The following is a 457,280-nucleotide window of genomic DNA, read 5'->3' on the forward strand; positions in this document are numbered from 1 at the left end:
GCCAAGGCCGCCGCCGAGGCGAAGGAACGCGCGCTGGCGCGGGCGAACGCCCGGCGCGAAGAGCGCGAACGCCTGGCGCGCGAAGCGGCAAGGGAAGCAGCCAAGACCGGCAGACCCGTCAAGCCGTTGCCGCCGCCGAAACCGGAACCCGAAGAGACTCGGGTGGCCGAGGAGCCGCCGAAACAGGAAGCGCCGCAGCGCAGCGCCGACACCGCGCTCGCCGCCGACCTGCCGAGCGGCGCATTCGAGAGCCTGCGCGGTCGCCTGCCGGCCCCGATCTCCGGCAAGATCGCGGCCCGTTTCGGCGCCAAGCGCGGCGACGGGCCGACGTGGCGCGGCATGTTCATCAAGGCGCCGGAAGGCACCGATGTGCGCGCCATCGCGGCCGGACGTGTCGTGTTCGCCAACTGGATGCGCGGCTACGGTAATTTGATCATCATCAATCATGGCGGCGAGTACCTGTCGATCTATGGAAACAACCAGACGCTGATGAAACAGGCCGGCGACGCGGTCAAGCCGGGCGACGTCATCGCCAGTGCGGGCAATACCGGCGGCAACGAGGAATCGGGGCTATACTTTGAGCTCAGGCATCTCGGAAAAGCGTTCGATCCGTCGAGCTGGGTCAGGTTCTAATTTCCGGAAGCATAATCCAGGAACAAGCATGGGCAAGAAACTCAAGAACCTCGGTCTGATCGGCCTCGGCATGGTGGCCGGGGTGGCCGCCTCGGTCCAGTACTCGGCGCTGGCGCAAAAGGGCGGCGACGCCCCGCTGCCCCTGGACCAGCTGCGCCAGCTGGCCGACGTGTATGCCCTGATCAAGAGCGATTATGTCGAGAAGGTCGACGACAAGAAGCTGCTGTCCGACGCCATCGCCGGCATGGTGAACTCGCTCGATCCGCACTCCGTCTACCTCGACCAGAAAGACTTCGCCGAGATGCGCGAAGAGGTGCAGGGCCGCTTCGTCGGCCTCGGCATCGAGATCGCGATGGAAGACGGCTACGTCAAGATCGTCTCTCCCATCGACGATTCGCCCGCCTACCGCGCCGGCATCAAGGCCGGAGATTTGATCACCCGCATCGACAACGTGCCGGTGAAAGGCCTGTCGCTGGACGACGCCATCAAGCGCATGCGCGGCGAGCCGCACAGCAAGGTGATGCTGACCATCGCCCGCCGCGGCGCCGACGCGCCCTGGGTCGTGCCCATCGTGCGCGAGGAAATCCACGTGGCCAGCGTCAAGGCGAAGATGATCGAGCCGGGCTATGCCTGGCTGCGCATCAACCAGTTCCAGGAAGAGACCCTGGACGAGGTCGCCGACAAGCTGAAGGATTTATACGCCCGCAACCCGAACATCAAGGGCCTCGTGCTCGATCTGCGCAACGACCCGGGCGGCCTGCTGCCGAGCGCGATCGGCGTCTCGGCCGCGTTCCTGCCGGCGAACGACGTGATCGTCTCGACGAAGGGCCAGCTGTCCGATTCGAACGCCACATTCTACGGGCGGCGCGAATTCTATGCCGTCAAGCCGGGCGCCGATCCGCTCGCCAAGCTGCCGGCCGCACTGAAAACCGTGCCGATGGTGGTGCTGGTCAACACGGGCTCGGCATCGGCCTCGGAAATCGTCGCCGGTGCCCTGCAGGATTACAAGCGCGCCATCGTGATGGGCAGCCAGACCTTCGGCAAGGGATCCGTGCAGACCTTGCGCCAGCTGACGCCCGATACGGCCGTCAAGCTGACGACGGCGCGCTACTACACGCCGAAAGGCCGCTCGATCCAGGCGCTGGGCATCGTGCCCGACCTCAAGGTCGACGAGACGCCGGAAGGCGACGGCCTGAACGCCGTGCGCGTGCGCGAAGCCGACCTGGATCACCACCTGACGAACGAGGCAGCCGACAGCAAGAGCGCCAGCGCCAAGTCGCGCCGCGACGAGCTCGAGGAAGAACAGTTCACCGTGGCTGCGATGAAGAACGCCAAGCCGCTCGAATTCGGCGCCAAGGACGATTTCCAGCTTGCGCAGGCCCTCAATCACTTCAAGGGCCTGAAGGTGGAACTGGCCAAGGCCGATCCGGACGAGGACAAGCCGGCGCCGGCCAGGCTGCCGGGCCAGGAACCGAAGCCGGCCGACATCAAGGACGGCGCGAAGCCGCCGGCCCTGGAGATCAAGTCGCCCGTGCCGAAGAAATGATGCGCGCCGCGACGATGGAAAGAGGCTGGCGATGAACGACCAGCAGCTGCTGCGCTATTCGCGCCATATCCTGCTCGACGAGATCGGCATCGAAGGCCAGGACCGCCTGCTGCGCGCGCGCGCGCTCGTGATCGGCGCCGGCGGCCTGGGTTCGCCGGCCGCGCTGTATCTTGCCGCGAGCGGCGTCGGGCGCCTGACCCTCGTCGACGACGACACCGTCGACCTGACGAACCTGCAGCGCCAGGTGATGCACACGACGGCGCGCGTGGGCCAGCCCAAGGTCGAGTCCGGTCGTGAAGCCCTGCATCAGATCAATCCCGACGTCGAGGTCGTCGCCTTGCGCGAGCGCGCCGATGCCGCGCGTTTAGGGGAACTCGTGCGCGCTGCCGATGTCGTACTCGACTGCAGCGACAACTTCGCCACCCGCCATGCCGTCAACCGTGCCTGCGTTGCCGCCGGCGTCCCGCTCGTCGCGGGCGCCGCGATCCGTTTCGACGGGCAGATCTCGGTCTACGACGTACGCGACCCCGCGTCGCCCTGCTATGCCTGCCTGTTCCCCGAGGACGGCAAGTTCGAGGAAGTCGCGTGCAGCACCATGGGCGTGTTCGCGCCGCTGGTGGGCATCGTCGGCGCGATGCAGGCGGCCGAGGCGCTCAAGGTGCTGGCCGGGAGCGGCCGTTCGCTGGCGGGCCGGCTGCAGATGCTGGATGCGCGCGCCATGGAATGGACCGAGATCGGCGTGGCGCGCAACCCGTGCTGTCCCGTATGCGCGGGACGCCCTGGCGTAGAATAGGCCGCCTCGTCGGTCGGTCACGCGCCGAAGGTGTCCATTTTGTGTCGGGTATCTTACAATTGGACAATTTTCCGAACGAGTTGGAAAATTTTCCAAAATAGTTTTGACGGCATCCGGTCTCGTTCGGCCTTATACTGCTTTTTCGACCATAACCTTCACATCTATGCAGAACTCAAAGCATCGTTTCGCACGGCAGCGCCGCCAGGGTGGTTTCACCCTCGTCGAAATCATGGTCGTCGTGGTCATCATCGGCATCCTGGGCGCGCTCGTCGTGCCCAAGCTGCTTGGGCGCACCGGCGAATCGCGCGTGGCCGCGGCCCGTGTCGACATCGCCACGCTGATGTCGGCGCTCAAGCTGTACAAGCTCGATAACCAGCGCTATCCGACCACCGAGCAGGGCCTGCAGGCGCTCGTCCAGAAGCCGACCAGCGGCCCGGCCGCCAACGGCTGGAAGGAAGGCGGCTACCTCGACAAGCTGCCCAAGGATCCGTGGGGTACGCCTTACCAGTACCTGTCGCCCGGCCTGCACGGCGAGGTCGACATATTCTCGCTGGGCGCGGACGGCCAGCCTGGCGGCACCGGCGAGGATGCCGACATCGGCTCGTGGGACAACAAATAATCCCGATACGCCGATGACCAAGCGCGCGCGCAGCCTGCCGCGCCGGCCCGGATTGCCGGACCACCGCGGCTTCACCCTGGTGGAGATCATGGTCGTGATGGTCATCATCGGCATCACGCTCGGGCTGGCCAGCCTCAACGCCATTCCGAGTCCGCACCAGGACCTGCAGAAGGAGGCACAGCGCCTCGCGCTGCTGCTCCAGCTGGCGCGCGACGAGGCGATCGTGCGCAACCGCCTCGTCGCCTTCGAGGCCACGCCCGAGCGCTACCACTTCCTCGTGCGCACCGAGACGCGCTGGGAACCGATCGTGAAGGACGACCTGCTGCGCGAGCGCGACTTCAAGAATGCCCCGCTGACCCTGCTGCTGGATCCCACCAGCGCCGGGACCCTCAATCCGCTGCGCATCACGTTCGGCAACGAACCGGTCGACAAGCCGTTCGTGCTTACCCTCGCCAGCGGCAATGACCGCGTCGCCATCCGCGCCGACGGGGTCGGGCACTTCACCGTGGAATGAGCGAGCCGATGAGCGACAGGATGCGCATGCGATTCCCGGGCCGGCACCGCGGCTTCACGCTGCTGGAAGTGCTCGTGGCCCTCGTCATCGTCGGCACGGCGCTGGGCGCGGGCCTGCGCGCGGTCGGCAGCCTGACCGCCAACAGCAGCGGCCTGCGCGCCTCGATGATGGCGACGTGGTCGGCCGAGAACCGCCTCGTGCAGATCCGCCTCGGCAAGGAATTCCCGGACATCGGCAAGCACGGTTTCGATTGCCCGCAGGGCGACCTGCACCTCGTGTGCCAGGAAGAAGTCATCGCCAGCCCGAACCCGCGCCTGCGCCGCGTGGAGGTCTCCGTGTTCGACATCGAAAACCCCAACCGGCGTATCGTCAAGCTGGTGCAACTGGTATTGAAACCGTGGCGATGACGACCCTGACGCGACGTGCCGACCGTGCGCGCGGCTTCACCCTCGTGGAGCTGCTGGTGGCGATCAGCATCCTGGCCATCGTGGCCGTGCTCGGCTGGCGCGGCCTGGACAGCATCGTGCGCGCGCGCGTGGCCCTCACCCAGCAGATGGAGACGACGCGCGGCATGCAATTGGCGTTCGCGCAGATGCAGAGCGACTGCGAGCACATCGCCCAGCGCGACGTCGTCGACCAGCGGCCTTATCTTTTGATCGGCGCCGACCGCTTCACGCTCGTGCGCGAAGTGTTCACGGAAAACCAGCCGTCGCGCCTGCAGGTGGTGGCCTACCGCATCGTCAACGGCACGCTGATCCGGCGCGAATCGCAGCCGACGCGCGACCTGATCCAGCTCGACGCCCTGTGGCAGGCCGTCACCAGCGATACCGACAGCAACGCGGCCGTGGCCTTGCAGACCGGCGTGACGGGAATGCAGGTCGCGACCTGGCTGAATAATTCGTGGCGCCAGGGCGGCGTCGATCCCGGCGCGAATGCGGCGGGCACGGTGCAGGCCCCGGCCGCGCCCGCGCCGCTGCAGCAACCCGACCAGGTGGCGCCGCAGCAGGCGAACAATGAACCGACCGGCATGCAGGTGGCGTTGCTGGCCCAGGGCCTGCAGGCGCCGCTGGTCAAATCCTTCCTGCTGGGGGAGCCATGAGATTGCGGCGGCAACCTCCCGGGCGCGAACGCGGCGTGGCCGTGATCACCGCGCTGCTGCTGACCACGCTGGCGATCTCCATCGTCGCCAGCCTGTTCTGGCAGCAGCAGGTGCAGGTGCGCTCGATGGAAAACCAGAGACTGCACCTGCAGACCAAGTGGATCCTGCGCGGCGCGCTCGACTGGGCGACCCTGGTCCTGTTCCAGGACGGCGTCGATCACCGCCAGTACACGTCGCTCGACCAGGTGTGGGCGACGCCGCTGGCGGACACGCGTCTCGACCAGTACGTCGAGCGCGAGCGGGTCGAAGGAGAAAGTTTCGATGCAAGCCTGTCCGGTAGCATTACCGACGCATGCTCGCGTTACAATTTGCGCAACCTCGGATTGGGCAAGGGGCAGCTGAGCGAATCGCAGATCGAGATTTTCGAGCGCCTGCTGCGTAATCTGCAGCTGGATACGGGACTGGCGCGGCGCATCGCGACGTTCGTGGCGGCCGGGTTGCCGGTCACGGCCGGCGAAGAGAATGACGATCCGGCGAAGCAGGTGCAGGCCACCCCGGTGATCGGGGCGCCGGTGAAGATCCTGGAGGTGGAGGATTTGCTGACGGTGAAGGGCGTGACGCCGGCCGTCGTCGAACGCCTGCGGCCGTTCGTGACCGTGCTGCCGCAGGCCACGCCGGTCAACGTGAACACGGCGCCCGCGGAAGTGCTGGCGGCCCTGGTGCCGAACATGTCGGTGTCGGAGGCGAACACGCTGATCGTGCGGCGCAAGCAGGCGGCGTGGCGTGAGACGACTTATTTTGCGGACCAGGTCCATAGCGAAAGCCGTCCGCTGACGGAAGGTTCGTACGCCGTGAAAAGCGACTGGTTCCTGGTCGACACGCGCATCCGCCTGGACCGGGCCGCACTGGACGCGCAGGCGCTGATCCACCGGTCGTCGGCGCTGGTAGCGGGTGGCGGGCCGAAGGTGGTGTGGATTCGCCAGTATTAAAAAAACGTTAAAGAAGTCTCGAGGGACAGCGCAGGGCATGTTAAAAAGACCAACAAGAGATCGAGAAAGCGAGACAGTTTGAGCACACTTTATATCCGGCATCCCGCGCGTGCCGAAGGTGAACATGCGTTGTGCCGCTTCGCCCTCGTCACCGATGGCGGCGCGATCGACCAGCACGGCGAAGGATCGTTGCGCAACCTGGGCGACCTGGTCGGCACGAGCCGCCGCATCGTGCTGCTGCTGGCCGCCGCCGACGTCAGCCTGCTGTCGGTGCAGGCCCCGCCGCTGTCCGGCGCGCGCCTGAAAGCCGCGCTGCCGGGCCTCGTCGAAGAACACATCCTGGGCGATCCGCTCGATGCCGTGCTCGTGGCCGCGCCCGAGCAGCCCGACGGCACGCGCTCGATCGCCGTCGTCGAGCGCGACTGGCTGGAAGCCATCGTCAAGAGCCTGCTGGCCCAGGGCGCGCGTTCAGTCACCGCCGTGCCCGCGCAACTGTGCCTGCCTTTGCAGCCGGGCAGCGTCGCGGCCGCAATTTCCGGTGTCGAACTGACCTTGCGCCAGAGCCTGTTCCACGGCTTCGGTCTCGCGCTCGACGCCACCCCGGCCGTCGTGCTGCAGACGGCGCGCGCCTTCAGCGGCGACGCCCCGCTCGTGCTGTACGTGCCGCCCGCCCAGTTGGGCGAATACCAGGCGCTGGCGCAGGACGCCGGCCCCGGCATCACGCTCGAAGCCGACGACTGGACGCACTGGATCGCCGGCTCCAAGACCACCGCGCTGGACCTCGTGAGCGGCCTCGGTGCGGCCGGCAGCCCGACACGCGACTGGCGCCGCTGGCGCTGGCCGATCGCTCTCGCCGCGCTGGCCATCGCCGTCAACCTGATCGGCCTGAACGTCGACTGGCTGCGCCTGCGCCGCGAAGCCAACACGATCCGCCAGTCGATGACGCTGACCTTCCGCAACGCCTATCCGCGCGAGACGGCGATTCTCGATCCGGTGCTGCAGATGCGCCAGAACATCGCGCGGGCACGCGCCAACACGGGCGACGTGGCGCCCGACGAATTCACTTACCTGGCATCGGCGCTGGGCGAAGCGACGCGCTCGCTCGGCCGCCCGGTTGGAATTACATCAATCGAGTACCGCGAACGCGCCTTGATCGTCAAAGTCAAACCGGAAACGGTCGACCCCGGCTTGACCGGGCAGTTGCGCACGGCCCTGGCCACGCGCCGGCTCACGCTGGAAGAAGGCACGCCGGGCAACTGGGTCATCCGCAGCACGGGAGCCAAACCATGAGCATCGCCACCACCATCGCCCAGTACCGCGAGCGCGCCACGGCGCTCTGGCTCGCGCGCACCGAGCAGGAACGCCGCTTCCTGGCGGTCGGCGGCGCCGTCGTGCTGGCCGCGCTGCTGTATCTGCTGCTGGTCGATCCGGCCATCGAAGGCCGCGCCCAGTTGCGCCGCACGCTGCCGCAGCTGCGCCAGCAGGCCGCCGAGCTGCAGGCCATGGCCCAGGAAGCGACCGCCCTCGCGCAGGCGCCCGAAACGCACGTCGTGCCGCTCACGCGCGAAGCCGTCAACAGCGGCCTGTCGAGCCGCGGCCTGACGCCGCAATCGCTGTCGATGAACGGCGAATACATCAAGCTGCAGCTGAACAACGTGGCGTTCGCCAACCTGGCCACATGGCTGGACGAGCAGCGCCGCGCCAACCGCTTGCTGGTGCAGGACGCCACCGTTACCGCATTGCCCGCCGCCGGCCAGGTCGACGCCAGCCTGACGCTGCGCCAGAACACCGGCAGCGGTCAATGAGGCGCGCGCTCGTCTGGATCGCGCTGACGGCGCTGGCGGTGCTCGTCACCGTGCTGGCGTTCCTGCCGGCCGCCTGGCTCGGTCCGATGGTCGAACGCCAGACCGGCGGCCGTTTGACTCTGGGGGATGCGCAGGGTACGCTTTGGCGCGGCTCAGCCTTTGTGGGCGGCGCCCCGGGCGAGGGCGGTTCCGTCACGCCGCTGCTGCCCGGACGCTTTACGTGGCATCTGTCGCCGCTCGCGCTGTTCGGGGATGTCAGCATGGACCTGGCCAACGACCAGGCGCTGGCGCAGCCGGTGCACGTCAGCGGCAGCTGGTCGCAATGGCAGGTCAGCGCCGGCCAGCTGCTGTTGCCGGCGGCAGGATTGGCCGGCCTGGGAGCGCCCCTGAACACGCTCGCGCTGTCGGGCACGATCAAGCTGTCCTGGAACCTGCTGGACATCGCGCGCCAGGGCAATGCGGTCGCGGTGAGCGGACGCACGGTGCTCGCGATGACCGACATGGGATCGCGCATGAGTCCGATCAAACCGCTCGGTACCTACGAGATGGCCATGGACTGGCACGGCCAGCGGGCCGACGTGATCTTGCGTACCGTGAGCGGAGCACTTTTGCTGTCTGGTAGTGGAGCATTGGAAAACGGCCGCCTGCACTTCTCGGGACAGGCAGCGGCGGCCGACAAATACGAAGACACGCTGGGCAACCTGCTCAACCTGCTGGGTCAACGGCGTATGGTGAACGGCAAGAACATAATCGCGTTAGAGTTCAGATGATGAAAACAAACCTCCGTAGCACCAAGCAACCTCCAGCCCTGCGCCGCATCGTGGCCGCCGCCATGGTGTGCTGCCTCGTCGGAACAAGCGTCACTGTCGTGCCCGCTTTCGCCCAGGACGGCGGCGGCGCCGCACTCAACTTCGTCAACGCCGACATGGAATCCGTCATCAAGGCGGTCGGCCATTACACGGGAACGACCTTCATCATCGACCCCCGCGTCAAGGGCACATTGACCCTCGTGTCGGAAAAGACATTGACCAAGGCCCAGGCGTTTGCCCTGCTGACCTCGGCGCTGCGCCTGCAGGGCTATGCGGTCGTCACCGGCGACGGCTATGCCAAGGTGGTGCCGGAAGCGGAAGCGAAGCTGCAATCGTCGCCCACGCAGGTCGGCATCAGCGGCTCGAAGGCGAGGGGCGACCAGATCGCCACGCAGGTCTACCGCCTGCAGCACGAATCGGCCGCCAACCTGACGGCCGTGCTGCGCCCGCTGATCTCGCCGAACAACTCGATCATGGCCGATCCGGGCAACAACAGCCTCGTGATCACGGATTACGCGGACAACCTGCGCCGCCTGTCGAAGATCATCGCCGCGCTCGATGGCCCGGCCACCGGCGACCTCGACGTGATCCCGATCCGCAACGGCATCGCCAGCGACGTCGCCACGCTCGTCACGCGCCTGATGGAGCCGGCCGCCGGCGGCGATGCGGGCCGCGTCACCGTGCTGGCCGATCCGCGCACCAATACCGTCATCGTGCGCGCGCCGTCCCCGGCCCGCGCGAACATGGCCAAGAACCTGATCGCCAAGCTCGACCAGCCGACGACTGAACTCGGCAACATCCACGTGGTCTACCTCAAGAACGCCGATGCCAGCAAGGTCGCGCAGACGCTGCGCGCCGTCGTGTCGCAGGATGCGTCGGCCGTGCCGGTGCAGCAGCAGGGCACGTCGGGCGGCTCGATCCAGTCCAGCACCACGGGCGGCACGGGCACGGGCGCCGGTTCGCTCGGCGGCCAGCAAGGGCAGCAGAGCAGCACCGGCATGGGCGGCACGGGCGGCAGCTTCGCCCAGCAGGGCCAGGCGACGTCCGGCGGTGCCGGCGGCGGCCAGGGTTCCGGCTTCATCCAGGCCGATGCGTCGACCAACAGCCTCATCATCACGGCGCCGGACGCCGTGTACCGCAACCTGCGCGCCGTCATCGATCAGCTCGACGTGCGCCGCGCCCAGGTCTACATCGAGGCGCTGGTGGTCGAGGTCACGTCGACCGATGCGTCCGAGTTCGGCGTGCAGTGGGTGGGCCTGACCGGCAACAACAACAGCAGCTACCGCGTGGGTGGCCTGCAGTCGTTCAGCCTCGGCGGCAGCAACAACAACATCGTCAACCTGGCGCTGGCCGCGGCGACGGGCATCAGCGGCACGTCCGGCAGCACCACCGGCAGTTCGATCCCGACGCCGACCGGCCTGTCGATCGGCCTGTTCAAGCAGGTGAACGGCGAGCTGGGCCTGGGCGCGATCGCGCATGCCCTTGAAAGCACGGGACACGCCAACATCTTGTCCACACCGAACATGATCACCCTGGACAACGAGCTGGCAACCATCAAGGTCGGGCAGAACATTCCGATCATCACCGGTTCCTTCACGACGGGCGCGAGCGGGGCAAGCAATCCGTTCCAGACGGTCGACCGCAAGGACGTGGGCCTGCTGCTGAAGGTGCGCCCGCAGATTTCCGAAGGCGGTACCATCAAGCTGTCGATCTACCATGAGAATTCGGGAATCGACAATTCCGTCAGCTCGGCGTCGGGCATCGTGACCACCGTCCGCGCGATCGAAAGCAACGTGCTGGCCGACAATGGCCAGATCATCGTGCTGGGCGGCCTGATCTCGGACGACGAATCCGAGAACAACGAAAAGACGCGCGGACTGGGCGATATTCCGATCATCGGCAACCTGTTCAAGTACCGCACGCGGACCCGCGCCAAGCGCAACCTGATGGTGTTCCTGCGCCCGGTGGTGGTGCGCAGCAAGGAGCAGAACGACAGCATCTCGATGGACCGCTACGAATACATGCACGCCGCCGGCGAGATGGCGCAGCCGGCCAATGACACCGTGCTGCTGAAGAACCTCGGCGCGCCGATGTTGCCCAAGCTGATCAACGGCCAGCCGCCGACGGGCGGCGCGATGGCCGCGATGCCGCCGCCGGCACCCGTCGCGGCGCGTCCCGGCGCCGGCACCGGCCCGGGCACGCTCCAGCCCAAGGCCCCGGGCCAGCCGGGCGTCCAGCCGGCCGTGCCGGAATTCCGCCCGGTGCAGCCGGCGCAACCCGAGTATCGGCCGGTGCCACCGACCCCAACGAACTGACAGACGATGAACAACTTGCTGCCCTTCGCATTCGCACGGGATTACGGCGTGCTGGCGCGTTCCAACGGCGACCCGGCGCAAGCCGTCGAAGTGCTGGTTTCGAACGCGACCAGGCCGGCGGCGATCGCCGAGATCTCGCGCCGTTTCGGGCGCATCACCCTGCGGCGGATGGAACGCGCCGAACTGGAGTCGGCCATCGCCGCCGCGTACCAGGGCGGGGGCGGCGACGCCTCGCAGGTCGCGGACGAGTTCGACGCCGACCTCGATCTCACCAAGCTGCTGCAGGACGTGCCCGCGATCGAGGACCTGCTGGAATCGTCCGACGACGCACCGGTCATCCGCATGATCAACGCGCTGCTCACGCAATCGCTGCGCGAAGGCGCGTCGGACATCCACATCGAACCGTTCGAGCAGACGTCCGTCGTGCGCTTCCGCATCGACGGTGCGCTGCGCGACGTCGTGCGTCCGCGCAAGGCCATCCATGCCTCGCTGATCTCGCGTATCAAGATCATGTCGCAGCTCGACATCGCCGAAAAACGCCTGCCGCAGGACGGCCGCATCACGCTGCGCATCGGCGGCAAGCCCGTCGACGTGCGCGTCTCGACCCTGCCGACCGGCCACGGCGAGCGCGCCGTGCTGCGTCTGCTCGACAAGGAAGCGGGCCGCCTCGACCTGAGCCACCTGGGCATGAGCGAGCAGATGCTGCCGCAGTTCGACAAGCTGATCAACCAGCCGCACGGCATCGTGCTCGTCACGGGCCCGACCGGTTCCGGTAAAACGACGACCCTGTACGCATCGCTGTCGCGCCTGAACTCGACGACCACCAACATCATGACGGTGGAGGACCCGATCGAATACGACCTGCCCGGCATCGGCCAGACGCAGGTCAATGCCCGTATCGACATGACCTTCGGTAAAGCCCTGCGCGCGATCCTGCGCCAGGACCCCGACGTGATCATGATCGGCGAGATCCGCGACCTCGAAACGGCCCAGATCGCCGTGCAGGCCTCGTTGACCGGCCACCTGGTGCTGGCGACCCTGCACACGAACGACGCCGCCTCGGCCGTGACCCGTCTGCTGGACATGGGCATCGAGCCGTTCCTGCTGTCGTCGTCGCTGCTGGGCGTGATGGCGCAGCGCCTCGTGCGCAAGCTGTGTTCTCACTGCAAGCGCCAGGAAGGCGGGCAGTGGGTGGCGGTCGGCTGCGATCGCTGCGGCCACACGGGCTTCCACGGCCGCGTGGGCGTGTACGAGCTGCTCGAGACGAATGAACATATCCGTTCGCAGATCCACAACCAGGCCGCCGAGGCCGAGATCCGCGACACCGCGCTGAAAGTCGGCATGAAGACGATGCGCGAGGACGGCGCGCGGTGGGTGCACGAAGGCATCACGACCGAAGCTGAACTGGTCCGCGTGACCAAGGCGGATTGATCGATGCCAGCCTTCCGCTATGAAGCCGTCGACGCCGGCGGCGTCACCCGCAAGGGCGTCCTGAACGCCGACAGCCCCCGTGCCGCGCGCGCCGATTTGCGCTTGCAGGGATTGACGCCGCTCACCGTCGAAGCCATCGCGTCTCAGCTCGACGAGAGCGGGGCGGCGCGCGCGCGCGGCTTCGGCGAGCGCCTGTCCCAGATCGAGCTCGCGCTGTTTACGCGCCAGCTCGCCAGCCTGCTGGAAGCGGGCCTGCCGCTCGAGCAAGCCTTCACGGCGCTGCTGGAACAGGCCGAGCGTGCCTACGTGCGCGACCTGATCGCGTCGATCCGCTCGGAAGTGATGGGCGGCGCGTCGTTCTCCAGCGCGCTGGCGCGCCATCCGCGCGACTTCGCCGAAATCTACCGCGCGCTCGTCGCGTCCGGCGAACAGATCGGCCAGCTGTCGCGCGTGCTGTCGCGCCTGGCCGACTACATCGAACGCCGCAACGCCCTCGTGCAGCGGGTGCGCCTGGCCTTCACCTATCCGGCCATCGTCACCGTCGTCGCGTTCGCGATCGTGATCTTCCTGCTGACCTATGTCGTGCCGCAGATCGTGTCGGTGTTCGCCAACACCAAGCAGAAGCTGCCCGTGTTGACGATCATGATGCTCGGCGTGTCGAACTTTACGCGCGCTTACGGGATCTATGTCGCATTGATCGTCATCGCCGCCTGGTTCGCGTGGCGCCGCGCGCTGCAGAACCCGGTGCTCAAGCGCCGCTGGCATACGTGGCTGCTGAACGCGCCCGTGTACGGCAAGTTCGAGCGCAGCCTGAACACGACCCGTTTCGCCAGCACGCTGGCGATCACGACCGGATCGGGCGTGCCCATCCTGCGCGCGCTCGAAACGAGCCGCGACACGTTGTCGAACGTGGCGATGAAGGAATTGGTGGAGCAGGCGACGGCCAGCGTGCGCGAAGGCGTCGGCCTCGCGCGTGCGCTGTCGGCGCAAAAGCTGTTTCCGCCCATGCTGGTGCACATGATCCGCGCCGGGGAGATCACGGGCGAGTTGCCGGCCATGCTCGAACGGGCATCGAATTCGCAGCAGGCCGACCTCGAGCGGCGCGCGCTGACCATCGCCGGCCTGCTGGAGCCGGTGCTGATCCTGGCCATGGGCCTCGTCGTGCTGCTGATCGTGCTGGCCGTGCTGATGCCGATTATTGAAATCAACCAGTTGGTGCAGTAACAAGGAAACCGATGAACAAGCGCTTGCCCTTACTCTTGAGCCTGTTGGGCATGATCCTGTTGGCGGCGTCGCTCGCGTACTGGATCCTGCAGCTGTACCAGCCGCCCCAGCGTCCGCTCGCGGCGGTGCCGCAGGCTGCGCTGCCGGACCCGGCGATCGATGCGGCCGCCACGCTGTTCGGCGGCCAGGTCGCCGTGGCCAGCGCGACCAATTACCAGTTGACGGGCGTCGTGGCGGATGGGCGCAGCAGCGTGGCGATCATCGTTGCCGAGGGTTCGCCGCCCAAGGCCCTGAAGGTGGGCAAGGAAGTGGCGCCGGGCATCACCTTGGCGGAAGTCCATCCGCGTTACGTGATGCTGTCCGACGGCGGCGTGATGAAGCGCGTCGACCTCGCCACGGATACGAAGTCCGCGGCACCGATGGGCGGGCCGGGTGCCGCGGCACCGCAGGCGAATGTCCAGCCGAATTTCCCGCAGCCCCAGCAGATCACGGTCGCACCGGCCGAGCAGCCGACGCAGGGCAACGGCGCGGCCGTGCCTGAACCTGCCGTGCCCGAGCCGCCGATGGCGCCGGGCGCCGTGCAGCCTCAGCCGTCGATGACGAATCCGGGCGACGTCGGCGCGCACGACAATCCGCCGCCCGCGAATCCGAATCCGATCAATCCGCCGCCGCCGAACCCGGTCCAGATGCCGCCGCAGACCCGCGCGACCGGCAATCCGGCCGGCCAGACGAACACGCAGTGAGCGGCGCCCGTGTTCAACGCCTGAGTGCGGTGAACGCGGAAAATTCCCACGAACGAAATCCGACCAGCAACGTAAAACCGTCGCGTTCCTGCGGCGGCAGGCGGCGGTCGTTGCGATGCATGCGCGCCAGCTCGCCGGCCAGCTGATGGATTTTTTCCGCCAGCTCGGCGGCACTCGCCAGCGACAGGCGTGCGGGCAGGCACATCAGGGTTTCTCCCGCGCCGTCGAAGCGGCCGGCGAAATAATCCTCGACGACGTGCGTGCGGAAGAAGCGCTGCACCGGCCCGTCCGGCAGCCAGCGGAAGGCGTTCGAGACCCGCAGCGTGTAGCGGTTCAGCGGCTTGAGTTCGATCACGCCGAGCCGGTCGAGTTCCACCAGTAAGCCGATGCATTCGGGTTCGGTCAAACGATAGGTTTCGACCACCTGCTCCAGGCTCCAGTGCCCCAGGCAGCAGATCGCGACGAGCAGCAGGCGCGGATTGGCCACGAGCGCGTTTTCCTGGACGAGCGTCAGCGTGTCGGCCTGCGGCCTGGCGTCGGCCGCGCGCCGCAGCACATCCTCCATGGCGATGCCGGCAGCCTGGCAGATCTGGGCCAGGCGCGACAGGGTCATGTCCTTCTGGCCGAACATGCGCTTGATGCTCGATTCGCTCATCGCGATGCGGTCGGCCAGCATCTTGTAGGTGATTCCGGCCGCGCGCAGTTCGGCGCGCAGGACGTCCAGCAGCATGTCGGGGGAGCTCATGGGGGTGTCGTTTCTCTCTTTTGTTCGTCAACTCGGCGCTAACGAATGTACAGAAGAAGGCAGGCCAGTTCAAGAAATGTCGAGTCCACGCTGAGATCGCCGTCCGCGCGGAAGCAGGACCGCTTGATGGGGCCGCTTAGCGTCCTGATGCGCATCAAAACATGCCGGAATCCATGCAGCGCCGTCGCTACGCTACTGTCTAATCGACAGACATCGATGCGTGACGACGGAGGCGGAAATGAGCATGAAAACGACGCCGGTCTTTGTGCTGGCGCTGCTGGGCGCGGCCGCATGGGCCCAGGTTGCGGGTGTGCGGCGCACCGACCTGCTGCGGCACGACAGCGTGGTGCCCGGGCGGGAAGTCGTCCAGGTGCGCGTCGACGTCGATCCCGGCCATGGCGTGCCCAGGCATACGCATCCGGGCGACGAAGTGCTTTACGTGCTCGAGGGCACACTGGAGTACATGCCCGACGGTCAGGCACCGGTGATGCTCAAGGCCGGGCAATCCGTATTCATCCCGGCCGGCACGATCCATGCGGCCAGAAACCCCGGCACGGGGGACGGGGCGGGCATCGCCACCTATATCGTCGAAAAAGGCAAGCCGCTGATCAAGCTGGCGAAATAGCGGCCGCCGGGCGCCGGCCGCCGGATCGCCGGCCGCCGGATCGCCGGTGCCGGTCAGTCCTCGTCCGGCTCCAGCTTGGCCTTCTTGAGCGCGCGCTTGGCGGCCAGCCGTTCGCTGGCCGTGGTCTTTTCGTGCGACCCGGCCGCGCGCGCCTTGGCGAAGCCGGCGAACGGGTTGCGGGGTTTGATCGGCGGCGTCGGCTCGACGCGCAGGCGCATCTTCTGCCGGGTTGCCAATGCCTTGTTTGCCATCGCCGCCTCCTTTCCGACCCGTGCCGACCTTACAGCACGTAGCGCGACAGGTCTTCGTTGACCGCCAGCGCATCGAGCCGTTCGTTGACATAGGCCGCATCGATGACGAGCGTCTGGCCCGACTTGTCGGTGGCCGAATACGAGATCTCTTCCAGCAGCTTTTCCATCACCGTGTACAGGCGGCGCGCGCCGATGTTCTCGGTGCGCTCGTTGACGGAATAGGCGATCTCGGCCAGCCGGAGGATGCCCTCGTCGGCGAATTCCAGCTTGACGCCTTCCGTCGCCAGCAGGGCCTCGTACTGCTTGGTCAGGCTGGCGTCCGTCGAGGTCAGGATGCTCTTGAAATCCTCGATCGACAGCGATTCCAGTTCGACGCGGATGGGGAAGCGGCCCTGCAGTTCGGGGATCAGGTCCGACGGCTTGGACAGGTGGAACGCGCCCGACGCGATGAACAGGATGTGGTCCGTCTTGATCATGCCGTATTTCGTGTTCACCGTCGTGCCTTCGACGAGCGGCAGCAGGTCGCGCTGCACGCCCGCGCGCGAGACGTCGGCGCCGCCGTGTTCCGAGCGCGACGCGATCTTGTCGACCTCGTCCAGGAACACGATGCCGTTCTGCTCGACGTTGGTGATCGCCTTCTGCTTCATCTCGTCTTCGTTGATGAGCTTGGCGGCTTCCTCGTCGACGAGCAGTTTCATGGCCTCCTTCACCTTCATCTTGCGGGGCTTCTTGCGTCCCGCCCCGACGCCGGCGAACATCGACTTGATCTGTTCCGTCATTTCCTCCATACCCGGCGGCGCCATGATTTCCATCTGGGGCGATGCCTCGGCTACGTCGATCTCGACTTCCTTGTCGTCCAGGGCGCCTTCGCGCAGGCGCTTGCGGAAGGTCTGGCGCGTGACGTCGCCGCCTTCCTTGTTGTCGCCGCTGACGTTGAAGCCGAAGTCGCGTGCCGGCGGCACGAGGATGTCGATGATGCGGTCTTCGGCCGCGTCCTCGGCACGCTGGCGTACCTTCTTCATTTCGCTGGCGCGGGTCTGCTTGATGCCGATGTCGATCAGGTCGCGGATGATGGTGTCGACGTCGCGGCCGACATAGCCGACCTCGGTGAACTTGGTCGCTTCGACCTTGATGAACGGCGCATCGGCCAGCTTGGCCAGGCGGCGTGCGATCTCGGTCTTGCCGACGCCGGTCGGGCCGATCATGAGGATGTTTTTCGGGGTGATCTCGTGGCGCAGCGGTTCCTCGACCTGCTGGCGGCGCCAGCGATTGCGCAGCGCGATCGATACCGCGCGCTTGGCCTTGCCCTGGCCGACGACGTGCTTGTCGAGTTCCGAGACGATTTCGGACGGAGTCATGTTCATATGTGTGCTCATGAATGCTTGCTTGCGGGAGAGACCGGTCAGTCCAGCGTCTCGATGATGTGCGACATGTTCGTATAGATGCACAGTTCGCCTGCGATGGTCAGCGCTTTCTTGACCACGTCCGCCGGCGCGAAATCCGTGTTTTCCTGCAGGGCCTTGGCGGCCGATTGGGCGTAGACGCCGCCCGAGCCGATCGCGCCGATGCCATCCTCGGGTTCGAGCACGTCGCCGTTGCCGGTGATGATCAGGGTTTTTTCGCGGTCGGCCACGAGCAGCATCGCCTCCAGGCGGCGCAGCACGCGGTCGGTGCGCCAGTCCTTGGCCAGTTCGACCGAGGCGCGCAGCAGATTGCCCTGGTGTTTTTCCAGTTTCGCTTCGAAGCGGTCGAGCAGCGTAAAGGCGTCGGCCGTGCCGCCGGCAAAGCCGCACAGCACCTTGTTCTGGTAGAGCTTGCGCACCTTGCGCGCGGAGCCCTTCATGACGACGTTGCCCAGGGTGACTTGTCCATCGCCGCCGAGCGCAACCTGATTGCCGCGCCGTACGCTGACGATCGTCGTGCCGTGAAATTGTTCCATATTTGCCTCGTGGTTGATCTGCTCATCGCAAGTGGGGATGTCAGATCAAATTGCAAGACTGGATCATATCCAACGATCAATTGACATCCGGCACACACGCCGGCGATGTCAGTACTTGTGCGCGTACAGGCGCACCCGGTCGCCAACGCCGAGCAAGCGCAGCAAGGCGGCGACGAGGTGGTTCAGGTCGCGCAGCACGACGTCGCGCCCGTCCTGGGCCAAGGTGCGTAAATGCACGGCGAGGGCGCTCGCGGCCGCGTAATCGATGCGTGCCAGCCGCGAGCCGTCCAGCACGAGGGCAGGTCGGTCCGCCACGTGGTCGGCGATGGCGGCCAGCAGCGCGGCGCTGGAGCCCCGGATCACGGCCGGCAGCAGGAAGCGGTCGCTTGGCGCCGCCGCGCCTTGCGCCACATGCGGGGGCAGGCTCGCGGCCGCCAGACTGACGGCCAGCTGCGGCGGCGCCTCGAACGACGGCGGCGACACTTCGAAGGTGACGCAGTAATCCATTGCGGTCTCCTCGAAATCCTTTTCGCGGTTCGTCAGCAGCAGCAATTCAAGCAGCAGCAACCAGGGCGCTTCGCCGGCGCCGCGGTCGCCAATGGCCAGCATCGGCCGCAGTACGGCGACGAGGTGGTCGGCGCCCGCCAGCACCAGCTCGCGTCCCGTCTTGCGCAGGGCCTGCAGCGCCTCCAGCAGCAGGGCGCAGCCTGGCGGCGTCACCTGGGTAATTGCCTGGAATTCGAACCGGACGAGCGGACTGGGCGAGGCCGCTTGCGCGCGCGCGAGTTGTGCGCGGGCACCGTCGCCGTCGTCCAGGCGGCCGGACAGGCTCGCGGTCGGGATCGCGCCGGAAAACTGGTCGTCCAGCGCGGGCCCGGCGAGCGCGCGCGACGTTTCGGCGAACGGGTGATACGTGGGCGGCGACGTCTCGAAATGGCTGGCGTAGTCGATCGCGATGCTTTCGAACTCGCGGCCCTGGCCCATGATCTGGTACAGGTCGAACAGCATCCACCACGGCAGGCGTTCGCCCGCGCCGCCATTGCTGTCCCGCACACTCGTGCGCAGGAGCAGGGCGGCGGCGTCCAGCTGGTCGTTGGCGTACAGGATCGCGGCTTCCTCGACGACCAGGGCGCTGGACGGCGCGGCGGCCGCGTCCGGCAAGTCATCGGGGCCCAGCAGGAAGTCGGTATTCTGGTCGGCCTGCGGCGAGCCGGCGGCCTGGGGACGCCGGATGCCGCTCCAGGCGTCGTCGTCGAAGATGGCGGAGGTCATCTCCAGTTCGATCTCGTCGATCTTGGCGGCGGTGGCGCGGGCGATTTCACGCTGGCGTTCGCGTTCCGCTTCCGTGTCGAGCGCCAGCCGGGTGACGGGGCCGGCCGCGAGCGGATTGTCCTGGCGCGGACGTACAGCCGCGCCCGCAAGCGGCGCGTCGCCTTTTTTCTTCAGGAAATCGAAGAGCCCCATTACGTCCTTGTCTGCCGCGCAGCGGCGCCCGGTCATTTGCCGGTCGAGACATTAGCATGGCGGCGCGGATGACACGGTGCGCACGCCTGAGCTGTGTCAAGTTGTCGGCGATCCTTCCAGTGTATCTGATAGGAAATAACTCGTGCGCACAAACCCGTGCCCGTCACGGGCCCCAAAAACAAAAAAGCATGCGGCGAGCGCATGCTTTTTCATTGGCGCGCACGGCGATCAGTCACCGTACAGTTTCTGCTTCAGCTCGCGGCGCTGCTGGGCTTCCAGCGACAGCGTCGCCGTCGGGCGGGCGATCAGGCGGGGGATACCGATCGGTTCACCGGTTTCTTCGCACCAGCCGTACTCGCCGGAGTCGATCGATGCCAGCGATTGCTGGACCTTCTTGAGCAGCTTGCGCTCGCGGTCTCGGGTGCGCAGTTCCAGCGCATGCTCTTCCTCGATGGTGGCGCGGTCGGCCGGATCGGGAACGAGCACCGTCTCGCGCAGGTGTTCCGTCGTTTCGCCTGCGTTTTTCAGCAGTTCCTTTTCGAGTTCCTGCAGGCGGTTCTTGAAGAACGCCAGCTGGGCCGGGTTCATGTAGTCGTCGTCGCTCATGGCCCGAATTTCTTCTTCCGTCAGGAGGCGTTCTTCGGGCTGCGCAACGGTATTCGGTTTCGTTGTTTTAGTCATGACTTCACTTACCTTTGATACGACAGAGTTTCCATTTTATCAGCTAACTCAGCGCTTACCGTTGTTACGGTGCGCGCCGGCCGGCTGCCGTAACGGCCCGGTTTCCCGGGCCTGCCCCATGCCCGACCGTGCGGGCGGGGCTGTCCAGTCGTTCACCACAGGGTGCATGCAGGTCAACTATACCGAGCGAAGGGCGGACCGCGCAAAGAGCACCATAGAACCGGAGTAGTTTATACCAAACACTGTTCCAATCCGCGAATAAAGACATCTTTCGGTAAATTTTTACCAATAAACACCATCTTACTCCCGCGCGCTTCGCCATCCGCCCACTTTGCACCGAGGTCGCTGCCCATGATTTGATGCACGCCTTGGAAGACGACCTTGCGGTCGGCGCCGGCCATCGACAGTACGCCCTTATAACGCAGCATGTTCGGGCCGAACACTTGGACCATGCTGCCGAGGAATTGATCCAGGCGCTCGGGGTCGAAGGCGCGCTCGCTCTTGAACACGAAGGCCGCGATGTCGTCGCTGTGGTGGCCGTGATGGTGGTCGTGGCTGTGGTCGCAGGCTTCCGTGTGCACGTGGTCATGATCGTGGCCATGATCGTGGCCGTGTTCGTGCGCTTCGTCGGAAGTGAGGAAGGCCGGGTCCAGCTCCAGCTTGTCGTTCAGGTTGAAACCGCGCAGATCGAGCACGTCGCCGATCGGGGCGCGGCCGAAATCCGACGTGCTGATCGGTGCACGCGGATTGATGCGGCGGATGCGCGCCTTGAGCGCGTCGACGGCGGCGGCATCCACGAGGTCGGTCTTGGACAGCAGGATCTTGTCGGCGAACCCGACCTGGCGCTGGGCTTCCTCGTGGCGGTCCAGCTGGTCCATGGCGTGGCGCGCGTCGACGACGGTCACGACGGCATCGAGCAGATAGTGGGCGCCCACTTCCTCGTCGACGAAGAACGTCTGCGCCACCGGGCCCGGATTGGCGAGGCCCGTGGTTTCGATGACGACGCGATCGAAGTTGATTTCGCCGGCTTCGCGCTTGCGCGCCAGATTGGTCAGCGCCACGATCAGGTCGCCGCGCACGGTGCAGCAGATGCAGCCGTTGTTCATCTCGACGATCTGCTCGCTCGAATCCTGCACGAGGATTTCGTTGTCGATGTTTTCCTGGCCAAACTCGTTTTCGATGACGGCGATGCGCAGGCCGTGCTCTTCCTGCAGGATACGATTGAGCAACGTGGTTTTGCCGGCGCCGAGGAAGCCGGTCAGGATGGTGCTGGGGATCAATTCCATATGTCGCTGTCCAAGGGTGTGAGCCGTTCCGGCTGCGGAGAATCGGAAGATTATGCCGGAATTTGCGAATCGTCACCACCCGCCATGCCGCGCCTGCCAGGCGGGGTACGGCTTACTTGCGCTTGGCGCGCGGATGGGCCTTGTCGTAGACGGCGGCCAGGTGCTGGAAGTCGAGCGACGTGTAGATCTGGGTCGAGGTGATGCTGGCGTGGCCCAGCAGTTCCTGCACGGCGCGCAGGTCGCCCGAGGATTGCAGCAGGTGCGAGGCGAACGAATGGCGCAGCACGTGCGGGTGCACGTGGACGGGCATGCCGGCCTTCTGCGCATGGATCTTCAGGCGGTTTTGCACGACGCGCGGGCTGATGCGCGTGTCGCGCGTCGACAGGAACAGGGCGGCGCTGCCGTCGCGTGCCGGCGGACGCACGGCCAGCCACGCCGCCAGCGCCGCGCGGGCCGGACCGCCGACGGGCACGCGGCGCATCTTGTTGCCCTTGCCGGTCACGACCACTTCCTGCGCTTCGAGTTCCAGCCAGCCGAGCGACGCAGGCTGGCCATCCCTGGCGGGGACGTGGTGGACGTCGAGTCCGGTCAGTTCGGACACCCGCAGGCCGCTCGAGTACAGCAGTTCGAACATGGCGCGGTCGCACAACTCCGCCGGTTCGGCATGGCCGGGCCTCGTCTTTTCCATGAGTTGCACGGCATCGTCGACGGCCAGTGCCTTGGGCAGCCGCTTGGGGCGGCGTGGCGCGCGCACGCCGTCGGCCGGGTTGGCCGCCAACGGAAGCTGGCGCGACAGCCAGTCGAAGAAGCCGCGCCAGCCGGACAGTTTGCGCGCGATCGACGCGGCGCTCTGTCCCTCGGCATGCAGTTTCGCGGCGAAGCGGCGGATGTCGAAATGGGTCAAGGTCGGCCAGTCGGCCTGGCCCGGCAGGTTGGCGAGCCGGGCCAGTTCGGCCAGGTCGCGGCCGTAGGCGGCGATCGTGTGCCCGGACAGCTGGCGCTGCGTTTTCAGCTCCGCCAGGTAGCGGCCGGTCCAGTCGTCGGCCGGCGTGTCCATGTCAGGCGAGCAGTGGGGCGAGGGCGGTGCTGGCCGTCTCGCCGATGTGGACGAGGAAATCCGTCGCCATCGAGGCGCTGAAGCGTTCCAGATCCGGAGAGCCGAGCACGAGCAGGCCGAAGGCGCTGCCGCCGGCGCGCAGCGGCAACAGCACGGTCGAGCGCACCGCGTCCGCCTCGGCCGGCTCGGCGCCTGCGAGCCAGCCGACCGCTTCGAATTCCTTGTTCGGACCGCAGTAGGGCGCGCGCAGGCTGCTGGCGAACAGGCGCACGTCCTCGGACACGCCGTTCGTATACCAGGTGCCGGCGTGCTCGGGCGTCAGTTTCCACAGGCGCAGCGTGGCTTGCGGCACGATGAAATGCTTGACCAGGCCGTCGGCCACGGCGCTCGGGATCTCATCGTGTGCACGGGTGCGCAGCAATTGCTGGGTCCAGCCGTGGAAACGGTTCGCGATGGCCGCGTTTTCCTCGGCGTGGCGCGCCAGCTCGGACATGCGCAGTTCCAGAACCCGGTACTTGTCGCGCATGACTTCCATCTGGCGCTCCTGCAGCGATACCGCACGGCCCGTCAGTGGGCTCGACAGTTTTACTTCGCCCAGCAGGGCGGCGTGCTCGACGAAAAACTGCGGATGGTCGACCAGGTATTGGGCGATGGCGGTGGAATCCAGTGATGCGGTCATGTGCGGCTTGCGAGATGGGTAGACCATTCATTTTAACCGACAGCAATGGGTCGTCACGGATTTCCTGTTGGCACTGTACCGCAGCCGCATCATCGAAGCGGCGCCGGATGCAACAAGGGCGGACCCGGTTGCCCAGGTCCGCCCTTGCGGTGCGACACAGCGGGGTTGCCCCCGCGTGGTCAGCTTAGAACGAGTGGTTCAGGCCCACGTCGTAGTGGTTGACGGTCGGGGTGCCCGAAGCCGCGCCGGTCGCCTGGCTGAAGATGTTCGTCTTGCGCGAAGCATCGACGTACAGGTACGTACGCTTCGACAGGCTGTATTCGTAGCCCAGCGAGTACTGGCGGGTGATCAGGTCGTGCAGGCGGAAGTTCTCGTCCTGCTTCTTGATACCGAAGCCGGCCAGGACTTTGCCCGGGCCCACAGCGTAGGTTGCACCGATCTCGGCGCCCTTGATGGTCGGACGCTGGGTGTTGGTGTGCTCCATGTTCTGGTGCGAGTAGGTACCCATCAGTTTCAGTTCCGGGGTCACCGAGAACGAACCTGCGACGGACCAGACCTTCGATTCGACGGCGTTGCGCTCGTAAGCCAGCATCGCGGCGGCCGGACCGTTGTTGTAGGTACCAGCGATCGAGAACGGGTTGGCCGAAGCCTGCTGGCCTGCCGTGTAGCTGGCAGCGCCGGCGCCGACGCCGGTCAGGCTGCCGCCGTTGGCTTCTTTCGAGGCCCACGAAGCGTTCACCTGGAAGCCGTTCGAGACCGGCGAGTTATAGAAGATCGCGTTCGAGATACGGTTGCTGTTCGGCGAGCCGCCGCCGGTGTTGACGTCCAGCGGAGCCGAGTTGAAGCCGGCGACGCTGATGTCGGTGTAGAAACCGGCCGGGGATGCCAGGCCGTGCCACGGCTCGAACGAACCGACGATTTCCTGGAACGGGGTCAGGCCACGGCCCAGGCGGACCATACCGAAGTCGCCCTGCAGGCCGACGCGGGTCTGGCCCTGGAACAGCGGACGGCCGTTGTTTTCGTTGGTGCCGGTGTCCGGGTCGTAACGCATTTCGACCTGGAACAGTGCTTTCAGGCCGTTGCCCAGGTCTTCAGTACCTTTGAAGCCCAGGGTGTTGGAGGCGCGCTTGCCGATGTTCAGGGTCTGGTCGGTGCGCTTGACCATGCCGACGTCGATGGTGCCGTAGATTTGCACAGCGGTTTGAGCTTGCGCCACGCTAGCGAATGCGCCCAGCAGAGCGGCTGCGACGAGGGTTTTTTTCATCTATTTTTGTCCTAAAAAGTGAATCGAAGGAATCCAGAGAGCATTGAGATTTTTATTAGTTGCTGAACACTCGGATGTGTGAACCTTAAATGCTTAATGCGTCAAGATTGTTTGATTTGTCAATTATGACTGTTGCACTTGGTCGAAAGCCAATAAATCCAATCGTGCTGTTGTATTTTCGAAACGGCCGTGGTGGCGGCAGGGGCGCACCTTAAGCCTCGTTTAAGTTTCCAAACACCATCATTCGGTCCCCGTACCACGGCAGGGTTTGTGCGGGCTCAAAGGCCTTTGGAATCGCAGGCGAATCGTGCCGACGCGGCTTTAGACTCTGGCCCATCCGACGCCCATTGCTACCGCAGTGCGCGCCACATGAGCTCATCGGTAGCGCATCGTAGGCGATCTTGTGCGCATCTGCGTTCATTGTGTTGCGTACATTTCCTAGGCGTCTCAAACATCAGAAGAGAACGATGGCAAATCGTGAAGAACTGGCGGTCATCCGCGGCGCACGCGCCGGACGCGCCGAATCGCAACTGGCCCTGGGCCGGCTCTATCTGTTCGGCAGCGCCGGGCTGCCCAGGAGCCTGCCCACAGCCCTCCATTGGCTCGACCGTGCCGCGCAGCAAGGTTGTGCAGAAGCATGGAATTTGATCGGCAACCATATTCCGGTCGATCTCGCGCGTAACAATTCACAGTCGGTCGCCGGCTGGTACGAACGCGCGTACGACGGCGGGCTCGTGCGCGCCGGGCTCGCCTATGCCCAACTGGTCCTGGGCGCGGCGCGCGCCGGTCGGTGCACGCCGGCCGAGCGCACCAAGGCCCTGCAGGCCCTGGAAGACGCGGCCCGTGCCGGCTTCCCTGAAGCGCAGTGGCTGCTCGCGCGCGAACATGGCGCTGCTCCGCCCGAGACGGACGAGCCGGCCGTCCGCGCGCCCGTGGCCAGCCCGGCCGGCCAGCGGTGGTTGCGCCAGGCGGCCGACAGCGGCGTCGGCGCCGCGCAGTTCGCGCTGCTGGAACAGGACTGGACAGCCGGCCGCTGGTCCGCGTGGCTGGAGCGTGCGCTCCCGCTGGCGCGTGTCCTGGCCGGTTCCGACGCCGCCCAGGACCACGCGGCGGCCCGGCTGGCGCCGGACGAGGTGCAGCTGCTGTCGCGCTGCGCCCGGCTGGCCGAAGCAAACGAGGCGCCGCACGACGTCAGCCAGGACGAATTGCTCAGGTTTTGGGAAATCGCTGCCGCCGAGCAGGACCGCCATGCCCAGTTCGCGCTCGGCCTGTGGTGCGCCCGCATGCGGGTTGACGGCAAGCGCATTCCCGGCAGCCATGGCGCGGCCAATTTCAAGAAGGCCGTGCGCTGGCTGACGCAGGCCGGCGAGCAGGGCCTGGCCGAGGCCTGGTACGCCTTGTCGCGCATCTATATAAAACCGGAATTTTCGCAGCGTAACGTCCTGGAAGCGCAGAAATACCTGGAGCGTGCGGCCGAGATGGGCTATCGCGATGCCCAGCTCGAATGCGGGAACGCGGCGTGGCGCGCGCGGCGCGAGAACGAGAACAACGATGTGCGTGCCCTGTTCTGGCTGCAAAAGGCGGCGGCGCAGGGCTGCCCCAAGGCCGTGGCCGCCTTGCGCAAGCTGGCGCCGCGCCAGCCCGGCGCCTGGGCGGACATGGAGGCGCTGATGGCGGGACGGGACCTTGCGGCCCATCCGCTGCTGGCCGTGCGCCTGGAGCTGGCCGTGGCCTTCGGCCTCAGCCGGGCCGAGGCGCTGCTGCTGGATATCCGCAATGCCGACCGCGGCCACTGCCTGGTGATCGACATCCGCGCCAGCTACGGGCGCAGCCGGCGCCGTTTGATCTCGGTGGAAACGGCGCCGGAGCGCCAACTGCTCGACCGCGCGGCGCTCGTGTTCGAGAGCGTCGATTGCGGCCCGGGCGGTCCGGAAGGGAATTATCGCCAGCGCCTGTACCGGTTGCGCAGCCTGTTGCCCGACACGGATGGCGTCGACCCGGGCGCCGACGATGGAAATTATTCACTGGCCGCCTGAGGGCAAGCGGCCAGTCCTGCGTCAGATTTCGATCTCGCCTTCGAACACGGTCTCGGCCGGACCACTCATATAGACGGGCTGGCCCTCGCCGGCCCAGCGGATGGTCAGCTGGCCACCGCGCGCCTGTACCTGCACAGGCGAATCCAGCAGTCCACGCCGGATGCCGGCCACGACGGCGGCGCAGGCGCCGGTGCCGCAGGCCAGTGTCTCGCCGGCGCCGCGTTCGTAGACGCGCAGCTTGACGCGGCCGCGGTCCACGATCTGCAGGAAGCCGGCATTGACGCGCCGGGGGAAGCGCGGGTGGTGTTCGATCTGCGGGCCGGTCTCGAGGACGGGCGCCGCGTCGATGTCGTCGACGACTTGCACCGCGTGCGGATTGCCCATCGACACCGTCGACACGAGCACGGTCTTGTCCTGTCCCTTGTGCGAGACGGTGATCGGCCACAGGGTGTCGCGTCCTTCGGCGACGCCTTCCAGGCCGGCGGCATCGAACGGCACCCGGGCCGGTTCCAGGATCGGGGCGCCCATGTCCACCGTGATGCTGCCGTCGTCTTCCAGGCGCGGGGTAATGATGCCGCTCATCGTTTCGACGCGGATGCTGCGTTTATTCGTCAGCCCCTTGTCGCTGACGAAGCGCACGAAGGCGCGCGAACCGTTGCCGCACTGCTCGACCTCGCCGCCGTCGTTGTTGTAGATGCGGTAACGGAAATCGCTGTCCGCCGCGGCCGGGCGCTCGACGATCAGGATCTGGTCGGCGCCGATGCCGAAGCGGCGGTCGGCCAGGCGGCGCCATTGTTCAGGGCCGAGGTCGAGTTGCTGGTTGATCGCATCGATCACGACGAAATCGTTGCCGGCGCCGTGCATCTTGGTGAACTTGAGTTTCATGGTATTCCTGATGTTGCTAGCGGTATTAATCGTAGAACGAAGGTTCGCCGGGCGGCCGGGTCTTGAAGCGTTTGTGCGTCCAGAAATACTCGGCCGGATGTTCGCGCACGCGGTCCTCGATGAAGGCGTTCATGCGGCGGGTGGCGGCGATGATGTCGTCGCCCGGGAAATCGTCCCATGCCGGATAGAACTCTACCCGATAGCCTTTGTAGTTGGGCAAGAACGTGGCCACGACCGGGATGACCTTGGCGCCGGTCGCGCCCGCCAGTCGGCCGAGTGCCGTCAAGGTCGCGGCCGGGACGCCGAAGAATGGGACGAAGGCGGCATCCTTCTCGCCGAAATCCATGTCCGGCAGCATGAAATACGGCATTTTTTCGCGCAGTGCGCGGATGATCGGCTTGATGCCGTCGTTGCGGGTAAACAGGCGCACCGGGCCGTAGCGTTCACGGCCGTAGCGCAACAGGTCGTCGAACGCCTTGTTCTTTTGCGGCGCGTACATGCTCGACAGCGGCACGACGCGCGACGCCACGCCGGCCACGTCCAGGCAGACGAAATGGGGACAGAACAGGATGACCGGTTCGGTCTCCAGCTGGGCTTTCGGCACGGCCGGGACGATGTCGATCAGGCCGTGGACGCGCTTGAGCGGCGCCCACCAGATCAGCGAGCGCTCCAGGATGCTGCGCGAATACGCCATGAAGTGGCGCTTGGCGATGTCGACCCGTTCCGCTTCGCTCCGTTCCGGCATGCACAGGCGCAGGTTGATCAGGGCGATCTTGCGGCGCTTGGGGATCGCGTAATACATCAGCCAGCCGATGGTGTTGCCGATGCGGCCGAGGACAGGCAGCGGCAGGAAGTGCAGCAGCCACAACAGGAAAATCAGGAACCTCATGCGACTGTCTCGGCTTGCGGTGCTGCAACGCCTTGCGGCTTCTTGTAGCGGTTGTAACTCCAGAAATACTGGGCGGGGCAGAAGGCGATGAGTTTTTCCATCTGGCGGTTGATGCCGGCGGCCTGCTGGGCGGCGTCGCCCTCCAGCGACCCGTCGAACGGCACGAAGCGGATCGCGAAACCGCGGCCGCGCGGCAGGCGTTCCGCGTACACGGTCAGGATGTCGGCCTTGCCCAGCTGCGCCAGCTTGGCGGGCAGTGTCATCGTATAGGCGTCACGCCCGAAGAAGGGGGCCCACACGCCTTCGCCTTCCTGCGGCACCTGGTCCGGCAGCACGCCCACCGGCTGGCCGGCCCGCAGGGCCTTGACGAGCATGCGCACGCCGGACAGGTTGGCCGGCGCCAGGTGCATGTGCTGGCGTGCGCGCGCGCCCTCGACGAGGGGTTTCAGGGCGCTTTGGCGCGGCGGGCGGTACATGACCGTCAGTTCGACGCGCAGCGACACCTGCTGGGCCGTCAGCTCGAAGCAGCCCAGGTGCGGCGTGAGGAAGACGATGCCGCGGCCGGCGTCGAGCTGGCGCTGGACCAGTTCCCAGTTTTCCATGATGACGTGGCGGGTGACGCGTTCCTGCGGCGCGCACCAGACGAAGGGCAGCTCGGCGATGGCCTTGCCGGATTCGGCGATCGCTGCGTGCAAATGGCCGCCATAGCCGGCCCGCTCGAGGTTGTCGCGCAGGCGCCGGCGGTGCGACGGCGATAGGAGATAGACAATCCAGCCGAGCGCCGCGCCGAGCGCGTGGAGCGCGCGTAGCGGAAAAAACGACAGGATCCGAAACAAAAGAACAAGCATTTATTGATTTAGGGTAGAGAACCGACGAGTTGCTGTGCCAGAATTTTTAGAGGAGCGTAAAATACCATTTGTAGCATCCGCGGAGTTAATGACAACTTGCGAAGCGGAATATAAATATCGCTAAAGCGTCGCAGGCTTTGATGCTGCGGCAATTTTCATAACAGTATCAGGAGCCTTAATGTCTTCCAACGACTACCTCTTCACTTCCGAATCCGTTTCGGAGGGCCACCCGGACAAAGTCGCCGACCAGATTTCCGACGCCATTCTCGACGCCATCCTGGAGCAGGATCCGCGCGCGCGCGTTGCCGCGGAAACGCTGTGCAACACGGGTCTGGTGGTTCTGGCCGGGGAAATCACGACGCACGCAAACGTCGATTATATTCAAGTTGCGCGCAACACCATCAAACGCATCGGTTACGACAACACCGATTTCGGCATCGACTACAAGGGTTGCGCCGTACTGGTCGCCTACGACAAGCAATCGCCGGACATCGCGCAGGGCGTCGATGAAGGCGCGGGCATCGACCTCGACCAGGGCGCCGGCGACCAGGGCCTGATGTTCGGCTACGCCTGCGACGAAACGCCGGAACTGATGCCGGCCGCGATTTATTATGCGCACCGCCTGGTCGAGCGCCAGTCGCAGCTGCGCAAGGATGGCCGCCTGCCGTGGCTGCGTCCGGACGCCAAGTCGCAGGTCACACTGCGTTACGTCAACGGCCGTCCGGTGTCCGTGAACACCGTCGTGCTGTCGACCCAGCATGCGCCGGAAGTCAGCCACAGCCAGATCGAGGAAGCGGTGATCGAGGAGATCATCAAGCCGGTGCTGCCGCGCGAGTGGCTGCAGGATACCCGCTACCTGGTCAACCCGACCGGCCGCTTCGTCATCGGCGGCCCGCAGGGCGACTGCGGCCTGACCGGCCGCAAGATCATCGTCGACACGTACGGCGGCGCGGCACCGCACGGCGGCGGCGCGTTCTCCGGCAAGGACCCGTCCAAGGTCGACCGCTCGGCCGCCTACGCCGCGCGCTACGTCGCCAAGAACGTCGTGGCCGCCGGCCTGGCGCGCCAGTGCCAGGTGCAGGTCAGCTACGCGATCGGCGTCGCCCGTCCGATCAACATCACCGTCTACACGGAAGGCACCGGCGTGATTTCGGACGAGAAGATCGCCGAACTGGTGATGGAACACTTCGACCTGCGCCCGAAAGGCATCGTGCAGATGCTCGACCTGCTGCGCCCGATCTATACCAAGTCGGCCGCCTACGGTCACTTCGGCCGCGAAGAGCCGGAATTCAGCTGGGAGCGTACCGACAAGGCCGCGCTGCTGCGCGCCGAAGCCGGCCTGGCGTAAAGCCGGCTCAACTTGGGCCCCCGCCTGCGCGGGGGCGACGGCTCGATGCGTGTTGCTTTATGCAGTCGTCCCAGCGCAGACGGGGCCCAAGTTCGCCACACCGTGTTAAACTAATGAATTCCGAGGAGCGTTGCGACGAAAGATTCTCTTTCGCCAGGCTCGGATATCAACACCGCGCTCACGTTACTTTTTTCTTAACTTGAAAGGAGGGCGTGATGAGCGCCGTACTCAAAAACACTTCCCAGGACTTCCTCGTGGCCGACATCGGCCTTGCCTCGTGGGGCGAAAAGGAAATCCGCATCGCCGAAACCGAAATGCCGGGCCTGATGGCCATCCGCGAGGAATACGCGGCCAGCCAGCCCCTGAAGGGCGCGCGCATCGCCGGTTCGCTGCACATGACCATCCAGACCGCCGTGCTGATCCGCACGCTGGAAGCGCTCGGCGCGCAAGTGCGCTGGGCGTCGTGCAACATCTACTCGACGCAGGACCACGCCGCCGCCGCCATCGCCTCGGTCGGCACGCCGGTGTTCGCCGTCAAGGGCGAGACCCTGGACGAGTACTGGGAATACACCCATCGCATCTTCGAATGGCCGGGTGACAACCACGCCAACATGATCCTCGACGACGGCGGCGACGCCACGCTGCTGCTGCACCTGGGCGTGCGCGCCGAGAAAGATATCTCGGTGCTGGACAAGCCGGGTTCGGAAGAAGAGATCTGCCTGTTCAACGCGATCAAGGGCCGCCTGGCCGTCGATCCGCAGTGGTACTCGAAGCGCCTGCCGGAAATCAAGGGCGTGACGGAAGAGACCACGACCGGCGTGCACCGCCTGTACCAGATGCACGCGGAAGGCAAGCTGGCGTTCCCTGCGATCAACGTCAACGACTCCGTGACCAAGTCGAAGTTCGACAACCTGTACGGCTGCCGCGAATCGCTGGTCGACGGCATCAAGCGCGCGACCGACGTCATGATCGCCGGCAAGATCGCCGTCATCGCCGGCTATGGCGACGTGGGCAAGGGCTCGGCCCAGGCCATGCGCGCGCTGTCGGCCCAGGTTTGGGTCACCGAGATCGACCCGATCTGCGCCCTGCAGGCCGCGATGGAAGGCTATCGCGTCGTCACGATGGACATGGCGGCCGAACACGGCGACATCTTCGTCACCTGCACCGGCAACTACCACGTGATCACCGAGCAGCACATGGCGCGCATGAAGGACCAGGCGATCGTCTGCAACATCGGCCACTTCGACAACGAGATCGAAGTCGCCGCGCTGCGCAAGTATCAGTGGGAAAACATCAAGCCGCAGGTCGACCACATCATCTTCCCGGACGGCAAGCGCATCATCCTGCTGGCCGAAGGCCGCCTCGTGAACCTGGGCTGCGGCACGGGCCACCCGTCGTACGTGATGAGCTCGTCGTTCGCGAACCAGACGATCGCCCAGATCGAACTGTTCTCCAATACCGCCGCCTACCCGGTCGGCGTGTACACGCTGCCGAAGAAGCTGGACGAGAAAGTCGCCCGCCTGCAGCTCAGGAAGCTCAACGCCCAGCTGACCGAGCTGACGGACGAGCAGGCCGCCTATATCACGGTGAGCAAGGAAGGCCCGTACAAGCCGGAACACTACCGTTATTGATCTGGTAAGCTCTTCCGTGAATTGACGCCGCGCACCCCCGGATTCCATCGTCGAGGGTGCCGGCGTGCTGGACAACCTCTCACGAAAGACACAACCATGCGTTTGCTCCTGACCTGGCTGATCAATGCGGCAGCCCTGATGGCCTTGCCTTACCTGATGCATTCGGTATCGGTCGACAATCTCGGTGCCGCCCTCGTGGCCGCGCTCGTCCTGGGACTCGTAAACACGGTGATCCGTCCCGTGCTCGTCGTGCTGACCCTGCCGGTGACGGTCGTGTCGCTCGGCGTGTTCATCCTGGTGATCAATGCGCTGCTGTTCTGGCTGGTCGCGCACCTCGTCGCGGGCTTCCATGTGGCCGGGTTCTGGTCCGCCTTCCTGGCGGCGATCCTGTACAGTGTCATTTCGTGGGCGCTTTCTACCTTACTTCTCAATAAAGATGGAAACCCCTAACATCAGTATCGAGTTTTTCCCGCCCAAGACGTCCGAGGGCGCGGAAAAACTGCGCGTGGCTCGCCAGAAGCTGGCCGAGCTGAATCCGAAATATTTCTCCGTGACGTTCGGCGCCGGCGGCAGTACCCAGCACGGCACGCTGTCCACCGTGCTCGAGATCCTCGCCGAGGGGCACGATGCCGCACCGCACCTGTCGTGCGTCGGCGGCACGCGCGAATCGATCCGCGCGATCCTGCAGGAATTCAAGGACAAGGGCATCCGCCGCCTCGTGGCCCTGCGCGGCGACTTGCCGAGCGGCTATGGCGGCGCAGGTGAACTGCGCTATGCCAGCGATCTCGTCGAGTTCATCCGCCAGGAAACGGGCGACTGGTTCCACATCGAAGTGGCCGCGTATCCGGAAATGCATCCGCAGGCAAGGTCCCCGCAGGACGACCTGCAGGCGTTCGCCCGCAAGGTGCAGGCTGGTGCGAATGCCGCGATCACGCAGTATTTCTACAATCCGGACGCGTATTTCCAGTTCGTGGACAATGTGCGCAAGCTCGGTGTGGACGTGCCCATCGTGGCCGGCATCATGCCGATCACGAATTACACCCAGTTGATGCGCTTTTCCGACATGTGCGGCGCCGAGATTCCGCGCTGGATCCGTTTGAAACTGGCCAGCTTCGGCGACGATTCCGCGTCGATCAAGGCGTTCGGCCTGGACGTGGTGAGCGGCCTGTGCGAGCGCCTGCTCGCCGGCGGCGCACCCGGCCTGCATTTCTACAGCATGAACCAGGCGGCGGCCACGACCGCGATCTGGCAGCGTATCGCCGCTTCCTGATCCGGCGCTCGTCCGGGGCATTTTGTTTTGCCGTAGGGTGGGCGGCCCCCGCCCACGCGAACGCCGGCGCTACGCCAACGCCGGCGCTACGCGAACGTCATGCGCGGGCTCGGGGAGCCCGCCCTGCGCCTGCATTGTTAATCTCAGATGACGTTGCTGGTTTCCGTCACGATCACGTCCAGCGGCACGTCGTGCGGCGCGTGCGAGAACACGGCTTCCTGGTTACTGTAGGCAATGCCCAACGTGTGCGGGCGCGGCGGCAGTTCGAGGGTGCGGTCGTAATAGCCGCCGCCATAGCCGAGGCGATATCCGTCGGCATTGAAACCGAGGCAGGGGATCAGCAGGGCCGGCGGACGCTCGATGAAGCGCAGCTGGGCCGGCACCTGCACGCCCGCTTCGTCCGGCAGCATGGGTTCGCCGGGAGTCCATTCCGTGAACGTCAGCGGCGCGTCGCGCTCCATCACGACGGGCAAGGCGAGGCGCACGCCGGCCTGGTGCAGCTCGGAATACGCTGCCCGCAGGTCGGGTTCGCCGGCCAGCGGCCAGTACACGCCGATCGTGTCGACCTGGCGCAGGCGCCACCACGCGACGACCTGGGCGCCGATGTGCGCATCCCATTGGACCTTGATTGCGGAGTCAAGCGCCCCACGTGTAGTTCTGAGCGCCTTGCGCAATGCCGTCTTCGCCGCCTGTTTCTCGTCCGCCACGCTTGGGCTCGAGGGGCATGGTATTCTTGATTCGCCGGTCATGGATGAAATGAAGCCTACATTGAACATCGAATTGTTGATGTCGCAGAAACTGTTTGCCGGCGCCGTATGTGCCGCCTCCAGCCTGCTCTTCCTCGCGTCGCCCGGCGTCGCGGCCCAGGCCGCCTCGCCCGGCACGACACAGCCCACCCCCGCCGCGGCCACCGCGCCCGGCGTGCCTGCGCCTACCCCGCCCGTCATCGCGCCCGTTTCGGCACCGCAGTCGGACGCGAGTCGCGAGCAGGACGAGATATTCATGCAGCTGCGCGACGCCGCCCGCAAGAACGATGCCGACAAGGCCGCGGCGCTGGCGGCACGCCTGCCGAACTACGCGATTCCGTCTTACGTCGACTATTATCGGCTCAAACCGCGTCTGCGCGACGCTGCCAACGAGGAAATCCAGGATTTCCTGAAGCGCTACGACGGCAGCGCCATCGCCGACCGCCTGCGCAACGACTGGCTGCTGGAGCTCGGCCGCAAGCGCGACTGGGCCAACTTCGACCGCGAGCTGCCGCTGTTCGTCAAGAACGACGATTACCAGGTGAAATGCTACGCGCTGCTGTCGCGCGCCGCGAAGGGCCAGAACGTCGCGGCCGAGGCCCGTCTGCTGCTCGACAATCCGCCGATGTACGGCGAAGCCTGCGCCGCGCTCGTCAACCAGCTCGTCCAGTCCGGGCAGTTGACGAACAACGACCTGCTGGCCCAGCTGCGCCTCGCCGGCGAAATGCACGCGACGGGACCGTCGCGCCGCACGGCCTTGCTGCTGGGCGCGTCCGACACGCGCGCCGCCCAGGCCGTCGACCTGCCGGCCGTGGCGATGGCGCGCGGCGTCGGCAAGACGCGCGCCGAGCACGAGATCTACCTCGTCGCCATCGGCCGTATGGCGCGCACGAGCCTGAAACTGGCGACGGTGGCGCTGAACAGGAACGCGTCCAGGCTGTCGGCCGAGGAAAGCGCGATCGGCTGGTCGAACATTGCGCTGGCCGCCTCGCTCGCCCTGGCGCCCGAGGCGTACGACGATTGGAAGCGGGCGGCCAGGGCGCCGCTGACGTGGAACCAGCTGGAGTGGAAGACCCGCATCGCGCTGCGCCGCGGCGACTGGAAGACGGTGCGCACGACGATCGAGTCGATGTCCACGCAGCAGCACGACGAGCCCGTCTGGACCTATTGGCTGGGCCGCGCCCTGCTGGCCGAAGGCCGGCGCGAGGATGCGCAGGCGCTGTTCCGCCGCATCGCCGACCAGAACAGTTTTTATGGCCAGCTGGCGATGGAAGAGCTGGGCATGCAGATCAGCATCCCCCCGAGCGCCGTACCGCCCACGCCGGCCGAGCTGGCGCAGGTGGCCGCCAATCCCGGGTTCAGGCGCGCCTTGAAATTCTTTTCGATGCGCATGCGCTTCGAGGGCACGCGCGAATGGAACTGGGCACTGAACGGCTTTACGGAGCGCCAGTTGCTGGCCGCCGCCGAGTTCGCGCGCCAGAACGACATCCTCGACCGCATGCTGTCCACCTCCGAACGCACGCGCACCGAGTTCGACTACACCCAGCGCTTTCCGGCGCCGCACAACGACATCCTGCATCCGACGGCGCAGGGCCTCGGCCTGGACCAGGCCTGGGTCTACGGGCTCATCCGCCAGGAATCGCGCTTCGTCAGCGACGCCCAGTCCGGCGTCGGCGCGGCCGGCCTGATGCAGGTGATGCCGTCGACCGGCAAGTGGGTGGCGGAAAAGATCGGCCTGACGGACTATGGCCACGGCATGCTCAGCGATATCCGGACGAATATCGTACTCGGCACCAATTACCTGAACATGGTGCTGAACAATGCCGACGGGTCGCAGGTGCTGGCGACGGCCGCCTACAACGCCGGTCCGGGCCGGGCGCGCACGTGGCGCGGCCTGCTGACGGCGCCGATGGAAGGGGCCGTGTTCGTCGAGACCATCCCGTTCGACGAAACAAGAACCTACGTGCGCAACGTGATGTCGAACGCGACGAACTACGCCGCCTTGTTCGAGAAGCGTCCGCAGTCGCTCAAGGCGCGCCTGGGGACGATCACGCCGCGCACGAGCGGCATCGGCCTGCCGTGACCGCGGCATGCCGGACACGCATCGGAGAGACATCATGCACGAGCAGTCGGTAGTGTTGTTCGGCGGGACCGGGTTCATCGGCAGCCACCTGGCGGCCAGGCTGTCCGAACACGCCGTGTCCGTCGTCGTGCCCACGCGGCACGAAAGCCACGCGATGCACCTGATGCCGCTGGGCGTCGACATCGTGCAGACCGATCTCCACGACGAGGCGGCGCTGCGCCGCCTCGTGGCCGGGCACGATGCCGTCATCAACCTGGTCGGGATCCTGCATTCGCGCCGCGGCGATCCGTACGGCCCGGACTTCCGCCGCGTCCACGTCGACCTGCCGCACCGCATCGCCTGCGCCTGCGCGGCCGAAGGCGTGCCGCGCTACCTGCACATGAGCGCGCTGGGCGCCGACCGGCACGGGCCGTCGATGTACCAGCGATCGAAGGCCGATGGCGAAGCGGCCGCGGCGAGCCAGGCGACCGTCGCGGCGACGATCTTCCGCCCTTCCGTCGTGTTCGGTCCCGAAGACCACTTCCTCAACATGTTCGCGCGGCTGCAGCGCCACCTGCCCATCGTCCCGCTCGCGGGCTGCCATGCGCGCTTCCAGCCCGTGTACGTGGGCGACGTGGCCGAAGCGTTCGTGCGCGCGCTGCTCGACCCGCACACGGCCGGTCTCACTTATGAACTGGGCGGGCCGCAGGTGTACGAACTGGGCGAACTGGTGCGGCTGGCCGGCCGCTATGCCGGCCACGAGCGCAAGATCGTCGCCTTGCCGGATGCGCTGGCGCGGCTGCAGGCGCTGTTCTTCGAACTGCTGCCCGGCGAGCCCGTCATCACGCGCGACAACCTCGATTCGATGAAGGTCGACAACGTCATTCACCCGTCCGCGGACAATAAAGTCTTGACAACAGCGGCGCTGGGAATCAAGCTCACGGCGCTCGAGGCCGTCGCGCCGCAGTACCTGGCGCCTCCCGGCGGACTCGACGTCCTGCGCGCCCGTGCCGGGCGCTGACCTCAACGATCACGCCACACCATGCAGACTCTCGACCTCGATCCGACTTTGACGCAGACTCTCGACAACGCACGCCAGGCCGGCCTGACCCTGGTCATCGGCAACAAGAATTATTCCTCGTGGTCCATGCGCCCCTGGGTGGCCGCCACGGCGGCCGGCATCCCGTTCACGGAAGTGCGCGTCCTGCTCGACCAGCCGGACACGGCCACGGACATCGCCCGCTACTCGGCATCCGGCCGCGTGCCCGTGCTGCTGGCCGGCGAGATGACGATCTGGGACAGCCTGGCGATCTGCGAATACCTGGCCGAGCAATTCCCCGACAAGCACCTGTGGCCGCAGGACGTGGCGGCGCGCGCGCTGGCCCGTTCCGTCGTCGCCGAGATGCACTCCGGCTTTGCCGACCTGCGCACCGCGATGACGATGAACATCAAGGCGCGCCTGCCGGGCCGCGGCCGCACGCCGGGCGCCCAGGCCGACATCGGCCGCATCTGCGAGATCTGGGAAGAGTGCCTGTCGCGCTTCGGCCACCATCATTTCCTGTTCGGCGACTTTTCCATCGCCGACGCCTTTTATGCGCCGGTCGTGTCCCGCTTCCGGACGTACGGCGTGGCGCTCGCGCCCGCGCTGCAGGCGTATTGCGAGCGCGTGCTGGCGCATCCGGCCGTGGCGCGCTGGATCGAGGAGGCGATGGCGGAAACCGAGATCGCCGGCGCCCACGAAGACGAACTGCCGGACTGACGATGCAGGCCTATGTGGTCGGCGGCGCCGTCCGCGATGCGTTGCTGGGACTGCCCGTCCAGGACCATGACTGGGTCGTCGTCGGCGCCACGCCCGAGGACATGATCGCCAAGGGCTTCCGGCCGGTCGGCAAGGACTTTCCCGTCTTCCTGCACCCGCAAACGCACGAGGAATACGCGCTCGCGCGCACCGAGCGCAAGACGGCGCCGGGCTACCACGGCTTCGTGTTCCATACGTCCCCCGACGTCAAGCTGGAAGACGACCTGATCCGCCGCGACCTGACCATCAATGCGATGGCCCGCGCCGAGGACGGCACCATCGTCGACCCGTACGGCGGCTTGCAGGACCTGCGCGACCGCGTGTTCCGCCACGTGTCGGCGGCGTTCGCCGAAGACCCGGTGCGCATCCTGCGCCTGGCGCGCTTCGCCGCGCGCTTCCCCGATTTCACCGTGGCCGACACGACGCTCGCGCTCATGCGGCAGATGGTCGACGCGGGCGAGGTGGACGCCCTCGTGCCGGAGCGCGTGTGGCAGGAATTGTCGCGCGGGCTGATGGAGCAAAAGCCGTCGCGCATGCTGGCCGTGCTGCGCGACTGCGGCGCGCTGGCGCGCATCCTGCCCGAACTGGATGCGCTGTGGGGCGTGCCGCAACCGCCGCTGCACCATCCCGAAGTCGACACGGGCGTGCACATGATGCTCGTGATCGATTACGCGGCTGCACGGGGCTACGACCTGCCCGTGCGTTTCGCCGCGTTGATGCACGACCTGGGCAAGGGTGCGACGCCGTCCGAACACTGGCCGAAGCACCACGGCCACGAAGGCATGGGGCCGGAGCTGATCACGGCACTGTCCAGGCGCCTGCGCGTGCCGACGGAATGCCGCGACCTGGCCGTCATGACGGCGCGCGAGCACGGCAACGTCAGCCGCGCGCTCGACCTGCGCCCGAACACGATCGTCACCTTGTTCGAACGCTGCGACGCCTTCCGCAAGCCGGACCGCTTCGCGCAGATGCTGCTGGCGTCCGAATGCGACGCGCGCGGGCGCGGGGACGAACACCACGAGATGCGCAGCCGCGCGTATCCGCAGGCGCCGTACCTGCTGCGCGCGCTGGACGCGGCGCGCGCCGTGAACGCGGGCGAGGTGGCGGCGCGTCATGTGGAAAACCGTGAAAAGATTCCGGAAGCCGTGCATGCGGCGCGGGTGAGTGCCGTCAAGGCAGAGCTGCGCGACGCGCGCGACTGATCCCCGGACCGATACCGCCCTCAGGTGTTGCGCAGGAACTGTGCGACGAGCGTTCCGATCGTATCGGGCGCGTCTTCGATGCAGTAATGTCCGACACCCGGTAGCGTGTGTACTTCCGCCTGTGGAAACAGTTCGCCGAACAGCGGCAGGAAGTGCTGTGCATGCAGCGTGCGGTCGGCCAGTCCCCAGATCGCGAGAGCGGGCTTGAGCCCGATCGCCTGCCTGGCCGCCGTGCCGGGCGTCTCGAACCGGTGTGCGCCGGTGGCGAATCCCTTGGCCCAGCCGATCGCGCCGGCGCAGTTGGCAGGCGTGGCGTAATGCGCCGCATACGCGCGCAGCCAGGTCTCGTCGATCAATGCGTGGTTCTCGAAACCGTTGAGCTTGAGCGTACTGAGGATATTGAAGCCGAGTTCGCCGAGCACCGTCTCCAGCCGCTTTTCTTCATGCGCTTTCAGTATCCATTGGAACCACGGGGATTCCCGGGCGTTCGCCGCCAGCCGCGCCGCAAGGCTCTCCTGGCCAAACGGCGTGGGACCGTTGGCGGACACGATGCGCGCGATCCGCTCCGGATGCCGGGCCGCCAGGCCCATGCCCACCGGACCGCCGAAATCGTGCATGAGCAGCGTGATGCCGCGCAGGTCCAGCGCCAGCACGAATCGTTCGAGATTGTCGATGTGGTCTTGCAGCCAATAGCTGCGATCCGGCGGCGTATCGCTCTTGCCGAACCCCATGTGGTCCGGCGCGATGACGCGGTACGTCCCGGACAGGCTGGCGATCAGGCGGCGGAACATATAGCCCCAGGTCGGTTCGCCGTGCAGGCACAGGATGATTTCCCCGTCGCGCGGCCCCTCGTCGACGTAGTGCATCCGGAAACCCGGAGCGTCGCTGAAATGGGGGCGGTAGGAAAACGTGCCGTCGAAGGTGTCGTCTGATCGGATCATGGCTGTCTCGCAGTTCAAAATTGAATGGTTTTAAAATGAAACCATTTGCTTTATACGCCATGTGGTTTTAATATGCAACCATCAAGACAGCAGGGAGGGACGATGGTCAAGCGCACCAGTCACCACGACGTGCCGTGCGGCGTGGCGCGCCCGCTGGATGCGATCGGCGACGGCTGGTCGCTGTTGATCGTGCGCGACTGCTTTGGCGGCCTGACGCGCTTCGGCGAATTCCAGCGCAGCCTGGGGCTGGCCAAGAACATCCTGGCGGCGCGGCTGCGCAACCTGCTCGATCACGGGATTCTCGATGCCGTGCCGGCCGCCGATGGCGGCGCCCACCTGGAATACCGGCTGACCGACAAGGGCAGGGCCTTGTTCCCGTTGCTCGTCGCGCTGCGCCAGTGGGGCGAGGATTATTTTTTCGCGCCCGGCGAGGCGCATGTCCGGCTGGTCGACCGCGAACGTGGGCAGCCGGTGCGGCCCCTGGAGGTGCATGCCCGGGACGGCCGCCTGCTGGCGCCGGACGACACCATGGTGGACTGGAGCCGCGTCGGCGGACGTTGAAATACGTCGCGCATCCGTTACAATGGGTGAGTTTTTGTTGCGGTGCACAATCGATCATCATGCAGGACCATCCCCTCCGCCACTGGCTGAAAACCTTCTTCGGCAAGAAGGACGGCCAGACCGTGCTCGTCAAGGCGCTGCGCGAGCGCGACCGGCGGCGCGTGCTGCGCCACTTCCTGGCCCTCGACCGGGACGACCGCCTGCTGCGCTTCGGCAGCGTGTTGCCGGACGAGCAGGTCGAGGCGTATGTCGCGAAGCTCGATTTTACGAACGACATCGTGTTCGGCGTCTACAACCGCGTGTTCCAGCTGGTCGGCGTCGGCCATCTTGCGTTCACGTCACGCGAGGCGCATCCGGACAGCATCCATTACACGGACAAGGAAAAGGTGGCCGAGTTCGGCGTCTCCGTGTCGACATCGGCGCGCGGGCAGGGCGTCGGCACGCGCCTGTTCGAACGGGCGGCGATCCACTGCCGCAATTCCGACGTCGACACCTTGTACATGCAGTGCCTGTCGTCGAACCGCACGATGATGCACATCGCCAGAAAGGCCGGCATGGAGATCCGCCGCGACTACGGCGAGGCGGACGCCCACCTGCACCTGCCGCCGCCCAGCCCGGGCAGCGTGCTGGCCGAGGCGCTGGAAGAGCAGATCGCCAAGATCGATTACACGGTCAAGGCGAACGCGCGCGCCGCCGCCAGGTGGTTCCTGCCGAAACGCTGAACGTCCTCAGGCCGACTCGCGCGGCACCAGTCCGCCCGTAAAACGCTTGCGGTACGGCGCCGCGTCGGTGCCGTCGAGCTGCGCCTGCAGGCATGCCATCGCGGCCACGCCGATGGCGGCCACGTCCTGCCGGAACGTGGTCAGCGGCGGGTGCAGATAGGCGGAAATGGGCAGGTCGTCGTGGCCGACGATGGCAAGGTCCTGGCCGGGCACGAGGCCGAACCGCCGGCATGCGGACATCGCGCCGATCGCGAGCCTGTCGGTGCCGCAGGCCAGCGCCGTGACGCCGGCGCGTTTCCAGGCGCCGCTCGCGAGCCAGTCGAGCACGTGGCGGAACGCATACGCTTCGAAATCCCACGACGGCTGCGTGCTGGCGGGCACGATGTGCGGTTCCACGCCCGCTTCCGCCATCGCGTCCAGATAGCCGGCGAGCCGTTCTTCCGGCGACGGATGCGCGACGGGCGGCGCCCCCAGATAGGCCGGCCGGTGGCCGCGGCCGAGCAGGTAGCGGGTCAGCATCGCCATGCTTTGCCGGTTGTCGTTCATCACGTAGTTGCAGTCTTCGTGCACATAGCTGTCCATGTAGACGATGCGCATTTCCTGCTCCAGCCGCAGCAGCAGGTCGAGGTTGGCCTTCGATGCGACGGCGGTGAGGATCACGCCCGCCACCTTCATCGAGCGCATCGTCATCAGCGCCGCCGCTTCCTCGGCCGGGTCGTTGTACGAGCACTGGATGATCACGTCCATGCCGAGCGACTTGGCCTTCTCTTCGATCGCGCGCAGGGCTTCGGCGAAGAACGGCTCGTTCACGACCGGCAGGATGACGCCGACCATGCGCGAGCGCCCGCGCACGAGTGTGACGGCGTGCGGATCGGGCACGTATTCGAGCTCGCGGCATGCCTGTTCGATGCGGGCCAGCGTGTCGGCCTTCAAACCTTCGCGGTCGTTGAAATACTTCGACACCGTCGCGCGCGATACGCCGGCACGCGCGGCGACGTCGTGCATCGTGACCGGGCCGCCACGGGAGACATGGGCATTCTGCGCAGTTTTCATCAGTTTGTTTACTCGTGTAAAGTTCGCTCGCCACCGGCAGGCACGTCACCATCATAGCAAAAATACTTGCATGCAATAAGAGCGCACATTCTCCCGGCACGGGCACCGTTCCGGCACTGCGGAGCACATGTCGTTGTGATCACTCAACTATTAAAAAATCTTTAAAAAAATCTGTTGACGACAAAAAGTCGACACGTGTAAAGTTGTTTCATAACGAAGCATCAAGACACATAAAACAGCTCGGAGACATCGTCATGAAACGACAAGCCATGTTCGCCTGCATCGCGGCGATCGCCCTCTCGCTGGCCGCATCGGCCCAGGCAGCGGGCCCTTTGAGGTCCGTCGGCGTCGCCGTCAGCGACCTCGCCAATCCATACTTTGTCGCCATCGGCAAGGGCGCCGCCGATGCCGCCCGAAAGGTCGGCGGCGACAAGGTCCGGGTCACGACCGTCTCCAGCAAATACGACCTCAACACCCAGGTCGGCCAGGTCGAAAACTTCATCGCCAACAAGGTCGACATCCTCATCGTCAACGCGTCCGATCCAAAGGGCATCGCGCCCGTGCTGCAAAAGGCGAGAAACGCCGGGATCGTCGTCATCGCCGTCGACGTCGGCGCCGACAATGCGGATGCGACGATCATGTCCGACAACACGATGGCCGGGACCGAATCGTGCAAGCGCATCGTCGATCGCCTGCACGGCAAGGGCAACGTGGTGATCGTCAACGGTCCGCCCGTCACCGCCGTGACCGCGCGCGTGGCCGGCTGCAGGCGGGCGTTCGCCGGCACGGGCATCCGGATCGTGTCGGACAACCAGGATGCGAAGGGCAGCCTCGACGGCGGCATGGAAGTCATGACGAACCTGTTGATCGCGCACCGCCGCATCGACGCCGTGTTCGCCATCAACGATCCGTCCGCGATCGGCGCCGAACTCGCGGTCAAGCAGGCCGGGCGTGCCGACGTGCAGATGGTCGCGTCCGTCGACGGCGCGCCCGATGCGGAAGCGGCACTGAGGTCGAAGAACAGCATCTTCGCCGTCACCACCGCGCAAGACCCCTACAAGATGGCCACGATGGCCGTCGAGATCGGCTACGGAATCATGAACGGCAAGCGGCCGGCCAATCCGGTCGTGCTGATTCCCACGCCGGCGATCACGAAAGACAACGTGGCGGCCTACAAGGGCTGGGCCAGCCACTAAACCTCACAGGAGGAGACATGGCAACAATCAATCCACCACCCGTGCTGGAGGTATCCGGCATCCGCAAGCGGTTCGGCGCCGTCACGGTGCTCGACGGGGTTCAACTGACCGTCCGCCCCGGCGAAATCCACGCGCTGATGGGAGAAAACGGCGCGGGCAAGAGCACGCTGATGAAGATCCTGGCCGGCGTGTACCAGCCGGATGCGGGCGAGATCCGCGTGGGCGGCAAGCCGGTGCGCATCACCTGTCCGTTCGACGCGCGCGCCTGCGGCATCAACCTGATCTACCAGGAGCTGTCCGTCGCGGCCAACCTGACCGTCGCGCAGAACATCTTCATGGGCGCGGAGCCGCGCGGGCGCCTCGGCATCGTCGACACGGCGCAGATGAACCGGCGCGCGGCCGACGTGCTGAAAAGCCTCGGCGCGACGTTTTCTCCCACGCGCATCGCGAGCGGCCTCTCGATCGCCGACCAGCAGCAGGTCGAAATCGCCCGCGCCCTCGTGCACGACAGCCGCGTGCTGATCATGGACGAGCCGACGGCCGCGCTGTCCGAGCGCGAGACGGCGCGCCTGTTCGACGTGATGCGGGCCTTGCGCGACCGCGGCATCGCGATCATCTACATCAGCCACCGCATGGCCGAGGTGCGCATGCTGGCCGACCGCGTGAGTGTCCTGCGCGACGGCACGTGGATCGGCGAACTGACCCGCGACGAAGCGACGCCGGACACGGTCGTGCGCATGATGGTCGGCCGCGAACTCGGCGGCTTTTATGAGCACGCGCGGCGGCGCGCGCCGGGCCCCGTGCGTCTCAAGCTGACGGACGTGTGCGGCGCCAGGGTGCATCCGGCATCGCTGGAAGTGCGCGCCGGCGAGATCGTCGGACTCGCGGGCCTCGTCGGCGCGGGCCGCACGGAGCTGGCGCGCCTGATCTTCGGCGCCGACCGGATGGCCGGCGGCACGGTCGAAGTCGACGGCCGCGCGGCGGCCATCCGCGGGCCGGCCGACGCCATCCGCCTCGGTATCGCCTACGTGCCGGAAGACCGCAAGGGACAGGGCCTGTTCCTGCAACAGTCGCTGCTGGCGAACGTGACCATGAACGTCCTCGGCAAGCATGCGCGCTGCGGGGTGCTCCGCCGCGGCGAGCTGCTGCAGGTGACGCGGGATGCGATCGTCAAACTGTCCGCGCGCGGCGCGGGGCCGGACGGCATCATCGGCGGCCTCTCGGGCGGCAACCAGCAGAAGCTCCTGCTGGCGCGCTGGCTGGAGATCGGGCCGCGCGTGCTGATCCTCGACGAGCCGACGCGCGGCGTGGACATCGGCGCCAAGCACGAGATCTACCGGATCATCCACGAGCTGGCCGATGCCGGCGTGGCCGTGCTGTGCATCTCGAGCGAGCTGGCGGAAATCATCGGCGTGTGCGACCGCGTGCTCGTCATGCGCGAAGGCTGGCTGTCCGGAGAGCTCTCCGGCGCACACATCACCCAGGAAAACATCATGGCGCTGGCCACCCAGGCCCAGGCCGCATAGGAGACTCCATCATGCAAACTCTGAAATCCTCCCTCCCCACGGCGCGGCCCGCGGCCACGCACGGCGGCGCCAGGCAGGCCTTGTCGCGCATGTTCGCGACGATGGGCATGCTGCCCGTGCTCGTCGCACTGTACGTCGTGTTCTATTGTTTGACCGGGTATTTCGCCGAAGACGGCGTGTCGAATTTCGCGACGCTGGCCAACACGATGAACGTGCTGCGCCAAAGCTCGATCAACCTCGTGCTCGCGACGGGCATGACGTTCGTGATCCTCACCGGCGGCATCGACCTGTCGGTCGGCTCGGTGCTGGCGGTGTCCGCGGTGCTCGGCATGATCGCGTCGCTGCCCGGCCACGCGCCGGCGCTGGCGCTGCCCGTCTTCCTGCTGGCGGGCCTCGGCATGGGCCTGCTGAACGGCCTGCTCGTCGCCGTCTTCAAGATCAATCCATTCGTCGTCACGCTCGGCACGATGACCGCATTGCGCGGCACCGCGTACCTGCTGGCCGACGGCACCACGATCCTGAACCGCGAGATCCCGACCTTCGAGTGGATCGGCAACGATTCGTTCGCGGGCCTGCCGTGGCTCGTGTGGGTCGCCGTCGCGCTCGTGCTGGCCGCCTGGTTCATCCTGCGCCGCACGGTGCTCGGCATGCACGTGTACGCGGTCGGCGGCAATCCGCAGGCGGCGCGCCTCACCGGCATCAAGGTCGGCCTCGTCCTCGTGTTCGTGTATGCGTTTTCCGGCCTGTGCGCGGGCACCGCGGGTGCGATGTCCGCGAGCCGGCTGTACGGCGCGAACGGCAACTGGGGTTCCGGCTACGAGCTCGATGCGATCGCCGCGGTGGTCCTCGGCGGCACGAGCCTGATGGGCGGCGTGGGCACGATCTGGGGCACCGTCACGGGCGCGCTGATCATCGGCCTGCTGAACAACGGCCTCACGATCCTCGGCCTGTCGTCGTTCTGGCAGTACGTGGCGAAGGGCACGGTCATCGTGCTGGCCGTGATGCTCGATAAATGGCGTTATCAACAACAGGCGAACTAATACCATGCAAGAACAACGACTCCCCCGTTACGTCGTCTTCGGCGAAGCGCTGACCGACATGATCCGCCAGGACGACGGCAGCTGGCGCTCGCTCCCCGGCGGCTCCTGCTGGAACGTGGCGCGCGTCGGCGCGCGCCTGGGCCTGCACACGGGCTATGCCGGCGCCGTGAGCATGGATGCCTTCGGCGACGAGACCGCGGACGCCAGCGGCGCGGCCGGCCTGGACGCGCGCTTTTTGCAGCGCGTCGATGCGCCGCCGTTCATCGCGATGGTCACGTCGCGCCATCCGCCCCGTTACGTCTTCCTCGGAGAGAACAGCGCGGACCTGCACTTCCGGCCCGAGTTGCTGCCCGCCGGCTGGCTCGACGCGGCCGACGTGATCCACGTGGGCAGCCTGGCGCTGGCGCGCCGGCCGCTGGCGCGACGGCTCGTGGAGCAGGCCCTGATGGCGCGCCAGGCCGGCAAGCGCATCGCCTTCGATCCGAACTTCCGCAACGCGATGCGCGACGCGTCGTACCGGCCCACGTTCGAACTGATCGCGGGCATCGCCAGCCACATCAAGGTGTCGGATGAAGACCTGGAAGGCCTGTTTCCGGGCCTGGCGCTGAACGATGCCCTGGCCGCGCTGCGCGCGCTCGCGCCCGACGCCGAGATCCTGTTCACGCGCGGTGCCGACGGGCTGTCGCTGATCCGCGGCGATCACGTGCTGCACGCGCCGGCGCGCCGCGTGGACGTGGCCGATACCGTCGGCTGCGGCGACGCATCGATGGCGGGATGGATCAGCGGCATGCTGCTCCACCCGGAGATGCCGGCCGCGCGCCAGCTCGCGCGCATCGCGGCGGTGGCCGCCACGGCCGCGATGCACGCCGGGCCGTATGCGCCGACGGCGCAGGAAGTCGACGCCTTGATGTAGGGCGGGCACCCCGTGCCCGCGCGTGACCCGTGCGATGTCCCGGCGTTACGCGTGGGCGGAGGGCCGCCCACCCTGCCGTAATCCGATCCTGTTCCATTGACCTGCCGCGGCATCGCGCCGCGGCCGGACGGGGTTCACTTTGCCTAAAATTCAGGAGACAACATGCGCATGCCCGTCATCGCGCCGGCGCTGCTCGCGCTCGCGTACTGCTTTTCCGCGTCCGCCGTGGACGTCCAGAACTACCTGCGCGCCAACGCGGCCGCCAACAGCAAAGGCGGCGGCCAGACGTGCTTCGGCCTGGCCGGCGCCGGGGCCAAATACCGGTTGGGGAATGAATGCGGCGTCTATGGCGAGATGATGCTGGGCCAGCACCTGGTGGAGGGCGACGCCGGCGAACACGTAAAAGCCTATGCGATGCTCAACCTGGGTAACGAGGCCGCGTCCAACAATGCGAAACGGCCGGAAGGCGGCTGGAATATCGGCCTGCCGCAGGCCTATCTCGCCATCGAACACGTGAGCGGCCTGGGCGACGCCGCGCTGTGGATCGGGCGGCGCTACTACAAGCGCGAAGGCGTGAACGCCAACGACTTCCTGTACTGGAATCCGTCCGGCATGGGTGTCGGCATCGAGAACGTGCCGCTGGGCCCCATGCAGTTCAGCTACGCCTATCTGCACGACGACCAGCAGACGATGCCGATCATGCGCGTCGGCGACACGGCGAACCGCCACGATTTTCAACTGCGCGGCGTACCCGTGAACCCGGGCGGCACGCTGGAGCTGGGCCTGGCCCTGATCCGCAGCGACGGCGAACCCGGCCACCACGGCGGTTCGATGCTCACCGTGCAGCATCGCCAGCACATCCTGTCCGGCGCCGGCGCCAACCGCCTCGCGGTGCAATGGGGGACGGGCGCCGGCACGGACAACGGCGCGACGGGCGACATCGGCAACGGCAGCGACGTGCACCGGCTGCGCGTCGTCGAAAGCTGGTATGCGCAGGTCACGCGGCGCTTCGGCGGAGAGCTCGTCGCGGTCTGGCAGCGGGATACGGCCCACGATGCCGCCAAGGCGAAGACGTGGGCCTCGGCGGGCGGACGCATGTCGTACGGACTCACGGACCGCGTGAAGCTGCTGGCGGACGTGGGGCACGATCGCGTCGCGCCGCAGAACGGCGACGTGCGCCGCCTGACCAAGTTCACGGGCGCCGTCGCGCTGACGTCCGCGCCGGGTTACTTCGACCGTCCCGAACTGCGCCTGTTCTTTACGCACGCGCACTGGAACGAGGCCGCGCGCGCGGCCGCGCGGACGAACGATCCGCTGGCCGCGAACGGCATGTTCGGCACGACGCTGTCCGGCTATACCGTCGGCCTCACGTTCGAGAACTGCTGGTGACGGACGGTCAGGTGTTCATCGCCGCCAGCAGCGTATCGATCGCCGCCAGCGTGGGCGGCGTGGCGCCGGCCGCCAGGCAGGCCGCGGCGCCCGCCGCGACGGCGAAGCGCGCATGAGCGAGGCCGTCGCGCTCGGGCGCGTTCAGCATGCTCCAGGCCAGCGCCGCGATGCTGGCGTCGCCCGCGCCGACCGTGTCCACGGGCGTGATGCGCGGTGCCGCCACGTCCCAGGACCCGTCCGGCGTATGCAGCGAGGCGCCGGCCGCGCCCTTCGTGTACAGGTAGCTGGCATCCGGATTCCAGCCGCGCAGCGTGGCGAAGGCGGCGTCCGCGTCGCTCGTGCGCAGCAGGCCGACGAGGTCTTCTTCCGACACCTTGACGACGTCGGCCAGCGCGGTCATGCGGCGCAGGGTCGGGTCGTAGCGCTCGTCCATCAGGGCGCGGAAGTTCGGGTCGTAGCTGATGCGCACGCCCTGCGCCTTCAGGCTCTCCGCCAATGCGACCAGCTTGCCGGCCAGCGGCTGGCGCGCGAGGCTGATGCCGCCGAAGTGCGCCCAGCGGCAGCCGCCGGTCCAGCCCTGCGGCAACTGCGCGGCGTCGAAGTGCAGGTCGGCGCTGTCGTCGCCGACGAAGAAATAGCTGGGCGGGTCGAGCCGGTGCACGATGGCGAGCAGCGGCGATTTGTCCAGGCGCTGGAGGAAGCGCTCGTCCAGGCCCGCGCCCACGGTGGCGCGCCACAGCTGGTCGCCGAACACGTCGCGGCTGACGGCGCCGGCGAAGGCGCTGGGCGCGCCCAGCTTCGCCATCGCGCGCGCCACGTTCCACGTCGAGCCGCCCGTCACGCTGTGCCAGCGCGTGGCGGCGGGGTCGAGCACGATCATGTCCGTCAGGGCTTCGCCTGCCGCGACGAATACGGGAAAGTCGGCCATGTCAGTCTTTCGCGAGAACGGTCAGCACTTCGTAGCAGGCACCCATCGTGTGGTAGTCGACCTTGCCGGCCGGGCTCTTTTCGTCGGTGAACTTGTCGTTGGCCGGGCCGAGGATGCGGTACCAGGCGCCGTGTTCGTGGTCGACGAAATGTTCCCAGCTGTAGGCCCAGATGCGGTCGTACCAGGTCCAGTACGCACCGTCTCCGGTGCGCGCGCCGAGCAGCGCGGCGGCGGCCAGGCTCTCGGCCTGCACCCAGAAGTATTTGTCGGCGTCGCAGATTTCGTTCTCCGGTCCGAAACCGTAATGGATGCCGCCGTGCTGCTGGTCCCATGCCTTCGACAGCGCCGCGTCGAACAGTTCTTTGGCGCGCGGCAGCAGCCAGCCGGACGGGCCGGCCATCTTGTCCTTGTGGCGTTCCATGATGAGCAGCAGCTTGGCCCATTCCGTCAGGTGGCCCGGCTGGTAGCCCCACGGGCGGAAGATGTTCGTCTTGTCGTCGCGGTTGTAGTCCGGGTCGACCGACCAGTCGCTGTTGTAGTGTTCCCACACCAGATTGCCGTACAGGGCGGCCTGACGCACGGTGATGTTGTGGGCGAGCGTCTCCGCGCGCCACAGGAACTTGGTGTCGCCCGTCGCCTCGAACGCGGCCAGCATGGCTTCGCACGTGTGCATGTTGGCGTTCTGGCCGCGGTACGGGAACAGCGTGGACCAGTCGCCGCTCGCCTCGTCGGCATACAGGCCGTGTGCCGGTTCCCAGAAGCGGCGTTCCATCAGGTCGTACGTCTCGTCGAGCCAGGGGCGTGCTTCGGCGACGCCGGCCATCACCGCGTGGGCGTAGGCCAGCAGCACGAAGGCGAGGCCGTAGCAGTGGTTGGTGTCGTCGGTGACGCGCTTCTGTCCATCGTTCCAGTCCAGCTGCCAGGCGTAGCCGCCGGTTGCCGGGTTGCGGTGCGCGTCGCGCAGGAAGCGCAGGCCGTGCAACACGCGTTCGCGGTCGGCCGGTTCCTCGAACTGGCGCCACGCCATCGCGAAATTGAAGACGAAACGGGTGCTGCTCACCAGGTGGCGCGTGTGCGCGTCGTAGACCGTGCCGTCGTCCTTGTAGAAATGATAGAAGCCGCCGCTCGGGTCGGTGCAGCGGGGATCGTAGAACTGGCGGGTGTGGCGGATGTGCTGCAGCAGCGTCGCGCGGGATTGGAAATCGGGAAGCATTGGTCGGTCGTGGTGAGTGAATCGGTGAATCGCGCCGCGTCGTGCGAACGCGGGCGCCTGGGGGAGCGGGGCGGATTATTTGCGCATGCGGAAGTCCTCGCACACGGTGCTGGCGCGCACGACCAGTTCCACGGCCGCCACCTGTTCCAGCGGCGGGTCCTGCGGGCCGCGCAGCAGCAGCTCGACGCCCAGCGCGCCCAGTTCCTTCTTGTTGATGCGCAGCGTCGTCAGCGGGCGGTGGCCCAGCACGGCGCCGGGGATGTCGTCGAAGCCGACGATCGAGATATCGTGCGGCACCGTCTTCCCGGCCGCGAGGCAGGCGCGCATCGCGACGAGGGCGGCGGCGTCGTTGTAGCAGAACACGGCGTCGGGCGGGTGCGGCTGGTCGAGCAGGGACTGCATCGCCTCGTAGGCGCCGGTCTCGAGGTCGACGCCGTCCGGCAGGCACGTTTCCAGGCGCGGATCGGCCAGCATGCCCGCTTCGAACAGGGCCTGGCGGTAGCCGCGGTTGCGTTCGCGGATGCTGTAGTGGCCCAGCGAACCGGAGATCATGCCGATGCGTTCGCGGCCCAGCGAGATCAGGTGCCTGGTGGCGAGGTAGCCGCCCATGTGGTTGTCCGGATTGACGGAGCTGTAGCCGCGCAGCTTCATGTCGATCAGGACGAGGGGCTTGCCGCTGGCGCGCAGGGCGTTCAGCAGCTCGGGCTCGAAGAAGCCTGCGCACACGATGGCGTCCGGCGCGTGCATGCGCAGCTGTTCCGTCACGCCGTCGGCCGGGCCGACCGCCATGAACGACAGCACGATGCCCTGCTTGCGGCAGGCTTCCTCGGCGCCGTGCAGCACGGGCGAATAGAACGGGCTGCTGGCGGCCGTGTTGTGCTGGCGGTGCAGCAGGAACGTCAGGCGGCGGATGCGCTTGCGGCGCAGCTTGCAAAAGTCATAGCCCAATTCGTGGGCTGCCGACAACACCATCTGGCGCGTGCTCTCCGTGAGTCCGGGCTCGTTCTTGAGGGCGCGCGAGATCGTGCCGGCCGAGACGCCGGCGTACTTGGCCAGGTCGCGGATCGTGACCGGCGCCGGGCTGCCGCCCGCTGGGGTGCGTGAGGTGATGGGGTTCACACTGTCTCCGAAATCGTTGCCGCGATCGCCTGGGGCGTCGCTCTTCTGGATGGAGTCTTGCATATCGAAATCGCCTTGGTCAAACGCGAAGCTGCACTTCAAGTCAAGTTTAGTCGGCTTTACTAAACAGCCGTTTGCCCGGTATATTCTCAATCTAAGAAACCGATTTCATAAGAGGGAGGGAGTTGTTTAGTGACGACTGACTAAACTCGGCCGCGAATCGGTCGTCGCGTTTGACCCTTCCATTCTGCTTATGCAGAATATTTTTTACAAAAAAGTTACTGGTTTATAAGTTAGCGGTAACATCTCAAGGAGACTTGCATGGAACGCGCATCACAGGCCGCACTCGAGCCTGCTAACCGGGCCCAGCCCACGAGCTACACCTTCCCCCTGACCGTCGTCACCGCACTGTTCTTCATGTGGGGCCTCCTGACGTCGCTGAACGACATCCTGATCCCGCACCTGAAGTCGGTCTACAACCTGACGTACGTGCAGGCGATGATGGTGAACCTGGCCTTCTTCAGCGGTTACTTCCTGCTGTCGATCCCGGCCGGCGCGCTGATCCGCCGCATCGGCTACAAGGCCGGCGCCGTGGCCGGCCTGGCCGTGTGCGCCGTCGGCGCCGCGCTGTTCTATCCGGCCGCCACGAGCGTGTACGCGCTGTTCCTGTTCGCCCTGTTCGTGCTGGCCGCCGGCATCACGATCCTGCAGGTCGCGGCCAACCCGTACGTCACCGTGCTGGGCGCGCCCGCCACCGCGTCGAGCCGCCTGAACCTGACCCAGGCCTTCAACTCGCTGGGCACCGTCGTCGGGCCGCCGATCGGCGGCATCCTGATCCTGTCGCACATGACGGAAGCGGCCGATCCGGCCCACATGTCGGCCGCGGAACGCCTCGCGCAGGCGCAGGCCGTGCAGGGGCCGTACCTGGGCCTGGCCGCCACGCTGGCGGTCCTGGCCATCCTGTTCGCCGTGATCCGCCTGCCGATCATCCGCGACGAGGACGCCGGTCCCGCCCGCGGTTCGATCTTCAGCCAGAAGCGCCTGATGCTGGGCGTGACGGCGATCTTCCTGTACGTCGGCGCCGAAGTGAGCATCGGCAGCTTCCTGATCAACTACATGGGCGACCCGAGCATCGCCGGCTTCACGGCCGAAACGGGCGCCAAATACGTGGCCTACTATTGGGGCGGCGCGATGGTCGGCCGCTTCATCGGCTCGGCCGTGATGCGCTCGATCAGCCCGGGCAAGGTCCTCGCGTTCAACGCCGCCGCCTGCATCGCCCTGCTGGTGGCGACGGTCCTCGGCCATGGCCACGTCGCGCTGTTCGCCGTGCTGGCCGTCGGCCTGTTCAACTCGATCATGTTCCCGACCATCTTCAGCATGGCCGTGCATGAACTGGGCCCGCTGACGAGCCAGGGCTCCGGCCTGCTCGTGATGGCGATCGCCGGCGGCGCCGTCGTGCCGGTCATCCAGGCCCAGGCCGCGGACGCCATCGGCCTGCAGACGTCGTTCCTGATCCCGGCCGCGTGCTATGCGTTCATCCTGTACTTCGGCGCGAAATACGCCCGCATGTACGTGGACGTCAAGGCCGTCTGACCTCCGAACCCGTTGCCGCCGCGTGTTTGTGCCGCGGCGGCGGCACATACCTATAACGCTTCACCCCAAAGAGAGTTTCGTCCCATGCGCCTGAATCACCTGACCCTCGTCGCGGCCCTCGCCGCCGCCTTCCCGCTGTTCGCAACCGCCGCCGACAAGGTTGAAACCCCGGCCCAGAAACCGTGGATGAACCGTTCCCTGAGCGCCGACCAGCGCGCCGAACTGGCCGTCAAGGCCATGACCCGCGAAGAAAAACTGCGCTGGGTGTTCGGCTATTTCGGCACCTCGTTCGCCCCCAAGGGCACCACGCCGCCCAAGGCCGCGATCCCGTTCTCGGCCGGTTTCGTGCCGGGCAACCCGCGCCTCGGCCTGCCGGACCTGCTGGAAACGGACGCCGGTCTCGGCGTCGCCACCCAGGCCACGCCGACCCCGCGCGAGCGCACGCAGCTGCCGTCGGGCCTGGCCACCGCGTCGACGTGGGACCCGCAGGTGGCCTATGCCGGCGGCGCGATGATCGGTTCCGAGGCGCGCGCATCCGGCTTCAACGTGATGCTGGCCGGCGGCGTGAACCTGATGCGCGATCCGCGCAACGGCCGCAACTTCGAATACGCGGGCGAGGACCCGCTGCTGGCCGGCACCATCGTTGGCCATGCGGTGAAGGGCATCGAGTCGAACCACGTGATCTCGACCGTCAAGCACTACGCGCTGAACGACCAGGAAACGGGCCGCAATGAACTGGACGTCCACATCGACAAGGCCGCGTCGCGCATGTCCGACCTGCTCGCGATGCAGATCGCGCTGGAGCAGTCCGGCGCCGGCTCCGTCATGTGCTCGTACAACCGCGTGTACGGCACCTATGCGTGCGAGAACGACTACCTGCTGAACGAGGTCCTCAAGAAGGACTGGGGTTTCAAGGGTTATGTGATGTCCGACTGGGGCGCGACGCACAGCACCGTGGAAGCGGCCAATCACGGCCTGGATCGCCAGTCGGGCCAGGAATTCGACAAGTCGCCGTACTTCGGCGGCGCGCTGGCGGAAGCCGTCGAGAACGGCCACGTGTCGGAAGCTCGCCTTACCGACATGGCCACGCGCATCGTGCGCGCCATGTTCGCCAAGGGCGTCGTCGACAATCCGGTCGCGCAGGGCGGCACCATCGACTTCGCGAAGAACGGCGCGGTCAGCCGCGCGACGGCGGAAGAGGGCATGGTCCTGCTGAAGAACGACAACAAGCTCCTGCCGTTGTCGAAGGACGTGAAGACCATCGCCGTCATCGGCGGCCATGCCGACGTCGGCGTGCTGTCGGGCGGCGGTTCGTCGCAGGTGTATCCGGTCGGCGGCAATGCCGTGCCGGGCCTGGAGCCGAAGGTCTGGCCGGGTCCGGTCGTGTACCACCCGTCTTCGCCGCTGCGTCATATTCAGGCGCTGGCGCCGAATGCGAAGGTCGTGTACGACGACGGCCTCGACCCCGCGCGCGCCGCGCGCGTGGCCGCGCAGGCGGACGTCGCGCTCGTGTTCGCGACGCAGTGGATCGGCGAAGCGAACGATGCGGCGTCGTTGTCCCTGCCGGACAACCAGGACACGCTGATCGACAGCGTCGCCGGTTCCAATCCCCGCACCGTCGTCGTGCTGGAGACGGGCGGTCCCGTCGCCATGCCGTGGGTCGCCAAAACCCCGGCCGTGCTGGAAGCGTGGTATCCCGGCACCAGCGGCGGCGAAGCGATCGCGCGCGTGCTGTTCGGCGCCGTCAATCCGTCCGGCCACCTGCCGGCCACGTTCCCGGTCTCCGAGCAGCAGCTGCCGCGCCCGAAACTGGACGGCGATCCGAAACAGCCGGAGCAGCGCTTCACGGTCGAGTACAAGGAAGGCGCCGCGGTCGGCTACAAATGGTTCGACCAGAAGGGCATGACGCCGCTGTTCCCGTTCGGCCACGGCCTGTCGTACACGACGTTCAGCTATTCGGGCCTGGCCAGCCAGGTCAAGGATGGCCGCGTGCACGTGCGCTTCAAGGTCACGAACACCGGCAACGTCGCCGGCAAGGACGTGCCGCAGGTGTACGTGGCGCCGCTCGCCGCGAAGTGGGAAGCGCCGAAGCGCCTGGCCGGCTGGGACAAGGTCGCGCTGCAGCCGGGCGAATCGAAAGAGGTCGACGTCGTCGTCGAGCCGCGCATCCTCGGCATGTTCGACGAGAAGAGCAAGACCTGGCGCATCGCCAAGGGCAAGTACAAGCTGGTGCTGGCCGACGACGCCGCCGGCATGAACGCGACCAGCGTGACGGTCGACTTGCCGGCGTCCACCCTGGACGTGCGCGGCCGCCCGCAGCGCTGAGTTTTACCTGTTGCCGCCCGCCGGCCGGCGGGCGGCGCATGACCAACCACAACGACGCTTCTTGAGGGGCGCGAGGAGACTACATGGAACGCAAGTTCGGCAAGTTCGGCAAGTTCGGCAAGATCGCTTTGGCCGCCGCCCTGTTGGCGGCGGGTGCCGTCGGCATCGCCCACGCGGCGAACGCGAACAAGAATGGCTTCGTGGCCGTGAAGGACAGCCATTTCGAACGCAACGGCCAGCGCTACATGATCGCCGGCGCCAATTTCTGGTACGGCGGCTATCTCGGCGCGCCGTCGGGCGTCGGGCAGCGCGCCAGGCTCGTGAAGGAACTCGATCGCCTGAAGGCGCTCGGCATCAACAACGTGCGCGTGCTGGCGGTGTCGGAAAAGACGGCGATGAAGAGCGCCGTCAGCCCCGCCACGACGAGCGCGCCCGGACACTATGACGAACAGCTGCTGCAGGGCCTCGACTTCCTGATGGCCGAACTGGCGAAGCGCGACATGACGGCCGTGCTCTACCTGAATAATTTCTGGCAGTGGTCCGGCGGGATGACGCAGTACCTGAACTGGTTCACCGGTTCGCCCGCGCACGATCCGAACGTGAGCAAGGATTACGAGCGCTACATGGCGGAGAACGCGACGTTCTACACGAACGCGCGCGCCCAGGACGAATACCGCAACGTGATCGCCAAGATCGTCCAGCGCACGAACACGGTGACCAGGAAGCCGTACCGCGCCGACCCGACCATCCTGTCGTGGCAGCTGGCGAACGAGCCGCGTCCCGGCAACAGCAAATCGACGCCGCAGGAAAAGGCGACCTACATAAAATGGGTCGCGGACACGGCCCACTACATCCGCTCGCTCGACGGCAACCATATGGTCAGCACGGGCAGCGAAGGCCTCGCGGGCTCCGCGCAGGATGCGCAGTTGTACCTGGACGCGCACCGCACGCCGGACATCGCCTACCTCACGTACCACCTGTGGCCGACGAACTGGGGCTGGTTCGATCCGAAGAAGCCGGACGCCACGTGGGACGGCATGATGGAAAAGGCCAGCCACTACCTGAACGTGCACGTCGACTACGCGAAGCAGCTGGGCAAGCCGATCGTGCTGGAGGAGTTCGGCCTGAATCGCGACGGCGGCTCGTTCGACATCAAGGCCTCGACCAAGGTGCGCGACCGTTTTTATGACGCGGTCTTCTCGACGCTGGAGAAGCGCGCCGCGGCCGGCGATCCGGTCGCCGGCTGGAATTTCTGGGCGTGGGGCGGCGCGGGCCGTGCGGCCAATGCGGATTACTGGTGGAAGCCGGGGAACGATTTCGTCGGCGATCCGCCGCAGGAAGAGCAGGGCCTGTACTCCGTGTTCGACAGCGACGCCAGCTCGCTCGAGCTGATCGCCGAGCATAATAAACGCCTGAAGGCGATCGGAGCGAAGCAATGAAACGTGCCGTGAACCTGATGCTGGCGGCGTCGATCGCGGCCGCGCCGGCCGCCGCCTGGGCACAGAAATTCGACGGCCTCGCGGCCACGCCGCAGATGGGCTGGAACAGCTGGAACAAATTCGCCTGCAACATCGACGAAAAGCTGATCCGCGAGACGGCCGACGCGATGGTCAAGCTGGGCCTGAAGGATGCCGGCTACCAGTACATCAACATCGACGACTGCTGGCACGGCACGCGCGACGAACACGGCGACATCCGTCCCGACCCGCAGCGCTTCCCGTCCGGGATGAAGGCGCTGGCCGACTACGTGCACGCGCGCGGCCTCAAGCTGGGCATTTATTCGGACGTGGGCGACAAGACCTGCGGCGGCCGTCCCGGCAGCCGCGGCCATGAATACCAGGATGCGAAGACGTACGCCGCCTGGGGCATCGACTACCTGAAATACGACTGGTGCGAGAGCAAGGGTCTCAATGCCGTCGGCGCCTACACGACGATGCGCGACGCGATCCGCGCGGCCAACCGTCCCATCCTGTTCAGCATCTGCGAATGGGGCGACAACAAGCCGTGGGAATGGGCGGCCGACGTCGGCCACTCGTGGCGTACGACGGGCGACATCTACCCGTGCTGGGATTGCGAAAAGAGTGCCGGCTCGTGGTCCGCGTGGGGCGTGATGCGCATCCTCGACATGCAGGCCGGCCTGCGCAAGTACGCCGGTCCCGGTCACTGGAACGACATGGACATGCTGGAAGTCGGCATGGGCATGACGGAAGACGAAGACCGCGCCCACTTCTCGATCTGGGCGATGCTGGATTCGCCGCTCATCCTCGGCAACGACCTGCGTTCGATGCCGGACTCGGTGAAGAAGATCATCGGGAACAAGCAGGTCATCGCGCTCAACCAGGACCCGCTGGGCGTGCCCGCGCTGCGCTTCTGGAAACAGGGCCAGGTCGAACTGTGGGCCAAGCCGCTCGCCAACGACGAGTGGGCCTTCATGGTGCTGAACCGCGGCGAGGCGGCGCTGCCGTTGCATTACGACTGGAAGCAGAACGTCATCGTCGACGACATGAGCAAGCGCGAAGCCGATTTCAAACAGGCGACGTGGCACTGGACGGATGCCTGGACCGGCAAGACGGGCGACACGAGCCGCCGCCTCGATGCGACCGTGCCTGCGCACGGCGTCGTGCTGCTGCGTTTGAAGAAAGGCGCGTGATGGTCAGGCCGCTCGTCGCCGCGTTGCTGGCCTTGTGCGCGGCGGCGCCGGCGGCCGCCGAACAGACGATCGCCGCCAGCGATGCCCACGTGGCCCGCATGGGCCGCACGGTCGCGCAAGCCGATGGGTCGGTGCGCTTCGGCTATCCCGGCGTGACGTTGCTGCTGGCCGTCGACGGCACCCGCCTCGCCGTCGATGCGGCGGGCAGCGCAAACAGCCTCGTCGACGTGATCGTGGACGGCAGGCTCGCCACCACGCTGCATCTCGCGCCGCAAACGAAACGCTATGACGTGTTCGCGGACGCGGCGCCCGGCCCGCACCGCGTGGAACTCGTGCACCGCAGCGAGACGTGGCTGGGCGTGGCGTCCATCGCGCGCTTCACGGCCGACGGCACCTTTCTCGCCGCGCCTGCGCTGCCGGCGCGGCGCATGCTCGTGCTGGGTGATTCCGTCACGTGCGGCGCCGACATGGAGCGGGGCGCCGGCAACAAGGACACGCCGGACTGGTGGAACCCGCGCCTGTCGTACGGCATGCTGGCCGCGCGCGCGCTGGATGCGCAAGTGCAGCTGGTCTGCTACGGCGGCCGGGGCCTGGTGCGCAGCTGGAACGGCCGTACCGACGAATTCCAGCTGCCTGCGTTCTACGATCTCGCCATTGCCGATGCCGCGCATCCGGTCAAATGGAACCAGGCCGGCTACGATGCCGATCTGATTGTCATCGCGATCGGCACCAATGACTTCAACCCCGGCATTCCGGAGCGCGCGCCTTATGTCGACGCGTACACGGCCTTGCTGCGCCGTGTGCTGCGCGACCATCCGCACGCGCAGATCGCGCTGACGGAAGGCGTGCTGCTGAATGGCGACAAGAAGACGGCGCTGATCGGCTATCTCAAGGAAGCGGTGAGTCGGGTCGGCGCCGCGCGCGTCCACCTGCTCGCACCGGTGGCGTACCAGCCCGGTGACGCCGTCAACGGCCACCCGACGACGGCCCAGCATGCGGCCATGGCGGCCGAACTGCTGCCGCAGCTGCGGCGCATCGTCGCCCCGCTCTGATTCGCTTCGGAGAAAGCGGGCCGATTTGTCTTCGTTTACGGCCCGTTGCGTTCGATAATCTCCAGCCCACCGCTCATGTTCGACTGGATCTTACCGATGATCCACGTGGCACGTCCCATACGGACGAGTGCGGCACGCACGTCTTCCTCGTTCTTGTAGATGTTCGTGCACTGCATCTGGCACGCGTCGACGTTGTAATCGACGCCGCCACCAATGTACAAATCCACGAGGACTGGATCTTCCGCCTGCGCAAGCAAATCCTGCAGGGCGTACAGATCATCAGTGGAGACGGACTCATCCACCCAACGGTAATCGCGCGTGTGCGTTATCACCATCAGGGCGGTCGCGATAAAGCTGAAGCGCAAGAGCACCCTCAGGAGGCCGGTCCCAGCCAACAGCGCATCCTTCGTCTCGATTGCCGCGGCGCCGTAATGGATGGCTTCACCGGCCGCGAACGCGTCGGTCTCTTCCATGCCCAAGTCGACGCAAGGCTCGTCCAGCGGAATACCGTCGATTGCGAAGCGTTGACCATCTTCTACACCGACCCGGTACGGCTCGAGATACTCGTCTGGAATGTCGCCGGCCGCCGGCGAGTAAAGATCGGCCAAGTAGGCGGACACAAAACCGCGGTAGTAGTAATCGAGCTGGTCACGTTCGTAAGGGCGCGTCGGGAACATCATATTCCTCCTCAAGTCGTGGGGGCATCGGATGGCGGGAGAGCCGGCATCACTTGGCAAATCCAACCAACCAATTGCTTGCCGGGGATACGAATGAGCACCTCGTCCGACGATGAGTCGATCGACCGTCCGAGCATCGCAATTGGCCCCATGTGGGAGGCGATGCTTGCGTGGCGACGGTCCTCTTCGGAACACTGCGTGGCCCGGATTGTTGCATTGCGCACCAGTACGCATGCGATCGGCAATACCTCCAGCAGTTTGTTCTCGTCCTCTCCCGTTCCGCTGGCCAGCGATCCCTTGGCAAAGGTCGGTACAAACCAGTTTTCCAAATTCAATAACTGCGTGGACAGCCACGGCCGGCGGATGCTGAGGAGGCAGGTTTGAAGTTCCAGGCTGAACCCGCTGGAATTCGCCTCGTAGCCGTCCTGATCGACGTTGAGCCGAATGGAAAGCAACTGGTCGCGAAAACGCCGGAAACTGGCATCCCGTATGCCTGGATCATTGTTGATTTGCGGGCCCGGTACAACATGGGACCAGTTGGCGCCGGCAGGATGTATCCTGATTGGCCGCCCGGCCACGTTTGCGGGGCTGCCCAGGGCAAATGCGCGGCCCACGTTCGGCGGCATGGCAGGCGCGTCGCCCGCGACGCCCACGGAGAACTGCCCGGCCACGCCGTCGGCGAGCTGCTTGATGGTCTCGAGGTTTGGCTGTTGGTGCAGTACCGCGTGTAGTTGCAAGGGCGCCGTGCGCCACTTCGAGATCGGGCTTCCGTACGAGATCGGGGGGCGTGCCCCGCTTTCCGTTTGGCTTCGGTTTTCAACGTGGATGTCCGCCCACGCATCGGATGTGCTCTCGAACCAGTCGATCGGGTCGACTTCGATGCGCCGGTAGCGCGCCTCCGGCGACGCCGCGGCCGGCGGGTCGACGGAGTACAGCCAGTCGTCGAGTGCCGCGACGGCGGTCTGCCTGGCGGCTTCGAAGAGCGCCACGCCGTCGCCGTTAGCCGCGCTCCCGTCGACCAGTTGCTGGTACAGGGCGTCGATATCGAGGCCGGTGGCGCAGTACATCGCATTGGATACCAGCCCCACGCGGTTGGCTTGCCGGGCAATGAATTCGAGCGCGAGCAGTCGTGAAGTGCCTTGCGGCTGGGCTTGCACGGTCTCGAAGGTCGAGTCCGGGATCGGTTGCCCGAGCTGGAACGCCAGGAACGGCACGCCGACACCCGACGCCCTCGTTGCCTGGTAACGATCAAGCAGGGCGCCGCGCATCGCCTCGGTGATATCAGCGAAGTTGGCCGACATGATGGCGCCCTCGCTAGGCGTTTGGGCAAGCCGGGACGATGTCGCTCAGGAATGCGACGATCTGGGCACCGGGAATTTTCAGTACGCCCTTGTCGAAGGTCGTACCGAAGTAACTATGCGAGGAGGCCGCGGCGCGCGACCCGCTCGATCCCGATGACTCAGCGCTTTGGCTGCCGGCCCGCCCCCCGAAATTGACAAAGCCCAGCGCCACGCCGCCCATGCCGGCCGTCTCGGAAGTCTGCGTGGTGGTCTGGCCCTCGGCTGACGCATAGAACTCGCTGAGCACGGCCCCATCGCTTCCCCAATCCGTGCTGGACACCTCGACATTGCGCACCACGAGGACCTGCTGCGGGATCATCGGCAGCCATTTGTCCTGCGAGTCGGCCTGGCCGTCGATCGTGCCGTCGCTGATACAGTGCCGACCGCCGAGTTGCGGGATCTTCCAGTTCTGCAGGTAGAAGATGTCGCTCACCAGCCACGGCCGGTAGAAGCTGCACAGCGCGTACTCGAGCTTGATCGTCAGGTTCTTCGCGGTGTTATGGAAGACCGATTGGAGGCCGCTGCTCTGCGAGTTCTGGTAGCTGTCCTTGGTCTCTGCCTCGCTGTGCTCCCCGCCGACGGCGAAGAATCCGAACGACACCGCGCCGCCGCCGCTGCTGGACTGCGCCTCGCTATGCCAGCTATCGGATTCCGCGGAGCTCCAATTGGTGCTCGCGATATGCTGATATTGACTCTGTGTGACCGATAGCCCTTCAAAGCCCTCCGGGTTGGCCGGATCGCACCAGTTACTTGGTAACACTAGAGAATACGGCGTCGCTTCCGCGACGACGCCGGCAATACCGTCGAGTTGCCAAGCCTTGAATTTGTCGCGGGCCGCCTTGATGGCCATCTCGTTGACAGGAAGCGCCACCGAGCCCAAGGTGGCCAGCGCCGCCTGGATCTCGGCTTCGCCGGCCGCCGACAAGGCATCGCGCGCGTCATCGACGTCCTGGCGGTAGGTTCCTGCGGTCACTGCCCACTCGTTTTGCCGGCCCTCGCGAATCGCCGCTTCGGCGGCGACGGCGTAGTCGCCTTTGGCTTTGGCGTAGGCGCGGGCGAGTTTCAAATAGTTGTCGTAAAGCTCGGTGCGCCCCATCCTCACGCCGTCGGCGTTGACCTTGTAGAGCACTCGTGTAGCCGCATCCATCCTTGCCTTGACGTCATCAGGCATCGGCGGGGGCGGGTCGGCCTGCATGCCGTTGATAATCTTGTCATAGGCGAATGCCAGGTTGCGGCCGATCGGATACTGCCGGTATTTGCCATCCTTGGTTACTTCGAGCAGCGTGTTTGCCAGCAGGCAGGTTTTCCATGCTGCGGCGTTCTGTCGGCGCGCCTTGCGTTGCGCTTCTTCGCTACCCTGCGCCTGAGGATCGGGCGGCGGTACCTCGATCATGTCGCCTTGCGGATTCCAGGGATCGAAGTAGTCCGCCTTGATAACCGGCATACCGAGCACAAGCTGCGAATACACCATGGTGCCCAATGGGCGGTCGTTGGAGTCGGTTGGAATGCATTGCTTGATGCGGCCGATCAGATCGGCAAAGACGCCCAGGACGAGGGCTCCGGGTTCTCCATTCATGGTTCGGTCCTCCGCTGCCGGCCATGGGCCGGTGTGTGGTGCGCAAATCACGGCGCCGCCCGGATGCGCGGCGCCGGATACCTGCAGACCAACCTAGCAGCTTAGATTAAACGTGCCGGATCGATTGAGTTGTACTTGACGGAACTCAAATGGATATGGGGGACTGGTTGACAAGCCAGAGGTCTGGCAAAGGAACTGCACATGGCGACCATGTCCGCGAACACGGCCCAAAAAAAACCGACGGACCGGGCTGCGCCTGGTACATCGGAAAGAAGAGCCGGACCACTCCGGCTGGAGACGAACCGGCCGCCGCTCCCTGAGTCGCGGTGGCCGGGCCGAGACCAGATCGAGATTAGCGGCGATGCCGTGACGGGTCAAACGTGCGGGCATGGCGGCCCGCGTGTTTCGTGCTTATTACTAAACAGCAGACTCACGGCTTGCCGGCGTCACGCGTGGACACGGGGTGTCCACCCTACCGGGATAGAAATGCCGTCAAACGATGGGAAGCGCAGTCGTTTCCTTGATGCGCTGGAGGGCGAAGCTCGATTTCACATCCAGCACGGCCGGGTGGCGCAGCAGGGTGCCCATCATGAAGCGCGAGAAGTGGTCCATGTCTTCCACGTGCACGCGCAGCAGGAAATCCATCTCCCCCGTCATCGCATAGCAGGCCACTACTTCCGGCCAGGTCGACACGGCCTGGGCGAAGTCGAAGCGCGGCGACGTGGCCGGCACGCGCGCATTCGCCGCGCCTTCGCTGTGTTTTTCCAGGCGGACATTCACATAGGCCAGCAGGCCCAGGCCCAGTTTGTCGGGATCGAGCAGGGCGACATATTGCCGGATGACACCGGCCTCTTCCAGACGTTTGATGCGCCGCAAACAGGGTGACGGCGACAGGCTGACGCGCTCGGCCACGTCCTGGTTGGACAGGCGGCCATCCGACTGGAGGATGGCGAGGATTTTACGGTCGGTTTTATCCAGCTCTATTTTTGACATGAATTCTCCACGGCGGTCGCGTACGTCGCAATTTTATTGCGCAAATCGTTTAACGGGGGGAATTCATTGAAATTTAATGCTGGGGGTGCAGGTCTATACTGGCCCCAACCGAAACACGACAAACATAATCGGAGACCCGCATGAACGCCCCCCTGGACCGCAGCCAGCTGGAACCGCTACCGCCCCACGAGATCACGCTCGACGACAAATGGACGCTGGAACGCGGCCGCGCCTTCATGACCGGCACCCAGGCCCTGATCCGGCTGCCGATGCTGCAGCGCGAGCGCGACCTCGCGGCGGGCCTGAATACGGCCGGCTACATCACCGGCTACCGCGGCTCGCCCGTCACGCAGGTCGACCAGACCGCGTGGAAGGCGCAAAAACACCTGGAAGCGCACCACGTCCACTTCCACCCCGGCACGAACGAAGACCTCGCCGCGACGGCCGTCTGGGGCACGCAGCAGACCAATCTGTTCAAGGACGCGAAGTACGACGGCGTGTTTGCCATGTGGTACGGGAAGGGCCCGGGCGTCGACCGTTGCGGCGACGTGTTCAAACACGGTAACAACGCGGGCAGCGCGAAAAACGGCGGCGTGCTGGTGCTGGCCGGTGACGATCACGCGGCGAAATCGTCGTCGACGGCGCACCAGTCCGACCACATCCTGCACCACTGCGGCATCCCCGTGCTGTATCCGTCGTCCGTGCAGGAATACATCGACTACGGCTTGCACGCCTGGGCGATGAGCCGCTACAGCGGCCTGTGGGTATCGATGAAATGCGTGACCGACATCATCGAGTCGGGCGCCGTCGTCGACCTCGATCCGGACCGCGTGCAGACCGTCCTCCCGACCGACTTCGAGATGCCGGCGGGCGGCCTGAACATCCGCTGGCCGGACGCCGTGCTGGACCAGGAAGTGCGCATGAACCACTACAAGTGGTATGCCGCGCTGGCCTATGCGCGCGCCAATAAACTCAACCAGATCGTGTGGGACAGCCCGACACCGAAGATCGGCATCATCACGGCCGGCAAATCCTATCTCGACACCCGCCAGGCGCTGGCCGACCTCGGCATCGACGAGCAGGCGGCGCGCGACATCGGCCTGCGCGTCTATAAAGTCGGCATGACGTGGCCGCTCGACTCGGTCGGCGTGCACGAATTCGCGCGCGGCCTGGACGAGATCCTCGTCGTCGAGGAAAAGCGGCAGGTGCTGGAATACGCGCTGAAGGAAGAGCTGTACAACCTGCCGGACGGCGAGCGGCCGCGCGTCGTGGGCAAGTTCGACGACACGGGCGAATGGAGCGTCAAGAGCCGCTCCGGCCAGGGCGACTGGCTGCTGTCGGCGAACTACGAGCTGAATCCGGCCCAGATCGCGCGCGCGATCGCGTCGCGCATCTCGCACTACTGCGCCGGCCATCCGGTCGAGCAACGCGTGAAAGAGCGCATCGCCTTCCTCGAAGCGAAAGAGCTGATCCTCAAGAACATCCCGAAGGCGAATCCGGAAACGGACCGCATTCCGTATTTCTGCTCCGGCTGCCCGCACAACAGCTCGACGAAGGTGCCGGAAGGCTCGCGCGCGATGGCCGGCATCGGCTGCCACTACATGGTGCTGTGGATGGACCGTGAGACGTCCACGTTCACGCACATGGGTGGAGAAGGCGTCACGTGGATCGGCCAGGCGCCGTTCACGGGCGAAAAACACGTGTTCGCGAACCTCGGCGACGGCACGTATTATCACTCGGGCGTGCTGGCGATCCGCGCGTCGGTCGCGGCCAAGGTCAACATCACTTATAAAATCCTCTACAACGATGCCGTCGCGATGACGGGCGGCCAGGTCGTCGACGGTCCGCTCGATCCGGCCAGGATCAGCCGCCAGCTCGCGGCCGAAGGCGTGAAGCCGATCATCGTCGTGACCGACGAACCCGAAAAATATCCGGCCGATTATCCGTGGGCCGAAGGCGTCACCGTGCGCCACCGCGCGGAACTGATGGACGTGCAGCGCGAACTGCGCGAGATGCCGGGCGTGTCGGCCATGATCTACGACCAGACCTGTGCGTCGGAAAAGCGCCGCCGCCGCAAGAAGGGCGCGTACCCGGACCCGGCCAAGCGCGCCGTGATCAACGAGGCCGTGTGCGAAGGCTGCGGCGATTGCTCGAAGCAGTCGAACTGCCTGTCGGTCGAACCGCTGGAGACGGAACTGGGCCGCAAGCGCCAGATCAACCAGTCTTCGTGCAACAAGGATTTTTCGTGCGTCACCGGCTTCTGCCCGAGCTTCGTCACGGTCGAAGGCGGCGGCTTGAAGAAGCCGAAGAAGGCGGCCACCAATGAAGCGGCGCCGCCGGTCCTGCCGATGCCTGCGATCCCCGCGACGACGACGCCGTTCGGCATCCTCGTCACCGGCATCGGCGGCACGGGCGTCGTGACGGTCGGGCAGATCCTCGCGGTGGCCGCGCACGTGGAAGGCAAGGGCGCGCTGGTGCTGGACATGAGCGGCCTCGCGCAAAAGGGCGGACCGGTGATGTCGCATGTGCGCCTCGCCGACCGCCAGGCCGACCTGCACTCGACGCGCGTCGGCACGGGTAACGCGGACCTCGTGATCGGCTGCGACCAGATCGTCACCGCCAGCCGCGACGCCCTGTCGCGCATGGGAGAAGGCCGCACCTGGGCCGCCGTGAACGGCAGCGGCGCCACCACCGCGGCGTTCATCAAGAACCCGGACTGGCAATTCCCGGCCGAGGGCTCGCGCGGCGCCATCGTGCAGGCTTGCGGCGAAGGCAACGTCGACTTCATCGACGCCGGCCACATCGCGACGACCTTGATGGGCGACGCTATCGCCACCAATATGTTCATGCTGGGCTATGCGTTCCAGAAGGGCCACGTGCCGCTGCAGGAAGCGTCGATCGTGAAGGCGATCGAGTTGAACGGCGTGTCCGTCGCCTTCAACAAGGCCGCGTTCAACTGGGGCCGCACGGCCGCGCACGACCTGCCGTCCGTGCAAAGACTCGTGACGCCCGCGAAGGTGATCGAATTCAAGCGTACCCAATCGCTCGACGACCTCGTGAACCGCCGCGTCGAACTGCTGACCGCTTACCAGGACGCCGCGTATGCCCGGCAGTACAAGGCATTCGTGGACCAGGTCCGCGCGGCCGAAGAGAAGCTGGGCAAGGGCACGCGCCTGACGGAAGCCGTCGCGCGCTACCTGCACAAGCTGATGGCGTACAAGGACGAGTACGAAGTGGCGCGCCTGTACACCGACCCGGCGTTCATGGCCAAGATCGACGGCATGTTCGAAGGCGACGTCAAACTGAAGTTCCACCTGGCGCCGCCGCTGTTCGCGAAGAAGGACAAGGACGGCCACCTGGTCAAACAGGAATTCGGCCCGTGGATGATGAAAGCGTTCGGCGTGCTGGCAAAGTTGAAAGGCTTGCGCGGCAGCGCGCTCGATCCGTTCGGCCACACGGCCGAGCGCAAGATGGAACGCGCCCTGATCCAGGCATACCGGGCGACCGTCGACGGCCTGCTGCCCAGGCTGACGGCCGAGAACCTGGCGCAGGCGGTCGCGATCGCGAGCATTCCGGAAGACATCCGCGGTTTCGGCCACGTCAAGGAGCGCCACCTCGACGCGGCCAAGCGCAAGGAAGCGGCACTGGTGTCCGCCTTCCACGCCGGCGCCGGCGTCACCCGCGCCGCCTGAACGACGGCATCCCGCACGACGCCGCCTGCCGGATTGACGCCCGGCAGGCGGCGTTGTCTTTTTCTGCCGACTGTTACAGTTGGATGTAATCCGCGAGACGGCCGCGTCTATAATCGGACGCATGAATTCGCATTCCGCCTCCGCCGCCTGCTCCCGTCTGATTGCCTGCGCTTGCGCGGCACTCGTCGCCCTGTCCGGCTGCGGTGGCGGCGGCGGCAATCCGTCCATCGGCGCATCGACGCCGGTCGCCAGCGATCCGGGCACGCCGACCGTGCCGACGCCCCCGACGCCGACGCCGACGCCGGCCGACGTTCCGGACCCGATCGCGGCCGACTACATGAGCTACCGGAACCTGTGCGCCGCGCCGCGCACGGGCGTCGATGCCGAGGGCTATTCCTTCCCGGACCGCCAGGGCACGCTGCAGGACGAAATGAAATTCCTGCGCGGCTGGACCGACGCGACTTATCTCTGGTACAAGGAAATCCCGGCCACCGTCCACATGGCGGACTACACGAATGCGCTCGACTATTTCGACGCCCTGAAGACGCCCGCGACGACCGCGTCCGGCCAACCGAAGGACCGTTTCCATTTCACCTACACGACGGCGGAATGGGATGCGCTCAGCAATGCGAGCCAGGACACGGGCTACGGCCTGACCTGGTCGATCAATTCCACGACGGCGCCGCGCACCTGGCTGGCCGCGATCGTCGAGCCGGGTTCGCCGGCCGCCACGGCCGGCATCCAGCGCGGCGACCTGCTGACGGCCGTCGACGGCATCGACTTCATCGACACCACCGACAAGGCGCAGATCGCCCTGCTGAACGCCGGCCTGTCGCCGGACACCGCCGGCGAACACCACACGCTCACGATGCGGCGCGGCGACAAGACGTTCGACGTCGCGCTGACGTCGGCCGTCGTCACCACGACGCCGGTGAAAAACGTCAAGGTGATCGACACCCCGACCGGCAAGGTCGGCTATCTGAGCTTCGAGGACCATAACGCCGTCTCCGAACTGCAACTGGTCAACGCATTCACGACCCTCAAGAACCAGGGCGCGTCGGACCTCGTGCTCGACATGCGCTACAACGGCGGCGGCCTGCTGTACATCGCCAGCGAGCTGGCCTATATGGTTGCGGGACCGGTCTCGGCCGGCAAGACGTTCGAGCGCGCCGTGTACAACGACAAGACGGCGCCCGACGCGCCGATCCCGTTCCGCAGCACCGCCTACGGCTTTTCCGCCCCGGCCGGCGGCGCCTTGCCGTACCTGGGCCTCAGGCGCGTGACCGTGCTGACGACGTCCGACACGTGCTCGGCCAGCGAAGCCGTGATCAATGGCCTGCGCGGCCTGGACGTCCAGGTCGACCTCATCGGCGGCACGACCTGCGGCAAGCCCTATGGCTTCATCCCGACGGACAACTGCGGCACGACGTACTTCACGATCCAGTTCCAGGGCGTGAACGCGAAAGGCTTCGGCGATTTCGCGGACGGCTTCGCACCGACCTGCACCGTCTCCGACGACATGGCGCATGCGCTGGGCGACCCGGCCGAGGGCATGCTGGCCGCGGCGCTGTCCTACCGCACCACCAATGCCTGTCCGGCGGCATCGACGGCACGTGCGCGCGCGGTGCCGATGCACCTGGCGCGGCCGCAGCTGAAAGAGATCGCGATTTATCCGCCCAGGACGCGATAAACCGTTATCACCGATCTATAATTTCCGGCTTGTATCTTCTTCAACTTTGCCGGAGTGCCATCGATGATCCGAACCGCCCGTTTGCTGGCTGTGCTGGCCCTGCTGGCCGCGCCCCTGGCGCACGCCGCGCCCGACCTGGTCACTGTGTCCGAGCGCTCCGGCTTCCAGGTCACCGGCCGCTACGATGAAGTCATCAAGCTGTGCGGCGCCTTCCAGCAGGCCTATCCGAAGCAGGTGAAATGCGTGCAGTTCGGCACGACGCCGGAAGGCCGGCCCATGCTGGCGCTGGCCGTCAACGCGCGCGGCGTGTTCACCCCGGCCGCGGCGCGCAAGGTGAACCTGCCGGTGACGCTGATCCAGGGCGGCATCCACGCCGGCGAGATCGACGGCAAGGACGCCGGCTTCCTCGCCCTGCGCGAGCTCCTGGAAGGCAGGCTCGCATCCGGCGTGCTGGACAAGCAGGTCCTGCTCTTCGTCCCCGTGTTCAACGTCGACGGCCACGAGCGCTTCGCCAAATGGAACCGTCCGAACCAGCGCGGTCCGGTCGAGATGGGCTGGCGCACGACGGCGCAGAATTTCAACCTGAACCGCGACTACGTGAAGGCCGACGCGCCCGAGATGCAGGCCATGCTGGCCCTCGTCAACGCATGGGACCCGCTGACCTGCGTCGACCTGCACGTGACGGACGGCGCCAAGTTCCAGCACGACGTCTCGATCCAGGTGGAACCCGTGTACTCGGGCGATCCGGCATTCCGCAAGGCCGGCCAGGCGCTGCGCGCGAACGTCATCGCCGACATCGGCAAGCAGGGTTCGATGCCGCAGTCCTATTACATGTCGTTCAAGGAGACGGACGATCCGGCCTCGGGCTTCGTCGACGGCGTGTCCGATCCGCGCTTCTCGACCGGCTATTTCCCGCTGCGCAACCGGATGGCCATGCTCGTCGAGACGCACTCGTGGAAGGATTACCCGACCCGCGTGCGCATCACGCACAATGCCGTCGTGTCGGTGCTGCAGCAGGTGGCGGCCCACGGTGCGGAATGGACGCAGGCGGCGCGCGCCGCCGACGTGCGCGCCACGCGCATCGCCGGCCAGCCGGTGGCCCTGACGTACCGCACGACCGACAGGACGACGATGGTCGACTTCCAGGGCTATGCGTACACGCGCACGATGTCCGACGTGTCCGGCATGCTGATGACGCATTACGACGAAACGAAGCCGCAGGTCTGGCACGTGCCGCTGCGCGACGAGGTCGTGGCGGACCTGGAGGTACAGGCCCCTGGCGCAGGCTATGTCGTGCCGGCCGCCTGGGCGCAGATGGTCGCGACGAAGCTCACGCAACACGGCATCGTGTTCCGCAAGCTGGACAAGGCCATCGACGCCGCGCCCGTGCAGACCTTTCGCGCCGACCAGGCCACGTTCGCCGCGACGTCGTTCGAGTCGCACCAGCGCCTCAAGGTGATCGGCGCGTGGAAACCCGAGCCGCGTCACCTCGCCAGGGGCGCGCTGTTCGTGCCGATCGCCCAGCCCAAGGCCCGCCTCGTGATGGCCTTGTTCGAGCCGCAGGCCCCGGATTCGCTGCTGGCCTGGGGCGAGTTCAACAACGCCTTCGAGCGCAAGGAATACATGGAGGACTACGTGGCCGAGGACGTGGCGCGCGAGCAGATGGCGCGCGATCCGGCGCTGGCCGCGGCATTCCGGGACAGGGTCGAGCACGACCCGGCGTTCGCGCAGAACCCCCATGCACGCCTCGAATTTTTCGCGCGCCGCCACCCGTCCTGGGATGAGCGGCTGAACCTGTACCCGGTGTTGCGCACCGACGTGGCGCTGTAATACCGCAGTCCTCTCGCAGTCCATCATAGGGTCCGCATGCGCACGCGGGCCATGCATCGTTGGACCTCTTCCGTATCCGTTTGGCGGCGGCACATGCACGCTGCCTGATCCTGCGCAATCGCCGTCGATTCCGCTGCAACCGCCGCGCGCGGCGCCGCTCTCAATCCATGTGGTGTCGATTGGAGGTGTGCGTCATGGACAAGGCTTTGTATTTTGCGCGTGCACACCGGCGAGCACGCACGCGGGGCGGGGGCTGACATGTGCGCCACGGCCGCGCGGGCCAGTTGCTGCATCGTCTGCGGCGCGGCGCCGCACGACCGGATCGCGCGCCTGCTGCTGAGTCTCACGTCCGCGTGCCCGTACTTGCCGGTGTACGTGGTCGACGATGCGCGGCAGCCCGGCCTGGCCGTGCTGGCAGGACGCTACGGCGCGCACTATCGCCCGCAGTCCGACTCGCCGGGCCACGCGCGCGCCCATAACCGGGTCCTGAGCGAGGCGGCCGGCGCCGGGAGTGCGTATCACCTGCTGCTTGGTCCGGACATCGGCTTGCCGCTCGACGCGGTGGCCCGGATGATCGCCTACATGGAGCAGCATCCCGACGTGGGCCTGCTGGCGCCACGGGTGCAGGGCGCGGACGGACGGCTGCAACCGTTGTGCAGCCTGCTGCCGGGGCCCGTGGAACTGTTGCTGGGGCGCTGTTTTCCGCTGCTGCACCGGTCCAGCGGCAGGCTGGCGCGCTACCAGCTGCACGCGAGCGGCTACAGCCGGGTGATGGACGTGCCGGTGCCGCCTTCGTGCTGCCTGCTGATGCGCGTCGAGACGGTGCTGCGCGTCGGCATGTTCGACGAGCGCTTCCTGCTGCGCTTCGATACGGTCGACCTGGCGCGCCGTACGTCTCGCATCGCGCGCACCGTCTTCCTGCCGCACGTGACGGTCGTGCGCGATGCCGTGCGCGATCCCGCCCGCGTCGGCGCGCGCGGCTGGCGCATGCGGGCGGCGTCGTGCTGGCGGCGGTGCGTGTCGGCCTGCCGCTACTTCAACAAATGGGGCTGGCTGCGCGATGCGGAGCGCGACCGCATCAATGCCCGTGCGCTGCGCCAGCTGGAGCCGGCGCGCCGGCGGCTGGACGGCGTGAGCCCGGCCGGGACCGACGTGGCCCGGTGAGCGGACGCGGGAAGCCTCAGCCGTGCGCCAGCGGCCGGCGCGCGTACCAGCCGAAGGCGAGGATCAGCAGGTAGCACAGCGCGGGTACGGCCAGCGCGAGGCGCAGGCCGGCGGCGTCGGCCGCGAAGCCGGTGATCAGGGGCACGATGGCGCCGCCGACGATGGCCACGCAGATCAGGCCCGAGCCTTCGGCCGCGCGCTCGCCCAGGCCTTCGGACGCCAGGGTGAAAATGGTGGGGAACATGATCGAATTGACGAGGCCGATGGCCAGCAGCGCCCAGCCGGACGCCGCGCCATGCGTGGCGGCCGAGACGAGCAGCAGCAGGGCGGCGATGGCGCCGGCGCCGGCCAGCACCTTGCCGGGCGAGCAGATGCGCAGGACGTAAGCGCCAAGGAAACGGCCGACCATGGCGCCGCCCCAGTACAGCGGCACGTGCTTGCCGGCCGCTTCCGCGCCCAGCCCCAGCACGTCGTTTTGCATCAGGTAGTTCACGATCAGCGAGCCGACGGCCACTTCGGCGCCGACGTACAGGAAGATGCACAGGGCGCCGAACGCGAAGCGGGGCTGTTTCAGCAGGTCGAAAGCGCCCCACATGCTGCTTTCGGGATGGGGATGTTCGACGAGCTTCTTGCGGTTCGTCCAGACGAGGAAGGCGACGATGGCCAGTGCGACGGCCAGGCCGAGGTAGGTGTGCACCACGACCTGGCTTTCGGCGGCGCGGTAGGCGGCGAGGGCGTCGGCCGACAGCGTGGCCTGGTCGACGTGGGCCAGCGAGCCGAGGATCAGGATGGCGCCGACGTAGGGAAAGACGGTCGTGCCGAGCGAATTGAAGGCCTGGGCGAAGGTCAGGCGGCTGGATGCGGTGGCGGGGGCTCCCAGCATCGAGATCAGCGGATTCGCCACGACCTGCACGATGGTGATGCCGGCCGCCAGCACGAACAGCGCCAGCAGGAAGGTGATGAACATGCCGGACGAGGACGCGGGGATGAACAGCAGGCAGCCGGCCGTCATCGTCAGCAGGCCGACCACGGCGGTCCGCATGTAGCCGATGCGCTGCACGATGGCGGCGGCCGGCAGCGACACGATGAAGTAGGCCGCAAAGAAGGCCGATTGCACGAGCATCGCTTGCGCGTACGACAGCGTGAACAGGTCTTTCAGTTTCGGGATGATGACGTCGTTCAGGCTCGTGATGCCGCCGAACGTGAAGAACAGGGCGAACACGAAGATGCGCAAGCTCGCGACCTGGGTATTGGCGTTGGCAGAAGCGCCGCTCGTCTGGGCGGCGCTGGCGGGTTGGCCGATTTGCATGAGGAATCCCGGTGGGTTGGACGATGCGTACGCCAAACGACGTCGCAGGCGAGGTAGGAATATTACATCGCCTTGCCGGGCTGTTGTGGGGTTTGCCGGGCAGTCTTCAGAGTGAAATCGATCTCACTAAGGCGGAGCCATCCATTGCGAAGAAACTGTATTACATAGACAACGTTAAAAAATGCATAACGCATGCCGCGCCGCCGCCATGCCTGGTCGGACATGGCGGCGCCGGGCAGCGCGGCGCAAGACGGCTCAGAGCGGCTGCAGCGGAATGGTGCCCGTCGCCGGCACGCCGCACGGTTCTTCGTCGAAGGCGATGTCGCCGGCCGGGTTCGCCACGCCGTCGGCCTTCAGGTCCGCGAAGCCGAACATGTCGCGGTCCATCAGGTGCGACGGCACGACGGTCGACAGCGACGAGAAGATGTTTTCCACGCGGCCCGGGTGTTTCTTTTCCCAGTCGCGCAGCATGGCCTTGATCTGTTTTCGCTGCAGGTTTTCCTGCGAGCCGCACAGATCGCACGGGATAATCGGGAACTGTTTGACTTCCGCGTAGCGCTCGGTGTCCGCTTCCTTCACATACGCGAGCGGGCGGATCACGACGTGCTTGCCGTCGTCCGACACGAGCTTGGCGGGCATGCCCTTGATCTTCGCGCCGAAGAACATGTTCAGGAAGAAGGTTTCGAGGATGTCGTCGCGATGGTGGCCCAGGGCGATCTTCGTGCAGCCCAGCTCGTCCGCGACGCGGTACAGGATGCCGCGGCGCAGGCGCGAACACAGCGAGCACGTGGTCTTGCCTTCCGGGATCAGGCGCTTGACGATGCTGTAGGTGTCCTGGTTCTCGATGTGGAACGGAATATCCAGCTTCGTCAGGTAGGCGGGCAGCACCTCGGGCGGGAAGTTCGGCTGTTTCTGGTCGAGGTTGACGGCGACGATGTCGAAGTGGATCGGCGCGCGCTCGCGCAGGGTCATGAGGATGTCCAGCAGGGCATAGCTGTCCTTGCCGCCGGACAGGCAGACCATGACCTTGTCGCCGTCCTCGATCATGTTGAAGTCGCCGATCGCCTGGCCGACGAGGCGGCACAGGCGCTTGTGCAGCTTGTTGTTCTCGTAGGCCTGTTTGTCCGCCTTCTTGTCGGCGGCGTCGGGCACGGCAGGGGCCGGCACGGCGGGGTCGAGCACGTCCGCCGGACGCGCCATCGTCACTTCATTCATGCTTCATCCTTGATCTGGAACACTTCGACGCCGACGCCTTCGCAGTCGGGATACACGTCGGGCTTCATCGTCGACACGCGGGCCGCGCGCACGTTGGGGTGGGCCAGCATCGCCTTCACCACGTCGTCGCACAGGGTTTCCTGCAACTGCACGTGGCCTTGCGCCATGCGCCTGGCGATGGTCTCGCGCATGAAGTCGTAGTCGACCACTTCGTGCAGCTGGTCGTCCTTGGGTGTCGAAAGGCCGAGCGGAATGTACAGATCGACATTGATCAGGACGCGTTGCTCGCCCTTCTTTTCGAACTCATGGACACCGATGTTGATCATGACTTCGTAATTGCGCAGGAACAGCCTGCGGCAATCGCGCAGCTGCGGGTAGAACAGGGCGGACAACATAGGAAACCTTCGAGGTAAGGGGGCAATGTAAAAATCATTCAGTCAAAAACATCACGTCGCGCGCCAGCGGCATCAGGTGCTGGCCGCCGTCGACGAGCAGGGTGGTGCCGGTCAGTGCCTTCGCGTTCGCCGCGTAGCACACGGCGTCGACGATGTCCTGCGGCGTCGACGACCGGCCCAGCGGGGTGACCTGGTGCGCGCGCTCGAAGCCGTCCGCGCTCTGGTCGCCGGACACGAGCGTGATGCCGGGCGCGATGCCGACGACGCGCAGTTTCGGCGCCAGCGCCTGGGCCAGCAAGGTGGTGGCCGTCTGCAATGCCGCCTTTGACAACGTGTACGACAAAAAATCCGGGTTGAGATTGTACAGTTTCTGGTCGAGCAAGTTGATCACGACGGCCTGGCCACCGTCCGGCACCAGCGCGTGGAGTTCCTGCGCGAGCAGCAGCGGGGCAGCCACATTGCACTGCATGTGGGCGGCCAGCAGGGCCGGAGAAAACGCGTCGGGCTTGTCGTATTCGAACAACGAAGCGTTGTTGACGATGCAATCCAGCCCGCCCAGCAGGTGCACGGCCTGGCGCGGCAGGGCGCGCACCGCGGCGTCAATGGCCAGGTCGGCGTGCAGCGCGACGGCGCGCCGGCCCAGCGCGCGGATCGCCGTCACGACGTCGTCGGCGTCCGCGGCGGACTGGCGGTAGTGCACGGCGATGTCCCAGCCGGCCTCGGCCATGCCGAGCGCGATGGCGCGCCCGATGCGCCGGCCGGCGCCCGTGACCAGCGCCACCCGGGCGCGCCGGGCGTGCGGCGCGGCATCGTCGTTGGCGGCGTGGGTCTCGGGGCCGTGGTCGGTACGGCCCTGCTCGTCGTTCGTATATGTCTGTGTCATCGTGATGGCGGCCGTTTGTTGGTCCCTGCCGATTCTCGCTACAATGGCCGGATGTCCTTACCTCTCCCCTCCAGCGACGCGCTGGCCGCGTCCCAAGCCTTGCAGCGCATGATCGCTGCCGAGATCGCCGACCAGGGCGGCGCCATCCCGTTTTCGCGCTTCATGGAGCTGGCGCTGTACGCGCCGAATCTCGGCTATTACAGCGGCGGGGCTGCCAAGCTCGGCCGCGACGGCGATTTCACCACCTCGCCCGAGATCAGTCCGCTGTTCGGTGCCACGCTGGCGCGCGCGGCCGCCGCTATTATGGCCCAAAGTGGCCCCAACATCATCGAATTCGGCGCCGGCACCGGCAAACTGGCCCATGACGTCCTGACGACGCTGGGTGAACTGGGCGTGCGCATCGACAGCTATACGATCATCGAACTGTCGGGAGAATTGCGCGCGCGCCAGCAGGAAGCGCTGAAGGATTTCCCGCAGGTGCGCTGGACGCACGACTTTCCGGACGCGTTCCGCGGCGTGGTCCTCGCCAACGAGGTGCTGGATGCGATGCCGGTCGAGCTCGTCCTGCGCGACGGCGGCCGCTGGCAGCGCCAGATGGTGACGGTCGACGCGGGCCGCTTCGCGTTCGCGCCGGGCGCGCCCGATGCGGCGCTGCTGGACCAGATCGCGCGCCAGATCCCGGACGCCGACACGCTGCAGGACGGTTATCTGACCGAAATCCACCCCGTCGGCTGCGGTTTCATGCGCTCGCTGGCGCAGATGTTCAAGGGGGGCAAGGGCGCCGCGATCCTGATCGACTACGGTTTTCCCGCCCACGAATATTATTTCGACGAGCGCACGAGCGGCACGCTGATGTGCCATTACCGCCACCACGCGCACCCCGACCCGTTTTATTTGCTCGGCCTGCAGGACATCACGGCGCACGTCGACTTCACGGCGATGGCGCTGGCGGCCCACGGCGCCGGGCTCGACGTGCTCGGCTACATGAGCCAGGCCGCGTTCCTGCTGGCGGCGGGCATCGGCGACCTGTTGCTGCGGACGGATCCGGAAGATGCGCTGCGCTACCTGCCGCAGTCGAAGGCCGTGCAAAAGCTCGTGTCGCCGGCCGAGATGGGGGAATTGTTCAAGGTGCTCATCGTCGGCAGCGGCGTGGACGCCGATCCGGCCATCGAGCGCGCCGATCGCAGCCATAAGTTGTGATACTGACATCTTGCGTCGTGGATACAAACCCGGCTATCCTGTACTGCCGCCCGTACGGCAGGCTGCCTCTTGCCTCTGCCGTTACTGAACGAATCGGCTAATATTGATGCAGCAGGATATCCGCACCGGCAAGCGCGGACATCCTGCGTGGCGCCCGTGCAACCTGACTCCCGACCATGGCCAAGATCCACACCCATTATGACAACCTCAAGGTGTCGCGCCACGCACCGCAGGAAGTCATTCGCGCGGCCTACAAGGCGCTGAGTCAGAAATACCACCCCGACAAGAATCCGGGCGACGAACGTGCCGCGCGGATCATGGCGATCGTCAATACGGCCTACAACATCCTGTCCGATCCCGTGCGCCGCAAGGAGCACGACGAATGGATCGCGTCGGAAGAGTGGGAAGTGGAGTGGCTGGAAAGCTCCCACGGCGAGGACGGGCGCGAGCGGCCCCGGGGCGACCCGCACTGGGAACCGCGCCAGGTCCCGGCGCCGTCGCGCTGGCGCGTGCTGCGCGACCCGCGCTGGTGGGGCGTCATGCTGGCCGCCTTCGCGGGCGGCGGCGCGTTGACCCTCGTGCTGCTCGATCCGCCCCGATATCTGCCGAGCGCGCTGGCCTGGCCTGCCAAGGCCCAGCCTGCCGCCGTGGCCGCGGCGCCGGCATCCGCGGCGGCATCCGCCGCGTCGTCCGCGTCGGTGCCGAACACGCCGCCGGACCCGCTCGGCACCGACGCCAGCGCCGACGGCTGGGCGCGTCCGGCCGGACAGCCCGATGCGCCGCCCGACATCAAGGCCCTCGCCGTGACCCAGCTGGTCGTGCCGGCGCGCGCCCCCGATTGCGATACCGATCTGCAGGCCCAGGTGGCGCCGACGGGCGATCCGTGGCCCGCGCAGTCCGGCTACATCGACGGTTATCCGCTCGGCAACCAGGGTGACGAGATGCAGGTGCTGGTCGACAACAGCAACAATCCTTCGCCCGTGCTGGTCAAGATCTACGACCTGGACCGCCGCTCGAACGTGCGCCACGCGTATGTGCTGGGCCGGGCCAAGTTCCTGATCGAGAAACTTGCGGCCGGCAAGTACGAAGTCCGTTACCAGAACATCATGATCGGCGGGGGCCGTCCGGAATGCGTCAACGGCCACCGCGCGCCGCTGCGCCAGGCCGCCGCGCGCCAGCCTGGCGCCTGAGTGTGGTTTTTTGCGACATTTCGCCCGGTTGAGCGCGGGTGAAATTCAAGAATTCTATTCCCTGGACGTAATATACTCGGTAGACCAAGGGCCCATGCAGCCCACTGCCCATCGCAGGCACATACGGAAAACCGGATATGAACGAACTTGACGGCCTCACCGCCCTGATCATCGAGCCGCATGCCGGCATGCGGTCGACGATCCACAACATGCTGAACATGTGCGGCCTGAGCAAGATCGACCACGTCGGCGGCTCGAACCAGGCCGTCAAGCACCTCGGCCTGAAGCATTACGACCTGATCCTGTGCGAATACGCGCTGGAAGGCGGCCAGGACGGCCAGCAACTGCTCGAGGACGTGCGCCACCACAAGCTCATGCCGCTGTCGACCATGTTCTTCATGGTCACGGCCGAGGGCGATTACGGCAAGGTCGTCAGCGCCGCCGAACTCGGGCCCACCGATTACGTGCTGAAACCGTTCACGGCCGACCGCCTGCTCGAGCGCATCGCGCGCGGCCTGGAGCGGCGCAACGCGCTGCTGCCGGTGTACGAGCTGATGGAGGCGGGCAACCAGCGCGAGGCGATCGCCGCCTGCGTCGAGGGCGAGGCCCGCCATCCGCGCTACCTCGTCGATTTCCTGCGCCTGCGCGCCGAACTGCACATGTTCCTCGGCGAGCCGCACGAGGCCGAACCGGTCTACCGCCAGCTGGTCGAGACCAAGGCCATCGCCTGGGCGCGCCTGGGCCTGGCCAAGACCCTGTTCCTGCGCGAGCGCTACGACGAGGCCCGCGAGATGCTCGAGGACCTCGTCGACAGCAACAAGAACTTCGTCGACGCCTACGACTGGCTGGCGCGCACCCACGAGGCGGCCGGCGCGCTGGACGACGCTAAGGCCGTGCTGATGGAAGCGGTGGCCGTGTCGCCGCACGCCGTGCGGCGGCTGCGCAAGCTGGGCGAGACCGCGCTCGAGGCGGGCGACCACGATACGGCCGAGAAGACCTTGAAGCAGGTCGTCAGCAAGGCCAAGTATTCCGAGTTCAAGGACCCGCAGGACCACGTGCTCCTCGTGCAGACCCTCGTGCGCAAGGGCGACCCCGTGCAGGCCGCGGCCGTCGTCCGCGACCTGGATAAATCGATGGCCTTCCAGAAGCACACGCCGCTGTGCAGCGCCATCGCGTCGAGCCTCGTGCACGAATACACGGGCAACGACGCGCGCCTGGCGGAAGCGCTGGCGGCGGCCCTCGCGGCCAACAAGGAGGCGCCCGACCTGCGTCCCGAGCTCAAGCTGGAACTGGCCCGCACCTGCATCGAGAACGGCATGGAAGAAGGCGCCGCCGACGTCGTGCGCGAGGTGATGCGCAATGCCCAGAACGGCGCCGCGGTGGCGCGCGCGATGGCCGTGTTCGAGAACGCGGGCCAGGCCGAGACGGCGCAGAAGCTGGCGCTGGAAAGCCGCCAGCAGGTCGTCGACCTCGTCGCCACCGGCGCCGCCAAGGCCAAGGGCGGCGACTACAAGGGCGCCCTCGTGCTGATGCAGGAAGCGGCGACCAAGCTGCCGGACAATCCGCAGGTCGTGTTCAACGCCGCGCTGGCAACCCTGAAATGCCTGGACCACGACGGCTGGGACGAGCGCCTCGGCCAGCAGGCCCTCGGCTATATCGCCGGCGTGCGCCGCCTCGATCCGGTCAACCCCAAGCTGCCCGCGCTGGCCGGGATGCACCAGCAGATCCTCAAGAAATACGACAAGGGCCCGCGCCTGAAAAAGGCCGGCTGAGGCGACATGACGAATCCGAACCCGAATCCCGGCCCGCCGCCGGACGGTCGCCGCGTGCGTGCCGCGCTGCTGCAGAAAGTCGGCGGCGACGAGGACATGTTCGCGCTCGGCAGCGCCATCGCGCGCGTCGTGCAGATGGCCACGTCGGACGACAAGGGCACGCACGACCTCGCGCACTTCGTGTTGTCCGACGTCGCGCTCACCCAGCGCATCCTGCGCCTGGCGAACACGGTCCGCTACCGCACCGCGGCCGGCACGGCCGTCACGACGGTTTCGCGCGCGATCTCCCTGCTGGGCTTCGACAACGTGCGCACGGTCGCGCTGGCGATGCTCCTCGTCGACGCGCTGGCCAGCAGCGACCATGCGTACAGCGTGCGCGTGGAACTGGAAGCGTCGCTGTGCGCGAGCCTCGTCGGACGCGAAATGGCGCGCCACAGCTTTTATCAGGGCGCGGAGGAAGCGTCGATCGGCGCGTTGTTCAAGAATCTCGGCGCGCTGCTGGTGGCGTCGCACGAGCACGACCGCTACCTCGAGGTCCAGGCCCTGTTCGCGACCGGCAAGCACGCGCTTGCGCAGGCCGCGCAGATGATCCTCGGCTGCAGCTTCGATGCGCTGTCCGAGGCCGTGCTGGGCGAGTGGAAGATTCCGGACGTGATCATGCGCGCCCAGCGCCCGCTGGAGCCCGGCACGCTCAAGCTGGCCGTCAACCGCGGCGAGTGGATGCGCCAGGTGGCGTCGTTCAGCCTGGACGTCGCGCGCCTGATGGGGAAAACCGCGACGCCGTCCGACGCGCCGGAAGCGCAAGCCATGCTGGCGCGCTACGGCACCGCGCTGAACATCGGCGCGGCCGAGCTGGACGAGCTGTTCGAGGCGGTGGCGTTCGAGATGAAGAGCCTCCTGGAGAGCATGAACCTGCAGCCGGTGCCGCGCCGTGCGCCGGAAGACGTGGGCGGGCTGCCCAACGTGCTGGTGCTGGCGACCCTCGGCGCCGGCGGGAAGGAAGAGCAGGGCGCCTACCCGAGCGGCAAGCCGAAGAACGCGCGCGACCTGCTGCTGGCCGGCGTGCAGGACGTGACGCAGATGCGCGCCTCGGGCCAGCACAAGGTCAACGACGTGGTGCTGGCCGTGCTGGAAACGCTGTACACGGCGCTGGGCTTCCGTTTCGCGACGGTCGTGCTCAAGGACGTGCGCGCCGGGCAGTACCGGGCCCGCGTCTCGTTCGGCCTCACGCAGGCGCACGTGCAGCAAGGCTTCACGTTTCCGCTGGCGGCGAGCGGCGAAAAGGGCGCGCGCGACCTGTTTTACCTGGCGATGGAAAACGACGCCGACCTGATGATCTCGGACGCGCGCGGCGCCAAGATCCGCGACCTGCTGCCGGCCTGGCACAAGGCATTGCTGCCGGATGCGCAGAGCTTCATCGTGCTCCCGCTGGTGGTCGGCAAGGCCCAGCTGGGCCTGTTCTACGCGGACCGCACGGCGACGGCGCCGGAAGGCGTGCCGCCCGACGAGACGGCCCTCATCAAGGCGCTCAAGGGCCAGGTACTGGCTGCGCTTGCGCCCTGACGAAGTCGCGGAATTCGCGCACCGGCATCGGCCGCCCGAACAGGAAACCCTGCGCCTCGTCGCTGTGGCGGTCGCGCAGGAATCCCCGCTGCGCCTGCGTTTCGACCCCTTCCGCGATCACGCCCAGCCCGAGCGCATGGGCGAGGCCGATGGTCGCGCCGACGATGGCGGCGTCGTTCGGATTCGTCTCGATGTCGCGCACGAAGCCGCGGTCGATCTTGATGCGGTCGATCGCGAACAGCTTCAGGTAGGCCAGCGACGAATAGCCCGTGCCGAAGTCGTCGATCGCCAGCTTGAAGCCGCGCGCGCGCAGTTGCAGCAGCAGCTTGCGCGTGTTCTCCGGGTCGCGCATCGCGGCCGTTTCCGTGATCTCCAGTTCCAGCCGCGCCGGATCGATCGCGTGCTCGTCGAGCAGCTGGTCCAGGCGTGACAGCAGCGCGCCGCCGTTGAACTGGCGCGCCGACAGGTTCACGGCCAGGCGCAGCTGGCCCATGCCGTCTTCCTGCCACTCGGCCAGCAGGGCCATGGCGCGCGCCAGCACCCAGTCGCCCAGCGGCAGGATCAGGCCCGATTCCTCGGCGATGGGAATGAAGCGGCCGGGATCGACGCTGCCCAGTTCCGGATCGTGCCAGCGCAGCAGCACCTCGGCGCCGATCACGCGCCCCGTCTCGAGTTCGACCTGGGCCTGCAGGTGCACGTCGAAGCCGCCGCTTTCCAGCGTCGCCCACATGCGGTTCTCCAGCATCAGGTGCTCGTGCGTGGCCGCGTTCATGGCGGACGAGAAGAACTGGAAATTGCCGCGGCCCTCGCGCTTGGCGGCGTACATCGCCATGTCGGCGTGGCGCAGCAGCGTGTCGGCATCCAGGCCGTCGTCCGGGAACAACGCCACGCCCACGCTGGCGCCGCTGTGCGCCGTCGTGCCGGCCAGGCGGTAGGGCTGCTGCAGCGATTCCACGAGGCGCACCGCCACGGCGCTCACGCTGTCCGGAGACAGGGGGCCGCCCAGCACGATGATGAATTCGTCGCCGCCGAGCCGGGCGAGGGTGTCGACGTCGCGCAGCAGGTCCTTCATGCGCGCCGCCGCGCCCGTCAACAGCTCGTCGCCGGCCTGGTGGCCGAGCGAATCGTTGATCTTCTTGAAGTGGTCGAGGTCGATGAACAGCACGGCCAGCGGCTGCCCGGTGCGGCGTGCCTGCGCCAGCTGCCGTTCGAGGCGCATGCCGAGCGCATGGCGGTTCTCCAGGCCCGTCAGCGGATCGTGGTGGGCCAGGCGGTGGATGCGCGCCTGGGCGCGCTGCTGCTCCGTCAGGTCGCGCAGGATGCACACGAACAGGCGCTCCCCCGCGAGGTCGACGAGGGACACGGACACGGCCAGCGGCATCGGCTCGCCGCGCGCGTTCAGGCCGTCCAGCTGGCGGTCGTCGGGGCTGTTTCCGGCCAGGCGCGCCAGCAGGTCGGGGCCGTTCTCGTCGCCGTGGCCCGGCACCAGTGCCGTGAACGCGAGACCGGGCAGGTGGGCCGGCGGGTAGCCGAACAGTGCCGCCGTGGCGTGGTTGGCGGACAGCACCTGGCCGTGCGCGTCGACGGTGACGATGGCGTCGGCCGCATTGTCGAGGATGGCCTGCAGGCGCGCCGCGCGGTCCGCCACCTGCGCCTCGATCTGGGCGCGCTCGCCGCTGACGATCAGCATCAGCGCGCCCAGCAGCGCGGCCAGCAGCAGCCCCGTCGTGATCACGATCCAGCTGGCCAGCCCGCGCTCGCCCTCCATGTAGGCCGCCGTCGGTGAAAAGCGCAGCTGCAGCGTGCGGCCGCCGAACCCCAGCAGGACGGTGTAGTCGCCGCTGACCGCGCGCCGCCCGGGATCGCCCGCCAGCGCGCGCGCCGCGGTGCCCGGCGTGACGTCGGCCAGGCTGATGTCGAAGCCGTCAAAGCCTGCCCGGTGCACCACCTGCTGGATGAACACCGGCGCATTCAGGAACAGCGCCAGCATGCCGCGCGGCGGCTGGCCGGGCTCCCCGACCACGCGGAACAGGGCGATCCCGGTCGTGCCCGTCGTCACCAGCGTGATCGGCCCGGTGGCCACGGCGGTCGTGCCGGCCATGGCCCGCGCGGCCGCGTCGGCGCGTCCCGGCGCCGCGAGGAAATCCAGGCCGCGGAGCGCCTGGTTGCTTGGCGGCCACGTGTACAGCAAGGGCAGGTAGCGCGCCCGCACGCCGGCCGGGCGCAGCCGGTTGTCGGGGCCCAGGTCGCGCACGCCGGGAAAATCGGGATCGACGTTGCTGCGCACCCAGGTCTCGAAGGCCGCGCGTGCGGCGTGCGTGACCGGCACCATCCAGTCGATGCCGGAGATTTCCGGCCGGCCGCCGACGTAGCCGCTGGTCGTGCGCAGGAAGCGGGCGCGGTCCATGAACCGGTCGTCCGTGCCGAGCGCGCGCGCGAACGTGTCGACGAAGCGCTCGTGCTCGCGCAGCTCGGCCTGCAGCTCGTCGGCCACCTGCTGGGCCTTGAGGCGGTAGGCCTGCAGGTATTGCTGGTGTTCCCAGTGCACGGTCTGTTCGTAGGCGGCAATGACGACGGCGGCCGCCAGCAGCAGCGGCACGGCGACGATGCGGGCGCGCCTGCGCCACAGCCGGCGCGGCCGGCCGCACGCGATCCAAACGAGCGGTGCGGCGAGCAGGACGCCGACGGTGTCGCCGGCCCACCAGTTGATCCAGGTCGGCGCCCGCTCGGCAGCCGTCACCACGCCCAGCCGATACAGCACGGCCACGCTGACGGTCGCGTTGATCAGGCAGAACACCGGCGCGAGCCCCAGGAAGCGGGCGACGTCGCGCGACGTGCCGAGCGCGGGATCGACGAGGCGGCCGAACCATTGCGCGCCGAGCCAGGCTTGGGCCAGCGCGCCGAGGGCGGTGACGGTCGTCGCCGCCGCGGCGATCCAGGGCGCGGTGTCGGGCGCCATCCAGCCGTCGGGCAGATGCATCAGGATCGCGCCGATGGCGACGCCGGGGAGGGCGCGCCAGCCGAGCACGACCGTCAGCGCGAAGCCGACGCCGGCCGGCAGGTAGACGGGCGTGGCATAGCCGGCCGGCAAGGCCAGCGCGTGACTGAGCAGGCCGGTGCCGAGGTAGACGGCAATGGTCGTCAGGTTGGCCAGCCACAGGCGGGGCCCGTGGCGTTCGTGGTTGCCGCTGCGATTCAGGTCCATGGAGAGGCTCTCTGACGTCAATACAGTGTACGCGCAAACGTCCGCGGGGACCGGCACGGATTGTTTATTGCAAACAGCCCTTGCGGACTTGAACTTCGGCCGTTACAATCACGCCCCGAAGCAGCGACACTGTTTGAGTTTGATCAGTTCAGGCAAAAACAGTTGACGAAGTTTATACGTTGCTTCATACTCTGCGGTTCTTCGCGGTGGGGTGGCCGAGTGGTTAAAGGCAGCAGACTGTAAATCTGCCCTCTCTGAGTACGCTGGTTCGAATCCAGCCCCCACCACCAAATGCGTTGATCGTGTTGTGAATCGAATGTTGAAGCTAAGAAGTACCTCGCGCGGGTGTAGCTCAATGGTAGAGCTGAAGCCTTCCAAGCTTATGACGAGGGTTCGATTCCCTTCACCCGCTCCAGTTTCAAATAAGCCCTTGTAGCTCAGTGGTAGAGCACTCCCTTGGTAAGGGAGAGGCCACGTGTTCAATCCACGTCAAGGGCACCAGAATTTAAACGGCTGTCGGCTGTCTCGACTGTCAGGTGTGCCTGGTAATTTTCAATATCGTTAGGATCTTAGGAGTCTAGAATGGCAAAAGGTAAATTCGAACGGACCAAGCCGCACGTGAACGTCGGCACCATTGGTCACGTTGACCACGGCAAAACCACCCTGACGGCTGCAATCGCGACCGTTCTGTCGAAGAAATTCGGCGGCGAAGCCAAGGCCTACGATCAGATCGACGCGGCGCCGGAAGAAAAAGCGCGCGGCATCACGATCAACACCGCACACGTCGAGTACGAAACGGCCAACCGCCACTACGCTCACGTCGACTGCCCGGGCCACGCCGACTACATCAAGAACATGATCACCGGTGCTGCCCAGATGGACGGCGCGATCCTGGTGTGCTCGGCCGCTGACGGTCCGATGCCGCAGACGCGCGAACACATCCTGCTGGCTCGCCAGGTGGGTGTTCCGTACATCATCGTGTTCCTGAACAAGTGCGACCTGGTCGACGACGCGGAACTGCTGGAACTGGTCGAAATGGAAGTGCGCGAGCTCCTCTCGAAGTACGAGTTCCCGGGCGACGACCTGCCGATCATCAAGGGTTCGGCTCGTATGGCGCTGGAAGGCCAGCCGGGCGAGATGGGCGAAGAGTGCATCGCCCGCCTGGCTGAAGCCCTGGACACCTACATCCCGACCCCGGAACGTGCCGTCGACGGCGCCTTCCTGATGCCGGTTGAAGACGTGTTCTCGATCTCGGGCCGCGGTACCGTGGTGACCGGTCGTGTCGAGCGCGGCATCATCAAGGTCGGCGAAGAGATCGAAATCGTCGGCATCACCGACACCGTCAAGACCACCTGCACCGGCGTGGAAATGTTCCGCAAGCTGCTGGACCAGGGTCAAGCCGGCGACAACGTCGGTCTGCTGCTGCGCGGCACCAAGCGTGAAGACGTCCAGCGTGGCCAGGTTCTGGCCAAGCCGGGTTCGATCAAGCCACACAACCACTTCACCGGCGAGATCTACGTGCTGTCGAAGGATGAGGGCGGCCGTCACACCCCGTTCTTCAACAACTACCGTCCGCAGTTCTACTTCCGTACGACTGACGTGACCGGTTCGATCGAGCTGCCGGCCGACAAGGAAATGGTCATGCCTGGCGACAACGTGTCGATCACCGTCAAGCTGATCGCTCCGATCGCGATGGAAGAAGGTCTGCGCTTCGCAATCCGCGAAGGCGGCCGTACCGTCGGCGCCGGCGTGGTTGCCAAGATCCTGGCCTGATCGCAGTAAGGTAGTACCTCCGGGCGGAACGTTTCTGTTCCGCCCAACAATAGAGTGTTGCGCGAAGTATCCACCTCGCGTATAATGCTCGATTCAACTAGAAGTTTTTGTAGGGGCGTAGCTCAATTGGCAGAGCGTCGGTCTCCAAAACCGAAGGTTGGGGGTTCGATGCCCTCCGCCCCTGCCACCGAATTCGGTGCCAGGCACCCGAAAGTAAATTAAGTATGTCTAATCAATCCGTGCAAACCGTCGGCACCGCGAACGACAAGTTCAAGGTCGCGCTGGCAGTGGTTGCTACGATTGCAGGCGTGGTCGGCTTTTTCATTCTGAAAGGCCAGAACAAACCAGCCCTGATGTGCGCAGGCGCACTCGTGGCTGGTTTGGCTATTGCCGTCCTGCTGTTGTGGACTTCCGCCACCGGTCGCGACTTCCTGAGCTTCGCGAAGGAATCCGTACGTGAAACGAAGAAGGTTGTATGGCCTACCCGCAAGGAAGCGACCCAGATCACCGCCGTGGTGTTCGGGTTCGTGCTGGTGATGGCAATTTTCCTGTGGGGCACGGATAAGATTCTTGAGTTCCTGATGTACGACGTGATCCTTGGGTGGAAACAGTAATGAGCGAAAACGCTGAAAACGTGCCGGGTGAAGTCCCGGCGGCCGGCGTTCCGGCACAAGACGCTGCTGCGCCGCTGAGTGTCCCGGTCAGCAACAAGCGCTGGTACGTCGTGCATGTCTACTCGGGCATGGAAAAGAGCGTGATGCGCGGCCTGACCGATCGCATCGAGCGCGGCGGCATGCAGGAGCAGTTCGGCCGCATCCTGGTTCCGACCGAAGAAGTGGTCGAAGTCAAGAACGGCAGCAAATCGGTGTCCGAGCGTCGCTTCTTCCCGGGTTATGTGCTGGTCGAGATGGAAATGACCGACGAGACCTGGCACCTCGTGAAGAACACGCCGAAAGTCACCGGCTTCATCGGCGGCAAGAGCAACAAGCCGACCCCGATTCCGGCGCGCGAGATCGACAAGATCATGCAGCAGGTCCAGGAGGGTGTCGAGAAGCCGCGGCCCAAGGTGCTGTACGAAGTGGGCGAGCAGGTGCGCATCAAGGAAGGCCCGTTCACCGACTTCAACGGCAGCGTCGAGGAAGTCAACTACGAAAAATCGAAGGTGCGGGTGTCTGTCACCATCTTCGGCCGCGCGACTCCGGTGGAACTGGAGTTCGGGCAGGTAGAGAAAGTCTAAAACGCCGAATCGGAGCGTCGCAGCAGCAAGGCGGAATCCGATAAGAGGAGCTCCGCCGGATAAGTGGTATCGGTGGAGCGCTACCACTCATAATCGACAAAGGAGCCAATCATGGCAAAGAAAATCGTCGGTTTTATCAAGCTGCAAGTGCCGGCTGGTAAAGCAAATCCCTCCCCTCCGATCGGCCCGGCCCTCGGCCAGCGCGGTCTGAACATCATGGAATTCTGCAAGGCCTTCAATGCCAAGACGCAAGGCATGGAACCGGGCATGCCGATTCCGGTCGTGATCACCGCCTTCGCGGACAAGTCCTTCACTTTCGAGATGAAGACCCCGCCGGCAACGTACCTGATCAAGAAATTCGCTGGCGTGACCAAGGGTTCGCCGAAGCCGCATACCGACAAGGTCGGCACGCTGACCCGTGCCCAGGCTGAAGAAATCGCAAAAACCAAACAGCCGGACCTGACCGCTGCCGACATGGATGCCGCTGTGCGCATCATCGCCGGCTCGGCACGTTCGATGGGCATCACGGTGGAGGGTATCTAAATGGCTAAGCTGTCCAAGCGCGTCAAAGAAATGAAAGCCAAAGTAGACCGTAACAAGGCCTACGCTTTCGACAACGCCGTCGCAATCGTCAAGGAATTCGCAACCGCCAAGTTCAACGAGTCGATCGACGTCGCCGTGCAACTGGGCGTGGATCCGAAGAAGTCGGACCAGGTCGTTCGCGGTTCCGTCGTCCTGCCGGCCGGTACGGGCAAGACCGTCCGCGTCGCCGTCTTCGCACAGGGCGACAAGGCCGAGCAGGCTAAAGCCGCCGGCGCCGACATCGTCGGCATGGAAGACCTGGCAGAACGCGTCAAGGCCGGCGACATGCCGTTCGACATCGTGATCGCTTCGCCGGACACCATGCGTATCGTCGGTACCCTGGGCCAGATCCTGGGCCCGCGCGGCCTGATGCCGAACCCGAAGGTCGGCACCGTGACCCCGGACGTGGCTGGCGCCGTCAAGAACGCCAAGGCCGGTCAGGTCCAGTACCGTACCGACAAGGCAGGTATCATCCACGCCACGATCGGCCGCAAGTCGTTCAGCGACGAACAGCTCAAGACCAACCTGGTCGCGCTGATCGATGCCCTGAACAAGGCCAAGCCGGCTTCGTCGAAGGGTATCTACCTGCGCAAGGTCGCCATCTCGTCGACCATGGGCGCCGGCGTCCGTGTCGATCACGGCACCCTGGCTGCTTAAGTAAAAAATAAAGCGACGAGAACTCGTTCTCGTCCTTCTCGGCACTGCCGAGAACGACTCCCCGCGAAGGCGGGGATCCAAGTTTAGACCTCATGGTTTTATCGTGGGGCAGATCTTTGGGCTGGCGGCGTCAAGCTGCCAGGCAATCAAAGACCGTTGGGCCAAAGGCAGAGGTTGAGCTGGAGGTTAATAGATCACCCAACGCAGATGGCGAACCCGAGCAAGTTTTGTAGTCGATGCTACGTAGTTGTATTCGTTAGTCTCGCTTCTTAACTTCGGACGCCGTGTTCGAACCGATGCGGGGGATTTCCTCCACATCATTTAAGGAGATTGACCGTGGGTCTTAATCTGAATGACAAAAAGGCCGTCGTCGAAGAAGTTTCCGCAAAAGTAGCAACTGCGCAAACCATCGTCGTCGCCGAGTACCGTGGCATCCAGGTTAGTCACTTGACGAAACTCCGTGCAGCCGCTCGTTCGCAGGGCGTGTACCTGCGTGTTCTGAAGAACACGCTGGCACGTCGCGCTGTGGAAGGCACCCAGTTTGCACCGCTGGCTGATTCGATGGTTGGTCCGCTGATCTACTCGATCTCGGATGACGCCGTCGCAGCAGCCAAAGTGCTGGCCGACTTCTCCAAGACCAATGACAAGCTGGTCGTGAAGGGCGGTAACTACGCTGGTAAGAATCTGGATGTCGCTGGTGTTTCGGCACTGGCAAGCATCCCGAGCCGTGAAGTCCTCATCGCCCAGCTGCTGGGTGTCATGCAGGCTCCGGTCTCCGGCTTTGCACGCGTTCTGGCTGCCGTGGCAGCACAAAAAGGCGAAGGTTCCGCAGCTCCGGCAGCGGAAACCGCAGCGGCTGAATAAGCCCTGCCTTTTTGGTCAAGTACTAACTACACAACATATATTTGGAGTTTCAAATGGCAATTAGCAAAGAAGAGTTCCTGGACGCAGTTGGCGCAATGTCGGTCATGGAACTGAACGACCTGGTCAAGGCTTTCGAAGAGAAGTTCGGCGTGTCGGCAGCTGCAATGTCGGCACCGGCAGCTGGCGGCGGCGCCGCTGCAGCAGCTGTTGAAGAGCAGACCGAATTCAACGTTGTGCTGACCGAAGTCGGCGCGAACAAGGTCGGCGTCATCAAGGCCGTCCGCGAAATCACCGGCCTGGGCCTGAAAGAAGCCAAGGACGTCGTTGACGGTGCACCGAAGACCGTCAAGGAAGCCCTGCCGAAAGCTGACGCTGAAGCCGCCAAGAAGAAGCTGGAAGAAGCTGGCGCCAAGGCCGAGCTCAAGTAATACATATGCAAAGGGCGCTGGAAACAGCGCCCGGCGCCGGAGTCAAAGCGCGCAGATCCCCGCCGGAAGGTGGGGTATGCGGCTTTGGCTCTTTTGTCGTCCCTACGACAACTACGCGGCACCCCTGTTTTAGAAGCACCGCAGCACAGCATTATCGTAACACAGCAGCACCGGTTCCTAATCACCCGGCGGAATGCGGCGAGATTTGAGGCCTTGCATGTGGTTGCTTAACCACTGGCAATTCCTGAATTCTCATCCTTTCTGTCACTCACGGAGTGTCCATGCACTACTCATTTACTGAGAAGAAACGCATTCGCAAGTCGTTCGCGAAGCGCGCCAACGTTCACAACGTTCCCTACCTCCTCGCTACGCAGCTGGAGTCTTACGAGAATTTCCTGCAGGCGGACGCTGGGCCCTCCGCACGCAAGAACGAAGGTCTGCAATCGGCTTTCACCTCCATCTTCCCGATCGTGTCGCACAACGGTTTTGCGCGCCTCGAATTCCTCTCTTACGTACTGGGTGACCCCGCTTTCGACGTCAAGGAATGCCAACAACGCGGCCTGACCTTCGCGTCGCCGCTGCGCGCCAAGGTGCGTCTGGTGATCCTGGACAAGGAATCGCCGACCAAGCCGGTCGTGAAGGAAATGAAGGAACAGGAAGTGTACATGGGCGAACTGCCGCTCATGACCGCCAACGGCTCGTTCGTGATCAACGGCACCGAACGCGTGATCGTCTCGCAGCTGCACCGTTCGCCGGGCGTGTTCTTCGAGCACGACCGCGGCAAGACGCACTCGTCGGGCAAGCTGCTGTTCTCGGCACGTATCATTCCTTACCGCGGCTCGTGGCTGGACTTCGAGTTCGACCCGAAGGACATCCTGTTCTTCCGCGTCGACCGCCGCCGCAAGATGCCGGTGACGATCCTGCTGAAAGCCATCGGCATGACGCCGGAGCAGATCCTCGCCAACTTCTTCGTGTTCGACAACTTCAACCTGCGCTCGGAAGGCGCGGAGCTGGAATTCGTGGCCGAACGCCTGCGCGGCGAAGTCGCGCGCTTCGACATCGTCGATCCGAAGTCGGGCAAGACGCTCGTGACGAAGGATAAGCGCATCAACGCCAAGAACGTGCGCGACGTCGAGACCGCCGGCATCACCCACATCTCGGTGCCGGAAGACTACCTGATCGGCCGCGTGCTGGCGAAGAACGTCGTCGACGGCGACACCGGCGAGATCATCGCCAACGCCAACGACGAGCTGACCGACGAGCTGCTGGGCAAGCTGCGCGATGCCAACATCGACGCGATCCAGACGCTGTACACCAACGACCTGGACCAGGGCGCGTACATCTCGCAGACCCTGCGTACCGACGACACCGCCGACCAGACCGCGGCACGTGTCGCGATCTACCGCATGATGCGTCCTGGCGAACCGCCGACCGAGGAGTCGGTGGAAGCGCTGTTCCACGGCCTGTTCTACAGCCCGGAGCGCTACGACCTGTCGGCCGTGGGCCGCATGAAGTTCAACCGCCGCATCGGCCGCGACGAGCTGGTCGGCGACATGACCCTGTCGAACGAAGACATCCTGGCCGTGATCAAGATCCTGGTCGAGCTGCGCAATGGCCGCGGCGAAGTCGACGACATCGATCACCTGGGTAACCGCCGCGTGCGTTGCGTGGGCGAGCTGGCCGAAAACCAGTTCCGCGCCGGCCTCGTGCGCGTGGAGCGCGCCGTCAAGGAACGCCTCGGCCAGGCCGAAGCGGACAACCTGATGCCGCACGACCTGATCAACAGCAAGCCGATCTCGGCCGCGATCCGCGAATTCTTCGGTTCGTCGCAGCTGTCGCAGTTCATGGACCAGACCAACCCGCTGTCGGAAATCACGCACAAACGCCGTGTCTCCGCACTGGGCCCGGGCGGCCTGACCCGCGAGCGCGCCGGCTTCGAAGTCCGCGACGTGCACCCGACCCACTACGGCCGCGTCTGCCCGATCGAAACGCCTGAAGGCCCGAACATCGGCCTGATCAACTCGCTGGCACTGTTCGCCCGCCTGAACGAATACGGCTTCCTGGAAACCCCGTACCGCAAGGTCGACGGCTCCAAGGTCACCGACAAGATCGAATACCTGTCGGCGATCGAGGAAGGCCGCTACATCATCGCCCAGGCGAATGCCGCGATCGACGCGACCGGCACGCTGGTCGACGAGCTGGTGTCGGCACGTGAAGCCGGCGAAACGATCCTGGTCTCGCCGGAACGCATCCAGTACATGGACGTGGCCCCGGGCCAGATCGTGTCGGTCGCAGCGTCGCTGATTCCGTTCCTCGAGCACGATGACGCGAACCGTGCACTGATGGGCGCCAACATGCAGCGCCAGGCCGTGCCTTGCCTGCGTCCGGAAAAAGCCTTCGTCGGTACCGGCATCGAGCGCACCGTGGCGGTCGACTCGGGCACGACCGTGCAGGCGACCCGTGGCGGTACCGTCGATTACGTCGATGCCGGCCGCGTGGTGATCCGCGTGAACGACGACGAAGCGCAGGCTGGCGAAGTCGGTGTCGACATCTACAACCTGATCAAGTACACCCGTTCGAACCAGAACACCAACATCAACCAGCGTCCGATCGTGAAAGTGGGCGATCGCGTGGCACGCGGCGACGTCATCGCCGACGGCGCCTCGACCGACCTGGGCGAGCTGGCACTGGGCCAGAACATGCTGGTGGCGTTCATGCCGTGGAACGGCCTGAACTTCGAGGACTCGATCCTGATCTCGGAAAACGTCGTCAAGGATGACCGCTACACCTCGATCCACATCGAGGAACTGTCGGTCGTCGCGCGCGACACCAAGCTGGGCCCTGAAGAAATCACCCGCGACATCTCGAACCTGGCGGAAAACCAGCTGGCTCGCCTGGACGAGTCGGGCATCGTCTACATCGGCGCCGAAGTGCAGGCCGGTGACGTGCTGGTCGGTAAAGTGACGCCGAAGGGCGAAACCCAGCTGACCCCGGAAGAGAAGCTGCTGCGCGCGATCTTCGGCGAAAAAGCGTCGGACGTGAAGGACACCTCGCTGCGCGTGCCGTCGGGCATGGTCGGTACGGTGATCGACGTGCAAGTGTTCACCCGCGAAGGCATCGTGCGCGACAAGCGCGCCCAGCAGATCATCGACGACGAGCTGAAGCGCTTCCGCCTGGACCTGAACGACCAGCTGCGTATCGTCGAAGGCGACGCGTTCCAGCGTCTGGAGCGTCTGCTGGTCGGCAAGACCGTCAACGGCGGTCCGAAGAAGCTGGCCAAGGGTGCCGTGATCGACAAGGCCTACCTGGACGACCTGGACAAGTTCCACTGGTTCGACATCCGCCCGGCCGACGACGAAACCGCCAACGCACTGGAGGCGATGAAGGAGTCGATCAACGAGAAGCGCCACCAGTTCGACCTGGCCTTCGAAGAGAAGCGCAAGAAGCTGACGCAGGGCGACGAGCTGCAGCCGGGCGTGCAGAAGATGGTCAAGGTCTACCTGGCCGTCAAGCGCCGCCTGCAGTCGGGCGACAAGATGGCAGGCCGCCACGGTAACAAGGGTGTGGTCTCGCGTATCGTGCCGGTGGAAGACATGCCGTTCATGGCCGATGGTACCCCGGCCGACGTCGTGCTGAACCCGCTGGGCGTGCCGTCGCGTATGAACGTCGGCCAGATCCTGGAAACCCACCTGGGTTGGGCAGCGAAGGGTCTGGGCCTGCGCCTGGGCGAAATGATCAAGGCCAAGGCGGAGACCGAGCAACTGCGCGCCTTCCTGGGTAAGATCTACAACGAAACGGGCAAGAAGGAAGACCTGGACAACTTCAGCGACGAGGAAATCGTCGAACTGGCGAACAACCTCAAGAACGGCGTGCCGTTCGCGACCCCGGTGTTCGACGGTGCGCACGAAGAAGAAATCCGCCGCATGCTGGACCTGGCCTTCCCCGACCCGATCGCGAAGCACCTGGGCATGACCCCGTCGAAGAACCAGGTCACGATGTTCGACGGCCGCACCGGCGAAGCGTTCGAACGCAAGGTGACCGTGGGCTTCATGCACATGCTGAAGCTGCACCACCTGGTCGACGACAAGATGCACGCGCGCTCGACCGGTCCGTACTCGCTGGTGACGCAGCAGCCGCTGGGTGGTAAAGCCCAGTTCGGCGGCCAGCGCTTCGGTGAGATGGAGGTGTGGGCACTGGAAGCGTACGGCGCATCGTACGTGCTGCAGGAAATGCTGACCGTCAAGTCGGACGACGTGAACGGCCGTACCAAGGTGTACGAGAACCTGGTCAAGGGCGACCACGTGATCGACGCGGGTATGCCGGAATCGTTCAACGTGCTGGTGAAAGAGATTCGTTCGCTGGGTATCGACATCGATCTCGAGCGTAACTAAGACAGCAGCACGGCCGCCAGCCTTCGGGCTGGCCCGCGACCTCAACATCGTCGTTCCCGCGCAGGCGGGAACCTAAGTTCGGCGGATCAGCCGAAAAACTTGGATCCCCGCCTGCGCGGGGATGACGGTTTTAAGGAATGTGGTTCCAGCAAGCACTGGCGAAAATCAGTGAGAAGCTGGCGGTAGAAGTAGATACAGAATTCAATCACCCGGAGTGATAAATGAAAGCACTGCTCGATCTATTCAAGCAAGTTCAGCAAAACGAGAGCTTCGACGCCATCAAGATCGGCCTGGCGTCGCCCGAGAAAATCCGTTCGTGGTCGTTCGGCGAAGTCAAGAAGCCGGAGACCATCAACTACCGTACGTTCAAGCCGGAACGCGACGGCCTGTTTTGCGCCAAGATCTTTGGTCCGATCAAGGACTACGAATGCCTGTGCGGCAAGTACAAGCGCCTGAAGCACCGCGGCGTCATCTGCGAGAAGTGCGGCGTCGAAGTCACCCTGGCCAAGGTGCGCCGTGAGCGCATGGGCCACATCGAGCTGGCCTCGCCGACCGCGCACATCTGGTTCCTGAAGTCGCTGCCGTCGCGTCTGGGCATGGTCCTGGACATGACCCTGCGCGACATCGAACGCGTGCTGTACTTCGAAGCGTACGTCGTGACCGATCCGGGCATGACGCCGCTGAAGAAGTGCCAGATCATGTCGGAAGACGACTACGCCGCCAAGTACGAAGAGTACGGCGACGATTTCACCGCATTCATGGGCGCCGAAGGCATCCGTGAACTGCTGCGCTCGATCGACATCGACCGCGAGGCCGAAGCCCTGCGCGTCGAGCTGAAGGAATCGAAGTCGGAAGCGAAGATCAAGAAATACGCCAAGCGCCTGAAAGTGCTCGAGGCGTTCCAGCGTTCGGGCATCAAGCCGGACTGGATGATCATGGAAGTGCTCCCGGTCCTGCCGCCGGAGCTGCGTCCGCTCGTCCCGCTGGATGGCGGCCGTTTCGCGACGTCCGACCTGAACGACCTGTACCGCCGCGTCATCAACCGTAACAATCGCCTGAAGCGCCTGATGGAACTGCGCGCGCCGGAGATCATCACGCGCAACGAAAAGCGCATGCTGCAGGAAGCGGTCGACTCGCTGCTGGACAACGGCCGTCGCGGCAAGGCGATGACCGGCGCCAACAAGCGTCCGCTGAAGTCGCTGGCTGAAATGATCAAGGGCAAGGGCGGCCGCTTCCGTCAGAACCTGCTGGGCAAGCGCGTCGACTACTCGGGCCGTTCGGTCATCGTGGTGGGTCCGCAGCTGAAACTGCACCAGTGCGGCCTGCCGAAGCTGATGGCCCTGGAACTGTTCAAGCCGTTCATCTTCAACAAGCTGGAACTGATGGGTCTCGCGACCACCATCAAGGCCGCGAAGAAGCTCGTCGAGCAGCAGGAACCGGTCGTCTGGGACATCCTGGAAGAAGTCATCAAGGAACACCCGGTCATGCTGAACCGTGCGCCGACGCTGCACCGTCTCGGTATCCAGGCGTTCGAGCCGGTCCTGATCGAAGGCAAGGCGATCCAGCTGCACCCGCTGGTCTGCGCGGCGTTCAACGCCGACTTCGACGGCGACCAGATGGCAGTCCACGTCCCGCTGTCGATCGAAGCCCAGATGGAAGCCCGCACCTTGATGCTGGCCTCGAACAACATCCTGTTCCCGTCGAACGGCGAACCGTCGATCGTGCCGTCCCAGGATATCGTGCTGGGCCTGTACTACGCGTCGCGCGAGGCGATCAACGCCAAGGGCGAAGGCATGATGTTCCCGGACGTGTCGGAAGTCATCCGCGCGTACGACAACAAGGAAGTCGAACTGGCAACCCGCATCACCGTGCGTATCGTGGAATTCCCGCGTAACGCCGAAGGCGGTTTCGACCAGACGCTGACCCGCTACGAGACCACGGTCGGCCGTGCGATCCTGTCCGAGATCCTGCCGAAAGGCCTGCCGTTCTCGGTGCTGAACCGCGCGCTGAAGAAGAAAGAGATCAGCAAGCTGATCAACACGTCGTTCCGCAAGTGCGGCCTGCGCGCGACCGTCGTGTTTGCCGACAAGCTGATGCAGTCGGGCTTCCGCCTGGCGACGCGTGCCGGCATCTCGATCGCCGTCGACGACATGCTGATCCCGGACGTCAAGAAGGGCATGATCGCGACCGCCGAAGCGGAAGTGAAGCAGATCGAACAGCAATACTCGTCGGGTCTGGTCACGGCCGGCGAGCGTTACAACAAGGTCGTCGACATCTGGGGCAAGACCTCGGACGAAGTCGGCAAGGCGATGATGGACCAGCTCAAAGTCGAGCCGGTCACGAAGCGCGACGGCACGCAGGGCACGCAAGAGTCGTTCAACGCCATCTACATGATGGCCGACTCGGGCGCCCGCGGTTCCGCAGCCCAGATCCGCCAGCTGGCCGGTATGCGCGGCCTGATGGCGAAGCCGGACGGCTCGATCATCGAAACGCCGATTACCGCGAACTTCCGCGAAGGCCTGAACGTTCTGCAGTACTTCATCTCGACGCACGGCGCCCGTAAAGGTCTGGCCGACACCGCGCTGAAGACCGCGAACTCGGGTTACCTGACCCGTCGCCTGGTCGACGTGACGCAGGACCTGGTCGTGACGGAAGACGATTGCGGCACCTCCAACGGCACGCTGATGAAGGCGATGGTCGAAGGCGGTGAAGTGATCGAAGCCCTGCGCGACCGTATCCTGGGCCGCGTGGCCGGTAACGACATCGTCAATCCGGAAACGCAGGAAACCCTGTACGAAGCCGGCACGCTGCTGGACGAAGACATGGTCGAAGAGATCGAGCGTCTGGGCATCGACGAGGTGAAGGTCCGCACGCCGCTGAACTGCGACACCCGTTACGGCCTGTGCGCGAAGTGCTACGGCCGCGACCTCGGCCGCGGCATGCTGGTCAACTCCGGCGAAGCCGTCGGCGTCGTGGCTGCGCAGTCGATCGGTGAGCCGGGTACCCAGCTGACCATGCGTACGTTCCACATCGGTGGTGCGGCATCGCGTGCGGCGGTGGCATCGTCGGTCGAAGCCAAGTCGAACGGTACGGTCCGCTTCACGGCGACCATGCGTTACGTGACCAACGGCAAGGGCGCCCAGATCGTCATTTCGCGTTCGGGCGAAGTGCTGATCACGGACGACCACGGCCGCGAGCGCGAGCGTCACAAGGTGCCGTACGGCGCGACCCTGGCTGTCCAGGACGGCATGGTGGTGAAAGCCGGCCTGCCGCTGGCGACGTGGGACCCGCTGACCCGTCCGATCATCACGGAATACGGCGGCACGATCAAGTTCGAGAACGTGGAAGAGGGCGTCACCGTCGCTCGCCAGGTCGACGACGTGACCGGCCTGTCGACCCTGGTGGCGATCGACCCGAAACGCCGCGGTTCGGCCAGCAAGGTCCTGCGTCCGCAGGTCAAGCTGCTGAACGAACAAGGCCAGGAAGTCAAGATCGCCGGCACGGAACACGCCGTGACGATCGGTTTCCAGGTCGGCGCGCTGATCATGGTGAAGGACGGCCAGCAGGCATCGGTGGGTGAAGTGCTCGCACGTATCCCGACCGAATCGCAGAAGACCCGTGACATTACCGGTGGTCTGCCGCGCGTTGCCGAGCTGTTCGAAGCCCGTTCGCCGAAAGATGCGGGCATGCTGGCGGAAGTCACCGGTACGGTCGCATTCGGTAAAGAGACCAAGGGCAAGCAGCGCCTGGAAATCACCGACATGGACGGCAACAAGCACGAGTTCCTGATCACCAAGGACAAGCAAGTGCTGGTGCACGACGGCCAGGTGGTGAACAAGGGCGAGATGATCGTGGACGGCCCGGCCGATCCGCAGGACATCCTGCGCCTGCTGGGTATCGAAGCGCTGGCCCGCTACATCGTCGACGAAGTGCAGGACGTGTACCGTCTGCAGGGCGTGAAGATCAACGACAAGCACATCGAGGTGATCGTTCGCCAGATGCTGCGCCGCGTGCAGATCGTCGAAGCCGGCGACACCGACTACATCGTCGGCGAGCAGGTGGAGCGTTCGGAACTGCTGGAAGAGAACGACCGCGTCACGGCCGCAGGCAAGCTGCCGGCGACCTACGAGAACGTCCTGCTGGGTATCACGAAGGCATCGCTGTCGACCGACTCGTTCATCTCGGCCGCATCGTTCCAGGAAACCACCCGCGTGCTGACCGAAGCGGCGATCATGGGCAAGCGCGACGGTCTGCGCGGCCTGAAGGAAAACGTCATCGTCGGCCGCCTGATCCCGGGCGGTACGGGTCTCGCCTTCCACCGCGCCCGCAAGGAGAAAGAAGCGTGGGAAGCCGAAGAGCGCGCAGCGCTGCTGCAGCAGGAGAAGGCCAACATGGCTGCCGAACTGCAGGCGATGGAAGACCAGCAGCAGGCTGCGGCTTCGGTCGAGCAGCATCACGGCGACGGCGAGTAATTGCTTCAGTCGTAGCGTAAACAGCTGATGAAAACGGCACCTCGAGGGGTGCCGTTTTTTTTTTGAGATGCCGTTCGATCAGAGCGGAGGACGCGCCAGGTTCACCCATGCCTGAACCGACGCTCGTTCCCATTGCCTTTTCGCATAGTCAGCGAGCCGCACCGGTACGGCATCGCCATTCAGGACAAGACGGTTCAACATCAATGCGAGATCCACGTCCGCGATACACCAAGTGTCAAACAAGTGTTCGCGGCCCGGTGCCAGCAGCCTGTCCGCAGCGTCGAACAGCTTTTGCGCGGCTTGCCCGGCGGCGATGGAAAGAGGCGCATCGGACGGGCGATAAAAGAGGACTTCCGTCGAACGTTCCTGCCGTATCGGCAGCAGATCGCTTCTGAGCCACGCCTGGATTTGTCGGGCTCGTGCTTTCGCTTTGGGAGCGGCGGGATACAGCGCAACACCCGCATGTATCTCATCGAGATATTCGGTGATCGCCGAGGACTCGGACAACGAAAAGTCGCCCTCGATCAGAGTGGGTACGCGCTGCGTCAGCGACGTGACGGCGTAATCGGGCATGTGGTTTGCGCCCGCTCCCAGATCGAGCGTTTGCATATCGAAAGAGATATTTTTTTCCTTGAGTCCGACAAAAACGGACATCGCGTAGGGACTGGCGTATTGGGCGTCGACGTAGAGAAGCATGAAGGTCCTTGGGCACCGCGGGTAGTGTTGTTGGACCGACAACGATAACACTAGAGCGTTTTTCATGCACGCCACGTCCAGGTGCTTGCCGATTACGAACTGCCGGACCGCTACCGCCCGTCCAGGCTGCGCAGCTTCATCGATGTTATTCTGGCGCATTTCGGCGAAGCGGTGCCAGCCACCGATTACGCGAGAACGCCATGATCGCCCTGCTCATCATCGACATGCAAAAAGGCATGCTCAGCCCGACCCTGCCGCCCCGGAACAACCCGCAGGCGGAAGACAACATCGCCCGCCTGCTGGCCGCGTGGCGGGAGCGGGATCAACCCGTCGTGCTCGTGCGCCACATCAGCCGCGCGCCGACGTCGGTCTTTGCGCCCGGCCAGAGCGGCGCCGAATTCCAGGAACGCTTTATGCCGCTGGCGCACGAACACGTCGTCGAAAAGAACGTCCCGGATGCCTTCATCAATACCGGGCTCGAACGGTGGCTGCATGCGCGCGGCATCCGCCACGTCGTCATCGCGGGTGTGAGCACGAACAATTCCGTCGAGGCGACGGCGCGCACGGCGGGCAACCTGGGGTTCTCGACGACCGTCGTGGCGGATGCCTGCTTTACGTTCGACAAGGCGGACTTCGGCGGCACGCTGCGCAGCGCCGAGGATGTCCACCTGATGGCGCTGGCGAACCTGCACGGCGAGTATGCCGAGGTGCGCGCGACCGATGACGTCCTGGCCGTCAGTCCCGCCGCAACCGCGACTTGACCCGCGCCATCACGTCCGCGAACCGCTGCTCGACAGATTGACCCGGCGTCCTGAGCCAGGCGTCGATCGCCGGTTGGCGATAAAAATTCGGGGCCGATGTTTCGTAGCGGAGGAATTGCATGATCGCCTCGCTGTCCGTGAACCCCAATACCACGGCATGGGCATACGCGCGCTCGAGCCGGTCCAGCAGGCCGCCGTCGGCGGCAAGCTCGGGATGCGCCTCGATGAGGTTGTTGTGAACTTCCTGGATGTACTGGTGTTCGTCCGGCAGGTCCGGTTGTGCGGGCTCAAGCATGTTGTCTCCTCACCGTCGTGGCAGCAGCCACGGACCCGCCATTGTTCCCGCAGAGCCCCCGATCTTCGTTGCGTCACCTCAAGCTTCCGATCCCGTTCACCTTGATCAATTTTTATCGAATACACTATCCCCGCGACACATTCCCAACCTGAAAGAACCCTGAAAGGAGACGGCATGACTTTGAAATCGCTCATCGCACTCGCATGTGCGCTCACCGCAGCCGCCGGCGCCCACGCCGCCGACCAGTTGCACGCCCCGATGACCCTGGTAAGCGCCGACGGCACCGGCAAGATGATCGGCAGCGTGACGGTTACCGAATCCTCGAACGGCCTCGTGTTCACGCCCAATCTGACGAGCCTGCCGCCGGGCGCGCACGGCTTCCACGTGCACGAAATCGCCAGTTGCGGCGCCAACGAAAAGGATGGGAAAAAGGTCGCGGCCGGTGCGGCCGGCGGGCACTTCGATCCGACGGCGTCCAAGCACCATGCCGGCCCGTCCGGCGACGGTCACCTGGGCGATTTGCCGGCGCTCGTGGTGTCGGACAACGGCGGGGCACGCACGGCGGTGACGGCGCCGCGCCTGACCAGGCTGTCCGAGGTGAAGGGCAAGGCCCTGATGATCCACGCCGGCGGCGATAATTTCTCGGATCAACCGAAACCGCTGGGCGGCGGGGGCGAGCGCATCGCCTGCGGCGTCATCCAGTAACCGGACGACTCGCGAGCCCGGGCCGGACAATCCCGGGCGATCGTCCGGCCGCCGTCCCGGCGCAAGATGGCGCAGCAGGTTGACATCCATTGTCATAACGATCAGTATTGGCCGCGCTTTACGTTACCGTCCTTTCACTCAGCCGACAGCCGACCCGTGGCCCGCAAAAAGAACAGCCGTCAATGGGCCCGCCTGCGCATCCTGTGCTACGCGGGCCTGGACCTGATGACGATCGTCCAGGATGCATTTGCCCTCGTGCGCGAGCTCATTCCGAACGGCTGCGCCGAGCTGGCGCTGCGCGTCGCGCCGGCCGCAACGTCGCCGCTGGCCGGGAGCGATGCGGCCTATGTGCCGGTGCTGCCGCCGCCCAGCGGCTATGCGTTCCGCGACTACGCCGGCTTCACCGCGCCGGGCACGCCCGCGCTGCATACGCTGCAGGTGCCGCTCGCGCACGACGGCCGCCAGGCAGGAGACATCACGCTGTGGCGCCACGAGGAGCCGCCGTTCGGCCGCCACGACGAGGAAGACCTGCAGCGCGTGGCGGCGTATTTCGACCACGTGCTGCGCAACGCGCCCGAACTGGCGACCGGCGGCGCCGGCGTCGTCGAGGACGAGGCCATGCTGCTGGCCACCGTCGACGGCCAGATCCTGTATTTGAGCGATTCGGCCGGCGCGCTGCTCGACCAGCTGGCCGCGCAGGAACGCCAGGTGTTCAATCGCCGCACCTTGCCGCCGTTCTGCCTGCGCCTCGTGGAATCCGTGGCGCACGGCGACCGTTATCCGTGGCTGCTGCCGCTCGGGACGCTCGCCATGGCCGGCGGCGTGCTGGAAGCGCGCGCCCAGTGGATGAGCGCCGGCGGCGCGGCGGCCCTCCATGCCGACGACCCGGCCTATATCCGCACGGTCGGCATCTTCATGAAGTTTGTCGTGCCGCTGCCGCTGCGCATCTGGCGCGCGCTCGGCGCCGTCGAGCTGTCGCCGCAGCAGGCCGAGGTGGCGTTCTGGATGGGCGTCGGCGGCGGCCGCGAATCGGCGCGCGCCAACATGGAAGTCAGCGACGCCGTGCTGCGCGACTGCGTCAAGGCCGTCTACGAAAAATTCGGCTGCTCGTCCGAGGCCGGCTTGCTGGAGCAGCTGCGCCCCGCCGCCGCGCGCATGTGACTCACCCCCCGGGTGGGGCTGGGCCGGCGCGCGTCGCCTTCGTATCATGTTTCCAGGCTCGAAGCAGGGGCCCGGCACAGGCCGGGGCCCTTGCCTGCTTCTTTTACGATACGAACGAACGGGAAACGATCATGAACTTGTCCAGCGTCCTGGCCGCCTATGCGCTGATGGACCCATCGCGGGCGCCAGGACCGGCCAGCCTGGCGTTGATCGTCGTGGGGTTGTCGTTGCTGGGCTATTCGGTCGGAAAGGGATGGCAGCGCGCCGGGTGACGCACCGTCGGCGCACCGGCATCAGCGAAAGCGCAGCACGTCGGCCGGGCGCGGCGCCTGCGCGAGCGCCCCCACGTGCGCCAGCGCGCGACCGGTGCCGTAGCCCGGCAGGAAGGGGCCGGTCGGCACGGGCGCCGCATACGGCTGCAGCGCGAGCCAGGCGAGCAGCAGCGCCAGGCCGCAGGCCGCGCAGACGGCCAATGATGGTGCGTGACGCATCGCGCGTCTCCCGTCGTTCTTATGGTTTTATACAAAAAAAAGCCCGCCGGAGGGAGCGGGCCAAGGAGGGGACAACAACTAGTCGAGCTTCCAGACGAAGGCGAGCTTCGCCCATCCGGCTTCCGCCACGCCGTTGTTCGTGGCGGGTTTGAACTTGCATTGGCTGAGCGCATTGATGGCGGCCCGGTCCAGGTCGCGCGAGCCGCTCGACCGGTCGATGCGCGCCGAACTCACGCGGCCGTCGGGGCCCACCAGCAGGGCCAGCGTCGTGGTGCCCGTGTCGCCCCGGCGCGCGGCGGCGGCCGGATAGTCGGGGAGGGCGCAGCCGTTGGCGTCCGCGAAGACGGCCGTGCGCATCTGGCCGGGGTTGGCGCTGGGCGTGGCCGGCGCTTCCGGCACGGGGTCGGACGGCATGGCCGGGAATGGCGACGGATCCGACGCCGTGGTCGCCTGGACAGGGTCCGGCACCGGCGGCGGGGCGACGTCCACCTCGACCTTCGGCACCACGATATCCGGCGGCGCCAGTTGCTGCGCCGGCTTCGGCGGCTCGGGGGGCGGCGGCGGTGGCGGCCGGTCCGGCTCGATCATGACGAGCACCTGTTCCGGCAGGCTGGACAGCGAAATCTTCTTCGTATTCAGGCTGTGGATGAAAAGCGTGCCGAGGACCACGTGCAGGCCGGCGACGAGGGCGATTTTCGCGGCTTTGCCGTCGGGGCGGTTGCCGCTCGAGAGACTCGTGAATTGCATGGCCATCCTCCTTCTTGTTGTTGCCGGCATTGCCGGACGTAAATCGGAGCGAAGCGGAAAATCCAACGAACAGAACCAATATATGCTATGTCATAGCAATACGTAAAGCGATTTCGTAGCAGTTTGTAATTCCACTTGTGCGCCGCCCCCGTCCGGGCCTGTAGGAAAATGGTCGCAACCCGCCTCGCGCCCATTGCTGTTGTGTGGAATAATCGTCTTTGTGCTTTCGCTTGAAAGCAGAAGTAGCCTGGAGAATCAAACGTGCAGAAAGAGCAAAAGCCGATCCGCGTGATGCTGGCGGACGACCACCCGATCGTGATGACCGGGTTCGCGCTGTCGCTGTCGGCGCAGGGAATGGAAGTGGTAGGCCAGGCCAAGAGCCCGAGCGAAGCGGCCGCGATGTATGCGGAATTCCGGCCGGACGTCGCGGTGCTCGACATCCGCTTCGGCACCGAGCTGACGGGGATGGACGCGGCGCAGAACATCCTCAGGAACGACCCCAAGGCGAAGATCGTGTTCCTCAGCCAGTTCGACCAGGACAGCCTGATCAAGGAAACCTACCGCCTGGGCGCGCACGCCTTCGTCACCAAGGATTGCGACCCGGCCGACCTGGCCGACGCCGTGCGCCACGCGCATGCGGGCAAGCTGTACTTCCTGCCGCAGATCGCGGAGCGCCTGGCCAGCCTGGCCGTGCGCGGCGACGTTTCTCCGCAATCGCAGCTGGACGAGCGCAGCCTGGAGATCTTCAAGCTGATGGCCGAAGGTCTCACCAATATGGAGATCGCCGAGCGCCTCAACCTGTCGACCAAGACCATCAGCAACATCAGCCAGTCCGTGAAGGAAAAGCTGGGGGTGCACCGGCAGGCGTACATCACCAAGCTCGCGGTCAAGCACGGCTTGATCGAGCCCTGAACCGTTTCGTCGCCGTGCTGTCGTCCGTGATCCGGTTTGCAAACTTGGGCTCCCGCCTGCGCGGGAGCGACGGGTATCGAGCGTCGTCCCCGCGCAGGCGGGGATCCGGTTTCCGCGCGCGCATCCGGCGCGGCCTGTTTCTGGCCGCCCTGGCGCTGACCGCCACCGCGCACGCCACCACCACCCACGAGATCAGGCCGGAACCCATCCAGGGCTACCGCTACCAGATCGTCACCACCGACGACAGCGCCATCACGCGCCGCATCGTGGACGACATGGTGCGCCGCCTCGTGCCCGTGTTCGCCGTGTTCCGCACCGAGCTGGCCCAGCACCGGCGCATGCTGTACGTGACCGTCGGCCCGGCCGCGTTGCGCGAGGTCGCGCAGCGCCGCTGCGACTGCGTCGTCATTTCCACGTTCACGTCGAGCCAGGTGGTGCGCTCCATCGTCGGCACCTTGCCGGCGGCGCGCGCCGCGTCGTTCACGGCCGTGTATGCCGAACCGGCGCCGGCCGACCAGCTGCGCCTCGTGGCGCTGCTGTACCGGCGTCCCGTGCGCGTGGCCGCCATCCTCGGTCCGGACACCGCCTTCCTCAAGCCGCTGCTGGAAAGCGAACACGTGAACGTGCTGGAGCCGGACCCGGACGAGGACATCAACCGCCTGCTGACCCAGATCGCCCAGACCGAGGTGCTGCTGGCGCTGCCCGACAGCGCCGTCTACAACACGGAAAACTTCCGCAACATCCTGCTCTCGACCTACCGCCACAAGCAGGGCGTGATCGGCTTCTCGGCCGACATGGTGAAGGCCGGCGCGCTGGCGACGACGTATTCCGAGGTCGAGGACATCAATGCGCAGCTGGCCGAGATCGTGGCCGGCTACGTGGCCGGCGGCGAGCTGCCGCCGCCCCAGTTCCCGCGCTACTTCCACACCATCGTCAACGAGGGCGTCGCGCACTCGCTCGACGTCGAGGTGCCGGACAACGTGCGCAACTTCGCCCGGCCCATGCCGGCGCACCAGCCATGAAGCGGCCGACCGCCCTGCGCGACGCGTCGCTGCGCGCGGCCGCCCTGCGGTCGGCGAAACTGCGGCCCGCGAAGCTGCGGCCCGGCGCCCTGCAGTTCTGGCGCGGCTGGAGCATCGGCCTGCGCATGGCGTTCATCACCATGCTGCCCGTGACCCTGCTGTTCACGTCCTTCGTCTGGTATTCGTGGTACGCGCACCGGGCCCAGGTCGACGAGGAACTGGCGGAACGCGGCCGCATCCTCGCGCGCGCGCTGGCGGAGACGAGCGAATACAACGTCATCTCCGGCAACCTGTCGGACCTGAGCCTGACCATCAATGGCCTCGTGCAGTCGGACAGCAGCGTGTATCGCATCGAAGTCGTCGACATGAACGGCCAGAACCAGGTGTCGGTCGTGTCCGAGCATCCGATCGAGGCCGAGGGCCGCTCGTTCGAGGCGCCGATCCGCAAGCAGGTCGTGTGGATCAACCTGTTCTCGGACAACGGCACGCCGCACGTCTCCGCCTCCAGCGACACGCGCCCGCCGACGCTCACCACGGAAATCGTGGGCCTCGTGCGCGTGACGATGTCGCCCACGAACATGCTGGCCAAGCAGCTGCACCGCTTCCGCGTCGAGCTGGCGATGGCCGCGCTGGCGCTGGCCGCGAGCGGCGCGCTCGCGTACATCCTGGCGCGCAGCCTGACGGTGCCGCTGCGCGAGGCGATTTCCGTGCTGCGGCGCATCCGCGGCGGCAACTACCGCGTGCAGCTGCCCGTCACGACGGGCGGCGAGGTGGGCGAGCTGCAGGCGTCGATCGGCGACATGTCGGTGGCGCTGGACCAATCGAAGCAGGACCTGGAAAACAAGGTGGCCGAGCGCACGCGCGACCTGCTCGCGTCGCGCAACGAGGCGCTGCGCGCCGACGCCGACAAGCGCAAGCTGATCCAGAAGGTCAACAGCATCATCGAGGACGAGCGGAAATCCATCGCGGTCGAGATCCACGATGAACTGAACGCATCGCTGATCGCGGTGCGCCTGGAATCGCAGACGATCCAGCAGCTCGCGGCCAAGGCCACGCCGAGCGAGGAGATCGACCAGGTGCGCGCCAAGGCGCAAGCCATCACCAAGCTGGCGCTGGACCTGTACGCCAACGGCCGCCGCCTGGTGCGCCGCCTGCGTCCGGAAGTGCTGGACATGCTCGGCCTGCACGGCGCCGTCGAGGAGATGGTCAGCCACTACCGCAGCAGCTCCGGCGTGCACTTCGAATTCGAATCGCAGGGCGACTTCTCCAGGATCGGCAACGAGCTGGCGATTTCCGCCTACCGCATCGTGCAGGAAGCGCTGTCGAACATCATGAAGCATTCGGAAGCCGGCTTCGCGCGCGTCAGCCTCACGCTGTCGGACGAGGACGGGGCGCTGCACATCGAAGTGCAGGACGACGGCGAAGGCTTCGATCCGGCCGTGGCGTCGGAAGGCATCGGCATCATCGGCATGCGCGAGCGCGTGTTCGCCCTCGGCGGCAGCATCCACATGCAGTCGCGCCCCGGCGAGGGCACCCTCGTCGCGATCACCCTGCCGCTGAACGACGTGACGACTGCCTGAAAGCAGTCTTCTGGGGTACAGTAGCGACCTCAGTCTTCCACTCGCCAGCAAAACAACCACCATGCTCAACGCATTGCAGACGCCTTTCGAGAAGGGCAACCAGAATCAGACCACGACCTGGTCCGATTGCATCGCCTGGTACGATGACCTTGCACACCAATACCCCCAGGTGCTGCGCTTTTCCGTGGTCGGGACTTCCGACGCGGGCGTGCCGATCCACGCCGGCGTCATCTCGGCCGACGGCGTGTTCGACCGCGCGCAGATCAAGGCGGCGCAACGTCCCGTCTTCTTCAACAACAACGGCATCCATCCGGGCGAACCGGAAGGCGTCGATGCGTGCATGGCGCTCGTGCGCGACTTGTGCCAGCAGCCGGACCGCCTGGCCGCGCTGGGCCGCACCGTGTTCCTGTTCGTCCCGCTGTACAACGTGGACGGCGCCTTCAACCGCGCCAACACGTCGAGGGTGAACCAGGACGGCCCGGAAGCGTTCGGCTTTCGCGGCAACAGCCGCCACCTCGACCTGAACCGCGACTTCGTCAAGTGCGACACGCTGACGGCGCAGACTTTCAATAGACTGTTCACGGAATGGGACCCGGACGTGATGGTCGACACGCACACGTCCAACGGCGCCGACTACAGCTACACGATGACCCTGATCCCGACCCAGGCCGACAAACTGGGCGGAGATCTCGGCGCCTTCCTGCGCGACACCATGCTGCCCGCCCTGTACGCGGACATGGACAAGCGCGGCTGGCCGATGTGCCCGTACGTGAACCCGGTCAAGACGAGCCCCGACGAGGGCATCGCCGATTTCCTCGAGACGGCGCGCTTCTCGACGGGCTACGCGGCGCTGCACGACACGATCGGCTTCATGCCCGAGACGCACATGCTGAAACCGTTCGCCGACCGCTACCACTCGATGCGCGCGCTCGTCGAGACGGCGCTGGACTTCACGACCGCCAACGGCGACAGGATCGTCGCGCTGCGCCGTGCCGCGCGCGCGGCCGGCCGCACGCGCCGCGAATGGCCCGTGCACTGGGCGATGGACGAAGCGCATCCGTCCACCTTCCGCTTCAAGGGCTATGCGGCCAAGTACAAGGCGAGCGTGCTGGGCGACTACCAGCGCCTGTACTACGACCGCAACGAACCGTTCGAGCGCGACATCGCGCACTACAACCGCTTCCCGGCCGACGTCGTCGTCCCGGCGCCCAAGGCCTACGTCGTGCCGCAGCAGTGGCGCGAAGCGATCGAGCGCCTGCGCTGGAACGGCGTCAAGCTCGAACGCGTCGACGCCGAGCGCACGCAGGAGGTGTCCGTGTACCGCATCGCGGACGTGGCGTCGCGGGCGCACGCGTACGAGGGCCACATGTTCCACGACGAGGTGCAGCTGGAGCGCGTGCGCGCGACGGTCGTCATCCGCGCCGGCGACTACATCGTCCCGCTGGCGCAGGACCAGGCCCGCTATGCCGTCGAGACGCTGGAACCGCAGGCCCACGACAGCTTCTTCCGCTGGGGTTTCTTCAACAGCGTGCTGGAAAAGAAGGAAGCGTATTCGGATTACGTGTTCGAGGACGAGGCCGAGCGCATGCTGGCCGCCGAACCCGAACTCGCGGCGAAGTTCGACGCGTGGAAGGCCGCGCATCCCGACCTGCTGCAGGACCAGGGCGTGGTGCTCGACTTCATCTTCGCCAACTGCGCGCGCTGGCGCGAGCCGGAGTGGCGCCGCTATCCGGTTTTCATGATCGACTGAATCGACTGTATCGACTGAACGACCCACGGGAGGGGGAAACATGAACAACAAGATTGCCGCCGCGCTGGCACTGCTGGGTGCCGCATCGATGGCAACGGCCGCGCCATCCGCCGGCCAGACCTATTTCGAGCAGAACTGCGCCAGCTGCCACACGGCGGACGCCGGCATGGGCTCGCGCGCGGGCCCGCCGCTGTTCAACGTCGTCGGCCGCAAGGCCGCGTCGGCGCCGGGCTATAACTATACCGACGCGCTGACCAGGGCCGGCGCCGCCGGCAAGACGTGGACGCGCGCGGAACTCGACATCTTCCTGCGCGACCCGGGCAAGGACGTGCCGGGCACCGCGATGCCGGTCGCGGTGGCCGATGCGAAGCAGCGCGCCGCCGTGATCGACTATCTCGCGGCGCAGAGCGGCAAGACCGCCGCGCCGGCAGCGGCGAAGGCGGCGAGCGGAGAACGCGCCGGCGCCTGGACCGACGACAAGCCGGGCGACGTGCACCACATCACGGTCGACCAGCTGGTCGCGCCGTTCGCCAGCGAGAGCGCGGGGAATGGTCCCAAGCTCGCGAAGCGTCCGGACGGCGTGCTGCCGGCCGTGCCGAAAGGTTTCAAGGTGAGCGTGCTGGCGGAATCCGGCAAGGCGCGCTACGCGCTGCGCGCGCCGAACGGCGACATCATCCTGGCCGACTCGGGCAAGGGCGAAGTCCGCATCCTGCGCCTGGGCAGCGGCGGCGACACGGTGGCGTCAAGCAGCGTGTTCGCGACGGGCCTGTCGCGCCCCTACGGCCTGGCGTTGTGGCCGGCCGCGAATCCCAAATACCTGTACGTGGCAAATGCGAATTCCGTGGTGCGTTTTCCGTACGCGACGGGCGACCTGAAAGCGAAGGGGAATGCCGAGACGATCGTCGACAAGCTGGTCGACGGCATGGGCAACCACATCACGCGCACGCTGGCGTTTTCGCGGGACGGAAAAACCTTGTTCGTGTCCGTCGGCTCGGCCACCAACGTCGCGCAGGGCATCGGCAACAAGCCGCCGCAGCCGCTGGCGCAATGGGAGTCGGAACACGGCATGGGCGCCGCGTGGGGCGAAGAAACCGACCGCGCCACCGTGCTCGCGTTCGACCCCGACGGCAAGCACCGCCGCAACTACGCCAACGGCCTGCGCAACTGCGTCGGCATGTTCGTGCATCCGGACACGGGCGACCTGTATTGCAGCGTCAACGAGCGCGACGAACTGGGCGACAACCTGCCGCCCGACTACGTCACGCGCGTCAAGCGCGGCGGCTTCTACGGCTGGCCGTGGTATTACCTGGGCGCGCACGAAGACCCGCGCCTGAAGGGCATCCGGCCGGACCTGAAGGACAAGGTCACGGTGCCCGACACGCTGATCCAGGCGCACTCCGCGCCGCTGGGCATGACGGTGTACCACACCCCGGCAGGCGCGCGGCACGCGTTCCCGAAAGAGTACGACGGCGACATCTTCCTCGCGCTGCACGGTTCGTGGAACCGCGGCATCCGCACCGGCTACAAGGTCGTGCGCGTGATGATGAAGAACGGCGCGCCGACCGGCCAGTACCAGGATTTCATGACCGGCATGGTGCTGTCCGACCGTGACGTGTGGGGACGTCCGGCCGCGGTGACGGTGGCGGCGGATGGGGCGTTGCTGGTCGTCGATGACGGCGGCGGCGTGCTGTGGCGGATCACACACGACAAATGATGCCGTAGGGCGGGCACCCCGTGCCCGCCAAACCGCCGCGTCAGGCAAACGTTCGGTGGGCTCGGGGAGCCCACCCTACGTGCTACGCGCTTTACCTGGTTTCGGCGATCCAGTCAGGCGCTGTCGAACCGTGGCGGATCACACACGACAAATGATGCCGTAGGGCGGGCACCCCGTGCCCGCCAAACCGCCGCGTCACGCAAACGTTCGGTGGGCTCGGGGAGCCCACCCTACGTGCTACGCGCTTTACCTGGTTTCAGCGATCCAGCGATCCACCTTCTTCTCCAGCAGCGCCAGCGGCAGCGTGCCTTCGCCCAGCACGATCTCGTGGAATTTGGGGAGGCTGAATTTCGGCCCGAGTGCCTTCTCCGCGCGGGCACGCAATTCCTGGATCTTGAGGGCGCCGATCTTGTAGCCCAGCGCCTGCGCCGGCCACGCCATGTAGCGCTCGGTCGCGTTGCGTGCGTCCGCTTCCGAATAGCCCAGCGTCTCGCGCATGTACTTGATCGACTGCTCGCGCGTCCAGCCCTTCGCGTGCATGCCGGTGTCGACGACGAGGCGCACGGCGCGCAGCATTTCGTCGTTCAGGTGGCCGAACCAGTCTTCCGGCTTGTCGTACAGGCCCATCTCCGTGCCCAGCGTCTCGGCGTACAGGGCCCAGCCTTCGGTAAAGGCGTTGTTGCCGCCGAACTTGCGGAAGTTCGGCAGGCCCAGCTCCTGCATCAGCGCGATGTGGAAGTGGTGGCCCGGCTGGCCTTCGTGCAGGAACAGCGTGACCATGCCGGTGCTGCCGTACTGCGTCGGATCGTTCACGACGGACCAGAACACGCCCGGACGCGAGCCGTCCGCGGCCGGCGGCGTGTAGTGGTCGGAAGCCGTCGCGCGCGACAGTTCCGGCTCCAGGCGCAGGTCGAGCGGCGTCTTGGGACGCAGCGAGAACAGCGCCGGCAGCTTGGTCTGCAGCTGCGCGTTCAGCTTGCGGTAGACGTCGATGATCTCGCCCTCGGTCTTGAACGGCTTGTACTTCGCCTGTTCCGACACCCACACCGGCAGGCCGGCCGCCGGACCGTTGTAGCCCATCTTCGGACCGATGCGCGCATATTCTCCCTGGATGCGCGCGACTTCCCGCAAACCGATCTGGTGGATCTGCTCCGGTTGCAGGTCGGTCGTCGTCTGGCTGGCGACGCGCGCGAGATACCAGTCCATCCCCTGCGGCAGCGCGCTCCAGCCGGTGCTCGTGCGGCAGGCCGGCAGGTAATCGTGCTCGATGAAGTCGGCCAGGCGCTTCAGGGCCGGATTCAGCTTGCTGTCGATGGTGCTGCGATAGCTCGCCGTCAGCGTCTTCTTGTCCGCGTCCGAGAAGGCCGCCGGGAAGTTCTTCACCGGCGTGTAATAGATGCTGTCCTCGGCCCTGGCGGCCACCAGCTGCTTGAACTGGGGCAGCGCGGCCTCCATGATCGCCTTCGGCTGCACGACGCCGCGCTTCATCCCTTCGCGCATGTTCGCGATGGCCTGGTCGATCCACGGACCGAGCTGGTTCAGGCGGCTCAGGTAGGCCCGGTAATCCTTCACGGTGGCCAGCGACTGCGCCTGCTGGCCGCTGCTGTAGTTCGCGAGCGTGACGGGCAGGGCGTCCATCTGGTTCAGCGGCAGCAGGTGCTCGGGGAACGGCTCGAAGCGCAGCGCGGTCTTCAGCTCATAGTCGAGGATGTCGTAGCTGGTCTGGTCGCGCTGGGCGAGGCCGTCGCGGCGGATCGTGTGCAGGCGTTTCAGGTAGCCCTTGTACAGCGCGAACTGGTGCGCGCGGTTCTTCGGCGCGATCGACATGCCGATCTGGTCGGCGAAGCGGTTGTCGCCGCTCTCGCCGGCGGAGACCGGATCGAAGCGCGCCTGCGCGTCCCAGTATTCGTCGGCCAGCTTGTTCAGCTTTTTCGATTCGGCGGTGGTGGCGGCGTTTGCGGCGGCGTTCGTGGCGCCGGCGGTGGCCGTAGGCTTGGTCGCGTTGTCGGCGGCAGTTGCAACCGCGGCCGGCGCGCAGGCGATGAGGCAGGCGGCGGCGATGGTGCCCATTTTGAGGATCGGTTTCATGTGTGTGTCTGCTTGGTGGAGATGAAAGAAGTGCGGGCAGGGTGGGCACACGGTGCCCACGCGAACGTTCGCGGATCGCGCACGTCACGCGTGGGCGGAGGGCCGCCCACCCTACCGGGATTCAATAATTGGCCAGCGGCGCGAGCTGGCCGCCCTTGAAGGTGTAGACCGTGACGGCCGTCTTCCTCAGGTTGCCGTTCGCATCGTAGCCGTAGGTGCCGGACACGCCGTCGTAGCTCATCGCGTGCAGTTGCTTGCCGACGGCGGCGGCGTCCGTCGTGTTCGCGGCCTGCATGGCGCGGGCGATGAACATCGTCTGGTCGTAGAACGCGGGCGCGTACACGTCCGGGTCGTGCTGGAAGCGCTGCTTGTAGCGGGTCTTGAACGCGGGGCCGCCGGCCTGCTTGTCGAGCATCGCGCCGGCCTGCGCGCACATCACGTTTTCCCCGACCGCGTCGCCGCCCAGCTTGGCCATCTCCGGGCTGCACAGGGTGTCGCCGCCCAGCAGGCGCACGTTCGCCATCCCCAGCTGCTTCATCTGGCGCGCCATCGGGGCGCCCTGCGGCGCATAGCCGCCGAAGAAGATGGCGTCGACCTTCTTCGCGCGGAACGCGGTGAGGATGGCGGAAAAGTCGCTCGCCTTGTCGTTGGTGAACTCGCGGCCGGCGACGGCAACGCCGGCGGCGCGCGCCTGCTTCGCGAATTCGTCGGCGATGCCCTGGCCGAACGCGGTGCGGTCGTCGATCACGCCGACCGTCTTGAGTTTCAGCGCCTTGGCGGCGTACGACGCCATCGACGCGCCCACCTGGGCATCGCTGGCGACGATGCGGAACACGTTCGGGTAGCGCGCCTGGGTGATCTTGGGGCTCGTGCCCACGGTCGACATCAGGATGCCGGCATCGTTGTAGACGCGCGCGGCGGGAATCGCCACGCCCGAGTTGTACGGGCCGAGCACGAACTTGACGCCGGCGTCGGCGAATTTCTGCGCGACGTTCACGCCCGCTTTCGGGTCGCCCTGGTCGTCTTCGGACAGCAGTTCGAATTTCAGGGTCTTGGCGCCCACCTTGAGCTTGTGCGCGTTGAGTTCCTCGACCGCGAGGCGCACGCCGTTCTCGTCATCCTTGCCGGCGAAGGCATTGGCGCCCGACAGCGGGCCGCTCACGCCGATGCGCACGACCTGGTCCTGGGCGAGCGCGGAGGTCCCGGTCGCCAGCAGGATCGCCGCCAGCGCCACGGTTTTCATCGTTGATGCCATTTGTATGTCTCCGTTGTTGTGCAACGGCCGCCATCATCGCATGATCGGCGTGGCATGCAAACAGGTCAGGCGGGCAGCCCGTGCGAGATCAGTTCCAGCGGCAGCGCGGTGGTGCACTTGATCTGCTCCATCGAGAACGCGGAGGAGACGCCGGACAGCTGGGCCGTCCTGATCAGCTTTTTGTAGAAGCGGTCGTAGCCGTCGATGTCGGTGGTGACGACCTTGAGCAGGTAATCGACGTCGCCGCTCATGCGGTGGAATTCCAGGACCTCGGGCAGCGCGACGACGGCGGAGGCGAAGCGCTCCAGCCATTTTTCGTCGTGCTCGTTGGTGCGCACGCTGACGAACACGGTGACGGGCAGGCCGACCTTGTTCCGGTTGACGATGCTGACCCGGCTTTCGATGTATCCCTCTTCCTCCAGGCGCTTGACCCGTTTCCAGCACGGGGTGCTGGACAGCCCGACCTTCTCGCTCAAGCCGGAGATCGACAGGGTCGCGTCCGCCTGCAGGGCTGCCAAAATCGCGCAGTCGTATTTGTCGAGTGAATTCATCTTGTCCATGTCGCGGTATCTAGAATGTTCGTTCTTCAGCCCAGGAAAAAGAAAAGATTCTTTAGTACGTCATTTTCGGCACTAAACCGTAACATATTACTCAACAATCGCGCTCATGGCGCATTTATTTTTGGACTTTTAGCAATTATTTCATGGCCCCCGACATCTACCTCGACGCAAACGCCACTTCGCCGGTCCTGCCTTCCGCAATCGCCGCCGCCGTCGACGCGATGCAGGCCTCGTTCGGCAATCCGAGCAGCAGCCACGCCACCGGCCTGCGCGCCAAACGCATCCTCGACACGACCCGCGCGCGTGCGCGCCGCGTGCTCGGCGCCGGCCCGGGACGGGTGTTGTTCACCAGCGGCGCCACGGAAGGCATCCAGACCGCCGTGTTGTCCGCGCTCGTCGCCGTGCGCGAACGCCGCGCGGCCGGCGAGGCGTGCGGCGACCTGCTGGTCTACGGCGCCACCGAGCACAAGGCCGTGTCGGAAAGCCTCGCGCACTGGAACCGCCTGCTCGGCACCGGCCTGACGCTGCAGCCGCTGCCCGTCGACGCCACGGGACGGCACCGCCTCGACGTCCTGCGCGACCTGGCGCCGCGCGCCGCCATGGTCTGCACGATGGCGGCCAACAACGAGACGGGCGCGATCTCGGACCTCGACGGCATCGCGCGCGTGCTGCGCGAGGGCGGATCGAAGGCCTACTGGATGGTCGATTGCGTGCAGGCGCTGGGCAAGCTGCCGCTCGCCCTGGCGGACACGCGCATCGATTACGCGCCGTTCTCCGGCCACAAGCTGCATGCGCCGAAGGGCATCGGCATCCTGTACGTGCGCGACGGCGCGCCCTACACGCCGCTGATGATCGGCGGCGGCCAGGAAGGCGGGCAGCGGTCCGGCACCGAGAACATGCCCGGCATCGCCGCCCTCGGCGCCGTGCTGGCCGCGCTGGAAGCGGGGACGACGTTCCGCGGCCACGCTGAACTGGCGGCCATGCGCGACCGGCTGGCGGCCGCCCTGCGCGATGCCTTTCCCGCCGTCGCGTTCAACGCGCCGTTCGAACACACCTTGCCGACCACGCTGAATTTCTCCGTGCCCGGCGTGTCCGGCAAGGACCTGCTCGACCTGTTCGACGCGGCCGGCGTGCGCGTCAGCGCGGGTTCGGCCTGTTCCGCCGCCAAATCCACGCCCAGTTATGTGCTGGACGCGATGGGCCTGCCCTTGTCGCGCAGCGGCGCCGCCGTGCGCCTGTCGATCGGGCCGCTCGCGGACGACGCCTTCATCGACGCCGCCTGCGCGCGCATCCGGCGCTGCGGCGAGGCGCTGCGCACGTCACCGCTCAGCGGCGGGAATCCCGGCATCATGCAGGTCAGCGGCGAAGGGCGGCACGGCTGGATCGTGTTCGATGCCGCCACGTGCGTCGTGCTCGATCCGCCGCGCGGGCAGGCGGAGCGCATCGCCGCGCTCGTGCGCGACGCGGGCCTGCGCATGCACACGTTCGACGACGCGGATTGCGCCGCCGTCGCGCTGGACGACGGCAGTCATGCGCCCTGCATTGCCATCGGCGGCGCCGTGCTGGCCCGACTGCCGGACGGCTATCTGTTGGGCGCCGCGGAGGCGGGCCGCCTGCCGCGCACGAACGTGCGCCACGTCTTCGGCACCGTCGACGTCGCGCGCCTGGCGCGCGTCGCGCAGGACGGCGCCGTGCAGTGCCACGGCGCCGACGTCGACGGCCTGGCCTGCACCACGCTGGCCGCGCCGCGCGAATGCGCTGCCGGTGCGGCCTGGCAGCTGCATCCGGAAGCGCTGGACGGTTTCCTGCGCCGCCACGAAGACGCGCTGCTCGTCGACGTGCGCGAAGGCTTCGAGGCGGCGGCCGGCGCGATGGCGTTGCACGGCCGCGCGGCGCACAACGTGCCGCTGTCGCGACTGGCGGAACACGTGGCGGCGTGGTTGTCGGAACCGGCGCGTCCCGTCGTTTTCGTGTGCCGCAGCGGCAATCGCAGCGCGAAGGCGGCCCAATGCCTGCGCCGGGCCGGACATGCGCAGGCATGGACCCTCGTGGGCGGTGTCGCGCTGGCCTGAACATACCGATTGTCAACCTGTGTACGCTACCGCACAGTTTTCAGGCACATGATCTCTTAGCATGGCAAAAGCCGTGCGCCCTCGAGTCTTTTCGCTCTCACCCGAATGGTCGCGTCCCGCGTCAGCCGGCGGTCGGTTGCGCACGCCACCATGAGGTTCCTGTTGAAAGAAGAAAAAGCGCATCCACCCGCAGCCCGCGGCCTCGCCAACGACGACGCACCGCTGCGCGCCGAACTGTTTTCCGCCGCCCAGATGGCCGTGCACGGCCGCCGCCTCGCCGCGCGCCATCAACTGAGCAGCCAACCGGGCAGCGACCGCCTGCTGGCGCGCCTGGCCGACAACGCTGGCGTCATCGCCGACGCCTGCGCCGGCCTCACCCTCGCCGCCAAGGCCGGCGTGCGCCTGGCGCCGGCGGCCGAATGGCTGCTCGATAATTACTACCTGATCGAGGAGCAGATCCGCCTCGCGCGCAGCCACCTGCCCAGGGATTACAGCCGCGAGCTGCCCTGCCTGCAGGATGCCGATGCGTGCGACAGCCCGCGCGTGTACCAGCTGGCGCTGGAGCTGATCGCGCATGGCGACGGCCGCCTGGAGCCGGAAAGCCTGGCGCGCTTCGTCGCCGCCTACCAGGAGGGGACGCCGCTGGCACTGGGCGAGTTGTGGGCGATCCCGATCATGCTGCGCCTCGCGCTGATCGACAACCTGCGCCGCATCGCCGCGCGCCAGGCCGACAGCCGGCGCCAGCGCGAACAGGCCAACCGCTGGGCCGACCGCATGACGGCCAAGGCCGACGAGCGCCCCGGTGACCTCATTCTCGTCGTGGCCGACATGGCGCGCGACGTGCAGCCGATGGGCTCGGGCTTCGTGGCCGAACTCACGCGCCGGCTGCAGGGCCGCAGCGGCCCGCTCACGCAGGCATTGCAATGGATCGCCACGCGTCTCGCCGACGAAGGCCGCACGATCGACCAGGCCGTGCAGGCCGACGTCACGCAGCAGGCCACCGACCAGGTCTCGGTCTCCAACACGATCGCCAGCCTGCGCCTGCTCGGCAGCACCGACTGGCGCGAATTCGTCGAGACGATGAGCGCCGTCGAGCAGGCGCTGCGCGGCGACCCGGCCGGCGTCTACGGCAGGATGGACTTCGCCACGCGCGACCATTATCGCCACGTGGTCGAACGCCTCGCGCGCGCCAGCGGCCGCAGCGAGACGGAGATCGCGACCGAGGCCCTCGCGCTGGCGGCGGAACCGCGCACGGTCGGCGAGGGCGGCCTGGACGCGCGCCTGCGCCACGTCGGTTACTACCTGGCCGGCAACGGCTTGCCCCAACTGGAAGCGCGCCTGAACATGCGCCCCGGCCTCAAGGCCGCGCTGCGCCGCGCGGCGCGCGCGCGTCCGCTGCTGTCCTACCTGGGCGCCATCGGCGCGTTCACGGCGCTGTTCGCGGCGGCGGCCGTCGTGCATGCGATGCAGGAGGGCGCCGGCCCCGGCCTGCTCGTCGCCATCGGGGTGCTGGGTGTGCTCGGCGCGAGCCAGCTGGCGCAGACCCTCGTCAACCTGATGGCCACGCGGCTGGTGGCGCCGGCGCCGCTGCCGCGCATGGATTTCAGTGCCGGCATCCCGCCCGATGCGCGCGCCATCGTCGTCGTGCCGGCGCTGCTGTACAGCCGCGACAACGTGGCGGCGCTGGTCGACGCGCTCGAGGTGCGCTACCTGGCCAACCGCGATCCGCACCTGCGCTTCTGCCTCCTGACCGACCTGGTCGACGCGCCGCGGCAAGAGGTGTACGGCGACGCCGAACTGATCGAACAGGCGCGCGCCGCCATCGCCGCGCTGAACGCGAAGTACGACGAGGCGGGCCCGTTCCTGCTGCTGCACCGCCAGCGCGTGTGGAGCGAAGGCGAGGGCGCCTGGATCGGCCGCGAGCGCAAGCGCGGCAAGCTGGAAGACCTGAATACTTTCCTGTTGCGCGGCGAGCGCGCGCCGTTCGCCGTCATCGAGGGCCCGGTCGACGGCCTGGACGAGATCCGCTATGTGATCACGCTCGACGCCGACACCCAGCTGCCGCGCGACGCCGCGCGCGCCTTCGTCGCCGCGATGGCGCATCCGCTCAACCATCCCGTGTTCTCGGCCGATGGCCGGCGCGTGGTGGAAGGCTACGGCCTGCTGCAGCCGCGCGTGACGGCGGCGCTGCCGCCGGAGGATGCATCGCGCTACGAACGGCTGTGCGGCGGCGAGCCGGGCATCGATCCGTACACGCGCACCGTATCCGACGTCTACCAGGACCTGTTCGGCGAAGGCTCGTTCACGGGCAAGGGCATCTACGACCTGGAAGCGTTCGAGCGCGTGCTGCGCGGACGCTTTCCGGACGACCGCGTGCTGTCGCACGACCTGCTGGAAGGCTGCTATGCGCGTTCCGGCCTGCTCAGCGACGCCGCGCTCGTCGAAGCCTGCCCGGCGCGCTACAGCGACGACGTCAGCCGGCGGCACCGCTGGATCCGCGGCGACTGGCAGCTGGCCGGCTGGCTGCGCGCGCGCGTGCCGCTGGCCGACGGCCGCACGGAACCCAATCCGCTGCCGCCGCTGGCGCGCTGGAAGCTGTTCGACAACCTGCGCCGCAGCCTCGTCGCGCCCACGCTGACCGTCGCGCTGCTGTTGTGCTGGACCCTGCTGGCGGCACCCGCGTTCTGGAGCGCGGCCGTGCTGGCCGTGTTCTTCCTGCCGTTCGCGCTGGGCGCCTTGATCGGCCTCGCCGACAAGCCGCACGACCTCCCGCTGGGCCAGCACCTGCTGAACTGGGCGCAGTCCACGCGCATCGGCCTGGGCCACGCGCTGCTGAACACGGCCTTCCTGCCGCACGAAGCCAGCTACGGCCTGGACGCGATCGCGCGCGCCGCGTGGCGCATGCGCGTGTCGAAACGGCGCCGGCTCGAGTGGCGGGCGTCGAGCCTGTCGCGCTCCAGCACCGACATGGAATCGAACTGGCAGAACATGTGGTTCGCGCCCGCATTCGCGGTCGGCGCCGCCGTCCTGCTCAGCTTTGCGAATCCGTTCGCGCTGTTCGCCGCCGCGCCGCTGCTGTTGCTGTGGTTCCTGTCGCCGGTCGTGGCGTGGTGGGTCAGCCTGCCGGCCGCGCGTCCCGTGCCGCATCTCTCGGGCAGCCAGCGCCGCTTCCTGCGCGTGCTGGCGCGCCGCACCTGGGCGTTCTTCGAGGACCACGTCACGGCGCAGGACAACTGGCTCCCGCCGGACAATATGCAGGAGCATCCGGCGCCGGTCGTCGCGCACCGCACGTCGCCGACGAATCTGGGGCTGGCGCTGCTGGCCAACGTCACGGCCTGGGACTTCGGCCACGCAGCGACGAGCGAACTGCTGGCGCGCACGCGCGCGACCCTGGGCACGATGGCCCGGCTGGAACGCCACCGCGGCCATTTCTACAACTGGTACGACACGCGGACGCTGGCGCCGCTGCCGCCGCAATACGTGTCGGCCGTCGACAGCGGCAACCTGGCCGGGCACCTGTTCACGCTCGCCGCCGGCCTGGAAGGCCTGGCCGACGAGCCCATCGCGTCCAGCCGCGCGCTGGACGGCATCCGCGACACGCTCGACGTCGTCGAGGAACATGCGACACCCGCGATGCCCGCCGTACGCGAGGCGATCGCCGCGCTGCGCCAGCAGCTGACGCCCGAGCGCTGCCGCAACGCGGGCACGCTGCCGGGTCTCGCCGAGTGCCTGCAGGCGCTGGCGCGCCAGGCCGAGGCGCTGTGCACCGTCGTGCCGCTCGACGCCGACCCGCAGTTGCGCGACTGGGCCGGCAAGCTGGCGGCGCAAACGGCCGCCGCCCGGGACGACCTGCTCCTGATGGCGCCGTGGATGCGCGTCGTGCAGGAATACGTGATCGATTCGACCCTCACGCGCATCCCGACCTTGCGCGAGCTGGCCAGCTTCGGCATGAAGGCGCCCGGCGACGACCTGGCGCCGGAAGAGCGCACGCGCCAGCTGCTGCTCGCGCGCCTCGTGGCGGAAGGCTGCGTCAACGCGCGGGCGCGCCTGCAGGAGATCGCGCAGCTGGTCCGCGACGCGCGCGCGTGCGCCGACATGGATTTCTGCTTCCTGTACAACGAAGACACGGGCCTGCTGGCGATCGGCTACCACGTCGCCGAGCGCCGGCTGGACGCCGGCAGCTACGACCTGCTCGCGTCGGAAGCGCGCCTGGCCAGCTTCGTCGGCATCGCGCAAGGCCAGTTCCCGCAGGAGCACTGGTTCGCGCTGGGCCGCCAGCTGTGCCTCGTGCACGGCCAGCAGTTGCTGCTGTCGTGGAGCGGATCGATGTTCGAATACCTGATGCCCCTGCTGGTGATGCCGACGTACCGCGATACGCTGCTCGACCAGACCTGTCGCGGCATCGTGCGCGCCCAGGCCGAGTATGGCCGCCGGCGCAACGTCCCGTGGGGCATCTCCGAGTCCGGCTACAACGCGGTGGACGCCGCGCTGAATTACCAGTACCGCGCGTTCGGCGTGCCCGGCACGGGTGCGAAACGCGGCCTCGGCGAAGACCTCGTCGTCGCGCCGTACGCCACGATGATGGCGTTGATGGTCGAGCCGGAACGCGCGTGCGCCAACCTGGAACGCATGGCGAAGCTGGGCTTCATGGGCCGCTACGGCTTCTACGAGGCCGTCGACTATACGCCGGCGCGCCTGCCGCACGGGCAGGCCTGCGCCATCGTGCGCTCGTTCATGGTGCACCACCAGGGCATGGGATTCCTCGCGCTGTCGTACCTGCTGCACGACCGGCCCATGCAGCGCCGCTTCGAGAGCGACCCGCAATTCCGGGCCACGCTGCTGCTGTTGCAGGAGCGCGTGCCGGCCGCGGGCGCGCATGCGTCCGCGCGCGCCGACGCCGAGGAACTGCGCCTGCCGACGCCGGACGCAGGCATGACGGCGCGCACCGTGGCGCGGCCCGATGCGGCGCCGCAGGAAGTGCAGTTGCTGTCCAACGGCCGCTACCACGTGATGGTGACGGCCGGCGGCGGCGGCTACAGCGTCTGGCGCGACCTGGCCGTCACGCGCTGGCGCGAAGACCCGACCGTCGACGACCGCGGCCACTTCTGCTACGTGCGCGACCTGGACGACGGCGCCGTGTGGTCGAACACGTGGCAGCCCACCCTGGCGCGGCCCGAACATTACGAGGCCGTGTTCTCCGAGGCCCGCGCGGAGTTCCGCCGGCGCGACCGCGGCATCGAGCTGCACACGGAGATCGTCGTCTCGCCCGAGGACGACATCGAGCTGCGCCGCCTGCGCATCGCCAACAAGACGGGGGCGACCCGCACGATCGAGCTGACGAGTTATGCGGAGGTGGTGCTGGCGCCGGCCGCGGCCGACGCCGCGCATCCGGCGTTTTCCAAGCTGTTCGTGCAGACGGAGATCCTGGCCGAGCGCGGCGCGATCCTGTGCGCGCGCCGCCCGCGCCACAAGGAAGAAGCCGTGCCGTGGCTGCTGAACCTGATGACGGTGCATGGCGAGAACGTGGACGCGTCGCTGCCCGAATTCGAAACGAGCCGCGCGGCGTTCATCGGCCGCGGCCGCGGCAATGCGCGTCCGGCCGCGCTGGAAGGACGCGCGCCGCTCGGCGGATCGGCCGGCGCCGTGCTCGATCCGGCGGTGGCGATCCGCCGCGTCGTGCGCCTCGCCCCGCACCAGGAAGTGAGCGTCGATATCGTGCTGGGCGCGGCCGATACGCGCGAACAGGCGCTGCGCCTGATCGACAAATACCAGGACCGCCACCTGGCCGACCGTGTGTCCGAACTGGCGTGGACGCACGGCCAGGTGGTGCTGCGCCAGCTGAACGCGAGCGAGGCGGACGCCCAGCTGTATGCGCGCCTGGCCGGCAGCGTGCTCCATCCGCAGGCCGCGTTGCGCGCCGACCCCGCCATCATCGCGCGCAACCAGCGCGGCCAGTCGGGCTTGTGGCCCTACGCGATCTCGGGCGACTACCCGATCGTACTGCTGCACATGCGCGCCGCCGCCAACATCGAACTGGCGCGCCAGCTGGTCCAGGCGCACGCGTGGTGGCGGCTGAAAGGGCTCGTCGTCGACCTCGTGATCTGGTGCGAGGACGGCGAGTCGAAGACGGGCGGCTACCGCCAGGCGCTGCACGACCAGATCATGAGCCTGATCGCCTCCGGCCTCGACGCGCAGTCGATCGACCGGCCGGGCGGCGTGTTCGTGCGCATGCCCGACCAGATCCCGAACGAGGACCGCGTGCTGATGCAGGCCGTGGCGCGCGTGATCCTGTCCGACGAGCATGGCGGCCTGGCCGAACAGCTGCGCCGCGCGGCCGCGCGCAAGGTCGAGCTGCCGCCGGCGTTCGTGCCGGCCTTGCCCGCGCGGCAGCACGCGCCGGCCAGGCCGGCGGCGCCCGCGCTGGTGCTGGACAACGGCATCGGCGGCTTCAGCGAGGACGGGCGCGAATACGTCATCCGCACGGGTCCGGGCCGGCCCACGCCGGCGCCGTGGGCCAACGTGCTGGCCAGCCCCATGTTCGGCAGCGTCGTGTCGGAAAGCGGCCAGGCCTACAGCTGGAACCAGAACGCCCATGAATTCCGGTTGACGCCGTGGGACAACGATCCGGTGGCCGACCGCGGCGGCGAAGTGTTTTATGTGCGCGACGAACAGACCGGCGTGTTCTGGTCGCCGACCGCGCTGCCGGCGCCGTCGGGCGGCGAGTACGTCACGCGCCACGGCTTCGGCTACAGCGTGTTCGAGCACGCGGCGCATGGCATCCACAGCGAGCTGCTGACGTATGTGGCGCTGGACGCGCCGCTCAAGCATGTCGTCGTCAAGCTGCGCAACGACGATGCCGTCGCGCGCCGGCTGTCCGTGACCGGTTACGTGGAATGGGTGCTGGGCGACCTGCGTGCGAAATCGGCGCTGCACGTGGTGACCGAGCAGGACCCCGTCAGCGGCGCGCTGTTCGCCCGCAATGCCTACAACGCCGACTTCTCCGGCCGCGTCGCTTTCTTCCACCTCGACGCCGAGCACGTGGCCTTCACGTGCGACCGCGCCGAATTCATCGGCCGCGACCGCAGCCTGGCCGATCCGGCCGCGCTCGGACGCGCGACCCTGTCCGGCCGCGCCGGCGCCGCGCACGATCCTTGCGCGGCGCTGCAGACCGTCGTCGAGCTGCTGCCGGGCGAGGAGCAGGAACTGGTGTTCATGCTCGGCGTCGGCGGCCGCCGCAACCTGGACGCTTCCGGCATGGTCCAGCGCCACAGCGGCGCGGCGACGGCCGCCGCCGACCTGGCGCGCGTGCGCGACTTCTGGGACGAGACGCTGGGTGCCGTACGCATCGAGACGCCCGAACCGGAATTCGACGCGCTCGCCAACGGCTGGCTGATGTACCAGACGATCGCCTGCCGCATGTGGGCGCGCAGCGGCTATTACCAGTCGGGCGGCGCCTACGGCTTCCGCGACCAGCTGCAGGATGCGATGGCCACCGTGCACGCGCGGCCGGAACTGCTGCGCGACCACATCCTGCTGTTCGCCGGCCACCAGTTCGTCGAAGGCGATGTGCAGCACTGGTGGCATCCGCCGACCGGACGCGGCGTACGCACGCGCTGCTCGGACGACTATCTGTGGCTGCCGCTCGCCGTGCATCGCTACGTCGGCGTCACCGGCGACGATTCGCTGCTGGACGAGGTCGCGCCGTTCATCGAAGGCCGCGCGCTCAAGCAGGACGAGGAATCGTGGTTCGACGTACCCGGCCAGTCGCGCGAGCAGGCCAGCATCTACGAACATTGCGTGCGCGCGCTGCGGCGCGCCCTCGCGTTCGGCCCGCACGGCCTGCCGCTGATCGGCACGTGCGACTGGAACGACGGCATGGACCGCGTGGGCAACGGCGGCTGCGGCGAGAGCGTCTGGCTCGGCTTCTTCCTGTACGACGTGCTGTGCCGCTTCGCCGACCTGGCCGACCGCCGCGGCGACTACGGTTTCTGCACCACCTGCCGCAGCGCGGCCCAGGTCCTCGCGCACAACATCGAGGACAACGCGTGGGATGGCGAATGGTATCGGCGCGCCTATTTCGACGACGGCACCCCGCTCGGCTCGCGCGACAACGACGAGTGCCGCATCGATTCGATCGCGCAGAGCTGGGCCGTGCTGTCCGGCGCCGCCGACCGCGGACGGGCGCGCATCGCGATGGATGCCGTCGATGCGCATCTCGTGCGGCGCGACGCGGCACTGGTCCAGCTGCTCGATCCGCCGTTCGACCAGGGCCGGCTCGACCCGGGCTATATCCGCGGCTACGTGCCGGGCGTGCGCGAGAACGGCGGCCAGTACACGCACGCCGCGATCTGGACGGCGATGGCGTTCGCGCAGCTGGGCGACACGGAACGGGCGTGGGAACTGGCACGCATGATCAACCCGCTCAACCACGCGCGCACGGAGGCAGCCTGCGACGTGTATAAAGCCGAACCGTATGTGATGACGGCCGACGTGTATGCGGCCGCGCCGCACGTGGGACGGGGCGGCTGGAGCTGGTACACGGGGTCGGCCGGCTGGATGTACCGGCTGATCGTCGAATCCCTGCTGGGCGTGACGCGCGCGGGCGACACGCTGACGCTCGTGCCGCGCCTGCCCGCCGGCTGGGAGGGCTTCCGCCTGCACTATCGCTACCGCGGCAGCCACTACACGATCGCCGTGCGCCGCGCGGACGCGCCGCTGCTCCGGGTGGACGGCGTGGCGCAGCAGGGCAGCACGATCGCGCTGGCGGACGACGGCCGCACGCACGAGGTGGAACTGCACGTGACTTCCCGCCACGACGCGGCCGCCAGCGCGCCGCATGCGGGCAGGACGGCGTTCGAACAGATGCGGCCTTAAAATTTGTCAATAAATTAATATCTATCTGACAATTTTATGAGCCTTGGATCAAGGCGGAAATGCATGCAATTGCAAAAATTGCATCATGAAAACCTTAATCCCCACTCTTTCCCTGGTGCTGGCTGCGGCCGGCGTGTTCAACCCCGCGGCCGCCGCCACGCGCGAACACCGCGAATTCGAAGCGACCTTGCTGGCGCCGTACCGCGGCGACGCCGGCGCGCGCCCGGATGCGCGCGCGTTCGCGCTGTCGTTCGACTATCCCGGCCTGCGCGGACGCGTCCCCGTGACGTGGCGTGTGGACCTCGTCGCGCCGTCCGGCCGCCGCGTCGCGCAGTGGCACGGGCACCTGGCGCTGACCGGCAGGCCGGTCGATGTGGTCGTGCGCTGGACCGGCAGCCTGGCCGGCCGCCGGCCCGCGCCCGGCATCTATCACGTGCGCCTGCATGCCGCCGCCGGGGGCGAGACGGCCGACCAGTCCTGGGACATCGCCGTGGGCACGCTGCCGGCACCGGCGCTGCCGGCCTTTGCGCCGCTGGCGACGGGACATGCGCACATGATGGCCGCGCCGGCGCCGGGCGCGCTGCCGTACACGGTCTATTACGGCAACCTGCACAGCCAGACGCGCGACAGCGACGGCGGCGGCCCCGTCGCCACCTGCCACGGCGCGCAGGACCCGCAGACGGCGCCCTACGGCCCCGACGCCGCCTACCCGTACGCCCGCAACCACGGCCTGGACATCCTGATGGTCTCGGAGCACAACCACATGTACGACGGTTCGGACGGCACGAACCCGGACGCCGATCCCGTGAAAGCGAAGGCCATGTACCAGGCGGGCCTGAAAACGGCGCGCGACTACACCGGTGCGAATCCGGGCTTCCTGGCCTTGTACGGCATGGAGTGGGGCGTGATCGGCAACGGCGGCCACCTGAACATCTTCGACAGCGACGAGCTGCTCGGCTGGGAGAAGAACGCGAAGGGCGAGCTGATCGCCGACACGGAAACGGCCAAGAGCGACTACGCCGCGCTGTATGCGCTGATGCGCCAGCGCGGCCTGACGGGCCAGTTCAATCATCCGGCGTTGACGGGCCAGTTCGCCGTGAACGGCACGCCGCTTGCGTACACGGCGGACGGCGACGCCGTCATGGCCTTGTGCGAAGTGGTCAACAGCTCGGCGTTTTCCAGCAGCGAGAACGAAGGAGAAACCCGGCGCAGCAATTTCGAACAGGCCTGCAACAAGCTGCTGGAAGCGGGCTACCACGTCGCGTTCAGCAGCAACCAGGACAACCACTGCGCCAACTGGGGCGCGTCGTACAGCAACCGCAGCGCCGTCCTGATCCCGAACGGCGTGCCGCTTGATCGCGCCAGCTTTCTCGACGCCGTGCGCGCGCGCCGCGTGTTCGCCACGATGGACAAGGATGCGCAGGTGGTCTTCACCGCGAACGGACACCTGATGGGCGAGCGCTTCGACAACACGGGAGCGCTGCGCCTGCAGGTGGCGTACGCCAGCGCGTCCGACCGGCGGGCCGCGACGGTGGCGATCGTGGAAGGCGTCCCGGGCCGCAACGGCGACGTGAGCCAGCTGTCCGACAAGGCCGACGTCACGACCGTGCCGGCGCCCGGCGCGCATTTTTATTACGCGAAGGTGACGCAGGACGACGGCCGTGTGCTGTGGTCGGCGCCCGTGTGGATCACGCAGGCGGCGCAGCCTTAGAACCCGAGGTTGCGCCCCGCGCCGAGCAAGGTCGCGATGCCGAGTACCGCGAAGATGAGCGCGGCCAGGCCGTGCACGAGTTTCAGCGATCCCGGGTTGTCGTTGAGACGCGCGGCGATGCGGTCGCCGAAGTACACGGCCGGCACGTTCGCGATCATCATGCCGAGCGTCGTGCCGGCGACCACGGACACGGCGGCGCTGTAGCGCGCCGCCAGCGCGACGGTCGCGATCTGCGTCTTGTCGCCCATCTCGGCGACGAAGAACGCGATCGCGGTGGCGAGGAAGACGCCGAAGCGCGCCAGCGGGGGCGCGTCGTCATCGACTTCGTCCGGCACCATGATCCAGGCGGCCATGCCGAGGAAGGCGATGCCCAGCACCCAGCGCATGACGTCGGGGCCCAGCAGCCTGCCGACGAGGGCGCCGACGGCGGCCGCGAAGGCGTGGTTGGCGATCGTCGCGACGAGGATGCCGCAGACGATCGGCAAAGGGCGGCGGAAGCGCGCGGCGAGCAAAAAGGCCAGCAACTGCGTCTTGTCGCCGATTTCGGCGAGGGCGACGATGCCGGTGGATACGAGGAATGCGTCCATCTGGGAACCGCGGCGCAGCGCGGAAGGTCGAGCGGTGAAAGGCGGATCATAGCAGAGCCCCGGGCGAAAATGCTATCCTGCTCGGCGCTCCCGTCATCCGGGGTCAATCACCATTCGAGGAACCCAAGAGTGCAATCCATGAACCGCATCGCAGCAGCGATCCTGCTCGCTTTCTCCGGCGCCGCACTGGCGCAGGCGCCCGCCGTCCCCGCCGCCCCCGCCGCACCTCCCGCTTCCACCGCTTCCACCGCTTCCGCCGCCGCGTTCGACGCCGCCGCCGCCCTGAATGCGCACCTGGCGGACGACGTCGAACGCACCATGAAATCGTTCGACGTGCCCGGCATCGCGATCGCCGTCGTCAAGGACGGCAAGGTCGTGGCCACGCAAGGCTTCGGCGTGCGCAAGCTGGGCGCCCCCGGCAAGGTCGACGGCAAGACGTTGTTCGAGATCGCGTCGAACTCCAAGGCGTTCACGGCGGCCGCGCTGGCGATGCTCGTCGACGAAGGCAAGCTGGCGTGGGACGATCCGGTCACGAAGCACCTGCCGGACTTCCAGATGTACGACGCGTACGTCACGCACGAGATGACGGTGCGCGACCTGCTCACGCACCGCAGCGGCCTGGGTCTCGGCGCGGGCGACCTGCTGTGGTGGCCGACGACGAATTTCTCGACCGACGAAATCATCCACAAGCTGGGCTACATCCGCCCGGCCACGAGCTTCCGCAGCAGCTATGCGTACGACAACCTGCTGTACATCGTGGCCGGCAAGATCGTCGCGGCGAAGTCGGGCAAGACGTGGGGCGAGACGATCCACGAACGCATCCTCGCGCCGGTGGGCATGGCGTCGACGACGACGAGCCTTCTCGAGAACGCGGGCAATCCGGACGTGGCGAATGCCCACAGCAAGATCAACGACAAGATAGCGGCCGTGAAGGCGATGCCCGTGCCGAACGCGGTGGGCGCCGTCGGCATCAACACGAATGCCGAGGACATCGCGCGCTGGATGAACGTGCTGCTGGCCGGAGGCCGCGTCGGGATGGGCGCCGACGGCAAGGAAGTGCGGCTGTTCAGCGCGAAGCAGGCGCGCGAGATGTGGACGGCGCAGACGCCGATGCGCATCAGCGAACCCGATCCGAGGCTGGCCGGCACGCGCCCGAACTTCCTGGCCTACGGCCTCGGCTTCCAGCTGCGCGACTGGCAGGGCCGGCTCCTGGCCATGCACAGCGGTGCGCTGCAGGGCTTTTATTCGAAGGTGCTGCTGGTGCCGGAAGCGAAGATCGGCATCGCGATCCTGACCAATGCCGAAAGCGGCGGCGCGCTGAATGCGCTGCAGTACCAGCTGCTCGACCGCATGCTGAACCCGGCCGCCGGCACCGACTGGATCGGCGCGGTCAAGGCCGTCGAGGACGAGAAGCACGCGAAGGAACTGGCGCGCCTCGGCACGGCCGGCGCGGCGCGCGCGGCGAAGTCGCAACCGTCGCTGGCGCGCACGGCGTACGACGGCGACTACCAGGACCCGTGGTACGGCATCGCGACGATCAGGCACGTCGGCGGCAAACAGGTGTTGACGCTGTCGCGCACGCCCGACCTCACGGGCGAGCTGGAACACTACCAGCACGACACGTTCATCGTGCGCTGGAAGGAGCGCAACTTCAACGCGGACGCCTACGTGACGTTCGCGCTCAACCCGGACGGCAGCATCGAGCGCATGAAGATGCAGCCGATTTCCACCGAGACGGATTTCAGCTACGACTTCCAGGATTTGAACTTCACGCCGGTGAAGAAAAAATCCCCTTGATCCGTCGTTCCCGCGCAGGCGGGAACCTGATTTCGCGTGCGTGGCCGCGCAAAAACTTGGGCCCCTGCCTTCGCAGGGGCGACGTTATTAAAGCCGCGGGTCAGATTGAAAGCCGCACGTCAGATCGCCGGCACCGGCGAGAACCCGGAAATCGCCCGGTACTTGCCGTTGCCGTAGCGGAGCACCTGGCGCTGGTCGATCGCGGCCGGCGGCCCAGCGAACGCCTCGGCGCGGCTGATCGCGCCCTGGTAGTGGACGGTCAGGTCGCCGGGCTGGTCGTGCGTGGCGTCGATCGTCCAGCTGCCCTCGATCGCGTAGCAGTCGTGCGGCTCCGGCCCGCCGCCATCGTCGTGCGCGGCCGGATCCTGCGCGTGCGGCTTGATGAGCGGCGCCAGGCGGCGCTGGCAATCCGTCGCGCTGTCGACGTTGATGCCGGACAGCGCCAGCTCCACGGCCGGTTCGCGCCGGATCATGTCGCGGCCCACTTCGTACACGGCGAGCCAGGTGCCGCAATAGCCTTGCCAGCAGCTGCCGTATTCGACGGCCAAGGCCGGGTGCCGCGCGGCCAGCGCGACTTCGCGCACCGCGGCGGCGCCGGAAAAACCGCGCAGCGCGAAGATGCCCTGGCGTGCGCTCACGCCCCAGGTGCCGCGGCGCTGCTCGAACTGGTAGGCCGCCAGCGCCATCGGCGTCGCATGGACGGCGGTGGAGTGCCCGTCGTCGCCGGCCGGCACGAGGCCCGCGACGAGCGTCACGTGCGTCGCGTCCGTGCGCAGCACCAATTTCGGTTCGACGAGCACCCGGTTCGTGCCCGTGTTCCAGCCGGCGTAGATGCCATGCGCCATGCCGGGAAGGGGCGGCAGCGTGGCGCTGTGCACGCGCCCGGCCGCGCTGTCGCTCCAGCCGGGGAAGGCCAGCGCGGCCAGCTGGGCCGGCGTGGGCAGGGGCGACGCGCCCGCACCGAGACACAGGGCCGGCGCGCAGGCCGCCACCACGACCGCGCGGACCGCGCTGCGCCAGGAAGTCGCGCGCCCCATCAGATCTTCTTGCCGTTCCAGACGGCCATCATGTCGGGCGAGCCCTGCGAACGGATGCCGTTGTCCTGCAGGATGCCTTCGGTCGCGTCGACCATCGCCTTGCGCGGCAAGACCATCGTCTCGCCGATGCGCTGGTCGAAGCGCAGCACGACCAGGTCGTCCTTGAGGTCGCGCAGCAGGGCGACCAGGTGGCGCAGGCTGTGCACGGGCACGCCGTTGACGGATTCCACGACGGAGCCGAAGCGGTTGCTGTAGCCGGCGACGACCTTGTGCGGGAAGAACGGCGAGCTGACGACGACGAGTTCCTCGTGCTGCGCGTCCGGCTCGTCGCCGCGGCGCGTGACGAGCGGGCTGGCGTTGAAGCCGTAGGCGTTCTGCAGCTGGGCGTTGGCGGTGATGAAGGAGAGGTATTCGGCCGTGGCGCGCGAGAACACGATCGGGCCGTACACGAAGTACGACGGGTAGGTGCCTTCCAGCGGCGGGATCAGGAGGGGACGCGGGCCGCCGACGGGCACCTGCACCTGCATGGTCTTGCCGTCGCGGACGATGGTCAGCGGCACCTTGCCGTCCTTCGCGACCTGCTGCACGCGATACTGGAAGCGCACGCGCAGGTTCGGGCCCAGCTTGACCATGCCCTGGTCGTCGATCGGGTACTCGCCGATGCGCGTGATGACGTCCCATTCCTTCAGCGGATACGCGGCATCGCTGCGGTAGGGGCGGTGCACGACGACGCCGTCGACCGACTTGTCGAGCTTGAGGTATTGGCGCAGGACCGGATTTTCCAGGGTCTGGACGTCGTCCAGCAGCAGCGGCTTGCCGTCGTAGCGGCCGTCGGCCACGTCGCGCAGGAACAGTTCCACTTCCTCGTTGGGGATCACGTAGCCGATGTTCTGGGCGTTCGCCGCCACCGAGAACGCGAGGCCGACCATCTTGTCGCCATCGATCACGGGGCCACCGCTGTTGCCGGGGTTGATCGGCGCGTCGATCTGCACGCGCAGGCCCGCGCTGCCGTACCCGTAGTGGACGAATTCGACGCGCGAGACGATGCCCTTGGTGACGGACAGCGACGTGCCGCCGAGCGGGTAGCCGTACGCCATCACGGCCTCGCGCACGTCCGGCAGCACGCTCGCGCGCTTGACCGGATGGTGCTTGTCGAAGAACGATTCGTCATCCAGCTTCAGCAGGGCCAGGTCCATGCCGCGCGCGATCGCAACGACGGTGGCGCCGACCTTGTCGCCGTCCTGGCTCGCCTGCACCTGCACCTGGCTCGCGTAGCCGACCACGTGGGCGTTGGTCAGGATGCGCTTGCCCTCGATGACGACGCCCGATCCGGTGATGTCCTGCGGCGTGGCCTTGGTCCAGGGCTTGAACGGGTCCGGACGACGCAGCGTGCTGAAGATCTTGACCACCGAGTTCTCGACGGCAGGGGAAACGGACGGCGCGGCGGTCGGCGGGGCGGTGGCCTGGCTGATTTCCTGGGCGTGGAGCGTGCAGCCGGCCAGCGCGAGCGCGGCGGCCGCGGCGAGGCGGACGATCTTCATGGATTCCCTATTCCGGTATGCGAAATGTGACATGCAAGCGTTGCCGTCGCAATATACACGGTGAGTAACTGTAAAAATGCACGAAATGTCACGCGTAACCATTCCGTAATGTTGGCCATGCATATATGCGGTGTCCGGTCGCCGCTCGCGGACACCGGCCGGACAGCCGCGGACACCGCGAACGGCCGCAACGCCGCCAAATCCGCGGCCTCGTCCATGGCATGAAGATTGCCTGTATAAAACGTCAACTTGCTGCTAAGGTGGCTGCGCTTTTCCTCGCACCGCAGCAGTCAAAAAGAACGAGCGGGCCGCCATCCGGTCCGCAGTCAAAAAAAATGTTGTGTGATTTCAGGAGACCCCATGGAACGCCGTACCTTCCTTAAAATCGGTGCCGGCACCGCCGGCGCCATGCTGGTGCCCGTGTTCGGCAACGCCATCGCGGCCGAGGAGATGCTGACCTCGATGTCCGTCGCGGCCAAGAAGGCGCTGGCCGACACCGCGCTGAATGCCGCCACCAAGGCCGGCGCGAGTTATTGCGACGTGCGCATCGGCCGCTATTTGAACCAGTACGTCGTCACCCGCGACCTGAACGTCGAGAACGTGACGAACACGGAATCGGCCGGCGTCGGCGTGCGCGTGGTGTGCAATGGCGCGTACGGCTTCGCCGCCACCAACGACATGACGCCGGACGGCATCGCGGGCGCCGCGCGCCAGGCGGTGGCGATCGCGAAGGCGAACGCCAGGCTGCAGTCGGAACCGGTACGGCTGGCGCCCGTGAAGGGCGTGGGCGACGTGGCGTGGGCGACCCCGGTCGCCCGGGACTGGCGCACGGTGCCCATCAAGGACAAGGCCGAACTGTTGATCGCGGCGAACAAGGCGGGCATGGACGCCGGCGCGAGCTTCATGCAGTCGATGCTGTTCCAGGTACACCAGCAGAAGTACTTCGCGTCCACCGACGGTTCGTACATCGACCAGGACATCCAGCGCCTGTGGGCGCCGTTCTCCGCGACGGCGGTCGACAAGGCCAGCGGCAAGTTCCGCTCGCGGAATGGCCTGTCGGCGCCGGTCGGCATGGGTTACGAATACCTGGACGCCAGGCCCGAACACAAGCTCAAGGCGGCCGGCGGCGTCGCCACGCTGTACACGAAGTCCTATGACATCATCGAGGACGCGCGCGCCGCGGGCCGCGACGCCAGGCGCAAGCTGGCGGCAAAGTCGGTCACGCCTGGCAAGTACGACCTGATGCTGTCGCCCGAACACCTGTACCTGACGATCCACGAATCCGTCGGCCACCCGACCGAACTCGATCGCGTGCTGGGCTACGAGGCCAATTACGCCGGCACGAGCTTCGCCACGCTCGATAAATGGGAATCGAAGAAGTTCAACTACGGTTCGCCGCACGTGAACATCGTCGCCGACAAGACGACGCCGGGCTCGCTGGGCAACGTGGGATACGACGACGAAGGCGTCCGGACCAAGCGCTGGGACCTCATCAGGGACGGCATCCTCGTCAGCTACCAGGCCACGCGCGACCAGGCGCACATCATCGGCAAGACGGAATCGGACGGCTGCTCGTACGCGGACAGCTGGAGCAACGTGCAGTTCCAGCGCATGCCGAACGTCTCGCTGCAGGCCGGCAGCAAGAAGCTCACGCCGGACGAGATGGTCAAGGACATCAAGAAGGGCATCTATATCGTGGGCGACGGCTCGTTCTCGATCGACCAGCAGCGCTACAACTTCCAGTTCGGCGGCCAGCTGTTCTACGAGATCAACAACGGCAAGATCGGCCACATGCTGGAAGACGTGGCGTACCAGTCGAACACGCAGGACTTCTGGAATGCCTGCACGGCGGTCTGCGATGAGCGCGACTGGCGCATGGGCGGCTCCTTCTTCGACGGCAAGGGCCAGCCTCCGCAGATCAGCATCGTGTCGCACGGTTCATCGACCGCGCGCTTCAACGGCATCAACGTCATCAACACCGCCCGCAAGATCGGCTAAGGCAGGAGACCCCATACCATGACCATCCTGACCCAGGAACAAACCAAGCACATTTGCGACCGCGTCCTGTCCTTCTCGAAGGCGGACGAATGCATCGTTACCGTCGACGGCAGCCGCAACGGCAACATCCGCTTCGCGCGCAACCAGGTCTCCACGGCCGGCCTGGCGGACGACACGAACATCGCCGTGACGGTCGCCTTCGGCAAACGCCAGGGCACCGCCACCATCAACGAGTTCGACGACAAGTCGCTGGAAAAAGTCGTGCGCCGCGCCGAGGACCTGGCGCGCCTGGCGCCGGAAAATCCGGAATTCATGCCGGCCGTCGGCAAGCAGGACTACAAGGCGTCGCAGACCTTCAACGCCAGGACGGCCGCCATCGATCCGGAATTCCGCGCCCAGACGGCCGCGTATGCGATCGAAGCCTGCAAGAAGAACAAGCTCGTCGCCGCCGGCTTCTTCTCGGACGTCACGTCGTTCTCCAGCGTGGCCAACTCGAACAGCGTGTTCGGCCACCAGGAACAGACGGGCCTCGATTTCACCTGCACCGTGCGCACCGAAGACGGCCGCGGCTCCGGCTGGGTCAAGCGCTCGGCCACGGACGCCAACAAGTTCGACGCGCGCGAAGCGGCCGACGTCGCGATCGAAAAGGCGCTGCGTTCGGTCGACGCCAAAGCGCTGGAACCGGGCCGCTACACCGTGATCCTGGAACCGGCCGCCACGTCCGAGCTGCTCGGCTACATGCTGTCCGCCTTCGACGCGCGCGAGACGGACGAAGGCCGCAGCTTCCTGTCGAAGAAGGGCGGCGCCTCGCGCCTTGGCGACAAGCTGTTCGACCAGCAGGTGAACATCTGGGCCGACCCGTGGAACCCGGACGTGCCCGTGCTGCCGTGGGACACCGGGAACCTGATCGCGCGCCGGCGCATGGACCTGATCAAGGACGGCAAGGTCAACGCCCTGAACTACTCGCAGTACTGGGCGAAGAAGAAGGGCGTGCAGCCGACGGCCGCACCGGGCAACATCATCATGGCCGGTACCGGCAAGTCGACGGCGGAGCTGATCGCGAATACCAAGAAGGGCGTGCTCGTGACGCGCACGTGGTACATCCGCTCCGTCGACCCGCAGACCGTGCTGCTGACGGGCCTCACGCGCGACGGCACGTTCTACATCGAGAACGGCAAGATCAAGTATCCGATCAAGAACTTCCGCTTCAACGAGAGCCCCGTCACGATGCTCAACAACATCGACGAGATCGGCAAGCCGGTCGTCATCGCGGGCGACGAGGTGCCGTTCCAGATGCTGATTCCGCCGATGCGGGTACGCGATTTCAACTTCACGTCGCTGTCGGACGCCGTGTAATCGGAACGGCGCGTGCTGACGTAGGGTGGGCTCCCCGAGCCCACGCGAACATCAGCAATATGCAAACCACGTGTAATCGGAGCATCGAATGGAACGCCGTACCTTCTTCAACACGGGCCGCAGGATCGGCTGAGCGCATGGCGACGTACGATTTCTACTTCACGCGGCTGACCTACGAATCCGGCGATTGGGATGTGGACCAGCGCATGCCCAGCAACGTCCTGAACTCGCTCGTCGAGTACACGACCTTGCGGGTGGACACGGCCGAGCGCATCGTCGCGCTGTCGGACCCGAAGATGCTGGAAGCGCCGTTCTGCTACCTGGCCGGGCACAAGCTCGTGCAGTTCACGCCGGGCGAGCGGCGCAACTTCGAACGCTACGTGAAGGGCGGCGGCTTCGTGTTCGTGGACGACTGCAACCACGACATCGACGGCCTGTTCGCCAAATCGTTCGAGGCCGAGATGGCGCGCATCTTCGGCCCGAAGGCGCTGCATAAAGTCCCCAACGACCACCGCCTGTATTCCGCCTTTTTCCACTTCGACGGCCCGCCCAACACGGCCGTGGAGCTGAACGGCTGGGGCGACGATCTCGTGCACGAATACCTGCGCGCGATCGAGGTGAACGGCCGCATCGGGGTGCTGTACTCGAACAAGGATTACGGCTGCGAGTGGGACTACGACTTCCGCAACAAGCGCTGGCTCGCGGTCGACAACACCCGTTTTGCAGTGAACATCATTCAATACGCATTGGGAGCATGAGCTGTGGCAGAAGCGGCATGGACTGAGAACGAGATCGCCGACCTGGTGGCGAAAGTGAACGCGCTCAAGGAGAGCATGGGCCGCGTGATCGTCGGCCAGCGCGACGTGATCGACCTGCTCGTGACGTGCCTGCTGGGCGGCGGCCATGCGCTCGTCGAGGGCGTGCCTGGCCTCGGCAAGACGCTGCTCGTGAAGTCGCTGGCGCAGGCGACGGACATGCAGTTCCGGCGCGTGCAGTTCACGCCCGACCTGATGCCGTCCGATATCGTCGGCACCGAGATCCTGGAAGAAGACCCGGCCACGCGCCAGCGCGTGTTCCGCTTCCAGCGCGGCCCCGTGTTCACGCAGGTGCTGCTCGCCGACGAGATCAACCGCGCGCCGCCCAAGACCCAGTCGGCGCTGCTGGAAGCGATGCAGGAGCGCAGCGTGACGTTCGCCGGCCAGACGCATCGGCTGCCGCAGCCGTTCTTCGTGCTGGCCACGCAGAATCCGATCGAGCAGGCCGGCACGTACCCGCTGCCGGAGGCGCAGCTCGACCGCTTCCTGCTGCGCATCGACGTCGGCTACCCGACCGAGGACGAAGAGATGATGATGGTCGGCGCGACGACGCACGCGGGCCTGGCCGACGCCGTCCCGGCGCTGGACGTGGACACCCTGCTGCGCCTGCAGCAGCTCGTGCGCGACATCGAGATATCGGACGCGATGCTGCGCTATGCCACGCGCCTCGTACGCGCGACGCGGCCGGGCGACTCGCCCGTGGCGGCGATCCGCAAGCATATCGGCTGGGGCGCCGGCCCGCGCGCCGGCCAGGCCCTCGTGCTGGCGGCCAAGGCGCGCGCGCTGATGCGCGGCCGCCTCGCCGTCACGCGCGACGACGTCAAAGCCATGCTGCTGCCCGTGCTGGCGCACCGCGTGCTGCGTAATTTCGAGGCCGAGGCGGACGGCGTCGCCATCGCCGACATCCTCGCCGCCTTGTGCGCCGATGTCCAGGCAGGGTAAAACGTGCTGGCCGGTTCCGCGCTGATCGCGCACACGACGAACCTCGACCTCGTGGTACGCCATGTGCTGGCGGGGCTCGGGCACGGTATCCACGCGGGACGGGAGCGCGGCGCCGGCGTCGAGTTCTCGGAGTATCGTGCCTACGTGCCCGGCGACGAGTGGCGCCGCGTCGACTGGAAACTGCTGGCGCGTGCCGACCGGTACTTCGTGCGCGAGGCCGAGCGCGACAGCCACGTGGCCGTTTGGCTCGTGCTGGATGCGACGGCGTCGATGGCGGAGCCCAGCCGCGCCATCGACGGGCTGACGAAGCTGCAGTACGCGCGCGTGCTGCTGGCCTGCGTGGCCGCCGTCGCCCAGCGCCAGGGCGACGCGTTCGGCCTCGTCGTGTGCCACGGCGAGCGCGCCGACTTCCTGCCGGCCGCGCGCGGACCGCGCCAGCTGCAGCGCGTGCTGGCGCGCCTGAACGGCGTCGAGGCGGGCGGCGTGCTGCCCGGCGCCGACACCTTGCGCGCCAGCCTGCGCTTCGGCCGCGCGCCCGGCGTCGTGTGCGCCGCGAGCGATTTCCTCGACTGGCCGTCGGCGCTGTCGGACGCGCTGCTGCGCCTGCGCCGCATGCGCCATGACGTGCGCGCCCTGTGCCTGCACACGCAGGCGGAAGCGGATGCCGCGTTCGATCCGGCGCCGTCGTACCGCGACCCCGAGCACGGCGGCACCGTCCACCGTTTCGACCGCGACGTCTACGCGCGCAATCGCGCCGGCCACTTCGACGCCGTGACGCGGGAGTGCCGCCGGTACGACGTGCCGCTGATCCAGGCGTGCATCGAGCAGGCGCCGGGTGACGTCCTGCGTGCCTGGCTGCGCGCGCACGTGGCGGGAGTGCGGGCGGCATGATCCAGACGAGTTGGTGGTGGACGCTGCCGGTCGTGCTGCTGCCCATCCTGTGGCACCGCCGGAAGCGTGCGCAGACGAAGACGGCGCCGCTCGCCTCCGCGCGCTTCCTGCCGGACGCAACGCCGCAACAGCAGCGCGTGTGGCGCTGGCACGACGTGGTCCTGTTGCTGCTGCGCTGCCTGCTGCTCGTGACCCTGATCGCGCTGCTGGCCGACCTCGTGCTGGCGTGGCGCGGCGACACGGTGCTCGTGGTGCCGGGCACGCCGTCCGCCGTCGTCGCGCGCGAGGCCGCCGCCTTCAAGGATGCGCCGCGTATCGACCTGCCCGACCGCGACTTCGCCGCGTGGCTGCATGCGCACGAGCGCGAATTCGCACCGCGCGCGCGGCTGCTCGTCGTGGGCGACGCCGTCATGCCGGCCGTGCTGCCGCGCTTCCGCCACGCCGTCCTGCTGCGCACTTCCTCGATGCAGGCACCGCCGGCCGAGCGGCACGTCGCGGTATTCAGCGAGCGTCCGGATGCGTGGCGCCGGCTGTTCGCGGCGGCGGAAGGATCGTGGCATGTCGTCGTCGATGCCGTGCCGGGGCCGCGCACGGACGTCATCGTCTGGGATCGTCCGGACGCGCCGCCCGCCGGCCTGCGTGCGCCGCTGTGGTGGGTAGCGGATGCGGACGCGTTTCCCGAACTGGCCGGGGCCGCGAACATTGACGGCATGCGCTGGGCCGACAGCCCGCGCGGCCGCCTGTGGCAGGCTTTCGGCTGGCCGCCGCGCGATCCGGACGGCGCGCGCGCCCTGTTCGCCGCATGGCAGCGCCTGCACGTGGGGCCGCTGCCGTACACGGCGCCGGCGCAGGTGCTCGTTGCGGATGCCGCCGCGCCGGACGCAGGTTCGGCCAACGCGGCATCCGGCGCGCTGCGCCGCTGGCTGGGCCTCGCGCTCGTCGTGCTCTTTGCCCTGGAGAGGAGTGTGACCCATGCCCGGCGACCTTGACCTCGCGCGGCGCCTGGCGCGTGCCGCCATGCTGCGCCGGGCCGCCTTGTGGACAGTGGGCGCCGTGCCGTGGCTGCTGCTGCGCTCCGGTCCCGGCCTGCTGGCCTGGTCCGCGTTCTGCGCCTGGGACGGACTGCACCTGCAGCGCCGCGTGGCGCACGGCTGGGCGAACTGGATCGACGGCGCGGTGCCGGAGATGGAAGACAGCGCCGCGCTGCTGGCGCAGGAACCGGCAGGGGCCGTCGCGCAACTGCAGCGGCGGCGCCTCATCGCCCGCATCGATGCCGCGCTGACGCCGCGCCGGCTGCGTGCCATCGCCGCGGAACGCATTTCCCTCGGCCTGCCGTGGCTGGGCGCGAACCTGTTACTGGCCGGGCTGGCGTGGGGCGCCGCGCTGCTGCCGCATGCGGCCGGCACGCAAGCCGCCGCGGTCCGCGCCGCCGGCCGCCATGCGCCCGCGCCCGCGCCGCACGCGGGGCTGGTCGTCAAACTGGCCCCGCCGGCGTACACGGGCATGGCGCCGTCGTCGTCCGCCCCGCAGGATGTACAGGTGCCGGAACAGACGGCCGTCGAATGGTGCCTCGACGATCCGCGGGCGGCGGGCGAAACGATCGAACTCAGTGACGGCCAGACGCTGCACGCGGCCGGAGCATGCGCGCGCTGGACGGCGACGGAATCCATCTTCTGGCGCTGGCGCGGCACGCGCTATACGCTCAAGGTGATCCCGGACCAGCCACCGGAAATCGCCGTCACGCAGCCGAACGGGATGACGAAGGATCTGCCGCGCGATGCGCAGAACGCGGCCGTCGCGGTGACCGTCACCGACGACTACCGCGTCCGCCAGGCAACCCTGCACCTGACCCTCGCGCGCGGCAGCGGCGAGAACATCCGCTTCAGCGACCGCGAACTGCCGCTGCCCGCGTCGAGCGATCCGCGCCGGCGCAGCTGGAGCAGGAACTGGCTGCTGACGGAGCTCGGCATGGAGCCGGGCGACGAGTTGTATTTCTTTGTGCGCGCCGGCGACAACGCGGCCAAGCCGCACATGGTGCAGTCGCCCACGTACACGCTGCGCCTGCCCGTGCCGCCGTCGGCGCAGGACGACGAGACGACGGCGCTGCCCACGCTCGTCAAGTCGGAAAGCCTGCGCAGCCAGCGCCAGGTGATCATCGACACCGAGCAGCTGGTGGCGGACCTGCGCGTCAAAAAGTTGCGAGCGGACGAGGTGCGCGAGCGCAGCGAAGGCATCGCGTCCGACCAGGCCGCGCTGCGCCGCCGCTACGGCCAGTTCCTTGGCGAGGAGTCCACGCTGTTTGGCAAGGACGACGACCACGACGAGCACGGGGCACACGGCGGCAAGGTCGACGTGCTGCGCGAATTCGGCCATGCGCACGACCAGGCCGAGAACGCAACCCTGTTCGACGACGCGACGAAAAAGCTGCTGCGCCGCGCGCTGTCCGCGATGTGGGATGCGGAAAAGGCGCTGCGCGCCATCACGCCGAAGACGGCGCTGCCGCCCGAGTACAAGGCGCTGGACGCGATCAAGGAATTGCAGCAGGCGGAACGCATCTACCTGCATAAAACGGCGTTCGCCCCGCCGGCGATCAAGGAGGACAAGCGCATGAGCGGCGACATGGCGGGCAGCGCCAGCTACCAACGCGCCCAGTCCGAGGCCGGCGAAATCGTGCCGGAGAATGTGCGCGGCCTCGTGCAAGCGCTCGGCGGCGACGGCCCGCTGCCCGCGCTGTGGACGCGCACCGCGCACGACTGGGTACGCGCGCGCATCGGCGGCGACGAGCAGCGGCTCGCGGCGCAGCGCGCGATCCAGGACGTGGCCGACGGCAAGCCGGCCGCGCGCGCCCCGTTGGCGGCGTGGCTGCGCGGCGGGGTGGCGGATGCGCCCGTGCTGCTGCAGGCGCGGCCCGTCGTCGAGACGCCGTTCGTGCAGGCGTTGAAGGGAGACGGTCGATGACGACTGCCGTTGCCGCTGCCGTCATCGGCCTGCTGGCCGCGCTGGCGTATGCCGCGCGCCGGCGCTGGATCGACGCCGCGCTGGCGCTGGCCGCCGGCGTGGCGCTGGCGGGCACCGTCGGCGAATTCACCGTGCCCGTCGATGCCGGCGTGCGCACGTTGCGCCTGTCCGGCGACGGCCTGCGCGCGGCCGAATGGGACGATCTGCCGGCCAGGCCGCTCGATTGGCAACGACCGGACACGCCGGCCATCGGCCTCGACTTCCCATCTACGCTCGCGCTGGGCCGCGTGTTCACGCTGACCGTGCACCGCTCGTGGGCGGCGCCCGGGCGCCTGCAACTGTCGATGGCGAACGGCCAGGTGCTCGCGGAAGCGAAGGACGCCGGCGACCTTTCCGTGCAATGGCTGCCGCCCGTGGCCGAACGGCTGGTGCTGAAGGCGCGCCTGCTGGACGCGGCCGGCAAGGTCGTCGACGAAGGTCCGGTGCCGTTCACGGTGACGGCGCCGGCGCCGCTGCGGGTGCGCGGCCGGTTCGGCGCGCCATCGTTCGACCTGCGCGTGCTGGACGACCTGCTCGCGCACAGCCAGGCCGTCATCGACTGGCAGGTCGCGCTGGGCAAGGGTGTCGAACGTGCCGAGACGGCCCGTGCGGACATGGCGGCGCCGGACCTGGAAATCGTGGACGCGGCCTGGTTCGAACAGGCCGGCGCCGCCGCCCGCGGCGCGCTGCTGGCGCGCGTTGCGGATGGCACGCCGCTGCTCGTGCTGGGCACGAACGCCCGTGACGCCGCGGTGTGGACGAACAGCCTGCAACTGCCGCTGGCGCCGCAGCCGGCCAACCGGACGCTCGGGACGGCGCTGCCGATGGCATCGGCCGGGCTGAATCCGGACGCGGAGCGCGCCGGCGACTGGTCCGGTGCGGACGGCCTGTGGACGCGCGACTGGAAGCACGGCCGCATCGCCTGGCTGGGCGTGGGCGACTGGCACCGCTACGCGATCGCGCAGCCGCGCCAGCTGGCGCTGTGGTGGCAGGGGATATTCGACCGCCTGCGCGTGCAGCGCCGCGCGGACGTCGCCTGGCTGGCGCCGGACGAGATGCCGTTGCCGCATCAGCGCCTGGCCGTGTGCGCGCGCGGTGTGAGCGGGGAGGTGACCGTGGCGGCGCTGAAGCAGACGCTGTCCTGGCAGCGCCGCCCGGAGCGGGTGGACGCGTCCTGCGTGGCCGTGTGGCCGGCGGCCAGCGGCTGGCTGCACCTGCGGGCGCATGCGAGCGAGGGGCAAATCTATGTGTACGCGCCGGGCGACTGGCCGCTGTGGCAGCGCAGCGAGCGCCGCACCGCGACCGCGCACTACGCGGCGCGCACGCCGGTGGCGCGCAAGGCGGGCGCGCGGCCGCTGCCCGTGTGGCCGTTCGGCGTCGCGTTCGCGCTGGCGATGCTCGGGCTGTGGTGGCGGGAGCGGCGCTAGGGCGATGTGACTGACGGCGCAGCGCCCCGCAATAAAGTCCTCCGTTCCGGCGACAAAGTCCGTCGTTTCCGCATTAACGCCCGTCGTTCCCGCGCAGGCGGGAACCCAATTTCAACCAGCGTCGCCGTAACGCACATTAAATTTGGGCCCCCGCCTGCGCGGGGGCGACGTTCTGGTTGCGGGGGATCGATAAGTCCGACCACCCCGGCACGTTTGTCCGGAACGTGCGATGATCGATCGTCGATCCAACGAACCGCCACCGCCATGTCCGAACTCCCTGCCGCCACCGCCGCGCCCCGTCTCCCCGATGGCCGTTTCCGCAACGTCGTGCCGCGCCGCCGGCAAGGCATCGCCGAGATGCTGTCCCTGATCTGGAAGCTCGCGACCGCGAAGCCGAAGACGGCGGTGCCGGACCAGGCGCTGCCCGTACGCACGCTGACGACGGCCGACATCGAGTCCGCGCCCGACGCGAGCCTGTGGCGCCTGGGCCATTCGACCATGCTGTTCAAGCTGGATGGCCGCTACTGGCTCACGGACCCCGTGTTTTCCGAGCGCGCGGCGCCGGTGCAATGGGCGGGGCCGAAGCGCTTCCACGCGCCGCCGATCGGCATCGAGGCGCTGCCGCGGCTCGCCGGCGTGATCCTGTCGCACGACCATTACGACCACCTGGACCACGACAGCATCGTGCGCTTGATACCCAGGACCGATCTGTTCGTCGCGCCGCTCGGCGTGGGCGACCGCATCGTCGGCTGGGGCGCCGACCGCGCGAAGGTGCGCCAGCTCGACTGGTGGCAGACGACGGAAGTCGACGGCATGCGCCTGACGGCCGCGCCGTCGCGGCATTTCTCGGGCCGGGGCCTGCGCGACGGCGACCGCACGTTGTGGGTGTCGTGGGTGATCGAGGCGGGCGGCCTGCGCCTGTTCTTCAGCGGCGACACGGGCTATCACGACGATTTCAGGACCATCGGCGAGCGCTTTGGCCCGTTCGACGTGACGTTCCTCGAGAACGGCGCGTACAACACGATGTGGCCGGAAGTGCACATGCTGCCGGAACAGACGCTGCAGGCCCACCTCGACCTGCGCGGGCGCTGGATGGTGCCGGTCCATAACGGCACCTTCGACCTGGCGCTGCATCCGTGGTACGAACCGTTCGAGCGTATCCGCGGCCTCGCGCGCGCGGCCGGCGTGCAGGTGGCGACGCCGCTGATGGGCGAACGCCTGTCGCTGCTGCAGCCGCAGGAGGGCGGCGCGTGGTGGCACGAGGCGATGCCGGCGCCGGCGCCGGCGCTCAGCCCTGGTGATCGCGCATCCACTCCTTCAACCCGTTGACCCAGTTCTTGGCCGGCAGGTTGTAGCGCCGCTTGATGTCGCCGGCGCGCTCGTACAGCACGGCGAAATCGATCTGCGGCGCGTCCTTGAAGGCGATGACGACGATGTTGGCGTCGTGGACCTCGGGCAGCCAGACGACGGCGTCGAACGCGTCCTCCATCGCCTCCAGGTTCTTGTCGTAGTTGGAAAAATCGCCGAACACGTTGGCGGTCATGATGCCCCCGATCTTGAGGCAGGCGGCGCAGGCCGCGTAGAACTCGGGGGTGTCGAGCACGGGACCGCGCGCTTCCTCGTCGTACAGGTCGACCTGCAGCACGTCGACCGTGCCGTGGTTGGCAGGGTCCAGCACGAAGTCGAGGGCGTCCATCTCGCGCACGTCCAGGCGGTCGCCGTCGGGCGGCAGGCCGAAATGCTCGCGGCAGATGGCGATCACGTTCGGATTCAGTTCGACGGCCGTCACGCGCGCCTGCGCAAAGCGCTGGTGGCAGAACTTGGTCAGCGCGGCGCTGCCGAGGCCCAGCTGCACGATGCGGCGCGGGTCCGGCAGGAACAGCATCCACATCATCATCATCTGCACGTATTCGAGCTCGATCGCATCCGGCCGCGCCAGGCGCATCGCGCCCTGCACCCACGAGGTGCCGAGGTGCAGCGAGCGCACGCCCTCGAACTCGGTGATGGTGGCCGGCGGATGGCCGGGCCGGGAAAAGCGGGGATCCCTGGCGTTCGACATTACGGCAGCGACCAGGCGTATTGGACGGGTTGCCACGCCGCGACCGTGTGGCCGTTCTTCAGCGCGGGCTTGAAGCGGCACAGCCGGAGCGCGGCTTCGGCGGCCTGGTCGAGGATGGCGTAACCGCTCGACTTGAGCAGGCGCGATTCGCGCACGGTGCCGTCGCTGCCGACGAGGAAGGCCATCATCGACACGCCGCTCATGCGCGCCTGCAGCGCCGCGGGCGGATAGACGGGAGGCGCGCAGTCCTGGCCCGGCTGCTGCTGTTGCGGCGGCTGCGGCTGCGCGGCGGCCGTGCGCGTGGCCGGGGACTGGACGCAGCCGGCCAGCGCCAGCGCGGTCATGCAAAACAAGGGAAGTCGCATCATCCTTCGAATACTCCAAAGTCGACGAAACCCGGAGTATCGCACGATCGTGCGCTTCGGCGGGAAATTGCCCAAAACCGGGCTCTGACCCCGAAGTGTCGACTTCAGGCGGGGAGGATCAGGGTGACGGCCAGGCCGCCGCCGTCGCGGTTGCCGAGCGTGATGCGGCCGCCGTGGGCTTCGGCGATTTCGCGCGCCAGCGCCAGGCCCAGGCCCGTGCCGCTGCGCTTGGTGGAGTAGAACGGGACCAGGGCGTTGGTCAGCACGGCGTCGTTCATGCCGCTGCCGCGATCGAGCACGTCGATGCGGACCACGTCCTGCACGCGCCGCACGTGCAGTTCGACGTCTTCCGGGCGCGAGCCGGATTCGTGGGCATTCTTGAGGAGGTTGAGCAGGGCCTGTTCCATCTGCGCGCGATCGATGCGGGCCGGCGATTCGGGCAGGTCGCCCTTGATCCGGAACTCGACCTGCTCCACCAGCCCGGCGACGACGTCGGCCCAGGGAATGGTGTCGAGCCGGGGCGCCGGCAGCTTGGCGAAACGGGCATAGCCGAGAATGAAACTCTCCAGGTGGCGCGTGCGCTCGCCGATGGTTTGCAGGATCTGCGGCAGGCGCTCGGTCTGGCCGCGCCGCACGAGCTCCGTGCCGGAATGGGCGAGCGACGCGAGCGGGGCCAGCGAATTGTTCAATTCGTGGCTGATGACGCGGATGACTTTTTTCCAGGTCTGCACTTCCTGGCGCCGCAGTTCGGCCGTCAGCTGGCGCAGCAGCAGCAGTTCGTGGCGGCGGCCGTTCAGGCTGAAGTTGCGGCGCGCCAGGTGATACACCTCTTCCTCTTCGCCGTCGCCGGCCGTGAACAGGCCGTCGCCGCCGCGCGCCAGCGCTTCGACGAGCGCCGGCGTTTGCGCCAGCACCTCGTGCAGCGCGTGGCCTTCCAGCTTGTGGCCCGCGAACAGCAGCTGGCGCGCGGCCACGTTGGCGTAGACGATCACGCGCGCGTTGCGCTCGGACGCGCCGGGCGGTTCCGTCACGAGCAGCATGGCGACGGGCGTGTTCTGCACCATCGTGTCGAGCAACAGCTCGCGCTGCACGAGGTCCAGGCGCTGTTCGCGCAGGACTTCGCCGAGCGCGTTGTGGGCGGCGATGAGGTCCGACAGTTCGTCGTTCTGAGGCCAGTGCAGGCTGAACGAAAAATCGCCGTCGCGGTAGCTGGCCACGGTCCCTTCGAGGGCGCGGAACAGCGACAGGATCGGTTGAATCTGCGAGCGCAGGGTGATGATCGAGATGGGGACGACGCACAGCAGGCAGATGCCCAGCACGGCCAGCGGCCGGCCCGGCAGCAGGTGGTCGAGCGCCAGCGCGATCAGGATCCCGACCGCCAGCAAGGTGGCGACGAGGGCCGACCAGCGCGTGACGAGGGACAGCCGGAATTTCATGCCGCGCGTGCGATACCCAGCCGCTCCATGCGCCGGTACAGCGCCTGGCGCGACAGCCCGAGTTCGGCGGCCGCCTGCGCGATCACGCCGCCGGCGCGCGCCAGCGCCTGGATGATGGCGTCGCGGTCCGGCTCCGCATCGGGCATGCCGCCCGCCGGCAGCGGCAGGCCGAGGTCGGCCGCCTTGATCGTGTCGCCCTGGGCCAGCAGGTTCGCGCGCGCCATCACGTTTTTCAGCTCGCGCACATTGCCCGGCCAGGCGTGGGCCAGCAGCGCGGCTTCCGCACCCGGGTGCAGGTTCTTGCCGCGCGCGAGAAAGCCGTGCGCCAGCGGCAGGATGTCGCCGGGGCGCGCGGCCAGCGCCGGCAGCTTCAGTTCGATGACGTTCAGGCGGTAGTACAGATCTTCGCGAAAGGTGCCGGCGCGGATCATGGCACCCAGGTCGGCGTTCGTCGCGCTGATCACGCGCACCTGCACCTGGCGCTCGCGGTTGGAACCGAGGCGCTCGAAGCGTCCCGTCTCCAGCACGCGCAGGAGCTTCATCTGCCCGGCCAGCGGCAGGTTGCCGATCTCGTCGAGGAACAGCGTGCCGCCGTCGGCCGCCTCGAACTTGCCCTCGCGCGCCTTCGACGCGCCCGTGTACGCGCCGGCGTCGGCGCCGAACAGTTCCGCTTCGATCAGTTCGGAGGGGAGGGCGCCGCAGTTCAGCACGACGAATGGGCCGTCGCGGACCATCGAGTTGGCCTGGATGATCTCGGCGATGCGTTCCTTGCCGGTGCCGTTCGGCCCCGTGATCAGGATCGGCACGTCGGCGCGCGCCACCTGGCAGGCGAGGCTCAGCACGCGTTCCGTGGCCGGGTCGGCCCACACCAGGCCGCGCAGGTCGAAGTTCTGTTCCAGTTCGCGCCGCGCGCGGCGTTCGCGCTGCAGGCGCTGGCCCAGGGCGCGGTTGGCCTGTCCCAGCTCGATCAGGTTCGTCACGGTCGCCAGCAGGCGGTCGTCGTTCCACGGCTTGGACAGATAGTCGGCGGCGCCCGCCTTGATCAGGTCGACGGCCGCGTCCAGGTGCGTCCACGCCGTCAGCAGGATCACGGGCAGGTCCGGATGCCGCGCGCGGATCTCCCGGAACAGCGCCACGCCTTCCTCGCCCGACGTGGTGTCGGCCGTGAAGTTCATGTCCTGGATGACCAGGTCGACCGGCTCGCGCGCGAGAATGGCGAGGCCCTCCTCGGGCGAGGCGGCACGCAGCGCGGCGATGTCGTGCAGCGAGAACAGGACGTCGAGTGCGATGCCGACGGCGGCGTTGTCATCGATGATCAATACGGTAGGCATGCCCGCTAGCATATCACTGCCGGGTCAGACGCTGCGGGTGGCCGTCGCCGGCGAAATGCCGGCCGCGCGCCACGCCGGGCCGTAGGCCGCCAGCACGCCCAGCAGCCAGAAGCCGAGGGCGCCGAACACGAGGTAGCCGGCCGGCAGGCGCGCCATCTCCAGCTTGCTCACGAGGAGCTGGTTCAACGCGAGACCCAGCGCCACGCCGCCGAACACGCCGGCGCTCGTGATCATGAAGTTTTCAAGGATGAAGTAGCGCAGGACGTCGGTCTTCCGGGCGCCCAGCGCGCGGCGCACGCCGATCTGCTTGCGGCGCTGCGTGACCCACAGGCTGGCCATGCCGACGATGCCGCTGGCCGTGATCAGGAGGAGCAGCACGCCCACCGTGATCAGCATCCACTGCAGCGCGACGTCGGCGCGGTAGCGCTCCTTGCGGTCTTCGTCGGACGTCTTCATTTTCGTGATCATCGGCGTGGCCGACGACTTGCGCAGGGCTTCCTCGACTTCCTTCATCACGCGGTCGCGCTGGCCCGGCTCGGCGCGGATCGCGTACAGCTCGACCGGCCCACCGCCGTACAGGCGCGCCGGGCTGATGACGGAATACATGCCGGATTCGCCGACCTCGGCCTGGGTGCTCATCAGCGTCTCGACGACGCCGACCACCTGCGCCGGCTGGGCATCGGTGCCGGTGCCGAAGAACATCGTCTTGCCGACCGCGGACTGGCCCGGCCACATCTTCTCGGCCAGCGCCTTGGTGACGATGACCTGCGGCGGCGCCTCGGTGCTCGTGTCCTGGTTGACGTCGACGAGTTCCGCGGGCAGGAAGTCGCGGCCTTCGACCAGCTTCAGGCCATACGTCTTGACGAGCGAATCGCCCGAAAAATAGGTCGATGCGATGGCGCTGGCGCGGGTCTGGCGGCGGTCGACGGCCACGCTCGTGTTGCTGCCGCTGCGGCCCATCGGCATCTGGGTCGTGTGCGCGACCGAGGCCACGCCGGGCACGGCGCGCAGCAGCGCGGTATCGCGCTTGATGGTGGCCAGCTCCTGTTCGGGCGTGTCGTTCGACAGGGTGCGCACCGAGATGTAGAACGTCGAATGTTCGTCCGCCAGGCCGGATGGGCGCGCGGCGACGGCGCGGCGTTCGTTGACGATGTGGGCGGCGTTGGACAGGATCGCCAGGCTCAGTGCGACCTGCAGCGCGACGAGGATCGGGCCGGTCTTGTTGCGCAACAGCGCGGAAACGATGGGGCGGATTTCCATGGCGGTTCTCCTTACTGCGATTTGAGCTGGATGGCCGGCGTGACCTGGCACGCGCGCCAGGTCGGCAGCAGGCCCGCGAGGATGGCGGCGCCGACCGACATCAGGAACGTGAGGATCAGCATCTGCCAATCCATGTGCGCCACCGCGGCCGTCTGCTTGCCCTGCATGGCGATGAGGGCCAGCGCGCCGAAGGCCAGCACGAGCCCGAGCAGGCCGCCGACGAGGCCCACGACGCCCGTCTCGATGAGGAACTGGCGGAAGATCTCGGCGCGCGAGGCGCCCAGCGCGCGCCGCACGCCGATCTCGGAGGCGCGCACGGAGAACTTCGCCAGCAGCAGGCCGACCGTGTTCACGAGGCACAGCACGAGGAAACCGAAGGCGAGCCAGGTCTGCAGCTTGCTGTCCTTGCCGACGACCTTCGTGTACTCCAGCCATTCCGGCACGTTGAACAGGCGGTTCGGCGCGTTGCGTTTCAGGCGCCCCAGCTTGCGCTGCTCGGCCGCGTAGTTGTCGAGCCACGTCTGCAGGTCGGCGCGGTCGCTTGCTGCCGCGGTCTCGAACCACGCCGTGATCCACGTGCATTCGGAGGTGAGGCGGGCGGCGAAACCCGCGCCCGAATTGCTCGAGCAGCTCATGTTGCCGTTGTGCGTGACCTCGTGGCGGATGGCGGTGGCGAGCGGGATGAAGAATTCCTCGCCGTCGCCGTAGCGCACCCCGCCGGCCAGGCGGTAGAAGCGCGGCAGCGCCATCCACTTGTCGGTCACGCCCACCACGGTGAACGGGGCGCCCAGCAAGGTGAGGCGCTTGCCCACCGGATCGGCGCTGCCATACAGTTTTTCGGCGATGTCGCGGCTGAGCACGACGACGTCGGCGCCGCGCGCATCGTCCTGTTCCGTCCAGGCCTGGCCGTGGATGAACGGCACGTCGAGCATGGCGAAGAAGTCGCGCGTGGGCGCGAGGCCCGTCATGTTGAACGGCGCGATGTCGGTACGCGGCGGCTGCACCGGCGCCTGCAGCCCGTACAGCGCCGTGCGGCGCACGCCCTGGCCGCTTTTCAGCATGTTCTGCGCGTCCTGGTACGTGATCTGGATGTCGATCGGTTCGTCGCCCGGCGTGTAGTCGTCGGCCTGGCCCGGGTCGAGCAGCGGCACGAACAGGCGGCTGCTCTTTTGCGGGATCGGGTCGCTCGACATCATGTGCAGGATCGTCAGCGTCGACACGCTGGCCGCGACGCCCACGGCCAGCGTGAGGATCATCAGCGCCGTGAGGGCGGGGTTGCGGCGCAGGCTGCGCACGCCAAGCCTGAAGTAATAGCCGAACATGGCGCGCTCCTTATGCGGTGACCGTCGTGGCCTGGCTGTCGACGAGCGTCGGGCCGCGGCGCACGAGGTCCGACACCTGGCCGTCGATGATGTGCACGTTGCGCGTGGTGCGCACGGCCAGTTCCGGATCGTGCGTGACCATCAGGATCGTCGTGCCGGCCGCGTTGATTTCTTCCAGCAGTTCCATCACGCCGCGCGCCATCTGGGTATCGAGGTTGCCGGTCGGTTCGTCCGCCAGCAGCAGCTTGGGCGAACCGGCCAGCGCGCGCGCGATCGCCACGCGCTGCTGCTGGCCGCCGGACAGCTCGGCCGGATAATGCTTCATGCGCGAAGCCAGGCCGACCTTGGCCAGCGCGTCCTCGATGCGTCTCTTGCGCTCGCTCGCGTTGAAGCCGCGGTAGCGCAGCGGGACGTCGACGTTGTCGAACAGGTTCAGGTCGGGGATCAGGTTAAAGCCCTGGAAGATGAAGCCCAGCTTTTCGTTGCGCAGGCGCGAGCGGGCGTTGTCGTCCAGGCCCTTCACGTTGACGCCGTCGAGGATGTATTCGCCCGCCGTGAATTCCTCGAGCAGGCCGGCGATGTTGAGGAAGCTCGTCTTGCCCGACCCGGACGGGCCGGTGACGGTGACGAATTCGCCTTCCTTGACTTCGATCTCGAAGCCGCGCAGCGCGTGCGTCTCGATCATGTGGGTGCGATATACCTTGGAGAGATTGGTCATGCGCAGCATGGCGGGTCCTTTGGATTCGTTATTGATTGATCGAGATGCGTTGTGCGTTGTTGAACGTGTCGGTGCCGGCGACGACGACCTTGTCGCCCTGCTTCAGGCCGGAGAGGATTTCGACGGCCGAGATGCTCGTGGCGCCCATGCGGATCGGCGTGCGCGTGGCGATCCCGTCGCGCACGACGTAGGCATAGCGTCCGCCCTCGCTTTCGACGAACGGGCCGCGCGGCACCATCAGCACGTTCGGCTTTTCCTCGATGAGCAGGCGCGCCGTCACGCGCTGGCTCTGGCGCAGGCCCTTGGGCTGCGCGCCGTCGAAGCGCACGCGCGCCAGCACCATGCTCTTGACGACTTCCGGCGACAGCGCCGACAGCTTGCCCGTCGCGGTGCCGGAGGGCAGGGTGACCTCGGCGTTCATGCCCAGGCCCAGGTCGGCCGCATACGTCTCCGGCACCTCGACCTCGACCTCGAGTTTCGACAGGTCGACGAGCGTCATCAGCGGCGCGTTCGCCGCGACGACCATGCGGTCCTGCACGTTCAAGGTGCCGATGAAGCCGTCGACCGGCGCGCGCACCGTCAGTTCGTCGACGCGGCGCTGCGCCTCTTCCATCGACAGGCGCGCCCGTTCCAGGTCGTTCATCTTGGTCTTGAGCGCGAGCGCGACGTCCTCGCCTTCCAGCACGGACGCCTCCGCCGCGTGCCTGGCGCGGATCTGGGCCGACTGCAGCGCGTCCTTCGCCTTCTGGTAATCGATCTTGGCGATGACGCCCAACTGGCCCACGCTGTCGTAGCGTTCCAGCGTGCGCTGGGCGGACAGGCGGTCGATCTCGGCGGTGTCCGCGTCCTTCTGCGCCAGCAGCTTCTGCTTGCGCGACAGGATGCCCTGGCGCGCCACCTCGGCCTTCAGGCCCTCGTAGGCGGACGTCTCGCGTTTCAGCACGTCCGTGAGGTCGGGCGATTCCAGCACGGCCAGCACTTGCCCCTTTTTCACCGTGTCGCCGGCGGCGACCTTCAGGTTGACGGTGGACGGCGCCTTGGCGTACAGCGTCGGACTGACGGCGGCGACGACGCGGCCGTTGACGGATGCGTCGCGCACGAGCGTGCCGCGCGTGACCTCGGCGATGCGCAGGCGCGATGCGCTGACGGACGCCTCGCTGCCGCGCCAGGTGGACACGAGGCCGGCGCACAGGGCGGCCACGATGACGGCGCTGCCGACCCAGAGCGCGCGGCGCTTCAGTTTGTAACCTGGCGGCGGGGCGATGGCGGCGTCTTGTTGTGATGTATCGCGGATCATGATGTGGACACGGGTTGTGGACAGTGTCGTATTTGCACGATCCGTGCCAGACGCTAACCCGTTGATTTCATTGGGTGCGCGCCGGATACGGTGGCGTCCGCAGTTGTCCGCGCGCGGCCTGGCCGGACAGTGCGGACGGTCTTGATATTCTGGAAAGCGGCCACAGTTTCTTGCTAACAATGATACGGCGACGCCGTGGAAAGTCCTGCATGCCTCCTTTTTTGTCTCGTCTGTGTGACGCATTGCGTCCGCTGGTGTCGCGCGGCGCGCGGCTCATGGCGCCGCCCGAGCCCGACCCGGGCGACCAGCCGTTCACGCCGGACGAGGTGGCGGCGTTGCGCGCGGCCGTGCCGCCCGACGCCGCGGATACCATCGACGACGCGACCTGGCGCGACCTGCTGCTGCCGCGCTACATGGAGATGCTCGCGCCGGGCACGAGCATCTTCGGCCGCCAGGTGCTCGAGCGCGATCTGCGCGGCGGCGCGGATGACGCGGCGGTGGCGGCGCGGCGCGCACGCATCGAGGCGCTGCTGGACGATCCTGCGCAGCTGGACACCCTGCGGCACACACTGGCCTGCCTGCGCCATGCGGACATCGACGTGGCCATGCTGCTGTTCGCGGACGCGCAGCCGGCGCGTCCGCGCTGGGTCGGCGCGCTGCTCTGGTTGCCGGTGCTGCTGATGGCGTCGATCGCGGCCGCGCTGCTCGTGTCGCCGTGGGGCTGGGTCGGCGTCGGCGTCGCGATGTACGTCCTCGTCATGGTGCACATGCGCCACCAGGACCGCATCGGCCGCTGGACGCGCACGCTGCGCGCGCTGCAGGTGCTGTTGCGCGCCTGCTCGCTGCTGGACGGCAGCGGCGGCGCGCTGGCCGCCCCGTTCACGGGCCGCGGCGCGCCGGCCGGGCGCCTGAGCCGATCGCTCGACCGCTCGCTGCTGGCCGCGTCCGGCGTGCCGGGCGCGCGCGACTACGCGGACTGGTTCGCGGCGGCCGACGTGCGCCATTACTACAGCACCCTTGGTCTCGTGTTCGGCCAGCGCGATTTTCTGCGCGAATGCTACTTGCTGTGCGCCGGACTGGAAGCCGACGTCGCGCTGGCGCGCCACCTGCGCGAGCGCTGCACGTGGTGCTGGGCCACGCGGACGGGCGCACGCACGCTGGCGCTGGACGGCGGGGCGCATCCGCTGCTCGACGAGGCGCGGGGATTGTCGGTGGCGCTGGACGGCAAGGGCGCGTTCCTGTCGGGCCAGAACGGCGTCGGCAAGAGCACGTTCCTGCGCATGCTCGGCTTGAACCTCGTGGTCGCGCGCGCGTTCGGCTTTTGTTATGCGCGCAGCGCCGGCCTGCCGCCGCTGCCGGTAGTCGCCAGCATGCAGAACGAGGATTCGCTGCTCGGCGGCCGGAGTTTATATGTCGCCGAGCTGGCGCGTGCGCGGGCGCTGCTCGTGCGCGCGCGCGGCGAGCGATCCGTCTTCTGCCTCGTCGACGAAATCTTCCGCGGCACGAATCACGAGGAATCCGTATCGGCCGCGGCGGCCGTCGTCGACGAACTGGCCCGGCACGCGCTGGTGGTCGTCTCGTCGCACAACCTCGTGCTGGCCGCCGTGCTGGCGCATGCGCTGGCGCCGTGGCGCATCGTGCGCGGCGCCGACGGGTTGACGATGGAACCCGGCGTGCTGGATCGCACGAACGGCGTCGCGCTGCTGGCCGAGCATGGCTTCGACGCCGCCGTCCAGCGCAAGGCCGAACAGGTGGCGGCCTGGCTGGCGCGGCAGCGCCGCAGCGACGCGGGGGCCGAGCTGCTCGCCCCGTAGTCTGGGAGCATGGCCGGGGTCAGCATGGCCGGGGTCAGAGCCCGATTTTTGGAAATTGCTCAAAATCGGGCTCTGACCCCGGTTTGAGGGGGCGCATCAGTCGCGCGGAAGCGGCTTGCCCTTCGCGATCACTTCGTGGCAATCGCCCTTGATGGTGGCGTTGTCGTAGTCGGTCCAGCCATAGCTGTCGACGTAGCGCTTGTGCTGCTTGAACGCGGCGTTCACGAAGCTCCAGTCCAGATGTTCGTCCGGGTAGCGCACGTCGCCCAGGTCGAGCAGGGTGTGGAACATGTTTTCCGTCGCGAGCTTCGCCTTGCGGTGGCGGCGCAGTTGCGTGACCTTGTCCGGGAAGCGTTCCGCGTACGCGTCCGAATACCAGGCGAACGCGGGGACGTGGAATTCGTATTGCGTGTTGTGGCCGTGGAAGGCGAGGCGGCAGCTGCCGTCGTACAGGGTCTGGCCGTGGTCGGCCACGTACACCATGGCGGCCGGCTGGTTGGCGTCCTTCAGCGTGCCGATCACGTGGTCGAGGAACCAGTCCGTGTACAGGATCGAGCTGTCGTAGCTGTTGTTCAGCTGCTGCTTGATCCGGATGTCCGTGTACGCCGGCTTGTCGACGCCGTACAGCGACGGCAGCCATTTGTCGAACTGCTTGGGATAGCGGTGGCTGTAGTTCCAGTGGCTGCCCAGCGTGTGCAGCACGATCAGTTTTTTCGGCGCCGGGTCGGCCACGGCGTGTTTCAGCGGGCCGAACAGCACCTCGTCGTAATTCGAATTGTCCGTGAAGCCGCCCAGGTTCAGGAAGTCGATGACGTCCGCTTCCTTGGCGAACACGGACACGGGCGTGTCGAACTTGCCGAACGAGATCTGGTTCGACAGCCAGAACGTTTTATAGCCCGCTTCCTTGAAGGCGGTCAGGAAGGATTTTTCCGAGAACCCATCCTTGAGGCTTTGCGTGGCCGGCTTGCGCGAGATGATGACGGGCACCGACAGCCGCGTGGCGGACACCGACGTGATCACGTCGCGCAGCGGGACGAGGTTGGCTTCCTGCGACAGCAGCGGATTCGTGTCGCGGTCGTAGCCGTTGATGCTCCAGCGGTCGTAGCGCGACGACTCGCCGATCACCATCACGACGATCTGCGGCGCGTCGTTCGGCTCGGCCAGGTGGGCGTGGAAGTGGAAATTGGCGCTTCTCCGGTTGAGGTCCGCCAGATAGACCCGTTCCTTGTAAAAATCGACGCCGCGCGCGGCCAGCCCGAACGGCCAGGAATGGGAAAACGTGTCCAGGTCGAACGGCAACTGCATCCAGTGCGCCAGCGGCGGCAGCGAGGCGGGGCGGGGAATGCTGGATGGGTGCGGCGGGGCGGTCTCTTCGCTGGCGGCCTCGACGCTGTCGGACGGCACCGGCTGCGCCTTGACCAGCCGCACGCCGGCTGCGGCCGGGGCCGCGGCGCCCGCCAGCGGAGGGGCGACGCCGTATTTGAGGCCGTAGCCGAACACGGCGGCCACGAGCGCCAGCACGGCCAGCACGACGGGACGGGAGACGTCGGCCCAGTCGAGGTCGCGCGTGCGCCAGGCCGCGATCCAGCTCGTGACGAACCACGCGAGCATGCCGATGAGCACGCCGATCAGCAGCCAGACCTTGTTGCCGAGGAATTCCATTGCCTCGGCCGGGCTCGTCTCCGCGATGATGCCGAGGTGGTGCGTGGAAATGCCCTGGCCGTAGAACGCATATAAATAAAGCTCGATGGGCAGGCCCAGGAAGGCGGGCAGCAGCAGCCAGTGGAAATAAGCGGGACGCTTGAACACGGACCACACGCCGAGCCAGGCCAGCAGTTCGAGGCCGGCCACCTGGCCCGGATGCGCGAGCGGCGTACCGTACAGTGGCGCCACGTAGGGCACGCAGGAGAACAGCAGATAAGTGAGCGCGACGTACAGGTTGCGCGGGCGTAGCAGAAATGACATCGAAGCGTGCCTGGGCGGCAAGGGCAGGGGCGAAGTCCGCTATTATCCGTTTTTTGCTACAGGTAACGCTATTCCCTCTGCACAATGGATGAAATCCGGCGTACACTGGTTGTGTCGTTATCACGACAATCACTTCGGGTTTACACATTCTTCCGCCGCTGTCGCGGTGCCCGGTCAGCAAGTTTGTTGACCCGGCCCGGCTTCAGGTCTATACTCGCGAGTTCTCGAATTATTCTGCGCATGGTTTACGCATAACAGCCGCTCCCGCTGGTGAGTGGCTGTCGTCGCCTGTGCAGGCTGTGTCGGGACTCGGTTTCAGTCCCCGGGAAGCAAGAGCTCCCGGGTCATCAACGTAGCAGTAATTTTGTTGGATTTAGAACGATGCCAACCATCAATCAACTGATTCGCAAGCCGCGTGAAGCCGCGGTTGTGAAGAGCAAGTCGCCGGCACTGGAAAACTGCCCGCAAAAGCGCGGTGTCTGCACCCGTGTCTACACGACGACCCCGAAGAAGCCGAACTCGGCACTGCGTAAGGTCGCCAAAGTTCGCCTGACCAACGGTTTCGAAGTCATTTCGTACATCGGCGGTGAAGGCCACAACCTGCAGGAACACTCGGTCGTGCTGCTGCGCGGCGGTCGTGTGAAAGACTTGCCGGGTGTGCGTTACCACATGGTCCGCGGTGCACTGGATACCCAGGGCGTGAAAGACCGTAAGCAGGCCCGTTCGAAGTACGGTGCCAAGCGTGCCAAGGCTGCCAAGAAGTAATCTTCTTGCAATCCGGGTAAATTAATATTGAGTTAGTTGAGGCGGCCGGAAGGCCGAGTAAGTGAAGGGTCATGATGACCTTTCGCGAGTGCGCAAGCACTCAACTGAAGACAGGAAGGAATTGAAATGCCACGTCGTCGTGAAGTACCCAAGCGCGAAATTCTGCCGGATCCGAAATTCGGCAACATCGATCTCGCCAAGTTCGTCAACGTTCTGATGTTGTCCGGCAAGAAGTCGGTTGCAGAAAACATCATCTACGGTGCATTCGACTACATCCAGACCAAATCGGGCAAGGACCCGCTGGAAGTGTTCGCAACCGCGATCAACAACTGCAAGCCGATGGTCGAGGTGAAGTCCCGCCGCGTCGGTGGCGCCAACTACCAGGTGCCGGTTGAAGTGCGTCCGGTCCGCCGTATGGCCCTGTCTATGCGTTGGTTGCGCGAAGCCGCAAACAAGCGTAGCGAGAAATCCATGCAGCAGCGCCTGGGTGGCGAGCTGATGGAAGCAGCAGAAGGCCGCGGCGGCGCGATGAAGCGTCGTGACGAGGTGCACCGTATGGCTGAAGCGAACAAGGCGTTCTCGCACTTCCGCTTCTAAGCGAATGGCCTACTTCCTTGGGGGCAGAACGCCTCCGGGGTCGTGCGGCCATGCAGTATCAGTTGTTCAGGCCGAGCTCATTTTGATCACCAGAATGCTGCTCGGTTTTGTCCATTCAAAAGTTAGGAAAATTTATGGCACGCACTACCCCTATTGAGCGCTACCGTAACATCGGTATCTCCGCTCACATCGACGCCGGTAAGACCACGACCACCGAGCGCATCCTGTTCTACACCGGTGTGAACCACAAGATCGGTGAAGTGCACGACGGTGCAGCCACCATGGACTGGATGGAGCAGGAGCAAGAACGCGGCATCACCATTACCTCGGCAGCGACGACCTGTTTCTGGAAGGGTATGGCCAACAACTTCGAGCCGCACCGCTTCAACATCATCGACACCCCGGGCCACGTCGACTTCACCATCGAGGTGGAGCGTTCGATGCGCGTCCTGGACGGCGCCTGCATGGTCTACTGCGCAGTCGGCGGCGTGCAGCCGCAGTCGGAAACCGTGTGGCGTCAGGCTAACAAATACAAGGTTCCGCGTCTGGCGTTCGTCAACAAGATGGACCGTACCGGTGCGAACTTCTTCAAGGTGTACGAGCAGATGCGCGCCCGCCTGAAGGCCAACCCGATCCCGCTGCAGATCCCGATCGGCGCCGAAGACAACTTCCTCGGCGTGGTCGACCTGGTCAAGATGCAGGCGATCTACTGGGACGACGCGTCGCAGGGCATGAAGTTCGACTACCGCGAAATCCCGGCCGAGCTGCTGGAAACGGCCAAGGAATGGCGCGAGAAGCTGGTCGAGACCGCTGCTGAAGCGAACGAAGACCTGATGAACAAGTACCTCGAAGAAGGCGAGCTGTCGGAAGCCGAGATCAAGGCCGCACTGCGCCAGCGCACCATCGCTTCGGAAATCGTTCCGATGATGTGCGGCACCGCCTTCAAGAACAAGGGCGTGCAGGCCATGCTCGACGCGGTCATCGAGTACCTGCCGTCGCCGGTCGACATCCCGCCGGTCAGCGGTACCGACGAGGACGACCAGCCGGTCACCCGTAGCGCATCGGACGATGAGAAATTCGCCGCGCTGGCATTCAAGATCATGACCGACCCGTTCGTCGGCCAGCTGATCTTCTTCCGCGTGTACTCGGGCGTCATCAAGTCGGGCGACACCGTGTTCAACCCGATCAAGAGCAAGAAGGAACGCGTCGGCCGTATTCTGCAGATGCACGCGAACCAGCGCGAAGAGATCAAGGAAGTCCGCGCCGGCGACATCGCCGCTGCAGTCGGCCTGAAAGAAGCGACGACCGGCGAAACGCTGTGCGACCCGTCGGCACCGATCATCCTGGAAAAGATGGTGTTCCCGGAGCCGGTGATCCAGCAGGCCGTCGAGCCGAAGACCAAGGCCGACCAGGAAAAAATGGGTCTGGCACTGAACCGTCTGGCTCAGGAAGACCCGTCGTTCCGCGTGCGTACCGACGAAGAATCGGGCCAGACCATCATCGGTGGTATGGGCGAGCTGCACCTGGAGATCATCGTCGACCGCATGAAGCGTGAATTCGGCGTGGAAGCGACCGTCGGCAAGCCGCAGGTTGCCTACCGCGAAACGATCCGCAAGTCGGTCAGCGACGTCGAAGGCAAGTTCGTCAAGCAGTCGGGTGGTCGCGGCCAGTACGGCCACGCCGTGCTGTCGATCGAGCCGCAGGAACCGGGCAAGGGCTTCGAGTTCATCGACGCCATCAAGGGTGGTGTGATTCCGCGTGAATTCATCCCGGCGGTCGAGAAGGGTGTGCGCGAGACGCTGTCGAGCGGCGTGATGGCCGGCTACCCGGTGGTCGACGTCAAAGTGACGCTGACCTTCGGTTCGTACCACGACGTGGACTCGAACGAAAACGCGTTCCGCATGGCCGGTTCGATGGCATTCAAGGAAGGCTGCCGTCGCGCCAACCCGGTCATCCTCGAGCCGATGATGGCCGTGGAAGTCGAGACGCCGGAAGACTACGCCGGTACCGTGATGGGCGACCTGTCGTCCCGCCGCGGTATGGTGCAGGGCATGGACGAGATCCCGGGCGGTGGCGGCAAGATCATCAAGGCCGAAGTCCCGCTGTCGGAAATGTTCGGTTACTCGACCGTGCTGCGTTCGGCAACCCAGGGTCGTGCGACCTACACGATGGAATTCAAGCACTATGCTGAAGCACCGAAGCATGTGATGGACGCCATCGTGACGGCAAAATCCAAGTAATTAGTCAGTCATAATCAGTTGAGGACAGAGCAGAAAGCGATGAGCCCTGCTCTGTCCCGCAAATAAAATAAATTGCTCTTTTAAAGGAAGATCGAAATGGCAAAAGGTAAATTCGAACGGACCAAGCCGCACGTGAACGTCGGTACCATTGGTCACGTTGACCACGGCAAAACCACCCTGACGGCCGCAATCGCGACCGTTCTGTCGAAGAAATTCGGCGGCGAAGCCAAGGCGTACGATCAGATCGACGCGGCGCCGGAAGAAAAAGCGCGCGGCATCACGATCAACACCGCGCACGTCGAGTACGAAACGGCCAACCGCCACTACGCTCACGTCGACTGCCCGGGCCACGCCGACTACATCAAGAACATGATCACCGGTGCTGCCCAGATGGACGGCGCGATCCTGGTGTGCTCGGCCGCTGACGGTCCGATGCCGCAGACGCGCGAACACATCCTGCTGGCTCGCCAGGTGGGTGTTCCGTACATCATCGTGTTCCTGAACAAGTGCGACCTGGTCGACGACGCGGAACTGCTGGAACTGGTCGAAATGGAAGTGCGCGAGCTCCTCTCGAAGTACGAGTTCCCGGGCGACGACCTGCCGATCATCAAGGGTTCGGCTCGTATGGCACTGGAAGGCCAGCCGGGCGAGATGGGCGAAGAGTGCATCGCCCGCCTGGCTGAAGCCCTGGACACCTACATCCCGACTCCGGAACGTGCCGTCGACGGCGCCTTCCTGATGCCGGTTGAAGACGTGTTCTCGATCTCGGGCCGCGGTACCGTGGTGACCGGTCGTGTCGAGCGCGGCATCATCAAGGTCGGCGAAGAGATCGAAATCGTCGGCATCACCGACACCGTCAAGACCACCTGCACCGGCGTGGAAATGTTCCGCAAGCTGCTGGACCAGGGTCAAGCCGGCGACAACGTCGGTCTGCTGCTGCGCGGCACCAAGCGTGAAGACGTCCAGCGTGGCCAGGTTCTGGCCAAGCCGGGTTCGATCAAGCCGCACAACCACTTCACCGGCGAGATCTACGTGCTGTCGAAGGATGAGGGCGGCCGTCACACCCCGTTCTTCAACAACTACCGTCCGCAGTTCTACTTCCGTACGACTGACGTGACCGGTTCGATCGAGCTGCCGGCCGACAAGGAAATGGTCATGCCTGGCGACAACGTGTCGATCACCGTCAAGCTGATCGCTCCGATCGCGATGGAAGAAGGTCTGCGCTTCGCAATCCGCGAAGGCGGCCGTACCGTCGGCGCCGGCGTGGTTGCCAAGATCCTGGCCTGATCGCCTGATCGCCTGATCGGTAGGGTGGGCACGCCGTGCCCACGCGTAACGCCGACATTGTCGCAAACGTTCGCGTGGGCTCGGGGAGCCCACCCTACCGAGTAGTCTGTGCAGTTTAGGGTGAAACGGTGTTATACTGCCGTCCCCTCCGCAGTACACGCAGTACCTGACACATTGATTGCCGGCCGCGTGCCGGTTCGTTCTTTTTTAAGGAAATAGCATGTCCGCTCCGAATCAGAAAATCCGTATCCGCCTGAAAGCGTTCGACTACAAGCTGATCGACCAGTCCGCCCTGGAAATCGTCGACACCGCCAAGCGCACCGGCGCAGTCGTCAAGGGCCCGGTTCCGCTGCCGACCCGCATCCAGCGTTTCGACGTGCTGCGTTCCCCGCACGTCAACAAGACCTCGCGCGACCAGTTCGAAATCCGTACGCACCAGCGTCTGATGGACATCGTGGACCCGACCGACAAGACCGTCGACGCGCTGATGAAGCTGGACCTGCCGGCTGGCGTCGACGTCGAAATCAAGCTGCAGTAATCAGTTTCAGCGCCTCGGCGGCCTTGCCGCCGGCGCATGCAAAACGGCCCATCTACTTTGCGGTAGATGGGCCGTTTGCTTTACTACGTCTTTACTACGTCGTCCCCGCGCGGGCCTTCAGCCGTCGCCCGCGAAGGCCTTCACCCGTCGCCCCGCGAAGACCTTCAGGCGTCGTCCCCGCGAAGGCGGGGATCCAAGTCCGTTGCGCAGCCGGCAAACTCGGGTTCCCGCCTGCACGCACTGCTGTCCGGAATAAAATTCTTGACAGTTTCATCAGATGAGGCTCAGCTGGAGTTCTGCCATTTCTTGCTGAAGTCGCCGTCGTTGTCGATAGCGGGAAGCTTCGATCTCGGGACGCTGAAACAAGGTGGCGCGTATCAGCACGAGACAGTCCCAGAGACTGATCTTGAGCGAGTGCCGCTGCTTGTAGAGCGCCACGAGCAAATAGCTGATCAACGCTGTAAGCACTTGGATGCGCACTGCGTTTTCGCTCCGCCCGAGGAATTTTTTGATTTTCAGGTGCTGCTTGATCCACTTGAAAAACAGTTCGATTCCCCAGCGCTCCTTGTAACGCTGGGCGATCTCGAACGCGGCGCTGTCCAGATCGTTGGTGGCCAGGACAAGCGGCGTGTCCTTTTCCGGGCGAGCGATCGTGATACGCCGTAGCGATGCCAGATATGGGTTGTCTCGTCCTCCGGGACGCTTATGTTTGAGCCGGACGATTTCATCATTGAGCACGACCCCGGCGGCTTCGGCGGGAATGCTTCTTTCTTCGATTATCTGTAGGCCGGCATTGCGTTTGAACCGGGTAACGAACTGCGCCCCAGCCTGACTGATGGCGTTCCACCAGGCGTAGTCGCAGTAGCCTTTGTCGAAGACGTAAAGGGCGCCCCGAACCAGCGGTACGCTCCAGGCTTTCTCTACGTCGTTGACGTTGGCCGCGCTGAACGAAATCCAGTCTGGCGTCCGGGTCTCGGCATCGAGCAGGACATGGACCTTGATGCCCTGGGTGTTGCGGGTGCGGTTTTCTTGTGTCCAGCGCTCGAATTCCCGTCCCTTGAGCGTCAACGACGTCGAGTCGAGCAGATACATCAATTCAGCACTATCGCTGCGCAACTGACGCGACACCTGTCCCATCAGCCAATTGGCGACGTCACTGAACACGGTATCGGAGCGCCTGGCGTTCGCATCGGCCAGCGTCGTACGTTTGATCATCCCGGCGCCCAAATGGTAATGGTGAGAGCGGTGATGATTAAAGCCCGTCTCCAGCGCCCGCAAGCCCGGCGCTTCACTGAGCTGCCCGTACATCATTGCGATCAGGTGCTGCCAGTGCCCGAATTTTTTAGAGTACTTGTCGGCCTTGTGTCTTTTTACCAGCCGATCGAACTCCGAGCGGGGCAGGCCCTTTAATAATTCCTGAAAGGTAGCTATGCTGAACATGTTGCGGGGTTTTGGTTTTTTGAGTTTGGCGACTCGGGTATACGCCCGTAAACCAGTCCCTGCAACACCTTCAGCGATTTCCCCTCAAATTATTCCGGACAGCAGTGCGCCTGCGCGGGAACGACGGTTCAAACGTTCCGGGTGTTTAAGCGCGCCTTACCTCGCCGCCAGCGCCAGCTCCTCCGCCAGCCGGTTGTGCCGCTCCAGCACGACGGGCAAATCGACCGTCCGCAACACGCCATCCTTTACGACGACCTTACCGTTGATGACGCTGTGATTCACGTTGGCCGGCGTGCAGAACACGAGCGCCGCGACCGGGTCGTGCAGCGCGCCCGCGAAACCCACGCCATCCAGCTTGAACATGACGATGTCGGCCGACATGCCCGGCGCGATGCTGCCGATGTCGTCGCGGCCCAGGACCTTCGCGCCGCCGCGCGTGGCCAGTTCCAGCGCCTGGCGCGCCGTCATCGCGTCCGGGCCGAAGCCCACGCGCTGCAGCAGCATCGCCTGGCGCACTTCGCCCAGCATGTGCGCGCCGTCGTTCGACGCGCTGCCGTCCACGCCCAGGCCCACCGGCACGCCCGCGTCGATCATCTTGCGCACGGGCGCGATGCCGGACGCGAGGCGCATGTTCGAGCACGGGCAGTGCGCGACGCCGGTGCTGGTCCGCGCGAACAGCCCGATGCCCGCATCGTCCAGCTGCACGCAGTGCGCGTGCCACACGTCGTGGCCGACCCAGCCGCAGTCTTCCGCATACTCGGCCGGCGTCATATTGAATTTCTCGCGGCTGTAGGCGATGTCGTTGACGTTTTCCGCAAGGTGCGTGTGCAGCGAGACGCCGTGGCTGCGCGCCAGCAGGGCCGCCTCCTTCATCAGGTCGCGCGACACCGAGAACGGCGAGCACGGCGCCACCACGATGCGCTGCATCGCGTGGCGCGCCGCGTCGTGATAGGTCTCGATCAGGCGCTGCGTGTCGTTCAGGATCGCCGCCTCGTCTTCCACCACGCTGTCCGGCGGCAAGCCGCCTTGCGAGCGGCCCACGCTCATCGCACCGCGCGCCGCGTGGAAGCGCATGCCGATCGTGTGCGCGGCCTCGATGCTGTCGTCCAGGCGGCAATCGTTCGGATAGATGTACAGGTGGTCGCTGCTGGTCGTGCAGCCCGACAGGATCAGTTCCGCCATCGCCGTGAGGGTCGACACGTGGACCATCTCGCCCGTCAGGTTCGCCCAGACGGGATACAGGTTCGTCAGCCAGTTGAACAGCTCGCCGTCCTGTGCGGCCGGGATCGCGCGCGTGAGGCTCTGGTACATGTGGTGATGCGTGTTGACGAGGCCGGGGATGACGACGTGGCCGCGCGCGTCGATCACCTCGTCGGCGTCCTGCGGGAGTTCGTCCGTCGGGCCCACGCGCTCGACCACGTTGTCGCGCACGAAGACGGCGCCATCGGCGATTTCGCGCCGCGCATCGTCCATCGTCACGAGGACGCGCGCGTTCTTGATCAGGAGAGTCTTGCTCATGAATTTTCCACTTTTAATGTTCAACACTGCGGAAACAATGCACGGGCACTGCGGAAACAATGTCGGGATAAAAACACCGCGCCGGCGCATGTCTTGCGACATGGCCGGCGCGGCACCGACTGCCGGTCAGGGATACCAAACGCGGGCAGTATTCCGTTACGCCACCTCCAGGTCTTTCACCAGCAGGGGCTGGGGTACGTCCTCGTCGTCGTCATGGGCTTCGACGGGACGGTTCGGCAACACGAGGTTCAGCAGCACGGCCATGATGGCGCCCGTGCTGATGCCCGAGCCGAAGATTTCGTTGACGAAGGCCGGCAGCTTGGCCAGCAGTTCCGGACGCACGCTGACGGCCAGGCCGCAGCCGATCGACACGGCGATGATGAGGCCGGTGCGCTTGTCGTGCTCGACCTTGCCCAGCATCTGCACGCCGGCCGTGAGGATCATCGCGAACATCATGAGGCCGGCGCCGCCCAGCACGGGCTGCGGGATCGTGACGACGACGGCGCCCAGCACCGGGAACAGGCCGGCCAGGGCCAGCATCACGCCGGTCAGCGCGACGACGTGGCGGCTGGCGACGCCGGTCAGCGAGATGACGCCCACGTTCTGCGCAAAGGTCGACATCGGCGGCGCGCCCAGGGTGGAGGCAAAAGCGGAGCCGACGCCGTCGCACAGCACGCCGCGCTTGAGCAGGGTGCCGCGCATCTTTGTCTCCGTGGCCGCGCCCAGCGCCATGAAGGTGCCCGTCGTTTCGACCATCGTGACGATGTAGGCGAGACCCATGGCGAGGATGCCGCTGAGCGGGAAGGTCATGCCGAAGTGCAGCGGCTGCGGCAGGGCGAACACGGTGGCCCGGTGCACGCTCGAGAAGTCGACGAGCCCCAGGCCCAGGCAGATGGCGTAGCCGATCGCGATGCCGATCACGATGGCGGACGCCGAGATGATGCCTTTGCCGAACTGGACCAGCGCGACGACGACGGCCAGCACGAACAGGGCGATGCCCAGGTTCGTGGGCGCGCCGTAGTCGCCGGCGCCCTTGCCGCCGGCCGCCCAGTCGACGGCGACGGGGACGAGCGACAGGCCGATCATCGTGACGACGACGGCCGTCACCTGGTGCGGGAACAGCTTGCGGATCTGCGGCATGAAGAAACTGCCGACGATCATGACGACGGAGCCGGCGAGCGAGGACCCGAGGATGCCCGCCACGCCGTGTTCGAAGCCGATGCTGATGGCGGCGCCGACGAAGGCGAAGCTGGTGCCCATCACGCAGGGCAGGCGGATGCCGATCGGGCCGACGCCCTTGCACTGGATGATCGTGACGATGCCCGAGCCCAGCAGCGCCGCGTTGACGAGGGCGACGATCTGGTCCGCGGGCAGCTTGAGGATGGCGCCGACCACGAGCGGCACGGCGATGATGCCCCCGAGCGCGGCGAGCATGTGCTGGGCCGCCAGCAGGGTCGTGGTGATGAGGGGTGGCCGGTCGTCGACCTGGTACAGCAGATTGTTCATGTGTGTGTCTCCGTCGAATGGTGTCCTGAACGGCGCGTACCGCAAGCGCGTCGGGTACTTCGAAGTGATGCAGGGCAGTGGAGAACAGTCAACCACGGCAGGCAATCCGTGATCCGGATGCAACCGAAGGGCGCCTGGGGGCCGGGATGTGGCCGGGAACGCGATGACGTCTCCACAAAGCTTGGTGCCACTCTGCGGCGGCATTTCATGAATTCATGATGCCCATGCAAGACAGCACTGTCAACGAATTTGTATACAGTTTCCGTTCGTCTAGAACGCCTGGATTTCACCGCGTCACAGAGCGAGAGCGGGGTATTTATCCGTCCGCTGTATACAATTTTTCACGACGCTTTTGCGTGGAAATATCAGATGGCCGCGCTGCGCCGGCACCTCTTGATAAGCCGGATACCGTCCTGATCTTGAAAGACAGCGGCCCCGACGCGCTCGCCGGGTCGCAAGCGGTTGTTGTAATTACTGAAACACATCGGTGATAATCGCGCCTCAGGAGGGAACGCGATGGCGACCATGAAGCAGGTAGCGGAGCGCGCCGGGGTGTCGATCTCCACGGTGTCGCACGTGATCAACAACACGCGCGTCGTCAGCGACGACGTGCGCCGGCGCGTGCTGGGCATCATCGACGAGATGCGCTACATTCCGAGTGCCGTCGCCCGCAGCCTCAAGAACGACAAGACGAATACCATCGGCGTGCTCGTGCCGAACTCGTCGAATCCCTATTTCGCCGAACTGATCCGCTGGATCGAGGACGCGGCGTTCCAGCTCGGCTACAACATCATCCTGTGCAACGCGCATGGCGGCGCGCAGAAGCAGACGGCCAATCTGCGCCTGCTGATGGAAAAGCGCATCGACGGGCTGGTGCTCGTCGCCAGCGGCGCCGACGACGAACAGGACTTGCTGCTGCGCCGCGAGACCGTGCCCGTCGTCCAGCTGGAGCGCGCGCTGCCGGGCCTGCACGCCGACCTGGTCCAGGCCGGCCAGGAAGAGGGCGGGTACGCGGCCACGCGCCATCTGATCGAATTGGGCCACCGCGACATTGCCTGCGTGTCCGGCCCGGCCGACCTGCCGCGCACGCGCGAACGCGTCGGCGGTTTCATGCGCGCGATGGCGGAGGCTGGCCTGACTCTGGCGCCGGACCGTATCGTGCACGACGAATTCACGAGCGCCGGCGGCCACGCGGCATTTACGCGCCTGCTGGCCCGGTCGCGGCGGCCGACGGCCGTGTTCGTCACGAGCGACCTGATGGCGCTGGGCGGCCTGTGCGCGGCCGGCGCGGCCGCTGTGCGTGTGCCGGCGCAATTGTCTGTCGTGGGCTACGACGACATCGCCGCCGCCCGCTACGCGCTCCCGCCGCTGACGACGGTGGCGCCGCCCAAGCACGACATGGCGTGGCTCGCCATCGAGCTGCTGGCCGATCGCATCCGCGGCGGCCCCGCCCCGCAGCGCCCCCCGGCGCTGGCCAGCGCGCTGGTCGTGCGGGCGTCGACCGCGCCGCCGCAATAAGGCCCCGTCGCGCGTGGGCGCAGGGCCGCCCACCGACGGCGCCGCGGCACTGAGCCGGATCAGCCGTAGGGTGGGCACACCGTGCCCACGCGTAACGTGTGCGGTTTGCCGGCGTCACGCGTGGGCGGAGGGCCGCCCACCCTACGGCGCTGCAGCGGACGGCTCCGTCTCGCGCGCGTCGCGCACGAGCAGCGTCTGCGTCGGGAACGCGAACTCGATGCCCAGCGCGGCGAACCGGTCCATGATCTGCAGGTAGATCTCCTGCTGGATATCGGCGTAGCGGACGAAATCCGCCGTCTCCACCCAGTACACGACGTCGAAGTTCAGCGACGACGCGGCCATGCCGCTGAAATGCGCGCGGTCGAACGTCACCGGCTCCTGCGCCTTGACGATCTCGGTCAGCATGGCCGGGATCAGGCGCAGCTTCGCCGTCGGCGTGTCGTAGGTGACGCCCACCGTGAACGCGGCGCGGCGCCGGGTCATGCGCGTCATGTTCTGCAGCCGGCTCTTGAGCAGGTCGGCGTTGGAGAACACCAGCTGCTCGCCGCCCAGGCTGCGCAGGCGGGTCGTCTTGAGGCCGACGTATTCCACGGTGCCCAGGAATTTGTCGACGATGATGAAGTCGCCGATCACGAACGGCTTGTCGAGCACGATCGACAGCGACGCGAACAGGTCGCCGAGGATGTTCTGGACGGCCAGTGCCACTGCGATACCGCCGATACCGAGCGAGGCGACGAGGGTCGTGATGTTGACGCCGAGATTGTCCAGCACCATCAGCAGCAGCACGGCCCACAGCACCGTCCGCGCGATGAAGCCGACCGCCGCCGCCGACGTGGCGCGGGCCGGATCGCCGGCGCGGTTCTGGTAGTAATCCGTCAGCCAGGCGCGCAGCGCGCGGTTGCCCCACAACGCGGCCTGGATCAGGCCGGTGACGATGGCGGCGCGCGTCGCGAACAGGTGCACCGCCGGCGGCAGCGTCAGCGCCTTGCTGCCGGCAAACAGGCCCATGATGACGATGGCCAGCAGCCGGGTGCCGTCGAGCGCCTCGACGGCGATGTCGTCGAGCCGGGTCTCGGTGCGCGCGGCCAGCGTCCGCATATGGTGTACGCCCACCTTCTTGGCGATGTACAGGGCCAGCGCCACCCCGGCGGCGATACCGAAGGCCGTCAGCCAGGCCAGTGTCGTGTTGTTGAAGAACACCAGGTTCATCCGATCATCCTTTCCTTGTCCTTGACGGGCGCTATTGTAAGGGTGCGGTGCGGTGCACAAGTTTTTTCGGATGGGTATTGCGCTTTGCTAAAACATGCTCGTATAATGCGGCTCCCCGGGCGGTTAGTTCAGCTGGTTAGAATACTTGGTCGACATCCAAGGGGTCGCAGGTTCGAATCCTGCACCGCCCACCAGAATTCCTCCATATCGCAGGCCTCGAGCCTGTAGAGAAAAGATGCAGCGGTATCTTTTCTGTGCCGTTCAGCCTGAACGGATTCTCTGATCTCCAAGACACTAGCGTAAAACGCAACAGGCCGCGTCAGCTTCGCATTATCCTGTTGCGTCTATCCGTGGCGCGCGCTATACTAGCCGGCTTCGGTATGGGTCTATCTTTTTTTGGCCCATGCGTTTAAGAGGAAGTTTCACAACTTCCGAAAGTCAACTACCCCCGCCCAATCGCAGGTGGGAATGGAGAAAAAATGAGCCTGGGCCTTCTCGGTCGCAAGGTTGGCATGATGCGCATCTTCACGGACGACGGCGATTCGATTCCCGTTACCGTGCTGGACGTGTCGAACAACCGTGTTGCGCAAATCAAAAACCCTGAAACTGATGGCTATGCCGCAGTTCAGGTCGTCTTCGGTCAACGTCGCGCTTCCCGCGTGAACAAGGCCGCTGCCGGTCACTACGCCAAAGCTGGCGTCGAAGCTGGCACGATGCTGAAGGAATTCCGCGTCGAAGCCGCTCAAGCCGCTGGTTTCAAGGCTGGCGACGCAGTCAATGTCTCGATGTTCGAAGTGGGCCAGAAAATCGACGTGCAAGGCACCTCGATCGGTAAGGGCTACGCCGGTACCATCAAGCGCCACAACTTCGCGTCGGGTCGTCAGACCCACGGTAACTCGCGTTCGCACAACGTGCCGGGCTCGATCGGTATGGCGCAGGATCCGGGCCGCGTGTTCCCGGGCAAGCGCATGACCGGTCACATGGGTGATGTCACTGTCACCACCCAGAACCTGGAAATCGCCCGTATCGACGCCGAGCGTCAACTGCTGCTGGTTAAGGGTGCCGTTCCTGGCGCCAAGAACGGTCAAGTGATCGTCAAGCCGGCAGTCAAGGTCAAAGCCAAGAAAGGAGCATAAGCGATGGAACTCAAGCTCCTGAATGAGCAAGGTCAAGCTGGCGCCGCAGTCAACGCCGCCGACACCGTGTTCGGCCGTGATTACAACGAAGCCCTGATCCACCAGATCGTGGTCGCCTACGCCGCCAACGCGCGCAGCGGCAACCGCAAGCAGAAGGATCGTGAAGAAGTCTCCCACACGACCAAGAAGCCCTGGCGTCAAAAAGGTACGGGCCGCGCCCGTGCCGGTATGTCGTCGTCGCCGCTGTGGCGTGGCGGTGGTCGCATCTTCCCGAACTCGCCGGACGAGAACTTCTCGCACAAGGTCAACAAGAAGATGCACCGCGCAGGTATCTGCTCGATCTTCTCGCAACTGGCCCGCGAAGACCGCCTGAGCGTCATCGAGAACCTGACCGTCGAAGCACCGAAGACCAAGCTGCTGTCGCAAAAGCTGCAGGGCATGGGTCTGGACTCGGTCCTGGTGATCACCGACACCATCGATGAAAACCTGCTGCTGGCATCGCGCAACCTGCCGAACGTGCTGGTTGTCGAGCCGAAGCATGCCGACCCGATGTCGCTGGTGTTCTACAAGAAAGTCCTGGTCACCAAAGCTGCTCTGGCCAAGATCGAGGAGATGTACGCATGAGCGCCGCAATCAAATTCAGCGAAGAGCGCCTGATGAAGGTGCTGCTGGCTCCGGTCATTTCCGAAAAGGCGACCTTCGTCGCGGAAAAGAACGAACAGATCGTGTTCAAGGTCCTGCCGGACGCGACCAAGCCGGAAATCAAAGCCGCCGTCGAACTGCTGTTCAAGGTCGAAGTGGAATCGGTCCAGACCGTGAACCGCGAAGGCAAGCAGAAGCGTTCGGGCCGTTTCACCGGTCGTCGCAACCACACCAAGCGCGCTTTCGTGGCCCTGAAGCCGGGCCAGGAAATCAATTTTGTCGAGGAGGCTAAATAATGGCACTCGTTAAGATGAAGCCAACCTCCCCAGGCCGCCGCGGCATGGTGAAGGTTGTGAATGCCGACCTGTACAAGGGTCGTCCGTTCGCAGCCCTGGTTGAGAAGAAATCGAAGACCGCTGGCCGTAACAACAACGGCCACATCACGACCCGCCACATCGGCGGTGGTCACAAGCACCACTACCGCGTGGTCGACTTCAAGCGCAACAAGGACGGTATTCCGGCCAAGGTCGAGCGCATTGAATACGACCCGAACCGCAGCGCGCACATCGCTCTGGTGTGCTACGCCGACGGTCACCGCGCGTACATCATCGCCACCAAGGGCATGGCCGTGGGCGATGCCGTCATGAACGGCTCGGAAGCGCCGATCAAGTCGGGTAACTGCCTGCCGATCCGTAATATTCCGGTCGGTACCACCATGCACTGCGTCGAAATGCTGCCGGGTAAGGGTGCTCAGATGGCCCGTACCGCAGGCGCCGGCGTGGTCCTGATGGCCCGTGAAGGCACCTACGCTCAGGTTCGCCTGCGCTCGGGTGAAGTGCGCCGCGTGCACATCGAGTGCCGCGCGACGGTTGGCGAAGTCGGCAACGGCGAGCACAACCTGCGCAAGATCGGTAAAGCCGGTGCAATGCGCTGGCGTGGCGTCCGCCCGACCGTTCGCGGTGTGGTGATGAACCCGATCGACCACCCGCACGGTGGTGGTGAAGGTCGTACGGCTGCCGGTCGTCATCCGGTGTCGCCATGGGGCCAGCAGACGAAGGGCAAGAAGACGCGTTCGAACAAGCGCACGTCGTCGATGATCGTCTCGCGCCGCGGCAAGAAATAAGGATAAGACATGACTCGTTCATTGAAAAAAGGGCCGTTCATTGACGCCCACCTGGTGAAAAAAGTCGAGACCGCGCAAGCGAACAAAGACAAAAAGCCGGTCAAAACCTGGTCGCGCCGCTCGACGATCACCCCGGACTTCATCGGTCTGACGATCGCCGTCCACAACGGTAAAGTGCACGTGCCGGTGTACGTGTCCGAGAACATGGTGGGTCACAAGCTGGGCGAATTCGCCCTGACCCGCACGTTCAAGGGCCACGCCGCTGACAAGAAGGCGAAGAAATAATGGAAACTAAAGCTATCCTCAAAGGCGTCCGCCTGTCGGAACAGAAAGGCCGCCTCGTCGCCGATCTGATCCGCGGCAAGAAAGTCGACGCCGCGCTGAACATCCTGCAGTTCAGCCCGAAGAAAGGCGCGACCATCATCAAGAAAGTGCTGGAGTCCGCAATCGCGAACGCCGAGCACAACGATGGTGCCGACATCGACGAACTGAAGGTCGTTCAGATCTATGTCGAAAAGGGCCCGATCCTGAAGCGCTTTACGGCACGTGCCAAAGGCCGCGGTGATCGCATTTCGAAACAATCCTGTCACATCTTCGTGACTGTCGGTAACTAAGGAGTCACACGATGGGTCAGAAAATCCACCCAACCGGCTTCCGCCTGGCGGTCACCCGTAACTGGGCATCGCGCTGGTACGCTGGCAACGGCAATTTTGCCGACATGCTGAAGGAAGACCTGGAAGCCCGCGCTTTCCTGAAGAAGAAACTGAAGAACGCCTCCGTCGGCCGCATCGTCATCGAGCGTCCGGCCAAGAACGCGCGCTTCACGATCTACTCGTCGCGTCCGGGCGTGGTCATCGGCAAGAAAGGCGAAGACATCGAAGTCCTGAAGACTTCGCTGGCGAAGATCATGGGCGTGCCGGTGCACGTCAATATCGAAGAGATCCGCAAGCCGGAAATCGACTCGCAGCTGATCGCCGATTCGATCGCCCAGCAGCTCGAAAAGCGTATCATGTTCCGCCGCGCCATGAAGCGCGCGATGCAGAACGCGATGCGTCTGGGCGCCGTCGGCATCAAGATCATGTCGTCGGGCCGTCTGAACGGCATCGAGATCGCACGTACCGAATGGTACCGCGAAGGCCGTGTGCCCCTGCACACCCTGCGCGCCGACATCGACTACGGCACCAGCGAAGCCTCGACCACGTACGGCATCATCGGCGTGAAAGTCTGGGTTTACAAGGGCGACCGTTCGCCGACCGGCGAAGCACCGGTGATCGACGTTCCGGCCGACGAGAAAAAGCCGCGCGGTCCGCGTCGTGACGACGGCAAACCGGCCGGCCGTGGCCGTCCGGGCGCCAAGCCAGGTACCGCACCAGCAGGCCGCCGCGCTGCCAAGCCGGCTGCTGAGAAAGCAGGAGAATAAGCATGCTGCAGCCATCCCGCAGAAAGTATCGTAAAGAGCAGAAAGGCCGCAACACCGGCATTTCGCACACCCGCGGCACCGCGGTCTCGTTCGGCGAGTTCGGCCTGAAGGCAGTTGCCCGCGGCCGTATCACCGCACGCCAGATCGAAGCTGCACGTCGTGCCATGACCCGTCACATCAAGCGTGGCGGCCGTATCTGGATCCGTATCTTCCCGGACAAGCCGATTTCGAACAAGCCGGCTGAAGTCCGTATGGGTAACGGTAAGGGTAACCCGGAGTACTACGTGGCCGAGATCCAGCCGGGCAAGGTCCTGTACGAAATGGACGGTGTCGCCGAAGAACTGGCGCGCGAAGCATTCCGCCTGGCTGCCGCCAAACTGCCGCTGGCGACGACGTTTGTCGTGCGTCAAGTCGGCCAATAACAGGAGTTAAGAATGAAAGCAACGGAACTCCGCGGCAAGGACCAGGCAGCTCTGCAACAAGAGCTGAATGAGCTGCTGAAGGCACAGTTCGGCCTGCGCATGCAAATCGCTACGCAGCAACTGACGAATACCGCCCAGCTCAAGAAGGTGCGCCGCGATATCGCGCGTGTCAAAACCGTGATGACCCAGAAGGAAGCCAAATGAACGACACCACTAAAACGGCGCTGAAGCGTACGCTGGTCGGCAAAGTCGTGTCCGACAAGATGGACAAGACGGTGACCGTGCTGGTTGAGCGTCACGTCAAGCACCCGCTGTACGGCAAGATCATCGTGCGCTCGAACAAGTATCACGCGCACGACGAGACCAACCAGGCCAAGACCGGCGACACGGTCGAGATCACGGAAGGTCGTCCGATCTCGAAGACGAAGGCTTGGACCCTGACCAAGGTTGTGCAGGTCGCACAGGTTCTGTAAAGCCTGTAGGAGGTTTAACAACACCTCCCAAAAATTTGTCTTGCGTGGCCCGCTGGTATGTGGAATACTAGCGGGCTTCGTTCATGTGTTGCCGCAGTTTGTCCTTCGGTAACTGCGGCCTGCAACGAACATTGGAAAGTCCAATCACCCAAACGTACGCGCTTGCAATGAGTGCGGCCGGCGGGACCAAGACTGACCGCAGGCCTACGGTTTTCCGTGGGGTTTCTTCGGCTTAAGTTGGGAAAGAAAATATCATGATTCAAACTGAAAGCCGGCTCGAAGTGGCCGACAATACCGGTGCGAAAGAAGTACTGTGCATCAAGGTATTGGGCGGCTCCAAGCGCCGTTACGCCAGCATTGGCGACGTGATCAAAGTCACCGTGAAGCAGGCTGCTCCGCGCGGCCGCGTCAAGAAAGGTGAAATCTACAACGCCGTGGTCGTGCGTACCGCTAAAGGTGTGCGCCGCCAGGACGGCTCCCTGGTGAAGTTCGACGGCAACGCCGCTGTCCTGCTGAACAGCAAGCTGGAGCCGATCGGTACCCGTATCTTCGGACCGGTGACGCGCGAACTGCGTACCGAAAAGTTCATGAAGATCGTGTCCCTGGCACCTGAAGTTCTGTAAGGGAGTCGCAATGGATAAGATTCGTAAAAACGACGAAGTCATCGTTCTGGCCGGTAAAGACAAGGGCAAGCGCGGTGTCGTTCAGCAACGCGTAGATGCTGAGCACGTCATCGTCGAAGGCGTGAACCTGGCCAAGAAGGCCGTCAAGCCGAACCCGATGACCGGCGTAACTGGTGGTATCGTCGACAAGACCATGCCGATTCACGTGTCGAACGTCGCGCTGTTCAACGCAGCGACCGGCAAGGCTGATCGCGTTGGCTTCAAAGAAGTGGATGGCAAAAAAGTCCGCGTCTTCAAGTCGAACGGCGAAGTAGTGAAAGGGTAATGAGAAATGGCCCGTCTCCAACAAGTTTATAAAGACAAAGTCGTTGCCGAACTGACCGAAAAATTCGGTTACAAGTCGGTGATGGAAGTGCCGCGCCTGACCAAGATCACCCTGAACATGGGTCTGTCGGAAGCTGTCGCCGACAAGAAGATCATTGAGCACGCAACCGGCGACCTGACCAAGATCGCCGGCCAGAAGCCGGTCGTGACCAAGGCTCGCAAGGCAATCGCAGGTTTCAAGATCCGCGAAGGCTACCCGATCGGCACGATGGTGACCCTGCGTGGCGCCCGCATGTACGAATTCCTGGATCGTTTCATCACCGTGGCCCTGCCGCGCGTGCGTGACTTCCGTGGCGTCAGCGGCAAATCGTTCGATGGTCGCGGCAACTACAACATCGGCGTCAAAGAGCAGATCATCTTCCCGGAAATCGATTACGACAAGATCGATGCGCTGCGTGGCATGAACATCTCGATCACCACGACTGCTAAGACCGACGAAGAAGCCAAAGCGCTGCTCGCCGCATTCAAATTCCCGTTCCGGAACTAAGAACATGGCAAAACTTGCACTGATTAACCGCGAACAGAAGCGTGCAGACCTGGTGGAGAAATTCGCCGCAAAGCGTGCCGCTCTGAAAGCAATCATCGACGACCAGTCGAAGACCGAAGAAGAGCGTTACGAAGCACGCCTGAAGCTGCAGGCCCTGCCGCGTAACTCGGCGCCGACCCGCCAGCGTAACCGCTGCGCCATCACCGGCCGTCCCCGTGGCACTTTCCGTAAATTCGGTCTGGCCCGTACCAAACTCCGCGAATTCGCCATGAAAGGCGAAATCCCGGGTATGACCAAAGCTAGCTGGTAATAGGAGAATAAGCAATGAGTATGAGCGATCCTATCGCCGATATGCTGACCCGTATTCGCAACGCGCAAGGCGTGCAGAAGACCACCGTCGAAATGCCGTCGTCGAAGCTGAAAGTTGCGATTGCCAACGTCCTGAAGGACGAGGGTTACATCGAAGATTACGCCGTGTCCACCGAAGGTGGCAAGGCTGAACTGAAAATCGGTTTGAAGTACTACGTCGGCCGTCCGGTTATCGAGCGCATCGAGCGCGTCTCCCGTCCTGGCCTGCGCATCTACAAGGGCAAAGATGAGATCCCCCAGGTCATGAACGGCCTCGGTGTGGCAATCGTCTCGACCCCGAAGGGTGTGATGACCGACCGCAAAGCACGTGCTACCGGTGTCGGTGGCGAAGTGATTTGCTACGTGGCTTAAGGAGTAGACGATGTCTCGAGTAGCTAAGATGCCAATCGCCGTCCCGGCCGGTACCGATGTCGCGATCAACGCGTCGTCGATCACCGTCAAGGGCCCGCTGGGCACCCTGACCCAGGCGCTGAACGGCCTGGTCAAAGTGGAAAACAACAACGGCACGCTGTCGTTCGACGTGATCGACGATTCCCGCGAATCGAACGCCATGTCGGGCACCCTGCGTGCTCTGGTGAACAACATGGTGACCGGTGTCACCAAAGGTTTCGAAAAGCGCCTGACCCTGGTCGGCGTGGGTTACAAGGCCGCCGTCCAAGGCAACGCCCTGAACCTGTCGCTGGGCTTCTCGCACCCGGTGCTGCACGCGATGCCGGAAGGCGTCACCGCTGCAACCCCGACCCCGACCGAGATCCTGATCAAGGGTATCGATCGTCAAAAGGTCGGCCAAGTTGCCGCAGAAGTGCGCGCTTACCGCTCGCCTGAGCCGTACAAAGGCAAGGGTGTCCGTTATGCGGACGAAGTGGTGAAGCTTAAAGAAACCAAGAAGAAATAATCGGAGCTGACGATGGACAAGAAAGAATCGCGTCTGCGTCGCGGACGCCAAACCCGCATCAAGATCGCGCAGTTGGGCGTGAACCGCCTGTCGGTGCACCGCACCAACCTGCACATCTATGCGAACCTGATCAGCCCGGATGCGAAGGTCCTGGTTTCGGCTTCGACGCTGGAAGCAGAAGTGCGCGCCGAGCTGGGCGGCAAGTCGGGTGCGGGCGGCAACGCCGCTGCAGCCGCACTGGTTGGCAAGCGCGTCGCAGAAAAAGCACTGAAAGCAGGGATCACCGAAGTCGCATTCGACCGTTCGGGTTTCCGTTACCACGGCCGTGTGAAGGCGCTGGCGGAAGCCGCGCGCGAAGCTGGTCTGAAGTTCTAAGGAAGAATCGTCATGGCAAAAATGCAAGCGAAAATGGCAAGCGACAAGCCGGATGATGGCATGCGCGAGAAAATGATCGCGATCAACCGCGTGACCAAAGTGGTCAAGGGTGGTCGTATCATGGGTTTTGCAGCGCTGACCGTTGTCGGTGACGGCGATGGCCGCATCGGCATGGGTAAAGGCAAGTCGAAGGAAGTTCCGGTCGGCGTGCAGAAAGCGATGGAAGAAGCCCGCCGCAACCTGATCAAGGTGCCCCTCAAGAACGGCACGCTGCAGCACAGCGTCACCGGCCGCCACGGCGCGTCGTACGTGATGATGTCGCCGGCCAAGCCGGGTACCGGCGTGATCGCAGGCGGCGCAATGCGCGCAATCTTCGAAGTGATGGGCGTGACCGACGTCGTCGCCAAGTCGACCGGTTCGTCGAACCCGTACAACCTGGTTCGCGCGACCCTCGACGGTCTGGCAAAAATGAGCACTCCGGCCGACATCGCTGCCAAGCGCGGCAAGTCGGTGGAAGAGATCCTGGGTTAAGGGGAATAACTATGGCAAACACCATCAAAGTCAAGCTGGTCAAAGGCCTGATCGGTACCCGCCAGGATCACCGCGCCACCGTGCGCGGTCTGGGTCTGCGTCGTGTCAACTCGGTCTCCGAGCTGCAGGACACCCCGGCGATCCGCGGCATGATCAACAAGGTCAACTACCTCGTGAAAATTGTCGACTAAGCCTCGGCTTGGTCAACGGAGAAAATAATGGAACTCAATACCATCCAACCCGCTGAAGGCGCGAAACACGCCAAGCGCCGCGTCGGTCGCGGTATCGGCTCGGGCCTGGGCAAGACCGCCGGCCGCGGTCACAAGGGTCAGAAGTCGCGTTCGGGCGGCTTCCACAAGGTCGGTTTCGAAGGCGGCCAGATGCCGCTGCAGCGCCGCCTGCCGAAGCGTGGCTTCAAGTCGCTGAACGCTACGTTCAAGGCTGAAGTGCGTCTGTCGGACCTGAACAACCTGGCCGTCGGCGACGTCGACGTCCTGGTGCTCAAGCAAGCCGGCGTGCTGCCGGTCGTCGCTCGCGATGTGCGCGTGATCCTGTCGGGCGAAATCACCAAAGCGGTGAACCTGAAGGGCATCAAGGCGACCGCTGGCGCGAAAGCAGCGATCGAAGCAGCTGGCGGTTCGGTCGCCTAAACGCGGCCGCTGCCTGATCGGAGCAAAAATTGGCGACTAATTCACAACTTGGTAAAAGTGCTGCGTCCGGCTTCCCCTGGGGTCGGTTGTGGTTCTTGCTTGGCGCGTTGGTCGTGTATCGTATCGGAGCTCACATCCCGGTCCCCGGGATTGACCCGATCGCCATGGCCCAGCTGTTCAAGCAGAACGAGGGCGGCATCCTGGGCATGTTCAACATGTTCTCGGGCGGGGCCCTGTCCCGCTTTGCCGTGTTCGCTCTTGGCATCACGCCTTACATTTCGGCTTCGATCATCATGCAGCTGGTGTCGATCGTCTCGCCGCAGATGGAGGCACTGAAGAAAGAGGGCGAGTCCGGCCGCCGCAAGATCACCCAGTACACCCGTTACTTCACGGTCGTGCTGGCGTTGTTCCAGGCGTTCGGCATCGCGGTCGCGCTCGAGGCGCAGCAAGGCCTCGTGATCGATCCGGGCGTGGCTTTCCGCTTCGTGACCGTCGTGACCCTGCTGACCGGCACCATGTTCCTCATGTGGCTGGGTGAGCAGATCACCGAACGTGGCCTTGGCAACGGTATCTCGATCATCATTTTTGCCGGTATCGCAGCGGGTCTGCCGAACGCACTGGGTAGCTTGTTCACCCTGGTGTCGAACGGTTCGATCGGCAGCTTCTCCGCAATCATCATCGTGATTCTGGTAGCTCTGGTGACTTACGCGGTCGTGTTCGTCGAACGCGGCCAGCGCAAGATCCTGGTGAATTACGCGAAACGCCAGGTCGGCAACAAGATCTATGGTGGCCAAACCAGCCACCTGCCGCTGAAGCTGAACATGTCGGGCGTGATCCCGCCGATCTTCGCTTCGTCGATCATCCTGTTCCCGGCCACGATCGTCGACTGGTTCACGAAAGGCAAGGACGTCACGAATCCGTTCATCGGGTTCCTGAAAGACCTCGCTGCCTCGTTGAGCCCGGGCGAACCGATCCACGCGTTGCTGTATGCGGTGGCAATCGTGTTCTTCTGCTTCTTCTATACGGCGCTGGTATTCAACAGCAAGGAAACGGCGGACAACTTGAAGAAGAGCGGCGCGTTTGTACCGGGCATCCGTCCGGGCGAGCAGACCGCGCGCTACATCGACAAGATCCTGATGCGCCTGACCCTGGCCGGTGCGGTCTATATCACGCTGGTTTGCCTGTTGCCGGAGTTCCTGCAAAGCCAGTGGAAAGTACCTTTCTATTTTGGCGGAACCTCGCTCCTGATCATCGTGGTCGTCACGATGGATTTCATGGCGCAGGTGCAGAACTACGTCATGTCGCAGCAATATGAGTCGCTGCTGCGCAAGGCTAATTTCAAAGGCGGTATCCCGTCGCGTTGAGCGGCTGGCGCCCCCCAGGAGTGAATAGACCGAATGGCAAAAGACGACGTCATCCAAATGCAGGGGGAGATTCTGGAGAATCTCCCGAACGCGACCTTTCGCGTAAAGCTGGAAAACGGGCACGTGGTGCTTGGACATATCTCGGGTAAAATGCGGATGAATTACATCCGCATTCTTCCGGGTGACAAGGTAACGGTGGAGCTGACCCCTTACGACTTGTCCCGGGCCCGCATCGTGTTCCGCACCAAGTAAAACTAATCAAGTTATCGAATCTGGAAGAGAGTGCAAAATGAAAGTTAACGCTTCAGTCAAGCGGATCTGCCGCAACTGCAAGATCATCAAGCGCAAGGGCGTGGTCCGTGTGATCTGCGTCGAGCCGCGTCACAAGCAGCGTCAAGGTTAATTTCGAGGAATAACGAATGGCACGTATTGCAGGGGTCAACGTCCCCAATCATCAGCACACCGTCATCGGCCTGACGGCAATCTATGGCATCGGCCGTACCCGCTCGAAGCAGATCTGCGAATCGACCGGCGTTGCGACCAACAAGAAGGTCAAGGACCTGGACGACAACGAACTGGAAAAGCTGCGTGATGCAGTCGGCAAGTTCGTCGTCGAGGGCGACCTGCGCCGTGAGCTGTCCATGAGCATCAAGCGCTTGATGGATCTGGGTTGCTACCGCGGTATGCGTCACCGCAAGGGCCTGCCGGTCCGCGGCCAGCGCACCCGTACGAATGCTCGTACCCGCAAGGGCCCGCGCAAAGCAGCTCAATCGCTCAAGAAATAATCTAGGAACTGACCATGGCTAAGCAACAAAGCTCGGCGGCTGCAGCTCGCATCCGCAAGAAAGTCAAAAAGAACGTCGCCGAAGGCATCGCACACGTCCACGCATCGTTCAACAACACCATCATCACGATCACCGATCGTCAGGGCAATGCCCTGTCGTGGGCGACGTCCGGCGGCGCAGGCTTCAAGGGTTCGCGTAAATCGACCCCGTTCGCGGCGCAGGTCGCAGCTGAAGCGGCTGGCAAGGTTGCTCAGGAATACGGCGTGAAGAACCTGGAAGTGCGTATCAAGGGCCCGGGCCCGGGCCGTGAGTCGGCTGTGCGCGCGCTGAACAACCTGGGTATCAAGATCACCGAAATCCAGGACGTGACGCCGGTTCCGCACAACGGCTGCCGTCCGCCGAAGCGTCGTCGTATCTAATTGCTGCCCGGGCGGCTCGTCCGCCTGTCGCAGTATCGATACGCCACACGCCGTGGTGTCAAAGATCGCCGGTGCAGTTGACCCCGAAATGGGTTATACTGCCCGGCTATTGTCGCCTTGGGCCGTCCCGGTCCGGGGTATTTTGTAAGCCACGTCCGGTCTCATCGAAGAACCGGACTAGCGCCTGTTGCGAACGTCGATCGATTCGCATCCGGGGCGTGATCATCAAAATAAAGGAAGTTTAACGTGGCACGTTATATCGGACCTAAAGCAAAACTGTCGCGCCGTGAAGGCACCGACCTGTTCCTGAAGAGCGCACGCCGCTCGCTCGATTCGAAGTGCAAACTGGACGTCAAGCCAGGCCAGCACGGCGTCAAGTCGGGCCAGCGTACGTCGGACTACGGCAACCAGCTGCGTGAAAAGCAGAAGGTCAAGCGTATCTACGGCGTGCTGGAGCGTCAGTTCCGCCGCTACTTCGCCGAAGCGTCGCGCCGCAAGGGCAACACCGGCGAGACCCTGCTGAAGCTGCTGGAATCGCGTCTGGACAACGTCGTCTACCGCATGGGCTTCGGCTCGACCCGTTCCGAAGCGCGCCAGCTGGTCAGCCACAAGGCCCTGACCGTGAACGGCAACGTCGTGAACATCGCTTCGTACCAGGTCAAGACCGGCGACGTCATCGCTGTCCGCGAAAAGGCCAAGAAGCAGACCCGTATCCTCGAAGCCCTGTCGCTGGCCGAGCAGGTTGGTTTCCCGAGCTGGGTGTCGGTCGATGCCAAGAAGATGGAAGCAACCTTCCGTTCGTACCCGGAGCGTAACGAGATCGCTGCCGACGTCAACGAAGCGCTGATCGTCGAACTGTACTCGCGTTAATTGACAAAGCGGGCGGCGCGCCGCCCGCTTTGTCACCCCCGCGCAGGCGGGGACCCAATTTCGAGCAGCCGACTGCGCTTGCAGAAATTGGGTTCCCGCCTCCGCCGGAACGACGGTTTTTCTGCCGTCGCGCCTCACCAGATTCGCCGTACCGCCTGCTCGAAGAAGCAGGCGTTTCTACTGATGCCATCAGCCTTATCGGTGTAACGAGCCGAGGGTATTGAAGAGGACACTCATGCAAAATAGTTTGTTGAAGCCACGTATTATCGATGTCGAAACGCTCGGCGCCGGCCACGCGAAAGTCGTGATGGAACCGTTCGAACGTGGTTATGGCCACACGCTGGGCAACGCGCTGCGCCGCGTCCTGCTGTCGTCGATGATCGGCTACGCGCCGACCGAAGTGACGATCGCCGGCGTCGTGCACGAGTACTCGTCGCTGGACGGTGTGCAGGAAGACGTCGTCGACCTGCTGCTGAACCTGAAGGGCGTCGTGTTCAAGGTGCACAACCGTGACTCCGTGACGCTGACCCTCAAGAAGGAAGGCGAAGGCCCGGTCCTGGCATCCGACATCGATCTGCCGCATGACGTGGAACTGATCAACCCGGATCACGTGATCGCCCACCTGACCGCTGGCGGCAAGCTGGACATGCAGATCAAGGTCGAAAAAGGCCGCGGCTATGTGCCGGGTAACGTGCGCCGCCTGTCGGAAGACACGAACAAGACCATCGGCCGCATCATCCTGGACGCATCGTTCTCGCCGGTCCGCCGCGTGTCGTACGCCGTGGAATCGGCCCGTGTCGAACAGCGTACCGACCTCGACAAGCTGATCATCAACATCGAGACCAACGGCGTCATCACGCCGGAAGAAGCGATCCGCCAGTCGGCCCGCGTCCTCGTCGACCAGCTGAACGTGTTCGCCGCCCTGGAAGGCACCGAAGCCGCCGCGGAAGCGCCGTCGCGTGCGCCGCTGGTCGATCCGATCCTGCTGCGTCCGGTGGACGACCTGGAGCTGACCGTCCGTTCGGCAAACTGCCTGAAGGCCGAGAACATCTATTACATCGGCGACCTGATCCAGCGTTCGGAAAACGAACTGCTGAAGACGCCGAACCTGGGCCGCAAGTCGCTGAACGAGATCAAGGAAGTCCTGGCTTCCCGTGGTCTGACCCTGGGCATGAAGCTGGAGAACTGGCCGCCCGCAGGTCTGGAAAAGTAATTGCACCACCTGCCTGGGCAATGTTGCCCGGGCAGTTTTTAACCTAGAACCGGTCCGCGGTCACGCGTGTGCGTGAACGATCGAAGAACTGGATTTAAAACACTCGAAAGGAAATACCATGCGTCACCGTCACGGCCTTCGCAAGCTGAACCGCACCTCGTCCCACCGTCTCGCCATGCTGCGCAACATGACCGTTTCGCTGCTGCGTCACGAAGCGATCAAGACCACCGTTCCGAAAGCCAAGGAACTGCGCAAAGTCGTCGAGCCGATCATCACCCTGGGCAAGAGCGACACCCTGGCCAACAAGCGCCTGGCATTCGCCCGCCTGCGTGACCGCGAAATCGTGCAGAAGCTGTTCGCCGAAATCGGCCCGCGCTACAACGCGCGCCCGGGCGGCTACATCCGCATCCTGAAGATGGGCTTCCGCGTTGGCGACAACGCACCGATGGCGTTCGTCGAGCTGGTCGACCGTCCGGAAGTCACTTCGGCTGACGAAGCACCGACCGCAGAGTAATCGCTACTCGGCGTTCATGAAAAACCAGGCCGTTGCGCCTGGTTTTTTTTCGCCTGTCGAAGGCCTGCAGCGGATGCACACCCGGTGTACCATGCTGATGCGTTGAACCAATCTTCCGACCCATGTCCCGATTCTCCTCCTCGCCCGCCGCACGCCTGCTGGCCGCGCTGTGCACGCTGCTGCTGGCCTGCCTCGCCTTCGTCCCCGTCGCCCACGCGGACGACGATTTCCTGCCGCCCGAACAGGCGTTCAAGTTTTCCGCGCACATGGCGGATGCGCACACGATCGTCGTGAATTATGCGATCGCCGACGGCTACTACATGTACCGCGAGCGCTTCCACTTCAGCGCGAACGGCGCCAGGCTGGGCGAGCCCGCCATCCCGCCGGGCAAGGTCAAGTTCGACGACACGTTCCAGAAGAACGTCGAGACCTATCACCACGGCGTCGAGATCCGCATCCCCGTCGATGCCACGGGGCCGTTCACGCTGAACGCCAGCGGCCAGGGCTGCGCGGACAAGGGCCTGTGCTATCCGCCGCAGGACACGTCGGTCCAGCTCGCGCCGGGCGGCGGCGGCGAGCCGCAGATGAGCGTCGCGCCGGGGCAGTCGCTGCCGCCCGGCCAGGGCGCCTTCGCATTCCCGGGCACAGCCGCCCAGCCGGCGCCGCAAGTCGATACGCCCGCTGCGATGGCACCGGCGGCGGCACCGGCCGCGCAGTCCATCGCGCCCGCCGCGCCTGCGCCTGCGCCTGCGCCTGCGCCCGCGCGCGGCGCGCCATCCGAACTGTCCGGCATCGCGTCGCTGCTGCAGGGCGGCCGCCTGCTCGCCATCGTCCCCGCCTTCATCCTGCTGGGCCTGGGCCTCGCGTTCACGCCGTGCGTGCTGCCGATGGTGCCGATCCTGTCGTCGATCATTGTGGGGGAGGGCGGGCAGGTGCACCGCTCGCGTGGCCTCGTGCTGTCGCTCGCGTATTCGCTCGGGATGGCGATCGTCTACACGGCGCTCGGCGTCGCCGCCGGCCTCGTCGGCGAAGGCCTCGCGGCCGCGCTGCAGAATCCATGGGTGCTGTCGAGCTTCGCCTTGTTGATCGCGGCGATGTCGCTGTCGATGTTCGGCGTGTTCCAGCTGCAGGTGCCGGCCGCGCTGCAGACCCGCCTGGCCAGCGCCTCCGGGCGCCAGGCGTCCGGCAAGCTGGCCGGCGTGTTCGTGATGGGCGCCATCTCCGCGCTGATCGTCGGCCCGTGCGTGGCCGCGCCGCTCGCGGGCGCGCTCGTGTATATCAGCCAGACCCGCGACGTCGTCATCGGCGGCGCCGCCCTGTTCGCGATGGCGATCGGCATGAGCATTCCGCTGCTGCTCGTCGGCGTGTCGGCCGGCTCGCTGCTGCCGCGCGCCGGCATGTGGATGGAGGCCGTGAAGCGTTTCTTCGGCGTGCTGATGCTGGCGATGGCCTTGTGGATGGCCGCGCCCGTGCTGCCGGGCCTCGCGCAGATGCTGCTGTGGGCCGCGCTGCTGCTGGGCTATGGCTTTTATCTGCTGCACGGTCTTGGCAAGAACGGGCATTGGGCCGGCCCGGCCGTCGGCGCGGCGTGTGTCGTGCTCGGCGCGGTCCAGCTCGTGGGCGCGGCCAGCGGCGCGCGCGATCCGATTGCGCCGCTGGCCCGCTTCACGGGCGGCGCGCCGGCGCGGCCACTCGCATTCACGCGTATCAAGACCGTGGCCCAGCTCGACGCCGCCCTGGCCGCGACGGGCGGCCGCACGGCGCTGCTGGATTTTTATGCGGACTGGTGCGTGTCGTGCAAGGAGATGGAAAAGCTGACCTTCGTCGATCCGGCCGTCAAGGCGCGGCTGGCGAATACGGTGCTGCTGCAGGTCGATGTGACGGCGAACGACGCGGATGACCGGGCAATGCTCAAGCGCTTCGGCCTGTTCGGGCCGCCGGGGATCATCATGTTCGACAAGCGGGGTGCGGAGATTCCCGATAGCCGGGTGATCGGCTACCAGGACACGAACAAATTCCTCGGCTCGCTGGCCAGGTTGCTGTAGGGTGGGCGGCCCCCGCCCACGCGCGCAACGTTCGCCGGCACGGGCGGCATCTCGAACGTCGCGTATCGCCGCGTGGGCACGTTTCATTTGAGGCCCCCGGCCTCAAATGCCCACCCTACCGATCAGCCGTGGCGCATGCCGTGGCCGTGGCCGTGCCCGTGGCCGAAGCGCGCGGCCTTTTCGTCGAACGTCTTCTTCTGGTCCGCGCTCAGGACCGAATAAAACGTGTTCAGGGACGCCTGGCGCTGCTCCAGGGCGGCCGTGCGCTGCTTCTGCATGTCGATCATCTTCGCCATGCGTTCCGGCGCCGTCAGGTTGGCCCAGGCGGCGCGGTCGTGCTGCCGGCGTGCTTGCGGCTGCATCGAGGCGACGAAGGCGTTCCAGGCGTTTTCCTGGGCCGGCGTGATCTTGAGCTCGTCGTGCAGCCTGGCGATACGCTTCGCACGGAACGCGGCCCGCTGTTCCGGCGTCGGTTTCTGGTGCTGCATGCCGTGGCGGGCCGGCGGGGCGGCCTGGTCCGTCGTTTGTGCGTGGGCGCCCAGCGCGGCGGTGCCGAGGGTCAGGGCGGACAGGGCGGTAATCAGGTGTTTGCGATAGGTTTTCATCTCGTATCCTAGTCAGGGGGTAAATTGACAAACAGCCAAACGTTGTCATCGTGCTCCGATCGGCGTCTATCGCGTCGTCTTCGCATGGTGTTCATCATGGCCCCGAGTTGTAAGCGCAGCGTTTCCGCTCTCTGGTTCTTTGTATCAATTTGTTTCCCTATCAGATCCATATACACGCCGATACAAAGTGGCTGTTCAGCGCCGCCCCAAGTCGCGATAATGACGCCATGGACAATCCATCTACCATCCTGATCGTCGACGACGACCGCGATATCCGCTCGCTGCTGGCCGATTACCTGGAAGCGAACGGCTACCGCGCGCTTGCCGCGGCCGACGGCACCGCCATGTGGAAACTCCTGGACGAGTCGCGTCCCGACCTGATCGTGCTCGACCTGAACCTGCCCGGCGACGACGGCCTCACGCTGTGCCGCAAGCTGCGCGCGCATTCGACCATGCCCGTCATCATGCTGACCGCCCGCAGCGAGCCGCTGGACCGCATTCTCGGCCTGGAAATGGGGGCCGACGACTACCTGCCCAAGCCGTTCGAGCCGCGCGAGCTGCTGGCGCGCATCCGCAGCGTCCTGCGCCGCAGCCACGCGATGCCGCCGACCTCGCAAGCCGAGAACGTGCAGCAGATGAAATTCTCGGGCTGGACGCTCGACCTCACCGCGCGCCACCTCGTCAATCCGCAGGGCGTGATCATCATGCTGTCGGGCGCCGAATTCCGCCTGCTGCGCGTGTTCCTGGAGCACCCGAACCGCGTGCTCAACCGCGACCAGCTGCTGAACCTCACGCAGGGCCGCGACGCCGACCCGTTCGACCGTTCGATCGACATCCAGATCAGCCGCCTGCGCCAGAAGCTCGGCGAGGATGCGCGCATGCCCCAGATCATCAAGACCGTCCGCAACGGCGGCTATGTGCTGGCCGGCCAGGTCACGGTGGAGCCGAGCACGTGAGAGCTTTCCTCGGCTCGATGACGGGCCGCGTGTTTGCCACCCTGCTGCTGGGCATCCTGCTCACGGCCGCGCTGACCCAGCTGCTGGCCGACGCCGAGCGCCAGCGCGTCATCGACGAGTTCCGCGACCTGCACATGCTCGACCGCGCCGAACAGCTGATCATGGCCACCGAGATCGTCCCCGAGTCCGCGCGCAAAGCCTATCTGGACGTGGCCAACCGTCCCGGCATGCAGCTCGTCGACGTCGACATCCACCCGGCCGCGCTGGCCCAGGTCAATTCCGAATTCACGCAAGCCCTGGCCGCCCGCATGGGGAAAGGTTATGTGATGCGCTCGCTGGCCGCGCGCCCGGCCGCGTGCGCGACGGCGCGCGACCAGCCCGTCGTGTTCGGCCTGATGCGCATGAAGTGGCGCGGCACGTGCGAGAGCATCAGCGTGCGCTTGCGCGACGGCGACGAGCTCGTGCTGTCCGTGCTGCCCCCGCGCTCGGCCACGTCGCCCCAGCGCACGGACTACACGTGGACCATTTCGATCTTCCTCGTCAGCGTCGCCTTCCTCGCCTACCTCGTGGCACGGATGACGACGCGGCCGCTGAAGCAGCTGGCGCAGGCGGCGAAAGACCTCGGCAACGACATCAACCACCCGCCGCTCGACCTCACGGGCGCCGACGAGATCCGCCAGGCCAGCGCCGCCTTCAACGCGATGCAGGCGCGCATCCGCCAGTACATCTTCCAGCGCACGCAGATGCTGGCCGCGATCACGCACGACCTGCAGACGCCGCTCACGCGCATGCGCCTGCGCCTGGAAAAGGTCAGCGAACCGGAACTGCAGGAGCGCCTGATCGGCGACCTGTCCGCGATGCAGGCGATGGTGCGCGAAGGGCTCGACCTGGCGCGCAGCATGGACACGAACGAAGCCATGCAGATGCTGGATCTCGACTCGCTGCTGGATTCCGTGTGCGCCGACGCGGCCGAGAGTTGCCAGCGCGTGACCTTGTCCGGCCATGCCGGCATGGCGTTGCTGGGCCGGCCGATGGACTTGCGCCGCTGCCTCGTCAACCTGATCGACAACGCCGTCAAGTACGGCCACGCGGCCAGGGTCAGCGTCGACCGCATCAACGGCGCCGCGCGCATCCGCATCCGCGACGCCGGCCCCGGCATCCCTGGCGTCGAGCTGGCACGCGTGTTCGATCCGTTCTACCGGGTGGAAACGTCGCGCTCGCGCGAGTCGGGCGGGACGGGCCTGGGTCTGACCATCGCCCGCAACATCGCCGAGCAGCACGGCGGCAGCATCAGCCTGGCCAATCACCCGGAAGGCGGGCTGGAAGCGACCCTGATGTTGCCGGAATATTACCCGGGCAAGTAAGCCAAAAAATCGCACGGGCAGAAACAATGCTGTTACACCCGTGTGGGACAATCCTTGCCGGAGACTGGGCCTGTCCGGCCGACGTCATCCTCATCGCATAAATACAAAAGAGATCCGGCCGCCCGTCGGCGGCGCAGGGTTAAAAGAGATCGGCCGCCCAACCGCGGCACAGGGAATGGAATGAAAAGTAAAAACATCGCGATCATCGTCGGCATCGCCGCCGCCGCCGGCGCCGCTGCGTGGACCATGAACCATGGATCGGATTCGCATGCCGACGGGGCCGCCGCGGGCGGCAAGGGCAAGGGCGCGCAGCCGCCGGCCATCGTCAACGTGGTGGCGCCGCAGCGCCAGGACGTGGCCGTCGTGCAGCAGGCCAACGGCACCGTCACACCGATCCGCACCGTCGACCTGCACCCGCAGACGACGGCCACGATCCGCCAGGTCCACATCAAGGAAGGGCAGTTCGTCAAACAGGGCGAGCTGATGTTCTCGCTCGACGACCGCGAAGACCGCGCGAACCTCGACAAGGCGCAGGCCCAGGTCGCGCGCGACCGCGCGTCGCTGGCCGACCTCGAACGCCAGTTCAAGCGCAGCCAGGATTTGTTCGCCCAGCATTTCATCGCCCAGAGCGCCGTCGACACCTTGCGCGCCCAGGTCGACCAGGCCCGCGCCACCTTGCAGGCCGACGCCGCGGCCGCGCGCGCGAGCAGCGTCACGACCAGCTACACGGCGATCCGTGCGCCGATGGCGGGCCGCGTGGGCGGCATCAACGTCTATCCGGGCAGCCTCGTGCAGCCGGCGACGTCGCTCACGACGATCACCCAGCTGGACCCGATCACCGTCGCGTTCACCTTGCCGGAAGCGAGCCTGCCGGCGCTGCTGGCGGCCCAGAAGCGCGGCAAGGTCGACGTGGAGGCCCTGCCGGGCGCGGGACTGGCGCCGGTCAAGGGCCAGCTGAGCTTCGTCGACAACACGGTCGACCCGACGGCCGGTACGATCAAGGTGAAGGCCGAGTTCGACAATCGCGAAACGAACCTGTGGCCCGGCCAGTACGTGAACACGAGGGTCGTCGTGCAGACGCTGAAGGATGCCGTCGTGATCCCGGAGAACGCCATCATCACCAATGCCCAGGGCACGTTCGTGTACGCGCTCGAGAAAGACCATTCCGCGCGCCTCGTGCCCGTGCAGCGCGTGTACGGCGCCGGCCTCATTGCTGCCGTCAGCGGTCTCGCCGGCAGCGAGCAGATCATCACCGAGGGCAAGCAGAACGTGCGTCCCGGCGCCAAGGTGCGCCTGGCGTCCGAGCTCGGCAAGGCCAAGAGCGTCCACGTCGCCGACAAGGGCTGATCCATGAATCTGTCCGAACTGTGCATCCGCCGGCCCGTCATGGTCGTGCTGCTGTCGATCAGCCTGATCCTGGTCGGCATCCTGGCGTATTCCCATATCCCGGTGGCGGCGCTGCCCAGCTATAACACGCCCGTCATCAACGTCAACGCCAACCTGGACGGCGCCAGCCCCGAGACGATGGCGTCGTCGGTCGCGCTGCCGCTCGAAAAGCAGTTCTCGACCATCGCCGGCATCAACCTGATCACGTCGACGAGCACGCAGGGCAACACGTCGCTCACGCTGGAATTCGATCCGTCGATCGACGTCAACGCCGCCGCCGTCGACGTCCAGGCCGCGCTGCTCGCGGCCCAGCGCCAGCTGCCGCAGGAAATGACGACGATGCCGTCGTACCGCAAGGTCAACCCGGCCGACGCGCCCGTGCTGTTCATGACGATGACGTCGCCGTCGATGAACCTGTCCGACCTGAACGACTACGCCGAGAACCTCGTCTCGCCCGCGATTTCCACGTTGCCGGGCGTCGCCCAGGTGCTGGTCCATGGCGGCAAGCGCTTCGCCGTGCGCGTGCGCGCGAAGACCGACCTCATGAATGCGCGCAACATCACGATGGACGAACTGGCGACCGCGCTGCGCTCGGCGAACTCGAATTCCGCGCTGGGCATCCTCGACGGTCCGCAGCAGACCCTGACCATCCAGGGCCCGGCGCAGATGATGAAGGCGGCCGATTTCGAGAACCTGATCGTCGCCACGCGCGACAACCTGCCGGTGCGCCTGAAGGACGTCGCCACCGTCGAGGACAGCTACCAGTCGACCCGGGCCTTCGGCGCCTACAACGGCGAGCGTGCCATCGTGCTGCTCGTGCAGCGCCAGCCGGACGCCAACACGGTCGCGGTGGTCGACGGCGTGCGCCGCCTGCTGCCGCGCTTCCAGTCGCAGCTGCCGGCGTCCATCAAGATCAACCTCGTCAACGACCGCTCCCGCTCGATCCGCGAGGCGATCCACGACGTCAACTTCACGCTGGCGCTGACGGTGGGTCTCGTCGTGCTCGTGATCTTCCTGTTCCTGCACCGCGCGTCGGCCACGTTCATCCCGGCCGTCACGATGCCGATTTCGCTGCTGGGTGCCCTCAGCCTGTTGTTCTGGCTCGGCTACAGCATCGACAATATTTCCCTGCTGGGCATCACGCTCGCCGTCGGCCTCGTCGTCGACGATGCCATCGTGGTGCTGGAAAACATCGTGCGCCACATCGAGATGGGGAAAAAGCCGATGCGCGCCGCGCTCGACGGCTCGCGCGAGATGGGTTTCACGATCGTGTCGATTTCGGTATCGCTCGTCGCCGTGTTCATCCCGATCTTCTTCATGCCGGGCGTGATTGGTTTGCTGTTCCACGAATTCGCCGTGATCGTCGGCCTCGCGATCCTCGTGTCGGCCGCCGTGTCGCTGACGCTCGTGCCGGTGCTGGCGTCGCGCCTGCTCCCGGCGCACGGCCATGACCACACGGAAGAAAAAAGCTTCATCGGCCGCCACTTCGAGGCCGCGTTCACGTCCGTGCGCAACGCCTACGAAAAGACGCTCGACGTCGCGCTGAGGCACCGGTTCGTCGTGCTGATGATTGCGTTCGGCACGTTCGCGCTGACCGTCGTGCTGTACACGACCATCCCGAAAGGTTTCTTCCCCGAGGAAGACATCGGCCAACTGCGCGTCACGACGGAAGCGGCCGAGGACATCTCGTCGTCCGCGATGGTCGTGCTGCAGACGAAGGTGGCGCAGGTGATCCAGGACGATCCGGCCGTGCAGGACGTCACGTCGTTCTCGAGCGGCGGCAACAACGGCCGCATGTTCATCGTGCTCAAGCCGCGCGCCGAGCGCGACAAGATGCCGCAGGTGGTCGACCGCCTGCGCAAGTCGCTGCGGAATGTCGCCGGCGTGAACGTCTACATGGCGCCGGTGCAGAACCTGCAGCTGGGCGGCCGCCAGAGCAAGAGCCGTTACCAGTACACCTTGCAGAGCGTGTCCGGCGCCGACATCAGCCAGTGGGCCAACGAGTACATGGAGCGCATGCGCAACAACCCGATGTTCCGCGACGTCACCAGCGATACGCAGGACAAGGGCCTGCAGGCGAAGCTCGACATCGACCGCGACAAGGCCAACCTGCTGGGCGTGCAGCTGGGCGACATCCGCACGGCGCTGTACGCGGCGTTCGGCGAGCGCCAGGTGTCGACGATCTACTCGAGCGCGGCCAGCTATTACGTGATCCTGGAAACGGCGAACGAGGACCGCCAGTTCGAGGACGCGCTGTCGCGCCTGTCCGTGCGCAGCAAGACGGGCCAGCTCGTGCAGCTGTCCAGCGTGGCCACCGTCAAGCGCACCGTCGGCCCCATCGCCGTCAACCACCAGGGCCAGCTGCAGGCGATCACGCTGTCGTTCAACCTGGCGCCGGACGCGCCGCTCGGCGCCGCCACCGCCGCCATCGAGCAGATGGGCCGCGACATGAAACTGCCCGCGTCCATCATCACCAAGTACGGCGGCGACGCGGCCGTGTTCCAGAGTTCGCAGTCGAGTCAGCTGATCCTGATCGTGGCGGCCGTCGGCGTGATCTACGTGCTGCTGGGCGTGCTGTACGAAAGTTTTATCCACCCGATCACGATCCTGGCCGGCCTGCCGTCCGCCGCGGTGGGGGCGCTGCTGACCTTGCGCCTGTTTAATCTCGACCTGACGATGATCGCCATCATTGGCATCCTGATGCTGATCGGCATCGTCAAGAAGAACGCGATCATGATGATCGACTTCGCCCTGGACGCCCAGCGCAACCAGGGATTGAAGCCGGAACAGGCGATCCGCGAAGCCTGCATCCTGCGCTTCCGCCCGATCGTGATGACGACGCTGGCCGCACTGATGGGCGCGCTGCCGATCGCCCTGGGCCTGGGCGCCGGCGCCGAGCTGCGCCAGCCGCTGGGGCTGGCCGTGTGCGGCGGCCTGATCTTCTCCCAGGTGATCACGCTGTACATCACGCCGGTGATCTACCTGTACCTCGACAAGTACAGCGGCAGCGGTCCGATGACCGATACGCAGCTCGTCGAGATGGAGCACGGGCGCAAGGCCGTCCTCAGCAAGGTGGCCTGATCACGACGGCGCTTGAAACTTGGGTTCCCGCCAACGCGCACTGCTGTCCGGAATAATTTGAGGGGAAATCGCTGAAGGTGTTGCAGGGACTGGTTTACGGGCGTATACCCGAGTCGCCAAACTCAAAAAACCAAAACCCCGCAACATGTTCAGCATAGCTACCTTTCAGGAATTATTAAAGGGCCTGCCCCGCTCGGAGTTCGATCGGCTGGTAAAAAGACACAAGGCCGACAAGTACTCTAAAAAATTCGGGCACTGGCAGCACCTGATCGCAATGATGTACGGGCAGCTCAGTGAAGCGCCGGGCTTGCGGGCGCTGGAGACGGGCTTTAATCATCACCGCTCTCACCATTACCATTTGGGCGCCGGGATGATCAAACGTACGACGCTGGCCGATGCGAACGCCAGGCGCTCCGATACCGTGTTCAGTGACGTCGCCAATTGGCTGATGGGACAGGTGTCGCGTCAGTTGCGCAGCGATAGTGCTGAATTGATGTATCTGCTCGACTCGACGTCGTTGACGCTCAAGGGACGGGAATTCGAGCGTTGGACACAAGAAAACCGCACCCGCAACACCCAGGGTATCAAGGTCCATGTCCTGCTCGATGCCGAGACCCGGACGCCAGACTGGATTTCGTTCAGCGCGGCCAACGTGAACGACGTAGAGAAAGCCTGGAGCGTACCGCTGGTTCGGGGCGCCCTTTACGTCTTCGACAAAGGCTACTGCGACTACGCCTGGTGGAACGCCATCAGTCAGGCTGGGGCGCAGTTCGTTACCCGGTTCAAACGCAATGCCGGCCTACAGATAATCGAAGAAAGAAGCATTCCCGCCGAAGCCGCCGGGGTCGTGCTCAATGATGAAATCGTCCGGCTCAAACATAAGCGTCCCGGAGGACGAGACAACCCGTACCTGGCATCGCTACGGCGTATCACGATCGCTCGCCCGGAAAAGGACACGCCGCTTGTCCTGGCCACCAACGATCTGGACAGCGCCGCGTTCGAGATCGCCCAGCGTTACAAGGAGCGCTGGGGAATCGAACTGTTTTTCAAGTGGATCAAGCAGCACCTGAAAATCAAAAAATTCCTCGGGCGGAGCGAAAACGCAGTGCGCATCCAGGTGCTTACAGCGTTGATCAGCTATTTGCTCGTGGCGCTCTACAAGCAGCGGCACTCGCTCAAGATCAGTCTCTGGGACTGTCTCGTGCTGATACGCGCCACCTTGTTTCAGCGCCCCGAGATCGAAGCTTCCCGCTATCGACAACGACGGCGACTTCAGCAAGAAATGGCAGAGCTCCAGCTGAGCCTCATCTGATGAAACTGTCAAGAATTTTATTCCGGACAGCAGTGCGCCAACGCGGGAACGACGGTCGAACGTATTATGTGAAATGAGGTCGAAATCCATTTCACATCGACCGATTCCTTAGTGCAAGGTTGATACACACTGTAACAACCATTAAGCCAGGCAGCTTGTAAGCTCATTACAGATGCTTAACAGCGCGTGCGCAGGGAAACTAAACAAGTTAGACTGCGCCTCGTCAATATCTTTTTACTGGCTCCTGTCCAGGGGCGTTCATTATCTTGCGTGACCATTCCCACATTCCGATGGAAGACAGCGATGTCTGCGTGCATTGCGGCCAGCCGCTGCCTGGACGGAAAGTGGTCATCTACGGCCAGAAGGGGCCGAACCGCACCGGTATTGCGGTCACGATCGCGCTGCACCTGCTGCTCGTGGCCGTCTGGCTGTTCCAGCCCAAGCCCGAACACCATGCGCCCCCCAAGGCCGGCGAAGCCATCGTCTGGCTGCCGCCGCTAAAACCGAACAAGCCGGCCGCCAAGCCGGCCGAGCAGGCGCCCAAGAAGACCGCCAAGGCGGCCGCATCCAAACCGACCCCGCCGCGCGTGACGCACGTGCAACGCCTGCCGAACACGATCACCTTGCCGCACGAAAAACCGGTCGAGGAAAAGCCGCAACCGACCAAGGAAGACAAGGCGCCGCCGCAGGAAGTCGACATGCAGGCCTATATCGACGCCCAGCGCAAGCGCCGCGGCGCGCCGGCCCAGACCGATCAGGCCGAGGAAAGCGAAGCGGCGCGCGGCAACCGCAACGCGCTCGCCAACATCGCCGCCATCAACGGCCGCGGCGGCCAGGACCCGAACGAGACGGGCGGCGTGTTCAGCGTCACGAACAAGACGTTCAGCACGGCCGACCTGAAATTCCGCGGCTGGAACCCGAACTTCAAGCGCCGCTGGCTGACGGCCGTGACGGTCGAGCGCGGCAGCGAGCCGGACATCGAGACGGCGATCGTCAAGAAGATGATCGAGCTGATCCGCAAGGAAAAGAGCGGCGACTTCGAGTGGGAATCGCATCGCCTGAACCGCGTCGTCACGCTGTCGGCGCGGCCGCAGGATACGCAGGAGCTGACGAATTTCCTGTTCAAGGAAATGTTCCCGGAATACAAACCGCCGCGGTGAGCGGGCACCGGACCCGCCATACGGTAACCGGTGAATCGTAGGGTGGGCACCCCGTGCCCACGCGTAAAGCCGGCAAGCCGCAAAAGTCGCGCGCGGGCTCGGGGAGCCCGCCCTACGGCAGCCGGTGAATCGTCGGGGGAGGGGGCACCCTGTGCCCACGCGTAAAGCCGATAAACCGCGAACGTCGCGCGCGGGCTCGGGGAGCCCGCCCTACGAAATACCGCGAATTCAACACGGATAACCAACAAAAAACCGCGCCTCGGCGCGGTTTTTCTTTTACGCCGCGGCCTTCAACCGCCGCGCCACGTCCATCGCGAAATAGGTGAGCACCCCATCCGCGCCGGCACGCTTGAACGACATCATGGTCTCCATGATGACCTTGTCCGGATCGAGCCAGCCGTTCTGGAACGCGGCCTGCAGCATCGCGTACTCGCCGCTGACCTGGTAGGCAAAGGTCGGCACCTTGAACTCGTCCTTCACGCGGCGCACGACGTCCAGGTAGGGCATGCCCGGCTTGACCATCACCATGTCTGCGCCTTCGGCGATGTCCAGCGCCACTTCGCGCAGGGCCTCGTCGCTGTTGGCCGGGTCCATCTGGTACGTGTTCTTGTCGGCCTTGCCCAGGTTGGCGGCCGAGCCGACGGCCTCGCGGAACGGACCGTAGTAGCCCGACGCGTACTTGGCCGAGTAGGCCATGATGCGCGTGTGGATGAATTCCTTCTCTTCCAGCGCCACGCGGATCGCGCCGATGCGGCCGTCCATCATGTCCGACGGCGCCACGATGTCCACGCCGGCCTCGGCCTGGGCCAGCGCCTGGCGCGTCAGCATGGCGATCGTCTTTTCGTTGACGATGTAGCCGTTCTCGTCCGGCAGGCCGTCCTGGCCGTGGGTCGTGTACGGGTCGAGGGCGACGTCCGTCATGAGGCCCAGCTGCGGGAAGTGGCGCTTCAGTTCGCGCACGGCGCGCGGCACGAGGCCGTCCGGGTTCGTCGCTTCGACGCCGTCATAGGTCTTGAGCGACGCGTCGACGACGGGGAACAGCGCGAGCACGGGAATGCCCAGCGCGACGGCTTCCTCGGCCACCTTCAGCAGCAGGTCGACGGACACGCGTTCCACGCCCGGCATCGACGCCACCTGCTGGCGCTGGTTCTGGCCGTCGAGGATGAACACGGGGTAGATCAGGTCGGACGGCGTGACGACGTTTTCGCGCATCAGGGCGCGCGAGAACGGGTCGCGGCGCATGCGGCGCATGCGCACGGCGGGGTATTGCGAAGGCGTGATGATCGGCATGTCTAATCCTGCGGTCGTAGCAAATTATTCGTCGGCGTCGGCGTCGGCCTGGCCGGCATCCGCATCCGGGTCCGCGTCCAGGCCGAGCAGTTCGATGATCTTGTCGTTGGCTTCGTCGATGCCGACGCGCTTGAGCGCCGAGAACAGCTGGACGGTGAACGGAAAGCCGTTGCCATCCTCGTCGACATAGCTGTCCAGCACCTGCCGCGCCTGGCGCAGGACGTTGACGGATTCGTTGCGGTTGAGCTTGTCAACCTTGGTGAGGATGCAGTGGATCGGCTTGCCCGTCGGGGCGAACCATTCCAGCATCTGGATGTCGAGCTCGGTGAACGGGCGGCGCGAGTCCATGATCAGGACGAGCGCGGCCAGCTGTTCGCGGCGCTGCACGTAGTCGCCAAGCAGCCTTTGCCAATGCAGCTTGGCGTCGCCCGACACTTCCGCGTAGCCATAGCCGGGCAAGTCGACGAGCAGGCCCTGGATCTCCTCGACGTTGGTCGGGTCCTTGCGGTGCATGGCGACGTGGGCGCCGCCGATCGAAAAGAAATTGATGTGCTGCGTGCGGCCCGGCGTCTTGGACGCGAATGCGAGGCCCTTCTGATTCGTCAGGATATTAATCGCCGTCGATTTGCCCGCATTGGACCGGCCGGCGAAGGCGATTTCCGGCACCTGCGTCTTGGGAAGATCCCGCAACTGGTTGACGGTCGTGAAGAAACGGGCTTGCCAGAGTTTGGACATGAGGGAAGTGAAGCGAAAAAGACAACGAAGGTGAGGGCAGGAAACAAAGGCTATTGTACAATAGGGAGTTACCTGTCGTCGGCGAGCCTGAAGGATGGAACGTCGGCGCGGGAGCACGAGCATGACCGCTGCACTGCAACTGCAAGAAGGATCTCCGGATCCTGATTATCTTCGACTTTTTCAGGGTGCTTGAATGAATCGTGTGTTCCAACCGGCCGCATGCGCGGCGATCGTGAAGTCCTTGCTGGCCAGTTTCGTCCTCGTGGGCAGCGCTCTTGCAGCGGACGCGGCCCATGCGCCCCCGGCTGCCGCCAAGGCCGATCCGGCCAAGGGCGGTTCCCTCTACGACACCGGCGACAACGCCCGCGGCCTGCCGGCCTGCGCGTCCTGCCACGGCGCCGGCGGCAATTCGACCATCAACACCAATCCCAGGCTGGCCGGCCAGATCGATACGTACCTCCACAAGCAGCTCGTCGACTTCACCACGCCGGCCCGCAACCAGCCCGTGATGACGACGTATGCCAAGATGCTGAGCGACGACGAAAAGAAAAACATCGCCGCCTGGCTCGCCACGCAGCAGCCCAAGCAGGGCGCCGCGCGCAACAAGGACACGCTCGAACTTGGCCGCAAGATTTATCGCGGCGGCATCGCGGACCGCGGCGTGGCCGCCTGCGCCAGCTGCCACGGCGCCACCGGTGCGGGCCTGCCGGTCCAGTATCCGCGCCTGGCGGGCCAGCACCAGGATTACACGGTCACCCAGCTGCAGGCGTTCAAGAGCGGCGCGCGCAGCAACAGCCCGCAGATGGCCACGCTGGCCAAGCGCCTGTCGGACGATGAAATGAAAGCCGTCGCGGATTACATTGCCGGCCTGAAGTAATGACTGGTATTGCTGGTCCCGGATAATCGAGCCGACTAATCGGCCTAAACTAAAACAACCGGCGGAAACAACAGGGAAGGGCGACCGTGCAAGCGGGGCGCCCTTTTGTTGTATCCTCGTTGAATGTTGTATCTAGAGTGAAAGTCGATGAGCACCACCGGAATTGAACTGAAAACGCGCCGGCGCGGCCTGGCCGAAGCGGTCGAATTGATGTCCTCGATGCGTTTCGCGATCACCTTGCTGGTGATGATCGCGATCGCCGCCATCATCGGCACCATCATGCAGCAGGACCGGGCGATGCCCGATTACGTGAACCAGTTCGGCCCGTTCTGGTTCGAGGTGTTCCGCAAGATCGGCCTGTACACGGTCTATTCGGCCTGGTGGTTCCTGCTGATCCTCGGCTTCCTGATCGTCTCGACGAGCCTGTGCATTGCGCGCAATGCGCCGAAATTCCTGCGCGACATGCGCAGCTGGCGCGATGCCGTGCGCGAGGAATCGCTGCGCAACTTCCACCATCGGACCGAATGGACGGCGCCGCTGGCCATGGTCCCGCTGGCCCAGCAGACGGCGTCCCGCCTCGTCGACGCCGGCTACCGGACGAAGATGGTCGACAAGCCGGGCGGCGTGCTCGTCGCCGCAAAAAAAGGGGCCGCCAACAAGTTCGGCTATATCTTCGCGCACACGGCCATCATCGTGATCCTGCTGGGCGGCCTGCTCGATTCGAACCTGCCCATCCGTTTCCAGGAATGGTTCATGGGGAAGACGCCATATGCCGGCACGGGCCTGATCTCGGCCATCGCGCCGCAGCACCGCCTCGGCCTCGGCAACCCCACGTTCCGCGGCAACACCATGATTCCCGAAGGCCAGGCCAGCGACACGGCACTCCTGCAGCAGGCCGACGGCGTGCTCGTGCAAGACCTGCCGTTCACGATCGAACTGAAAAAATTCATCATCGACTTCTACACGACGGGCATGCCCAAGCTGTTCGCCAGCGAAGTCGTGATCCGCGACCACGAGACGGGCAAGACGTTCCCCGCCACCATCAAGGTCAACCAGCCGCTGATTTACCGCGGCGTCGCCGTCTACCAGTCCAGCTTCGACGATGGCGGCAGCAAGCTCAAGTTGACGGGCTGGCCGATGACGGGCACGGGCGACAAATCGTTCGCCATCGACGGCGAGGTCGGCACCTCGACCGAACTGAAGCAGGGCGCCGACACGTACGCCGTCGAGTGGTCCGGCTTCCGGCCGTTCAACGTCGAGAACACGAGCCAGAACAACGATGCGCGCGCCGTCGCCAAAGGCAAGAGTTTCGAGGAACAGTTTGCCCAGACCTTGTCCCAGCACACGGGCTCGGCCGCCAAGAACGCCGGCAACAAGGAATTAAAAAATGTCGGGCCCAGCGTGCAATACAAATTGCGCGACAAGACCGGACAGGCGCGCGAATTCCTGAACTACATGCAGCCCGTGACGCTGGAAGGCCATGAGGTGTTCCTGGCCGGCGTGCGCGCCAATCCGTCCGACCCGTTCAGCTTCATGCGCATCCCGGCCGACGACGAGCACGGCGTGCGCGAATGGATGCGCCTGCGGGCCGCGCTGGCCGATCCGGCGCTGCGCGCGGAGGCCGCGCGCCGCTACGCCGCGCGCGCGCTGCCGCCGGGCGATGCGAGCGGGACCCTCGCCACGCAGTTGCAGGAATCGGCCGCCAAGACGCTGGCGATCTTTGCCGGCGACGGCAACCAGGGCGGCTATCTCGCGGTGTCGAAATTCCTCGAACGCATCCCCGCCGCCGAGCAGGAAAAGGCCGCGACCGTATTCATGAAGATGCTCAACGGCGCAATGTGGGAGCTGTGGCAGGCTGCGCGTGCGCGCGACGGCGCGGCGCCCGTGACGCCGACCGAGACCCATGGCCGCTTCCTGCAACAGGCGACGAATGCGCTGTCCGACAGCTTTTTCTATGGCGCGCCCGTGTTCCTGGCGCTGGACGATTTCAAGGAGATCAAGGCCTCCGTGCTGCAGGTGACGCGTTCGCCGGGCAAGAAAGTGGTGTATGTCGGCTGCCTGCTGCTGGTGCTGGGCATTTTCTCGATGTTTTATATCCGCGAGCGCCGCGTCTGGGTGTGGGTGAAGCCGGCGCCGGACGGCGGCACGCACGCGCTGATGGCGATGAGCACGCAACGCAAGACCCTCGATTTCGAGCGCGAATTCGACGACCTGAAGAACAAATTGCCGCAATCGGCGTAAGCTTCGAAAAGCAAGCAACAAAGGAGACATCCATGGACATTCCATCGCAATCGCATGCCGGCGTGCCGGACCGCGGCGCGTACACCCGGCCCCCCGGCTTCTTCAAGCGCCTGACGGCCGTCGACTGGCTGTTCGGCGCCGCCCTGCTGGCCGCCGCGCTGTTCGCGCTGCAGCGCTTCGGCGCCTACATGGACGTCTACGAGCGGGCGATCCTCGTGCTGGCAGCGCCCGTGTTCGCCTTCGTCGGCTGGACCTTCAAGCCGGTGCGCTGGCTGATGCCCCTCGTGGCCCTGCTGGCGCTGTGGGCCGTGCAGCTGTACGGCGGCTCGCTCGACGCCGCCAACCAGAAATTCTTCCTCAAGTACATGCTCTCGAGCCAGTCCGCGATCCTGTGGATGAGCGCGATGTTCGTGTTCTCGACCGCGTTTTACTGGCTCGGCCTGCTCACGCGTTCGCCGTTCGGCGGCAGTGTCGGTTCCAAGCTGTGCTGGGCCGCCGTCGTCCTGGGTTTCACGGGCATGATGGTGCGCTGGTACGAGTCCTACCTGATCGGCGCGGACGTCGGGCACATCCCCGTGTCGAACCTGTACGAAGTGTTCATCCTGTTCTCGATGATCACGGCGCTGTTCTACCTGTACTACGAACAGCGCTACAAAACGCGCCAGCTGGGGCCGTTCGTGCTGCTCGTGATCTCGGCCGCCGTCGGCTTCCTGCTGTGGTACACGGTGGCGCGCGACGCCGCCGAGATCCAGCCGCTCGTGCCCGCGCTGCAAAGCTGGTGGATGAAGATCCACGTGCCCGCCAACTTCATCGGCTACGGCACGTTCTCGCTCGCGGCGATGGTCGGCGCGGCCTACCTGCTGAAGTCGCACGGCATCTTCGCCGACCGCCTGCCGGCGCTGGAAGTGCTGGACGACGTGATGTACAAGGCCATCTCCGTCGGCTTCGCGTTCTTCACCGTCGCCACCATCCTGGGCGCGCTGTGGGCGGCCGAGGCGTGGGGCGGCTACTGGTCGTGGGACCCGAAAGAGACGTGGGCGCTGATCGTCTGGCTGAACTACGCGGCCTGGCTGCACATGCGCCTGATGTCCGGCCTGCGCGGCCGCGCGGCGGCGTGGTGGGCCCTCATCGGCCTGGTCGTGACGACGTTCGCCTTCCTGGGCGTGAACATGTTCCTGTCCGGGTTGCACTCGTACGGCAAGCTGTAATATGTCCGTTTATGTCGGTAGGCGGCATTTGGTAACAAATGCCCGCCTGGACGACCCGGGGGCGGCAGATGGTGTAACGTTGATATGTCGCGCGAAACACTATTTACTGCCGGAGCCGCCATGTTGATCAGAAAAAATCCGAACGGCATCGATTTGCCGTTCCCGTCCGAAATCACGCCGCGCGAGGTCTACGAAGGCCGGCGCGCCTTCCTCGCCAGGGTCGCGGCGACGGCCGTGGCCGGCTCCTCGCTGTGGGAAATGGCCAATCGCGAAGCCTTCGCGCAAGGCACCGTGCAAAAGCTGCCGGCCACGCGCAATCCCGCGTTCTCGACGAACGAGAAGCAGACGCCGTTCGAGGACGCCACCCACTACAATAATTTCTACGAGTTCGGTACCGACAAGGCCGACCCGGCCGCCAATGCGCACACCTTGCGCACCCGGCCGTGGACCGTGCAGATCGAAGGCGAGGTGAAAAAGCCGATGACGCTCGACCTCGACCGCCTGGTCAAGCTGGCCCCGCTGGAAGAGCGCATCTACCGCTTGCGCTGCGTCGAGGGCTGGTCGATGGTGATCCCGTGGGTCGGCTATTCGCTGGCCAGCCTCATCCGGCAGGTCGAGCCGACCGGCAACGCCAAGTACATCGAATTCACGAGCCTGGCCGACCGCAGCCAGATGCCGGGCGTGAAGAGCCGCGTGCTCGAGTGGCCGTACATCGAAGGCCTGCGCATGGACGAAGCCATGCATCCGCTCGCGCTGCTCACGGTCGGCATGTACGGGCAGGTGCTGCCGAACCAGAACGGCGCGCCGGTGCGCATCGTCGTGCCGTGGAAATACGGCTTCAAGTCGGCCAAATCCATCGTCAAGATCCGTTTTACGCGCGACCAGCCGCGCACGGCGTGGAACGGCATCGCGCCCGAGGAATACGGGTTTTATTCGAACGTGAATCCGAACGTCGACCATCCGCGCTGGTCGCAGGCGTCGGAGCGGCGCATCGGCGAAGGCGGGTTGTTCACGCCCAAGCGCAAGACGCTGATGTTCAACGGCTATAACGAGGTCGCCTCGCTGTACACGGGCATGGACCTCAAGAAGTATTTCTGAGCGGGCCGGCCATGGCGTTCAATCCGACCCCCAGGCAGTTCAAGACCCTGAAGGCTGTCCTGTTCTTGCTGGCGCTGCTGCCGTTCCTGCGCATGGCGTGGCTGACAGCGACCGGCGTGCCCGTCGATCCCGTCGAGTTCCTCACGCACGGCAGCGGCGACTGGGCCCTGTACCTGCTGTGCGCCACGCTCGCCGTCACGCCGCTGCGGCGCCTGACGGGCTGGAACTGGCTCGTCCGCCTGCGGCGCATGGTCGGCCTCTACACGTTCTTCTACGCGTTCATGCATTTCACCACCTTCCTGTGGTTCGACCATTTCTTCGACGTGGCCGCCATGTGGAAGGACGTGCTCAAGCGGCCGTTCATCACGGTGGGCTTCGCCGCCTTCGTGCTGCTCATCCCCCTGGCCGCGACGAGCACGAACGCGATGATCAAACGCCTGGGCCGCAACTGGGCCCGGCTGCACAAGCTGATCTACCTGATCGCGCCGCTGGCGATCCTGCACTACTGGTGGATGAAGGCGGGCAAGCACAACTTCGAGCAGCCCATCGTCTGGGGCAGCGTCGTCGCCGTGCTCCTGCTGCTGCGCGTGTGGTGGAGCGTGGGCCGCACCTCAGCCCGCGCCGAAAAACGTCCTGCGCCTGCATCCGTGCGATCGTGACCGGAGACCCTGATGCATACTGCCTGACATGAAGTGGCCCCTTGCGCTGGTAATCGTCGTGGTCCTGGCCCTCGTGCTCGTTTTCGGCATGGGGCGGCCGCGCTATGGGGTGCTCGAACGGTGTCTCGACCTCGGCGGCCGCTGGAATGACCAGGCGGCCGCGTGTGCGGCGCAGATGTGGCCGGATGACCGGTCGAGGGGGAGGGAATGAACCTGGAAACTTGGGTCCCCGCCTTCGCGGGGACGACGTTTTCACGCAGCGGAGAAGCGGTTATTTGACGATGGTTTCGAGCGCGAACAGGTCCGCCGGATTTTCGCGGCGACGGATGACATGCACCTGGTCGCCATCGACGAGCACCTCGGCCGCACGCCCGCGCGTGTTGTAGTTCGAGGCCATCGTGAACCCGTACGCGCCGGCCGCCATCATGGCCAGCACGTCGCCCGGCTCGACGGCCAGGTCGCGGTCGCGGGCCAGCCAGTCGCCCGACTCGCACACCGGGCCGACGAGGTCGTATGTGACGGCCGCGCCGTCACGCTGCACGACCGGCTTGACGTCCATCCAGGCCTGGTACAGGGTCGGGCGCGCCATGTCGTTCATGGCGGCGTCGACGACGCAGAAATTCTTTTCCTCGCCCGGCTTGAGGAACTCGACGGCCATCAGCAGCACGCCCGTATTGCCCACGATGGAACGGCCCGGCTCGAAGATCACCTTGAGCGGACGGCCGCCGTGCTTCTCGGCGCGCCAGGCGTCCACGCGCGCGAACACGCGCTCGACGTAGTGGGCGATCGGCACCGGCGACGACTCGCCCGTGCCGTAGTCGATGCCCAGGCCGCCGCCCACGTCCAGGTGGTGGATGTGGATGCCTTCGCTCGCCAGCGTGTCGATCAGTTCGATCAGCTTGTCCAGCGCTTCCAGCAGCGGGGCGTCGTCCAGCAGTTGCGAGCCGATGTGGCAGTCGATGCCGACGACGTCCAGGTGCGGCAGCTGCGCGGCCGTGCGGTAGGTTGCCAGCGCGTCCGAGAACGCGACGCCGAACTTGCTGGCCTTGAGGCCGGTCGCGATGTACGGGTGGGTCTTGGGGTCGACGTTCGGGTTCACGCGCAGCGAGACGGGCGCGCGCTTGCCCATGCGGCCGGCGACTTCGTTGATGCGGTGCAGTTCCGGGATCGACTCGACGTTGAAGCACAGGATGCCCTTCTCGAGTGCCAGCGCGATCTCGGCCGCGGTCTTGCCGACGCCAGAAAAGATCACCTTGGCCGGGTCGCCGCCGGCGGCGATCACGCGCAGCAGTTCGCCGCCCGACACGATGTCGAAGCCGGCGCCTTGCCGCGCCAGCAGGTCGAGGATGGCCAGGTTGGAGTTGGCCTTCATCGCATAGCAGACCAGCGCATCGCGGCCCGCGCACGGGCGCGCGTAGCCGGCGAAGTTTTCCAGCAGCTGGGCTTTCGAATAGACGTAGGTCGGGGTGCCGTGTTCGGTGGCGATGGCGGACAGGGGAACGCGTTCGGCGTGCAGCACGCCGTCTTGATAAGTGAAGTGAGACATGGAATCGGTGCTTACTGTTGGGTGGCCGGCGGGGGCTGGTTGGGCGCCTCGGTATTGTTCGCGTTCGAGCCGGCGGCGGGGACCGTCACGCCGGCGGCGGGGGCCGGGGGCGAGATCTGGATGGCCGGCGTGGCCGTGTTCTTGGTGGTGCCGGTCGCGGCCGCGTTGGTGTTCGCGGCGGGGATCCGGGCGGGCGGTTTCGGCATGGTGAGCGGGCCGGTCTGGCCGCAGGCCGACAGCGCCATCAGGGTCGCCAGGCTTGTCAGGAGCGCAAATGGGGACTTCACGTTTAGAATCACGGTTTGATTAGCAGACCTTGGAGTGTAGCATGACCGAATCCGAATTTTTGGCCCTGGCCGAGTCCACCCTGAACGAGATCGAACAGGCGTTCGACCGCCTGTTCGAGCAGGACGTGGTCGACGTCGAGTGCAAGCGCAGCGGCAACGTCCTCGAGATCGAGTTCGTCGACAACGGCTCGAAGATCATCGTCAACAGCCAGGCGCCGCTGCAGGAAATGTGGATCGCGGCGCGGGCCGGCGGTTTCCATTACAAGCGCGTGGGCGACGAGTGGCGCAATACGCGCAACGACACGGAGTTCTTCACGTCGTTGTCCGATTTCGCCACGGAGCAGGGCGGGGCGCCCGTCAAATTGCGTTGAATTCCTCGGCGTGCGCATGGTGGGCACGGGGTGCCCACCCTACGGCCAGTGGGCGGCCCCGCCCACGCGTAACGCCGGCACGACCGTAACGCCAGCCGTAGGGTGGGCGGCCCCCGCCCACGCGTAACGCCGGCACGACCGTAACGCCGGCACGACGCGGCGTCGGAAATTAAAACAACTCGTTGCGCACCGCGTCGCGCGATTTCTGCTCGGACGCCGGCTGCGCCGGCCCGACGTCGACCGACTGCACCCCCGTGCCCGGCGGGTTCTCGGCGTAATAGTACTCGTCGCCGTACTGCACGAGGCCCGGCGGCACCGGGCGCTCGACCACCGGCTCGTTCTTGAGCGCCTTCTGCATGAAGCCGATCCAGATCGGCAGCGCCAGGCCGCCGCCGGTCTCGCGGTTGCCCAGGTTGCGCGGCTGGTCGTAGCCGATCCACGCGATGCCCACCAGGTGCGGCTGGTAGCCGGCGAACCAGGCGTCGATCGAATCGTTCGTCGTACCCGTCTTGCCCGCGATGTCCGGGCGCTTCAGGATCTGCTGCGCCTTGGCCGCCGTGCCGTAGCGGGCCACGTCCTTGAGCATGCTGTCCATCAGCCACGCGTTGCGCTCGTCGATGACGCGGTTGGCGTCGACGCCGGCGCGGTCCGGGCGCGCTTCCGACAGCACCTTGCCGTCCGCATCCGTCACCTTGGAGATGATGTAGGGGCTGATGCGGTAGCCGCCGTTGGCGAACACGGAATAGGCGCCGGCCATCTGCAGCGGCGTCGTCGCGCCCGCGCCCAGCGCCAGGGTCAAATAAGGCGGGTTCTTGTCCGGGTCGAAGCCGAAGCGGGTCGCGTATTCCTGGCCGTAGCGGGCGCCGATCTTGTTCAGGATCCGGATCGAGATCATGTTCTTCGACTTGGTCAGGCCGCGCCGCATCGTCATCGGGCCTTCGTACTTGTTGTCGTAGTTCTTCGGTTCCCACGCCTGGCCGCCCGTCGATCCGGCGTCGAACGAGATCGGCGCGTCGTTGATGACGGTCGCGGGCGAGAAGCCGCGTTCCAGCGATGCCGAATAGATGAACGGCTTGAACGAGGACCCCGGCTGGCGCCAGGCCTGCGTGACGTGGTTGAACTTGCTGCGGTTGAAGTCGAAGCCGCCGACCAGCGCGCGGATCGCGCCGTCGTCCGGATTGACCGCGATGAAGGCGGACTCCACTTCCGGCAGCTGCGTGATGTTCCACGCCGAGCCGCCGTCCTGCGTCACGCGGATGACGGCGCCGCGGCGCACGCGCCGGGTCTCGGCCGCCTTGGGCGACAGCCAGTCCTTGGCGAACGCCAGGCCCGGACCCGCGATCGTGATGTCCTCGCCCGACGCCAGCACGGCCTTCACCTGCGTGGGCGAGGCCGACAGCACGACGGCGGCGACGATGTCGTCCGAATCCGGATGCTCGGCCAGTTCCGCCTCGATGGCTTCGTCGGCTTCTCCCTTGGCGGACGGGATCTCGATGTATTTTTCCGGGCCGCGGTACGGGTGGCGGCGCTCGTAGTCCATCACGCCGCGGCGAAGCGCCAGGTAGGCGGCGTCCTGGTCGGCCTTGGTGATCGTCGTGAACACGTTCAGGCCGCGGGTGTAGGTGTCTTCCTTGAACTGTTCGTAGACCAGCTGGCGCGCCATCTCGGCCACGTATTCGGCGTGCACGCCGAACGCCGTGCTGTCCGTCTTGATCTTGAGTTCCTCGTTCTTCGCCTGTTCGAACTGGGCGTCCGTGATGTAGTGCAGGTCGTGCATGCGCACCAGGATGTACTGCTGGCGCACGCGCGCGCGCTTGGGATTGACGACCGGGTTGTAGGCCGACGGCGCCTTCGGCAGGCCGGCCAGCATCGCCGCCTCCGCGATCGAGATGTCTTTCAGGTCCTTGCCGAAGTAGATCTGCGCGGCCGACGAGAAACCGAACGCGCGCTGGCCCAAGTAGATCTGGTTCATGTACACCTCGAGGATCTGGTCCTTGGTGAGGTTCTTTTCGATCTTGTAGGCCAGCAGGGCCTCGTAGGCCTTGCGCTTGAGGGTCTGTTCGGACGACAGGAAGAAGTTGCGCGCCACCTGCTGGGTGATGGTCGAGGCGCCCTGGCGCGCGCCGCCGGTGGCGTTGTGGATGGCCGCGCGCAGGATGCCCCAGTAGTCCACGCCGCCGTGTTCGTAGAAGCGGTCGTCCTCGATCGCGAGCACGGCCTTCTTCATCACGTCGGGAATCTCCTTGAAGTGGACGAGGGTCCGCCGCTCCTCGCCGAATTCGCCGATCAGCACGTTGTCGGCCGTGAAGATCCGCAGCGGCATCTTGGGCCGGTAGTCGGTGAGCGTGTCGAGCGCGGGGAGATTCGGATAGGCCATCGCCAGCGCGAACACGACCACCAGCACGCCGCAGACGGCCAGGCCCGCCAGGGTGGCGAGGATGGTCAGGAGGATGCGCTTGGGAGTGTGCTTGGGCAAAGAAGACTGCGGCGCGGGGCTGCCCCCGTTTTGGGATGCTTTCATGCGGGATGTGGGGTCGCTTTATTGATCCAGTTCATTATAAGGCAGGGGCGTTTTTGAGGCACTGATAGACAAGCGAACAACAGGTGTGGAAGCGGTGACAATATTGATCGATATCAGGGAGTAACGAAGTGTCGCTTTCCTGCTTCGCCTGGATATGTTCCCGTGTAGAAATTTCTTGTCCTTGCACATCAGTATTGCTACGATTCAATGCAGTGCCTGATATATCCGCACTATATCCATGATTTTTCAATAGTTCCCCACGCGGGCGTTCAAAGCCGTTCCGACATTTCAGGAACGCAGAAGTAGCAGAGAGGGAGTGCGCTCGTGATCAGTCTAGGTTCCTTGTTCGGACAGAAGAGCCCGCCATTGGTCGGACTCGACATCAGTACGTCCGGCGTGCGCCTGGTCGAGTTGTCCGATGGCGGCAAGGGCGAATTGCGGCTCGAACGCCATGCGGCCGAACCGCTGCCGCGCGGCGCCGTCGTCGACGGCAACATCGAGAATATCGAAGCGGTGTCGGACGCGGTGCGCCGCGTCGTGCAGAAGAGCGGCACGCGCATCAAGCACGTGGCGCTCGGCATGCCGCCAGCCGCCGTCATCACCAAGAAAATCATCCTGCCGGCCGGCCTGCCGGAAGACCAGCTCGAAGTGCAGGTCGAGTCCGAGGCCAGCCAGTATATCCCGTTCGCGCTGGACGAGGTCAGCCTCGACTTCGACGTGATCGGGCCGGCCGGCAACTCGCCCGAGGACATGGAAGTGATGCTGGCCGCCGCGCGCCGCGAAAAGGTCGAGGACCGCGTCGCCATCGCCGAAGCGGCGGGGCTGACGGCCACCGTGATGGACATCGAATCGTATGCCGCGCGCGCCGCGCTGCAGCGCCTGCTCGACGGCGACAACGGCCCGAAGGACCGCATCGTCGCGCTGTTCCAGATCGGCGCCCAGGCCACCCACGTCTCGGTGCTGCAGAACGGCGAGACCGTCTACGAACGCGAGCAGCCGTTCGGCGGCGTGCAGCTGACCCAGGACATCGTGCGCGCCTACGGACTCTCGTTCGAGGAAGCGGAAACGCGCAAGAAGGCCGGCGACCTGCCGGACAATTATCGCGCCGACCTGCTGGCGCCCTGGCTGGAGAACGCCGCGCTGGAAGTCACGCGCGCGATCCAGTTCTTCTACACGTCGACGCCGTACACGCGCATCGACCAGATCTGCCTCGCGGGCGGCAGCGCCCAGCTGGCCGGCCTGCCCGACATCATCGCGGGCCGTACGCGCATCGCGACTTCCGTCGTGGCGCCGTTCCACGGCATGCAGCTTGGCGCCAGCGTGCGCGAGCAGCAGCTGCGCAACGACGCACCCGGCTATCTCGTCGCCTGCGGCCTGGCGTTGCGGAGGTTCGGCTGATGATCCGCATTAACCTGCTCCCGCACCGGGAAGCGAAGCGCAAGCAGAAGCAGGCCGCGTTCGCCGCGCTGCTGGCCCTGGGCGGCGTCGCCGGCGCCGCGCTCGTGCTGCTCGTGGGCGGCTACAACGCGAGCCGCATCGCGGTCCACAACGAACGCAATCTGGTGCTCAAGAACGCCAACGCGGACCTGGACAAGAAGATCAGCAAGATCGCCAGCCTGAAGTCCGAGATCGAGGGCCTGAAGGCGCGCCAGCAGGCCGTCGAGGACCTGCAGGGCGACCGCAACCAGCCCGTCTACCTGCTCGACGAACTGGTGCGCCAGACGCCGGACGGCGTGTACCTCAAGGGCTTCAAGCAGGACGGCCAGCGCGTGATGCTGAACGGTTATGCGCAGTCGCAGGAGCGCGTGGCGGAATTGCTGCGCAACCTGTCCGGCAACTCGCCGTGGCTCGAGCGCCCGGACCTGACCGAGGTGCGCGCCGCCACGCTCGCGCAGAGCAAGACCGGACGCAAGGTCGTCGAATTCACGTTGAACGTCGCGATCAAGCGCGCCCGCCAGAACGACGACGACGGCAAGCCGGCCGCCGCGAAAAAGGGCGCGAACGCCGCAACCACGGCAGGCACCAAGTCATGAACATCGATCTGAAACAGTCTTTCGCCGACCTGGCGGCCCAGTTCGAGGGCCTGCAGGGACGCCATCCGGGCCTGTGGCCGCTGGCGCCGCGCCTGTTGTGCGCGGCCGGCGTGATGGCGGCCGTCATGGGCCTCGGCTACTTTTTTTACTGGAGCGGCCAGTTCGAGGAACAGGATGCGCTCGCCGCGCAGGAACTCAAGCTGCGCGACGACTACAAGATCAAGATGGCGCAGGCCATCAACCTGGACGCGCTGGAGGCCCAGCAGCAGCAGGTGAACCTCTACGTCGAGCGCCTGGAAAAGCAGTTGCCGAGCAAGGCCGAGATGGCGGCGCTGCTGTCCGACATCAACCAGGCCGGCATCGGGCGCGGCCTGCAGTTCGAGCTGTTCAAGCCGGGCCAGGTCGTCGTCAAGGATTACTATGCCGAGCTGCCGATCGACATCAAGGTCACGGGCCACTACCACGACATCGGCGAGTTCGCGGCCGACATGGCCAAGATGCCGCGCATCGTCACCCTGAACAACCTGGCCCTCACGGCCGGCAAGGACGGCACGCTGTCGCTGGACGCCATCGCCAAGACTTTCCGCTACCTCGACCAGGATGAACTGGACGCGCAGGCGAAGGCGCGCAAGAGCAAGAAGAACGGCAAGGACGGCAAGGGGAGCAAGGCATGAGCGCGCGCATCGTGATGGGGATGGCGCTGGCGTCCGCGCTGCTGGCCGGCTGCGGCGATTCCGACGTGCGCGAGGTGCGCGACTGGATGGAACAGGTGAAGCACGACACCCATCCGACCGTGAAGCCGCTGGCCGCCCCCAAGGATTTCCTGCCCTACGCCTATGGCGCGAAGGACGCCGTCGACCCGTTCGATCCGAACAAGCTGCTGGGCGAACTGGCCCGCACCGCGGCGACCTCGAACAACCCGAACCAGCCGGACCTGCAGCGGCCGCGCGAGCTGCTGGAGACCTTCCCGCTCGACACCATGCAGATGGTCGGCACGATGGAAAAGGGCGGCACCCGCTACGCACTGCTGCAGGTGGACCGCTCGCTGTATCAGGTGAAGACGGGCCAGCGCATCGGCCAGAATTTCGGCGTCGTCACGCACGTGGGCGAGGACGCCATCGACATCCGTGAAGTGGTGCAGGACGCCGCCGGAGAATGGTCCGGCCGCGTGACGAAGCTGGAGCTGCAAACCAAGGAGAACCATAAATGACCCGATTCCTTTCCGTCGCCGGCGGACTGCTGCTGGCGCTGGCCGCGGCGGGCGCCTGGGCCCAGGACAACGCGATCGAGTCGATCAGCGCCAATCAGCAGGGCGGCAACGTCGTCATCAAAGTGGCCATGAAGGAGGCGCCGAAGCAGCCGCCGATCGGCTTCTCGATCACCAATCCGGCCCGCATCGCCCTCGATTTCGGCGCCACCGCCAACGCCACCGGCAAGAACGCCCAGGACATCAACCTCGGCGACGTGCGCAGCGTGAACGTCGTGCAGGCGGGCGCGCGCACGCGCCTCGTGCTGAACCTCAAGCGCGTGCTGAACTATGCCGCCGCCGTCGACGGCAAGGACGTCATCGTCACCGTCGAAGGCTCGGGCGCGCCCGCGCGTGCCGTCGACGCGTCCGGCCAGCCGGCCGCCGCACCGGCCGCCGCGCCGGTGGCATCCCAGCTGTTGCGCGACCTCGATTTCCGCCGCGGCAGTAACGGCGAAGGCCGCATCGTCGTCGACCTGCCGAACGGCCAGGTCGCCGTCGACGTGCGCCAGGTCGGCGCGCAGATCCTGGTCGACTTCCTCAAGACCGGCGTGCCGCCCTCGCTGCGCCGCCGCCTGGACGTGACGGACTTCGGCACGCCCGTGTCGCGCATCACGACCACGCCGCAGGGAGAGAACACGCACATGGTCGTGGACACCCAGGGCAACTGGGAGCAGAGCGTCTACCAGAGCGACACCCAGCTCGTCATCGACGTCAAGCCCGTGAAGGAAGATCCGAACCGGCCGGCCGGCGGCGCCGGCGGCACCGGCTACCGGGGCGAGAAGCTGTCGTTCAACTTCCAGAACGTCGAGGTGCGCCAGGCGTTGCAGGCGATCGCCGACATCTCGGGCCTGAACATCATCACGAGCGACTCCGTCACCGGCAACCTCACGCTGCGCCTGAAGGACGTGCCGTGGGACCAGGCGCTCGACGTCGTCCTGCAGGCCAAGGGCCTGGACATGCGCAAGAACGGCAACGTGCTGTGGATCGCGCCCAAGGAAGAACTGCTGACCAAGGAAAAGCTGGAGCTCGAACAGCGCGCCCAGATCTCCGAACTGGAGCCGCTGCATTCCGAGATCTTCCAGCTGAACTACCAGAAGGCGGAAGCGTTCCGCACCGTGTTCGGCCTGGACCAGGGCGGCGGCGCGAGCAGCGACGGCGGCGGCAAGAACCGCGTGCTGTCCAAGCGCGGCAGCGCCATCATCGATCCGCGCACGAACCAGCTGTTCGTGACCGACATCGCGTCCAAGATCGAGGACATCCGCAAACTGATCCAGAAGACGGACGTCGCGACCAAGCAGGTGCTCGTCGAAGCGCGCCTCGTGGAAGCCAACGACGGTTTCTCGCGCAACCTCGGCGCCAAGCTCGGTTTCGCCGACCTGCGCAACCTGCGCGGCGGCGATTCGGGCTATCAGGTCAGCGGCAACCAGCGCGTGGCGATCGGCGGCAACCTGACGGGCGTGGGCCAGATCACGGGCCAGACCCCGGACAAGGGCGACGGCTATACCAACAGCACGCTGGTCAATCTGCCGGCGTCCGGCATCAACGGCGTGACGGCGCCGACGATCGCGTTCTCGCTGTTCTCCTCGGCCGCGAACCGCTTCCTCAACCTGGAACTGTCGGCGCTGGAAGCGGACGGCAAGGGCAAGATCATCTCCAGCCCGCGCGTCGTCACCGAAGACAACGTCCCGGCCATCATCGAGCAGGGCGTCGAGCTGCCGTACCAGCAGGCCACCAGCAGCGGCGCCACGTCGGTCACGTTCAAGAAGGCGAATCTCAAGCTGGAAGTCACGCCGCAGATCACGCCGGACGGCAACGTCGTGCTGGACGTGGACGTCGCCAAGGATTCGAAGGGCGAGTCGACCACGGCGGGCTTCGCCATCAACACCCAGCACGTGAAGACGAAGGTGATGGTCGAGAACGGCGGCACGGTGGTGCTGGGCGGTATCTACCAGATGACCGAGACCCACAACGACAGCAAGGTGCCGCTGTTCGGCGACATCCCCGTCGTGGGCAACCTGTTCAAGTCGACGTCGCGCGAGAACACCAAGACCGAGCTGCTCGTCTTCATCACGCCGAAGATCGTGGCCGAGCGCCTGCAGAACGGCCATTGACAGAACCATCCATAACAGCAAACACATGAAGAATTTCACGACTGAATCCGCGGCGCGCCACGGCGTGCGCGCGGCCGGCCTGATGATGGCCATGGTGCTGACCGCGTGCGGCGGCGGCGGCGGCAATCCCGGGACGGTGAGCGGCGGTACGGGCTCCGGCAGCACGGGCACGGGCACCGGCACCGGCACCACCGCGACCGCGGCGCCGACCGTCACGCTGGGCTTCACGAATGCCGCCGGCGCCTCGTCCACCGCGCTCACCGGCGCCACGCCGCTGACCGTCAAGGCCACCGTGCTGGACGCCAGCAAGAAGCCGGTCCCGAACGCGATCGTGACCTTCGCCACCGACAATGCGCTGGCCGTGTTCTCGCCGACCGCCGGCACCGCGCTCACCGACGTCAACGGCGTCGCGAGCATCTCCATGCGCGCCGCCAGCCTGGCCGCCGGCGGCGCGGGCACCGTGACCGCCACGTCGAACGTGGCCGGCACGACCGCGACCGGCACCGCCAACTACTCGGTCGGCGCCACGACGCTGACCTTCGGCACCCTGAGCGCCAGCCCCGCCGCCATCCAGGCCTATGGCTCGACCGTGCTGTCCGTCGACGTGCTGAACGGATCGAGCAAGTACACGGACCAGCAGGTCAACGTCAGCTTCAGCTCCGCCTGCGTCACGGCCGGCAAGGCGACGCTGGCGGCGACCGTGCCGACCAATAACGGCACCGTCCAGACGGTGTACCGCGACAAGGGCTGCGCCAACAACGATACGATCACCGTGTCGGCGGCCGGCGTCGCCAAGTCGGCATCGGCCACGCTGACGATCGCTCCGCCGGCCGCCGCGTCCGTGCAGTTCGTCGGCGCGTCGCCCACGAACCAGTCGATCGTGATCCAGGGCCAGGGCGGCAACGGCCGCACCGAGACGGCCACGCTGACCTTCAAGGTCGTCGACATCTTCGGCAACCCGCTCGCCGGCAAGCTGGTGAACTTCACCACGGCGTCGACGTCCGTCAAGATCAACAAGGCGAGCGATACGACCGACGCCACCGGCCAGGTCGTGACCACCGTGAATTCGGGCAGCGTGCCCACGTCGTTCCGCGTCCAGGCCACGCTGCCGGGCACGGCCACCAACGGCGGCGCCGACATCTCCACCTTGTCCGACTCGATCGTCGTGACGACGGGCCTGCCGGTGCAGCGCGCGTTCTCGCTGAGCTCCGGCTCGTTCAACGTCGAGGGCTGGACCCTGGACAATCCGTCGGCCACGAACGTGCAGGTGATGCTGGCCGACGCCTTCGGCAACCCGGTCCCGGACGGCACGCCGGTCGTGTTCCAGACGAATATGGGCGCCATCGGCTCGTCCGACAAGGGCGGCTGCAATACCGTCAACGGCGTGTGCTCGGTTGCGTTCCGCACGCAGGCGCCGCGGGCGGCGACGCCGGGCCTGCCGGCCACGCCGTGCAATGCCGCGACCCCGGACGCGACCCGCCCCGGCCTGGCCACGATCTGCGCCAGCTCGACGGACGGCACCAACACCGTGTTCGACAGGACGGCCATCTTCTTCAGCGGCAGCAGCGTGAAGTACGTGTACATGGACGGCAGCGCGACGCCGCTGGACCTGACCAAGCCCGTCGACCTCGGCAGCATCAGCGGCAGCGCGACCAAGGTCTTTGCACTGCAACTGAACGACCTCAACAACAACCCGATGCCGTCCGGTTCCAAGGTCGAGATCACGAGCATGCTCAACGGCAACGCCGCCCCGGTGATGCCCGGCACCGTGCCGAATATCGCGCCGCATTCGAACGTCAACGTGGACGATCCGACCGGCATGACGGTCGGCAGCGGCCCGCAGGGCTCCACGCACGTGTTCAGCATTTCGAGCACGAATCCGACCCAATGCTCGCCGGCCCAGGCCTCGTTCAACGTGTCGGTTACCACGCCTGCTGGCTTGGCGACCATTATTCCGTTTAAACTGTCGTTCACCTGCCCGTAAGTTTTCTTAGGGGATGCCCGATTGCAACAGAACGGCCAGGACATACCTGGCCGTTTTTATTTGAACTCGTACACGTGTCTGACTGTAAGAACAACAACATCTTCCTCGTCGGCCTGATGGGAGCCGGCAAGACCACCATCGGCCGGCTGCTGGCGCGGCGCCTGGACCTGACCTTCATCGATTCCGACCACGAGATCGAGGCGCGCACCGGCGCCACGATTCCGTGGATCTTCGAGATCGAAGGAGAAGCCAGCTTCCGCCGCCGCGAAGCCGACGTGATCCGCGAGTTGACGTCCCAGAACGGCATCGTGCTGGCCACCGGCGGCGGCGCCGTGCTGAACCCGGCCAGCCGCGCGCTGCTGGCCGAGCGGGGCACCGTGATCTACCTGCGCGCCAGCGTGTCCAGCATCCTGCAGCGCACGGCGCACGACAAGAACCGCCCGCTGCTGCAGACGGCCGACCCGCGCCGCAAACTGGAAGACCTGACCGAGCAACGCGAGCCGCTGTACCGCGAGATCGCCGACATCGTCATCGATACGGGCCGACCTAACGTACAATCGATGGTTCAGACAATTCTGGACCAGATCGCGGAGACCGCTTCCGCGGACGCACGGTCCAAGGCAAAACCGACAATGAACGAACAGACATGCATTTCCCTTAACGTCGAGCTGGGCGACCGCAGCTATCCGATCGCGATCGGACGCGGCCTGCTGGACGATTCCTCCCTTTTACAGCGCCACATCGGCGGCAGCGGCAAGGTGGCCATCGTCACCAACACGACCGTCGCCCCGCTGTACCTGGAAAAGGTCGCGGCGCCGCTGCGCGCGGCCGGGCGCGAGGTCGTGTCCATCATCCTGCGCGACGGCGAGGAATACAAGAACTGGGAGAGCCTGAACGAGGTGTTCGACGCGCTGCTCGCGAATAAATGCGACCGCAAGACGACGCTCGTCGCGCTGGGCGGCGGCGTGATCGGCGACATGACCGGCTTCGCCGCCGCCACCTACATGCGCGGCGTGCCGTTCGTGCAGATCCCGACGACGCTGCTCGCGCAGGTCGATTCGTCGGTGGGCGGCAAGACCGGCATCAACCACCCGCTCGGCAAGAACATGATCGGCGCGTTCTACCAGCCGCGCGCCGTCATCGCCGACACCGCGACGCTCGACACGCTGCCCGCGCGCGAACTGTCGGCCGGCCTGGCGGAAGTCATCAAGCACGGCGCCATCCTCGACGCCGGCTTCTTCGACTGGATCGAGGCCAACATCGCCAAGCTGATGGCACGCGACCACGCGGCCCTCGCGCACGCGATCGCGCGCTCGTGCGAGATCAAGTCGGACGTCGTCGCACGCGACGAGCGCGAAGGCGGCCTGCGCGCCGTGCTGAATTTCGGCCACACCTTCGGCCACGCGATCGAGTCCGGCCTGGGCTACGGCGAATGGCTGCACGGCGAGGCAGTCGGCTGCGGCATGGTGATGGCGGCCGACCTGTCGCGCCGCCTGGGCCTGATCGACGCCGCCGCGCTCGAGCGCGTGCGCGCGCTGGTGCAGGCGGCCGGGCTGCCCGTCGTGGCGCCGGACCTGGGCATCGAGCGCTGGATCGAGCTGATGGAAGTCGACAAGAAGAACGAGGGCGGCGCCATCAAGTTCATCCTCCTGAAACCGCTGGGCAGCCCGAGCATCACGAATGCGCCGCGCGATCTGCTGGAAGCCACCTTGAGGGCGTGCACGTCATGATCGACTTCGACGCCCACCTGGCTCCTTACGCGGCGCAGTCGTCGAAGAGCCGTGGGCGTCGCCACCCGGAAGCCGCGCCGGGCTCGCGCAGCGAGTTCCAGCGCGACCGCGACCGCATCATCCACTCGACCGCGTTCCGCCGGCTCGAATATAAAACCCAGGTCTTCCTCAACCACGAGGGCGACCTGTTCCGCACCCGCCTCACGCACTCGATCGAAGTGGCCCAGATCGCGCGCACGCTGGCGCGCAGCCTGCGCCTGAACGAGGACCTCGTCGAAGCGACGGCCCTCGCGCACGATCTCGGCCACACGCCGTTCGGCCACGTCGGCCAGGACGTGCTGAACGACTGCATGAAGGACTACGGCGGCTTCGAGCACAACCTGCAAAGCTTGCGCGTCGTCGATCACCTGGAAGAGCACTACGGCGCCTTCGACGGCCTGAACCTGACGTTCGAGACGCGCGAAGGCATCCTGAAACACTGCTCCCTGGCGAACGCGCGCCAGCTGGGAGAACTCGGCCAGCGCTTCATCGACAGGACGCAACCGAGCCTGGAAGCGCAGCTGACGAACCTCGCCGACGAAATCGCCTACAACAACCACGACATCGACGACGGCCTGCGTTCCGGCCTGTTGACGATGAAGCAGATGGAAGAGGTGGACCTGTTCGCGCGCCTGCACCGCGAGGTCGTGCGGCAGTACCCGGGCCTGCCGGGCCGGCGCGAGCTGTACGAGACGATCCGCCTGATGATCACGGCGATGACGGCCGACCTGGCCGCGACGTCGGCCGAACTGCTGGCGGACGCCGCGCCGCAGAGCATCGAGGACGTGCGCGCGGGGCCGCCGCTGATCCGTTTTTCGCAGGCGATGCGCGCGGAGACGACGGCCCTGAAACGCTTCCTGCACGCGAACCTGTACCGCCACTACCAGGTGAATCGCATGCGCGTGAAGGCGAGCCGCGTCGTGCACGAGCTGTTCGATGCCTTCATGACCGACCCGGTGCTGCTGCCGCCGGATTACCAGGCGGCCTCCGGCGACACGATCAAGCAGGCGCGCAAGATCGCCGATTACATCGCCGGGATGACGGACCGGTATGCGATCAAGGAACACCGGCGCATCTATTCGCTCGATACGTTCTGAACATACGTCACTCGGTAGCTTCTGAACATCCGTCAGTCGATGCCTTTTGAGCATGCGTTCGTCGATACCTTCAGAGCATGCGTCGTTCCCGCGCAGGCGGGAATCCAATTTCGAAGCGGTGCCGCTCCGCAAACGTGGGCCCCCGCCTGCACGGGGGCGACGGTGGGTGGTGCCTTGGGCCCCGCCTGCGCGGGCGACGCTCACTCGCTGCGCGCGAACACGCGCAGGCGGTGCCCATCCGGATCGGCGGCCGTGAACGTATAACCGAAATCCATCCGCGTCGGCGCCTGCAGGATGCGCAGCCCGGTCTCGCGCCATTTATCGTGCAGCGCATCGACCTCGGCATCGTCCCCGACACGGAACGCGAGCTCGCTGCCGCTGCCGTGGAAGTCGGCGGCCGGTTCTGCGGCGGACTTCGCCCACAGGCCCAGGATGCGCCCGTTTTCCAGCATGAACAGCACAAAGGTGGGCGACGCTTCGATGTGCTGGGTGTCCAGCAGCGTGGCGTACAGGCGTGCGCTCGCGTGCGGATCGGCGACGTAGAGGATGGTGTAGGTTGGGGTCAGCATGGTGGTTCTCCTTGGCTGGTTGACAGTGCGGCCAGTGTAGGGAGCTCCCGTGTCAATTCCTGTCAGTAGCCGACAATTCGGGGTCAGAGCCCGGTTTTGGGCAATTTCCAAAAATCGGGCTCTGACCCCGGTGTTAGCTGAACAGCGACGGCGCTGCCAGTTGTCCCAGCAGCTTCTTGATCGGTGCCGGCAGCGGCGCGTCGGCGCTGGTCGCGAGGTCCCACCACACGTGGCCGGCCGGCGTGGCGCCGCGCGCGTTCAGGCCGACGCGGTACGGCTGGATGTGCAGGCGGTAGTGGGTAAAGCCGTGCACCAGCGGCAGCAGCGGTTCCACGTCGGCGACGTTGCCGAATTCGCCGGCGGCGCCGGCGAGCGTCGTCGGTGGCACGTCGTCCGCTTCATCCAGCGCCACGTGGCCGTCGTATTCGGGCAATGACAACAAGCCGCCCCAGATGCCGGAGTCCGGCCGTTGCTGCAGCAGCACCTGGCCGTTGTCGACGATGGCCAGCATCAGCGCGCGCCGTTCCGGCGTCGCCTTTTTCGGCTTCGGCACGGGCAGCACGGACGTGCGGTCGGTCGCAAACGCCACGCAGCGCGCCTGCAGCGGACAGCGGCCGCAATCCGGCTTGCCGCGCGTGCACAGCGTGGCGCCCAGGTCCATCAGGCCCTGCGTATAGGCTTCGATGCCGTCGCCTTCCGGCAGCAGGGCATCGGCGCGGCGCCACAGCGCGTCCTCCACCGGCTTGATGCCGGGGTATTCGTCGATGCCGAACACGCGCGCGAACACGCGCTTCACGTTGCCGTCGAGGATAGCGGCGCGCGCGCCGCTGGAGAATGCGGCGATGGCGGCGGCGGTCGAGCGGCCGATGCCGGGCAGGTCGGCCAGCAGCGCCGGGTCGCTCGGGAACACGCCGCCGTAGTCCGCGACGATGCGCCTGGCGCATGCGTGCAGGTTGCGCGCCCGCGTGTAGTAACCGAGGCCGCTCCAGTGGGCCATCACGTCTTCCGACGCCGCCGCCGCGAGGTCGTGCACGGTCGGGAAGCGCTCCAGGAAGCGCGCGTAATACCGCAGCACCGCCGTCACCTGCGTCTGCTGCAGCATGATTTCGGAGAGCCAGATGCGGTAGGCGTCGCGCGTGTTTTGCCAGGGCAGGGCGTGGCGGCCATGGGCGCGCTGCCAGTCGATGACGGCGCGCGCAAAGCTCGGGTCGGACAGGGTTTCGGTGTCGGTGCTGCGTTTCATGAAGTGGATGATCTGCCGTCAGGCGGCTTGCAGTTCGGGCAGGTCGGCGCGCAGCGCATCGGCAACCCGATCGGACAGACTCGCCAGCCGCGCCTTGACCTGCTCCAGGTCGTGTTGGGCCGCCTCGAAGGCGGCGATTTTCTGTTCCAGGCTTTCGGTGGCGTCCAGGATGCGCTGGATCGATGCCTGGCGGTGGCGCAGCTGGTCGCGGTGCTGGCGGATCTGCGCTTCGACCGGCGCATTGACCACTTTCAGCCATGCCTCCACGTCGCCGTTCGCCTCGCGGAACGCGAATTTTACACGCGACGCGATGGAATCGAAAAAGCGTTCGAGCAGCGTGCCGCGGCTCGTGATGAGCAGGGCCGCGGTGCCGAACTGCTTGAGGTAGATGGCTTCGATCGCGTCGATCTCGCGGCGGTAGCGTTCCAGCGACAGCGTGGCCGGCAGCGCCAGCGCGAGACCGTGCTCGGTGGAGAAGCGGCGCACCATCGACTCCATCATCGCGGCGATCTCGGCGATCTTGCCGGCGGCCGCATCCAGGCTGGCGCGCACCTGCTCGAAGAACACGCGCACGGGCGCGCGCATGCCGGTGGAAAAGCGCGCGGCTTCCATCGCGGCGCGCACGGCGTCGACGTGGTCCTGCACGACGTCCATGCCGATGCTGGAGTACAGCTCCGTCGACAAGGTCGTGAACACGGCGCGCGTGCCCTGCAGCTTGAACAGGCTGGCGTCGAATTCCTTCTTTTCCATCTCGACGCGGCGCATCATGTGGGTGATCACGCCCTGGTTCTTGCCGCGCAGGCCTTGCAGTTCCTGCAGCTGCTCGACGAGGTCGCGCCCGCGCGCGGCGAGCAGCGCGGCCTGGGCGCCCGTCAGGGCCGCGAGGTCGTCCTGCAGCTGGCGGCGCAGGATGTCCTGGCGCGCCGGGATCAGTTCGTGGAACAGCGCCGATTCCAGCGCGCCCACGCGGCTCTTTTCGAACAGCGCGAGGTCGCCCGTGATCTTGCCCACGAGGGCCTTCTGCGCGGAGACCGGGAATACCTGCGCGTCGGCCACGCCCAGCAGGCGCGCCGCGTCGTGCCGCTGGCGCGCGATGGCCGCGTCGTTGTCCTGCGCGCTGCGCAGTTCGTCCCACAGCGCGTCGATCTTGTTCAGCACGACGATGCGGCCCGGACCGGCGTTGATGTGCGTGCGCCAGACGTCGATGTCGCTCTTCGTGACGCCCGTCTCGGCGGCCAGGATGAACAGCACGGCGTGCGCGTTCGGGATCAGGTTCAGGGTCAGCTCGGGTTCCGTGCCGATCGCGTTCAGGCCCGGCGTGTCGAGGATCACGAGGCCTTGCTGCAGCAGCGGATGCGGCACGTTGATCAGCGCGTGGCGCCAGCGCGGGATCTCGACGAGGCCGTCGGCGCCCAGCGTGGCGGCGAGGTCGGGGTCGTCGGGATCGTACAGGCCGTAGCGCTGGGCATCGGCGGGGCTGACGCGGCGCGTCAGGCTCACCTGCAAGAAGCTCTCGTGCATGCGCTCGGGCGCGGACAGGTCCAGCGGCAGCGCGGTCCAGGCGCCCGGCACGTCGCGATAATCGCCCGTCGCCAGGCGCTCGGCGCGCGTCTCGATGGGCAGCAGGCGGATGCAGGGCGCCAGCGCGGGGTCCCAGGCGAATTCGGTCGGACACATCGTCGTGCGGCCGGGACTCGACGGCACGATGCGCTGGCCGTAGTCGGCAAAGAAGATGGCGTTGATCAGCTCGGATTTGCCGCGCGAGAATTCGGCCACGAACGCGACCGACAGCCGGGCGTCGCGCAGCCGCGCGAGTGCGCGCGCGACGCGCTGTTCCGCCGCCCCGTCCAGCAGCTCGGCCGCCTGGGCCCAGCCGCGATATTGTTCCAGCGCCTGTGCGACCTGCGCGCGCCAGTCGGCATACTGTTGTAGATCCTGCATAGTGGTGCGTCCCGTCGCCTCGTCGATGACCTTACCGTTGACAGACCGCGCAATAGAACGTGGACCGCTGGCCCTGCTTGATCTGGCGGACCGGCGTGCCACAGTTGCGGCAAGGCACTCCTGCACGATCATAGACGAAATATGTCTGCTGGAAGTAGCCCGACTGACCATTTACGGCAATAAAGTCACGCAGCGTGCTGCCGCCCTGCACGATGGCGGCCGCGAGGATGTCGCGGATGGCTTCGGCCAGCTTGTCGTAGCGGGCCCGGCTGATCTTGCCGGCCGCCGTCTTCGGGTTGATGCCGGCGCGGAACAGGCTTTCGCAGGCGTAGATATTGCCGACGCCCACGACGATGTCGCCGGCCAGCAGTACCTGCTTGACCGGTGCGCTGCGCTTACGCGTGGCCCGGTGCAGCAGGGCGCCGGAAAACTTGTCTTCGAGCGGTTCGACGCCCAGGCCGCGCAACAGCACGTGCTGTTCCAGCTCGCCGTCGTCGTGACCATGCCAGAGCACGGCGCCGAAGCGGCGCGGATCGTGCAGGCGCAGCACGCGGCGGCCGCCCAAGCCGCGCACGACGAGGTCGAAGTGGTCGTGCTTTTTCAGTTCGACGCCTTCCGGCAGCACGCGCAGGTGGCCGGACATGCCCAGGTGGACGATCAGCGTGCCATGCTCGAAATTCAACAGCAAATACTTGCCGCGCCGGCCCGTGCCGAGGATGCGGCGGCCCACGAGCAACTCGCGCAGATTCGGGGGAAACGGCCAGCGCAGGCCTTCGCGGCGCAGCACGACGTCTTCGACGATGCGGTCGTCCAGGTGAGGTGCAACCCCGCGTCGTGTGACTTCGACTTCTGGTAATTCAGGCATGAATGATTAACAACGTGAGAGGAATGTAAATTCGTGTTGCAGCGGCGCACGCGCTTCGGGTGCATGGCGTAGAATCGGACAATCTCGACGACGTGGGACTTGCCTTGAAAAACGCTTTCGCCATTGTAACCCTCTCCGCACTGCTGTCGGCCTGCGCTGTGGCGCCCAGGCAGCAGCCGGCACAGGACCTGTCCGACCAGCCGCTCGCCGCCGCCGAGGCGCGGGACCATTCCGACGCCGGCAAGACGAAAGAGGGCGAGCAAGCCGATGAGAAGCTCCCCAACGTCAACATGACCCCGGCCATGATGGCCCAGCTGATGCAGGCCGAGATGGCATTCAAGAACGGGGACTGGCAAGGCCCGTACCTGACGATGATGAGCCTGGCCCAGCAGACGAAGGACCCGCGCCTGGCCAAGCGCGCCGCCGAGATGGCGCTGTCCGCCAAGCAGGCCGACGACGCCCTCGCCGCCGTCAAACTGTGGCGCCAGTACGCGCCGGACTCCGAGGAGGCCAGCCAGTACTATCTGGGGCTGATCGTCCTGTCCGACAACCTCGGCGAGGCCGAAAGTATTTTGAAGCAGCGGCTGGCGGAGGCGACGCCGGCCGCGCGCGGCCTCGTGATGTTCCAGATGCAGCAACTGCTGCTGCGCGCCAAGGACAAGGATGCCGCCGTCGCCATGCTCGAGCGCCTCGTCGCGCCGTACGGCAACCTGATGGAAACGCACGTCGTGCTGGCCCAGGCCGCGCTGGCGAAAAACGACAAGGCCGCGGCCCGCCGCGAAGCCCAGGCCGCCCTGCAGATCAAGCCCGATTCCGAGATCGCCGCGCTGACGGTGGCCCAGGTCAGCGAGGACGAAGGCGGCGCCATCAAGGTGCTGAAGGATTTCCTCGCCGCCCATCCGGAGGCGCGCGAAGTCCGCTCGGCCTATGCGCGCCTGCTCGTCAACGAAAAGCAGTACGAGGCCGCGCGCCAGGAATTCCTCACGCTCGACAAGGCCCAGCCCGACAACCCCGGCACCTTGTACGCGCTGGGCATCCTGTCGATGCAGATGAACGACCGTCCGGCCGCGGAAAAATATTTCAGCCGCTTCGTCGACCTGATGGACAAGGCGCCGGAGGACGAGCGCGACCCGTCCAAGGCCGTGATGATCCTGTCCCAGCTGGCCGAGGAACGGGGCGATTACAAGGCCGCGGCGGACTGGCTCGACCGGCTCGACAGCGAGGACCCCAAGGTCCAGTTCGGCGCCCAGCTGCGCCGTGCCCAGCTGACGGCCAAGCAGGGCGACGTCGCCGGCGCGCGCAAGCTGCTCTCCACCCTGAAGACGGACGACAAGACGGAGCAGGCGCAGGTCGTGCTCGTCGACGCCCAGATCCTGCGCGACGCGGGCAAGGGCCGCGAAGCGTTCAAGCTGATGGAGCAGGGCGTCAAGCGCTTCCCGGACAATATGGATTTCCTGTACGACTATGCCCTGATGGCCGAAAAGATGGGCAAGACGGCCGTCATGGAAAAATCGCTGCGTAAAGTGATCGCCAAGTCGCCGGACAATATGCAGGCCTACAATGCGCTCGGCTATTCGCTGGCCGACCGCAACGTGCGTCTCAAGGAAGCCCACCGGCTCATCGACAAGGCCCTGAAAATGGCCCCGAACGACCCGTTCATCCTGGACAGCATGGGCTGGGTGCAATATCGGATGGGTAAGCTGGACGACGCCGAAGCCCATCTGCGCAAGGCTTATACGCTGCGCAACGATCCGGAAATCGCCGTCCACCTGGGCGAGGTGCTGTGGAAGAAGGGGCAGAAGGACGATGCCCGCAAGCTGTGGCGCGAAGCCCAGGCCAAGGACCCCAAGAACGATGCGCTGAAGAGCACGCTCGCGCGCTTGCACCAGACTCTGTGAAATAATGACAATGGACGGACGCTGCGGCGTCCGTCAGTCCATCCTGTTCACTGATTGATTCCATGCCGATGCACCGTCTTTCCCGTTTCGCTTGCGCTTTCGCCTTCTCCTCCGCCCTGGCCGGATGCGCCACCACCAGCAACGTCCCGCTCGCCAACCCGGCCGCCCAGGTGGGCGCCTACCGCGACACGATCGACCTGAACGGCCGGCTGGCCGCGAATTACTCGAAAGACGGTCAGCCGCAATCGATCAACGGCAATTTCACGTGGGTACAGCGTCCGGGCCGCATCGACGTCGCGCTGTTCTCGCCGCTGGGCCAGACCGTGGCCGAGATCACGGTCACGCCCGAGACCGCGACGCTGACCCAGTCCGGCCGCCAGCCCCGCGTGGAAAAGGACATCGATACGCTGACCGCGAAAGCGCTCGGCTGGACCTTGCCCGTGAGCGGCCTGCGCGACTGGCTGCAGGGCTATGCCGTCGATGCGGGCGGCAAGCGGTTTGCCGCGTCGCCCGCGCACGACAGCGTCGTCACGAACGATGGCTGGCGCCTGCGTTTCGTGGAATGGCAGAACGGGCCGCAGGGCGCCCCGATGCCGCGCCGCATCGATGCCGAGCGCAGCACGACGGCCGTCGGCGATGCGCTGACGATCCGCATCGTCATCGATCCGGTGGCGTGACATGCGTGCGACGTCTCTGCACGACTGCCCGGCGCCGGCCAAGCTGAACCTGTTCCTGCACGTCGTCGGCCGCCGGCCGGACGGCTACCACCTGCTGCAATCCGTGTTCCAGCTCATCGACCGCAGCGACACCTTGCACTTCGACCTGCGCGCCGACGAGCGCGTCAATCGCACGACGGACGTGCCCGGCGTGCCCGAGGAGCAGGACCTGATCGTGCGTGCCCTGCGCGCGTTGCAGGCGGAATACGCACGCCGCCACGGCCGCCTGCCGCCGGGCATCGACGTCGCGGTCGAGAAGCGGCTGCCGATGGGGGGCGGGCTGGGCGGCGGCTCGTCCGATGCGGCCACGGCATTGATGGCGGCCAATCACCTGTGGCAGGCCGGCCTGACGGATGCGGAATTGATCGCGCTGGGGCTGCCGCTGGGCGCCGACATCCCGTTCTTCCTGTTCGGCGAGACGGCATTCGCGGAGGGCGTGGGAGAGGCCTTGCAGGCCGTGCCGGGACCGGATTGCTGGTACGTCGTCATCGAGCCCGGCGTCGCCGTGCCTACTGTCGGGATTTTTACTGCCCCGGATTTGACAAGAGACACGAAAGCCATCACAATATCGGACTTTTCCAGACGACATGTCGAATCGAAGGATTTGATTGACTTCGGAAAGAATGATTTGCAGGACGTGGCAGCCCGCCTGTTCCCGCCGGTAGCCGAGGCGATCGAATGGTTGGGTGGTTACGGGGCGGCCAGGATGACTGGTTCCGGATCGTCCGTGTTTTGCGCATTTTCCACAGAGCAGGAAGCTGAACAGGTACTGAGGCAGGTGCCGGGGCGGTGGAGAGCGTGGAAAGCAATGGCGCTGCAGCGACATCCGATGAAATCGCTCTTGCAAATCAATGAGTTGTAGAATAAAATTTTGCCTGTCGACGCATTTGACGATATAATAATCAAGTGCAGCGACGAGCTGTAAGTTTCAGTGTAGGGGAATCGCCAAGCTGGTTAAGGCACCGGATTTTGATTCCGGCATACCAAGGTTCGAATCCTTGTTCCCCTGCCAAAGTTTCTTTGCCTGAGCTGACGATGACGAGTGCTCCAGCAGGCAGATAAAAATGGAGCCGCCAATGAGCGGCTCATTTTTTTTTGTGGTTCAGCGTTAATCATCCGACGATTAGCTGCTTTTCAAGTTCTTCTTTCAACGCTTACATCTCTGGGACTCCCATGGCTTACGAAAACCTGATGGTTTTTACCGGCAATGCCAATCCGGCGCTAGCAGAAGGGGTCGCAAAAAACCTCGGCATTCCTCTCGGCAAGGCAGTCGTTTCGAAGTTCTCCGACGGCGAAGTAATGGTCGAAATCAACGAGAACGTTCGTGGCAAGGACGTGTTCGTTCTGCAATCGACCTGCGCTCCCACCAATGACAGCCTGATGGAAATCATGCTGATGGTCGACGCGCTCAAGCGCGCATCGGCAGGCCGCATCACCGCGGCGATTCCCTACTTCGGCTATGCCCGCCAGGACCGCCGTCCGCGTTCCGCGCGCGTCGCGATCTCGGCCAAGGTCGTCGCCAACATGCTCCAGGAAGCGGGCGTCGAGCGCGTCCTGATCATGGACCTGCACGCGGACCAGATCCAGGGATTCTTCGATATTCCGGTCGATAACATCTACGCATCGCCGCTGCTGCTGGGCGACCTGCAGAAGCGCAACTACGACGACCTGCTCGTCGTGTCGCCGGACGTCGGCGGCGTGGTGCGCGCCCGTGCGCTGGCCAAGCGCCTCGGCTGCGACCTGGCGATCATCGACAAGCGTCGTCCGAAGGCGAACGTGTCGGAAGTCATGAACATCATCGGTGAAGTCGAAGGTCGCAACTGCGTGATCATGGACGACATGGTCGACACCGCCGGCACGCTGACCAAGGCCGCCGAAGTACTGAAAGAGCGTGGCGCGAAGAAAGTCGTCGCGTATTGCACGCACCCGGTGCTGTCCGGCCCGGCGATCGAGCGAATCGCGAACTCGCCGCTGGACGAGCTGGTCGTCACCGACACGATCCCGCTGAGCCCGGCTGCCCAGGCGTGCGGCAAAATCCGCCAGCTGACCTGCGCACCGCTGCTGGCCGAGACGTTCAAGCGTATCGTCAAGGGCGATTCGGTCATTTCGCTGTTCGTCGATTAATTTCGCGGTATGCATGGTGGGCTCGGGGAGCCCACCCTGCGTGTCGAACGCAAACGGTCCGTACAACACGGCGCGCACGGCAAAAAGCCGGCGCGCCGTTGACGCATCAAGCTGTACAGAATTTCTTGAGCGTGCGCGAGCGCGCTCTTTATCGATGTCCCTGGTCGCGGGGACATCACAACCCGGGCAACCGGGCCGGCATGTGCCGGCATTCGGGCCCACACTTGGAGTAACACCATGAAAGTAGTCGCATTTGCACGCACTCAGCAGGGGACCGGAGCGAGCCGCCGCCTGCGCAACGCCGGCCAGACCCCGGGCATCATCTACGGTGGCGCAGCTGCCCCGGAACTGATCGCCCTGGATGGCAACGCGTTGTATCACGCGCTCAAGAAAGAAGCTTTCCACGGTTCCGTCCTGGATCTGGAACTGGACGGCAAGGCGCAGAAAGTCCTGCTGCGCGACTTCCAGATGCACGCATACAAGCAACTGGTCCTGCACGCTGACTTCCAGCGCGTCGACGCTTCGCAGTCGATCCACACCAAGGTCGCCCTGCACTTCGTCAACGCCGAGATCTCGCCGGCAGTCAAGCTGAGCGGCGCCATCGTGTCGCACGTGCTGAACGAACTGGAAATCTCCTGCCTGCCGAGCCAGCTGCCGGAATTCATCACCGTCGACCTGTCGACGCTGGAAGCCGGCCAGTCGATCCACGTGTCGCAGCTGAACCTGCCGGAAGGCGTGACCGTCGTCGCCCACGGCCAGGACCAGACCGTCGCCACCTCGTCGATCCCGCGCGGCGCCGCAACGGCCGAAGCCGCTGCAGAGTAATTCCTGCGCTGGCCGCCGGCTCGTCCGGCGGTGCACATCAAACCCGTCGCGACGCGAGTCCGGCGGGTTTTTTGTTGCCCGGTGTTTTAGATGAGGCCCAGGGTCAGCGCCTTGAGCGTGGCCGCGGCGCGCGTCGAACACGCGAGCTTGCGGAAGATACTTTCCACGTGCGTGCGCACGGTCGACGGACTGATCCGCATGACCCTGGCCGCTTCCTTGTTGCTCTCTCCCAGGCTGATCCGGCGCAGGACTTCGATCTCGCGCTCCGACAGCACGTTCTTGCGCGGCGTGCTCGCCGGCGCCGCACCGCCGGCCGCCGCGATAACGCAGCGCACGGCGGCCGCATCGAACGCGCCGGCCTGCTCCGTCAGCACTCGTGCGGCCTCATGCGGGGCATGTGCGGGACGCCACGGGCGCGGCATGCACAGCGCCACGTAGGCGCACGCGGCCGCGAGCAGGCGGTGCGGCAGGCCGAGCGCATCGGCGTCCAGGTTGCGGAAATAACCGCTGCCGTCCAGCCGCTCGTACGCGTGCGACGCCAGCGCGGCTTCGAGACGCAGCGACGGGATCTGGACGCCGGCACGCGCGGTCCAGTACGGCACGAGCCGGATCTTTTCCCAGTCGGCGGCGCTGAGCCGGCCGTCCCGTTCCCACACCGTGTTCGGCACGGCCGCACGGCCGATGCCGTGGATGAGCGCGGCGCGGCCCAGGCATTGCCGTTGGGCCGGAGACAAGTCGGCGTGCACGGCGGCCGCTTCCGCCAGCCCGGCCACCTTGCGCGAATAGCCCGCCAGCCAGGGCAGCTTCAGCTCGATCATGTCCGCGACGATGCTCAAGGGCACCTGCCGCGTCAGCAGCGGGGCGTCCGCGGCGGGCGCCGGCATGTCCAGCTCGTCCAGCCAACCCTGGGCGTGACCGGTGAGCGTGCGCACGAGCGCCGCCGGATACTTGCGGTCGGCCATGTTGCCGATCATCCGCAGCGCATCCGCGAGGCCATGCGTGCGCGCGAGGATTTCGAGATCGCCGGCCAGGCTCGTGTAATAGACGGCGGTCGGGATGGCCGCTCCGCTCAGCCGTTCCGGCAAGCCATTGCCGTCGTAATGTTCCCAGACGTGGCGCAGGCCGGCCTCGACTTCCGCCGGCAGACCCAGCAGGCCGGCGATGTCGCCCGACACCTCGCAATGGATGCGCGCCAGCGGCGTCACGCTCGTGACGGTCAGCGGGTGGTTCGGCGGCAGCGTGTGGGTGAGCATGGCGTCGCGTCCGCCGACGTCGTCGCCGAGCAAGGTGGCGAAGCCGGACGCATTGGCCGTGCAGCCGGACCAGCGCAGCAGCGCCACGAGCCGGGCGTGGGCACAGGCATCGGGCGCGGCGCCGTCGGCCTGCGCGAGGCGCGCGGCCAGGCGCGCGGCGCGGATCGAGCCGTCGGTCGGCTGGCCCATGGAGAGGTCGCCGACGAGGGCCAGGGCCTGGACGGCATCTTCGACGGAGACGGTGTTGTCGATTTGCATGCCGGTACTGTAGTGACAATGACGCGTGCCCGCAAGCCGCCCGGTCTTTCGGCAGGCGCCGGGGTCGGTCGATCGACCGATACTCCTGCCGGAGCCGATTCTCTACACTGGCTTCCATCGACACCCCGACAACGAACCCAAGGAGCCATCATGAAAGCATCGATTTCCACCACCCTGCGCAACCTGGCCGCTGCGGCCGCCATCGCCGCCGCCGCCGGCACCGGTGCCGCGCACGCCGCCACCGCCGCCGCGCAACCGTCCGTCGTCATTGTCCACGGCGCGTTCGCCGACGGCTCCGACTGGGCCAAGGTGATCCCGCTGCTGCAGGCCAAGGGCATCAAAGTCACGGCCGTGCAGAACAGCCTGACGTCGCTGGCCGACGACGTGGCCGCGACGAAACGCGCGATCGACAACCAGCCCGGCAAGGTCGTGCTGGTCGGCCACTCCTGGGGCGGCACCGTGATCACGGAAGCGGGCGCCGGCGACAAGGTCGCGAGCCTCGTCTACGTGGCCGCCTTCGCGCCGAACGCCGGCCAGGCGACCAGCGACCTCGGCAAGGACCTGCCGCCCGCGCCGGGCATCACCAAACTGACGGTCGACAAGTTCGGCTTCGCCAGCCTGTCGCCGGCCGCGTTGCACGAGAATTTCGCCCAGGACGTGCCGGCCGAGCACGCCGCCGTGATGGCCGCCACGCAAGGCCCGATCGCCGTGAAGGCCTTCGGTGAAAAGACGACGGTCGCCGCGTGGAAGAACCACCCGAGCTGGTACATCGTCAGCAAGAACGACCGCATGATCCAGCCCGACCTGGAGCGCGCGTTCGCCAAAACCATCGGCGCCAAGACGACGGAGTTGCCGACCAGCCACGTGCCGCAGCAGTCGCGTCCGGCGGACGTCGCCCGCGTCATCCTGGAGGCGGTGGCGGCCAGTAAATAAGTGATGATGACGCGGCGGCTGCACGGCCGCCGCGTTTGCCGTCATCTAACAGATCAGCGCATGCGAATTTCCGCGATAATCGGAGTTTTACACGCACTGATTGATGTTTTATGCACATCCGCCTGATCGTCGGCCTCGGCAACCCCGGCCCGGAATATGAACAAACCCGTCACAACGCCGGCTTCTGGCTGGTCGACAACCTCGCCAACTCCTTGCCCGGCTGCCATCTGCAGCGCGAGTCGCGCTTCAACGCCATGGTCGCCAAGACATCGATCTCGGGCAAGGACGTCTGGCTGCTCGAACCGCTGACGTTCATGAACCGCTCCGGCCAGTCGGTGGGCGGGCTGGCGCGCTTCTTCAAGGTCGGTCCGGAAGAGATCCTCGTCGTACACGACGAGCTCGACCTGCCACCCGGCGCCGCCAAGCTCAAGCGCGGCGGTTCCTCCGGTGGACACAATGGCCTCAAGGACATCACGGCCGCGCTCGGCACGCAGGACTACTGGCGCCTGCGCCTGGGCATCGGCCATCCGCGCACGCTGAACCTGCAGCAGGCCGTGGCCGACTTCGTGCTGCATCGTCCGCGCCGCGAAGAGCAGACGCTCATCGAAGAAGCGATCGACAAGAGCTTGCGCATCATTCCGATGGTGTGCGAAGGCAAGATGAACGCCGCGACGATGCAGCTGCACACGGACTGACGCGCACGCGCACCCGGTCGCTCAGATGAGCCCGCGCGCCAGCGCCTTCAGCGTGGCGGCGGGACGCGACCCCGCTTCCAGCTTCTGGAAGATATTGTCGACGTGCATGCGCACGCTCGCCGGACTGATCCGCATGGCGCGGGCGGCTTCGCGGCTCGTCTCGCCGTGGGTGATGTGGCGCAGCACTTCCAGCTCGCGTTCGGACAGCAGGCGGTCGCGCACCGGCGCGGACGGCACCGCGCCGTGCGCCGCTGCAAGGACGGCCTCGACGGCATGCCGGTCGAAGCGTCCGGCCGCCGCCTGCGCCGTCATCAGGGTCGACGCGGCGGCGGCGCCGTGCGCGGGCCGCCACGGGCGTGCCGAACACAGCGATATAAACGCGGCGGCCGCGCCGAGCAGGCGTTCCTGCATGCCCATGGATTCCGCGCGCGCCTTGCGAAAATAACCGCTGCCGTCGAGGCGTTCGTAGATGAACGAGGCGAGCGTCGCTTCGCCCTGGATCGCGGGGATCTGCGAGCCCGCGCGTGCCGTCCAGAACGGCACCTTGCGCACCTGGTCCCAGTCGGCCGGATCGAGCTTGGCCGGCCGTTCCCACACGACGTTCGGCACCGCCGCCTTGCCGATGCCGTGCAGCAGCGCGGCCCGCACCAGCGGACTTTCTTCCAGCGCCAGCATGCCGGCCAGTGACGCGCTGCGCCGCGCCAATGCCGCGACGCGACGCGAATAGCCCGTGAGCCACGGCAGTTTCAATTCGATGACGTCGGCCACGACCGACAGCGGCACGCGCCGGTCGTGGCCGGGGTAGTCGGCCGCGCACGACGGCTCCTCGAGCATGTCGAGCCAGTCCTGCGCGTGCGGCGACAGGCGTTGCACCAGCGTGACCGGATATTTGACGCCGGCGCGCTCGCCGATCAGGCGCAGGGCCCCGGCCGTGCCGTGCGCGGGCGCCAGCACTTCGAGGTCGCCGGCCAGGCGCACGTGGAACACGGCGCGTGGGATGTTCGGGGCGAACAGCAGATCCTGCATGTCGCCGCGGTGATGGCTGCCGAACAGGTGGCGCAGGCTGTTCTCGACGTCGCCCGGCAACCCGAGCAGCACGGCGATGTCGCCCGCCACCTCGCACTGCATCTGCGCCAGCGGCAGCACATTGGCGAACGTGAGGCCGCTGTGGCCGGACAGCGTGCGCGTGACCATCGCATGGCGGCCGCGCACGTCGTCGCCCAGCAGGTGCGCGAACCCGGCCGCCGTCGCCGTGCTGCCCGACCAGCGCAGCAGCGCGACGAGGCGCGTGCTCGTGCACGCATCCGCACCGTCGCCGTTTTCCTCCGCGATCCGCGCGGCGAGGCGGGCCGTGCGGATCGAGTGGTCCGGCGGCAAGCCCATGGACAGGTCGCCGACCATCGCCAGCACCTGCACGGCGTCCTCGACGGTAATGGTTTCATCGGGTTGCATGGCACTAATGTAACGGCCATTGCCATGGCGTACAAGGCGCGCGAACTGTCGCGTGCGCGACGTGATGAGCAGACGTAAAAAAGCCCGCTCGAAGCGGGCCCTGGATGCGGCAGGCGCGAACGTCAGATCGCGCGGATATTGCTTGCCTTGTCGCCCTTCGGGCTGGGCGCGCGCTCGAACGAGACGCGCTGGTTTTCGGTCAGGCTCTTGAAGCCTTCCGACTGGATGTCCTTGAAGTGCGCGAACAGATCGTCGCCGCCTGCGTCAGGCGCGATGAAGCCGAAGCCTTTGGAATCGTTGAACCATTTCACGGTGCCGGTTTGAGTCGTCATGTAGATACCTTCATTCAATAGATGTTGAGAGCGGAATGCCCGATGTGCATCGCAACCAAGAGATGTAACCGAGGGGTATCAGACGGGAATGCCCGGACGGGCGAGACGGGAAAGAAACCAACAATAACGACGACTTGATGAGGTGCAGGGTGAAATATACAGGCGTTGCGCCGGATCGCCTAAGCATTTCGGATTGGATGTCGGATTTATTTTGCCCGGCTGCGGATCGCACCGGTGCGATCCGGCGGCATCAGGGCAGATGGGGGAAGATAGCGGTGCCGATCAACCATTCACATCCGACATGCAATTGCAGATCAGACGTTATCGCACGGACGACCGGAAGGCCGTGCTCGCAGCCTTCCGCTCCAACGTGCCGGCGCACTTTCCCGCGTCGGAAGCATCATGGCTGCGTTCCGCGCTGGACGATCCGGACGGCCCGCTGTTCGTCGCCGTCGACGCCGGTAACATCGTCGGCTTCGGCGGCTACGAATTGTCCGAGTTTTACGACCTCGGCACCCTCGTGTTCGGCCTGGTGCGGGCCGATCGCCACGGCACCGGCATCGGCCGCGCGCTGCTGGCCTACCGCCTGTTGCACATGGCCGGCCGCAAGCTGCGGCCGCGCTACGTGACGGTCGACACGCATCCGCACACGGCCGGCTTCTTCCGCCGTTGCGGCTTCGTCGAGCTCGCCCGCTGGCCCGGCGGCTACCGTTCGGGGCGCGATCGCGTGGACCTGCGCTTCGACCTCACGGACGAGGCCGTGGCCGCCCTGCGCGCGCGCGGGTGGCGCGACGCCTTTGTCCGCGACGCGCGCCCTTGAAGCCGGCGCAGAGGGAATTCCTGCGACGACGATCCGGCTGCGCAGGTCGCGCCGGATGCGCGCCAGTGCCGGCCGCATGGCGCGGTCGTCCGCCGGCGTGCAGGTCGCGCGGCCGTGGCGGACCGTCAGGCGGCGCCTGACCAGGACGGCACCGTTCTCGCGGGTGTAGGTCGATCGATAAAAGATGCCGCCGGTGATCACGCTGGCGGGTCCGGGCAGCGCCGCGACGCGCAGGCCCTGCGGCAGGCGCAGGCGGGTCTCGTCCTCGACGTCGATGGCTGCGCAGACGAAGTCCAGGTGGCGTGCGCGTTCCCGCATCAGGCTGGCCACGGCGGCGTCCACGGCGCTCCCGGCGTGATCGGTGGTCGCCAGCGATCCGTTCGTCCACAGGCCGCCGCCGTCGGCGCGGACTACCGTGCGCACGGGTTCGGCCAGCGCGCCTGTCACGGTCCGTTCCGCCGTGGAGGTGCCGTGTTCGATGTCGACGGCCGCCACCGTGCGGACCGATTGCGGCTGCAGCACGGGCGTCATCGCGAAGGTGCCGCTGTTCAGCAACAGCACGGGCTTGCCCAGCAGGGCAGGCGGCAGGTCGCCGGCCTTGACGGACGCCGCCAGGTCGACGAACAGGGCGATATCCGGCACGTACACGATCAGGTGGTCGAGCACGCCCAGCGCCGGCGCGTCCGGCAAGGTGTAGACGTTGCCGCCGTTGACGAGCGCCGGCGTGCTGGCGATGCCGGCGGCGGCCAGCAGCGCTTCCAGCAGCGCGGCGCGGTCGCGGTCGTCGCCGCGGCGCGTGTCGAGCACCGTGGCGGCGGCATGCGGCACCACACTGAGGGCGCCAGCGCCAGCGCCGGCACTGGCGTCCATCGGGCGGATATTTTGTCGAACCCATGCGGACAGCGCCAGCACGCGGGCGCGCGTATCGGGCAGTCCGGCCGTCAACCGGTGTGCCAGCGTCGCGATGGCCGGGGAGGGCAGGGCCTTGCCGGTCGTCGCCGCGCGGAAGGCGGCGGCAAAGGCCGGGTAATCGGGAACGGTCGAGACGACCAGGCGCCGGCCGTAGTCGAGGACGCTGACCGCGTCCGCCTCGATGCGTTCGTTGGGCCCGTTCACGTAGCGCCACTGGTAGCGCCGCCGGCCCGGCGGACTGTCGCCCGGCATCGGCACGAAGCCGACGGCATCCGCATGCAGCGGCATCGACGGCGGCATGTCGTAGACCAGCACGGTGTTGCGGTGGACGAGGAATGGCATCACCGCCACGTCGTCGAACTGGCCGGGAAACGGCGGCGTGTGGCGCCGCACGACGTAGTGCACGACCTGCCGGTCGCCCGCCGCCGCATCGGGAAACACGATGGTCGTCGCACGCGCCGCGCCATCGTTCTGGCTCACGATAGCGCCGGACCGCACCGGAATCCGCCGTCCGTCGGGCTTCTGCGTGTAGGCCTCCACGGACACGATCTCGTCCAGCGTCGTGCTGGAGCGGATGGTGAACCGGCCGTGATCCGGCACGGCGCGCGCTGCGGCGAGGGTGCGCGCGTCGTCCACCGCGAGCCGGTACGTGCCGTCCGGCTCGACGACGTAATGCCGGACGTGGCGCTCGACGATGACGGAGGGATCGGTGCCGGTATCGATGCCGGCGCCGGCGCCGGCGCGCGCGAGGCCGCCGGTCGTCAACAGCGCAACCATCATCCAGATTAGCTGGGCACAATATCTATTGATCATGCGGGCTCCAGACACACAGGCCGGAAGGGCGACCGGACCATGTTACGGAGGGCCGCCGGATGACCCTTGAGGCTACGCAACCGTGTCCTTCCTGCGATAATTTCGGGATGAGCGCACTTACCTTCCACGCGGGGCCGGCGGCCCAGGCCCAGATCCGCGCGCACGGCTTGCGTGCGCGCGACATCGGCGTCGTGCCCGCCGCGGCCGGCGGGCCCAAGGGACTCGTGTTCCGCGCCCTCGACCAGTGGGTGTTCGGCGACTGGTTCGCGCGCGCGCCGCGCGAGCGCATCCTGATCGGATCGTCGATCGGCGCCTGGCGCATGGCGGCCGCCTGCCAGCGCGATCCCGTGACGGCTTTCGCGCGCCTGGGCGAGCTCTACAGCGGCCAGCGCTACACGTCGACCAGGCCCTCGCAGGACCAGATCGACACCGTCGTGCAGGGTCTCCTGAACGAATTCGTGCGCGGCCACGAAGACGACATCGTCAACCACCCGCACTACCGTCTGCACGTGCTGACGGTGCGCGGCAAGCGCGCCCTGGCCGCGCCCGGCCACCGCCGCGCCGAGATGCGCGGATTCGCCGCGGCGGCCCTGCACAATCTGTTTTCGCGCGACAAGCTGGCGCATTTGCTGGACCGCGTCGTGCTCGCCGACCGCCGCGCCCACGCGCCCTGGCTGCGCGACCGCTTCGACAACTTCGCCACGCATTTCTCCGCGCTGACGCCGGCCAACCTGGCGGCCGGCCTGCTGGCCTCCGGCACCCTGCCGATGTTGATGAAACCGGTACGCGACATCGCCGGCGCGCCGCCCGGCCATTACTGGGACGGCGGCATCGTCGACTACAACCTGGCGCTGCCGTATGCGCGGATGGCGGCGCAGGCGCCCGCCGACATCGTGCTGTATCCCCATTTTTCTGAACACATCGTGCCGGGCTGGCTGGACAAGGGGCTGCCGTGGCGCCGCGCCGCGCGGGCCGAACCGCGGCTGGCTCGACAACGTGCTGATCGTGGCGCCGAGCCATGCATTCCTCGCCAAAATGCCGCGCGGAAAACTCATCGACCGCAGCGATTTCAAGTTTTATGGCCTCGACCACGATGCCCGCATCCGCGCCTGGCGCCAGGCGATGGATGAGGGGGAACGGCTGCGCGACGAATTCGCGGCCTTCGTCGAGCGGCCGGACGTCCGGCGGTTCCATCTAATTTGAAGCGAGCCGAGGGTTTAGCTGACGTGGGAGCGCCACATGGCTTACGAAACTCTCCAAGAGCCGAATACAACGCCGAAAGGAGGCCTGATGCCTGTGCTATCATCTGTACAAATACACAGTAAAGATCTACTGACAGCAATGAAAGGAAAGCACAATGGCCTCTGCGCTTGAGGTGGCCCAAGCGTTCCTCAATCTTGCGAGGAACGAGGACAGAACACTTACGAACATGCAACTCCAGAAGTTGGTGTTCATTGCTCATGGCGTTCATTTAGGTGCGTTTGAAGGCGAACCGCTGATCGAAGACGAGGTTCGGGCCTGGGATTTCGGGCCTGTCATTCCTGTGTTGTATGAAGAACTCCGCAGATATGGACGCGGCCAGATTGCTGATGATTTAACGCCCCCTGGTCATCGCCTGCCGTTCGGTCCTGATGGGACGGAAATGGATGCGATCCGTACAACGTGGGAGACTTATCGCGATAAAGGAGCATGGGAGCTGTCAAGGATTTCTCATCTGGAGGGAAGTCCTTGGGATCGAGTATGGCGCAGACGAAAGTACGCGCCCATTCCCAACGATGTGATCAGAGACTATTACCAGCGACATTTGGATGTGACGAATGCCGACTGATGAGCAACTGAACAATAGTTCCAAGGCAGATAAAAATGAAGGCGTGGCGAAACCAACGCCGCGGGCGCGCCCCAAAAAGATAACGATCAGACTTGACCCTCAGTTAACGGGGGAGAGTGGCAGGACCGCGCCAACTCAGACGGACGATCCAGATCCGTCCAAGAGCCTGGATGAGTATCGAACAGCTCGTCTGGAAGCCGAGTTGAACGAGCTCAAGCGTCAACATGAAGAGCGCAAAGACCTGCACGGCATCCGGACCAAGCATGCGTGGTTGCTGTTCTACCTTACGGTGGCTTGGGTGGTCATTGTTTGGTTCGTCATCCTTCTCCAAGGTTTTGGTCAGTGGTTCTTCCCAACACCTCCATTGACGCCCAACCAGTTCTACTTGAAGTTCAAATTGTCGGATACGGTCATCGTCGCCTTCATGACATCGACGACTGCAACGGTACTTGGGCTGTATGGTATTGCTGCTTATTGGATGTATGGAAATGGCAAGTTAAAAGAAGAAAAAGGGAAGACGGACAAGAGTAATAAACATGCGTCGAAACCGAAAAAAGACGATGCCGACAAAGCCTCATCAGACGACGATGAGGCCGGCAACACATAGGGCATGCAGCGCTCCTGACGGCTGCGGCTTGCCTTGGTTCGTCTGCTTCGTACGACGCGCTTCCAAGGAACGCAGGACAAATCGCCGCATTTCCGCTCGGTTGCCGTGAAGTTGCAGTGTTCGGCGGCAAGCGGAGGTAAAATACAGGGTTTCGTGAATCCGAACCCAGAAAGCTTCCCATGAGTCTCAAATGCGGCATCGTCGGCCTGCCCAACGTCGGCAAGTCCACCCTGTTCAATGCCCTGACCAAGGCCGGCATCCCGGCTGAAAACTATCCGTTCTGCACCATCGAGCCGAACGTCGGCGTCGTCGAGGTGCCGGATCCGCGCATCGACCAGCTGGCCACCATCGTCAAGCCGGAGCGTGTCGTCAAGGCGATCGTCGAGTTCGTCGACATCGCGGGCCTCGTGGCCGGCGCGTCGAAGGGCGAGGGCCTGGGCAACCAGTTCCTGTCGCACATCCGCGAGACGGACGCCATCGTCAACGTCGTGCGCTGCTTCGAAGACCCGAACGTGATCCACGTGGCCGGCAAGGTCAGCCCGATCGACGACATCGAAGTCATCCAGACCGAACTGGCGCTGGCCGACATGGGCACCGCCGAGAAAGCCCTGCACCGCGAGCAGAAGAAGGCGCGCGCCGGCGACAAGGACGCCATCAAGCTGGTGGCGATCCTGGAAAAGCTGCTGCCGCACCTGAACGAAGGCCAGCCCGCGCGCACGCTGGGCCTGGACGCCGACCAGCTGGAACTGATCAAGCCGCTGTGCCTGATCACGGCCAAGCCGGCCATGTTCGTGGCCAACGTGTCCGAAAGCGGCTTCAAGGACAATCCGCTGCTGGACCTGCTGACGGAATTCGCCAACAAGCAGAACGCGCCGATCGTCGCGATCTCCGCCGCCATCGAATCGGAAATCGCCAACCTGGACGACGCCGACAAGCTCGAATTCCTGGCCGACCTGGGCATGGAAGAGCCGGGCCTGGACCGCCTGATCCGCGCCGCGTTCAAGCTGCTGGGCCTGCAGACCTACTTCACGGCCGGCGTGAAGGAAGTGCGCGCCTGGACCGTCCCGATCGGCGCCACCGCCCCGCAGGCGGCCGGCGTGATCCACACGGACTTCGAACGCGGCTTCATCCGCGCCCAGACCATTTCCTTCGATGACTACATCGCCTACAAGGGCGAAGGCGGCGCCAAGGAGGCGGGCAAGATGCGCGCGGAAGGCAAGGAATACATCGTCAAGGATGGGGATGTGTTGAACTTCCTGTTCAACGTGTGAGTCGAGCAAGCCATTTCAGGGGGGGGGCAGGAGTTTGCAAAACCTGCCTGAAAATTCTGAAGAAAGCCCCGTAGATCGGGGCTTTCTTGTTTCGTGTTGTCGCACGCAACAACTTGCGCATATGCTGCGCAAGTGCATACGGCGGTGTATATGATGAGCGCGTTGCCACAACGACCTCACTTACATGCTCACCGATGCTCACCGATGCTCACCGATGCTCACCGATGCTCAGTGCCGCGCTGCAGAGCCCAAAGAAGGTACCTATCGTCTCAATGACTACAAGGGCTGTAGCGTGACTCTCGGCGAGGCACGCGAGAAATGTGACGTTGCGCGCAAGCTGGTGAGGGAGGCATCAGTCCGGTCCAGCATCGCAATGAAGGACTGGGAAGAGGTCACAAGACGCCGGCTGGACATGCCTGGAGCGCGTCGTATTGCCCTCCATCGGCAAGCTTCCTGTTCGCCAGATCACTTCGGCTCATGTGCTCGACATTCTTACCAGGACGGTAAAGCGCGGCGCGCCAGATATCGGGACAATTTGACCTTCGACAGTGCTGCGCTTGGTATATGTTCCAAATATAAAAAAACAATCAGTAGCGCTGCGATGATCATTCGACTAAAAGTCATTATAAAAAAGAAATTGGGCGAATTAAGTAATTTCGCCCAAAGAAGAGTTCCGACTAGAAGATAAGGCGCCTGCCCTGAAGAGCCGATGGCTAGACATAATTAATAAAATAATTAAAAATAACTATAATGTTCTATTGTTTTAATGGCAAATACAAAATGCCTTCATTATTGCGTGACACGATTAGATCATGCTGATACGGGCCGGGCCGCATTCCGTGGCTTTATCGGATCAAACGATCCCGCAACCATTTTACGCTGCCTCTTGGGCCGCGAATAATAATTGATTTTTCAGAGCTAAGTATAAAAAAGCTATTTTCTTTCCAAGACAAAACAGCAGGCAATTTAGAGATGTATAAAGCAGTTGTCATGCCCAGATCGTCCTTTTTTTTATACCCTCGAAATCTGAGTAGCTCATCAATCTTTTTCAACGTGGACGCCGCAGCGAACTCAGACTTGAACTCAGCAATAAACTCTTGAGGCAGGGCAATAAACAATGCTGGGAAAGCGCCAAGTGTGACGCCGGTACAGACAGTTCCGAAAACTTCAGGTTCGGTGCTGGTCCTCGTAATTAGGTACACGACCCCAATTAGCAGTGCATAAAATGCAATAAATGAAAGCAACTGCGAAATCGATTGAATTGGCACAATCTGCTGCCAAACCGGACTCACATCGCGAACTTCAGAAATTTTCATATAAATAGGAGGCGAAAACGCCCCTCTTTTCGGCAATTAGCCACCAACAGCATAGCCAGTACCGTTGCCAACAACCCAACTAGCCATCGAGCTAACGATGCCTGCACCAGATACCATGTCGATTTCTTCGAATGCCAAAGTTTGCATATAATTTTTCTCAAAAAATAACAAAGTCAATTTCGGCCCAATAACCATATTTTGCTTTAGATCACTGCATAAACAAAAAAATTATAAAGGCCGCATAAGTATCAAAAGATATCACCGGAAAATCGAAGCTTGGTAAATTCTCTTGAAGGCTTCAATGTAGTTAATTTATTTCTTGAGATGCTCACAAATTATAACAAAATAGGAAAAATTACATTACAAAAATTTAACTTGAATTTTAGAAATGGTTAATGTTATTAGGGTAGATGCTTTGTGCTATTGATAAAATACATTGTCAATAGTAAGGTTGAGCTTCCTCACCTGATACCCGAAGACGAAAGTATGTACACCTTATTGGAGCATCGGCCTATCTGGGCAGGTTGCCATAGAGCTGGTCGATGGACTTCATGCATGACCAACTTGCCGACGGGCGCAGCATCCGCCTGTTCAATGTCCTCAATGATTTCAATCGGGAAGGACTGGGAATCGAGGTCGACTTCTCGCTGCCCGCCGACCGCGTCGTCAGATCACTGGACCGGATTATCGAATGGCGCGGCAAACCAAACGCGATCCGCTGCGACAACGGCCCAGAGTACATTCGCGCAGTGACATTGGCTTGGGTCGCCAGACGCGGCATCCGCATCGATTTCATTCTGCCAGGCCAGCCTCAGCAAAACGCTTGCGTCGAGCGTTACAACAGGACCGTGCGCTACGATTGGCTGGCGCACCACCTCTTTGAAACGCTCGACGAAATCCAGGAATTTGCCACTCGATGGCTGTGGACCTACAATCACGACCGGCCCAACATGGCCTCGGCGGTATCACACCAAAACAAAGACTTGCCCTTGCCGCCTAACCTCGACTTTTAGCGAGCGCTAAAAATGGGGGATTACCCCTCCGGTGCCGGCGACGGCGCCACTTTGTGTCTAGGAATTTGCTACTTGTCTATGTTCCACGCCATTGTGCAGGCTCGCACAACGTTACATACTCGGGCGATGAATTAACATAAGCGTTATGAGCCCGGAAACAAGCGATATGAACGATCCCAAGCAGCAACACCCCGCCGACCGCATCCTGCGCTTCTGGCACCAGGTCGAGTTTTTCATCCCGTTCGACCTCGAACAGCAGGTCATGGAGGCGCCGGATGCGGAATGGGCCGTTCAGGCCTGGTCCGTGGCCGCCTTGCGCCGTGCCGAACGCCCGCTATGGACGCCGTGCCTGCCGCCGGGGCGTGAACTCAGCGGCTTCGACGTGTATTTCGGCGTGTTCGACAAGTCGATCCTCGCCGAGGTGACGCGGCAGGTGCTGCAGGCGTCGCTGACGGCCGACGAAACCGTCGAGCAGGACGAGCGCGCTGCGTTGGAGGGCTTGACGTGCATGGCGAAACTCAGGATCGGGCCGGCCGGCGAACCCGGTCTGGACGATGTTTCCGTGTCCACCGCGCCGTGGGCGCTCGGACGCATACAGCGCGCCGGTCGACTGGATGCGCTGGATTTCGATGCCTTCCAAAACGGGATCGAAGATCTCAAGGAGTCGCTGCTGGAATTTCGCCGCGCGCGGCCGCCCGCCTGGGCGCAGGTGGAGGGCACGGGCGAGCCTGTCCAGCTGCCCGTTCCCCTTTCCGCGCAAGAGTTGTTGGCGTTGCAGGCGATCTTCGAGGACTGGACGGGATTCGCGCCCGGCGCCGGACGCGACGGCGTCGCGGCGATCGTCGTCCGGGCCCGCAGTGTCGAAGAGAACCCGAAGAAGCGGCAGGCGAATGCCAAGGCCGCCGCGGAGCGCAACGGCGGATCGCGCGTCGCAACGGACGACGATGACGATGACGACGCCGCCGGCGGCGCGGACGAGATCGAAGTCGAGATCCTCAACAGTTTTTTTGCCAAGGACATCGAGCGCGCCATCGCCTCGCTGGAACGCGGCACGCATAGCCCGGCACTGCGCGCTTATCTCGCGCCGCTGCCTCAGGAGCAGCGCCTCGACCTGTACACGGCGCCCGGCAGGGAGGCGATTCTTGCGGCACTCGCGCCGGCGCGGCTGCCGTCCGCCCACTGGCCGGGCGAACCCGCGCACGCGATGAGCTTGATGCAGCAGTTCGCCATCAACAGCCTGTTCGAGCGGCTCGAATCCGGCGGCGTTTTTTCCGTGAACGGGCCGCCCGGCACCGGCAAGACGACGCTGCTGCGCGACGTGTTCGCCGAACTGATCACGCGGCGCGCCCGCGTGCTGGCCGGTTTCGCGCGCGCGGGCGACGCATTTGCCGACGTCGTGCAGGTAGATTTCGAGAACGAGGGGCGGTGCGCCGTCGCGCGCCTGCGCCCGGAGCTCGCCGGCTTCGAAATGGTGGTCGCGTCGTCCAACAACGCGGCCGTCGAGAACCTCTCGCGCGACTTGCCCAAATCGAAGGCGCTGGGGAAAACCGGCAAGACCCCGTGGCGCGACGCACAGGGCGGCGCGAAGGCGGGCTACCTGCGGACGGTGGCGCACAACATCGCCGCACGCACCGCCAAGGGCGATTATGCGAAGCTCGATGCGGACGACGCGCCCTGGGGACTGGTCGCCTGTGCGCTCGGCCGCAAGCGCAATCGCACCGACTTCGCGTTCCGCCTCGCGGCCGATGCGAAACGGGCGGAATGGCCCGTCAAGGGATTCGATCCCGACGTCCATCAATCGATCTGGACGTGGCGCGAAAAATATGCGGGACCGGGTTTCGCCGAGGCGCGCGCGGCGTTCGCGGCGGCCGACGCGGCGGTTGCGCAACGCATTGCGCTGCTCGATCGCTATGCCGCTGTCTGCATGCGGCTGCGCGGCCGGACCTGTGCCGTGTTTTGCGCCGAGGCCGACGAACGGCGGGCGCGGGCGGCACAGGCCCGCGCGGACGCGCAGGCGGCGCTCGCGCAGCTCGACGACGAGCAGGCCTTGTGCGGCCGCCAGCTGGATTCGCTGCGTGAAGAGCTGCGCCTGGTCGAACGGACGCGCCCCGCATGGTGGTTGCGCTGGTTGCGGCGTGAACGCGAGCAGGCGTTCCAGGCCGAGCAGGCCGACAACCTGCGCCTGCAGCGCGAGTGGCTGGCGCGCCGGCGCGCCGTCGAGGCGGCGATCGCCGACGGTCGCCGCAGTGTGCAGGACGCCGTCGCCGGCGATGCCCGGGCGCAGCGTGCGCTGGCCGAGCGGGCGCAGGAATGGGAGACGCTCCAGTGCGAACGCGACGCGCTGGCCGGGCAGTTCCCGCAGATGAATGGGCCCGACGGCGCGGCCACGCTGGAGGACCCCGGCTGGCAGATCCAGGGGCTCTGGCATGACGAGACGGTCAACGCGCTGCGCTCGGCGCTGTTCGTCGCGGCGCTGGCGCTGCACGAGGCCTGGCTCGCCGAAGTCCTGCAAAGCGGGGGCCGATTCGGCAGCAACCTGGTGGCCGTCACCCGCCTGCTGGGCGGCAAGAAGCTGCTGCAGCGCGACCATGCGCAGGCCATCTGGCAAAGCCTGTTCATGGTCGTGCCGGTGGTGTCCAGCACGTTCGCCTCGATCGCGACACAGTTCCGCGACCTGGGCCCGGACAGCCTCGGCTGGCTGTTCATCGACGAGGCGGGCCAGGCGGTGCCGCAGGCGGCGGTCGGCGCGCTGTGGCGCGCCAGGCGTGCCGTCGTGGTGGGAGATCCATTGCAGATCGAGCCCGTGTTCACCGTGCCCATCAAGCTGATCGAGGCGCTGGCCCGGACCGCGCAGCTGCCCGCCGGACAACCGGTCGAGCCGCACCTGGCGTCGGTGCAGAACCTGGCCGACGAGGCGAATGCGCTGGGCGCGCGGATCGAGGTCGACGGCACGGACCAGTGGATCGGCAGCCCGTTGCGGGTGCACCGGCGCTGCGTCGATCCGATGTTCACGATCGCGAACCAGATCGCCTATCGCGGCAAGATGATCTATTTCGACCAGCACGACCCGGCGTTGCGCCTGCCGCCGTCCGACAGCCTCGACGTAGGCCCCAGCGCGTGGGTCGACGTCGGCGGCGCGGCGCAGGACAAACAGGCGGTGCCGGAGCAGATCGAGCTCGTATGCAGGGCCATCGTGCAGCTCACCCTGCGCACGGGCGAGCTGCCGGCCCTGTACGTGATTTCGCCCTTCCGGCGCATCAAGGAGGCACTGGCCCGCAGGCTCGTGAACGGCGCCGCCTGGCCGGCCGGCAGCCAGCCGTCGCCGCGCGTGCTGCGGGAGTGGTGCCGGACCCGCATCGGCACGGTCCACACCTTCCAGGGCAAGGAAGAAAGCATGGTCTGGATGGTGCTGGGATGCGACGCCGCGACGCGTGGCGCGGCCGTGTGGGCGGCCGGCAAGCCGAACCTGTTCAACGTGGCCCTCACGCGGGCGCAGCACCGTTTTTTCCTCATCGGCGATGCGCGGCTGTGGGGCGGCTTGCCCCACTTTGCCGACGCATCCCCGGCGCTGCTGCCGAGGATCCGTCCCGACGTCTTCCTCCGGCGCGTCGGGACGGGAACCGCGGGTGCGATGGATGCGTCGGCCGGGACGTGCGTCAACGGCTAGCCGCCGCGGGGTTACGGCAACTCAGTTCAGCCTCTCCGCCAGATCCTGCGCCAGCCCGCACATGGTCAACGTCGGATTCCACGACCCCGACGTCGGAAACAACCCGCCGCCGGTGACGTAGACATTCCTGACCCCATGCGGCCGGTAATCCAGCCCGACGACGGACGTGGCCGGATCCTCGCCGATCCACAGCGCCGACGCCTCGTGCACGATGATCGGCAGGCGGATCTGCTGCTTGCCCGGCCGGCGCGCCTGCCAGAAGCCCGCGTCGGGCGCGCCTTCGATCCAGTATTCGATCGAAGGCGTCGTGCCCGCGCCCCGGCTGGCCAGGGCGGCGATCGTCTGGTAGGTCGCTTCGTCGAGCACGTCCCACAGGTGCTGTTCGCGCGGGCCGGCCTGCAGCTGCACCGTGATGTTCGTCGTCGGATCGAGGCTGCCGTTCGCGCGGATCCAGTTGTCGGGATTGTCTTCGCCGACCTCGCCCAGCGTGGCGCACACGAACACCACGTAGTCTTCCGAACCCACCAGCTGCGCCATCGACGCGACGGCCGCGGCGTCGGGCGCTTCGTAGGCGATGGTGGTGGCGTCGCGCGCCGGGTCGCCCGACGCGAAGGCGCTCACCTGCACGTGGTATTGCAGGCCCTGCTCGTCCTTGCCGTGCAGGTATTGGGCGCCGAGTTCCAGCGCGGCCAGGTCCTTGAATGCCGACCGTTTGACGCGCGCGGTGACGTGCGACATGAAGTGGCCCGTGTAGCGCTTGCCGATGTTCGGCAGCCGGTCGCCGAAGGAATTCATCAGCAGGGTCGCGGGCGGGATCGTGCCCATCGCCAGCACGATGCGCGCGTTGCCGACGCTTAAAGGGCCGCGGCTCGTTTCGAGCGCCGTGACGGTGCCGTCGCCGTCGTGCAGCAGGCGCTGGACGATGCACTGGTCGACGAGCGCCAGCGCCTGGCCATGGCCCTGGTCCGCAAGCGCCTGCTGGCGCTGCTGCAGGCCGAGCAGCGTGCCGACCGTCGAGTACTTGTAGAACTTCACGCCCTGCCATTCGCTGTGGCCGACGGCCATCGGCGCCGGGAACGCGCCTTCGGCCGACGGCACGAAGCGTTTGAAGTTTTCGCGCAGGTTGGTGTCCAGCTGGCGCTGCAGGCTGCCGTAGACGCTGTCGTCGATGCGGTCGGCCGTCGTCACGTGCAGGAAGGCGCGGGCGCCCTCCCAGAAGCCGGGCTGCTGCGTGACGGCGACGAGCGCGGGCGGCCAGTCGCGCATCAATGTCGGTTCCGGCGTCGGGCACCACGCGCTCCAGTAGGTCGAGCGGCCGCCCAGCACGGGGATGTAGCCGGCCTGGAAGAATTTGGAGCCCGTCGTGGCCATTGCCGCGCTGCGTGTCCACGGATACGTCGTGCACGGCCCACTGGTCGCCTGGAAGGCCATCGGCAGCATCTGGTAATGCACGGGCAGCCAGTAGCCGCCGCGGTCCAGCACGAGGATGCGCGCCTGCGGATTGCGCGCCAGCGCGCGGTCGACGAAGGCGACGGCGGTCGGACCCGTGCCGATGACGATGAAGTCGTAGCTGGTCGCCTGCGCCTGCGCCCAGTCGGTCGTGAAGAAGGCGCTGGCCGCGATGCGGTCGGCGTCCGCCGTCTGCGGACCCGGCACCGGATAGCCTTCGGAGATCCCGGCCGGCATGTTGCCGGCCTTCGTGTAGAAACGTTTGTAGTTGGATGACATCGTGTCTCCTGCTGGATGAGGATGGCGTGTCGCGGGCACCCGCGCCCGCGTACGAGGCTGGACGCGGCTTATTTACCGGCGCGCGGCGGCATCCGCTTGCCGCGCAGGTCGAAACCGGTCAGGGCATGCGTCTTGCCGGTCGTGGCGGTGTACCACAGCGGCAGCGATTTAAAGGCCAGCACCATGTCGAAGTCGGCGGCGATGCTGCCCGCGTCCATCGGCACGTTGCCCTTGCGGTTCTGGAACCAGCGCAGCCAGTCCGGCGAGCCGGGCGGCGGCGACACGATGTACTGCTTCGATGCGATCTGCGGCGGGTTCGACGTGGCCGGCAGCAGGAAGGACGGCATGGTGTTCGTCTTCGGATTCCATTGCGCCGTGCTGTGGCAGCTCATGCACGACGAGTCCTGGGCATTCTTGACCAACTGCTGCCTGACGCCGTCCTTGTAGGCGATGTCGTTCATGGCGCCGTCGTTCGGGCCGGACAGGCGGTTGCCCCAGCCGAACGTGGCGCCGCCATAGGCCGGCGCGGCCGGATTGTTCCAGTTCTGCAGCAGGGGCGCGGCCGGGTTGACCGTGCTGTTGGCCTGCGGGTCGTTACCCCACTGCGCGCCCAGCACGACCATCTGGTCCCAGATGCCGTTCGGGCCGGGTTTGACGTTCTGGTCGTAGACGAGCGTCATGAAGACCCAGCCGGTGTCCGGTGCGGACTGGCTGTCCTTGACGATGATGTCGAACTGCATCAGGTAGGTGTTCGTCACCTTGGGCAGCGTGCTGCCGCCGGTCGTGGCGTTGGTCGTGATGTACAGCGGCCAGACCTGGGTGCCGGCCATCACCGGCCACACGTCCGGGCCGGCCGTCACGAACGCGGCCTTGACGATCAGCGAGCCCTCCGCGAACTGCGTGCTGGTGGACGTCACGCTCGGCTTCATGCCGGCGCTCGCCGACCACACGTGGTTCAGGGTCTGGGCCGCGACCTTGTCGTAGTAGGTCAGCACGTAGGTCGAGATCGGCTTCGTCAGGCCGCTGGCGGCGAACAGCGACGCATCCAGTTCGTCGGTGCCGACGTACATGCCGTGGATGGCTTCGCGGCCGCCGTACGTGCCGTTGGCGCTGCCCAGCCAGGGTTCGTTGTACCAGCCGCGCGCGGCGGCGTCCCAGTGCGCGTAGTCGAACAGCAGGGTCGGCATGTCCTTGCCGACCGCCGCCTTCAGCGCCTCGGCGTACGCGCTCGCGTTCTGGACCGTGATCTTGCCGTTCTGGATGGCGTCGCGCCAGGGCATGGCCGGTGCCGCGACCTTGGCCGGGTACGCGTGGCTGAGCTTGAACAGCGGTCCTGTGTACTGGCTGGACGGCGGCAGCGCGCCGTTGTTGTTCGCGTATGGTGTCGCAACCGGTGCGGCCGCCGCGGCCAGCGGGATCAGGCACAGGCCAATGCCGAAGAATCCGAGTTTCATGCGATGCGTCCCCTTTCGTCGATGTCGATACCGGACCGGGCTGGCCCGATGTTTTGATTGCTCTCGGAAACTAACTCGCCGGAAATGTCACATTCTTGAAGAAGCGCAAGGATTCCCGATTTTGCCCCCAGCGGGTGGCCGGCCCGGGGCCGGACCGTCCGGCATCGCGGCGGTGCGCCGGCTTCCGCCGGGGTTTGAAGCATTAAAGTTTTGTAATGAAGGTGACATACTCGTCGACTAACCTCCGGGCATTCCTACTGACCTTCCGGAGAGTTGACGCATGAACCCGAATCCCGACCTGTCCCGCCGCCGCCTGCTTCGCCTGATGGGCGCCACCCCGATGCTGCCGCTGGGAGCCGGTGGCGTGGCCGCCTTGATGGCCGGCTGCGGCGGTGGTGACAACGACACCCCGACGACCACCGCCCCGACGCCGGCCGTGACGCTCGCGAGCGTGTCGTTCGGGTCGATGGCGGCGCCCGCGCTGACCGATGCCGCGGCCATGGCGAAGACGTCGGTCGCATCGACGATGACGGTCAACTTCAGCGACAGCAGCAAGCTCGATTTCAAGCTGTCGTATCAGCCGTTCTTCATCACGGGCGACATGGTCCCGAACGGGAGCGGCGGCACCATCCTGGCCGGCGGCTATTACGACATCAACAACAAGGCGATCGTCGACACGACGGTCGCGGGTAAAGAGCGCCAGTTCTTCTCGGATTCGCCGGACGGCACGTCGCTGTTGACCGTGCCGAATGCGAACGTGGCGGGCGTGAAGGGCAACGCGGTGTTCGCGGTCGTGCAGTTCGAATACACGAGCTGGGCCCAGGACGGCAAGACCGACATGTACGGCAAGCTGCCGTCGCCGATCGCCGTGCTGACCCTCGACCAGGACAAGACCACCGGCAAGCTGACGCTGGTGAAGTACCACAACGTCGACACGTCCGGCGTGAACGGCCTGTGGATCACGTGCGGCGCCAGCCTGTCGCCGTGGGGCACGCACCTGTCGAGCGAAGAGTACGAGCCGAACGCCTTCACCGCCGCCGGCGAGGACCAGTTCAAGGCCTTCAGCAAGAACCTGTACGGCGACGAGACGAAGGCGAACCCGTACGACTACGGCCACCTGCCGGAAGTGACCGTCAACACCGACGGCACGGCGTCCATCAAGAAGCACTACTGCATGGGCCGTATCTCGCACGAACTGGTGCAGGTGCTGGGCGACAACCGCACCGTGATCATGGGCGACGACGCCACCAACAGCGGCTACTTCGTGTTCGTGGCCGACAAGGAGAAGGACCTGTCGGCGGGCACGCTGTACGTGGCCAAGGTCGGCGCGGGCTTCTCGCTCGACCCGGCGGGCAGCCCGGCGCCGCTCACCTGGATCAGGCTCGGCGCGGCCACCAGCACCGAGATCCGCGCGCTGGCCGCGTCGCTCAAGGCGACCGACATCATGGACCGCGCCGGCGCCGACCCGCAGGATGCGACCTATACCAAGGTCGTGGTCGGCGGCAAGGCCGAGTGGATCAAGCTGAAACCGGGCATGGAAAAGGCCGCGGCCTTCCTCGAAACCCACCGCTATGCCGCGCTGCTGGGCGCCTCGCTGGGCTTTACCAAGATGGAAGGCACGACCGTCAACCTCAAGGACAAGGTCGCGTATTCGGCGCTGTCGTACTGCCAGAGCTCGATGGTGGCCGGGAATGCGGCCAACGTGGCGGGGAACGGCATCTCGATTCCCAAGGCATTGAACGCGGGCGCCGTGATGGCGCTGAGCCTCAAGGGCGGCCAGAAGGACACGGCCGGCAATGCCATCAACAGCGAGTGGATGCCGGCCGACGTCAAGGCCTTGCTGGTCGGCGAGGACATCGGCGCCGACGCCCTCGGCAACACGGCGAATCCGGACAAGATCGCCAACCCGGACAACCTCAAGTTCTCGGAAAAGATGCGCACGCTGTTCATCGGCGAGGACAGCAACCTGCACGTCAATAACTTCCTGTGGGCGTACAACATCGACACGAAGCAGTTGTCGCGCGTCCTGTCGGTACCGTCCGGCGCCGAGTCGACCGGCCTGCACGCGGTGGACGACGTCAATGGCTGGACCTACGTCATGAGCAACTTCCAGCATCCGGGCGACTGGATCGGCATCCACGCCAACGTCAAGGGCACGCTGGATCCGCTCGTCAAGGCCAACTACAAGGACAAGTTCGGCGCGGCGGTGGGGTATCTCACCGGCGAGCTGGCGCAGTTCAAATTGGCGAAAGCGTAACGCGAACGCATGGCGGGCACCCCGTGCCCGCCAGACCGGCATCAAAACAATCCGACGAACTCCCGCGCCGCCGAAAACGGATCCGGCGCCTGCACCACGCTGCTGATGGCGGCCACCATGTCCGCGCCGCGCGACACGAGCGGCCGTGCATTCGCCGCCGTCATCCCGCCGATCACCACCACCGGCACGCACAGGCTGGCCTTGGCCTGCAGGACGATGTCCGGCGCCGTCGTCACCGCATACTTCTTGACCAGCGACGGATAGAAGCCGCCGAACGCGACGTAGCTCGCGCCCGCGCCCTGCGCCTTCTGCGCCAGTTCGAGGTCGCCGTAGCACGACGCGCCGACGATCTTGTCCGGGCCCACGGCGCCGCGCACGGCGGCCACCGGCGCATCGAGACCGCCCACGTGGATGCCGTCCGCATCGAGCTCGGTGCACAGCAGCACATGGTCATTGATGATCAGCGGCCGGCCGTGGCGCCGGCACAGGGCCAGCAGGGCGGCGGCCTGTTCGCGGCGCAGGGCCGGGCCCGCGTCCTTGTGGCGGTACTGGATCAGCGCGGCGCCGGCGCAGAGCGCCTGTTCCGTCACGTCCAGCAGCCGGTCGGTGTCGTCCCAGTTCGGGGTCACCAGGTACAAGCCTCGCATGTCGTTGTCTCTCCTCATGGATGGATGCGGCGCGGGATGCGCTGGCCCGGCGCGATCGCGTACGCATGCGCGAGCGTGCGGTCGCACCAGCGCTGGCCGAGTTCCAGCGCCTGCGCCATCGTGTCGCCCAGCGCCAGCCGGGCCGCGATGCCGGACGCCAGCGTGCAGCCGCTGCCGTGGAATTCGCCGCGCAGGCGCGGCCAGCGCCATTCCCGCGATCCCGCGGCGCAGAGCCAGCGGTTGACGATGTCGGCGCCGTCGCCATGGCCGCCCGTGACCAGCACGTGGGCGCAGGGCAGGGGCATGCTGCCGTTGGGGGCGATTCCCAGCGCCGCCGCTTCCGGCAGGTTCGGCACGACCAGCGTGGCCACGGCCAGCAGCGGCGCCAGCGCGGCCAGCGCGTCGCCGCGCGACAGGTTGTCGCCGCGGCCGCTGGCCAGTATCGGGTCGAGCACCACGGGCAGGTCCGGCCGCTGCACGCGCAGCATGCGCACGATGGCGGCGATGGCTTCCGCGTTCTCCCGGTTGCCGGGGATGCCGATTTTCACCGCGCGGATCGGCATCGTCTCGGCCAGCAGCGCGGCCTGGCGCAGCAACAGGCCGGCGTCCACCGGCACGACCTCGCGCACGGTGTTGTTGTCCTGGACCGTCAGCGCCGTCACCAGCGGCAGCGCGTGCGCGCCCTGGGCGGAGACGGCTTCGATGTCGGCCTGGATGCCGGCGCCGCCCGACGGATCGAGCCCGGCGCACACGAGCACGCAGGGCCGCAGCAGCGTGTCCATCAGATCCGGCCCGCCATCGGCGACGACGGCGAGGCCGCGAACCGGCGCGGCATGCGGCCCGCGAGGTACGCTTCGCGGCCCGCTTCGACGGCGAGGCGCATTGCGCCGGCCATCCGCACCGGGTCCTGCGCACCCGCGATGGCGCTGTTCATCAGCACGCCGTCGCAGCCCAGCTCCATCGCGATGGCCGCATCGGACGCCGTGCCGACGCCGGCGTCCACGATCACCGGCACCTTGGCCTGCTCGATGATCAGCGACAGGTTCCACGGATTCAGGATGCCCATGCCGGAACCGATCAGCGACGCGAGCGGCATGATCGCCGCGCAGCCGATGTCTTCCAGCATGCGCGCCTGGATCGGATCGTCGCTGCAATAGACCATCACGTCGAAGCCATCGCGCACCAGTTCGCGCGCGGCGACGAGCGTCTCCGGCATGTTCGGGAACAGCGTCTTCTCGTCGCCCAGCACTTCCAGCTTGACGAGCTTGTGGCCGTTCAGCAGCTCGCGCGCCAGCTGCAGCGTGTACACGGCGTCCTTCGCGTTGTAGCAGCCGGCCGTGTTGGGCAGGATCGTCCAGCGCGACGGCGGCACCGCGTCGAGCAGGTTCGCCTCGTTCGCGTGCTGGCCGATGTTCACGCGCCGGATCGCCACCGTGATGATGTCGGCGCCCGACGCTTCCGTCGCGGCGCGGGTCTGTTCCAGGTCGCGGTATTTGCCGCTGCCCACCAGCAGGCGCGAGTTGTATGCCTTGCCGGCGATGGTCAACGGCCGGTCCGTTTGAGTCGTATTCGTCATGTCATGTTCCTTCAATGTCGAGGATCAGCCGCCGCCGATGGCGCGCACCACGTCCACGCGGTCGCGCGTGTGCAGGGGCGTGTCGCGCCAGCGCTCGCGCGGCACGACTTGCCGGTTCACGGCCAGCGCGAGCTTCTGGCCCGCGAGGCCCAGCGACTCGACGAGGTCGTGCAGGCTCGCGTGCGCGGGCAGCGCGTGCGCCGCGCCGTTCAGTTCGATTTCCAGCACGGCGTCACTCCTTGTGATACAGCTCGGCGCCGCGCTTCATGAACTCGACGGCCTTCACCTGCATCCCCTGTTCCAGCGCGGCGTTCGCGGCGATGCCCTGGCCGGCCGCGTAGTCGCGCACTTCCTGCGTGATCTTCATCGAGCAGAAATGCGGGCCGCACATGGAGCAGAAGTGCGCCACCTTGGCGGAATCCTTGGGCAGCGTCTCGTCGTGGAAGGAACGCGCCTTGTCCGGATCGAGGCCGAGATTGAACTGGTCGTCCCAGCGGAATTCGAAGCGCGCCTTCGACAGCGCGTTGTCGCGGATCTGCGCGCCCGGATGACCCTTGGCCAGGTCGGCCGCATGCGCCGCGATCTTGTACGTGATGATGCCGTCCTTGACGTCGTCCTTGTCGGGCAGGCCCAGGTGCTCCTTCGGCGTCACGTAGCACAGCATCGCCGTGCCGTACCAGCCGATGTTGGCGGCGCCGATGCCGGACGTGATGTGGTCGTAGCCCGGCGCGATGTCGGTGGTCAGGGGCCCCAGCGTGTAGAACGGCGCCTCGTGGCACTGCTCCAGCTGCAGGTCCATGTTCTCCTTGATCAGCTGCAGCGGCACGTGGCCCGGACCTTCGATCATCACCTGCACGTCGTGCTTCCACGCGACCTGCGTCAGTTCGCCGAGGGTCTTCAGTTCGGACAGCTGGGCGTCGTCGTTGGCGTCGTAGATCGAGCCGGGACGCAGGCCGTCGCCCAGGCTGAACGCGACGTCGTAGGCCTTCATGATCTCGCAGATCTCTTCGAAGCGCGTGTACAGGAACGATTCCTTGTGGTGGGCGAGGCACCACTTGGCCATGATCGAGCCGCCGCGCGAGACGATGCCGGTGAGCCTGTTCGCGGTCATCGGCACATACGCGAGGCGCACGCCGGCGTGGATGGTGAAGTAGTCGACGCCTTGCTCCGCCTGCTCGATCAGCGTGTCGCGGTAGATCTCCCAGGTCAGGTCCTCGGCCTTGCCGTGCACCTTTTCCAGCGCCTGGTACAGCGGCACCGTGCCGATGGGGACGGGGCTGTTGCGGACGATCCACTCGCGCGTCTCGTGGATATGCTTGCCGGTCGACAGGTCCATCACGGTGTCGCCGCCCCAGCGCGTGGCCCAGGTCATCTTCTCGACCTCCTCGCCGATCGACGACGTGACGGCCGAGTTGCCGATGTTGGCGTTGATCTTCACGAGGAAGTTGCGGCCGATGATCATCGGCTCCGATTCCGGGTGGTTGATGTTGTTCGGCAGGATGGCGCGGCCGCGCGCGATCTCGTCGCGCACGAATTCGGCCGTGATCTCGCGCGGGACCGATGCGCCGAACGACTGGCCCGGATGCTGGCGGCCCAGCACCTGCGCCATGCGCTTGCCCGTGGGGCCCGCGTCTTCCAGCGCGGCGAGGTATTCCTGGCGCCGCAGGTTTTCGCGGATGGCGACGTATTCCATCTCGGGCGTGATGATCCCCTGGCGCGCGTAGTGCATCTGCGTGACGTTGCGTCCCGCGACGGCGCGGCGCGGCTTGCGCTGCAGGTGGAAGCGCAGCTCGGCCAGTTTCGGATCGTTCAGGCGTTCGATGCCGTAGTGCGACGTCGGACCGGCCAGTTCTTCGGTGTCGCCGCGCTCGCGTATCCAGCCGGCGCGCAGCGGCGCCAGGCCGGAGCGGATGTCGATGACGGCTTCGGGATCGGTGTACGGCCCCGACGTGTCGTAGACCCACACCGGCGGATTCGGCTCATGGCCGAACGACGCGGGCGTGTCGGACTGGCGGATCTCGCGCATCGGCACGCGGATGTCCGGGCGGCTGCCCGTCACGTAGACCTTGCGCGAATTGGGCAGCGGCGCGACGGCGGCGGCGTCGACGGTGGCGCTGGCGGAGAGGAATTTCGGATCGGCGTTCAAGTGCACTCCTTGTTGGTCACTAAGGGGCACTTCGAAACCGTCGCGAGCGGCAGCAGTTTTGTCCGAGACGCGCAGCTGTACGCTAGTACAGCGAGCATCGCAGGGCAAAAATGCAACGCGCAGCAGGTTTAGAAGTGCCCCGGGAGATCGGCGATCCAGCTGGAGGAGGTGCAAAGATGCGGGCAGACGAACGTGCACGCGGAGCTCTGTAGCTTCCCTTCGCTGGCATTATCCAGATCAGGTTCGGAGGGTATTTCTCACCCACGCCGTCGATGACGACGCAGGACCCCTAGCATTGGTGCCGCCCCGGTGGTCGGAGCGACGGGACGGAGTGTACGCGTGTTTTTTCGGAATGGCAAACGCCGTCTCAGCCCGGTGACACGTCGGCCACGCAACGCCGGATCGCATGCGCGACCGCGTCCGGCGCCTCCAGCGGCAGCAGGTGGCCGCGTCCCGGCACCGTCTCCAGCACGGCGTGCGGGATGAACGGGAGCAGGTGCGTGAGCAGCGCCGCCGGCGGGTCGACGCGATCGAGTTCGCCGGAGACGACCGTCACCGGCACGGCGATCCTGCGCGCCCGTTCCGTGATGTCTTCCGCCATCGCGCCATGCGGCCAGGCCCGTTTCGCGGCGTGCGCGCCGCGCAGGCTGTCCTCGACGACCTGGTTGCGCAGCGCGGGCGGCAGCGGGCCTGCGCTCAGCACGTGGTCGAGCGTGGCGCCGACGGCGGCCGCGTCGTCGTAGGCGTGGGCGATGGCGTCGCGCTGCCGCGCGTCGAGCGGCAGCGGCAGCGGCGGCGACGGCGCCACGAGGACGAGGCCGCGCAACCCGGCCAGGCCGTCCGCCGCGAGATATTGCGCGAGCTTGCCGCCCATCGAGTGGCCGACGAGGACATGGCGGTCGAGCGCCAGCGCCTCGGCGACGCCGCGCATGTCGGCCGCCATGTCGGCCAGGGCGTAGCCAGCGTCGGGCCGGCTCGAGCCGCCCCAGCCGCGCAGGTCGACGGCCACGTGCCGGTAACCGTCGGGCAGGGCGCGGATCACGGGTTGCCACGTGCGCGCCGCGCCGCCCCAGTAGTGCAGGTAGAGGAGCGTGACCGCGCCGCTGCCGGAAATTTGTACGTCGAGTTCGATGCCATTGGTCTTGATCTTCATTGCCGTTCCTGGGTGATGGGGTACGGCGACGACTGTAACTTCCATCGGTTCATTCGATAATCCCGTATTTCGTGGCATCATTTACGACTTTGGGTAGGAGATCGCATGGACCGGATGACGAGCATGGCGGTGTTCGTGAAGAGCGTCGAGGGCGGCAGCCTGGCGGCCGCGGCGCGCCACTTCGGGCTGTCGCACGCGATGGTGAGCAAGCACCTGCGCGGCCTGGAGCAGACCCTGGGCGTGCGCCTGCTGACCCTCACCACGCGCCGCCTGACGCTGACGGAGGCCGGCGACAATTACTTCCGGCGCTGCGTGCAGATCCTCGCCGACATCGAGGAAGCCAATCGCGAGGCGATGCAGTTGCAGGCCGTGCCGCGCGGCCTCCTGCGCCTGACGGCGCCCGTGACGTTCGGCGAGCAGCACCTGGCGCCCGCGCTCGCGGCATTCCTCGCGCGCTATCCCGACATCGTGCTGGACGTCGAGCTGACGGACCGCTTTTCGGACCTCATCGACGAAGGCTTCGACCTGGCGCTGCGCATCGGCCGCCTGCCGGATTCCGCGCTCGTCGCGCGCCGGCTCGGCACCAGCCGCATGATCACGTGCGCGGCGCCGGCCTACCTCGCGCGCCACGGCACGCCCGCGCATCCGTCCGAACTGGCGGGCCACCGCTGCCTGTACCTGAGCGGCGTGACGACGCCGGGCGAGTGGTGGTACGAGGCCGGCGACGGCCGGATGACGGTCAAGGTCGACGGCCCGCTGCGGACGAATTCGATGGCACTGGCATGCCAGGCGGCGCGCGCGGGCGCGGGCATCGTGTTCGGTCCGGCGTTCGCGCTCGCACCGTCCGTCGCGGCCGGCGACCTCGTGCCCGTGCTGGAGGACTTCGCCGGCGCCGCGCTGGACATCCACGCCCTCTACCTCAGCAAGCGCCACATGTCGAAGAAGCTGCGCCTGCTGATCGATTTCCTGGCTGCCCGCTTTGCCCCGACGGTGGGCACGGACGGCGTTTGATGCGATACTGTCGGCGTCATTCCAACCCGTTCCGCCCACGCGATCCATGGCCATCCTGACCCACCTGCTGCTGTACCCGATCAAATCCTGCGCCGGCATCGCCGTCCGGTCGGCCGTCGTGAACGAATCCGGCCTGTCCGCGCTGGACGTGCACGACCGCGAATGGATGCTGGTGACGGCCGACGGACAGTTCCTCACGCAGCGCGAGCATCCGCGCATGGCGCTGATCCGGCCGCTGCCCGACGGCGGCAGGCTGCGCGTCCATGCGCCCGGCATGGATGAACTGGCGCTGCCGCTCGCGTGGGACGAGGCAGCCGCCACGCGCACCGTGCAGATCTGGGACGACAAGGTCGACGCCGCCGATTGCGGCGACGCGGCGGCCGCCTGGTTTTCGGCCGCGCTGGCCACGCCGTGCCGCCTCGTGCGCTTCCACCGCGACGTCGTGCGGCCGACGAGCACCAAGTGGACGGACGGTGTGCAAGCGCGGACGCGCTTTGCGGACGGCTACCCGCTGCTGCTGATCGGCCAGGCGTCGCTCGACGACCTCAACGCGCGCCTCGTCGCGGCCGGCCGCCATGCGCTGCCGATGGACCGCTTCCGCCCGAACCTCGTCGTCGACGGCCTGGACGCCTGCGAAGAGGATTTCCTGGCGACGCTGACGGTGGGCGGCGTCGAGATCCGTCCCGTGAAGCCGTGCGCGCGCTGCCCGATCCCGTCCATCGACCAGGCGACGGGCGTCCCGGGCCCGGACCCGCTCGACATCCTGCAGACCTACCGCGCCAATCCGCGCATGGAAGGCGCCATCTGCCTGGGCATGAACTGCATCGTGACGGCGGGTGCCGGCAGCGAGCTGCATCTCGGCCAGGAGATGGAAACGGAAATCGCGTTCTAGTCCAGCGTCGCCAGCATCTCGTACGGATAGATGCCGCGCCGGTGGCCGTCGCTGAACGCCAGGTTCAGTGCATATGTACCCACCAGTTCGATCGCGGCCAGCCGTACGGCATCGCCGCCTTCGACGCCGGCGCCGGCCCGGCGCAGCGCGCGGCATGCCGAGCACGGGCAGGCCGCGCGCAGGCGCGCATGCGTGACGCGCACCGTGCGCCCGTCCGGCCAGCGCAGCGCCAGCACGCCTTGCGCGGCGTGGTTCTCGACCGCTTCCGGCACCGTCATGCTTGCGCCCCGATTTGCTGGAGCGCGAGGCGCACGGACTTGCGCACTTCCGGGTCGGAATCGCTTTCCGCCTCGCACAGCGCGGGCAGTGCCGCGGGCGAACCGATCTCGCCCAGCGCCAGCGCCGCTTCTTTTCTCAGGTTGCCGATCCTGTGATCGAGCGCAGCGATCAGGGCCGGCAGCGCGTCCGGGTTGCGCAGGCGTCCCAGGCTGCGGGCGGCGCGCAGGCGCACCTGCCACCAGTCGTCGCCCAGCGCGGCGATCAAAGCCGGCGCCGCGTCGCGCAGGCGCAGCTTGCCGAGCGTCGTCGCGGCTTCCTCGCGCACTTGCCATGCCTGGTCGGACAGGGCCGCCAGCAGGGCGGGCAATATGGCCTGCGGCGCGGCGGCAAAGCCCAGCGCACCCGCGGCGGCGCGGCGTACTTCCGGCTCCGGGTCCTGGATCGCCAGCCGCGCCAGCGCGTCGACCGCATCGGGATGTTTCAGGTAACCCAGCACGGTCACCGCCTCGCGCCGCACGAGCGGATCGGCATCGCCGAGCGCCGCCAGCGCGGGCGTAAAACTGTCCGGCACCCGCAGTTCGCGCACGCCGCGCAGTACGGCCGCGCGCACGAAGGCGTCATCGACGCCGATGAACGGCAACAGTTCCCGCGCCGACTCGGGCAGTTTCAGCTCCGCGAGGCTTTCTGCGGCGGCCGCGCGCACGCCGGCGTCGTCGTCGGACAGCAGGCGCGCGAGGCCGCGCACGGTGGCCGGCGATTCGAAGGCTTCCAGCGCGCGGGCCGCGGCCGTGCGCACGGCCGCGGCGTCGTCGTCGAGCGCGGCCAGCAGCAGCGGCACGTGGGCGTCGCCGTCCAGGTCGGCCAGGCCGAGCAGCGCGATGCGGCGGACCGTGTGGTCGTCGTCCTGCAGGCGCAGCGCGAGGGCTGCGAGTTCGGGGGCGTCGTGGTAATCGGTTGTCACGGTGTGTCCTTGCATGGCGGGGTTCAGAGAGGGCCCAGTGGGCTCAGGCGCGCCAGCGGCGTGATGCTGGCTTGCGGGTGAAGCAGGTCCAGGCAGTGGCGTTTCAGGCGCGTGAAGTGGCTCGAGGTCATGAGGTCCGGATGGCGCGGGCGTTCGAAGTCGAGGCGGATCTCGTCGATGATGCGGCCCGGGCGGGGGCTCATCACGAGGATGCGGTCGGCGAGGAACAACGCCTCGTCGATGTCGTGCGTGATGAAGACGATCGTCGTGTTCACGCGTGCCCACACCTCCAGCAGCAGCTCCTGCATTTTCAAGCGCGTCTGCGCGTCCAGTGCGCCGAACGGTTCGTCCATCAGCATCACGCGCGGATGGTTGATGAGGACGCGCGCGATTTCCACGCGCTGCTGCATGCCGCCCGACAGCTGGACCGGATAGCGGTCCTCGAAGGCAGCCAGGCCCACGAGGCCCAGCAGCTCGCGCGCCCGCTCGCGCCGCTCGTCCCGTCCGATACCCTTCATCTTGAGGCCGAAGGCGACGTTGTCGAGCACCTTCCGCCACGGGAACAGCGTGTGCTGCTGGAACACGAGGCCGCGGTCCGGATGCGGCCCCGCGACGGGCGCGCCATCGACGTGGATGCTGCCGCGGCTGGGCGTCCAATGCCCGGCCAGGGCGCCGAGCAGCGTCGACTTGCCGCAGCCGGACGGCCCGAGCACGCAGACGAATTCGCCCGGCGCGATGGACAGCGAGACGTCGTGCACCGCGTCGAACGCCTGCGCTCCGGCGCCGAGGCGGATGCCGAGCTGGTCGATCTCGATGGCGCCGCCCTGCGCCAGCCGTGCGCGTTCGATGCTGGTCGTCTGGTTCATGGCTTCGTCCTTTGCATGTGGTACCAGGGCATGGCGAGATCGCCCAGTTTTTTCACGAGCGCGCTGCTGCCCATGCCGATGACGCCGATGAACAGCATGCCGACGACGATGTCCGGATAGTTTTGGATCGTGTACGCGGCCCACGTGTAATAGCCGATGCCGAACTGGCCGGCGATCATCTCCGCCGTCACGAGGCAGAACCACGCCGTGCCCATGCCGATCGACAGCCCCGTGACGATGTTGGGTGCGGCCGCCGGCAGGATGACTTCCGTGAAGATGGTCCAGCGGCCGGCGCCGAGGCTGCGCGACGATGCGACGAGGCGCGGATCGACGCCCTCCGCGCCGTGGATCGTGCCCAGCAAGATGGGAAACAGCGCGCCGATGAACGTGATGAACACCATCGACAACTCGGATGACGGGAACATCAGGATCGCCAGCGGGATCCAGGCGACGGCCGGGATCGGGCGCAGCATTTCGAGCGGCGGCAGCAGCACGTCTTCCAGCAGCCGCGAACGGCCGATGACGAGGCCCAGCACGAGGCCGGCCACGCCCGCCGCCGCAAAGCCGGCGAACACGCGCCCCACGCTGGCCTTCAAATGCAGGACCAGCCTGGGCGATTCCAGCAGCGCGGCGGCCGCATCGAACACGTCCTTGGGCGACGGCACATTCCGGAACGTGACGAGGCCGAGGTCGAGGTGGTGCGCGGCGGCCCACTGCCAGGCCGCCACGCAGGCGACGAGCGAGAGCACGCGCAGCGCCAGGCGGCGCGCGTGGCGCAGCAGGGCGGGGTCGAGTGTGCGAGGGGCGGTGGTGTCCATGAAGCTCCTGGGTGACTGGATGAGGATCGATGCATTTTTTAGGGAACGCTGCATTTGCACGTCGTTCCGGCGCAGGCGGGAACCCAAGGGTTTCGACTACGGACGCAAAGCCTGGACCCCCGCCTGCGCGGGGATGACGCTAACGGTGGCTTTCAAGCCTTTACATCGCCTTCCCGCTCTTGAGCGTATCGAAATCGACCACCTTGCCCTTGACCTTGGCCGCCTGGGCCTGCGCATCGGCTTTCAGCAGGAACGCGCTGACGTCCTTGCCGTCGGCGGCGACGACGAACCACGCGTCGCCCGCCAGCAGCTTGAGGCCCGAGCCCTGATCGTGGGCGTACACGGTGCGCACCTTCCTGCCCGCCTGTTCCAGCTGGCGCAGCGCGGCGATCGCGGTCGTCGCGCTCGCGTAGTGGCGCACGAGCGGCTCGCCCCGCACCCAGATCTGCGTGAGGTGACGGAAGTCCGTGATCGGTTTGCCGGTCACCGCGTCCCGCGCCTTCAACGGCAGCTTGTCGTAGTTCTTCAATTGCCTGTCGTAGTCCAGGCCGGCCTGCCTGAAGGCCGTGCGAATGAACGTATCGTCAATGAAGGTGTTGACGTCGAGGTCCGAGTCCGTGCGCTTCAGCAGGCGCAGCGTGTCGATCGAGGTTTTCACGGCCTGCCGGTATTCCGGCTTCCACGTGAAGTCGCGCGTCTGCAGGCCTACCGGGCCGTGGAACAGGTAGTCGACTTCGGCGTCGATGCCGGTCACCTTCGCGATCAGCTCACTGTATTTTTCCGGTTCGGCCGCGATCAGGCGGTCCGCTTCGATGGCGGCGCGCAGGTAGGCCACGACGATCTCCGGATATTTTTTCGCGTAGTCGGCCTCGACGAGGCTGCCGTGCATCGTCGGGGAACGGGCCTGCGAACCGTCGTAGATCTTGCGGGCGAAGCCGCGGTGCGGGAACAGGTCGGCGAACGGGACGAAGTCGGCGTGGGCGTCGACCTTGTTGCCCTGCAGGGCGGAGCCGGCGACTTCCGGCGCCTGCGTCGTGATGTTCACGTCCTTGTCCGGGTCCCAGCCCTGCGCCCTCACGGCGCGCAGCAGCATGCCGTGGGCGGTGGACGCGAACGGCACCGAGATCGTCCTGCCCTTCAGCTCCGCCAGCGACTGCACCGGCGAACCCTTCGGCACGACGATGCCGTTGCCGGAACCGAGCGTGCTGCCCGACAGGACGGTGACGAAGATGCTCTTCCTGCCCGCCTTGGCGTGCGCGGCGCCGTTGAAGGCGCCGGGAAAGTCGGCCATCGATCCGATGTCCAGCTTGCCCGCGACCATCTCGTTCGTCAGCGGCGCGCCGGACGTGAAATTCTTCCATTCGATGTCGTACTTGACGTCCTTGTACTTGCCGTCGTGCGGCAGGTATTTTTCCAGCAGGTGCAGCTCGCGGATCAGAAGGCCGCCGGTGGCGCAGTTGATGGTCGTGTCCTGGGTGCCGATGGCAACGCGGATGGTGTCAAGCGCGTGGGCGCTGCCGAAGGCGAGCAGCAGGGACAGGCCGATCAGTTCATGGTGCAGCTTCATCGAGTCATTCTCCGGGTGGTGTCGTTCAGCGCAGCAGATAGGGGATGTCGACGCGGACGGCGCCGGTCGGGCAGTCCTGCTCGCACGGCATGCAGTACCAGCATTCGTCGAACTGCATGTAGGCCTTGCCCTGGACCATGTCGATGGCCAGCACGTCGAGGGGGCACACGTCCACGCACACGGTGCAGCCCTTGTGTGCGATGCATTTGTCGCCGTCGACGGTGACGGGAACGCTGGTGATGTTGATGGTGGTCGGCATGGGTTCTCCTGGTCAGGCCGCGAGGGGCTCGGTCTTCACGCGCAGGCGCTGGTAGGCCTCCTTCTCGCTGTCGTCGAGCGGCACGATGTATGGCGCGACGGGACGCTTGAAGCACGTCATCCCGCCGTCCTGCTTCTTGAGCTGCACGTGCACGAACCAGTCGGCATCGTTGCGCTGCGGGTAGTCGACGCGGTTGTGATACAGGCCCCAGCGGCTCTCCGTGCGGTACAGCGAGGCGCGCGCGGCCATCTCGGCGCAATCGCGGATCGCGTGGATTTCCATCGCGCGCATGAGCTCATGCGGGTTCCGCGCCTGCAGCCGGTCGAGGTCGGCGCGGATCATCTCGAAACGCTGCAGGCCGATCTCCATCTTGCGCGTGACCTTGGGCGGCTGCAGGTAGTCGTTGACCATCCGGCGCAGCTTGTATTCGACCTGGTTCGGCGGCAGCCCGTCCTGGCGCGCGAGCGGCGCCCACACGCGGGCGCGCTCGCGCTCGACCTGGGCCTCGTCGACGCCCGGCAGGGCTTGCGCGGCGCAGTACGCGGCCGCGCTTTCTCCGGCCAGGCGGCCGTAGACGAAGGCGCCCAGCATGTAGTTATGCGGCACGCAGGCGAGGTCGCCGGCCGCGTGCAGGCCGGGAACCGTCGTGCGCGCATGCTCGTCGACCCACACGCCGGACGCCGAGTGGCCGCTGCACAGGCCGATTTCCGAGATGTGCATCTCGACCATCTGCTCGCGGTAGTCGGTGCCGCGGCCTGCGTGGAAGCGCCCGCGGCTCGGGCGCTCGTTCGTGTGCAGGATCGTTTCGATGGTCCGGATGGTTTCCTCGGCCAGGTGGTTCATCTTGAGGAACACGGGGCCGTTGCCGCCCTGAAGTTCGTCGTGGAACTCCTGCATCATCTGGCCGCTCCAGTAATCGCATTCGATGAAGCGCTCGCCCTTCGCATTCGTCGTGTGGCCGCCGAACGGCCCCGTCACGTAGGCGCAGGCGGGGCCGTTGTAATCCTTGATCAGCGGGTTGATCTGGAAGCATTCGATGCCCGACAGCTCGGCGCCCGCGTGATAGGCCATGCTGTAGCCGTCGCCCGCATTGGTCGGGTTCTCGTAGGTGCCGAACAGATAACCGGAGGCGGGCAGGCCGAGGCGGCCGGCGGCGCCCGTCGCCAGCACGACGGATTTCGCGCGGATCACGTGGAAGTCGCCCGTGCGGCAGTCGAAGGCCATGGCGCCGGCGATTTTGCCGCCACTTGCACCGTCGTCCGCCGTGAGCAGCCGCGTGGCGACGAGGCGGTTGGTGATCTCGACGCGCGCCCGTTTCAGGCGGCGGTACAGCACCTTCTTGATGTCGTGGCCTTCGGGCATCGGCAAGACGTAGGTGCCCATGTGGTGGACCTTGCGCATCGCGTAGTCGCCCGTCGCATCCTTTTCGAACTTCACGCCCCAGCTGTCCAGTTCCTCGATCATGGCGTAGCTGTTGCGCGCGTACGCCATCACGGTGGCCTGGTTGACGATGCCGTCGTTGGCGATCGTGATCTCCTTGACGTATTGCTCGGGCGTCGCGAAGCCCGGCACGACGGCGTTGTTGAGGCCATCCATGCCCATCGAGATGGCGCCGCTGCGCTTGACGTTGGCTTTCTCCAGCAGCAGCACGCGCAACTGCGGATTTGTCTCCTTGGCCTTGACGGCAGCCATCGGGCCGGCGGTGCCGCCGCCGATCACGAGCACGTCGACGATTTGAATATGTGTTTCCATGTCGGCTTCCTGAAGCAGTTGGGTGAGTGTCGTGGATGACGCGGAAGGTCGTCATGCTTGCCAGGATGGTAGCGACGGGATCACACGGCGCGAACGAATGATTTCGCGCTTACAAATATGAAAACCGCCTGAGCCGGTCGGCGCATATCGATATGCGGCCGATGCGCTAGACTGTGCGGTTTTCGACGACCCCGACACGATGAATGCCCTGATCGTCCTGCTGCACGGCGTGGGCAGCACGCCGGCCGACATGGCGCCGCTGGCCGGCCTGATCGCCGCGCACGATGCCGACGCGCGCGTGGCGGTACCGCCGGCCACATGGCCCTGCGACCGCGGCGGCGCGGGCTATCAATGGTTTTCGGTGGACGGCATCACGGACGCGAACCGCGGGGACCGTATCCGCGCGGCGCTGCCGGCGTTCGTCGCCACCGTCGAAGATTTACAGCGGGAATACGGCGTGACGCCGGAACGGACGGTGCTGGCCGGCTTTTCGCAAGGGGCGGCCATGGCGCTGGCCGCGTGCCAGGACCGCTTCCTCGCGCGCCACGTCGTCGCCATCGCCGGCCGCAGCGAGCCGCTGCCGGATGCCTGGGAGCGGCGCACGACGGTCGCCCTCGTGCACGGCCGCATGGACCGTACCGTGCCCGTGCAGCATAGCGAACGCGCCTTCGAGCGCCTCGCCGCGCTGGGCGCGGACGTGCGGCTGGACGTCGTGCCGCGCGCCGTCCACTTGCTGGCGCCGCCGTTGCTGGAGCGTGCCTGGCGGGCAATCGACATGACATCTTGGCAATGTTATTGATCTTGCCTCATCATTTTCGTTTCCAAGGCGCGTAGATTCGCGTAAATTAGGGATCTTGCTGAAGGGGAACCACACATGCACGAGCGCGGCGCCAGTGTGCGCGAACTCATCGCCGAGAACGAGGCCTTGCGCCGCCAGCTGTCCAGCCTGATCGACCAGGCCGAGGGCAACCACGCCATCATGATGCGGCACCAGGCGTTCGACCTGGAAATCGTCGGCGCGAGCACCTTCCAGGAGCTGGTCGGCACCATCTTCCGCCTGCTGCCCGTGATTTCCGACCTGGACGCGCTCACGCTGTCGCTCGTCGACACGGGCGCCGACATCTACACCGTCATGCACAAGCTGGGCGTGGATTTCGAGGCGTTCCCGAATCTGCTGTTCCACGACGATGGCGACGCGCTCGGCTTCGACCCGCCAGGCGGCCGTGCGCCGCGGCCGCGCCTGGTGCCGTTCGATGCGGCCACGCAGCGCCACGCCTTTCCCCATCCGCCGGCGGGCCTCGCGAGCGTGGCCATGGTGCCGCTGATGCGGAATAAGCGGCTGATCGGCAGCCTGAACCTGGGCAGCCGCGACCCGAACCGCTTCACGCCGCTGCTGGGCACGGACTTCGTCGAGCACATGGCATCGATCATCGCGATCTGCCTGGAGAACGTGATCAGCAACGAGATGCTGAAATACATCGGCCTGACGGATGCGCTCACCGGCGTCTACAACCGCCGCTACATGGACCGCCGCCTCGTCGAGGAAATCGCGCGCGCGCGGCGCCAGTCGTACCGGCTGTCGTGCATGTACATCGACATCGATTATTTCAAGCAGGTCAACGACACGTACGGCCACCTGGCCGGCGACGACGTGCTGCGCGAAGTCGCGGCGCGCATCAAGGCGGAGCTGCGCATGACGGACGCGCTGGGCCGCTTCGGCGGCGAGGAGTTCGTCGTGCTGCTGATCGACGCGGACCTGGAGAGCGCCAGCATGGTCGCCCAGCGCATCCGCGCCAGCGTGGCGGAGCGGCCGTTCCTGCTGCAGGAGGGGCAGACGCTGGCGGTGTCGGTGTCGATCGGTGTCGCGACCCTCGACGATTTCGAGCGCGATCACGCGATCGAAGGCGTGGCGCAGCAGCTCGTCGCGCACGCCGATCAGGCGCTGTATCAAGCCAAGGAGAGCGGACGTAACAAGGTCGTCGCGATGGCGTAGGGTGGGTTCCCCGAGCCCACGCGTGACGCAGGCATGACGCAAACGTTCGCTCCCCGAGCCCACGCGTGACGCCGGCATGACGCAAACGTTCGCTCCCCGGGCCCACGCGTGACGCCTGCACGACGCAAACGTTCGCGTGGACACAGGGTGTCCACCCTACCGCAATAAACGTCCTTCGGCGCGCGTGACGGCGTTGCCGGTTCCCCGCAACACCACCACGTCCCCCGCGCGCAATGCCATCTCCGGCGTCGGCTCGATGCGTTCGTTCCCGCGCCGCACGGCCGTCACTTCCGCCCCCACTTCGTCCAGTTCCAGGTCCGCGATGCAGCGCCCGACGGCGCCGGCGTCGTCGCGCAAGGTCACCGAATGCAGGCGCACGTAGTTGTGTTCCGTGCCGTCGGCGACGTCGCTGGCGCCGTGGAAGAAGCCGCGCAGCGATGCATAGCGCTCGTCGCGCGCGGCCTGCACGCGGTGCACGACGCGGCGCAGCGGCACGCCCATCACGACCAGCGCGTGCGACGCCAGCATCAGGCTCGATTCCAGTGCTTCCGGCACGACCTCGGTGGCGCCGGCCTTTTTGAGCACGTCCAGTTCGCGGTCGTCGTGGGCGCGCACGATCACGGGCAGCTTGGGCGCCAGCTCGGTCACGAGGTGCAGTACCTTCACGGCGAGCCGGGTGTCGGCGAACGTGATCACGAGGGCGCTGGCGCGGTTGATGCCCGCCGCGATCAGGGCTTCGCGCCGCGTGCAGTCGCCGTACGACACGTTGATGCCGGCCGTGCGCGCTTCCTGCACGCGCTCGGGGTCGAGGTCGAGCGCGTACCACGGCAGCTTTTCTTCCGACAGCAGGGTGGCGAGCGACTGGCCGCTGCGGCCGAAGCCGGCGATGATCACGTGCTTCTGCGTGGCCATCGTGCGGCTCGCGAGCTGCGTCAGCTGCAGCGATTGCAGCATCCATTCGTTGGCCGCGATCTTCATCACCAGCTTGTCCATGTGGGCGATGACGAACGGCGCGGCCAGCATCGACAGCACCATCGACGCGAGCACCAGCTGGATCACGAACGGCGGGATCAGCTTCGATCCCGACGCGAGGTTCAGCAGCACGAAGCCGAATTCGCCGGCCTGCGCGAGCGCGAGGCCGGTGCGCATGGCGATGCCGTCGGACGAGCCGAAGGCCTTGGCCAGCAGCGCGATCAGCGCGAATTTCAGCATCACCGGCACGATGAGCAGCACCAGCACGATCCACCAGTTGGCGAGCACGAGCTGCACGTTCAGGAGCATGCCGATGGTGATGAAGAAGAGGCCCAGCAGCACGTCGCGGAACGGCTTGATGTCTTCTTCCACCTGGTGTTTGTAGGGCGTCTCGGAGATCAGCATGCCGGCCACGAACGCGCCCAGCGCCATCGACAGGCCCGCGTGTTCCGTGATCGCCGCGGCGCCCAGGGTCACGAGGAGCAGGTTCAGCATGAACAGTTCCTGCGAGCGGCGCTTGACGACGACGTTGAACCACTTGCGCATGACCTTCTGGCCGAAGAACAGCAGCAGCGCCAGCACGGCCGCGGCCTTGATGCCGGCCCAGGCCAGCGTCATCGCGAGTTCCTCGGCCGGTTGCGCCAGCGACGGGATCAGGATCAGCAGCGGGACGACGGCGAGGTCCTGGAACAGCAGGATGCCGATGATGCGGCGTCCGTGCTCGCTTTCCAGTTCGAGCCGCTCGGTCAGCAGTTTCGAGACGATGGCCGTGGACGACATCGCCAGCGCCCCGCCCAGCGCCAGCGCGGCCTGCCAGCCGACGTGCATCGATGGGGGCAGGTAGCGCGTCAGCAGCGAAGCCAGCACCGTTACGGCGATGGTGAGCACGACCTGCGCGAGCCCGAGGCCGAACACGATGCGGCGCATGGCGCGCAGCTGGGCCAGCGAGAATTCCAGCCCGATCGAGAACATGAGGAAGACGACGCCGAATTCGGCCAGGGCCTGCGTCGTCGAACCGTTGTCGGCGAGGTCCAGGGCGTGCGGCCCGATCAGCACGCCCACCGCGAGATAGCCCAGCATCGGCGGCAGGTGCAGCATGCGGAACGCGACGACGCCAAGGACGGCGCTGCCCAGCAACAGGAGCGTGAGTTCCAGGCCCGACGTCATGTGAAGACCCTGAGGGACGGCGGATTGTTGTTGTTTGTTACGTCTGGCAAGTTTTTTGCTTTCCCAATTCGGCTATACTTTGACTATGAGTGTAACCGATGAAAAAACAATGCTGACAAGTTTTAATGCGGCCCAGGCAGCCCGGGCGCTGGAACTGGCCCGCGAGGCGCTGGATGTCGAAGGCGAAGCGATCCGCAAGCTGGCCGCGCGCCTCGGCCGCGACGACAGCGTGCCGCGCGCCGTGGCGCTGATGATGGCTTGCCGCGGCCGCGTGGTCGTCACCGGCATGGGCAAGTCGGGCCATATCGGCCGCAAGATCGCGGCGACCTTGGCCTCGACCGGCACCCCGGCGCTGTTCCTGCACCCGGCCGAAGCGGCCCACGGCGACCTCGGCATGGTGACCGCGCAGGACGTGCTGATCGCGATCTCGTATTCCGGCGAAAGCAGCGAGCTGGCCGTCGTGATCCCGGCCGTCAAGCGCATGGGCGTGCCCGTGGTCGCGATGACGGGCAAGCCGGAATCGACGCTGGCCCTGGCGGCGGACGTGCACCTGGACGTCTCGGTCGAGAAGGAAGCCTGCCCGCTGAACCTGGCGCCGACCGCCAGCACCACCGCGACCCTCGCGCTGGGCGATGCGCTGGCCGTCGCGCTGCTCGAACTGCGCGGCTTCAAACCGGACGACTTCGCGCGCTCGCACCCGGGCGGCGCGCTGGGCCGGCGCCTGCTGACCCACGTGCGCGACGTGATGCGCAGCGGCGACGCCGTGCCGAAAGTGAAACCGGACGCGCTGCTGACCGATGCGCTGCTGGAAATCTCGCACAAGGGCATGGGCATGACGGCCGTCGTCGACGACGCGGGCCGCCCGATCGGCGTGTTCACCGACGGCGATCTGCGCCGCCTGATCGAGAAGGCCCAGGATTTCAGCAAGCTCGTGATCCGCGACGTCATGCATGCGGACCCGCGCCGCGTGCATCCGGAACAGCTGGCGGTGGATGCCGTCGCCGTGATGGAAGAATTCCGCATCAACCAGATGCTCGTCACCGACGCCGCCGACGTATTGGTCGGCGCGCTGCACATCCACGACCTCACGCGCGCCAAGGTGATCTGATGGTGACTCCGCTGGCACACATGGAGCGCGCGGCGCGCGTGAAAGTCATGATCTTCGACGTCGACGGCGTCCTCACCGACGGCAGCCTGACCTATGGCCCCGACGGCGAAGTCACGAAGACGTTCTACGTGCTGGACGGCCTCGGCATCCAGCTGCTGAATAAAACGGGCGTGCAGACCGCGATCATCAGCGCGCGCACGTCGCCCATCGTCATCAGGCGCGCGGCCGACCTCGGGATCACGCACGTGTTCCAGGGCCAGCACGACAAGCGCCTCGCGTTCGCCGACCTGCTGAACAAGACGGGCGTGACGGCCGAGGAATGCGGCTACATCGGCGACGACGTGATCGACCTGCCGCTGTTTACGCGCGTCGGCTTTGCGGTGACCGTGCCGAGCGGCCACCCGGAAGTGCAGCACCGCGCCCATTACGTCACGCAGAACCCGGGCGGCCGCGGCGCCGTGCGCGAAGTGTGCGACATGGTGATGCGCGCCCAGGGCACCTACGAACAGGCGCTTGCGCCGTATTTCGGCTAATTTCGGGATAAGCGCAGCCATGGCCCCTGCCAACTACAAGCGAACCGCGCACCGCTGGCGCCTGCTGGCCCTGATGCTGACCGCCGTGTTTTTTGCGTTCGGCAGCTTCTGGCTCGTGCAGGTGATGCAGGGCGAGGAGACCACGCCGGGCGCCAACGCGGGCAACGAGCCGGACTACATCGTCGACAACTTCAGCTGGGTGCGTATGTCGGAGGCCGGCAAGCCGCGCTACGTGATCTCGGGCGAGCGCCTGACGCACCGCCCGGCCGACAACACGGCCCTCGTCGACAAGCCCGTGGTGCAGAGCCTCACGGCCGAACACCCGCCCATGACGATGACGGCGGAGCACGCGCTCGTCAACCAGAACCAGAACCAGATCGACCTGACCGGCAACGTCGACATCCAGCGCCCCGGCAACGCGACGTCGCAGCCGCTGCGGATCCGCACCGAGGCCCTGACCTTGCTGACCGACGACGAGATCGCCAAGACCGACCGGCCGGTCCACATGACGCTCGGCAGCGCATCGATCGACGCCGTGGGCATGGTGGCCAACAACGCCACCCAGCAGATCGCGCTGGGCGGCCGCGGCTCGGCCACCTATCCGCCGCGCCCGCCGCGCTGAAGCCAATTGAGAGGATAAACGAATGAAGAAAATACTCGCCGCCGCCATGTTCCTGCTGGTGCCGCTGGCCGCGTCGGCCGAGAGGGCGGACGCCCTCAAGCCGGTCAACATCAAGTACGACAAGGCCAACAGCGACCTGGTGACGCAGAACTACGTCGTCACCGGCAACGTGATCATCACGCGCGGCACCATGATCCTCAAGTCGGACCGCGCCGAAGTCAAGGAAGCGCCGGACGGTTATCACACGTTCATCCTGACCGCGGATCCGGGCAAGCTCGCGACCTTCCGCCAGAAACGCGACGGCGGCCCCGACCTGTGGGACGAAGGCCAGGCCCAGCGCATCGAATACGACGAGCGCAACGACCTCGTGAAGCTGTTCTCGAAAGCCATGATCCGCCAGCTCGAGGGCCAGAAGGTCACGCAGGAAATGGACAGCGAATTCATCTCCTACGATAACCGCAAGGAAGTGCTGGTCGGCCGCAACGATGCCAGCGGCGCGGACAAGCCCGGCAATGGCCGCGGCAGCATCACGCTGCAGCCGCACCGCACGCCCGCGCCCGCGGCACCGGCCGCCACGCCGGCGGGCAAGCAATGACGGAGGCGCGCACGATGGAGGCCCGCACCGACATTCCGCCGGCCGAATGCGGCGGCAGCACGCTGGTCGTCAAGGGCCTGCAGAAGAGCTACGGCAAGCGTCTGGTGGTGCGCGACGTGTCGCTGCAGGTCGCGTGCGGCGAAGTCGTCGGCCTGCTGGGCCCGAACGGCGCCGGCAAGACGACGTCGTTCTACATGATCGTGGGCCTGGTGCCGTCCGATGCCGGCAGCATCGACATCAACGGCACCGACGTCACGAGCCTGCCGATCCACCGGCGCGCGCTGCTGGGCCTGTCGTACCTGCCGCAGGAAGCGTCCGTGTTCCGCAAGCTGACGGTCGAAGAGAACATCCGCGCCGTGCTGGAATTGCAGCGCGAGAACGGCAAGTCGCTGAGCAAGACGCGCATCGCCGAGCGCCTCGACGAACTGCTGGCCGAGCTGCAGATCGAAAAGCTGCGCGAGAGCCCGGCCCTGTCGCTGTCGGGCGGCGAGCGGCGCCGCGTGGAGATCGCGCGCGCCCTGGCGACCAATCCCCGCTTCGTGCTGCTGGACGAACCGTTCGCCGGCGTGGATCCAATTGCCGTCATCGAGATCCAACGTATCGTGCGCTTCCTGAAGGAGCGCGGCATCGGCGTGCTGATCACGGACCACAATGTGCGCGAGACGCTGGGCATCTGCGACCGCGCCTACATCATCAACCAGGGGGCGGTGCTGGCATCCGGCCGTCCCGACGACATCATCGCCAATGAATCGGTGCGGCGCGTCTACCTGGGCGAACACTTCCGAATGTAGTCATGAAACAGACGCTGCAACTCAAGACTTCCCAGCACCTTGCACTGACGCCCCAACTCCAGCAGTCGATCCGGCTGCTGCAGCTGTCGACTCTCGAGCTGCACCAGGAAATCGAGCAGGCCCTGAGCGAGAACCCGTTGCTCGAACGGCTCGACGATCCGCTCGACCGCTCCGTGCGCCTGCTGGCCGACGGCGCCATCAACAGCGCACCGGCATCGATGCAGGCCGGTGAGGCGCCGGCGGCGCAGGGGACGAGCGCGGAGGGCGGCGCGCCCGCCGAGAACGGCAACGGCGAGAGCGGCGCCGATGCCGGCGGCGACAGTGGCGAAGGCGCCGGCAGCGAAGGCGGCGAGGACTGGGGCGAATTCGGCCGCAGCAGCGGCAGCGGCGGCGACGACGAGGACGGCCGCCCCCAGCTGGAAGCGAGCCCCGTCACCTTGCGCGAGCACCTGATGGAACAGGTGCGCATGACGTGCTGCGCGGCGCGCGACTGCGCGCTGGTGGAGCTCGTCGTCGACGCGCTGGACGACAATGGCTATCTGGAAGAACCGCTGGAAGACATCCACGCGCGCCTGCCGGCCGAACTGGAGATCGAGTTCGAGGAATTGCGTATGGCGCTGGCCCTCGTGCAAAGCATGGACCCGCCCGGCGTGGGCGCGCGCAGCGCGGCCGAATGCCTGGCCCTGCAGATCCGCCGCATGCCGGGCGTACCGCTCGTCACGCGGCGCATGGCGCTGGTCATCGTCGAGAAATACCTGACGTGGTTCGCGCAGCGCGAGTTCAACAAGCTCAAGAAGGCGCTCGACTGCGACGACGAAGACCTGCGCGAAGCCCAGGCCGTCATCCGCCAGTGCAATCCGCATCCGGGCGCGGCGTTCGCGTCGGATGTGTCAGACTTCGTCGTGCCGGACGTGATCGTGCGCCGCGCCAAGGATGGCTGGAGCGTGCAGCTGAACCCGGAAGTGATGCCGCGCCTGCGCGTCAACAGCGTATATGCCGCGCTGATGAAGCAGGGGAAATCGGACTCCCAGCTGGGTGCGCAGTTGCAGGAAGCCAAGTGGCTCATCAAGAATATGCGGCAGCGCTTCGACACGATCCTGCGCGTGGCCCAGGCCATTGTGGATCGCCAGCGCAATTTTTTCTCGCATGGCGCAGTCGCAATGCGGCCCCTTGTTTTACGTGAGATAGCTGATACACTAGGTCTACACGAGAGCACAATTTCTCGAGTCACAACTCAGAAATACATGCTGACCCCGCACGGCATGTTCGAGTTGAAGTATTTCTTCGGGAGTCACGTTGCCACCGAAGCGGGAGGCGAAGCATCGTCGACGGCAATACGGGCTCTCATCGTACAACTCACAGGAGCAGAAGACCCCAAGAACCCTTTATCCGACAGCAAGATCGCGGAGATGCTAGGGGAACAGGGAATGGTTATCGCGCGGCGCACGGTCGCCAAATACCGTGAGGCGCTGAAGATTCCTCCCGTCAGTCTCCGCAAATCCTTGTAGCGAGCTCTAGTAGCAAGCTCTTGCAGCAAGCTCTGGCAACAACGCTGCCTCCATGCCCGGATGCGCGCACGGCACGGCAGCGAATCTTCAAAGGAGTGTGTATGAATCTCACCATCAGCGGACATCATCTCGATGTAACCCCAGCAATCCGAGAATACGTACAGAACAAGCTTGAACGCATTACCCGCCATTTCGATCAAGTGATCGACTCTCACGTCATCCTCTGCATCGACAATCTCACCGAGAAAGAAAAACGCCAGAAAGCCGAGATCAATCTGCGTCTCGCAGGCAAGATCGTCCATGTCGCCAGTGCCGCGCACGATTTATATGCCGCGATCGACATGCTGATGGACCGCCTCGACCGCCAGGTCGTCAAGTACAAGCAAATGCTCAAGGATCATGACAACGCGTGCATCAAGCGCATGTCCGAAGGGGGAGAGGAAGAACCCGCCGCCGCGTGATGCCACGCGTGCAGCAGCATCAATGACAAAGGGCGCATCGGCGCCCTTTTCGATTTTATGCGCCACCCATGCGCGTTAGAATGCGGTTCTGCTTATTCCAATAACACTTCAATAACACGAGACATGACCGAACACGTGCAAACCCGGGTCGCCAACCGCACCGGCATCATCACCCTGGACCGCCCCAAAGCCCTGAACTCGCTGTCGCTGGACATGGTCCGCGCGCTCACCGCGACCCTGCTCGCCTGGCGCGAGGATGCCGGCGTCGACGCCGTCGTCATCGCCAGCACGAGCGAGAAGGCCTTATGTGCGGGCGGCGACATCCGCTTCTTCCACGAGGCCGGCAGGGCCACGCCGCAGACGGGCAGCCCGCTGCTGGAAGATTTCTTCACCGAGGAATACGCCCTCAACCACCTGATCCACTTTTATCCGAAGCCGTACATCGCGCTGATGGACGGCGTCGTGATGGGCGGCGGCATGGGCATCGCCCAGGGCGGGCCGGACTGCGGCCTGCGCGTCGTGACGGAGCGTTCCAGGATCGCCATGCCCGAGGTGAACATCGGCCTGTTCCCGGACGTGGGCGGCAGCCATTTCCTGTCGCATGCGCCGGGCCGCCTGGGCCACTACCTGGGCGTGACGGGCGTGACCGTCGGTGCGGCGGACGCCATCTACGTGGGGCTGGCCGACGTGTTCGTGCCGTCCGCGCAGCTGGATGCGCTGCGCCCGCTGGTCGAGGCGACGCCGGGCGCGCAATTGCCCGCCGCGATCCGCGCGTTCGCGGCGCCGTATGCGGCGCAGGCCGGCGCGGGCGAGCTGGCCGCGCAGCGCGAGGCGATCGACCGCCACTTCGGCGCGGATTCCGTGGCGGCCGTGATGGCGTCGCTGGAGACGGACGCGAGCCCGTTCGCGCAAAAGACGCTGGCCACGATGCGCCAGCGCTCGCCGCTGATGATGTCCGTGACGCGCGAGATGCTCGTGCGGGGCGCCAGTCTCGGCGTGGCGGACTGCCTGCGCATGGAGCGCTCGCTCGTGCGCCGCACGTTCGAACATGGCGAGGTGCTGGAGGGCGTGCGCGCGCTCGTGATCGACAAGGACAATGCGCCGCGCTGGAATCCGCCGCTGCTGGCCGACGTCACGCCGGAGATGGTCGCGTGGTTCTTCGCCCCGGTGTGGCCGGCGCACGCGCATCCGCTGCGCGACTTGTGATCCGGCAGGTTGCGTCTGCGCGTGGGCTCGGGGAGCCCACCCTACGGACTTGTGTCACGCGTGATCGTGCTGATGGTGGGCACGGGTGCCGACCCTGCGAGACGTCAGTCTGCGTCTGCGTCTGCGCGTGGGCTCGGGGAGCCCACCCTACGAGACGTCAGCCGTAGGGCGGGCACCCCGTGCCCGCGACAGCGCATCCGTCACGCCTGCCGCTTCAGGGCTGCTCGCGGTGCCTCACGACGACCCGTTCCGTGTCGGCGAAATAAGTCCCGAGGCGCTCCGCCATGTACACGGACCGGTGCTGTCCCCCCGTGCAGCCGACGGCCACCGTCAGGTAGCTGCGGCTGTCCTTCTTGAACGACGGCAGCCACTTGGCGATGAAGGCGCGGATGTCGGACAGCAGTTCGGCCGCCTGCGGCTGCGCGTCGAGGAAGGCGATCACGGGTGCGTCCTTGCCGTTCAGCGGACGCAAGGTGAGGTCGTAATACGGATTCGGCACGGCGCGCACGTCGAACACGAAGTCGGCGTCGAGCGGCACGCCGCGCTTGAACGCGAACGATTCGAAATACAGCGTCAGCGGCGCGTACGTGACCTCGGCCAGTTCCTTGACCCAGGCGCGCAGCTTGTTGGCCGACAGTTCCGAGGTGTCGATCACGTGGCCCATCTTTTCGATCGGACCGAGGCGGTCGCGTTCTTCCGAAATGCATTCGATCAGCGTGCGGCGCGATGCCGGGTTCTCGCCCGGACGCAGTTCGTGCGACAGCGGATGGCTGCGCCGCGTCTCGGAAAAGCGCGCGACGAGCGAGTGCGTGCTGGCGGTGAGGAAGATCACCTTGACCTGGTGGCCTTCGTCGCGCAGGGTCGCCACCGTCGTCGGCAGCTCGGCCAGCGATTCGGCGCTGCGCGCATCGACGGCGACGGCGATGCGTTTCGTGTCGCCGCCGTCGATGTTGCCGACGAGGGCCGGCAGCAGGGCAGGTGGAAGGTTGTCGACGCAGTAGTAGCCTGCGTCTTCGAGGACGTTCAGGGCCACGGATTTACCGGAGCCGGAGATACCTGTGATGAGTAGGATGCGCATGCGGCGATGATAGCATCGGCCGATGTTTACCGCAGTGCACCAGGCTTCTTGTTGAGGTATTTGCAACAGCGGAACTTGGGTTCCCGCCTGCGCGGGAACGACGATGTGGGGCGCGTCGCCTCAAAAACGTCTTCCCCGCGCAGGCGGGGATCCGATTTCGCATGCTTAGTCGCTGGACATCGCCTGCCTTTGCCGCTCCATGAACTCCTGCAGCGTATCGATCCCGCGCAGCTGCAGGATCGTATTGCGCACGGCGGCCTCCAGCAGCACCGCGATGTTGCGGCCGGCCGCGACGGGGATGACCACTTTGCGGATCGGCAGGCCCAGCACGTCCTCGGTGGGGAAGTGGAAGGGCAGGCGTTCGACCTCTTCGTCCAGCGCGCCGCGCTTGACGAGGTGGACGATCAATTTGAGGCGCATCTTGCGGCGCACCGCGGTCTCGCCGAAGATCGCCTTGATGTCCAGCAGGCCCAGGCCGCGCACTTCCAGCAGGTTTTGCAGCAGCGGCGGGCAGCGGCCTTCGATCATGTTCGGGGCGATGCGCGAGAATTCCACGGCGTCGTCGGCGACGAGGCCGTGCGAGCGCGAGATCAGTTCCAGGCCCAGCTCGCTCTTGCCGAGGCCGGAGTCGCCCGTGATCAGCACGCCGACGCCCAGCACGTCCATGAACACGCCGTGCATGATGACGCGCTGCGCCAGCTTCTTCGACAGGTACACGCGCAGGTAGTCGATCACCTGCGCGGCCGGCAGCGGCGTCGAAAACAGCGGGATGTTCTGCTCGTCGCAGATGGCGAGGATGTCCGGCGGCGTGTCGAGACCCTGGGCGATGAACAGGGCCGGCGGACCGCCCGCGATCAGTTCGCCGATCAGGTGGCTGCGCGAGCCGGATTTCAAACGCTGGTAGTAATTCAGTTCCTGGTGACCGAACACCTGCATGCGGCCCGGGTGGATCAGGTTCAGGTGACCCACCTGGTCCGCGGCCGAGACGGCGTCGCCGGAAATCTGGCGCTCGCCGCCCGGGAATCCGGCGAACCAGCCCAGTTGCAGGCTGTCGCGGTTGTCGTCGTACAGCCGTTGGATGGTCAGCGGAGTCTGCAGCATGTTCCCTTTCGCAAGGTCAGCCGAGAGCTTGCAGGCTCGGCTGCCAGTTGATGATGCGTTCGTAGACGGCGCGCGGGTCCGTATCGGTCGTCAATGCCGTGCGGATGGCCTCGTCCGAGAACAGTTCCGCGATCTCGGACAGGATCTCGAGATGCTGTTGCGTGACATGGTCCGGGATCAGGAGGAAGAACAGCAGCTTGACCGGCTGGCCATCCGGCGATTCGAACGGAATCGGTTCGAGCAGGCGCACGAACGCGGCCAGCGGCGCCTTGAGGCTCTTGCTGCCCTTGATGCGGCCGTGCGGCACGGCGACGCCGTGGCCGAGTCCCGTGGACCCGAGGCGCTCGCGCGCGAACAGATTGTCCGACACGGTGGAGCGGGCGATGCCGCAGTTGTTCTCGAAGATGAGGCCGGCCTGCTCGAAGGCGCGCTTCTTGCTCGACACTTCCAAATCGAGCTGCACGTTCTCGAGCGAGAGGATTTTGCTTAGATTAGTCATAACACGCTTCTATTGCGGTGCATCCTGGGATGCTTGCGAGCGGGAATTATAGGCCGGTTTTATGGCCGTGTAATTCGATTTCGCATGTCGTTCGGCACCTGTGTGATCCCTGTCGCAAACCTTTGCGTAAAGACCTCGCATCCGGCAATCGGACATGCGCAATTTCCGCCGCGAAATCCCGGGGTTTACGCACAAAACATCGTCCCGGGGCCTCTTTTACCGATTTTTCTAGCGCAAACTTGTCGCTTTGCATATCCGGCGACATGGCGGCACACCTGCCGATATGGCTGGGTTGGCATCGCAAATGTCGTTGGAAACGTACACTGTAGATGGGGACGATCGACGAAAAATCACCCATCCACACTGTTTATTGACGCGCAGTGCGCAAATTCGGCAGTTTTCCGGTGGTGAAATTGGCGCGCCAGGGATTGATGTCCAGGCCGCCGCGCCGGGTGTAGCGGGCGTACACGGCCAGCTTGATCGGTTTGCACTGGCGCAGGATGTCGGTGAAGATGCGCTCGACACATTGCTCATGGAATTCGTTGTGCTCGCGGAAACCGATCAGGTAGCGCAGCAGGCTTTCCTGGTCGATCTGCGGACCGGCATAGCGGATCTGCACGCTGCCCCAGTCCGGCTGGCCGGTGACGAGGCAATTCGACTTGAGCAGGTGCGACACGAGGGTTTCCTCGACCGCGGCTTCGTCGTGATTGGCCTTGAGCAGTTCCGGGGACGGACTGTAGTTGTCGACCTCGATGTCGAGACGGTCGATCAGCAGGCCGTCCTGCTCGCCCATCTTGACCTTGTCGAAGTCTTCGGGCAGGGTCAGCGCCGCGTGCACGGGCGCGCCGAACGCGGTCGACAAATCGTCGCGCAGCAGGGCGAGCAGGGCGTCCGTGTTGGCCAGCCGGGTCTGGTTGAACGAATTCAGGTAGAGCTTGAAGGATTTCGATTCGACGATGTTGGGCGAATCGGCGGGCACGGTAAAAGTCGCGATGGCGACCTGCGGCTTGCCGCGCATGTTCAGCCACGACAATTCGTAGGCATTCCAGATGTCGACGCCGAAGAAGGGCAGCGTGCCGGTCAGGCCGAGCTCGTCGCGCTTTTGCTGGCGCGGGATGGGAAACAGCAGCTCCGGCGCGTACTGGGTCTGGTAGGCCGAGTTCTTGCCGAGAGGCGAATGTTCAGGGGTATTGGTCATGATGTTTTCTCGAGGCCGGCCACGTTCGTGACGTGCGTGGCGATGCCGGTCCGGCGGCGGCAAAGCGGCGTATCGTACACCTTTCCGCAATTGGATGCGTTATCGGCATATCATCGGTGGGCACGGGGTGCCCACCCTACGGCGCTTCGGGTAGCGCGTAGGGTGGGCTCCCCGAGCCCACCATGCACATCCGCGACCGTTTTACAGGAACAGCTTGTACGCCGGATTCGCGCTCTCGTCCCAGTAGCGATAGCCCAGCGTGGCCAGGAACTGGCGGAACTCGTCCATCTCGCCGGACGGCACCTGCAAGCCGACGAGGATGCGCCCCACGTCGCCGCCCTGGTTCCGGTAGTGGAACAGGGAGATGTTCCAGTTCGGCGCCATGCTGTCCAGGAAGCGCATCAGCGCGCCCGGGCGTTCGGGGAATTCGAAGCGGTACAGCAGCTCGTCGTGCGCCAGGCCGCTCTTGCCGCCGACCAGGTGGCGTACGTGCTGCTTGGCCAGTTCGTCGTGCGTGAGGTCGAGGGTGCGGAAGCCGTGTTCCTCGAACGTGCGCGCGACGGTGCCCGACTCGCTGCGGCTGCCGATCTGCACGCCGACGAAGACGTGGGCTTCGCGCTCGTCGCTGATGCGGTAGTTGAACTCGGTGACGTTGCGCGGGCCGATCAGCGCGCAGAAGCGCTTGAAGCTGCCGCGCTGCTCGGGAATCGTCACGGCGAACACGGCTTCGCGCGCCTCGCCCAGTTCGGCGCGTTCGGCGACGAAGCGCAGGCGGTCGAAATTCATGTTGGCGCCGCAGGCGATGGCGACGAGCGTCTCGCCGCGCACCGGGTTCTTCGTCATCAGCGACCGCTCGACATACGCCTTGGCACCCGCGACGGCGAGCGCGCCGGACGGCTCGACGATGCTGCGCGTGTCCTGGAACACGTCCTTGATGGCGGCGCACAGCGCGTCGTTGTCGACGATGATGATCTCGTCGACCAGTTCCTGGCACAGGCGGAAGGTTTCGGCGCCCACGAGGCGCACGGCGGTGCCGTCCGCGAACAGGCCGACGTCCTGCAAGGTCACGCGTTCGCCGGCCTTCAGGCTGCGCGCCATCGCGTCCGAATCGTTGGTCTGCACGCCGATGATCTTGATGTCGGGACGGATCTGCTTCACGTACGCGGCCACGCCGCTGATCAGGCCACCGCCGCCGATCGCCAGGAAGATCGCATGGATCGGGCCCGAATGCTGGCGCAGGATCTCGACGCCGATCGTGCCCTGGCCGGCGATGACGTCCGGATCGTCGAACGGGTGCACGAACGCCAGCTTCTGCTCCTTCTCCAGCACTTGCGCATGGTTGAAGGCGTCGGTGTACGACTCGCCGTGCAGGACGACTTCCACGTTGTTGCCGCCGAAGGCACGCACCGCGTCGACCTTCACGCTCGGCGTCGTGGTCGGCATGACGACCACGGCGCGGCAGTTCAGGCGGGCCGCCGACATGGCGACGCCCTGCGCGTGATTACCTGCCGACGCGCAAATCACCCCGCGGTTCAGTTGCGATTCCGACAAGTTTGCCATCTTGTTGTAGGCGCCGCGCAGCTTGAAGCTGAACACGCTCTGCATGTCTTCGCGCTTCAGGTAAATCTTGTTGTCGGTGCGCTTGGAGAGGCTGGGAGCGTATTCGAGCGGGGTTTCGACGGCGACGTCGTAGACGCGTGCGGTAAGGATTTTCTTGAGGTAGTCGGTAGTCATGATCGATGCGGTCTGTTCGGGTTCCGGGGCGACGCTGACTGTCCTGCTTGGTGGGTAACCGAGGCGAGCAGTGCGGCAGCTTGGCTCGGTAGAGCCTGGCATACCGTGTCGTTACGAGGTGTTTCTCCCCATTATAATGTAATCAACCCATCCGTCCGCCGTCCATCCCTTCTTGCCGATGATCGAATCCGCCGTACTGTGGCTGCTGAAATTCCTCGCCGTGCCCACCGTCGGGCTGACGTCGGTCTTCCTGATCGCCTTCGTTTCCGCCACCCTGCTGCCGCTCGGCTCCGAACCGGCCGTGTTCGCGGTCGTGAAAGCCAATCCGGCCATGTTCTGGCCCGTGATCCTCGTCGCCACGCTGGGCAACACGCTGGGCGGCGTCGTCGACTACTGGATCGGCTACCGCGCCAAGGTCGCCTTCGCGAAGGAGCGCTCGTCGCGCTGGTTCCACTGGCTGAAGCGCTACGGCGCCAAGACGATGCTGCTGTCCTGGGTCCCGGGCATCGGCGACCCGCTGTGCACCCTGGCCGGCTGGCTGCACCTGCCGTTCTGGCCCAGCGTGATCTATATGGCCATCGGCAAGTTCGGACGCTATGTCTTCATGACCGTGACCCTGCTGTACGTGCCGAACGGGTGGTGGAAGTGGCTCGGCGAGCTGACGAACAGGGTGTTCGGGTGAATGCCTTCCCTCAGCGCGGCGCCATGGCCCCTCCCTGAAACTGGGCGTCGCGCGCCAGCATGCGGTCGATGCTGGTTTCGGCGCGCGCCAGGGTGCGGTCCAGGTCCGCGCCGTAGGCGATCACCGCGATCATCGCATCGCCCAGCGTTTTGGCGACGATCGCCTGGCGCGCGACTTCGATCGGCAGCGCCACGCCGTCACGCGCAATGGCGGCAATCTCGCTGCGCAGCGGCAGCCGCGTGAACGACGCCGATTCGATCACCGAGCGGCGCGTCGGCAACTGGCCGGTGTGCGCCCACACGCCGCCTTCATCGTATAAAAACTTGAGGAAGGCCAGCGCGGCATGGCGGCTGCGCGCGTCAAGCGTGCCGCCTTTCAGCAGCACCATCACGTGATTGTCGGCCCAGACGGCGCTGCGGCCATGCAGGCGCGGGAACGGCACCGCCGTGTAGCCTCCCGCGGTGGCGCTGTGCGCCTGATGCGACTGGCGCAGCAGGTCGCCGATGATCCAGGTCCCGTTGATCATCACGGCGCCTTCGCCCGCGGCAAAGCTTTGCAGGGCGGCGCCATAATCCTGGCCGCGCGTGGTCAGCCCTTCCTCGTACATCGTCCTGAGCAGCTGCACGGACGAGCGCACGGTCGCGCTGTGCAGGTCGATGTGGAAGTCGTCCCTGGGGAACAGGGTCGTGTCCTGCTGGCGTACGAGCGTCAGCAGGATGCGCGGGAAGAAGGCCGGATCGTTATCGGTCAGCCAGATGAAATAGGGCTTGCCGGTGGCGGCCTTGAACCGGCGTGCCTGGGCCAGGAGCTCCTGTGGCGATTGCGGCTGCAGCGGCTTGCCGTCCTTCGTCACCAGCCCGGCGCGCTTCATCAAATTGAGATTGATGTGCCACAGCCAGGAATGAGTGTCGAAGGGCAGGGCGTACCGATGGCCGTCGATCGTGACCGCGGTCTGCGCTTGCGGCGTGAAGTCGGCGACATCGATGCCGGCGGCGCGGAACTCGTCGTCCAGCGGCGCGATCAGGCCGCGCTTGACGAAGTCGTTCAGGGCGGAGCTGTGCAGGATGGCGACGGCGGGCATGTCGCGGCCGACGATCCGCGCACCCAGCTGGCTGTAGTACGAACCATGCTCCACCACTTGCGTGTGCACCGTGATCTGCTCGCGGTTGGTGGCGTTGAACTTGTTGACCAGCGTGGTGATGATGCCGCATTCGCCGGTGGCGTTGGCAGTATCGGTCGAGTTGCCGTATTCCGCTTCGCAGGAACCGAAGAAGCGTGCGAACGAGATGTCGGTCGGCGTGGCCGATGCCGTGCTGCCGGCGAACGTCAAGGCCAGGGCGGCGACAAAAGAAATGAGTCTCATGCTGAACGTACCCGGGTGCCGGCGACCGCGGCGACGATGTATTGTTGGAAGAAGGCGTACAGCACCAGCACCGGCGCCGCCGCGAACACGGCTTGCGCCATCAGGAAGCCCAGGCCTTCGGACTGTGCGAAGTTGGTCTGCGTCGAGGCCAGGCCCAAGGTCAGCGTGTAGTGGTCCGATTGGGTGGCGGAGATCAGCGGCCACAGGTAATCGTTCCACGCGCCGAGAAAGGTGACGATGCCCAGCGTGGCTTGCGCCGGCAGCGACAGCGGCAGGATCACGCGGGTGAACACGGTCCAGCGCGAGGCATTGTCCAGCAGGGCGGCTTCTTCCAGGTCGCGCGGTATCGCCTTGAAGTATTGCGTCATCAGGAACACGCCGAACGGCGCCGCCAGGCCGGGCAGGATCAGGCCCGGATAACTGTTGTGCAGGCCCCAGTCGGCGAACATGCGGTGCAGCGGGATGACGACGGCGGTCTGCGGCACGGCCAGCCCGGCCAGCACGAGGCGGTACAGCCAGGTCTTGCCGGGGAACTCGGTGCGGGCGAAGCCATAGCCTGCCAGCGACGACAGCACCAGCACCAGGATGGTCTGGGCGAATGCCACCACGCAGGAATTGACGATCCAGCGGAACACCAGCGAGGTACCGAGGATGTCGCTGTAGTTTTTCAGGGTGTAGGGCGGCGCGAACAGGATGTCGGTGCGCTGCGCCAGCAATTCATTGGGCTTGAACGACAGCGCCAGTATCCACAGCAATGGCGCCACCCAGACAAGCGCGGCCAGCACGGTGGCGCCGAAGATGGCGCGGTTGCCCCAGCGGTTGGTCAGATTCGCATTCATGATTGCGCCTTTCGTGCGTGGCGTTCCAGCCAGCCTTGCAGCGCGATCCCGGCCAGCATCAACAGGAACAAGGCTTGCGCGCCGGCGGCCGCATACCCCAGCTGCCATTGTTCGAACATGGCTTCATACACGAACATCACCAGCGAGCGGGTGCTGTTGTTCGGCCCCCCCTGCGTCAGCAACTGGATCTGGCCGAACACCTGCAACTGTGCGATCAGCTGTGTGACCGCCACGAGGATCACGCTGTGGCGAATCGCCGGCAGGGTGATGTGGCGGAAGCTGCGCCAGCGGCTGGTGTTGTCCAGCGCGGCGGCCTCGTAGACATCGTGCGGGATCTGCTGCAGCGAGGCCAGGAACAGCATCATCGGCATGCCGACGCCCCACCAGACCGTGGCCAGCACGACCATCGGCAACGCCAGCCATTCGCTGGTCAGCGGTGCGCCGGAATCGAGGCCCAGGCCATGCGCGGCGTTGGCCAGCATGCCGTGTTCCGGCATCAGCACCAGGCGCCAGACCAAAGTGACGATGGTGACCGACAGCACGCCGGCGCCGAAGAACACGCCGCGCAGGATGGCGGTGGCGCGGCCCGGCCGGTTCAGCGCCAGCGCCAGCGCCAGGCCCGTGATTACCATGGCGGGCGTGCACAGCGCCGCGAACAGCACGGTGTTGAACGTCGAGCGCACGAACATCTCGTCCTGCAGCAGGTCGATGAAGTTGACGGCGCCGACCCAGCGGCCGATGTTGGAGAGCAGGTCGATCGCGTGGAGGCTGAGCCACAGCCCCTTCGCCAGCGGCCACACCAGCAACGCCAGGTAGCACAGCAGGAACGGGGCGACGAACAGCAGGCCGGTCCAGGCAAAGGCGGTGCGGCGCGCGGGCGCGAGCAGCGAGGAGGGAAGGTCGCGTTTCATCGGTCGCGCCTTATGCCGGATGGTGCGCGGTACCGGCCGCGTCGAACAGGTGGGCGCGCTGCAGGTCCAGGCGCAGGCGGATGGTGGAACCCACGGCCGGCTCCGCGGCGCGCGGCGGCGCGTCGGCCACGATCAGCAAGCCGTCCCGCAACTGCACGTGCAGCAGGGTGCGGTCGCCGAGGCGTTCGATCACCTCCACGGTGCCCTCGAGCTGCCCGTCGGCGGCGGGCGTGATGGCATCCGGGCGCAGGCCCAGTTCCAGCCTGCCTTCCGCCGCGAACGCGGGCACGGCGGTCCGCACGGTCGCGCCGTCGGCCAGCGCGACGGCGCAGCGGCCATCGACGTCGGGCGCGCGCACGACCGGCAGGAAGTTCATGCCTGGGCTGCCGACGAAGCCCGCCACGAACCGCGTGGCGGGGCGTTCATACAGTTCCATCGGCGCCGCGCACTGTTCGATGCGGCCCTGGTTCAGCACCACGATGCGGCTGGCCAGGGTCATGGCTTCGACCTGGTCGTGGGTGACGATGAGCATGGTCGCGCCCAGGCGCTTGTGCAGGCGCGCGAGCTCCAGCCGGGTGCGCGTGCGCAATGCGGCGTCGAGATTGGACAGCGGTTCGTCGAACAGGAACGCCAGCGGCTCCTTGACCACGGCGCGGCCGATGGCGACGCGCTGGCGCTGGCCGCCGGACAGCTGTCCGGGCTTGCGCTCCAACAGCGCCTGCAGTTCGAGCATGTTGGCCGCATCGGTCACGCGGCGCGCGATGTCCGCTTCGTCCATGCGGATGTTGCGCAGGCCGAACGCCAGGTTGTCGCGTACCGTCATGTGCGGATACAGCGCGTACTGCTGGAATACCATCGCCACGCCGCGCTGGCCCGGCGGCAGCGTGGTGACGTCGCGCCCGCCGATGGCGATGCGGCCGCCCGACACCGGCTCCAGTCCCGCCAGCATGCGCAGCAGCGTCGACTTGCCGCAGCCCGATGGGCCCAGCAGCGCGATGAATTCGCCGGGCGCGATCGACAGGTTGAAGTCCGGGATTACCGCGTTCTGGCCATAGCGCTTGCTGACGTTGACCCACTCGATGCCGCCCAGTTCATGTTCCATCTTCATTCTGTTTTGCCGTACTGCCGCAGCAGTTCGACCTCCTCTGTGCAATAGGGCGTCCCGTCGGCATGCAGCACGTCGTGGAACCAGACGGGCGGCGGCGTGTCCGCGTAGGGTCTCTTCCACGAGTCCCACGGCATGTTGGTCTGGCTGCGGCCCGCCACGAAGCCCCAGTTGATCATGCCGATGTGTTCCGTGCGCGCGATCTCCAGGGCGGAACTGAAGGTGGACCCCATGCCGCGCGCCATGTATTCGGTGCAGATCAGCGGGCGGCCGTAGCCCTGCAACTGGTGGACGCGGGCCAGGAATTTTTCCGGACCGCTGTAATCGTGGAAGGTTAACACGTCCGACAGCGCCAACTGCGCTTTCTGCACGTCGTTGAGTACCGTGGACGCCGGCGACCAGTCGTCGCCGAACCAGACGCCGCTGGTCAGCGGCTGCTTCGGCGCGCAGGCCTGGGCCCAGCCGAATACCTGCGGCAGCAGCTTTGCCACCAGCGAGATCTTTTCCTTGGCTTCGAACGGCAGGTAGTACCCCAGGCCGCCGCCCTGGTTGTCAGGCTCGTTCCACAGGTCCCAGCACCACACGCGGTCGTCGTTGCCGAAGCTGGCGACGATGTCCTCCACGTATGCGCGCAGCGCCGGATAGCTGGACGGATCGGCCAGCTGGGCCGCGCCCGGGCTCTGCACCCAGCAGGAATTGTGGACGCCCGGTTCGGGCCAGCGCTGCGGCCCCAGCTCGGGACGCGGATCCCAGCACGAGTCGAACAGCACCAGCATCGTACGGATCCCGTGCCGCGCGGCGATGCCCAGGTAAACGTCGATGCGCCGCTTGAAGCCTTCCGCATCGTGTGCCCACAGCAGGTCGTGCAGGAACACGCGCATGGTGTTCATGCCCAGGCCGGCGGCCCAGCCCAGTTCGAGGTCGATGCGCTCCGCATCGAAGGTGGCGGCCTGCCACATTTCCAGCTGGTTGACCGCGCTGGCGGGAACGAAGTTGGCACCGAGGATGCGCGGTTGCGCCGCGAACCAGGCATGCGCGCGCTGCGGGCTCCACAGCGGAACTTGTGGAACGGTGGGCGTGGCGGGTGCAGTGGTCATCATGGTCTTTCTAAAATCAGGTTGGAAGGGGTGACGTCGTCATGGCGTCAGCGCGGCGGCGCCGAAGCGGGTCCGGCAGCTCTGGTCGGCGCCGCCGTCGGATTGCAGCATCGTCAGGCGCTTGCCGTCGGTCGACGGCAGCAGCGGGCTGGAATAGTTCTGGCACCAGTTGGTCGTCAGCGGCGGCGAAGCGATGGCCAGCGGCGCCGGCGCCAGCTTCCACGGGCCGCTGCCGTCGGCGGTGGTGTTGGTGAACATGACTTTGCCGTTGCCGCTGGCATCCGGGATGCCGTTCTTGTCGACGAGGATCTGGCCGATCGCGATCAGCATGCCGTTGGGCTGGCCCGGCACCGGGGCCCAGGTGAAGGTCGGCGCGTGGCGGAAGAACTGGCCGCTGGCGGTCTCCAGGCGGAAGCCCGGATCGTTGGCGGCGCCCCAGTCGAGGCCATCGCTGGACCGCTTGGCGCGCAGCGCGCAGTCCAGCGTCCCGAGATAGCAGTTCTCGAAGGTCAGCAGATAAGCGCCGTTCGGCAGCTGGCGCACGATGGCCATGCCGGGACGGGATTTGGGATCGTCGCCGGCGACGATGGTGCGCGGCGCGCTCCAGGTGACGCCATCGCGGCTGGTGACTTCCGCCAGGATCTGGGAGTGACCGGCCAGCGTCTCGTCCGAGTAGTAGCACACCAGTTCCCCGGATCTGGCGATGGCGAATTCCGGCTCCCAGATGCCGGACGGCGCTTTCGGGTTCTTGGGAACGCGCCCCGTGCCGCACAGGGACAGGTAGTTCCAGGTCGCGCCGCCGTCGGCGCTTTGGTAGATGCGGTTTTCCATCGGCGCGTCGCGTTCCTGGCCGACGGATGCCGCGTACAGCAAGGTGCCGGCCGGCAGTGCGCCGATCTTGACCGGCAGCTCGTACAAGGTGCCGCAGCAATGGCCGTTCTTGAAATCGGGATCGGCGACCGTGCCAATGCGCGTGAAACTGGCGCCGTCGTCGTTGCTGGCGTAGATGGCGGCCACCGGCTGGTCGGTGTTCCTGCTGGTGACGCTGGCCACCAGGCGGCCGTTCAACGCCGAGCTCTGGTGATGGCTCTGGCGGATCAGGCGCGGATAGGTCGCGAACGTGTCGGCCAGCAGCGTGCCCTGGTTCGATGCGCCCGCGGCGGGTGGCGTGGCGGCGGCAACTGCGTCCGGCGCGGCCGCGATCGCGCCGCTGCCGCCGCAACCGCTCAGGAACAGTCCCACGCACAGCGTGGCGATGGCAAACATGCCGGTCTTGTTGATCATGCTGGTCTCCTGTTGTTGAGTTCTTAAGTCACAAGTATTTTCGTTGGTTTATTCTCGCAATATACATCATTACTTACAAGAATAGTTGTTATAAATTTGCGTTACTGGCATTTTCGCCACGCGGTATGATGCAGGGCATCATCACCCAACGCGGTGAACTCACAGATTTATTCAGAGGAATAGGGCGCAACATGGATGCTGGGAATCGGTCTTTGCTGGTAGAGGGCGACGCGGTACTGCCGCTGGTAAAAGCACTGGCGTCGGAAACGCGGCAAGCGATGCTGGGCCTGTTGACGCACAAGGTGCTGAACCTGTCGGAGCTGGCCGCCACCATGGGCCTGCCGCATTCCACCGTCAGCTTCAACGTCAACCAGCTGGAAGCGGTGGGCCTCGTGGTGGTGGAAACCGAGCCGGGCACGCGCGGCATCCAGAAACTGTGCTCCAAGCGCTACGACGAAGTGCGCATCCGCCTGCCCGGCGCGGCGGTGGAGGCGGAGCAGAATACCGTCACCATCAGCATGCCGATCGGCAGCTATCGCAGCGTCGAAGCCAGTCCGACCTGCGGCCTGGTCAGCGAGAGCAAGATCATCGGCATGCTGGACGATCCGCGTTCCTTCTTCGAGCCGGAGCACGTCCACGCCCAGCTGCTGTGGTTCGGCGCGGGCCATGTGGAATATGCCTTCCCGAACAATGTGCCGTACGGCGCGGTGACCACCGAGCTGTCGCTGTCCATGGAACTGTGTTCGGAGGCGCCCAACTACAATCCCGACTGGCCGTCCGACATTACGCTGTGGATCAACGAGGTGGAAGTGGGCACCTGGACCTCGCCCGGCGACTTCGGCGGCAAGCCGGCCCTGCTGACGCCGTCGTGGTGGCAGGTGGAGGGCACGACGTATGGCATGCTGAAACAATGGAGCGTCAACGAGCGCGGCGCCATGATCGACGGCGTCTCGCTGGGCGGGACGACCATCGGCGACCTGAAGCTGGGGCAGGCCAATCACATCCGCGTGCGCATCGGCGTCAAGGAAGACGCGCGCAACAAGGGCGGCCTCAACCTGTTCGGCCGCAAGTTCGGCAACTACCCGCAAGACATCGTCATGAAGCTCGGCTTCGAGTTCCCGAGTGGCGTGCCGGTGCCGGTTTCCAAAAAAATCGGCTGAGACAGCGCTTATCCAACAAGTTTTGTTGTTGCTTAGCGTCGGGTTGACCCATTCTTACCCGTTGTTCATAAAATTTCAATATTTATCGCAAATATTATTGAAATAAATGGGAAATACATTCACTATTGCATCGCTGCTGGGGCACTATCGCAAATAAATTTGTTGTAGTGCCCGCCCATAACAAACAAGAATTAAAGCGATGACGCATCGTGCCAGTACTCACGGCATCCGGTATCTGTAGCTCGCCAGGGCATACCGGATCGGCACGGAAGCTTCGTTCAATAGTGGAGACATCACATGCAACAGTTCAAGAGGACGCCGGTCGCCGCGGCCCTGCTGGGCGTATTGACCGGCGCACCGGCCTGGGCGCAACAGCAGCCCGCCGATGCCATCAACGATACCAACACGGTGGTGGTGTCCGGCATCCGCCAGAGCGTACGCAAGGCGGAAGACATCAAACGCACCGCCGACCAGGTGGTCGACTCGATCAATGCCGAGGACATCGGAAAATTCCCGGACCGCTCCGTCGGCGAAGCGCTGCAGCGCATTCCGGGCGTGCAGGTGAGCCGCAATGCCGGCGAGGTCACCAACGTGTTGATCCGCGGCCTGCCGGACCTGGCCACCACGATCAACGGCAATGAAATCTTTACCGGCGACGGACGGCGCCTGTCTTACCAGGACCTGCGGATCGAAGGTGTGGCCGGCCTGGACATGTACAAGTCCGCCACCGCGAACCAGCAGGAAGGCGGCATTGCCGGCGTGATGGATGTGCGGCTGCGCAAGCCGCTGGATTTGAAAGGATTCACCGCCTCCGGCTTCATCGACGGCGTGAATCTCCATCCGCGCGGCAGCGGCGCCGACGCGCACACCGACCCGCAGCTCGGCGGCCTGATTTCGAATCGCTGGAAGACCGCGCATGGCGACGTCGGCGTGCTGCTGGACGGCACCTACGTCAAGGACCGCTTCGTCAATCCGGTGCAGTGGTTCGCGGAACCGGGCGGCGCCTCGTGGCAGGTGCGTCCCGACGGCAGCGCGTATCGCGACGATCGGGGCAATCCCAACCTGGCGGCCGAACGGGCCAAGGGCGGCACCACCACCACGGCCGTGATGCCTTTCCCTGGCGGCGTGTACAACGCCGGGAAGCGCGAGCGCGAGCAGCTGCACGGCGCGCTGCAATGGCGTCCGAGCGACAAGCTGGAAGTGGACAGCCAGGCGATCTACATGGGTTATCGCGGCCGCAGTGCCGAAGACTATCTGTTCGCCGTGGCGCGTGACGGCAACAAGGCGACCAATGTGGTGCTGGTGCCGGACGGCCCTTACTGCAACACGAGCCGTGGCCACGTCTGCCCGATCGCGTCCGCCGACGTGCTGCCGGACTCGGACGGCGTCGCGCCCTACACCGCCAGCAGCACCCAGGCGCACCAGCAGAAAACCGACACCGCGTACGGCAGCATCGGCGCCAAGTACAAGGACGGTCCGTGGCAAGCCACGACGGACCTCGCGTTCACGTATTCGAAGGCCGTCGACGACCGCATCATCATCGACCAGAGCGTGCCGTTCGCCACGCTGCACGTGACGGGCCTGGACGGCGATGGGCACGGCGGCTTTTCCGCCTCCACGCCCGGCCACCCGAACGCCTTGAGCGATCCGTCGCAGTATGTGCTGCGCGGCTTCTTCCAGTCGTGGAGCGAGAGCAGCGGCCGGCAGACGCAGTGGCGCAACGACGTCAGCTACCGCCTGGCGCCGGGCTTGATCGAGAAGCTGTCGGCCGGGTTCCGCTTTTCGTCGCGCGATGCCGAATACCACGGCGCGGAAGGCGGCGCCGATACGCCGGGCGGTGTGCGTCCGGTGCCGGTCGGCGTGTTCGGCTCGTCGTTCGACGATGTCGTGCCGGGCGTGGAGCGGCTGGGCGGCGCCTTCGCTACGCCATCGACCAACTTCCTGCTGGATAACCGCGACCAGGTGCGTCAGTACTACGGCTTGCCGGCGGGACGCCTGGCGGACGACCCGAACCGCCTGTTCAAGCAGACCGAGAAGAACTACAGCGTCTACGGCATGGCCAGCTATGCGTTCGATGTGGGCTCGGTGAGCGTCTCGGGTGTGGGCGGCGTGCGCGTGAGCCGCCTGGACCGCGACCTGACCGGCAACAACCGCATCGGCAACACCATCAGCACGATCAACTCGAGCAGTTCGCATACCGACGTCCTGCCCAGCATCGGCGCCAAGATCGACTGGGCGGCCGACTGGATGTCGCACGTCGGCTGGGGCAAGACGGTCACGCGTCCGGATTTCGCGTCGCTGAACCCCGCGCTGTCGCTGACGCCGCCATCGATCAACCGCCCCGGCTACGGCAGCGCCGGCAATCCGGATTTGAAACCGGTGGAATCGAAGTCCTTCGACCTGACCCTCGAGCGCTACTTCGACAACAACGGCTACGCGTCGCTGGCCTATTTCGACCGCCGCATCGATGGTTATCTGCAGCCGTTCTCGCAGGTGGAAAACATCGACGGCCTGGATTACACGGTGACGCGTCCGCAGAATGCCGGCAAGGGCAAGCTGCACGGCTATGAACTGTCGGCGCAGAAGTTCATGGATTTCCTGCCCGGCGCGCTGTCCGGCCTCGGCGTGCAAGCCAATTACACGTGGATCAGTGGCAGCACCGAAACCGCGAATACCCTGAACGGCAGCGACTATACCGTCACGCCGCTGACCAACGTCGCCAAACGGAACGCCAACCTGGCGCTGATCTACGAGAAGTTCGGCGTCAGCGGCCGGCTGGCGTTCACCCGTCGCGACCGTTATGTCGAATCGCTGAACAACGGCGGCATCCAGCTGCCGCCGACCAATGTGGTGCGTGCGCGTAACCAGGTCGACCTGTCGGTCGGCTACGAGATCAATCCTCGGCTGTCCCTGCAATTCAATGCCTGGAACCTGAGCCACGCCGCCTACGAAAGCTACAGCGGCTACGAACAGTTCCCGCGCGATATCCGTTACGACCCGGCCGTCTATTCGCTCGGCCTGCGCTTCAAGCTGTAATACCGGCTCCTTGCTCCGTTGGAGTATTTGGCGGGGGCCTGCCCCCGCCTTTTTTTGGCACATACGAAAGGACATAACATGCAGATCCGTTTCTATGCCGTGCTGTTCGCGATGCTGTGCTGGCTGAGTGGCGCCAGTGCCGCCGTCACCCTGGGAAATCAGACGTCGTTCTATCCGCGCATGTTGAGGCTGGGCTCGAATGCGCATTTGGTCGCCAGCTTCGATTACGGCAATACGCAAAGCACGATCTGGGACAGCGCCGACAATGGCGCGAGCTGGACCCAGATCGCCACCATCAATCTCGGCGAACCCGGCCACTGCTGCAGCGGCCTGTACGAAACGCCGCAAGGCGCGCTGCTGTGGACCACCTCCACCACCAATGGCAGCGTCCACGCCATCAAGATCTATCGCAGCACCGACCAGGGCCATACCTGGAACCTGCTGTCCACCCCGGTGACGGGCGGCACCGGCGTGTGGGAAGCGGAATTCGCGACCGACAGCGCCGGCCGCCTGGTCATGTATTACTCCAGCGAAGAATATAAAAGCAGCGGGTACAACCAGCTGATCGCCGAGCGCATTTCCAACGATGGCGGCGTCACCTGGAGCAGCGACACCATCGTCGTCGGCGTCAGCGACGGCAACGTGCAGCGGCCCGGCATGCCGCTGGTGGCGCGTCTGCCGAACGGCAGCTATGTGATGACGTACGAAGTCTGCGGCGGGTCGAATTGCGACGCCTTCATCCGCACGTCTTCCGATGGCGTGAGCTGGGGCGTGCCGTCGAATATGGGCACACGCATCGAATCCACGTCCGGCAATCACTTCACGCAGACGCCGACCGTACGCTGGTACAACGATGGCAGCGCCAACGGCCGTCTGCTGGTGACCGGCATGGTCCTGCGCCGCAATGCCGACAACGGTATCGCCGCCGGTAATGGCCAGACCTTCATGTACAACACCAATAATGGCACCGGACTCTGGACCGAAGGCGCGACCCCGCAGGCGGCCGTGACCAACGGCGGCAGCGATGTCTGCAATGGCTATTCCACGCAATTGCTGCCGTCGGCGAATGGCGCGCAATTGTACGAACTGGTCAATGTCGGCTGCTCGATCAAGTTTGCCGCCGGCCCGATGAATAATCCGGTCGCCAGCGGTATCTATACACTGATCTCGAAGAACAGCGGCTTGGCATTGGACGTCAACGCCTGTTCGACGCTGGCCGGCGCCAACGTCCAGCAGTGGACGCCGAACGGCGCCAACTGCCAGCGCTGGAACGTGCAGAACCAGGGTAACGGCGATTACGTGCTGACGTCCATAAACAGCGGCCTGGCGCTGGACGTGAATGCCTGTTCGACGGCCAACGGCGGCAACGTCCAGCAGTGGACGCCGAATGGCGCCCCTTGCCAGGCATGGCATCCGGAGCCGGTCGGTGGCGGTTACTTCCGCCTCGTATCGAAGAACAGCGGCCTGGTGCTCGATGTCGATGCCTGTTCCACCGCGCCGGGCGGCAATGTCCAGCAATGGCAGTGGCTGGGCGGGGATTGCCAGCGCTGGAAGCTGCAACCGTCGCCCTGAAGTTGCCCTGATTGCATCGGCCAGCCCGGGCGGTAACGCAGACCGGACTGGCCGGCGTGGATAAGACGCATCTCTACGCAGGACGCCGTGCTTTAAGCGGAAAAAATCTGTTTTTCCAAAACAAATTCGAGCATAGCGTCAGTTTTCTGTTGGTTTCTGCCTTTCGACCGTTGCAAAAATCATTCCTTCGCCAGCGTGGTGCATCGCAATAAGCTAGAATAGAGAGTCCTACGCGTCAGTACGACAGTCGATCTCCCCATGAACGCTCCTGCCAATATCCACGCCCTGCTCGAAGAAAACGCGCCCATCCGGCTGCGCGAAATCCCCTATAACTACACGTCGTTCTCCGATCGCGAGATCGTGATCCGTCTGCTGGGCGAGTCATCGTGGCAATTGCTGGACGAATTGCGCGGCGCCCGCCAGACCGGGCGCTCGGCGCGCATGCTGTACGAAGTCCTGGGCGACATCTGGGTCGTGCGCCGCAACCCGTACCTGCAGGACGACCTGCTGGACAACCCCAAGCGCCGCGCCAAGCTGATCGAAGCGCTGCATCACCGCCTGGCGGAAGTCGACAAGCGCCGCCTGACGGTGGATGGCAGCGAGGCCGATCCGGCCACCGCGGCCCGTCGCAGTGCCGCCGTCGAACAGCTGCTCGTCGCCGCCCGCAAGGCCGTCGACGACTTCGGCCGCGAGTTCGCCGAGACCTACGACCTGCGCAAGCGCGCCAAGTCCGTGCTGGGCCGCTACACCGACAAGCGCAACATCCGCTTCGACGGCATGCACCGCACGTCGCACGTGACGGATGCCACCGACTGGCGCGTCGAATACCCGTTCCTCGTCCTCGTGCCGGATTCGGAAGACGAAATGGCCGGCCTCGTGAAGGGCTGTATCGAACTCGGGCTGACCATCATCCCGCGCGGCGGCGGCACCGGTTACACGGGCGGCGCGATTCCGCTGTCGCCGCTGTCGGCCGTGATCAACACCGAAAAACTGATCGGCATGAGCGAGGTCGAGATGACCCGCCTGCCGGGCGTCGACCGCGACTACGCGACCATCTACACGGGCGCCGGCGTCGTCACGCAGCGCGTGTCGCAGGCGGCCGAGAAGGCCGGCTTCGTGTTCGCCGTCGACCCGACCTCCGCGCACGCGTCGTGCATCGGCGGGAACATCGCGATGAACGCGGGCGGCAAGAAGGCCGTCCTGTGGGGCACGGCGCTCGACAACCTGGCCTCGTGGCGCATGGTCGACCCGAACGGCGACTGGCTCGAGGTCACGCGCGTCGACCACAACCTGGGCAAGATCCACGACGCGCCGGTCGCCACGTTCAAGCTCGAATGGACGCACCCGTCGGAAAAGGGGGCGCCGAAAGGCGAGCCGTTCCGCACCGAGACGCTCGCGATCGAAGGCCGCCGCTTCCGCAAGGAGGGGCTCGGCAAGGACGTTACCGACAAGTTCCTCGCGGGCCTGCCGGGCATCCAGAAAGAGGGCACGGATGGCCTGATCACGTCCGGCCGCTGGATCCTGCACAAGATGCCGAAGTACACGCGCACCGTCGCGCTGGAATTCTTCGGCCAGGCGCGCGACGCGATCCCGTCGATCGTCGAGATCAAGGATTACCTGGACAGCCTGCCGAAGAACGGCAAGCCGGAATTCGCCAGCCTGCGCCTCGCGGGCCTGGAGCACCTGGACGAGCGCTACCTGCGCGCCGTCGGCTATGCGACCAAATCGAAGCGCGGCACCTTGCCCAAGATGGCGCTGTTCGGCGACATCGTCGGCGACGACGAGAACGCGGTCGCGCTGGCCACGTCCGAAGTCGTGCGCCTCGCGAACACGCGCGTGGGCGAAGGCTTCATCGCCGTGAGCCCGGAAGCCCGCAAGAAATTCTGGCTCGACCGCTCGCGCACCGCGGCCATCGCGCGCCACACGAACGCCTTTAAAATCAACGAAGACGTCGTCATCCCGCTGAACCGGATGGGCGAGTACACGGACGGCATCGAGCGCATCAACGTCGAGCTGTCGATCAAGAACAAGCTGCAGCTCGTCGAGGAATTGCACGCCTATTTCACGTCCGGGAACCTGGAAGTGACGAAGGCCGACGATGCGACCGGCGAAGGCGTGTCGAAGGAAGAAATCCTCGGCGACCGCCCGCAGCAGGCCGACGATCTGCTGGCCCGCGTGTCCGCGCGCTGGACCTGGATCATGGCCAACCTCGACCAGCCGCTGGGCGCCGTGCTCGATAAGCTGGCCGACTTCGGCCTCGACGGTTTGAGCGGCACGTTCCAGGCGCGCCTCGCGCAGCAGCCTGGCGCCACGCTGTTCGACGTCGTGCAGGACCACACCGTGCGCGTCTCGTGGAAGCAAGAGATCCGCGCGCAGCTGCGCCACATCTTCAACGGCGCGGCCTACGAGCCGATCCTGGCCGAGGCGACCGCGATCCACAAGCGCGTGCTGCGCTCGCGCGTGTTCGTCGCGCTGCACATGCACGCGGGCGACGGCAACGTGCACACGAACCTGCCCGTGAACTCGGACGACTACGCGATGCTGCAGGATGCGCACAAGGCCGTCGAGCGCATCATGACGCTGGCGCGTTCGCTGGACGGCGTGATCTCGGGCGAGCACGGCATCGGCATCACGAAGCTGGAATTCCTCACCGAGGACGAGATCCGCGATTTCCGCGACTATAAAAAACGCGTCGATCCGGAAGGCCGCTTCAACAAGGGCAAGCTGCTGAACGGCGAGAGCGGCTACGCCGACCTGCGCAACGCGTACACGCCGTCCTTCGGCCTGATGGGCCACGAATCGCTGATCATGCAGCAGAGCGACATCGGCGAGATCGCCAACAGCGTCAAGGACTGCCTGCGCTGCGGGAAGTGCAAGCCGGTATGCGCCACGCACGTGCCGCAGGCGAACCTGCTGTACTCGCCGCGCGACAAGATCCTGGCGACGTCCGCGCTGATCGAAGCATTCCTGTACGAAGAGCAGACGCGCCGCGGCGTCTCGATCCGCCACTGGGAAGAATTCGAGGACGTGTCCGACCACTGCACCGTGTGCCACAAGTGCGTGACGCCGTGCCCGGTGGACATCGACTTCGGCAACGTCTCGATGAACATGCGTAACCTGCTGCGCAAGATGGACAAGCGCAGCTTCAAGCCGGCGCAGCGCGCGGGCATGTTCTTCCTGAACGCGACCGATCCGACGACCATCAACGCGATGCGCAAGGGGATGATCGACTGGGGCTACAAGGCGCAGCGCCTGGGCGCGAGCGTGCTGAAGGCCGTCGCGAAAGAGCAGACCAAGGCACCGCCCCCGACCACGGGCAAGGCGCCGATCCGCGAGCAGGTGATCCACTTCGTCAACAAGAAGATGCCGGGCAACCTGCCGAAGAAGACGGCGCGCGCGCTGCTGGACATCGAGGACGACAAGGTCATCCCGATCATCCGCAACCCGAAGGTCACGAACGCCGATACGGAAGCCGTGTTCTACTTCCCCGGCTGCGGCTCCGAGCGCCTGTTCTCGCAGGTGGGCCTGGCCACGCAGGCGATGCTGTGGGAAGTGGGCGTGCAGACCGTGCTGCCGCCGGGCTACCTGTGCTGCGGCTATCCGCAGCGCGGCGCCGGCCAGTACGACAAGGCCGACAAGATGATGACGGATAACCGCGTGCTGTTCCACCGCATGGCCAACACGCTGAACTACCTCGACATCAAGACGGTGCTCGTCTCGTGCGGCACGTGCTACGACCAGCTGGCGACCTACGAGTTCGAGAAGATCTTCCCGGGCTGCCGCATCATGGACATCCACGAGTACCTGCTGGAGAAGGGCGTCAGGCTGGAAGGCGTGACCGGTACGCGCTACATGTACCACGATCCGTGCCACACGCCGATGAAGCTGCAGGACTCGATGAAGACCGTGAACGCGCTCGTGCAGACCGTCGACAACGTCGCGATCGAAAAGAACGACCGCTGCTGCGGCGAGTCGGGCACGTTCGCCGTCAGCCGTCCGGACATCTCGACCCAGGTCCGCTTCCGCAAGGAGCAGGAAATGGAAAAGGGCGCGGACAAGCTGCGCGCCGACGGGTTCAAGGGCGACGTCAAGATCCTGACGAGCTGCCCGTCCTGCCTGCAGGGCCTGTCGCGCTACAACGACGACTCGGGCACCACGGCCGACTACATCGTCGTCGAGATCGCGCGCCACCTGCTGGGCGAGAACTGGATGCCGAACTACGTCGCCAACGCCAACAACGGCGGCATCGAGCGGGTGCTCGTATGACGCGTGTGGCCGGCTGCGAGCTGTGCGAGCTGTCGGCGCCCACCGTCGTCGACAACGATAAATTCGCGGTCATCCTCGTCGACGACGCCAACTACCCCGGCTTCGCGCGCGTGATCTGGAAGGACCACGTGCGCGAGGCGAGCGACCTGGCGGACGCGGATCGGCTGCTGCTGAACGATGCCGTGTACAAGCTCGAACTGGCGGTGCGCGAGGTGATGCAGCCGCTGAAGGTCAACGTGGCGAGCCTGGGCAACGTCGTGCCGCACCTGCACTGGCACGTGATCCCGCGCTACGCCGACGACGCGCATTTTCCGGCGCCCGTGTGGGCGCAGGCCGTGCGCGCGACGAACGAGGCGGTGCTGGCCGCGCGCCGGGCGCTGGTGCCGCAGCTGGCGGAGGCGATCAAGCGCCGCTTCATTAAGCGGTAAAATTCGCCTATCCACGTCGTCCCCGGACTGGCCGTCCGCCTTGGCGGGGACCCAATTTTGTATGCGCCGACGCGACGCACGCAGGACTTGGGCTCCCGCCTCCGCGGGAGCGACGGTCATTAACGTTTCCGATCCCATCATGCCTACGCCCACCAACCTCACCATCCGCCAGCAATCGAAGGTCCTGGAAATCGCCTTCGACGACGGCGCCGCCTTCGCCATCCCGTTCGAACTGCTGCGTGTTTACTCGCCGTCGGCCGAAGTGAAGGGCCACGGCCCGGGCCAGGAAGTGCTGCAGGTCGGCAAGCGCGACGTCGGCATCCGCGGCGCCGAGCCAGTCGGCAACTACGGCGTCAAGCCGCTGTTCACGGACGGCCACGAGTCCGGCATCTATACCTGGGATTACCTGTACAAGCTGGGCAACGAGCACGACCGGTTGTGGCAGGATTACCTGGCTCGCCTGCATGCGGCGGGGTATGAAGGCGACAGCGGCCGCGAAGCGAGTGCCGTGCCGGTGGCCGGCCAGAAGGGCGGCGGTTGCGGGAGCGGGGGCGGCGGTGGCTGCGGCAGCCACTGAGCCGTCGCGGAACCGACGGCATCAACGAAAAAAGCGCCGGTTCGATACACGGCGCTTTTTTCTTTGCCGGCCTGGTGGGCCGGCGCTATCCGGTCTGTGTCCCGGTCGGGGATTATTGCGGCTGGATGTTTGCTGCCTGCTTGCCTTTCGGGCCCGACGTGACGTCGAAGCTGACGCGCTGGTTTTCCGCCAGCGATTTGAAGCCGGCCGAATTGATGGCCGAGAAGTGTGCGAACAGATCGTCGCCACCATCGTCAGGTTTGATGAAGCCAAAGCCTTTTGCGTCGTTGAACCATTTCACGGTGCCAGTCGCCATGTTTCTCTCTCTCAAGAAATTTTTTTGAAAAATAATGTGTTTTTGCTGGCGACACATGGTTAAGCGATAAGGCATCCCTGTTCCGAACTGTGCGCAAGCGAAAATCATTATAAGCAGAGTTTTAACAGTTGTGATGCACGATTGCTATCCCGTGTGGCAAAGACGACAGGTGTACGCATGGCAACGATTTCACTGGGCCCGCTCCGGGTAAGACACCTTTAAGCTGAGCACAGCACCCGGCTTGTATAATGTGGCAAGACTAAACGGCTTGCTACCATGACCAACACCACCCATTTCGGCTACAAGACCGTCTCGGAAGACGAGAAGGTTCACGAAGTAGCCAAGGTATTCCACTCGGTCGCGTCGAAATACGACGTGATGAACGACTTGATGTCCGCCGGCCTGCACCGGGTGTGGAAGGCGTTCACCATCGCCCAGGCCGGCATCCGTCCGGGCTTCAAGGTGCTCGACATCGCGGGCGGCACGGGCGACCTGTCGAAGGCGTTCGCCAGGCAGGCGGGGCCGAGCGGAGAGGTCTGGCTGACCGACATCAACGAGTCGATGTTGCGCGTGGGCCGCGATCGTCTATTGAACAAGGGTCTCGTCACCCCCACCTTGCTGTGTGACGCGGAAAAACTGCCGTTCCCCGACAATTATTTCGACCGCGTCAGCGTGGCCTTTGGCCTGCGCAACATGACGCACAAGGATCTGGCGCTGGCGGAAATGCGCCGCGTGCTCAAGCCGGGCGGCAAGCTGCTCGTGCTGGAATTCTCGAAAGTCGCGGCGCCGCTGCAAAAGCCGTACGACGTGTATTCGTTCTCCGTGCTGCCGTGGCTGGGCCAGCGCATCGCCGGCGATGCGGAAAGCTACCGGTATCTGGCGGAATCGATCCGCATGCATCCGGACCAGGACACGCTGAAGTCGATGATGGAAACGGCCGGCCTGGACCGCGTGCAGTACTACAACCTGACGGCCGGTGTGGCCGCACTGCACACCGGCATCAAACTCTGAGGTGAGCAGATGAAAAAATTCTTGGCCAGCATGTTGATCGCGCTGACGGCGCTGTCCAGTATCGCCGACGCGCGCCCGCTCGGCGGCAGCCGGTCGTTCGGCCGCCAGTCGCAGTCCGTGAGCCGGATGCGCGCCCCGGCGCCGGCGCCTTACCAGCAGCCGTCGTACCAGCAGCCATCGTACCAGCGCCCCGCCCCTGCGCCCGCCGTGCCGCCCGCGCTGCCGGTGAAGCGGCCGAGCATGTGGAAAGGCGTGCTGGGCGGTGCGCTGCTCGGCCTCGGCCTGGGTGCGCTGTTCTCGCACTTCGGCATCGGCGGCGCCATGGCGGGCGCCCTGTCGTCGGTGCTGATGATCCTGCTGCTCGTGTTTGCCGTGATGTTCATCGTGCGCATGTTCCGCCGCAAGGACACGCCGGCCAACCCGACGTTTACCGGCTTTAACCAGAATCCCATGCCGGCCTCGGCCACGCCGGAAATCGGCTCGGGCCTGAACAGCGGCTACCAGGGCAACCCCGGCGGCTTCCAGTCGGGCTTCTCGAGCGCGCCGTCGCTCGACAAGGCCGCGCCCGCGCACCAGCAGTGGGGCGTGCCGGCCGGCTTCGACACGGAGGCCTTCCTGCGCCACGCCAAGGCATCGTTCATCCGCATGCAGGCCGCCTGGGACCGCGGCGACGTCGCCGACCTGCGCGAATTCACGTCGCCCGAGGTATATGCCGAACTGTCGCTGCAGATCCAGGAGCGGGGCGGCCAGCCCGACTTTACGGAAGTCGTCGCCATCGATTCCCAGCTGCTGGGCATCGAGACGAACGAGCGCGATTACCTGGCCAGCGTGCAGTTCAACGGCATGATCCGCAATGCGCCGGGCGCGCAGCCGGAACCGTTCGTCGAGGTGTGGAACCTGTCCAAGCCGCTGAACGGCAATGGCGGCTGGGTGCTGGCGGGCATCCAGCAAATTACTTGAACACTTCGCAATAAAAAGCTTGTGCTCCGGGTTTTATGCTCTGGTGAACTGGTAAGATCGAAACCGCCCGACGATGCCGGGCGGTTTTATTTTGTGAATACGAATCCTTCATGTCTTCGACTTCCTCTTTCCTGTCGCCGCAACGCGGCTTGACGGCCCCGGCCGTGGCGACGATCAATCACCTGCTGGCGCAGGAAGCGTGGGCACGCGACGCCCTCATGCGCCACGCCGGCAAGACCGCATGTATCGATACGGGCCACGTCGCCTTGCGCATGCGCGTCGCGCGCGACGGCATGCTCGAGACGGCGGGCGCCGACGATGCGGCCGGCGTCACCATCCACGTCAAGCTGAGCGACGTGCCGCTGATCCTGCAGAACCGCGACCGCGCGTTTTCCTATGTGCGCATCGAGGGCGACGCCGAGTTCGCCAACACGATCTCGCAATTGTCCAAGGGCCTGCGCTGGGATGCCGAGCACGACCTCGAGCGCCTGTTCGGGCCGATCGGCGCCGTGCGCCTGGCCGGCGGGGCGCGCTCGGCCGTGACGGGCGCCGCCGCGGCCGGACGCCGGCTGGCGGAGAACGTCGCCGAATTCCTGCTGGAAGAACGCCGCGTGCTCGTGCGTCCCGCGGCCGTGGACAATTTCGCGGACGACGTCGGCCGCCTGCGCGACGACGTCGAGCGCACGGCCAAGCGCATCGCCAAACTCGAGCAAAAGCTGGAACAGCAGCTCGCACAGCGCGCCGGGCACGGCACCGCGCCCGTACCGACGCTCCCTGACACGCCTTCGGACCACTGATGATCCTGAAATTCCTGCGCCTGCTGAAGATCTTCACCGTCATCGTCAAATATGGCCTGGACGAGATCGCAATTTCCGGGCTGCACGTACCGCGCACCGCCCGCCTGATCAATACCGTCTTCTTCTGGCGCCGCATCAGTTCGCCCCGCGCGATCCGCCTGCGGCTGGCGCTGGAAGAGCTGGGGCCCATCTTCGTGAAATTCGGCCAGGTGCTGTCGACCCGGCCCGACCTGATGCCGCCGGACATCGTGGCCGAGCTGTCGCTGCTGCAGGACCGCGTGCCGCCGTTCGATTCCGACCTGGCCATCGCCCAGATCACACGCTCGCTCGGCGCGGCGCCGGACCTGCTGTTCGCGTCGTTCGAACGCACGCCGGTCGCTTCCGCCTCGATCGCCCAGGTGCACTTCGCCACGCTTAAAAACGGCAAGGAGGTGGCGGTGAAGGTGCTGCGGCCGGGCATGAAGACCACGATCGACGAGGACATTGCGCTGATGCAGATGGCCGCCGGCCTCATCGAAAAAGTGTGGGCCGACAGCCGCCGCCTGAAGCCGCGCGAAGTGGTGGCCGAGTTCGACAAATACCTGCACGACGAGCTCGATCTGATGCGCGAGGCGGCCAACGCCAGCCAGCTGCGCCGCAATTTCGCGAATTCCGATCTGCTGCTCGTGCCGGAAATGTATTGGGATTACTGTTCCAGCAGCGTGATCGTGATGGAGCGGATGAACGGCATCCCGATCTCGCAGACGGACCGCCTCGCCGCGGCTGGCGTCGACCTCAAGAAATTGTCCAGCGACGGTGTCGAGATCTTTTTCACGCAGGTTTTCCGTGACGGCTTTTTTCACGCGGACATGCACCCAGGGAACATCCTCGTCTCCATCGATCCGGCCACGTTCGGCCGCTACATCGCGCTGGACTTCGGCATCGTCGGCACGCTGAACGATTTCGACAAGGACTACCTGTCGCAGAACTTCCTCGCCTTCTTCCGGCGCGACTACAAGCGCGTGGCCGAGGCGCACATCGAATCCGGCTGGGCGCCGCGCGAGACCCGCGTCGACGAACTGGAAGCCGCGGTGCGCGCCACGTGCGAGCCGATCTTCGACCGGCCGTTGAAGGACATTTCCTTCGGCCAGGTGCTGTTGCGCCTGTTCCAGACGTCGCGCCGTTTCAACGTCGAGGTGCAGCCGCAGCTCGTGCTGCTGCAAAAGACCATGCTCAACATCGAGGGCCTGGGCCGCCAGCTCGACCCCGACCTCGACCTGTGGAAGACGGCGAAACCGTACCTGGAACGCTGGATGGCCGAGCAGGTCGGCTGGCGCGGCATGGCCGAGCGTCTAAAAGCCGAGGCGCCGCGCTTCGGCCAGATCTTTCCGCAGCTGCCGCGCCTGATGCACCAGGTCTTGCACAAGCGTGCATACAGCGACCTCGACATGGGCGACCTCATGGCGAAGATGTTGCAGGAGCAGCGCCGCGCCACCCGTCTGCTGGCCTTCCTCGCCTGCGCGACGGGCGTGGTGGCCGTGCTCGTCGGCGCGATGTTCGCCGCCGGGCACTTGCACTGGACGCCATGATGGCCGCGCCGCCGGCGTTCGCCAGCCGCGATCCGCTGTCGCCGCGATTCTGGGACGAGCGCTTCGAGCGTGGTTTCACGCCGTGGGAGCGGGGCGGCGTATCGCTGGCACTGCGCCGTTTCGTGGCAAACGCCGATCGTCCGCTGGCGGTACTGGTGCCCGGCTGCGGTTCGGCGCACGAGCTGGCCTTGATGTGCGAGGCCGGCTGGGATGCCGCCGCCATCGATTTCTCGCCTGAAGCCGTCGCGCGCGCCCGCGCGCTGGCCGGCCCGTGGGCGGACCGCATCGTGCAGGCCGATTTCTTCGCGTACGCGCCGCCGCGGCCGCTGGACCTGATCTACGAACAGGCGTTCCTGTGCGCGCTGCCGCCCGCGCGCCGCCCGGACGTGGCGCGGCGCTGGGCGGCGTTGCTGGGGCCGGGCGGTTTATTGGCCGGGTATTTCTTCTTCGACGATGTGGCCAAGGGGCCGCCGTTCGGGATGTCTCGCGGGGAACTGGATGCGTTGCTGGCGAGCGCATTTGAATGCGTGGCCGACGAGGCGGTCGAGGATTCGATACCAGTGTTCGCGGGCAAGGAACGCTGGATGGTCTGGCGCCGCCGCTAAAAAGAAAGGGCCCGCAAGCGGGCCCCGATTTGAAGTGCTTTTCTTCGGTATTGCGGCGGGCCGGAAACCGGTCGCGCAAACTTCTGTTTCTTAAATCCTGTGCAGCGTTGACGCTGTCGAGAATGCTATTTAAACAGTTAAGTTGATGTTCGGCAAACGGAACTCATCCGTGCGCTGACGAAAAACAACACTGTTTCCATGCTGCAGCAAGTTGCCCGAGCGGCCATCCGGCCCCCGGATGCCGGCCAGAGTCAAAATCTCCCGCAAAAGCTTTATAATTCAGGGTTTTGATGATTTTTGCGGAGTATTCAGATGCCGATTTACGCCTACCGCTGCGATGAATGCGGTTTTGCCAAAGATGTACTGCAAAAGATTGCCGATCCGGTTCTGACCGTTTGCCCGTCGTGCGGGAAGTCATCGTTCAAGAAGCAAGTCACCGCGGCCGGTTTCCAGTTGAAGGGTACCGGCTGGTACGTGACGGACTTCCGCGGTGGCTCTGCGCCGGCAACCGGCACGACGCCGCCGGCGTCGACGTCGACGTCGTCCGACGGTGGCGCAAGCACGTCGGCGTCGTCGGACGCGCCGGCACCCGCCGCCGCGCCGGCGAAAGACAGCAGCACCTGACCGCGGCACCGGCCCCGCGGCCGGCGCATAATGAGCACCCGACACATTCACCGGACGAGATCCGTCACGACAATCGATGCGTAAATATTTCATCACAGGCGCGCTGGTGCTGGTGCCCCTCGCGATCACGGCCTGGGTGCTGAACTTCGTGATCAGCACGCTGGACCAGTCGCTCGTGCTCGTGCCGAGCGAGTGGCGGCCGCAGACGTACATTCCCGGCCTGGGCGCCATCATCACGCTGGCCATCGTGTTCGTGACCGGCCTGCTGACCAATAACCTGGTCGGCAAATGGTTCGTGCGCATGTGGGAGCGGCTGCTGCAGCGCATCCCCGTCGTGAACTCGGTGTACGGCAGCGTCAAGCAGGTGTCCGACACGCTGTTCTCGTCGTCGGGCAATGCGTTCCGCAAGGCCGTCCTGATCCCGTACCCGCACGAGAATTCGTACACGATCGCCTTTCTCACCGGCGTGCCGGGCGGCGACGTCAAGAACCACCTGGTGGGCGACTACGTGAGCGTGTACGTGCCGACCACCCCCAACCCGACTTCCGGCTTCTTCCTGATGATGGAACGCAGCCGGGTCGTCGAGCTGGACATGTCGGTCGACGCGGCGCTCAAGTACATCGTCTCGATGGGCGTCGTGGCGCCGCCGCCGCCGGCCGAGGCGACCGCCCCCGCCGCCATCGCGGCGCAATAGAAGAACAAGGCAGCAAAGAATCCAGGGGCCGCGATTGAAGCGGGCCCACCGAATCAACCAACCAGGATCGAAAAACTATGTCCTCCATGCGTACTCACTACTGCGGCCTCGTGACCGAAGAGCTGCTGGGCCAAACCGTCAGCCTGTGCGGCTGGGTGCACCGCCGCCGCGACCACGGCGGGGTGATCTTCATCGACCTGCGCGACCGAGAAGGCCTCGTGCAGGTCGTCTGCCACCCCGACAATGCCGACGTCTTCAAGGTCGCCGAGCACGTGCGCAACGAGTACTGCCTGCGCGTGACGGGCACCGTCGTGAACCGCCTGGAGGGCACCGCCAACGCCAACCTGAAGTCGGGCAAGATCGAGATCAACACCACCAAGCTCGAAGTGCTGAACGCGTCCGTGCCGGTGCCGTTCCAGCTGGACGACGACAACCTGTCGGAAACGACCCGCCTGACGCACCGCGTGCTCGACCTGCGCCGCCAGCAGATGCAGCACAACCTGCGCCTGCGTTACAAGGTGTCGATGGAAGTGCGCAAGTACCTGGACAACCTGGGCTTCATCGACATCGAGACCCCGATGCTGACCAAGTCCACGCCGGAAGGCGCGCGCGACTACCTGGTGCCGTCGCGCGTCAACCCGGGCAACTTCTTCGCGCTGCCGCAGTCGCCGCAGCTGTTCAAGCAGCTGCTGATGGTCGCCAACTTCGACCGCTACTACCAGATCACCAAGTGCTTCCGCGACGAAGACCTGCGCGCCGACCGCCAGCCGGAATTCACCCAGATCGACTGCGAGACGTCGTTCCTGACCGAGCAGGAAATCCGTGACCTGTTCGAAGACATGATGCGCGTGGTCTTCAAGAACGCCGCCGGCATCGACCTGCCGAACCCGTTCCCGGTGATGGACTTCGCCACCGCCATGGGCCTCTACGGTTCGGACAAGCCGGACATGCGCGTGAAGCTGCAGTTCACCGAACTGACCGAATTGATGAAGACCGTCGAATTCAAGGTCTTCAACAACGCCGCCAACATGGCCGGCGGCCGTGTCATCGGCCTGCGCGTGCCGCAGGGCGGTTCGATGCCGCGTTCGGAAATCGACGCGTACACGCAATTCGTCGGCATCTACGGCGCCAAGGGCCTCGCCTACATCAAGGTCAACGAGAAGGCCAAGGGCCGCGACGGCCTGCAATCGCCGATCGTCAAGAACCTCTCCGACGACGTGCTGGCCAAGGTGCTGGAACTGACCGGTGCACAAGACGGCGATCTGATCTTCTTCGGCGCCGACAAGGCGAAGGTCGTGAACGACTCGATGGGCGCGCTGCGCGTGAAGATCGGCCACTCGGAATTCGCCAAGAAGGCCGGCCTGTTCGAAGAAGTGTGGGCGCCGCTGTGGGTCATCGATTTCCCGATGTTCGAGTACGACGAGGAAGGCGACCGCTGGAACGCCACGCACCACCCGTTCACGGCGCCGAAGGATGGCCACGAGGACATGCTCGAGACGAACCCGGGCGCCTGCATTGCCAAGGCCTACGACATGGTGCTGAACGGCTGGGAACTGGGCGGCGGCTCGATCCGTATCCACCGCGAGGAAGTCCAGAGCAAGGTGTTCCGCGCGCTGAAGATCGACGCCGAAGAAGCGCAGCTGAAGTTCGGCTTCCTGCTCGACGCCCTGCAGTACGGCGCGCCGCCGCACGGCGGCCTGGCGTTCGGCCTGGATCGCCTGATCACGCTGATGACGGGTTCCGAGTCGATCCGCGACGTGATCGCGTTCCCGAAGACCCAGCGCGCGCAGGATCTCCTGACCAACGCGCCGTCGGAAGTCGACGAGAAGCAGCTGAAAGAGCTGCATATCCGTCTGCGCAACGAGCCGAAGGTCGCGTAAGCCTTCGTTATTGTAGACGGATGAATCGTCGTCCCCGCCTCCGCGGGGACGACGCTTTTCATGTGGCGCTACAATGGCGTCATGACGCATAAAATCCCCGAATCCGTCCTCGTCGTCATCCACACCGCCGACCTGGAGGTGCTGCTGATCGAACGCGCCGACCGCCCCGGCTTCTGGCAATCCGTCACCGGCTCCCTCGACCACCCCGGCGAACCGTTGCTGGAAACGGCCGCGCGCGAACTGTTCGAGGAAACGGGCATCGTCGCCGACGGCGCACGCATCGTCCTCAAGGACTGGCACCTGTCCAACGTCTACGAGATCTATCAGACCTGGCGCCACCGCTACGCGCCCGGCGTCACCCACAACACCGAGCACGTGTTCTCCGTCTGCGTCCCCCGCGACATCGCGATCACCCTCGCGCCGCGCGAACACCTGCACTACGCCTGGCTGCCGTTGCTGGAAGCGGCCGACCGGTGCTTTTCCAGCTCGAACGCGGAAGCGATCCTGCATTTGCCGCGCCACGTCCAAGCGGCGTAGACAAAAACACGATCCAGGCGGCCGACGTCGTCCATTTCAACTGTGCGCCAAGGAATCTGTGCTATTTTGCCTTGCCTCGTAGCAATGACATTCCGATCGACATCCCATGCGCAGCGCAAAACATCTCAGATTCGTCGTCCTGGCCGTCTTCACCGTCATGGTGCTGGTGGCGGCGGTGCCGTTCTGGTTGAATCGCTCCGTCAACGTCCTGCTGGCGCAGACGCGCGCCGACCTGCTCGCGCAGCAGCGCCTGGACGACGTCCTGACCAGCCTGCGCGACGCCGAGACGGCGCAGCGCGGCTTCGTCATCACCGGCAACGAGGCCTTCCTCGAGCCGTATGAGCGGGCCCGGCGCACGCTGCCCTCGGCCCTGCACGACGCCAAGGAGCTGGCGCGCACGGATGCCGAACGGGCCAGCGTGTGGCGCATCGCGCGCGTGGCGGAACTCAAAATGGCCGAACTCGACGAGACCATCCTGCTGCGCCGCCGCGCCGGTTTCGACGCGACCGAGCGTGTGGTCAGCTCGCTGCGCGGCAAGCAATACATGGACGAGCTGCGCCAGCTCGTCGCCGCGGAAGATGCGCGCGGCAAGGCCAGGCGCGACGCGCTGCGGGTCGACCTGCTGGCGCGCTCCGGGCGGTCGTTCACCGTGAGCCTCGCGGCGACCGCCTGCAATATCCTCGTGCTGGGCATGTTGCTGCTGATCGTGATGCGCATGCTGCGCGCGCGCCGCGCCGCCGCCGCGCAGCTGGAGATGCAGGCCGGCCAGCTCACCGAGGCGGTCGCCCTGACGACGCGCCACAACCGCGAACTGAAACTGGTCGCGGAACTGCTGCGTGCCGTGGAAGCCGTGCCGTCGATCCCGGACGCCGGCCCGGTGATCGCGCGCACCATGCCGAAACTGCTGCCCGGCGTGGCGGGCACGCTGTTCCTGCTGCGCGACGACGACCCCAACATGCTGGACCGCCACACGCAGTGGGGCACGCCGTCCGACCAGCCTTCGGCCATCGACATCGAGTCGTGCTGGGCGCTGCGCCACGGGGCGCGTTACCGGACCGCCGGCTACGATGACCCGGCGTGCGCCCACTACCGCGCGCCGGCGGACGAGACGGCGGGGCGCCTGTGCATCCCGCTCGTCACGCACGATGAACTGGTCGGCATGCTGCACGTCGAAGGACTGGCGCGCGGCCCGGGGGAGGACGAGCAGGAGCGCCTGGCGGTGACGGTCGCGGAGCAGCTCGCGCTGGCGCTGGGGAATGTGCGCCTGCGCGAAACGCTGCGCCGGCAATCGGTGCTCGATCCGCTCACCGGCCTGTTCAACCGGCGCCATTTCGACGCCGCCCTGAAACGCGAGCTGGCGCGGGCGCGGCGCAAGGACGTGCCCGTGAGCCTCGTACTCGTCGACATCGACCATTTCAAGCGCGTCAACGACGAGTACGGCCACGCCGTCGGCGACGCCGTGCTGCGCACCATCGCCCAGCAACTGCGCCTCGGCATCCGCGAAGGAGACATCGCCTGCCGCTACGGCGGCGAGGAGATGGTCCTGCTCCTCCCGGAATGCACGGCGTTCGATGCGGGCGCGCGCGCGGAGGCGATCCGCATCGCGCTGGGCAGCATCAAGCCGAGCGCCGAGGGCGAAGGGCCGGAGCGGATCACGGCGTCGTTCGGCGTCGCCGCCTATCCCGTCCACGCCGAGGATGCCGAGGCGCTGTTCTGGGCGGCCGACAAGGCGCTGTACCGCGCCAAGGAGCAGGGGCGCGACCGCGTGGCGACCGGCCCCTGAGACGGGACTGTTGCAAACACCCAACCGTCGAATCGTGCCGCCGCCGCCACAAGACGTCACAAATTCTACGTGGAAACAAATGTTTCTTGACCGTAATGGTGGGACTTGATACTTTCGGTCTTGAAGATTTCCCTCTACAAGTGCCCACGTACCGAGGCGCATCATGGCCGACACGCTTACCATTCCAATCGACCAGGTCCAGATCGGCCTGTATATCTACCTTGACCTGAAGTGGTTCCAGCACCCCTTCGCGTTCAGCCATTTCAAGGTCAAGACCGAAGACCAGTTGCGCATCCTGCACGGCCTCGGCCTGGCCACGGTCCGCGTCGATCCCGCGCTCAGCGACATCCCCGTGCCCACGGCGGCGCCGGCCCAGCCGGCACCGGCGGCGCCGGTCCCGGTGTCGCCGGAGTCGCGTGCCGACTCGCCGGTCATGGCGGCGAAACGGGCAATGATGGAGCGCATCCGCGAGCAGCGCGAGAGCGCGGCGCGCATCGAGCAGGCCTTCGTCAATACCGCGCGCGCCATCCGCGACATCGACCGCAACCTGTTTTCCCAGCCGGCCGAGACGGTCCGCGTGGCCGGCAAGCTGATCGGCCAGATCACGGATTCGATCCTGTCCGCGCCGGAACTGGCGATCAACCTGATGGGCGACAAGCTGGGCGGCGAGGAAGTCTATGTGCATTCCCTCAACGTCACGATGCTGTCGATGATGATCGCCCGTGACATCAAGCTGCCGCACGAGGTGGCCAGCCTGCTCGGCATGGGCGCGCTGTTCCATGACGTCGGCACCCGGAATATCCCGGACAAGGTGATGAACAAGCTCGATGCCTACAACCATGCCGAGCAGGCGTTGATGGAAACCCATTGCCACGGCGGTCTCGAGATCGGCCAGAAGCTGGGCCTGGCGGCACCGGCGCTGGCCATCATCCGCGACCACCACGAGATGTTCGACGGCAGCGGCTATCCGCGCCACCTGCAAGGGGAGGCGACCAGCATCCTCGCCCGGATCGTGTCGATCGCCAACCATTACGACGAATTGTGCAACCCGCGCAATCCGGCCGATTCGCTCACGCCGCACGAGGCGCTGTCGCTGATGTTCGCCAAGATGCGCAGCCGCTTCGATCCCAAGCTGCTGCAGGTGTTCATCCGCTGCCTCGGCGTGTACCCGCCGGGCACGATCGTCCAGCTGGGCAACGGTGTCGTCGGCATGGTCGTCAACGTCAACACCGCCAAGCCGACCAGGCCGCAGGTCATGATCTACGAGGCCAGCGTGCCGCGCGAGGAAGCGATCGTGGTCAACCTCGAGCAGCAGCCGGACCTGAACATCGTGAAGTCGATCCGCCCGTCCCAGGTGCCGAAGGACATCTACAATTACCTCAGCCCGCGCAAGCGCGTCAGCTACTACTTCGATGCAGGTGATCCGGGCCGGAGGAGCCAGCCATGAGCCTGCACCAGCTGATGGTCGACCACAGCCCCTACATGGTGATGCTGGTCGACCCGGCCGACCTGCGCATCCTCGTCGCCAACCGCATGGTCGAACAGGTGCTCGGTTACTCGGGCGCGCAGTTGCGCGAGATGCTGATCACCGACATCGAAAGCTCGCTGCAGGACGTGTTCTACTGGGAGGACGTGCGCGCCGGCCAGTACCTCGACGTCGAGGCGCAGGAGGGCGAGTACCTGTGCGCCGACGCGGCGATGCTGACGGTGATGAAGTCGATGCGCGTGATCCGCGACGGCGACCGCCCGCTGCTGCTGGTGCGGGCGCGCGACTGCCGCCACGAGCGCCAGGTCGAGGACCTGCTCGAGCAGACCCTGGCCCAGTTGCGCACGACGCTGGAGTCGACCGCGGACGGCATCCTGGTGATCGACTGGCACGGCAAGATCACGAGCATGAACCGCTTGTTGTCGGCGATGTGGGAGATCCCGGCCGCGCTGCTGGAGGCCGGCGACGACGACGGCATCGTCGAATACATCGCGGGCCAGGTCGAGCAGGGCGAGTTGATCCGCAGCCAGCTGCGCCAGGTGGCCGATACGACCGAGACGCAGGACCTGTTCCGGCTCCGTAACGGCCGGTTCTTCGAATGCCGCTCGCGGCCGCAGTTCCTGGGCGAGCGGGTGATCGGACGGGTGTTCGGCTACACCGACGTCACCGAGCGCCACCGGGCCGAGGAAGCGCTGCGCGAGTCGCGCGACCAGCTCGAATCGAAAGTGCGCGAACGCACGCGCGACCTGCGCGAGGCGAATGCGACCCTGGAGCACGAAAAGGCGCGCCAGGCGGAGCTGATCAAGAAGCTGGGCGAGGCCCAGAGCCAGCTGCTGCAATCGGAGAAGATGGCCTCGATCGGCGTGCTGGCGGCCGGCGTCGCGCACGAGATCAACAACCCGATCGGCTTCGTCAACTCGAACCTGGGCAGCCTGCAGCGGTATGCCCAGTCCATGCTCCGGCTGCTCGACAGCTACGAGGCGCTGGAGGGCTCGTTCAGTCCGGACGACCGCGCGGCGATCGCGCGGATCAAGAAAGAAGTCGACGCCGACTACCTGCGCGAAGACCTGGAGCCGCTGCTGCGCGAATCCCTCGACGGCATCGACCGCGTGCGCCGCATCGTGCAGGACATGAAGGATTTCTCGCACGTCGACGGCGGCGGCCTGCAGTACGCCGACCTCGAAGCTGGCCTGAACAGCACGCTGAACGTCGTCTGGAACGAGATCAAGTACAAGGCCGAAGTGACCAAGGAGTATGCGCAGATCCCGCAGATCGAGTGCTATCCGTCGCAGCTGAACCAGGTATTCATGAACCTGCTGGTCAACGCCGCGCATGCGATCGAAAAGCACGGACGCATCACCCTGCGCACCGGCCACGACGCGACGCAGGTATGGATCGAAGTCGAGGACACCGGCACCGGCATCCCGGAGGACAAGCTGGGGCGCATCTTCGAACCCTTCTTCACGACCAAGCCGGTGGGCAAGGGGACCGGCCTTGGCCTGTCGCTGTCGTACGGCATCGTGCAAAAGCACGGTGGGCGCTTCGACGTGCACAGCGAAGTGGGCAAGGGCACGCGGTTCCGCGTCGTCTTGCCGCGTTTCCGGCCGGCGTCCGACGCCGACGCGGCCAACTGACGATTGCCGGGCGCAAGCCCATCTTCTCCCTCGACGACCTGGCGCCGGCAGCAACCGGTGCGCGCGCCCTGCTGCGCGCCGGCCCGGAACTTCCGGACGGCGCCCTGGTCAAAATTTGGCGCTGGCGGACTGAAGTCCGAAGCGCACCATGACGCTCCCCGCCCGGCACGCCGAGGGCCGGATCGCGTCGTAAACACATTAATCGACGTGATAATTTGAGAGATTTACTTTGATCGATCCTGCTCGATTCTTTCACGAGCGGTTCTGCTTCACTGTATGCACAGAATTTAATTTAGACAATTTAAATTCGCACAATACAATCGTTCGTTTGACAGTGAGAAATGATTTTATTAAGGTCAACAAGTCGTTTTTGACGACTTTTCATTTTAGCAATGTCCAACAAAGGGAGGAATCATGAGCGAACGCAGACACGAGCAGAAGGTCAAGGACGTTGGCGTTGATAACGATTACCTGTGCATCGAGCTATTGAGCGGTCTCCGCCTGATGGGCCCGCTGCGCACCAATCCGGTCTACCGCGACCCCGTCATCCCACCCGAAGCGCGTCCTCTGCCGAACGGCGATTTCAGGCACGCCGCCGTTGCCCCCTGAGCAGTCCCCCGACGCCTTTCCCGGCCACGAGCCGGGAGAGGCTCCCCGCGCACGATTGCGCTCCCCGCCCGGGAAGGGCACGGACTGATGGGGTTACAATGTTCCCATGAAAATCCGTGTTGCGACCTACAACATCCACAAGGGCGTCTCTTCCTTTCGTAGTACGCCGCGCGTGTTGGCGCTGAAAAAAGCCATCGGCGCGTTCGGTGCGGACGTCGTGTTCCTGCAGGAAGTGCAGGGCCGGCACGACCGCTACCAGGTGCGCTACGGTGAAAAGGTACGCAGCCCCCACCATCACTGGCCGGAGAAGGCCCAGCACGAATTCTTTGCCGGCGAAAACCTGCATTCCGCCTATGGCATGAACGCCGTGTACGACCATGGCCACCATGGCAACGCGCTGCTGTCCGGTTTCGAGATCTCGAATACGCGCAACCACGACGTGTCCGACCATGCTTACGAGCAGCGCGGCATCCTGCACTGCGTGCTGGAGACGCCGTCCGGCAATGTGCACTGCTACGTCGTGCACCTGGGCCTGTTCGAAGGCAGCCGCCGGCGCCAGACCGACCTGCTGATTCAATGTGTGCAGGATTCCGCGCCGAATGGCGAACCGGTCATCATCGCGGGCGACTTCAACGACTGGCGCAATACCCTCAGCGATTGCCTGCGCATGAAGCTGGGCGTCGTTGAAGTATTCGATGAACTGGAGCGGCCGGCCCGGCTCGGCGTCAAGATTGGTGATATGGTGCGGAATGTGGCCGGACGCGAAAAACGCCTGGTCCCGGCGCGGACGTTTCCCGCCGCGCTGCCCTGGTTCCGGCTCGACCGGATTTATGTGCGCGGCTTCAAGGTCGAGCATGCCGAAGTGCTGCACGGCCCGCAGTGGGCGCGCCTGTCCGACCACGCACCGATCGTGGCCAATCTGCAGCTGGCATAGCAATGCGCACCGTCACCTATGTAGCCAACAACGACGTTACCCTCCTCGAAAGCGGCAGCACTTATTTCCCGGCGCTGCTGGCCGCGATCGATGCGGCCCAGCACGAGATCCTGTACGAAACCTATATCTATGCCGAGGACGCGACGGCGCGTGCCGTCACCGATGCGCTGATCCGCGCCGCCGGGCGCGGCGTCAAGGTGCGCGTGCTGGCCGACTGGTTCGGCACCGGCAACCGCATCGCCTGCCGCCTGAAAGCGGAATTCTGCGCGGTCTGCGTGCATTACCGCATGTTCAATCCGTGGTTCAGGCGCGGCGCCGCACGGAGCCACCGCAAGATCGCCGTGATGGACCGCCAGGTCGCCTTCGTCGGCGGCATCAACACGAACGACGACAACCTGCACGACTACGAACCGCACGCGCCGCTGCCCGCGCCGCGCTGGGATTTCGCCGTGTGCGTGCGCGGCCCGCTCGTGACGGAAATCCACCGCGAAGCCCAGGCGCAGTGGACGCGGGCCGGCCACTTGCCGCTTGTTCGACGGATCAATTTGTTCCGCGAAATGCGCAAGCAGCCGGCCGCGCTCGGCGATCACCCGATGCGCGCCGCCTTCGTCGTGCGCGACAACCTGCGCAACCGCCGCACCATCCAGCGCGCCTACCTGCAGGCGATCGGCCGCGCGCGCAAGCGCGTGCTGATGGCCACGCCGTATTTCGCGCCGGGCCGCAAATTCCGCGAGGCGCTGTGCCAGGCCGCGCGCCGCGGCGTCGACGTCTGCCTGATGATCGGCGTGGGCGAATTCCGCATGCAGGATGCCGTCGCCTCGTCGTTCTATCCGCAACTGCTGGCGGCCGGCGTGCGCATCGTCGAGTACCGCAAGACCCAGCTGCATGCCAAGGTCGCGGTCGTGGACGACAACTGGGCCACGGTCGGGTCCAGCAATTGCGACGGGCTGTCGCTGTTCGTCAACCAGGAGGCGAACGTCGTCGTGCGCGATGCGCAATTTGCCGCCAGCCTCGCCCGCCAGATCGAGCGCGGCATCGCCGACGGCGTGCAGGTCTGCATGGATGATTTGAGACAATTGGGTTGGGTGCGCCGCTGCGGCCACGAAATGGCCTATTTTCTCTATAAAATGACCATGCGCGTCGTTGCGATCGGCTATGCATGAGTGGAGTGATATGACGGAACATGACAACGTAAGGATCGACAAATGGCTGTGGGCCGCGCGCTTCTTCAAGACGCGCTCGCTGGCGGCGGATGCCGTCGACCGCGGACGCGTGCGGATCGGCGGCGAGCCCGTCAAACCCGCCCGTTCCGTGAGAGTCGATGATAAGATTTTCATCGACAACGGTTCGAACCGCTGGGAAGTGGTCGTGCAGGGCCTGTCCGACAAGCGCGGGCCGGCACCCGTCGCCCAGGCCCTGTACCGCGAGACGGAAGAGAGTATCGTGCGCCGCGAAAATGATCAGGAAGCACGCCGTTTGTTCCCCGAACCGGGCAGCACGATCAAGGGCCGCCCGACCAAGCGCGACCGCCGCGCCATCACCCGCGCCGGGGGCTGAGCAGCCCGCCGCGCGTTGCGACCAGGGCACTAGAACGGTGCCTCTAAGTTCCCGTTTGACATTTCACGGCCGGTAGATAATAGTACGAGCGTTCGGATTTTTTCGGCCAGAAGAAATCCTCTCTTACGCGAGGCATATTATTAATACTTCCGCAAAATCGATGAGCATGCGCAAAGGCGAGATGACGCGGGCCGCCATCCTCGACGTTGCGCTCGAGCTCGCCAGTCGCGACGGTCTCGAAGGCTTGACGATCGGCCTGCTGGCCGACCGCATGAACATGAGCAAATCGGGCGTGTTCGCGCACTTCGGTTCGCGCGAAGACCTGCAGATCGACGTGCTCAAGCTGTACCACCGCCGCTTCGAGCAGGAAGTCTTTTTCCCCAGCCTCAAGGAAGCGCGCGGCCTGCCGCGCCTGGAGGCGATGTTCAACCGCTGGCTCAAGCGCGTGTCGGTCGAGATCGCGTCCGGCTGCATCTATATCAGCGGCGCCGTCGAGTACGACGACCGTCCGGGCCCGATCCGCGAAGAACTCGTGGCCATGGTCCGCACGTGGCAGGGTGCCCTGCTGCGCTGCGCCCAACAGGCGATCGAGATCGGCGACCTGAAGACGGGCACGGACCCCGAGCAACTCGTGTACGAGATGTACGGCCTCGTGCTGGCGGTGCACCACGATGCGCGCTTCCTGCGCATTCCGGGCGCCGTCGACCGCGCGCACCGCGGCTTCGCGCGCCTGGTCGAAGATTACCGCAACCCCAACAAGCAAAGCAGCCAGGCGGATACCGTCCGCGCTCAGTAATTCAACACAAAATATTCACCTGTCAGGAGAACAACCATGGGTCAGTACGTCGCGCCACTTCGGGATATGCAGTTCGTTCTGCACGAGTTCCTCAACGTCACCGAAGAATTCAAGAACCTGCCGGCGTACCAGGAGATCGACGCCGACATCATCAACCAGGTGCTGGAAGAGGGCGCGAAATTCACGCAGGAAGTGCTGTTCCCGCTGAACCACAGCGGCGACCGCGAAGGCTGCCACTACGACGCCGCCACCAAGGCCGTCACCACGCCCAAGGGTTTCAGGGAAGCGTATAAACAGTACGTGGAAGGCGGCTGGGCGGCGCTGGCCTGCGATCCGGAATACGGCGGCCAGGGCCTGCCGGTCTCGCTGAACAACTCGTTCTACGAGATGCTGAATTCCTCGAACCAGGCATGGACCATGTACCCGGGCCTGTCGCACGGCGCATACGAGTGCCTGAAGGAACACGGCACCGACGACCAGAAGAAGTTCTACCTGCCGAAACTGGTGTCCGGCGAATGGACCGGCACGATGTGCCTGACCGAAGCCCATTGCGGCACCGACCTGGGCCTGCTGCGCACCAAGGCCGAACCGCAGGCCGACGGCACCTACAGCATCACCGGCTCGAAGATCTTCATCTCGGCCGGCGAGCACGACATGTCGGAAAACATCGTCCACCTGGTGCTGGCCCGCCTGCCGGACGCGCCGGAAGGCTCGAAAGGCATCTCGCTGTTCCTCGTGCCGAAGTTCCTGCCGAACGCCGACGGTTCGGTCGGTGCCCGCAACGGCATCACCTGCGGCGCCATCGAGGAAAAGATGGGCATCCACGGCAACTCGACCTGCCAGATGAACCTGGACGGCGCCATCGGCACCCTGATCGGCCAGCCGCACAAGGGCCTGAACGCGATGTTCGTGTTCATGAACGCAGCCCGCCTGGGCGTCGGCATGCAGTCGCTGGGCCTGACCGAAGTCGCGTACCAGAACGCGCTGGTGTATGCGAAAGACCGCATCCAGATGCGCAGCCTGTCGGGCCCGAAGGCACCGGACAAGCCGGCCGACCCGATCATCGTCCACCCGGACGTGCGCCGCATGCTGCTGACCGCCAAGGCCTATGCCGAAGGCGCGCGCGCCCTGACGTCGTACGTCGCGCTGCAGATCGACCGCGAACTGAACCACCCGGACGAAGCTGTCCGCAAGGAAGCCGCGGACGAAGTCGCCCTGCTGACCCCGATCGTGAAAGCCTTCATCACCGACAACGGCTGGATCGCCACGTCGGAAGCGATGCAGGTGTACGGCGGCCACGGCTACATCGCCGAGTGGGGCATGGAGCAGTACGTGCGCGACGCCCGCATCAACATGATCTACGAAGGCACGAACACCGTGCAGTCGCTCGACCTGCTGGGCCGTAAGATCCTGATGGACAACGGCGCCAAGCTGCGCGCGTTCGGCGAGAAGGTCAAGGCGTTCGTCGAAGAGAACGGCCTCGATGAGCAGATGGCCGAATTCGTGAGCCCGCTGGGCGAACTGGGCGAGAAGGTCGGCAAGCTGACGATGGAAATCGGCATGAAGGCCTTCCAGAACCAGGACGAAGTGGGCGCCGCCGCCGTGCCTTACCTGCGCGTCGTGGGCCACATGGTGTTCTCGTACTTCTTCGCGCAGATGGCGAAGATCGCGCTGGCCAAGAAGGATTCGGGCGACAAGTTCTACGAATCGAAACTGGCGACCGCACGCTTCTACTTCGCCCGCCTGTACCCGGAAACCGCGATGCTGATCCGCCAGGCACGTTCGGGCGCTTCGAACCTGCTGGCGCTGGACGCAGACCTGTTCTAAATACGCACCATCACACTTACCCGTCGTCCCCGCGCAGGCGGGGATCCAAGTTCAGCGCAGTGTCTGCGCATGCAAACTTGGGTTCCCGCCTCCGCGGGAACGACGACTAATCAAAGGATAACGAGTATGTCCAACTTCATCGTCAAGAAAGTCGCCGTCCTGGGCGCCGGCGTGATGGGCGCGCAGATCGCTGCGCACTGCGTCAACGCCAAGGTCCCGGTCGTGCTGTTCGACCTGCCGGCCAAAGAGGGCAATAAAAACGGTATCGTTTTGAAGGCCATCGAGAACCTGAAAAAACTGTCGCCGGCCCCGCTGGGCAACAAGGACGACGCCGCGCTGATCGAAGTCGCCAACTACGAGGACAACCTCGACGTGCTGGCCGGCTGCGACCTGATCATCGAAGCCATCGCCGAGCGCATGGACTGGAAGCACGACCTGTACAAGAAGGTCGCGCCGCACATCGGCGCCAACGCCATCTTCGCGTCGAACACGTCGGGCCTGTCGATCGAGAAGCTGGCCGAAGGCTTCGACGCCGAGCTGAAATCGCGCTTCTGCGGCGTGCACTTCTTCAACCCGCCGCGCTACATGCACCTGGTCGAACTGATCCCGACCGCGGCCACGAAACCGGAAATCCTCGACCAGCTCGAGACGTTCCTGACGTCGACCCTGGGCAAGGGCGTCGTGCGTGCGAAAGACACGCCGAACTTCATCGCCAACCGCGTCGGCATCTTCGGCATGCTGGCCACGATCCACGAAGCCGAGAAGTTCGGCCTCTCCGTCGACGTGGTCGACGATCTCACCGGCGCGAAGCTGGGCCGCGCCAAGTCGGGCACGTTCCGCACGGCGGACGTCGTCGGCCTGGACACGATGGGCCACGTCATCAAGACGATGCAGGACAACCTGAAGGACGACCCGTTCTTCAGCGTCTACAAGACCCCGGACGTGCTGGCCAAGCTGATCGAAAAGGGCGCGCTGGGCCAGAAGACCGGCGGCGGCTTTTACAAAAAGGTCGGCAAGGAGATCATGCGCCTGGACTTCGCGAGCGGCGAATACGTGCCGGGCGGCGCCAAGGCCGCCGACATCGTCGCGCGCATCCTGAAAGAAAAGGACCCGGTCAAGAAATTCAAGGCGATGCGCGAGTCGACCAACCCGCAGGCGCAGTTCCTGTGGGCGATCTTCCGCGACGCGTTCCACTACATCGCGTTCCACCTCGACTCGATCGCCGACAACGCGCGCGACGTCGACTTCGCGATGCGCTGGGGCTTCGGCTGGAGCGTCGGCCCGTTCGAGACGTGGCAGGCCGCCGGCTGGAACACCATCGCCCAGTGGGTCAAGGAAGACATCGAGGCCGGCAAGGCCCTGACCGATGCGCCGCTGCCGGCATGGGTGTTCAGCGCCCCGGTCGCGGAGAAAGGCGTGCACACGCCTGAAGGTTCGTACTCCGTCACCAAGAACGCGTTCGTAGCACGGTCCGATCTGGCCGTGTACGAGCGCCAGCAGTTCCGCGCACCGGTCGTGGGCGCGGGCGGCGACGATCCGAAGACTGCCGGCACCACCGTGTTCGAAGACGATTCCGTGCGCCTGTGGCACTCGGGCGACGAAGTGCTCGTCATCTCGCTGAAGACGAAGATGCACGTGATCGGCGACGGCGTCATCAAGGGCATCAGGCGCGCGCTGGACGAAGCCGAGAAGGGCTACAAGGGCATCGTGATCTGGAGCGCCGATGCGGCCGAAGGCGGCGCGTTCTCGGCCGGCGCCGACCTGCAATCGGCCCTGCCGGCCTTCATGGCGGGCGGCGCGAAAGCGATGGACCCGATCGTCAAGGAACTGCAGGACACGTTCATGGCGATGAAATACTCGAACATCCCGGTCGTGGCCGCGGTGGCGGGCCTGGCGCTGGGCGGCGGCTGCGAAATGGCGCTGCACGCGTCGAAGCGCGTGGCGGCCATCGAGTCGTACATCGGCCTCGTGGAAGTGGGCGTCGGCCTGGTGCCGGCCGGCGGCGGCCTGAAGGAAGCCGCGGTGCGCGCCGCCAACGAATCGAAGGGCAACGACATCCTGCAATTCCTGAAGACCGGTTTCACCAACGCGGCCACCGCGCAGGTGTCGAAATCGGCCCTGGAGGCGAAGGCGATGGGTTACCTGAAGGACGACGACATCATCGTCTTCAACCCGTACGAGCTGCTGCACGTGGCGAAGGTCACCGCGCGTTCGATGTTCGATGCGGGCTACCGCGCGCCGCTGCGCCGTCCGGTGACCGTGACCGGCCGCTACGGCTGGGCGACGATCCGCGGCCAGCTGGTCAACATGCGCGACGGCGGCTTCATCTCGGCGTATGACTACCAGCTGGGCGACACGATCGCGGAGATCGTCTCCGGCGGCGACGTCGACCAGGGCAGCGTCGTGTCCGAGCAGTGGCTGCTCGACATGGAGCGCCGCGCATTCGTCGCGCTGCTGAACAATCCGAAGACCCAGGAACGCATCATGGGCATGATGCAGACCGGTAAACCAGTGCGTAACTGATCGCGGCGCGGACAACAAGGACTACTGACATGAGCAAACAACTTCAAGACGCATACATCGTCGCGGCGACCCGTACCCCGATCGGCAAGGCGCCGCGCGGCTTCTTCAACAAGACCCGTCCGGACGACCTGCTGGTGCACGCGATCCGCGGCGCGATGGCCGCCGTGCCGAACCTGGACCCGGCGCTGATCGTCGACGCCATCGTCGGCTGCTCGTTCCCGGAAGCGGAGCAGGGCTTCAACGTGGCCCGTAACGCCGTCGTGCTGGCCGGCCTGCCGAACACCGTCGGCGGCGTGACCGTCAACCGCTACTGCGCCTCGGGCATCACTGCCCTGGCCATGGCCGCGGACCGCATCCGCGTCGGCGAGGCCGACGTCATGATCGCCGGCGGCGTCGAGTCGATGTCGATGGTGCCGATGATGGGCCACCACCCGTCGATCAACATGGAGACCTTCAAGGACGAGAACGTGGGCCTGGCCTACGGCATGGGCCTGACGGCCGAGAAGGTCGCCGCCCAGTGGAAGGTGAGCCGCGAAGACCAGGACGCCTTTGGCCTGGAATCGCACCGCAAGGCGATCGCCGCCCAGCAGGCCGGCCTGTTCAAGGACGAGATCACCCCGGTAGAAATCGTCACCCGCACGCCGGACCTGGCGAGCGGCGAGATCAAGGTCAAGCGCCGCACCGTCGACCTGGACGAAGGCCCGCGCGCCGACGCCAGCATGGAAGGCATGGCGAAGCTGAAGCCGGTGTTCGCCGCCAAGGGCAGCGTGACGGCCGCGACGTCGTCGCAGATGTCGGACGGCGCCGGTGCGCTGATCGTCGTCAGCGAGAAGATCCTGCGCGAACACAACCTGACCCCGCTGGCCAAGTTCTCGTCGTTCGCCGTGCGCGGCGTGCCGCCGGAGATCATGGGCATCGGCCCGAAGGTCGCGATTCCCGCGGCGCTGGCCGCCGCCGGCATCACGCAGGACCAGCTGGACTGGATCGAACTGAACGAAGCCTTCGCGGCACAAGCCCTGGCCGTGATCCGCGACCTGGGCCTGGACACCAGCAAGGTGAACCCGATGGGCGGCGCGATTGCCCTGGGCCACCCGCTGGGCGCGACCGGTGCGATCCGCGCCGCGACCGTCGTCCACGCGCTGCGCCGCAACAACCTGAAGTACGGCATGGTCACCATGTGCGTCGGCGCCGGCATGGGCGCGGCGGGCATCATCGAACGCGTGTAATCCACACGGCGTGAACGGAAGGGTGGGTGCGGCACAACCGTTCCCACCCTTTTTTATATGAATAAGCGAGACACCGAATGGACATCCTGACCACCACCGCCGACGGCATCCTCACCCTCGAATTCAACCGCCCGGACCGCAAGAACGCGATCACGGGCGCCATGTACACCACGCTGGCGGACGCGCTGCGCGCCGCCGACGCCGACCCGCAAGTCCGCGCCATCCTCATCACGGGCAAGCCCGAGATCTTCACGGCCGGTAACGACCTCGAAGACTTCCTGCACAACGTGGGCGAAGGCGCGATGACGGCATCGCGTCCCGTGTTCCAGTTCATGCAGGCGCTGGAAGGCTGCACCAAGCCGGTGGTCGCGGCCGTCGCCGGCGCCGCCGTCGGCATCGGCACGACCATGCTGATGCACTGCGACCTCGTCTACTGCGCCGACACCGCGAAATTCTCGATGCCGTTCAGCCAGCTGGGCCTGTGCCCGGAATTCGCGTCGTCGCTGCTCGTCGCGCAGTCCGCCGGCTACACGCGCGCGGCGGAAAAGCTGATGCTCGGCGAAGCGTTCGGCGCCCAGGAAGCGTTCGAGATGGGCATCGTGGCCCGCGTGCTGCCGGCGGCCGAGCTGCTGTCGTTCGCGCACGGCCAGGCCGCCAAGCTGGTGAAGTTGCCGGCCGCGTCGATCCGCACCACCAAGGCCCTCATGAAGCGTTCGCGCGCGGCGCTGGTGAACGACACCATCGCGGCGGAGAACGAGCGCTTCAGCGCGATGCTGACCGGCGCCGAGGCGAAGGAAGCCTTTACGGCGTTCTTCCAGAAGCGCAAGCCGGATTTCAGCAAGTTCGACTGAGCCGCTTCACGCGGACACCGGTTCGGCGACCGGTCCCGCGGCCGTGTCGCGGATGACGAACCCCGCGGCTTCGATCGCCGCCCGCAACGCGTCCGCGTCGGCCCAGCGTTTTTCCGCGCGCGCCCGTGTGCGTGCGTCGAGCAGTTCCAGCACGGCATCCGGCACGGTAGGCGTGTCGGGACGCCACTCGTCCAACCCGAGACCGAGCGCCTCGTCCAGCCAGCGCAGCGTTGCCTTCTGCACGTCGCCGGGCAGGACGGATTTCAGCGTTTCCCACGCCAGCGCCAGCGCACGGGGCGTGTTCAGGTCGTCGTTCAGCACCGCCAGCATCCGTTCCCGCATCGCCGCGTCAGCCGTGCCGCCCGGAGGCAGCCGATGATAAGCGCGCCGCAAACGTCCCAGCGCCGTCTGCGCGGCGTCGAGCGCCGCCCATGAAAACACCAGCTTCGACCGGTAGTGGGCGGTCAACGCGAGGTAGCGGTAGGCCAGCGGATCGACGCCGCGCTCGAGCAGCGTGTCGAGCCGGATGAAGCTGCCGTCGGACTTCGACATCTTGTCGCTGTCCTGCAGCCGCAGGAATGCGCCATGCAGCCAGTAGCGGGCCGGCGGATGGCCGTGGCAGGCTTCGTGCTGGGCGATCTCGTTCGAGTGATGCACCGGCACGTGATCCTCGCCGCCGATGTGGATGTCGAACAGCGCGCCCAGGTAGCGTGTCGACATGGCGGAGCACTCGATGTGCCAGCCGGGGAAGCCGCGGCCCCACGGGCTGTCCCATTCCATCTGGCGCCGTTCGGCGCCGCTGAATTTCCACAGCGCGAAGTCGGTCGGCGCGCGTTTTTCGCCGAGGTCCACGCGGTGCCCGGCCCGCAGTCCGGCGATGTCGAGCCGCGCCAGGTGGCCGTAGCGTTCCAGCCGCGCCGTGTCGAAATAGATGCCGTCCGACGTCCGGTACGTAAAGCCCTCGCGCTCGATCGCGGCGATGAAGTCGATCTGCTCGGGAATGTGGTCGGTCGCGCGCGCCCACACGGTCGGCGCGAGGATGCGCAGGCGCTCCAGGTCGCGCTGGAAGGCCTGCGTGAAGTGGGCCGCGATGTCCCATGCGGTGCGTCCGGTGCGGCGGCTGCCCTTTTCCATCTTGTCTTCGCCGCTGTCGGCATCGGAGGTCAGGTGCCCGACGTCCGTGATGTTGACGACATGCCGGACCTCGAAGCCGTTCAGCCGGAGCACGCGCCTGAGCGTGTCGCCGAACAGGTAGGTGCGTAGGTTGCCGATGTGGGCGTAGTCGTACACGGTGGGACCGCACGCATACAGGCCGGCGCGGCCGGGTTCCAGGCTCGTGAAAGGGCGCACGCGCCGCTCGTAGGTGTCATACAGCATCAACGCCATCGGGGCTCCAAAAACAAAAAAGCCACAGGAGACGGTTCTCGCTGTGGCCATAGAAACTGTGGATGTGAAAACGCAATCGGCAGGCTTCTAGGGCCGCCGGCGACATGCTCCAAAGTGGATTGAGTGTTTACGCATGCGGCAAGTGTAGCATGTCGCCATGAACCTGCACCGTCTCGACCTCGTCTCGCTTTCCCTGTTCAGCCAGGTGGTACGCTCCGGCAGCATCAGCAAGGGCGCGCTGCTGGCCAATCTCGCCGTCGGCGCGGCGAGCAAACGCATTTCCGATCTGGAGGCCGCGGTCGGCGCCGCCCTGTTCGAGCGCCATTCGCGCGGCATCACGCCCACCGCGGCCGGCCTGGCGCTGGCCCGGCACGCGCAGCGCATCCTCGGCGACGTGAACCTGCTCGCGGCCGAGCTCCACGACCACGCCAGCGGCATCGTCGGCGTGGCGCGGCTGTGGGCCAATACGTCGGCCATCACCCAGTTCCTGCCGGCCGACATCGCCGCCTTCGCCAAGGCCACGCCGGCGATCCGGATCGAGCTGGCTGAACTCAACAGCGGCGAGATCGTGCTCGGCGTGCTCGAAGGACGCGCCGACATCGGCATCTTCGCCGACCGCACGCCGGCCCTCGGCCTGCACCTGATGCCCTATCGCGAAGACCGCCTCGTGCTGGTGGTCCCGGCCGGCCATCCGCTCGCGAAGCGGCGCAGCCTGCGCTTCGAGGAAGCGACCGATTTCGACGTCGTCAGCCTGTCGCAGGGCACGTCGCTGGCGCAGCGCCTGCAGGCCGAGACGGAAGCCATGGGACGGCGCCTGCGCGTGCGCATCCAGGTGCGCAGCTTCGACGCGATGTGCCAGATGGTGGCGGCCGGGCTGGGTGTGGCCGTGCTGCCGGCCGACGCGGTGCGCGCGCTGGTGCGCTCGCTGAGCCTGCGCCAGATTCCGCTCACGGACGGCTGGGCGCGGCGCCAGTTGCTGATCGGCGTGCGCGACCTCGAGAGCCTGCCGCGCGCCGCGCGCCAGCTGGTCGACCATCTCGCCGGGGGCAGGCCGCACTGAGCGGGCTTTCGCGAAACGCGAAAGCGGGGTTCGCACCTTGGTCATTCCGCGCCCGGGACGGTGCTGCCAGAATCGCATCCATCACGCCAGCAAGAGCGTGCGGGTCATTCGACGAATCCTATCCGGAGACAACACATGAGCAAGATTCTTTCCGCCGCGTCCGGCGCGGCCGACGTGGCCGTGCCCGACATGGCGCGGATCGTGGCGAAGGTGGCATGGCGCATCATGCCCCTCATCATGATCTGCTACCTGTTCGCCTTTTTCGACCGCATCAACATCAGCTTCGCCAAGTTTGCCTTGCAGAGCAGCCTGTCGCTGTCCGACACGGCGTACGGCCTGGGTGCCGGCCTGTTCTCGGTCGGCTACGTCCTGTTCGAAGTCCCCAGCAACATGATGCTGTACAAGGTCGGCGCGCGGCGCTGGATCGCGCGCATCATGGTGTCGTGGGGCATCGCCACCGCGCTGATGGCGCTGGTCCAGACCGAATGGCAGTTCTATGCGCTGCGCTTCCTGATCGGTGCCATGGAAGCCGGCTTCGCGCCCGGCGTGCTGTACTTCCTGACCTTGTGGTTCCCCACGGCCTACCGCGGCCGCATCACCTCGATGCTGTTCCTCGCCTCCGCCTTTTCCGGCCTCGTCGGCGCGCCCGCCGCCGGCCTGGTGCTGGGGCACATGGACGGCGTGCTCGGCATGTCCGGCTGGCACTGGCTGTTCCTCGTGGGCGGCCTGCCGTGCATCGTGCTGGGTGCCGTCGTGTTCGTGGTGCTGAAGGACCGCGTCGAGGACGCGTCCTGGCTGGCCCCGCAGGAGCGGTCGCTGCTGGCCGCGCGCATCGCCGAGCAGAGCCGGCAGATCGGCAGCCATTCGCTGCTGGGCGCCCTCAAGACGCCGGGCTTCCTCACGCTGGGCCTGGTCTACTTCCTGATCCAGGTGAGTTCCTACGGCCTGAACTTCTGGACGCCGCACATGATCCGCAGCGCCGGCACGACGAACCCGACCACCATCGGCCTGCTCACCGCCGTGCCCTACCTGTGCGGCGCGATCGCGATGGTGCTCGTGGGCCGGCTGTCGGACGCCAGCGGCGAGCGCCGGAAATTCGTGATCGGCCTCGTGCTGCTGGGCGCGGCGGGCTTTTGCGGCGCCGGCCTGTTCGACCACAGCCCGGGCCTGCTGGTGGCGGCCCTGGCGGTGATGGGCGCGGGTGTGGTAGCGTCGATCCCCGCGTTCTGGGCGCTGCCGCCGAAGCTCGTGACGGGGGCGGGCGCGGCGGGCGGCATCGCGCTGATCAATACGCTGGGACAGCTGGGCGGCATCGTCAGCCCGGTGATGGTCGGCCGCGTCAAGGACGTCACCGGCAGCACGACGCCGGCGCTGTACGTGATCGCGGCCCTGAGCGTGGCGTGCGCCGCGATCCTGGCGTTCGGCATGCCCGAACGGCTGCGGCGGCGCGAACACTCCGACAACTGACGAGGACAATATGAGCATGACGGCTGCAAGCACGATGTCCGCCACGGCCCTGCAGGGCGTGCGCGTGATCGAGATGGGACAATTGATCGCCGGCCCGTTCGCCGGCAAGACGCTGGGCGAATTCGGCGCCGACGTGATCAAGATCGAGGCGCCGGGCGCGGGCGATCCGCTGCGCAACTGGCGCATGATGAAGGACGGCACGTCCGTGTGGTGGCAGGTCCAGTCGCGCAACAAGCGCTCGCTCGCCCTCGACTTGAGGAGCGAGGAGGGGCAGGACATCGCGCGCAAGCTGATCGCCGAGGCCGACGTGCTGATCGAAAATTTCCGCCCCGGCACCCTGGAAGGCTGGGGCATGGGCTGGGACGTGCTGTCCGAACTGAACCCGGGCCTCGTGATGCTGCGCATCTCGGGCTATGGCCAGACGGGGCCCTACCGCGACCTGCCTGGCTTCGGCATGATCGGCGAAGCGATGGGCGGCCTGCGCCACCTGACCGGCGAGCCGGGACGGGTGCCGGTGCGCTGCGGCATCTCGATCGGCGACACGCTGGCCGCGCTGCACGGCACCATCGGGGTCTTGAGCGCGCTGTACCACCGCAAGGTCAACGGCGGGAAAGGGCAGGTGATCGACGTCGCGCTGCACGAAGCCGTGTTCAACGTGATGGAAAGCCTGATTCCCGAATACAGCGCGTTCGGCGCCGTGCGCGAGGCCGCCGGCAGCGCGCTGCCGGGCATCGCGCCGTCGAACGCCTACCGCTGTGTCGACGGCTATGTGCTGGTCGCCGGCAACGGCGACAGCATTTTCAAGCGCCTGATGCAGGCGATCGGCCGGCCCGACCTGGGCGACGCGCCCGACCTGGCGAACAATGCCGGCCGCGTCGCGCGCGTGGACGAGATCGACGCCGCCATCGGCGCCTGGACCGCGGACCGCACCGTCGCCGACGTGATGGCCGTGCTCGGCGCGGCGAAAGTCCCGGCCGGCAAGGTCTACACGGCCAGGGACATCGCCGAAGACCCGCATTTCCGGGCGCGCGACATGATCCTCACCCAGCAGACGCGCGAAGGCTACGAGGTCGAGGTGCCGGGCATCGTGCCGAAACTGATGGGCACGCCGGGCAGCGTGCGCTCGGCCGCGCCGCGGCTGGGCGAGGACACGGACGCCGTGCTGCGCGAGATCGGCCTGACCGACGACCAGATCGCGGCGCTGCGGGCGCGCAAGGTGGTCGCATGAGCGCTTTCATCGGCAGCGGCCGCCGCATCCACATCCAGGAAGTGGGCCTGCGCGACGGCCTGCAGGCCGAATGCCGCTTCGTGCCGACGGCCGACAAGATCGCGCTGGCCGACACGCTGGCGGACGCGGGCCTCGCCAAGATCGAGGCCAGCTCCTTCGTGTCGCCGAAGGCCGTGCCCGTGCTGGCCGACGCGGCCGAGGTGTTCGCGGGCATCGCGCGTCGTCCCGGCGTCGTGCTCAGCGCCCTCGTGCCGAACCTGCGCGGGGCCGAGCGCGCCGTCGCGGCCGGTGTCGACGAGATGAACCTCGTCATGTCGGCCAGCGAAAGCCATAACCTGTCCAACCTGCGCATGACGCGCGCGGCTTCCTTCGCCGGCCTTGCCGACGTGGCCGCGCTGGCGCGGCGCCACGGCATCGGCGTCAACGTGTCGCTGTCGTGCAGCTTCGGCTGTCCGATGGAAGGCGACGTCGCGCAGCGGGAGGTGCTGGACTGGTGCGCGCGCTTCGTCGACGACATGAAAGTGCAGGGCATCACGCTGTGCGACACCACCGGCATGGCCTATCCGACGCAGGTGCGCGCGCTCACGGAGGCCGTACGCGCGCGCTGGCCCGGCATCGAACTGACGCTGCACTTCCATAACACGCGCGGCATGGGCCTGGCCAACGTGCTGGCCGCAATCGACGCCGGCGCCGAGCGTTTCGACGCATCCCTCGGCGGCATCGGCGGCTGCCCCTATGCGCCCGGCGCGACCGGCAATGTGTGCACGGAAGAAGTCGTGCATGCGCTCGAACTGATGGGCTACGACACCGGCGTCGACCTGGCCCTGCTGCTGCGCGCCGCGATGCGCCTGCAGGAACTGGTCGGCCACGACGTGCCCAGCCAGATCGTCAAGGCGGGGCGGCGCCTGGACCTGCATCCGCGGCCGGCCGCGCAAGCCGTCGCCTGATCGCGCCGGTCAGCGCAGCACCGCCTCGCAGCGCGCGATGTCGGTCCGCCCGTGCCCGGCCACGACCTCGGCGCCATACACGGGCAGCTCGAGATACGCCCGTTCCGTCGCGCGCACGGCCAGCACGTATGCCTGGCGCACCGTCTTGTGGCGCAGGACGATGCGTGCCACGTAGGCCGGCGCCAGCACGCGCTGGGCCTTGCGCTTGCCCAGGTCGAGATAGCCGAACTGCAGGGTCGCCGATTCCACCAGGCCGCCCGCGATTTCGCGCTGGCCGAGCAGGGTGCCCAGCTGCGCCACGATCTGGCGCGCGCCCTGTTGCGGTTCGATGACGGCGGCGCGGTCCAGCACTTCGCCGTTCGCGGGCCGCACCTGCACGGACAGCGTGTCGAGGCGGCCGTCGCCGGCGAGCCGCAGCGCCGCCGATGCGGCGCCCAGCACGGGGATGCCGCCGGCGTACTGGCGCCAGGCGCCCAGGGCGCGGAACAGCGTCGTCGCGGATGCCTTGCCGGTCGGGTCGGCGCCCTGGCCGCGCGTGCGGAACAGGCGTTCGAAGCGGAGTTCTCCGTTCGGGCCGGCCCAGTCGGACAGGGCCAGCTTGCGCGCGCGTTCCTCGACGAGGCGTTGCAGGGCGTCGCGCTCCGCCTCGCGCGCGAACGGGCTCTCCGCCGGGGCGAGGCCGGACACGTAGCGCAAGGCGCCGGACGCGTGGTAGACCATGGCGCGCGCGCCGTCCGGCAGGTAGATCACCGTGTGGTCGTCGCGCTGCTGCCAGGTGCCGCGGTTGTCGTGCGGGCAGTCGCCATGCTCCGCCAATTGCGCGACGAAGCGCCGGGCGCGGGCCTGCAGTTGTTCCAGTGTCGGCGCCTGCAGCAGCAGGACGTCCGCCTGGTCGGGGATGCGGGCGTCGGCGCAGGCGCCGGCCAATGTGTGCAGCAGGGTGTGATCGTTCATGGTTCAGCCCTCCGTCCAGTACCACAGCAGGCAGGCCTGCTGGGCAGGCGCCAGGTCCGGGGTCACGGTGCCGTGGCCCCACAGGTGATCGCGGTTGATGGCGCTGAGCTCCCAGCGGATGGCGCCCTCGTTCCAGGTGGCGGCGTCGCCCACGCAGACGGTGATCGGGTGGTTGTCGACCCACCAGTCCGAGACCCCGTCGTGCCAGGCATGCGACACGGTGTCGCCGTGGACGAGGTTGTCGCCCACGTCGTCGCCGCATTCGTCCGTCGTGATGCCGTCCCACATCAGGTCCCACGCGCCGCAATAGATGTGCATGCGCGCGAAGATGTTCCACAGGCCGGTGACGGTGGGCAGCGCGGCCGTGTCGCAGGAATAGGCCATCACCCATTCGTTGTTCCAGTCCTCGCCCAGCTGCCAGCGCGCGGAGTTGGCATACCACTCGGTGACGGGCGTGTCGTACAGCAGCACGGCGTGGCCGCCGTCGTCGTGGTTGCCGTGGGTCTCGATCCAGAACAGGTCGACGTCGTCGGCCCAGTGGCGGTCGTCGCCGCCCTGGTCGCTGTCGCGGATGTCGCTCTCCCAGACATCCGTATTGGCCCAGTAGAACGCGCGTGTGTGGCCGGCGCCGCGCAGTTTATTGTCCAGGCCATTACTTCGATTGAATGTGTACGTGAGGTCGCCCGCCGTGTCCACGTGCGCCGCGCGCGCGTGGCTGAAATAGCGGATCGCTTCGACACCGAACCGTGCCATGACTGTCTCCTTGGTGATGCCGGTTGCATGAATGCCGGCGCAGCCCATGTACGGTAGCGGTACGCGACCGGCGCCGGCCTGCTCTGCATCAGTCGTGCATGCGCACGGCCTTGACGCGGCGCGGGTACGTGCCGTGCAGAGTCGCATATGGATGACGCGAAGAATCATTACGGCGGGATGGCGGCGCGCGCGGGCGCGGGGATGCGCTACAGTGGGAGGATGTCGCGAGAGGAGCCATCATGGAGTGTGAAATCAAACTGGCCGTGGACGCGGGCGGCGCCGCGCAGCTCAGGAAGTCCGCCGTGCTGCGCGAGCACGCGGTGTCCAAGCCGCGCGAAGAGGAGCACGTCGACCGTTATTTCGACACCGGCGGTTTCGACCTGTGGAAGCACGGCTTCGCCCTGCGCGTGCGCAGCGCCGGCGAGCGCCATGTGCAGACCCTGAAGGGCGGCGGCAGTGCCGTGGCCGGCCTGCACCGGCGCACCGAGCTGGAGGCCGAGATCCCGTCCGGGACGCCCGACCACGACCTGTTCGACAAGCAATTACGCGAAGCGTTGCCCGACCTGGCGCGCAGCCTGGACGGCCAGGCGCTGGCCGCCGAGCCGGTGTTCGTCAACCGCACGAAGCGCACGACGTGGATGCTCGCCCTGCCGGACGGCACGCACGTCGAGTGCGCGCTGGACGTCGGCGAATTGCAGCGCGGCGAACGCACGACGCAGGTGCGCGAGCTGGAACTCGAAGTCAAGGACGGCGACCCGGCCTGCCTGTACGATCTGGCGCGCCGGGTGCACGAGGCGACGCCGGTCCGCATCGAGAACGTCAGCAAGGCCGAACGCGGCTATGCGCTGGCGACCGAGGACAAGGCGCATGCCGTCAAGGCCACGCCGGTGCCGCTGAAGCGCAAGGCCACGCTGGGCGACGCCCTCGGCGGCATCCTGCTCAACTGCCTGCAGCAGATGCAGGCCAACGAGGCGGGCGTGCTGGCGGGCGACGTCGAAAGCCTGCACCAGATGCGCGTGGGCCTGCGCCGCCTGCGCGCGGCCCAGGCGATGGTGCGGACCCTCGTGCACCTGCCGGACCCGCTGGCCGCCGACATCGAATGGCTCGCGGGCGAACTGGGCGACGCCCGCAACTGGGATGTGTTCCTCGAATCCGTACTGCCCGGCCTGCCGCTGACGGAAGAACAGAAAGCGGCACTGGCGCGCGTGGAGGCGGCGGCGCGCGAAGAGGCCGGGCGCCATCGGGCACGCGTGCGCTCGGCCGTCGGCAGCCCGCGCTACACGACGCTGATGCTGGCGCTGGGCGGCTGGATCGCGGGCAAGGGCTGGCACCACACGACCGTGCCGACCGACCCGCTCGAGCAAAAGATCGCGAAGGCCGCGCCGCGGCTGGTGCAGCACGCCAGCGCGCGCGTGCGCAAGCGCGCCCGCGGCTTCGACCTCGAACGGCCGGAATGCCTGCACAAGGTGCGGATCGCGGCCAAGAAGGAGCGTTATGCGCGCGAGTTCTTCGCCGCGCTGTCGCACGACCGCAAGGCGACCAGGCGCCATGACCTCCTGAGCGGCATGCAGGACGAGCTGGGCGAGATCAACGATGCCTTCGTCGCGCGCACGCTGGTCGCCCGGTTGCGCGAGCGGGTGCCGCAGGAGGCGGGGCTGCTCGGCTTCATCGAGGGTGTGCTGGCGGCGCGCGCGCTCGCTGCGATGCCGCGCGCGCGCCGGCACGTCAAGAACCGGCTGCGCGACAAGGCGCGCTTCTGAGCGGGGCGGGGCGGGCCCTTACGCCTTCACGGCCAGGAATTCGCCTTTCCCGACCGGGACCAGGCTCGCCGTGAAGGCGCGATCGGCGCGCACGGCCGCCGTGAATGCGGCCATCTCTTGAGCGTGCGACGTCGCGTTGTCGACGACGAGCAGGCCGCCGGGACGCAGCACGCGGCGGATGTCGGGCCACCAGTCCAGGTAGGCGCTGCGGTTCGAATCGAGGAACAGCAGCTCGAACGAGGCGTCGAACAGGCTGGCCAGCATCGCGCCGGCGTCGCCTTCCAGCAGCGTGATGCGGGTGTCCAGCCCCGCGCGCGCAAAATTGGCGCGCGCCATGTCGATCTTGCCGTGGGCCAGTTCGATCGTCGTGACGGCCCCGCCGACGTCCGCCACGGCATCGGCCAGCCACAGCGTGGAATAGCCGTTCGACGTGCCGATCTCGAGGATGCGGCGCGCGCCCGTCGCCTTGGCCAGCACGGCGAGGAACGCGCCGGTGTCCGGCGTGATGTTGAGCATGCGCGTGGCGCCGTTGGCGGGATCGCCGTCGTGCGCCGCGCCGAAGGCGGCCAGTTCGTCGAGCAGGGTCTTGAGGTGCGAATCCAACGTCAACTCCTATCGTGGGCGATCCCGTGATGATGCGCCAAAACGCCGCTCCCCATACCTCGCGAGATGTACAGGGAGCGACGAACCATGGAATTTGGTGCCGGTATGTTTCCCGACCGCCGGCGCCGGTAGGGCGGCCTTGCCGCCTTGTGCCCTTTTTCCCAGGAGCGATGCGTATTCTGACGGCCGAATATGACGCCGGTTTGACGTCCGTGTGACCGCACGGTGACGGCACCGTTACGGCGCGCCGGTCGCCACGACGCTGCCGCCCGCGGTCCCTGCCGGCAGCGCGCCGCCCCAGCGGCGCAGCAGGCCGGCGAGCGTGGACGTGCGCCTGTCCTCGGGCGTGAGGACGGCCACCGCGGTCCGCAGGGCCGTGTCGGCGCGCGTGCCGAACGTGCGCGTGGATTCCGACGGTTCGCGCGGCGCCTGCGCGCCGGCGTCCGGCGGCTGGGTCGCGGGCAGGTGCCGGGCGAGGTCCGTCTCGCGCAGCAGCAGGTCGTCGTCGGCCGCCGCGGCGGGCGCCGCGACGATGTCGGGCGTGATGCCGCGCGCCTGGATCTCGTGGCCGTCCGGCGTGAAATAGCGCGCCACCGTGAACTTGATGCCGCTGTCCTCGGTCAGCGGAATGACGGACTGGATCGAGCCCTTGCCGAACGTGCGCGTGCCGATCACGGTGGCGCGGTGCTGGTCCTGCAGGGCGCCCGTGACCAGTTCGGCCGCCGAGGCGGACGCGCCGTTCACGAGCACCGCCAGCGGCACGGTGCGGGTCCAGGCGGGCAGGCCGGCCAGCACGTCGGGCTGGCCGGGTGCGCGGTAGTAGCGCGCGTCGACGGTGACGGTGGCGTTGGCGCCCGGCTCGCGCCCGCGCGCCGAGAACAACACGGTGCCCGGCTGCAGGAAGGCGCCGGCGATGGCCACGCCGGACGACACCAGGCCGCCCGGATCGTTGCGCAGGTCCAGGATCAGGCCGCGCGGCGCGTCCTTGCCGTCCAGCTTTTTCAGGGCCGCCGCCAGGTCGGCCGCCGTGGCGCCGCCGAATTCCGCGACGCGGATCCAGGCCAGGCCGGGCGCCGCCATGCGCACGTGCACCGTGTCGTTGTGCAGGTCGGCGCGCGTGATGCGCAGCGTCTCGATCTTGTTGCGGCGCGCGACGCCGATGGCGACGACCGTCCCCGGCGCGCCATGCATGCGCCGGGCGACGTCGTCGTTCGACATGCCGGAGACGGGGGCGTTGTCCACGGCGACGATCACGTCGCCGGCCCGGATGCCGGCCCGTTCGGCCGGGCTGCCCTCGGTGGCGGCGACGACGCGCAACCGGTCGCGGTTGCCTTCGACCTCGACGCCGATGCCCACGTACTGGCCGCTGTTCTCGCGGCCGACGTCGCGCATGGCGTCCTTGTCCAGATAGCGCGAGTGGGCGTCGAGCGCGGCCAGCATGCCGGACAGGGCGCCGTCGAACAGTGTCCTGTCGTCGGTTGGGCCGACGTAGTTCCGCTTGATCATCGCATAGGCCTCCAGCAGGCGTTCCACTTCGGCCTGCGGCAGCTTGAGCGCCGGGCGCGCGGCCGGAGCGGCCGGCGCCTCCGGCTCCGTGGCGTGCACGAAAGGCGCGCAGGCCAGGAAGAGGGCGCCGGAGACGGCGAGCGCGGTGCGTTTCATGGTGATCCTTTCGTCGATTCGTTCATGGAATTCTGAGGCGCCGGCGTGTTAAGCGCCGTTAAACCCGGGTAAATCGGCGTTAAGGAGTTGTAAGCGCCTGTATTGACGGACTTTTTTCTTTTCCTAGTGGCAAAAAGAAAAGATAATCGTTGCTTTACGGCCGGGTGGCCGCGACAGGAGAACGCCATGCAGGATCACGACGACGACCAGGATCGCAACGCGGACGACCGGCCCGCCAGTCCGGCGCGCCGCCGCATCTTCCAGGCCGCGGCGGCCGTGGGCCTGGGCGCGTCGGTGGCGCCGGCCAGCGAGGCGAAGCCGGCCCGGCGTGCAAAACCCGTCGCCGGGTCGCTGGACGCCAAGCTCAAGGCGCACGTGAAAAACGTCGTCGTGATCTACCTGGAAAACCGCAGCTTCAACAACCTGTTCGCCGACTTCCCCGGCCTCGCGCAGCCGCTGTCCGCGCTGCCCGCCAGCGCCGTCCTGCAGAAGGACCGCGACGGCAGCGTCCTGCCGGAACTGCCGAAGATCTGGGGCGGCATGGTGCCGGCGCGCCAGAACCTGGGCGGCAAGGATTACCTCATCAAGGAAGACGACATCCGGCATCTGCCGAACGCGCCGTTCAAGCTGGCGGATGCCGCCGGCAAGCCGTTGCCGGAAGGGATCGTCACGCGCGACCTGTGGCATCTGTTCTACCAGAACCAGATGCAGATCAACGGCGGCAGGAACGACGGCTTCGTCGCCTGGGCCGACAGCGGCGCGCTGACGATGGGGCGTTACGGCGAGACGTCGAAGACCCTGGGCCTGTGGCAGATCGCGCGCGAGTTCACGCTGTGCGACAACTTCTTCATGGGCGCGTTCGGCGGCTCCTACCTGAACCATCAGTTCCTGATCAGCGGCCGCGTGCCCGAATTCTTTGATGCCGCATCCACCCCGGCCGCGGCGAAGATCGCCGTGCTGGACGACGGTCCGACGGGATATCGCCTGGCGACCGCGCCGGATTCGCCCAGGTCGGCGCTGGACGGCAAACCGACATTCGTCAACAACGGCGCCATCACGCCGGACGGCTACGCGGTCAACACGATGGCGCCGCCGTACCAGCCGAGCTGGGTGCGGCCGGCGCCGGGCGGCGACGCGCAACTGGCCGATCCGCACGACCCCGCCGTGCTGCCGCCGCAGACGTATCGAACGATCGGCGACCTGCTGTCCGAACGGGGTATCGGCTGGGCGTGGTATGCGGGCGCCTGGCAGGCGGCGCTGGACGGCCGCGGCGAAGGCGAGCGTCCGAACTTCCAGTTCCACCACCAGCCCTTCAATTACTTCAGGCAGTTCGGACCCGGCACCGCGGCGCGCGCCGCGCACCTGCGCGACGGCGGCCTGGGCGACAGCCCGATCTCGAACCGGTTCATCGCCGACGCCATCGCCGGCAAGCTCCCGGCCGTGACGTTCTACAAGCCGCAGGGGAACCTGAACCTGCACGCAGGCTACTCGGACGTCGAATCCGGCGACGCCCACGTGGCCAACGTGATCGAGCACCTCAAGAAGTCGCCGCAGTGGAAGGACATGGTCATCGTCATCGCCTTCGACGAGAACGGCGGCTGGTGGGACCACGTGGCGCCGCCGAAGGGCGACCGCTGGGGGCCGGGTTCGCGCATTCCGGCCATCGTCGTCTCGCCGTTCGCGAAGAGGGGCGCGGTCGACCACAATTTCTACGACACGACGTCGATCCTGCGCTTCATTTCGCGCCTGCACGGGCTGCCGCTGCTGGAAGGCCTGGCCGCGCGCAACGCGGCGTTCGCGGCGCGCGGGGCGCGTCCGCCGGGCGACCTGACGGGGGCGCTGAGCTTCCGCTGACGGTCGCCCGTTCTTCGCATATCGATAAAACTTTCCTGTTGGCTAACGCGCGCTGTTCAAGAAAACACGGCGATACACTGTGCCGGCCGTTGTCATTTGAATACGAGCTTGCGCACGGCTTGTCCCCGCCAGGCGCCAACTTCATAACAGAGTTCAGGAGAGCAAAATGCAGAAGAATAAAACGTTGCAAGCACTGCTGGCCGTCGCGGCAGTGGCAGCCATGTTCAGCGCCGTCGGCGTGCAGGCGCAGACGGCGGTCAGCCAGACCCCGAGCCAGACCGGCACCAGCAGCGTCGGCAAGCAGAACACGTCCGGCAAGACCACCCGCGAAGGCACCATCGACAACAGCAACAGCACCGGCATGGAAAACCGCGTCAAGCAGACGAACGGCATGGGTTCCTCGGGCATGGCCGGCCACAGCGCCGCCAGCCCGAGCATGGGCGCCAGCGGCGCCGGCCAGTCGGCGGCGGGCACCGGCGCCAAGCTGAGCGCGTCCGACAAAAAAATTCTCAAGGATATGGCGATGGCCGACATGGCCGAAGTCGAAGGCGGCAAGCTGGCCCAGAGCAAGAGCCAGAACGGCGACGTGAAGTCGTTCGCGCAGCAGATGATCGACGATCACACGTCGAACCTGAACGACGTGAAGGCCCTGGCCCAGGCACGCGGCGTGACCTTGCCGACCGAGCCGGACGCCAAGCACAAGGCCATGGCCGCCAAGCTGGAAAAGATGAGCGGCGACGCCTTCGACAAGGCGTACATGAAGCAGGCCGGCGTGCAGGACCACAAGGCCGTCCACGCCAAGCTGATGGCCGCGGCCAAAAAGGCCAAGGACCCGGAACTGAAGGCCCTGGTCGAGAAGACCGAGCCGGTGGTCGCACAACACCTGAAATCGGCCGAGCAAATGCCGATGGCCAAGTCGGGCACGACGTCCGGCAAGTGATGCCTGCCTGAGGTGTAGCGAGGCACACCAGCGCCGCGCCCGTCCGCGCGGCGTTGGTGTTATTCCATTGCCTGCAGCACCCGTGCCCGGTCCCCGGCACTGCGGTTCTGGCTCAGCTTGAACTTCGCTTCCAGCCGCTCGATGACGATCTCGATGCCGACGGTCGTCCGCACGAGCTTGTCGATGTAGTCGCGCGGCGCATCCTCCACCTGCCAGCCGGCGCGGGCATCTTCGTGACGTCGCGTCATCCGCGTCATCTGGCCCAGGACCCAGGCCGGGTCCTCGATCGCGCGCAACCGCCCATGCGCATGCACGACGGCGTAATTCCACGTCGGCACGGCGCGGCCGCCGGCTGCCTCCAGGTCGTACAGCAGCGGCGACACATAGCGGGATGCACCCTGGAACAGCACGAGCACCGGCGCGCCATCCGCTTGCCAGAGGGGATTCGCGCGCGCCACGTGGGCGCGCAGCAGGCCATGCGGCGCGGCGTCGGACGGCGGCGCCAGCTCGAACGGGATGTGGTCGGCCTGCAAGCCGCCGTCACCGGCACGCACCAGCGCGCCCAGCGGGTGCGCGGCGATGAGCGCCAGCATGTCGGCTTGCGAGCCGGCCGTGAAATGCGTCGGCACGTACATTATTCGAATCCCTCCACGACGATGTCTCCCTTCAGCGAATTGGCGATGTAGCAGCGCGCGTGCGCCTCGTGGTGCAGCTCGGCCAGCGCGGCGCGGTCGGGCTGGCGCGCGCCGCCGAACGCGATGGCCGGGCGCAGCAGGATGCGCGTGAAGGCCATGCGGCCGCCGGCGTCGAGGTCGAGCGTGCCGACGGCGTGGTCGTCGTAGCGTTCGACGACGTAGCCGCGCGCGGCCGCCAGCGACAAAAAGAACAGCATGTGGCAGCTGGCGGCGGCCGCGACGAGCGCTTCCTCCGGATCGACGGCGGCCGGATCGGACAGCGGCACGGGCACGGACTGCGGCGAGGACGAGGCGGGCACGTCCAGGCCGCCGTCGAAGGTCCAGCGGTGCGCGCGGCTGTAGCGCTGGTCGGTGAAAGCCTGGTCGCCGCGCTGCCAGGCCAGGGTGGCTTCGAATCGTTTCATCGTATCCCCGTGTGTGAACGAGTCTCCATCTTAGGGTGCCAGGTGGCTTGCTCAAATGACCAATTATCGCGAAGATGGGCGTACCAATCACGATGACGCCGCCGTGCACGTCCACGACATCCTCGCCGCCGCCGCGCTCGACCGCGATGCCGCCACGCCGCTGTTCCGCCAGTTGTACGTCCACCTGAAGGCCGCGATCCTGAGCGGGCGCATCGGCGCCGGCGTGCGCCTGCCGGCTACGCGCACGCTGTGCGGCTTGCTGCGCGTGTCGCGCCAGACCGTGCTGGCCGCGTACGAGCAGCTGATGGCGGAAGGCTACCTCGAGGGCACGGTCGGGAAGGGCACCTTCGTCAGCGCGTCGCTGCCGGCCGGCGCCCGCTGCGACGCCGCCGCGGCGACGATGGTGCGCCCGCTGTCGCCGCGCGGGGAACTCATCGCCGGCGGCATGGCGCGCGTGCTGCACCACGCGGGGCCGCTGCGCGCCTTCCGCGCCAGCATGCCGGGCCTGGACCTGTTCCCGTTCGACGTCTGGCGCCGGCTCGAGGCGCGCCACTGGCGCCATTCGACGGCCAGCCTGGGCTACGCCGGCGCCGCCGGCCACGCGCCGCTGCGCGAGCTGCTGTGCGCCTATCTGAAGGCGTCGCGCGGCGTGCAGTGCACGGCGGACCAGATCGTGATCACGTCCGGCTCGCAGCAGGCCTTGTATCTGCTGGCCCAGTTGCTGCTCGCGCCGGGCGAATCGATGTGGATCGAATCGCCCGGCTACCAGGGCGCGGTGGCGCCGTTCACGGTGGCGGGCGCGCGCGTCTGCCCGGTCCCAGTCGATGCCGAGGGCATGGACGTGGCCTACGCGGCCCGGCACTATCCGGATGCGCGCCTGGCCTTCGCGACGCCGTCGCATCAACTGCCGCTGGGCGTGACCATGAGCCTGCGGCGCCGCCTCGAACTGCTGCGCTGGGCCGAGGCGAACCGCGCGTGGATCGTCGAGGACGACTACGACAGCGAATACCGCCATACGGGCCCGCCGCTCGCGTCGCTGCAAGGCCTCGATCGCGCGGGCTGCGTGATCTACGTGGGCACCTTGTCGAAGGTGCTGTTCCCCGCGCTGCGCCTGGGCTACGTGGTGGCACCGCCGGCGCTGGCCGCCGCGCTGGCGCGGGCCAAGGCCGTCGTCGACCGCCACAGTCCCATCGTGGCGCAGGCGACCCTGGCCGACTTCATCGCCGGCGGCCACTTCGCGCGCCACATCCGCCGCACGCGCGACGCGTACGGCGAGCGCCGGCAGGCCCTCGTCGATGCGCTCGACGCGCGCCTCGCGGGCCGGCTGCGCCAGGGGCCGTCCGACGCGGGCCTCGACTTGTGCGTGCACTTCATGGAAACGGAAAAGCTCGACGAGGAGACCGTCGCGCAGCACGCGCGCGAACTCGGCGTCGACGTGCGCACGCTGGGCTATTACCGGAATCCGGCCGCCGGTGCCGAGTGCGCCGTCGCGCCCGGGCTGCTGCTGGGCTTTTCCGCGTTCACGCCCGACGTCCTGCGTGCCGGCGTGGATGACCTGGCGCGCGCGCTGGAGCGGGCTGCCCGGTGCGTGTAAATATATTACTGCCATCGTTCCATCAGGCGCTATCGACGTCGTCGCCTCGGCTCGGCAGTACCGAAAACGAGCGCGTCCTGAAACTGTTGTCAACCTTTTTGCACAAACATTAGTGTAAAAAAAATTACGCCTCGTGCTAACGATGGGGCCGTTAAATGGCGTATAGTGCGCGGTTCGTGGAGCAATATCTCCATGAAAAAAAGCTATTAATTATGAAACCGCGCGCGGCACTCGATGCCGTGACGATGAGTTCGAAATCCGTCCTAAAACTAGTAAGAACGCGCACAATCATGAGTATTGTCGACGTCGATGTCCTGCTCGAGGATTTGGAGGAGGCCGCCCCGTGCGGGCCGAATCTCGAGTACGACCCCGCATTCATGGAGCTCGAGCAGAGTGCGCTCGGCAAGCCTGAAGTCCAGTATGGGGACACCATCGTCCCCGCCGTCCCCCCCGAATGGAAGCAAGTCAAGAAACAGGCCCTCGACCTGTTCGCCCGCACGCGTGACCTGCGCGTGGCGATGCCGCTCGTGCGTGCGCTGCTGGCGCTGCACGCGATGCCCGGTTTCGCCGACGGCGTGCGCCTGCTCGAACGCCTCGTCGAAGAGCGCTGGGACAGCGTCCACCCCGAGCTCGATCCGGACGACGACAATGACCCCCTGCTCCGCATCAATTCCCTGGCCCAGCTGACCGACCCCGCGACCATCCTGCGCGACCTGCGCGAGACCGCCTTCGTCATGCTGCCCGGCCTGGGCGCCCTGACGCTGCGCGTGCTGGAGCAGGCGAACGGCGAGGCGCCGGTGCCGGACGGGCAGACCGCGCTGACCCCGGATTCGATCGAAGCGGCGCTGGCCGACGTGTCCGAGGAAGCCATGCAGGCCGCCACCGCCGCCGTCAACGGGTCGCTGAACAGCGTGACCAACCTGGAGGCCGCCCTCGTGCGCCACGTGGGCAGCGCGCAGGCGCTGACCCTCGGCCCGCTGACGCGCCAGTTGCGGCGCATGGCCGACCTGCTGGCCAGCCGCGCCGGCGCCGCGCAGGACGTGCCGGCCGACGCATCGTCCGACGCCGACGGCGAGCAGCAGGGCGGCGGCACGGCCGCGCCGCGTGCCGCGGCCATCACGGGCGACGTGGCCAGCCGCGCCGACGTGATCCGCATGATCGACAAGATTCTCGCCTACTACCAGCGCTACGAGCCGTCGAGCCCCGTGCCGATGCTGCTGGAGCGGGCCAAGCGCCTGGCGCCGATGAGCTTCATGGAAGTCATGGAGAACCTCGCGCCGGACAGCATGCAGCAGCTGAACGTGATCCGCGGACCGCAGCCGGGCGAGTCGAACGGATCGGACGATTATTGAATCCAGCAGGCCGGCAGTTCAATCAAGGAGGAGTAAACCGTGGGCAAAGAAAGTAGCCAGAAATTCATCGCACGCAATCGCGCGCCGCGCGTGCAGATCGAGTACGACGTCGAAGTGTACGGCGCCGAGAAGAAGGTGCAGCTGCCGTTCGTGATGGGCGTCCTGGCCGACCTGTCGGGCCAGAGCGCCGAGCCGCTGGCGCCGGTCGCGGAGCGCAAGTTCCTCGAGATCGACGTCGACAACTTCGACGAGCGCCTGAAAGCCATGAAGCCGCGCGTCGCCGTCCAGGTGCCGAACACGCTGACGGGCGAGGGCAACCTGGCCGTCGACATGACCTTCGAGAGCATGGACGACTTCACCCCGGCCGCGATCGCGCGCAAGGTGGATTCGCTGAACAAGCTGCTCGAGGCGCGCGGCCAGCTGGCCAACCTGATGACCTACATGGACGGCAAGACCGGCGCGGAAGAGCTGATCTCCAAGCTGCTGGCCGAACCGGCCCTGATGCAGGCGCTGACGTCCGCACCGAAGCCCACCGAATAACGAACGAGAGAACAGGAGAACGGCATGTCCGAATCCCTCGCACAAACCCAGCAGGAGTCCGGTACGCTCGAGATGAGCGACTTCAGCTCGCTGCTGCAGAAAGAATTCAAGCCGCAATCCGACAAGGCCAAGGAATCGGTCGAAGTCGCCGTGCGCACCCTGGCCGAGCAGGCGCTGGCCGGCACCAGCCTGATCTCCGGCGACGTGCTGGGCACGATCCAGAGCCTGATCGCCGCGCTCGACAAGAAGCTGACGGAGCAGATCAACCTGATCATGCACACCGAGGAGTTCCAGAAAGTCGAAAGCGCCTGGCGCGGCCTGCACTACCTGGTGAACAACACCGAAACCGACGAGATGCTCAAGATCCGCGTGATGAACATCTCGAAGAACGACCTGGCCAAGACCCTCAAGAAATTCAAGGGCACCGCCTGGGACCAGAGCCCGATCTTCAAGAAGATGTACGAGGAAGAATTCGGCCAGTTCGGCGGCGAGCCGTTCGGTTCCATCGTGGCCGACTACTACTTCGACAACAGCGCGCCTGACGTCGAGCTGCTGTCGTCGATGGCCAAGGTCGCCGCCGCCGCGCACGCGCCGTTCATCTCGGCCGCCGCGCCGTCCGTCATGCTGATGGAATCGTGGAACGAGCTGGCCAATCCGCGCGACCTGACGAAGATCTTCCAGACCCCGGAACACGCCGCATGGCGTTCGTTCCGCGAGTCCGAGGATTCGCGCTACGTCGGCCTGACCATGCCGCGCTTCCTGGCGCGCCAGCCGTACGGCGCCAAGAGCAACCCGGTCGAGGAATTCGACTTCGAGGAAGACACCAGCGCGCCGAGCAGCAAGAACTACACGTGGGCCAACTCGTCCTACGCGATGGCCGTCAACATCAACCGCTCGTTCAAGGAATACGGCTGGTGCTCGCGCATCCGCGGCATCGAGTCCGGCGGCGCGGTCGAAGGCCTGCCGGTGCATGCCTTCCCGACCGACGACGGCGGCGTCGACATGCAGTGCCCGACCGAGATCGCGATCTCGGACCGCCGCGAGGCGGAGCTGGCCGCCAACGGCTTCATGCCGCTGGTGCACAAGAAGAACACGGACTTCGCCGCCTTCATCGGCGCGCAGTCGCTGCACAAGCCGGCCGAGTACGACGATCCGGACGCCAGCGCCAACGCCGCGCTGGCCGCGCGCCTGCCGTACCTGTTCGCGACCTGCCGCTTCGCCCACTACCTCAAGTGCATCGTGCGCGACAAGCTCGGCTCGTTCAAGGAACGCGACGAGATGGAACGCTGGCTGACCAAGTGGATCATGCAGTACGTGGACGGCGATCCGGGCAGCTCGAGCGAAACGACCAAGGCCCAGAAACCGCTGGCCGCGGCCGAAGTGGTGCTGGAAGAAGTCGAAGGCAATCCGGGCTACTACACGTCCAAGTTCTTCCTGCGTCCGCACTACCAGCTCGAAGGCCTGACCGTGTCGCTGCGCCTCGTGTCGAAGCTGCCGTCGGCAAAGGGCTGACCGTTTTTTGAAGTCCCGCGCGGACCCGGTCCGCGCGCATTCGGAAGTTCAACCACCGCCCGCGCGCACAGCAACGGCACACAAGGAGAAAAGACATGGCATTGGATATGTTCATCAACATGGGCGACAAGATCAAGGGCGAGTCGCGCGACAAGGTCCAGGGTCCGAAGGGCGACATCGACATCCTGGCGTGGAGCTGGGGCATGAGCCAGTCCGGCACGACCCACATGGGTGGTGGCGGCGGCGCCGGCAAGGCCAACTTCCAGGACATCTCGTTCACCAAGTACATCGACAGCTCGTCGAATGCGCTGATGACCGCCCTGGCCAAGGGCACGCACATCGAGAAGTGCGTGCTGATGGTGCGTAAAGCCGGCGAAGGCCAGCAGAAGTACCTCTTGATCACGATGGAAGAAGTCCTGGTCACCTCGCTGTCGACCGGCGGCAGCGGCGGCGAAGATCGCCTGACCGAAAACGTCACCCTGAACTTCGGCAAGGTGACCTTCGCCTACACGCCGCAGGACAGCAAGGGCACCGTGGCCGGCGACAAGACCTTCGCCTGGAACATCGCCGAAAACGCTGCTGTGTAAGGAGCGTCGCCAAACCTGCTGCGCGTTGCAGATTCAGCCTGCGCTTCCCGGCTGGATCTGCCGCGCGCTGCGGTTTGGCGAGCCACCGTAAGGCAGGTAAAAATTTTTTTTGGATGGGAGCGTTCGAATGCTTGCGCAACAGCTGATTCGTGATGGAGACCTGGCCGGCGCGCTCGCCGCGTTGCAGGATGCGGTGCGCAAGAACAGCGCCGACCCCAAACAGCGCGTGTTCCTGTTCCAGCTCCTGTGCGTGCTGGGCCAGTGGAACCGCGCCCTGACGCAGCTGAACGTGGCGGGCGAACTGGATGCCGGCGCGCTGCCGATGGTGCAGACCTATCGCGAGGCGATCCAGTGCGAGGCCCTGCGCGCCGAGATCTTTGCCGGCCGCCGCGATCCCGTGATCTTCGGCGAGCCGCAGCCCTGGATGGCCCAGCTGGCCGAAGCGCTGAAGCTGGACGCCACCGACCCCGCCGCGGCCGGCAAGCTGCGCGCCGACGCGTTCGACGCCGCGCCCGCGTCGCCCGGCCGCATCGACGACCAGCCGTTCGACTGGCTGGCCGACGCCGACGGGCGCCTCGGCCCCGTGCTGGAAGCGATCGTCAACGGCCGCTACGTGTGGGTGCCGTTCATGCGCATCGCGCGCATCGAGATCGAGCCGCCGGCCGACCTGCGCGACGCCGTGTGGACGGCCGCGACGTTCACGTGGTCCAACGGCGCCCAGACCGTCGGCCTGATCCCGACCCGCTACCCGGGCAGCACCGACGCGGCCGACGCGCTCAAGCTGGCGCGCGCGACCGAGTGGACCGGCGAGCATCCGGTCGGCCAGCGCATGTTCACGAGCGGCGAGGCCGATTATCCGCTGATGGACGCGCGCCTGATCGAATTCGACCTGCACGACGACGACGCTGCCCTCGACCATGGCTGAACTGGCACCGCGCGAGCGCCTGCAACCTTCGCTGCTCGACCGCCTCACCGACGATGAACCCGACCAGGAGGTCGAGTCGCGCGAACGGCGCGTGCTGTCGGTGCGCGGCCTGCGCGAAGGCGTGCTGCGCGACCTTGCGTGGTTGCTGAACACGACCAACCTGCTGTCCGTCAGCGACGTGCCGCGCCTGCCGCACCTGGCGAACACCGTCCTGAATTACGGCATGCCCGACATGTCCGGTGCGTCGCTGGCGAACATGAACGCGGCCGACCTGGAACGCGCGATCCGCCAGGCCATCTGGGATTTCGAGCCGCGCCTGATCCGCTCGTCCGTGTCGGTGAAAGTCACGCCGCAGCAGGAGTCGATCAGCAAGATCATGTTCGAGATCCAGGCCGACATGTGGGCCCAGCCCTATCCCGAGCGCCTGTTCCTCAAGACCGAGCTGGATCTCGATCTGGCCCAGGTCAGCCTCACCGAATTTTCCGGCGCACGGTCATGACCAATCCACGCCTGCTTCGCTACTACAGCCAGGAGTTGCAGCACCTGCGCGAGATGGGCGGCGAATTCGCGGTCCAGTATCCCAAGATCGCCGGCCGCCTCGGGCTGGAAGGCTTCGAGTGCGCCGACCCGTACGTCGAGCGCCTGCTGGAGGGTTTCGCCTTCATGGCGGCGCGGGTGCAGATGAAGATCGACGCCGAGTTCCCGCGCTTCACCCAGCACCTGTCCGAGCTGGTCTACCCGCACTTCCTGGCGCCGACGCCGTCGATGGCGATCGTGCAGCTGCAGCCCGACCTCGGCAACCCGGCGCTGAACGTGGGCTATCGCATCGCGCGCGGCGCGGCCATGCGCAGTGTCCTCGGCAAGGACGACGCCACCGCCTGCGAATACCGCACGGCGCACGACCTGACCCTGTGGCCGATCGAGCTGGTCGAAGCGAAGTTCTTCACGCACGGCGGCACCATCGCCGGCGTCGAGGCGAGATTGCCGGCGAACGTGAAGGCGGGCCTGCGCCTGCGCCTGCGCACGACCAACGGCGCGCCGTTTTCCAAGCTGGCGCTGGACCGCCTCACGCTGCACCTGCGCGGCAGCGACGAAATGCCCGGCCAGATCTACGAAAAGCTGCTGGGCGCCGCCCTCGGGGTGCTCGTGCTGCCGGGCAGCCGTCCGGCCGGCAAGCACACGCTGCTGCCCAAGGCGGCATTGCGTCCGCGCGGTTTCGCCGAGGACGACGCGCTGCTGCCCAGCGGCCAGCGCAGCTTCCAGGGCTACCGCCTGCTGCAGGAATACTTCGCGTTCGCGCAGCGCTTCCTGTTCGTCGAGCTGACCGGGCTGAAGGCCGCGGTGGCCGCCTGCGCGGAGCAGGAACTCGAGATCGTCGTGCTGCTGGCGCGCGGCGACGCACGCCTCGAACAGGCGCTCGACCACAGTAATTTCGCGCTGAACTGCACGCCCGTGGTGAACTTGTTCCAGCGCCGCGCCGACCGCATCAACCTGTCCGGCGACCAGTTCGAATACCACGTGCTGCCCGACCGCACCCGTCCCATGGACTTCGAGGTGCACCAGGTCGAGAGCGTGACGGGTTACGGCACCGGTGCGGACGCCGAACAGGAATTCCACCCGCTGTACAGCGCGCGCGACCTGGGCGCGGCAAGCCTGTCGGGCCAGGCGTTCTACCAGATCCGGCGCGAGCCGCGCCTGCTGTCGCAGCGCCAGCGCCAGCGCGGACCGCGCTCCTCGTACATCGGCAGCGAAACCTTCATCACGCTGGTCGACGCGCAGGAGGCGCCGTACCGCCACAACCTGCGCCAGCTCGGCCTCGTCGTGTGGTGCACGAACCGCGACCTGCCGCTGTCGATGTCGCTCGGCGTCGGCAAGACCGATTTCATCCTCGAGCAGGGCGGGCCGGTGCAGTCGGTGCGCGTGCTGGGCGGACCGAGCCAGCCGTTCCCCTCGTTCGCCGAGGGCGGCGTGGCGTGGCGCCTCATCAACCAGTTGTCGCTGAACTATCTGTCGCTGGCGGACACCGACCCGGACCAGGGCGCGCGCGCGCTGCGCGAGCTGCTCGCGCTGTACTGCCATCCGCTCGACGCCACCAGCCAGCGCCAGGTCGAAGGCGTGCGCTCGGTCGCGGCGCAAGCGATCACGCGGCGCATGCCGGCGCCGGGGCCCATCACGTTCGGACGCGGCCTGGAGATCACGGTGACGATGGACGACGGTGCGTTCGAAGGCGCCGGCGCCTTCGTGCTGGGCGGTGTGCTGAGCCACTTTTTCGCGCAATACGTGTCGATCAATTCGTTCACCGAGACCGTCGTCCGTACCGTCGGCCGCGGCGAGATCATGCGCTGGACGGCAACGGAGGGCGCATGCGCAATCCTGTAGACGTCGAACGCCAGCTGGGCGAAGCCGGAGCGGCCATGGACTTCTTCCAGGCCCTGCGCCTGCTGGAGAACGCCCATCCGGACAAGCCGCGCATCGGCACGTCGCTGCGTCCGCGCGACGACGCCGTGCGCTTCGGCCGCGACCCGTCGCTGGGCTTCGAACCCGGCGCCGTGGCGGGATTCCAGCCGGCGACCGGCGACGCCAGGGCGCGCCTCGCCGTGAATTTCTTCGGCATGTTCGGCGCCAACGGCCCGCTGCCGCTGCACCTGACGGAATATGCGCGCGACCGTGCCCGCAACCACGGCGACCACACGATGGTCGCGTTCCTCGACATGTTCCACCACCGGATGGTGTCGCTGTTCTATCGCGCCCGCGCCGCGGCCGATCCGGCCGTCAGCCTGGACCGCCCGGACAGCGACCGCTTCGCCGACTACGTGGGCAGCCTGTTCGGCATCGGCACCCCGGGCCTGCGCGGGCGCGACGAGATCGGCGACTTCGCCAAGCTGCACTTCGCCGGCCTGATGGCGAACCAGCGTCGCCCGGCCGCCGGTCTCGTGACGATCCTGCGCGCCTACTTCAAGCTGCCCGTCGAGATCGAGCAGTTCGTCGGCCACTGGATGAAGATCCCGCTCGACGGCCAGACCCGCATCGGCATGGACGACCGCGGCAACCGGATCGGCACCTCGGCCGTGCTGGGCAAGAAGGTCTGGGATTGCCAGCACAAGTTCCGCCTCGTGATCGGCCCGGTCGACTACGACGATTACGAGCGCATGCTGCCCGGCGGCGCCAGCATGACGCGCCTGGTCGACTGGGTGAAGAGCTATGCCGGCACGGTGCTCGACTGGGACGTGCGCCTGGTGCTCAAGCGTCCCGAGGTTCCACCCCTGCAGCTGGGCGCGCGGCGTCTCGGCTGGACCACTTATCTCGCGAGCGGCCCGGCCGCGCGCGATGCCCGTCAACTCTTGATCAACCCGACAGCCCGTCCGGGCTGACCCACGCGAAAGAACCGATCATGGCCGAAATCTCCCGTGTCGCACTGTTTGGAAAACTTAACTCGCTGTGCTACCGCGCGATCGAAAGCAGCACGGTGTTCTGCAAGCTGCGCGGCAACCCGTACGTGGAGATGGTCCACTGGGTGCACCAGATCCTGCAGTTGCAGGACTCCGACCTGCACCGCATCATCCGCCACTACGAACTGGACGCCGCCGTGCTGGCGCGCGACGTCACGGCCGCGCTGGACCGCCTGCCGCGCGGCGCCACCTCGGTGACCGATCTGTCGTCGCAGCTGGAAGAGACGGTGGAACGCGCATGGGTGTTCGGCACGCTGATGTTCGGCGAGTCGTCCGTGCGCAGCGGCCACCTGTTGTTCGGCATGCTCAAGACCTCGAACCTGCGCAACGCGCTGTACGCGATCAGCCGCCAGTTCGAGCGGGTCAAGGCCGACGACCTGTCCGACCGCTTCGGCACGCTGCTGAAGGATTCGGTGGAAGCGAAGCTCGGGGCCAGCGACGGCTTCCAGGCCGCCGCGCCGGGCGAGGCGTCGGGCGCCCTGGCACCGGCCCAGATGGGCAAGCAGGAAGCGCTCAAGAAATTCACGGTCGACCTGACGGAACAGGCGCGAAGCGGCAAGATGGACCCGATCGTCGGCCGCGACGACGAGATCCGCCAGATGGTCGACATCCTCATGCGCCGCCGCCAGAACAACCCGATCATGATCGGCGAGGCGGGCGTCGGCAAGACGGCCGTCGTGGAAGGTTTTGCACAACGCATCGCGCGCGGCGACGTGCCCCCGAGCCTGAAGGAAGTGCAGCTGCTGGCACTGGACGTCGGCCTGCTGCAGGCCGGCGCCAGCATGAAGGGCGAGTTCGAGCAACGCCTGCGTTCCGTCATCGACGAAGTGCAGGCCAGCGAGAAGCCGATCATCCTGTTCATCGACGAGACCCACACGCTGGTCGGCGCCGGCGGCGCTGCCGGCACGGGCGACGCGGCCAACCTGCTGAAACCCGCGCTGGCACGCGGCACCTTGCGCACGATCGGCGCGACCACGTTCGCCGAGTACAAGAAGCACATCGAGAAGGACCCGGCGCTGACCCGCCGCTTCCAGAGCATCCAGGTCGACGAACCGAGCGAAGAGCGCGCGATCCGCATGATGCGCGGCGTGGCGTCGACGATGGAAAAACACCACAAGGTGCAGATCCTCGACGAGGCGCTGGAGGCGGCCGTGCGGCTGTCGCACCGCTACATCCCGGCGCGCCAGCTGCCCGACAAATCCGTGAGCCTGATCGACACCGCCTGCGCGCGCGTGGCCGTGAGCCTGCACGCGACGCCGGCCGAGGTGGACGACAGCCGCAAGCGCATCGACGCGCTGAACGTGGAGATGGAGATCATCCGCCGCGAAGGTGCGATCGGCATCGAGGTGGCGGGCCGCGCCCACGAGACCGAGGTTGCGCTGGCGGCCGAGAAGGAGCGCCTGGCGGGCCTGGAGCAGCGCTGGAACGAGGAACGCACGCTGGTCGACGAGCTGCTGTCCCTGCGCGCGCAGTTGCGCGACGGCGCACAGCCGGTCGAAGGCACCGGGTCGAAGCTCGAAACGGCAGCGGCGGAACCCGCGCAGAACGAGGCGGAACGCGCCGCGCTGAAGGAACAGCTGCAGGCCGTGCAGGCGACACTGAGCGCGCTGCAGGGCGAGAATCCGCTGATCCTGCCGACCGTCGACTACCAGGCCGTGGCGGCCGTCGTCGGCGACTGGACCGGCATCCCCGTCGGCCGCATGGCGAAGAACGAGATGGAGACGATCCTCAACATCGCCTCCACCCTGAGCCAGCGCGTGATCGGCCAGGACCACGCGATGGAAATGATCGCCAAGCGCGTCCAGACGTCGCGCGCGGGCCTGGACAATCCGAACAAGCCGATCGGCGTGTTCATGCTGGCCGGTACGTCCGGCGTCGGCAAGACGGAGACGGCGCTGGCGCTGGCCGAGGCACTGTACGGCGGCGAGCAGAACCTCATCACCATCAACATGAGCGAGTACCAGGAAGCGCACACGGTGTCGACCTTGAAGGGCGCGCCGCCGGGCTACGTCGGCTACGGCGAAGGCGGCGTGCTGACGGAGGCGGTGCGCCGCCGGCCGTACTCGGTGGTGCTGCTCGACGAAGTGGAAAAGGCGCACCCGGACGTGCACGAGATGTTCTTCCAGGTCTTCGACAAAGGCTTCATGGAAGACGGCGAGGGCCGCTTCATCGATTTCAAGAACACCCTGATCATCCTGACGACGAACGCGGGCACGGACCTGATCGCGGGCCTGTGCAAGGACCCGGACCTGATGCCGGACCCGGAAGGCATGGCGACCGCCCTGCGCGCGCCGCTGCTGAAGGTGTTCCCGCCGGCGCTGCTGGGCCGCCTCGTGACGATCCCGTACTATCCGCTGTCGGACGACATGCTGGGCAAGATCGTCAAGCTGCAGCTGGACCGCATCAAGAAGCGCGTGGAGGCGCGCTACAAGATTCCGTTCGAGTACGGCGAGGACGTGGTCAAGCTGGTGGTGTCGCGCTGCACCGAGAGCGAATCGGGCGGCCGCATGATCGATGCGATCCTGACCAACACGATGCTGCCGGACGTGAGCCGCGCATTCCTCAACCGGATGATGGACGGCCAGCCTGTCGGCGGCGTAAAGGTCGGGGCGGAAGCCGGCAATTTCTCTTACCAGTTCCACTGACCGACGTCAGTGGACTACGTTCGCCGGGATCGGCCATGCCTTGCCGGCACTCTTTAAGTGAACCTTTGATTCAGCCAGGAGAACAACAATATGCTCAAATTTAACAACGACTGGGTATCGCTGCCGGTGATCACGAAGAATGGTCAGTTTCCCGACAGTGAGGTCCAGTACTATGCCACCAAGGCGGTTGCGACGACCATCATCACCTCGGCGGCAGCCCTGGTGCAAAGCAAATTTACGCAGTTGAAGGCCGCCATCGATTCCAAGACCGAGACGCTGACGGTCGAAATCGGGCTGCATCAGTCCGAAGGCGGCGTCTTCGATGTTCCCTACCATTTTACGGTGCGGTGCTCGAACCTGGTCGGCGCGTTCCACCTCTACGTCAGGCTGGTGGATCCGGCGCTGGGCAAGGACTGCTACGGGCTGCAGTTCACCAAGGCGACCCACTCGACGGGTGAGATGGCAGTCAACAATGCCCCCACGTTCGACGCCGCCACCAAGCACAAGAAAAGAGGCTGGAACATGTCGGTGTATTGAGCCGGCTGGTATCATCCGGGAACGAAACGATGCCTAACCAAGTTTCCATGGGCGCGATGATGACCTGCACGTTCGGTGCCGCACCGTCGTCGCTCGTCGTCCTGCCGAAGAACAAGGTGCTGGCCGAGGGGCCGCCCGCCGCCAACATCATGGACCACATCCCGCTCGTGAACATCATGCCGTTCGGGATGTGCCAGTCGCCGGCCAATCCGACGGTGGCCGCCGCCACGGCCGCGGCGCTGGGCGTGCTCACGCCCATGCCTTGCGTGCCGGCGACGTCCGCGCCATGGGTGCCCGGCGCGCCCACGGTCCTCATCGCCAACATGCCGGCGCTCGACAACGTCTCCAAGTGCATGTGCAACTGGGGCGGCGTGATCGGCTTCACGAACGCCGGCACCGTCAAGACCATGATTCCTTAACCTAGTCCGCCAGCGCATGCCCATCCTGCCTACCCAAGCCAACCGCGAAGTCGCCGTCAAGACCGTCTACGGCGACGACACGCTGCTGTTCAAACGCATGCAGTGCAGCGAGGCGCTGGGCCGCCTGTCGGAGTTCCGCATCGAGCTCGCGTCCGAGCTCGACGACATCAAGATCGCCAAGGTCCTCGGCACCGGCATGACCGTGAGCGTCGACCTGCCGCAAGGGGGGAAGCGTCATTTCCACGGCATCGTCACGCGCTTTTCCTACCAGGGCTGGCGCGACGGCAAACCGTCGTATCTCGCGACCGTGCATCCGAGCCTGTGGTTGCTGACGCGCGCCACCAACTGCCGCATCTTCCAGGAAAAGAGCGCGATCGACATCGTCAAGGCCGTCACCGGCGCGTACGGCGTGGCGATCGAGGTGGACGAATGCATGCTGGCGGCCACGCCGGCGGTGCGCGAGTACTGCGTCCAGTACCGCGAGAGCGACTTCAATTTCGTCTGCCGTTTGCTGGAAGAAGAGGGCATCTATTTCTACTTCAGGCACGAGGACGGCAAGCACACGATGGTGCTGGCCGATGGCTACGGCGCGCACGTCCCGGTGAGCGGCTACGACACCATCTCGTTCCGCGAAGAGGAAGCGGGGCGCGATCCGCTGCAGGAGGCGGTGACGCTCCTCAACCCGGGCGGCGAGATCCAGCCCAGCGTGATGGCGCTGAGCGACTTCGATTTCGAGAAGGCGTCGGCGAGCATCAACGGCGGCATGCTGGTCAAGTCGACGGTGCCCGCGCCCTTCGAGCAGGCGAGTTACGAACACTATGATTACCCCGGTCGTTACCAGGTGATGGACACCGGCAACGGCTTCGCGCGTGCGCGCATGGAGGTGCTGCACGGGCAGGGCGAGCGGATCGACGCGAGCGGCAATGCGCGCGGGCTGACGACGGGCGCGCTGTTCACCTTGGCCGAGCATCCGCGCGATGACCAGAACCGCGCCTTCCTGATCACGTCGGCCGAGACGGAAATCACGGGCATCGATTACCGCTCGGACGGCGCCGCCACCGGCCTCGATTTCCGCTGCAGCTTCCAGGCGATCGGCAAGGAGCACAGCTACCGTCCGCCGGCGACGGCGCGCAAGCCGTTCGTGCAGGGACCGCAGACGGCGATGGTGGTCGGCAAGGCGGGCGAGGAGATCTGGACCGACAAATACGGCCGCATCAAGGTGCAGTTCCACTGGGACCGCCTGGGCAAGGCGGACGAAGCCAGCTCGTGCTGGGTGCGCGTGCAGCAGGGCTGGGCCGGCAAGGGCTGGGGCATGATGTTCGTGCCGCGCATCGGCATGGAAGTCGTCGTCAGCTTCCTCGAGGGCGACCCGGACCGCCCGCTCGTGACGGGCTGCGTCTACAACAGCGACGCCTTGCCGCCGTACACGCTGCCGGACGACCAGACCAAGTCGACCATCAAGTCGAACACGTCGAAGGGTGGCAACGGCTTCAACGAGATCCGCTTCGAGGACAAGAAGGACAGCGAGGAAATCTTCGTCCAGGCGGAGAAGGATTTCAATCGCGTCGTGAAGAACAACGACACGCTGAAGGTCGGCTTCGAGAAGAAGGACAAGGGCGACCAGACCATCGCGATCGCCAACGACCAGAGCCTCGACGTCGGCAACGACCGCAAGGTGCACGTGAAGAACGACCAGACGGTCGCGATCGACAACAACCTGACGACGACCGTCAAGAACGACGAGACGCGCAAGGTGGACAACAACCAGAGCGTCAAGGTCGGCAACACGATCGTCGTCGAGGCGAATACCTCGATCGAGCTGAAGGTCGGGAGCAGCAGCATCAAGATCGAGCCGGCCAAGATCACCATCAAGTCCGTGGAAATCGCGGTGCAGTCCGACGCCAACATGGAGATCAAGGCGGGCGCGATGATGCAGGTGAAGTCCGGTGCGGTGATGACCATCGAAGGCGCGCTCGTGAAGATCAATTGAGAACGTCATGCGTAACCGTATTCTATTCGCCTGCCTGATGCTGGCGGCCGTCGTGGTCCGGGCCGGGGAGCCCGCGGGCGAAGGCGCGCCGCCAGGGCGGGTACGAGCCGCGCCGCAAACCGCGCCGCGCGCCGTGCTGACGCTGGCCGACCAGCCGCTGCGCCTGATCCGCGGCGCGACCGTGTACAAGGCCGGCAGCGGCGTCGCGGTGCAGAAGGACGACATCCTCGAAACCGGCGACGCCGGGGCACAGGTCGAAGCGGGCGCGGATGCCATCGTGGCGCTCGGCCCGCACAGCCGCGTGCTCGTGGCGGACCTCGCGCCCGCGGCCACGTCGGCCGTCGAGATGGAGCTGCTGCAGGGCTGGATCAAGGTGTACGCCAAGGGCCGCCGCGCGGTCGTCGTCACGCCCGCGCTGCAGGTGGCGCTCGCATCCGGTTCGACGATCGTGCACGCGGGCGGCGGCCAGGACGCCGTGTTCGCGGAAGAGGGCGAGCAGCAGGTCGCGCGCGTGGACGACAAAGGCAAGGCGGGCGCCGCGCTCAAGCTGCCCGCCGAACAATACGCCGGCGTCGACGCCGGCAAGCCGCAACCGGTCGCGGGCCGCCCGCCGCGCGCCTTCGTGGGCGCGATGCCGGCGCCGTTCCGCGACCATCTGGCGCAGGTGCCGGCCGTGAAGAACGCCGGCAAGGTGCCGCCTTCGAAGGAGCGCGAGGCCGATTTCGCCGACGTCGACGACTGGCTGGCGTCGACGCTGCCGGCGCGCCGGCGCTTCGTGGCGCGCTTCAGGCCGCGCCTGTCCGACCCCGACTTCCGCAAGCAGCTCGACCGCGCGCTCGGCCAGAGCCCCGACTGGAAGCCGGTGCTGCACCCGGTCCGGCCGTCCAGCGGTTCGCTGTTCTGACGCCGGACCACACAGAATTCAATCAGGAGAACACATCATGAAACTTTCGATCGCCGCCAAATTCAACCTGGTGTTCGTGTCGATCTTTGCCGTCGGCTTCCTCGCCGCCGGCGTCGTCGCGGACCGCCTGCTCAAGCAGAGCGCGCGCGAGGAAACCCTGCAGAACGCTCGCCTGCTGCTGGAAGCGGCCAAGAGCGTGCGCGGCTACACGGCCAGCCAGATCCAGCCGCTGCTGAAGAACCAGATGAAATTCGAGTTCCACCCGCAGTCGGTGCCGTCGTATTCCGCCGTCGAAAACCTGAACGTGATCTTGAAGTCCTACCCCGACTTCGCGTACAAGGAAGCGACGCTGAACCCGACCAACCTGCGCGACAAGGCGTCGGACTGGGAGGTCGACGTCATACAGACGCTGCGCAACAAGCCGGACATGAAGGAATTCGTCGGCGAGCGCGACACCGCGACGGGCCACAGCCTGTACATCGCGCGTCCGCTGCAGATCAAGGACCCCGTGTGCCTGAGCTGCCACACGACGGCCGCCGACGCGCCGAAGACGATGGTCGACATCTACGGCCCGAACAACGGCTTCGGCTGGAAGCTGAACGAAGTGGTGGGCGCGCAGGTGATCTCGGTGCCGATGGCCGTGCCGCTCGCGCGCGCCAGTTCGATCTTCAAGACCTTCATGCTGTCGCTGTTCGGCGTGTTCGTCGCCGTCTTCATCGCGCTGAACGTGATGGTGCACCTGTTCGTCACGCGCCGCATCAAGCGCCTGGCCTTCGTCGCCGACGACGTCAGCATGGGCAAGTTCGAGGCCGACGAATTCGACGTCAAGGGCAACGACGAGATCAGCGGCCTGGGTCGCTCGTTCAACCGCATGCGCACCAGTCTCGCCAGCGCATTGAAGATGCTGGAAGAGTAACGCAGGACAGCAAATGGCAACAATCGACAAGATCGGCAAGTACCGCATCGATGGCGTGCTGGGCAGCGGCGCCATGGGTGTGGTGTACAAGGCGTTCGACGCCGACATCGCGCGCACGGTCGCGCTCAAGACGATCCGGCACGAGCTGCTGGACGGTTTGCAGGACGGGCTGCAGGACAGCGACATCGTCGCGCGCTTCCGCAACGAGGCGCAGGCTTCGGGGCGTCTCGTGCACCCGAACATCGTGGCGGTGTACGACTTCGGCGCCTACGGCGACACGACGTACATCGCGATGGAATACGTGGACGGCACGTCGCTGAACGCCTTCCTCGTCAAGGACGTGCCGATGGACCTCGCCGCCAGCATCACCTGCATCACGCAGCTGCTGCGCGCGCTCGACTACGCGCATGCGCGCGGCGTCGTCCACCGCGACATCAAGCCGGCCAACATCCTCATCACCGGCGACGCCCAGGTCAAGATCACCGACTTCGGCATCGCCAAGATCGAGTCCTCGACCTTGACGCAGGTGGGCGCCGTGATCGGCACGCCCAGCTATATGTCGCCCGAACAGTTCAAGGGCGAGACGGTCGACGGCCGCTCCGACCTGTTCGCCGTCGGCATCGTGCTGTACCAGATGCTGACGGGCGTGCGGCCGTTCAGCGGGCCGGCGTCGACCGTCATGCACCAGATCATCCACGAGATGCCGCCGCGGCCCAGCGAGCGCCAGCCGGCGCTGCACCCGGCCTTCGACACGGTGCTCGCCAAGGCAATGGCCAAGCGCGTCGAAGACCGCTTCCCGAATGCGCTGGCCTTCCTGGACGCTTTGAGCGCCGCGTACATGCAGCAGACGGGCGGCGTGCCGCTCACCGACGAGGACAACGAACGCACGGTGCTCGCGTTCCAGCGGCCGGCCGTGCCCGAGCCGGCGCGGCCCGCGCATCCGGCCAGCGCGTCGCAGCACGGCAGCATGCCCGCGGCGACGGGCAGCGCGTCCGGCCTCACCGGCGCGGCGCCGCCATGGCTGCAGGGCCTCGCGCCCGAGTTGCAGACGGCGTTGTCGACGCAGATCGGCCCCGTGGCGAAACTGGTGCTCAAGAACGCCGCGCGCGACGCCGTCGACCTGGACGACCTGTGCAACAAGCTGCTGCCGCACATCGGCTCGGACGCTGGCCGCGCGCAGTTCCAGGACAGCATCCGCGAGATCAAGAAGAAGCACGGGCTCTCCACGCTGTCGACGATGAGCGGCCGCAGCCAGGCGGGCGCCGTCCGGACCGGCACCCAGCTGACGCAGATGACGGGCATGCCCACCTTGCTGCAACTGAGCCCCGAGCTGATGGACGCGGCGCAGATGAAGCTGGCCGTGTACGTGGGCCCGATCGCCAAGGTGCTGGCCAAGCGCGCGTCCAAGATGACGGGGAACGTCGACGAGTTCTATCGCCTGCTGGCCGAGAACCTGCCGGACCCGCAGGAACGGGCGCGCTTCCTCAAGGACGTGAGCAAGGGCTGAGTGCTTGGGTTTCAACAAAATGCAACTGTATAATCGTTCGATCATCCCAGGACTCCAATGCCCATCATTCTGAGCGTCTACACGTACCGCAACGCGGCGCCGGCACAGGCGCTGACGCGGCGCTTCGACCGCCTGGGCGGCGCCATCGGCCGCGCGCCCGGCAATGACCTGGTGCTCGACGATCCGGGCAAATACATCTCGCGCCTGCATGCGCGCGTCGAGTACCGCGACGATGCGTTCTGGCTCGTCGACGTCGGCAGCAACCCGAGCCTCGTGAACGACCGCCCGGTCGGCGCCGGCCGCCCGGTGCAACTGGAAGACGGCGACCGCGTCACCATCGGCGACTATCAACTGCTCGCGAGCGTGGAAAGCGAGGCGACGGCGTTCATGCCCGCCGCGCCGGCCGCGGTGGCGTCTCCCTTGCCGACGTCGCCGCTGCAGGTTGCGCCCGCGCCGGCCGCGGTCACGCCCGAGCTGCCCGTGAATCCGGACGATTCGCTGGCCAGCGCCGGCATCCTCGACGTGGGCGGCGATCCTTTGAGCCCCAGCTTCGATCCGCTCGGCCTGAACCTGTTCGGCAGTCCGGCGCCGGCCGCCGCGCCGAGCGTGCCGGCGTGGCGTGGCGCCGAGAGCGACCACGTGCCGCCGGAGCAGTTGCCGTTCGCGCCCCCGCCGCATGTGCCGCAATCCGTTTCGCAGCCCGCGCCGGCATCGCATTTCGCGCCGCCGCCGGTCGTGGCGCAGCCGCAACCGCAAGCGATACCGTCGATGGCGATCCCGGACGATTACGACCCGCTGGCCGACTTTTTGCCGCCGCGCGTGCAGGCGGTGCCGGCGCTGCCGCCCGCGCCGCCGGTCGCGCAGGTGCCGCCCGCCATGCCGACGGACGAGGCCGAGGCGACGGCGTTCGCGCCCGCCGCGCCGGCCGTGATGCCCGTGCCGGCAGCGCCGCCGCCGCTTGCCGAACTTGCGCCCGAACCCGAACCCGAACCTGCGCCGGCCTTCGCGCCACCCGCCGCCGCCGTGCCGCCGGCACCGGCACCGGTGCCAGGGCCAGCACCTGCGGCGCGCGCGGCGGGCGGCAAGGCCGTGGACGATCCCGTGATCCAGGCCCTGATGCGCGGCCTGGGCCTGACGGAACTGAGCACGAAGCGCAGCGCCGAGGAGATCGCGGAAATGGCCGGCGCCATGCTGCGCGAAGCGACGTCCGGCACGATGGGCGTGCTGATGGGCCGCGCCATGACCAAGCGCGAAAGCCGCCTGGACATGACGATGATCGGCGCCGCCGCCAACAACCCGCTGAAATTCTTCCCCGACGCCGACAGCGCGCTGACCCAGATGATGGGCGGGACGATGCCCGGCTATATGGCGCCGCCGCGCGCGTTCGCCAACGCGTTCGACGACCTGAAGGCGCACGAGCTGGCGATCATGGCCGGCATGCGCGCCGCGCTGGCCGGTGTGCTCGAACGATTCGACCCGGCCGCCATCGAGGCGCGGCTGCAGGTGCCGACCGTGATGGACAAGATGCTCGCATCGAGCCGCAAGGCCAAGATGTGGGACCGGATGGTCGAGCTGTACACGCAGATGGCCAGTGAGGCGGACAGCGATTTCCACCGCCTGTTCGGCGAAGCCTTCGGCAAGGCCTACGAGGAACAGGTCGCACTGCTGCGCCAGGCGCGCCGCTGAACTCCAATCAACCGATACTCAACCACTGCCTACGAATGTCCTGGAATAGTAAAGTCATCTGGTCGGAGGGCATGCTGCTGCAGCCCCAGCACCTGCAACAGCACGACCGCTACCTGCACAACGTGATCGAACAACGCGTCGCTGGCGTGCGCGCCTACGCGTGGGGCTTCACGAAGCTGGTCATCGACGAACAGCTGCTGGCCCAGGGCAAGCTCGCGCTGCTGGCGGCAAGCGCCGTGCTCCCGGACGGCACGACGCTGAACCTGCCGCAGGACGGCGCGCTGCCCGAGCCGCTCGACGTCCCCGAGGATGCGCGCGACGCGCTGATCGTGCTGGCGCTGCCGCTGCGCCGCATGGGCATCGCGGAGACGAGCGACGGCACAGGTCTCGACGACTTCGCGCGCCACCGTCCCGTCGATTACGAGGCGATGGACAGCAATGGGCTCGACAACAGCGCGCTGATGCAGGTGGGCAGCCTGCGCCTGCGCGTCGCGCTCGAGAAGGACGTCGCCAACGCCTACACGACACTCGGCATCGCGCGCGTGATCGAGCGCCGGCCTGACAACCGCGTCGTGCTCGATCCGTCCTACTGCCCGCCGTGCCTGGACTTCCGCGTCGCGCCGCGCCTGTCGTCCTTCGCCGACGAATTGGTGGGCCTGTTGAACCAGCGCGCGCAGGCGCTGGCGGGGCGACTCAGCCAACCGGGCGTCGCCGGCGCCGCCGAGATCGCGGACTTCCTGATGCTGCAACTCTTGAACCGAAGCCTGCCGCTGTTCGGCCACCTGGCCGGCATGACGGGCCTGCATCCGGAACGCCTGTATGCGGAACTGGCCCAGCTGGCGGGCGAACTGTCGACGTTCAGCCGCCCCGATAAGCGCGCCGTGCCTTATCCCGTGTACCGCCACGACCGGTTGAGCGAGAGCTTTGCGCCGCTGATCGAGGACGTGCGCGCGGCGCTGTCGCTCGTCGTCGATCCGCGCGCCGTCGCGCTCACGCTGGAAGAACGCCAGTTCGGCATCCGCGTCGCCGTGGTGCCGGACAAGGAGCTGCTGCGCGCCGCGACGTTCGTGCTCGCGGTGAACGCGCACATGCCGCCGGAGGCCGTGCGCAGCGGCTTCCCGGCCATGGTCAAGATCGGATCGATCGAAAAGATCCGCGACCTGGTCAATCTGCAGCTGCCCGGCATTGCCCTGCGCGCGCTGCCCGTGGCGCCGCGCCAGCTGCCGTTCCACGCCGGCTACACCTATTTTGAACTCGACAAGACCGGCGAGCACTGGGCCCAGCTGCAGAATTCCGTCGGTTTCGCGATGCATATCCCGAACGAGTACCCGGGGCTGCAAATGGAGTTCTGGGCAATCCGCAAGTAATCAGGAGGACCGCTCGAGCGGTCCCACGAACCAGGAGGACCGCACGTGAGCGATCCCACTAACCCGATGCAGGACCCCGACCGCACCGTGCTCGTGCCCGCACCCGGCGGGCGCCGCACGGCGCCGTCCCAGCCGCCGGCCACGCCGGCTGCGCCAGGTACTACACCGCCGCCGCGTCCCGCGCCAGGCGACGCGCCGGCCCAGCTGCACGGCGCGGGCCTGAACCCGCTCGTGCGCGCCGCGAATCCGCTGCTCGACCTCGTGCCGCCGCTGCGCCGCATGGCGTCGCATCCGGACGTCGAGGCGCTGCGCATGCAGCTCATCGGCGCGATCAAGACGTTCGAAGCGTCCGCGAAAGCCGCGCACGTGGAGCACGACCAGATCGCGGCCGCGCGCTACGCGCTGTGCACCCTGCTGGACGAGACCATCTCGTCGACGCCGTGGGGCGGCGGCGGCGTGTGGGCCAGCCGCAGCCTGCTCGTGGCCTTCCACAACGAAGCGTTCGGCGGCGAGAAATTCTTCCTGATCCTGCAAAAGCTGTCGCAGGCGCCCAAGGCCAACGTCCATGCGCTGGAGCTGATGTATCTGTGCCTCGCGCTCGGCCTGGAAGGGCGTTATCGCGTGATCGACAACGGCCGCAGCCAGCTGGACGCGCTGCGCGAACGCCTGCAGCAGTTGATCGCCCAGCAGAAGGCGCCCGTCGAGTCCGAACTGTCGCCGCACTGGAAGGGCGCCACCGGCAAGGGCGAGCCCTTATGGCGCATGGTCCCCGTGTGGATCATGGCGGCCAGCGCCGCCGTCATCCTGATCCTGCTGCAGCTCTTCCTCGGCCACCGGCTGGGCAGCGCATCCGATCCGGTGTTCGCCAACCTGCTGTCGCTGAAGACGGCGCCGCCGCCCGTGGCCACGCCGCCCGCACCGGCGCCGACCGTGCCGCGCCTGGCCGGCTTCCTCGCGCCCGAGATCGCGCAGGGCCTCGTCACCGTCGTCGACAGCGCCGACCGTTCCGTCGTCACGCTGCGCGGCGACGGTGTGTTCGCGTCGGGCAGCGGCGACGTGTCCGGCGCCTATCTCGGCCTCCTGGGCCGCATCGGCGACGCACTGAAGACCGTGCCCGGCAAGGTGATCGTCGTCGGCCACACGGACAACACCAAGCCCGGCCTGTCGGCGCGCTTCCCGTCCAACTACGAACTCTCCAAGGCCCGCGCGACCGCCGTGCGCGACCTGCTGGCCGAACGCGCCGGGCCGGAATCCCGCTACAGCGTGGAAGGCCGCGGCGACTCGGAGCCGCTCGCGACCAACGACACGCCGGCCGGCCGCTCGCGCAACCGCCGCGTGGAGATCGTCCTGCTGACGCCCGCCGCGGCGAACTGAGACCAACACGAAAACTGACACGCAATGAAAAAGTTCTTCACCTGGCTGATCAAGCCCGCCGTGCTGGCCTTCCTGGGCGTGCTGCTGCTCGCGCTGGTCATCTGGTTCGAGGCGCCGCTGGTGTCCTACGACGGCCATTATCCGTTCGCATCGGAGACGGTACGCTGGACCTTCATCCTCATCTTCTTCGCGGTCTGGGCCGGCTGGCTGGGCTGGCGCTGGTTCAAGGCCTGGCGCGCCAACCGCGCATTGATGAAGAGCGTGGCCGGCGCGGATGAACAGCCCGCCGCCGCGGCGCCGCCGGAAGGCGCGGCCGAAGTGGCGCAACTGAACAAGCGCATGCAGGATGCCATCGCCATCCTGAAGAAAACCAAGACGGGCGGCAAGGGCGGCCTGTACCAGCTGCCGTGGTATATGTTCATCGGCGCGCCGGGCAGCGGCAAGACGACGGCGCTGACGCAGTCCGGCCTGAAATTCCCGCTCGCCGACGCGCTGGGCAAAGGTGCGATTGGCGGCGTGGGCGGCACGCGCAACTGCGACTGGTGGTTTACCGACGACGCCGTGTTGCTCGATACGGCTGGCCGCTACACGACGCAGGACAGCAATGCCGGCGCCGACAAGGCCGCGTGGACCGGCTTCCTGCAACTGCTCAAGAAATACCGCCGACGCCGACCGATCAACGGCGTCATCGTGACCGTGCCCCTGAGCGACCTGCTGCAGGACACCGACGCGGGCCGCCAGGCGCAGGCCCAGGCGCTGCGCGACCGCATCAAGGAACTGCACGACCAGCTGGGCGTGCGCTTCCCCGTGTACGTGCTCGTGACGAAGTGCGACCTGCTGGGCGGCTTCGTCGAATACTTCGAGGGGCTGGGCCGCGAGGAACGCGCGCAGGTCTGGGGCATGACCTTCCCGCTGCAGGACGGCGCCGACGGCGACGCCGCGCTGGCCGCGTTCCCCGCCGAATTCGAACAGCTCGAACAGCGCTTGCAGGAACGCGTTCTGGCGCGCATGCAGCAGGAGCGCGACCCGCACAAGCGCGCGCTGATCTACAGCTTCCCGCAGCAGTTCGCCGGCATCCAGGACGTGTTGAAACGCTTCCTGGACGACGTGTTCGCGTCGAACCGCTACGAACGCGAGGCGCTGCTGCGCGGCGTCTACTTCAGCAGCGGCACGCAGGAAGGCAGCCCGCTCGACCGCGTGATGAGCGCGATGGCCGCCTCGTTCGGCCTGGAGCGCCAGGCGCTGGCGCCGAACGCCGCCAGCGGCCGCAGCTACTTCATCACGAACCTGCTGCAGCAGGTGATGTTCCCCGAGGCCGAACTGGCGGGCGTGAACCATGCGCTGGAAAAGCGCCGGCGCATGCTGCAATGGGGCTCGGTGGCCGCCATCGCCATCGTCTTCGTGCTGCTGGGCGCCGGCATGATCACGAGCTATGTGCGCAACCGGGCGTACGTCGCCGACATGGAAGCGAAATCGGCCGCCATCGCCAAGCAGGTGGCCGCCTTGCCCGCGCAGGGATCGACGGTGCAGCTGCTGCCCGTGCTGGACGCGCTGCGCACGCTGCCGGGCGGCTACGACGATCGCGACAAGGGCGCGCCGTTGTCGATGCGTTTCGGCCTGTACCAGGGCGACAAACTGGGCGAGGCCGCGCGCATCGCCTACCGCAAGGTATTGCAGGACACGCTGCTGCCGCGCCTGCAGCAGCGCATGGAAGACCAGTTGCGCCGCAACGGCGCCAACAGCCCCGAGTACCTGTACGAAGTCCTGCGCGTCTACCTGATGCTGGGCGACGCGAGCCGCTTCGAGGCGGAGTCCGTCGCGGCGTGGGCGGCGCTGGACGACGCGCGCAACCTGAAGGACGCGAGCGACGACCAGAAGCAATCCCTGGCCGCGCACGAGCTGGCGCTGATGGAAAACTTCCGCGACGGCCAGGCGATGCCGCGGCTCGATCCGCAGCTGATCAGCGATACGCGCCTGACCCTCGCGCGCATGCCGCTCGAACAGCGCGTCTACAACCGCCTGAAACGCCAGCTGATGCGCGAGAAGCTGCCCGAGTTCAGTCCCGCGAGCGCGGGCGGGCGCGAGGCCGCGAACGTCTTCGTGCGCAAGAGCGGAGAGCCCATCACGCGCGGCGTGAACGGCATGTTCTCGCCGGCCGGCTACGCCAAATTCCTCGCGATGAGCGACGAGGCGGTCGACGACGTCGAGAAGGAACGCTGGGTGCTGGCGCAGCAGGAAGCAACGCAGGCCGGCAACCGCGACCAGGTCCGCCAGGCCGTGCTGCGCCTGTATTACGACGACTACATCGCGCAGTGGGACGCGCTGCTGGCCGACGTGAGCCTGCGTCCGTTCGGCACGCTGGAACAGGGCGCGCGCATCACCAACCTGCTGTCCGGCGCGGATTCGCCGATGCGCAAATTCCTCGTCGCGGCCAGCAAGGAAACGACGCTGGGCGGCACGAAGACGCCGCTGGCGGCGTCCGTGACGGCGGCCGTCAAGGGCAAGCTGGACGCGTACAAGAAGAAGCTGGAAAGCGCGATGGCGAGCAGCGACGACAGCGCGCCGGCGGCCCCCGCGAAGTCCGCGAACCCGGTCGACGCGCACTTCGACGACCTGCACAAGATGACGGCGGGTACCCCGTCGCCGCTGGACCAGACGCTGGGCATGCTGAAGGACGTCGCCGTCTACCTGGACAGCGCCGCCGCCGCCAAGCGCACGGGCGCCCCGCCGCCGCCGGGCGACGCGCTCGCCAAGGTGAAGCTGGAAGCGGACGGCAAACCGGCGCCGCTGGGCACGATGCTGAAGTCGATCGACAGCGGCGGCGCGGGCCTCACGTCCGGCAGCGAACGCGAACGCCTGAACGCCTTGTGGACCGCGGGCCCCGCGCAGTTCTGCCGCCAGGCCGTCGCGGGCCGCTACCCGATCGTCAAGTCCGCCGCGCAGGACGTCACCGCCGACGACTTCGGCAAGCTGTTCGCGCCGGGTGGCCTGATCGACGACTTCTTCGCGAAGAACCTCGCCCAATACGTCGACATGGGCGGCGCCCAGTGGCGCTGGCGCGCGACCGCGAACGACAGCACGCTCGGCATCCCGCAAGCCACGCTCGACGCATTCCAGCGCGCCGCGAAGATCCGCGACGCGTTCTTCGCGAACGGCGGCCGCCAGGCGTCGATGCGCTTCGACCTGAAGCCGGTGTCGCTTGATCCTGCGATCACCAAGTTCGTGCTCGACATCGACGGCCAGGTCTTGAGCGCCACGCCGGGCGCGTTGACGCCCGCATCGTTCCAGCTGCCGAGCGGGAAGGGCGGCGGGCAGGTGCGTCTCGACGTCACGCCCGCCAGCGCGCACGGCACGCTGCACACGGAAGGGCCGTGGGCGTGGTTCCGCATGCTCGACAAGGCGACCGTGGTGCCCACGGCGCAGGGTGAACGCTACAACGTGACGTTCGACGCCGACGGCCGCAAGGCCGCGCTGGAACTGACCGCGAGCAGCGTCGTCAACCCGTTCCGCCGCGCCGTGCTGGAACAGTTCCGCTGCGTGGACAAGCTGTGACCGGGTACTTCGGCAAAGTCTCCACGCTGGGCGACTTCGTGTCGCGCGGGCTGCCCGACGGGCTGGTCGCGGCGTGGGACGCGTGGCTGCAGCAGTGCATTCACGCGAGCCAGCAGCAGCTTGGGGATCAGTGGCTCGATCACTATCTCACCAGTCCCGTGTGGCGGTTTGCGATCTCGCCCGGCGTGCTCGGGCCGGAGGGACTCGGGGGTGTGATGATGCCCAGTGTGGATCGGGTCGGGCGTTATTTTCCGCTGATGATAGCCGCCGTCGGGGCGCCGCCGTTGCTGGACTGGTTTCACAAGCACGGTGCGTGGTATGACGCGATCGAGGATCTGGCGCGGGCGTCGCTGGATGCGGCGTTCAGGCTGGCGCAGTTTGATGAGCTGCCGGGGCCGGCATTGATTGATGCCGCACAGGCCGCGCCTGCCGACGGGGCGTGGCGGTTTGCACTGGACGAGGGTGTCGGCGAACGCGTCGCTGCGGTTGCGTTGCAGGGGCATAGTTTGTGGTGGACGGACGGGGCGCCTGGGGTGGCGCCGTCGATGCTCATGTGTGCTGGGGTGCCCAAGGCGCAGCGGTTTACGGCGATGCTGGATGCGCGTTAGCGTCGATCGAAGCAATATACGTTGGATGTAGTGCTTGCTGAAGGGCGCAATCGGCCAGGAGCGGACTTTGCTGAGCAACCTCTTTCCCAACTTGAACAGGGTGATCGCTTATGGCAGACAGGCGTCGGGTAAACGATGCGCTTGGGGGCTTTCACGAGTGGGGGCGACCTTGGGAATACATTCACGCTGTGCTTGTGCATCAGGGGCTTGAGAGCTCGGATATACAGACCATTAACGAACTCTGGGCCGAGGTAACTGATGCGAAGTACTGGCGGGAACCGAGTTTTCAAACTTCTGATGCACTGATTCGTCAGGAGTTAGAGCGGACGTATCCGTGGTTGAGTAAGGGCGCGGTTGACTCATTGATTCGTGGCGCGTCATACGAGTGGAAATAGAAAACTTCGTCCGCTTCGAGTCGAAAACTGCCGTACACTGAACAGCAGCAGTCGGCCAGAAACGAACCTCTTGCGATCATCAAAACGACCTGTTACGGAAAACGACCTACGATGGAAAAACTGTCGCTATCCGGTCTTGAGGCCGAGTTTCGTTCATTGGCTGAGCAACTGGATGTAGAGCCGTACTACAAGGCATTTCATACGTCTCCGCAGCATGATGGGGCTCCCCATGTTGAGATGAGGTCCGGAAAGTTTGAGTTCGTGGTAACTGAGCGTGGCTCGGAGCTTGAAAGGATATCGGGGCTTGACAATGATGAGGTTCTGTACCTGCTTTTTGCGGGGATCACCTCGATCATGGCCACTTCGTACGAATTACGCAATCGAAAGCCGACTGGTGATGGCAGGGCTGTGTGGTTCCCATATCAAGAGAAGTTAATGGCAGAATTGAGACCATCTTGGGGATTACGGCTGAAAGCAGAGCACGAACAAATCCTGCAGAAGTTCCCGTTCGGGCAATGACACTCGTCCTCGGTCGGAGAGAAAACAGTCTGCTGCACTTCATATGGTGAACGTCTGAAATGGGTCGGGTCCGGCCGGTCGGCCGAGATCGGCCAGCAGCGGACATCATTACCGAAGCGAGCCATCGGACATGCAAATCACAGTTATTCCAACGGAGCCCGAACTTCGGCTGGCGGCGCAGCGCGCCTTGCTGGATGAAGTTCCGCCACGCCTGAGATCCGTGTCGTTCGATATCGCTGACGATGGGCGGTTACGCGGGCGTTTCGAGTTCGATGGCGATCCGACGGACGAAGAACGGGAATGTGCGAGCGTTGTTATGACAAATATCCTTGCGACGCTCAGCCCTACTATTTCGTTTGCGGAAGACTTCGCGTCCAACCCTTTCCCCCAACGGCGCAATTTCCTGCCCATTCTTGTCTATGCGCGAAACGAAGATGCATGGAATAGCTGGACTGCCAGCTATGGAAATGAATAATCGAACGACCGCGTCGGGCCGATCGCAGACGATCGTAACACCCGCGACTTCTCCATCGTGGCAAACTGTCATCCTGAACAGAATGACCGGATGCGCTCAGAAGCAGCCGTTATGCAGGAGCTAAAATGCTTACAGTTCAAGATTACCGCTATCTTGCAGAATTCCATTTAGCTCAGTTGGCACAACAATGTGGTGATGACCTGGCGCTGCTGCCTCTATGACGACATTCGAAAATCGCCCAAACACCGCCCTGATCATCGTCGACGTGCAGCGGGAAGTGGTCGCCCAGGCGCATGCCCGCGATGCGGTCGTCGCGAACATCAACCTGCTCGTCGCCAAGGCGCGCGCCGCGGACATTCCGGTGATCTGGGTCCAACATGCGGACGAGGGCCTGGTGCGCGGCACGGATGGCTGGGAGTTGGTGCCGGAGCTTCATCCCGCGCCGCACGATGTGCGGATCGACAAGGCTTACGGCGACGCCTTCGAAGATACCGTACTGGCCGAGCGCCTGGCGGCGCTGCGGGTGGGCAGACTGTTCGTGGCGGGTGCCGAGACCGATGCGTGCATCCGCTCGACGATCCACGGCGCCTTTACGCGCGGGTACGATGTCATCCTCGTCAGCGATGCCCACACGACAGGCGACAAGACCGAATGGGGCGCACCGGAACCCGCCAAGGTGATCGCGCACACGAACCTGTACTGGACCTACCACACCGGCCCCGGCCGCAGCGCGGGAATCGCGAAGACGGCCGACGTGGACTTCCAGGTGCCCAGCGCCCAGCACGCACCGACATCACAAGGAATTTTGGAATGAATGACCGCATGACCCCAGACCCGGCCCAGGCCCTGCCCGCCCCGTTGCTGGCCGACCTGCAAACCCGCTTTGGCCCCCGTTGCTCGACCGCCGCCGCGGTGCGCGAACAGCACGGGCGCGACGAATCGTCGTTCGTGGACGTGAATCCGCCGGACGCCGTGGTGTTCGCCGAGGATGTCGGCGATGTCCAGGCGCTGCTCGAACTGGCCGGCCGGTACGCGGTGCCGGTGATCCCGTTCGGCGCCGGGTCGTCGCTGGAAGGTCATCTGCTGGCCGTGCGGGGCGGCGTCAGCCTGGACGTGAGCCGCATGAACCGCGTGCTTGCCATCGATACCGCGGACATGACGGCGACGGTGCAGCCGGGTGTGACGCGGATGCAGCTGAACCAGGCGCTGAAGGGCACCGGATTGTTCTTCCCCGTGGATCCGGGCGCGGATGCATCGATCGGCGGCATGTGCGCCACGCGCGCCAGCGGCACCAATGCCGTGCGCTACGGCACGATGCGCGAGAACGTGCTCGCCCTGCAGGTGGTCACGGCCGCCGGTGAGATCGTGCATACGGGGACGCGTGCGCGCAAGAGCAGCGCGGGCTACGACCTGACCCGCCTGATGGTGGGCAGCGAAGGCACGCTCGGCGTGTTCACCGAGATCGTGGTGCGCCTGCATCCGCTGCCGGAAGCGCAGTCGGCGGCCGTGTGTTCGTTTCCAAGCATCGTCGACGCCGTCGGCGCCGCGATCGACGTCGTGCAATCCGGTATCCCGATCGCGCGCATGGAGCTCCTCGACGTCAATGCGGTGCGGATGGTGAACCGGTACAGCAAGCTGGATCTGCGCGAAGAACCGATGCTCCTGATGGAATTCCACGGCACGCCGGCCGGCGTGCGCGAGCAGGCGGAATCAGTCGAGGCCCTGACCGCGGAACACGGCGGCGCCGCCTTCGCCTGGGCGACCGACGCGGAGGCGCGCACGCGGCTCTGGACGGCGCGCCATCACGCATATTTCGCGGCCATCGCCTCGATGCCTGGCTGCCGCGCGATCAGCACCGACGCCTGCGTGCCGATCAGCCGCCTCGCGGAATGCCTGCTCGAGTCGGTGCGCGAAGCCGACGCGATGGGCATGCCGTACTTCCTGGTCGGGCACGTCGGCGACGGCAACTTCCATTTCGGCTACCTGATCGATCCGCACGAGCCGGCGCAGCGCGAACGCGCCGAGCGGCTCAACGCACGGCTGGTGGAGCGCGCGATCCGCCTCGACGGCACGTGCTCGGGCGAGCACGGCATCGGCATGCACAAGATGGATTTCCTGGTCCAGGAAGCGGGGCTGCCCGCGGTCGAACTGATGCGCGCCATCAAGCGCGTGTTCGACCCGCAGAACATCCTCAACCCCGGCAAGGTGTTGTGGGGCGCGGCAGGGGAAGGCGCGCCGCGGCGCAGCTGGGCGCCCGCGGATTCGGGCGACTGAGACGCCGCACCGGCGCCGCGTGGCGGGACACGGCGGGCGCGTCAGGTACGCGGCAGTTCCCGGATCTCCACCGTGCCGCCCGCTTCGTAGTTCGGATTCCCGATCAGGAATCGCTGCGCCGCCTCCGCGTTCTCGGCGCGCACGCGGAGGTAGCCGGACACCCTCGTCGTTGCGGGCTTGGCGTCGTCGTCCTTCTTGAAAACCATCCCCTTGCCGATCGCGCTGCCGCCGTCGAACTGGCCGGACGCGCGCAGCCCCGACATGTATTGTCCCCACCGTTGTTCGTCGGTGGCGATGGCGGCATCGACGACGTCGTCGTGCATGAATAAGATGTAGTCGTTCATGGGGTTCCCGGGTTCTGGATTGGCCGCTTCCGGCAGGGGCGTCCATTCAAGTGTACCGCAACGCCGGCCGGGGAATCGGGCCGCGACGCGCTACGTCGACCGCGGCAACGTCACCCTGAACATCGTCCCCTTGCCAACGGTGCTCTCCACGTCGATCGTGCCATGATGCCCTTGCACGATCCCGTACACGATCGACAGGCCCAACCCCGTCCCCTTGCCGACCGGCTTGGTGGTAAAGAACGGCTCGAAAATATGGTCGAGATGTTCGGGCGCGATGCCGCTGCCGTCGTCTTCGATCTCGACCCAGACGACGCTGGCGTCGTACCCGGTGCGCACGACGATCCTGCCCTTGCCCTCGATCGCGTGGGCTGCGTTGATGAGCAGGTTCAGGAAGACCTGATTGATCTGCGAAGGCAGGCAATACAATGCCGGGACGCCGCCGTATTCCTTGACGACCTCCGCCTTGTACTTGATTTCGTTCCAGGCGACGTTCAGGGTGCTGTTCAATCCCTGCTCGAGATCGGCCATTTCTTTCTTGATTTCGCCGGGGCGCGAAAAATCCTTCAGGTTCTGCACGATGTGTTTCACACGTTGCAGGCCTTCCCGCGATTCGAGGAACAGGGCGTCGAGGTCCTGGCGGATGTCGTCCAGGCCGATGTCCTGCTTCATGAAGGTGACCGGTGCGCGGGCTTCGCCCGGCAGCAGCGCCTCGACGCCTTCGAACGCGTTGATCAGACGCAGGATGTCCCTGGCGTCGCGTTCGAGCGCGCCGAAGTTCGAGCTGATGAACGCCAGCGGATTGTTGATCTCGTGGGCGACGCCCGCGGCCAGCAGGCCGATCGAGGCCATTTTCTCGGATTGCAGCAACTGGCCCTGCATGTCGCTCAATTTGCGGATCAGGATTTGCTGCTGTTCTTTTTCGGCTTCCAGCCTGGCATTGGCGACTTCCAGCGCCTGGGTGCGCTCCCGCAGGCGCGCCTCCATTTGCTTGCGCTGGGTAACGTCGTAACCGATGCCGACGATGCCGTTCACCGCGCCGTCTTCGTCGCGCAATAACACCTTGGTCGTCACGGTCCATCCGAGTTCGCCCGTGTCCTGGTCCTCCACCAGTTCCTCGTAATCGAACAGCGACTGGCCCGAGTCCATGACCTGCTTTTCGTCGGCAAAATATTTGGCCGCCAGCTCCGTCGGGAAAAAATCGTAGTCGGTCTTGCCGATCAGCTGCGGGGGCGTGTCGACGCCGGCCAGGCGGGCCATTCGATTATTGCCGAACAAGAATCTGCTGGCGCGGTCCTTGGCGTAGATGCGAAATGGAATATTGTCGACCAGGGTGCGCAGCAGGGTCTGTTCAAAGGCCAGCTCCGCGGCCGACTGGGCGCGCATCGCGCGGTCGTGTTCGACGTCGTCCCGCAGGGCTGCATTCACCAGCGCGGCCGCTGCCGACGTGGCGAGGATGCCGAGTAATGTGGTGCCGCACTCGGCCACCCGCGCATGCTCCAGGACGACCACGCCGAATACGCTGGCCGGGTCGCCGACGGCGAAGCAGGCCGTGCCGCACGTGCAGACGATCTCGCGCGTGCGCCGTGCATGCTCGACGACCTCCGCGACCGATGCGTCGGCGCGATGGATGTCCCCGGCGGCGAGCCAATAGCCGCGTTCGGCACCGCACAGCGTCGCCGCAACGGCTACCGTTTCCTGCCGCACCGTCGCCGCGTCGGCGGTTGCGATACGACGCAATCCGTGTGCAAGCGTTTCGAGCGCCGGCTCTTTGGATTTGTCTTCCGGGAACTTTAATTTCGTCATGGTAATTAATTCTTGCAGCTTCTGGCGGCGTGAACAACTGAATTCGACGCCATGCACGAAATAGCCACACTGGCCCGCCAGGTTGGTTGTCGAGGCATCAATAGGGACCGATCATGCACGGGTTCACGCCATTCTTGTCGACATGGCATTCGACCGCGTATTTCGTCGCCAGCTTGTCTGCCTCCGCAGTCCTTGATGAAGTGCCTTTCAGGCGGTCGGCCAGTTGCTCGGCCATTTGCCTGATCCGGGCCGCTTCCTCCGGTGGATAGGTCGCATAGAGGTCATTGAATTCGGCCGGGTCGTGCCCCTTGCCGAGTGCGGCGGCGATGGTCAGGACGGCGGCTTCCCGGCCGGCGCCTTCCAGCACGCCGGCATTGCGCAGGTAGAGCGCTGAAAGCCGGGTCAATTGGAGCGGGTCTTTTGAGGCAAGCGCCATGTCGCGCAGTTCGGCCACGGATGCCTTCAATTGGGCCACGGATTCGGCACGTTGGTTCTCGTCCAGCGGGGCGGTGCCCTCGAGGCGTGCGCTTGCCTCGTCTGCGTTGCGGCGCAGGAGATACGTCTTGGCGGCGACGTTGCCGCCTTTACTGGCCTGGCGCAGCATGCTCTCCAGTTCCCGGTCGCTTTTGGCCGCAACGCCGGCGCACGCCGCCTTTTCGTCCTGCGGAATCTCCGGGTTCTGGCACATCGCTGCCAGTGAAGCGTCCTCATACAGCCTGTCGGCCGTGTCCAGCCGGGCTGCCGGCGTGACTGCCGTCGACATCCCGAGCGTGACGCCACCGGCCACGGCGGCCGGCTTGGCGCCGGCGGTTTTGAACGGCGTGCGATTCGCCGGCTCTTCCGGTCCGTTGTCGTTCGACCGCGCCGGCGCGATCAGGACCAGCACGGCAGCGACGAGCAAGCCGGCACCGCCCAGCACGGCGGCGCGGCGCCTGTTCCGCGCCAGCCACCCTGGCGCAGTCGAAAATCGTTCCTGCTTCTTCATTCCATTCCTCACAAAGTGCTTCTCATCGATGGGCAGGCTTCGACCAGCGCGCCTGCCCATGCCCGTCGCGGCAACGGGACGAATCACGCGATCACGTCAATCAGGGAATCTGGACCGGACGGCCCGCCGTCGGACGAGGCAGCGGTTCGTTTTCCAGTTGGCTCATCTTGTACAGCGTCTGGCCGAGGTCCCAGGACATCTGTTGGGCGTAGATCTTCGAGTTGCGCGCGTCGCGTTGCGCGCGCGTCAGGTTCTGGCGGGCCGCGACGCAAGGCAGGCTGTTGACCTGATTGCAGTGGTTGTTGTCGTAGGTGCGCTGGGCCGACGTCAGGGCGCCGTTGGCATCTTCCGCGTCCTGGATCGCCTGGGTCAGCAGCCCTTTCTGGTTCTCGAACGTCCTGACCAGCTGGTTGAGCTGGTTCTTCCGGGTGTTGCTCAGGCCATTCGCGTGGGCGTCGGCATCGTTGTGCGCATTGACTGCGGCGAACGCGATGGCCGTGGTCGTCCAACGGCAGACGGACATGGTGCCGATGACGCTGCCGGCCTTGAGCGCTCCCAGCGCGACGTTGGCCTTGCTGATCGGGTCCGTCGCCGGGTTCCAGGCCTTGCCGAGACCGGCCGCCGTCGCGCCGCATACGACGCCCACGGCATTGCCCCAGTTTGCCGCGGCGGATGGGATCTTATGGCCGATAAAGTATTGCAGCAGTGCGTTGAACGTGCCGACCGAACCCCATGCCACGGCGGCGGCGCCGCCGTAGACCAGGTTCTGGTACTGCTGTTGCGTCAGCGCCGCCTGTGACGACAACGGCAGCAGCAAGCCCATCGCAGCGACGGCGGACCATTTCTTTGCAAATTTCATTGGAATTTCCTGTTTAGAATAATTAACACTAAGACAATCGCCAACATGCACAGGTCTGAAAGATTTAACAATTCAGACGCGGAGGGCGTCCATATGCATATTGACGTTTGCAAAGATAATAATTGTTCATGAACAACGCACCTGTGGAAAACACCGATGACAGGAAATCGGTTTCATGCCTGCTTCAAGGGCACGGACGCTACATGCCATAGGTAAAGCCTTGTGCATGTGCTAAGTCGACGATGCGTTTGAAGCCACAAAAAGAGAAGAAAAAATCGGATGTTGCGTTAACGTAACTGAGTTCGGATAACGACGTTCCTGTCTTAAAAATTTGCAATTATGATAATAATATGATGGCGCGTGCTCAACCCGGCGCTTCAATCGTAAATATTGCTCCTGCCAAGCGACAACGATAACATCCGTGCAATAACACCGGTAGCGCTAACTGCACCAATCACAGGAGACGCCATGACACACCCGTTTGCCCGGCTGACGGCCGTGCTGCATTTTTCCGCATTGACGTTGATGGCCTGTGCTGCCCATGCGGCCGACCCGGTCGACGTTCAGCTGGCCGGCCAGCCGGCCAGGGCCGCGCACGCCGGCAGCCTGATGGCGCCCGTGCAAAACATCTACGGCCGCAGCCACGTCAGCCTGGACGGGCGCTGGAGCTACATCATCGACCCGTACGAGAACGGTTATTACGACTACCGCCACATGCCGTTCGACCAGTCGGAAAGCGGCAAGGGCGGGTTTTATGACGACCGCAAGCCCAGGGACAAGACCGACTGGGTCGAATACGACTTCGACCGCGCGCCGACGATGGCGGTGCCGGGCGACTGGAACTCGCAGGCGGAGAAGTTGCAGCTGTACGAAGGCACCGTGTGGCTGCGCCAGGTGTTCCAGGCCGATCCCAAGCCGGGCAGGCACTACGCGCTGTACTTCGGCGCCGTCAACTACGAGGCGCACGTCTACCTGAACGGCAAAAAACTCGGCATGCACAAGGGTGGTTTCACGCCGTTCCAGTTCGACGTCACGGACAAACTGGCGAAGGGCCGCAACGTCGTCGTCGTCAAGGCGGACAACACGCGGCACCAGGACGATATCCCGACCGTGAACACGGACTGGTGGAACTACGGCGGCATCACGCGCGACGTCATGCTGGCCGAGCTGCCCGCCACGTACATCGCCGACTACAAGGTGCAGCTGGCGAAAGGCGACGCCCGCCGCATCGAAGGTTTTATCCAGATGGCGGGACAAGCGAAGTCGCAGCAGGTGACGGTGACGATTCCCGAAGCGGGCATCAAGGCCACCGTGCGCACGGACGCGAACGGGCGCGCCGCCTTGGATATCCCGGTGAACAACCTGACGTACTGGTCGCCGGAACGACCAAAACTGTACACGGTGGAGCTGGCCGGCGGCGGCGACGACGTGGTCGACCACATCGGCTTTCGCACCATCGAGACGCGCGGCCGGGACATCCTCCTGAACGGCAAGTCCGTGTTCCTGCGCGGGATCTCGCTGCACGACGAGAATCCGCTGATCCCTGGCCGCCTGCGCGGACAGGGCGATATGCGGATGCTGCTGCAATGGGCCAAGGAGATGAACTGCAATTACGTGCGGCTCGCGCACTACCCGCACAGCGAAGAGATGATCCGCCTGGCCGACGAGATGGGCCTGATGGTGTGGGCGGAAGTGCCCGTGTACTGGACGATCTCGTGGACCAATCCGGACACGTACGCCAACGCGAACGCCCAGCTGACGGACCTCGTCACGCGCGACAAGAACCGCGCGAGCGTGATCGTCTGGTCGGTGGGGAACGAGACGCCGGTCAGCGGCGCGCGCAATACGTTCATGGGCAACCTGGCGAAGACGGCGCGCGCGCTCGACGACACCCGTCTCGTGGCGGCCGCGCTGGAGATCCACCGCAAGGGCAGCGACATCACCGTGGAGGACCCGCTCGCCGATTCGCTGGACCTCGCGAGCTTCAACGAGTACGCGGGCTGGTACTGGGCCAGCAATGCGGAGATGCTGAATTACCGCTTCGACGTCCGCTACAACAAGCCGGTCGTGATCACGGAGTTCGGTGCGTCCGCGCTGGGCGGTTATCACGCCGACGCCGACACGCGCTGGAGCGAGGAATACCAGGACGCGCTGTACCGCAATCAATTCAAGATGCTGTCCGCGATCCCGGGCCTGCGCGGGATGACGCCGTGGGTGCTCGTCGACTTCCGTTCGCCGCGCCGCCAGCATCCGTATTTCCAGGACTTCTGGAACCGCAAGGGCCTGATCTCGGACAACGGCAAGAAGAAGCTCGCGTTCTGGACCCTGAAACGCTATTACGACGACGTGCAGCGCCGCTACGAAGCGCCGGCCGCACGCTGACGGCCTGGGTCAATCGCGGTCGGGCGCGCCCAGCGGGAACAGGGGCCGGTACGGCCGCGCCTCGTCCACCGCGCGCGCGAACGACGGCCGCGCCAGCAGGCGCGCGCGATAGGCGCGCAGCACGGGGTAACGCGCCGCGATCGGATGCGTCCAGTCCGCGTAGAACAGCGCGGGCGCGGCGGCGCAGTCGGCAAGCGAGAAGTGCTCGCCGGCAGCCCAGGTGCGGCCGGCCAGGCGGTCCTCCAGCCAGGCGTAGGCGAGTTCCAGTTTTTCCGTCGCCACTGCCAGGGCGTCCGCGCGCTTGGCCGTGTCGCCCGTCAGCGCGCCGTTCACCGCGTGCTGCACCATGCTCATCACGTGCAGGTCGAAGAAGCGGTCCATGAACCGCACGTCCAGCGCATCCAGCGGATCGTCCGGCAGCAGACGCACGGGGCCGGGATGCGTCAGCTGCAGGTATTCGATGACGATGCTGGTCTCGACGACGTTGCGCGCGCCGTCGACGAGCAGCGGGAATTTGCGCAGCGGCCAGCGTTGCAGCCATTCCTGCGCGTGCTGCGGCGTGTCCGGCCCGAGGCAGCGGAACTCGAAAGGCGTGTCGTTCTCGTACAGCGCGACGAGCACTTTTTGCGTGTACGACGAAAAGGGATGACCGTAGAGCGCGAGGGACATGGCGGGATCGCTTTCGGATGGGATTGAAATAAACTGCTTGTAAAATGCAAGTGGTTTAAAGATATCGCTATACTAAGCAAAATGCAAGCACAACGACCAAGGATTACGTGATGTCACAGGCCGGACGCTCGGGCTGCCCGATCAACCTGACCCTCGAACAGCTCGGCGACCGCTGGAGCCTGATCGTCATCCGCGACGTCATGTTCGGCAACCGCCGCAGCTACGGCGACCTGCTGGCGCAGAGCGAAGAGGGCATCGCGTCGAACATCCTGGCGGACCGGCTGAAGCGCCTCACGGCGGCCGGCCTGCTGACGCGGCGCCCCGACCCGGCGCACCGGCAGAAGGGAATCTACAGCCTGACGGAACCATCCATCCAGCTCGTGCCCCTGCTCGCGCAGATGGGCGCGTGGGGGCGCAGGCATACGTCGCCGAGCCGGGAACTGTCGGTGCGGGCGGAATTGCTGGAGCAGGGCGGGCCGCCGCTGTGGGAGGCATTCATGGACGAGTTGCGGCACCTGCACCTGGGCGCACCGGCGCCCGCGCGGTCGGTGTTCGGCGAGCTGCAGGCGGCGTACGAGGAGGCGATGCAGGCGGCGCGGGGGTGAGTGCGCAGGGTCCGGCCATCAACCGGCCGCCCGCGCCATGCCGATCGCAGCGGGCTTCATGAAAGCGAGCAGGTTGCCGCCGAGGACCAGCGCGACGCCGCCCAAGGCCGGCAACGTCCAGTGGTAGCCCTCGAGCACGGTCGACACGCTCAACGCCACCACCGGAAACAGCACCGTCGAGTAGGCTGCGCGGTCGGGGCCGATGCGCCCGACCAGCACCAGGTAAGCCGTGAACGCGATGACGGAACCGGGGACGGCAAGGTAGGCCAGCGCGCCCAGGTAGCGCGGGCTCGGGTCGATCGTGAACGGCATGCCCAGCAACAGGGCGCCGCCGCCGACGATGGTCGAGCCGATCAGCATCGCCCAGGTGTTGGTCAGCAGCGGGTGCATGCCGAGCGCCTGCATCCGGCTCGACAGAAGATTCCCTGTAGAAAAGCACACGGTGCCCAGCAGGGACAGCGCCAGTCCCAGCAGCATGCCGTGGTCGCTCCAGTGGCCCTGCATCTGCGGCAGGAACAGCAGTGCGATGCCGGACAGGCCCAGCAGGGAGCCGACCAGCACCTGGCGCCGTATCGGCCGCTGCATGAACAGGCGCAGGCTGACCGCGTTCCAGATCGGCGCGGTCGAAAAGACCACGGCCACCAGGCCGCTGGGGACCCACGCGCTGGCGTAATAGAAGCACAAGAAATTGCAGCAGAACAGGGCCACGCCCTGGGCCAGCAGATAGCGCCATGCCTGGCGCGGCGGCCACACCGGCCGGCGCGTGCCGAGCAGGAACAGCAGCAGCACGGCGGCGGCGATCCAGAAACGGTAGGCAATCGACACCGGGGCCGGCACGATGCCGAGCTGGAATTTGATCGCGATCCAGGTGGTGCCCCAGATGACGACGGTGAGCAGGTAGAGGAAGGTATTCATGCCGGCATGATCGGCGCGTCCGGCGGCGCCGACTTGTCTGGGCTTGCGCACTTTCGGCGCCCGGTCGGTACGGGCCGCGGACGCATGCTAGACTTTTCTCATGCACTCCCGTCCCGCTCCCATCTCGCACGCCGTGTTCGACACCATGTGCGGCACCGACGCCACGCTCGAACGCTTCGCCTGGCTGGGCGACGGCATTGCGGCCGCGATCTGGCAGCGCGATACCGACGAAGCGCTGACGGTGTATGCGCGGCCCGGCCACCATACCCTGTCCTGCTACCTGGACGGCGGCTACCGCACCGAACGCAGCGGCGCGCCCAGGCAGTACGGCGCGCCGCTGCGCCTGTGCACGCTGCCGGACGATCACGAATCGGAATGGGTGGTGCGCGACCATCTGCGCCTGCTGCACGTCTACTTCATGCCGGAGCATTTCACGCGCCGGGCGGTGCTGGAGCTCGACCGCGAACCGCGCGAGATCACCCTGGCCGACCGCACCTACTTCGAAAGCCCCGGCCTGCTGCGGCTGTGCCAGTCGCTGGTCGCCGCGCCGTGGGACGGCGCCGACGATCTGCTGCGCGCCAACGAGATCACCCACGACACACTGAGCGAACTGCTGCGCTCACAAGGCGTCGTGCGGCGCGCGCCGCGGCTCAAAGGCGGCCTCGCGCCGTCGGTCCGCCGCCGTCTGGCCGATTACATCGAAGCGAATCTGGCGCGGCCTGTCACGCTGGGTATGCTGGCGCAGCTGGCCTGCCTGTCGGAATTCCATCTGGCGCGCATGTTCCGGGTATCGTTCGGCATGCCGCCGTCGGCCTGGATCGCCCGGCGCCGCGTCGAGTCGGCCTGCACGCTGTTGAGGACCAGTACCCTGCCTTTGCAGCAGATTGCCGACCTGTGCGGCTATGCCGACCTGTCGCATCTGGGACATCGCTTCCGTGCCGCGATGGGCACCTCGCCGCGGCGCTATCGACAGGCCATGGCGCGCTGAATTACTTCCGCGCCCGTGTCCTTGCGCGCCGCGCGGCCAGCAGCGCGACGACGCCGGCGCCGCCCAGCCACAGCGTGCCCGGTTCCGGCACGTCGGCGTGCTTGACCGGGGTCTTGCCCGGATCGTTCGTCTGGCCGGGCAGGTCCGTCGTCGGCGGCAGCAGCGTGCCGGGGGGCGACGACGGGTTCGTGCCGGTGTCGGTGGGCGTTTGCGTGCCGCCCGATGTCGTCCCGCCCGGCGTCGTGCCGGACGTGCCGCCGGTCGACGTGCCGCCCGTGCCCGGGTCGCCGCTGCCGGTACCCGAACCGCCGGTGCCGGTGCCGCCGGCGCCGCCGGTGCCCGACGTGCCGGTGCCCGAGCCGCCGGTGTCCGTGCCGGTCCCGGCCGTGTCGCTCGACGACTTGCTGTCCTGGGTCACCGGCAGGGTGCCGCCGTCCAGGATGGCGTCGCGGTTGATGCGGTAGCCCGGTACGGCGGTCTCGCTGCTCGTTGCGGACGTGCCGCCGGTCGACGCGGTGTCGCCCGTCGCAAACGTCTTGAGCTGGTAGCTGCCGCCCGCGGGATTGCCGTCCAGCGCGAATCCCACCTGTTCCACGTTGCCGCCTTCCTGGGCCTGCTCGACGGACGAATCGAGTTCTTCCTCGCTCGGGCCCTTCGCTTCGACGGGCAATTGCGGTACGTCGGAAATGCGGTTGCCGCAGCGCGTGCGGATTTCGTTCTGGCCGTCGGTCAGCAGGGTCTCGCCCTCGGCCAGCTGGAGTTTCTTCGATGTCCAGAACACCTTGTCGCCCTTGCGGTACGACACGTACACGGCGCGCGGCTTGCCGACCGTCTCGACGGTGGCCCTGGCCGTGTCAAAGGCGGCGTAGTGCGCCGCCACGACCTTGTCCGCGACGACGGCGTGCGCGAGCTCGCGGCGGTCGATCACGCCGCCGGGAACGATGGAATACGGGTAGACGCGGCGCGTCTTTTTCGTCTCTGCCTGTGCCGCGGTGCGCAGCACGACCGGGGCCGGCGTCGCGGCATCGGCCGGCGCCTGCGCCTGCACCGGCGCGGCTGGCGGCGCGGCGGTTTCCCGCATCTCCAGCGCGAACACGACGGCACACGCCGCCGCGCCGAGCAGGCCGATGGCCGCCACGCGTTTTTTCAGGCGCGAACCTTTTCTGCTCCGGCGGATGTAGGCGGTGCGGTAGTCCATGAGAGACCAAAAGGGAAAGTAGGAGATCTCCTACAGAGTATCATCTTTCCCAATGCCAAATCTACATTTTTCCACGAGAAATTCTATTTACATTGTGGAAATATAGACACGGTGCCCCGGCGATGCGGCGACAGCATCGGGTTCCCTGCGTGCCGGCCATGCGTCGCAAGGCCCGTGGGCCGGGATCAGCGCTCGACGAGCGCCAGCACCGCCGTGATGTTGTCGCGGCTGCCGTGCGTCTTGGCCAGGGCGATCAGATCGGCACAGCAGTCCTCCAGCGACTGCGCATGCGCGCCGGCCAGCACCTGTTCGATGGCCGCATGGGGCGTGTTGCCGTACAAGCCGTCGCTGCACAGCAGATACAGGTCGCCGGGACGCGGCGCGCAGGCCTTGACGTCGGGTGTGATCGCGGCCGTCGGGCCGATCGCCTGCAGCAGCAGGTTGCGCGGCGGGAAGTCGCCGGAGACGCCCGCTTCCAGCGCCTGCTGGTACATGGTCTGGTCGCGCGTGAGGACGGCGAGTTCGCCGTCGCGGTAGCGGTACAGCCGGCTGTCGCCGACGTGGAAGATGACCAGCGGGCCGTCCGGCAGGCTTTGCCAGAAGCCGGTCAGCGTCGTGCCCATGCCGCCGCCTTCGCCGAGGCCGTCCTGCACGTTGGCGCCGTACACGCGCGCGTTGGCGGCGTCGACGGCTTCGTGCATGGCCACGATGGCGGGCATGTGCTCGTCCTGCCAGGTCGCGTCCGGGTCGGCGGCGTCGCCGGGGCTGGATTTTTTCGGGTCGACGGCCGCCAGCGCGTCGCGCAGCGTCTCGAGGGCCATGACGGCCGCGATCTCGCCGCCGTCATGGCCGCCCATGCCGTCGGCCACGGCCACCAGGCGGAGCAGCGGATCGATGAGGAAGTTGTCTTCGTTCGACTGGCGCACGAGGCCGACGTCGGTCAGGCCGTATGCGCTGCCGAACGCGAGACGGTGATAGATGCTCGGGGTTAGCTGCTTCCAGGGGCTCATCGGCGGCGCGTACGGTTGTGAAATAAATACGAGGGCTGCATGCTAGCACGTGGGCAGAGGGCGTTGGCGATTTTCAGGGCAGCCGCAGGATGCCGCTGACGGTGAAGCGGATCTCGCCCGGCCGGTCGCCCGGCGCCGTCTCGATGCGCAGGTCCGACAGGCCCTCGCGGTGGCTGCCCGCCACCATTGCCGCCACGGTGTCGACCAGCTTGTCCGCGCGCGCGGGCGCGAGCGCGGCGGGCGTCGCGGCCGCGCCGAAGTACTGGTCGAGCATGGTCGCGAAATCGCGCCGCGTCGTCACGCAGAACACGGGGCGCGCCTGCGGGAACAGGGTCGTGACGGCGTCGTCCGCCTTGACCTTTTCCGGGTCGATGCAGACGACGTACAGCGCGTGCTCGTTGCGTTCCACCGGCAGCCACTGGCGCACTTCGGCGGTCGCGCGGTCCATGCCGGCGAGGAGCTCCGCCGGCACGCGCCGCCCGGGATGGAAGGCGAGGTAGGGCACGGCGAAATGGTCCGCCAGCGCGCGCCCGACGACGGGCAGTTTCAGCTTGAAGTCGTCGAGCAGCACGTCCTCGACGTCGCGGCCCTGTGCGCGCGCCTGTTCCACCGCCTGCTCGACCTGCTCGCGGGGCAGCAGCCGGGAACCCAGCGCGCCGACGAAGCCGGTGCGTTCGCGCCTTGCTTCCTGGCGGCGCTGGGCGAATGCGATGGCGAGCGTGTCGCACAGGTAGCGCGCGCCTTCGACGACGGTGCTGTCGAACGGGCCGCCGCGCAGGTTGTTGATGAGCTGGAAGACACCGATCACGTCGTCGTCGTGCATGATCGGGACGACCAGCATCTGCGTCGTGCGATAGCCCGTGCGCCGGTCCACGCCCTGCTGGAAGCGCAGGTCGGCCGCGTAGCGCTGCAGTTCGGCCGCATCGTAGACGTCGGTCAGGTTGAGCAGGCGGCGCGCCAGCGCGGCGTAGCCGGCGACGCTCTGCGCCGAGATCGGCAGGCGCAGCTGGCGGAACGACGTCATGCCCGTCTTGACCTTGGAGACGAGGCTGGCCTTGTCCTCGCCGACCGTGTAGATCGTCAGGCGGTCCGCCGCGAACAGGGCGCAGATGCCTTCGGACAGGTCGAGCATGATCTCGTCGACGTTGCGTGTGGCGTGGATGCGCGTCGTCAGCTGCTGCAGCTGGCGGAAGAAGTCGCCGCGCGCGTTCGGGCCGGCCATGACGGTCGCGTCGTTCATGGCCGTCTCATCGCCGTGTCGATGGGGCCAGGCGCGTGGCGTCGGCGTCGTCGTGCGCGGCGCGCTGCACGCGCGTCGCGTCCGCATCGTCCTGCGCGTGGCGGACGACGTCGCCGGGCGAGCGCGGCGTGACGGTGTCCAGCGGCCGCCATGGCGACGGCGGCGGCGGTGGGGACGTGGCGTCGGGCCGCGCGGCCGCGTCGCCGTCGAGGGCGCGCAGCAGGTCGTCGCGGAACGCATCGGCGCCGGGATAGCGCTGTTCCGGACGCTTGGCGAGCGCGCGCATGATGACGCGGTCGAAGGCCGGGCCGAGCAGGGGATTCAGCAGGGTCGGCGGCACGGGCTGCTCGTGCAGGATCTTCTGCTGCACGGCGAACATGCCGGCGCCGCGGAACGGCCGCTCGTTGGTGAGGAACTGGTACAGGATGATCCCGACGGCGAAGATGTCCGACTGCGGGCCGACGGTCTGGCCGGTGATCTGCTCGGGCGACATGAAGCTGGGCGTGCCGACCATCTCGGCGCCGTCCGCGTCCTGCACGGCGGCGTTCAAGGCGGCCATGTGGGCGACGCCGAAGTCGGTCAGTTTCACGCGCAGGTCGTGGCTCAGCATGACGTTGGCCGGCTTGATGTCGCGGTGGATCACCCCGTTGCGATGCGCGTAGCCGAGGGCGTCGAGCAGCTCGCACGTCATGCGCACGGCATCCTCGAGCGTGAACTCGAGGTGGAAGTCCTGGGTCATGTCGAAGTAGGCGGCCAGCTCCTCGCCGCGCACCAGTTCCATCACCATGTAGGCGGCGCCGTTTTCCTCGCCGAAGTCGTACAGGCCGACGATGTGCGGATGGTTCAGGCGGGCGACGGCCTGCGCCTCGCGGATGAAGCGGGCGGAATACGACGCGTGCAGCTCCGGATCGGCATCGCAGGCGGTGGAGATGACCTTGATCGCGACGCTGCGGTCCAGGCGCGGATCGAGGCCCTCGTAGACCTCGCCCATAGCGCCGCGTCCCAGCACCCGCACGATCTGGTATCTGCCTAACTGCGTCGGTTGGTTCATGGCCGCAAGTGTAAATCAAATTGGTTTGGCGACAATAAAAATCGGCCGCGGCGTGGACGTGGCGCGACGTCCCGACAGGTTTATACTTGATGTATGAACGACATCCGCTGCACCTGGGCCAACCCGGCCAATCCGCGCTACATCGCCTACCACGACCACGAGTGGGGCGTACCGTGCCACGACGAGACGACGCTGTTCGAGATGCTCAACCTCGAAGGCGCGCAGGCCGGGCTGTCGTGGGAAACGATCCTGAACAAGCGCGACAACTACCGCATCGCGTTCGACGGCTGGGATGCGGAAAAAATCGCGCGCTACGACGACGCCAGGGTGGCCGACCTGCTGGCCGATCCGGGCATCGTGCGCAACCGCCTGAAGGTCGCGGCCGCCATCAACAACGCCAGGGCCTACCTGCGCCTGCGCGCGGACGGCCTCACGCTCGACGGCTACCTGTGGGCCTTCGTCGACGGCCGGCCCATCGTCAACGACTGGCCGCCGGGCAGCAGGCCGGCCCGCACCGACCTGTCCGACCGCATTTCGAAAGACCTGGCCAGGCGCGGCTTCAAGTTCGTCGGATCGACCATCGTGTATGCCTACATGCAGGGCATCGGCATGGTGGACGACCACGACCGCGCCTGCCTGTGCCGGCGCCGGAGGTGACGCCATGGACTATCGCGAAGGGTGGCGCAACCGGGCCCGCTTCACCGTCTTCGATGCGCACTACGGCGACGGCGCCGCGATCCGCGTCCTGACCGACGTCTGGCGCACCGATCCGCAGCGCTCGCCCAACCTGCACGTGATCGCCCTGTGCGACCACCTGCTGCCGGGCTTCCACCGCATGCCGCAGGCCGAGCCGGGCGTGACGCTCGACCTGCTCAGCGCACCGCTCGAGGACGCGCTGGCCCAGCTGACGGCGCGCGTCGACCTGTTCCGCCTGCACGACATCGAACACGCCGGCACCGGATTCGCGCGCCACGTGGCGCGCGTGGCCGCACAGAACGCCTGCCTGCTCGCGCAAGGCCTCACGCCGGACCAGGTCGCGGCGCTGACGGCGCAAGGCTTCGTGTTCGATGCCGATGGCCGCCGCGCGCGCTTCGCCAGCCGCAAGCCGCGGCCGCCGGCGCCGCCCGCGCCCGAGCGGCGCGTCATCGTGCTCGGCGCCGGCATCGCCGGTGCCGCCGCGGCCGAGCGCCTGTGCGCGCGCGGGTGGCAGGTCACGCTCGTCGACCGCCAGCCGCAGCCGGCGATGGAAGCGTCGGGCAACCTGGCCGGCATCTTCATGCCGCTGCTGTCGAAGGACGACAACGTGCCCACGCGCCTGACGCGTGCGGCCTATCTGTACGCGCTGCGCCACTGGGAACGCCTGGGCGGCATCGGCCGCGCCATCGAGGGCGACACCTGCGGCGTGCTGCAGCTGGCGCGCGACGCCGGCCATGCCGACGTGCAGCGCGCCATCGCGGCGGATACCTCCCTGCCGCCCGATTTCGCCGAGTGGCTGGAACGGCCCGAGGCGGAAGCGCTGCTCGGCCTGCCGGCGCCGGACGGCGGCTGGCTGTTCCGCGGCGCCGGCTGGGCGCGTCCCGGCAGCGTGTGCGAGGCGATGCTGGCCGCGTGCGGCGGCCGCCTGGAGCGCCGCTTCGGCGTGGGCGACGTGCGCATCGAACGCGACGGCGAGCGCTGGCGCCTGACGGACGCGCAGGGCGCCACCGTGGCCTGCGCGCCGAACCTGATCCTGGCCAACGGCGCCGGCGCCGCCGACGTGCCGCAGGCCGCGCCGCTGCCGCTGACGACGTTGCGCGGGCAGGTGTCGCACGTGCCGGCCAGCATGGTGCCGAAGCTGCCGGTCGTGCTGTGCCGCGAAGCCTATCTGACGCCGGCGTCGGGCGGCGTGTGCAGCGCGGGCGCGACCTACGACGCCGACCCGAACCCGGACCTGTCGCCGCAAAGCCACGCGGAAAACCTGGAGCGCCTGCGCGGGCTGCTGTCCGATCCGGAGGCCGCCAGGGATGCGCCGCTGGAGGGGCGGGTCGGCTTTCGCAGCGTCGCGCCGGACCGGCTGCCGCTGGTGGGCCGCCTGCCGGATTTCGCCGCCGCCGGCACCACCGAACGCCTGCGCGACGTGCCGCGCCATCCGGGCCTGTACGGGCTGCTCGGCTATGCGTCGCGTGGCCTGATCTGGGCGGGCTTTGCCGCCGAACTGCTGGCAGCAGGGATCGAGGGCGAACCGCTGCCGCTCGAATCCAGCCTCGTCGATGCCCTCGACCCGGCCCGCTTCGTGTTGCGCGCACGCCGCGCGCCGCGGGGGCCGAACGCCGAAAATTGATTTCTTTCGGGAAACCGAAAGTTTCAAAGGTATAATGTGTGCAAAGCAACATTTTACACATGAACCGGACATGGACGACACACCCGACGCGCCCGAGCTGTCCCTGTTTCTCGCCTCGACCGCGCACGATATGAAGAATTCGATCAGCGTCCTGTCCGGGACGCTGGAGCGGCTGCTGGTCGCGCATTCTTCGCAGGCATCGGCGCAGACGGACCCCGAGTACACGCAGATGGCGCACATGCTGTACCAGACCAAGCGCCTGAACGACAACCTGATGCAGCTGCTCGCGCTGTACAAGCAGGTGGGCACGCCCGCGTATCCGTTCGACGTGCAGCCGCTCGAACTGGGCCAGCTGGTCGACCAGGTGGTGGCGCTGGAGCGCGTGCTGCTGACGTCGCGCGGCATCAAGCTGGAGCTGGACTACGATCCGGAACTCGTCTGGCATTTCGACGAAGACCTGATCGTGGGCGTGCTGTCGCATGCGATCAACAACGCCATCCACTACACGTGCGACACGGTGCGCCTGGCGATCCGCGCGACCGACGACGGCTGGCTCGAACTGCGCGTGGAGGACAACGGTCCCGGTTATCCGCCGGCGCTGCTGAAAGCCGGCGCGATCGCGACGCGCGACACGGCGGGCGGCATGAACTTCCTGACCAACAGCGCGGGACTGGGCCTGTATTTTTCGAGCGAGGTCGCGAAGATGCACCGCCACCGCGAGCGGCGCGGCCTGCTGCGCCTCGAGAACGGCGGCCGCTACGGCGGCGGCTGCTTCATCCTGAACCTGCCATGAACGCGCCTGCCAATGTGCCCGCGAACGCTCCGGCCAAGACCGTGGGCGAGATCGGCTGGGCCGACAAGAACTACCTGATCGTCGACGACTTCGTCGGCGTGCGCCAGCTGCTGCGCGAAAGCCTGCGCAGCCTGGGCGCGAAGAACATCGACCAGGCGTCGTCCGGCGGCGAGGCGATGGGCCTGCTGACGCGCATCCGCTACGACGTCGTCCTGTGCGACTACAACCTCGGCGACGGCAAGAACGGCCAGCAGGTGCTGGAGGAAGCGCGCGTGCGCAACCTCGTGAACCCGAGCACCGTGTGGCTGATGGTATCGGCCGAAAAGAGCGTGGAATCCGTGATGGGCGCGGCCGAGCACCAGCCGGATGCCTACCTGATCAAGCCGATCACGGAAGGCGTGCTGCTCACGCGCCTGAACCGCGTGTGGCACAAGAAGCAGATCTTCCGCCTCATCGACCAGGCCTATGCCGAGAAGGACTACCTGCGCGCGGCGCGCATGTGCGACGCGGCGATGGAGGCGCACAAGGCGCACGAACTCGACCTGCTGCGCATGAAGGCGAAGCTGATGGAAAAGAGCGGCGAGCCGGCCAAGGCGCGCGAGGTGTACGAGCGCGTGCTGGAGCAGCGCGAGTACCAGTGGGCGCGCGCCGGCATCGCCAAGATCCGCATGGCCAACGGCGAATTCGAACAGGCGCGCCAATCCTTCCAGAGCGTGATCGCGGAAAACCGCTACTACATCGACGCCTACGACCAGCTCGCGCTGGCCTACCAGAACCTCGGCAAGCTGGAGGAGTCCTGCGCGATCCTCGAACGGGCCGCCAGGCTGTCGCCGAACTCCGTGCCGCGCCAGCGCAACCTCGGCAACGTGGCGCTCAAGGTGGGCAATGTGCAGATGGCCGAAAAGGCCTTCCGCAAATGCATCGCGATCGGCGAGTATTCGATCCTCAAGACGCCCGACGCCTACCTCGGCCTGGCGCGCGTGTGCGGCCAGAAGAACGATGCGAAGGAAGCGCTGCAACTGCTGCTGCAGGTCCAGCGCGAATTCGCCGCCGACTATCCGGACATCGCCCTGCGTTCCAAGATCACCGAGGGCCTCGTCTATCACGAGAGCGGCGACTACCGGCGCGCGCGCAAGGCCGGCGACGAACTGGAGGCCCTGCTGAACGCGACCGAGGACAGGCCCGACATCCCGACCTGCCTGGAACTGGCGACCTTGCTGTTCGCGGTGGGCGTGAAGGATGCGCCGGTCGAGCTGCTGTGCTACGTAATCCGCAACAACCACGACAACCCGCTGCTGCTCGACGAAGTGCAGCAAATCTTCGACAAGGCGCGCCTCGGCGACGAGGGCCAGGACCTCATTCGCGCCTCGAAGAAGGAAGCGACCGACCTGATGAACCAGGGCGTGCTGCTGTGGAAGACGGGCAAGCTCAAGGATGCGGTCGAGTGGATGCGGCAGGCGCGCAAGAAGGTGCCGAACAACCAGCGCATCCTGTTCAACGCGGCCCAGATCCTCGTCTCGTACCTGCAGCAGCACGGCTACGACGGCGCCATGTCGGCCGAGGCCTACGACGTGCTGCACCACGTCGACCGCTTGCTGCCGGGGCAGCAGCGCTTTGCCCAGTTGATCGAGCAGCTGGCGCAGTTGCAGCCGGCGGCCGAAGGCGGCGCGACGAGCGGGACGATCGCCGAGGTGGCGTAGGGAGCGTCCCTACAGCGCCTGGCCCAGCCGCTTTTCCAGCTGGTTGCGGAATGTCCGGCTGACCTTGGTGCGTCCGCCGTGCTTCAGCACCACGTCGAACTCGCCGTGCGAGATCGGTTCCAGGCGCAGGATGCTCTCGAGATTGACGATGGCCGAGCGGTGGATGCGGACGAAATGGGCCGGATCGAGCTTGTCGGCCAGCAGATGGATCGGTGCGCGGTACAGCATCGCCTTGCCGCCGATGTACAGGTTGACGTACACGCCGACGGCTTCGATCCAGTCGATGTCGGTGGTCTTCACGAAATGGGTGGCGCCCGCGCATTTCACCACCAGCCGGTCCCACCGTGCCGGCTCCTCGACGGGTGCGGGCGGCGGGCGGCGTTCTTCCAGCCGCCTGCGGACCCGCTGCATGGCGGCCTCGAAGCGCTCGTCGCTGAACGGCTTGAGCAGATAGTCGAGCGCATCGGCCTCGAAGGCACGGATCGCGTACTGGTCATGGGCGGTGACGAACACGGTGACGGGCATGCGCCCGGCGCCGACGGCAGCGACGACGTCCAGGCCGGACGGCCCGGGCATCTGCATGTCCAGGAAGACCAGGTCGGGATGCCGGCTGTCCAGCATGTGCACCGCGGCCTGGCCATCGGCGGCTTCGAGCACCTCGGCGACGTCGGCCATCTTGCCCAGCAGGTCGACGAGGCGCCGCCGCGCCAGCGCCTCGTCGTCGACCACGAGTACCTTCAGCGGCTTAGCCAATGGGGCGTGCATGCATGTCCTCTCTCATCAGGGTCAGGGGCAGGACGATGTTCGCCTCGGTGCCGCCGTCCGCGTGCGGCATCACGTGGAACGTGCTGGCACCGGACGGGTACATCGCCAGCAGGCGGTCGCGCGTCACGCTGATGCCCACGCCTTGCGCGCGCGCCATCGTCCAGCCGGGCGGCAGGCCGACGCCGTCGTCGATCACGCGGATCTCGACCCGGTCGTCGACGCGGCGCGCCGACACGGTGACGCGCCCGCCGGAAACGCGCTGCGCAATGCCGTGCTCGATCGCGTTTTCCACCAGGGGTTGCAGCAGCAGGGACGGGATGCGCGCGTGCTTCACCTCCGGCATGACGGACACCGCGATCGAGAGCCGTTCGCCGAATCGTACCCGGTGCAGCGCGAAGTAATGTTCCAGGAACGCGAGTTCGTCGGCCAGGGCCACTTCCTGCCGGTTCCTCGTATCCAGCGAAAAACGCAGCAGGTCGCCCAGGTGCTCGATCATCTTGCGTGCCAGCCTGGGCTCGTGCTCGACGCAGGCGGAAATGCCGTTCAGCGTGTTGAACAGGAAATGGGGATCGAGCTGGGTGCGCAGCGCGTTCAGCTGGGCTTCGAGAAAGCCGCGCTTCAGGCGCTCGATCTGCAATTCGTCGACGAGTGCGCGCCGGTAGTAGCGCAAGCCGGTCAGCGCGCCCAGGATGATGCAGTACACCAGCAGCGCCCAATAGAGCCAGTCGAGCAGGCCAATCGGTTCGGTCCAGGGATTCCACGGGAGGAGGCCGAGGCAGTCTTCCAGCGCCGCGGCGGCCGCGACGTACAGCACCGTGACCGGCAGGCCGCATGCCGCGTGCGCCGCCAGCAGTTGCACGGGGCGCTTGAACGTCGCGGACAGGCGGTCGTCCAGGCTTTTGATCAGCGGTGTCAGCGCGCCCCATAACCACCAGTTGATGATGATGGAAAAGAGGGCGTTGTAGCCGCCGCCGCGCAAGATGTCCGGCAGTGCGAAAACGCCGCCGATGGCGGTCCACGCCAGGGCGGCGGCGACGATGCGTGTGTGTCGAGGTTTCACTGGCCGATGATCCATTCTGGGGCGTGCATCGCGCTGGCGGCGGCTGCCCGGCTGACGGTGCCGGTCAACCGTCCTGCAACAGCATGATCCGGACTGTCACAAGGCCGTTGCAAGGCGCACTTGCAATTAGGCATTCTACCGCAGCCGTCCGATCGTCAATACTTCACCGCCGCCAGAGCGGACCGTCGGCCGTGCGATTTCAACTACGGAGACCCGATTCGATGCCCCCTTCCAAATCTCACTACGAGGTCCTCGACGGCCTGCGCGGTACCGCCGCGTTTTGCGTCCTGATGTTTCATTTCTGGGAAATGCTGGTGCCCGATGCGGCGCACAATCCCATGCGGCACACGTTCCTGGCGGTCGACTTCTTTTTCGCCCTGTCCGGATTCGTCCTCGGCCACGCCTATGACGCGCGGCTTGCGGCCGGCGCCCAGGATGCGCTCACCCTGCCGAATTTCTTCCGGCGGCGCCTGATCCGCCTGCACCCGATGGCGCTGGCCGGACTGGCCATCGGCGTGGCGGCCTACCTGCTCGATCCGTTCGTCGGCGACACCCAGCGCATCGGCGAAAAGATCTCCCTCGCGACGCTGGCCGGGACGATCGCACTGAGCCTGTTCCTGCTGCCGACGCCGAACGTGCCGAACAGCTTCGGCGAGACGCATTCGCTGAACGGTCCGTCCTGGACGCTGTTTCAGGAGTACATCGCCAACGTGCTGTACGGCTTCTTCGGACACAAACTGACCCGCCGCCTGCACGTCGGGCTGTGCGTGGCGAGCGCCGCCGTCCTTGCCTGGACGGCCTGCCATTTCAACGATCTCGGTCATGGCTGGGGATGGGCCGACTTCTGGGTCGCCCCGGTGCGCCTCGCCTGTCCGTTCCTGACGGGGCTGCTGGTGTACCGCTTGCGGTTGCGCCTGTCGGTGCCGCAGCCGTTCGTGCTGCTGTCGCTGGTGCTGGTGGTGGTCTTCGTCGCGCCGCTCATGGGGCGCTACAACGGCTTGTTCGAAGCCGGCTGCGTCATCGTCGTGTTCCCGCTGGTGCTGGCCGCCGGCGCGGGTGTGACCAGGACGCAAGGTGCGACCGGCGCACTGTGCCGGTTCATGGGCGAGCTGTCCTATCCCGTCTACATCATCCACTACGGCTTCGTCTACGTGTTCGCGCACTGGAACTGGAGCACCCATCCCGCGCCCATGCGGCTCGGCCTCGTGGCGGCAAGCGTCCAGGTGGGCATCGTGATCCTGGCCTATGCCTTGCTGCGCTGGTTCGACAAGCCGGTGCGCGCCTGGCTGACCCGGAAATACGCCGATCCCGTCCGTGTTCCCGCCGGCGCGGCGCAAGCGAACGTGTGACGTCATTCATTTTAGGAGCAGGAACCACATGTCGATACTGAAGAGAGCCGTCCGCCGCCTGCCCGTGGCGCTGATGCTGGCGCTGGCCGCGGCCGCGGGCGGGGCCGATGCGGCGGAGCGCAGCCTGACGCTGGACTGGCGTTTCATGGGCGGCGAGGTCCAGGGCGCCGAGCGCCCCGATTTCGACGATGGCGCATGGCGCAAGGTCGTGGTGCCGCACGACTGGTCCATCATGGACAAGGCCGACGGCACGCCGCCGTTCGACCGCGCCGCGACGGCGGGCCAGGATTCCGGCTACCTGGCCGGCGGCACCGGCTGGTATCGGCGCCACGTCGACCTGAGCGCGGCCGAGGCCGCGCGCGTCGTGCTGCTCGACTTCGAGGCCGTGTACATGGACGCCGACATCTGGCTGAACGGCGCCCACGTCGGACAACATCGCTATGGCTACACGGCATTCAGCGTCGACCTGACGGGCAAGGTGCGGGCCGGCGACAACGTCATCGTGGTGCGGGCCCGCCACCCCGATCCTTCCTCGCGCTGGTATGCGGGTTCCGGCCTGATCCGTCCGGTGACGCTCGAGCTGCTCGATCCGGTGCACCTCGACCCCGGCGGGTCCGCGGTATCGACCCGGACCGCCAGCGCGCAGCGGGCGGAGCTCGATGTCCAGGCCACCGTCCGCAACGGCCGGGCCAGGCCGCAACGGGTGGAGCTGGTGACGGCGGTGACCAGCGTCGACGGCAGCACGATCGTCGCCCAGGCCAGCCGGCGCTACCTGGTGCCGGCCCACGGCGAGGCGCACGCCCGGCAAGCCCTCGCGGTGGACCATCCCAGGCTGTGGGGCCCGTCCTCGCCGCAGCTCTACACGCTGCGCCAGGAGGTGCGGATCGACGGCGTCGTGACCGACGTACGGCGTACCCGCTTCGGCATCCGCACCATCACGGTGGACGCGGCGCACGGCCTGCGCATCAATGGCGAGAAGGTCGTGCTGCGCGGCGGGAATATCCATCACGACAATTACATGATCGGCGCCGCCGGATTTCCCGACGCGGACGCGCGCAAGGTCGCCTTGCTGAAGGCCGCGGGCTACAACGCCATCCGCAGCGCACACAATCCCGCCAGCCAGGCGACGCTGGATGCGGCCGATGAACTGGGCATGCTCGTGATCGACGAAGCGTTCGACATGTGGCGCAAGAGCAAGCGCGCCGCCGACTACGCGCGCTTCTTCGACAGCAATTGGCAGCAGGATGTGGACAGCATGGTGATCAGCGGCCGCAACCACCCCAGCGTGCTGTTCTGGAGCATCGGCAACGAGATCCCGGAGCAGGGCACGCCAGAGGGCGCGCAGATCGCGCGCCGGCTGGCCGAGCGGGTCCGCCGCCTCGATCCGACCCGGCCCGTGACGCAGGCCGTGAGCAGCGAGGCGCCCGGGATCGCCGGCCAGTACGCCGAGCTCGACGTGGGCGGCTACAACTACATGCCCCATTTGTTCGCGCGCGACCACACGCAGTTCCCGGCGCGCGTGATGTACACGTCCGAATCGCTGTCCAAGGACGCCTTTGCCTACTGGCGTCCGGTCGAGACCATGCCGTGGGTGATCGGCGATTTCGTCTGGACCGCGTTCGATTACCTGGGCGAGTCCGGCATCGGCTGGATGGGCTATACGCAGGACTGGCAGACCCTGGGGCCGTATCCCTGGCACCTGGCCTATTGCGGGGAAATCGATGCGACCGGGCGCAAGCGGCCGGCGGCCTATTATCGCGAGGTGTTGTGGAAGACGGGCATCGATCCGATCTCGGCCTTCGTGGCGCAACCGGCGGGCACCGAGGACTTGCCGGACCGCCACCTGTACCCCATCGTACAGCCGCATAACGACTGGTCGCTGGACGATGTGCATCCCAGCTGGTCGTGGGCGGGGCAGGAGGGCAAGCCGCTCCAGGTAGTCGTGTATTCGGAATTCCCCGACGTCGAGCTTTTCCTCAACGGCAAAAGCCTGGGGCGCAAGCCGGTCGGTGTCGACAGCGAATACAAGGCCACGTTCACCGTGCCCTATGCGCCGGGCCGCCTGGTGGCCGTCGGCTACCAGGACGGCAAGGCCGCCGGCCGGTGGGAATTGCGCACGGCGGGCGAGCCGGCCATGGTCAAGGCCGCCGTCGACCGCACGCAGCTGCCGGCCAATGGCGCGGACCTGGCCTATGTGACGGCGGAACTCGTCGACCGCGATGGCGTGCCCGTCTACGCACGGAACGGCGACCGCAAGGTGAAGGTCAGCGTGACCGGGGCCGGCGTGCTGGCCGGGCTCGGGAACGGCAATCCGATGGACGCATCGAGCCTGCAATCGGGAGAGCGTTCGACTTTCCACGGCAGGGCGGTGGCGGCGATCCGGGCCGGCGCCACGGCAGGTCCCGTGTTCGTGGACATCGCCGCCGAGGGCATGCCCGTCCAGAGGCTGCGGCTCGACGTGCTGGCGCGCTGACCGTATCGCGCCTGCCCGACGTGCCGCACGCGGCCGTGTTCAGCGTGCCGCCAGGCGACCCGCCGGGCGGCATGGGCGAACCGGGGTTGCCGGCGTCACGTTTTGTCGGCCTTGGGACGGCTCGCGCGCGTCTTGCCGTTCGCGCCGTTGGCGCCGTTCGGTGCCGCTGGCCCCGCCTGCGGCACTTCCTTGGGCGCATCCGTTTTCGGTCTCTCGGCGGCGGGCGCGGCCGCCGAAGCCGCAGCCGGCGTCATCGCACTGGCGACCGCTTGCGTAAATTGCTCTTGCAGCATGTTCCACCAGGCGACGGCGGCAGGCATCGCCATCGCCGCCGGGTTGTTCTGCGCATCCGGCGCGGCGGCCCCTTGCGGTGCTGCCGTGCCCGGCTGTGCCGTGCCGCCGCCCGTGCCGCTCGCGTTGCCCGCGCCCGGCGCGGCCGGTGCCGGCGCAACCGGTTTCGCGGCGCCCGCGGCGGGTGCCGCCTTCGCGCCGCCACCGCCCTGGCCGGGGGCGCCGAAGAAGGACGCGAACGGCGTGGCCGCCATCTTGTCCGCGCTGACGCCGGACTGGCGCATCGCCTCGGCCATCGAGGCGCCCATCGACTTCAGGGTTGCCAGCGTGCCGCGCTGCACCTCCAGGGCCTGGATGGTCCCGCGCAGCATCGTGAGGTTCAGGTTCAGCCAGGACTCGACCGCCTTGAGGTCGGCGATGCGCTTGTCCAGGTCGTCGGTCGACATCGGGGGCGTGGCCATGCCCGGCATGCCGGGCAGGCCGGCGCCGGGGATATGCATCGATCCCCACAGGTTCTTGACGAAGTCCAGGGTGTCCGTCATGCCGGGCATGGGGGCGGAGGGTTTCAGCATGGTGGTCTCCTAATTGGTCGCCGCTAGCGTAACAGATAAATAAGAGCGGATATAGATGCGGATGCAGGGGCGGGCACGCGTGCGCCGGGCGGACCGGCTACACTACGCGGATGAGTACCGCATACGCCAAGAACCACGGCCGCCGCCGGCAACTGGCGTTGGGCGTGCTCACGATCCTGCTGCACGTGCTCGTATTCGTCTGGTTCGCCGGCCAGTTGGGCCGCGTGCCCGACCGTTCCGCGCGCATGGCGCGCGCGCCGCTGACGGCCGAGCTGGTCGAGGCGCCGCGGCCCCGTCCGCTGCCGCCCGTGCCGCCGCCGCAGCCCGCGCTCGATCCACCGCCCGTGCCCGAGGTGGTGCCGGAGCCCGTGATCCCCATGCCGCCGCCGCCCGGCCCGGAAGCCGCCGCGCCGGCGCAAGGGATACCCGACGGCACTGCGGCCAGCGCGCCGCCCGCATTGACGCCGCAACCCGACGGAATCGCCGCCTCGGACGCCGCGGGACGGCAAACGGGCCAGGACGGCGCCGCCGCCGGTGCGGGCACCGTACAATCGCGGCAGGCGGCACCCCAGGGCACGGCGGCGCAGGCCCGGGCGGACGCGGTACCGAAGCCCCCGGCCGCGCCGGAAGCGCGCCGCTACAAGGTCGACATGCCGCCGTCGGCCGACATCACGCTCGACGTCGCGCGCACCGACGCGAACGGCACGAAGTGGAGCGGCGACGCATTGCTGTCGTGGCGGGTGACGCCGTCCGGTTATCGCGTCCAGGTCGAGGCGGGCATCCGCATCATGTTCGCGCACGTGAACCTGCTCACCCTCACCAGCGAGGGCACGGTGGGCGACGAAGGATTCGTCCCCACCCTGATGACGGAGAAGCGGCGCGGGCGCGCCATGACGGCGACGCATTTCAATCGCCCGGACGGCACGCTGACGTTTTCGGCATCGGCCGCGACGTACCCGCTGGTGCCGGGCGCGCAAGACAAGGCCAGCGTGCCGCTGCAACTGGCGGCCATCGCGCGCGGCGATCCGAAACAATTGTCGGGAAATATCGACATCCTTGTCGGCGAAGACCGCGACGCCAGCGTTTTTACGTTTACGGTGGCCGACCAGGAACAGATCGACACGCCGCTGGGCCGCATCGCCACGTGGCATCTCGTGCGGCCACCCAAGCCCGGCTCGTACAATTCGCGCCTGGAATTGTGGCTGGCGCCGGGCTATGGCTGGTATCCGGTACAGATCCGCAACATCGAGGCGAGCGGCGCTGTGACGACCCAGACCGTGCACAATATCGTGATCAAACAAGCAGGAAGCTGATATGAAGAATGTATTGAAACTGGCAGGCGCGGGCATCGTCGCGGTAACGGTCTCGCTGGCGACGGCGGGCGGCGTGGCCGGCGCGGCGGAGGAGCACCCGGCCGTCAAGCGCCCGTTCGACCTGCCCCCGTCGGCCGACCTGAGCTATTCCATCGGCGCGCGCCAGCGCGGCTTCAACCTGAACGGCGAGGCGACGCTCACCTGGCGCGCGAACGACGGCAAGTATTCGGTCAACGCCGAGTCGCGCGTGGCGCTGCTGGGCAAGCTGACGGAAAACCGCAGCACGGGCGTCGTCGACAACTGGGGCCTCGCGCCGACCGAGTACTACGACAAGCGCTTCCGCAAGGACCCGACGACGGCCACCTTCGACCGCGGCGACAAGACCATCACCTTCAGCGACGGCGACAAGACCTACCCGATCAAGGGCGGCGAGCAGGATCGCGTGTCGGTCTCGTGGCAACTGGTGGCGATCGCGCGCGCCGCGAAGGACAAGTTCAGGCCGGGTTCGGAATGGCAGTTCTTCGTCATCGGTCCGCGCGACGCCGACCCGTGGACCTTCCGCGTCGTCGGCCGCGAAAAGGTCCAGGCCGGCGCGTCGCTCGGCGAAGTGGATGCCGTCCACGTGATGCGCGCGCCGCCGCCCGGATCGAAGGACCAGACCCTCGACATCTGGCTGGCGCCGGGCCACGAGTGGTATCCCGTCAAGCTGCGCTTCACCGACAACGACCGCGATTACGTCGAGCAGACGCTGGAAAAGATCGTCAAGAAGTAAGCCAGTCGCGCACGTGGTCCGGTGCCGGCAGCACGCACTGCGGGTCCGGCACGGGCGTCCCGCGCACCTGCGCGAGGGGCAGCACGCCGGCCCAGGTGGCGATGCCCATGTCTTCCTCGTCGTCGGACGGCGGGCCGCTGCGGACCTTGCACACCGCCTCGGCGAGGGAAATGCGCAGCGCGGTCGTGGCGGCGTACTCCTTGTCGTTCCCGGGGCGCACCAGGGCCTGGCGGCCCGGCACCAGGTGCTCCATGAAATGTTCCAGCGCCTGCCGCTTGGCGGCCTCGCCGACGACCTCGAAGCGGCCATAGACCATCGCGCTGCGGTAGTTCATCGTGTGGCTGAAGGCGGAACGTGCCAGCACGAGGCCGTCCAGGTGCGTGATCGTCACGCAGCAATCCTGCTCCGTCAGGCGCTGCAGCATGCGGCTGCCGTTCGACCCGTGGATGTACAGATGGTCGCCGCTGCGCCAGCAGGCGGTGGGGATGCAGTGCACGCCGTGCGCGTCGGCGAAGGCGATCTGGCAGATATAGGCGGCATCGACGATGGCGTGCAGCAGGGCGGGATCGTAGGACGCCTTGGGCGCTCCGCGCTTGACCTGGGTGCGGAGGGAAGGAGCAGTGTTCATGGCCTCGAAAGTAGGGGTGGAAGCCGCACTATAATGGCCAGGATGGCTCCAGGAACAGGTCCAGGGCCACGCAATTTCATGGAGCCACGATGGATTACGCGCTGCTGCTGGACGCCTTCGCCCGCGACCACGCCCGCCATGGCTTGCCTGGTCACCCCTGGCCGCGCCAGCGCCTGCTGCACGAATGCCTGCGCACGGCCATCCGCGACGGCACGCTGGCGGCCGGCACGCGCCTGCTGGCCACGCGCGCGCTGGCGCAGGAACTGGGCATCGCCCGCAACACGGTGCTGTATGCGTACGAGCAGCTGGCCTGCGAAGGGTTCGTGATCCCGGACCGGCGCGGGACGGTGGTCGCAGGCATCGCGCCCGCGCCGCGGCGCCGTGCCGCCGACGTGCCGCAGGCGGGCCTCGCGCGCCGTGCCCGGAACCTGCGGGCCGTGCACGGCAGTCCCGGCGACGGGCTGCCGTTCACGCCCGGCGTGCCGGACCTGCGCGCCTTTCCGCTCGCGCAGTGGCGCCGCCTGCTGGACCGCGCTTGGCGCGGCCTGTCGGCGGCGCAGCTGAACTACGGCGACCCGGCCGGCGAGCCCGCGCTGCGCACGGCCATCGCGGACTACCTGCGCGCCTCGCGCGGCGTCGTGTGCGAGGCGGGCCAGGTGTTCATCACGGACGGCACGCAATCGAGCCTCGACCTGTGCGCGCACGCCTGCGCCGACGCGGGCGACACGGCCTGGATCGAGCACCCCGGCTACGGCGGCGCGCTGGCCGCGTTCCGCGGCGCGGGTCTCGTCGTCGAGGGCATCGCCGTCGACGCCGAAGGCATGGCGCCCACCGTGCCGGATTGGACCCGGCGCCGCCCCCGGCTGATCTACACGACGCCGTCGCACCAGTATCCGGCCGGCGTGGTGATGTCGCCGGCGCGGCGCATGGCCCTGATCGCCGGGGCGCGTGCCGCCGGCGCGCTGATCGTCGAGGACGACTACGACAGCGAATTCCGCCACGAGGGCCCGCCGCTGGCGGCCATGCAGGGCCTGGTGCCGGATGCGCCCGTGCTGTACTGCGGCACGTTCAGCAAGACGATGTTCCCGGCGCTGAGGATCGGTTTCCTCGTCGTGCCGGCCAGCCTGGCGTTGCCGCTGGCGGCCATGCGCGCGCAGTCGTCGGCCGCGGGGCGCACGGCGGAGCAGCTGGCGCTGGCCGGATTCCTGCGCAGCGGCGAGTTCGCGCTGCACCTGCGCCGCATGCGCCGCCTGTACCGCCAGCGGCGCGATGCGCTGGTCGAGGCGCTGGACCGGCACCTGGGCGATCGCGCCGTCGTGGAGGGCGCGTCGGCCGGCATGCACCTGGCCTTGCGCCTGCCCGCCGAGGGGCCGGCGGACGTGGAGATCGTGCGCCGCGCGCGGGAACAGGGCATCGTGGTGAATGCGTTGTCGACCCATGCGCTGCCGGGCGGGCCGCCGTGCAACGGGCTGCTGCTCGGCTATGCCCAGGTGCCGGCCGAGCGGATGGATGAACTCGTGCTGCGGCTGGCGGGCGCGATCCGGTAGGTTCTCAGTCCTGCGGTCCCGGATCGTCCGGATTGTCGTTCTCCCAGTGCAGGATCATTTCCCTGGGCGCGTTGCCGACCTTGACGGTGCGCTTGAACGTCTTGCCCTCGGCCGCCGCGCTGATGTGGTAGGTGCCCGGCGGGAGCTTGGCGAAGAACATCGGACCGGTACTCGCCACGCTCAGCAGATTCGTGCCCTTGGCGTCCATGATGTCGAGCTGGACGTCGGACCGGTAGGCGCCGCTCTGCTTGGTCGCAAACGTCAGCAGCAGGTTGTAGTCGGCGCGCTGGGCTTTCATCGTGCCTTGCTCTTCCTCGCCGATGCCGCCGTTGATGTAGGTGATGCCGTTCTGCTGGTGCGGGGTGGGTGCCGCCAGGGCGGCGGTCGATGTCAACGCAACGGCCACGACCATGGCCGCGCTCATCAGTGCTCGTTGCATGGCTGTTCTCCTCGGTTGCCGGCCGGACCGGCTGCCCGGTCCGTCGATGAACTGGACCATAGCACAGGCCCGTCAATTTCTGCGCGACATACAAGGCGTGGCGACATCAGCCGATCACATGGACCGTGGGAGAATCGTCCCGGTTCCAGGAAAACAGAACCAGGTGCCACAGGCCCGGTGCCTTTCTGGAGGGATCGACCAGCCCTTGTGCGCCAAGTGCCTCCAGACGGTCGCGCACCGACCACGACCTCGGGGTGCCCCCCGCCGCGACGACCTCTTGCCAGGGTGCGACGGCATCCTCGAGTCTGATTCCCATGGCCGCCAGCGCCGACGCATTGCGCAGATCGCAAATCCGGTCGGCCGCGACGTGCATGCTGACGATCTCCAGGTGGCCGCTACGGTTGTCCCTGTGCGCCTCCATTGCAGCCGCCACCCCGTCGCGCGATGCGCTCAGGTAGAGCGTGGGCTGCACCGCGCTGGAGTAGCGGCCGGGATACCTGGAACCGGACAGCGCGCCGTCCCGGTAGGCCGGATCGACGGCGCGATAAAAGACACCATCGATTTTCGTGAACGGCGCGTTGGCATCATTGCTGGCGCGGGGACTTGTCATCGGTTTCTCCTTCATCGCACGTGTTCATCGGCGTGCCGGCTACGCGCCCGATGCGGTCACCCAGCACGACGGGACTGCCCGCCTACGGCATCCGGACGACATCGTCCTGCTCCCACAAGGACTTCAGATGGTCGACGAACCATTTGCCTGCGGGCCCGGGCGGGTGCGAAGGCTGGTGAAATGCGGACATCGTCAGCATGAACCCTGTGCGCGGCATGTCATCCACATCCAGCACGACCAGCGTGCCTTCGGCGATGTCTTTCTCGACCATGTGCAAGGGCATGCCTCCCCAACCGACGCAGTCCTTGAGGAACGCATATTTGGTCGACAGGTCCGCCAGACGCCAGGTCGACGGCGACGCGACGCCGAAGTCCCTGCCGACAGTGAGAGGGGACCTGTCCGTGAGCACGAGTTGTACATGTTTCGCCAACTCGCGCCGCGGTATCCGCTGGCTGAAGCTCGCGAGCGGGTGGCATGCTGAAGCGACCGCAACCAACGGCACGTCGCCGAGTCGCTCGCTCACCAGTGAAGGAAACGTCTGGGGCAGCGGCGTCAGGATGCCCAGGCTGCACCGGCCGTCCAGAACGGGCAGATAGGCAGCGCCCAGGCCCTCCACGAAGAGGCGCAGCGGCGTCAATGGAAACTGGCGCGCGAACGCTTTCGCGACGGCGCTGACAATGGAGGTCGGAAAGAACACATCGACGACGACCGAGAGTTCAGCCTCGACGCCTGAATTCATGAGCTTGGCGCGGGCCTTCAGCGTGTCCACCCCTGCCACGATGTTGCGGGCGTCCGCGAGCAACAGCACACCCTCCGGCGTGAGCTTCGGGAACCGGCCCGAGCGGTCAAACAGCTTGACGCCGACCTGGTCTTCCAGTCCGCCGACCCAGCCGCTCACCGCCGATTGAACGCGGTTGAGCTTCCGGGCCGCGGCCGAGAAGCTGCCCTCATCCACGGCGGCGATGAAGGTCCTGAGCTGGTCCAGAGAGACGCCATCAAGCATTCACGTGTCCTTCCATCTCCAAAATAGATGGGTTGCATCTAAATATACTCTATTTTCAAAATACATATCGACCGCCATCATTCGCATGGCGGAGGCCCCGCAATTCATCAACGTCATTCAAGGAAGCATCATGACTTACTCCATCATCGGCACCGGCAACGTCGGGATGTTTCAAGACCTGTTCAGGAAAGAGGCGTGAGCGATGTACGACCATGTCATCTGGCCCGAGCGTTTTGATCCGAAAACATCCGCCATCTACGCGCTCAACGACATCGACGTGAAAGCGCCGCCCGACGTCGTGTGGAAGCTGCTCGTCGACGCGGAGAATTGGTCGAGCTACTTTCCTGCCGAAGATCGGGTCAGGATCCTGACCGGTGAGAAGGAACTGGCGCTCGGCACGACATACAGCCGCGTGACGGTCGGCTTTCCGATGAGCCTCGTCGTGACCGAATACGTGCCCAACCACAGGCTCGCGTGGGCGACGACGGTCGACGGCGACGAGACCGGTTCCAGCGCCTACCACGGCTGGGTCATCACTTCTACGGACGAAGGGTGTCACGTGCTGACGGAGGAGACGCAACAAGGTCCCTGGTTCCTCGACCTGCTCGGACACCAGCATCCCGGCGGGCTGTACCGCTATCACCAGGACTGGGTCGAACGCCTTGCCCGCGCAGCGGAGGCGGCGGCAACGAAAGCCGGCTGGCGCATCTAGCCCGGATCGGCGGCTCACCTGACTCACACACTATTGGAGAAAAACAGCATGAAGATTGAACTTAACGGTCGCAAGGCCATCGTTACCGGATCGACGGCAGGCATCGGCCGCGCGATCGCCGAAGGGCTTGCGCGCGCAGGCGCAGCGGTCGTCATCAATGGACGCACGGAAGAGCGGGTCGCGGCAACGTTGCATGCGCTGCGTGCGGCGTTGCCCGAGGCGGACTTTACGGGCGTGGTCGCCGATCTCTCGACGGCGGAGGGATCCGCAGAACTCGTGGCGCAGGTGAAGGATGCCGACATTCTGGTCAACAACGTCGGCACGGCCCACCTCAATGGCTTCTTCGAACAGAAGGACAGCGAGTGGCTCGACTTGTTCCAGCTGAATGTCATGAGCGGCGTGCGCGCCGCACGGCACTATGTGCCCGGGATGGTCAAGCGCGGCTGGGGGCGGGTCGTCTTCATCAGCAGCGAGTCCGGGGTAGCGATTCCCAAGGAGATGATCGACTACGGCATGACGAAGACAGCACAGCTCGCCGTATCGAGGGGGCTGGCAGAGCTGGTCGGTGGGACGGGCGTCACCGTCAACGCGGTGTTGCCCGGACCGACCCGATCCGAGATCCTGGGTAACTGGATGAAGGCGACCGCCGGGGAGCAGGGCATCACCCAGGAGGAAGCGGAGCAGGACTTCCTGAAGACGATGCGCCCGACGACGCTGATCAACCGGTTCACGACGACCGAGGAAGTCGCGAACATGGTGATTTACGTCTGCTCGGAGCAGGCTGCCGGTACGAGCGGCGCCGCACTGCGCGTCGACGGCGGGGTCATTCGCTCGATTCCCTGAACTGCGCGATCCGCGCATTCACGAAACTGCCAGCCGGCGAAAGCCGGCGGGAGCACCGTCGAATTAACGACCGGGCCTGGCCGACAGGCGTAAGGCAAGGAAGTGACCGATTGCCTCGAGCGCGCTGGTCGCTGCGTCGGTTCGGCCGACAGTGGACAGGAATCCGTGTGGCATGCCTTCCCACACATCCAGTGTTGCGTCGACACCGGCCGCAACGGCACGCGCAACGTAGCGACAAGCATCGTCCAACAGTACTTCGTCGTTGCCCACATGAACGCGAACTGGCGGCAAACCTTGCAGGTCTCCGTACAGCGGTGACGCGAGCGGATCGGTGCCGGCCTGCTCATCCAGGTATGACTCGACCAGGGCTTCGACCTGGGCACGGACAAAGTAGGGGTCCGCATCCGCTCGTGAATTCCAGCTCTCGCCAGACAGGGCAAGGTCGGTCACCGGAGACAACACGACCGCGGCCACCGGAAGCGAACGACCCATGCGCGCGGTCGAACTTGCCCATGCCAGGAGACCGAGCGCCAGACCGCCGCCCGCTGAATCGCCGACGATCGCCACGCGCCGTGCGCCACGCTGGAACAGCCCCTCGTAGCAGGCTTGCACGTCGTCGGCTGCCGCCGGAAACGGACTCTCCGGTGCCAGCCGGTAGTCGGGAATGAAGGCCGCGGCACCGGCACTCGCAGCGATGTGCGCGACCAGCCCGCGAAAGGCTTGCGCCGATCCCCAGTTGTACCAACCTCCGTGCAAATGAAGGATCACCTCATCGACGCGGGTATTCGCGGGACGGCACCACCAGCCAGCCACGCCGCCGACGTCGTCGGCCTCGAACGTGACATCGGCCGGCGCCTGGACGCGGCTCATGATGGCATCGAAGGGAGCACGCGCGGCGACACCACGCATCTTGCCCTTCATGGGAAGAACCATCTCACGCAAGCCGGTCATGACGACGGCATCCGCCGATGTCAGCGGATGAATCGTTGCCCAAGAGGCAACAAGAGAAGAATTTTTGGGAAAGACCATGGCATATCTCCGAGAGTGTCGAGTTGGGAAGGCAAGAAATGGCGTCGTTAATTTATTTAACTGAACGTAATGTAATTATAAATGACGCGAGGGTCAATGCCTTGCTCGCCCACGACGGTCTGCCGGCTCTGCCCGGTGCTACGTTTTTCGAGCGGGTTCATGGACCGGACCGGGCGTCCCGTGGGCTGGTGCCACTAACTTCTTTGCGGATCGTTCTGACAAAACTAAAATGGGGGCATGTCTACCATTGAGCCCACCCGAGCGTTGCGAGGCCGTCCGCGTAGTGCCTCCGCGCACTCGCATGCTGTGATCCTGAATGCCGTCTTCGAACTGTTGCAGGAGACTTCGGTGCGCGACCTGACCATGGAAGCGATTGCCAAACGTGCCAAGGTCGGCAAGCCCACCCTCTATAAATGGTGGCCCTCCAAGGCCGCACTCGTGTTTGCCGTATTCCATGAGCGGGTCGCAGTGGTGACCGACATGCCGACGTCCACGACCGCCGAACAAGCCATCCGCACGAAAGTCCGTCGTCTCATCCATGAATTCAATGGCTTGTTCGGCAAGGTCATGGCAGATTTGATTGCCGAGGGTCAAAGCGAACCGGAAATCCTGAGCGAACTGGTGGACCAACACATCAATGCTCGCAGAACTGTGACGGCGGCGGATATCGAGGAGGGGAAGCGGAATGGAGAGTTCGACGCGTCGATCGATGCGCAGTTATTGATCGATGCGATCTTCGGCCCCCTGTATTTCAGACATTTACTGCGCCACGCGCCGCTGACGCAAGCCTACGGGGATGCACTCGTTACCCAGGTACTCGACGGTGCGCGCCCCGCAGGCAGTTCTTCGCGCGCGTCGGCGCGTACCAGGAAGGCCAACGACGTGTCCACGCAGGGCTAGCGCATTTCCGCATCGGCCTGGCGTTCTTCAAGCGTGGCGCGCCGGTGCCGACGTTGCCTGAGCCAATAGTGAGCAGGGTGGCGATGAACGGCTGCCGGTCCGTCAGGCCGCGATCGCTGCAATGCTTGCCAGCGCTTGCGTGACCGCCGCCGCCCTGGCTTCCGGACCGAAGGCGATCCCTTCGGCGCGCACGATCTCGATGTCTTCCATGCCAAGGAATCGCAGAAGCGCGGTGAGGTAGGACTCCTGGTGGTCGTTTGCGGCGAACATGCTGTCGGGCGGATATACACTGCCCCGCGCGGAAGCGATGAATGCGCGCTTGCCTTGCAGGAGTCCTTCCGGGCCGGCCTCGGTATAGCGGAACGTCTTGCCCGCCACCGCAACGCGGTCGACCCACGCCTTGAGCGAGGTCGGAATCGAAAAGTTATACATGGGCACGCCCAGGACGAGGATGTCGCAGGCAAGCAGTTCTTCCAGATACGAGTCACCCTTGACCAGATCGGCATTCAAGGCGGGGTCCTCGCTCACTGCCCCGTAGCGTACGGCCATATGTGCACCGGACAGATGCGCCACGGGGTTGGCGGCAAGATCGTGAGACACCACGCGGATGCCCGGATACAAGGTTCGAAGACGAGCGACGATTTCCGCCGACAGTTGACGGCTGACCGAGTCAGCGCCCAATACGCTGGAGTCGAGGTGAAGCAGTTGCATGGCATTTCCTTTTCAAACGTGGGACGGGGCAGCGAATTCGGATGCAGCGCATGGTGGATCATCCCGGCCTTTCTGAAAAGACGGCATATTGAGATGCCAAGTATCTGTTTTTGAGATGAGTGACGGCATGCTGGACTGCCGGATGGCCGGACGCACGGGGCCGGTCGATCCGGAACGGCGTGTCCGGCGACCGCCAGCGCGATCCGGCCGGTCAAGTTCGCGGCGCGGCGCCAGCTTCCTTATTGCATTTATGGAACGAAATCCGATGCCATTTTGTTATCGTTTTCATAAGTTGCGAAAACGTGACGGGCGTTTCCGTGTTAGTTGCCAAGCCTTAACTGTTATACTGACGCCCCCGCGCCCGTGGCCCAGAAGGCCGCGCGCGACAGCAGACTGGTAAGCCTTACGATGATCGACAACCTGGCCGCAACCGCCGCCGACTCACTATCCCCAGCGCAAGAAGAGCTCGACCCGCTGCAGACCCACTTCCAGGAGGGCGTGGCGCCGGACGAGATCGAGCAGGTGTACCACCTCAAGCGCGCACAGCCCATGCTGCAGGCGTTCACGGCGCTGTTCCACGGCTCGCAGGACGGCGTCATCGTGCGCCTGCTGGTGCTGCGCGAACTGGCGTCGGACACGATGGACTCGGCGTTTTCGCGCGCCGACATCAACACCAAGTTCGCCTACCTGATCCCGGAAAGCCTGGAAACGGTGCTGGGCCGCCTGCGCAGCCACGGCCTGCTCGCGTGGGACAATCCGGCCGCCGTCTACCGCATCACGCCGCTGGCGCGCAACGTGCTGGCCGCGCTCGATACGCTGCTGGCGCTGGGCAAGCCGGAAGAGGACGAGGCCGAGATGGGCTTCCTGCTGTCTCAGGTGGCGGGCGCGCAGGCCGTGGGCGGCATCACCGTCGACCAGCTGAAGCACCTGCTGGGCCGCCTCGTCGAGCTGCACGAGGAATTCCGCGACGCCATCGCGTCCGGTTCCGAATTCCGCCTGCGCGCGTCGCAGGCGAAGTGGCACATGGCGTGCGACTGGGTCGAGAAGGGCTCCGTGATCCTGCGCGCCATCACGTCCGACGAGCGCGCCGATTCGGCCACGCACCGCGCTGCGCAGGCGATCGGCCGCGCCCAGTCGCAGCTCTTGAACATGCAGGGGATGTTCTCGCGCGCGCTGAACCAGATCGAGCGCCAGCGCGTGCACCTCGGCCAGTCCGGCCTGTCGACGACGGACATCAAGCGCTGGCTGCTGGCGCACGACGACCTCGCGGGCCTGGCCGAGGATGCGATCGACCGTCCGGTGGTGCCGCTGTTCGCGACGCCGGCCGAGATGATCGACGTGGCCGAGACGGAACTGATGATGGAGCGCGTCGTGAACGTGGCACCGGGCGCGCTGCCGAACGGCGAGGACGCGGCGATGACCATCAACGACAACCCGGCGATGCAGGCGGAGCTGGACGACTGGATCCGCCGCCTCGCCGATTTCGCCAGCGTGGACAACTTCCCCATCATGGCCGAGGGCGCGCCGCGGAGCGTGCCGATCCAGGAATCGCTGCTGCCGGCCAGCTTTGCCGTGGCGTCGTACCGCGCCTCGCTGCTGCCGCTGCTGGGCGACCCGGCCGAAGCGAACCTGCAGGGTCCGACCGCCGAACTGGCGCGCCTGCCCGTGCGCTTCGATTCGGCCGACGAAATGGTGCCGCTGGACGACCCGCACATCGCGGCCATCTCGCGCGCGACCCTCTCACTGAACCTCGATCTACCGAGTACTCCGGAAAGCAAGACGCAAGATGAATGACGACGCCCAAATCCTGATCGCGCGACTGCTCACGCACCAGACCCTGCGCCGCGACGACAAGATGGTCAAGCGCGCGCTGTCCGACGACCAGTTCCGCGCCGAGATCGACAAGCGCCTGCTCGAATGCGGCCTGAAGCTGCTCGACAACGTCTACGCCGACCACGTCACGCTGGCCCTGCACCGCAACGTCGAACCGAAGATCTTCGGCGCCAAGGACATCTGGCAGAACAATAATTTCGGGCTCACGCGCGACGGCGTGGCGCTGCTCGTCGTGCTGTGGGCGCAGATCATCCTGCCCAAGCGCCAGCGCCAGGAGACGCACCAGTCCATCGACGTCGACCAGTCCGACATGTTCGACAAGGACAATCCGATCCCGCGTGCCGAGGACACGTCGATCGGCATCTCGTACACGACGCTGCTCGCCGACTTCGGCGACAAGCTGGGCAAGAAGACGCGCATGGACATGAACCTGGGCCTGCTGTCGAAGCTCGGCTTCATCGAGCGCCGCGGCGACGTGATCCTCGAAGGTCCGCTGCTGGACCTCCTGATGGACACCGACGTACTCAAGGAACGCATCATCAACGGCGCGCTGGCCGACGTGTTCAAGCGCGCGCCGCTGGCCGCGGCACCGCGCCGCCACGTCAGCGAAGCCGCCAACGACGAGCCGCCGGCAGCGATCGACGCCGCCGCGGACACCGACACGCCCCAAGCTTAAGAGACCCGCATGTTCCACATCAAATCACTCGAGCTGGTCCACTGGGACTACTGGCAGCGCATCAAGAACATCCCGCTCGACGCCAAGATCATCACCATCGCCGGCCAGAACGGCTCCGGCAAGACGACCTTGCTCGACGCGCTGCGCACGCTGTTCGGCCTCGATTGCTCGATGGGCCGCACGTACAAGCACTACGCGCGCCACTCGGGCCAGCAGAGCGCCTGGCTGCGCGCCGTCGTCGACAACAAGCCGTCCGGCCGCCAGCTGTCGAACCGGCCGTTCCGCCACTCCGGCTTCTTCAGCGACGACGAGGTCACGCTGTTCTGCCAGGTGCAGAAGAACGGCGGCGACTGGAAGCGCCAGTACCTGATGCGACCGGGGAATATCCAGATCGAGGAAGTGACCGAAGCCACCGACTGGCTCGGCGTCGAGAACTACCGCAAGCGCCTCGCGTCGGCCGGCCTGTCGCCGGCGATGTCGAAGGTCCTCGCGCTGGAGCAGGGCGAGACCGATAAACTGTGCGAATACGCGCCGCGCCAGTTGCTGGACCTCGTGTTCCAGGTGTTCGGCGACAAGGAAGTGCTGGACGCGTACGACGAAGCGAAGCGCCACCAGCGCGACACCGAGTCGGAACTGAAGCGCTTCGAGGCCGAACTGGAAACCTCGCGCATCAACCTGGAAGGCCTGCGCCTGCGCGTCGCCAACTACCACCAGTGGGAAGACCTCAACAAGGAACGCCGCGCCCTCGTCGAGGAAGTGCTGCCGAGCCTCGAATATCACGAGGCGCGCGAAAAGGCCGCGAACGTCAGCCGTGCGCTGCGTGAGGCGAAGAAGCCGCTGATGCAGGCCGACGGCCTGCTCTCCGAAAAGCGCAACGCGCTGGCGGCGCAGCAGCGCGCGCTGACGGAAGCGCAGCAGCAGGAAGTGAAGCTCGAACAGGAAGCAAATGAGCTGGCGAGCCGCCTGACGCAGGTGAACGCCAAACTGAAGCCGCTGGAAAGCCTGCTCGAACAAAAGGAACGCCTGAATAAACTGGCGGCCGACGCCGGCGCGGATATCGCGGAAGTGGCCGCCCAGCTGGAGGCGAAAGAGGCGGAACTCGCGAAGAAGAAGGCCGAGCGCGAGGCGCTGGCCACGAGAATCGCGGGCGAGCTGGCGACGATCTCCGCATTGCAGGGCAAGACCACGATGCCCGAGCCGGAAGCCCAGCGCCAGATGCGCCGCGCGCTGCGCGATGCCGGCATCCCGCACGCCATGCTGTCGGACATCGTCGAAGTGACGGACCCGAAGTGGCAGGGCGCCGTCGAGGGTGTGCTGGGCGGCTATGCGTCCGTCGTGCTGCTGGAGCGCGCGAAGGATGCGGCGGCGGCCTACAAGCTGGCGGAGAAGGAGCGTTACCGCCACTTCATCGTGCCCGATTGCGTCGACGCGCCGGTGGTCAAGGACGACACGCTGCTGTCCGTCGTGCGCTTTTCCTCCAAGGCGCCGTCGTGGCTGATCGACCAGCTGGAACGCATCGAGCGCGTGAATTCCGTCGACGACGGTTTCAAGAGCGATGGCGACGAATGGATCACGCCGGACGCATATCACCGCGAACGCCGCGGCGGCCGCTCGCTGTTCGTGGAGCCGTCGCGCTACCGCTTCGGCGCGGCCGGCAAGACGCAGCGCCTGGAAGCCATCCAGAAGGCGCTGCCGTCGCTGGAAGCGCAGGAAGACACGCTGACGCTCGCGATCAGCAAGCTGGCGGCGGAAGTGTCGGCGCTGCGCGTGCGCATCGCCGGCGTGGACGCGGCGAAGGAACTGTCCGCGCGCCAGGCCGAATTCGAGGAAGCCACGCGCGCGCTGGAGCCGCTCAAGGCCGAGCGCCTGCAGGTCGGCGCGCGCCTGGGCGAGCTGCAGGTCTTGATCAAGAATGCGACCGTCACGCGCACGCGTGCCGACACCGTCTGGCAGAACGCGCGCATGGCGTTGTCGGAAGCGGAAGCGGGCATGCGCCTGAACAACCGCCGCGTGATCGAGCAGCGCAGCGAACATGCGCGCGAACTCCTGAACCTGCGCCGCGGCTGGCGCCACGTGCCGCAGGCCTGGCGCAGCACGCAGCAGCGCGCGGCCCTCGTCGCGACGCACCAGAACGCGCACCAGGTCAAGCTGCGCATGAATTCCCTCGACGCGTCGCTGGCGCGCCCCGACTGGGAACAGGACCCGACCGTCATCGACCAGTACGGGCGCCTGAACGACCAGCTGTCCGGCCGCCAGGTGGAGACGGAAGAACGCCGCTACCAGAACAACCGCGCGATCGAGGCGACGGACAACGCGCGCGGCGCGTACATCGAGCGCCTGCGCTACACGATCAAGACCTATTCGAAGAACATCCGCGAACTGGGCGAGCTGGCGAACATCGACGTGTCGGTCGACCCGGTCCGGCTGGAGAACGACGACGTGCAGCTGGCCCAGGCCGGCCTGCACGTGCGCTTCAAGTTCGACGGCAAGGGCCAGATCGGCATGAACGACGGCGAGGCGTCGGGCGGCCAGCAGGTCATGAAATCGCTGGTGCTGCTCATCGGCCTGCTGAAGTCGGAAGAGGGCTCGGGCGGCTTCGTGTTCATCGACGAACCGTTCGCCCACCTGGACATCCGCAACATCCAGCTGGTCGGCGAATTCCTCAAGAACACCGACGCGCAATACCTCATGACGACGCCGCTGACGCACAACACGGACGTCTACGATCCGTCCGACCTCACGCTCATCACGAGCAAGAAGAAAAAGGACGTGCAGTGGGCGCAGCCGATCTTCGTGCTGCAGAGAAGGCAGCAGGGCGATCCGGAGGCGAAGGCGGCTTGACCGCCATGCCGCGGCAAACGAAACGGCCGGCGTCCGCGAGGGCGCCGGCCGTTTTCAATGGTGCGCCGGCGTGCGGGCCGGCGCGGGACGTCACGCCGTGGTGAGCAGCATGTGGCCCGTGTCGGCCGTGACGTAGGCGCGGGTCAGGTCGAGCGTGCCGACGATTTCGACGGCGTAGTCGGCGGCGCCGATCGTACCGTTGCCATCGACGTCGACGACCAGGAAGTGCACGCCCGGCGTACCGGCGGCGCCGCTGAAATCGACGTAGGCCGCTTCCGGCTTGCCGGCCGCCTGGAAGTGGACGGCCGCGTTGATCAGGCCGAGCAGCTCGGTTCCCGTTTCGGTGCCGGACAGGGGCTGGGCGGACTCCGTATAGAACCCGTCGATCTTGACGCCGAAGTCGAGCACCTGCATGTGCGTGGCCTGCGCCGCGCCGCCGGTCCCGACGTTGATGACGTCGAAGCCGTGCGCCGCCTGGCCATCCGCGACGATGGTCGATTCCTGCACGGCGCGGTACACGAAGGTGCTCGAGCCCGCGGTCGCGTTGATCGTATCGGCGCCGTTGCCGCCGTAGATGGCGCTGGTGACGTGATTGTCGCTGTTGTCCGCGGTGCCGAGGGCGGTGATGTGGTCGTCGCCGTCGTAGCCCCAGACATTCTGTCCACTGAGCGTGTCCGCGCCGGCCGTGCCAAGGGCGTACGTGATGCCGTTGTCGGTATGAACGGTCGCGCTCGGGCCGACGCCCAGGATGCCTTGCACGGCCGTCGTCTGCACGCCGAACGTGACGGTGCCGTCGGTCGCCTCGCCGATCTGCACCGACGCGTTGCTGCCGTCGGTCAGATAGACGTGGCCGGCCTGGGTGCTGGTCAGCGAGATGCCGGGGTACGTCGGCTGCGCCGAGTAGGCGACGAACGGACCGTCGATCGTCACCGGCGTCGTGTAGGTGGACAGGCCGCCCAGCGACGCGACGCTCAGCGTGACCATCGGGTCGGACGCGCTCAGGTCGAAATCGTGCAGCGTGATCGTCTTGGCCGTCGCGTCGATCGTGGCGCCCGTCGCCGTGACGAAGGAGCCGGCGCCGACCTGGACGTTGACGCTGGCGCCGGCGTCGATCGTGCCGGTGTAGGCGAAGACCAGGTCGGCCTTGGTCAGCGCCGTCTGCGTGCCGCCCTGGGCGCCGCCGGCGATGTGGTCGAACGCGAGTCCCGCGGCGGGCGCCTCGCCTTCGAGCGTGTACGGCATCGACGTGGTCGTGGCGTTGCCGGCCGCGTCGACGACGCGCACCTGCAGCGTGTGCTGGCCATTGGTCAGCCACGCCGTCGCATGGCCATTGGTATCCGGCGCGGTGCCCGGAATCCAGTGGATGCCGTCATCCGTGTACTGCCAGGTCGCGCCGGCCTCGATGCCGTCGACCTGGATCTGGCCGGCGTACGTGACGTGGTCGGTGGCGCTCGCGCCGGTATCGTTCACGAACGAGACCGTGGGCGCGGCTGGCGCGGTCTTGTCCATGTCGACTTCGAGCGCGTTCGTCGTGCCCGTGTTGCCGGCGAGGTCGGTGACGACGTAGCGGATGAAGTGGGTGCCGTCGGCCAGCGGGTCGCTGTCCTTCGCGCCGACCCAGGTGCCGTCCGCGCCCGTATCCGACAGCTGGAATTCCACCGTGGCGGCATTTTTCGCGCCGTACAGGTTGACCCAGTAGTTGTCAGTGTTGGTCAGGAGGCTTGTCGCGGCGAGGTCCTTGCCGTCCGTGCCCTGGAACGCGAGCCGGGCGTTGACCGCGGCCTGGACCGTGTAGTCGAGCGAACCGAGGCCGAACGTCTCGGTGCCGTCGGCCTGGCCGAACTCGCGGACCAGCAGGCTGTGCGCGCCCGCGCCGAGGTCCAGCAGGGCCACGCCGTCGGTATCCGCGGCCGGGCCCGCGGTCCAGGTCGTGCCGGCGTCGGTGCTGTACGACCAGGCGGCCGCCGCATCGAGGCCGCTGACCTTGACCTGGCCGTTGCTGGTGAAGTGGTCGGTCGCGCTCATGCCCGTGTCCTGGACGAGCTGCACGGCCGGCGCGCCGGGCAGCGCATGGTCCATGACGATCTTCAGCGCGTTCGACGGGGCCGTGTTGCCGGCCGTGTCGGTGACGACGTAGCGGATGAAATGGGTGCCGTCGGCCAGCGGATCGCTGTCCTTCGCGTCGGTCCAGGTGCCGTCCGCGCCCGTGGCCGACACCTGGAAGCCGACGGCCGCGGCCCCTTTTGCGCCGTGCAGGCTGACCCAGTAGTTGTCCGTGTTGGTGACGAGGCTGGTCACCGTCAGGTCGTTGCCGTCGGCGCCCTGGAGGGCGAGCGTCGGCACGAACGCCGTTTTCAGCGTGTACTGCAGCGTGGTGGTGGCGCTGACGTTGCCGGCCGCGTCGGTGCTGCGCACATGCAGGGTCTGGTCGCCGGTCGCCGTGGTGTCCAGCAGGGCGGTGCCGGTGTTGCCGGCGGCCGGTCCGGTGTGCCAGGTCTTGCCGTCGACGCTGTATTGCCAGGTCGCGCCGGCTTCCAGGCCGCTGATCTTGACCTGGCCGTCGTTGGTGAGGTGGTCGGTGGCGCTGCTGCCGGTATCCGCGACCAGCTCCACCTTCGGCGCCGCGGGCGGCGTGGTGTCCACAGGCGCGGGGGGCGTGACGATGTTGTCCACGGCGGTGAGGCCGCCCTGGTCCGCCGCCTGGGTCACGTCGTGGAGGCTCGTGCCGGCCGGGAGCGAATCGACGATGCCGGCCATGCCGCCGCCCTGTTTCAGCGTGGTGAGGGCCGTGGTATCGTTGGCGGCGGCCTTGCCGACGCTCGCCAGCGCCTCGACCATGGCGACCGGATCGGCCTTGCCGCTGGACGAGGCGAGCAGCGTCGTCAGGCTGCCGCTGCCGGCGAGGGCGGCGATGACTTCCGGATTGTCGTGCGCGGTCTGGACGAGCGATTTGGTGGCCGTGACCAGCGCCGTGATGTCGGCCGCGCTCGTCGTGGGCGTGACCGCGGCGATCAGCACGCGCGCCGCGTCGATCGCGGCGCTGCCGTCATAGGGCACGCCCGAGGCCGCGACTGCGGCGGTGAACTGGGCGGCGGCTTCCTGGCGCAGGGTCGACAGTTGCGCGTCGGTGTCCTGGGCGCCGTTCATGATCTGGATGGCGGCGTCGGCGATGCTGACGGTGCCCGAGTCGATGGCCTTCGTCCAGTAGTCGAGGCCGGCCTGGTCGGGCGCGCGGTTGAACAGTTGCTGGTAGACGTCGGCGATGCGGTCGGCCGGCGTGGCGCTGCCGAAGCGGTCCGTCGCTTCGGTCGACGTCGAGAACGCGTCGACGATGGCGCTGAAGTCGCCATTGTTTTGCGCAAGGGCTTGCGACCAGTAGGCCAGGCCCGCGGGATCGGCAGGACGGCCGTAATACGCGAGGTAGAAGGAATTGACGGCGGCGTCGTAGTTGGTTGCCATGTAGTTAATAGTCCTTGTTATGGGCGGCGGTACTGGTTTTTCATTTCCGCATAGAACTAAAACTATAGCATTGAAGAATTTGAAATTGACTAATGGAAATTGAATATTGGTGAACTGTGGTTTTTCATACGCACGCGTCGCTGCCGGGCCGCGCCAGGACGGGAGACCGGTCCTGGGCCGCATGGGCGCGCGCGCCCGCGTGGACGAGGTGCGCGCGCAGCACTTGGCAGGCCGATTCCCCGATGACGCGCCAGTGCTCGCGCCGCAATGCCGCGCGCTTGCGGTGCTTCGACGCCATGTCGGCCAGCGGCCGGGCGTGGAACGGCAGGGCGATATGCCATGCGCGGCCCGGCATCTCGGTGCCGCCGAGGATGCGCCAGAATCCGTCGTAGGCGTTGGCGAAGTGTGTTGCGGCGCCGGGCGCGTAGGCGCAGTGCCAGGCCGACTTGACGGCCACCACCTGGTCCACGCCCAGCGCCTGTGCGATGCCCTGCAAGGCGGCGAAGCAGAAGAAGCCGGGCGTCGTGACCAGCGGCGAGTTGTGCGGGAATGCGCGCCGGAAGGCGTCGACGGCGTCGACCGCACCGGTGCGCGGGCCCTGGTTGCGGGCGATGAAGGGCAGCATCCCGGGGCCGCCCATCCCGGCGGTGCCGGCGAAGCGTTCGTCGACCCAGCTGAACGACAGCCGGTGCACGCACTTGCCGTCGGCCAGCAGGGAAAGCGTCAGGTCGCCTTCCGCGTTCAGGCGTTGCGCCATCCCGAGCCGGACCGCGACGTGGCCGCCGTCCGTGTCGTGCTGCCACAGCACGAGGCCGCCGTCGCGGTAGACCGCGTGTTTATAGGCGGCGTCGAAGGTGGCGTCCTCGAAGCGGTAATGGGTGAGGACGCAGCGCACGCGCTGGCGCAGCGACAGCCCCTTGGCAAGATAGTTGCGATGGCTCAGGTGGTGAAACACGTCGTCGTGGACCTGGGTGACGTAGTTGCGGTAGATGTCCATCGCCAGCAATTCCAGGTGCGCGCGGCGGAACAGCAGGACGCGCAGGCTGCGGGCGATGCATGCGGCCCAGGAGGCGAAGGGGTAATGGCGCCGCGCCATCCAATGGCGGGTCAGGTGCGTGAAAACCATGTGTTCTCCAGATGGGTGACTGGAGCCATGGAATAAATGTCAATACGTTGCGTGGCCCCGGCGGCCATTCTCCGCAGCGTTATGCATCACGTATTGGAGTGCGACAAACGCCGGCGGCGCGACGCCCACCGGCGCGTGCCGGGTCCGGGCCGATCAGATGTGGATCAATATTTCGAGAGGCCGGCCGCACGCGGCGCGCATGCGGCGGTCGAACTACAGCTTGCCGATTTCCTTGCGCTTGCGCTGGCGCCAGCGCATCAGGCCGGCCGAGAAGGCGGCGAAATAGGCGGCCGTCACGCCCAGGCACAACATGGTGATGGGGCTGTCCGTGAAGCGTGGGTTGGGGTGGCTGCTGCCCTGGTTCATGTAGATCTCGATGCCGAGGTAGATCACGCGCGCCACCAGCAGCATGGCGACGAGGATGCCCATGCGCGACGGCGGCGTGAAGAAATAGCCTTCGGGCGTGTCTTCGAAGCGGGTGCGCGAGAGGCCGTAGGTGCCGAGGGCGATGCCGGCGATGGCGCCGGCGGCCAGTGCGGCCAGCTGGAACGGGCGGTCGCCGAGTTCCGTGCCGGGGACGAGGACCATCGCGGCGAACACGAACAGGCCCGTGTAGTGGCGCGACACGATCGAGCGCTGGCGCGTCATCTGGTTCTTGATGCGCGAATAGATGCGCCAGACGAGCAGGGGGACGAGGGCGATGAGGGCGAGGGTGGTAAGACTCATGCGATGCAGGTTACGGGTTCGTTACGGCCGGCGCGGTGCGCTTGCGCCAGGAGAGCAGGCCGAACGCATAGCTCGTGTAATAGCCGGCCAGCACGCCGAAGATCACGAGGGTCAGCGGGCTCGACACGAACTCATGGTGCGCGAACGAGCCCAGCATGTAGTACTCGTATGCGCGCCAGGCCATGCGGCCCATGAACAGCAGGGCCACCACGAGGCCGATCGGTGCGTTCGGGGTGAAGAAAAAGTCGGTGCCGACCTGCTCGAAGCGCGTCTTGCCGATCGCGATCCGGCCCAGCACGGCGCCGACCGGCAGCCCGGCCGCCAGGCCCGCGAGGGCGAACGGATTCGTCTTGATGCTGACGACGGCCAGGATCACGATCAGCAGCGGGAAGAACACCAGGGTCGTGCGGTGACGCCACGTCTTCGAACGCTGGCGGGTCGTCAGGCGCCTGATGCGGCTGTACATCCGCCACAGCACGAGCGGCGCGAGGACGGCGGCAACGACGGGAGTCGGCAACATGAGGTTCCTTGGGTTACGTTTTGTCGAATCCGCCATTGTAATCCAGGCGCGCGTCGACAAACGGCTGCCCATGGTAATGTTTTGGCATCTTCAGCAGGAGCTTTCCATGATTCCAGACCCGATCGCGACGCGACGGTCGATCCGGCACGAAGCCCATCGTGCTCCCGATCCCGCACCCATCGAAGAACCGCCGCCCGACCCGTTCGAGAATACCGATCCCCACCAGCCGCCGATCCGCACGCCGCAGAACGACGAGCCGCCGGTCGACCCGAATCCGAGCATCGTGCACTGACGCTAGGCCAGCAGGGCCGCGTGTTCCTGCAGCAGGGCGGCAAGCAGTTCCGCCATCAGCGTGACGCGCGGCGCGCGGCGCACGTCCGGGTGGACGGCCAGCCACAGCGGGCGGCTCAGCACCTGGCCATATTCCGGATGCAAGGCCAGCATCGGGTCGCCGCGGCCGAGGAAGTGCGGCAGCACGGCGACGCCGAGCCCGGCGCGGCACGCGGCCAGCATGGCGGCCGCGTCGTTGGTCCAGAACGCATACGGGCGTCCGGCCACGAATTTCGCCAGCCATTTCTGCTGCGGCGTCTCCTTCATCGCCTCGCCATGGCCGATGAATTCCCACTCCTCCGCGGGCCGCTCGAACCAGCCGGGCGCCGCATACAGTCCGTAGCCGGTCTGGGCCAGCGGCCGGGCCGCGAGGCCGTCCTGGCTGGGGCGCGCCATGCGCAGCGCCAGGTCGGCCTCGCGCCGGTACAGGTCGGCCTCGCGGACTTCCCCGATGATTTCCAGTGCGATCGCCGGCCAGCGCGCACGCAGCGCGCCCAGGCGCGGCACGAGGAATACGCTGGCGAACACTGGCGGTGCCGACAGCCGGACGACGCCCCGCAGGGTGGACGCGCCCGCGCCGGCGCGCGCAAAGGCCAGCGCCTCGTCTTCGACCCGGCGTGCCTGGGCCAGCAATTCCTCGCCTTCCGCGGTCAGCGCCCAGTGTTTCGGCAGGCGGTCGAACAGGCGCACGCCCAGGCGCGTCTCGAGCATGCCGATGCGGCGCGCGACGGTCGAGTGCTCGACCTGCAGCACGCGCGCCGTCGCGCTCAGCTTGCCCTGGCGCGCCAGTTCGACGAAATAACGGATGTCGTCCCAGTCGAGGGTGCCGCCCCCGGATGGCTCGGGTCGACCTATGGATTTTTGCACGGTCATTGACGATTTTTTTGGATTTCCGACGATTTTTAATCAATCTACCATGAAGCCTCACACATCAGGAGGTCATATGGATGAATTGATCGAACACGTGCGCATCCACCGCCAGGGCGGCGCGGAAGAACTGGAAGTCGAGCGTCTCGCGCTCGCGCCGCCGGCGGCGGGCGAGGTGCGCGTGCGCCAGGTGGCGGCCGGCGTGAATTTCCTCGACGTTTATTACCGCAACGGGCTGTATCCGCTCGCGCAATTGCCGGCCACACTCGGTGTGGAAGGGGCGGGCATCGTCGAGGCGCTCGGGCCCGGCGTCACCGGATGCGTGCCGGGCCAGCGCGTCGCGTACACGGGGCTGATGGGCGCCTACGCGGCGGCGCGCAACGTGCCGGCCGAGCGTCTCGTGGCCGTGCCGGACGACGTCGCGCTGGACGCCGCCGCAGGCGGCCTGCTGCGCGGCGTCACGGCGCATATGCTGTTCGCCCACGTGCGCCAGCTCCGCCCCGGCGACACGGTCCTCGTGCATGCGGCCGCCGGCGGCCTCGGGCTCGTGCTGACCCAGTGGGCGAGCGCGCTCGGCGCGCGCGTCATCGGCACCGTCGGCAGCCGCGACAAGGCGGCGCTCGCGCTGGCGCATGGCGCCGAACGCGTCGTGCTGTACCGCGAAGACGATTTCGTGGCGGCGGCGCGCGATTTCGGCGGCGGCCGCGGCGTCGATTACGCCATCGACGGCGTCGGCGGCGCGAACCTGCTGCGCACCTTCGACGCGGTGCGTCCCTACGGCATGGCGGTCAACGTCGGCCAGGCCGGCGGCAAGGTCGAACCCGTCGATCTGATGCAGATCGCGGCCCCGCGCGCGCTCGCCTTCGCGCGCCCGAGCGTGATGCGTTTCATGACGGAACCCGCGCTGTACCGCGAGGGCGTGCAGGCCACGCTGGCACGGCTCGCGGCGGGGCTGCGCGTGCCGGTCGGGCTCGACCTGCCGCTCGCACGCGCGGCAGAGGCCCATGCCGCACTGGAAGCGGGACGGACCAGCGGCGCCGTGCTGCTGCGGCCGGACCATCAAAAAAGCGCTTGACCAACCCATAACTGGGTGGTTATGATTAAACCCATAGCCACTCGGTTATAAATAGCCATGACAGACGCTCACGATATTATTTTCCGGACACTCGGCGACCCGACGCGGCGCGCCCTTTTCGAATCGCTGTGCCGCGACGGCGAGCAGACGGTCGGGGCCCTCACGGCCCGGGCCGGCATCTCGCAGCCGGCCGTGTCCAAGCATCTGGGCTTGCTGAAGCTGGCCGGGCTCGTGCGCGACCGGCATGAAGGACGCCAGACGCATTACACCGCACAGCTCGGTGCGCTCGCACCGTTGACCGACTGGACGAACCAAATGGCCCGGTTCTGGGAGAGCCGGTTCGATGACCTGGAAGACCTGTTGAAAAGGATGGACCAATGAACGATACCTCGCTCCAAACGCGCACCGTCACCGTCGAACGTGAATTTGCTCACCCGCCGGAAAAGATCTGGCGCGCACTGACCCAGCCGCACCTCATCGAGGCCTGGCTGATGAAGAACGATTTCGTGCCCGCCCTGAACCACCGTTTCAGCCTGCGCGGCGACTGGGGTTCCGTCGATTGCCAGGTCCTGGAGATCGAGCCGAACCGTTCGCTGTCCTACACCTGGGCCGCGATGGGCCTCGACAGCGTCGTCACCTGGACCCTGACCCCGGCGGGCGCGGGCACGCACCTCAAGGTGGAGCAGACGGGCTTCCAGCCCGGCCAGGACGCGGCTTACAATGGTGCAAAATACGGCTGGAACAAATTCACCACCGCCCTCGACGAGGTTCTCGCGAAGCTCGGCGACTAGGCCAAAGGAGGAGACATGAAACAGGAGATTTCGTCCTCGGACGTGCCGGCGTCCGTGCGGATCGACCGCCGGATCGCCGACCTGGGCGACTGGCGCGGCGAGACGCTGGCCCGGGTACGCGCACTCATCAAGGAAGCGGTGCCGGGCGTCGAGGAAGAGTGGAAGTGGATGGGCACGCCTGTCTGGTCCAGCCAGGGCATCATCTGCACGGGCGAGTCGTACAAGGCGCACGTGAAGCTGACCTTCCTCAAGGGCGCGTCGCTGGACGATCCCTCCGGCCTGTTCAACTCCAGCCTGGACGGCAACGCGCGGCGCGCCATCGACATCCATGAAGGCGAGGAGCTCGATGCCGCCGCATTCCGGGCGCTCATCCGCGCCGCGGCGGCACTCAACGCGGCCGCCAAGGCGAAGCCGAAGCGCGCGAAAGCCGTCGCGTAAATTCGGGGCAGGGCACGTTTTCGGCAATTCGTGGTGGGCTCGGGGAGCCCACCCTACGTTGCGTTATCCGCGGGCCACCTATGCCCACCAGACCGACGGATCGGTCGAACGCCCCAGATTTCGGCAATGTCAGCCTTAGGGTGGGCACCCCGTGCCCACCAGGCCGATGGGATCAGTCGAACGCCCACGAATACAGCACGTCCAGCGCCGTGTTCGTGCCCGTCTGCAGCTGCAGCGTGATGCGCGGGTTGATCTTGTAGCGCACGCGCACGACGCTCGACGCGGTGGCTGCGCCCTGTTCGAAGCTCAGGTACAGGCGCGACGAGATGCGCTTGCCCACCGTGACCACCGTGTTTTCCAGGCCCGACGCCTGGCCCGCGCCCTGGCGCACGCCCAGTTCGTCCACGCCGAGCGAATTCGCCAGCTTGCTCGTGATGCCGCCCGTGCCGCCTTTGCCGCCCAGCAGGGCGCCGGCGGCCGCGCTCAGCACGTCGGCCTCGCTGCCCGTCGTCGCTTCCATGCCGTGGCCCAGCACGAGCCAGGACAGCTTGTCGCTGTCGGACACGTTCGGCGTCGACACGAGCCGCGCCGACGGCGACAGCGCCGTGCCGCGCACCTGCACGCCCGCTTCGACGTTCGTCTCGCTCAGCTGCTCGCCGTCGGGCCGCTTGCGCACGGCGAGGATGTCCAGCGACGGATTGTCGTACGGACCGCTGAACGTGATCACGCCGCGCTCGATCGCCAGGTGCTGGCCGTACGCGGCATACGTGCCGCTGGCGGTGCTGACGGTGCCGTTGATGCGCGGCGGGCGGTCGCCCACCTTCTGCACGCGGACGCTGCCGGCGAGGTAGGCGTCCGCACCCATGCCGCGCAGGTGGAAGTCGTCGCCCAGGTCGGCCGTCAGGTCGATCGTCAGGGGGACGCTCGATGTCTTCTGCGCCGGTGCGGCGGCCGCGTTGCCGCGGCCCAGCACGATCACGTCGTCCGAGATCGTCGGCCGGTCCTGCGGCGCCAGTTCGACGAGCGCGCGGTCGGCCTTGAAGTTGCCTTCGACCCGGAACTGGTGCGCGTCGCGCACGACGCTGGCCTGGCCGCTCAGGACGACGGTGCGGTCGGGGCGCGACAGGGCTTCCAGCTTGTCCGCGACGAGTTTCAGGTTCATCGTGGCCTCGCCGCCGGCAAAGCGGACGACGCCGTCGGCGGTCGCGCGCCCGCTGTTGCCTTCCAGGGTCAGGCGCTGCAATTGCAGCTGGTCGCCGGCGAGCAGGGCGCGCAGCTGGCCGTTGCGCAGGCGGACGCCCTGGTCCGGCCAGCGCACGGCGAGGCCGTCGCCCTCGATGCTGCCGTTGAGGGTGGGCGCGCCGACGGTGCCCGTGCCGTTCACGGCCAGGCGCAGGGCGCCGTCCACTTCCAGGCCCGGCTGGCCGAGCAGCGGCGACACCCACGCGAGCGAACCGAGGTTCGCGCTGGCCGTCAGCTTGAGCGGACTGTCGTTGTCGACGCGGCCTTGCAGCAGTTGCGCGGTGGCGTCCACGCGGGCGTTGCCGATGCGCGCGCCGTCCAGCGCGAGCTGCGTGCGCAGCGCGCCGCCGGCGACGTCGGCGCGCAGGTCGAGCTGGCGCAGGCCCAGCGCGATCGGCGAGACGTCGCCCGCGATCAGATCGCCCTTTTCGCGGAACACGTGCACGCTGCCGGCCAGCTGCGGCACGGCACCGGGCGCGGTGGGCGCGTGCAGGTCGATGGCCCATTGCGCGCCGAGCGTCAGGTCGCCGCGCACGTTCTGGCGCATGGCGTCCGAGGATTGCGCGAGATAGCTGACCGGCACGCCGCTGGCGCTGCCGCGCGTGTTCCAGCGCGGGCCGATCTTGGCCAGCGACTCCACCGTCACCGAGCCGGCCGGCAGCTTGATCGTCGCACCGTTGAATGCGATCTGCTCCGGCTTGGCCAGGCCCGCGAGGCCGGTGCCGGGCGCGCCCGCGATGTGCAGCGGCGTCGGCGCGGCCAGGGTCATGGCGTAGCGGCCGCTGTTTTTCAGCGAATCGACCGTGCCGTTCCACGCATTGCCGGTGAGGCCGCCGTGCACGGCCAGCGCGGCGTCGAACGTGTCGCCGCGCGCGGCCGCCTGGATGGTGTGCGCGCCGCGCGTGCCCGTCGACGTCAGCCGCGCGGAGGCGATGCGCGTCTCGTTGACGTTGCCCTGTTTGTCGGTCGTCGTGCTCGCGTAGTCCGTGATGGCGACGTCCAGCGCAAGCGGATCGGCGGCGCCGCGGCCGGCGCCGAGATTCGCGGTGGCCTTCAGCGCGCGCACCGATTGCGTCCCCAGCGCGCGGATGTTCTGTCCCTCCAGCGCTGCCGTCAGCGACGGCGTGTCCATCGTGCCGGACACCGTCCCGGACCCGTGCAGCGCGCCGCCGAAGTCCGGGCCGAGCGCGGCCAGTTGCGGCGCGTCGATGCGCCAGTTCAGCGTGTCGCGCCCGCTGCCGAACGCGCCGCTGGCCGCGACGACGTTCCCGCCCAGGTGCAGGTCGACGTCGGCGTTCGACACATGGTGCTTGTCGGCGGCGAGTCTTGCGTGACCCCACAGCGGCGATTTCGACAGCGTGGAATCCTGCAGCGCCAGGTCGACGGCGCCCCCCATGTTCGCGCCCGTGCGGCCGCTGGCGGTGAAGCTGCCGTTGATGCTGCCGGCCAGCGGCGAGCCGAAGGCGGCCGGGTTCAGGCGCTGCATGTCGCCCTTGGCCGTGACGTCGGCGATGCGCGCGCCGGCCGGTCCGGACAACCACGCCTCGCCGCTCGCGTGCACGGAACCGCTGTCGTTCCTGCGTTCCCGCGGCACCCAGCCGAGGCCGCGCGCGTCGACGTCGAACGTGGTGCGCGGCGCCTGCATCGTGCCGGTGACGACGCCGCTCGCGAGCACGGCGCCATACAGGTCGCCGCGCAGGGCGGACAGCTGCTTGCCGTCGACCTTCCACGCGAGCCGCTCGCCCGGCTTGCCGAACGCGCCGTGCAGGTCGACCGTGTTCTGGCCCAGCGCCAGCGTGGCGTTGACGTCGTGCACGTGCGTCGCGTCCGCATCGAGCTTGCCGCGGCCGGACAGCGGCTGGTCGAACAGCCGGCTTGGACGCACCGCGAAGTCGGCGCCGACTTTCCACTGCGGCGAAAGCGCGCCGGCCGCGTTGATCTCGGCATTGATGTCGGCCTTCGGGAACGCGCCGAAATCGGCCGGGTTGAAGCGGCTGACGACGGCATTCGCCTTGAACGGCTTGCGGTCCTTGAGGTTCGCGCTGCCCGTCGCGCGCACGCTGCTCTTGCCCGCGGACAGGCGCGCGTCGCGCACCGTCAGCACGTCGTTCGCCAGCGCCGCCTGCGCGGCGAGGCGCATGCCGGCGTCCGCCAGGTTGACGTCCAGCGTCTGCGTGTCCTTCGTGTTCGCGACCTTGATGTCGCCCGCGATCTGCGTCGGCTTCATGCTGCCGTAGACCTGGTGCAGGTCGAAGCGGTCGGTGTGCAGCGCGAATTCGGCCGTGCCGAGTCCTTTTTCGTCCGGCCCGTGCTGCACGCTGCCGCTGCCCGTGAAGCGGCCGGCGGCGCCCACGTCGATCAGCACGTCGGTGATGCGCATCGCCGCCAGGTTCCCGCCCAGCCGGCCGCGCATCGCGCGCAGCGGCAGGCGTTGCTGGTCCAGCGTGCCGACGGCGCCGTCGTTCGTCAGGTCGACGGTGCCGGCGATGTTGCGGTTCGGGTCCAGGCGCACGGCCACGGCCAGGTTCAGGTCCGCACTCGGCAACGTCGGGCTGAAGAAGCCCGGGTCGATATCGTGCGCATCGAGCGTGAAGGCTTGCAGCGGGATGTCGGCGAACGGCGCCATCACGATCCGCGCCTTGCCGTTCGCGCGCGCGGCCTGGCCGGTGGCGTCGATGACGGTCTTTTGCAGGTCGCCGCCCGCGTGCAGTGTCAGGTGCGCGCCCAGACTCGCCGGTGTGGCGGTCTGCGCCGGCGCGGCCGGCTGCGATTGCGTCAGGCTCGCATCGGCATCGAGCTTATACGGCAGCGTGTTGGCGATGCTGCCCTTGGCCGCGACCTGCCCCCATGGCGTGTTCGCGGACGCATGGTCGACCTTCCACTGCACCTTGTCGCCGTGCAGGCGCGCCCGGATGTCGTCGATTTCCGTCGTCGCGCCCTTGTTCACGAAGATGGCTTGCGCCAGGCGCGCGTCTTCCACCGCCACCTTGAACGGCGGCGCCAGCTTCGTGGGCATCGTCGCAGGTTCGGTCGACGGTTTCAGCGTCTCCACGCGCAGCACGCGGGCGTACAGCTTGTCGATCTCGACGCCGCGCGACAGGTATTGCCACGGCTTCCAGTCGATGTCGATGTCGTCGGCCGTCGTCACCGACGTCTCGGTGCGGAACACGACGTGGCCGATGTGCATGTGGCCGTACAGCGAGCCGGTGACGCCCGACAGCGTCAGCTTGCCGCCGCTCGCATTGGCGACGCGCTGGGCGATCATCTGCAGCGTGGTCTCGCGGCCCAGGTACCAGATGGCGCCGCCCAGCACGACGCCGACGACGGCCACGCCGATGCCGACGCGGCGCGGCCAGCGGCGCTGGCGCGCGGGATTGGATGTTTCCGGCGTTTGCTGATCGGCTTCCATCAGAACGTGAATCCCAGTGAGAAGTGCAGGCGGACTTTATGTACCGCCTTGCCGTAGGCGACGTCGACGTTGATCGGTCCGACGGGGCTGCGCCAGCGCGCGCCGACGCCGTAGCCGACCTTCGGTTTCAGGTCATGGAAATTGTCGCCCGCGTTGCCGACGTCGTAGAACACGGCCGCGCCCCACGGCGGCTTGAACCAGTAATCGTATTCGGCGCTGCCGGTGAGCAGGTAGCGGCCGCCCGTGATGGCGGAACCGACCGGCACGCCCAGCTGCTGGTAGCCGTAGCCGCGCACCGACTGGTCGCCGCCGGCGCGGAACAGGAACGTCGACGGCACGCCGTTCTTGTCCTTCGACCCGACGGCGCCGAATTCGCCGCGCACGATCAGGGTGCCGGCGTCGCCGACCGGTTTGTAGCCGAGGGCGCGCGTGTACAGGCGCACGAATTTTTCGTCCGTCAGCACGGGCAGGAAGGCGCCGCCAATCTGCGCATTGACGATATAGCCGCGCGACGGCTGCACGAGGCTGTCCAGGTGGCGCTTCGTGATCGAGAACGTCAGCGGCACGCTTTTCACGCGCGTCGTCGGCAGGTCGTCGATGGTCACCTGTTCGGTCAGCGCTTCCAGCGTGAGCGTCTTTTCCAGCAGCGGCGAGCCCCATGCGCGCTTGGCGTGGACGCTTGTCGTGCGCGTGATCTGGCCGTTGGCGTCGAGGCGGTCGTAGCCGGTGCCGAAGCTGTTGTTGTAGCCGCCCGTCGTCGTCGGCAGGTAGAACTCGGCCTTCGCCGCCTGGTGCTTCTGTTCGTACAGCACGTTGCTCTTCATGCGCTTGCCGAACACGTTCAGGTCGTCGTACTCGGCCTGTGTTCGCGCGCCCGTGTTGGTCGAGAAACCGACACCGAGGGCCACGTTCTTGCGCTTGTTCTCCGTGACGCGCACAAGGATGGGCAGCACGGCCGGACCGCTCGGCGGTTGCTGCGTCGCGCCCTCGTTTTCCTTGAGGTCCCGGACCTGCGACGCGATCACCGACGACATGTCGGCGCTCACCTCCACGCCGCTGAAATAACCCGTGTCCTGCAGGCGGCCCTGCAGCGCCTGCATCGCGGCCTCGTTGTATTCGTCGCCGGGGCGGATCGTGTTCAGGTTCGTGATCACGCTGGCCGGATAGCGTTTCAGGCCCTCGATCTCGAGGCCGCCGAAGTGCGCGTCCGGGCCGCTGTCGATGACGACCTTGAGCAGGGCGCGGTGCGTGTCCGGGTCGACGGTGGCGGAAGAGTCGAGCAGTTGCGCGCGCGGGAAGCGCGTTTGCGCGACCTGGCGCACGAGGCCGCGCTTGGCCGCTTCCCAGTCCGCCGTGCGGAAGCGCGCGCCGACGGGCAGGGTCCAGCGGTTGCGCAGCGCGGCCGCGTCGATGGGGGCGCTGCCCTTGTCGAACGGGACGAAGCCGCGCAGCTCGATGTCGACGTCGCCCACGACGACGGGATCGCCCGGGGCGACGTCGATGAGCACGACCGGCTTGCTGCCCGACGTGTCGAGGTCGGCCGATACCTTCGGGCTGTAATAGCCCTCGGTGGCGATCAGGGTCTTGATCTGCTCGGGCGCCGCGCGCACGAGGCGCAGCAGCTGTTCGCGGTCGAGGCGCGGATTGCCGCGCCAGCGCATCAGGTCGAGGTTCTTCTCCAGCAGCTCGCGCAACTGGCGCGGCGCATCGATGCGCACGTCGTAGTCGATGGCCCGGGAGGGCGCTTCCGGCGCCGGTGGCACCGGCTGATCCTGCGCGGCCGCGACCGGAGCGAGGCATAGCGCGTTCACGGCCAGCACGATTTGTGCCAAAATTCGTGATCGCGCCGGCGCCATCGCCGTGCATGGGTCGGGTCGTGCGGAAATCATGTCGCTCCATTCGTCAATATGCCGGCCACATCTTAACTGATTGTCAAATGTGATGGCGGACGCCTCGCTCGACAATTACTTCAGGAAATTCACTATGCACCAACCCGATACCGCGCTCGTCCTGTTCAGCGGCGGACAAGATTCCACCACCTGCCTGGCCTGGGCGCTGCAACGCTACGAGCGGGTCGAGACTATCGGCTTCGACTACGGCCAGCGCCACGCGATCGAACTGGACGTGCGTGCGCCCGTGCTGGCGAAGATGCGCGCGCTGTCGGCCACGTGGGACCAGCGCCTCGGCGAAGACCACCTGATCGACCTGTCGCTGATTTCTCGCATCTCCGACACGGCGCTGACGAGCAACGTCGAGATCGCGATGCAGGCCAACGGCTTGCCGAACACCTTCGTCCCGGGACGCAACCTGCTGTTCATGACGGTGGCGGCCACGGTCGCGTATCGCCGCGGCCTGACCGTGCTCGTGGGCGGCATGTGCGAGACGGATTTCTCCGGCTATCCGGACTGCCGCGACGACACGATGAAGGCGCTGCAGGTCGCGCTCAACCTGGGCATGGCCACGCGCCTGAAGGTCGAGACGCCGCTGATGTGGATCGACAAGCGGCAGACTTGGCAACTGGCGGAACAGTGCGGCGGCGCGGCGCTGGTCGACCTGATCCGCTTCGAGACCCACACCTGCTACCTGGGCGAACGGGGCGCGCCGCACGCCTGGGGCCACGGCTGCGGCAAGTGCCCCGCGTGCGAGCTGCGCGCCCGCGGCTACGAGCAGTACGCCCGGTCGTAGGGTGGACGGCTGCACACGCTGCCGATGACTAACCGCGCCGCGTGCGCCGTCGAAAACTTGAGCCCATCATGCGCCTCGCCCTGCTGACCGACCTGCACGCGAACCGCGAAGCGGTCGAGGCCTGCCTCGCGCATGCGGAGGGCCAGCACGTCGACCAGTACGCGTTCACGGGCGATTTCGTCGGCTACGGCGCCGATCCGGCCTGGGTCGTGCGCACGGTGATGGCGTACGTGGAACGCGGCGCCGTGGCGGTGCAGGGCAATCATGACTATGCCGTCACGCGGCCGGTACGTTCGCAGATGCATGCGGAGGCGCGCGAGGTCATCGCCTGGACCGGCGGCCAGCTGGACCAGGAACAGCTGGCCTTCCTGGCCGCGCTGCCGCTGACGCACAAGCACGGCAACGCGTTCTTCGTGCACGCCAGCGCGCATGCGCCGCAGCAGTGGGAATACGTGACCGGCGTCGACGAGGCCGAGCGCAGCATCCGCGCCAGCGGCAGCCGCATCGTCTTCTCCGGCCACGTGCACGCACCGGCGCTGTACCGCCGCGCGGACGATGGCCGCATGGGCCGCCACGTGCCGGCGGCGGGAGAATCCATCGCGCTGCAGCCGCAGCACCAGTACCTCGTATTGCCCGGCGCCGTGGGCCAGCCGCGCGACCAGAACAATGCTGCGTGCTATGCGATCTTCGACGACGCGGCCCGCGAGATCCGCTATTTCCGGGTGCCGTACGATCACGGCGCGGCCGCGAGAAAGATCATCGCGGCCGGGTTGCCGATCGTGTTCGCGATGCGGCTGGTGGAGGGGATTTGATGCGGTGGGATGGTGGGCGGAGGCCGCCCGCCTACGGCTGCGGCGCGATAACGCCGGCACGTCGCGAACGTCACGCGTGGGCACGGGGTGCCCACCCTACGGCAGATCGGCGATCGTAGGGTGGGCACCCCGTGCCCGCCATGCACGAATCGCACAGATATCAGGGCGGGTACCGGTGCCCGCCGGATCGTAGGGTGGGCACCCCTGTGCCCGCCTTGCATGATTCAGACCGCCTGCTGCATGATCCGATGCTTGCGCGACCGGCCCACCAGAAACCACACGATCGCGACGGGCACCAGCAGCGGCAGCAGCAGCGGCGAGACCAGCAGGGCCAGCACGCAGGCGCCGATGGCCAGGCCGCCGATGCACAGGATGCCCACGCCGGCGAACACCACCGCGAGCACGGCGCCCACGACCAGCAGGATCAGGCCGGCCAGCAGGATGCCGCCGCCCGCGAACACCGTCGCCAGCACGGCGCCCAGCGGTCCGCCAATCTCGTCGCCGTCGAAGCTGACGACGCTGTCGCCGAACGTGTAGACGTTCCAGGCGAGCAGGACGAACAGGAACAGGATGATGATGGCGGCGGTCTTTTTCATGATGGGTCCTCGGGGTTCTCGTTGATTGGGTTCGCGTTGAGCGGGTCATGTCGTTGTCGGCATGGTCGTACTGTATCCATACGTCCCGTGCGGCTCCAGCGGACTGCGACAGGCTGCGATTTTCGAGGGCCGGAGGGTGGCTTGCGGCGACGAACGGCGCCGACCCTGGCGCTGGTCCAACCAGGAACGGCTAGTCGTCGTCGGCGTCGAACCGGCTGCGCACATAGTCGATGTGCGTCTGCATCGCCGTGCGCGCTTCTTCCGGGCGGCGCGCGCAGATCGCGTCGCAGATCGTGCGGTGTTGCAGCGCCAGGTTTTCCGATACCGACTGATTCAGCTCGCGCAAGCCGTCGACGTTGCGGATGATGTGCTCGCGCATCATCTTCGTGATGCTGCTGTGCAGGTGCAGGAACATGCTGTTGCGCGAAGCCTGGGCGATCGCCTCGTGCAGTTCGACGTCGACGCGCGATTCGCCGGCGTGATTGCCTTCCTGGCGCGCCCGCTCCAGCCGCGCCGTCGCGCCGCGGATGCGTTCCAGGTCCTCGTCGGTGCCGCGCAGCGCGGCGAAATAGGCGGTGGCGCCTTCGAGCACCCGCCGGAATTCCAGGATGTCGTCGCGCCGCGCGGGACTGTCGGCGATGAGCTGGCCCCACGGCGACGGCGCGCCCGTGCGCAACTGGTCGGACACGAACACACCGCTGCGCGGCCGGATGTGCACGAGGCCGCGCGCCCCCAGTTGCTGGATCGCTTCGCGCACGGTGTTGCGCGACACCCCATAACGTTCCGCCAGCGCGCGCTCCGACGGCAGTTTCGCATTGGCCGGAAAACTTCCGTCGAGTAATGCGTCTTCCAGCTTGCGGGTGATGGCGTTGACCCGTCCGCCGGTCGGCCGGTTCCCTGTGACCACGCGTCCTCCTTCTCTGGCCCAACCAGTTTGTGATGCGTAAAGAATACTGGAAATATGTGCCGATCAAAAGAGGAGCACTGCATGACTCGCAACGTGTATCTGTTCGGCACCTGTGTGATCGACCTGTTCATGCCGCAGGCGGGGCTCGACGCCGTGCGCGTGCTGGAATCGGCCGGCATCACCGTCCACTATCCGCGCGGCCAGAGCTGCTGCGGCCAGCCCGCGTGGAGCAGCGGTAATCCGGACGAGGCGCGGGCCGTCGCGCGCGCCCAGCTGGACCTGTTTCCCGAGCCCTGGCCCGTGATCGTGCCCTCGGGGTCGTGCGCCGGGATGATGCGCAAGCATTGGCCGGCGCTGTTCCGCAACGATGCCGTCCTTGGCCCGCAGGCACGGGCACTGGCCGAACGCGTGCACGAATTCGCCGAATACCTGACGTGCGTGCCGGGGTGGCAGATGCCGGCCGGGGCGCCTGTCGCTGGCACCGAGGAGGTCGTGCTGCACACCTCCTGCTCCGCACGGCGCGAGATGGGCACGCGCACGCACGGCGTGGCCCTGCTCGACGCGCTGCCCGGCGTGACGCGCGTGGAACACGAGCGCGAATCCGAATGCTGCGGCTTCGGCGGCTCGTTCTCGATCAAGCATGCGGACATTTCCGGCGCCATGGTCAAGGACAAGATCGCGTCCGTGCGCGCGACGGGGTGCCGCCGCGTGGTGTCGGCCGACTGCGCGTGCCTGCTCAACATCGGCCACGCCGCGCAGCACCAGGGCGCGCCGCTCGATGTCGAACATCTCGCCAGCTTCCTGTGGCGCCGGATGGGGGCGCCGTCATGAGCGCGCGCGACCGCATCCTGGGCCGCCTGCGCGGCGCCGCCGCGCGCGATGCCGGCATCACTGATCTCGAACGCCGCATCGATGATCACTTCGCCGCGCGCCGCGAGGACCCGCCGCCCGCGCCGGCCGTGCTGGCGCAACGCATGCAGGCCGCGCTGCAGGCCGTGCGCGCGCAGGCCTGGTGCGCGCGTGCCGGCGAATGGCCCGCGCAGCTGGCGGAGCGCATCGCCGCGGCGGGCGTTTCCAGGATCGTTGTCGACACCGCGAGCCCGGAAGGCCGGGCCTTGCGCGCCGCGCTGCCGGCCGGCGTCGAGGCGCTCGCGTTCGAGCGCCCGCTGGAAGACTGGAAAGCAGAGTTGTTCGGCACCGTCGATGCCGGCTTCACCGTCGCGCGCTCGGGCATCGCGGCCACCGGCACGCTGGTGCTCGCGCCGGATGCGGCGGCGCCGCGCACCGTGTCGCTCGTGCCGCCGCTGCACATCGCGCTCGTCCATGCGCACACGCTGCACGCCGACCTGCACCAGGCCTTGCACGCGGAGCGCTGGCAGGACGGCATGCCGGCCAATCTCGTGCTGGCGACCGGGCCGTCGAAGACATCCGACATCCAGCAGACCCTGGCCTTCGGCGCGCACGGTCCGCGCTGGACGTGGGTCGTGATCGTCACCGAGGAGTCGACATGACCACGTCCCCCTTGCAGTTCGTGCCGCCGCACGATTTCCACGCGCGCAGCCGCGCGGCGCTGGACGACCCGCAGTTGCGCCAGAGTTTTCGCGGCGCGATGGCCTTCCTGCAGGACAAGCGCCGCAGCCAGTTCGGCGACGAGGACGAGCTCCAGCGCCTGCGCGACCTCGGCGAAGCGGTGCGCAGGAACGCGCTGGCGAAACTGCCCGCGCTGCTCGAACGGCTGGAAGCGACGCTGACGGCGGCAGGTGCCAACGTCCACTGGGCCGATACGCCGGACGAAGCCAATGCGATCATCCACGGCATCGCGACCGGCCATGGCGCCCGCCGCATCGTCAAGGGCAAGTCGATGGCGAGCGAGGAAATCGAGCTCAATCACTACCTCGAGCAGCGCGGCATCGCATGCCTGGAATCGGACATGGGGGAATACATCGTCCAGCTGGCGGGCGAAAAGCCGTCCCACATCGTGATGCCGGCGATTCACAAGACGCGCGCCGACATTGGTTCGCTGTTCGCCGAGCACATTCCGGGAACGGCGTACACGGAAGACGTCGACCAGCTCATCCAGACCGGACGCCACGCCCTGCGCAATGCGTTCGTCGACGCCGACATCGGCCTGTCGGGCGTGAACTTCGCCGCCGCCGACACGGGCACCTTGTGGCTCGTCGAGAACGAGGGCAACGGCCGCCTGGCGACCACCGTGCCGGACGTGCACATCGCCATCATGGGCATCGAAAAAGTCGTGGAAAAGCTGGAACACATCGTGCCGCTTGCGAGCCTGCTGACGCGGTCCGCCACGGGCCAGGCCATCACGACCTACTTCAACCTGATCTCGGGCCCGCGCCGCTCTGGAGAACTGGACGGGCCGCGCGAGCTGCACCTCGTCCTGCTCGACAACGGCCGCACGCAGGCGTATGCCGACGAAGAGTTGCGCACCACGCTGCAATGCATCCGCTGCGGCGCCTGCATGAACCATTGCCCCGTCTACGGACGCATCGGCGGCCATGCGTACGGCACGACGTACCCCGGGCCGATCGGCGCGATCCTGTCGCCGCATTTGCTGGGCCTCGAGTCGACGGCGGATCTCGCCACCGCATCGAGCCTGTGCGGCGCGTGCGGCGACGTCTGCCCCGTGCGCATCCCGATTCCGCAACTGCTGGTGCGCCTGCGCACCGAGGCCAACCGCGCTCCCGACGCCGCGGTCGAACACCCGCTGCGCGGACAGGGCGCCAGGTACAGCCGCGGCGAGCGCCTCGTCTGGCGCTTCTGGCGCGGCGCGTTCGCCCGGCCCGCCGTCTACCGGATGTTCCGCTGGGCGGCCACGCGGCTGCGCGCCCTGGCACCGAGGGACCAGCTGGGCTGGACGAAGTACCGCACGCCGCTCATTCCGGCGCCGCGCAGCCTGGCGGACCTGCTGCGCGAGCGGCGGCAGCCATGACCGCATGAAGTGGGAAAAGTGGCCGGAAATCAAGCCTTGCAATGCTGGACTCGAAGTCTATACTGACAGCCTGCTCTGTTGCAGGAGGCATTCTATGCAATGTGTTTTGAACCACCGCAATCTGGACGCGGCCGGCTACAAGAATCCGCCCTCGGCACCGCCGGCGATTCCACCCATCATCATCAATCCGTTCAATCGCCATATCCCGTCGCCGTCGCCGGCCATCGACCCGCGCAACACGCCGCCCGGCCCGCCCATCGTGCCGCCACGCGGCCCGGACCTGCGCATCATCTAGCAGTACGGAATCGGCGCTTGTCCAGTGCGCCGCGAAGGCCTATGATCTCGCTTCTGGGCGTATGCCCGCACGACCGAGACCGCAAGAATGAACGACCAAACCCCCGACCACGCTCCGGAGCAGGACAGCGACGCCCCCGTGCAGGAGCCCCGCCTGTGGCAGGGCAACGGCTGGACCGCGCGCGTCATCAAGAACGAGGACGATGACGGCTGGGCCGTGGCCATGTACAAGGATGGCGAATCCGAGCCGGCCCTCGTCGGCCCCTGGACCATGGGCCGCGACAAGAAGAATCCGAAGCCGCTCGATACCCCCGCCTTCCACACGCTCGTCAAGACGGCGTCGGAGGTGATCCGCCGCCACGAGCAGCAGCTGCACGCGCGGCTGCACAAGAGCACCGTCGTGTCGACCGCCGAGGGAGAACTGAAGGTGACGCTGGACATCGTCCCGGACGAGGACAATCCGTATGCGCTGCTGAGCGCCTTCGACGAGATGGGCGAGCGCGTGGCGCAGGTGCGGGTGGCGCCGGATTTCAAGCTGTCCCCCGGGTCGGCCACGACCTGGATCGAAAACGATTTCCGCGCGCCCCGGTAGGGTGGGCGGCCTCCGCCCACGCGTACGTGCGCGATGTGGTGACGTCACGCGTGGGCACGGGGTGCCCACCCTACGCATGACGTGCGCGATGCGTTGACGCCACCAGCGGTAGGGTGGGCGGCCTCCGCCCACGCGTAAGGCACGCGATGCGGCGGCGTAACCAGGCGGCCGGACGTCGGGTGTGTGGTTTTTGGCGGCACAACCCCCGCAGTCACGCCCCAAGCTGATAATATTTCCCGAACGCATCTTTATGGTCCGATAAGGGGAATCGATGGAAGACCGTCTCGCCCGCCTGGAAGCGGTCCAGGCCATGTTGCTCGACATCGGGCACCTGTCCGCCAGCTGCACCGACGTCACCGAGTTCATCGGCGCGGTGCATCGCGCGCTGGGCCGCATCATGTATGCGGAGAACTTCTACGTCACGCTGGCCGAACGCGAAGACAACACGGTCCGCTTCGTCTACTTCGTCGATTCGATCGACCAGGGGCCGAGTCCCGAAGAGCGCGTGACGCTCGCGTCGCCCGACCAGTCGCCGACGGCCTGGATCATGCTCAACAAACAACCGCTCGCGATGACGGCCGACGAGATGCGCCAGCGCGAGACGGGGATGGCGTGGGGCACGGGCAGCATCGCCGAGCACTGGATGGGGTGTCCGCTGCTGGACCAGCAGCACGAGGTCCTGGGCGCCGTCGTCATCCAGAGCTATGTCCCGGAACACACGTACAACGCGGAAGACCAGGCGCTGTTCGAGCTGATCGCCAGCCACGTGTCGAACGCGCTGCAGGGCCTGCAGAGCATGGACCGCCTCGAGCGCGCCGTGCAGGAGCGCACCCGCGCGCTGGCGCGCGAGGTCGCGGAGCGCCGCCGCGCCGAGCAGGTGCAGCATGCGCTGTACCAGATCGCGGACCTGTCCGCGACCGCGCTCGAGACCGACGTGCTGGCCGCGAGCCTGCACACCATCATCGGCGAGCTGATGATGGCGAAGAACTTCCTCATCGCGCTCACGCACCCGGACACGGGCGAAATCAGCATCCCATACTTCGCCGACGAAAAGGACAGCGAGGCGCCCCATCAACGCTTCCCGTTCGGGATGGGCATGGTGTCGTACGTGCTGCAGACCAAGCAGGCGCAGCTCCACGACGCCGGCAGCTTCGCGCGCCTGCACGCGGCCGGCAAGGTGAAGCACCCGCTGGGGAACACGGACATCGCCAGCTGGATCGGCGCGCCGATGCTCGTGCACGACAAGGCGTACGGCGTGCTGGTCGTGCAGAGCTACGATCCGACCATCGTCTACACCAAGGCCGACCTCGACCTGCTGGCCTTCATTTCCAGCCACGTCGCGGTGGCCATCGCGCGCATGCAGGCCGACCGCGCCATCCGCAAGGCCAAGGAGCGCCTGGAACAACAGAACGCCGCCCTCGAACAGGCGCTGCACCAGTTGCAGGAAGCGCAGTCGGAACTCGTCCGCAAGGAAAAGCTCGCGTCGCTGGGCCAGATGGTCGCCGGCGTCGCCCACGAGATCAACACGCCGCTGGGCATCTGCGTGACGGCCACCAGCCACCTCGTGCAGGAACTCAAGCTGACGCGCGAGGAACTGGCGGCGGGCGAGATGACGGAAGACAGCCTGGGCGCGTTCTTCGACGTCGTCGACCAGTCGCTGCGCATCATGACCACCAACACGCAGCGCGCCGCGGCCCTCGTGCGCAGTTTTAAACAGGTGGCGGTGGACCAGTCGTCGGACGACATCCGCAGCTTCAATCTCGGCACGTACCTGAACGAGGTGCTGCTGTCGCTGCAGCCGAAATTGAAGGGCCGGCCGCTCGAAGTCGCGATCGACTGCCCGAAAGACCTGCTGCTGGAGAGCTTTCCCGGCGCCGTGTCGCAGATCGTCACGAACATGGTCGTCAATTCGCTGATGCACGGTTTCGAGCGCGACCAGCACGGCCACATCACGATCCAGGCGGCGCTCGACGGCGACGACGTCGTCTTCGATTATGGCGACGACGGCGCGGGCATGGATGCGGAGACGCTGGCCAAGCTGTTCGACCCGTTCTTCACGACGAAGCGGGGCAGCGGCGGCAGCGGCCTCGGTGGGCACATCCTGTACAACCTCGCGACCGGCGTATTGGGTGGCACGCTGCGTGTGGAGAGCAGTCCGGGACAAGGCCTGCGCTACCACCTGCGCTTCCCGCGCAAGTCCGTCCGGCCCGCGCTGAAGGCCGCCTGAGTCTCAGCGGCACGCGCCGGCGCCGGCCGCGCACATTGTCGTCCTATCCGACGAACGACGCGGCAACCGGCTGCCGCGCCGGCGCCGGGGTCGCCGGCTTGTCGAACTCGTAGCCGCTGGCTTCGATCACTTCCCAGCCGCCGTCGCCGTGCAGATGCAGCACATGCGTGTGGTGGCGCAGCACGCCGGCGCGGTGGGCGATGCTGACGAGGGTGGCGCCGCTGTCGCGCAGGCGCGCATACAGGGACGCTTCGTTGCCGCTGTCGAGGGCGCTCGTCGCCTCGTCCAGGATGACGATATCCGGCTTGTGCACGAGCACGCGGCCGAACGCCAGGCGCTGTTGTTCGCCGACCGACAACAGCTTTTCCCAGTCCTGCACGGCGTCCAGGCCGCCCACGCGTTCGGCCAGGCGCGGCAGGTGAACCTGCTCCAGGATCTCCAGCAACTGCCCGTCGTTCAGGTCGCACCGCACGCTGGGGTAGATGAGCTGGCTGCGCAGGGTGCTCGCCTGCAGGTAGGGCTGCTGGGGCAGGAAGAACACGTCTTCGATGGGCGGATGATGGATCACGCCGCTGCCTTCGTGCCACAGGCCCGCGATCGCGCGCAGCAGCGAGCTTTTGCCGCAGCCGCTGTCGCCGGTGATGAGCAGGGCATCGCCCGGCTTCAACACCAGGCTCAGCTCCTTGATCAGCACGCGGTCGGATTGCGGCGGGCACAGCGTCAGCGATTCCAGCGCCAGGTGGGTGCACGGCGTCATCCGGATGCACGGGCGCTTGGCGCCGGCCGCGGTCGCGGGCGCGGGTGCCACACCGGGCAGGACGAGGTTCGATAACGCCTGCAGGCGGCCGATGCCCGCCACGAAGCGGCTGAGGCTCTCGAAGTTGTCGACGATGACGCCCACTGCACCGAGCACGGCGCTGAACGCGCCGGCGGCCTGCGTCGCGCGGCCCACCTCCAGTTCGCCCGACAGGACGCCGCCGGCCAGGATCACATAGGGCAGCACCACGGTGAGCTGACTGAACGTGCGCTGGAAAAAGTTCAGCGCACGCTGTTTCTTGATCAGCGTGGCAAAGTTGCGGATGACCTTGTCGAACGTGCGGTCGATGTGCGTCCGTTCCTGCGCCTCGCCCCGGTAGAACGCGATCGATTCGGCATTTTCGCGCAGGCGCATCAGGCTGAAACGGAAATCCGCCTCGCGCCGCAACTGCCAGAAATTCAGCTGGATCAGCGGGCTGCCGAAGAAGTAGAGGGCGACCACGTTGCCCATCACGGCATACGCCACCAGCACGCCGACCAGCACGTGCGAGATCGACCACAGCACGGTGCTGAACGCGACCAGTTGCATGATCGACCCCAGGAAGATCAGCAGGAAGTTGATGGACCGTCCCGTGAACGTGTTGATGTCTTCGCTGATGCGCTGGTCCGGATTGTCGATCTCGCTGCCGGACCCCAGCTCGTAGTATTTGCGGCCTTTCAGGTAGCCATCGAGGAAGCGGCCGGTGAGCCAGCGCCGCCACTGGTTCGCGAAGAGGTCGCGCATGTAGTAATAAAAGGCGTACGTCGGCACCGCGAGCGCGAGAATCGACAGGCAGGCCCGCACCGACGTCCAGAAGCGGCCGCTGTTCCGCGCGGCCAGCGCCGAGGTCAGCTCGCCGGTCTGGTTGTTCAGCATGACGGCCAGCTTGGTGTCGACCAGCATCAGGACGATCAGCAGCATCAGCAGCGTCCACGCCCTCTTCTTTTGATCGCCCAGCCAGTAAGGCCGGGCCACGTTGAGGAACTGCTTCCACGCGGCCAACGACAGGGGCGCGGGCCTGGGTAACGGAGCGTCATCCGTTGCGGCGCCGGTGGGTGCGGAAGTGGGCGTGGTCATGGTCGGTCTCTGCGGTCGGCGGCGGGGTAGTGTCTTTACCCTCGAGCATACGACCGGGCGCGCGACCGTTCGGTGCGGAAACGGACATAGCGTCGCACCGTGGTGCGACAGCGGATCAGAGCCCCAAATCGCCGGGGCTTGCGGTGGACAGGAATGCATCCGCTTCACGTACGCTGTTCGTGGCGAACTGCGTCTTGTGGCGGACGTCGTATGCCTCGGCGTAGCGATAGATGTCGTTCGTATCCAGGCCGAGCGCAGCGCCCAGGACGAGCGCATTGCGCATCGCCACGGGCAACTGGACCGACATCCGCATAGCCCAGACGTCCCCGCGCATGGCGTCGAGCATCAGGTCGTAGAGGGCGCGGGCGGTCGTCACCTGCTCGAACAGTTTGCGGGCGTGTCGTTCGTGAATGTCGAGCAGGCAGGCGCGGGCTTCGTCGATCCGCTCCTGAGGATGGACCAGGTCGGGATCGATTGCCGCCTTTTGTTTCGGCGTCAGCTCCGCATACTTCATCACAAAGAGGTCGTATTGATGGGGCTTGGCGCCTGCATTCAGGAACGATGCCCCTGCCGACCATGAATACCTCGGCTTAAACGCCCGGGAGAGCAGCGTTTCCACTTTCGGAAGCAGGACGCTGAACCCTCCATTTACCGACACCAGTCCGCCGCGGCCGTCAAAGGAGACGCTGAACCGGTCGACAGCCTCGCCGTTCGTTTTCGAAAAAATATTGTCGGTCTTACGGTAGCGGTAGCCCATTGCCTCCATGTCTGGCACCAGGAGATTCAGCAGGCGTTGGGACGGGGATGTCGTGGATTTCAAGAGCTTCTTTCAGGTCATTGGCCGCAATCCTGATCGCAGTCTACGACGCAAGTTGCAATACGGCAAGCAAGCCCTGGCTGGCGCCCTAGGCCTTCACGAACAATTCGTCGAACCCAGTCGCCGGATCGAACTCGCGCCGGAACCGGTGGCGCGGCAGCAGCGCCACCAGCACCTCGGCCGTCGTGCGCACGATGCAGCCCGGGCCCAGATGGCCGCCGAGGACGCGGCCGCCGTCGTCCGCCACGGACACGTGCAGGTGCGGGCCGTCCGGCGACAGCGAGCCGCCCAGCGTGAGGATTTCCAGGTCGCCGCGCAGTTCCGTGAATTCCGCCCGGCCAGCGAAGCGCAGCCGGGCGACGGACAGGCTGCCGACGCCTTGCAGGACGAAAGCGGCTTCCACGTGGTGCTGCGCGACGAGGGCGTCGAGCACGGTGCGCAGGTCTTGGCCGGCGCCGATTCGCAGGGGCAGGGTCTGCATGTTGGTGTCCTCCATGATCCCCTTCATTCTACGCCTGACCGCCCATGAGGAATGCAACCGATAGTTTCCATATGGGAATTGTAAATATTGAGATTTGACAGGAATTTACATTGCAAAAAATAAACATAAATTGTATTTTTTGAATATTGATTTTCAGAAAAATATCAGTATGATGGCGTGTTCCCGAAGAGAAGCGCGAAGATAGGCGAAGATTACACAAAGATGTCAACCAAATTCACGATCGCGGCCATTCTGGCCGTCACAATGTCCGGCTGCGCCACGTTCGCGCCGGTAACCGACAGTCATTACACGAGCCGCGACGGGAAGCTGGACATCCATGGCGAACTGATCGACAGCTCGGACGTCCGCATCTTCGTCAACGGCGCCAAGGTCATCGACGACCAGATCTCGCTGCTGCACGGCGACGGCAAGTTCGACGGCAGCTACCAGGGCAAGCCGGTCCGCGCCGACTGCGCCACGTCGGCGGGGCGCCAGGCCAACGCCACCCTGTGCACGGTCGCAGTCGACGGCGAGCGGGTCACGCTGCGGCTTTAATGGTTGAAACGGCGGTTCAGCGCGGGGTGGACAGGTTGGACAGCAGTTCGACCAGCTGGTCGATCTCGTAGGGCTTGGCCAGCACCTGCACGCCCGGGATGACGGCGCGCTGGTCGGTGTAGCCGGTGGCGAGCACGACCGGCAGGCCGGGACGGCGTTCGCGCAGCAGGCCCGCCAGGTCGATGCCGCTCACCTTGCCGGGCATGACGATGTCGGAGAACACGACGTCGGCATCGAGGCCGGCGTCGAGCATGGCGAGCGCCTTGTCGCCGTCCGCGGCCACCATCACGTCGAAACCGCAATCCTCGAGGCCCCGCACGACCGCTTCGCGCACGAGCGGATCGTCCTCGACGAACAGCACGCGCCCGCTGCCGCGGCCCGGCGCCTGGGCGTCGGCGCGCGCCGCCACGGCCGACAGCGGCTGGTGCGAGCGCGGCAGGTAGATGTCGATGGAGGTGCCGGCGCCGACGGTGCTCGACAAGGTCAGCCAGCCGCGCGACTGGGTGGCGAAGGCGTACGCCTGGGGCAGCCCGAGGCCGGAGCCCTGGCCCGGCGGTTTCGTCGTGAAGAACGGGTCGAGCGCGCGCGCCTGCACCTCGGGCGGCATGCCCGTGCCGGTGTCGGTCACGCTCACGCGCACATAGTCGCCGCCGGTGCGCTCCACCGTCGGCTCGAGGGTGCAGTTGCGCACCTCGATGGCGAGGCGGCCGCCGTCCGGCATCGCGTCGCGCGCATTGATCGCCAGGTTCAGCAGCGCCAGGTCGAACTGCACGGGGTCGACGGTCACGGGCCACGGGTCGTCCACGCACTGCACCTCCATGCGCGTGCCCTGGCGCAGCACGCCGCGCAGCAGTTGCACGGAGCCTCGCACGAGTTCGCCCGGGTCGACCGTCAGCAGGCGCGCGTCCTGCACGCGGCCGAACGACCCCAGGCGCGTCGTGAGCGCGGTGGCGCGGCTGACCGTGCGCTTGCACGTGTCGACCAGGCTCAGCACCTTGGGCTGGTTCGCGGTCAGGGAGGCCAGTTGCAGGGCCGTCGTCAGCGTCTGCAGCAGGTTGTTGAATTCGTGCGCGATGCCGCCCGTGAGGCGGCCGAGGGCTTCCAGCTTCTGGCCGCGCACGAGGGCGCTCTGGGCGCGCTCGCTGGCGGCCACGGCTTCGGCCACGCGCCGTTCCAGCTCGGCCTGGGCCGTGAGGATCTGGCGGCTGGCTTCGGCCATGCGCTGCGCCACCGCGTCGATCTCGATGATGCCCTGGGGCTGGTAGTGCACTTCGCGGCCGGCACCGAGGTCTTCGGCGCTGCGGCCGAGGTATTCGATCGGGATGGCGGCCCGGCGTGCGAACCGGCGCGCGGCCACCGACGACAGCACGAGCAGCACGGCCATGATCGTGGCCAGGAACGTCGCCGCATGCAGCGGCACGCGGCGCAGGTCGGCCGTGGGAATGCTGACGAGGACTTTCCATTCCGATGAGGGCACGGTGCTGTAGAACGCCTGCACGGGAATGCCGGCCAGGTTCTTGTTGGAGAACACGCCTTCGCGGTGGGCGGCGAACAGGGACATGGCCATGTTGCTGACGCTGCGTCCGCGGTACTGCTCGACGTCGAGCGAGCGCGCGACGACCTTGCCGTTGCGGTCGAGGATGGTGGCCTGCCACTCGGCGGGGAAGCGCTGTTCGCGCAGCACGTTCTGGAGGATGGCGGCGTTCACGCCCATCGACAGGTAATAGCGGATGGCGCCGTCCACGCGCACCGGCACCTGGATGGCGAAGTCGTGGCGGTGCAGGATGGCCGACACGAACAGGTCGGACACGATCGTGCGGTCGGCGCCGTCGCGTTTCATGAGGCCGTCGATGTTGGACGCGCGCCGGAACGGTAGCGGCGCGCCCAGCGGGGCCCGCGTGTTGATCAGCTGGCGCCCGTCCAGGTCGATCAGGATGATCGCGGTCTCGTCGGTCGGAGCCAGCGACCTGACATGGCGATAAAAGGTGTCGAAGTCGCCCCGGGCCAGCGCGGGCGAATTCGCCAGCGCGTGCAGGATGCCTTCCTTCGTTTCGAGTTCGTTGTCGACCACGAGGGCGAAGGCGCGCACGGCTTCCCTGACGCTCGTTTCCTGGGCGAGCCGCTCTTCCTGATAGACATACCACACGGCCAGCACCGCCGCGACGAAGGCGGGGACCAGGATCACGAGGATCAGGATCAGCAGTCGGGTTCGGATACGCATGGGCCGGAATGGCAGTCGTGACAACGTTGCCTCGAAGCTCAGCATACTACCCGACAATGCCCGGCTTGTCCCGGCCTGGCGGAAAGGGGGGCTCGTGCGTCAGTCCGGCCAGCGTTCGTTGATCTCGGCAGCCTTGTCGAGGTTGCGGATAAGGATGTCGACATAATACGGATCGAGGTGCTGGCCCGCCACTTCGTGCAGGTAGTCGCGTACCTGGTCGATGGGCCACGCTTTCTTGTACACGCGCTCGTGGGTGAGGGCGTCGAACACGTCGGCCACGGCCACGATGCGGGCGTACGGGTGGATGTCGGCGCCCTTGAGCCCCTGCGGATAGCCGCTGCCGTCCCATTTTTCGTGGTGCTGGTGGGCGATCACGGCGGCCGCCTTCAGGATCGGACGCTGCGAGCCGTCCAGGATCTGCAGGCCGATGGTCGGGTGCTGCTTCATGATGTCCCATTCCTCGGGCGTGAGGCGGCCCGGCTTCAGCAGCACGGCGTCCGGCGTGGCGATCTTGCCCACGTCGTGCATCGGCGCCGCATGCATCAGCACGGCCGTCTCGTCGTCCGGCATGCCGGATTCCAGCGCCAGCATGTGGCACACCTGGGCCATGCGGCGCACGTGGTTGCCGGCCTCGTTCGAGCGCGACTCGACGACGTCGCCCAGCCGCAGGATCAGTTCGGCCTGGGTGTCGGTGATTTCCTGGTTCAGCAGGATGTTGTCGAAGGCGATGGCGACGCCCGAGCAGAAGACGTCGAGCAATTGCACGTCGATTTCGTCAATCTCTTCCACGCCCTTGAGCACGAGCAGCGACGCCTTGCCGCTGTTGTTCGGGAAATAGCCGACATAGGTATCGCCGTGCAGTTTCGAGATGCGGTTGTGGCGCGCCTCGTCCAGCTGGGCGATCAGTTCCGGGCCGATGTCCTGTTCGCCGACGTCGCCGATGCGCGCCAGCACCTCGTACTGGCTTTCGCCCGCGATGACGCTGGCGCCGGCCACGCGCAGCAGCATGCTCTGCTCCAGGCGCAGCAGGGCGACGACCTGCTGCAGCAGGCCGCTGGCGAAATCCTTCAGGTTGCGCTGCTTGAACAGGTGCGACGACGCCGAAATCACGCGCTCCAGGCCCTCGCGGTAATTCTGCTGGACGCGGCGGGCGTCCTCGACCTTCATGATGTCGCGGTAGGCGCGCAGCGCGGCGAACGTCGTCGTGAACAGCTTGGTGCGGTCGAGCTCGGTCTTTTCCTTGTAGTCGTTGATGTCGTAGTCGACGATCACGCGTTCCTCGGGCGCCTGGCCGGGCTGGCCCGTGCGCAGCACGATGCGGGTGAACTGGTTGTCCAGCTCCTGGCGCATCCAGCGCGCCACTTCCAGGCCGCTGTCCTCGCGCTCCATGACCACGTCGAGGAACACCAGGGCGATATCCTTCTCGCGCGCCAGGATGGCTTTCGCCTCGGCACCGCTGTACGCGTGCAGGAACGACAGGCTGCGGCCGTCGAGGCGGAAACGGGACAGCGTGAGCTTGGTGATGTCATGGATGTCCGGTTCGTCGTCGACGAGCAGTACTTTCCAAGGGGCAAGCTTCGGCGCGGCTGAGGACAGGAAGGACATAAGACGATCCAATTTCGTGAACGTGTCAGGTCAAAAGAGCGACGGTATTGCGTTACGGCAGCACCGATCTGAAATGATTGTAGTATGAGCAGTGACCATTAACAACAAGAAATATTAATGACGCGGTGCAATAAGTCACAATGTCGCAACGTGTTGCTTCCCTATCATTTACGCCGCTCATGTGTACAGCTTCTGGCAGCGCTCGCACCAGAAGCTGCGCCGGTTCGTCCGTCCCAGGTGGGCTTTATGAAATGGAATATGGCAGCGGGGGCACGTCTTCTTGTTATGCGCCAGCCAATGTTGTTTAAGGGTGAACGCCTTCTTCCATTCGAGGAAGTCGAAGCTGTACTGGCGCGCCTCCTGCACGAGCGCGCGCAGCTTGGCCGGCGGCAGCGCACCCACCGTCGACAGCGGATGCACCCGGATGCGGAACAGCACCTCGTTCTTGATGATGTTGCCGACGCCGGCAAAGATATCCTGGTCGAGCAGGGCGTCGCAGGCGAGCGTCCCGGGCGCCGCTCTGAGCTTCTTGCGCGCCTTGGCCGGGTCCCAGGCATCCGACATGACGTCCGCGGCCCAGTCGTACGACGCGTCGATGTCGCTGTCGATTTCCTTCACGGAGCAGGCATAGAAATTCAGCTCGCCGCCGTCGGCGAAGCCGAGCGACAGGCGCGGGGGCTTGTCGCGCCGCTCGTTCACCCGGTACGTGCCGAACAGGAGGAAATGGATGCGCACGACCATCGCCGGCGTCTGGATCAGGAAGTGTTTGCCCCACGTGCGCAGCGCAACGATGGGCTGGCCGACGAGGCGCACCGTGTCGATGGCCCAGGTATTGCCGTCGGCACGCACGATCTCCTGGCCCACGAACCGGGCCGTCTGCTCTTTCAGGATGACCAGCGACGGGCCTTCCGGCATGATGTGTCCTTGCTGATGTTGAGCCTGTCGGAATTGTGCTGTGCAAGAGCTCGAGGCACCTGTGCGGGGACTAACATTTCGATACAAACTTTGACGATCTTGTAACGGACAGCGGGATGGAAACCGGCGTATAAGAATCAGGTATTAACGGTGGCAGCAGTTCGATGACAGAGAAAGAAAGGAAGACATCATGAAAACGTTCATGAAGACGATGGCCCTGGCGGGCCTGCTGGCGCTGGCCGCGGGCAGCGCGTCGGCCGCGGTCAGCGTGACGTGGGTCCACCCCGAGAATTTCCATGATTTGCCGTTCCCGACGTGGGAGCGCAAGGAGATGCTGGACCAGATCGCGGACCACTTCAAGAAGCTGGGCGAGAACCTGCCGCCGGGCCAGGACCTGCGCATCGAGATCACGGATTTCGACCCGGCCGGCCGCCTCATCCCGAGCATCCGTCTGGGCCGCGACCTGCGCGTGCTGAGCGGCCGCGCGGACTGGCCGCGCATGGAGCTGAATTACGCGGTCGAGCAGAACGGCCAGGTGCTCAAGAGCGGCCAGACGCAGTTGCAGGACATGAATTACCAGCAGACCTACAACCACTACTTCGATTCGGAGCCGCTGCGCTACGAGAAGCAGATGATCGACGACTGGTTCGGCAAGACGATCGCGCCGGTCCGCAAGCGCTGACGTCTATGGTGTCTTGCTGCCCGTCTTGTCGCGCCAGCGGGCACCCGCCTCGCGCACCGTGTAGTCGGCCGGGACGGTGAACAGGGCGGCGGGCGGTTCCTCGCGCCTGATGTTTTCGAGGCGGAACACGGCGTCGCCGCTGCGCGGGTCGCTGTGCTTCGTGTAGACCGTCACCTGCAGGTCGGGCGCCGTCCACGTCTCGTCCGCGACGACGATCGGGTTGCGGTTGCCGATCGCGCCGGCCGGGATCTCGTAGCTGCGCAGCTTGCCCTCGGCCTTGATGCCGCCGAAGTCGCGCGTGCCCAGGTCTTTCGTCACGGCCTTCGACGCCCATTTGAGATCGTCGAACGCGCTGGCCAGCGGCGCCACCCGCATCTGCATGTCGCGCACCGCCGCGCCACTTTCCGCGAACGCCCTTGGGACCTGGATGCGGACGTCTTCCTGCGTACGCTGGCGGGCGTCCGGACCGGTGCGCACGACGCGCTTGACGATGACCTCCTGCTGGCCGTCCGGGGTCGTGCTCCGCTCGATCGACGGCAGCGTGCCGTCCTGGCGCATCCGTGCGGCGCGGGCGCGTGCGTCGGCGGCGTTGACGGGATGATGCCGGTCGAGCTTGATGGCGACGCGCTCCCTGGGCTTCAGAACCCAGTTCAGACCGGCGGCCGGATCGTCGATTTTCACTGCTTGCAGCTCGCCCTTGTCGTCGACGATGTCCTGGCGCGTGCGGCCCGCGCTGTCGCGGTAGGCAGCCATCGGGCCGCGGCGGACGTCGATCTGGTTGCCGTCGGGGAGGTTTTGCGAGCGTTCGCGGACGACCTGGGCGCTGTACGGCGCATTCCTGACGGGGCGCATCCAGCCGGTAACGGTGCCGTCGGGCGCGGTGGCGATCGCGTCGGCACGCATGATCGTGGTGCCGTCGCGGCGCACTTCGAGATGCCCTTTGCCTGCCGCGCCGGCCGTGTCTTCGGCCAGCACCGGTGCAACGATGCCGGACAGCAGCAGCGCAAGTATCAATTTCTTGGTTGTCATGACATCCTCTTGTCGGTCAGGTCATTCGATGGAACTGAGCCGCAGGGCCAGCGGCTGGCCGTCGGCCGCGACCAGCATCTCGGCACGCACCGAGTCGCCCGCGTTTTCCGGCGTCAGCGGCACGCCCAGCGCGGCCAGGCTCGCGCGCGGCACGTCGGCGGCGACCATGCGCGGCGCCGGCTCCGCGGCGATGCGCTCGGCCGACTCGAGCGCGATGAACGGGCCGCTGTCGTCACGCGCGGCGAGCGTGCCGGCCCGGCCGCCATCCGCGTCCGGCGTCCGCAGGGCGAACGCCAGCGCGAGCGCGCCGGCCGCGAGGCCCGCCAGGCCGCCCGCCAGCGTCCAGCGTCGTCCGGGCAGGCCGTGATACCAGCGGCGCCGCGGCGGATGCTGGCGGGCGAAGGCCTGCAGCAATGCCTTTTCGACGCCGCGCGGGGTGTCCAGCCGCCCGACCTCCGCGCGCAGGGCGTCGAACAGGGGATCGCGGTCCGTCGTTTTTCGGGTGTCCATGGTGGCTCTCCTTTTCATGCCGCGCGGTCGGCCGCGCGCCAGCCGGCCAGGCGCTTGGCCAGCGCGGCCCGCCCGCGCGACAGGCGCGAACGCACGGTGCCGATGTCGACCTGGCACACGTCGGCGATCTCGGCGTACGACAATTCATGCATCTCGTACAGGATGACGGCGTCGCGGTAATGCGGCGCCAGCAGCGCCAGCGCGCGCCGCACTTCCTCGGCGGCCTCGTTGTCCAGCAGGCGTCCCAGCGGGCAGGCCGCGTCGTCCGGCGCTTCGGACCCGGCGTCGCCGTCCTCGTCGTCCGGGCCGGACAGCACCACGTGGCGCTGGTGCGCCGTCTCGTGCTTCAGGATCAGGTTGCGCGCCACGCCGAACAGGAAGTGCTGCAGCTGGCCGCGCAACGGATCGAACCGGAACCGTTCCGTCAACAGGCCCATGAACGTTTCCTGAACGACGTCGGCCGCCGTGTCGGACGAGCCGCAGCGCAGCAGCGCGAAGCGGTACAGCGGCCCCTGGTGGCGCCGGTACAGGGCCGCGAAGGCGTCGGCGGCGCCGCCGCGCATGCGGCGCAGCAGGTCGGTGTCGTCGCAGCGGGTCGAGGTCGTGGTCATGGGTCGTTGTGTTTACCCATATTCCGGCGGCAGGCGGGGAAAGTTCCAGGTTTTTGTTTTTATCCGGAAAAAAATACGCGGGCGCTCAGTCCACCCAGTTCACCCGCTCGAACTTGCTGCGGAATTCGTCCGGCATGGCGACGACCTGGCTCGTCTTGTAGTTGAAGAAGACGAAGCCCTGCTTGGCCATCGCGACGAGGGTCTTGTCCTTGGGACGGGTGACGCGGAACGTGATGTCGCCGCCGTACTTGTTGAAGTCCATGACGCCCACTTCGAACAGCAGCTGGTCGCGCGCATGCGCCTCGGCGCGGTACGTCGTCGCGAGGTCGGTGACGATGATGCCCGTGCCGTCGCGTTCCGTCTCGGGGACGCCGAATTCGAACAGGAAGCGTGCCCGCGCCTCGGAGATCATCGAGATCATCGAGTCGTTGCCGAGGTGGTTCGCGGCGTTGATGTCGGTGACGCGCACCGTCAGCAGGGACGTGTAGTAATACTGGTCTTCGGGGAAGGTGAGTGTCAGTCGTGCCATGTCTGCATTCTAGCCCGTGCGGGCAGCGTGTCCGGTTGAGGGAATTCGACGGGCGTCAAGGCCGCAGCCGCAACGCCCATGGGTTCAGCGGGTCAAACGATAGATCAGCAATGCCGCGCGCACGGCACCCCGTTCGATCGAGCCCACGTCCAGGTCTTCGTTCGGCGAATGGGCGCCGTTGCCGCTCGCACCAAGGCCGTCGAGGCTGTCGACGAGCGGCGCCACGAACTGAACGTCGCCGGCGCCGCGCGCCTCGGCCGGCACGGCGCCGATCGGACCCAGTCCGGCGTCCTGGCTGGCGCGCGAGTACAGGTCCAGCAGTTTCAGGTTGCCCGGTGTGACGGCCATGGGCGGGTAGGAGTCGTGGAACGTGATGGTGGCGCTCGTGCCGGGCAGGTTCTGCGCGACGATCACCTGCATGCGCGCGTGGGCGCGGTCGCGCTGCGGGTAGTCCAGGTAGCGCAGGTCGCCTTTCACGGTGGCCGTGTTGGCGATCACGTTCGTCTTGCCGAACGCGGTGCCGCGCGAGGCGGCGGCGTCGAACGCGACCTCGGTGCCGCCCAGGATCACGCCCGGGTTGAACGTGAGGCCCGGCTCGATCACCTGCTGGCGGAACGCGTCCAGGATGCGGGCCGTCTCGTACACGGCGCCGTAGCCGTTGGCGCCGAACACGGCCATCGAATGGCCCTGGCGTCCCTTGACGTCCAGCTCCCACGTGGCCGTCGCGCGCCGGCCCACGGTGGCGGTCGCCATGCCGTCCTTGTCGATGATGCTGCCCTCGAAGCTGAGCGCGACGTCGCTGCGTCTGGCGAGTTCCGCCATGTCGCCGCGCGAGACGCTTTTCGGATTGCCCGCTTCTTCCTCGTCGCCCGTGAACATGACGGCGATGCGCGCGCCGTCGAGGGCGCCCGCGCGTTGCAGCGCGCGCAGCGCTTCGATGACGATCACGTCGCCGCCCTTCATGTCGGAGACGCCCTGGCCGCGCACCCTGTCGCCGTCGCGTTTCCACATCGGCACGTCGGCGCCCGGCTCGAATACGGTGTCGAGGTGGCCGAGCAGCAGCAGGCGCTTGCCCCGGTTCCCGTCGCGCGTGGCGACGAGGTGGCCGGCGCGGTGCATCCCGGGCGGCAGGTCGATCCAGCGCGTGCTGAAGCCGAGCTCGTCGAACTGCTTGCGGAACAGCTGGCCGACGTCGCGCACGCCGCGCGTATTCATCGTGCCACTGTTGATGAGGACGCTCTGCCGGAGCAGGTCGAGGGCCTGCGGCGCATGCGCCCTGACCTCGGCGACGATTCTCTGCTCGGTCGGATCAAGCCCGTCGGCATGTGCCGCCTGGACGCACGCCAGCGCCGCCAGCACCGCCCCCGCCATCTTGCGCATCGTGATCTTTCCAAAAAAAATGATGCTCAACTTTACACCGATTCAGCCCGCTTGCGCGTCGAGGCGCTGGTTGCTGACCTGCACCGTCTGCGAGCGGATCAGGCCGTCGACCACTTCGTAGATCGCAACGAGGTCGACCTCGCCCCGGCCTTCGGGAAAGTTGCGGGTGACCGTCTCGTGGTCGATGACGATGTTGCCCATCACGACACGCTGCAGCAGGCGCGCGTGCAGGTCCGGCTCCTGGAAGCGCGCCGCGAAGCGGGGGCGCATTGCCGCATGGCCCGTGGCCAGCAATGTCGCCGGCAATTCGTACTGGCGCGCGTCGGGCGCATAGGTCGCAAGCAGGGCGTCGAGGTCGCGGGCGTTGTAGGCGTCGAGCTGGCGCTGGACGACGGCGTCGGGGGAGGTCGGGGCGGACATGGTGCGTGGCAAGTCGAAAATTCGATTCTGCCATGAAACGGCAGTCCGGGTGGCGAGGCGGCCGGAACGACCGCCTACAGGCTGCGCAGGATGAACCCGCAACCGGCCACCATGCACAGTCCGCCAACGAGGCGCTTGACCAGGGTGCCGTCGAGGCGGTGGATGACGATGGCGCCCGCCAGCACGCCCACGATTTCAAAGGCGACGACGAAGGCGGCAAGCCGATAATCGATGCCGGCGTAATGCAGGTTGGCGAGCGAGCCGGACAACGCGCCGACCGTTTGCAGCACCTGTCCGACGCCGATCGCGGTCAGCACGGAATAGCCGCACAGGACCATCAGCGGCACGGACAGCACCGGGCCGCCGATGCCGGTGAGGCCGGAAAAGAATCCCGTGACGGCGCCGATCGCCGCCAGGATCAGCCGGCGCCGGCGCGCGCTGCGCGGCACGGCGAGCACCGCCCGGTCACCGCCGGCTAACGACGTGTACGTGCCGACGACGAGGATCACCGCGGCCAGCACCGTCGACAGCGACGCGGTGTCGAGACGATGGCCGAGCCATGCGCCGGCATAGCCCGTCGCCGCCGCGCCGAGGCACACCGGCCGTACCAGCGTCCAGTCCAGGCTGCCTTTTCTGTGGAAATAAAGCGCACCCGCGATGCCGGTGAAGATGAAGGTGAACAGCGACAGCGCCATGCTCCGGTGGATGTCCATGTCCGTCAGCAGTGTCAAGGCGGGCGGCATGAAAAAGCCGCCGACGCCGGCCGCACCGACCAGGACGCCGATGGCAATGGATATCAGTGCAAGTCCGGTATGCATCGGCAGGGCGCCCCATCAGGTCGGTCAGAAAAAAACTCATTATAACTGGTTATGACGAGTTTCGCGAAAAAAATGGCTAGGCAGCCAGCCGTTTCTGTTCTTCCTCCCGCAATGCCGCCAGCAGCGCGGGCACGACGTCGAACAGGTCGCCGACGATGCCGTAATCCGCCACGCCGAAGATCGGCGCTTCCGGATCCTTGTTGATGGCGACGATGATCTTTGCGTCGCCGATGCCGGCCAGGTGCTGGATGGCGCCGGAAATGCCGATCGCGATGTACAGCGCGGGCGCGACGATCTTGCCGGTCTGGCCGATCTGCAGGTCGTTGGCTGCAAAGCCGGCGTCGACGGCCGCGCGCGAGGCGCCGATGGCGGCGCCCAGTGCGTCGGCCAGCGGTTCCAGCAGCCTGAAGCTGGCGCCGGAACCGAGGCCGCGCCCGCCCGCCACGACGACGCGCGCCGAACCCAGTTCCGCCCGGCCGGACGACGTGCGTTCGAGCGAGACGAGGCGCGACGTGCCGGCATCTTCCACCGCCGCCACGGCCTGCACGACCGCCGCGGCGTCACCGGGCGGCGCCGCGTCGAAGCTGGTGGCGCGCACGGTGAGCACCTTGACGGCGTCCAGCGCCTGCACGGTCGCGATCGCGTTGCCGGCGTAGATCGGACGCTCGAACACGTCGGGCGCGACCACCCGCGTGACTTCCGAGATCTGTCCCGCATCCAGGGCGGCCGCGATGCGCGGCATGACGCTTTTGCCGAACGTGCTGGCCGCCGCCAGCACGTGGGTGTACGCCTCCTGCGCCAACAATTGCAGCGCCTGGGCGGCGACGTTTTCCGCGAGCCCGTGCGCCAGGTGCGGCGCGGAGGCGACCCACACCTTCGCCACGCCGGCGGCGCGGCCGGCGTCGTGCACAGCGGCGGTGCAATCGTGCCCTGCGACGAGCAGATGCACCGCGCCGCCGCATTGGCGGGCCGCGCCGATTGCGTGGCGCGTGGCGGCATGGAGCGAAACGTTGTCGTGTTCGGCGATGACCAGTACTGTCATGATGGCTCCTCGATAGATTAGATGACGTGGGCGTCGTGGCGGAGGCGGCGGACGAGCTCGGCCGCATCCTGCACGAGCACGCCGCTCTTGCGTGACGGGGGCGGGTTGACGGCCAGCGTGGTCCAGCGCGGGGCGAGGTCCACACCCAGGGTTTCGGCGGGGATCACGTCCAGCGGCTTCTTTTTCGCCTTCATGAGGTTGGGCAGGCTGACGAAGCGCGGTTCGTTCAGGCGCAGGTCCGTCGTCACGATGGCCGGCAGCGCCAGTTGCACGGTGTCGGTGCCGCCATCGACGTCGCGCGTGACGGTCACGCTGTCGCCTTCGACCCGCACGGCCGATGCGCACGTCGCCTGCGGCCAGGCCAGCATGGCCGCCAGCATCTGCCCGGTCTGGTTGCAGTCGTCGTCGATGGCCTGCTTGCCCAGGATCACCAGCCGCGGGACTTCCCGCCTGACGATTGCGGCCAGCAATTTGGCGACCGCGAGCGGCTGCAGTTCCGCGTCCGTCCGCACCAGGATGCCGCGGTCGGCGCCGATGCCCATGGCCGTGCGCAGCACGTCCTGGCAGGCGTCGGGGCCGCAGGATACCGCGACGACTTCCGTCGCGTGACCCGCTTCCCTCAGCCGCGTGGCTTCTTCGACGGCGATGTCGTCGAAAGGATTGATGGCCATCTTGACGTTGGCCAGGTCGACGCCCGTGTGGTCCGGCTTCACGCGGACCTTGACGTTGGGATCGACCACCCGCTTGACGGGGACCAGTATTTTCATCGTTTCTCCTTGTGCGTCACTTGTCGACGAACGCGCGTTCGATGACGTAGTGGCCGGGATGGCTCATATTGCCCTCGTTCAGGCCGTAGGTCTGGAGCACGTCCACGGTGTCCTTCAGCATGGCGGGGCTGCCGCACAGCATGAAGCGGTCGTGCTCGATGTCGAGCGCCGGCACGCCGAGCTTGTCGTAGAACTGTGCGCTTTTCAGCAAGTCGGGAATGCGTCCCTGGTTTTCGAACGGTTCGCGCGTGACGGTCGGATAGTAGATCAGGCGGCCGGCCACCATGTCGCCCAGGAATTCGTGATTCGGCAATTCCGCCGCGATGCGCTTCTGGTAAGCCAGTTCGTCGACCTGGCGGCAGCCGTGCACGAGGATCACTTTTTCAAACTTCTCGTAAACGTCCGGGTCCTGCACGATGCTCATGAACGGTGCGAGGCCCGTGCCCGTGCCGAGCAGGTACAGGTGCTTGCCCGGCAACAGGTTCTGGCTGAGCAGCGTGCCGGACGCCTTGCGGCCGACCAGGATCGAATCGCCGACCTTGATGTTCTGCAGGCGCGAGGTCAGGGGACCGTCGGGTACCTTAATGCTGAGAAATTCGAGCTGCTCTTCGTAATGCGGGCTGACCATGCTGTATGCCCGCATCAGCGGCTTGCCGTCCACGTCGAGCCCGATCATCGCGAACTGTCCGCTCTGGTAGCGGAAGCTCGGTTCGCGCGTCGTGGTAAAAGAAAACAGGCGATCCGTCCAATGGTGCACGGACAAGACTTCCGCCTCGTAGAAATTACTCATCACGCCATCCTTTCGTCAAAAAATCGCGGAACCCGCTCGTCGCCGGAGCGAATGCCATCTGCTTCAGATAGGTCCACGGATAAATGCCGCGCTCGTGGCCGTCCGAAAAGAACAGCTGCAAAGCCGTCGAGCCCACCGGCTCGATCTTCAGCAGCGCCACGTCGTCGGCAACCGGCAGCACCTGGTCCAGCTTCCTGCGCGTGCTCTCGCATACGCTGCAGCGGCAGGAGCGGCGCAATACGCTGTGCGACAACACTGCGTGCCGGTCGTCCCACACCAGCTCCAACGTACGTGCCTTCTCGTTCAAGCTGATTGCGGAAGGCCAGGCCGACGGCGGTACATCGTTCGCGTCCAGCGGCGCGACCGCGGTTGCATCGTCACAGGACATTGGCCACCCCCTCCGGTCCGATTTCCATGCTGAGTCCGCCACAACCGCCGTCGCGCAATTCCCCGCCCATCGCGGCCAGGCTTTCTTCGCGAATCAGCTTCTTGATCGAGCGGACCAGTCCGGCGAACTCCGGCGTGTCCATCATGTCCGGCGTGCGGGGACGCGGCAGCGGCACCCTGATGTCGGCCTTGATCCGCCCCGGCCTGGCGGTCATCACATAGATCCGGTCCGACAGGAAGATCGCTTCCTCGATGTCGTGCGTGATGAACAGCACGGACAGCCGCAGCCGCTGCCACATATTCGTCAGGATTTCCTGCATCACCGAACGCGTCTGCGAATCGAGCGCGCCGAACGGCTCGTCCATCAGGAGCACTTGCGGGCTCGTCGCCAGCGCGCGGACGATGCCGACACGTTGCTTCATCCCGCCGGACAGTTGCGACGGATAGTGGTTTTCGAACGCCAGCAGGCCCGCCAGGCCGAGCAGGGTGCGCGCCTGCGTCTCGCGTTGCGACGGTGCCATGTTCGCCATCTTCAGCCCGAACTCGACGTTCTTGCGCACCGTCATCCATGGGAACAGCGAATACTGCTGGAACACCACCCCGCGGTCCGAACCGGGGCCGTCGATGCGCTTGCCGTCCAGCGTCACGACGCCGCTGTTGGCCTTGGTAAAACCGGCGACCGCGTTCATCAGGGTGGACTTGCCGCAACCGGAAGGACCGATCAACGAGACGAATTCACCGGCCTGCACGTCCAGCGACACCGACTTCACGGCCTGCACGGTCGCGCCGCGCGCCTTGAAACCGATGTTGAGGTCGCGAACCTCGATGTGGCCGGCTTGGGTACCTGTGGTGTGCGCACTCATTTTCGCGCTCCCGCCGCCAGGCCCGTCCACGGCATGGCGAGTCTCGAACAAATATGGATCGCCTTGCTGCACAGCAGGCCGAGCACGCCGATCGTGATCATGCCGAGTGCGATGTCGGGATATGAAATCAGCGAATACGCTTCCCAGGTGAAGTAACCGATGCCGAACTGGCCGGAAATCATTTCCGCCGCAATCAGCGAGACCCAGGCGACGCCCATGCCGACCGCGAGACCGGTGAAAATGTGTTGCAGGGCGCCGGGGATCACGACATGCAGGATCACGTCCTTTTCTTTCGCCCCCAGGCTGTGCGCCGCGCGGAGCAGGACTTCGTCGATCTCTTCCACGCCCTGGATCGTGTTGATCAGGATCGGAAAAAAGGCGCCGATGAACGTGATGAATGCAATGCTGACCTCGTTGCTCGGCCACAGCATGATGGCCATCGGCACCCATGCGATCGCCGGGATCGGGCGGAACAGTTCCATCGCCGGCATCGTCAGCGAACGGAAGATCCGGTACCGGCCGACCATGATCCCGAGGCCCGTGCCGACGATCGCGGCGCCGGCAAATCCGAACAGCACACGGCGAACGCTGATGCCGATGTTCACGATGAACCTCGTCGAATGACTGACGTCGAGGATGCTGCGCCAGACGTCCATGGGCGTCGGGATGTTCCCGAAGCGCACGTAGAAATCGAGCTTGTAGCGCGTCGCCAGATACCACATCAGCAGGACGGCGGCGATCGACACGCTGCCCAGCACGGCCCCGCCGATGCCGGATTCGAGCCAGTGTTTCAGCGAGAAAGGCATCGCTTGCCCGGCGTTCGGCGGCGGACCGCCTTCGATGGCTTCGAGCCTGGG

400 protein-coding genes, 6 tRNA genes, 2 pseudogenes and 2 riboswitches (2 of these 410 running past the window's edge) are annotated in these 457,280 nt (G+C 66.4%); of the genes and pseudogenes, 260 read left to right on the forward strand and 148 right to left on the reverse strand.

Annotated features, from left to right (window positions below; all coding sequences use genetic code 11):
- The 15 genes from ACEN9Q_RS26850 to ACEN9Q_RS26920 all read left to right on the forward strand — a co-directional run.
- Positions 1-633 carry the final stretch of a murein hydrolase activator EnvC family protein gene (locus tag ACEN9Q_RS26850; protein ID WP_495629001.1) on the forward strand. The gene continues 786 nt to the left of window position 1, outside the view, so only the last 633 of its 1,419 coding nucleotides appear in the window; its start codon lies beyond the left edge, outside the window; its stop codon occupies positions 631-633.
- A gap of 28 nt (positions 634-661) precedes the next feature.
- Positions 662-2,179, forward strand: coding sequence for a S41 family peptidase (locus tag ACEN9Q_RS26855; RefSeq protein WP_495626635.1), 1,518 nt, complete (start codon positions 662-664; stop codon positions 2,177-2,179).
- A gap of 31 nt (positions 2,180-2,210) precedes the next feature.
- Positions 2,211-2,972: a HesA/MoeB/ThiF family protein gene (locus tag ACEN9Q_RS26860; RefSeq protein ID WP_056442454.1), complete on the forward strand. Its 762-nt coding sequence runs from the start codon at positions 2,211-2,213 to the stop codon at positions 2,970-2,972.
- A 163-nt stretch (positions 2,973-3,135) separates the two neighbouring features.
- Positions 3,136-3,591, forward strand: a complete 456-nt coding sequence (gspG, locus tag ACEN9Q_RS26865; protein ID WP_056442457.1) for a type II secretion system major pseudopilin GspG — start codon at positions 3,136-3,138, stop codon at positions 3,589-3,591.
- A gap of 13 nt (positions 3,592-3,604) precedes the next feature.
- Positions 3,605-4,105, forward strand: a complete 501-nt coding sequence (gene gspH, locus ACEN9Q_RS26870; RefSeq protein WP_056442460.1) for a type II secretion system minor pseudopilin GspH — start codon at positions 3,605-3,607, stop codon at positions 4,103-4,105.
- An 8-nt stretch (positions 4,106-4,113) separates the two neighbouring features.
- Positions 4,114-4,512: a type II secretion system minor pseudopilin GspI gene (gene gspI / locus ACEN9Q_RS26875; protein ID WP_229412713.1), complete on the forward strand. Its 399-nt coding sequence runs from the start codon at positions 4,114-4,116 to the stop codon at positions 4,510-4,512.
- The gene (locus ACEN9Q_RS26880) at positions 4,509-5,204 is read left to right on the forward strand and encodes a PulJ/GspJ family protein (RefSeq protein WP_056442463.1); all 696 of its coding nucleotides are present in this window, start codon (positions 4,509-4,511) and stop codon (positions 5,202-5,204) included. The genes gspI and ACEN9Q_RS26880 overlap by 4 nt, the downstream gene beginning before the upstream one ends.
- 35 nt (positions 5,205-5,239) lie before the next feature.
- The gene (gspK, locus tag ACEN9Q_RS26885; protein WP_495626636.1) at positions 5,240-6,193 is read left to right on the forward strand and encodes a type II secretion system minor pseudopilin GspK; all 954 of its coding nucleotides are present in this window, start codon (positions 5,240-5,242) and stop codon (positions 6,191-6,193) included.
- Positions 6,194-6,271: 78 nt separating this feature from the next.
- Positions 6,272-7,483 carry a type II secretion system protein GspL gene (gene gspL, locus ACEN9Q_RS26890; protein WP_056442469.1) on the forward strand — a complete coding sequence of 404 codons (1,212 nt, stop codon included), beginning with the start codon at positions 6,272-6,274 and terminating at the stop codon, positions 7,481-7,483.
- Complete coding sequence (locus tag ACEN9Q_RS26895; RefSeq protein ID WP_056442472.1) at positions 7,480-7,998, forward strand: type II secretion system protein M; 519 nt, start codon at positions 7,480-7,482, stop codon at positions 7,996-7,998. Before gspL ends, ACEN9Q_RS26895 begins: the two co-directional genes overlap by 4 nt.
- Positions 7,995-8,768 (forward strand): type II secretion system protein N, encoded by a 774-nt coding sequence (gene gspN / locus ACEN9Q_RS26900; protein ID WP_495626637.1) that lies wholly within the window; start codon positions 7,995-7,997, stop codon positions 8,766-8,768. The genes ACEN9Q_RS26895 and gspN overlap by 4 nt, the downstream gene beginning before the upstream one ends.
- The gene (gene gspD / locus ACEN9Q_RS26905; RefSeq protein WP_495629002.1) at positions 8,768-11,122 is read left to right on the forward strand and encodes a type II secretion system secretin GspD; all 2,355 of its coding nucleotides are present in this window, start codon (positions 8,768-8,770) and stop codon (positions 11,120-11,122) included. The genes gspN and gspD overlap by 1 nt, the downstream gene beginning before the upstream one ends.
- A 6-nt stretch (positions 11,123-11,128) precedes the next feature.
- A complete protein-coding gene (gene gspE, locus ACEN9Q_RS26910; protein WP_056442481.1) occupies positions 11,129-12,553 on the forward strand; it encodes a type II secretion system ATPase GspE in 1,425 nt (474 codons plus the stop codon).
- Between the two features lie 3 nt (positions 12,554-12,556).
- On the forward strand, positions 12,557-13,777 hold the full coding sequence (gspF, locus tag ACEN9Q_RS26915) for a type II secretion system inner membrane protein GspF (protein WP_056442485.1): 1,221 nt from the start codon (positions 12,557-12,559) through the stop codon (positions 13,775-13,777).
- A gap of 11 nt (positions 13,778-13,788) precedes the next feature.
- Complete coding sequence (locus ACEN9Q_RS26920) at positions 13,789-14,520, forward strand: type II secretion system protein N (protein WP_495626638.1); 732 nt, start codon at positions 13,789-13,791, stop codon at positions 14,518-14,520.
- Between the two features lie 13 nt (positions 14,521-14,533).
- Here the strand turns inward: ACEN9Q_RS26920 and ACEN9Q_RS26925 are convergent, their stop codons facing one another.
- On the reverse strand, positions 14,534-15,265 hold the full coding sequence (locus tag ACEN9Q_RS26925; RefSeq protein WP_056442490.1) for a helix-turn-helix domain-containing protein: 732 nt from the start codon (positions 15,263-15,265) through the stop codon (positions 14,534-14,536).
- A 244-nt stretch (positions 15,266-15,509) separates the two neighbouring features.
- Between ACEN9Q_RS26925 and ACEN9Q_RS26930 the strand changes: the two genes are divergently transcribed.
- Positions 15,510-15,890, forward strand: a complete 381-nt coding sequence (locus ACEN9Q_RS26930; RefSeq protein ID WP_056442653.1) for a cupin domain-containing protein — start codon at positions 15,510-15,512, stop codon at positions 15,888-15,890.
- A 53-nt stretch (positions 15,891-15,943) separates the two neighbouring features.
- Here the strand turns inward: ACEN9Q_RS26930 and ACEN9Q_RS26935 are convergent, their stop codons facing one another.
- From ACEN9Q_RS26935 to ACEN9Q_RS26975, 9 genes are all read right to left on the reverse strand, one after another.
- The gene (locus tag ACEN9Q_RS26935) at positions 15,944-16,141 is read right to left on the reverse strand and encodes a hypothetical protein (RefSeq protein WP_056442495.1); all 198 of its coding nucleotides are present in this window, start codon (positions 16,139-16,141) and stop codon (positions 15,944-15,946) included.
- Positions 16,142-16,170: 29 nt separating this feature from the next.
- Entirely contained in the window at positions 16,171-17,505 is a 1,335-nt protein-coding gene (gene hslU / locus ACEN9Q_RS26940) for an ATP-dependent protease ATPase subunit HslU (protein ID WP_056442497.1), read from the reverse strand.
- 38 nt (positions 17,506-17,543) lie between these two features.
- Positions 17,544-18,080: an ATP-dependent protease subunit HslV gene (gene hslV, locus ACEN9Q_RS26945; protein WP_056442500.1), complete on the reverse strand. Its 537-nt coding sequence runs from the start codon at positions 18,078-18,080 to the stop codon at positions 17,544-17,546.
- A 108-nt stretch (positions 18,081-18,188) separates the two neighbouring features.
- On the reverse strand, positions 18,189-19,544 hold the full coding sequence (locus tag ACEN9Q_RS26950; RefSeq protein WP_495626639.1) for an STAS domain-containing protein: 1,356 nt from the start codon (positions 19,542-19,544) through the stop codon (positions 18,189-18,191).
- 228 nt (positions 19,545-19,772) lie between these two features.
- Positions 19,773-20,225, reverse strand: coding sequence for an RNA polymerase-binding protein DksA (gene dksA / locus ACEN9Q_RS26955; RefSeq protein WP_056442508.1), 453 nt, complete (start codon positions 20,223-20,225; stop codon positions 19,773-19,775).
- A 230-nt stretch (positions 20,226-20,455) separates the two neighbouring features.
- On the reverse strand, positions 20,456-21,511 hold the full coding sequence (locus ACEN9Q_RS26960) for a CobW family GTP-binding protein (protein ID WP_495626640.1): 1,056 nt from the start codon (positions 21,509-21,511) through the stop codon (positions 20,456-20,458).
- Between the two features lie 112 nt (positions 21,512-21,623).
- Positions 21,624-22,568 (reverse strand): tyrosine recombinase XerC, encoded by a 945-nt coding sequence (gene xerC / locus ACEN9Q_RS26965; protein WP_056442519.1) that lies wholly within the window; start codon positions 22,566-22,568, stop codon positions 21,624-21,626.
- Between the two features lies 1 nt (position 22,569).
- On the reverse strand, positions 22,570-23,247 hold the full coding sequence (locus ACEN9Q_RS26970; protein ID WP_495626641.1) for a DUF484 family protein: 678 nt from the start codon (positions 23,245-23,247) through the stop codon (positions 22,570-22,572).
- 184 nt (positions 23,248-23,431) lie between these two features.
- Positions 23,432-24,511, reverse strand: a complete 1,080-nt coding sequence (locus tag ACEN9Q_RS26975) for a porin (protein WP_056442524.1) — start codon at positions 24,509-24,511, stop codon at positions 23,432-23,434.
- A gap of 467 nt (positions 24,512-24,978) precedes the next feature.
- On the opposite strand from ACEN9Q_RS26975, the gene ACEN9Q_RS26980 reads away from it, so the two are divergent.
- Entirely contained in the window at positions 24,979-26,547 is a 1,569-nt protein-coding gene (locus tag ACEN9Q_RS26980) for a tetratricopeptide repeat protein (protein ID WP_495626642.1), read from the forward strand.
- 21 nt (positions 26,548-26,568) lie between these two features.
- On the opposite strand, the gene dapF is transcribed toward ACEN9Q_RS26980, so the two are convergent.
- Genes dapF through ACEN9Q_RS26995 form a run of 3 tightly spaced genes read right to left on the reverse strand, consistent with a single transcriptional unit; the run spans position 26,569 to position 29,169 of the window.
- Complete coding sequence (gene dapF, locus ACEN9Q_RS26985) at positions 26,569-27,432, reverse strand: diaminopimelate epimerase (protein ID WP_495626643.1); 864 nt, start codon at positions 27,430-27,432, stop codon at positions 26,569-26,571.
- 25 nt (positions 27,433-27,457) lie between these two features.
- A complete protein-coding gene (locus ACEN9Q_RS26990; protein WP_495626644.1) occupies positions 27,458-28,321 on the reverse strand; it encodes a lysophospholipid acyltransferase family protein in 864 nt (287 codons plus the stop codon).
- Complete coding sequence (locus ACEN9Q_RS26995) at positions 28,318-29,169, reverse strand: lysophospholipid acyltransferase family protein (RefSeq protein ID WP_495626645.1); 852 nt, start codon at positions 29,167-29,169, stop codon at positions 28,318-28,320. The genes ACEN9Q_RS26990 and ACEN9Q_RS26995 overlap by 4 nt, the downstream gene beginning before the upstream one ends.
- 178 nt (positions 29,170-29,347) lie before the next feature.
- Between ACEN9Q_RS26995 and metK the strand changes: the two genes are divergently transcribed.
- From metK to metF, 4 genes are all read left to right on the forward strand, one after another.
- Positions 29,348-30,517 (forward strand): methionine adenosyltransferase, encoded by a 1,170-nt coding sequence (metK, locus tag ACEN9Q_RS27000; RefSeq protein ID WP_056442540.1) that lies wholly within the window; start codon positions 29,348-29,350, stop codon positions 30,515-30,517.
- 116 nt (positions 30,518-30,633) lie between these two features.
- Positions 30,634-30,704: riboswitch (S-adenosyl-L-homocysteine riboswitch) on the forward strand.
- 28 nt (positions 30,705-30,732) lie between these two features.
- Positions 30,733-32,148: an adenosylhomocysteinase gene (ahcY, locus tag ACEN9Q_RS27005; RefSeq protein WP_322402174.1), complete on the forward strand. Its 1,416-nt coding sequence runs from the start codon at positions 30,733-30,735 to the stop codon at positions 32,146-32,148.
- 96 nt (positions 32,149-32,244) lie between these two features.
- Positions 32,245-32,598 (forward strand): phage holin family protein, encoded by a 354-nt coding sequence (locus ACEN9Q_RS27010; RefSeq protein WP_056442544.1) that lies wholly within the window; start codon positions 32,245-32,247, stop codon positions 32,596-32,598.
- Complete coding sequence (gene metF / locus ACEN9Q_RS27015; protein ID WP_495626646.1) at positions 32,585-33,418, forward strand: methylenetetrahydrofolate reductase [NAD(P)H]; 834 nt, start codon at positions 32,585-32,587, stop codon at positions 33,416-33,418. The genes ACEN9Q_RS27010 and metF overlap by 14 nt, the downstream gene beginning before the upstream one ends.
- A 143-nt stretch (positions 33,419-33,561) precedes the next feature.
- Here the strand turns inward: metF and ACEN9Q_RS27020 are convergent, their stop codons facing one another.
- The gene (locus ACEN9Q_RS27020) at positions 33,562-34,125 is read right to left on the reverse strand and encodes a 5-formyltetrahydrofolate cyclo-ligase (RefSeq protein WP_495626647.1); all 564 of its coding nucleotides are present in this window, start codon (positions 34,123-34,125) and stop codon (positions 33,562-33,564) included.
- A gap of 49 nt (positions 34,126-34,174) precedes the next feature.
- Here ACEN9Q_RS27020 and ACEN9Q_RS27025 point away from each other — a divergent pair, with 49 nt between their 5' ends.
- From ACEN9Q_RS27025 to ACEN9Q_RS27040, 4 genes are read left to right on the forward strand one after another with little or no spacing between them, the layout of a single operon-like run.
- The gene (locus tag ACEN9Q_RS27025) at positions 34,175-36,247 is read left to right on the forward strand and encodes a lytic transglycosylase domain-containing protein (RefSeq protein ID WP_495626648.1); all 2,073 of its coding nucleotides are present in this window, start codon (positions 34,175-34,177) and stop codon (positions 36,245-36,247) included.
- A gap of 34 nt (positions 36,248-36,281) precedes the next feature.
- Complete coding sequence (locus ACEN9Q_RS27030) at positions 36,282-37,247, forward strand: complex I NDUFA9 subunit family protein (protein ID WP_056442550.1); 966 nt, start codon at positions 36,282-36,284, stop codon at positions 37,245-37,247.
- 21 nt (positions 37,248-37,268) lie between these two features.
- The gene (locus ACEN9Q_RS27035; RefSeq protein WP_056442551.1) at positions 37,269-37,985 is read left to right on the forward strand and encodes a glutathione S-transferase family protein; all 717 of its coding nucleotides are present in this window, start codon (positions 37,269-37,271) and stop codon (positions 37,983-37,985) included.
- A 2-nt stretch (positions 37,986-37,987) separates the two neighbouring features.
- Positions 37,988-39,226, forward strand: a complete 1,239-nt coding sequence (locus ACEN9Q_RS27040) for a multifunctional CCA addition/repair protein (RefSeq protein WP_056442553.1) — start codon at positions 37,988-37,990, stop codon at positions 39,224-39,226.
- Positions 39,227-39,246: 20 nt separating this feature from the next.
- Here the strand turns inward: ACEN9Q_RS27040 and ACEN9Q_RS27045 are convergent, their stop codons facing one another.
- Entirely contained in the window at positions 39,247-40,167 is a 921-nt protein-coding gene (locus tag ACEN9Q_RS27045) for an alpha/beta fold hydrolase (RefSeq protein ID WP_495626649.1), read from the reverse strand.
- A 102-nt stretch (positions 40,168-40,269) separates the two neighbouring features.
- Here ACEN9Q_RS27045 and ACEN9Q_RS27050 point away from each other — a divergent pair, with 102 nt between their 5' ends.
- Positions 40,270-40,728: a winged helix-turn-helix transcriptional regulator gene (locus ACEN9Q_RS27050; protein ID WP_495629003.1), complete on the forward strand. Its 459-nt coding sequence runs from the start codon at positions 40,270-40,272 to the stop codon at positions 40,726-40,728.
- A gap of 59 nt (positions 40,729-40,787) precedes the next feature.
- Positions 40,788-41,450, forward strand: a complete 663-nt coding sequence (locus tag ACEN9Q_RS27055) for a GNAT family N-acetyltransferase (RefSeq protein ID WP_495626650.1) — start codon at positions 40,788-40,790, stop codon at positions 41,448-41,450.
- A gap of 6 nt (positions 41,451-41,456) precedes the next feature.
- Here the strand turns inward: ACEN9Q_RS27055 and ACEN9Q_RS27060 are convergent, their stop codons facing one another.
- Positions 41,457-42,503 (reverse strand): LacI family DNA-binding transcriptional regulator, encoded by a 1,047-nt coding sequence (locus ACEN9Q_RS27060; protein WP_082548021.1) that lies wholly within the window; start codon positions 42,501-42,503, stop codon positions 41,457-41,459.
- 254 nt (positions 42,504-42,757) lie between these two features.
- On the opposite strand from ACEN9Q_RS27060, the gene ACEN9Q_RS27065 reads away from it, so the two are divergent.
- From ACEN9Q_RS27065 to ACEN9Q_RS27085, 5 genes are all read left to right on the forward strand, one after another.
- Positions 42,758-43,699, forward strand: coding sequence for an ABC transporter substrate-binding protein (locus ACEN9Q_RS27065; RefSeq protein WP_495626651.1), 942 nt, complete (start codon positions 42,758-42,760; stop codon positions 43,697-43,699).
- A 17-nt stretch (positions 43,700-43,716) separates the two neighbouring features.
- Positions 43,717-45,225 carry a sugar ABC transporter ATP-binding protein gene (locus ACEN9Q_RS27070; RefSeq protein ID WP_495626652.1) on the forward strand — a complete coding sequence of 503 codons (1,509 nt, stop codon included), beginning with the start codon at positions 43,717-43,719 and terminating at the stop codon, positions 45,223-45,225.
- Between the two features lie 11 nt (positions 45,226-45,236).
- Positions 45,237-46,265, forward strand: a complete 1,029-nt coding sequence (locus ACEN9Q_RS27075) for an ABC transporter permease subunit (RefSeq protein ID WP_495626653.1) — start codon at positions 45,237-45,239, stop codon at positions 46,263-46,265.
- 4 nt (positions 46,266-46,269) lie between these two features.
- Positions 46,270-47,178 (forward strand): carbohydrate kinase family protein, encoded by a 909-nt coding sequence (locus ACEN9Q_RS27080; protein WP_495626654.1) that lies wholly within the window; start codon positions 46,270-46,272, stop codon positions 47,176-47,178.
- A 162-nt stretch (positions 47,179-47,340) separates the two neighbouring features.
- Entirely contained in the window at positions 47,341-48,567 is a 1,227-nt protein-coding gene (locus ACEN9Q_RS27085) for a maltoporin (protein ID WP_495626655.1), read from the forward strand.
- Positions 48,568-48,574: 7 nt separating this feature from the next.
- On the opposite strand, the gene ACEN9Q_RS27090 is transcribed toward ACEN9Q_RS27085, so the two are convergent.
- From ACEN9Q_RS27090 to ACEN9Q_RS27100, 3 genes are all read right to left on the reverse strand, one after another.
- A complete protein-coding gene (locus ACEN9Q_RS27090; protein WP_495626656.1) occupies positions 48,575-49,495 on the reverse strand; it encodes a carbohydrate kinase family protein in 921 nt (306 codons plus the stop codon).
- A 1-nt stretch (position 49,496) separates the two neighbouring features.
- Positions 49,497-50,708, reverse strand: a complete 1,212-nt coding sequence (locus tag ACEN9Q_RS27095) for an AGE family epimerase/isomerase (RefSeq protein ID WP_495626657.1) — start codon at positions 50,706-50,708, stop codon at positions 49,497-49,499.
- 75 nt (positions 50,709-50,783) lie between these two features.
- Positions 50,784-51,827, reverse strand: a complete 1,044-nt coding sequence (locus ACEN9Q_RS27100) for a LacI family DNA-binding transcriptional regulator (RefSeq protein WP_495626658.1) — start codon at positions 51,825-51,827, stop codon at positions 50,784-50,786.
- A 321-nt stretch (positions 51,828-52,148) separates the two neighbouring features.
- Here ACEN9Q_RS27100 and ACEN9Q_RS27105 point away from each other — a divergent pair, with 321 nt between their 5' ends.
- From ACEN9Q_RS27105 to axe2C, 5 genes are all read left to right on the forward strand, one after another.
- Complete coding sequence (locus ACEN9Q_RS27105) at positions 52,149-53,420, forward strand: sugar MFS transporter (protein ID WP_056442585.1); 1,272 nt, start codon at positions 52,149-52,151, stop codon at positions 53,418-53,420.
- An 84-nt stretch (positions 53,421-53,504) separates the two neighbouring features.
- Positions 53,505-55,745 carry a glycoside hydrolase family 3 C-terminal domain-containing protein gene (locus tag ACEN9Q_RS27110; RefSeq protein ID WP_495626659.1) on the forward strand — a complete coding sequence of 747 codons (2,241 nt, stop codon included), beginning with the start codon at positions 53,505-53,507 and terminating at the stop codon, positions 55,743-55,745.
- Positions 55,746-55,828: 83 nt separating this feature from the next.
- A complete protein-coding gene (locus ACEN9Q_RS27115) occupies positions 55,829-57,184 on the forward strand; it encodes a glycoside hydrolase 5 family protein (protein ID WP_495626660.1) in 1,356 nt (451 codons plus the stop codon).
- Positions 57,181-58,395, forward strand: a complete 1,215-nt coding sequence (locus tag ACEN9Q_RS27120) for a glycoside hydrolase family 27 protein (protein WP_495626661.1) — start codon at positions 57,181-57,183, stop codon at positions 58,393-58,395. The genes ACEN9Q_RS27115 and ACEN9Q_RS27120 overlap by 4 nt, the downstream gene beginning before the upstream one ends.
- Positions 58,395-59,447 (forward strand): bifunctional acetylxylan esterase/glucomannan deacetylase AxeC2, encoded by a 1,053-nt coding sequence (gene axe2C / locus ACEN9Q_RS27125; RefSeq protein ID WP_495629004.1) that lies wholly within the window; start codon positions 58,395-58,397, stop codon positions 59,445-59,447. Before ACEN9Q_RS27120 ends, axe2C begins: the two co-directional genes overlap by 1 nt.
- Positions 59,448-59,482: 35 nt before the next feature.
- Here the strand turns inward: axe2C and ACEN9Q_RS27130 are convergent, their stop codons facing one another.
- The 4 genes from ACEN9Q_RS27130 to ACEN9Q_RS27145 all read right to left on the reverse strand — a co-directional run bounded on the left by ACEN9Q_RS27130 (position 59,483) and on the right by ACEN9Q_RS27145 (position 64,033).
- Positions 59,483-60,127 (reverse strand): hypothetical protein, encoded by a 645-nt coding sequence (locus ACEN9Q_RS27130; RefSeq protein ID WP_056442599.1) that lies wholly within the window; start codon positions 60,125-60,127, stop codon positions 59,483-59,485.
- Positions 60,128-60,135: 8 nt separating this feature from the next.
- Positions 60,136-61,425 carry a hypothetical protein gene (locus tag ACEN9Q_RS27135; RefSeq protein ID WP_495626662.1) on the reverse strand — a complete coding sequence of 430 codons (1,290 nt, stop codon included), beginning with the start codon at positions 61,423-61,425 and terminating at the stop codon, positions 60,136-60,138.
- A gap of 13 nt (positions 61,426-61,438) precedes the next feature.
- Positions 61,439-63,040, reverse strand: a complete 1,602-nt coding sequence (locus tag ACEN9Q_RS27140) for a hypothetical protein (protein ID WP_056442605.1) — start codon at positions 63,038-63,040, stop codon at positions 61,439-61,441.
- Positions 63,041-63,532: 492 nt separating this feature from the next.
- Positions 63,533-64,033 (reverse strand): Lrp/AsnC family transcriptional regulator, encoded by a 501-nt coding sequence (locus ACEN9Q_RS27145; protein ID WP_056442608.1) that lies wholly within the window; start codon positions 64,031-64,033, stop codon positions 63,533-63,535.
- Between the two features lie 140 nt (positions 64,034-64,173).
- Here ACEN9Q_RS27145 and ACEN9Q_RS27150 point away from each other — a divergent pair, with 140 nt between their 5' ends.
- The 4 genes from ACEN9Q_RS27150 to ACEN9Q_RS27165 all read left to right on the forward strand — a co-directional run bounded on the left by ACEN9Q_RS27150 (position 64,174) and on the right by ACEN9Q_RS27165 (position 72,409).
- Entirely contained in the window at positions 64,174-67,725 is a 3,552-nt protein-coding gene (locus tag ACEN9Q_RS27150; protein WP_495626663.1) for an indolepyruvate ferredoxin oxidoreductase family protein, read from the forward strand.
- Between the two features lie 121 nt (positions 67,726-67,846).
- The gene (locus ACEN9Q_RS27155; RefSeq protein ID WP_495626664.1) at positions 67,847-69,415 is read left to right on the forward strand and encodes a S41 family peptidase; all 1,569 of its coding nucleotides are present in this window, start codon (positions 67,847-67,849) and stop codon (positions 69,413-69,415) included.
- A gap of 63 nt (positions 69,416-69,478) precedes the next feature.
- A complete protein-coding gene (locus tag ACEN9Q_RS27160) occupies positions 69,479-71,245 on the forward strand; it encodes a M14 family metallopeptidase (protein ID WP_495626665.1) in 1,767 nt (588 codons plus the stop codon).
- Between the two features lie 258 nt (positions 71,246-71,503).
- Positions 71,504-72,409: a glycosyltransferase family protein gene (locus ACEN9Q_RS27165; RefSeq protein ID WP_495626666.1), complete on the forward strand. Its 906-nt coding sequence runs from the start codon at positions 71,504-71,506 to the stop codon at positions 72,407-72,409.
- A gap of 16 nt (positions 72,410-72,425) precedes the next feature.
- Here the strand turns inward: ACEN9Q_RS27165 and ACEN9Q_RS27170 are convergent, their stop codons facing one another.
- The 4 genes from ACEN9Q_RS27170 to ACEN9Q_RS27185 form a co-directional block, all read right to left on the reverse strand.
- Positions 72,426-73,718 carry a sugar MFS transporter gene (locus ACEN9Q_RS27170; protein WP_495626667.1) on the reverse strand — a complete coding sequence of 431 codons (1,293 nt, stop codon included), beginning with the start codon at positions 73,716-73,718 and terminating at the stop codon, positions 72,426-72,428.
- A gap of 255 nt (positions 73,719-73,973) precedes the next feature.
- Positions 73,974-74,933, reverse strand: a complete 960-nt coding sequence (gene ttcA, locus ACEN9Q_RS27175; RefSeq protein ID WP_056442624.1) for a tRNA 2-thiocytidine(32) synthetase TtcA — start codon at positions 74,931-74,933, stop codon at positions 73,974-73,976.
- On the reverse strand, positions 74,930-75,328 hold the full coding sequence (locus ACEN9Q_RS27180) for a dihydroneopterin aldolase (protein WP_056442625.1): 399 nt from the start codon (positions 75,326-75,328) through the stop codon (positions 74,930-74,932). The genes ttcA and ACEN9Q_RS27180 overlap by 4 nt, the downstream gene beginning before the upstream one ends.
- 34 nt (positions 75,329-75,362) lie before the next feature.
- On the reverse strand, positions 75,363-76,211 hold the full coding sequence (locus tag ACEN9Q_RS27185) for an SDR family oxidoreductase (protein ID WP_495626668.1): 849 nt from the start codon (positions 76,209-76,211) through the stop codon (positions 75,363-75,365).
- Positions 76,212-76,262: 51 nt separating this feature from the next.
- On the opposite strand from ACEN9Q_RS27185, the gene ACEN9Q_RS27190 reads away from it, so the two are divergent.
- The 4 genes from ACEN9Q_RS27190 (at position 76,263) to ACEN9Q_RS27205 (ending at position 81,936) form a co-directional block, all read left to right on the forward strand.
- Positions 76,263-77,411 (forward strand): class I SAM-dependent methyltransferase, encoded by a 1,149-nt coding sequence (locus ACEN9Q_RS27190; protein WP_495626669.1) that lies wholly within the window; start codon positions 76,263-76,265, stop codon positions 77,409-77,411.
- 176 nt (positions 77,412-77,587) lie between these two features.
- Entirely contained in the window at positions 77,588-78,601 is a 1,014-nt protein-coding gene (locus tag ACEN9Q_RS27195) for a J domain-containing protein (protein WP_495626670.1), read from the forward strand.
- A gap of 137 nt (positions 78,602-78,738) precedes the next feature.
- Complete coding sequence (locus tag ACEN9Q_RS27200; RefSeq protein ID WP_056442637.1) at positions 78,739-80,373, forward strand: tetratricopeptide repeat protein; 1,635 nt, start codon at positions 78,739-78,741, stop codon at positions 80,371-80,373.
- 6 nt (positions 80,374-80,379) lie between these two features.
- The gene (locus ACEN9Q_RS27205) at positions 80,380-81,936 is read left to right on the forward strand and encodes an HDOD domain-containing protein (RefSeq protein ID WP_495626671.1); all 1,557 of its coding nucleotides are present in this window, start codon (positions 80,380-80,382) and stop codon (positions 81,934-81,936) included.
- Here the strand turns inward: ACEN9Q_RS27205 and ACEN9Q_RS27210 are convergent.
- On the reverse strand, positions 81,902-85,141 hold the full coding sequence (locus ACEN9Q_RS27210) for a bifunctional diguanylate cyclase/phosphodiesterase (RefSeq protein ID WP_495626672.1): 3,240 nt from the start codon (positions 85,139-85,141) through the stop codon (positions 81,902-81,904). The genes ACEN9Q_RS27205 and ACEN9Q_RS27210 overlap by 35 nt on opposite strands.
- A 205-nt stretch (positions 85,142-85,346) precedes the next feature.
- On the opposite strand from ACEN9Q_RS27210, the gene ACEN9Q_RS27215 reads away from it, so the two are divergent.
- The 13 genes from ACEN9Q_RS27215 (at position 85,347) to rpoC (ending at position 99,545) form a co-directional block, all read left to right on the forward strand.
- Positions 85,347-85,431, forward strand: a tRNA-Tyr gene (locus ACEN9Q_RS27215).
- Positions 85,432-85,482: 51 nt separating this feature from the next.
- Positions 85,483-85,556 (forward strand) — tRNA-Gly (locus ACEN9Q_RS27220).
- An 11-nt stretch (positions 85,557-85,567) separates the two neighbouring features.
- A tRNA-Thr gene (locus ACEN9Q_RS27225) sits at positions 85,568-85,642 on the forward strand.
- An 81-nt stretch (positions 85,643-85,723) separates the two neighbouring features.
- Positions 85,724-86,914: an elongation factor Tu gene (gene tuf / locus ACEN9Q_RS27230; RefSeq protein ID WP_495626673.1), complete on the forward strand. Its 1,191-nt coding sequence runs from the start codon at positions 85,724-85,726 to the stop codon at positions 86,912-86,914.
- A 111-nt stretch (positions 86,915-87,025) separates the two neighbouring features.
- Positions 87,026-87,101: transfer RNA gene (locus ACEN9Q_RS27235), tRNA-Trp, on the forward strand.
- A 37-nt stretch (positions 87,102-87,138) separates the two neighbouring features.
- Positions 87,139-87,528 (forward strand): preprotein translocase subunit SecE, encoded by a 390-nt coding sequence (secE, locus tag ACEN9Q_RS27240; protein WP_056439728.1) that lies wholly within the window; start codon positions 87,139-87,141, stop codon positions 87,526-87,528.
- On the forward strand, positions 87,528-88,151 hold the full coding sequence (nusG, locus tag ACEN9Q_RS27245) for a transcription termination/antitermination protein NusG (protein ID WP_056439730.1): 624 nt from the start codon (positions 87,528-87,530) through the stop codon (positions 88,149-88,151). Before secE ends, nusG begins: the two co-directional genes overlap by 1 nt.
- Before the next feature lie 111 nt (positions 88,152-88,262).
- The gene (rplK, locus tag ACEN9Q_RS27250) at positions 88,263-88,694 is read left to right on the forward strand and encodes a 50S ribosomal protein L11 (RefSeq protein WP_056439735.1); all 432 of its coding nucleotides are present in this window, start codon (positions 88,263-88,265) and stop codon (positions 88,692-88,694) included.
- The gene (gene rplA, locus ACEN9Q_RS27255) at positions 88,695-89,390 is read left to right on the forward strand and encodes a 50S ribosomal protein L1 (protein ID WP_056439740.1); all 696 of its coding nucleotides are present in this window, start codon (positions 88,695-88,697) and stop codon (positions 89,388-89,390) included.
- A gap of 336 nt (positions 89,391-89,726) precedes the next feature.
- Positions 89,727-90,254, forward strand: a complete 528-nt coding sequence (rplJ, locus tag ACEN9Q_RS27260) for a 50S ribosomal protein L10 (protein ID WP_056439741.1) — start codon at positions 89,727-89,729, stop codon at positions 90,252-90,254.
- A gap of 53 nt (positions 90,255-90,307) precedes the next feature.
- On the forward strand, positions 90,308-90,682 hold the full coding sequence (gene rplL, locus ACEN9Q_RS27265) for a 50S ribosomal protein L7/L12 (RefSeq protein ID WP_056439748.1): 375 nt from the start codon (positions 90,308-90,310) through the stop codon (positions 90,680-90,682).
- Positions 90,683-90,963: 281 nt separating this feature from the next.
- A complete protein-coding gene (gene rpoB, locus ACEN9Q_RS27270) occupies positions 90,964-95,073 on the forward strand; it encodes a DNA-directed RNA polymerase subunit beta (protein WP_056439750.1) in 4,110 nt (1,369 codons plus the stop codon).
- Between the two features lie 221 nt (positions 95,074-95,294).
- Entirely contained in the window at positions 95,295-99,545 is a 4,251-nt protein-coding gene (gene rpoC, locus ACEN9Q_RS27275) for a DNA-directed RNA polymerase subunit beta' (RefSeq protein WP_056439753.1), read from the forward strand.
- 78 nt (positions 99,546-99,623) lie between these two features.
- Here the strand turns inward: rpoC and yfcF are convergent, their stop codons facing one another.
- Complete coding sequence (yfcF, locus tag ACEN9Q_RS27280; RefSeq protein WP_056439868.1) at positions 99,624-100,241, reverse strand: glutathione transferase; 618 nt, start codon at positions 100,239-100,241, stop codon at positions 99,624-99,626.
- A 200-nt stretch (positions 100,242-100,441) separates the two neighbouring features.
- Here yfcF and ACEN9Q_RS27285 point away from each other — a divergent pair, with 200 nt between their 5' ends.
- Complete coding sequence (locus ACEN9Q_RS27285; protein WP_495626674.1) at positions 100,442-101,002, forward strand: cysteine hydrolase family protein; 561 nt, start codon at positions 100,442-100,444, stop codon at positions 101,000-101,002.
- Here ACEN9Q_RS27285 and ACEN9Q_RS27290 read toward each other — a convergent pair.
- Positions 100,977-101,297, reverse strand: a complete 321-nt coding sequence (locus ACEN9Q_RS27290) for a hypothetical protein (RefSeq protein ID WP_495626675.1) — start codon at positions 101,295-101,297, stop codon at positions 100,977-100,979. The two genes, ACEN9Q_RS27285 and ACEN9Q_RS27290, sit on opposite strands and share 26 nt — an antisense overlap.
- A gap of 174 nt (positions 101,298-101,471) precedes the next feature.
- Between ACEN9Q_RS27290 and sodC the strand changes: the two genes are divergently transcribed.
- The 3 genes from sodC (at position 101,472) to ACEN9Q_RS27305 (ending at position 103,435) form a co-directional block, all read left to right on the forward strand.
- Positions 101,472-102,002 (forward strand): superoxide dismutase family protein, encoded by a 531-nt coding sequence (gene sodC, locus ACEN9Q_RS27295; RefSeq protein WP_056439762.1) that lies wholly within the window; start codon positions 101,472-101,474, stop codon positions 102,000-102,002.
- Positions 102,003-102,158: 156 nt separating this feature from the next.
- A complete protein-coding gene (locus ACEN9Q_RS27300; RefSeq protein WP_495626676.1) occupies positions 102,159-103,163 on the forward strand; it encodes a hypothetical protein in 1,005 nt (334 codons plus the stop codon).
- A 131-nt stretch (positions 103,164-103,294) separates the two neighbouring features.
- Positions 103,295-103,435: a hypothetical protein gene (locus ACEN9Q_RS27305; protein ID WP_495626677.1), complete on the forward strand. Its 141-nt coding sequence runs from the start codon at positions 103,295-103,297 to the stop codon at positions 103,433-103,435.
- Positions 103,436-103,456: 21 nt separating this feature from the next.
- Here the strand turns inward: ACEN9Q_RS27305 and ACEN9Q_RS27310 are convergent, their stop codons facing one another.
- Positions 103,457-103,654: a hypothetical protein gene (locus ACEN9Q_RS27310; protein WP_157201800.1), complete on the reverse strand. Its 198-nt coding sequence runs from the start codon at positions 103,652-103,654 to the stop codon at positions 103,457-103,459.
- 78 nt (positions 103,655-103,732) lie between these two features.
- The gene (locus ACEN9Q_RS27315) at positions 103,733-104,401 is read right to left on the reverse strand and encodes an energy transducer TonB (RefSeq protein WP_162251819.1); all 669 of its coding nucleotides are present in this window, start codon (positions 104,399-104,401) and stop codon (positions 103,733-103,735) included.
- Between the two features lie 261 nt (positions 104,402-104,662).
- Here ACEN9Q_RS27315 and ACEN9Q_RS27320 point away from each other — a divergent pair, with 261 nt between their 5' ends.
- The 5 genes from ACEN9Q_RS27320 to ACEN9Q_RS27340 all read left to right on the forward strand — a co-directional run bounded on the left by ACEN9Q_RS27320 (position 104,663) and on the right by ACEN9Q_RS27340 (position 111,379).
- Positions 104,663-105,313, forward strand: a complete 651-nt coding sequence (locus ACEN9Q_RS27320) for a response regulator (RefSeq protein WP_229412640.1) — start codon at positions 104,663-104,665, stop codon at positions 105,311-105,313.
- Between the two features lie 44 nt (positions 105,314-105,357).
- Positions 105,358-106,335 (forward strand): hypothetical protein, encoded by a 978-nt coding sequence (locus ACEN9Q_RS27325; protein ID WP_495626678.1) that lies wholly within the window; start codon positions 105,358-105,360, stop codon positions 106,333-106,335.
- Positions 106,332-107,915, forward strand: coding sequence for a sensor histidine kinase (locus tag ACEN9Q_RS27330; RefSeq protein WP_082547847.1), 1,584 nt, complete (start codon positions 106,332-106,334; stop codon positions 107,913-107,915). The genes ACEN9Q_RS27325 and ACEN9Q_RS27330 overlap by 4 nt, the downstream gene beginning before the upstream one ends.
- A gap of 61 nt (positions 107,916-107,976) precedes the next feature.
- Positions 107,977-109,665: a M14 family zinc carboxypeptidase gene (locus tag ACEN9Q_RS27335; protein ID WP_495626679.1), complete on the forward strand. Its 1,689-nt coding sequence runs from the start codon at positions 107,977-107,979 to the stop codon at positions 109,663-109,665.
- Between the two features lie 40 nt (positions 109,666-109,705).
- Positions 109,706-111,379 carry a PQQ-dependent sugar dehydrogenase gene (locus ACEN9Q_RS27340; protein WP_495626680.1) on the forward strand — a complete coding sequence of 558 codons (1,674 nt, stop codon included), beginning with the start codon at positions 109,706-109,708 and terminating at the stop codon, positions 111,377-111,379.
- Positions 111,380-111,625: 246 nt separating this feature from the next.
- Here the strand turns inward: ACEN9Q_RS27340 and ACEN9Q_RS27345 are convergent, their stop codons facing one another.
- From ACEN9Q_RS27345 to ACEN9Q_RS27355, 3 genes are all read right to left on the reverse strand, one after another.
- A complete protein-coding gene (locus ACEN9Q_RS27345; RefSeq protein WP_495626681.1) occupies positions 111,626-113,467 on the reverse strand; it encodes a DUF885 domain-containing protein in 1,842 nt (613 codons plus the stop codon).
- 121 nt (positions 113,468-113,588) lie between these two features.
- Positions 113,589-114,722 carry a branched-chain amino acid ABC transporter substrate-binding protein gene (locus tag ACEN9Q_RS27350; RefSeq protein ID WP_495626682.1) on the reverse strand — a complete coding sequence of 378 codons (1,134 nt, stop codon included), beginning with the start codon at positions 114,720-114,722 and terminating at the stop codon, positions 113,589-113,591.
- Between the two features lie 65 nt (positions 114,723-114,787).
- Positions 114,788-115,273 (reverse strand): Lrp/AsnC family transcriptional regulator, encoded by a 486-nt coding sequence (locus ACEN9Q_RS27355; protein WP_056439885.1) that lies wholly within the window; start codon positions 115,271-115,273, stop codon positions 114,788-114,790.
- 152 nt (positions 115,274-115,425) lie between these two features.
- Between ACEN9Q_RS27355 and ACEN9Q_RS27360 the strand changes: the two genes are divergently transcribed.
- The 3 genes from ACEN9Q_RS27360 to ACEN9Q_RS27370 all read left to right on the forward strand — a co-directional run bounded on the left by ACEN9Q_RS27360 (position 115,426) and on the right by ACEN9Q_RS27370 (position 127,939).
- On the forward strand, positions 115,426-117,354 hold the full coding sequence (locus ACEN9Q_RS27360) for an aminotransferase class V-fold PLP-dependent enzyme (protein ID WP_495626683.1): 1,929 nt from the start codon (positions 115,426-115,428) through the stop codon (positions 117,352-117,354).
- A gap of 162 nt (positions 117,355-117,516) precedes the next feature.
- Entirely contained in the window at positions 117,517-126,228 is an 8,712-nt protein-coding gene (locus ACEN9Q_RS27365; RefSeq protein ID WP_495626684.1) for a glycoside hydrolase family 94 protein, read from the forward strand.
- An 85-nt stretch (positions 126,229-126,313) separates the two neighbouring features.
- Complete coding sequence (locus tag ACEN9Q_RS27370; RefSeq protein ID WP_495626685.1) at positions 126,314-127,939, forward strand: CehA/McbA family metallohydrolase; 1,626 nt, start codon at positions 126,314-126,316, stop codon at positions 127,937-127,939.
- On the opposite strand, the gene ACEN9Q_RS27375 is transcribed toward ACEN9Q_RS27370, so the two are convergent.
- A complete protein-coding gene (locus tag ACEN9Q_RS27375) occupies positions 127,936-128,526 on the reverse strand; it encodes a TMEM165/GDT1 family protein (RefSeq protein WP_495626686.1) in 591 nt (196 codons plus the stop codon). The two genes, ACEN9Q_RS27370 and ACEN9Q_RS27375, sit on opposite strands and share 4 nt — an antisense overlap.
- Before the next feature lie 138 nt (positions 128,527-128,664).
- Here ACEN9Q_RS27375 and ACEN9Q_RS27380 point away from each other — a divergent pair, with 138 nt between their 5' ends.
- A complete protein-coding gene (locus tag ACEN9Q_RS27380; protein ID WP_495626687.1) occupies positions 128,665-130,323 on the forward strand; it encodes a serine hydrolase in 1,659 nt (552 codons plus the stop codon).
- A gap of 119 nt (positions 130,324-130,442) precedes the next feature.
- Here the strand turns inward: ACEN9Q_RS27380 and ACEN9Q_RS27385 are convergent, their stop codons facing one another.
- Positions 130,443-131,360, reverse strand: a complete 918-nt coding sequence (locus ACEN9Q_RS27385; protein WP_495626688.1) for a hypothetical protein — start codon at positions 131,358-131,360, stop codon at positions 130,443-130,445.
- Positions 131,360-132,901 (reverse strand): S1C family serine protease, encoded by a 1,542-nt coding sequence (locus tag ACEN9Q_RS27390; RefSeq protein ID WP_495626689.1) that lies wholly within the window; start codon positions 132,899-132,901, stop codon positions 131,360-131,362. The genes ACEN9Q_RS27385 and ACEN9Q_RS27390 overlap by 1 nt, the downstream gene beginning before the upstream one ends.
- 360 nt (positions 132,902-133,261) lie before the next feature.
- On the opposite strand from ACEN9Q_RS27390, the gene ACEN9Q_RS27395 reads away from it, so the two are divergent.
- The 9 genes from ACEN9Q_RS27395 (at position 133,262) to ACEN9Q_RS27435 (ending at position 144,656) form a co-directional block, all read left to right on the forward strand.
- Complete coding sequence (locus ACEN9Q_RS27395; protein WP_495626690.1) at positions 133,262-134,899, forward strand: TldD/PmbA family protein; 1,638 nt, start codon at positions 133,262-133,264, stop codon at positions 134,897-134,899.
- A gap of 18 nt (positions 134,900-134,917) precedes the next feature.
- On the forward strand, positions 134,918-136,255 hold the full coding sequence (locus ACEN9Q_RS27400) for a TldD/PmbA family protein (protein ID WP_495626691.1): 1,338 nt from the start codon (positions 134,918-134,920) through the stop codon (positions 136,253-136,255).
- 137 nt (positions 136,256-136,392) lie between these two features.
- Positions 136,393-137,013 carry a DUF4159 domain-containing protein gene (locus tag ACEN9Q_RS27405; protein WP_495626692.1) on the forward strand — a complete coding sequence of 207 codons (621 nt, stop codon included), beginning with the start codon at positions 136,393-136,395 and terminating at the stop codon, positions 137,011-137,013.
- 3 nt (positions 137,014-137,016) lie between these two features.
- Complete coding sequence (locus ACEN9Q_RS27410; RefSeq protein ID WP_495626693.1) at positions 137,017-138,012, forward strand: AAA family ATPase; 996 nt, start codon at positions 137,017-137,019, stop codon at positions 138,010-138,012.
- A gap of 3 nt (positions 138,013-138,015) precedes the next feature.
- Positions 138,016-138,903, forward strand: coding sequence for a DUF58 domain-containing protein (locus tag ACEN9Q_RS27415; protein WP_495626694.1), 888 nt, complete (start codon positions 138,016-138,018; stop codon positions 138,901-138,903).
- Positions 138,900-139,892: a BatA domain-containing protein gene (locus ACEN9Q_RS27420; protein WP_495626695.1), complete on the forward strand. Its 993-nt coding sequence runs from the start codon at positions 138,900-138,902 to the stop codon at positions 139,890-139,892. The genes ACEN9Q_RS27415 and ACEN9Q_RS27420 overlap by 4 nt, the downstream gene beginning before the upstream one ends.
- Entirely contained in the window at positions 139,876-141,861 is a 1,986-nt protein-coding gene (locus ACEN9Q_RS27425; RefSeq protein ID WP_495626696.1) for a hypothetical protein, read from the forward strand. The genes ACEN9Q_RS27420 and ACEN9Q_RS27425 overlap by 17 nt, the downstream gene beginning before the upstream one ends.
- Entirely contained in the window at positions 141,858-143,327 is a 1,470-nt protein-coding gene (locus ACEN9Q_RS27430; RefSeq protein WP_495626697.1) for a hypothetical protein, read from the forward strand. Before ACEN9Q_RS27425 ends, ACEN9Q_RS27430 begins: the two co-directional genes overlap by 4 nt.
- A 264-nt stretch (positions 143,328-143,591) precedes the next feature.
- Entirely contained in the window at positions 143,592-144,656 is a 1,065-nt protein-coding gene (locus ACEN9Q_RS27435) for an MBL fold metallo-hydrolase (protein WP_495626698.1), read from the forward strand.
- Here ACEN9Q_RS27435 and ACEN9Q_RS27440 read toward each other — a convergent pair.
- The 8 genes from ACEN9Q_RS27440 to ACEN9Q_RS27475 all read right to left on the reverse strand — a co-directional run bounded on the left by ACEN9Q_RS27440 (position 144,616) and on the right by ACEN9Q_RS27475 (position 153,115).
- Complete coding sequence (locus ACEN9Q_RS27440; RefSeq protein ID WP_056439831.1) at positions 144,616-145,386, reverse strand: spermine/spermidine synthase domain-containing protein; 771 nt, start codon at positions 145,384-145,386, stop codon at positions 144,616-144,618. The genes ACEN9Q_RS27435 and ACEN9Q_RS27440 overlap by 41 nt on opposite strands.
- The gene (locus ACEN9Q_RS27445) at positions 145,386-145,754 is read right to left on the reverse strand and encodes an energy transducer TonB (protein ID WP_082547850.1); all 369 of its coding nucleotides are present in this window, start codon (positions 145,752-145,754) and stop codon (positions 145,386-145,388) included. Before ACEN9Q_RS27445 ends, ACEN9Q_RS27440 begins: the two co-directional genes overlap by 1 nt.
- 101 nt (positions 145,755-145,855) lie before the next feature.
- Entirely contained in the window at positions 145,856-147,187 is a 1,332-nt protein-coding gene (locus ACEN9Q_RS27450) for a sensor histidine kinase (protein WP_495626699.1), read from the reverse strand.
- A complete protein-coding gene (locus ACEN9Q_RS27455; RefSeq protein ID WP_495626700.1) occupies positions 147,184-148,518 on the reverse strand; it encodes a sigma-54-dependent transcriptional regulator in 1,335 nt (444 codons plus the stop codon). The genes ACEN9Q_RS27450 and ACEN9Q_RS27455 overlap by 4 nt, the downstream gene beginning before the upstream one ends.
- A 24-nt stretch (positions 148,519-148,542) precedes the next feature.
- Complete coding sequence (locus ACEN9Q_RS27460; RefSeq protein ID WP_495626701.1) at positions 148,543-149,778, reverse strand: ABC transporter permease; 1,236 nt, start codon at positions 149,776-149,778, stop codon at positions 148,543-148,545.
- A gap of 11 nt (positions 149,779-149,789) precedes the next feature.
- Positions 149,790-151,100, reverse strand: a complete 1,311-nt coding sequence (locus ACEN9Q_RS27465) for an ABC transporter permease (RefSeq protein WP_056439849.1) — start codon at positions 151,098-151,100, stop codon at positions 149,790-149,792.
- 10 nt (positions 151,101-151,110) lie between these two features.
- Positions 151,111-151,827 carry an ABC transporter ATP-binding protein gene (locus ACEN9Q_RS27470; protein WP_056439852.1) on the reverse strand — a complete coding sequence of 239 codons (717 nt, stop codon included), beginning with the start codon at positions 151,825-151,827 and terminating at the stop codon, positions 151,111-151,113.
- A gap of 19 nt (positions 151,828-151,846) precedes the next feature.
- Positions 151,847-153,115 carry an efflux RND transporter periplasmic adaptor subunit gene (locus tag ACEN9Q_RS27475; protein WP_495626702.1) on the reverse strand — a complete coding sequence of 423 codons (1,269 nt, stop codon included), beginning with the start codon at positions 153,113-153,115 and terminating at the stop codon, positions 151,847-151,849.
- A 209-nt stretch (positions 153,116-153,324) separates the two neighbouring features.
- Here ACEN9Q_RS27475 and ACEN9Q_RS27480 point away from each other — a divergent pair, with 209 nt between their 5' ends.
- Complete coding sequence (locus ACEN9Q_RS27480) at positions 153,325-154,929, forward strand: MutS-related protein (RefSeq protein ID WP_495626703.1); 1,605 nt, start codon at positions 153,325-153,327, stop codon at positions 154,927-154,929.
- A gap of 96 nt (positions 154,930-155,025) precedes the next feature.
- On the opposite strand, the gene ACEN9Q_RS27485 is transcribed toward ACEN9Q_RS27480, so the two are convergent.
- Positions 155,026-156,894 (reverse strand): phosphoethanolamine transferase, encoded by a 1,869-nt coding sequence (locus ACEN9Q_RS27485; protein WP_495626704.1) that lies wholly within the window; start codon positions 156,892-156,894, stop codon positions 155,026-155,028.
- 381 nt (positions 156,895-157,275) lie between these two features.
- Between ACEN9Q_RS27485 and rpsL the strand changes: the two genes are divergently transcribed.
- The 5 genes from rpsL (at position 157,276) to rpsJ (ending at position 162,321) form a co-directional block, all read left to right on the forward strand.
- Positions 157,276-157,659, forward strand: a complete 384-nt coding sequence (gene rpsL / locus ACEN9Q_RS27490; RefSeq protein WP_005663517.1) for a 30S ribosomal protein S12 — start codon at positions 157,276-157,278, stop codon at positions 157,657-157,659.
- A 126-nt stretch (positions 157,660-157,785) separates the two neighbouring features.
- Positions 157,786-158,256: a 30S ribosomal protein S7 gene (gene rpsG / locus ACEN9Q_RS27495; RefSeq protein ID WP_056439862.1), complete on the forward strand. Its 471-nt coding sequence runs from the start codon at positions 157,786-157,788 to the stop codon at positions 158,254-158,256.
- Positions 158,257-158,390: 134 nt separating this feature from the next.
- A complete protein-coding gene (gene fusA, locus ACEN9Q_RS27500) occupies positions 158,391-160,496 on the forward strand; it encodes an elongation factor G (RefSeq protein ID WP_495626705.1) in 2,106 nt (701 codons plus the stop codon).
- 96 nt (positions 160,497-160,592) lie between these two features.
- A complete protein-coding gene (gene tuf, locus ACEN9Q_RS27505) occupies positions 160,593-161,783 on the forward strand; it encodes an elongation factor Tu (protein WP_495626673.1) in 1,191 nt (396 codons plus the stop codon).
- Positions 161,784-162,003: 220 nt separating this feature from the next.
- Positions 162,004-162,321, forward strand: coding sequence for a 30S ribosomal protein S10 (rpsJ, locus tag ACEN9Q_RS27510; RefSeq protein WP_005663509.1), 318 nt, complete (start codon positions 162,004-162,006; stop codon positions 162,319-162,321).
- A 273-nt stretch (positions 162,322-162,594) separates the two neighbouring features.
- Here the strand turns inward: rpsJ and ACEN9Q_RS27515 are convergent, their stop codons facing one another.
- From ACEN9Q_RS27515 to ACEN9Q_RS27525, 3 genes are all read right to left on the reverse strand, one after another.
- Positions 162,595-163,761 carry an IS4 family transposase gene (locus ACEN9Q_RS27515; RefSeq protein WP_495625211.1) on the reverse strand — a complete coding sequence of 389 codons (1,167 nt, stop codon included), beginning with the start codon at positions 163,759-163,761 and terminating at the stop codon, positions 162,595-162,597.
- A 156-nt stretch (positions 163,762-163,917) separates the two neighbouring features.
- Complete coding sequence (locus tag ACEN9Q_RS27520; protein WP_495626706.1) at positions 163,918-165,279, reverse strand: 8-oxoguanine deaminase; 1,362 nt, start codon at positions 165,277-165,279, stop codon at positions 163,918-163,920.
- A 156-nt stretch (positions 165,280-165,435) separates the two neighbouring features.
- Entirely contained in the window at positions 165,436-166,785 is a 1,350-nt protein-coding gene (locus tag ACEN9Q_RS27525; protein WP_495626707.1) for a nucleobase:cation symporter-2 family protein, read from the reverse strand.
- 516 nt (positions 166,786-167,301) lie between these two features.
- On the opposite strand from ACEN9Q_RS27525, the gene ACEN9Q_RS27530 reads away from it, so the two are divergent.
- Positions 167,302-168,303, forward strand: coding sequence for a LacI family DNA-binding transcriptional regulator (locus ACEN9Q_RS27530; RefSeq protein ID WP_495626708.1), 1,002 nt, complete (start codon positions 167,302-167,304; stop codon positions 168,301-168,303).
- A 141-nt stretch (positions 168,304-168,444) separates the two neighbouring features.
- On the opposite strand, the gene ACEN9Q_RS27535 is transcribed toward ACEN9Q_RS27530, so the two are convergent.
- Positions 168,445-169,512, reverse strand: coding sequence for a mechanosensitive ion channel family protein (locus ACEN9Q_RS27535; RefSeq protein WP_495626709.1), 1,068 nt, complete (start codon positions 169,510-169,512; stop codon positions 168,445-168,447).
- A gap of 117 nt (positions 169,513-169,629) precedes the next feature.
- Here ACEN9Q_RS27535 and ACEN9Q_RS27540 point away from each other — a divergent pair.
- From ACEN9Q_RS27540 to dsbD, 30 genes are all read left to right on the forward strand, one after another.
- Positions 169,630-169,706: transfer RNA gene (locus ACEN9Q_RS27540), tRNA-Val, on the forward strand.
- Between the two features lie 285 nt (positions 169,707-169,991).
- Positions 169,992-170,648, forward strand: coding sequence for a 50S ribosomal protein L3 (gene rplC / locus ACEN9Q_RS27545; protein ID WP_056449188.1), 657 nt, complete (start codon positions 169,992-169,994; stop codon positions 170,646-170,648).
- 3 nt (positions 170,649-170,651) lie between these two features.
- The gene (rplD, locus tag ACEN9Q_RS27550) at positions 170,652-171,272 is read left to right on the forward strand and encodes a 50S ribosomal protein L4 (protein WP_056126492.1); all 621 of its coding nucleotides are present in this window, start codon (positions 170,652-170,654) and stop codon (positions 171,270-171,272) included.
- A complete protein-coding gene (gene rplW / locus ACEN9Q_RS27555; protein ID WP_036240333.1) occupies positions 171,269-171,586 on the forward strand; it encodes a 50S ribosomal protein L23 in 318 nt (105 codons plus the stop codon). The genes rplD and rplW overlap by 4 nt, the downstream gene beginning before the upstream one ends.
- A complete protein-coding gene (gene rplB, locus ACEN9Q_RS27560; RefSeq protein WP_056449186.1) occupies positions 171,586-172,413 on the forward strand; it encodes a 50S ribosomal protein L2 in 828 nt (275 codons plus the stop codon). Before rplW ends, rplB begins: the two co-directional genes overlap by 1 nt.
- Positions 172,414-172,422: 9 nt before the next feature.
- Entirely contained in the window at positions 172,423-172,698 is a 276-nt protein-coding gene (gene rpsS / locus ACEN9Q_RS27565) for a 30S ribosomal protein S19 (protein WP_056449183.1), read from the forward strand.
- Positions 172,695-173,027, forward strand: a complete 333-nt coding sequence (gene rplV, locus ACEN9Q_RS27570; protein WP_179966292.1) for a 50S ribosomal protein L22 — start codon at positions 172,695-172,697, stop codon at positions 173,025-173,027. Before rpsS ends, rplV begins: the two co-directional genes overlap by 4 nt.
- 11 nt (positions 173,028-173,038) lie before the next feature.
- Positions 173,039-173,833 (forward strand): 30S ribosomal protein S3, encoded by a 795-nt coding sequence (gene rpsC / locus ACEN9Q_RS27575; RefSeq protein ID WP_056449179.1) that lies wholly within the window; start codon positions 173,039-173,041, stop codon positions 173,831-173,833.
- 2 nt (positions 173,834-173,835) lie between these two features.
- On the forward strand, positions 173,836-174,255 hold the full coding sequence (gene rplP / locus ACEN9Q_RS27580) for a 50S ribosomal protein L16 (RefSeq protein ID WP_005663456.1): 420 nt from the start codon (positions 173,836-173,838) through the stop codon (positions 174,253-174,255).
- A 12-nt stretch (positions 174,256-174,267) separates the two neighbouring features.
- Positions 174,268-174,459 carry a 50S ribosomal protein L29 gene (gene rpmC, locus ACEN9Q_RS27585; RefSeq protein ID WP_056449176.1) on the forward strand — a complete coding sequence of 64 codons (192 nt, stop codon included), beginning with the start codon at positions 174,268-174,270 and terminating at the stop codon, positions 174,457-174,459.
- Positions 174,456-174,728, forward strand: a complete 273-nt coding sequence (gene rpsQ, locus ACEN9Q_RS27590) for a 30S ribosomal protein S17 (protein WP_056449173.1) — start codon at positions 174,456-174,458, stop codon at positions 174,726-174,728. Before rpmC ends, rpsQ begins: the two co-directional genes overlap by 4 nt.
- Before the next feature lie 254 nt (positions 174,729-174,982).
- Positions 174,983-175,351 carry a 50S ribosomal protein L14 gene (gene rplN / locus ACEN9Q_RS27595; RefSeq protein ID WP_056126494.1) on the forward strand — a complete coding sequence of 123 codons (369 nt, stop codon included), beginning with the start codon at positions 174,983-174,985 and terminating at the stop codon, positions 175,349-175,351.
- A gap of 10 nt (positions 175,352-175,361) precedes the next feature.
- Complete coding sequence (gene rplX, locus ACEN9Q_RS27600) at positions 175,362-175,676, forward strand: 50S ribosomal protein L24 (protein WP_056449170.1); 315 nt, start codon at positions 175,362-175,364, stop codon at positions 175,674-175,676.
- A gap of 6 nt (positions 175,677-175,682) precedes the next feature.
- Positions 175,683-176,222, forward strand: coding sequence for a 50S ribosomal protein L5 (gene rplE / locus ACEN9Q_RS27605; RefSeq protein ID WP_036240349.1), 540 nt, complete (start codon positions 175,683-175,685; stop codon positions 176,220-176,222).
- Positions 176,223-176,226: 4 nt separating this feature from the next.
- Positions 176,227-176,532 carry a 30S ribosomal protein S14 gene (gene rpsN, locus ACEN9Q_RS27610; protein ID WP_056449167.1) on the forward strand — a complete coding sequence of 102 codons (306 nt, stop codon included), beginning with the start codon at positions 176,227-176,229 and terminating at the stop codon, positions 176,530-176,532.
- Between the two features lie 14 nt (positions 176,533-176,546).
- Positions 176,547-176,942, forward strand: a complete 396-nt coding sequence (rpsH, locus tag ACEN9Q_RS27615; RefSeq protein WP_036240352.1) for a 30S ribosomal protein S8 — start codon at positions 176,547-176,549, stop codon at positions 176,940-176,942.
- A gap of 10 nt (positions 176,943-176,952) precedes the next feature.
- A complete protein-coding gene (rplF, locus tag ACEN9Q_RS27620; RefSeq protein WP_056449164.1) occupies positions 176,953-177,486 on the forward strand; it encodes a 50S ribosomal protein L6 in 534 nt (177 codons plus the stop codon).
- A gap of 12 nt (positions 177,487-177,498) precedes the next feature.
- The gene (gene rplR / locus ACEN9Q_RS27625) at positions 177,499-177,861 is read left to right on the forward strand and encodes a 50S ribosomal protein L18 (RefSeq protein ID WP_036240357.1); all 363 of its coding nucleotides are present in this window, start codon (positions 177,499-177,501) and stop codon (positions 177,859-177,861) included.
- Between the two features lie 12 nt (positions 177,862-177,873).
- Positions 177,874-178,392: a 30S ribosomal protein S5 gene (rpsE, locus tag ACEN9Q_RS27630; RefSeq protein WP_036240359.1), complete on the forward strand. Its 519-nt coding sequence runs from the start codon at positions 177,874-177,876 to the stop codon at positions 178,390-178,392.
- Positions 178,393-178,403: 11 nt separating this feature from the next.
- Positions 178,404-178,583, forward strand: coding sequence for a 50S ribosomal protein L30 (gene rpmD, locus ACEN9Q_RS27635; protein ID WP_036240361.1), 180 nt, complete (start codon positions 178,404-178,406; stop codon positions 178,581-178,583).
- A gap of 27 nt (positions 178,584-178,610) precedes the next feature.
- Entirely contained in the window at positions 178,611-179,042 is a 432-nt protein-coding gene (gene rplO / locus ACEN9Q_RS27640) for a 50S ribosomal protein L15 (RefSeq protein WP_056449161.1), read from the forward strand.
- Positions 179,043-179,071: 29 nt separating this feature from the next.
- Positions 179,072-180,406: a preprotein translocase subunit SecY gene (gene secY, locus ACEN9Q_RS27645; RefSeq protein ID WP_495626710.1), complete on the forward strand. Its 1,335-nt coding sequence runs from the start codon at positions 179,072-179,074 to the stop codon at positions 180,404-180,406.
- Positions 180,407-180,439: 33 nt separating this feature from the next.
- Positions 180,440-180,658 (forward strand): translation initiation factor IF-1, encoded by a 219-nt coding sequence (gene infA / locus ACEN9Q_RS27650; RefSeq protein ID WP_005663428.1) that lies wholly within the window; start codon positions 180,440-180,442, stop codon positions 180,656-180,658.
- Between the two features lie 37 nt (positions 180,659-180,695).
- Positions 180,696-180,809 carry a 50S ribosomal protein L36 gene (gene rpmJ / locus ACEN9Q_RS27655; RefSeq protein ID WP_005663407.1) on the forward strand — a complete coding sequence of 38 codons (114 nt, stop codon included), beginning with the start codon at positions 180,696-180,698 and terminating at the stop codon, positions 180,807-180,809.
- 16 nt (positions 180,810-180,825) lie between these two features.
- Positions 180,826-181,191, forward strand: coding sequence for a 30S ribosomal protein S13 (rpsM, locus tag ACEN9Q_RS27660; protein ID WP_036240369.1), 366 nt, complete (start codon positions 180,826-180,828; stop codon positions 181,189-181,191).
- A gap of 14 nt (positions 181,192-181,205) precedes the next feature.
- A complete protein-coding gene (rpsK, locus tag ACEN9Q_RS27665; RefSeq protein WP_036172227.1) occupies positions 181,206-181,610 on the forward strand; it encodes a 30S ribosomal protein S11 in 405 nt (134 codons plus the stop codon).
- A gap of 246 nt (positions 181,611-181,856) precedes the next feature.
- Positions 181,857-182,480 (forward strand): 30S ribosomal protein S4, encoded by a 624-nt coding sequence (gene rpsD / locus ACEN9Q_RS27670; protein WP_056449155.1) that lies wholly within the window; start codon positions 181,857-181,859, stop codon positions 182,478-182,480.
- 235 nt (positions 182,481-182,715) lie between these two features.
- A complete protein-coding gene (locus tag ACEN9Q_RS27675; RefSeq protein ID WP_056449152.1) occupies positions 182,716-183,693 on the forward strand; it encodes a DNA-directed RNA polymerase subunit alpha in 978 nt (325 codons plus the stop codon).
- A gap of 118 nt (positions 183,694-183,811) precedes the next feature.
- A complete protein-coding gene (rplQ, locus tag ACEN9Q_RS27680; protein ID WP_056449149.1) occupies positions 183,812-184,207 on the forward strand; it encodes a 50S ribosomal protein L17 in 396 nt (131 codons plus the stop codon).
- 122 nt (positions 184,208-184,329) lie between these two features.
- Positions 184,330-186,252, forward strand: coding sequence for a protein-disulfide reductase DsbD (gene dsbD / locus ACEN9Q_RS27685; protein ID WP_495626711.1), 1,923 nt, complete (start codon positions 184,330-184,332; stop codon positions 186,250-186,252).
- Between the two features lie 122 nt (positions 186,253-186,374).
- On the opposite strand, the gene ACEN9Q_RS27690 is transcribed toward dsbD, so the two are convergent.
- Complete coding sequence (locus tag ACEN9Q_RS27690) at positions 186,375-186,857, reverse strand: Spy/CpxP family protein refolding chaperone (protein ID WP_056449143.1); 483 nt, start codon at positions 186,855-186,857, stop codon at positions 186,375-186,377.
- A gap of 227 nt (positions 186,858-187,084) precedes the next feature.
- Between ACEN9Q_RS27690 and ACEN9Q_RS27695 the strand changes: the two genes are divergently transcribed.
- The 6 genes from ACEN9Q_RS27695 (at position 187,085) to ACEN9Q_RS27720 (ending at position 196,116) form a co-directional block, all read left to right on the forward strand.
- Positions 187,085-187,813 carry a response regulator gene (locus ACEN9Q_RS27695; protein ID WP_056449140.1) on the forward strand — a complete coding sequence of 243 codons (729 nt, stop codon included), beginning with the start codon at positions 187,085-187,087 and terminating at the stop codon, positions 187,811-187,813.
- A complete protein-coding gene (locus ACEN9Q_RS27700) occupies positions 187,810-189,177 on the forward strand; it encodes an ATP-binding protein (RefSeq protein WP_082548327.1) in 1,368 nt (455 codons plus the stop codon). The genes ACEN9Q_RS27695 and ACEN9Q_RS27700 overlap by 4 nt, the downstream gene beginning before the upstream one ends.
- Before the next feature lie 180 nt (positions 189,178-189,357).
- The gene (locus ACEN9Q_RS27705) at positions 189,358-190,524 is read left to right on the forward strand and encodes an efflux RND transporter periplasmic adaptor subunit (RefSeq protein WP_495626712.1); all 1,167 of its coding nucleotides are present in this window, start codon (positions 189,358-189,360) and stop codon (positions 190,522-190,524) included.
- Between the two features lie 3 nt (positions 190,525-190,527).
- The gene (locus ACEN9Q_RS27710; protein ID WP_495626713.1) at positions 190,528-193,644 is read left to right on the forward strand and encodes an efflux RND transporter permease subunit; all 3,117 of its coding nucleotides are present in this window, start codon (positions 190,528-190,530) and stop codon (positions 193,642-193,644) included.
- A 145-nt stretch (positions 193,645-193,789) separates the two neighbouring features.
- A complete protein-coding gene (locus ACEN9Q_RS27715) occupies positions 193,790-194,956 on the forward strand; it encodes an IS4 family transposase (protein WP_495625211.1) in 1,167 nt (388 codons plus the stop codon).
- 290 nt (positions 194,957-195,246) lie between these two features.
- Positions 195,247-196,116, forward strand: coding sequence for a hypothetical protein (locus tag ACEN9Q_RS27720; RefSeq protein WP_495626714.1), 870 nt, complete (start codon positions 195,247-195,249; stop codon positions 196,114-196,116).
- Between the two features lie 276 nt (positions 196,117-196,392).
- Here the strand turns inward: ACEN9Q_RS27720 and hemB are convergent, their stop codons facing one another.
- Positions 196,393-197,406, reverse strand: coding sequence for a porphobilinogen synthase (gene hemB / locus ACEN9Q_RS27725; protein ID WP_495626715.1), 1,014 nt, complete (start codon positions 197,404-197,406; stop codon positions 196,393-196,395).
- 24 nt (positions 197,407-197,430) lie between these two features.
- A complete protein-coding gene (gene yihA / locus ACEN9Q_RS27730; protein WP_495626716.1) occupies positions 197,431-198,141 on the reverse strand; it encodes a ribosome biogenesis GTP-binding protein YihA/YsxC in 711 nt (236 codons plus the stop codon).
- A 193-nt stretch (positions 198,142-198,334) separates the two neighbouring features.
- Here yihA and ACEN9Q_RS27735 point away from each other — a divergent pair, with 193 nt between their 5' ends.
- From ACEN9Q_RS27735 to msrQ, 5 genes are all read left to right on the forward strand, one after another.
- Positions 198,335-199,018: a c-type cytochrome gene (locus tag ACEN9Q_RS27735; RefSeq protein WP_056449117.1), complete on the forward strand. Its 684-nt coding sequence runs from the start codon at positions 198,335-198,337 to the stop codon at positions 199,016-199,018.
- A gap of 147 nt (positions 199,019-199,165) precedes the next feature.
- Complete coding sequence (locus tag ACEN9Q_RS27740; protein WP_056449114.1) at positions 199,166-201,259, forward strand: cytochrome c biogenesis protein ResB; 2,094 nt, start codon at positions 199,166-199,168, stop codon at positions 201,257-201,259.
- Between the two features lie 32 nt (positions 201,260-201,291).
- The gene (gene ccsB / locus ACEN9Q_RS27745) at positions 201,292-202,467 is read left to right on the forward strand and encodes a c-type cytochrome biogenesis protein CcsB (protein WP_056449111.1); all 1,176 of its coding nucleotides are present in this window, start codon (positions 201,292-201,294) and stop codon (positions 202,465-202,467) included.
- A 120-nt stretch (positions 202,468-202,587) separates the two neighbouring features.
- Positions 202,588-203,565, forward strand: a complete 978-nt coding sequence (msrP, locus tag ACEN9Q_RS27750; RefSeq protein WP_056449108.1) for a protein-methionine-sulfoxide reductase catalytic subunit MsrP — start codon at positions 202,588-202,590, stop codon at positions 203,563-203,565.
- An 11-nt stretch (positions 203,566-203,576) separates the two neighbouring features.
- Positions 203,577-204,224, forward strand: a complete 648-nt coding sequence (msrQ, locus tag ACEN9Q_RS27755) for a protein-methionine-sulfoxide reductase heme-binding subunit MsrQ (RefSeq protein WP_495626717.1) — start codon at positions 203,577-203,579, stop codon at positions 204,222-204,224.
- 271 nt (positions 204,225-204,495) lie between these two features.
- On the opposite strand, the gene lysA is transcribed toward msrQ, so the two are convergent.
- Together lysA and lptM are read right to left on the reverse strand one after the other, a co-directional pair.
- Positions 204,496-205,770, reverse strand: a complete 1,275-nt coding sequence (gene lysA / locus ACEN9Q_RS27760) for a diaminopimelate decarboxylase (protein WP_495626718.1) — start codon at positions 205,768-205,770, stop codon at positions 204,496-204,498.
- Positions 205,771-205,781: 11 nt separating this feature from the next.
- Complete coding sequence (gene lptM / locus ACEN9Q_RS27765) at positions 205,782-206,057, reverse strand: LPS translocon maturation chaperone LptM (RefSeq protein ID WP_157202115.1); 276 nt, start codon at positions 206,055-206,057, stop codon at positions 205,782-205,784.
- A gap of 41 nt (positions 206,058-206,098) precedes the next feature.
- Between lptM and cyaY the strand changes: the two genes are divergently transcribed.
- Positions 206,099-206,428, forward strand: a complete 330-nt coding sequence (gene cyaY, locus ACEN9Q_RS27770; protein ID WP_056449094.1) for an iron donor protein CyaY — start codon at positions 206,099-206,101, stop codon at positions 206,426-206,428.
- 169 nt (positions 206,429-206,597) lie between these two features.
- Here the strand turns inward: cyaY and ACEN9Q_RS27775 are convergent, their stop codons facing one another.
- Complete coding sequence (locus tag ACEN9Q_RS27775) at positions 206,598-208,949, reverse strand: penicillin-binding protein 1A (protein WP_495626719.1); 2,352 nt, start codon at positions 208,947-208,949, stop codon at positions 206,598-206,600.
- 324 nt (positions 208,950-209,273) lie between these two features.
- On the opposite strand from ACEN9Q_RS27775, the gene ACEN9Q_RS27780 reads away from it, so the two are divergent.
- From ACEN9Q_RS27780 to ACEN9Q_RS27815, 8 genes are all read left to right on the forward strand, one after another.
- On the forward strand, positions 209,274-210,347 hold the full coding sequence (locus ACEN9Q_RS27780; RefSeq protein ID WP_056449088.1) for a pilus assembly protein PilM: 1,074 nt from the start codon (positions 209,274-209,276) through the stop codon (positions 210,345-210,347).
- Entirely contained in the window at positions 210,347-210,982 is a 636-nt protein-coding gene (locus tag ACEN9Q_RS27785) for a PilN domain-containing protein (RefSeq protein WP_056449086.1), read from the forward strand. The genes ACEN9Q_RS27780 and ACEN9Q_RS27785 overlap by 1 nt, the downstream gene beginning before the upstream one ends.
- Positions 210,979-211,656: a type IV pilus inner membrane component PilO gene (locus ACEN9Q_RS27790; protein WP_056449083.1), complete on the forward strand. Its 678-nt coding sequence runs from the start codon at positions 210,979-210,981 to the stop codon at positions 211,654-211,656. The genes ACEN9Q_RS27785 and ACEN9Q_RS27790 overlap by 4 nt, the downstream gene beginning before the upstream one ends.
- Entirely contained in the window at positions 211,653-212,192 is a 540-nt protein-coding gene (locus ACEN9Q_RS27795; RefSeq protein ID WP_056449080.1) for a pilus assembly protein PilP, read from the forward strand. Before ACEN9Q_RS27790 ends, ACEN9Q_RS27795 begins: the two co-directional genes overlap by 4 nt.
- Complete coding sequence (locus ACEN9Q_RS27800; protein WP_495626720.1) at positions 212,189-214,342, forward strand: type IV pilus secretin PilQ; 2,154 nt, start codon at positions 212,189-212,191, stop codon at positions 214,340-214,342. The genes ACEN9Q_RS27795 and ACEN9Q_RS27800 overlap by 4 nt, the downstream gene beginning before the upstream one ends.
- 25 nt (positions 214,343-214,367) lie before the next feature.
- A complete protein-coding gene (locus ACEN9Q_RS27805) occupies positions 214,368-216,326 on the forward strand; it encodes an Ig-like domain-containing protein (protein WP_495626721.1) in 1,959 nt (652 codons plus the stop codon).
- A gap of 116 nt (positions 216,327-216,442) precedes the next feature.
- Entirely contained in the window at positions 216,443-218,056 is a 1,614-nt protein-coding gene (gene aroKB / locus ACEN9Q_RS27810) for a bifunctional shikimate kinase/3-dehydroquinate synthase AroKB (RefSeq protein WP_495629005.1), read from the forward strand.
- Positions 218,053-219,192 (forward strand): deoxyguanosinetriphosphate triphosphohydrolase, encoded by a 1,140-nt coding sequence (locus tag ACEN9Q_RS27815; protein WP_056449072.1) that lies wholly within the window; start codon positions 218,053-218,055, stop codon positions 219,190-219,192. Before aroKB ends, ACEN9Q_RS27815 begins: the two co-directional genes overlap by 4 nt.
- A gap of 200 nt (positions 219,193-219,392) precedes the next feature.
- Here ACEN9Q_RS27815 and ACEN9Q_RS27820 read toward each other — a convergent pair whose 3' ends face one another.
- The 4 genes from ACEN9Q_RS27820 to mutM form a co-directional block, all read right to left on the reverse strand.
- Complete coding sequence (locus ACEN9Q_RS27820; protein ID WP_495626722.1) at positions 219,393-219,761, reverse strand: VOC family protein; 369 nt, start codon at positions 219,759-219,761, stop codon at positions 219,393-219,395.
- Positions 219,762-219,894: 133 nt separating this feature from the next.
- Entirely contained in the window at positions 219,895-221,004 is a 1,110-nt protein-coding gene (gene mutY, locus ACEN9Q_RS27825) for an A/G-specific adenine glycosylase (RefSeq protein WP_495626723.1), read from the reverse strand.
- Between the two features lie 18 nt (positions 221,005-221,022).
- The gene (locus ACEN9Q_RS27830) at positions 221,023-222,945 is read right to left on the reverse strand and encodes a dynamin family protein (protein ID WP_495626724.1); all 1,923 of its coding nucleotides are present in this window, start codon (positions 222,943-222,945) and stop codon (positions 221,023-221,025) included.
- 31 nt (positions 222,946-222,976) lie between these two features.
- Positions 222,977-223,810: a bifunctional DNA-formamidopyrimidine glycosylase/DNA-(apurinic or apyrimidinic site) lyase gene (gene mutM / locus ACEN9Q_RS27835; RefSeq protein WP_495626725.1), complete on the reverse strand. Its 834-nt coding sequence runs from the start codon at positions 223,808-223,810 to the stop codon at positions 222,977-222,979.
- A gap of 104 nt (positions 223,811-223,914) precedes the next feature.
- On the opposite strand from mutM, the gene ACEN9Q_RS27840 reads away from it, so the two are divergent.
- The 6 genes from ACEN9Q_RS27840 (at position 223,915) to ACEN9Q_RS27865 (ending at position 229,373) form a co-directional block, all read left to right on the forward strand.
- Positions 223,915-225,708, forward strand: coding sequence for a tetratricopeptide repeat protein (locus ACEN9Q_RS27840; protein ID WP_056449055.1), 1,794 nt, complete (start codon positions 223,915-223,917; stop codon positions 225,706-225,708).
- A gap of 68 nt (positions 225,709-225,776) precedes the next feature.
- Positions 225,777-226,385, forward strand: coding sequence for an outer membrane lipoprotein LolB (locus ACEN9Q_RS27845; RefSeq protein WP_495626726.1), 609 nt, complete (start codon positions 225,777-225,779; stop codon positions 226,383-226,385).
- 1 nt (position 226,386) lies between these two features.
- Positions 226,387-227,286 carry a 4-(cytidine 5'-diphospho)-2-C-methyl-D-erythritol kinase gene (ispE, locus tag ACEN9Q_RS27850; protein ID WP_495626727.1) on the forward strand — a complete coding sequence of 300 codons (900 nt, stop codon included), beginning with the start codon at positions 226,387-226,389 and terminating at the stop codon, positions 227,284-227,286.
- Positions 227,287-227,359: 73 nt separating this feature from the next.
- Positions 227,360-227,436 (forward strand) — tRNA-Gln (locus tag ACEN9Q_RS27855).
- Between the two features lie 161 nt (positions 227,437-227,597).
- Positions 227,598-228,548, forward strand: a complete 951-nt coding sequence (locus tag ACEN9Q_RS27860; RefSeq protein WP_056126570.1) for a ribose-phosphate pyrophosphokinase — start codon at positions 227,598-227,600, stop codon at positions 228,546-228,548.
- A 237-nt stretch (positions 228,549-228,785) separates the two neighbouring features.
- Positions 228,786-229,373 (forward strand): 50S ribosomal protein L25/general stress protein Ctc, encoded by a 588-nt coding sequence (locus ACEN9Q_RS27865; protein WP_056449046.1) that lies wholly within the window; start codon positions 228,786-228,788, stop codon positions 229,371-229,373.
- A gap of 86 nt (positions 229,374-229,459) precedes the next feature.
- On the opposite strand, the gene ACEN9Q_RS27870 is transcribed toward ACEN9Q_RS27865, so the two are convergent.
- Positions 229,460-230,884: an HD domain-containing phosphohydrolase gene (locus tag ACEN9Q_RS27870; protein WP_495626728.1), complete on the reverse strand. Its 1,425-nt coding sequence runs from the start codon at positions 230,882-230,884 to the stop codon at positions 229,460-229,462.
- A 150-nt stretch (positions 230,885-231,034) separates the two neighbouring features.
- Between ACEN9Q_RS27870 and ACEN9Q_RS27875 the strand changes: the two genes are divergently transcribed.
- Both ACEN9Q_RS27875 and pth read left to right on the forward strand, forming a co-directional pair.
- Entirely contained in the window at positions 231,035-231,817 is a 783-nt protein-coding gene (locus tag ACEN9Q_RS27875; RefSeq protein WP_495626729.1) for an alpha/beta fold hydrolase, read from the forward strand.
- Between the two features lie 110 nt (positions 231,818-231,927).
- Positions 231,928-232,512: an aminoacyl-tRNA hydrolase gene (gene pth, locus ACEN9Q_RS27880; protein WP_056449038.1), complete on the forward strand. Its 585-nt coding sequence runs from the start codon at positions 231,928-231,930 to the stop codon at positions 232,510-232,512.
- A gap of 21 nt (positions 232,513-232,533) precedes the next feature.
- On the opposite strand, the gene ACEN9Q_RS27885 is transcribed toward pth, so the two are convergent.
- Together ACEN9Q_RS27885 and ACEN9Q_RS27890 are read right to left on the reverse strand one after the other, a co-directional pair.
- Complete coding sequence (locus tag ACEN9Q_RS27885) at positions 232,534-233,964, reverse strand: HD domain-containing phosphohydrolase (RefSeq protein WP_495626730.1); 1,431 nt, start codon at positions 233,962-233,964, stop codon at positions 232,534-232,536.
- A 122-nt stretch (positions 233,965-234,086) separates the two neighbouring features.
- A complete protein-coding gene (locus ACEN9Q_RS27890) occupies positions 234,087-234,296 on the reverse strand; it encodes a cold-shock protein (protein WP_056449032.1) in 210 nt (69 codons plus the stop codon).
- A 301-nt stretch (positions 234,297-234,597) separates the two neighbouring features.
- On the opposite strand from ACEN9Q_RS27890, the gene ACEN9Q_RS27895 reads away from it, so the two are divergent.
- Positions 234,598-235,116, forward strand: a complete 519-nt coding sequence (locus tag ACEN9Q_RS27895; RefSeq protein WP_495626731.1) for a GNAT family N-acetyltransferase — start codon at positions 234,598-234,600, stop codon at positions 235,114-235,116.
- Between the two features lie 1,122 nt (positions 235,117-236,238).
- Here ACEN9Q_RS27895 and ACEN9Q_RS27900 read toward each other — a convergent pair.
- Positions 236,239-236,841, reverse strand: a pseudogene (locus ACEN9Q_RS27900) (DUF3857 domain-containing protein); the annotation flags it as partial.
- A gap of 107 nt (positions 236,842-236,948) precedes the next feature.
- Between ACEN9Q_RS27900 and ACEN9Q_RS27905 the strand changes: the two are divergent.
- From ACEN9Q_RS27905 to ACEN9Q_RS27925, 5 genes are all read left to right on the forward strand, one after another.
- A complete protein-coding gene (locus tag ACEN9Q_RS27905; protein ID WP_495626732.1) occupies positions 236,949-237,971 on the forward strand; it encodes a patatin-like phospholipase family protein in 1,023 nt (340 codons plus the stop codon).
- A 299-nt stretch (positions 237,972-238,270) separates the two neighbouring features.
- Entirely contained in the window at positions 238,271-238,669 is a 399-nt protein-coding gene (locus ACEN9Q_RS27910) for a Panacea domain-containing protein (RefSeq protein WP_495626733.1), read from the forward strand.
- Positions 238,659-239,276, forward strand: coding sequence for a hypothetical protein (locus ACEN9Q_RS27915; protein ID WP_495626734.1), 618 nt, complete (start codon positions 238,659-238,661; stop codon positions 239,274-239,276). The genes ACEN9Q_RS27910 and ACEN9Q_RS27915 overlap by 11 nt, the downstream gene beginning before the upstream one ends.
- Before the next feature lie 179 nt (positions 239,277-239,455).
- Entirely contained in the window at positions 239,456-240,547 is a 1,092-nt protein-coding gene (ychF, locus tag ACEN9Q_RS27920) for a redox-regulated ATPase YchF (RefSeq protein WP_056449024.1), read from the forward strand.
- A gap of 431 nt (positions 240,548-240,978) precedes the next feature.
- Positions 240,979-241,086 (forward strand): phage integrase central domain-containing protein, encoded by a 108-nt coding sequence (locus ACEN9Q_RS27925; RefSeq protein WP_495626735.1) that lies wholly within the window; start codon positions 240,979-240,981, stop codon positions 241,084-241,086.
- A gap of 306 nt (positions 241,087-241,392) precedes the next feature.
- Here ACEN9Q_RS27925 and ACEN9Q_RS27930 read toward each other — a convergent pair whose 3' ends face one another.
- Complete coding sequence (locus ACEN9Q_RS27930) at positions 241,393-241,863, reverse strand: hypothetical protein (RefSeq protein ID WP_495626736.1); 471 nt, start codon at positions 241,861-241,863, stop codon at positions 241,393-241,395.
- A gap of 536 nt (positions 241,864-242,399) precedes the next feature.
- On the opposite strand from ACEN9Q_RS27930, the pseudogene ACEN9Q_RS27935 reads away from it, so the two are divergent.
- Both ACEN9Q_RS27935 and ACEN9Q_RS27940 read left to right on the forward strand, forming a co-directional pair.
- Positions 242,400-242,863, forward strand: a pseudogene (locus ACEN9Q_RS27935) (integrase core domain-containing protein); the annotation flags it as partial.
- A gap of 179 nt (positions 242,864-243,042) precedes the next feature.
- Positions 243,043-246,543 carry a DEAD/DEAH box helicase gene (locus ACEN9Q_RS27940; RefSeq protein WP_495626737.1) on the forward strand — a complete coding sequence of 1,167 codons (3,501 nt, stop codon included), beginning with the start codon at positions 243,043-243,045 and terminating at the stop codon, positions 246,541-246,543.
- Positions 246,544-246,564: 21 nt separating this feature from the next.
- Here the strand turns inward: ACEN9Q_RS27940 and ACEN9Q_RS27945 are convergent, their stop codons facing one another.
- Positions 246,565-248,271 carry a GMC oxidoreductase gene (locus ACEN9Q_RS27945; protein ID WP_495626738.1) on the reverse strand — a complete coding sequence of 569 codons (1,707 nt, stop codon included), beginning with the start codon at positions 248,269-248,271 and terminating at the stop codon, positions 246,565-246,567.
- A gap of 68 nt (positions 248,272-248,339) precedes the next feature.
- Complete coding sequence (locus ACEN9Q_RS27950) at positions 248,340-249,725, reverse strand: hypothetical protein (RefSeq protein WP_495626739.1); 1,386 nt, start codon at positions 249,723-249,725, stop codon at positions 248,340-248,342.
- A gap of 280 nt (positions 249,726-250,005) precedes the next feature.
- Between ACEN9Q_RS27950 and ACEN9Q_RS27955 the strand changes: the two genes are divergently transcribed.
- Positions 250,006-251,982: a PhoX family protein gene (locus ACEN9Q_RS27955; protein WP_495626740.1), complete on the forward strand. Its 1,977-nt coding sequence runs from the start codon at positions 250,006-250,008 to the stop codon at positions 251,980-251,982.
- Between the two features lie 41 nt (positions 251,983-252,023).
- On the opposite strand, the gene thiE is transcribed toward ACEN9Q_RS27955, so the two are convergent.
- The 6 genes from thiE to ACEN9Q_RS27985 form a co-directional block, all read right to left on the reverse strand.
- Positions 252,024-252,629 carry a thiamine phosphate synthase gene (gene thiE / locus ACEN9Q_RS27960; RefSeq protein WP_056449009.1) on the reverse strand — a complete coding sequence of 202 codons (606 nt, stop codon included), beginning with the start codon at positions 252,627-252,629 and terminating at the stop codon, positions 252,024-252,026.
- A gap of 14 nt (positions 252,630-252,643) precedes the next feature.
- On the reverse strand, positions 252,644-253,411 hold the full coding sequence (gene thiD, locus ACEN9Q_RS27965) for a bifunctional hydroxymethylpyrimidine kinase/phosphomethylpyrimidine kinase (protein WP_495626741.1): 768 nt from the start codon (positions 253,409-253,411) through the stop codon (positions 252,644-252,646).
- Positions 253,411-254,205 (reverse strand): thiazole synthase, encoded by a 795-nt coding sequence (locus ACEN9Q_RS27970; protein WP_495626742.1) that lies wholly within the window; start codon positions 254,203-254,205, stop codon positions 253,411-253,413. The genes thiD and ACEN9Q_RS27970 overlap by 1 nt, the downstream gene beginning before the upstream one ends.
- Positions 254,206-254,229: 24 nt before the next feature.
- Positions 254,230-254,433 (reverse strand): sulfur carrier protein ThiS, encoded by a 204-nt coding sequence (gene thiS, locus ACEN9Q_RS27975; protein WP_495626743.1) that lies wholly within the window; start codon positions 254,431-254,433, stop codon positions 254,230-254,232.
- 4 nt (positions 254,434-254,437) lie between these two features.
- A complete protein-coding gene (gene thiC / locus ACEN9Q_RS27980) occupies positions 254,438-256,351 on the reverse strand; it encodes a phosphomethylpyrimidine synthase ThiC (RefSeq protein WP_495626744.1) in 1,914 nt (637 codons plus the stop codon).
- Positions 256,352-256,548: 197 nt separating this feature from the next.
- Positions 256,549-256,652, reverse strand: a riboswitch (TPP riboswitch).
- Between the two features lie 66 nt (positions 256,653-256,718).
- Positions 256,719-257,504 carry an alpha/beta fold hydrolase gene (locus ACEN9Q_RS27985; protein ID WP_495626745.1) on the reverse strand — a complete coding sequence of 262 codons (786 nt, stop codon included), beginning with the start codon at positions 257,502-257,504 and terminating at the stop codon, positions 256,719-256,721.
- Positions 257,505-257,609: 105 nt separating this feature from the next.
- Here ACEN9Q_RS27985 and ACEN9Q_RS27990 point away from each other — a divergent pair, with 105 nt between their 5' ends.
- Positions 257,610-258,515, forward strand: a complete 906-nt coding sequence (locus ACEN9Q_RS27990) for a LysR family transcriptional regulator (protein WP_495626746.1) — start codon at positions 257,610-257,612, stop codon at positions 258,513-258,515.
- Between the two features lie 46 nt (positions 258,516-258,561).
- The gene (locus ACEN9Q_RS27995; protein WP_495626747.1) at positions 258,562-259,407 is read left to right on the forward strand and encodes an MOSC domain-containing protein; all 846 of its coding nucleotides are present in this window, start codon (positions 258,562-258,564) and stop codon (positions 259,405-259,407) included.
- On the opposite strand, the gene ACEN9Q_RS28000 is transcribed toward ACEN9Q_RS27995, so the two are convergent.
- The 7 genes from ACEN9Q_RS28000 to ACEN9Q_RS28030 all read right to left on the reverse strand — a co-directional run bounded on the left by ACEN9Q_RS28000 (position 259,404) and on the right by ACEN9Q_RS28030 (position 265,909).
- The gene (locus ACEN9Q_RS28000) at positions 259,404-259,685 is read right to left on the reverse strand and encodes a DUF971 domain-containing protein (protein ID WP_056448985.1); all 282 of its coding nucleotides are present in this window, start codon (positions 259,683-259,685) and stop codon (positions 259,404-259,406) included. The two genes, ACEN9Q_RS27995 and ACEN9Q_RS28000, sit on opposite strands and share 4 nt — an antisense overlap.
- Positions 259,682-260,662 (reverse strand): HEAT repeat domain-containing protein, encoded by a 981-nt coding sequence (locus ACEN9Q_RS28005; protein WP_495626748.1) that lies wholly within the window; start codon positions 260,660-260,662, stop codon positions 259,682-259,684. The genes ACEN9Q_RS28000 and ACEN9Q_RS28005 overlap by 4 nt, the downstream gene beginning before the upstream one ends.
- An 8-nt stretch (positions 260,663-260,670) precedes the next feature.
- Positions 260,671-261,513 (reverse strand): ABC transporter ATP-binding protein, encoded by an 843-nt coding sequence (locus tag ACEN9Q_RS28010; RefSeq protein ID WP_495626749.1) that lies wholly within the window; start codon positions 261,511-261,513, stop codon positions 260,671-260,673.
- Positions 261,510-262,331, reverse strand: a complete 822-nt coding sequence (locus ACEN9Q_RS28015; RefSeq protein WP_495626750.1) for an ABC transporter permease — start codon at positions 262,329-262,331, stop codon at positions 261,510-261,512. The genes ACEN9Q_RS28010 and ACEN9Q_RS28015 overlap by 4 nt, the downstream gene beginning before the upstream one ends.
- A gap of 160 nt (positions 262,332-262,491) precedes the next feature.
- Positions 262,492-263,898 (reverse strand): ABC transporter substrate-binding protein, encoded by a 1,407-nt coding sequence (locus tag ACEN9Q_RS28020; protein ID WP_056448976.1) that lies wholly within the window; start codon positions 263,896-263,898, stop codon positions 262,492-262,494.
- Positions 263,899-263,923: 25 nt separating this feature from the next.
- Positions 263,924-264,157 (reverse strand): 4Fe-4S dicluster domain-containing protein, encoded by a 234-nt coding sequence (locus ACEN9Q_RS28025; RefSeq protein ID WP_056448973.1) that lies wholly within the window; start codon positions 264,155-264,157, stop codon positions 263,924-263,926.
- A gap of 12 nt (positions 264,158-264,169) precedes the next feature.
- The gene (locus ACEN9Q_RS28030; protein WP_495626751.1) at positions 264,170-265,909 is read right to left on the reverse strand and encodes a fumarate reductase/succinate dehydrogenase flavoprotein subunit; all 1,740 of its coding nucleotides are present in this window, start codon (positions 265,907-265,909) and stop codon (positions 264,170-264,172) included.
- 199 nt (positions 265,910-266,108) lie between these two features.
- Between ACEN9Q_RS28030 and ACEN9Q_RS28035 the strand changes: the two genes are divergently transcribed.
- Positions 266,109-266,708, forward strand: a complete 600-nt coding sequence (locus tag ACEN9Q_RS28035) for a dienelactone hydrolase family protein (RefSeq protein ID WP_495626752.1) — start codon at positions 266,109-266,111, stop codon at positions 266,706-266,708.
- Positions 266,709-266,783: 75 nt separating this feature from the next.
- Positions 266,784-267,902, forward strand: a complete 1,119-nt coding sequence (locus ACEN9Q_RS28040; RefSeq protein ID WP_495626753.1) for a GGDEF domain-containing protein — start codon at positions 266,784-266,786, stop codon at positions 267,900-267,902.
- Positions 267,903-268,058: 156 nt separating this feature from the next.
- On the opposite strand, the gene ACEN9Q_RS28045 is transcribed toward ACEN9Q_RS28040, so the two are convergent.
- Positions 268,059-270,041 carry a monovalent cation:proton antiporter family protein gene (locus ACEN9Q_RS28045; protein WP_495626754.1) on the reverse strand — a complete coding sequence of 661 codons (1,983 nt, stop codon included), beginning with the start codon at positions 270,039-270,041 and terminating at the stop codon, positions 268,059-268,061.
- An 85-nt stretch (positions 270,042-270,126) separates the two neighbouring features.
- Here ACEN9Q_RS28045 and ACEN9Q_RS28050 point away from each other — a divergent pair, with 85 nt between their 5' ends.
- The 8 genes from ACEN9Q_RS28050 to ACEN9Q_RS28085 all read left to right on the forward strand — a co-directional run bounded on the left by ACEN9Q_RS28050 (position 270,127) and on the right by ACEN9Q_RS28085 (position 276,865).
- Positions 270,127-271,149: a KpsF/GutQ family sugar-phosphate isomerase gene (locus ACEN9Q_RS28050; RefSeq protein WP_056448961.1), complete on the forward strand. Its 1,023-nt coding sequence runs from the start codon at positions 270,127-270,129 to the stop codon at positions 271,147-271,149.
- Positions 271,149-271,682, forward strand: a complete 534-nt coding sequence (locus ACEN9Q_RS28055; protein WP_495626755.1) for a KdsC family phosphatase — start codon at positions 271,149-271,151, stop codon at positions 271,680-271,682. The genes ACEN9Q_RS28050 and ACEN9Q_RS28055 overlap by 1 nt, the downstream gene beginning before the upstream one ends.
- A gap of 19 nt (positions 271,683-271,701) precedes the next feature.
- The gene (gene lptC / locus ACEN9Q_RS28060) at positions 271,702-272,304 is read left to right on the forward strand and encodes an LPS export ABC transporter periplasmic protein LptC (protein WP_056448958.1); all 603 of its coding nucleotides are present in this window, start codon (positions 271,702-271,704) and stop codon (positions 272,302-272,304) included.
- Positions 272,305-272,326: 22 nt separating this feature from the next.
- Positions 272,327-272,899 carry a lipopolysaccharide transport periplasmic protein LptA gene (gene lptA / locus ACEN9Q_RS28065; RefSeq protein ID WP_495626756.1) on the forward strand — a complete coding sequence of 191 codons (573 nt, stop codon included), beginning with the start codon at positions 272,327-272,329 and terminating at the stop codon, positions 272,897-272,899.
- A gap of 14 nt (positions 272,900-272,913) precedes the next feature.
- Positions 272,914-273,690: an LPS export ABC transporter ATP-binding protein gene (gene lptB, locus ACEN9Q_RS28070; protein WP_056449230.1), complete on the forward strand. Its 777-nt coding sequence runs from the start codon at positions 272,914-272,916 to the stop codon at positions 273,688-273,690.
- Positions 273,691-273,692: 2 nt separating this feature from the next.
- Complete coding sequence (locus tag ACEN9Q_RS28075; RefSeq protein WP_495626757.1) at positions 273,693-275,198, forward strand: RNA polymerase factor sigma-54; 1,506 nt, start codon at positions 273,693-273,695, stop codon at positions 275,196-275,198.
- A 101-nt stretch (positions 275,199-275,299) separates the two neighbouring features.
- The gene (gene hpf / locus ACEN9Q_RS28080; RefSeq protein ID WP_036238902.1) at positions 275,300-275,659 is read left to right on the forward strand and encodes a ribosome hibernation-promoting factor, HPF/YfiA family; all 360 of its coding nucleotides are present in this window, start codon (positions 275,300-275,302) and stop codon (positions 275,657-275,659) included.
- A 123-nt stretch (positions 275,660-275,782) separates the two neighbouring features.
- A complete protein-coding gene (locus ACEN9Q_RS28085; RefSeq protein WP_495626758.1) occupies positions 275,783-276,865 on the forward strand; it encodes an enoyl-CoA hydratase/isomerase family protein in 1,083 nt (360 codons plus the stop codon).
- A 214-nt stretch (positions 276,866-277,079) separates the two neighbouring features.
- Here the strand turns inward: ACEN9Q_RS28085 and rapZ are convergent, their stop codons facing one another.
- The 5 genes from rapZ to ilvA form a co-directional block, all read right to left on the reverse strand.
- Entirely contained in the window at positions 277,080-277,943 is an 864-nt protein-coding gene (gene rapZ / locus ACEN9Q_RS28090; RefSeq protein WP_056448946.1) for an RNase adapter RapZ, read from the reverse strand.
- A 165-nt stretch (positions 277,944-278,108) separates the two neighbouring features.
- The gene (gene hprK / locus ACEN9Q_RS28095; protein WP_036238906.1) at positions 278,109-279,044 is read right to left on the reverse strand and encodes an HPr(Ser) kinase/phosphatase; all 936 of its coding nucleotides are present in this window, start codon (positions 279,042-279,044) and stop codon (positions 278,109-278,111) included.
- Positions 279,045-279,060: 16 nt separating this feature from the next.
- The gene (locus ACEN9Q_RS28100; protein ID WP_056448943.1) at positions 279,061-279,543 is read right to left on the reverse strand and encodes a PTS sugar transporter subunit IIA; all 483 of its coding nucleotides are present in this window, start codon (positions 279,541-279,543) and stop codon (positions 279,061-279,063) included.
- Between the two features lie 367 nt (positions 279,544-279,910).
- Positions 279,911-280,741 (reverse strand): NADPH-dependent 7-cyano-7-deazaguanine reductase QueF, encoded by an 831-nt coding sequence (queF, locus tag ACEN9Q_RS28105; RefSeq protein WP_056448939.1) that lies wholly within the window; start codon positions 280,739-280,741, stop codon positions 279,911-279,913.
- A 201-nt stretch (positions 280,742-280,942) separates the two neighbouring features.
- The gene (ilvA, locus tag ACEN9Q_RS28110) at positions 280,943-282,577 is read right to left on the reverse strand and encodes a threonine ammonia-lyase, biosynthetic (RefSeq protein WP_082548322.1); all 1,635 of its coding nucleotides are present in this window, start codon (positions 282,575-282,577) and stop codon (positions 280,943-280,945) included.
- A 76-nt stretch (positions 282,578-282,653) separates the two neighbouring features.
- Here ilvA and ACEN9Q_RS28115 point away from each other — a divergent pair, with 76 nt between their 5' ends.
- The gene (locus ACEN9Q_RS28115; RefSeq protein ID WP_495629006.1) at positions 282,654-283,157 is read left to right on the forward strand and encodes a YqaA family protein; all 504 of its coding nucleotides are present in this window, start codon (positions 282,654-282,656) and stop codon (positions 283,155-283,157) included.
- Between the two features lie 10 nt (positions 283,158-283,167).
- Here ACEN9Q_RS28115 and ACEN9Q_RS28120 read toward each other — a convergent pair whose 3' ends face one another.
- From ACEN9Q_RS28120 to ACEN9Q_RS28145, 6 genes are read right to left on the reverse strand one after another with little or no spacing between them, the layout of a single operon-like run.
- Entirely contained in the window at positions 283,168-284,520 is a 1,353-nt protein-coding gene (locus tag ACEN9Q_RS28120; protein WP_495626759.1) for an ABC transporter substrate-binding protein, read from the reverse strand.
- A complete protein-coding gene (locus ACEN9Q_RS28125; RefSeq protein WP_495626760.1) occupies positions 284,517-285,359 on the reverse strand; it encodes a carbohydrate ABC transporter permease in 843 nt (280 codons plus the stop codon). The genes ACEN9Q_RS28120 and ACEN9Q_RS28125 overlap by 4 nt, the downstream gene beginning before the upstream one ends.
- On the reverse strand, positions 285,356-286,270 hold the full coding sequence (locus tag ACEN9Q_RS28130; protein WP_495626761.1) for a carbohydrate ABC transporter permease: 915 nt from the start codon (positions 286,268-286,270) through the stop codon (positions 285,356-285,358). Before ACEN9Q_RS28130 ends, ACEN9Q_RS28125 begins: the two co-directional genes overlap by 4 nt.
- Positions 286,271-286,280: 10 nt before the next feature.
- Positions 286,281-287,378 carry an ABC transporter ATP-binding protein gene (locus tag ACEN9Q_RS28135; RefSeq protein WP_495626762.1) on the reverse strand — a complete coding sequence of 366 codons (1,098 nt, stop codon included), beginning with the start codon at positions 287,376-287,378 and terminating at the stop codon, positions 286,281-286,283.
- The gene (locus ACEN9Q_RS28140) at positions 287,375-288,475 is read right to left on the reverse strand and encodes a glycoside hydrolase 5 family protein (RefSeq protein WP_495626763.1); all 1,101 of its coding nucleotides are present in this window, start codon (positions 288,473-288,475) and stop codon (positions 287,375-287,377) included. The genes ACEN9Q_RS28135 and ACEN9Q_RS28140 overlap by 4 nt, the downstream gene beginning before the upstream one ends.
- A gap of 36 nt (positions 288,476-288,511) precedes the next feature.
- Positions 288,512-289,756 carry a sialidase family protein gene (locus ACEN9Q_RS28145; protein ID WP_495626764.1) on the reverse strand — a complete coding sequence of 415 codons (1,245 nt, stop codon included), beginning with the start codon at positions 289,754-289,756 and terminating at the stop codon, positions 288,512-288,514.
- A 191-nt stretch (positions 289,757-289,947) separates the two neighbouring features.
- On the opposite strand from ACEN9Q_RS28145, the gene ACEN9Q_RS28150 reads away from it, so the two are divergent.
- From ACEN9Q_RS28150 to ACEN9Q_RS28175, 6 genes are all read left to right on the forward strand, one after another.
- Positions 289,948-290,916: an ArsR/SmtB family transcription factor gene (locus tag ACEN9Q_RS28150; RefSeq protein WP_056448913.1), complete on the forward strand. Its 969-nt coding sequence runs from the start codon at positions 289,948-289,950 to the stop codon at positions 290,914-290,916.
- A 297-nt stretch (positions 290,917-291,213) separates the two neighbouring features.
- Positions 291,214-293,952 (forward strand): TonB-dependent receptor, encoded by a 2,739-nt coding sequence (locus tag ACEN9Q_RS28155; protein WP_495626765.1) that lies wholly within the window; start codon positions 291,214-291,216, stop codon positions 293,950-293,952.
- A 78-nt stretch (positions 293,953-294,030) separates the two neighbouring features.
- Positions 294,031-295,524, forward strand: a complete 1,494-nt coding sequence (locus tag ACEN9Q_RS28160; RefSeq protein WP_495626766.1) for an RICIN domain-containing protein — start codon at positions 294,031-294,033, stop codon at positions 295,522-295,524.
- 258 nt (positions 295,525-295,782) lie between these two features.
- A complete protein-coding gene (locus ACEN9Q_RS28165; protein WP_495626767.1) occupies positions 295,783-299,790 on the forward strand; it encodes a DUF3683 domain-containing protein in 4,008 nt (1,335 codons plus the stop codon).
- Entirely contained in the window at positions 299,787-300,218 is a 432-nt protein-coding gene (locus ACEN9Q_RS28170; RefSeq protein ID WP_495626768.1) for an HIT family protein, read from the forward strand. Before ACEN9Q_RS28165 ends, ACEN9Q_RS28170 begins: the two co-directional genes overlap by 4 nt.
- Before the next feature lie 139 nt (positions 300,219-300,357).
- On the forward strand, positions 300,358-300,795 hold the full coding sequence (locus ACEN9Q_RS28175; protein ID WP_056448896.1) for a gamma-butyrobetaine hydroxylase family protein: 438 nt from the start codon (positions 300,358-300,360) through the stop codon (positions 300,793-300,795).
- A 112-nt stretch (positions 300,796-300,907) separates the two neighbouring features.
- On the opposite strand, the gene ACEN9Q_RS28180 is transcribed toward ACEN9Q_RS28175, so the two are convergent.
- Entirely contained in the window at positions 300,908-301,111 is a 204-nt protein-coding gene (locus ACEN9Q_RS28180) for a cold-shock protein (RefSeq protein ID WP_056448893.1), read from the reverse strand.
- A 276-nt stretch (positions 301,112-301,387) separates the two neighbouring features.
- On the opposite strand from ACEN9Q_RS28180, the gene ubiE reads away from it, so the two are divergent.
- The 21 genes from ubiE to ACEN9Q_RS28285 all read left to right on the forward strand — a co-directional run bounded on the left by ubiE (position 301,388) and on the right by ACEN9Q_RS28285 (position 325,013).
- Complete coding sequence (gene ubiE, locus ACEN9Q_RS28185) at positions 301,388-302,122, forward strand: bifunctional demethylmenaquinone methyltransferase/2-methoxy-6-polyprenyl-1,4-benzoquinol methylase UbiE (protein WP_056448890.1); 735 nt, start codon at positions 301,388-301,390, stop codon at positions 302,120-302,122.
- Positions 302,123-302,131: 9 nt separating this feature from the next.
- Positions 302,132-303,082 (forward strand): Tim44 domain-containing protein, encoded by a 951-nt coding sequence (locus ACEN9Q_RS28190; protein ID WP_495626769.1) that lies wholly within the window; start codon positions 302,132-302,134, stop codon positions 303,080-303,082.
- Positions 303,083-303,192: 110 nt separating this feature from the next.
- Positions 303,193-303,879: a ubiquinone biosynthesis accessory factor UbiJ gene (locus ACEN9Q_RS28195; RefSeq protein WP_495626770.1), complete on the forward strand. Its 687-nt coding sequence runs from the start codon at positions 303,193-303,195 to the stop codon at positions 303,877-303,879.
- The gene (gene ubiB, locus ACEN9Q_RS28200; protein ID WP_495626771.1) at positions 303,879-305,447 is read left to right on the forward strand and encodes a ubiquinone biosynthesis regulatory protein kinase UbiB; all 1,569 of its coding nucleotides are present in this window, start codon (positions 303,879-303,881) and stop codon (positions 305,445-305,447) included. The genes ACEN9Q_RS28195 and ubiB overlap by 1 nt, the downstream gene beginning before the upstream one ends.
- Positions 305,444-306,052, forward strand: coding sequence for a methyltransferase domain-containing protein (locus tag ACEN9Q_RS28205; protein ID WP_495626772.1), 609 nt, complete (start codon positions 305,444-305,446; stop codon positions 306,050-306,052). Before ubiB ends, ACEN9Q_RS28205 begins: the two co-directional genes overlap by 4 nt.
- A 312-nt stretch (positions 306,053-306,364) precedes the next feature.
- A complete protein-coding gene (locus ACEN9Q_RS28210; RefSeq protein ID WP_495626773.1) occupies positions 306,365-306,676 on the forward strand; it encodes an FmdB family zinc ribbon protein in 312 nt (103 codons plus the stop codon).
- A 76-nt stretch (positions 306,677-306,752) separates the two neighbouring features.
- The gene (locus ACEN9Q_RS28215) at positions 306,753-307,370 is read left to right on the forward strand and encodes a DUF502 domain-containing protein (RefSeq protein ID WP_056448875.1); all 618 of its coding nucleotides are present in this window, start codon (positions 306,753-306,755) and stop codon (positions 307,368-307,370) included.
- 86 nt (positions 307,371-307,456) lie between these two features.
- Positions 307,457-309,250, forward strand: coding sequence for an aspartate--tRNA ligase (gene aspS / locus ACEN9Q_RS28220; RefSeq protein WP_495626774.1), 1,794 nt, complete (start codon positions 307,457-307,459; stop codon positions 309,248-309,250).
- 81 nt (positions 309,251-309,331) lie between these two features.
- Positions 309,332-309,787 (forward strand): dihydroneopterin triphosphate diphosphatase, encoded by a 456-nt coding sequence (gene nudB / locus ACEN9Q_RS28225; protein ID WP_495626775.1) that lies wholly within the window; start codon positions 309,332-309,334, stop codon positions 309,785-309,787.
- 106 nt (positions 309,788-309,893) lie between these two features.
- Positions 309,894-311,570: a diguanylate cyclase gene (locus tag ACEN9Q_RS28230; RefSeq protein ID WP_495626776.1), complete on the forward strand. Its 1,677-nt coding sequence runs from the start codon at positions 309,894-309,896 to the stop codon at positions 311,568-311,570.
- A gap of 163 nt (positions 311,571-311,733) precedes the next feature.
- Positions 311,734-313,017: an HD-GYP domain-containing protein gene (locus ACEN9Q_RS28235; RefSeq protein ID WP_495626777.1), complete on the forward strand. Its 1,284-nt coding sequence runs from the start codon at positions 311,734-311,736 to the stop codon at positions 313,015-313,017.
- Positions 313,014-314,690 (forward strand): ATP-binding protein, encoded by a 1,677-nt coding sequence (locus ACEN9Q_RS28240; RefSeq protein ID WP_056448863.1) that lies wholly within the window; start codon positions 313,014-313,016, stop codon positions 314,688-314,690. The genes ACEN9Q_RS28235 and ACEN9Q_RS28240 overlap by 4 nt, the downstream gene beginning before the upstream one ends.
- Before the next feature lie 414 nt (positions 314,691-315,104).
- On the forward strand, positions 315,105-315,299 hold the full coding sequence (locus tag ACEN9Q_RS28245) for a hypothetical protein (RefSeq protein WP_056448860.1): 195 nt from the start codon (positions 315,105-315,107) through the stop codon (positions 315,297-315,299).
- 106 nt (positions 315,300-315,405) lie between these two features.
- Entirely contained in the window at positions 315,406-316,233 is an 828-nt protein-coding gene (locus ACEN9Q_RS28250) for an endonuclease/exonuclease/phosphatase family protein (RefSeq protein WP_056448856.1), read from the forward strand.
- A 2-nt stretch (positions 316,234-316,235) separates the two neighbouring features.
- On the forward strand, positions 316,236-317,396 hold the full coding sequence (gene clsB, locus ACEN9Q_RS28255) for a cardiolipin synthase ClsB (protein ID WP_495626778.1): 1,161 nt from the start codon (positions 316,236-316,238) through the stop codon (positions 317,394-317,396).
- Positions 317,397-317,406: 10 nt separating this feature from the next.
- Positions 317,407-317,790, forward strand: coding sequence for an RNA-binding S4 domain-containing protein (locus ACEN9Q_RS28260; RefSeq protein ID WP_495626779.1), 384 nt, complete (start codon positions 317,407-317,409; stop codon positions 317,788-317,790).
- Between the two features lie 166 nt (positions 317,791-317,956).
- Positions 317,957-318,586 (forward strand): TetR/AcrR family transcriptional regulator, encoded by a 630-nt coding sequence (locus tag ACEN9Q_RS28265; RefSeq protein ID WP_056448845.1) that lies wholly within the window; start codon positions 317,957-317,959, stop codon positions 318,584-318,586.
- 36 nt (positions 318,587-318,622) lie between these two features.
- Entirely contained in the window at positions 318,623-320,413 is a 1,791-nt protein-coding gene (locus ACEN9Q_RS28270) for an acyl-CoA dehydrogenase C-terminal domain-containing protein (RefSeq protein WP_495626780.1), read from the forward strand.
- A 126-nt stretch (positions 320,414-320,539) separates the two neighbouring features.
- Positions 320,540-322,936, forward strand: coding sequence for a 3-hydroxyacyl-CoA dehydrogenase/enoyl-CoA hydratase family protein (locus ACEN9Q_RS28275; RefSeq protein WP_495626781.1), 2,397 nt, complete (start codon positions 320,540-320,542; stop codon positions 322,934-322,936).
- Positions 322,937-322,965: 29 nt separating this feature from the next.
- Positions 322,966-324,162 carry an acetyl-CoA C-acyltransferase gene (locus ACEN9Q_RS28280; protein ID WP_495626782.1) on the forward strand — a complete coding sequence of 399 codons (1,197 nt, stop codon included), beginning with the start codon at positions 322,966-322,968 and terminating at the stop codon, positions 324,160-324,162.
- Positions 324,163-324,239: 77 nt separating this feature from the next.
- Positions 324,240-325,013 carry an enoyl-CoA hydratase gene (locus ACEN9Q_RS28285; RefSeq protein WP_495626783.1) on the forward strand — a complete coding sequence of 258 codons (774 nt, stop codon included), beginning with the start codon at positions 324,240-324,242 and terminating at the stop codon, positions 325,011-325,013.
- 6 nt (positions 325,014-325,019) lie between these two features.
- On the opposite strand, the gene cysS is transcribed toward ACEN9Q_RS28285, so the two are convergent.
- Positions 325,020-326,399, reverse strand: a complete 1,380-nt coding sequence (gene cysS, locus ACEN9Q_RS28290; RefSeq protein ID WP_495626784.1) for a cysteine--tRNA ligase — start codon at positions 326,397-326,399, stop codon at positions 325,020-325,022.
- Between the two features lie 157 nt (positions 326,400-326,556).
- Here cysS and ACEN9Q_RS28295 point away from each other — a divergent pair, with 157 nt between their 5' ends.
- The 4 genes from ACEN9Q_RS28295 to ACEN9Q_RS28310 all read left to right on the forward strand — a co-directional run bounded on the left by ACEN9Q_RS28295 (position 326,557) and on the right by ACEN9Q_RS28310 (position 331,101).
- On the forward strand, positions 326,557-327,459 hold the full coding sequence (locus ACEN9Q_RS28295) for a LysR substrate-binding domain-containing protein (protein WP_056448826.1): 903 nt from the start codon (positions 326,557-326,559) through the stop codon (positions 327,457-327,459).
- A gap of 189 nt (positions 327,460-327,648) precedes the next feature.
- Positions 327,649-328,926, forward strand: a complete 1,278-nt coding sequence (locus ACEN9Q_RS28300; RefSeq protein ID WP_495629007.1) for an MFS transporter — start codon at positions 327,649-327,651, stop codon at positions 328,924-328,926.
- Between the two features lie 16 nt (positions 328,927-328,942).
- A complete protein-coding gene (locus ACEN9Q_RS28305) occupies positions 328,943-330,154 on the forward strand; it encodes a CaiB/BaiF CoA transferase family protein (RefSeq protein ID WP_495626785.1) in 1,212 nt (403 codons plus the stop codon).
- Positions 330,151-331,101: a hydroxymethylglutaryl-CoA lyase gene (locus ACEN9Q_RS28310; RefSeq protein WP_495626786.1), complete on the forward strand. Its 951-nt coding sequence runs from the start codon at positions 330,151-330,153 to the stop codon at positions 331,099-331,101. Before ACEN9Q_RS28305 ends, ACEN9Q_RS28310 begins: the two co-directional genes overlap by 4 nt.
- Before the next feature lie 9 nt (positions 331,102-331,110).
- Here ACEN9Q_RS28310 and ACEN9Q_RS28315 read toward each other — a convergent pair whose 3' ends face one another.
- Both ACEN9Q_RS28315 and ACEN9Q_RS28320 read right to left on the reverse strand, forming a co-directional pair.
- Positions 331,111-332,055: a hypothetical protein gene (locus ACEN9Q_RS28315; RefSeq protein ID WP_495626787.1), complete on the reverse strand. Its 945-nt coding sequence runs from the start codon at positions 332,053-332,055 to the stop codon at positions 331,111-331,113.
- 3 nt (positions 332,056-332,058) lie between these two features.
- Entirely contained in the window at positions 332,059-332,808 is a 750-nt protein-coding gene (locus ACEN9Q_RS28320; protein ID WP_495626788.1) for a DUF6345 domain-containing protein, read from the reverse strand.
- Positions 332,809-333,047: 239 nt separating this feature from the next.
- On the opposite strand from ACEN9Q_RS28320, the gene ACEN9Q_RS28325 reads away from it, so the two are divergent.
- Positions 333,048-334,568, forward strand: coding sequence for a CYTH and CHAD domain-containing protein (locus tag ACEN9Q_RS28325; RefSeq protein ID WP_495626789.1), 1,521 nt, complete (start codon positions 333,048-333,050; stop codon positions 334,566-334,568).
- 18 nt (positions 334,569-334,586) lie between these two features.
- On the opposite strand, the gene ACEN9Q_RS28330 is transcribed toward ACEN9Q_RS28325, so the two are convergent.
- Positions 334,587-335,171 (reverse strand): O-methyltransferase, encoded by a 585-nt coding sequence (locus ACEN9Q_RS28330; RefSeq protein WP_495626790.1) that lies wholly within the window; start codon positions 335,169-335,171, stop codon positions 334,587-334,589.
- Positions 335,172-335,408: 237 nt separating this feature from the next.
- Positions 335,409-336,833: a S41 family peptidase gene (locus ACEN9Q_RS28335; protein WP_495626791.1), complete on the reverse strand. Its 1,425-nt coding sequence runs from the start codon at positions 336,831-336,833 to the stop codon at positions 335,409-335,411.
- A 186-nt stretch (positions 336,834-337,019) separates the two neighbouring features.
- Between ACEN9Q_RS28335 and ACEN9Q_RS28340 the strand changes: the two genes are divergently transcribed.
- Positions 337,020-338,687 carry an acid phosphatase gene (locus tag ACEN9Q_RS28340; RefSeq protein WP_495626792.1) on the forward strand — a complete coding sequence of 556 codons (1,668 nt, stop codon included), beginning with the start codon at positions 337,020-337,022 and terminating at the stop codon, positions 338,685-338,687.
- 166 nt (positions 338,688-338,853) lie between these two features.
- On the forward strand, positions 338,854-339,627 hold the full coding sequence (locus ACEN9Q_RS28345; RefSeq protein WP_495626793.1) for a DUF4142 domain-containing protein: 774 nt from the start codon (positions 338,854-338,856) through the stop codon (positions 339,625-339,627).
- Between the two features lie 59 nt (positions 339,628-339,686).
- Here the strand turns inward: ACEN9Q_RS28345 and ACEN9Q_RS28350 are convergent, their stop codons facing one another.
- Positions 339,687-340,262: an FMN-binding negative transcriptional regulator gene (locus tag ACEN9Q_RS28350; protein ID WP_495626794.1), complete on the reverse strand. Its 576-nt coding sequence runs from the start codon at positions 340,260-340,262 to the stop codon at positions 339,687-339,689.
- Positions 340,262-340,726 (reverse strand): OsmC family protein, encoded by a 465-nt coding sequence (locus ACEN9Q_RS28355; protein WP_495626795.1) that lies wholly within the window; start codon positions 340,724-340,726, stop codon positions 340,262-340,264. The genes ACEN9Q_RS28350 and ACEN9Q_RS28355 overlap by 1 nt, the downstream gene beginning before the upstream one ends.
- A 55-nt stretch (positions 340,727-340,781) precedes the next feature.
- Between ACEN9Q_RS28355 and pdxR (ACEN9Q_RS28360) the strand changes: the two genes are divergently transcribed.
- The 25 genes from pdxR (ACEN9Q_RS28360) (at position 340,782) to ACEN9Q_RS28480 (ending at position 371,853) form a co-directional block, all read left to right on the forward strand.
- On the forward strand, positions 340,782-342,320 hold the full coding sequence (gene pdxR, locus ACEN9Q_RS28360) for a MocR-like pyridoxine biosynthesis transcription factor PdxR (protein ID WP_495626796.1): 1,539 nt from the start codon (positions 340,782-340,784) through the stop codon (positions 342,318-342,320).
- Between the two features lie 290 nt (positions 342,321-342,610).
- Positions 342,611-343,672, forward strand: coding sequence for a type VI secretion system protein TssA (gene tssA, locus ACEN9Q_RS28365; protein WP_495626797.1), 1,062 nt, complete (start codon positions 342,611-342,613; stop codon positions 343,670-343,672).
- A gap of 39 nt (positions 343,673-343,711) precedes the next feature.
- Positions 343,712-344,212 (forward strand): type VI secretion system contractile sheath small subunit, encoded by a 501-nt coding sequence (gene tssB / locus ACEN9Q_RS28370; protein ID WP_056448788.1) that lies wholly within the window; start codon positions 343,712-343,714, stop codon positions 344,210-344,212.
- A 24-nt stretch (positions 344,213-344,236) separates the two neighbouring features.
- The gene (gene tssC / locus ACEN9Q_RS28375) at positions 344,237-345,724 is read left to right on the forward strand and encodes a type VI secretion system contractile sheath large subunit (protein WP_056448785.1); all 1,488 of its coding nucleotides are present in this window, start codon (positions 344,237-344,239) and stop codon (positions 345,722-345,724) included.
- Positions 345,725-345,819: 95 nt separating this feature from the next.
- Complete coding sequence (locus tag ACEN9Q_RS28380; RefSeq protein ID WP_056448782.1) at positions 345,820-346,311, forward strand: Hcp family type VI secretion system effector; 492 nt, start codon at positions 345,820-345,822, stop codon at positions 346,309-346,311.
- A gap of 127 nt (positions 346,312-346,438) precedes the next feature.
- Entirely contained in the window at positions 346,439-347,236 is a 798-nt protein-coding gene (locus ACEN9Q_RS28385) for a type VI secretion system accessory protein TagJ (RefSeq protein WP_495626798.1), read from the forward strand.
- A complete protein-coding gene (tssE, locus tag ACEN9Q_RS28390) occupies positions 347,229-347,735 on the forward strand; it encodes a type VI secretion system baseplate subunit TssE (protein ID WP_495626799.1) in 507 nt (168 codons plus the stop codon). Before ACEN9Q_RS28385 ends, tssE begins: the two co-directional genes overlap by 8 nt.
- Positions 347,732-349,615 (forward strand): type VI secretion system baseplate subunit TssF, encoded by a 1,884-nt coding sequence (gene tssF, locus ACEN9Q_RS28395; RefSeq protein ID WP_495626800.1) that lies wholly within the window; start codon positions 347,732-347,734, stop codon positions 349,613-349,615. The genes tssE and tssF overlap by 4 nt, the downstream gene beginning before the upstream one ends.
- Entirely contained in the window at positions 349,600-350,607 is a 1,008-nt protein-coding gene (tssG, locus tag ACEN9Q_RS28400) for a type VI secretion system baseplate subunit TssG (protein ID WP_056448770.1), read from the forward strand. The genes tssF and tssG overlap by 16 nt, the downstream gene beginning before the upstream one ends.
- Positions 350,608-350,627: 20 nt before the next feature.
- On the forward strand, positions 350,628-353,330 hold the full coding sequence (gene tssH, locus ACEN9Q_RS28405; protein ID WP_495626801.1) for a type VI secretion system ATPase TssH: 2,703 nt from the start codon (positions 350,628-350,630) through the stop codon (positions 353,328-353,330).
- 90 nt (positions 353,331-353,420) lie between these two features.
- On the forward strand, positions 353,421-353,867 hold the full coding sequence (locus ACEN9Q_RS28410) for a hypothetical protein (RefSeq protein WP_495626802.1): 447 nt from the start codon (positions 353,421-353,423) through the stop codon (positions 353,865-353,867).
- A gap of 29 nt (positions 353,868-353,896) precedes the next feature.
- Positions 353,897-354,286: a DUF4280 domain-containing protein gene (locus ACEN9Q_RS28415; RefSeq protein WP_056448763.1), complete on the forward strand. Its 390-nt coding sequence runs from the start codon at positions 353,897-353,899 to the stop codon at positions 354,284-354,286.
- A gap of 16 nt (positions 354,287-354,302) precedes the next feature.
- Positions 354,303-356,276, forward strand: a complete 1,974-nt coding sequence (locus ACEN9Q_RS28420) for a type VI secretion system Vgr family protein (RefSeq protein WP_495626803.1) — start codon at positions 354,303-354,305, stop codon at positions 356,274-356,276.
- Between the two features lie 7 nt (positions 356,277-356,283).
- Entirely contained in the window at positions 356,284-357,180 is an 897-nt protein-coding gene (locus ACEN9Q_RS28425) for a hypothetical protein (RefSeq protein WP_495626804.1), read from the forward strand.
- A 37-nt stretch (positions 357,181-357,217) separates the two neighbouring features.
- On the forward strand, positions 357,218-358,096 hold the full coding sequence (locus ACEN9Q_RS28430; protein ID WP_056448754.1) for a c-type heme family protein: 879 nt from the start codon (positions 357,218-357,220) through the stop codon (positions 358,094-358,096).
- A 13-nt stretch (positions 358,097-358,109) separates the two neighbouring features.
- Positions 358,110-359,603 (forward strand): serine/threonine-protein kinase, encoded by a 1,494-nt coding sequence (locus ACEN9Q_RS28435; protein ID WP_495626805.1) that lies wholly within the window; start codon positions 358,110-358,112, stop codon positions 359,601-359,603.
- A gap of 57 nt (positions 359,604-359,660) precedes the next feature.
- Positions 359,661-361,289: a type VI secretion system-associated FHA domain protein TagH gene (gene tagH / locus ACEN9Q_RS28440; protein WP_495626806.1), complete on the forward strand. Its 1,629-nt coding sequence runs from the start codon at positions 359,661-359,663 to the stop codon at positions 361,287-361,289.
- Positions 361,290-361,324: 35 nt separating this feature from the next.
- Positions 361,325-362,656 carry a type VI secretion system baseplate subunit TssK gene (tssK, locus tag ACEN9Q_RS28445; protein WP_495626807.1) on the forward strand — a complete coding sequence of 444 codons (1,332 nt, stop codon included), beginning with the start codon at positions 361,325-361,327 and terminating at the stop codon, positions 362,654-362,656.
- A gap of 45 nt (positions 362,657-362,701) precedes the next feature.
- Entirely contained in the window at positions 362,702-364,030 is a 1,329-nt protein-coding gene (locus tag ACEN9Q_RS28450) for a DotU family type VI secretion system protein (RefSeq protein ID WP_495626808.1), read from the forward strand.
- A gap of 24 nt (positions 364,031-364,054) precedes the next feature.
- On the forward strand, positions 364,055-367,582 hold the full coding sequence (gene tssM / locus ACEN9Q_RS28455) for a type VI secretion system membrane subunit TssM (RefSeq protein WP_495626809.1): 3,528 nt from the start codon (positions 364,055-364,057) through the stop codon (positions 367,580-367,582).
- Complete coding sequence (tagF, locus tag ACEN9Q_RS28460) at positions 367,579-368,190, forward strand: type VI secretion system-associated protein TagF (protein ID WP_495626810.1); 612 nt, start codon at positions 367,579-367,581, stop codon at positions 368,188-368,190. The genes tssM and tagF overlap by 4 nt, the downstream gene beginning before the upstream one ends.
- A 506-nt stretch (positions 368,191-368,696) precedes the next feature.
- On the forward strand, positions 368,697-369,104 hold the full coding sequence (locus tag ACEN9Q_RS28465; RefSeq protein ID WP_495626811.1) for an Imm63 family immunity protein: 408 nt from the start codon (positions 368,697-368,699) through the stop codon (positions 369,102-369,104).
- A 130-nt stretch (positions 369,105-369,234) separates the two neighbouring features.
- Positions 369,235-369,579, forward strand: coding sequence for a MafI2 family immunity protein (locus tag ACEN9Q_RS28470; RefSeq protein ID WP_495626812.1), 345 nt, complete (start codon positions 369,235-369,237; stop codon positions 369,577-369,579).
- 217 nt (positions 369,580-369,796) lie between these two features.
- The gene (locus tag ACEN9Q_RS28475; protein ID WP_495626813.1) at positions 369,797-370,393 is read left to right on the forward strand and encodes an isochorismatase family protein; all 597 of its coding nucleotides are present in this window, start codon (positions 369,797-369,799) and stop codon (positions 370,391-370,393) included.
- Positions 370,390-371,853 carry an FAD-binding oxidoreductase gene (locus ACEN9Q_RS28480; protein ID WP_495626814.1) on the forward strand — a complete coding sequence of 488 codons (1,464 nt, stop codon included), beginning with the start codon at positions 370,390-370,392 and terminating at the stop codon, positions 371,851-371,853. The genes ACEN9Q_RS28475 and ACEN9Q_RS28480 overlap by 4 nt, the downstream gene beginning before the upstream one ends.
- A gap of 41 nt (positions 371,854-371,894) precedes the next feature.
- On the opposite strand, the gene ACEN9Q_RS28485 is transcribed toward ACEN9Q_RS28480, so the two are convergent.
- The 4 genes from ACEN9Q_RS28485 to ACEN9Q_RS28500 form a co-directional block, all read right to left on the reverse strand.
- On the reverse strand, positions 371,895-372,197 hold the full coding sequence (locus ACEN9Q_RS28485; RefSeq protein WP_056448725.1) for a YciI family protein: 303 nt from the start codon (positions 372,195-372,197) through the stop codon (positions 371,895-371,897).
- Positions 372,198-372,287: 90 nt separating this feature from the next.
- Positions 372,288-374,000, reverse strand: coding sequence for an ATP-binding protein (locus tag ACEN9Q_RS28490; RefSeq protein WP_056448722.1), 1,713 nt, complete (start codon positions 373,998-374,000; stop codon positions 372,288-372,290).
- A 97-nt stretch (positions 374,001-374,097) separates the two neighbouring features.
- Positions 374,098-374,985 (reverse strand): hypothetical protein, encoded by an 888-nt coding sequence (locus tag ACEN9Q_RS28495; protein WP_495626815.1) that lies wholly within the window; start codon positions 374,983-374,985, stop codon positions 374,098-374,100.
- A gap of 100 nt (positions 374,986-375,085) precedes the next feature.
- Positions 375,086-375,844 (reverse strand): hypothetical protein, encoded by a 759-nt coding sequence (locus ACEN9Q_RS28500; protein WP_495626816.1) that lies wholly within the window; start codon positions 375,842-375,844, stop codon positions 375,086-375,088.
- A gap of 468 nt (positions 375,845-376,312) precedes the next feature.
- Between ACEN9Q_RS28500 and ACEN9Q_RS28505 the strand changes: the two genes are divergently transcribed.
- The gene (locus tag ACEN9Q_RS28505) at positions 376,313-378,226 is read left to right on the forward strand and encodes a glycoside hydrolase family 2 protein (protein ID WP_495626817.1); all 1,914 of its coding nucleotides are present in this window, start codon (positions 376,313-376,315) and stop codon (positions 378,224-378,226) included.
- Positions 378,227-378,235: 9 nt separating this feature from the next.
- Here the strand turns inward: ACEN9Q_RS28505 and ACEN9Q_RS28510 are convergent, their stop codons facing one another.
- Complete coding sequence (locus ACEN9Q_RS28510; protein ID WP_495626818.1) at positions 378,236-378,895, reverse strand: glutathione S-transferase family protein; 660 nt, start codon at positions 378,893-378,895, stop codon at positions 378,236-378,238.
- A gap of 110 nt (positions 378,896-379,005) precedes the next feature.
- Between ACEN9Q_RS28510 and ACEN9Q_RS28515 the strand changes: the two genes are divergently transcribed.
- Complete coding sequence (locus tag ACEN9Q_RS28515; protein WP_495626819.1) at positions 379,006-379,500, forward strand: winged helix-turn-helix transcriptional regulator; 495 nt, start codon at positions 379,006-379,008, stop codon at positions 379,498-379,500.
- An 18-nt stretch (positions 379,501-379,518) separates the two neighbouring features.
- Here the strand turns inward: ACEN9Q_RS28515 and ACEN9Q_RS28520 are convergent, their stop codons facing one another.
- Complete coding sequence (locus ACEN9Q_RS28520) at positions 379,519-380,415, reverse strand: DMT family transporter (protein ID WP_495626820.1); 897 nt, start codon at positions 380,413-380,415, stop codon at positions 379,519-379,521.
- A 100-nt stretch (positions 380,416-380,515) separates the two neighbouring features.
- Between ACEN9Q_RS28520 and ACEN9Q_RS28525 the strand changes: the two genes are divergently transcribed.
- Positions 380,516-381,403: a helix-turn-helix domain-containing protein gene (locus ACEN9Q_RS28525; RefSeq protein WP_495626821.1), complete on the forward strand. Its 888-nt coding sequence runs from the start codon at positions 380,516-380,518 to the stop codon at positions 381,401-381,403.
- A gap of 1 nt (position 381,404) precedes the next feature.
- Here the strand turns inward: ACEN9Q_RS28525 and ACEN9Q_RS28530 are convergent, their stop codons facing one another.
- From ACEN9Q_RS28530 to ACEN9Q_RS28545, 4 genes are all read right to left on the reverse strand, one after another.
- A complete protein-coding gene (locus ACEN9Q_RS28530) occupies positions 381,405-382,601 on the reverse strand; it encodes a PEP-CTERM sorting domain-containing protein (protein ID WP_495626822.1) in 1,197 nt (398 codons plus the stop codon).
- A gap of 185 nt (positions 382,602-382,786) precedes the next feature.
- Positions 382,787-383,611, reverse strand: a complete 825-nt coding sequence (locus ACEN9Q_RS28535) for a PP2C family protein-serine/threonine phosphatase (RefSeq protein ID WP_157202105.1) — start codon at positions 383,609-383,611, stop codon at positions 382,787-382,789.
- Positions 383,612-383,684: 73 nt separating this feature from the next.
- On the reverse strand, positions 383,685-384,851 hold the full coding sequence (locus tag ACEN9Q_RS28540; protein ID WP_495626823.1) for a GspE/PulE/PilB domain-containing protein: 1,167 nt from the start codon (positions 384,849-384,851) through the stop codon (positions 383,685-383,687).
- 7 nt (positions 384,852-384,858) lie between these two features.
- The gene (locus ACEN9Q_RS28545; protein ID WP_056448697.1) at positions 384,859-385,902 is read right to left on the reverse strand and encodes a serine/threonine-protein kinase; all 1,044 of its coding nucleotides are present in this window, start codon (positions 385,900-385,902) and stop codon (positions 384,859-384,861) included.
- Between the two features lie 93 nt (positions 385,903-385,995).
- Here ACEN9Q_RS28545 and ACEN9Q_RS28550 point away from each other — a divergent pair, with 93 nt between their 5' ends.
- The 4 genes from ACEN9Q_RS28550 (at position 385,996) to ACEN9Q_RS28565 (ending at position 390,715) form a co-directional block, all read left to right on the forward strand.
- Positions 385,996-386,559 (forward strand): DNA-3-methyladenine glycosylase I, encoded by a 564-nt coding sequence (locus tag ACEN9Q_RS28550; RefSeq protein ID WP_056448694.1) that lies wholly within the window; start codon positions 385,996-385,998, stop codon positions 386,557-386,559.
- 4 nt (positions 386,560-386,563) lie between these two features.
- The gene (gene mnmC1 / locus ACEN9Q_RS28555) at positions 386,564-388,222 is read left to right on the forward strand and encodes an FAD-dependent 5-carboxymethylaminomethyl-2-thiouridine(34) oxidoreductase MnmC1 (protein WP_495626824.1); all 1,659 of its coding nucleotides are present in this window, start codon (positions 386,564-386,566) and stop codon (positions 388,220-388,222) included.
- A gap of 70 nt (positions 388,223-388,292) precedes the next feature.
- Positions 388,293-389,015 carry a sensor histidine kinase gene (locus ACEN9Q_RS28560; RefSeq protein ID WP_495626825.1) on the forward strand — a complete coding sequence of 241 codons (723 nt, stop codon included), beginning with the start codon at positions 388,293-388,295 and terminating at the stop codon, positions 389,013-389,015.
- On the forward strand, positions 389,012-390,715 hold the full coding sequence (locus ACEN9Q_RS28565) for a tetratricopeptide repeat-containing response regulator (RefSeq protein ID WP_056448686.1): 1,704 nt from the start codon (positions 389,012-389,014) through the stop codon (positions 390,713-390,715). The genes ACEN9Q_RS28560 and ACEN9Q_RS28565 overlap by 4 nt, the downstream gene beginning before the upstream one ends.
- Before the next feature lie 9 nt (positions 390,716-390,724).
- On the opposite strand, the gene ACEN9Q_RS28570 is transcribed toward ACEN9Q_RS28565, so the two are convergent.
- Together ACEN9Q_RS28570 and ACEN9Q_RS28575 are read right to left on the reverse strand one after the other, a co-directional pair.
- Positions 390,725-391,480, reverse strand: a complete 756-nt coding sequence (locus tag ACEN9Q_RS28570) for a LytR/AlgR family response regulator transcription factor (protein WP_495626826.1) — start codon at positions 391,478-391,480, stop codon at positions 390,725-390,727.
- A complete protein-coding gene (locus tag ACEN9Q_RS28575) occupies positions 391,461-392,540 on the reverse strand; it encodes a sensor histidine kinase (protein WP_495626827.1) in 1,080 nt (359 codons plus the stop codon). Before ACEN9Q_RS28575 ends, ACEN9Q_RS28570 begins: the two co-directional genes overlap by 20 nt.
- A 221-nt stretch (positions 392,541-392,761) precedes the next feature.
- Here ACEN9Q_RS28575 and ACEN9Q_RS28580 point away from each other — a divergent pair, with 221 nt between their 5' ends.
- Together ACEN9Q_RS28580 and ACEN9Q_RS28585 are read left to right on the forward strand one after the other, a co-directional pair.
- On the forward strand, positions 392,762-393,889 hold the full coding sequence (locus tag ACEN9Q_RS28580; RefSeq protein ID WP_495626828.1) for an acyltransferase family protein: 1,128 nt from the start codon (positions 392,762-392,764) through the stop codon (positions 393,887-393,889).
- Between the two features lie 28 nt (positions 393,890-393,917).
- Positions 393,918-396,362 (forward strand): glycoside hydrolase family 2 TIM barrel-domain containing protein, encoded by a 2,445-nt coding sequence (locus ACEN9Q_RS28585; protein WP_495626829.1) that lies wholly within the window; start codon positions 393,918-393,920, stop codon positions 396,360-396,362.
- A gap of 95 nt (positions 396,363-396,457) precedes the next feature.
- Here the strand turns inward: ACEN9Q_RS28585 and ACEN9Q_RS28590 are convergent, their stop codons facing one another.
- Positions 396,458-397,225 (reverse strand): PhaM family polyhydroxyalkanoate granule multifunctional regulatory protein, encoded by a 768-nt coding sequence (locus tag ACEN9Q_RS28590; protein ID WP_495626830.1) that lies wholly within the window; start codon positions 397,223-397,225, stop codon positions 396,458-396,460.
- Positions 397,226-397,335: 110 nt separating this feature from the next.
- Between ACEN9Q_RS28590 and ACEN9Q_RS28595 the strand changes: the two genes are divergently transcribed.
- Both ACEN9Q_RS28595 and ACEN9Q_RS28600 read left to right on the forward strand, forming a co-directional pair.
- On the forward strand, positions 397,336-398,538 hold the full coding sequence (locus tag ACEN9Q_RS28595) for a DUF3108 domain-containing protein (RefSeq protein WP_495626831.1): 1,203 nt from the start codon (positions 397,336-397,338) through the stop codon (positions 398,536-398,538).
- 1 nt (position 398,539) lies between these two features.
- Positions 398,540-399,310 (forward strand): DUF3108 domain-containing protein, encoded by a 771-nt coding sequence (locus ACEN9Q_RS28600; protein WP_495626832.1) that lies wholly within the window; start codon positions 398,540-398,542, stop codon positions 399,308-399,310.
- On the opposite strand, the gene ACEN9Q_RS28605 is transcribed toward ACEN9Q_RS28600, so the two are convergent.
- Positions 399,300-399,938 carry a pyridoxamine 5'-phosphate oxidase family protein gene (locus ACEN9Q_RS28605; RefSeq protein ID WP_495626833.1) on the reverse strand — a complete coding sequence of 213 codons (639 nt, stop codon included), beginning with the start codon at positions 399,936-399,938 and terminating at the stop codon, positions 399,300-399,302. The genes ACEN9Q_RS28600 and ACEN9Q_RS28605 overlap by 11 nt on opposite strands.
- Positions 399,939-400,027: 89 nt before the next feature.
- Here ACEN9Q_RS28605 and pdxR (ACEN9Q_RS28610) point away from each other — a divergent pair, with 89 nt between their 5' ends.
- Positions 400,028-401,485 (forward strand): MocR-like pyridoxine biosynthesis transcription factor PdxR, encoded by a 1,458-nt coding sequence (gene pdxR, locus ACEN9Q_RS28610; protein WP_495626834.1) that lies wholly within the window; start codon positions 400,028-400,030, stop codon positions 401,483-401,485.
- Positions 401,486-401,489: 4 nt separating this feature from the next.
- On the opposite strand, the gene ACEN9Q_RS28615 is transcribed toward pdxR (ACEN9Q_RS28610), so the two are convergent.
- The 3 genes from ACEN9Q_RS28615 to ACEN9Q_RS28625 form a co-directional block, all read right to left on the reverse strand.
- On the reverse strand, positions 401,490-401,924 hold the full coding sequence (locus ACEN9Q_RS28615; protein WP_495626835.1) for a carboxypeptidase regulatory-like domain-containing protein: 435 nt from the start codon (positions 401,922-401,924) through the stop codon (positions 401,490-401,492).
- A 106-nt stretch (positions 401,925-402,030) separates the two neighbouring features.
- Positions 402,031-402,534 (reverse strand): RES family NAD+ phosphorylase, encoded by a 504-nt coding sequence (locus ACEN9Q_RS28620; protein WP_056448651.1) that lies wholly within the window; start codon positions 402,532-402,534, stop codon positions 402,031-402,033.
- Positions 402,535-402,616: 82 nt separating this feature from the next.
- Positions 402,617-403,537, reverse strand: coding sequence for a LysR family transcriptional regulator (locus ACEN9Q_RS28625; protein WP_056448648.1), 921 nt, complete (start codon positions 403,535-403,537; stop codon positions 402,617-402,619).
- A 4-nt stretch (positions 403,538-403,541) separates the two neighbouring features.
- Here ACEN9Q_RS28625 and ACEN9Q_RS28630 point away from each other — a divergent pair, with 4 nt between their 5' ends.
- The 3 genes from ACEN9Q_RS28630 to ACEN9Q_RS28640 are packed head-to-tail and all read left to right on the forward strand — an operon-like array spanning position 403,542 to position 405,092.
- A complete protein-coding gene (locus ACEN9Q_RS28630; RefSeq protein WP_495626836.1) occupies positions 403,542-403,736 on the forward strand; it encodes a hypothetical protein in 195 nt (64 codons plus the stop codon).
- 3 nt (positions 403,737-403,739) lie between these two features.
- Positions 403,740-404,249, forward strand: a complete 510-nt coding sequence (locus ACEN9Q_RS28635) for an SRPBCC domain-containing protein (RefSeq protein ID WP_495626837.1) — start codon at positions 403,740-403,742, stop codon at positions 404,247-404,249.
- Between the two features lie 48 nt (positions 404,250-404,297).
- Positions 404,298-405,092 (forward strand): SDR family NAD(P)-dependent oxidoreductase, encoded by a 795-nt coding sequence (locus ACEN9Q_RS28640; RefSeq protein WP_495626838.1) that lies wholly within the window; start codon positions 404,298-404,300, stop codon positions 405,090-405,092.
- Positions 405,093-405,155: 63 nt separating this feature from the next.
- Here the strand turns inward: ACEN9Q_RS28640 and ACEN9Q_RS28645 are convergent, their stop codons facing one another.
- Complete coding sequence (locus ACEN9Q_RS28645; protein WP_495626839.1) at positions 405,156-406,121, reverse strand: alpha/beta hydrolase fold domain-containing protein; 966 nt, start codon at positions 406,119-406,121, stop codon at positions 405,156-405,158.
- Between the two features lie 237 nt (positions 406,122-406,358).
- On the opposite strand from ACEN9Q_RS28645, the gene ACEN9Q_RS28650 reads away from it, so the two are divergent.
- Entirely contained in the window at positions 406,359-407,021 is a 663-nt protein-coding gene (locus ACEN9Q_RS28650; protein WP_495626840.1) for a TetR/AcrR family transcriptional regulator, read from the forward strand.
- A gap of 102 nt (positions 407,022-407,123) precedes the next feature.
- Here ACEN9Q_RS28650 and ACEN9Q_RS28655 read toward each other — a convergent pair whose 3' ends face one another.
- Complete coding sequence (locus ACEN9Q_RS28655; protein ID WP_495626841.1) at positions 407,124-407,732, reverse strand: FMN-dependent NADH-azoreductase; 609 nt, start codon at positions 407,730-407,732, stop codon at positions 407,124-407,126.
- A gap of 408 nt (positions 407,733-408,140) precedes the next feature.
- On the opposite strand from ACEN9Q_RS28655, the gene ACEN9Q_RS28660 reads away from it, so the two are divergent.
- From ACEN9Q_RS28660 to ACEN9Q_RS28670, 3 genes are read left to right on the forward strand one after another with little or no spacing between them, the layout of a single operon-like run.
- Positions 408,141-409,526: a hypothetical protein gene (locus ACEN9Q_RS28660; protein WP_495626842.1), complete on the forward strand. Its 1,386-nt coding sequence runs from the start codon at positions 408,141-408,143 to the stop codon at positions 409,524-409,526.
- Complete coding sequence (locus ACEN9Q_RS28665; protein ID WP_056448632.1) at positions 409,519-410,241, forward strand: hypothetical protein; 723 nt, start codon at positions 409,519-409,521, stop codon at positions 410,239-410,241. The genes ACEN9Q_RS28660 and ACEN9Q_RS28665 overlap by 8 nt, the downstream gene beginning before the upstream one ends.
- A 9-nt stretch (positions 410,242-410,250) precedes the next feature.
- A complete protein-coding gene (locus ACEN9Q_RS28670) occupies positions 410,251-413,082 on the forward strand; it encodes an ATP-binding protein (protein WP_495626843.1) in 2,832 nt (943 codons plus the stop codon).
- A gap of 90 nt (positions 413,083-413,172) precedes the next feature.
- Here the strand turns inward: ACEN9Q_RS28670 and ACEN9Q_RS28675 are convergent, their stop codons facing one another.
- From ACEN9Q_RS28675 to ACEN9Q_RS28690, 4 genes are all read right to left on the reverse strand, one after another.
- The gene (locus ACEN9Q_RS28675) at positions 413,173-416,541 is read right to left on the reverse strand and encodes a beta strand repeat-containing protein (RefSeq protein WP_495626844.1); all 3,369 of its coding nucleotides are present in this window, start codon (positions 416,539-416,541) and stop codon (positions 413,173-413,175) included.
- 124 nt (positions 416,542-416,665) lie between these two features.
- Complete coding sequence (locus ACEN9Q_RS28680) at positions 416,666-417,667, reverse strand: DUF535 family protein (RefSeq protein WP_495626845.1); 1,002 nt, start codon at positions 417,665-417,667, stop codon at positions 416,666-416,668.
- Positions 417,668-417,880: 213 nt separating this feature from the next.
- Positions 417,881-418,393 (reverse strand): CcdC protein domain-containing protein, encoded by a 513-nt coding sequence (locus ACEN9Q_RS28685; RefSeq protein ID WP_056448624.1) that lies wholly within the window; start codon positions 418,391-418,393, stop codon positions 417,881-417,883.
- 10 nt (positions 418,394-418,403) lie between these two features.
- Positions 418,404-418,913, reverse strand: a complete 510-nt coding sequence (locus ACEN9Q_RS28690; RefSeq protein ID WP_495626846.1) for a CcdC protein domain-containing protein — start codon at positions 418,911-418,913, stop codon at positions 418,404-418,406.
- Between the two features lie 106 nt (positions 418,914-419,019).
- Between ACEN9Q_RS28690 and ACEN9Q_RS28695 the strand changes: the two genes are divergently transcribed.
- Positions 419,020-419,205, forward strand: coding sequence for a hypothetical protein (locus ACEN9Q_RS28695; RefSeq protein ID WP_495626847.1), 186 nt, complete (start codon positions 419,020-419,022; stop codon positions 419,203-419,205).
- A gap of 2 nt (positions 419,206-419,207) precedes the next feature.
- Here the strand turns inward: ACEN9Q_RS28695 and ACEN9Q_RS28700 are convergent, their stop codons facing one another.
- Positions 419,208-420,116 (reverse strand): LysR family transcriptional regulator, encoded by a 909-nt coding sequence (locus tag ACEN9Q_RS28700; protein WP_495626848.1) that lies wholly within the window; start codon positions 420,114-420,116, stop codon positions 419,208-419,210.
- Positions 420,117-420,186: 70 nt separating this feature from the next.
- Here ACEN9Q_RS28700 and ACEN9Q_RS28705 point away from each other — a divergent pair, with 70 nt between their 5' ends.
- From ACEN9Q_RS28705 to ACEN9Q_RS28720, 4 genes are read left to right on the forward strand one after another with little or no spacing between them, the layout of a single operon-like run.
- Positions 420,187-421,185: a quinone oxidoreductase family protein gene (locus ACEN9Q_RS28705; RefSeq protein ID WP_495626849.1), complete on the forward strand. Its 999-nt coding sequence runs from the start codon at positions 420,187-420,189 to the stop codon at positions 421,183-421,185.
- Positions 421,186-421,242: 57 nt separating this feature from the next.
- Entirely contained in the window at positions 421,243-421,566 is a 324-nt protein-coding gene (locus ACEN9Q_RS28710) for an ArsR/SmtB family transcription factor (RefSeq protein WP_056448609.1), read from the forward strand.
- Positions 421,563-421,976, forward strand: a complete 414-nt coding sequence (locus tag ACEN9Q_RS28715) for an SRPBCC family protein (protein ID WP_056448606.1) — start codon at positions 421,563-421,565, stop codon at positions 421,974-421,976. Before ACEN9Q_RS28710 ends, ACEN9Q_RS28715 begins: the two co-directional genes overlap by 4 nt.
- Before the next feature lie 15 nt (positions 421,977-421,991).
- Positions 421,992-422,414 carry a DUF1801 domain-containing protein gene (locus ACEN9Q_RS28720; RefSeq protein ID WP_495626850.1) on the forward strand — a complete coding sequence of 141 codons (423 nt, stop codon included), beginning with the start codon at positions 421,992-421,994 and terminating at the stop codon, positions 422,412-422,414.
- Positions 422,415-422,586: 172 nt separating this feature from the next.
- Here ACEN9Q_RS28720 and ACEN9Q_RS28725 read toward each other — a convergent pair whose 3' ends face one another.
- The gene (locus tag ACEN9Q_RS28725; protein WP_495626851.1) at positions 422,587-427,065 is read right to left on the reverse strand and encodes a translocation/assembly module TamB domain-containing protein; all 4,479 of its coding nucleotides are present in this window, start codon (positions 427,063-427,065) and stop codon (positions 422,587-422,589) included.
- A complete protein-coding gene (locus ACEN9Q_RS28730) occupies positions 427,065-428,885 on the reverse strand; it encodes an autotransporter assembly complex protein TamA (RefSeq protein ID WP_307189031.1) in 1,821 nt (606 codons plus the stop codon). The genes ACEN9Q_RS28725 and ACEN9Q_RS28730 overlap by 1 nt, the downstream gene beginning before the upstream one ends.
- A gap of 163 nt (positions 428,886-429,048) precedes the next feature.
- Here ACEN9Q_RS28730 and queC point away from each other — a divergent pair, with 163 nt between their 5' ends.
- Both queC and ACEN9Q_RS28740 read left to right on the forward strand, forming a co-directional pair.
- The gene (queC, locus tag ACEN9Q_RS28735) at positions 429,049-429,750 is read left to right on the forward strand and encodes a 7-cyano-7-deazaguanine synthase QueC (protein ID WP_495626852.1); all 702 of its coding nucleotides are present in this window, start codon (positions 429,049-429,051) and stop codon (positions 429,748-429,750) included.
- 68 nt (positions 429,751-429,818) lie between these two features.
- Entirely contained in the window at positions 429,819-430,562 is a 744-nt protein-coding gene (locus ACEN9Q_RS28740) for a metallophosphoesterase family protein (RefSeq protein ID WP_495626853.1), read from the forward strand.
- A 224-nt stretch (positions 430,563-430,786) separates the two neighbouring features.
- Here the strand turns inward: ACEN9Q_RS28740 and ACEN9Q_RS28745 are convergent, their stop codons facing one another.
- Positions 430,787-431,158 (reverse strand): hypothetical protein, encoded by a 372-nt coding sequence (locus ACEN9Q_RS28745; protein WP_495626854.1) that lies wholly within the window; start codon positions 431,156-431,158, stop codon positions 430,787-430,789.
- A 190-nt stretch (positions 431,159-431,348) separates the two neighbouring features.
- The gene (locus tag ACEN9Q_RS28750) at positions 431,349-432,065 is read right to left on the reverse strand and encodes a FadR/GntR family transcriptional regulator (protein ID WP_495626855.1); all 717 of its coding nucleotides are present in this window, start codon (positions 432,063-432,065) and stop codon (positions 431,349-431,351) included.
- An 81-nt stretch (positions 432,066-432,146) separates the two neighbouring features.
- On the opposite strand from ACEN9Q_RS28750, the gene ACEN9Q_RS28755 reads away from it, so the two are divergent.
- The 6 genes from ACEN9Q_RS28755 to ACEN9Q_RS28780 all read left to right on the forward strand — a co-directional run bounded on the left by ACEN9Q_RS28755 (position 432,147) and on the right by ACEN9Q_RS28780 (position 438,128).
- Positions 432,147-432,896, forward strand: coding sequence for a (Fe-S)-binding protein (locus ACEN9Q_RS28755; protein WP_495626856.1), 750 nt, complete (start codon positions 432,147-432,149; stop codon positions 432,894-432,896).
- Entirely contained in the window at positions 432,893-433,576 is a 684-nt protein-coding gene (locus tag ACEN9Q_RS28760) for a LutC/YkgG family protein (RefSeq protein ID WP_056449209.1), read from the forward strand. Before ACEN9Q_RS28755 ends, ACEN9Q_RS28760 begins: the two co-directional genes overlap by 4 nt.
- Positions 433,573-435,015 (forward strand): LutB/LldF family L-lactate oxidation iron-sulfur protein, encoded by a 1,443-nt coding sequence (locus ACEN9Q_RS28765; RefSeq protein WP_495626857.1) that lies wholly within the window; start codon positions 433,573-433,575, stop codon positions 435,013-435,015. Before ACEN9Q_RS28760 ends, ACEN9Q_RS28765 begins: the two co-directional genes overlap by 4 nt.
- Before the next feature lie 94 nt (positions 435,016-435,109).
- Entirely contained in the window at positions 435,110-435,310 is a 201-nt protein-coding gene (locus ACEN9Q_RS28770) for a hypothetical protein (RefSeq protein WP_157202103.1), read from the forward strand.
- 87 nt (positions 435,311-435,397) lie between these two features.
- The gene (locus tag ACEN9Q_RS28775; protein WP_056448577.1) at positions 435,398-435,901 is read left to right on the forward strand and encodes a hypothetical protein; all 504 of its coding nucleotides are present in this window, start codon (positions 435,398-435,400) and stop codon (positions 435,899-435,901) included.
- Positions 435,902-436,172: 271 nt separating this feature from the next.
- Entirely contained in the window at positions 436,173-438,128 is a 1,956-nt protein-coding gene (locus ACEN9Q_RS28780) for a GAF domain-containing sensor histidine kinase (RefSeq protein WP_495626858.1), read from the forward strand.
- A 43-nt stretch (positions 438,129-438,171) separates the two neighbouring features.
- Here the strand turns inward: ACEN9Q_RS28780 and ACEN9Q_RS28785 are convergent, their stop codons facing one another.
- From ACEN9Q_RS28785 to ACEN9Q_RS28795, 3 genes are all read right to left on the reverse strand, one after another.
- The gene (locus ACEN9Q_RS28785; protein ID WP_495626859.1) at positions 438,172-440,001 is read right to left on the reverse strand and encodes an ABC transporter ATP-binding protein/permease; all 1,830 of its coding nucleotides are present in this window, start codon (positions 439,999-440,001) and stop codon (positions 438,172-438,174) included.
- 115 nt (positions 440,002-440,116) lie between these two features.
- Positions 440,117-440,758 (reverse strand): hypothetical protein, encoded by a 642-nt coding sequence (locus ACEN9Q_RS28790; RefSeq protein ID WP_495626860.1) that lies wholly within the window; start codon positions 440,756-440,758, stop codon positions 440,117-440,119.
- A 148-nt stretch (positions 440,759-440,906) separates the two neighbouring features.
- Positions 440,907-441,299, reverse strand: a complete 393-nt coding sequence (locus ACEN9Q_RS28795; protein ID WP_495626861.1) for a PPC domain-containing DNA-binding protein — start codon at positions 441,297-441,299, stop codon at positions 440,907-440,909.
- Between the two features lie 222 nt (positions 441,300-441,521).
- Between ACEN9Q_RS28795 and ACEN9Q_RS28800 the strand changes: the two genes are divergently transcribed.
- Positions 441,522-441,854 carry a hypothetical protein gene (locus ACEN9Q_RS28800; protein ID WP_495626862.1) on the forward strand — a complete coding sequence of 111 codons (333 nt, stop codon included), beginning with the start codon at positions 441,522-441,524 and terminating at the stop codon, positions 441,852-441,854.
- Positions 441,855-441,870: 16 nt separating this feature from the next.
- On the opposite strand, the gene ACEN9Q_RS28805 is transcribed toward ACEN9Q_RS28800, so the two are convergent.
- The 3 genes from ACEN9Q_RS28805 to ACEN9Q_RS28815 form a co-directional block, all read right to left on the reverse strand.
- Entirely contained in the window at positions 441,871-444,075 is a 2,205-nt protein-coding gene (locus tag ACEN9Q_RS28805; protein WP_495626863.1) for a hybrid sensor histidine kinase/response regulator, read from the reverse strand.
- A 99-nt stretch (positions 444,076-444,174) separates the two neighbouring features.
- Positions 444,175-445,680 carry an HD domain-containing phosphohydrolase gene (locus ACEN9Q_RS28810; RefSeq protein ID WP_495626864.1) on the reverse strand — a complete coding sequence of 502 codons (1,506 nt, stop codon included), beginning with the start codon at positions 445,678-445,680 and terminating at the stop codon, positions 444,175-444,177.
- Positions 445,681-445,857: 177 nt separating this feature from the next.
- Complete coding sequence (locus ACEN9Q_RS28815; protein WP_495626865.1) at positions 445,858-446,595, reverse strand: DNA-formamidopyrimidine glycosylase family protein; 738 nt, start codon at positions 446,593-446,595, stop codon at positions 445,858-445,860.
- Between the two features lie 190 nt (positions 446,596-446,785).
- On the opposite strand from ACEN9Q_RS28815, the gene ACEN9Q_RS28820 reads away from it, so the two are divergent.
- Positions 446,786-447,277, forward strand: coding sequence for a DUF3016 domain-containing protein (locus ACEN9Q_RS28820; RefSeq protein WP_495626866.1), 492 nt, complete (start codon positions 446,786-446,788; stop codon positions 447,275-447,277).
- A gap of 3 nt (positions 447,278-447,280) precedes the next feature.
- Here ACEN9Q_RS28820 and ACEN9Q_RS28825 read toward each other — a convergent pair whose 3' ends face one another.
- The 13 genes from ACEN9Q_RS28825 to ACEN9Q_RS28885 form a co-directional block, all read right to left on the reverse strand.
- Entirely contained in the window at positions 447,281-448,306 is a 1,026-nt protein-coding gene (locus ACEN9Q_RS28825) for a hypothetical protein (protein WP_495626867.1), read from the reverse strand.
- Between the two features lie 21 nt (positions 448,307-448,327).
- The gene (locus tag ACEN9Q_RS28830; protein ID WP_495626868.1) at positions 448,328-448,816 is read right to left on the reverse strand and encodes a hypothetical protein; all 489 of its coding nucleotides are present in this window, start codon (positions 448,814-448,816) and stop codon (positions 448,328-448,330) included.
- Between the two features lie 14 nt (positions 448,817-448,830).
- Entirely contained in the window at positions 448,831-449,427 is a 597-nt protein-coding gene (locus ACEN9Q_RS28835; RefSeq protein WP_056448540.1) for an RNA polymerase sigma factor, read from the reverse strand.
- 85 nt (positions 449,428-449,512) lie between these two features.
- Positions 449,513-449,956: a thioesterase family protein gene (locus ACEN9Q_RS28840; protein WP_056448537.1), complete on the reverse strand. Its 444-nt coding sequence runs from the start codon at positions 449,954-449,956 to the stop codon at positions 449,513-449,515.
- An 84-nt stretch (positions 449,957-450,040) separates the two neighbouring features.
- A complete protein-coding gene (locus ACEN9Q_RS28845; RefSeq protein WP_495626869.1) occupies positions 450,041-451,366 on the reverse strand; it encodes a M20/M25/M40 family metallo-hydrolase in 1,326 nt (441 codons plus the stop codon).
- Positions 451,367-451,378: 12 nt separating this feature from the next.
- Positions 451,379-451,756, reverse strand: a complete 378-nt coding sequence (locus ACEN9Q_RS28850) for a nuclear transport factor 2 family protein (RefSeq protein WP_056448532.1) — start codon at positions 451,754-451,756, stop codon at positions 451,379-451,381.
- A 74-nt stretch (positions 451,757-451,830) separates the two neighbouring features.
- Positions 451,831-452,574, reverse strand: coding sequence for a sulfite exporter TauE/SafE family protein (locus tag ACEN9Q_RS28855; protein WP_056448529.1), 744 nt, complete (start codon positions 452,572-452,574; stop codon positions 451,831-451,833).
- Positions 452,575-452,650: 76 nt separating this feature from the next.
- A complete protein-coding gene (locus ACEN9Q_RS28860) occupies positions 452,651-453,616 on the reverse strand; it encodes an electron transfer flavoprotein subunit alpha/FixB family protein (RefSeq protein ID WP_495626870.1) in 966 nt (321 codons plus the stop codon).
- A gap of 17 nt (positions 453,617-453,633) precedes the next feature.
- A complete protein-coding gene (locus ACEN9Q_RS28865; protein WP_056448527.1) occupies positions 453,634-454,383 on the reverse strand; it encodes an electron transfer flavoprotein subunit beta/FixA family protein in 750 nt (249 codons plus the stop codon).
- A gap of 16 nt (positions 454,384-454,399) precedes the next feature.
- The gene (locus ACEN9Q_RS28870; RefSeq protein ID WP_056448524.1) at positions 454,400-455,173 is read right to left on the reverse strand and encodes a ferredoxin--NADP reductase; all 774 of its coding nucleotides are present in this window, start codon (positions 455,171-455,173) and stop codon (positions 454,400-454,402) included.
- Complete coding sequence (locus tag ACEN9Q_RS28875; protein ID WP_056448521.1) at positions 455,166-455,561, reverse strand: gamma-butyrobetaine hydroxylase-like domain-containing protein; 396 nt, start codon at positions 455,559-455,561, stop codon at positions 455,166-455,168. The genes ACEN9Q_RS28870 and ACEN9Q_RS28875 overlap by 8 nt, the downstream gene beginning before the upstream one ends.
- Entirely contained in the window at positions 455,551-456,423 is an 873-nt protein-coding gene (locus ACEN9Q_RS28880) for an ABC transporter ATP-binding protein (protein ID WP_056448517.1), read from the reverse strand. Before ACEN9Q_RS28880 ends, ACEN9Q_RS28875 begins: the two co-directional genes overlap by 11 nt.
- A protein-coding gene (locus ACEN9Q_RS28885) for an ABC transporter permease (RefSeq protein ID WP_495626871.1) crosses the window boundary here: on the reverse strand, positions 456,420-457,280 show its 3' portion. It continues 84 nt past the right edge of the window; 861 of the gene's 945 nt are visible here — the last part of the coding sequence; its start codon lies off the right edge, out of view — the gene reads right to left on this strand; the stop codon is at positions 456,420-456,422. Before ACEN9Q_RS28885 ends, ACEN9Q_RS28880 begins: the two co-directional genes overlap by 4 nt.

This window comes from Massilia sp. Masssp93 (assembly GCF_059491295.1).

Bases quoted from the DNA above. Each gene is read 5' to 3' on its own strand.
- ACEN9Q_RS28560 (WP_495626825.1), top strand. From the start codon at position 388,293: ATGGACGACACACCCGACGCGCCCGAGCTGTCCCTGTTTCTCGCCTCG.
- ACEN9Q_RS28645 (WP_495626839.1), bottom strand. From the start codon at position 406,121: ATGGTCTTTCCCAAAAATTCTTCTCTTGTTGCCTCTTGGGCAACGATT.
- ACEN9Q_RS28540 (WP_495626823.1), bottom strand. From the start codon at position 384,851: ATGAACGACGCGACCGTCATGGCCGGCCCGAACGCGCGCGGCGACTTC.
- ACEN9Q_RS27705 (WP_495626712.1), top strand. From the start codon at position 189,358: ATGAAAAGTAAAAACATCGCGATCATCGTCGGCATCGCCGCCGCCGCC.
- ACEN9Q_RS27440 (WP_056439831.1), bottom strand. From the start codon at position 145,386: ATGTCGAACGCCAGGGATCCCCGCTTTTCCCGGCCCGGCCATCCGCCG.
- ACEN9Q_RS26950 (WP_495626639.1), bottom strand. From the start codon at position 19,544: ATGGGGCTCTTCGATTTCCTGAAGAAAAAAGGCGACGCGCCGCTTGCG.
- ACEN9Q_RS27025 (WP_495626648.1), top strand. From the start codon at position 34,175: ATGAAGCCTACATTGAACATCGAATTGTTGATGTCGCAGAAACTGTTT.
- queF (WP_056448939.1), bottom strand. From the start codon at position 280,741: ATGACCAATACCCCTGAACATTCGCCTCTCGGCAAGAACTCGGCCTAC.
- tssM (WP_495626809.1), top strand. From the start codon at position 364,055: ATGAAAAAGTTCTTCACCTGGCTGATCAAGCCCGCCGTGCTGGCCTTC.
- rplP (WP_005663456.1), top strand. From the start codon at position 173,836: ATGCTGCAGCCATCCCGCAGAAAGTATCGTAAAGAGCAGAAAGGCCGC.
- ACEN9Q_RS27830 (WP_495626724.1), bottom strand. From the start codon at position 222,945: ATGCAGGATCTACAACAGTATGCCGACTGGCGCGCGCAGGTCGCACAG.
- ACEN9Q_RS28590 (WP_495626830.1), bottom strand. From the start codon at position 397,225: ATGCTGAAACCCTCCGCCCCCATGCCCGGCATGACGGACACCCTGGAC.
- ubiE (WP_056448890.1), top strand. From the start codon at position 301,388: ATGACCAACACCACCCATTTCGGCTACAAGACCGTCTCGGAAGACGAG.
- ACEN9Q_RS28310 (WP_495626786.1), top strand. From the start codon at position 330,151: ATGAGCGCTTTCATCGGCAGCGGCCGCCGCATCCACATCCAGGAAGTG.
- rpoC (WP_056439753.1), top strand. From the start codon at position 95,295: ATGAAAGCACTGCTCGATCTATTCAAGCAAGTTCAGCAAAACGAGAGC.
- ACEN9Q_RS28800 (WP_495626862.1), top strand. From the start codon at position 441,522: ATGTCAACCAAATTCACGATCGCGGCCATTCTGGCCGTCACAATGTCC.
- ttcA (WP_056442624.1), bottom strand. From the start codon at position 74,933: ATGAATGAAGTGACGATGGCGCGTCCGGCGGACGTGCTCGACCCCGCC.
- ACEN9Q_RS27185 (WP_495626668.1), bottom strand. From the start codon at position 76,211: ATGACACAGACATATACGAACGACGAGCAGGGCCGTACCGACCACGGC.
- ACEN9Q_RS27875 (WP_495626729.1), top strand. From the start codon at position 231,035: ATGAAAGCATCGATTTCCACCACCCTGCGCAACCTGGCCGCTGCGGCC.
- ACEN9Q_RS28295 (WP_056448826.1), top strand. From the start codon at position 326,557: ATGAACCTGCACCGTCTCGACCTCGTCTCGCTTTCCCTGTTCAGCCAG.
- ACEN9Q_RS27200 (WP_056442637.1), top strand. From the start codon at position 78,739: ATGAACGAACTTGACGGCCTCACCGCCCTGATCATCGAGCCGCATGCC.
- ACEN9Q_RS27800 (WP_495626720.1), top strand. From the start codon at position 212,189: ATGACCCGATTCCTTTCCGTCGCCGGCGGACTGCTGCTGGCGCTGGCC.
- ACEN9Q_RS27305 (WP_495626677.1), top strand. From the start codon at position 103,295: ATGAACTTGTCCAGCGTCCTGGCCGCCTATGCGCTGATGGACCCATCG.
- ACEN9Q_RS28745 (WP_495626854.1), bottom strand. From the start codon at position 431,158: ATGAAAAAGACCGCCGCCATCATCATCCTGTTCCTGTTCGTCCTGCTC.
- ACEN9Q_RS28145 (WP_495626764.1), bottom strand. From the start codon at position 289,756: ATGATCAACAAGACCGGCATGTTTGCCATCGCCACGCTGTGCGTGGGA.
- aspS (WP_495626774.1), top strand. From the start codon at position 307,457: ATGCGTACTCACTACTGCGGCCTCGTGACCGAAGAGCTGCTGGGCCAA.
- ACEN9Q_RS26980 (WP_495626642.1), top strand. From the start codon at position 24,979: ATGGCAAATCGTGAAGAACTGGCGGTCATCCGCGGCGCACGCGCCGGA.
- ACEN9Q_RS28825 (WP_495626867.1), bottom strand. From the start codon at position 448,306: ATGACAACCAAGAAATTGATACTTGCGCTGCTGCTGTCCGGCATCGTT.
- ACEN9Q_RS27715 (WP_495625211.1), top strand. From the start codon at position 193,790: ATGTTCAGCATAGCTACCTTTCAGGAATTATTAAAGGGCCTGCCCCGC.
- ACEN9Q_RS27040 (WP_056442553.1), top strand. From the start codon at position 37,988: ATGCAGGCCTATGTGGTCGGCGGCGCCGTCCGCGATGCGTTGCTGGGA.
- ACEN9Q_RS27795 (WP_056449080.1), top strand. From the start codon at position 211,653: ATGAGCGCGCGCATCGTGATGGGGATGGCGCTGGCGTCCGCGCTGCTG.
- ACEN9Q_RS28010 (WP_495626749.1), bottom strand. From the start codon at position 261,513: ATGAACCAGACGACCAGCATCGAACGCGCACGGCTGGCGCAGGGCGGC.
- ACEN9Q_RS27340 (WP_495626680.1), top strand. From the start codon at position 109,706: ATGAACAACAAGATTGCCGCCGCGCTGGCACTGCTGGGTGCCGCATCG.
- ACEN9Q_RS28485 (WP_056448725.1), bottom strand. From the start codon at position 372,197: ATGAACGACTACATCTTATTCATGCACGACGACGTCGTCGATGCCGCC.
- ACEN9Q_RS28765 (WP_495626857.1), top strand. From the start codon at position 433,573: ATGACCACGTCCCCCTTGCAGTTCGTGCCGCCGCACGATTTCCACGCG.
- ACEN9Q_RS27355 (WP_056439885.1), bottom strand. From the start codon at position 115,273: ATGAATTCACTCGACAAATACGACTGCGCGATTTTGGCAGCCCTGCAG.
- ACEN9Q_RS28480 (WP_495626814.1), top strand. From the start codon at position 370,390: ATGAATGACCGCATGACCCCAGACCCGGCCCAGGCCCTGCCCGCCCCG.
- ACEN9Q_RS27865 (WP_056449046.1), top strand. From the start codon at position 228,786: ATGAAAGTAGTCGCATTTGCACGCACTCAGCAGGGGACCGGAGCGAGC.
- ACEN9Q_RS28770 (WP_157202103.1), top strand. From the start codon at position 435,110: ATGCAATGTGTTTTGAACCACCGCAATCTGGACGCGGCCGGCTACAAG.
- ACEN9Q_RS28300 (WP_495629007.1), top strand. From the start codon at position 327,649: ATGGCGCGGATCGTGGCGAAGGTGGCATGGCGCATCATGCCCCTCATC.
- ACEN9Q_RS27035 (WP_056442551.1), top strand. From the start codon at position 37,269: ATGCAGACTCTCGACCTCGATCCGACTTTGACGCAGACTCTCGACAAC.
- ACEN9Q_RS28170 (WP_495626768.1), top strand. From the start codon at position 299,787: ATGACGCGTGTGGCCGGCTGCGAGCTGTGCGAGCTGTCGGCGCCCACC.
- rpmC (WP_056449176.1), top strand. From the start codon at position 174,268: ATGAAAGCAACGGAACTCCGCGGCAAGGACCAGGCAGCTCTGCAACAA.
- ACEN9Q_RS28870 (WP_056448524.1), bottom strand. From the start codon at position 455,173: ATGAGTAATTTCTACGAGGCGGAAGTCTTGTCCGTGCACCATTGGACG.
- metF (WP_495626646.1), top strand. From the start codon at position 32,585: ATGGAAACCCCTAACATCAGTATCGAGTTTTTCCCGCCCAAGACGTCC.
- metK (WP_056442540.1), top strand. From the start codon at position 29,348: ATGTCTTCCAACGACTACCTCTTCACTTCCGAATCCGTTTCGGAGGGC.
- ACEN9Q_RS28250 (WP_056448856.1), top strand. From the start codon at position 315,406: ATGAAAATCCGTGTTGCGACCTACAACATCCACAAGGGCGTCTCTTCC.
- ACEN9Q_RS27210 (WP_495626672.1), bottom strand. From the start codon at position 85,141: ATGGACCTGAATCGCAGCGGCAACCACGAACGCCACGGGCCCCGCCTG.
- ACEN9Q_RS27460 (WP_495626701.1), bottom strand. From the start codon at position 149,778: ATGGAAATCCGCCCCATCGTTTCCGCGCTGTTGCGCAACAAGACCGGC.
- ACEN9Q_RS27060 (WP_082548021.1), bottom strand. From the start codon at position 42,503: ATGAAAACTGCGCAGAATGCCCATGTCTCCCGTGGCGGCCCGGTCACG.
- ACEN9Q_RS28285 (WP_495626783.1), top strand. From the start codon at position 324,240: ATGGACATCCTGACCACCACCGCCGACGGCATCCTCACCCTCGAATTC.
- tssC (WP_056448785.1), top strand. From the start codon at position 344,237: ATGTCCGAATCCCTCGCACAAACCCAGCAGGAGTCCGGTACGCTCGAG.
- rpsQ (WP_056449173.1), top strand. From the start codon at position 174,456: ATGAACGACACCACTAAAACGGCGCTGAAGCGTACGCTGGTCGGCAAA.
- ACEN9Q_RS27740 (WP_056449114.1), top strand. From the start codon at position 199,166: ATGAGCACCACCGGAATTGAACTGAAAACGCGCCGGCGCGGCCTGGCC.
- fusA (WP_495626705.1), top strand. From the start codon at position 158,391: ATGGCACGCACTACCCCTATTGAGCGCTACCGTAACATCGGTATCTCC.
- ACEN9Q_RS27055 (WP_495626650.1), top strand. From the start codon at position 40,788: ATGCAGGACCATCCCCTCCGCCACTGGCTGAAAACCTTCTTCGGCAAG.
- rpsM (WP_036240369.1), top strand. From the start codon at position 180,826: ATGGCACGTATTGCAGGGGTCAACGTCCCCAATCATCAGCACACCGTC.
- ACEN9Q_RS28595 (WP_495626831.1), top strand. From the start codon at position 397,336: ATGAGTACCGCATACGCCAAGAACCACGGCCGCCGCCGGCAACTGGCG.
- ACEN9Q_RS28050 (WP_056448961.1), top strand. From the start codon at position 270,127: ATGAGTGTAACCGATGAAAAAACAATGCTGACAAGTTTTAATGCGGCC.
- ACEN9Q_RS28840 (WP_056448537.1), bottom strand. From the start codon at position 449,956: ATGGCACGACTGACACTCACCTTCCCCGAAGACCAGTATTACTACACG.
- ACEN9Q_RS27945 (WP_495626738.1), bottom strand. From the start codon at position 248,271: ATGTCATCCAACTACAAACGTTTCTACACGAAGGCCGGCAACATGCCG.
- ACEN9Q_RS27820 (WP_495626722.1), bottom strand. From the start codon at position 219,761: ATGCTGACCCCAACCTACACCATCCTCTACGTCGCCGATCCGCACGCG.
- ACEN9Q_RS27345 (WP_495626681.1), bottom strand. From the start codon at position 113,467: ATGAAACCGATCCTCAAAATGGGCACCATCGCCGCCGCCTGCCTCATC.
- ACEN9Q_RS28025 (WP_056448973.1), bottom strand. From the start codon at position 264,157: ATGCCGACCACCATCAACATCACCAGCGTTCCCGTCACCGTCGACGGC.
- ACEN9Q_RS26920 (WP_495626638.1), top strand. From the start codon at position 13,789: ATGAACAAGCGCTTGCCCTTACTCTTGAGCCTGTTGGGCATGATCCTG.
- rpsJ (WP_005663509.1), top strand. From the start codon at position 162,004: ATGTCCGCTCCGAATCAGAAAATCCGTATCCGCCTGAAAGCGTTCGAC.
- cyaY (WP_056449094.1), top strand. From the start codon at position 206,099: ATGACCGAATCCGAATTTTTGGCCCTGGCCGAGTCCACCCTGAACGAG.
- ACEN9Q_RS27135 (WP_495626662.1), bottom strand. From the start codon at position 61,425: ATGTCGGCCAACTTCGCTGATATCACCGAGGCGATGCGCGGCGCCCTG.
- rpsE (WP_036240359.1), top strand. From the start codon at position 177,874: ATGGCAAAAATGCAAGCGAAAATGGCAAGCGACAAGCCGGATGATGGC.
- ACEN9Q_RS28415 (WP_056448763.1), top strand. From the start codon at position 353,897: ATGCCTAACCAAGTTTCCATGGGCGCGATGATGACCTGCACGTTCGGT.
- ACEN9Q_RS28180 (WP_056448893.1), bottom strand. From the start codon at position 301,111: ATGGCGACTGGCACCGTGAAATGGTTCAACGACGCAAAAGGCTTTGGC.
- ACEN9Q_RS28055 (WP_495626755.1), top strand. From the start codon at position 271,149: ATGGTGACTCCGCTGGCACACATGGAGCGCGCGGCGCGCGTGAAAGTC.
- ACEN9Q_RS27430 (WP_495626697.1), top strand. From the start codon at position 141,858: ATGACGACTGCCGTTGCCGCTGCCGTCATCGGCCTGCTGGCCGCGCTG.
- rplR (WP_036240357.1), top strand. From the start codon at position 177,499: ATGGACAAGAAAGAATCGCGTCTGCGTCGCGGACGCCAAACCCGCATC.
- ACEN9Q_RS28810 (WP_495626864.1), bottom strand. From the start codon at position 445,680: ATGTCCTTCCTGTCCTCAGCCGCGCCGAAGCTTGCCCCTTGGAAAGTA.
- ACEN9Q_RS28420 (WP_495626803.1), top strand. From the start codon at position 354,303: ATGCCCATCCTGCCTACCCAAGCCAACCGCGAAGTCGCCGTCAAGACC.
- rapZ (WP_056448946.1), bottom strand. From the start codon at position 277,943: ATGCGCATCCTACTCATCACAGGTATCTCCGGCTCCGGTAAATCCGTG.
- ACEN9Q_RS28305 (WP_495626785.1), top strand. From the start codon at position 328,943: ATGACGGCTGCAAGCACGATGTCCGCCACGGCCCTGCAGGGCGTGCGC.
- ACEN9Q_RS26925 (WP_056442490.1), bottom strand. From the start codon at position 15,265: ATGAGCTCCCCCGACATGCTGCTGGACGTCCTGCGCGCCGAACTGCGC.
- msrP (WP_056449108.1), top strand. From the start codon at position 202,588: ATGTTGATCAGAAAAAATCCGAACGGCATCGATTTGCCGTTCCCGTCC.
- rplK (WP_056439735.1), top strand. From the start codon at position 88,263: ATGGCAAAGAAAATCGTCGGTTTTATCAAGCTGCAAGTGCCGGCTGGT.
- ACEN9Q_RS28585 (WP_495626829.1), top strand. From the start codon at position 393,918: ATGTCGATACTGAAGAGAGCCGTCCGCCGCCTGCCCGTGGCGCTGATG.
- ACEN9Q_RS26930 (WP_056442653.1), top strand. From the start codon at position 15,510: ATGAAAACGACGCCGGTCTTTGTGCTGGCGCTGCTGGGCGCGGCCGCA.
- lysA (WP_495626718.1), bottom strand. From the start codon at position 205,770: ATGTCTCACTTCACTTATCAAGACGGCGTGCTGCACGCCGAACGCGTT.
- rplC (WP_056449188.1), top strand. From the start codon at position 169,992: ATGAGCCTGGGCCTTCTCGGTCGCAAGGTTGGCATGATGCGCATCTTC.
- ACEN9Q_RS28785 (WP_495626859.1), bottom strand. From the start codon at position 440,001: ATGACCACGCCCACTTCCGCACCCACCGGCGCCGCAACGGATGACGCT.
- rplE (WP_036240349.1), top strand. From the start codon at position 175,683: ATGGCCCGTCTCCAACAAGTTTATAAAGACAAAGTCGTTGCCGAACTG.
- ACEN9Q_RS27010 (WP_056442544.1), top strand. From the start codon at position 32,245: ATGCGTTTGCTCCTGACCTGGCTGATCAATGCGGCAGCCCTGATGGCC.
- ACEN9Q_RS27315 (WP_162251819.1), bottom strand. From the start codon at position 104,401: ATGCAATTCACGAGTCTCTCGAGCGGCAACCGCCCCGACGGCAAAGCC.
- thiE (WP_056449009.1), bottom strand. From the start codon at position 252,629: ATGCGAGGCTTGTACCTGGTGACCCCGAACTGGGACGACACCGACCGG.
- ACEN9Q_RS27330 (WP_082547847.1), top strand. From the start codon at position 106,332: ATGAAGCGGCCGACCGCCCTGCGCGACGCGTCGCTGCGCGCGGCCGCC.
- ACEN9Q_RS28195 (WP_495626770.1), top strand. From the start codon at position 303,193: ATGTCTTCGACTTCCTCTTTCCTGTCGCCGCAACGCGGCTTGACGGCC.
- ACEN9Q_RS27310 (WP_157201800.1), bottom strand. From the start codon at position 103,654: ATGCGTCACGCACCATCATTGGCCGTCTGCGCGGCCTGCGGCCTGGCG.
- ACEN9Q_RS28680 (WP_495626845.1), bottom strand. From the start codon at position 417,667: ATGGTTTTCACGCACCTGACCCGCCATTGGATGGCGCGGCGCCATTAC.
- hslV (WP_056442500.1), bottom strand. From the start codon at position 18,080: ATGGAACAATTTCACGGCACGACGATCGTCAGCGTACGGCGCGGCAAT.
- rplX (WP_056449170.1), top strand. From the start codon at position 175,362: ATGGATAAGATTCGTAAAAACGACGAAGTCATCGTTCTGGCCGGTAAA.
- ACEN9Q_RS28130 (WP_495626761.1), bottom strand. From the start codon at position 286,270: ATGAAACGCGACCTTCCCTCCTCGCTGCTCGCGCCCGCGCGCCGCACC.
- ACEN9Q_RS28075 (WP_495626757.1), top strand. From the start codon at position 273,693: ATGAAACAGACGCTGCAACTCAAGACTTCCCAGCACCTTGCACTGACG.
- axe2C (WP_495629004.1), top strand. From the start codon at position 58,395: ATGGTCAGGCCGCTCGTCGCCGCGTTGCTGGCCTTGTGCGCGGCGGCG.
- ACEN9Q_RS28525 (WP_495626821.1), top strand. From the start codon at position 380,516: ATGCACTCCCGTCCCGCTCCCATCTCGCACGCCGTGTTCGACACCATG.
- ACEN9Q_RS28820 (WP_495626866.1), top strand. From the start codon at position 446,786: ATGAAAACGTTCATGAAGACGATGGCCCTGGCGGGCCTGCTGGCGCTG.
- ACEN9Q_RS28520 (WP_495626820.1), bottom strand. From the start codon at position 380,415: ATGAATACCTTCCTCTACCTGCTCACCGTCGTCATCTGGGGCACCACC.
- ACEN9Q_RS27420 (WP_495626695.1), top strand. From the start codon at position 138,900: ATGATCCAGACGAGTTGGTGGTGGACGCTGCCGGTCGTGCTGCTGCCC.
- pdxR (WP_495626834.1), top strand. From the start codon at position 400,028: ATGGATTACGCGCTGCTGCTGGACGCCTTCGCCCGCGACCACGCCCGC.
- ACEN9Q_RS28580 (WP_495626828.1), top strand. From the start codon at position 392,762: ATGCCCCCTTCCAAATCTCACTACGAGGTCCTCGACGGCCTGCGCGGT.
- ACEN9Q_RS27870 (WP_495626728.1), bottom strand. From the start codon at position 230,884: ATGCAAATCGACAACACCGTCTCCGTCGAAGATGCCGTCCAGGCCCTG.
- rplW (WP_036240333.1), top strand. From the start codon at position 171,269: ATGAGCGCCGCAATCAAATTCAGCGAAGAGCGCCTGATGAAGGTGCTG.
- ACEN9Q_RS26960 (WP_495626640.1), bottom strand. From the start codon at position 21,511: ATGGAATTGATCCCCAGCACCATCCTGACCGGCTTCCTCGGCGCCGGC.
- ACEN9Q_RS28385 (WP_495626798.1), top strand. From the start codon at position 346,439: ATGCTTGCGCAACAGCTGATTCGTGATGGAGACCTGGCCGGCGCGCTC.
- ACEN9Q_RS27790 (WP_056449083.1), top strand. From the start codon at position 210,979: ATGAACATCGATCTGAAACAGTCTTTCGCCGACCTGGCGGCCCAGTTC.
- gspG (WP_056442457.1), top strand. From the start codon at position 3,136: ATGCAGAACTCAAAGCATCGTTTCGCACGGCAGCGCCGCCAGGGTGGT.
- ACEN9Q_RS28635 (WP_495626837.1), top strand. From the start codon at position 403,740: ATGTACGACCATGTCATCTGGCCCGAGCGTTTTGATCCGAAAACATCC.
- ACEN9Q_RS28380 (WP_056448782.1), top strand. From the start codon at position 345,820: ATGGCATTGGATATGTTCATCAACATGGGCGACAAGATCAAGGGCGAG.
- ACEN9Q_RS26995 (WP_495626645.1), bottom strand. From the start codon at position 29,169: ATGCTTGTTCTTTTGTTTCGGATCCTGTCGTTTTTTCCGCTACGCGCG.
- ACEN9Q_RS27120 (WP_495626661.1), top strand. From the start codon at position 57,181: ATGAAACGTGCCGTGAACCTGATGCTGGCGGCGTCGATCGCGGCCGCG.
- ACEN9Q_RS28865 (WP_056448527.1), bottom strand. From the start codon at position 454,383: ATGAAAATACTGGTCCCCGTCAAGCGGGTGGTCGATCCCAACGTCAAG.
- ACEN9Q_RS28795 (WP_495626861.1), bottom strand. From the start codon at position 441,299: ATGCAGACCCTGCCCCTGCGAATCGGCGCCGGCCAAGACCTGCGCACC.
- ACEN9Q_RS27385 (WP_495626688.1), bottom strand. From the start codon at position 131,360: ATGGGGCGCGCGACTTCCTGGCGCAGCGCGGTCCGCGCGGTCGTGGTG.
- ACEN9Q_RS28150 (WP_056448913.1), top strand. From the start codon at position 289,948: ATGGATGCTGGGAATCGGTCTTTGCTGGTAGAGGGCGACGCGGTACTG.
- ACEN9Q_RS28015 (WP_495626750.1), bottom strand. From the start codon at position 262,331: ATGGACACCACCGCCCCTCGCACACTCGACCCCGCCCTGCTGCGCCAC.
- ACEN9Q_RS28790 (WP_495626860.1), bottom strand. From the start codon at position 440,758: ATGGGCTACCGCTACCGTAAGACCGACAATATTTTTTCGAAAACGAAC.
- ACEN9Q_RS28815 (WP_495626865.1), bottom strand. From the start codon at position 446,595: ATGCCGGAAGGCCCGTCGCTGGTCATCCTGAAAGAGCAGACGGCCCGG.
- ACEN9Q_RS27455 (WP_495626700.1), bottom strand. From the start codon at position 148,518: ATGCCTACCGTATTGATCATCGATGACAACGCCGCCGTCGGCATCGCA.
- ACEN9Q_RS28350 (WP_495626794.1), bottom strand. From the start codon at position 340,262: ATGTACGTGCCGACGCATTTCACGGCCGGCTCGCAAGCCGACATGCTG.
- ACEN9Q_RS27885 (WP_495626730.1), bottom strand. From the start codon at position 233,964: ATGCAACCCGATGAAACCATTACCGTCGAGGACGCCGTGCAGGTGCTG.
- ACEN9Q_RS28725 (WP_495626851.1), bottom strand. From the start codon at position 427,065: ATGGAAGCCGATCAGCAAACGCCGGAAACATCCAATCCCGCGCGCCAG.
- ACEN9Q_RS28655 (WP_495626841.1), bottom strand. From the start codon at position 407,732: ATGCAACTGCTTCACCTCGACTCCAGCGTATTGGGCGCTGACTCGGTC.
- ACEN9Q_RS28715 (WP_056448606.1), top strand. From the start codon at position 421,563: ATGAACGATACCTCGCTCCAAACGCGCACCGTCACCGTCGAACGTGAA.
- ACEN9Q_RS28190 (WP_495626769.1), top strand. From the start codon at position 302,132: ATGAAAAAATTCTTGGCCAGCATGTTGATCGCGCTGACGGCGCTGTCC.
- ACEN9Q_RS27535 (WP_495626709.1), bottom strand. From the start codon at position 169,512: ATGAACCTGGTGTTCTTCAACAACACGACACTGGCCTGGCTGACGGCC.
- tssH (WP_495626801.1), top strand. From the start codon at position 350,628: ATGGCCGAAATCTCCCGTGTCGCACTGTTTGGAAAACTTAACTCGCTG.
- ACEN9Q_RS28605 (WP_495626833.1), bottom strand. From the start codon at position 399,938: ATGAACACTGCTCCTTCCCTCCGCACCCAGGTCAAGCGCGGAGCGCCC.
- rpsK (WP_036172227.1), top strand. From the start codon at position 181,206: ATGGCTAAGCAACAAAGCTCGGCGGCTGCAGCTCGCATCCGCAAGAAA.
- tssG (WP_056448770.1), top strand. From the start codon at position 349,600: ATGCGCAATCCTGTAGACGTCGAACGCCAGCTGGGCGAAGCCGGAGCG.
- ACEN9Q_RS28280 (WP_495626782.1), top strand. From the start codon at position 322,966: ATGAGCAAACAACTTCAAGACGCATACATCGTCGCGGCGACCCGTACC.
- ACEN9Q_RS27400 (WP_495626691.1), top strand. From the start codon at position 134,918: ATGACCATCCTGACCCAGGAACAAACCAAGCACATTTGCGACCGCGTC.
- ACEN9Q_RS27145 (WP_056442608.1), bottom strand. From the start codon at position 64,033: ATGTCAAAAATAGAGCTGGATAAAACCGACCGTAAAATCCTCGCCATC.
- secE (WP_056439728.1), top strand. From the start codon at position 87,139: ATGTCTAATCAATCCGTGCAAACCGTCGGCACCGCGAACGACAAGTTC.
- ACEN9Q_RS27165 (WP_495626666.1), top strand. From the start codon at position 71,504: ATGTGCGCCACGGCCGCGCGGGCCAGTTGCTGCATCGTCTGCGGCGCG.
- ACEN9Q_RS27205 (WP_495626671.1), top strand. From the start codon at position 80,380: ATGACGAATCCGAACCCGAATCCCGGCCCGCCGCCGGACGGTCGCCGC.
- lptB (WP_056449230.1), top strand. From the start codon at position 272,914: ATGGAGGCCCGCACCGACATTCCGCCGGCCGAATGCGGCGGCAGCACG.
- gspE (WP_056442481.1), top strand. From the start codon at position 11,129: ATGAACAACTTGCTGCCCTTCGCATTCGCACGGGATTACGGCGTGCTG.
- rplN (WP_056126494.1), top strand. From the start codon at position 174,983: ATGATTCAAACTGAAAGCCGGCTCGAAGTGGCCGACAATACCGGTGCG.
- ACEN9Q_RS27110 (WP_495626659.1), top strand. From the start codon at position 53,505: ATGCGCCTGAATCACCTGACCCTCGTCGCGGCCCTCGCCGCCGCCTTC.
- ACEN9Q_RS27150 (WP_495626663.1), top strand. From the start codon at position 64,174: ATGAACGCCCCCCTGGACCGCAGCCAGCTGGAACCGCTACCGCCCCAC.
- ACEN9Q_RS28045 (WP_495626754.1), bottom strand. From the start codon at position 270,041: ATGACGTCGGGCCTGGAACTCACGCTCCTGTTGCTGGGCAGCGCCGTC.
- ACEN9Q_RS27375 (WP_495626686.1), bottom strand. From the start codon at position 128,526: ATGGACGCATTCCTCGTATCCACCGGCATCGTCGCCCTCGCCGAAATC.
- ACEN9Q_RS27995 (WP_495626747.1), top strand. From the start codon at position 258,562: ATGGCCATCCTGACCCACCTGCTGCTGTACCCGATCAAATCCTGCGCC.
- ACEN9Q_RS28425 (WP_495626804.1), top strand. From the start codon at position 356,284: ATGCGTAACCGTATTCTATTCGCCTGCCTGATGCTGGCGGCCGTCGTG.
- ACEN9Q_RS27985 (WP_495626745.1), bottom strand. From the start codon at position 257,504: ATGAAGATCAAGACCAATGGCATCGAACTCGACGTACAAATTTCCGGC.
- ACEN9Q_RS27130 (WP_056442599.1), bottom strand. From the start codon at position 60,127: ATGATGTTCCCGACGCGCCCTTACGAACGTGACCAGCTCGATTACTAC.
- rplL (WP_056439748.1), top strand. From the start codon at position 90,308: ATGGCAATTAGCAAAGAAGAGTTCCTGGACGCAGTTGGCGCAATGTCG.
- ACEN9Q_RS27170 (WP_495626667.1), bottom strand. From the start codon at position 73,718: ATGCAAATCGGCCAACCCGCCAGCGCCGCCCAGACGAGCGGCGCTTCT.
- ACEN9Q_RS27095 (WP_495626657.1), bottom strand. From the start codon at position 50,708: ATGCTTCCCGATTTCCAATCCCGCGCGACGCTGCTGCAGCACATCCGC.
- rpsH (WP_036240352.1), top strand. From the start codon at position 176,547: ATGAGTATGAGCGATCCTATCGCCGATATGCTGACCCGTATTCGCAAC.
- ACEN9Q_RS28700 (WP_495626848.1), bottom strand. From the start codon at position 420,116: ATGACCGTGCAAAAATCCATAGGTCGACCCGAGCCATCCGGGGGCGGC.
- ACEN9Q_RS28805 (WP_495626863.1), bottom strand. From the start codon at position 444,075: ATGCGTATCCGAACCCGACTGCTGATCCTGATCCTCGTGATCCTGGTC.
- ACEN9Q_RS28775 (WP_056448577.1), top strand. From the start codon at position 435,398: ATGAACGACCAAACCCCCGACCACGCTCCGGAGCAGGACAGCGACGCC.
- ACEN9Q_RS27425 (WP_495626696.1), top strand. From the start codon at position 139,876: ATGCCCGGCGACCTTGACCTCGCGCGGCGCCTGGCGCGTGCCGCCATG.
- ACEN9Q_RS28270 (WP_495626780.1), top strand. From the start codon at position 318,623: ATGGGTCAGTACGTCGCGCCACTTCGGGATATGCAGTTCGTTCTGCAC.
- ACEN9Q_RS28345 (WP_495626793.1), top strand. From the start codon at position 338,854: ATGCAGAAGAATAAAACGTTGCAAGCACTGCTGGCCGTCGCGGCAGTG.
- ACEN9Q_RS28690 (WP_495626846.1), bottom strand. From the start codon at position 418,913: ATGTTGCCGACTCCCGTCGTTGCCGCCGTCCTCGCGCCGCTCGTGCTG.
- ACEN9Q_RS28435 (WP_495626805.1), top strand. From the start codon at position 358,110: ATGGCAACAATCGACAAGATCGGCAAGTACCGCATCGATGGCGTGCTG.
- thiD (WP_495626741.1), bottom strand. From the start codon at position 253,411: ATGGACACGCTGCTGCGGCCCTGCGTGCTCGTGTGCGCCGGGCTCGAT.
- ACEN9Q_RS28755 (WP_495626856.1), top strand. From the start codon at position 432,147: ATGACTCGCAACGTGTATCTGTTCGGCACCTGTGTGATCGACCTGTTC.
- ACEN9Q_RS27155 (WP_495626664.1), top strand. From the start codon at position 67,847: ATGAATTCGCATTCCGCCTCCGCCGCCTGCTCCCGTCTGATTGCCTGC.
- ubiB (WP_495626771.1), top strand. From the start codon at position 303,879: ATGATCCTGAAATTCCTGCGCCTGCTGAAGATCTTCACCGTCATCGTC.
- ACEN9Q_RS28495 (WP_495626815.1), bottom strand. From the start codon at position 374,985: ATGAAGAAGCAGGAACGATTTTCGACTGCGCCAGGGTGGCTGGCGCGG.
- mnmC1 (WP_495626824.1), top strand. From the start codon at position 386,564: ATGGACTATCGCGAAGGGTGGCGCAACCGGGCCCGCTTCACCGTCTTC.
- ACEN9Q_RS26860 (WP_056442454.1), top strand. From the start codon at position 2,211: ATGAACGACCAGCAGCTGCTGCGCTATTCGCGCCATATCCTGCTCGAC.
- ACEN9Q_RS28335 (WP_495626791.1), bottom strand. From the start codon at position 336,833: ATGAAACGCACCGCGCTCGCCGTCTCCGGCGCCCTCTTCCTGGCCTGC.
- ACEN9Q_RS27045 (WP_495626649.1), bottom strand. From the start codon at position 40,167: ATGATCCGATCAGACGACACCTTCGACGGCACGTTTTCCTACCGCCCC.
- ACEN9Q_RS27710 (WP_495626713.1), top strand. From the start codon at position 190,528: ATGAATCTGTCCGAACTGTGCATCCGCCGGCCCGTCATGGTCGTGCTG.
- ACEN9Q_RS26935 (WP_056442495.1), bottom strand. From the start codon at position 16,141: ATGGCAAACAAGGCATTGGCAACCCGGCAGAAGATGCGCCTGCGCGTC.
- ACEN9Q_RS27735 (WP_056449117.1), top strand. From the start codon at position 198,335: ATGAATCGTGTGTTCCAACCGGCCGCATGCGCGGCGATCGTGAAGTCC.
- ACEN9Q_RS28275 (WP_495626781.1), top strand. From the start codon at position 320,540: ATGTCCAACTTCATCGTCAAGAAAGTCGCCGTCCTGGGCGCCGGCGTG.
- ACEN9Q_RS26990 (WP_495626644.1), bottom strand. From the start codon at position 28,321: ATGAGGTTCCTGATTTTCCTGTTGTGGCTGCTGCACTTCCTGCCGCTG.
- ispE (WP_495626727.1), top strand. From the start codon at position 226,387: ATGCGTGCGACGTCTCTGCACGACTGCCCGGCGCCGGCCAAGCTGAAC.
- ychF (WP_056449024.1), top strand. From the start codon at position 239,456: ATGAGTCTCAAATGCGGCATCGTCGGCCTGCCCAACGTCGGCAAGTCC.
- ACEN9Q_RS26880 (WP_056442463.1), top strand. From the start codon at position 4,509: ATGACGACCCTGACGCGACGTGCCGACCGTGCGCGCGGCTTCACCCTC.
- rpsG (WP_056439862.1), top strand. From the start codon at position 157,786: ATGCCACGTCGTCGTGAAGTACCCAAGCGCGAAATTCTGCCGGATCCG.
- ACEN9Q_RS27805 (WP_495626721.1), top strand. From the start codon at position 214,368: ATGAAGAATTTCACGACTGAATCCGCGGCGCGCCACGGCGTGCGCGCG.
- rplB (WP_056449186.1), top strand. From the start codon at position 171,586: ATGGCACTCGTTAAGATGAAGCCAACCTCCCCAGGCCGCCGCGGCATG.
- nudB (WP_495626775.1), top strand. From the start codon at position 309,332: ATGACGCATAAAATCCCCGAATCCGTCCTCGTCGTCATCCACACCGCC.
- ACEN9Q_RS27525 (WP_495626707.1), bottom strand. From the start codon at position 166,785: ATGAACAATCTGCTGTACCAGGTCGACGACCGGCCACCCCTCATCACC.
- ACEN9Q_RS28085 (WP_495626758.1), top strand. From the start codon at position 275,783: ATGACCGAACACGTGCAAACCCGGGTCGCCAACCGCACCGGCATCATC.
- ACEN9Q_RS28245 (WP_056448860.1), top strand. From the start codon at position 315,105: ATGAGCGAACGCAGACACGAGCAGAAGGTCAAGGACGTTGGCGTTGAT.
- ACEN9Q_RS28550 (WP_056448694.1), top strand. From the start codon at position 385,996: ATGAACGACATCCGCTGCACCTGGGCCAACCCGGCCAATCCGCGCTAC.
- ACEN9Q_RS28355 (WP_495626795.1), bottom strand. From the start codon at position 340,726: ATGAAACGATTCGAAGCCACCCTGGCCTGGCAGCGCGGCGACCAGGCT.
- ACEN9Q_RS28115 (WP_495629006.1), top strand. From the start codon at position 282,654: ATGATCGAATCCGCCGTACTGTGGCTGCTGAAATTCCTCGCCGTGCCC.
- ACEN9Q_RS28625 (WP_056448648.1), bottom strand. From the start codon at position 403,537: ATGCTTGATGGCGTCTCTCTGGACCAGCTCAGGACCTTCATCGCCGCC.
- tssK (WP_495626807.1), top strand. From the start codon at position 361,325: ATGTCCTGGAATAGTAAAGTCATCTGGTCGGAGGGCATGCTGCTGCAG.
- ACEN9Q_RS27860 (WP_056126570.1), top strand. From the start codon at position 227,598: ATGGCTTACGAAAACCTGATGGTTTTTACCGGCAATGCCAATCCGGCG.
- ACEN9Q_RS28140 (WP_495626763.1), bottom strand. From the start codon at position 288,475: ATGATGACCACTGCACCCGCCACGCCCACCGTTCCACAAGTTCCGCTG.
- ACEN9Q_RS28340 (WP_495626792.1), top strand. From the start codon at position 337,020: ATGCAGGATCACGACGACGACCAGGATCGCAACGCGGACGACCGGCCC.
- rpoB (WP_056439750.1), top strand. From the start codon at position 90,964: ATGCACTACTCATTTACTGAGAAGAAACGCATTCGCAAGTCGTTCGCG.
- ACEN9Q_RS27675 (WP_056449152.1), top strand. From the start codon at position 182,716: ATGCAAAATAGTTTGTTGAAGCCACGTATTATCGATGTCGAAACGCTC.
- ACEN9Q_RS27950 (WP_495626739.1), bottom strand. From the start codon at position 249,725: ATGAAACTCGGATTCTTCGGCATTGGCCTGTGCCTGATCCCGCTGGCC.
- ACEN9Q_RS28515 (WP_495626819.1), top strand. From the start codon at position 379,006: ATGTCACAGGCCGGACGCTCGGGCTGCCCGATCAACCTGACCCTCGAA.
- ACEN9Q_RS28215 (WP_056448875.1), top strand. From the start codon at position 306,753: ATGCGTAAATATTTCATCACAGGCGCGCTGGTGCTGGTGCCCCTCGCG.
- ACEN9Q_RS27905 (WP_495626732.1), top strand. From the start codon at position 236,949: ATGAGCGCACTTACCTTCCACGCGGGGCCGGCGGCCCAGGCCCAGATC.
- lptA (WP_495626756.1), top strand. From the start codon at position 272,327: ATGAAGAAAATACTCGCCGCCGCCATGTTCCTGCTGGTGCCGCTGGCC.
- ACEN9Q_RS28160 (WP_495626766.1), top strand. From the start codon at position 294,031: ATGCAGATCCGTTTCTATGCCGTGCTGTTCGCGATGCTGTGCTGGCTG.
- ACEN9Q_RS27195 (WP_495626670.1), top strand. From the start codon at position 77,588: ATGGCCAAGATCCACACCCATTATGACAACCTCAAGGTGTCGCGCCAC.
- tssF (WP_495626800.1), top strand. From the start codon at position 347,732: ATGACCAATCCACGCCTGCTTCGCTACTACAGCCAGGAGTTGCAGCAC.
- rplD (WP_056126492.1), top strand. From the start codon at position 170,652: ATGGAACTCAAGCTCCTGAATGAGCAAGGTCAAGCTGGCGCCGCAGTC.
- ACEN9Q_RS28855 (WP_056448529.1), bottom strand. From the start codon at position 452,574: ATGCATACCGGACTTGCACTGATATCCATTGCCATCGGCGTCCTGGTC.
- ACEN9Q_RS28510 (WP_495626818.1), bottom strand. From the start codon at position 378,895: ATGTCCCTCGCGCTCTACGGTCATCCCTTTTCGTCGTACACGCAAAAA.
- ACEN9Q_RS27775 (WP_495626719.1), bottom strand. From the start codon at position 208,949: ATGAAAGCATCCCAAAACGGGGGCAGCCCCGCGCCGCAGTCTTCTTTG.
- ACEN9Q_RS28665 (WP_056448632.1), top strand. From the start codon at position 409,519: ATGAATGACGACGCCCAAATCCTGATCGCGCGACTGCTCACGCACCAG.
- ACEN9Q_RS27380 (WP_495626687.1), top strand. From the start codon at position 128,665: ATGAACCGCATCGCAGCAGCGATCCTGCTCGCTTTCTCCGGCGCCGCA.
- ACEN9Q_RS28265 (WP_056448845.1), top strand. From the start codon at position 317,957: ATGCGCAAAGGCGAGATGACGCGGGCCGCCATCCTCGACGTTGCGCTC.
- ACEN9Q_RS27970 (WP_495626742.1), bottom strand. From the start codon at position 254,205: ATGACGAATACGACTCAAACGGACCGGCCGTTGACCATCGCCGGCAAG.
- gspI (WP_229412713.1), top strand. From the start codon at position 4,114: ATGAGCGACAGGATGCGCATGCGATTCCCGGGCCGGCACCGCGGCTTC.
- yfcF (WP_056439868.1), bottom strand. From the start codon at position 100,241: ATGCTTCTCTACGTCGACGCCCAATACGCCAGTCCCTACGCGATGTCC.
- ACEN9Q_RS26970 (WP_495626641.1), bottom strand. From the start codon at position 23,247: ATGACCGCATCACTGGATTCCACCGCCATCGCCCAATACCTGGTCGAC.
- ACEN9Q_RS28125 (WP_495626760.1), bottom strand. From the start codon at position 285,359: ATGAATGCGAATCTGACCAACCGCTGGGGCAACCGCGCCATCTTCGGC.
- ACEN9Q_RS27085 (WP_495626655.1), top strand. From the start codon at position 47,341: ATGCGCATGCCCGTCATCGCGCCGGCGCTGCTCGCGCTCGCGTACTGC.
- ACEN9Q_RS27390 (WP_495626689.1), bottom strand. From the start codon at position 132,901: ATGAAGATCGTCCGCCTCGCCGCGGCCGCCGCGCTCGCGCTGGCCGGC.
- ACEN9Q_RS28650 (WP_495626840.1), top strand. From the start codon at position 406,359: ATGTCTACCATTGAGCCCACCCGAGCGTTGCGAGGCCGTCCGCGTAGT.
- ACEN9Q_RS27910 (WP_495626733.1), top strand. From the start codon at position 238,271: ATGCAACTCCAGAAGTTGGTGTTCATTGCTCATGGCGTTCATTTAGGT.
- ACEN9Q_RS28500 (WP_495626816.1), bottom strand. From the start codon at position 375,844: ATGAAATTTGCAAAGAAATGGTCCGCCGTCGCTGCGATGGGCTTGCTG.
- ACEN9Q_RS27030 (WP_056442550.1), top strand. From the start codon at position 36,282: ATGCACGAGCAGTCGGTAGTGTTGTTCGGCGGGACCGGGTTCATCGGC.
- ACEN9Q_RS27890 (WP_056449032.1), bottom strand. From the start codon at position 234,296: ATGACGACTCAAACCGGCACCGTGAAATGGTTCAACGATTCCAAAGGC.
- ACEN9Q_RS27290 (WP_495626675.1), bottom strand. From the start codon at position 101,297: ATGCTTGAGCCCGCACAACCGGACCTGCCGGACGAACACCAGTACATC.
- ACEN9Q_RS27955 (WP_495626740.1), top strand. From the start codon at position 250,006: ATGAACCCGAATCCCGACCTGTCCCGCCGCCGCCTGCTTCGCCTGATG.
- xerC (WP_056442519.1), bottom strand. From the start codon at position 22,568: ATGGACACGCCGGCCGACGACTGGACCGGCCGCTACCTGGCGGAGCTG.
- yihA (WP_495626716.1), bottom strand. From the start codon at position 198,141: ATGTCCAAACTCTGGCAAGCCCGTTTCTTCACGACCGTCAACCAGTTG.
- gspN (WP_495626637.1), top strand. From the start codon at position 7,995: ATGAGGCGCGCGCTCGTCTGGATCGCGCTGACGGCGCTGGCGGTGCTC.
- ACEN9Q_RS27090 (WP_495626656.1), bottom strand. From the start codon at position 49,495: ATGGCCGACTTTCCCGTATTCGTCGCGGCAGGCGAAGCCCTGACGGAC.
- ACEN9Q_RS27065 (WP_495626651.1), top strand. From the start codon at position 42,758: ATGAAACGACAAGCCATGTTCGCCTGCATCGCGGCGATCGCCCTCTCG.
- ACEN9Q_RS28710 (WP_056448609.1), top strand. From the start codon at position 421,243: ATGACAGACGCTCACGATATTATTTTCCGGACACTCGGCGACCCGACG.
- ACEN9Q_RS27075 (WP_495626653.1), top strand. From the start codon at position 45,237: ATGCAAACTCTGAAATCCTCCCTCCCCACGGCGCGGCCCGCGGCCACG.
- hpf (WP_036238902.1), top strand. From the start codon at position 275,300: ATGAATCTCACCATCAGCGGACATCATCTCGATGTAACCCCAGCAATC.
- ACEN9Q_RS27435 (WP_495626698.1), top strand. From the start codon at position 143,592: ATGTCCGAACTCCCTGCCGCCACCGCCGCGCCCCGTCTCCCCGATGGC.
- ACEN9Q_RS28685 (WP_056448624.1), bottom strand. From the start codon at position 418,393: ATGAGTCTTACCACCCTCGCCCTCATCGCCCTCGTCCCCCTGCTCGTC.
- ACEN9Q_RS27845 (WP_495626726.1), top strand. From the start codon at position 225,777: ATGCACCGTCTTTCCCGTTTCGCTTGCGCTTTCGCCTTCTCCTCCGCC.
- ACEN9Q_RS27515 (WP_495625211.1), bottom strand. From the start codon at position 163,761: ATGTTCAGCATAGCTACCTTTCAGGAATTATTAAAGGGCCTGCCCCGC.
- ACEN9Q_RS28155 (WP_495626765.1), top strand. From the start codon at position 291,214: ATGCAACAGTTCAAGAGGACGCCGGTCGCCGCGGCCCTGCTGGGCGTA.
- ACEN9Q_RS27990 (WP_495626746.1), top strand. From the start codon at position 257,610: ATGGACCGGATGACGAGCATGGCGGTGTTCGTGAAGAGCGTCGAGGGC.
- rpmJ (WP_005663407.1), top strand. From the start codon at position 180,696: ATGAAAGTTAACGCTTCAGTCAAGCGGATCTGCCGCAACTGCAAGATC.
- ACEN9Q_RS27070 (WP_495626652.1), top strand. From the start codon at position 43,717: ATGGCAACAATCAATCCACCACCCGTGCTGGAGGTATCCGGCATCCGC.
- ACEN9Q_RS28040 (WP_495626753.1), top strand. From the start codon at position 266,784: ATGCACGAGCGCGGCGCCAGTGTGCGCGAACTCATCGCCGAGAACGAG.
- infA (WP_005663428.1), top strand. From the start codon at position 180,440: ATGGCAAAAGACGACGTCATCCAAATGCAGGGGGAGATTCTGGAGAAT.
- ACEN9Q_RS28780 (WP_495626858.1), top strand. From the start codon at position 436,173: ATGGAAGACCGTCTCGCCCGCCTGGAAGCGGTCCAGGCCATGTTGCTC.
- ACEN9Q_RS28620 (WP_056448651.1), bottom strand. From the start codon at position 402,534: ATGACAAGTCCCCGCGCCAGCAATGATGCCAACGCGCCGTTCACGAAA.
- dksA (WP_056442508.1), bottom strand. From the start codon at position 20,225: ATGACTAAAACAACGAAACCGAATACCGTTGCGCAGCCCGAAGAACGC.
- ACEN9Q_RS28830 (WP_495626868.1), bottom strand. From the start codon at position 448,816: ATGGACACCCGAAAAACGACGGACCGCGATCCCCTGTTCGACGCCCTG.
- ACEN9Q_RS27465 (WP_056439849.1), bottom strand. From the start codon at position 151,100: ATGTTCGGCTATTACTTCAGGCTTGGCGTGCGCAGCCTGCGCCGCAAC.
- ACEN9Q_RS28670 (WP_495626843.1), top strand. From the start codon at position 410,251: ATGTTCCACATCAAATCACTCGAGCTGGTCCACTGGGACTACTGGCAG.
- ACEN9Q_RS27470 (WP_056439852.1), bottom strand. From the start codon at position 151,827: ATGCTGCGCATGACCAATCTCTCCAAGGTATATCGCACCCACATGATC.
- ACEN9Q_RS27475 (WP_495626702.1), bottom strand. From the start codon at position 153,115: ATGATCCGCGATACATCACAACAAGACGCCGCCATCGCCCCGCCGCCA.
- dapF (WP_495626643.1), bottom strand. From the start codon at position 27,432: ATGAAACTCAAGTTCACCAAGATGCACGGCGCCGGCAACGATTTCGTC.
- rplO (WP_056449161.1), top strand. From the start codon at position 178,611: ATGGAACTCAATACCATCCAACCCGCTGAAGGCGCGAAACACGCCAAG.
- ACEN9Q_RS28020 (WP_056448976.1), bottom strand. From the start codon at position 263,898: ATGAAGCTGCACCATGAACTGATCGGCCTGTCCCTGCTGCTCGCCTTC.
- tuf (WP_495626673.1), top strand. From the start codon at position 85,724: ATGGCAAAAGGTAAATTCGAACGGACCAAGCCGCACGTGAACGTCGGC.
- ACEN9Q_RS28705 (WP_495626849.1), top strand. From the start codon at position 420,187: ATGGATGAATTGATCGAACACGTGCGCATCCACCGCCAGGGCGGCGCG.
- ACEN9Q_RS27895 (WP_495626731.1), top strand. From the start codon at position 234,598: ATGCAATTGCAGATCAGACGTTATCGCACGGACGACCGGAAGGCCGTG.
- ACEN9Q_RS28030 (WP_495626751.1), bottom strand. From the start codon at position 265,909: ATGGAAACACATATTCAAATCGTCGACGTGCTCGTGATCGGCGGCGGC.
- ACEN9Q_RS27530 (WP_495626708.1), top strand. From the start codon at position 167,302: ATGGCGACCATGAAGCAGGTAGCGGAGCGCGCCGGGGTGTCGATCTCC.
- ACEN9Q_RS28320 (WP_495626788.1), bottom strand. From the start codon at position 332,808: ATGGCACGGTTCGGTGTCGAAGCGATCCGCTATTTCAGCCACGCGCGC.
- ACEN9Q_RS28660 (WP_495626842.1), top strand. From the start codon at position 408,141: ATGATCGACAACCTGGCCGCAACCGCCGCCGACTCACTATCCCCAGCG.
- ACEN9Q_RS28000 (WP_056448985.1), bottom strand. From the start codon at position 259,685: ATGACGGTGCCGGAAGCGGTCGAGAACCACGCCGCGCAAGGCGTGCTG.
- hprK (WP_036238906.1), bottom strand. From the start codon at position 279,044: ATGCTGCAGACTCCGCTGACCATCCAACGGCTGTACGACGACAACCGC.
- sodC (WP_056439762.1), top strand. From the start codon at position 101,472: ATGACTTTGAAATCGCTCATCGCACTCGCATGTGCGCTCACCGCAGCC.
- ACEN9Q_RS28240 (WP_056448863.1), top strand. From the start codon at position 313,014: ATGAGCCTGCACCAGCTGATGGTCGACCACAGCCCCTACATGGTGATG.
- ACEN9Q_RS28210 (WP_495626773.1), top strand. From the start codon at position 306,365: ATGCCGATTTACGCCTACCGCTGCGATGAATGCGGTTTTGCCAAAGAT.
- ACEN9Q_RS28640 (WP_495626838.1), top strand. From the start codon at position 404,298: ATGAAGATTGAACTTAACGGTCGCAAGGCCATCGTTACCGGATCGACG.
- rpsC (WP_056449179.1), top strand. From the start codon at position 173,039: ATGGGTCAGAAAATCCACCCAACCGGCTTCCGCCTGGCGGTCACCCGT.
- ACEN9Q_RS28720 (WP_495626850.1), top strand. From the start codon at position 421,992: ATGAAACAGGAGATTTCGTCCTCGGACGTGCCGGCGTCCGTGCGGATC.
- ACEN9Q_RS28315 (WP_495626787.1), bottom strand. From the start codon at position 332,055: ATGAACGATCACACCCTGCTGCACACATTGGCCGGCGCCTGCGCCGAC.
- ACEN9Q_RS28505 (WP_495626817.1), top strand. From the start codon at position 376,313: ATGACACACCCGTTTGCCCGGCTGACGGCCGTGCTGCATTTTTCCGCA.
- ACEN9Q_RS28005 (WP_495626748.1), bottom strand. From the start codon at position 260,662: ATGCAAGGACACACCGTGACAACCGATTACCACGACGCCCCCGAACTC.
- ACEN9Q_RS27690 (WP_056449143.1), bottom strand. From the start codon at position 186,857: ATGAAAACCTATCGCAAACACCTGATTACCGCCCTGTCCGCCCTGACC.
- ACEN9Q_RS28465 (WP_495626811.1), top strand. From the start codon at position 368,697: ATGGAAAAACTGTCGCTATCCGGTCTTGAGGCCGAGTTTCGTTCATTG.
- ACEN9Q_RS28235 (WP_495626777.1), top strand. From the start codon at position 311,734: ATGGCCGACACGCTTACCATTCCAATCGACCAGGTCCAGATCGGCCTG.
- ACEN9Q_RS28165 (WP_495626767.1), top strand. From the start codon at position 295,783: ATGAACGCTCCTGCCAATATCCACGCCCTGCTCGAAGAAAACGCGCCC.
- ACEN9Q_RS28835 (WP_056448540.1), bottom strand. From the start codon at position 449,427: ATGACCACGACCTCGACCCGCTGCGACGACACCGACCTGCTGCGCCGC.
- ACEN9Q_RS27815 (WP_056449072.1), top strand. From the start codon at position 218,053: ATGATCGACTTCGACGCCCACCTGGCTCCTTACGCGGCGCAGTCGTCG.
- ACEN9Q_RS26975 (WP_056442524.1), bottom strand. From the start codon at position 24,511: ATGAAAAAAACCCTCGTCGCAGCCGCTCTGCTGGGCGCATTCGCTAGC.
- ACEN9Q_RS27080 (WP_495626654.1), top strand. From the start codon at position 46,270: ATGCAAGAACAACGACTCCCCCGTTACGTCGTCTTCGGCGAAGCGCTG.
- ilvA (WP_082548322.1), bottom strand. From the start codon at position 282,577: ATGCCAGGCTCTACCGAGCCAAGCTGCCGCACTGCTCGCCTCGGTTAC.
- ACEN9Q_RS27445 (WP_082547850.1), bottom strand. From the start codon at position 145,754: ATGATGCGACTTCCCTTGTTTTGCATGACCGCGCTGGCGCTGGCCGGC.
- ACEN9Q_RS28530 (WP_495626822.1), bottom strand. From the start codon at position 382,601: ATGGACTACCGCACCGCCTACATCCGCCGGAGCAGAAAAGGTTCGCGC.
- ACEN9Q_RS27695 (WP_056449140.1), top strand. From the start codon at position 187,085: ATGGACAATCCATCTACCATCCTGATCGTCGACGACGACCGCGATATC.
- ACEN9Q_RS27930 (WP_495626736.1), bottom strand. From the start codon at position 241,863: ATGAAAATTTCTGAAGTTCGCGATGTGAGTCCGGTTTGGCAGCAGATT.
- ACEN9Q_RS27480 (WP_495626703.1), top strand. From the start codon at position 153,325: ATGCCTCCTTTTTTGTCTCGTCTGTGTGACGCATTGCGTCCGCTGGTG.
- ACEN9Q_RS26895 (WP_056442472.1), top strand. From the start codon at position 7,480: ATGAGCATCGCCACCACCATCGCCCAGTACCGCGAGCGCGCCACGGCG.
- nusG (WP_056439730.1), top strand. From the start codon at position 87,528: ATGAGCGAAAACGCTGAAAACGTGCCGGGTGAAGTCCCGGCGGCCGGC.
- gspH (WP_056442460.1), top strand. From the start codon at position 3,605: ATGACCAAGCGCGCGCGCAGCCTGCCGCGCCGGCCCGGATTGCCGGAC.
- ACEN9Q_RS27915 (WP_495626734.1), top strand. From the start codon at position 238,659: ATGCCGACTGATGAGCAACTGAACAATAGTTCCAAGGCAGATAAAAAT.
- hslU (WP_056442497.1), bottom strand. From the start codon at position 17,505: ATGAACATGACTCCGTCCGAAATCGTCTCGGAACTCGACAAGCACGTC.
- aroKB (WP_495629005.1), top strand. From the start codon at position 216,443: ATGGGAGCCGGCAAGACCACCATCGGCCGGCTGCTGGCGCGGCGCCTG.
- rplA (WP_056439740.1), top strand. From the start codon at position 88,695: ATGGCTAAGCTGTCCAAGCGCGTCAAAGAAATGAAAGCCAAAGTAGAC.
- ACEN9Q_RS28875 (WP_056448521.1), bottom strand. From the start codon at position 455,561: ATGTCCTGTGACGATGCAACCGCGGTCGCGCCGCTGGACGCGAACGAT.
- ahcY (WP_322402174.1), top strand. From the start codon at position 30,733: ATGAGCGCCGTACTCAAAAACACTTCCCAGGACTTCCTCGTGGCCGAC.
- ACEN9Q_RS28545 (WP_056448697.1), bottom strand. From the start codon at position 385,902: ATGAACCAACCGACGCAGTTAGGCAGATACCAGATCGTGCGGGTGCTG.
- ACEN9Q_RS27450 (WP_495626699.1), bottom strand. From the start codon at position 147,187: ATGAAATTCCGGCTGTCCCTCGTCACGCGCTGGTCGGCCCTCGTCGCC.
- ACEN9Q_RS28410 (WP_495626802.1), top strand. From the start codon at position 353,421: ATGCTCAAATTTAACAACGACTGGGTATCGCTGCCGGTGATCACGAAG.
- ACEN9Q_RS28570 (WP_495626826.1), bottom strand. From the start codon at position 391,480: ATGCACGCCCCATTGGCTAAGCCGCTGAAGGTACTCGTGGTCGACGAC.
- ACEN9Q_RS27520 (WP_495626706.1), bottom strand. From the start codon at position 165,279: ATGAGCAAGACTCTCCTGATCAAGAACGCGCGCGTCCTCGTGACGATG.
- ACEN9Q_RS27405 (WP_495626692.1), top strand. From the start codon at position 136,393: ATGGCGACGTACGATTTCTACTTCACGCGGCTGACCTACGAATCCGGC.
- ACEN9Q_RS28490 (WP_056448722.1), bottom strand. From the start codon at position 374,000: ATGACGAAATTAAAGTTCCCGGAAGACAAATCCAAAGAGCCGGCGCTC.
- pth (WP_056449038.1), top strand. From the start codon at position 231,928: ATGCACATCCGCCTGATCGTCGGCCTCGGCAACCCCGGCCCGGAATAT.
- ACEN9Q_RS28600 (WP_495626832.1), top strand. From the start codon at position 398,540: ATGAAGAATGTATTGAAACTGGCAGGCGCGGGCATCGTCGCGGTAACG.
- rpsN (WP_056449167.1), top strand. From the start codon at position 176,227: ATGGCAAAACTTGCACTGATTAACCGCGAACAGAAGCGTGCAGACCTG.
- ACEN9Q_RS27180 (WP_056442625.1), bottom strand. From the start codon at position 75,328: ATGTTGTCCGCCCTGTTCTACCCGCAGCTGCGCGATTGCCGCAGGCTG.
- tagH (WP_495626806.1), top strand. From the start codon at position 359,661: ATGCCCATCATTCTGAGCGTCTACACGTACCGCAACGCGGCGCCGGCA.
- rpmD (WP_036240361.1), top strand. From the start codon at position 178,404: ATGGCAAACACCATCAAAGTCAAGCTGGTCAAAGGCCTGATCGGTACC.
- ccsB (WP_056449111.1), top strand. From the start codon at position 201,292: ATGGACATTCCATCGCAATCGCATGCCGGCGTGCCGGACCGCGGCGCG.
- ACEN9Q_RS26855 (WP_495626635.1), top strand. From the start codon at position 662: ATGGGCAAGAAACTCAAGAACCTCGGTCTGATCGGCCTCGGCATGGTG.
- mutY (WP_495626723.1), bottom strand. From the start codon at position 221,004: ATGAAACGCAGCACCGACACCGAAACCCTGTCCGACCCGAGCTTTGCG.
- ACEN9Q_RS27360 (WP_495626683.1), top strand. From the start codon at position 115,426: ATGGCCCCCGACATCTACCTCGACGCAAACGCCACTTCGCCGGTCCTG.
- ACEN9Q_RS27285 (WP_495626674.1), top strand. From the start codon at position 100,442: ATGATCGCCCTGCTCATCATCGACATGCAAAAAGGCATGCTCAGCCCG.
- cysS (WP_495626784.1), bottom strand. From the start codon at position 326,399: ATGGCGTTGATGCTGTATGACACCTACGAGCGGCGCGTGCGCCCTTTC.
- ACEN9Q_RS28565 (WP_056448686.1), top strand. From the start codon at position 389,012: ATGAACGCGCCTGCCAATGTGCCCGCGAACGCTCCGGCCAAGACCGTG.
- ACEN9Q_RS28850 (WP_056448532.1), bottom strand. From the start codon at position 451,756: ATGTCCGCCCCGACCTCCCCCGACGCCGTCGTCCAGCGCCAGCTCGAC.
- hemB (WP_495626715.1), bottom strand. From the start codon at position 197,406: ATGCCGATCATCACGCCTTCGCAATACCCCGCCGTGCGCATGCGCCGC.
- ACEN9Q_RS28760 (WP_056449209.1), top strand. From the start codon at position 432,893: ATGAGCGCGCGCGACCGCATCCTGGGCCGCCTGCGCGGCGCCGCCGCG.
- ACEN9Q_RS28035 (WP_495626752.1), top strand. From the start codon at position 266,109: ATGAATGCCCTGATCGTCCTGCTGCACGGCGTGGGCAGCACGCCGGCC.
- tssA (WP_495626797.1), top strand. From the start codon at position 342,611: ATGAGTATTGTCGACGTCGATGTCCTGCTCGAGGATTTGGAGGAGGCC.
- mutM (WP_495626725.1), bottom strand. From the start codon at position 223,810: ATGCCTGAATTACCAGAAGTCGAAGTCACACGACGCGGGGTTGCACCT.
- rplQ (WP_056449149.1), top strand. From the start codon at position 183,812: ATGCGTCACCGTCACGGCCTTCGCAAGCTGAACCGCACCTCGTCCCAC.
- ACEN9Q_RS27940 (WP_495626737.1), top strand. From the start codon at position 243,043: ATGAACGATCCCAAGCAGCAACACCCCGCCGACCGCATCCTGCGCTTC.
- ACEN9Q_RS28120 (WP_495626759.1), bottom strand. From the start codon at position 284,520: ATGAGACTCATTTCTTTTGTCGCCGCCCTGGCCTTGACGTTCGCCGGC.
- ACEN9Q_RS27335 (WP_495626679.1), top strand. From the start codon at position 107,977: ATGCTCAACGCATTGCAGACGCCTTTCGAGAAGGGCAACCAGAATCAG.
- ACEN9Q_RS28175 (WP_056448896.1), top strand. From the start codon at position 300,358: ATGCCTACGCCCACCAACCTCACCATCCGCCAGCAATCGAAGGTCCTG.
- ACEN9Q_RS28535 (WP_157202105.1), bottom strand. From the start codon at position 383,611: ATGAGCCCCTGGAAGCAGCTAACCCCGAGCATCTATCACCGTCTCGCG.
- ACEN9Q_RS28695 (WP_495626847.1), top strand. From the start codon at position 419,020: ATGATTCCAGACCCGATCGCGACGCGACGGTCGATCCGGCACGAAGCC.
- ACEN9Q_RS27115 (WP_495626660.1), top strand. From the start codon at position 55,829: ATGGAACGCAAGTTCGGCAAGTTCGGCAAGTTCGGCAAGATCGCTTTG.
- ACEN9Q_RS27160 (WP_495626665.1), top strand. From the start codon at position 69,479: ATGATCCGAACCGCCCGTTTGCTGGCTGTGCTGGCCCTGCTGGCCGCG.
- rplF (WP_056449164.1), top strand. From the start codon at position 176,953: ATGTCTCGAGTAGCTAAGATGCCAATCGCCGTCCCGGCCGGTACCGAT.
- ACEN9Q_RS27485 (WP_495626704.1), bottom strand. From the start codon at position 156,894: ATGTCATTTCTGCTACGCCCGCGCAACCTGTACGTCGCGCTCACTTAT.
- tuf (WP_495626673.1), top strand. From the start codon at position 160,593: ATGGCAAAAGGTAAATTCGAACGGACCAAGCCGCACGTGAACGTCGGT.
- ACEN9Q_RS28205 (WP_495626772.1), top strand. From the start codon at position 305,444: ATGATGGCCGCGCCGCCGGCGTTCGCCAGCCGCGATCCGCTGTCGCCG.
- gspF (WP_056442485.1), top strand. From the start codon at position 12,557: ATGCCAGCCTTCCGCTATGAAGCCGTCGACGCCGGCGGCGTCACCCGC.
- ACEN9Q_RS28470 (WP_495626812.1), top strand. From the start codon at position 369,235: ATGCAAATCACAGTTATTCCAACGGAGCCCGAACTTCGGCTGGCGGCG.
- gspD (WP_495629002.1), top strand. From the start codon at position 8,768: ATGAAAACAAACCTCCGTAGCACCAAGCAACCTCCAGCCCTGCGCCGC.
- ACEN9Q_RS27370 (WP_495626685.1), top strand. From the start codon at position 126,314: ATGAAAACCTTAATCCCCACTCTTTCCCTGGTGCTGGCTGCGGCCGGC.
- ACEN9Q_RS27050 (WP_495629003.1), top strand. From the start codon at position 40,270: ATGGTCAAGCGCACCAGTCACCACGACGTGCCGTGCGGCGTGGCGCGC.
- ACEN9Q_RS28675 (WP_495626844.1), bottom strand. From the start codon at position 416,541: ATGGCAACCAACTACGACGCCGCCGTCAATTCCTTCTACCTCGCGTAT.
- rpsS (WP_056449183.1), top strand. From the start codon at position 172,423: ATGACTCGTTCATTGAAAAAAGGGCCGTTCATTGACGCCCACCTGGTG.
- clsB (WP_495626778.1), top strand. From the start codon at position 316,236: ATGCGCACCGTCACCTATGTAGCCAACAACGACGTTACCCTCCTCGAA.
- ACEN9Q_RS28260 (WP_495626779.1), top strand. From the start codon at position 317,407: ATGACGGAACATGACAACGTAAGGATCGACAAATGGCTGTGGGCCGCG.
- ACEN9Q_RS27785 (WP_056449086.1), top strand. From the start codon at position 210,347: ATGATCCGCATTAACCTGCTCCCGCACCGGGAAGCGAAGCGCAAGCAG.
- ACEN9Q_RS27350 (WP_495626682.1), bottom strand. From the start codon at position 114,722: ATGGCATCAACGATGAAAACCGTGGCGCTGGCGGCGATCCTGCTGGCG.
- ACEN9Q_RS28615 (WP_495626835.1), bottom strand. From the start codon at position 401,924: ATGCAACGAGCACTGATGAGCGCGGCCATGGTCGTGGCCGTTGCGTTG.
- queC (WP_495626852.1), top strand. From the start codon at position 429,049: ATGCACCAACCCGATACCGCGCTCGTCCTGTTCAGCGGCGGACAAGAT.
- ACEN9Q_RS27720 (WP_495626714.1), top strand. From the start codon at position 195,247: ATGGAAGACAGCGATGTCTGCGTGCATTGCGGCCAGCCGCTGCCTGGA.
- ACEN9Q_RS27190 (WP_495626669.1), top strand. From the start codon at position 76,263: ATGTCCTTACCTCTCCCCTCCAGCGACGCGCTGGCCGCGTCCCAAGCC.
- rpsL (WP_005663517.1), top strand. From the start codon at position 157,276: ATGCCAACCATCAATCAACTGATTCGCAAGCCGCGTGAAGCCGCGGTT.
- ACEN9Q_RS28475 (WP_495626813.1), top strand. From the start codon at position 369,797: ATGACGACATTCGAAAATCGCCCAAACACCGCCCTGATCATCGTCGAC.
- ACEN9Q_RS28100 (WP_056448943.1), bottom strand. From the start codon at position 279,543: ATGACTAATCTAAGCAAAATCCTCTCGCTCGAGAACGTGCAGCTCGAT.
- ACEN9Q_RS28325 (WP_495626789.1), top strand. From the start codon at position 333,048: ATGGAGTGTGAAATCAAACTGGCCGTGGACGCGGGCGGCGCCGCGCAG.
- lptC (WP_056448958.1), top strand. From the start codon at position 271,702: ATGGCCCCTGCCAACTACAAGCGAACCGCGCACCGCTGGCGCCTGCTG.
- msrQ (WP_495626717.1), top strand. From the start codon at position 203,577: ATGGCGTTCAATCCGACCCCCAGGCAGTTCAAGACCCTGAAGGCTGTC.
- dsbD (WP_495626711.1), top strand. From the start codon at position 184,330: ATGTCCCGATTCTCCTCCTCGCCCGCCGCACGCCTGCTGGCCGCGCTG.
- ACEN9Q_RS28135 (WP_495626762.1), bottom strand. From the start codon at position 287,378: ATGAAGATGGAACATGAACTGGGCGGCATCGAGTGGGTCAACGTCAGC.
- ACEN9Q_RS27140 (WP_056442605.1), bottom strand. From the start codon at position 63,040: ATGAATGGAGAACCCGGAGCCCTCGTCCTGGGCGTCTTTGCCGATCTG.
- ACEN9Q_RS28230 (WP_495626776.1), top strand. From the start codon at position 309,894: ATGCGCAGCGCAAAACATCTCAGATTCGTCGTCCTGGCCGTCTTCACC.
- pdxR (WP_495626796.1), top strand. From the start codon at position 340,782: ATGACCAATTATCGCGAAGATGGGCGTACCAATCACGATGACGCCGCC.
- ACEN9Q_RS28860 (WP_495626870.1), bottom strand. From the start codon at position 453,616: ATGACAGTACTGGTCATCGCCGAACACGACAACGTTTCGCTCCATGCC.
- ACEN9Q_RS28430 (WP_056448754.1), top strand. From the start codon at position 357,218: ATGAAACTTTCGATCGCCGCCAAATTCAACCTGGTGTTCGTGTCGATC.
- tssE (WP_495626799.1), top strand. From the start codon at position 347,229: ATGGCTGAACTGGCACCGCGCGAGCGCCTGCAACCTTCGCTGCTCGAC.
- ACEN9Q_RS28740 (WP_495626853.1), top strand. From the start codon at position 429,819: ATGCGCCTCGCCCTGCTGACCGACCTGCACGCGAACCGCGAAGCGGTC.
- ACEN9Q_RS28880 (WP_056448517.1), bottom strand. From the start codon at position 456,423: ATGAGTGCGCACACCACAGGTACCCAAGCCGGCCACATCGAGGTTCGC.
- ACEN9Q_RS27105 (WP_056442585.1), top strand. From the start codon at position 52,149: ATGGAACGCGCATCACAGGCCGCACTCGAGCCTGCTAACCGGGCCCAG.
- ACEN9Q_RS27395 (WP_495626690.1), top strand. From the start codon at position 133,262: ATGGAACGCCGTACCTTCCTTAAAATCGGTGCCGGCACCGCCGGCGCC.